Origin of the sequence: Micromonospora sp. CA-244673, assembly GCF_050948395.1 — a bacterium.
Lineage (GTDB): Bacteria > Actinomycetota > Actinomycetes > Mycobacteriales > Micromonosporaceae > Micromonospora.
This window is the reverse complement of record NZ_CP192019.1, coordinates 1,692,012-2,148,854: the sequence shown is the minus strand read 5'-3', so window position 1 is coordinate 2,148,854 and position 456,843 is coordinate 1,692,012. Positions and strand designations below refer to the sequence as shown.

Genomic DNA, 456,843 nt, shown 5'->3' with positions numbered 1-456,843 from the left:
GCCGCCGGCACCGCCGGCACCGACGTGGTGCACAGCCACACCTGGTACGCCAACCTGGCCGGGCACACCGCGAAGCTGCTGCACGGGGTGCCGCACGTGGTGACCGCGCACAGCCTGGAGCCGCTGCGCCCGTGGAAGGCCGAGCAGCTCGGCGGCGGCTACGCGCTCTCCTCCTGGTGCGAGCGGGTCGCGTTCGAGGCCGCCGACACGGTCATCGCGGTGAGCGAGGGCATGCGGCGCGACGTGCTGACCGCGTACCCGGAGGTCAACCCGGACCGGGTGCGGGTCGTCTACAACGGCATCGACACCGCGCAGTACGCCCCGGACCCGGGCACCGACGTGGTGGACCGGCTCGGCATCGACCCGGCCCGCCCCAGCGTGGTCTACGTCGGGCGGATCACCCGGCAGAAGGGCCTGCCGTACCTGCTGCGGGCGGCCCGGGAGCTGCCCGCCGACACCCAGCTCGTGCTGCTGGCCGGCGCCCCCGACACCCCGGAGATCGCCGCCGAGGTGGAGGGCCTGGTCGCCGAGCTGCGGGCCGGCCGCTCGGGCGTGATCTGGATCGCCGAGATGCTGCCCAAGCACGAGGTGATCCAGGTGCTCACCCACGCCACGATCTTCGTCTGCCCGTCCGTCTACGAGCCGATGGGCATCGTCAACCTGGAGGCGATGGCCTGCGAGACGGCCGTGGTGGCCACCGCCACCGGCGGCATCCCCGAGGTGGTGGCCGACGGCGAGACCGGGCTGCTCGTCCCCATCGAGCAGGCCGGCGACGGCAGCGGCCGGCCGCTGGACCCGGAGCGTTTCGTGGCCGACCTGGCCGCGACCATCAACGACCTGCTGGCCGATCCGAAGCGGGCGGAGGAGCTGGGTCTCGCCGGCCGCCGCCGGGCCGTCGAACACTTCTCCTGGGACACCATCGCGCAGCGGACGCTGGAGGTGTACCGGTCGGTGGGCGCCGCCGGCTGACTTGAGCGCGAAGCGATCTCGGGCAGTAGGTTGAACCGGTGACTGGACGGTTCCCGATCGAAGACGTCTCCCCCGTCGTCGCCTGCGGTCGCTACCCGGCCAAGGCGGTGGTCGGCGAGATCGTGCCCGTGTCGGCCCGCGCCTACCGCGAGGGCCACGACGCGCTCGGGTGCAACGTGGTCTGGCTCGGCCCGGACGGCGCCGCCCGCCCGTTCACCCGGATGCGCCCCGGCGAGCCCGGCCAGGACCGCTGGCACGCCACCATCCGCCCCGACGCGGTCGGCACCTGGCGGTTCACCGTCGAGGCGTTCCAGGACCCGTACCTGACCTGGCAGAACGCCGTCACCAAGAAGCTGGCCGCCGGTCAGGGGCCGGCCGAGCTGGCCAACGACCTGGCCGAGGGCGCCCGCGTGCTGGAAGCCGCCCTCGACCTCGTGCCGTCCGCCGACCGGAAGCGGGTCCGGGCCGCGGTGACCGCCCTGCGCGACGAGGGCGCGGAACTGCCCGGCCGGGTCGGCCCCGCGCTCGACCTGGCCCCGCTGCTCTGGGACCACCCGGTCCGCGAGCTGGTCACGACCGGCGACGAGCACACCCTCTGGGTCGACCGGCCGCGGGCGCTCTTCTCCGCCTGGTACGAGTTCTTCCCCCGCTCCGAGGGCGCGATCTCCGCCACCGTGGACGCGCCCGCCCGGTCCGGCACCTTCGTCACCGCCCTGGAACGCCTGCCCGGCGTCGCCGCCATGGGCTTCGACGTGCTCTACCTGCCGCCGATCCACCCGATCGGCCGGGTCAACCGCAAGGGCCCCAACAACGCGCTCACCGCCGGGCCCGACGACGTCGGCTCGCCGTGGGCGATCGGCGCCGCCGAGGGCGGCCACGACGCCATCCACCCCGACCTGGGTACGCCGGAGGACTTCCGCGACTTCGTCGCCGCCGCCGCCGAGCAGGGCCTCGAGGTGGCCATGGACCTGGCGTTGCAGTGCGCCCCGGACCACCCGTGGGTGACCGAGCACCCGGAGTGGTTCACCACCCGGGCCGACGGCAGCATCGCGTACGCGGAGAACCCGCCGAAGAAGTACCAGGACATCTACCCGCTGAACTTCGACAACGACCCGGAGGGCATCCGGGCGGAGATTCTGCGGGTGGTGCTGCACTGGGTCGGCGAGGGCATCCGGATCTTCCGGGTGGACAACCCGCACACCAAGCCGTTCGACTTCTGGCACTGGCTCATCTGGGAGGTCAAGAAGGTCGACCCGGACGTGCTCTTCCTCGCCGAGGCGTTCACCCGCCCGGCGATCATGCACGGCCTCGGGAAGATCGGCTTCACCCAGTCGTACACCTATTTCACCTGGCGCACGTCGGCGGCCGAGATGCGGGAGTACTGCGCCGAGCTGGTCGCGGCGGCCGACTACATGCGACCGAACTTCTGGCCCAACACCCCGGACATCCTGCACTCCTCGCTCCAGCACGGCGGCCCGCCGATGTTCAAGATCCGGGCGGTGCTGGCCGCGCTGCTCTCCCCCTCCTGGGGCATGTACGCCGGCTACGAGCTGTTCGAGCACGTCGCCCGCCCCGGCGCCGAGGAGTACCTGGACAACGAGAAGTACGAGCTGCGCCCCCGGGACTGGGCCGGCGCGCAGGAGCAGGGCCGCTCGCTCGCCCCGTTCATCACCGTGCTCAACCGGGTTCGCCGCGACAACCCGGCCCTGCACCGGCTGCGCAACCTGCGCTTCCACGACATCGACAACCCGGCGCTGCTCTGCTGGTCCAAACACGACCCGGACACCGGCAACACGGTGATCGTGGTCTGCTCGTTCGACTCCCGCGCCGTGCAGTGGGGCAACACCACGCTCGACATGCCGGCGCTCGGCTTCGACTGGCACGAACGGTTCACCGTGCACGACGAGCTGACCGGCGCCGACTACGACTGGGGGCAGCGCAACGCGGTGCGGCTCGACCCGTACCTGCAACCCGCGCACGTGTTCACGGTGCGGCGGCCCGCCGCGCCGGCCGAGCCCGAGGCCGTGCCGGCTCCCGCGGCGGCCGACCTGACCGTCGAAGACGTACCCGCCGACCTCTCCGGCGGCACCGCCCCGACCGCACCGGCCGCGAAGGACGACGCACGATGGAGCAGCTGATCGCCGGCCAGGCGCACGACCCCCACGCCGTGCTCGGCGCGCACCCCGCCGGCGGGCGCACCACCATCCGGACGCTGCGCCGGGGCGCGGCCGACGTCACCGTGCTCGCCGGAGACGAGCGGCACCCGATGAAGCGGGTCCACGACGCGGGCGTGTTCGAGGCCGTGCTGCCCGGCGAGGTGCTCGACTACCGGGTCGAGGTCGACGGCGCGGTGCACGACGACCCGTACCGCTACCCGCCCACCCTCGGCGAGCTGGACCTGCACCTCATCGGCGAGGGCCGGCACGAGCGGCTCTGGGAGGCGCTCGGCGCCCGGGTCTTCGACGAGGGCGTGGCGTTCACCGTCTGGGCGCCCAACGCCCGCGGCGTCCGCGTGGTCGGCGACTTCACCGGCTGGGGGCCGGACGACGGCTGGCCCATGCGCTCGCTGGGCTCCAGCGGCGTGTGGGAGGTCTTCGTGCCCGGCGCCACCGTCGGCAGCCGGTACAAGTACCGGATCCTCGGCGCCGACGGGCACTGGCGGGACAAGGCCGACCCCCTCGCGGCCCGCGCCGAGGTGCCGCCGGCCACCGCCTCCGTGGTGCACCACTCCCGGTACGCCTGGGGCGACGCCGACTGGCTCACCCGGCGGGCGCGGCGGCAGCCGCACCAGGAGCCCATGAGCGTGTACGAGGTCCACCTCGGCTCGTGGCGCCCCGGCCTCAGCTACCGGGAACTGGCCGAGCAGCTCACCGCGTACGTCACCGAGCTGGGCTTCACCCACGTCGAGTTCCTGCCCGTGATGGAGCATCCGTTCGGCGGCTCCTGGGGATACCAGGTCACCGGCTACTACGCCCCCACGGCCCGGTTCGGCGACCCCGACGAGTTCCGCCACCTGGTCGACCGGCTGCACCAGGCCGGCATCGGGGTGATCCTCGACTGGGTGCCGGCGCACTTCCCCAAGGACGAGTGGGCCCTGGCCCGCTTCGACGGCACCCCGCTCTACGAGCACCCCGACCCGCGCCGCGGCGAGCACCCCGACTGGGGCACGTACGTCTTCGACTTCGGCCGCCGCGAGGTGCGCAACTTCCTGGTCGCCAACGCCCTCTACTGGCTCGACGAGTTCCACGTCGACGGGCTGCGGGTCGACGCGGTCGCCTCGATGCTCTACCTGGACTACTCCCGCCAGGAGGGCCAGTGGGCCCCCAACGTGCACGGCGGCCGGGAGAACCTGGAGGCCATCGCGTTCCTCCAGGAGGTCAACGCCACCGTCTACAAGCACCACGCCGGGGCGGTCATGGTCGCCGAGGAGTCCACCGCCTGGCCGGGCGTCACCCGCCCCACCGCCGAGGGCGGGCTGGGCTTCGGCTTCAAGTGGAACATGGGCTGGATGCACGACACCCTGCTCTACACCTCCAAGGACCCGATCTACCGGCAGCACCACCACCATCAGCTCACCTTCTCCCTGGCGTACGCCTGGAGCGAGAACTACGTGCTGCCGATCAGCCACGACGAGGTGGTGCACGGCAAGGGCTCCCTCACCGGCAAGATGCCCGGCGACACGTGGCAGCGGCTGGCCAACGTGCGGGCGCTGCTCGCGTACATGTGGGCGCACCCCGGCAAGCAGTTGCTCTTCATGGGCTGCGAACTCGCCGACGACCGCGAGTGGAGCGAGGAGCGCGGCCTCGACTGGTACCTGCTGCACGACCCGGCGCGGGCCGGCGTGCAGCGCCTCGTCGGTGACCTGAACCGGGTCTACCGGGAGACCCCGGCGCTCTGGGCGCAGGACACCGACCCCGCCGGCTTCCGCTGGATCGCCGGGGACGACGTCGCCAACAACACCGTCTCGTTCATCCGGATCTCCCCCGACGGCCAGACCCTCGTCTGCGTGGCCAACTTCTCCGCGCAGCCGCTGGAGGGCTACCGGGTCGGCCTGCCCGCCGGCGGCACCTGGACCGAGCTGCTCAACACCGACGCCCACCACTACGGCGGGTCGGGGGTGGGCAACCTCGGGTCGGTGCGGGCGGAGAGCGTGCCGTGGCACGGGATGCCGGCGTCGGCGGCCCTGCGCGTGCCGCCCCTCGGCGTCCTCTGGCTCCGCCCGGCCTGAACCGCTGCACCGCGGGCTGGCACCCCGCCGCGCCCGCGCGCGCCCTTCCGATCTTGGAGAGTTCCCGTTCGACGCGGACGGTAACTCTGCAAGATCGCGGGACGCGACCGACGCGCGGACGGTGACCGTCAAGACCCTTCACGCCTACGTTCCGTCGACTTCTCGCTCCTACTCGCGGCCCGGCTGAACGGTGCAGCCAGCCCTCCCGTACCGCTGAACGGATGCCGGACACCCGTGACGGACGAGGCGGAGGAGCTTCGATGGCGTGGAGCAGAGGCACAACCAGGCGGCGCGGGACGGCGAACTCGTCCCGGAACCGGAAGATCGCGGGCGGGGTCGCGCTGGCGATGACGGCCGGGGCGGCGTTCGCGGTCGCCACCGGCACCGGTCAGGCCGCCGAGAACTGCCAGGGCCTGGACACCGCCCTGCGCAACAACCTGACCTTCATCGCCGGCCAGCGCCAGAACCCGGACGCCAACTCGGCCGCCCGGATCGCCAACCGGCAGGCCGTGGTCGACCTCATCCAGCAGCGCCGGGCCACGGCCGGCTGCACGGGCACGGTCGAGGTGGCCGGCGCGGCCTGCCCGGAGGTGCCGTGGGAGCAGGCGATGGGCACCCAGCTCGACCGGGCCTGGGCGCTCACCGGGCAGATGCGGGGCGAGCGCTCCGGCCAGCTCGTCGACCCGCGGCTGACCGAGGCGCGGGTGAAGCGGCTCGCCGGTCTCTTCAGCGGGGTCCGCGGCATCGTGCAGGGCGCCCAGAAGGCACAGGCCGGCGAGGCCGAGGCGTCCGCGGCCGACGAGGCCGGGGCTGCTGCCGGTGCGGCCGGCACCGGTGAGGCCGGGGCCGACGTCGGTCAGGCCGGCGCTGGTCAGGCCGGGGGCGACGCCGGTGAGGCCGGGGCCGACGCTGGTCAGGCTGGGGCCGGTCAGGCCGGCGCAGCGGCCGGTGGCGCTGAACGCGCCGCCGACATCATCAACGCGATCGGCGGGGTGCTGCAGCAGATCGCCGCGATCATCCAGGCAGCCCAGCAGCAGGCGGACGGCGGCCAGCAGGCCGGCGACGCCCAGGACGACCAGCAGGCCGGCGGCGAGGACGGTGCCGGCGGCCAGGAAGGCGCGGACCAGCAGAACGGCGACGGCGGCGCGGCGGCCGATCAGCAGGACGCGGACGGGCAGCAGGACGACCAGGCGGCCGGCGGGCAACAGGACGGCGGCCAGGCCGCCGACGAGCAGCAGGGCGCGGACGCGCAGCAGGGCGCCGCCGGACAGCAGGCCGGGGAGCGGGTCGCGGACCGGATTCAGCAGATCCGGGCCCGCATCCAGCAGCTCCGGGCGATAGTCAAGCAGATCCGTGCCGCCCGCCAGGCCGCACGCGGCCAGGGCCAGGGCCAGGCGGCGGGCCAGGGCCGGGGCGCCGACCAGGCGGGCCGCGGCCAGAAGGCCGGCCAGGGCATGGACGACCAGGCCGGCCAAGGCATGGACGACCAGGCCAGCCAGGGCATGGACGACCAGGCCAGCCAGGGCATGGGCGACCAGGCCGGCGAGGGCATGAACGGCCAGCCGGGTCAAGGTATGAACGGCCAGGGCGGCCAGGGCATGGACCAGGCCGGCCAGGGTGGGGTCTACATGGTGGCCGACCCCAGCGTGCCGGGCTGCGCCCCGGGCGACGCGGGCCAGGGCGCGGCCAACGCCGGCGGGAAGCAGGACGGCGCGGCCGGCGCCGACCAGCAGAAGGGCGGGGCAGGCAGCAAGGAGGGCGCGGACCCCGCCGACCCCGGCACGGGCGCCGGTATGGAGGACGCCGACGCCGGCATGGCCGACGCGGATGCCAACGACAAGGCCGGCACGAACGCCGGCTAGCCCCACCAGCTGGCGGACCCGCGGAACCGGCGGGCCCGCCAAGGCCGGCACGAACGCCGGCTAGCCCCACCAGGCGGCGGACCCGCGGAACCCGGCGGGCCCCACGAGCCACCGGCAGGAACGGCGACCCGGCCCGGCGAAGCCACGGCCGGGTCGCCGCCCGCCACAGCTACCACCCCTGCGGCGATCGACCGGGAAGCCGGAGCGGGGCGGCCGACACGGAGGGAGCAGGCTAGACGAGGCCGGCTTCGCGGAGGAGCTTCCAGAGGCCGGCGCCGTCCGGGGCGGCCAGCCACTTCTGGCCGACCGGGCCGGCGGCGGGGCGGCCCGCGGGGGTGGGCAGGCTGCCGGCGAGCACCGACTGGGTGGGCGAGAGCCGGCGGATGGCCACCCCGGCCACGTTGTCCGGGTGGGCGGCCGCGAACTCGCGGTAGATCTCCTGGTCGTGCTGGCCGTCGTCGCCGATGAGCAGCCAGCGGACGTCCGGGAACTCCCGGGCCAGCCGGGCCAGGGTGGCGCGCTTGTGCTCCCGGCCGCTGCGGAACCAGCGGTCGGCGGTCGGCCCCCAGTCGGTGAGCAGCAGCGGCCCGGCCGGGTAGAGGTGCCGGGAGAGGAACCGGGTCAGCGTCGGCGCCACGTTCCAGGCGCCGGTGGAGAGGTAGAAGACCGGGGCGCCGGGGTGGGCGGTGACCAGGCGCTCGTACAGCACGGCCATGCCGGGGACGGCGGCCCGGGCGTGCTCGTCGAGGACGAAGGTGTTCCAGGCGGCGAGCAGCGGCCGGGGCAGCGCGGTTACCATGACCGTGTCGTCGATGTCGGAGAGGATGCCGAACCGGACCTCCGGGTCGAGGATGCGGACCAGCGCCTCGACGGGCTCGGCGTCGGCCACGCTGAGGCGTACGCAGCCCCAGCCCGGGGTGAAGTCGGCCTTGATGACGGTGTCCACGAAGCCGCTGCGGTCCGCGGTCGCCTCGTGGCGTGCGCCGCCGGCCTCGATGGTGACCTTCGCGTACTTGGCGGGCAGGGTGGTGAAGCTGCGCCAGCCCCGGACCTTCTCCAGCCGGCCGCGCTGCCGGGTGTCGGGGCGGCCGAGCAGCACCCGGCAGAGCACCCGCGCCCAACCGGGGGCGCCGTACCCCGCGTACGCGACGATGTTGGCCTGCCACCCGGTGCGCCGTAGCCGGCGTTCCACGAGGCCGTGCAGGGCGTCCTCGATGCGTGCGGCCCGGTGCAGCTGCGGCACGGCCAGTTGGTCCGGTGGTGTGGGTGGCACGCTGTCACCCTGCCACAACCCACGCGGGCCGGCCACGCGAGTGGTCTGCGCCGATCCACCCCGCCGCCCGGCGTCCCCCGTGACAGACTGCGGTCGAGGCGACGACGGGGGCGTTGGTCGTGTCGGAACCAGAGCGGGACCCGGGACGGTGGCGTCCGGCGCTGGACCGGCCGGCGCTGGTGGCGCTGGTGCTCGGCGCGGCCGGGGTCGGCTACCGGCTGGTGCTGACCCTGCTCACGCTGCCCACCTCGAACAGCGACGAGGCGACGTTCGGGCTGGCGGCCCTGCACATCGCCTCGGGCCACGAGCGGCCGGTCTTCCTCTACGGCCAGCGCTACATGGGTGTGCTGGAGTCCTACCTGGCGGCCCCGCTGGTGGGCTGGGCGGGGGCGAGCTGGCCGGTGCTGCGCCTGCCGTTGCTGGCGCTGTTCGCGGTGTTCCTGTGGCTGGCGTACCGGTTGAGCCGCCGGCTGTTCTCCCCCTGGCTGGCCACCTTCGTGGTGGGCCTGCTGGCGCTCGGCTCCGAACGCGTCGTCCGGGACCAGCTCACCGTGGTGGGCGGCCGGCCGGAGGTGAAGCCGGCGGTGCTGGCGATGCTGCTTATCGCGGTCGCCGTCGGCGAGCGCCGGGTCCGGCACCGCTGGCTGGCCACCGGCCTGTTCGGGCTGCTGGCGGGGCTGGCGGTCTGGTCGGACTGGCTGATCGTGCCCTACCTGGCGGTGGCCGGCCTGGTGCTGGTCTGGGCCGCGCCCCGGGACCTGGTGGGCTGGCCGGGGGTGCTGCTGGCGGTGGGCTTCCTGGTCGGGGTCGCGCCGGTGATCAAGGACAACCTGGTCGCCCCGGACGGGCAGGACTCGCTGTCGGTGTTCCGGGAGATCAGCACGAAGGACGGCGCGACGCCATCGGTGTCGGAGCGGCTGCACGGCGGGCTGCTGGAGGGGGTGCCGCTGGCCTCCGGGCTCTGCCCGATGGACGGCTGCGCCCGCTGGGCCCAGTGGTTCGGGCTGCTCTACCCGGTGCTGCTGGTGGCCGCCGCCGTGCTCGGGCTGGTCGCGTTCCGCCGGGCCGCGGACTCCGCCGCGCGGGTCCGGGCCGTGGCGATCCTCGCCCTGGTCGTCGGTGCGGCGTTGACCCTGCTGGCGTACGTGCGCAGCCCGCTCGCCGCGACCGATCCGGTGGGCAACTCCCGCTACCTGTCGGTGCTGCAGATCTCGCTGCCGGTCGTGCTCTGGCCGCTCTGGCGGGCCGCCGCGCACGCGGTCCGGGCCACGGCGGGCGCGGCGGCCCGGACGGCCGGGGCGCTGGCCGGCCTGGTGCTGGCCGCGCTGGTGGCCGCCACGCTGGCCGGCACCGTGGCGTTCGTGGCCGACGCCCCGTCCCTGCGGACCGAGGAGCGGCAGGCCCGGGAGCTGGCCGACGCGGTGCGCCGGGCCGGCCTGCGCGAGGTGTACGGGGACTACTGGACCTGCAACCGGCTGATCTTCAACACCGGCGAGGCGGTGGTCTGCGCGGTGCTCGACGGCGACCTGAGCCCCGGGCAGAACCGCTACCCGGCGTACTGGAAGCGGGTGGGGCGGGCGGCCCGGCCCGGGTACGTGGTGGCCACCGGATCCTCGGCGGAGCGCGCGCTGCGCCGGCTGCTCGGTGACCGCGCCGACGCGGCGCTGGTGGCCGAGGTCGGCGGTTATCGGGTGTACCACCCGGAGAGTGCCGTGCGGCCGTGGCGCTGAACCCACGCCGTACGCTGTGCCGATGCTCATCCTGCTGCCCCCGTCGGAGGGGAAGGCCGAGGCCGGCACCGGCCGGCGGCTGGACCTGTCGAAGCTCTCCCTGCCGGAGCTGAACCCGGCGCGGGAGGAGGTGCTGGCCGCCCTGGTCGACCTCTGCGCCGGCCCGGACGAGACGGCGGCCCGCGACGCGCTGGGCCTGAGCGAGGGGCAGCGCGGGGAGCTGCGGCGCAACGCGCGGCTGCGGGCGGCGGCCACCGCGCCGGCCGGACGGATCTACACGGGCGTGCTCTACGAGGCCCTCGACCTGGCCACGCTGCCGCCGGCGGCGGAGCGGCTGGCCCGCCGTTCGGTGCTGGTCAGCTCGGGTCTCTGGGGCGCGGTCCGCCTCACCGACCGGATCCCGCCGTACCGCTGCCCGATCGGGGCGCGGCTGCCGGGGGTCGGGGCGCTGTCGGCGTACTGGCGCCGGGCGCTGGCGGAGGCCATGACGGCGGCCGCCGGGACCGGCCCGGTGCTGGACCTGCGCTCCGGGGCGTACGCGGCCACCTGGGCGCCGCGCGGGAAGGTGGCCGAGCGCACCGTCACGGTGCGGGTGCTGCACGAGCGGGAGGTGGAGGGGGTGCCGACCCGGTCGGTGGTCAGCCACTTCAACAAGGCCACCAAGGGCCGGCTGGTCCGCGACCTGCTCACCGCCGGCGCCCGCCCGCGCACCGCCGACGCGCTGGTGGGAGCCTTGCGCGAGCTGAAGTACGCGGTCGAGGAGCAGCCGCGGGCGGCCGGCCGGCCCCGCCAGCTCGACGTGGTCGTCACCGAACTCTGAGGCGGGTTGCCGCAAATTTTGCTCAAGGCTCGGTCGCAGCGGTTTCGCGGCGCGGACACCGGGGGTCACGGTTAGGGAACCCCGATGCCGACCAAGGAGCTGTTCCGATGGCCCCCGAGTCCACCACCCTGCTCGACCGGCCCCGCCGGTCGCCGCCCCCGCCACTGGACTGGCTCACCCTGGCCGACGCCTTCGAGGTCGCCTGCCTGGTGCGCTGCACCCCGCCCCCGGCCACCGACACCCGCCGGGTCGACGCCGGCACGTACCGGGGCGGGATCGCCGAGTTCAACCGCCAGGACGCGGCGCACCGGATGCGGCAGTTGCTGCAACGGCTGGACGTGCCGGTGGAGCACGAGCTGACCACGGGCGGCCTGCGCCGCCGGTACGAGCTGCACCGGCTGTCGGTGCCCCGGGAGCACCGGTCGGCGTACGCGGCCCTGCTGGAGGCCGGCTGGCGGCAGGGCCGCCGGGAGCTGCTCGGCGGTCCCTTCCCCGGTGCCTCCACGGCCCGGCGGGTGTGGCGGCCCCGGTTGGCCGCCGCGGCGTGGCGGGCGGCGCTGCTGGCCGGCGGGCGGCACGTGCGCCGGCACAGCCTCGGCATCCGGCTGGCCGACCGGGACCTGGCCGCCGTGCTGATCCGGAGCGCGGCGCTGCTGGAGGTCCCCGCGGTGCTCCGGCCCGGCTCCGGCTGCTTCCTGGTGAGCGTGGCCAACGGCGCGCACCGGGCGCGGATCACCGAGAGCGCGGCGCTGGCCCCGGCGGCGGCCTGCTGACCAGACCCGACCGCCACACCCCGGCCGATCCGCGGTCACCGCAGCACCGCGGGGGCGGCTCCGGGCGTGACGGTGCGCGGCCGGGCTTGCGCGGCGGGTGCTCCACGGCGCAGAGTGCTGCGCGTGAGCCGACACTGGTCTGTGCGCGGCCGGCGCCGGACCGCCGCCCCGCTGGCGCTCCTGCTGCTGCTCGTGGCCGCTCTGGCCGGCTGCCGGGACGAGCCCACCGAGCCGGTGCGGATCCGGATCGCCACGGGTAGCCCCACGGCCGTCTACCACGCCTTCGGCCAGTCGCTGGCCGCGCTGCTCAACCGCGAGCTGCCCGGCGTGCGGGCCAGCGTGGAGGTCACCGCGGCGTCCGCGCAGAACGTCCGGCTGGTCGGTTCCGGCGAGGCGGAGCTGGGCTTCACCCAGGCCGACGTGCTGCCGCCGCGCGCGCCGGAGCACCCCGCGGTGCTCGCCGTGGCCCGGGTCTACGACGACCTGCTGCACCTGGTCACCCCCGCCGGCGGCCCGGTTCGTACCCTCGCCGACCTGCGGGGCCGGCGGGTGTCGGTGGGCGCCGACGGCTCCGGCACCGAGGTGACCGCCAGCCGGCTGCTGGCCGTGGCCCAGCTCGGCGGCGGCCAGGTCCGCCAGGAGCGCCTCGGCCTGGACGACTCGGTGGCGGCGCTGCGCGCGGGCCGGATCGACGCCTTCTTCTTCTCCGGCGGCCTGCCGGTGCGCGGCGTCGCCGAGCTGGCCGCCAGCACCTCGGTGCGGGTGGTCGACCTGGGCGAGTGGACCGAGCCGCTGCGCCGCGGGTACGGGCAGGTCTACGTGACCCGGGACATCCCTCGCTCGGTCTACGGGGCGGACCCGGTCAGCACGGTGGCGAACCCGAACTACCTGATCGCCCGCGCCGACCTGCCGGCGGCGCTGGTGCGCGAGGTGACCCGGCTGCTGATGGAGCGCCGGGAGGAGTTGGCCGCGGCGCATCCGGCGGCCGGCCGGATGAGTCCCCGGGCGGCGATCGTCACCACCCCGCTGCCGCTGCACCCCGGGGCGGCCGACTGGTACCGGGCCACCAAGCCCTGAGGCGGGCTCAGCGGCGCCCGCCCGGGGAACCGACCGGTTGGACCGGGTCGTCGTCGAGCGCCGGAGCGGGTTCGTCGGGCTCGACGAGGTCGTCGTCCGGGGCCGGGAACCACACCTCGGCGACCAGCCCCCGTGGCTCGCCCTGCCGCATGGTCAGCCGGCCGTCGGAGGCGTCGACCAGGACCGCGACGATGGTCAGCCCGAGCCCGGCGCCGTCGACGTTCTGCACGTCCGGGGCGCGCCAGAACCGCTCGGTGGCCTGGTCGAGCTGGCTGGCCGTCATGCCGGGGCCGGTGTCCCGCACCTCCAGCGCGATCCCGCCGTCCGCCGGGCGTACGGTCACCGTCACCGCTCCCCCGTCGCCGCTGAACTTGACCGCGTTGTCGATCAGCGCGTCGAGCGCCTGGTCGATGGCGGTCGGCACGGTCCGGGCGTACGCGGGCGCTCCGGTGCCGTGGAACACCAGGGTGACCGACCGGTGCCGGGCGAGCGGCAGCCAGGCCGCCACCCGGGAGGCGGCGATCCCGGCGGCGTCCACGGTGACCCGCTGGTTCTCCTCCCGCTCGGCGCGGGCCAGGGTGAGCAGCGCGTCGAGCACGGTGGCCAGCCGGTCGGTCTCCTCCAGCGCCAGCTGGTGCTCGGCCCGGCCGTCGGCGTCGGTGAGGCTCGGCCCCAGCTCCTCCACCCGCAGCCGCAGCGCGGTCAGCGGGTTGCGCAGCTGGTGGCTGGCGTGCGCGACGAACGCCCGCTGCCGGTCCATCACGTCGGACACGGCGTCGGCCATGTGGTTGAAGCTGGTCGCCAGCCGGCGCAGCTCGGGCGGGCCGAGCCGGGGGCGCACCCGGGCGCGCCGGTGCCCCTCGGCGATCTCGTGGGTGACCGCGTCCAGCTCGGTGACCGGGCGCAGCACCCAGCCGGCCAGCCCGAACGCGGTGGAGACGCAGGCCAGCACCGCGAGCAGGCCGATCCCCGCGAGCGTCAGCCACCAGGCCGTGACGGTGCGGCGCACCTTGGTCGCCGGTGTCGTGGTGACCACGGCGCCGAGCACCTCGCCACCGTCGTTGATCGGGACCGCCACCACCAGCGGCCCGTCCACCCAGGGGCGGACCGCGTCCGGCCGGCTGAACTGCTGCCCGGACAGCGCGGTGTCCAGGGCCAGGTCGGTGCCCGCGCCGACCTCCCAGCGGGTCGAGGCGACAACGGTCCGGCGGTCCCGGTCCACCACGGCCGCCCCGATGCCGTAGAGGTCGTCGTAGGCGGCGAGTTCCGCGTCCAGCGGGCCGGGGGTGCCGCCGCGCAGCGCGGGGCCGGCCAGCGAGGCGAACCGGGTGGCGTCGGCGAGCCGGTCGGCGCGGACCCGTTCGGTCTCCCGGGTGGCCAGGGTGGCGGCGAGGGGGGTCTCCAGGGCGAGCAGCACCAGCACCATCAGCAGCAGGTAGCTGATCACCAGCCGGCGGCGCACGGCGGCCTCCTCACTCGGCGCGGAGCCGGTAGCCGACCCCGCGGACGGTCTCGACCAGCGTCGGGTCGCCGAGCTTGCCGCGCAGCGAGCCGACGTGCACCTCCACGGTGTGCCGGTCCGCCCAGGTGGTGCCCCAGACGTCGAGCAGGATCCGGTCCCGCGGCACGGCGACCCCGGGCTGGCGGGCCAGCGAGAGCAGGATGTCGAACTCCTTGCGGGTGAGCGCCACGGGCCGGCCGGCCACGGTCACCGTGCGGCCGCTCACGTCGATGCGGACGGCCCCGGCCTCGATCAGGGTGCGCTCCGGCGCGGTGTGCGCGGCCCGGCGCAGCACCGCCTCGATCCGCGCCTGCAGCTCCACCATCGAGAACGGCTTCACCACGTAGTCGTCGGCGCCCAGCCGCAGCCCGAGCACCCGGTCGCGTTCCTCGCCCCGGGCGGTCACCGCGATGATGCCGAGCTGGCTGCTGCGCCGGCGCAGCTCCCGGCACAGGTCGGTGCCGTCCCCGTCGGGCAGGGTCAGGTCGAGCAGCACCAGGTCGCAGGGGGCGGCGGAGAGCGCGGCCCCGACGGTGGCGGCGTGCTCCACCTCGTATCCGCGCCGGGTGAGTGCCGACGACAGGGCGCCGGCCACCCGACGATCGTCCTCGACCAGGAGGATCCGCACCCGTGCCTCCATCCGCTCGACGTGCTGCCCTGCGAATGGTGGCAGACGATGCGGCCGGACGGGAGGGCCGGTGGGCTTCTAGGCTGCGGTGGTGATCTACAAGATTCTGGCCGACAGCGAGTGGGAGCAGGCACGGGCGGCCGGCCGGTTCACCGGCACCGCGATGGACCGGCAGGACGGCTACATCCACCTGTCCGGTCCGGACCAGGTGGTGGAGACCGCCCGCCGGGTCTTCGCGGGGGCCACCGGCCTCACCGTCCTGGCGGTGGACGAGGCGCGGCTCGGCGACGCGCTGCGCTGGGAGGTGTCCCGGGGCGGCGCGCTCTTCCCGCACCTCTACGCGGCGCTGCCCGTGGACGCGGTGGTGGCCGCGCACCCCCTGCCCGCCGACCGGCCCGCCGCCGACGCGGTGGCCGAGCTGGTGGGCTGACGGCTCGCTATGCTGCGTCGAGCCCGCCCGCCGGCTCCGGAAGCCCGGCGCGGCCGGGTGGCCCTGGCCCGGCCGGGCGCGCGGTGGTCAGCCGGCGCGGCCGTCCGGCACCGACGGCGCGACGACGCGCCCTGCCACGATGCGAGTTGACATGACTGACACCAGCGACCGGTCCGCCTCCGTCTTCGTCCACCCGACGGCCGACGTGGAGGACGGCGCCAAGGTCGGCGACGGCACCAAGGTCTGGCACCTGGCCCACATCCGGTCGAGCGCGCAGGTCGGCGCCGGCTGCGTGATCGGCCGCAACGTGTACGTCGACGCGCAGGTCACCGTCGGCGACCGGGTGAAGATCCAGAACAACGTCTCGGTCTACCAGGGCGTGACCATCGAGGACGAGGTCTTCGTCGGCCCCTGCGCGGTGTTCACCAACGACTTCCGCCCGCGCGCCCAGAACCCGGACTGGACCATCACCCCGACCATGGTCCGCCGAGGCGCCTCGATCGGCGCCAACGCCACCCTGGTCTGCGGCATCGAGGTGGGCGAGTACGCGATGATCGCCGCCGGCTCGGTGGTCACCCGGGACGTCAAGCCGTACCAGCTGGTGGCCGGCAACCCGGCCCGGCCGAAGGGCTGGGTGGACGCCAAGGGCGAGGTCGTCTCCCGGGACGTCGACAACCCGCCGCACCAGGGCTGAGTGCGTGCGGGGGCGACGGCCGGACCGGTCGTCGCCCCGCGCCGCGCCGGGGCTCAGCCGCAGAGCCGGGCGATCTCGTCCCGGAACCGGTCCATCGGGTTCGACCCGGCCGGGCCGAGCAGGTACTCCTTCAGCTCCCGCCGCTCCCCGGTCATCGGGTCGTCCCCGGCCCGGGTGACGGCGAGGACCTTCGGCAGTTCACCGCAGTCCACCGAGAGCAGGTACGCCGCCCGAGCGGTGGGGAACGTACGGCGGAACTCGTCCTCCGGCAGGCCGGCCGGGTTGGCCACCACGTACGGGCGCTCGCTCTGCACGAAGTCGGAGACCACGCTGGAGACGTCGCTGACCAGCAGGTCGGTGACGTTGAAGCAGTCGAACAGGGCGGGGGTCCGGCCGGTCGCCACGAGGTGCGCGGTGCCGTCCAGCGAGGTCGGGTCGGTGCGGCCGCCCGCGGCGCGGACCCGGGCCGCGATCCGTTCGTGCGCCGCCCGGGCCTTCCGGGAGCGGGTGCCGGTCAGCGGGTGCGGCTTGTAGATCAGTCGCAGGTCGCCGGCGGCGAGCAGCCCGGACACGATGCGCTCCCCCATCAGCACCAGCGAGGTGTGGTAGGGGTCGTCGTCGAGCCAGCCCTCCCAGGTGGGGGCGTAGAGCACGGTGAAGACGTGGTCGGCGGCGGCGGTGCCGAAGGTGTGCACCCCGCCCAGCTGCGGCCGCCCGATCTCCACGATGTCGCGGTCCAGCACGCCCACCCCGGCCCGGGCGTACCGCTCCCGGCCGGCCGGCCCGGCCACCCAGACCTCGTCGTAGACCTTGCTGTACGGGTTGACGCTGGCCTGCTTGTCGCTGTCGCCGTGGCCGACGAAGACGTGCTTCACGCCGGGCTCGCGCAGCAGGTGGATGTTGGCGCCGACGTTGGCGGCGTACAGGGCGACCCGGATCGAGCCGAGGTCGAGGTTCATGAAGTCCACCCCGGCCGGTACGCAGATCACCGGCAGCCGGGTGTCGGCCAGCTCGCGGAACGCGTCCGGGGCGCGCAGCAGCACCACCGCGCGGCGGCCGATGGCCTCGACCGGGGCGAGCCACATGTTGGCCTGGTAGACGTCCTTGGCCGGGCCGGCGAAGTAGAGCGCCACCTCGGGCCGCTCCCGGGCCAGCCAGTCGTGCACGGCGGGCAGCACGCCGGGGGCCGTCCCGCGCCCGCGCAGGGCGGCGAGCGCCAGCACCGCGGCGGTGACCACGCCGGCGGCCAGGGTGACGAGGCCGGTGACCACCACGGGGGCCATCCGGCCCGTCGCCGCGGCCACCACGGCGGCCGGCACCAGGAGCACGTTGAGCAGCGGCAGCCGCAGGCCGGCCAGATGTCGCGCCCAGGCCGGCGGCACCGGCAGCCGGCGCGCCGCGCCGAGGTCGAGGTTGCGGGTGAGCGCCGGGGTGGCGGCCCGCCCGTCGAGCACCCTGGTCAGCACGGTGCTGCCGACCGCCACGGTCCAGAGGCCGGCCGGCAGCAGCAGCACCGCCACGGTGCCGGCCACGCCGGGGCGGACCGTGCTCACCACCAGCAGCACCACGGACAGGTCGCGGACCAGGCGCCGGAAGACCAGCCCGAGGCCGGCCTTGCGGACGAGCTCGCCGGTTGCGGCGTACCGGGTGGCCAGGGCCAGCTCACCGGCGATCACCACGAGCGCGGCGATCGCGTACGGGACCGGCAGACCGAGCGCCCCGGAGAGGATCATGACGCCGTAGCCGAGCAGCGTCAGGCCGACGGCGGTGAGACCCTGCTGGCTCCGCACTCTGCTGAACAACGGCACGCTCCCTGTGTGCCCACCGGCCGACGTGATCCGATACCGGGCAGCCGCGTACCCCGAAAAGGGGCAGACAACACAAGTTGGGCGGGCGGGGGGCGCGACGCGAGCGGGCCCCGGCCGTCACACGGCCGGGGCCCGGAGCCTGCGGGCGGGCGGTCAGCCGCCGATGACCACCCGGCGGACGCCGGTCCAGCGCGCCGGGTCGGTGACCCGGCGGCCGTCGACCAGCACCGTCACGCCCGGCAGGTCCGCCGGGGTGAGGTTGCGGTACTCGGCGTGGTCGGCCTGGATGACCGCGGCGCCGACCGGCTCGCCCTCGTAGCAGGGGAGGCCGTGCGCGGCCAGTTCCTCGTTGGTGTACATCGGGTCGGCGACGTACGGGACGGCGCCCCGCGCGCGCAGCGCCTCGACGGTCGGGAAGACGCCGGAGAACGCGGTCTCCTTGACGCCGCCCCGGTAGGCCGCGCCGAGCACCAGCACGCCCACCCCGGTCAGGTCCCCGTACGCGGCGGCGAGCAGGTCGACGGCGTAGTCCGGCATGGCGGCGTTGGCCTCCCGGGCCGAGCGGACCACGGTGGCCGACGGGTCGTTCCACAGGTACATCCGCGGGTAGATCGGGATGCAGTGACCACCGACGGCGATGCCCGGCGAGTGGATGTGGCTGTACGGCTGGGTGTTGCAGGCCTCGATGACCTTGGTGACGTCGACGCCCACCGTGTCGGCAAAGCGGGCGAACTGGTTCGCCAGGCCGATGTTGACGTCGCGGTAGGTCGTCTCGGCGAGCTTGGCCAGCTCGGACGCCTCGGCCGAGCCGAGGTCCCAGACGCCGTTCGGGCGGTCAAGGTCGGCCCGCTCGTCGAAGTCCAGCACCGCCTCGTAGAAGCGCACGCCGTGCTCGGCCGACGCCTCGTCGATGCCCCCGACCAGCTTCGGGTAGCGGCGCAGGTCGGCGAAGACCCGGCCGGTGAGCACCCGCTCCGGGCTGAACACCAGGTGGAAGTCCCGGCCGGCGGTGAGGCCGGAGCCCTCCTCCAGCATGGGCGCCCAGCGGTTGCGGGTGGTGCCGACCGGCAGGGTGGTCTCGTAGCTGACCAGCGTGCCGGGCTTGAGGCCGCGGGCGATGGCCCGGGTGGCGTCGTCCATCCAGCCGAAGTCCGGCACGCCCTCGGCGTCCACGAAGAGCGGCACGACCACGACGACGGCCTCGGACTCGGCGACCGCGGCGGCGGTGTCGGTGGTGGCCGACAGCAGCCCGGCGGCCACCGCCTCCTTCAGCTTGACGTCCAGGTCGGCCTCACCGGGGAACGGCACGGCACCGTCGTTGACCAGCTGGACGACCCGCTCCGAGACGTCGGCACCGAGCACCCGGTGCCCCTTCGAGGCGAACTGCACGGCGAGCGGCAGACCGATCTTGCCGAGCGCGACGACGCAGATGTTCATGGCTGTTTCTTTCCTCCTAGCGGGAGCCTGCGTCGCAGGCCGGACATCATGCGGCGCAGTGTCACCGGGAAGACGACCAGCATCAGGTCGCCCTTGCGGTTCGTGCTGCTGGTGATCACGAACAGTTGGCCGCCCTCCCGGTGGAACGACCGTTGCACCATCGAGGGCTGCGGGCCGCGCACCGGGGTCGAGCCCTTGTCGCCGTCCCGGGTGACCGTCACCTTGACCACCCGGCGCTCCCCGCCGGGCTTCAGGCCGGTGAGCAGGTCCCGGGCCCGGAACGACATGTTGACCGTGGCACCGAGCGGGTCGGCCTCGATCGAATCTACCGTGCCGGCCGTCCGCCCCGCCGAGACGGTGATCGCGCCGCCGGCCATCTCGGCCAGGTCGGGCCGGGGACCTCGGGCGGTCACCCGCACCGTCCGCTCCCCCGAACCGTCCACGGCCCACCGTACGGCCACCGCCTCCAGCCGGGCCAGCCAGCGGGAGATCGGCGTGGTGATCTCGTACCAGTCGTCGGACAGCCCGCACCGGCCGTCGCCGAAGCCGCGGTAGCGGGCGAACCAGCCGTCGTCGCGCAGGACCGTCGGCGGCAACCCGTGCCGCACGTCCTGGCGGAGCACGGCCACCAGGTCCGCCAGCGTGCCGTACGCGGCCACGCCGATCCGGACCCGGGCGGTCACGGGCAGCTTGCCCCTGATCCCCTCGGTGAGATGCTCCCGGGCGAGCCGCCCGACGCCCTCGCGCACCTGCTCCTGGGTCTTCCGGTCGAGGGAGAGGAAGTCATCCTGGACCAGCTTGGCGATCTCCCAGGTGAAGTGGCGGAGCAGGACGGCGTCGCGCCGCTCGCCCGGCTCGATGTGCTCGGCGACGAAGGCGACGATCCGTTCCACGCAGCCGAGCCGCGCCAGGTGCGTGCTGCGGTAGGTGATGTTGCCGGAGTTGGCGCGCTTCACCGCGTAGTAGTAGTCGTAGTCGGCGAGCACCGAGATCCGGCCGGCCCGCAGGCACGCCTCCAGCGTGAACGGCTGGTCACTGCCGACCGGCATGTCCTCCGGGAAGCGCAGGCCGTATTTCTCCACCAGCTCCCGGCGGAAGAGCTTCGTGTTGGACAGCGCGAACGGCAGCGCCGAGGCGAAGAGGTCGACCTCGGGTTGGGTGCTGGCGAAGATGGCCTGGTGGACGTACCGCTTGTTCACCCCGACGAGCCGCCCGAGCAGCACGTCCGAGCCCCACCGGTCGGCCGCGGCCACCATGCGCTCCAGCGCCTCCGGGCCCAGGTGGTCGTCGGAGCCGATGAAGAAGACGTAGCGGCCGGTGGCGTGCTCCAGCCCGCGGTTGCTCGGCGCGGCCGGGCCGCCCGAGTTGGGCTGGTGCAGCACCTTCACGGTGCCGGGGTAGCGCGCGGCGAAGCGGTCCAGCTCCTCCGCGCTGCCGTCGGTCGAGCCGTCGTCCACCGCCACGACCTCCAGCCGGTCCAGCCCGATGGTCTGCTCGACCAGCGAGGTGAGGCAGGTGGTGAGGTCCGGCATGGTGTTGTAGACGGCGGTCACCACGGTGACGTCCGGTTGGGTCACCTGCCGACCCCGGCGGGGAGCAGCGGCGCCGACGGCGTCCCGCCGACGCTGCGCGGCGGGCGCTCCGGTAGCAGCCGGGAGTACACCCCGTCGAGGATCTTCGCCTGGGCCGCCCAGGTCCAGTCGGCCAGCAGCCCCGGCCGGTCGTACGCGGCGCGGTAACGGTCCCGGTCCGCCAGCACCGACCGAACCGCCCGGACGTAGTCGGTCACGTCCTCGGCCGTGAACACCTCGCCCTGGCCGGTCGAGCGCACGGTCTCCGCCATCGTCCGGACGTCGGAGACGACCAGCGGCAGTCGGGCGTGGGAGTACTCGAAGAACTTGGTGATCAGCGCGATCTCGTGGTTCGGCCAGTGCTGGATCGGGATCACGCCGACCTGGGCGCCGGAGAGGAAGGGCACCACCTGGTCGTGCGGCACGTAGGGCAGCACGTGCAACCGGTCGCCGGCCCCCAGCTCCTGAGCCCGGGTCATGAGCCCGCGCACGTAGTCGGAGCCGGGCTTGTTGACCACGAGGGCGACGTGCGCCCCGGCCAGCTCGGGCAGCGCCTCGACCATCACCGCGAGCCCGCGTTTGGGGGCGGCGACCCCGCTGTAGACCAGCAGCGGGACGTCCGGGCCGATGCCGCACAGGGCGCGGATGTCGGGCGACCCGGCCGGGTCGGCGGTCACCTCGTCCACGGCCGGCGCGTTGAGCACCACCGCCGGCCGTTCGGCCAGCCCGTGCTCGGCCTGGAGCAGATCGGCCAGGCCGCCGGAGACGGTGATCGTCGCGTCGGCGTACGGCACGAACTCGCGTTCGTGGGCCATGTTGCCGGGCAGCCAGCGCGCGTTGTCGCGCCAGGGCTGCACGCCGGGCAGGTATTCGTGGGCGTCCCAGACCAGGGCGATGTGCCGCCCCTCCGCGGCGGCGCGGATCTTGGCGCGGGCGCCGACCCCCAGCATGCGGAAGTCGTTCGCGTGGATGAGGTCGGGCTTGAGCTCGTCGAGGACCGGGCCGTAGCCCAGCTCGTAGTCCCACAGGCCCGGCTCCAGCCGCCGCCACGCCCCGCCGCCCTGCACCCGCTGCCAGAACAGCGTGAAGGCGCGGTCCCACGGCCCGTCGAGCTTGCGCCCCTGGCGGGCCCGGGTGAGTTCCCGCTGCCGCAGCGACACCCAGCGGCGGACCAGACCGGAGAAGCGCTCCTCGGTCCGCAGCAGCTGCCAGCGCAGCGCGGGACGCCGGTCGGCGGCGGTCAGCTCGGCGCGACGGACCCGCAGGTCGGCACGCCAGGCCCGGACCGCCTGCGCGCGGTGGGCGGCGATGCCGGTCGGCGGGTACGCCAGGGGCGCCCGCAGCCACGACCGGCGGAACTCGTGCGGCCGCTTGGCCATGGGCAGCGGCACCTTGAGCAGGCGGACCTCGGCCGCACCGAGGCGCCAGGTCTGCGGCGTGCCGCCGGGAGCCCGGCCGAGCAGGATGACCTCCCAGCCGGCGTCGGCGGCGGAACGGGCGGCCTTCTGTACCCGCGAGTCACCGTTCACACCGTTGTCGACCAGCATGACGACGCGTCCCCGGGTGCGCTCCGTCATGTCTGCGCCCTCAGCTCCCATACCGCCCATCTCCGTCCCCTCGGCCCCGCGGCCCGAGGACACCGGCGAGTCTACGACAACGCGACAGGGCGCAACGGGCCCGCCGCCGCCGTGTCTCCCGTACCGAATGACCGCTTGCTAACCTGCATCCCTGGCCGGCGGCGGCCGGGGCATGCCCCACCCCGACGGACGTCCCGGCCTCCCCCTGGGCGCACCGTCGGCGGGCAGCGGCCGGCCCGCCCAGCCTCCCTGCGGACAGGACGAAAATGGACATGGCGACGACCAGAGAACGCCGGCCGTCAGCGCCGGACCCGGCCGACCCGCCGGCGCCGGACGGGCCCGCCGCGCGGCTCCGCGCCGCCGTCCGGTACGCCCTGCCCGCCCTCGCCGCCTGGACCGCGGTACGGCTGCTCGGCCTGCTGAGCGTCTGGCTCTGGGCCCGCAGCACCGGTCGCAGCACGGTCGGCGAGCTGACCCGCTCCGACGGCAGCTGGTACCTGGGCATCGCCCGCAACGGCTACGACGGCGCCGAGCAGTTGCACAGCAACATGGCGTTCTTCCCGCTGTACCCGGGCCTGACCGCCGCGCTGGACACGATCACGCCGTTCGACCTGCGGCACACCGCCCTGCTGGTGTCGTGGTTGGGCGGATTCGCCGCCGCGTGGGGGCTGTTCGCCGTCGGCGCCCACGTGTACGACCGCCGCGTCGGGGTGGTCCTCGCCGTGCTGTGGGGCGTGCTGCCGCACTCGGTGGTGCAGCTCATGTCGTACAGCGAGGGGCTGTTCACGGCGCTGGCGGCCTGGTCGCTGTACGCGCTGCTGCGGGGGCGCTGGCTGACCGCCGGCGTGCTCTGCCTGCTCGCCGGCCTCACCCGGCCGACCGGCTCCTCGCTCATCGGGGTGGTCGGCCTGGCCGCGCTGATCGCGGTGATACGCCGTCGGGACGGGTGGCGACCGTGGGCGGCCATGCTGCTCGCCCCCGCCGGGTGGCTGGCCTACCTGGCGTGGGTGGGCTGGCGCGTCGGCCGGCCCGACGGCTGGTTCCGGATCCAGGGCGAGGGTTGGGGATCGTCCTTCGATCTCGGCGTGAACACGTTCGAGCGCGGCCGGGAGGTGCTCAGCCGGCCCTCGGAGGTGGAGTTCTACGTCGTGACGCTGGTGGCGGTGCTGGCCATCATGCTGTTCGTGCTCAGCCTGCTCGACCGGCAGCCGTGGCAGCTGCTGCTCTACAGCGGGCTGCTGCTGCTGACCACGCTGGGCGCCGCCGGCTTCTACCACTCGAAGGCGCGGTTCCTGCTGCCCGCGTTCCCGCTGCTGCTGCCCGCCGCCGTGGCGCTGGCCCGGGCCGGTCGGGCCAGGGCGGTGACCGTGCTGACCACGCTCGCGCTGGTGGCCGCCTACTTCGGCGGGTACCTGCTGCTGGTCTGGCGCTTCTCGCCGTGACGGGCGGGCGCGGGCACGGCGCCCGCGCCGCCGCTCAACGGGTGCGGGGACGGACGTCCCAGAGCCACACGTCGTCGACCTGACGGCCCGGCCCGTACAGGGCGTCGAGCACGGCACGCAGCTGTGCCGCGCGGGGGTGCGCCGCCGGCAGCACCAGCGCGTCGGCCCGCCAGTGCCGCACGTCGGCGAGCGCCCGGTCCCGGTCGGCCGGGGCGACCACGGGGGCATGCCGCCCCTGGCCGACGGCGGTGAGCAGGACGGCGGTCGGCCGCGGCTCGACGCCCCACCGGCCGGTCCGGTCGGTCCTCGACACCGGGCCCAGGAAGTAGCCCTGCGGGACGGCGAAGCCGACGAGCGCGGCGGAACTCCAGTACAGCGACGTCATGTTGTCGACCGGTACGGGCACCAGGGTCCGTCCGGGCGTGACGTGGTCCCGCCAGGCGCCCGAGGTGACGAAGTCGGGCGCCGGCACCCGCGGCTGCGACGGCAGCGGCGTGGGCGCCACCGGCACCACCGCGGCCAGCAGCGCGGCGCCGCCGAGCGCGGCCACGAGCCGGTGCGCCCGATCCGGCCGCCCGGCGAGCCCCGCCAGCCGGTCGACGGTGAGCGCCAGCAGCACGCCCACGGCAGCGGTGGTGATCAGCGCGAACCGGGCGACCACCAGCGAGTCGAACACCGGGAGGTCAGCGACCAGGGCGAAGGGCGCCGGCACGGAGGTGCGCCCGGCGCCCCAGGTCCAGGTGGTGCCGAGGGAGAGGACGGCGGCCACCGCCGCGACCAGGGCGAGCACCCGGACCAGCGCCTGCCGGCGCAGCCAGAGCACCGCGCCGAGGACCAGGACCGCCAACGGCCAGCCGTAGAAGCTCGCCTCCTCGGTGGTGTTGGCGACCAGGCCCTTCGCGCTGTGCCGGCCGCCGCCCACCGACTCGGTGGCGTACGCGACGTACGAGCGCAACGTCAGGGCGTACTGGTCCGGCGAGCCCGGGTGACCCACCCGGTGCTGCGGGCCGGCGAACTGCATCCACAGCGGGTACGCGCCGACCACCAGCACCAGCAGCCCGGCGACGGCGATCCCACCGGCCAGCGGCCGGGCGGCGGCCACCACCTCCCGGGGCCGGACCAGCAGCCAGCCGAGCAGCCCCGCCAGGCAGCCCAGCGCGGTCAGGAAGAGGACCTCCAGGCCGATGAAGAACTGTGCCGCGATCAGCAGGCCGAGCACCAGCCCGTCGCGGAGCACCCGGCCGTCCCGGGCGAGGCGGACCACCTGCCAGAGCATGAACGGCACCAGCCACTGGGCGGTGACGTGCGGGTGGCCGTTGCTGTGCGACACCAGCGCCGGGGCGAACGCGCAGAACAGCCCGCCGGCGACGGCGGCGACGCGGTACCGCACCAGGTGCCGGGAGAGCACGTGGTACCAGGCGTAGGCGGTGCCGGCCAGGTTGAGGGTGACGAACACGAGGTACGCCGCCGGCGGCCCGAACAGCACCGTCACCGGGGTGAGCACCAGGCCGGGAAGCTGCATCCCGACGTTGGTCATCAGGTTGACCCCGTCCGGGGCGTTCTGCAGCGTGGTGAAGAACGGGTTCTCCAGGTGCGTGACGGCGTGCGCCGCGTACGCCAGCATCCACTCGTTGAAGCCCTGGTCGGACGGCCGGCTGCCGAGCAGCCGGCCGTGCACGTCCAGCCAGCCCCGACCGGTCACCAGGACGGCGCCGGCCAGGTAGACCAGGGCCACCGACAGGTCGTGCCGGCGGCGCCGCTCCCGGGCCGGCCGCGCCGCCCCGGCCGCGACCGTGGTGGCCGCGGGTCCGGCGGCCGGCGCGGGCCGGTCCACGACGAGCGCGGGCCCGTCGTCACCCGGCCCGGCGAGAGCGGGGCCGTGCGGACCCCGGGCGTCGGGCGGGTTACCAGCCATGACGCCCGATCCTACGAGCGACTCCGTTGATCGCAGAGTAACCGGAGCATCACGGAGTGTCGCGGATCACCCGGGGCGGACCCGGGCGGGTCAGAGCCGGTGTGCGGTGTCGCCCGTCGTCACGCCGCGGGTGTCGAAGAAGCGCTTGGCCCGGGCGGCGAGCGCGTCCACGTCGTACGACCGGTGGTTCTGCACCAGGATGACCAGATCCGCCGCGGCGACGGCGGCCTCCAGATCCTCGGCGCGCGGCACGCTGCCGCCGAGGGCCTGCCAGGTCTCCACGTTCGGGTCGTGGTAGCTGAGCTTGGCGCCGAGGCCGTGCAGCAACCGGGCCAGCGGCACGGCCGGCGACTCGCGCTGGTCGGCGATGTCCGGCTTGTAGGTCACGCCCAGCAGCAGCACCGAGGAGCCGTTGGCCGCCAGGCCGGCGTCGTTGAGGATGTCCTGCGCCCGGCGGACCACGTACGACGGCATCGTCGCGTTGATCTCCTGGGCCAGCTCCACGAACCGGAAGGGGTAGCCCAACTTGGCCCGGACGTTGTGGCTGAGGTAGTTGGGGTCGATCGGGATGCAGTGACCGCCGACGCCCGGACCGGGGTAGAACGCCTGGAAACCGAACGGCTTGCTGCTCGCCGCGTTGATCACGTCCCAGAGGTCGATGTCGAGCTGGTGGCAGAACCGCGCCATCTCGTTGACCAGCGCGATGTTGACGTGCCGGTAGGTGTTCTCCAGCAGCTTCGCCGTCTCCGCCTCGCGGGTGCCCTTGGTGCGCACCACCGTGTCGACGAAGCGCCCGTAGAAGGCGGCCGCCCGGTCGCCGCACGCCGGGGTGTGGCCGCCGACCACCTTGGGGGTGTTGCGCGGGCCGAAGCGGGCGTTGCCCGGGTCGATGCGCTCCGGGGAGAACGCCAGGTGGAAGTCGGTCCCGGCGCGCAGGCCGGACTCCTCCAGGATCGGCCGGACGATCTCGTCGGTCGTCCCCGGGTAGGTGGTCGACTCCAGCACCACGAGCATGCCCGCGCGGAGGTTGCGGGCCACCGCGCGGGTGGCCGCCTCGACGGCGGCCAGATCCGGCCCACCGTCCTCGGACAGCGGCGTCGGCACGCAGATCACCGCCGCGTCCGCGGTGGCGATCTCGGTCTCGTCGGTGGTCGCCCGGAAGCCGGCGCCCAGCATCTCGGCGATGTCGTCGTCGGAGAGATCGTCGACGTGGGAGCGGCCGGCGTTGAGGGCGTCGACGACGCTGGTCTTGACGTCGAACCCGAGCACCGAGGCGCCGGCGCGGACGGCCTCCCGGGCCAGCGGGAGCCCGACGTAGCCCAGGCCGAGAATCACCACATCTGTCATTTCATGTCCCTTGCGCGTCGGTGGTCCGGCGGAGGAGGGTCGAGCGGCCTCCGCCCTCGACAGCCGTGGGGATGGTACCTGGTGCCGGCCGGGCGACCGCGGCCTCGCGGTGGTCCGGGGCGACGCTCCCGCCGCCCCGGACCGGCCGTCACAACCGGGTCAGCTCGTCCGTGACGGGCAGGCCGCCCGACTCCGGCAGGGCCGGACGCCGGCCCTGCGGCGCCAGCCGGTGGTAGAGGCCGTTCTGCACCTTGGCCTGCTCCTCCCACGTCCACGCGGCGAGATCCATCGACTCGTACGCCTTGCGGTAGCGCTGCGGGTCCGCCACCACCGCCTCGATGGCCCGGACGTACTCGTCCACGTCGTTGACGCGGAAGACCTCGCCCTGCCCGGTCTGCCGGACCGTGGCGGCCATCGTCTCCACGTCGCTGACCACGATCGGCAACCGCGCGTGCGAGTACTCGAAGAACTTGGTGATCAGCTGGATCTCGTGGTTGAGCCAGTGGTGGATCGGGATGACCCCGACGGTGGCGGTGGAGAGGAAACCGACCACCTCGGCCGGCGTCACGTACGGCAGCACGTGCAGCCGGTCCGCCGCCCCCAGCTCGGCGGCCCGCTTCTTCAGGCTGGTCAGGTAGGGGCCGGTCGGCGCGTTCACCACGAACGCGACGTGCACCCCGGGCAGCCGGGGCAGGGCCTCCACCATCACGCCCATCCCGCGGTGCGCGGCCGCGGCTCCGCTGTACACCACCAGCGGCACGTCCGGGCCGAGACCGCAGGCGGTGCGGATGTCCGGTCCGTCGCCGGTGGCCGCGCCGAGCGCGTCGGCCGCGTGCGGGGTGTTCAGCACCACCGAGGGCAGCTCGGGCAGGTGGTGGTCCCGCTTGAGGAACTCGGCGAGCCGCTCGGAGACCGTGATGACGGCGTCGGCGTGCCGCGCGTACTCGTGCTCGTGGGCACGGTTGGCCACCATCCACCGGGCGTTGTCGGCGCGCGGCTTCACGCCGGGCAGGTACTCGTGGACGTCCCAGATCAGCTTGATCGTGCGGCCCTTGGCCGCCGCGCGGATCTTGGCACGGGCACCGACCCCGATCATCCGGAAGTCGTTGGCGTAGATGATGTCCGGCTTGAGCTCGTCGACCGTGCGGCCGAAGGCCAGCTCGTAGTCCCAGAGCTGGGGCTCCAGCTTGCGCCAGGCCCGGTCACCGCGCAGCCGCAGCTGCAGCCAGGTGTAGGCCCGGTCCGACGGGGTGCTCAGCGTCTTGCGCTTGGTCTGGCCCCGGGTCAGCTGCCAGTGCCGGAAGGAGATCCACTTCCGGGTCACCTTGGCGGCCAGCTCCTGCGCCCGCAGGCCCTGCCGGGCCAGCGTCGAGCCACCGCCGCCGGCCAACGCCGCCCGGCGTACCCGCAGGTCAGCCTGCCAGGCCCGCACCTCCTGCTGGCGGTACGCCGCGACACCGGTCGGCGGGTACGCCAGCGGCCCCGTCAACCAGCGCCGGCGGAACTCGTGCCGGCGCTGCTTCAGCGGACTCGGCATCCGCACGAGCTGCACCTTCGCCGCCCCCAACTGCCAGCTCTGCGGCTGCCCGTTCGGTGAGCGACCGAGCAGGATCACGTCCCAGCCGGCGTCGGCGGCCGACTTCGCGGTCTTCTGCACACGCGAGTCGCCGTTCACGCCGTTGTCGACGAGTATCACGATCCGGGCGGGCGCCGGCGGCGCACCTTCCCCCGTCGCGGCCATTGCCTTTTCTCCTCTGTCTCGAGGCCCATGCGGCGCCGGCGTCGCCGGTGCGCGCGGGTGCCCAACAGCTCTCGACCGGGCGACGCCTGCCGCGTCGCTCAGCTGCCACCCGCCGTACGGACGGTCGTACCCGCCACAACCTGGTCGAACTGGTGCTTGACCTGCTCCCAGTCCCAGGTCGCGACCACGTGCTCGGCGGCTGCCTCACTCGCCTTGCGCCAGGCATCCTCGGTCGCCGTGACGGCGAGGATCCGCTGGGCGGCGTCCGCCGGACTGTCGACCACCCAGTCCACCGGGAAGAGGCTGCGGGCCGAGGACGGCCGGCCGGCGAAGAACGGCCAGTCCCGGACCACCGGAACCGCACCGCTCGCGGCGCCCTCCACCAGACCGCAGTGGAAACTCTCCCGCACCGAGCTGCTCAGGATGACGCCGACCGGGGTCAACGCCGCCGGCACGTCGTCGACCTGCCCGACCCGGACCACCGCCCCGCTCGGTTCGAGCTCGGCGATGTCGGCCAGGAAGGCGTCCCAGTAGCGCCGGCTGTCCGGGCTCGCGTCCGCGTCCAGGTCACGGCCGAACAGCAGCAGCCGGTACCGCTCGTCGTGGGCCCGCAGGTGGCGCAGCACCTCGACCGCCCACCGGGGATCCTTGGCGACCGCCTTGATGCCGACCAGGCCGAGGGTGAACCGGGCCTCCGGCTCCTTGGGCCGCTCGAAGGCGCGCAGATCCATGGCGTTGCTGATCACGTGCAGGCGGGTGCCGGCCGCGGTCAGCGCCGGCACGGCGGCGACGGTGAGGTCGCGCAGGTGGTCGGAGACGAAGATCAGGTCGTCCACCCGGGAGAAGTCCACCAGGTGCGGCCACGCGGCGAAGGCCTCGAAGCTGTGCAGCCGGACGATCACCCGGGTCGACCCCGGATCGATCATCGAGAACAGCACCGCGAGCGCGGCGCACCAGTCCACGAAGACCACGTCGGCCCACTCGACCTGCGGGGCGAGCCACTCGGTGACCTTGTCCCCGTACGTCGTGTCGCCGGCGAGGACGTGCTGCATCATCGCGCGCCGGTTGTTCAGCAGCGGCACGTGGGTGCCGTCCTCGCCCGGGTCCAGGAACCGCAGCTCGACGTCCGGCCGCTGGTCGAAGTGCCGCCGGATGAGATCGAGGAAACCGTGGTTGCCGTAGGTGACCATCAGCAGCCGCAGCGGCCGGTCGGTCGGCACCGGAGCGGGCGAACCCTGCCGGCCACGCGGCGCGGAGAGGGCCCGGACGGCGGCGCTGGCATGCCAGGGCGCCAGGAAATCCCCGGCGTCCTCGGCGAGCGGCGACGTCAGACGATCGAAGTGCAGCCGCCGGTCGAACAACTGCCGCTGGGCGGCCTCGAGGAAGCGGACGGCGCCCGCGACGTCGCCCCGGCCGAGCCGGTCGTCGGCGAGGGCCAGCTGAGCGGCGACAGCGGCCGGAAGAGTGGGCGGCGTGCCGGCGTCGAGCTCGGCGACCGCCTGCCGGGTCAGGATCTCGGCGCGCAGCCGGGAGCTTCCGACCCGACGCAGCGCCGTGGCGGACACCCGGGCCGCCCGCTCCGGCTGCCCCGCGGCCAGCAGCCGGGTGTGCAGCAGGTCGGCGAGCTTGCCGCGGGTCCGGTCCGACAGGCCGGGAGCGGTGACCGCCGCGTTCCACAGCCCGGCGACCGCACGGGAGCGCATGGCGGACGGCGAGGTCGTCACCCGCACGGCGAACCTGGCGGCCCGGCGGGCCGACCGCTTGGCGGCGCGCGGAAGACTCATCCCAGGACCCCCGGGCGAGCCGTCGGGTCGCGAGGCACATCGAAAGCCATCGGGCGCGGGCCCCCTGCTGCCGGAACGGTCGCCAGAGCGGTGACGGACGGTTGGTCGCGCACGAGTCTGCCACAGCGCTCGACACACCGCCAAACCGCTGCTCGCTCCCGGAAGAGCCCTTCATCATCTGGCATCATGTGGCACAGGCAGGGCCGAACGGTGCGAAAGGTGACCGGTCGGCCGACCGGCCGAGGGGGCACCGACACACGCGGGCGCACGTGGCCCGGACAGCGCCGGTGGCTAGACTTCTGAGGCCGGCCCCCCGGCCCGGCCGCCCATCCCGACAGCGCCCCGCACCGACATCCGTATGCCCCGAGTCCAGGTGGAGCACCCGAAGTGAAGGTCGTGAACGCGTAGTGAAGGTTGTCAGCATCGTCGGAGCCCGGCCGCAGCTGGTGAAGCTGGCACCCATCGCCGCCGCCTTCGCGGAAACCGCGCACCACCACGTGATCGTGCACACCGGGCAGCACTACGACGCCGACCTGTCCGACGTGTTCTTCTCCGGCCTCGGCATCCCCCAGCCCGACGTGCACCTCGGCATCGGTTCGGGCAGCCACGGTGAGCAGACCGGCCGGATCCTCGCCGCGCTGGACCCGGTCTTCGCCGCCGAACGGCCCGACTGGGTGCTGGTCTACGGCGACACCAACTCCACGCTGGCGGGCGCGGTCGCCGCCGTGAAGATGCACCTGCCGGTGGCGCACCTGGAAGCCGGCCTGCGCTCGTTCAACCGCCGGATGCCGGAGGAGCACAACCGCGTGCTCACCGACCACGCGGCGGACCTGCTGCTCGCCCCCACCGAGGAGGCCATGGGGCACCTGCGCGCCGAGGGACTGGGGTCCCGGGCGACGCTGGTCGGCGACGTGATGGTGGACGTCTGCCAGCGCGTACGCGACACGGTGCTCGCCGACGGCGCGCCCCCCGCCGGCCTGCCGGAGGGTGTCGACCCCCGCTCCCCGTACCTGCTCTGCACCCTGCACCGGGCGGAGAACACCGACGACCCGCAGCGCCTGGCCTCGCTGGTCGCGGCGCTGGCCGCCCTGCCGGTCCCGGTGGCGCTGCTCGCCCACCCCCGGCTGGTGGGACGCGCCGCCGAGCAGGGCCTGAAGCTGGAGCAGGGCGCGATCCGGGTGGGCCGGCCGCTACCGTACGCCGAGATGGTGCGGGCGGTCCTCGGCTCCGTCGGGGTCGTCACCGACTCCGGCGGGTTGCAGAAGGAGGCCTACCTCCTCGGCCGGCCCTGCACCACGCTGCGCTCCGAGACCGAGTGGGTCGAGACGCTGCACGACGGCTGGAACCGGCTGGTGGCCGACCCGGCGTCGCTGGGCGCCGGACCCTGGGCGGAGACGGCCACCCGCACCGCCCCGACCGCGCCGCAGGGCACGCCGTACGGTGACGGTCGCGCCGCCCGCCGGGTGGTGAGCGTCCTGACCGGCTCCGAATCGACGAAAGAGTAGTTGTAGGCAACGATGCGCCAATCCCTCCCCTCCGCGTTGGCCCGCCTGACCCGTGTCGCTCGCCCCCGTTCCCGGTCCGGCGCCCGGCCCCATGTCATCTACCTCGCCATCGGCTTCCCACCGGCGGCGAAGAGCTCCGCCTACCGGCTGCGCGAGACCGCCAACCAGTTCGCCGCGCTCGACTGGGACGTCACCGTCGTCACCATCTGCGAGGAGGCGTGGGAGCGCGAGTACGGGCTGGACCACAGCCTCTCCGCCGGCGTCGACCCGCGGATCCGGGTGGTCGAGCTGCCCCTGGCCCGCAAGGACCTGGAAACGGACATCCGCAACTTCTCCGAGGCCCGCTCGCTGCGACCCCGGGAGTGGATCGAGCAGCAGCGCAAGCGGGACCTGACCGTCTTCCCGGAGCCGGTCTTCGGTGGTTGGCGCTTCGCGCTCGAGAAGGCCGTCCTCCGGATCCACCGCGAACACCCGGCCGACCTGCTGGTGGCCAGCTGCGCGCCGTACGTCAACCTGGCGCCCACCTGGCGGCTGTGGGAGGAGCACCGGGTGCCCTACGTGGTGGACTTCCGCGACGGCTGGTCGCTGGACGTCATCACCGGCGAGGCGGCGTTCCCGGAGAAGTCACCCGCCGGGCGGTGGGAGAAGAAGGTCCTGGAGCAGGCGGGCGCGATCTGGTGCGTCAACGACCCGATCGCCCGCTTCTACCAGGAGCGTTACCCGTCCGTCGCGGACCGGGTGCGGGTGGTGCGCAACGGCTTCGACGAGGACGGTGTGCCCACGGTGGAGCACCGGGTCGACCCGGAGGCGGGCCTCACCTTCGGTTACCTGGGATCGATCAACTTCTCGCCGGTCCTGCTGGACGAGGTCCTCACCGGCTGGCGGATGGCGCGGCGCGACGATCCCCTGATCGCCCGCAGCACGTTCGAGGTGCGGGGCCACATCGGCGCGGGCGCGCTGCGTGAGGCGAACGCCCACATGGAGCTGCTGCGCGCGGCCGAGCCGGACGGCGTCGTGTTCGGCGGTCCGGTCGCCAAGGCCGACGTGGCCGGCACGTACGCGCGCTGGGACGCGCTGGTCCTGATGCTGGTGGGCGGCGCCTACGTCACCTCCGGCAAGGTGTACGAGTACGCGGCCAGCGGGCTGCCGGTGATGTCGGCCCACGAGGTCGACCACGACGCGGCGCGGGTGCTGGCCGGGCACCCGCTGTGGACCGGGGCGGTGGGTCTGGAGCCGGTCCGGCTGGCGGAGAGCTTCCGCGAGGCCGGGAAGCTGGCGGTCGGCGCGACCGAGGCGGACCGGGCGGCGGCGCGGGCGCACGCCCACCGGTACACCCGGGGCGCGCAGTTGAGGCCCGCCGTCCGTGCGGCGACGGAACTGGCAGCGGCGCCGAACCCGTCGACCGAGGCGGTCGCAACCGGAGGTGGACGGTCATGATCGAGATGCTGATCATCGCGGGTGCGGCGCCACGGCAGGAAGCCGTGCTGTCCGAGGCGCTCGCCCGGTTCCGCGCGCAGGGCGTCCGGGTCCGGCTGGTGTGCGCGTTTCCGCTGGAGCTGACGTCACTCGACACGTCGTCCGCCGAGGTGTACGCCCTGCCCAAGGCCGAGGCGAAGGCCCGGGTGAAGCGGCTGGCCGGTGGGGCGGAGCCCAGCCGGGCGCTGTGGCTGGGGATCCGTCGGGACCGGGTCGTCCGGGGGTGGGCGCGCAGCGCCGACATCCTGGTGTCCCTCGACGCGGTGTCCGTGCACACGGTCTGGGAGCTGGCGCAGCGGAACCTGCGGGCCGACGCCTGCCAGGGGCTGGGACCGGCGGGCCGCGCCGTGCAGGCCAGGCTGGACGGCAGGGCCCGGCGCAGGGGCACGGTGGGCGCCGCGACGTCCGCCCGGGCCGGCATCGTCGTGCGGGAGACCCGACAGCGGGCGGCCGCAGCGGCCAAGCGCTCGGTCCGGGCGACGATGGCGCCCGCGGTCATGCGCAGCGCCCCGGGTGCCAGGTTCTGGCGTACGGTCGTCGCCGCCCCCGCCCTGCCGGACCGGGTCCGCGGCGGGCTCGCCTACCAGGTGCACCTGCGACTGCTCAACGCCGACCGCGCGGACCAGGCGGTGGCCGCCTCCGCCGCCGCCGTACGGCGGATGCACGACCGCCGGGCCCGGGTCGACCTGCTGACCCGGGAGGCCAAGAAGGAACTGGGCATGGGCCTGATCCCGGTCTGCCTGCGCGAGACGGTGACCGCACAGCTCACGCTGGCCGACGAGCTGCTCGCCAAGAAGAACGCGCACAAGGCGGCCCAGGCGGTTCATCAGGCGTTGCAGCTGCTCTACCACCGGGTGCCGCAGCTCGAGCAGTCCGGCTCTCCGCTGGTCGCCGACGCCGACGCTTATCTGGCCCCGTTGCTGGGCAGCACCGCCGGCCAGGCCCTGCTGCGGCAGCGCGGTCGGGCGGTGCCGGCCGCGCCCACGCCGACCGGCCGGCCGCGACGGCTGCTCGTCCTCACCCGGGACGCGAGCCGGGACCACTACCTCCACCAGCTCCGCCAGCGGTACGAGCTCGCGCCGGACGTGGAGCTGCGGTACGTGCGGCTCGACGACGACCCGGTCAGCGACAAGTTCGCTCGGGAGCGGGGCGCGGTCGTCGAGCACCTCCTCGCCGGCGGCGCGGCCACGCCCTTCAGCAAGCGCGTGCTGGCGTGGCTCCAGCCGCACCTGGACTGGGCGGACACGGTGTTCGTCGACTCGTGCACGGCCGGCGCCCTGGTGACTTTGAACGATCCGGGTGACACCCGGATCGTCCTGCGGCTGCACAACTTCGATCTGACCGGCATCTGGGCGCAGCTGATCGACCTGTCCCGGGTGGACGACCTGGTCTACGTCTCGGACCACCTGCGGGACCTGGCGCACGCGGCGCTGCCGCAGCTGCGTGCGGGCCGGCGCCCGGCCGAGCACGTGCTGCCCCCGGGGTTGGATCTGCGGGCGCACGCGCTTCCGAAGCCGCCCGAGGCCCGTTTCACCCTCGCCGTGGTGGGAGCGGACACCGCCGCGAAGGACGCGCGCTGGGCCGTCGCCGTGCTGCGGCTGCTCCGCGCGGAGGACCGGCGCTACCGGCTCCTCCTGGTGGGTGATGGCCCGGACTCGGTGACCGGCACCAACAACAAGCGGTACCAGGCGGAGCTGGTGAACGACCTGGCGGAGCTCGCCTCCGCGGTCACCTACCTGGACGAGGTGACCGACGTGGCCCAGGTGCTCACCGGGGTCGGGGTGATCCTCAGCAGCTCCACCCGGGAGGCGTTCCACTGCGCGCTGGTGGAGGGCGCGGCCAGCGGCGCGGTGCCGGTCGTCCGGGACTGGCCCTTCCTCGCCGACCTGCCGCACGGGCCCCGCACGCTCTTCCCGGCGGAGTGGGTGGTCGCCACGCCGGACGACGCGGCGAAGCGGATCCTGACCGCCACGTCGAGCGACGACACGTGGCGGGCCGACGGCGCGGCGGCGTCCGCCCATGCCCTGTCGACCTGGGACTGGACGGTGGTCCACCGCGGTTACGACGAGTTGTTCGGGGTTCCGGCCATCGACCCGGCGGGCTGACCTCACCCGGCCAACGCACACGAAAAGGCCCACCCCGGCGGACCGGGGTGGGCCTTTTCGTTCCATGCCGGCGGATCCGCCGGCCGGGCAGGTGCGGGGCGGGTCAGTGGAGCACCGGGTCCGCCGGCTGACGGACCGGCGGCGCGACGTCCGGCCGCAGTCGGCGGTAGACGCCGTCGAGCACGGCCGCCTGCGCCTCCCAGGTCCAGCCGTCCAGCAGCCCCGGCCGGTCGTACGCCCGACGGTAACGCTGCGGATCCGCCAGCACGGCCTGCACGGCCCGCACGTAGTCGGGCACGTCCTCGGCCCGGAACACCTCGCCCTGGCCGGTGGAGCGGACCGTCTCGGCCATCGTCCGCACATCGCTGACCACGATCGGCAGCCGGGCGTGCGAGTATTCCAGGAACTTCGTGATCAGGGCGAGCTCGTGGTTCGGCTTGTGGTGGATCGGGATGATCCCGGCGTCGGCCGGCGCGAGGAACGCCGACACCTGCCAGTGCGGCACGTACGGCAGCAGGTGCACCCGGTCCCCCACCCCGGCCTCCACGGCGCGTTCCCGCACCTCCTCGGACGGGGTGTTGTTGCCGGTCGGGTGCAGGGTGACCAGGGCGATGTGCACGCCCGGCAGCCGCGGCAGGGCGTCCACCATGGTCTCCAGCCCCCGGGACGGGTTCACGCCACCGCAGTAGACCAGCAGCGGGGTGTCCGGACCGACACCGCACAGGGCGCGCAGGTCCGGCACGGGCTCGCCGAGCCGGGCGTCGTCGACGACCCGGTCCGGCGCGTTCAGGACGACGTCCGGCAGCTCCGGCAGGCTGTGCACCTCGCGCAGCAGCTCGGCCAGCGTCGAGGAGACGGTCACCACGGCGTCGGCCCGCGGGGCGTGCTCCGCCGTGTAGGCGATCTGCGCGGGCAGCCAGCGCGGGTTGTCCTCCCGGCCGAGCACACCGGCGACGTACTCGTGGGCGTCCCAGACCACCCGGGTGGGCCGGCCGAGCGCCCGGGCCCGCTCGGCGGCGCGTACGCCCACGCCGGCCATCCGGAAGTCGTTGGCGTGGATGATGTCGGGCTCAAGCTCGTCGATCACCGGGCCGAAGGCGATCTCGTAGTCCCACAGGCCCGGGTCGAGCCGCCGCCACGACCGCGACCCCATCACCTTCTGCCAGAACTGGATCGACAACCTGGTCAGCAGCAGGTTCTCATTCTGCTGGTTGTTGCGCAGCCGCTTCAGCTCGCCGGCGCGCAGCCGGGCCCACTGGGTGCGGACCTTGGTGGTGGCGCGGGGAGGCAGCAGCAGCAGCTTGCCGATCAGGTAGCTGCCCCCCGCCCCGTCCCGGCGGGCCTCGTCCAGCCGCACCTGGCGCTGCTCCAGGTCCAGCCGTCGGGCCTTCAGCGCGTTCAACCGTTGGGTGGCGTACCGGCCGGGCCGGTACGCCAGGGGGCGGCGCAGCGACCGGCGCAGGTTCAGCGGGTGCTGGGCCAGCGGGCGCGGCACCTTGAGCAGGCGCACCTGCGCGTCGCCGATCATCCAGCTGTCCTCGGGTGACGTCTTGCCCAGGATGCCGAGCAGGATCACCTCCCAGCCGGCCTCGGCGGCGGAGCGCGCCGTCTTCTGCACCCGGGAGTCGCCGTGCACCCCGTTGTCCACCAACATGACGACCCGCCCCCGTGGGCGGGTGCTGTCCGGGTCCATCCCTGTCCTTTCGAGGGGTCGGCTGGGGCCGCCCGGCCGGCGGGTGCCGACCGCCGGGCGACCCGGAGGGGTGACTGCGCAGCGGCGGCGGAAATGCCGCCGCCGCTGCGGAAGCGAGCTGCCGCTAGACGGCGCTCCCGGCGGACTGCCGGGGCTCGGGGGCGCCGCGGGACGGCAGGACCGAGACGACCTTGCCGTCCGCGGCGGACTCCAGCAGGCCCGCGGCGACCTGGACGGTCCGCAGCCCCTGCCGCAGGGTGACGATGTCGCTCTGCTTGCCCTCGACGGCGTCGCGGAAGCGCTCGTGCTCGACCAGCAGCGGCTCCCGCTTCGGGATCGCGTACCGGACCATGTCGCCCTCGGCCACGCCGCGGAACGCGCGCAGCGCCTCCCACTCGGTGTCGATGGCGGCGTTGGCGTAGAAGGTCAGGTCGGCGGTGAGCGTGTCGGCGACGAAGCAGCCCTTGTCGCCGGTGACCACGGTGGACCGCTCCTTGAGCGGGCTCAGCCAGTTGACCAGGTGGTTGACCATCGTGCCGTCGGAAAGCTGGCCGACCACGGCGACCATGTCCTCGTGCAGGCGGCCGCTGCGGGAGACCGTCCGGGCCGCCACCGAGGTGTATTCGCGGCCGGTCACCCAGGCGGTCAGGTCGATGTCGTGGGTGGCCAGGTCCATCACCACGCCGACGTCGGCGATCCGGTGCGGGAACGGGCCCTGGCGCCGGGTGACGACCTGGAAGACCTCGCCCAGCTCGCCGGCCTCCAGCCGGGTGCGCAGGCTCTGCAGCGCCGGGTTGTAGCGCTCGATGTGGCCGACGCCGGCGACCAGGCCGGCGGACTCGAACGCCTCCACCAGCTTGGTGGCGGCCTCGACGGACTGGGCCAGCGGCTTCTCGATGAGCGCGGAGACACCGTTGGCGGCCAGCTCCAGGCCGATCTGCTCGTGCAGGGCGGTCGGGCAGGCGACGACCGCATAGTCGACGCCCAGGGCCAGCAGGTCACCCAGCGTGGGGACCACCGGCGCGCGGAGCGTGCCGGTCACGTCGCCGGCCGGGTCGACCACGCCGACCAGCTCGACGCCGTCGAGGTTGGACAGCACGCGGGCGTGGTTGCGCCCCATGGCGCCCAGGCCGATCAGGCCGGCGCGCAGCTTGCGGGCCCCACTCATCGGGCACCCCCGGCGAGGTTCGCGCCCTCGGCGATCCGCTCCAGGTCGGCCGGGCTCAGCGACGGGTGCACCGGCAGCGAGACCACCTCGGCGGCGGCCCGCTCGGTCTCCGGCAGGTCCCACGGGCCCGGCTTGCCGTCGGCGTCGAGGTAGGGCTTGAGCCGGTGGATCGGGGTCGGGTAGTAGACGGCGTTGCCGATGCCCAGCTCGGTGAGGCGGGCCATGGCCGCGTCCCGGTTGCCCTCCACCCGCACGGTGTACTGGTGGTAGACGTGCTTGGCGGCGTCCGCCACGGGCGGGGTGACCATCCCGGTGATCTTCGAGTCGAGGAACTTGGCGTTGGCGCGGCGCTGCTCGGTCCACTCGGCGAGCTGGGTCAGCTGCACTCGGCCGATCGCGGCCGCCACGTCCGTCATCCGCATGTTGGCGCCGACGATCTCGTTGGCGTACCGCTGCTCCATGCCCTGGTTGCGCAGCAGCCGCAGCGTGCGGGCCAGCTCGGCGTCGGCGGTGGTGACCATGCCGCCCTCCAGGGCGTGCATGTTCTTCGTCGGGTAGAAGCTGAAGCAGCCGGCGGTGCCGAAGGCGCCGACCGGGGTGCCGTGCAGGGTGGCCCCGTGGGCCTGGGCGGCGTCCTCCACCACGGCGAGGCCGTGCCGCTCGGCGACGGCCATGATCCGGTCCATGGCCGCCGGGTGGCCGTAGAGGTGCACCGGCATGATGGCGACGGTGCGCGGCGTGACGGCGGCGGCGACGGCCTCCGGGTCGACGCAGAAGCTGGCCGGCTCGATGTCCACGAAGACCGGCTCGGCGCCGACCAGCCGGACCGCGTTGGCGCTGGCGGCGAAGGAGAACGAGGGCACGATGACCTCGTCGCCCGGGCCGACGTTGAGCGCCATCAGGGTCAGCTGGAGCGCGGAGGTGCCGGAGTTGACGGCCACGCAGTGCCGGCCGGCGACCAGGTCGCCGAACTCCTCCTCGAACGCCGCGACCTCGGGGCCCTGAACGACCCGGCCGCTCCGCAGCACCCGGACAGCCGCCTCGATCTCGGCCTCACCGATGATCGGTCGTGCTGGGGGAATGAACTCTGGATGCGGCCCGACCATGGGGCTTCCTCCTGTCGACAGGGTTCTCATGTGGGGGACAGTTTCGGGGGGATGGTAACGGTTGGTGCTGGAAACAACCCGGTCGCACCCATTGTCCGACCAGATGTGTCCTGGTGTTCATGATCGACTGAGGGCCGCGGACGGGGGGACCCGGGGGTCACACTTCCACCTCGCCGCGGACAGGCCCCAAGCATGCTACCCGGAGGGCCGCCACGATCGCGGAGGCCAGGCGGGGCACCTCGTCGAGGTCCAGCGGCGCCCGGGAGATGGCCACCCGCCAGTAGAGCGGACCGACGATCAGGTCCACGGCGGCACGCCGGTCGGTGTCCGGGGAGAGCTCGCCCCGCTCGACCGCGCGGCCGATCAGGATCCGGCCGACGGTCTGCTGGTAGTCGTCCAGCGCCGCCTGGAGCTTCTCCGCGATCTGCGGGTTGCGGGCCGCCTCGGCCAGCAGGTCCGGGATGATCTGCGAGGCCAGGCGGTGACGCAGCGCACGGGCCATCACGTGGAGGAGGATCTCCAGGTCGCCCAGGAGACTCCCGGTGTCCAGCAGCGGCAGGTTGCGGCCCGCCGCCGCGGAGACCATGTCCAGCACGAGGTCGAGCTTCGAACGCCAGCGGCGGTAGATCGCGGTCTTGCTGACCCCGGCCCGGCGGGCCACCGCCTCGATGGAGAGGCGGCCGTAGCCGACCTCGGCCAACTCCTGCATCACGGCGGCGCGGATGGCACTGGTGATCTCCCCGCGCAGCACCGCCGCGCCGGCCGGGGCACGCCTCTTCTCGGTCGTCACGTGGGACAATGTAGCGCAACGACGGTACGGTTGCGTCCCGACGTGTTTTGGACTACCTTCCACGCATCAGCGAGGCACCTCCCCGCCCGGCCACGCTAGATTTTCACGCCGCGACACACATCTCCTGCTCCCCATCGGCACGAAAGATCGGAGCGCCTCACCATGGCCAACACCGCGGTGGCCGACCCCGAATCCGGGCTGACCCGGGCCCAGCTCGCCCAGCGGTACGGGCTGCGGGTCGCGGGGGAACGCCCGCCTCTGGCCGAGTACGCCCGCCGGCTGTGGGCGTACCGGCACTTCATGACCGCGTACTCGCGGGCGAAGGTCGCCTCCTCGTTCAGCAACACCCAGCTCGGCCAGCTCTGGCAGGTGCTGACCCCGCTCACCAACGCGGCGGTCTACTACCTGATCTTCGGCGTGATCATTTCGCAGAACAAGCACGTGCCGAACTTCATCGCGTACCTCTGCACCGGCGTGTTCGTGTTCCTGTTCACGCAGACCGCGGTGCAGAACGGCACCAGCGCGATCACCGGCAACCTGGGCCTGATCCGGGCCCTCCAGTTCCCCCGGGCCGCGCTGCCGATCACCGTCACGCTGGTGCAGCTCCAGCAGCTGCTCATGTCGATGGTGGTGCTGGCGTGCATCGTGCTGGCGACCGGCGAGCCGCTGACCTTCCGCTGGCTGTTCCTCGCGCCGATGCTGGTGCTCCAGACGATCTTCAACATCGGGCTGACCATGGTGATGGCCCGGCTCGGCTCGAAGATCACCGACCTCAAGCAGGTCATGCCCTTCGTGATGCGCACCTGGCTGTACGCGTCCGGCGTGCTCTACAGCGTCACGCTCTTCGCGGAGCGGCTCCCCGGCTGGGCCGCGAACATCCTCGAGTGCAACCCGATCCTGGTCTACATCGAGCTGGCCCGGTACGCGCTGCTCGACTCGGCCCACCCCGAGCACATCGCGTCCTCGCCGCTGCGGCTGTGGTCGCTGGCCGTCGCCTGGGCGGTGGTCGCCGGGATCGGTGGGTTCGTCTACTTCTGGCGCGGAGAAGAGGAGTACGGCCGTGGCTGACCTCACGCAGCCGGCGGGCAGCACCGCCGTGGTGGACTCGGGGCGCATCCCCACCGTGGTGGTGGACGACGTGCACGTGATCTACCGGATCCACAAGGGCGCCACCGGTGGCACCACCCCGGTCTCCGCGCTCAAGCGGATCGTGTCCCGGACCAACGCGCCGAACATCCGCGAGGTGCACGCGGTCAAGGGCGTGAGCTTCACCGCCTACCAGGGCGAGGCGATCGGCCTGATCGGCAGCAACGGCTCCGGCAAGTCGACCCTGCTGCGGACCATCGCCGGCCTCCTCCCGCCGGCCCGGGGCGCGGTCTACACGCAGGGCCAGCCGTCCCTGCTCGGCGTGAACGCGGCCCTGCTCAACGACCTCTCCGGCGAGCGCAACGTGGTGCTCGGCTGCCTGGCCATGGGCATGCCGCCGGAGGAGGTCAAGCGGCTGGCGCCGGAGATCATCGAGTTCTCCGGGATCAACGAGCGCGGCGACTTCGCCTCGCTGCCGATGCGCACCTACTCCTCCGGCATGGGCGCGCGGCTGCGCTTCGCCATCGCCGCCGCCAAGAAGCACGACGTGCTGCTCATCGACGAGGCGCTGGCCACCGGTGACCGCAAGTTCCGGGCCCGCAGCGAGCAGCGGGTGCGGGAGCTGCGGGAGAGCGCCGGCACCGTCTTCCTGGTCAGCCACTCCATCGGCTCGATCCGGGACACCTGCGAGCGCACCATCTGGCTGGAGAGCGGCGTCCTGAAGATGGACGGCCCCACCAAGGAGGTCTGCGACGCCTACGAGAACCAGAAGTAGCCGTCCGGGGCGCACCGGTTCCGGGCTCGCCCGGGTCGGTGCGCTCCGTCGTACGCGTTAAGGTTTCCCTCGGCGCCGACCAAAATTCACCACTTGGTCACCGAACCACAAACCCCCCGCAGAAGTGAGGAACGGCAATGACGCAGGACCGCACCCCCGCACCGGACGCCGCGCCGGCGAGCCCGGCTCCCTGGCGCCCCTCGCGGACGGTGGCCGTCATCCTCGCCGGGGGGACCGGGACGCGTCTCGGGCTGGGCATCCCGAAGCAGCTGCTGAAGATCGCCGGCAAGCCGATCATCGAGCACACCCTGGCCGTGTTCGAGGCCGCGCCGGAGATCGACGAGATCATCGTGCTGATGGCCGCCGGCCACGTGCCCGACGCCGAGCGGATCGTCGCCAACGCGGGCTTCCGCAAGGTCAGCAAGGTGATCGAGGGCGGCGACACCCGCAACGACACCACCCGGATCGCGCTGGACGCCGTCGGCGAGGGCGACGTCAACATCCTCTTCCACGACGCGGTGCGCCCCCTGGTCAGCGCCCGGATCGTGCGCGAGTGCGTGAACGCGCTCTGGGCCTACTCGGCCGTGGACGTGGCCATCCCGTCCGCCGACACGATCGTCCAGGTTGACCAGGACGACTGCATCACCGACATCCCGGTCCGCGCCACCCTGCGCCGCGGCCAGACCCCGCAGGCGTTCCGCTCTGGCACCATCCGTGAGGCCTACCGACGGGCCGAGGGCGACCCGGACTTCGCCGCCACCGACGACTGCGGCGTGGTCCTGCGCTACCTGCCGGGCACGCCGATCAAGGTGATCGACGGCTCGGACGAGAACATCAAGGTCACCCACCCGGTCGACGTGCACCTGGCGGACAAGCTCTTCCAGCTCGCCGCCGCCCAGGTGCCCAAGGTCAGCGACCACCGCGGCTACACCGAGGAGCTGACCGGCCGGACCATCGTCGTCTTCGGCGGCAGCTACGGCATCGGCCATGACCTCACCGAGCTGGCCCGCCGCTACGGCGCCCAGGTCTTCCCGTTCAGCCGCTCCACCACCGGCACGCACGTCGAGCGGGCCGAGGACGTCGCCGCCGCGCTGAAGACCGCCTTCGAGGCGACCGGCCGGATCGACCACGTGGTGGTCACCGCCGGGATCCTGGAGAAGGGCGCCCTCGCGGAGATGGACGAGGAGACGATGGACCGCCTCCTGCACGTCAACTTCGTCGGCCCGGTCACCATCGCCCGGCAGTCGCTGCCCTACCTCCAGCAGACCAAGGGCCAGCTGCTCCTCTACACCTCCAGCTCCTACACCCGGGGCCGGGCGCGCTACGCGCTCTACTCGGCGACCAAGGCCGCGCTGGTCAACCTGACCCAGGCGCTCGCCGACGAGTGGGCCGAGTTCGGCGTACGGGTCAACTGCGTCAACCCGGAGCGCACCGCCACCCCGATGCGCACCAAGGCGTTCGGCGAGGAGCCGGAGCACACCCTGCTCTCCGCCGAGGCCGTCGCCCAGGCCTCCCTGGACGTGCTGATCTCCGAGCTGACCGGCCAGGTCATCGACGTCCGCCGGGCGCCCGGCGAGCCGGTGGCCGCGGTGCCCGCCCAGCCCGGCGCGCACGCCACCGAGCAACTGCCCACCGGCATCGACGCCTGAGCCGCGGGACGGGACGAGCCAGATGCGCGGTGACCTGGTCCGGAAGCTGCTCGCCCGGGTGCTGACCACCGGGCTGGCGGTGCTGGCCTTCCTCGTCGTGGCGCTCACCGGGGCGACCGGTTGGGGCCTGACGGTCGCGGTCGCCGCGCTCGCCGCCGCCGCCTGGGAGCGCCGGGTCCGGCCGACCGCCGACGGCCTCGCCGAGTCGGTGCTGGTCGCCGCCGGCATCCTGGTCGGCTACGCCCGCCGGCTGGACGCCGGCTTCGACCCGGCGCTGGCGGCCACCGCGCTGGTCCTGCTCGGCCTGGTGCTGCTGGTCGGGCCGCTGCGCGACGCCGGCGCGCTGGAGATCCGGGCGGCCAACCTGCCGGTCCGGTCGTGGACCCCGCTGGTCGCCGCCCGGCTCGGCGACGCGCTGCTGGTGCTGCTCGCCCTGGTGGCGCTCGCCGCCGGCCTGGCGCTGCCCGCCTGGGTGGCCCTGGTGGCCGCGCTGCTGGTCGGGGCGGGCTGCGGCGCGGTCGGCCTCGACCTGGCCCGGCGCCGCTTCCGGCCGCCGGCCGGCGGCGGCCCCGTGGGCCGGGCGCTGCGCCGGCACCAGCCCGAGTTCCTGCTCTACTTCTCCGCCCCGCCCGGCTCCGAGTACCAGGTCACCATGTGGCTGCCCTACCTGGAGCGGATCGGCCGGCCGTTCCTGGTGCTGGTGCGCGAGCCCGAGTTCCTGCCGACCGTGGCCGCCGCGACCCGCGCGCCGGTGGTCTTCTGCCCCACGTTGAAGACCATGGACGAGGCGCTGGTGCCGAGCCTCCGGGCGGCCTTCTACGTCAACCACGGCGCGAAGAACAGCCACTGCATCCGCTTCACCCAGCTCACCCACGTGCAGCTGCACCACGGGGACAGCGACAAGGCGCCCAGCGCCAACCCGGTCTCGGCGATCTTCGACAAGATCTTCGTGGCCGGGCAGGCCGCGATCGAGCGGTACGCCCGCGCCGGCGTGGAGATCCCCGCCGAGAAGTTCGTCGTGGTCGGCCGTCCCCAGGTGGAGGCCATCGGTGTACGCCGGGAGCCGGTCAGCGGCCTCGCCCACCCGACCGTGCTCTACACGCCCACCTGGACGGGGCACCACGCCGACGCCGACTACTGCTCGCTGCCGGTGGCCGAGACGCTGATCCGCCGGCTGCTGGACCGGGGGGCGACGGTGATCCTGCGGGCGCACCCCTACACCACCCAGAACCCGGCCTCGGCCCGGCAGCTGGCCCGCCTCACCGAGCTGCTCGCCGCCGACCGGGCGAGGACCGGGCGCGCGCACCTGTGGGGCGCGGCGGCCGGCCGCGAGCTGACCCTGACCGAGTGCGTCAACCGGGCCGACGCCCTGGTCTCGGACGTCTCCGGGGTGATCTCCGACTGGCTCTACTCCGGCAAGCCGTACGCGGTCACCGACATGGGCGTGGACGGGGAGCACTTCGTCGAGCGGTTCCCCCTCGCCGGCTCCGGCTACGTGCTGCGCCGGGACATGTCCAACGTGGACGAGGTGCTGACCGGGCTCCTGGACACCGACCCGAAGGCGGCGGCGCGCTGGGCCACCCGCGCCCGCTACCTGGGCGACTTCCCGGCCGAGTCCTACGCCGAGGTGTTCCTCGACGCCGCCCGCCGGCAGCTCGCGCCGGCCGGGACCGCGCCCGCCCCGCGGGACGGTTCGCCGCTCCCCTCCCCCACCGCCTGAGCCGAGGCTCAGAGGTACGCGTCGAGCAGGGCGAGCACCGCCGCCGGGTCCTCGACGTGCGCGTTGTGGCCCAGGCCGGGCAGGGTGGCGACCGGGACGCCCAGTTCCTTGAGCTGCGCGTCGGTCACCATCGGGTCCTGCTCGCCACGGGCCAGCAGCACCGGGACGTCGACGGCGGCGAGCAGCGCCGGCAGCCGGGGCTCCCCCACCGCGAAGGCGGCCGGGTCCATGGCCAGCCGCCAGCGGCCGTCCTCCCGGCGCAGCCCCGCCTCCACCACGGGATGGTCGGGGGCGAACAGCCCGGCCAGCCCGGAGACCCGCAGGTAGCGGCGGGCCGCCTCGTCCCGGGTGGCGAACCAGGTCACCGGACGGTCGGCCAGCTCGCGGGCCTTCTCCAGCTCGGCCGGGGACCAGACGGCCTTGATGCCCAGCCCGACCACCGCGTCGACGGGCAGGCGCCGCGACCGCGCGGCCAGCGCCAGCGCCACGACCCCGCCCAGCGAGTGGCCGAGCAGCACGAGCCGGTCGCGGGGGCCGAGCCGCTCGGCCACCGGACCGAGCCCCTCGACCACCCGCCGGGCCAGGGCGTCGAAGGAGTATTCCGGCAGCGGGGGCGACCAGCCGTGCCCGGCCAGGTCGGGTGCGAGCCACCGCCCCGCCCAGTGGCGCTCCAGCAGCGGCGCCCAGGGCAGCCACACCTCACCGGTGGCGCCCATGCCGTGCAGCAGCAGCAGATGGCGGGTACCCGTCGCGTCGCCCATAGGCCGCAGTGTGCCACCGGACGGACACGACGCGCGAGAGCAGCCGGCACGACGACGTCGGGCACCGGCTCGGTGGAGCCGGTGCCCGACGGGAGAGCTGCGATCAGGCGGAGTAGCCGCGCGTGGCCGCCCAGTTCGCCAGGTCGATGGTGCTGATCCAGTACGCGGGCAGCGCCGCGTTCGCCGAGTCGGCGATCCGGACCGTGCGGCCGTCGTTCTTGTAGCCGACCACCGCGATGTAGTGGCCGCCCGGGAACGAGTGCCAGCCGCCGTCGGTGTCGGTGGCGTCACCGGCGATGTTGACCACCACTCCCCGGCCGTCGATGATCGCCTTGACCACGTCAGCCTGGAGCTGGTCGATCTCCGCCGGGCTCGCCGAGCCGCCGAACATGTGCGTCCGGTACGGGTTGCCCTTGACCATCTGGTTCAGGCCCCGGGTGGTGTCCTCGGCGGAGTTGGTGCCGTTCTCGCCGGCGTTCAGCGGGGCGATCATCGCGTCCTGGGTGGTCTCGACGCCGCTCGCGCTGAGCGCGTTGCGCACCGCGGCCGGGCCGCAGTTCCAGTAGGCGGTCTGCGCCTCGTAGGTGTAGTCGAGCACCTTGGTCGACGGCGGCTTCGGCTTGGCCTTCCGGGTGGTGTCCGGGTCGGTGGTGGCCTTGGCCGCGGACTTCGCGGCCGACGGCGACGCGCTCGGCGAGGCGGACGGCGCCGGGACGGCCGCCCGGGCCTCGCCCCGGCTGGCGACCTCACCGAGCCGCGAGCCCAGCTCGGCGACCGCGGCGGTGTTCTCCTGCTGGACCGGGGCGTCGTCGGTGGCGGTGAGGGTGGCGCCGGCGCCACCGGCGAGCACGAGCGCCGCGGCCGAGCCGGCGATGATCTGGTACGGGCGCTCGGTCACGAGACGCCGCAGCTGACGCTTCAGGTGATGCTTCACGGGTTCCTCCACGGGAGCGTGCGCGGCACACACCGGCCCACGCGCGGAGGAACTCACGCGCGCTGGCGGGGCGGGTCGCCGCGGAAGGGGAGCGCCCGGGGGGCCGGGCGTTCGGGGCGGTTGCCGGGTCCGGTCGCCGTCAGGCGAGCGCCGGCACCACGATGCCGTGGAGGCGGGGGGACGAGCGGGGGGAGGTGAGCACGAGGAATGGCACTCCTTCCGTGGCCGCCGACCGGGTTAGCTGACGGATTCGGGCGGGAAGTACGCCCTACCACAGGCCGTGGGCCCGCGGATTCACCCCGGTGTTGCTGTGGGTCCCCGGTTCGTAAGAACACGATTAGGCGGGTCGGTGCGGCGTCGCCACTTGCGATCGGAAACCGCTCCGGACGCGCCGACACTACCGGTGGGTATGCCGCCTGCCAACCGCTCCCACCTGCTTAAACCTCGTGCATCACTACGGATATCGGAACACTCCGTCACTGACTTCACTCAATGGGACGGGCAGTTACGGCGGCACCGGCGGGCGAAAAGCGGACATCCGGTGGCGGCCGACCCGGAATTGCGGGGCCCGATCGCCCGACCTGCGCCCCGTGACCGTTTCCGGGGTCGCGGTGACCGGGCTCACCGAATTCGGATAACAATTCGGCCGACTCGGCCCGCGTGGGGAGTCGGGCCCGCGTGACGCCGTGGGTCGGGCCGGCGGTGACGCAGGCCGGGCACGATGGCTCTCCAGCTACCGCGGCCAAGGGCCACGGGCGACAGGGCGCCGAGCGGCCCCGCCAGCCGGTCCGCCGACGCCCAGGACATCCGCTCGGACCCGCTAGGAACTTGATGTCCTGAACGACTCACGCCCAACTTGCCGCCGGCCACGTCGGGTCGGTCACGACGGCAGCTCGACGGGCGCCCGGGAGGGCCGCGCGCCCGATCCGTTCACGTCATCAAGTTCCTAGCGGCCGGCACGACCACATCCGGCCGCAGGCTCTCCGGCCGCAGGCTCTCCGGCCGCAGGCTCGCCGCCCTGCGGACGGTTGCCACCAGCTCCCCCCGAACGGGAGTGCACCATGTTCAGCCGGCCCGGACGGGACGCCAGCGCGCCCCGGGCACGGTGGCCGGGATCCGCACCGTCGCGTCGTTCCGCCCCTCCACGGTGGCCGTGGTGGCGTCGGCGGGGCGGAGGGCGGTGGCCGCCGCGTAGGACTCGGCTGTCAGGGTGCGGGCCGCCTCGGCGGCCAGTTCGGCGTCCCGCCAGGCCCGCCGCTCCCGCTCGGCGGCCGTCGCCCAGGCCGCCCGGCGGCTCTCGCGTACGGCCCGGGCCAGGACGATCTCCTGCTCGGCCGGGTGCCGGCGCGGGTCCCACCCGTTGCGGTGGGCCAGCACGTCGGCGAGTTGCCGGGCGCTCAGGTCGCCCCGCCAGTGCGCGGTCATCGCGGCGTGGTGCAGCCAGCGCTCCCGGGCCGCGTACTCGGCCGGGGTGCGTGGGGTGTGCGGGGCGGGCAGGGCGGCGGCGCCGGCGAGGCGGCGGGCGGCGGCCTCGGCCTCGTCGTACGCCCGCCAGGCCCGATCGGCCTCGTCCTGGGCGGTGAGCCACTGCTCGCGGCGCCGCCGGGCGCTCTGCGCGGCGCGGGCGGCGGCCACCGCCACCTCGTCGGCGTAGCGGCGCAGGTCGGCCCGGCGAGCGGCCTCCTCGGCGGCCGGGTCGGGCGCCGGATCGGGCGCGCCGTCGCGCTCCGGGCGGGCGACCAGCACGGCGAGCAGGCCGAGGGCGAGCACGAGCAGGGCCGACCAGATCGCGGCGGCCTCGGGAACCTCGGTCAGGAAACGGTAGAGAACGGTCTGCGGCATGGTCGGCACCTCACGGGAGAGAACGTGGTGGAGAGGTGTCCGCACGACCCGTGGATGCGGCGGGCGCGGCGACAGCGGGTGCCGCCGGGCCGCCCGGCGGGCGGGTGCGGGGGTGAGGTTCGGTGCGTGCGGCGGGCGTGGGGCGCCGGCCCGCGGGCGGGGTCAGCGGGCGGGCGGGGCCCGGGAGCCGACGGTGGCCGGGACCAGCCCGGTCAGGACGAGCGGCCGGCCGGTCACGCCTGTCACGGCCGAGAGGGGCGCCACCGGCACGGACACAACAGCGGGGACGGCCCGCGTGTCAGCGGCTGCACCGCCGACGTCCTGCCCGGCAGCGGTGACGGCGGTGATCCCGCCACCGACGTCCTGCCCGGCAACGGTGACGGCGATGGTCCCGCGACCGAGGTCCTGCCCGGCGGCGGTGACGGCGATGGTCCCGCCACCGAGCCCGGTCATCGTTCCGGCGGCGGTCGGGTCGGCGCCGACCGTCGTCGGCACGTTCCTGCTGCTCGTCGCCTGAGCCCCCCGGAGGTGCTGCCCGACGGCGGCCTCGGTTCGCAGGGGCAGACCCTCGACGGGGGCCACCACGGCGGGTGCCACCGGTGCGGTCGCGGCCACGCCGAGCGGCAGGGTCGCCGCGCCGAACGAGCAGGCGACGAGCACGGCCAGGGTGGCCAGCGTCCGGGCGGTCCAGCGCGCCACCCACCACACGGGACAGGTGAGCGCGATCGGCAGCACGGGTACAAACTACCGCCGATGACGCCACATCGCACCGCCGCCGGGCGTGTCGCGCCGTCCTGGAAACGGGGCACCGGCCAGGGTGGACAACCGGCGGGTACGGGCGCCGGGACGGCGGACGCGCCGGGGCGACACGCGCCGGCCGGGTGTCCCTCGGCGACCCAACGTCGACCGCAGCCCCACCCGCACCAACGCCGCGTGCACCTGCGCGGATCCCCGCGACCGGGGCGGGTGCCGGTCCGGCCGGGACGGGCCGCGCCGGCAGAGCGGGTGGCTCAGCCCGGGTCGCGCCGTCCGGCGTACTCGACGGGTCTGGTCGGGGTGTCGGGGGCCGCGCGCGGGGCGGGGACGGTCGGCGCCGGCGCGGCGGTGGCCGGCGCCCGGCGGGCCCGGCGCGGCGGGCCGAGGCGGCGCATCATGGGCATCTCCACCCAGCGGTGCAGGGCCGCGGCGAGCAGGAGGTTGAGCAGCAGGAAGGCGAGCACCACGACCGGCCCCCACCAGCCGCGCAGGCCGGTGCCCCAGTCACCGGTGAGCCGCAGCACCGTCTTCATGACCAGCACGTGGACCAGGTAGAAGGCGAAGGAGACCTCGCCGAGCCAGACCATCGCGCGGGACCGCCACGGCGTGCGCCGGCCCCGCACGTCGGCGTCCGCCGCCGCGGTGATGACCAGCAGGTAGGCGGCCGCGAGCAGGGCCGCCCAGAACTCGGCGCGGATCCACAGCGCGGCAGCCACCCAGGTGGCGACGAAGAGCAGGCTGGCCACGGTCAGGTTCGGGCCGCGCCAGCGGCCCCGGCGCAGCAGCTCGGCCGCGGCCACACCCAGCCAGAACTCGAAGGAGCGGGTGACCGGGAGGATCTGGGCGAACCACCAGCGGTTCTCCTCGGGCACCAGGAGCTGGGCGGGCCACAGGGCCAGGATGAGCAGCGGCACGGCGGCCACGACCGCCCACAGCGCGCCGGCGCGGGCCCGGCGCAGCCACGGCAGCACCAGCGGCAGGCAGAGGTAGAAGGCCAGTTCGCAGGAGAGCGACCAGCTCACGTTGTTGACGCTGTAGAAGTAGCCGTCCAGCGGAATCCAGGCCTGCACCAGGAAGAGGTTGCCGACCGCGGCCCACAGGGCGACCGGGTCGGCGAACCAGAACGCGACGGCCAGCGCCACCACGAAGGTCACCAGGTGGTTCGGGTAGATCTTGGCGAGCCGGCGGCGCAGGAAGGTGCGTCGCGGCTCGCCGTCCCGGTACGACCAGACCAGCACGAATCCACTGAGGATGAAGAAGAACTCCACCCCGGAGAGGCCGAGGGCGAACGCCTTGCCCACGAAAACCTTCAGGTCCGGCTGGCCGATGATCCCCATGGTGCCGACGTGGAAGGCGAAGACCAGCAGGGCGGCGATCCAGCGCAGCCCGGTCAGCGACGGCAGGCGGGTGGCTCGGGGCGTGGCCGGGGCACTCGTCACGCCGGGCACCCTACCCGCTGCCCGGCTGGCGGCCCCGACCGCCGCCACCGATCCTCGTACGCCTGTTCGAGCGCGAGGTAGGATCGGCGGCGTGTCCGACGTCGCGTACCAGCCCTCGATGCTCGACTTCGCCGCGCAGGGTCCCACCCTGGGCCCGCTCGCCGGCCGGGTGCGCCGGCACGAGCTGAGCCGGGGCGCCTGGGTCGACCACCTGCCCGGCTGGGTGGCGGGCTCCGACGCGGTGCTCGACACGCTGCTGCACGAGGTGCCGTGGCGGGCCGAGCGCCGCACCATGTACGACGCCGAGGTCGACGTCCCCCGCCTGCTCTGCTGGTACGCCGCCGGCCGGCCGCTGCCGCACCCGGTGCTCACCACGGCGCGCGACACGCTCACCCGGCACTACGCGGCCGAGCTGGGCGAGCCCTTCGTGACGGCCGGGATGTGCCTCTACCGGGACGGCCGGGACAGCGTGGCCTGGCACGGCGACACCCTGGGCCGCTCCGCGCACACCGACACCCTGGTGGCCATCGTCTCGTTCGGCTCGCCCCGGCCGCTGCTGCTGCGCCCCCGGGGCGGCGGCGGGAACAGCCTGCGCTTCCCGCTCGGCCACGGCGACCTCGTGGTGATGGGCGGGTCCTGCCAGCGCACCTGGGAGCACGCCATCCCGAAGACCGCCCGGCCGGTCGGCCCCCGGGTCAGCGTCCAGTTCCGGCCCGCCGGGGTGGCCTGACGCCGAGCCGGCCCCGGGCCCGGGCCGGCGCCGTGCTAGAAACAACTCTCAGGGTCGATCACGCCCCCGTCACCTGACGACGCGAAGGGCTGCCATGACCCAGTCCCCCACCTCCCGCTGGTCCCCCTGGACCCTGCACGGCGACGGACGCTCCGTCACCCCCGGCGACGTGGTCCACCCCGGCGAGCGCCTGTCCTGGCCGCGTACGGTCGGGGTCGGTGTACAGCACGTGGTCGCCATGTTCGGCGCCACCTTCACGGTGCCGCTGATCACCGGCTTCCCGCCGGCCACCACGCTCTTCTTCTCCGGGCTGGGCACCCTGCTGTTCCTGCTGATCACCCGTAACCGGCTGCCCTCGTACCTGGGGTCGTCGTTCGCCTTCATCGCCCCGGTGCTGGCCGCGAAGACCGACGGCGGCATCGGCGCGGCCCTCGGCGGCATCGTGGTGGCCGGCGTCGTGCTGGCGCTGGTCGGCGTGGTGGTACAACTGGCCGGGGCGCGCTGGATCGACGCCCTGATGCCGCCGGTGGTGACCGGGGCCATCGTGGCCCTGATCGGGCTCAACCTGGCGCCGGTGGCCTGGGACGGCGGCGGCAGCGGCACCGGCGTCAAGGCGCAGCCGCTGATCGCGGTGATCACCCTGGCCGCGATCCTGGTCACCACTGTGCTCTTCCGCGGCTTCCTCGCCCGGCTGTCGATCCTGCTCGGCGTCGTGGTCGGCTGGGTGCTGGCGGCCCTGCTCGGCCAGCTCGACCCGGCGGCGGTCACCACGCTGAAGGACGCCGCCTGGGTGGGCCTGCCGCAGTTCCACGCCCCGAGCTTCGGCCTGCGCGCCGTGGTGCTGGTCATCCCCGTGATCCTCGTGCTGATCGCGGAGAACGCCGGGCACGTCAAGGCGGTCGCCGCGATGACCGGGCGGAACCTCGACCGGGACATGGGGCGGGCGTTCCTCGGCGACGGCGTCGCCACCGTGCTGGCCGGCTCCGGCGGCGGCTCCGGCACCACCACGTACGCGGAGAACATCGGCGTCATGGCGGCGACCCGGGTCTACTCGACGGCCGCGTACTGGGTGGCCGGGTTCGCGGCCGTGCTGCTCGGGCTGTGCCCGAAGTTCGGCGCGCTGATCCTCACCGTGCCGGCCGGGGTGCTGGGCGGCGCCACCACCGCCCTGTACGGCCTGATCGCCGTGCTGGGCGCCCGCATCTGGATCGAGAACCGCGTGGACTTCCACGACCCGGTCAACCTCATGACGGCCGCGGTCGCCGTGATCGTCGGCGCCGCCAACTACACCCTGACCGCCGGCGACCTCTCCTTCAACGGCATCGCCCTGGGCACCGCCGCCGCCCTGGTGATCTACCACGGCATGCGCCTGATCGCCCGCCTCCGCGGCACCACCCCGGGCCCCCGGCCGGGCCCGGAACCCGAACTCTGACCGCCCCGTCGATCAAGAGGTTTGCGTCACCAGATCGCTCCTGGATGACGCAAACCTCTTGATCAACACGGGCTGGGGGTCAGTCGCGGTCGATCTGGTGGCCCACCACCGTGGGGCCGAGCATGACCGCGAAGCCGGAACCGTCGCGGCGGGGGTCGGCCGGGGGCAGCTCGACCGGGTCGCCGGTGGCGGTGGCGCCGACCGGTCGCGGGCCGATCCAGGCCACGGCCAGGTCCAGCTCACCCTTGAGGAACCGCTGGGCGCGCACGCCGCCGGTCGCCCGGCCCTTCGCCGGGTACGCCTTGAACGGCGTCACCTTGACCGTCGCGCCCGTCGAGGTGACCACCATCGGCTCCCCGTGGCTCGCGTCGTCGGTGCGGATGGCGCCGAAGAAGACCACCCGCGAGCCGGCCGGCAAGTTGATGCCGGCCATGCCGCCGCCCTTGATGCCCTGCGGCCGGACCACGGACGCCGCGAAGCGCAGCAGCGACGCCTCCGAGGAGACGAACGCCAGGGTCTCCGCCCCGTCGGTGAGCCAGGTCGCCCCGACCACCTCGTCGCCGTCGCGCAGCGAGATCACCTCGAACTCGTCCGAGCGGACCGGCCACTCGGGGGAGCAGACCTTCACCACGCCCTGCCGGGTGCCGAGCGCCAGCCCGGGTGAGCCCTCGGCGGACGGCCCGAGCGGGGCCAGCCCGACGACCGTCTCGCCCTGCTCCAGCGGCACCAGCTCGGCGGCGGACATGCCGCCGCGCAGCGACACCGTGCCGGACTGCTCGGGCAGCACCGGCAGCGGCAGCACGTCGATCTTGAAGGCCCGCCCCGCGCTGGTCACCAGGAGCACCCGGCCGCGGGCGGTGGAGTGCACCACGGCGCGTACGGCGTCGTGCTTCACCCGGCCGCTGCGCCGGCGCGCCTCGGCGGCCTCCTCCGACTCGGCCGCGGTGCGGGCGACCAGCCCGGTGGCGGAGAGGATGACCTGGCAGGGGTCGTCGGCGACCTCCAGGGGGCCGGCCGGCACGGAGGCCGCCAGCACCTCCTTGAGGTCGCCGTCGACCAGCGTGGTGCGGCGGTCGGCGGCGAACTGCTTGACCACGGCGGCCAACTCGTCGGAGACCAGCTTCCGCAGCACCTTCGGGTCGTCGAGGATCTTCGACAGCTCGGCGATCTCGCCGCGCAGCTTCTCCTGCTCGGCCTCCAGCTCCAGCCGGTCGTACTTCGTGAGCCGGCGCAGCGGGGTGTCCAGGATGTAGGTGGCCTGGATCTCGGAGAGCTTGAACTTCTGCATCAGGCCGTCCTTGGCGGCCTGGGCGTCCTCGCTGGCCCGGATCAGCCGGACCACCTTGTCGATGTCGAGCAGGGCGATCAGCAGGCCGTCGACCAGGTGCAGCCGCTCCTCGCGCTTGCGCTTGCGGTAGGCGCTGCGCCGGGTGACCACCTCGTAGCGGTGGTCGAGGAAGACCTCCAGCAGCTCCTTGAGCCCCAGGGTCTGCGGCTGGCCGTCGACCAGGACCAGGTTGTTCACGCCGAAGGACTGCTCCAGCGGGGTGAGCCGCCAGAGGTCGGCCAGCAACGCCTGCGGGTTGACCCCGACCTTGCACTCGATGACCAGCCGGGTGCCGTTCTCCCGGTCGGTGAGGTCCTTGACGTCGGCGATGCCGGTCAGCCGCTTGGTCTTGTTGACCTCGTTGGTGATGGCGGCGATGACCTTCTCCGCGCCCACCCCGTAGGGCAGTTCGGTGACGGTGATGGCCTGCCGGCCCCGGCTGCCCTCCAGCGGGCCGGTCTGCACCCGGGCCCGCATCCGCACCACGCCGCGCCCGGTCTCGTAGGCGCGGCGCACCTCGTCGAGGCCGAGCAGCAGCCCGCCGGTGGGCAGGTCGGGGCCGGGGACGAACTCCATGAGCTTGTCCAGCGTGGCGTCCGGGTGGTTGATCAGCCAGCGGGCGGCGTGGACGACCTCGGCCAGGTTGTGCGGGATCATGTTGGTGGCCATGCCGACCGCGATCCCCGACGCGCCGTTGACCAGCAGGTTGGGGAAGGCCGCCGGCAGCACGGTGGGCTGGGTCAGCGAGCCGTCGTAGTTGGGCTCGACGTCGACGGTGTCCTCGCCCAGCTCGCCGACGAGCAGCATGGCCTCGCGGGACATCCTGGCCTCGGTGTAGCGGGCGGCGGCCGGGCCGTCGTCGGGCGAGCCGAAGTTGCCGTGCCCGTCGATCAGCGGCACGTTGAGCGAGAAGTCCTGCGCGAGGCGGACCATGGCGTCGTAGATCGCCGCGTCGCCGTGCGGATGGTACTTACCCATCACGTCGCCGACGATCCGGGCCGACTTCACGTGCCCCCGGTCGGGGCGGTGGCCCTGCTCGTGCATGGACCAGAGGATGCGCCGGTGCACCGGCTTGAGCCCGTCCCGCGCGTCGGGCAGGGCGCGGGAGTGGATGACCGAGAACGCGTACTCCAGGTAGGAGTCCGAGACCTCGTTGACCAGCGGGTTGTCGAAGACCCGGGCGCCGGCCTGGTCGAAGGCGGAGAGATCCGCCTTGGCGCGGTCGTCCTTGCGGCGTGCCATGGTTCAGCTTTCCCTTCGAAGAACCCGGTGGTCAGGCGTCGATGGCGTCGCGGTCGACCAGGTCGGCCGAGTCGATGAGCCAGTTGCGGCGGGGCTCGACCTTCTCGCCCATGAGCAGTTCGAGGATCCGCTCGGCGGCCTCGACGTCGTCGAGGGTGATGCGGCGGACCGCCCGGGTGGCCGGGTTCATGGTGGTCTCCCACAGCTCGTCGGCGTCCATCTCGCCGAGACCCTTGAACCGCGGGATGGGCGTGACGATCTGCTTGCCGGCCTTCTCCAGCTTGCGGACCGTCGCCTCCATCTCGGCCTGGGTGTAGGTGTAGACGGTCTGCGGGTTGCGCCCCTTGGTGGTGACCTTGTGCAGGGGCGGCATGGCCGCGTAGAGCCGGCCCGCCTCGATGAGCGGCCGCATGTAGCGGGCGAAGAGCGTGATGAGCAGGGTCCGGATGTGCGCGCCGTCGACGTCCGCGTCGGCCATGATGAGCACCCGGCCGTAGCGCAGCGCGGAGAGGTCGAAGGTGCGCCCCGAGCCGGCGCCGAGCACCTGCACGATCGCCGCGCACTCGGCGTTGTCCAGCACCTGCTGGAGGTTCGCCTTCTGCACGTTGAGGATCTTGCCGCGGATGGGCAGCAGGGCCTGGTATTCCGAGGAGCGGGCCATGCGGCTCGTCCCCAGTGCGCTGTCGCCCTCGACGATGAACAGCTCGCTGCGCTCGACGCCGGTGGCGCGGCAGTCGACCAGCTTGGGCGGCATCGACGCGCCCTCCAGGGCGGTCTTGCGCCGGGCGGCGTCCTTCTGCTGCTTCTGGGTCAGCCGGACCCGGGCCGCGTCGACGATCTTCTGGAGCACCGTGCGGGCCTCGGCCTTGGTCTTGCGGTCCTCCAGCCACGCCTTGAGGTGCGCCTCGACCAGGCCCTGGAGCACCTTCGTGATGCCCGCGGTGGACAGCTCGTCCTTGGTCTGCGAGGTGAACTGCGGCTCCGGGATCCGCACGTGCACCACCGCGGTCATGCCCTCCAGGACGTCGTCCAGGGTGGGCGCGTCCTCCTTGGGCTTGAGTAGGCCACGGGTGTTGCGGGCGGCCTCGGCCAGGGTGCGCGCCAGGGCCCGCTCGAAGCCCTTGCGGTGGGTGCCGCCGTGGGCGTTGCGGATGGTGTTGGTGAAGCACTCGACGGTGCGCTCGTAGCCGGTGCCCCAGCGGAACGCCACCTCGATCTCGGCCCGGCGCTGCACGTTGGACTGCATGACGCCGTTGGCGTCGGCGGCGTTCTCCCGGTAGGTGCCCTCGCCGGTGACCAGCAGGGTGCCGGAGACCGGGCGATCGCCGGCCGGGGCGAGGTATTCGACCATGTCGGTGAGGCCGTTGGGGAAGTGGAAGCTCTCCTCGACGGCCTTCTCGCCGGTCTCGTCGCGCAGGCGGTAGGCCACGCCGGGGACCAGGAAGGCGGTGTTGCGCAGCTTGAGCCGGACCGCCTCGGTGTCGAGGGCCGCGCCGGTCTCGAAGTAGCGCGGGTCGTGCCACCAGCGGATGGAGGTGCCGGTGCGCTGGCCGCGCTTCATGGCGCCGACGATCTGCAGGCCGGGGCCGGGCGTGAACGGCGCCTCCGGGCCGTCGCCGTCGAAGATCCCGGGTACGCCGTGCCGGAACGACATCGAGTGGATCTTGCCGGCGCGGCGGACGGTGACGTCGAAGCGCCGGGAGAGCGCGTTGACCGCCGAGGCGCCCACGCCGTGCAGGCCGCCGGAGGTCTTGTAGCCCGACCCGCCGAACTTGCCACCCGCGTGCAGCCGGGTCAGCACCAGCTCGACGCCGGAGATGCCGGACTTGGCGTGCACGTCGGTCGGGATGCCGCGGCCGTCGTCGTCGACCCGCACCGAGCCGTCGGCGTGCAGGATCACGTCGACCTTCTTGGCGTGACCCGCGACACCCTCGTCGGTGGAATTGTCGAGGATCTCGTTGACGAGGTGACCCACGCCACGGCTGTCGGTCGAGCCGATGTACATGCCGGGGCGCTTCCGGACGGCGTCGAGGCCCTCCAGGTGCGTCAGGTCGTCGGCCCCGTACAGGGTCTCAGGCTGTGCGGTCAACTGGTCGTACTCCCAGGTCTCGGCGGTGTGGTGCCGTTCACCGTGCGATCCCCCACGTCGATCGCCAGGCGCGGCGCGCCGGAGCGAGCCTAGCCCGGCACTCCGACAGAGCCGTGGCACCCGGTGCGGTGCGGCGTCGAATGCCGCGCGACCGGAGGCGAGGAGGCCGTCCGTCACGACAACGACGGGCGCCGCCGCTGTCTTCCCGGCCGGGGCCCGGCGACGACCACCCGGACGGCCATCCATTGACGTACGTCACACGGACGTGATCTCATCGCCTTCTTGAAGAATCTTTCACATTTCGATGTGCCAGGGGGTCGCATGTCCGTGTTCCGTCGTGCCGCGCTCGCGGCGGCGCTGGCCGTGGCCGCCGTGGGGCTGCCGGCCGCCGTGGCCCCCGCCGGGCCCGCCGCGGCCGCCCTGCCCACCGCCGCCGTGGCGCTGGGCGACAGCTTCATCAGTGGCGAGGGCGCCGGGGCGTACGGGCCGGTGGTCGACGTCAACGGGGTGGCCCAGGGCTTCCCCGGCTGGTCGGCGCCGAACAGCAACGCCTACTTCTGCCACCGCTCGCCCAACGCCTCGCTGTTCCAGGCCGACCTGCCGGGCATCGCGGCCCGGTTCAACCTGGCCTGCTCGGGCGGGCAGCCCGCCGACATCGCCGCCGCCTCCGCGAGCCGGACGAAGGGCCGGCAGGTCGCCGCCCAGCTCGACCAGCTCCGGGCGGTGGCGCGCACCCACGACATCGACCTGGTGCTGGTGGGCCTCGGCTCGAACAACAGCTCGTTCACCTTCGGCAGCGTCGCGGAGAAGTGCGCCAACCGGTTCATCGCCGACGCCTGGACCGGCTGGTGGGAGTTCTGGGCGTACCTCGGGGGGCCGGTCGAGCAGGAGCCCTGCACGGACGCCGACCTCGGCACCGCCGCCCAGTTCGCCGCCGCGACCGCGGAGACCACGGCGGCGGTGCGGCAGCTGCTCACCACCCTCGACCAGGTCGACGCCGACGGCCAGCACCGGGTGGTGTTCCAGGACTACACCAACCCGCTCCCCGCCGAGCTGGCCTCGGGCTACTGGACCGAGGACGACCGGGACGACACCCGGGACAAGTTCCGCGCCCTCGGCGCCGAGCGGTACGCGGCCGGCTGCCCGATCCATCGCGGCAGCCTCGCCCCGGGCCAGCGCTTCTCGCAGGGCCTCGGCACCCTGGTCAGGTCGGTCCGGACCACCCTGGCCGCCGAGTTCCCCCAGGACGACCTGGTCTACCTCAACGTGCAGCGCGCCTTCGACGGCGCCCGGCTCTGCGAGTCGGCGGGCAGCCCGGGCAACGCCCTGGCCACCCCGATCCGGCTGATGGACGGCCCGACGGGTGTCTTCGTGACCAGCCTCTCCGGCTACGACAAGCTCGACATCCAGCGGATCGCGAACGCCTGCGGCACCTACTTCCAGACCTGTCAGGAGTCCTGGCACCCGAGCGCCGCCGGCCACCGGGTGCTCGGCCGCTGCCTCGCGGGAGCCGCCGCGACGGGCTCCCGGACGGTCTCCTGCGTCCGCGCCCCGGACGGCACGATCACGGTGAGCTGACCCGCCACCACCGCGAGGCGTCCCCTTTCCCGGGGGCGCCTCGCGGTGGTCAGTCGCGGACGGCCGCCCCGAGCACGTGCGGGGATGCGGGTCCGGACATCCCCGTCGGCGGGAAGCGGAACCGGTCCAGGTCGACCACGGTGAAGCCCGCGGCCCGGATCGCGCCCACCGTGTCCCGGGCAGTGTGGCAGCCGGCGCAGCACAGCGGCCAGAGCGTGGCGTCCGCCAAGCGCTGGGCCCGGCGCAGCCCGGGGGTCTCCGCGACGACGTGCTCGTAGAAGCGGAGCTGTCCGCCCGGGCGGAGCACCCGGCGCGCCTCGCGCAGCGCCACGGCCTGGTCCGGCACCGAGCAGAGCACCAGCGAGAGCACCACCGCGTCGGCGCTCGCGTCGGCGACGGGCAGCGCCTCGGCGAGGCCGGCGGCCACGGTCACCGGCACCGGCGCGGCGGGCGCGGCGGCCCGGACGAGGGCGCGCAGCCGCGGCTCCGGCTCCACGGCGAGCACCCCGGCCACGCCGGGCGGGTAGTGCGGGAGGTTCCGCCCGTTGCCGGCCCCCACCTCGACCACCCGGCCGCGCAGCCCGGCGACCAGGCGGCGCCGGTGCGCGGCGGCGCCGGCCCGGTCCATGGCGACGCTGGCCCGGGCGAAGACCCGGGCGAAGATCGGATGCGAGTTCGCCATCAGGGCCGGACCGCCGGGCCGCCGAGGGTGAGCAGCAGCGGACCGGCCGGGCCGTCGACCAGCTCGCCGAGGCGTACCCCGTCGAGTACGGCGAGGAAGGCCGCCTGGGCGCGGCGCAGTTCGCCCCGCAGCCGGCAGCCGGCGACCAGCGGGCAGGCCGGCTGCTCGCAGTTGACCACCTCGGCGTCGCCCTCGAAGGCCCGCACCACGTGACCGACGGTCAGCTCCGCGGCGTGCTCGGCGAAGGCCACCCCGCCGGAGCGGCCCCGGATGGTGACCAGCACGCCCAACCGCTGCAACCGCTGCACCACCTTGGCCACGTGGCTGCGCGGCAGCGCGAGCTGGGTGGCGAGTTCGTCCACGGTGGTCCGGGCCGGGGACGCGGCGGTCAGCATCGCGATCCGCAGGGCCATGTCGGTCGAGCGGTTGAGCTTCACGCCTCGACCCTAGCCACAGCGCGCACACCGCGACACGGGCCGACCAGCCCGTTCGCGGCGGTGATCCTGGCCACGCCGGTCCCGGGACCTTCGACCCTGAAGAGGAATCCGGGCCTCCTGTTCAGTGGAGATCGACCCGTTCGACGCCACAAGGAGTAATCGTGCTTTCGGAATCCGCAGCAACGGTGGTGACGGCGACCCTGCCCGCCGTGCAGGCACACGGCGAGGCGATCACCGGCCGGTTCTACCAGCGCATGTTCGCCGCCCACCCGGAGCTGCTGAACATCTTCAACCGGAGCAACCAGGCCACCGGCACGCAGAAGGCGGCGCTGGCCGGAGCCGTGGTCGCGTACGCCGAGCACCTGACCGGGGGCAGCGCCGCGCCGTGGGGGCCGATCCTGGACCGGATCGCGCACAAGCACGTCTCCCTGGGGATCACCGCCACCCAGTACACGATCGTCGGCCGGCACCTGATGGCCGCCGTGGCCGAGGTGCTCGGCGACGCGGTCACCCCCGAGGTCGCGGCGGCCTGGGACGAGGTGTACTGGCTGCTGGCCTGCGAGCTGATCGCCCGGGAGGCCCGCCTCTACACGGAGGCCGGGGTGCCGGAGAACGGCTCGGTGTGGCGCGAGTGGCGGGTCACGGAGAAGGTCGCGGAGACCCCCGACGTGGTGTCGTTCACCCTGGTCCCCGCCGACGGCGGTCCGGTGCCCGGCTTCACCGCCGGCCAGTACACCTCCGTCGCGGTCGACCTGGACGGCGACCGCGGCCAGCAGATCCGGCAGTACAGCCTCTCCGGCCGGCCGGGCGCCGGCCACTGGCGGATCACCGTGAAGCGGGTACGCGGCACCGCCGGCGCGCCCGACGGGATGGTCTCCGGCTTCCTGCACGAGCGGGTGGCCGTCGGCGACACGCTGCGGCTCAGCCCGCCGTTCGGCGAGGTCAGCGCCCTCGGTGGCGGGGGGCCGCTGCTGCTGGTCAGCGCCGGCATCGGGCTGACCCCGGCCATGTCGGCACTGGCGCACCTGGCGGCCACCGAGCCCGAGCGGCCGGTGACGCTCGTGCACGCCGACCGGACCGGCGCCGCGCACGCGCTCCGCCACGAACTGCCCACCCTCCAGGAGCGGCTGCCGAACCTGTCGATCCACCTCTGGTACGAGGACACCGCCGGCGGCGAACTGGCCGGGGTCAAGGCGGAGATCGCGGAGGGGCTCGTCGATCCAGCGCTGGTCCCGCTCGCCCCCGGCGCGTACGTGCACCTGTGCGGGCCGGTGCCGTTCATGGCGCTGGTCCGGGGCGGCCTGCTGCGCAGGGGCGTACCGGCCGAGCGGATCGCGTACGAGGTGTTCGGTCCGGGCATGCTGCGCTGAGGCGCGCCGACCGCGGCGAGCGGGGCCGGTGTCGGGCGTGCCCGATGCCGGCCCCGCTCCGACCCGGCGGGCCCGCCGTGTTCCGCCCCGCCACCCGACCCCGCACGACCACCCGGCACGACCGCGCTTGAACCACGGTCACGCTCGGTGCGGGCCACCCCCGCCTCGACGCCCATGCCCGACACGCTTTGCTCTGCAGCCGCATACGCAGCAAGCACGGAGGGTTGCCGGTGCGTATGCGGCTGCAGAGCAAAGGCGCGGAATGGCTGTGGGCGGGCGGCGGTGCGCGGCGGGTGTTTCCGCTGCTCAGCCGAAAGTGGCCTGCGGCGACGGCAGAGGCGACGCCCTGCGATGTCGTCACGGCGCGTAGTCGCAGCCGTCGACGGCGGCAGTCACTCCAGGTAGCAAGCGCGGGGCTCCGCCGGGCGGCGTCGAAAGGGACACCGGCGGGCCGCAGGCCCGCGCCCGCGGGCGGGCCAGGCCCAGCGGGCGGGTCAGACCCAGCGGACAGGTCAGACCCAGCGGACAGGTCAGACCCAGCGGACAGGTCAGACCCAGCGGGCAGGTCAGACCCAGCCGGCGGGTCAGGCCCAGCGGGTGACCACAGCGGCGAGCACCAGCAGGGTGCCGACCACCTCGATCAGTCCAACCCGCACCGGGGTGAGCCGCCGGCCGGGCAGCATCCCGGCCCGGAGCAGCAGCAGCGCGAAGACAGCCGCCACCGCCGGTCCCCATCCGGCGACGACCGCCACCGCCAGCACCACCAGGTGGTACGCCAGCGAGGCCCACCGGTACCGGGCGCTCCCCCGCTCCCGGATCATCGTCTTGACGTACAGCACCGTGCCGACCAGGTACGCGCCGACCGCCGCCGCCACCCCGACCAGGTCGGCGGGTGGGACCTCGGCGACGGTGCCCACCACGAACACCATGAGCAGGCTCTGCGCCACCGAGGCGAGGTCGTTGAGCAGGGCCCGTTCGCGGCGGCGCCGGGCGTGGCCGACGTTGAGTGCGAGCAGCACGGCGTAGAGCGGGACGTAGCCGAGGACGGCGGGGCGGGCGAGCAGCACGGGCACCCCGAGCAGCGCGGTCGCCCCGCCGTAGACCAGGAGCTGCGGGCGCACCCGGTCGGCGCGGCCCGTCTTCACGGCGAGCAGGGCGTAGTACGAGAACAGGTAACCGGCGAGCCCGACGCCGAGCAGGGGCAGGTGCAGCCAACGCGGACCGGTCACGCCGACCGCCGCGACGTACGGCAGGAGCAGCATCGCCCAGGCGCCGTGCTGCGGCGGCAGCCAGCGGTTCCGGCGGCCACGGGCCGGTCGGCCGGACCGCGCGGCCGGACGACCGGAAGCGCGTCCGGCCGCGGACCCCGCGGAGTCGGCTCCGACTGCGGGCCGATCGGAGGCCGGCTCCGCGGCGGGCTGACGGGAGGCGGGCTCCGCGACGGGCTGACGGGAGGCGGAGCCTGCGGCGAGCTGACGGGAGGCGGAGTCCGCGGCAGGCCTCGGGCCGGTGGCGCGCAGCGGCCGGACGGTGCTCATCCGCGGGCGACCGTGAGCAGCACCACGGCGTCCTCGTCGGCGTGCAGGGCGTGGCGGGCGTCCGGAATCACCAGCAGGTCTCCCGCCGAGCCCGGCCAGGAGTGGTCCTGGACGAGCAGGCGGACCCGTCCGCGCAGCACCTGGAGCGTCGCTTCACCGGGGCTTGCGTGCTCCTGCAGGGCGTGGCCGGCGACCAGCGCGAGCAGCGTCTGGCGCAGCCGGGTGCCGGGGCCGCCGTGCACGGTCCGGGCGCTGCGCCCGCTGTCGGTGGCACGGGCCAGCGTGAGCTGCTCCTCGGCGAGCACGGACAGTGCGAACGGGGACACGGAACACCTCCGGGTCGGATGCTGCGGGCACGGGGCGCCGGAGCCGGCAGGCAACTGCGCCGCTTTGCCCAGCTTCGCCACTTCCCGCCGCGCCGACCAGGGGCTTTGGTCCCGAATCGGAACCTCCACAGCGGAGATTCGACTTCTCGGACAAGTCGATGATCTAGAGGTTAGGTCCTGATCGCCAGGGTAGGGACCACTCATGCGCGTCCTGGGAATAAACGCGATCTTCCACGACCCCGCGGCCGCCCTGGTGGTCGACGGCCGGGTGGTGGCCGCCGCCGAGGAGGAGCGGTTCAGCCGGCGCAAGCACGGCAAGCGGCCGGTCCCCTTCTCCGCCTGGGAGCTGCCCGAGCTGTCCGCCGCGTGGTGCCTGGCCAGCGCGGGGATCGACGTGGACGGTCTGGACGCCGTGGCGTACTCGTTCGACCCCGGGCTCTGCGAGGACACGGCCGAGCTGGGCCTCAGCGACCCGTGGGACTGGCTGCGGGTCGACTACGCCCGACGGGCCCCGCAGTTCCTGGCCGCCGCCCTGCCGGGACTCGACCCGGAGAAGGTGCGGTTCGTGCCGCACCACGTCGCGCACGCCGCCTCCGCCGGCCTGGCCGCCCCGCCGGCCGGCGACGACACCGCGGTGCTGGTGCTCGACGGCCGCGGCGAGGTGGCCAGCCACCTGGCCGGCGTCTACCGCGACGGCCGGCTGTCGCCGCTGCACTCCCAGCGGCTCCCCCACTCGCTCGGCCTGCTCTACGAGGACCTCACCCGGCACCTGGGCTTCCTGCACTCCAGCGACGAGTACAAGGTGATGGCGCTGGCCTCCTACGGCCGGCCGAAGCACCTCGGCCTGCTCCGCGACCTCGTCCGGGTCACCGACGACGGCGGCTTCCGGGTCGAGCGGATCGACTGGGCCGGCATGGCCAAGGCGGTCGCCGCCGGCGGCGAGCTGACCGAGGAGCACGCCGACCTGGCCTCCAGCGTCCAGGTGCGGCTGGAGGAGGTCGTCCTGGACCTGTCCCGCTGGCTGTACGACGCCTCCGGCGGGGCCACCACCCTGGCCATGGCCGGCGGGGTGGCACTGAACTGCGTGGCCAACGCCCGGTTGGCGGCCGAGGGGCCGTACCGGGACGTCTGGGTGCAGCCGGCGGCCGGCGACGCGGGCACCGCGCTCGGCGCGGCGCTGCACGTGGCCGGCGAGCTGGGCGACCGGTCCGTCCCCATGGCGGGCGCGGACCTGGGCCGGGGCTGGTCGGACGAGGAGCTGGAAGCGGAGCTGCGCCGGGCCGCCCTGCCGTACAGCCGGCCGGCGTCGATCGCCGCCGAGGCCGCCCGGGTGCTCGCCGACAACGGGATCGTGGCCTGGTACCAGGGGCGCAGCGAGTACGGCCCGCGGGCGCTCGGCCACCGGTCGCTGCTGGCCCACCCCGGCGACCCGGACACCACCCGGCGGATGAACGACGTGAAGGGCCGGGAGCAGTTCCGGCCGATCGCCCCGATGGTCCGCGCGGAACGCTTCGCGGAGCTGTTCGACGGGGTCTACCCCAGCCCGTACATGCTCTTCGTGCACCGCGTGAAGCCGGAGTGGCGGGATCGGATCCCGGCGGTCACCCACGTCGACGGGACCGCCCGGGTGCAGACCGTGCACCCGGAGACCGAGCCGCTGGTGGCCGAGCTGCTGGCCGAGTTCGACCGGCGCACCGGGCTGCCGGTGGTGGTGAACACCTCGCTGAACACCGCCGGGCGGCCCATGGTGGACACCCCGCGCGAGGCCATGGAGCTGTTCGGCTCCGCCCCGGTGGACCTGCTCGCCCTCGGCCCGTTCGCGGTGCACCGCCGCGCGCTGGGCGGTGCCCGGTGATCAGCGTGGTCGTGCCCACGCTGGGGCGGCCGAGCCTGGCCACCCTGCTGGACGCCCTCGCCGGCCAGCTCGACGACCTGCCCGGGGCCGAGCTGCTGCTGGTCGATGACCGCCGCGACGACACCGGGGAGCTGGCCGTGCCGGGGGCGCTGGCGGCGTACACGAAGGTGCTGACCGGGCGCGGCGCGGGCCCGGCGGCCGCGCGCAACCTGGGCTGGCGGGCCGCCCGCGGCGAGTGGGTGGTCTTCCTCGACGACGACGTGGTGCCGGCGCCGGACTGGGCCCGGCGGCTGCGCGCCGACCTCGCCGCGGCCGGCGGGGCCGGCGGCGTGCAGGGCGTGGTGGACGTGCCGCTGCCCGCGCACCGGCGCCCCACCGACTGGGAACGCGGCACCGCCGCCCTGGCCGACGGACGGTGGATCACGGCGGACATGGCCTACCGCCGGACGGCCCTGGCCGCCGTCGGCGGGTTCGACGAGCGCTTCCCGCGCGCCTACCGGGAGGACGCCGAGCTGGCCCACCGGGTCCGCCGCGCCGGCTGGGAACTGGTCCGCGGGCGGCGCCGGGTGACCCACCCGGTCCGCCCGGAGGGCCGCTGGGTCAGCCTGCGCACCCAGCGCGGCAACGCCGACGACGCGCTGCTGCGCCGGCTCTACGGCCCGGGGTGGCGCGCCGCGCTCGACCTGCCGCCGGGGCGGCGGCCCCGGCACGTGGCGGTCGCCGCGGCCGGCGCGCTGGCGCTGGCCGCCGCGGCGCTGACCGCCGCTCCCCTGCGTTCCGCCCGCGCCCGGCGGGCGGTCGGCGCCGGCGGCGGCCTCGCCACGCTCGCCTGGGCGGCCGGCACCGCCGAGTTCACCCGGGCCCGCGTCGCGCCCGGCCCGCGCACCCCCGGCGAGGCCACCACCATGCTGGTGACCAGCGTGCTGATCCCGCCGCTCGCCGTCGCCCACTGGGTACGCGGCTGGTGGCGCGCCCGCGCCGTACCCGCCGGGGCCGTGGTCACCGCGCCGGCACCGGGGGTGGAACGGTGCTGAGGCCCCTGTACGACGCGGTGCTGCTCGACCGTGACGGCACCCTGATCGAGGACGTGCCCTACAACGGCGACCCGGAGAAGGTCCGGCCGGTGCCCGGCGCCCGGGAGGCGCTGGACCGGCTGCGCGCGGCCGGGTTCCGGCTGGCCGTGGTGACCAACCAGTCCGGCCTGGCCCGGGGGTACTTCACCGAGCGGCAGATGCACGCCGTGCACGCCCGGATCGAGGAGCTGCTCGGTCCCTTCGACCACTGGGCGGTCTGCCCGCACGACGACACCGACGGCTGCGCCTGCCGGAAGCCGGCCCCCGGGCTGGTGCACGAAGCGGCGCGGGCGCTCGGCACCGCGCCCCGGCGCTGCGTGCTGGTCGGCGACATCGGCCGTGACATGGCCGCCGCGCTGGCCGCCGGCGCCGCCGGGATCCTCGTGCCCACCCCGGTCACCCGCCCCGAGGAGGTCGCCGAGGCACCGGCCGTCGCCCGGGACCTGCCCGGCGCGGTGACGGAGATCCTGCGCCGGGACCGGGCCGTACGACCGGTGGTGCCGCGTACCGGGCGGGCCGGCACGGTGCTGGTGGCGCGCAGCGACTCGGCCGGCGACGTGCTGGTCACCGGCCCCGGCATCCGTGCCGTGGCGGCCGGGGCGGAACGGGTGGTGCTGCTCTGCGGGCCACGCGGCCGGGCCGCGGCGGAGCTGCTGCCCGGCGTCGACGAGATCATCGAGTGGCCACTGCCCTGGATCGACGGCTCCCCCGGGCCGGTCGACCCCGACGACATGCGCCGCCTCACCAGCCGCCTGGCCGCGGTGGGCGCCGACGAGGCGGTCGCCTTCACCTCGTTCCACCAGTCGCCGCTCCCCCTCGCCCTGTTGCTGCGGATGGCCGGCGTCCCCCGGATCAGCGCGATCAGCGACGACTACCCCGGGTCCCTGCTCGACGTGCGGCACCGGGTGCCCGACGGGGTGCCCGAACCGGAGCGGGCGCTCTCCCTGGCCGCCGCGGCCGGTTACGCGCTGCCCGCCGCGGACGAGCCGGTGCTGCGGCTCCGCCCCGACCTGCCCGCGCCCGCCGTCGACCTGCCCGCCGGCGACTACCTGGTGGTGCACCCCGGCTCGTCGGCGCCCGCCCGGGCCTGCCCGCCCGAGCTCTGCGCCGAGATCGTGGCCGCCCTCGCGGCCGACGGGCACCGCGTGCTGGTCACCGGCGGGCCCGGCGAACGTGCGTTGACCGCCCGGGTCGCCGCCGCCGGCGGCGCCGATCTCGGCGGCGCGGCCGACCTGGCCGGGCTCGCCCGGATCCTCGCCGGGGCCCGCTGCGTGGTCGTCGGCAACACCGGGCCGGCCCACCTGGCCGCCGCCGTCGGCACCCCGGTGGTCAGCCTCTTCGCCCCGACCGTCCCGTTCGGGCAGTGGGCGCCCTACCGGGTGCCCACGGTCCGGCTCGGCGACGCCGGGGCGGCCTGCCGGGACACCCGGGCGGCCGTCTGCCCGGTCGCCGGGCACCCCTGCCTGGGCAACCTCGACCCGGCCGGGGTGGTCGCCGCCGTCCGCCGGCTCGTCCCCGGCTGAACCCACCGCCCGCCCCCGCCCCCGCGAAGTCGCCGACGAGGAGAGAGATGAACGTTCTGCTGTGGCACGTGCACGGCTCCTGGACGACGTCGTTCGTGCACGGGAGACACCGGTACCTGGTGCCGGTCACGCCCGACCGCGGCCCGTACGGGCGGGGCCGGGCGCGGACCTACGCCTGGCCGGGGAACGCCGTCGAGGTGACCCCGGAGGAGCTGGGGCGGGCCGAGGTCGACCTGGTGATCCTGCAACGGCCCGAGGAGCTGGAGCTGGCCGAACGGTGGCTGGGTCGCCGGCCCGGCCGGGACGTGCCGGCCGTCTACGTCGAGCACAACACCCCGAAGGGCGACGTGCCGGACACCCGCCACCCGATGGCCGACCGGGACGACCTGCTGCTCACCCACGTCACGCACTTCAACGAACTGTTCTGGGACAACGGCGGCACCCGCACCGCGGTCGTCGAGCACGGCATCGTGCCGCCCGCGGTGGAGTGGACCGGCGAGCTGGACCGCCTCGCCGTCGTCACCAACGAGCCGGTACGCCGCTGGCGGGTCACCGGCACCGACCTGATGCCGCGCTTCGCCGCGGTCGCGCCGCTGGACGTCTTCGGCATGGGCGTGACCGGGCTGCCCGACCGGCTGGGTCTGCCGGTGGACCGGCTGGCCACGCACGACGACCTGGCGCAGGACCGGATGCACGTCGAGGTGGCCCGGCGGCGGGCGTACCTGCACCTGTGCCGCTGGACGTCGCTCGGGCTGAGCCTCGTCGAAGCCATGGCCATGGGCATGCCGGTGGTCGCCCTGGCCACCACCGAGGCCGTGGACGCCGTGCCCCCGGACGCGGGGGTGCTCTCCACCCGCGTGGACACGCTCGTCGAGGCGGCCCGCTGGCTGGCCGAGGACCGCGACGCCGCGTACCGGCTGGGGGCGCGGGCACGCGAGGTGACGAAGGAACGCTTCGGGCTCGACCGGTTCCTCGCCGACTGGGACCTGATCATGGAGGAGGAGACATGCGCATCGCGATGATTTCGGAGCACGCCAGTCCGCTCGCCGCGCTCGGCGAGGAGGACGCCGGCGGCCAGAACACCCACGTGGCGGAACTCGCGGCCGCGCTTGTCGGCGAGGGGCACGACGTCCGCGTCTACACCCGCCGGGACTCGACCGCCCTGCCCGACGTGGTGTCCACCCCGGACGGTTACCGGGTGTGCCACGTGCCCGCCGGCCCGGCGCAGCGGGTGCCGAAGGACGAGCTGCTGCCGTACATGGGCGAGTTCGGCAGCTGGCTGGCCGACTCGTGGCGGCGCGGCGGCTGGATTCCGGACGTGGCGCACGCGCACTTCTGGATGAGCGGCCTGGCCACCGTGCACGCCGGCCGGCGGACCGGGGTCCCGACGGTGCTCACGTACCACGCGCTCGGCACGGTGAAGCGCCGGCACCAGGGCACGCGGGACACCAGTCCACCGGGGCGGATCGGCTACGAGCGGGCACTCGGCCGGGCCGTGGACCGGGTCGTCGTGCAGTGCGAGGACGAGGTCGCCGAGCTGGTCCGGATGGGTGTGCCCCGGTCCCGGATGGCGCTGGTGCCGTCCGGTGTCAACCAGGCCGTGTTCCGCCCCGACGGCCCGGTCGCCCCCCGCACCCCGGGCCGCCACCGCATCCTCACCGTCGGCCGGATGGTGGAGCGGAAGGGCTTCCTCGAGGTGGTCCGGGCGCTGCCCGCGGTGCCGGACGCCGAGTGCGTGGTGGTCGGCGGCCGGCCGGCCGAGCTGCTCCCCGCCGACGCGTTCGCCCGGCGGCTGTCCGCACTGGCCGAGTCGTGCGGCGTGGCCGACCGGGTGAAGCTGGTCGGCGCGGTGCCGCGCGAGGAGATGCCCTCCTGGTACCGCTCGGCCGACGTGCTGGTCGCCGCCCCCTGGTACGAGCCGTTCGGGCTCACCCCGCTGGAGGGGATGGCCTGCGGTGTGCCGGTGGTCGGCACCAACGTAGGCGGCATCGCGGACAGCGTCGTGGACGGGCTCACCGGCGACCTCGTGCCGCCGCGGGACCCCCGCGCGCTCGGCACCGCGCTGCGCCGGCTCCTCACCGACAAGGTCCGCCGCTTCACGTACGCCACGGCGGCGCTGGACCGGATCCGCAGCCGGTACTCCTGGAAGCGCTGCGCCGAACAGCTCGGCGCGGTCTACGCCGCGCTGGCCACGGTGTCCCGGCCGGCGCCGGCGGTGGCCTGATGACCCGTCAGGACACCCTCGACGCCCACCTCTCCGGGCTGGCCGCGGCGCTGCTGCCGTACCGGCGGGAGGCCGAGCGGCTGGCCGCCTGGGGCACCGAGCTGGCCTGGACGCTCGCCCGGGGCGGGCGGCTGCTGGTGGCCGGCAACGGCGGCAGCGCCGCCGAGGCCCAGCACCTCACCGCCGAACTCGTCGGCAAACTCCGCGACGACCGCGAACCCCTGTCCGCCATCGCCCTGCACGCCGAAACCTCCGCCCTCACCGCCATCGGCAACGACTACGGCTACGACGAGATCTTCGCCCGCCAGGTCCGCGCCCACGGCCGACCCGACGACATCCTCCTGCTCCTGTCCACCAGCGGCACCAGCACCAACCTCCTCACCGCCGCCCGCGCCGCACACGACACCGGCCTGCGCTGCTGGGCCTTCACCGGCCCCGCCCCCAACCCGCTCGCCGAGCAGTGCCACGACGTGCTCGCCGTGCCGTCCCCGGACAGCCAGGTCGTGCAGGAGCTGCACCTGGTCTCCACGCACCTGCTCTGCGAGTACGTGGACCAGGCGCTGCCGCTCATCCGGCAGCTGCCGACCGCCTCCGTCCCGGCGCCCCGGGCGGGGAATTCCGCGCGCTGGGCGCGGTCACCCGGCTCCACGGGCGGGGACCGGGACGGCAGCGGCGCCGCCGGACCGGACGGCCACCTGCTCGCCGGGGTCGCCGCCGGGCCGCACCCGGGCGGCGGCCGGGCGCTGGACGGCTACGGCCTGGACGGGTACGCCCGGGCCAGGGCGCGCCAGCACCGCCTCGACGGGCACGGCGCCAACGGTCACTCGGCCAACGGGCAGTCGGCCGACGGGCACGGGCCCGCCGGCACGGGACCGGTGCCGTCGTGACCCGCCCGCTGGTCGTGGTCGGCGACGCGCTGCTGGACCGGGACGTCACCGGCGTGGTCGGCCGGGTCGCCCCGGACGCGCCGGTGCCGGTGCTCGACGAACGGTCCGCCGCCGAGCGACCGGGCGGGGCCGGGCTGGCCGCGCTGCTCGCCGCCGCGCAGGAGACCGAGGTTGCCCTGGTGACCGGGCTGGCCGACGACGCCGGCGGGGCACGGCTGGCGGAACTGGTGACCGCGGCGGGCATCGAGCTCTATCCGATCCGTCTGCCCGGCGCCACCGCCGAGAAGATCCGGCTCCGGGCCGGCGGGCAGACCCTGCTCCGGCTGGACCGGGGTGGTGACCCCCAGCCGCCGGGCGAGCCGCCGGAGGCGGTGCTGGAGCTGCTGTCCCGGGCCCGGGCCGTCCTGGTGAGCGACTACGGTCGCGGGCTGCTCCGGCAGCCGACGCTGCGCGCGGCGCTGGCCGGCGCCACCGCTCCGGTGGTCTGGGACCCGCACCCGCGCGGCGCCGCCGCGGTGCCCGGGGCCCGGCTGGCCACCCCCAACCTGGCCGAGCTGCGGCAGCTCACCGGCGACGCCGGGACGGGCCCGGCGCTCTCCACCGCCACCCGGGCCGGTCAGGAGCTGCGCCGCCGGTGGCGGATCGGCGCGGTCGCGGTGACCACGGGGCCGGACGGGGCGGTGCTCTGCCACTCCGGCACCGCGCCGCTGGTCGTGCCGCCGCCGTCCACCGTGGCGCACGTGGAGGACACCTGCGGCGCCGGGGACCGGTTCGCCGCCACCGCCGCGCTGGCGCTGGCCGACGGCGCGTCGGTCGCCGAGGCGGTGCAGGCGGCGGTCGGTGCGGCGTCCGCGTACGTGGCCGCCGGCGGGGCGGCCGGCCTGCACCGGGCGCCGGAGCAGCCTTCACCACGGGCCGCCGGCGAGGAACTCGTCGCGAAGGTACGCGCCGACGGCGGCACCGTGGTCGCCACGGGCGGCTGCTTCGACATCCTGCACGCCGGTCACCTGGCCACCCTCCAGGCGGCCCGCCGCCTCGGCGACTGCCTGGTGGTCTGCCTCAACTCCGACCGCAGCGTCCGGGGGCTCAAGGGGCCCGAGCGCCCGGTCAACCCGGAGCAGGACCGGGCCCGGCTGCTGGCCGCCCTGGACTGCGTCGACGCGGTGGTGGTCTTCGACGAGCCCACCCCGCACCAGGTGCTGGCCCGGCTGCGCCCCGACGTCTGGGTCAAGGGCGGCGACTACGCCGGCGACGGCGCGCCCGAGCTGCCCGAGGCGGAGCTGGTACGCCGCTGGGGCGGGCGGGTCGTCACCGTGCCGTTCCTGGCCGGCCGCTCCACCACCGGCACCATCTCGGCCGCGCGCCAGCGCGGCCTCCACCTCGTCAAGGGAGCGGTATGAGCGAGCGTCAGCGAGCGAATGGTCAACGCGGTGCACTGGTGCCTCAGGGCGGCACGGAGCGAAGCGGAGTGCCGGCATGAGCAGGGGTTTGAATGGACGGGCCGTCCTCGTGACCGGCGGGTCGAGTGGCCTCGGCGCGGCGGTGGTGGCGGCCGTGGCCAAGGCCGGTGGCCGGCCGTACGTGCTGGACCGGCGAGCGCCGGCCGACGGGGTGCCGTGGGTCGAGTGCGATCTGGCCGACACGCGGGCCGCCGAGGCGGCCACCCGGCAGGTCGCGGAGCAGGCCGGCGGGCTCGACGGCGTGGTGACCGCCGCCGGCATGGACGTGCCGGGCCGGCTGGCCGACGTGGACGGCGCGACCTGGGACCGCATCGTGACGATCAACCTGCTCGGCACCGCCGCGGTGGTCCGGGCCGCGCTGCCGCACCTCGAGCGGGCGCACGGCACGGTGGTGACCGTGGCGTCCACGCTGGGCGTCAAGGCGGTCAGCGACGCGACCGCGTACTGCGCGGCGAAGTTCGGGGTGGTCGGCTTCACCCGGGCGCTCGCCGCCGAGCTGGCCGGCACGGTGGGCGTCACGCTGCTGATCCCGGGCGGGATGCGGACGGCGTTCTTCGACGACCGGGACGAGCGGTACAAGCCCGGCCCGGACGCCATCCTCAACGATCCGGCGGACACCGCCGAGGCGGTCCTGTTCGCCCTCGCCCAGCCGCCCGGCTGCGCCGTACGCGAGCTGGTGGTCTGCGCCGAGCAGGAGTCCTCGTACCCGTGATCCTCGTGCTGCGGGCGCTCGGCGTCGGCGACCTCGCGACCGGGGTGCCGGCGCTGCGCGCGTTGCGGGCCGCGTACCCGGGCAGCGAGCTGGCGTTGGTCGCGCCGCGCTGGCTGACCCCGCTGGTCGAGCTGGTCGGTGGCGTGGACCGGCAGGTCGTCGCGGACGGGCTGGGCCACCTCGGCTGGTCCGGCCCGCCGCCCGCCGTGGCGGTGAACCTGCACGGCCGGGGGCCGCAGTCGCACCGGATGCTGGCCGGGGTCGGGCCGCGGCGGCTGCTGGCCTTCGCCAACGCCGAGGCCGGGTGGCACGACGGTCCGCCGTGGCGGGCCGGGGAGCACGAGGTGGACCGGTGGTGCCGGATGCTGGGCTGGTACGGGATCCGCGCCGACCGCGCCGACCTGGCGCTGCGCCGCCCCGGGCCCGGCGGGCTGCCGACCGGCGTGACGATCGTGCACCCGGGCGCCAAGGCGGCGCAGCGGCGCTGGCCGCCGGAGCGCTTCGCGGCGGTGGCCCGGGAGCTGGCCGGACGGGGCCACCACGTGGTGGTCACCGGCAGCCCCGGCGAGCGGGACCTCGCCGCCGGCGTGGCCCGCCGGGCCGGATTGCCGGCCGACGCGGCGCTGGCCGGCGCGACCGACGTCGGCGAGCTGGCCGCGCTGGTCGCCCACGCCCGCCTGGTCCTCTGCGGGGACACCGGCACCGGTCACCTGGCCACCGCCTACGCCACCCCGTCGGTGCTGCTCTTCGGCCCGGTGCCGCCCGCGCAGTGGGGGCCGCCGCCGGACCGGCCGTGGCACGAGGCGCTCTGGGCCGGGCCGCGCCCGGCCGGGGACGGCGTGGCCGTGCACCCGGCGCTGGCCGAGCTGGACGTGCCGGCGGTGCTGGCGGCGGTCGACCGGGTGACCGCGGCCGCCCGGTCGCGGCCGGTGGCCGGGCGGCGGATCCCGGCGCAGGCGGCGGCCGACCCCTTCCTACCCGCCGGTAGCCTCCGGCCGTAGGCTGAGCCGGTGAGCGGGGAGTACACGCAGGAGTTCGTGGACGTCGACGGGGCGCGGATCGGCGTCCAGGTCTACCCGGAGCCGGACGGGCCACCCGGCGCGCCCGTCGTGGTGATCTGGCCCGCCATGGGCGTCCGCGCCCGTTACTACCGGCCGTTCGCCACCGCGCTGCGCGACGCCGGCCTGGCCGTCGTCGTGGCCGACCTGCGCGGCACCGGCGAGAGCACGCCGGCACCGGCCCGCACCTGCCGCTACGGCTACGCCGAGCTGGCCACCGACGTCGGCGCGGTGCTCGACGCGCTCAAGCCCCGGCTGGACGGCCGGACCCGGCTGCTGCTCGGACACTCGCTCGGCGGGCAGGTCGCGGTGCTGCACCAGGCGCTGCACGACGCCGACCGGGTGGACGGGCTGGCCCTCGTGGCGGTGGGCATCCCGTGGTGGCGCGGGTACCCGGGGCTGCGCGGCTGGGGTGTGCTGCCGTACACCCAGGGCATCGCGGCGGTCGCCCGGCTGCTCGGCGTCTGGCCCGGCTGGGGGTTCGGCGGCCGGCAGGCGCGCGGGGTGATCCGGGACTGGGCGCACACCGCGCGCACCGGGCGCTTCCCGGTGCTGGACGGGGTCGACGCCGAGGCGGCCGTCCGACGCGTCCGCACCCCGGTGCTCGCGGTCAGCGTCGACGACGACCAGTACACGCCGCACGAGACGATGGACCACCTCTGCGGCAAGCTCGCCGCCGCCCCGGTGACCCGGCACCGCTACACGGCCGCCGAGGCGGGCGGCCCGCTGGACCACTTCACCTGGGTACGCGCCGCGGCCCCACTGGCCGCCCGGATCGCCGCGTTCGCCACGTCGCTGCCCCGCTGACCCACGACGCCGCCGGCCGGTCGGACGCCCCGTGGCCGGAAGACGGGTGCGTAGCCGCGCGAAAGGTGGGTAAGCCGCACCGCCCGAACACGGCGGAGGGGGATCAGATGTCCGAACGGCACACCGCGTTGCGCTCGATGCACGACCTGGGCCTGGCGGCCTGGTTCGGTGGCTCACTGATGGGCGCGCTGGGCGTCAACGGCGCGGCGGCAAAGATCGACGACTCGACCAAGCGGCTGCCGGTCGCCTCGGCCGGCTGGGCCCGGTGGACCCCGGTGAACGCGGCGGCCATCGGGGCGCACCTGGCCGGCGCGGTCGGCGAACTCGTCACGGAGAGCCCACGCGTGGCGGCCCAGTCCGGCGTGGGGAGGATGAGCACGGTGAAGACCGCGCTGACCATCGGCGCCCTGGCGGTGACCGGTTACAGCCGGCTGCTCGGCATGCGGCTGCAGAAGGCGGGCGGGCCACCCGTCGAGGGGGCCACCGAGCCGAATTACCAGACGCCGGCGAACGTCGCCAGCTCGCAGCGGCAGATGAAGCTGCTCCAGTGGGCCATCCCGGCGATGACCGGCGCCCTCGTGGTGGTGTCGGCGTACATGGGTGAGCAGCAGAAGCCCGGACAGGTGTTCCGCGGCCTGATCAACCGGGCCGGCGGCCTGGCGATGGCGCCGAAGAGCATCGGCAAGGTCGCCGGGATGGCCGCGACCAAACGACCGATGGCCATGGCCGGCAGGTGATCCACAGGTGACCGACGCCCGGGGGGACCGCCCCGGGCGTCGACCCACGGGTCAGGAACCGGTGCCGTCCTCCTCACCCGGCCGGCCCAGGGCCGACGGCTCGTTCTCCGGCACGGGCGGTTCGGCCACGGGGTGCCCGGTGTCGTCCACCAGGCCCGGGGCCATGCTGCCGCCGTGCGCCTCCTCGGCCTCCCGGGTCGCCCGGGGATCCCGGCCGTCCCTGGTCAGGCCGCCGGGCTCGTCCCGTCGCTCGTCCACGCGTCCCCCTCGCTGTCGGTCCTCGGCACCGCTCGCTGTCGGTCCCCGGCACCGCCGGTACCCGGGACGTACCGGCGGAAACCTCAGGCGGGGGTGGTGGCGGGCGTGACGCCGAGCAGCCCGGCCAGCCGGGCGGCGTCGCGCTGGGCCTGGTCGCCGCAGCAGTTGTTCAGCAGCACGTGCAGCTCGGCGCACTGGTCGGCGAGTTCGCGCAGCAGCACGGACCAGTGCCGCAGCTCCTCCTCGCCGTAGGCGTAGCGGAACTTCTCCTGCTTGTCGCCGCTCTCCCAGGCGCTGCTGTGCCCGTGGAACCGGGCCACGGCCAGGTCGGCGGTGGCGACGAGGATCGGCGGCACCGAGGAGGCGTGGCCCTGGGGCATGTCCACGCAGACGTAGCCGAGCCCGTGCTCCCGCAGGAAGGTCACGGTGTCGACCACGGCGTCCTCGGTGAACCAGGAGGAGTGCCGCAGCTCGACGGTCACCGGCCAGGGCCGGCACCGCCGTGCCACGGACAGGATCCGCCGCCGGGCCGCGTCGCCGCGGGCCAGCCAGGGCGGGAACTGCAGCAGCACGGCGCCGAGCCGCTCGGCCGCCGCGAGCGGCGCCAGCGCCGCGTGGAACCGGTCCCACAGCGCGTCGTACGCCCCGGCGGACAGGTCGCGCCAGCGGATCCGGCTCGGGCCGCCGGCCGGCCGCAGGTCCCGGGGCAGCGCGTCGACCGGGGTGTGGTGGCCGGTGAAGAGGCGGAACGCCTTGACGTCGAAGGTGAAGCCCGGCGGGGTGGCGGCCGCCCAGCCCGCGGTGGTCTCCGGCGCCGGGATCGCGTAGTAGGAGGTGTCCACCTCGACCAGACCGAACCGCTCCGCGTACCAGCCGAGCCGGCCGGCCGGGGTGTTGACCGCACGCGGATACCAGCCCGAACGGACCAGCATCTGGTCGGCCCAGGAGGACGTGCCCACCTTGATGACACCCATGTAATTCAGTGCACCGCGATCCGGACGAAACGGCAACCCGGGACGTCCGGTGTGGAGCCGGGAGAGTGTCGGTGGTGGGTCGTACGGTGACCCGGTCCTCAAGCGAAAGGCGGGCGGCATGAGCGTCTCCGACCAGGTCCTCACCGGCGAGCGGGCTGATCTGCTCGCCGCCCTCCAGCTACGCCGCGGGTTCCTCCGGCAGACCATGGCGGGGCTCGACGACGAGCAGGCCGCGCGGCGCAGCACGGCCAGCGAGCTCTGCCTCGGCGGCCTGCTCAAGCACGTGACCCTCACCGAGCACCGGTGGATGCGGTTCGCCGTGGGCGGCGCCGAGGCGATGCAGAGCGAGCCGGTCGACTGGGCCGGCCAGTTCCGGATGCTCCCGGGCGAGACGCTGGCCGGGCTGCTCGCCGAGTTCGACCGGGTGGCCGCCGAGACGGACGCCCTGGTCACCACGCTCGACCTCGACGCCGCGCACCCGCTGCCGAGCGCACCCTGGTTCGAGCCGGGTGCGACCTGGACGGTCCGCCGGGTGCTGCTGCACCTCATCGCCGAGACCGGGCAGCACGCGGGGCACGCCGACATCCTCCGGGAGTCGATCGACGGGGCGAAGACCATGGGTTGACCGACGCGCGGTGACCGACATCACCCGCCCGAACCGGGCCGGGGGCGGGTTCCGGTGTGACGCCACGACCGGTGGCGGCGCTGAGGGACACGAGATGAACGGACACCGCATGGACCAGGAAACCGTCGAGCGCCTGCTCGTCGGTCCCGTCGCCGAGGCACCGGACGGTCCGCAGGTGCTCGTGCGGTTCCTCGCCGCCGTCCGCGCCGCTCCCCGCCCGCACGAGCTCAACGGTGAGGGGGCGGCTCTCCAGGCGTTCCGCGTGGCGCAAGCCGGCGGCACGCCCCCGGTGCCGGTGTCCCGCCCCCCACGACGGTTCCACCTCGGACGGCTCGGCGCCAGGCTCGCCCTGGCCGCCGTGCTCGCCACCGCCGGCGGCGGGGTGGCCCTGGCCGCCGCCACCGGCAACCTGACGGGTCCGCTGCCCGGCGGCGGGGGCGCGAGCCGCACGCCCTCACCGGGCGCCGGCCACGACGGGCGGGCCACGCCGACCGCCGGCCCGAGCCACCCGGCCACCCCGACCACCCCGGGCGCCGCGCCGACCGGGAGCCCGGGCACCCCGTCCGGGCTGGCCGGGCTCTGCACCGCCTACCGGGCGAAGAAGAACGCGGACCGGGGTCATGCCCTGGAGGCCCCGCCCTTCGCCGCCCTGATCGCGGCGGCCGGCGGTCGGGACAGGGTGGCCGGCTACTGCGACGCGCTGCTGGACGGGAACGGCAAGCCGACCGGATCCGGCACCAACCCGGCTACGCCGCAGCCGAGCGAAGATCCGACGCAGGGCACCAGCACCGGGCCCACCGCCCGCGTCACCGGCCCACCGGAGGCCACGCCCAGCGGCCCGACGGCCGGTCTCACGACGACCACCCACCCCGGCAACCGGCCGGAGCAGAAGCCCAAGTCGGTCCGCCCCTCCCGGCTCTGACCGGGCGCGCGGCGGGTCGGGCGGACGGCACCGCCCGCGCCGGGCTCGGTCCGGTGAACGGCGTCGGACCGGCTGGTAGCGTGCCCCGGTGACTCCGCGGCGTCGCCGACTGGCGATCCCCTTCCGCCTGGCCGTCGTGCTCGGCGTGGTGGCCGGCATCGTGCTCACCGCGCTCGGCCCGGCCACGGTGACCGGCCTGCTGCCGTACTTCACCATCCAGAGCAACGTGGCGGTCGGCGTCTTCGCCGGGTACGCCGCCTGGCGGGCCTGGCAGGGCCGCCCGGAGCCGCCGAGCGCGCTCAAGGGCGCCGTGACCCTCTACATCACCATCACCGGCACCGTCTATCACCTGGTGCTCGCCAACCCGGCCAGCCCGTTCGCGATGGTCCAGCCGCACCGCGGGCCGGGCGAGTGGTGGGGCAACCAGTTCCTGCACACCGTGGTGCCGCTGCTGGCGATCGCCGACTGGGCGCTGTTCGACCGGCGCGGCCGGCTGCGCCCCCGGTACGCGGCCTGGTGGCTGGCGTTCCCGGTCGCGTACCTCGGTTTCGCCCTGGTGCGGGGGCTCGTCGTGCACCGCTACCCGTACCCGTTCCTCGACGTCCAGCAACTCGGCTACGGCGGCGTGGGGTTCAGCGCGCTCTTCTTCGCCGTCGCGTTCTGGCTGCTCGGGCTGGTCTTCATCGGCGTGGACCGAGGGCTGGCCGGGCGGGTCCGCGCCGCGCCGGCGGAGCCGGCGCCGGCCGCCGCGCCCGAGGAGAGCACGGCGCGCTGAGCGGCGGCGCCGCCCGGCCGCCGGTCACCCGTCGCCACGCCGCTGACCGGCCGCGCCGCCGACCCGGATCCGCGGGCCGGTGGTGCGGTCGCGGCCGTAGGCGTCGGCCCGCCCCCAGCGGCCCGGCACGTCCAGCAGCTCGATGCGCCCGTAGCCGTCCGGGACGTACGGGTTCACCAGGAGGTTCTCCCCGCACGGGCGCAGCCCGAGCATGGTGCCGAGCAGCATCAGCAGGCCGCCGGAGGCCCACGACTGGGGCCGGCCGGCCACCGGCAGCTGGACCGGGTACTTGGTGAGGTCCCGCGGGTAGCCGGCGATCACCTCCGGCACCGAGCCGCCGAGGGTCTCCACCACGGCGAACATGCCGGCCGCGACCTGGGCCGCCTCGGCGTCGTACCCGTAGCGGCGCAGGCCCGCCGCGACGAGCGCGTTGTCCGACGGCCAGACCGCGCCGAGGTGGGCGCCGACCGGGTTGTACGGCCGCTGCCCGGTGGCGTAGGTGCGCACCCCCCAGCCGGAGAAGAGCTCGGGGCCGCACAGGTGCGCGGCCAGCGCGTCGGCCCGCGCCGGCTCGACGATGCCGCTCCAGAGCAGGTGCCCGATGTGGGAGGTCAGCGCGTCCACCGGCTTCCCGTCGGGGGTGAGCGCGAGCGCGTAGTAGCCCCGGTGCGGCAGCCAGAAGTCCCGGTTGAACCGCTCGCGCAGGCGCGCGGCCCCGGCCTCCAACCGGTCGGCGTAGTCGGGATCGCCCCAGAACTCGCGGGCCAGCCGGGCGCCCCGGACCTTCGCGTCGTACGCGTACCCCTGCAGCTCGCAGGTCGCCCGCGGGAACGGCGGCGCGACGGCGTGCCGGTCGACGATGGCCTCCGGCGAGTTGCGCCAGGTCTGGTTGGCCACCCCGTTGACCGTGTTGCGCGGCTGGTACCGCAGGTAGCCGTCACCGCACAGGTCGCCGTACTCGTCGAGCCAGTCCAGCGCCATCCGGGCCGGGTGCCGCAGTTGCCGGACCAGGTCGGCGTCGCCGGACCAGCGCTCGTACTCGTCGAGCAGGATCACGAACAGCGGGGTGGTGTCGGCCGCGCCGTAGTAGAACGCGGTGGGCTGCTCACCGAAGGCGGCCGACTCGCCGTACCGCAGCTCGGAGAGGATCTTCCCGGGCTCCTCGTCGTGGAAGTCGTCGAGCTGCCCGCCCTGGAGGAGGGCCAGCAGGCGCAGCGTCGCCGGCGTCAGCTCCGGGGTGAACGGCAGCGTCTCCAGGCAGGTGACGAGGGCGTCCCGGCCGTACAGTGCCATGGCCCAGGGCAGCCCGCCCACCGGCACCCGTTGGGTGTACGACAGCGGCGTGTACCGCAGCGAGGCCAGGTCGGTCAGCGCCTGCTGGTACGCCATCGTCAGCGCTTCCCGCTCCGCGAGGAGCTGTGGCGCGTGGTCGAACCAGCGGGCCAGGTCCTCACGCATGTCGTGGTGGATGAGGTGGCGGTGGGCCTCGAGGCTGGACCTCAGGTCGCGCCCGCCGGCACCGTGAATGATCATGCCGACGTGCAGGTCGGTGTGCCAGGTCCCGTTCGGGCCGACGCGGATCCGGAAGGTCATGCCCCGCTCGTCGACCTCCACCGGGGCGGTGCTGGAGACGATGGTCTCCCGGGTGAACCGGTCCCGTTGGTGGCAGATCCGCAGCTGCCGGTGCGCCGTGTCGGCCACGACCAGCGGCCGGCGCGGCCCGGGCCGGAGGATCTCCGAGGTGTCGGCGAAGTCGCTGCCGATCTCCATCCGCACGGTGAAATCGGCGGCCTCGGCGGAGTGGTTGAGCACGGTGAGCCGCTCGTTGAAGCTCTCGTCGATGGACCGGTGCCGGAGCACCGAGACGTCGGCGTCGACGTAGTGGCTGGCGGCGCCGGGGACCAGCACGAACCGGGTCTCGAAGTATTCCAGCTCGTCCCGGGACAGGGCGTTGAGCCGCTCCCCGTCGATGGTGAGCACCCAGGTGGACAGGAAGCGGGTGTCGAATGAGAACAGGCCGATCGGTGCGAACGGCTCGACCTCCATGTCGCCGTGCGCGTCGCTGAGCGCGAACACATTGCCGGCGAGGACGCCCACCAGCTCCTTCATCGCGTCCCCACCCCGGCGCAGCCCAGCTCGCGGGGGTGCCGGGCGTCGGCCGGGCCCGGAAACAGCCGCCGCAGCGACAGCAGCAGCCGCAGGTCGCCCTGCGCGGTGAGGTCGTTGCGCAGCAGCGCCGCGGCCGCGTTCAGCCGGCCGTCGGCCATCCGGTCGAACACCTCCCGGTCGGCGCGGACCACCAGGTCGGCGTCGTCCGACACGCGGGTCACCCATACCTCCTGGTGGTCGATCGTCAGGTACCAGTGTTCGGTCCGGGCCCCGTCCCTCAGGTCCAGCCGGATCGTGCCGCCGGTGTTCTCCGGCAGGTCGGGGTGCCGGCCGGCGACCTGCCGGGTCAGGTACTCCGCCGCCGAGGCGCTCATGGGTCCCTCCCGTCGTTCACGGTCCGGTCGCCCGGCCGCTCCGCCCGCCCCCGGAGGGTCCCCGCCGGTCGGGTGAGTCCAACTCACCCGGTGCGGGTGAGCCGGGTGGCGCCCCGGGCCGGTGCTTCGGGGTGGTGCGCCGGGGCGGAAGTCGGGTACTGCGGAGGAATGGGGATGACCGGGGACGCCACGACCGACCGGGTGCTCGCCGCGCTGCTGGCCATGCAGCGCCAGTCCTGGGAGCAGGGCGTGACCGGGCACGCCCTGCTCGACCTCGGGCTCGGCGAGCTGGCCGTGCCTGCTCGGGCACGCCGCGCTGCGCCGTGCCCGGGCGGCGGTCAGCCCCGCTGGATGAGCCCGCGCACGTACGCGGCCTGGCCGACGTGCTGGAGGTCGTCGTCCAGCACGCTCAGAAGCCGCACCCCGAGGGTGACGGGCGGGTCCCAGTTCTCGTCGACCACCCGGTCCAGGTCGGCCGGGCGCAGCCCGCCCAGGTACGCCAGGGTCCGGTCCACCACCGCCCGGTGGTAGTCCAGCAGCACCCCGCCGTCCTCCGGCCGCACCCGGGCGACCTGTTCGGGGCCGTACCCGTATCCGGTGTCGTCCGGGTCGGCGGTCAGCCCGAAGCGCCCCGCCCACTCGCCGCCGACCCAGAGCTGCTCCTCCCCCATCACCTCGCTCACCTGGTGGTCCTGGATCCGGGTGAGGTGCCAGACCAGCCAGCTCACCGGGTTCGCCCCGGCGGCCGGGGCCTGCCGCAGCTGTTCCGGGCTCAGCCCGTCGAGCGCCCCCGCCACCAGGTCGGGCAGGCGGCCGTACGCCTCGGTCAGCAGGTCGTTCACGTCCACGGGTCCCACACTCCTCCGCCGTCGGTGCCACCGGGGGCTGTACCGCCCAGGCCGGGCGGCAAACCCACCCCCTTAGGGTTGATCGCGTGGTCGCGGCGCTGGAGCTGTATCTCGACATCGACGCCACCCGGCGGATCCGGGTGCTCTGGGACGCGTTGGAGGCCGAGGGCGTGCAGAGCATGAGGTCGCTGCTGGAGCAGCGGCACCGGCCGCACGTCTCGCTGGCCGTCGCACCGCGTCTCGACCCGCACCGGGTCGCGGAGGCGCTCGACGGGATGGTGGTGGCCGCTCCGCTGCGGCTGGAGTTCCAGCACGCCGGGCAGTTCGTCGGGCGGGTGCTCTGGCTCGGGCCGGCCCCCACGCCGGAGCTGCTGGCCCACCACGGCGCGGTGCACGAGCGCCTGGCCCGGGCCGGCATCGGCCTGGTGGAGCACTACCAGCCGGGCCGTTGGGTGCCCCACTGCACGCTGTCCATGCGGGTGCCGAACACGCTGATGGCCGCGGCGGTGCGCCGCTGCCTGGAGGTGCTGCCGGTGACCGCCACGGTGGTCGGCGCCGCCGTCACCGACCACGCCCGGGGCATCTCCCACCCGCTCGCCTGAACTCCCGCACCGCGCAGCGGGTCAGCGCGGGCCGAAGTCGACCAGGAAGGTCGGGTAGTCGGGCTGCGGACAGGGGTCGCCGTGGTGGCCGAGCCGCTCGTAGAAGGGCGCCGCCCGCTCCCGGTGCGCCTGCCACTCCAGGTGGCGGGCCCGCCCGGCCGCCCACTCCGACACCGCCGCCAGCAGCCCGCGGCCCACGCCGCTCCGGCGCCGGTCCGGACGTACGTGCAGGTCGTGCAGGCGGACCGTGCGGTGCGCGTCCCCGGAGCGCAGGTGCGGCCCGTGGTCCTGGGCGGCGGCGTACCCGATCAGCCCGCCGTCGTCGACGGCGCCGAGCAGCGCCCACCGCGGGTCGGCGAGCAGCAGCAGGAACCGCTCCCGGTGGACCTCGGCGGGCTCGTCGCCGACACCCATGTCGCGCAGCATCGGCCACAGCCGCGGCCAGTCGGGTCCGGTCAGCTCCCGCACGGTGATCTTCACGCCGTCCAGGATGCCGCCGGGACCGGGTTTTGCGCCATCTGCCGCCGCCGATGGCGATGCCGCCGGACCGACGCAAGCTGGTAAAAGAGCAGGTCAAGGCCGTCCTGGCCACCCGAGGACGTGCGGCCGGAGCGCTCCCGAGCACGCCTCAAGGAGGCATCCCATGGCCGCACCCGTCATCCGTTCCGTCACCGCCGATCCGACCGTCCTGCTGCCCGGCCAGTCCACCACCGTCCGCGTGGACGCCTACCATCCCGACTCGCGGCTGCTGACCCTCTCCGGCCGGGTCAGCGACCCGACCGGCGCCGCCTGGGACAGCCCCGTCCGGGTGGATCTCAGCGTGCCGCTGACCATCCAGCTCGGCAGCACCTCGCCCGGCGTCACCGTCACGCCGAACCCCACCGACCCGACCCGCTTCACGGTGACCGTGCTGGCCGGCCGGGGCACGGTCACCCTGACCGCCACGGCCCGGGACGCCATGGGTCGGACCGGCACGGCCGCCACCACCCTGACCGTGCCGCTGCTGGTCGGGATGAGCGCGGAGAAGGGAGCGCGCACCCAGCGGGCGGTGGCCGAGTATCCCGGCATCCGCTACATGCGCGACTTCGGCACGGACGGCGGGGACACGGACGCCCTGCCGGAGCTGCCCCCGCTGAACGCCGGCAAGTTCGTCGACGCGCCGTCGGCCGTCATGCACGTCTCGTGGAAGGACGACGTCGAGCAGTTGACCGGCTGGCTGGACGGGCTGAGCCGGCCGATCTACCTGACCTGGTACCACGAGCCGATGGGCGACGTGGCGCCGGCGACGTACCGGACCACCGCCACCCGGGTGGCGCAGATCGTCGCCGCACACCGGAACCGGCGCTGGGTCCTCGGGCACGGACCGATCGTCACCCGCTACTGGCTGGACGAGGGGCGTGGCAGCCCGACCGACTGGGGCTACCCCGGCATGACCCACTACGGCGTGGACTGCTACTCGCGGGACACCGCGACGTACTGGCCGGTGGCGCGGATGTTCGGGGTGGCGTTCGGCAAGGTGCGCGCCGCGTACCCGGGGATCCGGCTGCTCGTGCCCGAGTACGGGCTGAGCCGGACCACGGCCGACACCACCGGCGCGGGCCGCGCGCAGGCGATCCGGGACCACGTGACCTGGCTGCGGCAGCAGAACGACGTGGACGCGGTCGCCTACTGGAACAACTGGGCCGAGTTCGAGCTGGGCGACCCCCCGCTGGAGTCGACGGCCTGGCGGAACCTCCAGCTCGTCTGACGCCGCCGCCCGGCCCGGTGGGTCCCCGCCGGGCCGCGGTGCGGCGACGGCCGAGAGGTGCCCAAGGGGCGGGTGGACCTAGACTGGCCGCGTGGGGGAGGCCGAGTGACCAGCGGGAGCGTGTCGTCGACGACGTACGGTCACGCCTGCCTGGCCTACGACGACCCGGCGGCCCTGGACGCCCGGGCGGTCGCCCACCTGGCCGCGGGCCTCGCGGCCGGCGAGCAGGTCTGGCTGGTCGCCCCCGGGAACACCGGCGCCCTGGCCCGCCGGCTGGACCGCCTCCCCGGTCTCGACGCCGCGCTGCGCCGGCGCGCGCTCCGGCTGCTCCCGGTGGAGGACGCCTACCGCCACGACGAGATCGTGGACCCGGAGAAGCAGGTCCGGGCGTACGCGACGGCCACCACCGACGCGCTGGCCGCCGGCTACACCGGCCTGCGGGTGTTCGCCGAGGCCACCACGCTGGTCCGCACCGCCGCCCAGCGGGAGGCCTTCACCCGCTACGAGCACCTCATCGACCGCTGGATGCGATACCACCCGATGTCGGCCGTCTGCGCCTACGACCGGCGCGAGCTGAGCGAGGCGGCGATCGCCGAGCTGGCCTGCATGCACCCCGAGACCAACACCGACGTGCTGTTCCGGCTGCACGCCGGGGGCGGCGAGGCGGTCGTCGAGCTCGCCGGCGAACTGGACCCGTCCAACCACCGGCTCTTCGCCGCGGCGCTGGACCGGGCCGACCCGCGACCGGTGGACGGCCGGCTCGTGCTCGACGCCACCGACCTGCGTTTCGTCGACCACCGCAGCCTGCTGCACCTGGGCGAGCACGCCCGCCGGCACGACGCCGTCGCCGTGCTGCGCAGCTCGCGCACCGCCGCGGCCCGGCTGGTCGAGCTGCTCGACCTGGCCGAGGTGCGGGTGGAGGTGGTCCGATGAGGACGGGCGCTGCCGCCGGTCACGTCGGCTACTACCACGAGGCGATCCTCTACGACTCCGACGAGCACCTGCTGGCCGTGGTGCTGCCGTTCCTGCTCGGCGGGGTCGAGGCCGGTGAGCCGACAGTGGTCGGCTTCGGCGGCCACAACGCGGATCTGGTCCGCCGGGCCCTGCCCGCCGGCGCCGCGGTCACCTTCCTGCCCGGCGGCGACCTCTACGCCCGCCCCACCGCCGCGATCCGCGCCTACCGCAAGCTGCTGGGCTCGTACGTGGCCGACGGCGCCCGGCAGATCCGGATCGTCGGCGAGCTGCCGCCGGCCGTGCTCGGCGCCACCTGGGACTGGTGGGCCCGCTACGAGTCGGCCATCAACCACGCCTACGACGACTTCCCGCTGTGGAGCATGTGCGCGTACGACACCCGGAGCACCGCGCCCGGGGTGCTCGCGGACGTGGCGCGGACCCACCCCCGGGTGGCGTTGCCGGACGGCAGCCACGTGCCGACCGACGTCTACACCGAACCGGCGAGTTACCTGGCCGAGCACCGCCTCATGCGGCCCGACCCGGTGCAGGGGACGGCGCCGACGGTGGAGCTGGTCGACCCGACCGCGGCCGAGGCACGTGACGCCGTACGCGCCGCACACCGGGGGCAGCTCCCGGCCGACCACCTCGACGACCTGGTGGTGTCGGTCAGCGAGGTGGTGAGCAACGCGCTGCGGCACGGCGTGCCGCCGGTGCGGATGCGGCTGTGGAGCGCGCCGGACCGGATGGTGGTGACCGTGCACGACCGGGGTCCCGGCCCCAGCGACCCCTACGCGGGCCTGCTGCCCGCGGGCAACGGCGCCGCCGGTGGCCTGGGCCTGTGGATCAGCCACCAGTCGTGCAATCATGTGGCGCTGCACCGGGACGCCGACGGCTTCACCGTCCGGCTGACCGCCGGAAATCCGTACTTCCCGGTCTGAGTCGGCCCGCGTTCGCGGTCGTGGGCGGGGCGGGGCGGAACCCGCGCGCCGACGGCGGTACCGTTGCGCCTCATCACGCCCTGCGGGGCGGTCATCCGCCGGCCTGGCGCTGGCGAACCGACGGAGGATGGCGCATGTCCAACGGCGAGGAACCGTTCGCACACCACGACGACGTGTCCGCGCGACCGAGTTTCGACCAGGCGCTGCGCGGCTACGACAAGCGCCAGGTGGACCGGTACGTCGAGCAGATGGACGGTGAGCTGACCGCCGTGACGGCCGACCGGGACCGCGCGTACGCGCAGCTGCGGGAGCTGACCGCACAGGCGCAGCGCGCGCAGACCGAGGTCGCCGAGCTGCGCCAGCGCCCCACGCAGGTGGACCGGGCGTCCTTCCGCGACCTCGGGCCGATGGTCGACCAGATCCTCGACCTGGCCGAGAAGCAGGCCGGTCAGATCACCGAGACGGCCACGAAGCGCGCGGCCGACCTCCAGGCGCAGGCGGAGAAGGTGCTGGCCAGCGCGCAGGACGAGGCGGAGCGGGACCGGCGCGAGCTCGCCGAGGAGCTGTCCACCCGCCGGGCCGAGCAGGAGCGGGCGGACGAGGAGCGGCACGCCGCCGCGCAGGCGGAGCTGACCGCCATCCGGGAGCTGACGGAGAAGCTGCGCGTCGAGGGGCAGGCGGCCCACGACCGCGCCCAGCAGGAGGCGAAGCGGGTCGCCGAGCAGAGCGCCCAGCAGGTCGAGCAGGCCCGCTCCGCGTCGGAGGCGCTGGTGAAGGCGGCGCGCACGCAGATCCAGCAGGAGGTGCAGGCCAACCGGAGCAAGGCACAGCAGGAACTGGCCCAGTGGCAGGCCACCATGACCCGGGAGCTGGACGAGCAGCGGGCCGCGGCCGAGCAGGAGCTGGCCGACCGGGCCAGCGCCGCCGAGCGGGACATCGCCGCCCTGGTCGCCGAGGCCCAGCAGTACGCCACCGAGGTCCGCGAGCAGGCCGACGAGGAGAACGCGACGCACCAGGAGCAGCTCGCCACGGTGCAGCAGGAGATCCAGCAGCGGCAGGAGGCGCTCACCCAGCTCCAGGCCGAGCTGGAGACGGTCGCCCAGCAACTGGAGCACACCCGCCAGGAGATCGCGACGGTCGAGCAGGAGGGCGCCGCGCTGGAGGAGCAGCTGGTCGGCGTACGCCGGGACCTGGTCACGGAGACCAAGCGGCTGGAGGACGCGCGCCGGGCGGCGGACCTGGCCGAGCAGCACGCGAAGGAGACCCGGGCCCGGGTGCAGCGGGAGGCCAAGCGGGTCGCCGACCTGGCCGCCGCGGCGGTGATGGCGGCCGCCGCGGGCGGCGTGGAGACGGCCGAGTACCCGATGGTGGCGCCGCGTCCGGCCGCGACGCCCGCGGAGGCCACCCCGGTGGTGGTGCCCGCTCCGGCCCTGGTGGCCGTCCCCGTCGCGCCGGCTGCTCCCGCCGTGCCGGCCGACCCGGAGCCCGGCGAGCCGGCCGACGGCGACCGGCGCACGGCCGAGCCGTTCCTGGAGCGGGCCTCCCTGGACCGGCCGAGCTTCGACGCGTTCGCGGTGCGCACCCCGGCGCAGCGGCCCGCCCCCGGGGCGGAGGTCACCGGGGAGCCGGCGGCCGGTCCGGAGGGCGGCGTCCCCGCCAACGCCTGACCCGTCCCCGCCGTCAGTCAGCCGAGGGCGGCGGCGAGGTCGGCGAGATGGCGGGCCACCGGACCCACGGTGAGCACCCCGCTGCCGGCGCCGGCCAGCTCGTCGGCGGCGGGGCGCAGGGCGGCGTGCAGCCGGGCCATGGTCGGGCGGTCGTCGAGGGCGAGGGCGGCCCGGGCGGCCACGCAGAGCCGGGCCTCGCGCAGCAGGTCGTGCGGCGAGGGCGGCAGGGCGTGCAGCGCGGCGGCGGCCTCGTCCCGGCGCCCGGCGGCGAGCAGGGCCAGCGGCCGGACCCACGGCGCGTACGGGCCGGCGTGGTCGGCGTCGGCCAGCGCCGGTCCGGGGTCGTCGCCGGTGGACAGCCGCAGGCAGAGCAGGGCGAACGGCAGCAGCCCGGCGGCCATGCCGGGCATCTGCCCGGCGTCGAGCCGGACGGCCGCCGCCCGGTACGCGGTCTCGGCCTCGGCGCCGCGTCCCGCGACGGCCAGCCGGAGGGCGGCGTACCAGGCGGTGAAGACGCCGACGAGGGGCAGCTCGTAGCGCGCGGCGAGGCGGTCGGCGGCGGCCGCGTGGGTGTCGGCGGCGGCCAGGTCGGCGCGGGCGCAGTGCGCCTGGAGTGCGACGAGGTGCCCCAGCACCTCGAAGGTGACCAGCCCGTGCCGGGCGGCCAGGTCGACCAGTTCGGCGCCGATGCGGGCGCGTTCCGGTGCCCGGCCGGCCCGGTCGAAGGCGTGCATGAAGCGGGCGTTGAGCGCGAAGGCCAGCAGGGCCGGGTCGTCTAGGCGGCGGGCGATCTCCTCCGCCTCGGCCGCCGCCCGCCGGCCCCGGTCGCCGGTGTCGCCGCGCAGCTCCAAGGCGAGGGTGCAGAGCAGCCGGCCACGCCGGGCCGCCTGGTCGGCGGGGAGCGCGGCGAGGGCGGCCCCGGCCGCGGCGACGATCCGCCGGGACAGCTCCTCGTCGTCGTTCCGGGTCCAGACGGCCGGCACGTCGAACGCGGCCAGCACGTCCGCGGTGAGCCCGGGGTCGGCGAGGCGTTCGACGGTGGCGACCGCCTCGGCCCGCAGCCGGCGGGTCCGGTCGAGGTGGCCGGTGACGGCGAGGGTGCGGCCCCAGCCGATGACCGCCGCCAGCCGCCCGCGTACGTCGTTCCCGCCGGCCCGGTCGTGGGCGGCCACGGCCTGCTCCCAGAGCCGGGCCGCCTCGTGCGGGTGGCAGCGCCGCTCGGCCCGAACCGCTCCGGCCGTGGCGTACCGGGCGGCCCGAGTCGCGGCGTCCGGGCCGGGGGCCTGTCCGAAGTGGTGGGCCAGGGCGGTGACGTCGTCGGGCCGGAGCCGTTCGAGCACCGCCCCGACGGCGGCGTGCCAGCGGACCCGGCGCGGCGCCGACAGGTCGGTGTAGAGGGTGTCGCGGACGAGGATGTGGGCGAACCGGGTGCCGTCGGCGGTGAGGAACCCGGCCTGCGCGGCCCGGTCCACGGCGTCCAGCGTGGCGTCCTCGCCGGCCAGCGCGGCCAGCACGTCCGGGTCGAGGTCGCGGCCGAGCACGGCGGCCTGCGCCAGCACCGTCCGGGTCGGCTCGGGCAGTTGGGCGAGGCGGTGCCGGATGACGTCCCGCACGCCGGCCGGGACGCGTTCCAGCGCGGCGGCGCCCTCGGCGGCGAGCAGCCGGGCCAGTTCCCGGACGAAGAACGGGTTGCCGCCGCTGCGCCGGTGCAGCGCCCGCACGGTGTCCGGGTCCGCCGCGCCGGCCACGGCCCGGACCAGGTCGCCCGTTTCCGTCTCGGCGAGCCCGCCCAGGTAGACGCGGACCGGTTCGGTGGGCGCGAGCCGGGCCAGGGCTCCGGTCAGCGCCGGGGTGATTCCGGTGGCCCGGTACGTGCCGATCGCCAGGACCGGCCCGGTCACCGGCTCCGGGCCGGTGAACAGCGCGGTCAGCAGGTCGAGGGTGTCCTCGTCGGCCCGGTGCAGGTCGTCGAGGACGAGCAGTACGGGCCCGTGCCGTGCCGCCGCGCCGACCCGGGCGCCCGCGATCCGGTGCAGCCGGTAGCGGGCCACGGCCGGCTCCGCGGCGCCCGGCGCGTCCGCCGTGGTGTCGCCGGACACGCCGCCGGGGACCGGGGTGCCGGACAGCCCGTCGGTGGCCCCGGGCGCCGGCCCGGTCGCCGGCGCCCCGGCCGGCTCGGGCAGGGCGGCGGCGAGCTGCGTCCACGGCCAGGCGGCGGGTGCGCCCTCGTACTCCGGGACCCGCCCGACGGCGCAGGTCCAGCCGGCGGTGGCGAGCCGGTCGGCCAGCGCCTCGACGAACGCGGTCTTGCCCGCGCCGGCGTCACCGGAGACCAGGGCGAGGGCCGGCCGGCCGCGCCGGGACACCTGTTCGGCCAGCCCCGTCAGGGTCGCCAGCTCGGCCGCGCGCCCCACGAACGGGCGCCCCTCCTCCCCCGCTGTCCCGGCCGGTGGCGCGGCCGGGACGGCGACCGCAGCCGGGTCGAGGTGCGGAGCCTGGGCGAGGATGTCCGACTCCAGGCGGCGCAGCCGGGGGCCGGGGTCCACCCCCAGCTCCCGGACCAGCACGGCCCGGGCCTCCCGCAGCGCGGCGAGCGCGTCGCCCTGCCGGCCGGCCCGGTAGAGGGCGGTGGCGAGCAGCCGCCAGGTCTCCTCCCGCAGCGGCTGCGCGGCGGCCTGGCCGCGCAGGTCGCCGGCGGCCTCGGCGGCGCGGCCCAGGGCCAGCAGGGCCTCGCCGCGTCGCTCGACGGCGAGCATCCGCAGCTCGTCCAACCGGTCGATCTCCGCCCGTGCCCACGGCTCGGCGGCGAACTCCGCGTAGGCGGGGCCGCGCCAGAGGGCGAGCGCGTCGTCCAGGGCGGCCAGCGCCGGGCCGGCCCGCCCGGCCGCGAGCAGTTCCCCCGCCGCACCGGCCGCCGCCTCGAACCGGCCCGCGTCGACCGCCTCGGGAGCGGCCGCCAGCGCGTACCCGGGCGGGGCGGTGACCAGGAGCCGGGCCGGCTGCCGCGGGGGCCGGTCGGGCTCCAGGGCCCGGCGCAGGTCGGCCACGAAGGTGCGGACCGCGCCGATCGCGCCCTCCGGCGGCTCCGCCCACAGGTCGCCGACGAGCCGGTCGACGGGCACCACGCGGCCCCGGGCGACCAGCAGGCGGGCCAGCACGGCGCGCTGCCGGGGGCCCTTCAGCGCCACCGGGCCCCGCTCGCCCGCGGCCACCAGCGGCCCGAGCACCCCGAAGGTCACTCCGGGTACGCGCTGCTGGCTGGTCACCCCGCCCACTCTAGGCAGCCCGGTGCGCGCGCACCGGCGGCCCGACCAGGGCACTCATCCGATGCTGATCGGCCACTGACGGGCGCCGGGCAGGCTCGACGGGACCCGATCACACCCGGAGAGGACACCTCATGATCAACGGATTCGAGTCGCGGCGCGTCACCGTCGCCGACGGCGTCGCCCTGCACGCCGCGGTGGGCGGCAGCGGCAGCCCGGTCGTGCTGCTGCACGGCTTCCCGCAGACCCACCTGATGTGGCGGCACGTCGCCGCGGACCTCGCGGCCGACCACACGGTCATCTGCCCCGACCTGCGGGGGTACGGCGACAGCGACAAGCCCGCCGACACCGACGGCACGGCGTACGCCAAGCGGACCATGGCGGCCGACGTGGTGGCGCTGGCGCGGGCGCTGGGGCACGACCGGTTCGCCCTGGCCGGGCACGACCGCGGCGCCCTGGTGGCGATCCGCGCCGGCCTGGACCACCCGGAGACGGTCACCCACCTGGCCTCGCTGGACGTGCTGCCCACCCTCGACACCTGGGAGGTGATGCACGGCGTCACCGCCGCGGTCGGTTTCCACCTCTATCTGATGGCCCAGCCGCCGGGGCTGCCCGAGCGGCTGATCGGCGCCGCTCCGGACGAGTTCTTCGGCCACTTCCTCGACCTCTGGGCCGGCGACCCGGACGCGATCCCCGCCGACGTGCGCGCCGCGTACCTGCGGGCCTGCCGGGCGGCGGTCCCCTCGATCGTGGCGGACTACCGGGCGTCGGCCGGCGTCGACCTCGCGCACGACGAGGCGGACCGGGCGGCGGGCCGGGTGCTGCGGATGCCGGTGACCGTGCTCCAGCAGGACTGGGGTGCCGCGCTCGGCTTCGACGCGGCGGCGCGCTGGCGGGCCTGGGCGCCGGACCTGCGGCACGTGCCGGTGTCGTACGGCCACTTCATGGCCGAGGAGGCTCCCGCCGAGGTGGTGAAGGAGCTGCGCGCGCTGCTGGCCCGCTGAGGCGGCCCTTGCCCCCGAACGTGGAAGATGCAAATATTCAGATCACTGTACGTGTGGGGGTTCTCACGTTCGGGGGTTGATCGACATGCGGAAGACTTCCTCGATGGCGGCGGCGGTCGCGCTGACGCTGGGCTGCACCGGGGTGGCGGTGGTGAGCGCGGCGGGCCCGGCGAGCGCGACGTGCAGCCACGGGCACTCCAACATCGACACCAAGTTGGGCTCGCTCTTCAACGCCACCAACGTCAACATCCGTACCGGCCCGCACACGACCTGCGGCTCGCTCGGCTACGGCCAGCTCAGCCACAGCGTCGACTTCCACTGCTACACCAACGGCGACCGGGTCAGCGCGAACGGGCACACCACCTATACCTGGACCTACCTGAGGGACAGCACGACCGGGGTGTCCGGCTGGGTCGCCGACGCCCTGCTCGACAACCTCGGCAGCAGCGTCGCCTGCTGACCGCCCCCGCACGGCCCGCACCGAGCGGGCAGGATGGTCCGGCATGACCGAGCCACGCCTGTACCCGCCCGTCGAGCCGTACGCCACCCACCGGATCGCCGTCGGCGACGGCCACGAACTCCACGTGGAGGAGGTGGGCCGGCCGGACGGCGTACCCGTGGTCTTCCTGCACGGCGGGCCGGGCGGCGGGCTGGTGCCGGCGGCGCGGCGGTTCTTCGATCCGCTGCGCTACCGCGCCGTGCTGTTCGACCAGCGCGGCGCGGGGCGCAGCACCCCGTTCGGTGAGCTGCGGGGCAACACCACCTGGCACCTCGTGGCCGACCTGGAGACGATCCGGGAACGGCTCGGGATCGACTCCTGGCTGGTGTTCGGCGGGTCGTGGGGGGTCACCCTCGGCCTGGCGTACGCCCAGACCCATCCGGAGCGCGTCACCGGGCTGGTCCTGCGCGGGGTGCTGCTGCTGCGGCGCAGCGAGCGGGACTGGTTCTACCAGGGCGGCCTGCGCCACCTCCAGCCCGACGAGTGGGAGCGGTTCGTCGCCCCGATCCCCGCCGCCGAGCGGGACGACGTGCTGGCGGCGTACCACCGGCGGCTGCACGGGCCGGACGAGGCGCAGGCCCGGGCCTGCGCCGTCGCCTGGGGGCGCTGGGAGGCGGTCAACTCCTCGCTGCGCCCCGACCCGGGGGTGCTCGCCCACTTCACCGCCGAGGAGCAGGCGCTGCCGATCGCGCGGATCCTCTCCCACTACGCCGTGCACGGCGGCTTCCTCACCGAGACGCAACTGCTCGACGGCGTGGACCGGATCCGCCATCTGCCCGCCGTGATCATCAACGGCCGCTACGACCTGTGCTGCCCGCCGGTGTCCGCGTACGACCTGGCCCGGCGCTGGCCGGAGGCCGAGCTGCGGATCGTGCCCGACGCGGGCCACTCGGCCGCCGAGCCGGGCATCGCCCGGGAGCTGCTCCGCGCCACCGACCGGTTCGCCGACCTGCTCAGCTGACCGGCCCCGCGTCCGCCAGCAGCGCCCGGATCGGCTCGCCGACGGCCGGGTCGACCGGGAACCGGGCCGCCAGCCAGTCGAGCGTGGCCCGGGCGGCCGCCGCGTTGTGCCGGTAGCCGGGGACCATGGCGGCCAGCGGCAGCACCTCCGGCGGGTACGCCTGCTCGACCCGGCGGCTCGGGTCGAACGGGTCCCGCCGGTGCGCCGCCGACGGCTCGGCGAGCCGCAGCAGGGCGAGCACCCGGTCCACCGCGTACGACTGGATGAACCGCGCGGCGGTGAGCCGTTCCCCGCGCAGCTCGCGGTGCAGGCCGACGTAGAGGTTGGTGAGCGCCTCGTTGAGGTGGAACTCCACGGTGTCGTACGGCGTGGCGGGGCGCGGCGGCGCACCGCTGTCGGCCAGCCCGGCCGGGGCGTCGGGGCGCTGCCAGACCACCCGGGCGCCGGTGAACGGCAACCGGGCCAGCTCGGCAACGGTGAAGACGGCGTACTCCACGAAGATCCCGTCGGCGTAGCGCGCCTTGCGGCCGTTGCGCTCGTTGGCGAAGCTGTACGCCACCGGGCAGGGTGCCGCCAGCCAGTCGGTCGAGTCGACGTAGCGGCCCACCGCGCCGTCGGCGACGACGAGGAAGAAGTCCAGGTCGGAGTGGTCGTCGAGCCGGTCGTGGTCGGCACCGGCCGAGCCGAGGCCGAGCAGGGCCACGGTGTCCGGCCGGGTGGCGAGATGGGCGGCGAGGTCGTCGAGCCGGCGCAGCATCGGGTGCATGCCGTCGCCCCTTTCGTGAAGAGTCGACGTTTCAGCCCGTGCGGCCCTGCGCCGCCGCCGGGGTCGCGACACCGATGCCCGCCATTCTGCGTCGGACCCCCGACAGCCCTCAAGTCCGCGCCTACCGATCCGCCAGCGGCGCTGGCAAGATCGGCGGGGTGACGGGTGCGCTGTTCGCGGTCAGTGACCTCCATGTGTCGTACGCCGAGAACCGCACCGTCGTGGACGGCCTGCGGCCGGAGTCGGCGGACGACTGGCTGCTCGTGGCCGGCGACGTGGGCGAGGTGTTCGCGGACGTCGAGCGGACGTTGCGGCAGCTCCGTGACCGGTTCGCCCGGGTCGTCTGGGTGCCCGGCAACCACGAGCTGTGGACCCATCCGGCCGACCCGGTGACCCTGCGCGGCCGGGCCCGCTACGACGCGCTGGTGGGGATGTGCCGCGGCCTGGGCGTGCTCACCCCCGAGGACGACTATCCGGTGTGGCACGGCGAGGGTGGGCGGGTCACCGTGGCGCCGCTGTTCCTGCTCTACGACTACTCGTTCCGGGCTCCCGGCACCAGCTCGAAGGAGGAGTCGCTGCGCGCGGCGTACGCGGCGGGGGTGGTGTGCACCGACGAGATGCTGCTGCACCCCGACCCGCACCCGGACCGGGAGTCCTGGTGCTGGGAGCGCGTCGCCGAGACCGAGCGGCGGCTGGCCGCCGTCGACCCGGCGCTGCCGACCGTGCTGGTGAACCACTGGCCGCTGGTCCGCCAGCCCACCGACGTGCTCTGGTACCCGGAGTTCGCCCAGTGGTGCGGCACCGACCGCACCGCCGACTGGCACCTGCGGCACCGCGCCGCCGTGGCGGTCTACGGGCATCTGCACATCCCCCGCACCACCCACTACGACGGGGTGCGCTTCGAGGAGGTGTCGCTGGGCTATCCGCGCGAGTGGGGCCGGCGGGGTGGCGAGCCCCGCCCGATGCGGCGCGTCCTCGGCGGCGCCGCGTGATCGAGGCCCTGCTCCCGCCGCCGGCGGTCGCCGTCGAGGCGTTCGCCGACATCCCCGGCGAGGCCACCTGGCCCGGTGAGGAGGACCTCCTCGCCCGGGCCGTGGAGGCCCGCCGCCGCGAGTTCGTCACGGCCCGCCGCTGCGCCCGGGAGGCCCTGGCCCGCCTCGGGTACGCCCCGGCGCCGATCCGCCCCGGCCCGGGGCGGGAGCCGCGGTGGCCGGCGGGCGTGGTCGGCAGCATCACCCACTGCGACGGCTACCGGGCCGCGGCGGTCGCCCCGGACACCGCGCTGGCCGGGCTCGGCATCGACGCCGAACCCCACGAGCCGCTGCCCGACGGCGTGACCCAGGTGGTCACCACGGCCGGCGAGCCGGCCACGCTGGCCCGGCTGCGCGCCGCCCACCCGGCCGTGCACTGGGACCGGCTGCTGTTCAGCGCCAAGGAATCCGTCTACAAGGCGTGGTACCCGCTGACCGGGCGCTGGCTCGGTTTCGAGGACGCCGAACTGTCCGTCGACCCGGCCGCGGGGCGCTTCACGGCCCGGGTGCTGGTCGACGGCACCCGCGCCGACGGCGGCCCGCCGCTGGCCGCGCTGCACGGCCGCTGGCTGGTCGCCGGCGGGCTGGTGGTCACGGCCGTGGCCGTGCCTCGGCAGCCCTGACCCGGTGGCGCCGCCGGCCCGGCGTGACGACTCCCACCCGCCCGGGTGATCCGGGTTTGCCCGGTCCGGCCAAGGGTAGGGCCGTGAGGGCCCGGTCATTTTCCCCCCACGGAGGACAGGCCCCGATGGATTCCAGCAAGCCCGCCAAGGTCGTCAAGGATGTCGTGGAGGCCGCCACGGAGAAGGTCACCGACGTGCTGACCCCGGACGTGCCCGGCGCGCCGGGCAGCGCCCCACCGTCCGTCGAGGAGCCGACGACGCCGCACGGTCCGTTGCCGCCGAAGGAGGAACAGGGCGCCCCGGACACGCGCACCCCGACCGGCGCGGAGACCGGCGTCCCGAAGATCGCGAAGGGGCAGCAGGGCGCCTACCTCACCACCGCCAACGGGGCCCGGCTCCGCGACACGGACCACTCGCTCAAGGCCGGCCCGCGCGGCCCGGTGCTGCTCCAGGACCACCACCTGCGCGAGAAGATCACCCACTTCGACCACGAGCGCATCCCGGAGCGGGTGGTGCACGCGCGCGGCGCCGGTGCGCACGGCGTCTTCGTCGCCTACGGCACCGCCGAGGAGGTCACCCGGGCGGGCTTCCTGAAGAAGGGCACGGAGACCCCGGTCTTCGTCCGCTTTTCCACGGTGCTCGGCTCGCGCGGGTCGGCGGACACGGTCCGCGACACCCGCGGCTTCGCGACCAAGTTCTACACCGACGAGGGCACCTTCGACCTGGTCGCCAACAACATGCCGGTGTTCTTCATCCAGGACGCGATCAAGTTCCCGGACATCATCCACGCCGGCAAGCCGCACCCGGACCGGGAGATCCCGCAGGCGCAGAGCGCGCACGACACCTTCTGGGACTTCGTCTCCCTGCACACCGAGGCGCAGCACCACACCATGTGGAACATGTCCGACCGGGGCATCCCCCGCTCGTACCGGACCATGGAGGGCTTCGGCGTCCACACGTTCCGGCTGGTCAACGAGGCCGGGGCCACGGTGCTGGTCAAGTTCCACTGGAAGCCGAAGCTGGGCGTGCACTCCCTGACCTGGGAGGAGGCGCAGCTGATCGGCGGTATCGACCCGGACTTCCACCGCCGCGACCTCTACGACGCCATCGAGGCGGGCGCGTACCCGGAGTGGGAGCTGGGCATCCAGGTCTTCCCGGACACCCCGGAGGAGACCTTCGCCGGGATCGACCTGCTCGACCCCACGAAGATCGTGCCGGAGGAACTGGCGCCGGTGCAGCCGGTCGGCCGGCTCACCCTCAACCGGACGCCGCGGAACTTCTTCGCCGAGACCGAGCAGGTCGCCTTCCACCTCGGGCACCTGCCGCCGGGCATCGACGTCACCAACGACCCGCTGTTGCAGGGCCGGCTCTTCTCGTACCTCGACACGCAGCTCACCCGCCTCGGCGGGCCGAACTTCACCCAGATCCCGATCAACCGGCCGCACGCCGAGGTCAACGACATGCTCCGGGACGGCTTCCACCAGCACGCGGTGCACGCGGGCGTGGCGCCCTACCGGCCGAACTCGCTCGACGGCGGCAATCCCTTCCCGGCCGGCGACCGCGAGAACGCGTTCGTCGACACGCCGGTCACGGTCGCGGAGGCCCCGAAGGTACGGGCGGCCCCGGCCTCGTTCGACGACCACTACAGCCAGGTACGGCTGTTCTGGCTGAGCATGTCGCCGGTGGAGAAGGAACACATCATCCGGGCGTACACCTTCGAGCTGGGCAAGTGCTACCACCAGGCGATCAAGGAGCGCCAGCTCCAGTGCCTGGCCAACATTGACCCGGTGCTGTGCGAGCAGGTCGCCACCGGCCTGGGCCTGCCGGTGCCGAAGCCGACCGTGCCGCTGGCCGAGGTGCAGCCGAGCCCGGCCCTGTCGCAGGTCGGCCGGGAGTGGCCGGCGGACGGCCGGATGGTGGGCATCGTGGTGGACGCGGACAGCGACCTCGACGGGGTGAGCCAGGTTCGGCGGGCGGTGTTCGCCGCCGGCATGGTGCCGCTGCTGGTCGCCGCGCACGGCGGCACGGTCGGCGACCTGCCGGTGCAGCGCACCTTCGCCACCGGCCGGTCCGTGGAGTTCGACGCGGTCCTGCTGGCCGGGGCACCGGCGCCCGCGCCGGACGCGCTGCCCGCCCGGGACGCCAAGGCGGGCGCGGCCGGCTCCACCACCGTCGACCCGCGGGTGCTGCTGCTGGTCGAGGAGGCCTGGCGGCACGCCAAGGCGATCGGCGCCTGGGGTGCCGGGGCCGAGGTGCTGCGCCAGGCCGGCGTGGCGGGCACGCCCGGTGTGGTCACCGGCGACTCCGCCGCCGAGGTCTTCGGCGCGGTGCAGCAGCTGATGGCGGCGCACCGGGTCTGGGAGCGGTTCCCCGCCTCGGTCTCCTGAGCCGACGCCGAAGGGGCGGCCCCCGGACGGGGGCCGCCCCTTCGGCCGTGTGGGCCACCGGTGTTTGCGCCCCGGTTGGGCGGGAAGGCCGGGGCCTCACAGTCAGGAGCGGCGGATGAACGGACCCATGGGCGGCGAGCCGGTCGGCGACCTGGAACTCGTGCACACCTTCACCGGGCCGATGCCGACCGGGGTCAGCGTGTCGCACACCGGCCGGGTCTTCGTGAACTTCCCGCAGTGGGGGGACGAGGTGCCGGCGACCGTCGTCGAGCTGCGCGACGGCCGGGAGGCGCCCTTCCCGGACGAGGCCTGGAACAGCCCGTCCGGGGACGACGACGCGCACGCCTTCGTCTCGGTGCAGAGCATCGTGGTGGACCCGGCGGAGCGGCTCTGGGTGGTCGACACCGGCAGCCCGATGTTCCAGCCGACGAAGCCGGGCGGCCCGAAGCTGGTCCGGGTCGACCTGGACACCGACACCGTCGGGCAGGTCATCACCTTCCCGACCGACGTGGCGCTGCCCACCACGTACCTCAACGACGTGCGCTTCGACCTGCGCCGCGGCGATGCCGGCCTCGCCTACCTCACCGACTCCTCCGACTCCGGGCCGAACGGCATCGTCGTGGTGGACCTGGCCACCGGCGCGTCGTGGCGGCGGCTGCACGACCACCCGTCCACGAAGGCGGAGCCGCTGGACTCGTTCCGGCCGGTCGTGGAGGGACGGCCGTTCCTGGAGCGCCCGGCCGACGGGCCGCCGAAGCCGGTCGCCATGGGCTCGGACGGCATCGCCATCTCCGCCGACGGCTCCCGGCTGCACTACTGCCCGCTCGCCTCGCGCCGCTGGTACAGCGTGGCAACCGATGCCCTGGCCGACCGGACGCTGCGCGAGGAGCAGGTGGCGGCCACGGTCGTGGACGAGGGCGACAAGGGCGGCGGTTCCGACGGCCTGGAGACCGACGACTCCGGTGCGTTCTACCTGACCTCCTACGAGCACAACGCCGTGCTGCGCCGACGGCCGGACGGCGAGTTCGAGACCGTGGTGCACGACCCCCGGCTGCTCTGGCCCGACACGATGTCGGTGGCCGCCGACGGCTACCTCTACGTCACCGCCAACCAGCTGCACCGGCAGGCGAAGTACCAGTGCGGCGCCGACCTGCGGCGCAAGCCTTACGCCCTGTTCCGCGTCCGCATCGACGCCGGACCGGTCCGCCTGCGCTGACCACCCCCGCCCGGATTCATCGAAGGACATCGTTGACGGCTTAGTTAATACTCTTTAATATTTGGTCCACCTCGAGGAACACCGTCCCCCGTCCGACCCGTACCGCCCGGCCGCGCCGGCCCCGACCAGCGCCGGCCGGGCGCTGCGGCGCCCCCTGCACCGGGAAGGCCCCTCGATGTCCGCACCGCGCCCCCGCCGCCGCTCCCCCGTGGCCGCCGGCCTGCTCGCGCTCGCCACCGCCACCGCGACGCTCGCGCTGGCCCCGACCGCCGCCGAGGCCGTCGTCCTGCCGAACAACTTCAAGAGCGTCGGCTACATGCCGTCCTGGAGCGGCAGCGTCAACAGCATCCAGTACGGCAAGCTCACCCACATCAACTACGCGTTCGTGCTGCCCAACAACGACGGCAGCCTGCGCCCCGTGGAGAACCCGAGCAAGCTCTCCTCGCTGGTGTCGCTCGGGCACGCCAGCAACGTCAAGGTGTCGATCGCGATCGGCGGCTGGAACGACGGCAACGACTCCGCGTTCGAGGCGCTCGCCGCGAACTCCGGCGCCCGCGGCGCGTTCGTCACCAACGTGGTCAACTTCGTCAACCAGTACAACCTCGACGGCGTCGACATCGACTGGGAGTACCCCGACCCGGGCGCCTCGGCCACCAACTACACGGCGCTCATGCAGCAGCTCGGCAGCGCCCTGCACAGCCGCGGCAAGCTGCTCACCGCCGCCGTGGTCTCCGAGGGCTACTACGTCGACGGCGTGCCCCCGGCGGTCTTCGGGTCCGTCGACTGGCTGAACATCATGGCGTACGACGGCGGCAGCCCGCACGCCAACTACGACTGGTCGGTCAACAGCGTCAACCTGTGGAAGTCGCGCGGCCTGCCCGCCGCCAAGGCGGTGCTCGGCGTGCCGTTCTACAGCCGGCCCGGCTACTACACCTATTCGGCCCTGGTCGGCATGGACCCGGCCAACGCCAACCGCGACTGCACCACGGTGAGCGGCGCGCAGCAGTGCTACAACGGGGTGCCGACCGTGAAGCGCAAGACCCAGTGGGCGCTGGCCAACGCCGGCGGCATGATGAACTGGGAGCTGTCCCAGGACACCACGGGCTCCACGTCGCTGGTCAGCGCGATCTACGACACCGTCATGGGCGGCGGCACCCCGCCGCCGAGCGGGCGAACCGGCCCGATCACCGGCATCGGCGGCAAGTGCGTCGACGTCGCCGCGGCCGGCACCGCCAACGGCACGGCGATCCAGCTCTACACCTGCAACGGCACGGGCGCGCAGAGCTGGACGGTGGCGGGCGACGGCACCCTGCGGGCGCTGGGCAAGTGCGCCGACGTGGCCAGCGGCTCCACGGCCAACGGGGCGAAGGTGCAGCTCTGGGACTGCAACGGCAGCGGCGCCCAGGTCTGGCAGGCGCAGTCCAACGGCACCCTGCGCAACCCGCAGTCGAACAAGTGCCTGGACGCCACCGACAACAGCTCCGCCAACGGCACCCGGCTGCAGATCTGGGACTGCTTCGGCGGGGCCAACCAGGTCTGGCGGCTGCCGGTCTGAGCACCGGCCGTGATCCCCGCCGCGCCGGCCCGGGCGCGGCGGGGATCCGCCGTCACCAGCGGTTGCGGGCCTCCTCCGCCCAGCCGACCAGGCCGTCGAGGTCCACCCGCTCGCCGTCGTCCGTGGCGGCCCACCCGGAGAAGTGCCCGAAGCACTGGTGGGTCTCCCCGGCCAGCACGCCGAGGTTGGTGCGCGCCACGCGCTCGTGGAACGGGTGGAACGTCACGTCCACCCGGTCGCCGGTGACGCGCCACGGCCGCAGCCAGTCGGCGCGGTCGTAGCTCCAGGTCAGGTCCGCGCCGATCTTGTGCAGCCGCCCGTCGAGGAAGACCGCGTTCTCGGTCGCGCCCGTCCCGTCGGTCCACTTGCCACCGAGCTGGATGGCCCGGCCCGGTCCGCTGCCGGCGGCCCAGTTCCAGCTCACCGCGTACCGCCACTTGCCGCGCCCGTGGTCGAGCGCCGCGAACGACTCCGTGCCGACCGGGTACGCCGTGCCGTCCACCCGGAGCGTCCCGCGCACCGGCCGGCCGATGTCCTTGTGGGTGTACTGGAACCGGCGGGTGCTCCACGGCACCACCACGCCCAGCGACTCGTGCCCCGGCGGCAGGGGCGCCACCAGGTCCACCTCCACGCCGGGCGCGGTGGCGCGGATGGTGCTGCCGTCGGGTCGCTGGTCGACCTGGACGACCAGGCCGCCGCCGCGGGCCAGCACCGCGCCGGCGCCGCTGACCGGCGGGAGCACCGCGCCGCGGGCCAGCGGGACGACGGCCTCGGTGGACCGCTCGATCCCGGTGCGGCGGTCGAGCAGGTAGAGGCTGTGCACGCCGGCGTAGTCCAGCGACGACGCGACAAGGCCGAGGATGTGCGTCGGTGTGACGACGCCCCAGTGCTCCCAGCGCTTGGCCCGCCCCCAGCCGCGCAGGTTCGCCCGGTGCAGCGGCCGGCGGCTCCAGCCGACCGCCGCCGGGTTCAACCGCCCGTCCGGCCGGCACAGGTCGACCGGCTCGGTGATCTCCCGCTCGTGCGTCATCGACGCAGGCTACCGGCTCCGGCGGGCGGGCGCTCCGAGGAAGTGATTTCCGTCGATGCTTGATATCGACACAGGGCGATATATAGGCTGTGCCGGTCCCCGCTCGACCCCGTCCCACAAGGAGAGTGAGCGATGCGTCTGCCCAAGGTCACCCGATTCCTCGCCACCGTCGCCACCGCGGCGCTGGCGACGCTGGGCGCCGTCACCGTCGACGCGGCGCCGGCCTCCGCGGCCGTCCGCAACGTCTGCTACAACACCAGCCAGGCCGGGCCGTTCGCCAGCTACGCCGTCCAGGCCGCCTCGATCTGGAACAACCGCACGAACAACATCAACATGGCGCAGTGCGGCTCGAACCTGATGATCTACTACACCTACGGCGGCGGCTCGTACGCCCAGCGCACGAGCCTCGGCAACGGCCGCGTCGTGATCGACTACTACCAGGCGCAGCAGTACTCGCCGCTGCGCATCATGACCCACGAGATCGGGCACATCCTCGGCCTGCCCGACAACTACAACGGCAACTGCGCCATCCTGATGTCCGGCGGCAGCGCCGGCACCAGCTGCACCAACCCGTACCCGAGCACCACCGAGGCCGCCCGGGTCGACCAGCTGTTCGGCTTCGCCGCCGCGCGCAGCGCGACGACGCCGCAGGTCTTCACCGGCAGCTGGCCGGCCCCCGTCACGGCGGGCGCCCAGCGCTGACCGGTGGAAACGAGGACGCCCGGCCGGGGTGGCGGCGACGCCGACCCGGCCGGGCGGTCCCGGCTCAGGACAGGAACCGGTCCAGCGCCGCCTCGATGGTGCCGCTGTCCGGCGCGGCGTACGACTTCATGGTGACCTTGTTGTACGAGATGAAACTCGGGCAACGGTTCGCCGGCGCGCTCACCGCGCCGCCGTCGCCGATCTTCTCGCCGGTCTTCGCCGCGTAGAACGTCAGCTCGTAGCGCGAGGAGATGTAGGAGTCCGTGACGACCTTCCCGTCGCTCTTGTAGTCGCACTTCTTGGGCGTGCCCTCGCTGCCCTCGACGACCTTCAGGCAGCCGACCACCGCGACCGACGCGAAGTCGGCACTCTTGCTGTAGTACGGCTTGGTGGAGCTGACCGACTTGTAGGACCAGTACGAGGGCCGGTCGGGCGAGTTCGCGAACGTGTAGGCCTTGGCCCGGGAGCCGGGGGTGTACGGCGCGGCGTTGGGGATCGCGCTGCCGTCGCAGACCGAGGACATGTCGCTGAAGTAGCGCGCCGTCACGGCGTTGTTGTCCGGCTGCTCCGGCGACTCCGACGGCCCGGCCGCGGACGGGGTCGCGCTCGGGCCCGCCGGGTCGACGCGGGTCGACGCCACCGGGTACCCGGCGGGGCGGTGGGCTCCACCCCGCCGGGTGCGGGGGTCAGCGGCCCCGGGTGGCCTTGCAGATCTCCACGGGCAGCGCCGGCGCGCCGTCGACCGGCGCCGGGTCCTCGGGCGTGGCGGCGATCCCGCCGGCCGCGATCCGGTCCAGAGTGGCCAGTCCGGCCGCGTCGATCGTGCCGAAGACGGTGTAGTTGGGGCGCAGCGCCGAGTCGGACTGGACCAGGAAGAACTGGCTGCCGTTGGTGTCCGGGCCGGCGTTGGCCATGGCCAGGGTGCCCCGGGCGTAGAGGCGGCGGACCCCGGTCGGGTCGGTCGGCGCCGGCGGCAGGTCCGTGGGCAGCTCGTCGGCGTACCGGTAGCCCGGCCCGCCCTCGCCCGTGCCGGACGGGTCACCGCACTGGAGCACCTTCAGCGTCGGGTACGCGGTGAGCCGGTGGCAGTGCGTCCGGTCGTAGAACCGGTGCCGGGCCAGGTGCAGGAAGCTCTGCACGGTGCACGGGGCCTGCTCGCGGTCGAGGGTCAGCCCGATCGGTCCCTGGTTGGTCCGCAGGGTGATCCGGACCGTGCCCCGGTCGGGCGTGCGGCGGGGGTCCGGCGGCAGCGGCACCGGCCGGGCGGCCGGCTCGTCCGGCGTCGGCGTGTACGCGCACGGGCCCTTCGTGGGCCCCGGCTGGGCGGGCGCCGCGGAGGCGGCGACGCCACCGGTGGCGACCAGCGCGGCGGAGATCACCGCCACCCCGGCGAGACGGGCCAGCAGTGGCGGTGCGGCGTGCGGTCGGGTTTCGCTCGACACGTGGGTCCTCCCTGGACTCGTGGTACCAGAAAGACCGGAGTCTATGGAGGCGGTGGCCGGATGTCGATGACGGTCGACGCCGCGCCGCGCGGTGCGACCTCCGTCGACGGTCAGGGCAGCACGCGGACGGCCAGGGTGCAGGTGTCGTCGTCCGGGCTGGGCCGGTGCAGGGCGTCGCGCAGCCGGGCCAGGGGTCGTGCCCCCGGCCGGCCGGAGAGCGCCGCCAGGGCGGCACGGACCTCCGCCAACCGGTCCTCGGGGTTGCCCACGCGGCGTTCCGTCAGCCCGTCGGTGTAGAGCAGCAGCACGTCGTCACCGCACAGCTCGGTGGTGACCACCGGGTAGCGGGTGGCGAGGTCGGCGCCCAGCAGCATCCCGGCGGGCCGGCCGAGGTCGCCGGTCGCGCCCGCCCGGGACAGCAACGGCAGCGGATGCCCGGCCCGCGCCCACGTCAGGTGCCGGGTCGCCGGGTCGAAGACCGCGAGCACCGCGGTGGCGGTGATCGCCAGCTGGCCGCAGAGCCGGTTCATGTGCCCGAGCAGCACCGCCGGGTCGCGGATGCCGATCGACAGCCAGGCGACCAACGCGAAGCGCAGGTGGGCCATGCCGCTGGCCGCCTCCAGCCCGTGCCCGGCCACGTCGCCGACCGCCAGCAGGACCGACCCGTCCGGCAGCGTCTCGGCGTGGTACCAGTCGCCACCGACCCGCAGCGCCCGCTCCGCGGGCAGGTAGCCGACCAGCACCTCCAGGCCGGCCAGGGTGACCGGCTCGCGGGGCACCGGTTGGATGAGGTTCTGGAGCTGGCCGGCGAGGCGGTGCTCGGCCAGCGCGGTCGTCTCCCGGGTCCGCAGCTGGTCGCGGAGCTGCTCGATGGCGCTCCGCGAGTCCTCCCGGGCGGTCACGTCCTGGACCACCGCGTAGACCTTCACCGGCGCGCCGCCCTCGTCGCGGGCCACGTCCGACAGGATCCGCAGGTGCTTGACGGTCCCGCCCGCGTGGAACCGCACCGTGACGTCCGAGGCCGCGCCGCTGTCCAGCGTCTGCCAGGCGGCCTCGCGCAGGCCCTGGTCGGCGGGAAGGAGCGCGGCGCCCTGGTCGGCCCGGGACATCGGCCCCAGCGCCGGATCCCGCTCGAAGATGCGGTACATCCCCGGTGACCACTCGCTGCGGCCGGTGACCAGGTCGTACTCCGCCCAGCCGAGGCTGCCCAGCAGCTCGGTGCGGGCCAGCCGGAGCCGGTGCTCGTCCAGCCGCTGCCACCACACCAGCAGGCCGCCCAGCACCCGGTGCACGCTCACGTCGAAGACGGAGTCGGTGACGACGCCCGCGCCGCGGCCGGCGTACCGGAAGTCGGGCAGGTGGGCGGGCTCCCCGGTGGCCAACACCTCGTGGTACGCCCGCCACAGCGGACCGGCGACCATGCCGGGATAGAGCGTGCTGAGCGGTTGGCCGACCCGCCCGGCGCCCCGGCCGTGGACGTCGCGCCCCTGGACGCTGACGGCGGCCACCAGGAAGTCGACCACCGCGCCGTCCGGTGCCCGCACCGGCCGCAGCCAGGTGCAGCCCACCGGGATCGTCGCCAGCACCTGCCGGACCGCCGCCACCACCGGGTCGGCGGTCGACGGGGGCATCGGCTCGGCGGGCGCGCGCACGGCCTCGTCTGCCATGCCGGCAGCCTAGTCAGCTCCGGCACTCGCGGCGGATCGTGAAACCGGTCGATCCGGATAGCGGGCCGCCGGTGCGTCAGTGGGCCGGGGACGGCTGCTCCGGCGGGCGGCCGGCCGCGTGGCGGGCGTCGGCGACGGCGACGCCCAGCAGGACCAGCAGGGCCACGACCGCGGCGGCCAGCGGCGCGGCGAGGTACAGGGGCACCGCGGCGACCGCCAGGGCGGCGATGGCCACGACCCGCCGGATCGAGAGCCGGTCGAACACCACCCGCTCCAGCCGGATGCGCCCGTACAGGAAGAAGGCCGGGCCACCGAGGATCACGGCCAGCCAGACCGCCTCGGGCCGCCCGACGGGATGCTCCATGACGACCTCGAAGCCGACGGCCGTGGCCACGATCCCGATCACCATGACGATGTGCGCGACACCGGTGGCACGGCCGGCGGTCAGCCGGTCCCCGGACGCGGCCACCGCCTCGGCGAGAACCTGGCCGGAGCGGTAGAAGTAGATGCGCCACATGAGCACCGTCGAGACGTACGCGACCGCCAGCGTGGCCCCGGTGTCCGGGCCGATCGACCGGTCGGTGAAGGTGACGCCGACGGCGAGGACGGTCTCGCCGAGGGCGATCAACAGCAGCTGCTGGTAGCGCTCCGGCAGGTGGTGGCCGCTGTCCATGGCCCAGGCGCTGATCGGCGGGCGCGCCATTCCCGGCACCGGCCACCGGAGCTGCGCGGCGACGATGTCCACGGTCACCGCGACCCCCCACAGCGCGGCCCGGGCGCCGCCGCTGGCGAGCGCGCCGGCGACCCAGAGCACCGCCGTGCCGCCGCACCAGAGCAGCGAGCGCAGGTAGAGCCGGCCGAGCGGGTGGCCCCGCAGGCTCGGCAGGAGCACGAGCGGCCGGCCGCAGAGCAGGAGCACGTACGGCAGCACGAAGGCCCAGCCGCGGCCGATGAAGGCGGCCGGCAGGGACGCCGCCATGACCAGCAGGCCGAAGGCGCTGGCCAGCACCAGCCACTGGATCTTGCGGCGCCGGGGGTCGAACCAGCTGGTGATGTGCGCTGTGGTGATCCACAACCAGATCAGCGGCATCGCCAGCACCAGCAGGTAGGTCAGCGACCGCCACCGGACGACCGGATCCTCGGCGGTGATGTCGCGGACCACGCGTCGCACCACGCCCGACAGGGCGAACACCAGCACCAGGTCGACGAAGAGCTCCAGGAAGTTGGCCTGCCGCACGTCCTCGCGCCGTTCCAGCAGGTCCTGCCCGCCCCCTGCCCGAATTCCCATGCGGCTCATCGTCGCCCGGACCGGGCCCGTCCACCGGCCGGATCGACGCCCGCCACCCGCAGGGACGCCGACGGGTGGGTTCGGCGGGAGCGTCCGGGGCGCGCCGTCCGGGCCCGCCCGCGGCGCCGGACGTTCGCCCGGCCGCTGCCCCGGTGACCGCGCCGGGCGCGAGCAGCGCCGTCGGTCTACGGCGCCACCGCAGTCGGTTCGGCACGGCCGCCGCCGACCGGCTCCGGCACCTGACGGCTCTTCGGGTGAGCTCGGTCAGGCGCCTCAAGGGGTTGAGCCGCGGTGCGTGATCGGGTGCGCCGGAGTTGGAGGACGGCGACGGAGGACAGCACCAGGGCGCCGCCGGCGAGCTGCACCGGGGTCAGGGTTTCGCCGAGGACGAGGGCGGCCAGGGCGGCGGTGACCACGGGCTCGAAGGTGGACAGGATGGCGGCGGTCGACGGGCCGGTCCGCTTCAGCCCGGCGAAGAAGGCCAGCATCGCCACCACGGTGGAAACCACGGCGATGCAGGCGAGCCAGAACCATCCCGACGCCCCGAAGTCGAGGTCGACGCCGCCGGTGAGCAGGGCGCGGGCGCCGAGGGTGCCGGCGGCGCCGGTCATCACCAGGGCGGACAACACCACCGGCGCCAGCCGGTGCACGACGGTGTCGGCGACCAGGATGTAGAGCGTGTAGGTGATCGCGGAGGCGAAGGCCAGCAGCGCCCCGAGCGGGTGGAAGCTCACGCCCCCGGCGCCGAGCAGGACCAGCAGCGTGCCGCCCGAGGCGGCCACCAGCGCGGCACCCCGTCGCGGGGTGAGCCGGTCGCGGCCCAGCAGCACCGCCGCCACCGTGACCAGGACCGGGTAGGTGTAGAGGATCAGGGCCAGCAGCGAGGCGTCCATCAGCTCCAGCGCGGTGAAGAACAGGCTCGCCTGCGTGGCGTAGCCGATGGCGCCCAGCCCGATGGCGGTGGCCAGCACGCGGCGGCGCGTCATCGCCGGCCGGCTGTCCGCTTCGCCGCGGTGCTGGCCCGATTCCGCGCGGCGAAGGCCCGGCCGCAGGAGCAGGACCGTCCCCAGCAGTGCGGCGGCCAGGGTGAAGCGCACCAGCAGCAGCGTGCTGGGTGAGACGCCGGCGTCGTAGGCGAGCTTGCCGAAGATCGCCATGGCGCCGAACCCCGCGGCGGACAGGAGGCACAGTGCTGGACCCATGGCTCAACGATCAGCGACCGCAACCGTCAGGTCCAGCGATGATTCCCGGAGTCAACTCGTTAGGATTCCCACCGTGTTGGATCTTCGACGGCTGCGGTTCCTGCGGGAGTTCGAGGAGCGCGGCACCCTCGCCGCGGTCGCCGCGGCGCTGGGCTACAGCCCCTCCACGGTCTCCCAGCAGCTCGCCATCCTGGAGAAGGAGGTCGGCGCCCAGCTGTTCGACAAGGCCGGCCGGGGCGTACGACTCACCGACGCCGGCCACCTGCTGGCCCAGCACGCGCGCGTGCTGCTGTCGGCGGCCGAAGCAGCGGAAGCCGACCTGGCCGCGCTGACCGGCGACATCCGGGGCACCGTCCGCGCCGGCGGCCTGCAATCCGCGGCCCGCCGCCTGCTGGTCCCGGCCCTGGCCCGGCTGCGAGCCGATCACCCCCAGGTCCGCGTAAAGATCTTCGAGCTCGAACTCGAACAGTCCCTGCCCGGCCTGCGCCTGGGCGCGGTCGACCTGGTCATCGGCGACGAGTACGACGGCCATCCCCGACCGCGCCCGGCCGGGCTGCGTTTCACGGTCCTGCTGGAGGAGCCGCTGAAGATCGTGTTGCCGGCAGCGCATCCGCTGGCCCGGGCGGGAGGCCCCGTCCCGGTCGCCGAGCTGCGGTCCGAGGTCTGGGCCACCTCCGCCGAGGGCACCGGTCACCACGCCATGGTCGTTGGGACCTGCCGGTCCCTGGGCGGCTACGAACCGGACGTACGGCACCGCGCCAACGATGCCGACATCCAACTCGAACTCGTCCGCGCCGGAGCCGCGGTCGCCCTGATGCCGGCCCTGACCCTGCCCGCCAGCGACCCCGCCGTCGCGATCCGCGACGTCGCCGAAGTCGCGATCAGGCGCCGCCTGGTCGCGGTTACCCGGGACACCCCACCCGCTCCCGCGCTGACCGCCCTCCTGACCGCCGTGGCGGACCAGGCGAACGCGGTCGGCCGCACCGGATCCGAGCCGAACGCCCAGACCTCCCCGGGACCCGGGTGCTTCCCGCAGCAGGTGCGGCGGTGACCCGGGGCGGTGTAGCGGCTCGTGCTGGTCGCGGTGATCATCGGCTGGGCGTACCTGCTCGACCTGCTGGCGTACCGTTTTCCCGCCGTGGCCCGGATCATCCAGCCGGGGTCGCTCGTGCTGGTACGCGACGGCCGCATGCTGCACCGCAACATGCGCCGCGAACTGGTCACCGAGGACGAGTTGTACGCCCAGCTCCGGCAGCAGGGCGTCGAGGACCTCACCGACGTGAAGGAGGTCCGGATGGAGAGCCAGGGCCAGTTCAGCGTCATCACACGCGACGGCGGCGGGCGCCGGTGAGGGAGCGCCCGCCGTTTGTTCCCGGCCGGGTCGGGAAGCCGACGTCGGAGTGGCGCGCGGAGCCGCCCGCGCCACCCACGGAGGGAGCTCGACATGGGTGACCGCGATCGGTTGCACGAGTTGCGGCAGCAGGCCCACAACGCGGGCATCGAGGGGAACTCCAAGATGACCGAGCAGCAGTTGCGCGACGCGCTGCGCCGTACCGGCAAGGGAGAACGCCCGCAGATGGCGAAGGAACACGCCAAGCGGTGACCGGCCGGGCGTCGGCGCCACCGGCGCCGGCGCCCGCCGTCAGCCCAGGGTGACCTCGGCACTCCCGTACGTGATATGAACGGCTGGTTAACGACTCGTCTCTTGACTGCCGTTGACGCAGGTCATTGAATTTCGACGTGGTGAGCTGCCTCATCCGAGTGGCGTCCACACCGGCGGTCGGCGCGATCGCGCCGGCCGAACGACGTCGTGCCCGCACGGGCACGGGCGCCCGGTCGGGGACACGGTGGACGGCGGGATGAGAGAGCGCCGCCGCCGCACCCTGCTCAGCGCGGCCCTCCACGCCGTCTCCCACTCGGTCGCCGTCGTCTACTGCCTTCTGACGCTCGGCGCCCCGAACCGGGAGCTGATGCTCACGGCGTACGGCTGCGGCCTGGCCGCCGGTGCCGCCGGCACGTGGGCGGCCACCCGGGTGACCACCAAAGCGTCCAGCTACCGGGTCTCGTTCACCCTCCTGATGATCACGCTGGTGATGGCGGCGCTCGGCGCGTACTGGGACGGCGGCGTGACGTCGCCGGCCGCGCTGGGCTTCGTCACCACGTCCGTGTTCGTCGCCGGGTACACCCCGCACCTGCGGCTCATGGTGGGGCTGGAGGTGCTCACCGTCGGGTCGTACCTCGTCGTCGCCGTCGCCGGGCCGCCGGCCCCCGCCGGTCACGTGTTCGTCTACCTGGCCGGCATGCTGGTCCTGGCCTCGGTCTGCTCCACGCAGACCCGGGCCCTCGCCCGGCAGCGGTCCCAGCTGCGCGCCCTGGCGTCGCTGGACCCGCTCACCGGCGCGCTGAATCGGCGCGGCCTGGCCGAGCTGGCCACGTTCCTGTTCCACGCCGGCTGCCGCCCCGGCCCGTCGCTGCTCTGCCTCGACCTGGACGACTTCAAGCTGGTGAACGACCGCCTCGGGCACGCCGCCGGCGACGACCTGCTCCGCCGGGTGGTCGCGGCGACCAAGGACGTGCTGCGGGCGGAGGACGCCCTCGCCCGGATCGGCGGCGACGAGTTCGTGGTGGTGCTCTCCGACGCCGACCGGGAATCGGCGCGGGCCACGGCGGCCCGGATCGAGGCGGCCCTGCGCGGGCTGGCCGGCGTGAGCGTCGGCTCGGCCACCGCCCCCTACGACGGCGACACCCTCGACCGGCTGCTGCACGTCGCCGACCAGCGGCTCTATCTGGTGAAACAGCAACGCCGCCGGGCGAGGGGACGGCTGCTCGCGGACGGCACCGGCCGCGGCTGAACGGACCGGAAACGGCGGCCCGGGCGGGCTTCCCGACTCAGCCCACGAAGACGCAGAAGGGGTGGCCGGCCGGGTCGGCGTAGACTCGCAGCGGCTCGTCGGAGTCGTCGATCAGGTCCCGCAGCAGGCGACCGCCGAGCCGCAGGACGCGTTCGTGCTGCACGGTGAGCTCCTCGACCGACGACACGGTCAGGTCGAGATGCAACTGCTGCGGCACCTCCCCCGCCGGCCAGGTCGCCGCGGGCAGCCGGTCGACCCGCTGGAAGGCCAGCTGCGGGGCGCCCTGCGGAGTCCTCAGCACGAGCCAGTCCGGGCCCCGCCCGTCCGCGTCACCCGCTTCCGGCGGCTCGTCGCCCGGCCGGTAGACCAGCCCCAGCAGCGACCGGTAGAACTCCGCCAACGCCCGCGTGTCGGTGCAGTCCAGCACCACCTGACACAACCTCGGCACACCTTCGCCGTCGCGCACGTCGCTCACCTCCGGGGTCCCTCCTGCCCGGCGGCGGCCCGGTCGAATCCGCCGGGCACGCACGACCCGGATACCGTTGCCGCGGCGCGCCTGGCCGCGCCGGGCCGTCGAGCGGTGGGAGGGGTCGGATGCGCCTGCACGTGGGCTGCGCCATGTGGACGCACAAGGCCTGGCCGGGGCGCTACCTGGCGCACCCGCTGCCGGCCCACGAGCGGCTGCGCGCCTACGCCGAGTGGTGCACCGCGGTCGAGGGGAACACCACCTTCTACGCCACCCCGTCTCGCGAGACGGTGGCGTCCTGGGCCCGGCAGACCGGTCCAGACTTCCGCTTCGTGCCCAAGCTGCCGAAGGTGGTCACGCACGAGCGCCGGCTCACCGGCGCCGACGCCGAGCTGCGGGCCTTCCTCGACGCCGTCGAACCCCTCGGCCCGCGGGCGCACGCCCTCTGGGTGCAGCTGCCGGGCTCGTTCGGCCCCGGCGACGTGCCCACGCTGACCCGCTTTTTGCGCGGCCTGCCCACCGCCCACCGGTACGCCGTCGAGGTCCGCCACCCCGCGTTCTTCACCGACCCCGGCGCCGTACGCGCTCTGGAGGACGCGCTCGCCCGGGTCGGCGCGGAGTGGATCCCCTTCGACACCACCGCGTTCTTCCGCACCCCGCCGACCAGCGACGCGGAGCGGGAGGCGTGGCTGAAGAAGCCGCGCCTACCGCTGCGGACCCACGCGCTGACCGACCGGCCGATCGTCCGCTACCTCGGCCGGGACGACCCGGCGCGGACGGTCGAGGGCTGGCAGCCGTGGCTCGACGTGGTGACCGGCTGGCTGCGCGAGGGCCGCTCGCCGACCCTGTTCGTGCACACCCCGGACAACGCCGACGCGCCCGGGCTCGCCCGCCGCTTCCACGACCAGGTCCGGGCGCGCCTGCCCGAGGTCGCGCCGCTGCCCGAGCCGGCGCCGGTGGCCCCGACGACGCTGTTCTGAGGCGAGCCGCCGCCCTGCCGACGCCGGTTCGCGCGGCGACCGCGCCCGGTCAGGCCGGGGTCAGCGGCAGCAGCACCACGAACCGGGTGTCGCCCGGCTCGGAGCGCACCCGGATGTCCCCGTGGTGCTTGTTGACGACGATCCGGTAGGAGATGTCCAGCCCGAGGCCGGTGCCCTCGCCGACGGGCTTCGTGGTGAAGAACGGCTCGAAGATGCGCGGCCGGATCTCCGGCGGGACGCCCCCGCCGGTGTCGCCCACCTCCACGATGAGCCGGTCCTCCTTGCGGCCGGTCCGGATGGTCAGCGTGCCCGTGCCGGCCATGGCGCCGAGCGCGTTGTCGATGAGGTTGGTCCAGACCTGGTTCAGCTCGGCGGCGTACGCGGGAACGGCGGGCAGGGCCCGGTCGTACTCCTTCACCACCCGCACCCCGGGTGGGATCTTGGCGTGGAGCATGACCAGGGTGGCGTCGAGCAGATCGTGCACGTCGACCGTCTGGTAGGGCGCCCGGTCCAGCTGGGAGTACTGCTTCGCGGCGCCGACCAGCCCGGAGACCCGGGTGACCGCGTCGTCGATCTCGCCCATGAGCAGTTCGGTGTCGATGGTGTACGTGATCCAGTGGATGGCCGACTCCAGGTCGTCGGCCCCGACCGCGGCGTCCACCTGGCTCAACCAGCCGCTGTCGATGCCCCCGGCGACCAACGTCGGGGCCAGCTCCCAGGCGCCCCGGACGCCGTGCTCGTCGAGCCAGTCGGCCAGCTCGTCCTCGGCGTCGCTGGCGGCCAGCGGGGTGAGCGCGGGTGCGGCGGCGGCCCGCTTCACCGCCTCCTCCTGCAACGCCACGAGGTCGTGCAGGCGCCGGCCGTCGAGCCGGCCATCGGCGATCATGGCGAGCTTGTGCCGCATCTTCGCGACCCGACCGCGCAGCGCCGAGGTGGCCCGCACCGCGGCCGCCGCCGGGTTGTTGAGCTCGTGGGTGAGCCCCGCCGAGAGGGCGCCCAGGGCCAGCAGGCGCTCCCGCTCACCGACGATGGTCTGCGTGTTGCGCATCCCGATGAACAGCCCCTCCAGCAGGTGGGTGGCCATCGGGAACCAGCTGCGCATCGCGTCGGCGATGATCTGGGCGGGGAGCGCGAAGACGTCGCAGTCGGTCACCGCGAAGAGGCTGTTCTGGTAGCGCTGCTCGGCCAGGTCGCCCACGTACGCCTGCATGGCGCCGCCGTAGACGCCGGGCTGGCTGGTCCGGCTGATCTCGATCTCGTCACCCTGGACCCGGCGGTGCAGGGTCACGGTGCCGTCGAGCAGCACGTAGAAGCAGCTGGCCGGCTCGCCCTCGACGTAGACGGCCTCGCCGGCACGCCGCTGCTCGACCCGGCCGTGCTCGGCCAGGTGGGCGAGCTGCTCCGGGGTGAGCGACTCGAAGAGGAAGAGACGCCGCAGCTCGTCGGGGGTGAGCCGGTCGGATTCGGTGGTCATTGCGCCTCCCTGGTTCGCGACTGCGGGGCTCGCAGACCCGGCTCACTCCTCGCGCTCACTGGGCCTCCAGGTAGCGGTGCACCAGCGAGACCGCCATGGCGCCCTCGCCCACGGCCGAGGCCACCCGCTTCACCGACTCGGCCCGCACGTCACCGGCGGCGAAGACGCCGGGCATGCTGGACTCCAGGTGGTACGGGTCCCGGGGCAGGCCCCAGCCGGCGGGCCGGCGGCCCCCTCGGGTCAGGTCCGGCCCGGTGAGGACGAAGCCCCGGCTGTCCCGGGCGACCGCGCCGTCGAGCCAGTCGGTGTGCGGTTCCGCGCCGATGAACACGAACAGCCACGACGTGTCGGCCCGCCGGGTCTCGCCCGTGCGGGTGTCGCGCAGGGTCACCTCTTCGAGGTGCTCCTGGCCGGCGCCGCCGACCACCTCGGTGTGCGGGTGCACCTCGATGGTGTCGATCCGGGCGATCTGCTCGATCAGGTAGCTGGACATCGAGCGGGTCAGGTCGTCGCCGCGGATCAGCAGGTGCACCCGGCGGGCGTACCGGGAGAAGTGCACGGCGGCCTGACCGGCCGAGTTCGCCCCGCCGACGATGTAGACGTCCTCCCCCGAGCAGCTCGGCGCCTCGCTGGCCACCGAGCCGTAGAAGCAGCCCCGGCCGGTCAGCTCGGCCAACCCGGGCGCGGGCAGCATCCGGTAGGAGACGCCGGTGGCGAGCACCACCGTGTGCGCGGCGACGCTGCTGCCGTCGGAGAACCGCAGCACCCGCGCCCCGCCGGCGTCCTCCAGGGACACCACCTCGCGGGCGCTGAGCAGTTCCGCGCCGAAGCGCAGCGCCTGCCGGCGGGCCCGGTCGGTCAGCTGCGCGCCGGAGACGCCGTCGGGGAAGCCGAGGTAGTTCTCGATCCGGCTGCTCTGCCCGGCCTGGCCGCCGGTGGCCCGCCGCTCGATCAGCACCGTCCGCAGCCCCTCCGAGGCGCCGTAGACGGCGGCGCCGAGCCCGGCCGGACCGGCGCCGACCACCACCAGGTCGTAGAACTCCGCGGCCGGCGTCGTGGCCAGCCCGACCTGCGCCGCCAGGTCGGCCGTCGTCGGCTGCACCAGCGACTTGCCGTCGGCCGTCACGACCAGGGGTACGTCGTTCGCGGTCACCCCGGCCGCCGCGAGGAGCTCGGCGCCCTCCCGTTCGTCGGCGAGCACCCAGCGGAAGGGCACCAGGTTGCGGGCCAGGAAGTCCCGGGCCTTGAACGACGGCGCCGACCAGCGGTGCCCCACCACCCGCAGCTCGGCGGTGGCCGTGGCCGCACCGGCCGTCCACGACTCCAGCAGCTGGTCCAGCACCGGGTAGAGCTTCTCCTCCGGCGGGTGCCACGGCTTGAGCAGGTAGTGGTCGAGGTCGACCACGTTGATGGCGTTGATCGCGGCGTCGGTGTCGGCGTACGCGGTGAGCAGCACCCGGCGCGCCGTGGGGAAGAGATCCATGGCGGCCTCGAGGAACTCGATGCCGTTCATCTGCGGCATCCGGTAGTCGGCGATCAGCACCGCCACCTGCTCGCCGCGGAGCTTCAGCTCGCGCAGCGCCTCCAGCGCTGCCTCCGCGGAGTCGGCCCGCACCACCCGGTAGCGGTCGCCGTAGCGGCGCCGGAGGTCGCGGGCGACCGCCCGGGAGACGGCCGGGTCGTCGTCGACGGTGAGGATCGCGGGGTTGGGCATGGCGTCTACTAAAGCACCATCGCCGCCCGACCCCCACCACGCGCGGTCCCCGTCCCAGTCAGTCGGGCCGGCCGCGATCGCGCGGCGGCACCGGGTCGGCGTACGTCCCCGGCGGCCCGGTGTAGCGCCGGCCGTGCGGGTAGGGCAGGGCGTTCGGCGTGCAGCCGTGCAGGCCCAGGGTCTGCTGCTGCATCACCGGCGCCGGCCGGCCCCGTCCCGGGCACCGCTCGTGCCCGTGGCCGAGCCGGTGGCCGACCTCGTGGTTGACCATGTACCGGCGGTAGGTGGCGAGACTCGCGCCGTAGCCCGGCACACCACCGGCCCAGCGGGCGACGTTGAGCACCACCCGGTCGCCGTGGCGGCAGGAGGTGTAGCCGTCCGGCCGGTCCTGGCACAGCTCGTCCCGGGTGCCGGGGGTGGCGAGGTAGACGGTGAAGTCGGCGGGCTGGTCCCGACCGACCCGGCGCAGGGCGAGCCTGCCGTCCGCGGTCCAGCCCTGCGGGTCGCTGAGGGTGCGGGTGACCTCGGCGGCGAAGTCCGCCGGCGGCAGCCCGTGGATGTCGCCCTCCACCGCGACCCGGTAGCGCAGCAGCCGGCCCGTACCCCGTGGGGTGGTGGGCTCCGCGGCGGCGAACCGCCACCGGCCGTGGCCGTGGCCGGGATAACCGATCCGGACCGGAGGCTGCCGGGCGGACGCCGGAGCCGGCGCCGCCGCCCGCTCGGTGGCGGCCGGAGCGGCGGGCGGCGGGCCGGCGGGCCGGCCGGCCGCGGGCAGCGCGCAGCCGGACAGCAGCGCGACCAGCAGTAGCATCGTCGCGCCACCGCGAGCCCGGTCCACGGTCCTCGTCATCGTCGGTCTCCCTCTCCGTCGCCGGGTGGTGTGCGGGGAGGAGGACGGGTGGCCCGGTGACAAAGTTGGTCCGGCGGGGACTCAACCTTTCGCCCGCCTCACCCGTCCTGAACCTGGTGGGATGCGGAGAGGGCGGGCATGGCCCGGGGTGACGCGGAGTTCGTCGAGTTCGCCACGGCGGCGTCCGCGCGGCTGGTGCACGCCGCCTTCCTGATGACGGGCAACCATCACCAGGCCGAGGACGCGGCCCAGACCGCGCTGGTCCGCACCTACGCGTCGTGGTCGCGGATCCGCAACGGCGACGCCTACGGCTACGCCCGGTCGGTGCTGGTGAACCATCTCGTCGACGCCTGGCGGCGGCCGATCCGGGAGTACCCCACCGAGGACCTCCCGGAGCGGCGCGGCGGCGACGTCGCGGACGAGGTGGCGACCCGGCGCTGGCTGCTCGCCATCCTCGGCACGCTCACCGCGCGCGAGCGGGCCGTCGTCGTCCTGCGCTACTACTTCGACCTTCCGGAGGCTCAGGTGGCCCGCGAACTCGACGTCTCGGTGGGCACCGTCAAGAGCACCGGTTCCCGTGCGCTGGACAAACTGCGCGGCGCGGGCCTGACCGCGCCGGAGCCGCAGGGGACCCGGCGATGAACGAGGCGGACGAGCTGCGCCGCGCCATGCGGGCGACCGAGCGGGCCGACCGGAACGGTCTCGACCTCGCCGGGATCATGCGGGAGGGCCGGCGGGTGCGCCGCCGCCGGCGGGTCGCCGGGACCGGCGCCGTGGCGGTGGCGGTCGCCGCCGTGGTGATCGGCGTCGGCGGCGCGGTGGCGCGGACCCGCCCCCCGGAGCCGCCCGGGCCCGGGCCGGTCGCCACCGCGCCCGTCGTCGCCTCCCCGGCGACCGCCGACCCCGGCCCGACGACCCCCGGCCCGACGACCCTCAGCCCGACGACCCTCAGCCCCGCGGAGCCCCGGCCGATCGGGGCCGTGGTCGGCACCGGCATCCGGTACGGCGACGACGAACGGGTCTTCTACGTCGTTCCCGTCGACGTGCCCGAGCTGCCCGGTGTGACGATCGGCCTGGTCGGCGGCCGGCGCTCCCCCACCGGCGAGCTGACCACCGACTACCTGATCAACGACGTGGCGGGCAGCGACCGCCGGCCGGGCTTCCACGAGATCGGCTACGACCCGCAGGGACGGGTGCCCTCCGACACCCCGGTGCCCACGTTCGGGTACTTCGTCGGGCCGGCCGCCCGGATCGTCGGCACCGTCGACGGCCGCCACGTCGAGGCCCGGCTGGCCCGGTGGAGCGAGGACCAGCGACTGGTGATCTTCTGGTTCGACCCGGGGGTGCTGGCCCCCGCGACACCACTGGACGGGATCGTCGCCCGCGACGCCCGTGGGCGGCGGCTGTGACCGGACCCCGCGGTCGTCGTCGCCCCCGGCGGGGGTTCTAGGCTGAACGGCAGTGCTGGGCGTTGACCAGGGAGGATCGCCATGAGCCAGACCGAGCGGACGGACTTCGCGGACGAGTGGAACGTGGCCGAGGACGACGGTGTCCTGGACGCCTCCGACACCCTCGACGACCGGACCGGCGATCCCCTCGACACCGGCATCGTCGCCGCGGACCACTGGACGGCCGCCAACCGGTTCGGCACCACGGCCGCCGAGGAGCGGGCCGGCGACTCCCTCGCGCACCTGCTCGCCCAGGAGGAACCGGACATCGACCCGTACGCCGAGGTGGCCGACGACGAGGACGAGCTGACCCGCCGGGGCTACGAGCGGGAGACCCGGACGGGGCGCCTGGTCGCCGACGACGAGGGCCTCGGCGAGGACGAGCAGGCGGATTCGGTCGCCTGGGACGCCGGCATCGACGGGGGCGCGGCCAGCGCCGAGGAGGCCGCGATGCACCTGGTCGACGACCCGAACGGCCCGGGAGACGGCCCGCTGCGCTGACGCGGGATGGTGGCGTCCCGAGGCTCGGACGTGCGGGCTCCGGAGGGGCGGAGGCGAGGGGCTCGCCAGGGTTCGTGGTTCTTACGGTCCGCCCGTCCCGGCCCACGGCTCTACCGGCGTTGGCGCAACGCTCGCGTTCCGGACACGTGAGATCCACCTGGCGCCAATAGCGTGCACCCGCCAATCGTTCGGCGTCAGTCAGGTGGGTGCTCTGTCATGGCAAGTGTTGACCGTCGAAATTTCCTGAAGATGATGAGCGCGCCGGTGGCGGCGGCCGCCCTGCCGGTGGACTTCAGCAAGGCCCTCGCCATCCCGGCGAACAACCGGACCGGTTCGATCGAGGACGTCGAGCACGTCATCATCCTCATGCAGGAGAACCGCTCCTTCGACCACTTCTTCGGCACCCTGCGCGGGGTCCGGGGCTTCGCGGATCCGCATCCGGTGACGCTGCCCTCGGGCCGGAGCGTCTGGCACCAGCCGAACGGCTCCGCCGACCTGCTGCCCTTCCGGCCCGAGGTGCCGGACCTCGGGCAGACGTTCCTGCCGGACCCGCCGCACGGGTGGGCCGACACGCACGGCGCCTGGAACGGCGGCCGGTACGACCGGTGGGTGCCCAACAAGGGCGTGGTCACCATGACCCACCACACCCGAAGCGACCTGCCGTACCACTTCGCCCTCGCCGACGCCTTCACCGTCTGCGACAACTACCACTGCTCGGTGCTGGCCTCGACCGACCCCAACCGCTACCACATGTGGACCGGCTGGGTCGGCAACGACGGCAAGGGTGGCGGCCCGGTCATCGACAACGCCGAGGCCGGCTACGACTGGTCGACCTACCCGGAGCGGCTGGAGCGCGCGGGCGTGTCCTGGAAGGTCTACCAGGACGCCGGTCTCGGGCTGACCGCCGACGGCTACTGGGGCTGGACCGGGGACCCGTTCATCGGCAACTACGGGGACAACTCGCTGCTCTACTTCCACCAGTACCAGAACGCCCGGCCCGGCAGCCCCCTCGCCGACCGGGCGAAGACCGGCACCGAGATCGTGGCGCAGGACCGCTCCCCCGAGGCGCTGCTGGCCGACTTCCGCCGCGACGTGGCGAAGGGGACGCTGCCGCAGGTCTCCTGGATCGTCGCGCCGGAGGCCTACAGCGAGCACCCGAACTGGGGTCCCGACTACGGCGCCTGGTACATGTCGCAGGTCGTCGACATCCTGGCCGACCACCCCGAGGTGTGGAGCAGGATGGCCCTGTTCATCACGTACGACGAGGAGGGCGGCTTCTTCGACCACCTGGTGCCGCCGACGCCGCCGCAGAGCCGCGCCGAGGGCCTGTCGACAGTGCCCACCACCAACGAGATCTTCCCCGGCGACGGTCGGCGGGCCGCCGGCCCGTACGGCCTCGGCATCCGGGTGCCGATGATCGTCGTCTCGCCGTGGACCCGGGGTGGCTGGGTCAACTCCCAGGTGTTCGACCACACCTCGCTGATCCGCTTCCTGGAGACCCGGTTCGCCAAGGGCAGGGCCGACCTGGTCGAGTCCAACATCACGCCCTGGCGCCGCGCGGTGGTCGGCGACCTGACCAGCGCGTTCGACTTCCGGACCCCGAACGCCTCGCCGCGGGTGAAGCTGCCGGACACCGCCGACCTCAAGCCGGTCGACCTCACCCGCAAGCCCGACGAGGCGCCGGTGCCGCCGGCCGACCCGCGCCTGCCCGGCCAGGAGCGGGGGGTACGGGCCGCCCGGGCCATCCCGTACACCCTGCACGTGGACGGGCGGGCCGTCGGCACGTCGTTCCACCTCGACCTCCGCAACTCCGGTGGCGCCAGCGGCGTCTTCGGGGTCCGCTCGGCCGACCCGGCCCAGCCGCCCCGCACCTACACGGTGGAGCCGGGCCGTCAGGTGAGCGACACCTGGGACGCCACCGCCGGGTACGACCTCGAGGTGCACGGCCCCAACGGCTTCTTCCGCCGCTTCACCGGCGGCGCGGGCGCCGGTGTCGACGTCCGGGCGCGGTACGACGAGCGCGACCACCACGTCGGCCTGACCCTGGTGAACCGGGGCGCGAAGCGGGTCGAGGTGACCGTCGCCGACCGCTACTCGTCGCGGCGGACCAGGCTGTCGCTCAAGCCGGGCGGGACGGAGTCGCCGTCGTGGTCGGTGTCGCGGGCGCACGGCTGGTATGACCTGACCGTGACGGTCTCCGCCGACGCCGCGTTCACGGCCCGGTACGCCGGCCACGTCGAGAACGGCAAGCCCAGCATCAGCGACCCGGCCATGGGCGGCCTGATCTGATCCCCGTTCCGAGGTGACCGTCCACCCCCGACCGGGGCGGGCGGTCACCTCGGACACCGTCGCCTATCCGACGCCGGTGTTCCCCCGCCGGGCCGTCAGGTCGTTCACTGTCGCCACGCCGCACCGGTGAAAGGGGCCCCCACATGACGATCAGCCACCGCACCGTCGGTCACGGGCCGCACCGGGTGCTGGCCCTGCACGGGTGGTTCGGCTCGGCGCGCGGCTGGGGCTGGCTGCCGGAGCTGATCGACGCCGAGCGCTTCACCTGGGCGTTCCCGGACTACCGCGGCTACGGCGGGCGCGCCGGCGTCACCGGCGAGCACACCATCGCCGAGATCTCCCGCGACGCCCTGGCGCTTGTCGACTCCCTCGGCTGGGACACGTTCTCGGTGGTCGGGCACTCCATGGGTGGCAGCGCCGCCCAGCGGGTCCTCGCCGACGCCCCCGGGCGGGTGACCCACCTCGTCGGCATCAGCCCGGTCCCGGCGGGCGGCGTGCCGTTCGACCTCCAGAGCTGGGCGCTGTTCGACGGCGCCGCCGCCGACCCGGCCAACCGGCGCGCGATCATCGACCTCACCACCGGCAACCGGCTGTCCGGCCGCTGGCTCGACGAGATGGTCCGGTTCTCCCTCGCCCACTCCACCCCGGAGGCCTTCGGCGCCTACCTCACCGCGTGGGCGCGGACCGACTTCACCGACGAGGTGAAGGGCAACCCGGTGCCGGCGCTCGCCGTGGTCGGCGAGCACGACCCCGCGCTGGGCGCCGGCACGATGCGCGAGACCTGGCTGCGCCACTACCCCAACGCCCGTCTCGAGGTGCTCGCCAACGCGGGCCACTACGCCATGTACGAGACCCCGGTGCGGCTGGCCACGGTCATCGAGGAGTTCCTCGGGCGGTAGCGGCGGGGACGACGCTCACCGCGCCGCCGGCCGCCGCCCCCGGGTCGACACGAACTGGTACGACATCACGGCGAACCCCGGGTCCCGCAGCAGCCGGCGGAACGCCTCCAGCTGACCGGGCGACAACCCGGCGTCGAGCAGCTCCGGCTCCAGCTGCCGGGAGTTCGTCCCGTACAGCGACGCTCCGAGGGAGCCGCCGGGCCAGCTCTGCGCGTGGACGACCGTGTCGACCTCGACCAGCCCCGCCGCCACCAGCTCCCCGTGCACGTCCTGCGCCCAGGCCAGGTCGGCGCCGTGGCTCTGGAGGATGTCGAGCATCGCGTCGGTCACCTGGGCGAAGAGCTTCGCCGCGTCGTCGCTCGGGGCGGTCAGCACCCGCAGCGGCGCCGTGCAGTCGAACTCCTCGACCACCAGCCACCCCCCGGGGGCCAGCGCGCCGGCCAGCGAGGCCAGCACGCGCCGCCGCTCCGGCAGGTGCAGCAGCACCAGCCGCGCGTGGATCAGGTCGAAGGCGTCGCCGGGCGGCGGCTCGGTGCGCACGTCGTGCCGGCGTACGTCGAGGTTGCCGGTGGGCGTGAGGTGCGTGGTGTCGAGATCGGTGGCCAGCACCCGCCCGCCCCGGCCGACCGCGCGGGCCAGGTTGCGGGCGACCGAACCGCCGCCGGCGCCGACCTCCCAGCACACGCCGCCCGGGGCGAGCACCGGCGGGGCGATCCGGCGCGCGGTGATCGGATCGAGGAAGGACTCCAGCGCCCGCATCTGGGGCACGGCGTCCGGAGAGCCGTTGTCGAAGGCGTAGTCGGTGTCATGGACGTGGGTCGGCATCGTTCCTCATCCCTGTCGCTGCGGGTCGGGTCAGTGCCCGGCGTCGGGCCAGAGCCCGGGCACCGGTCGGGGAGCCGACGGCTCCGGGACCGCGGCGACGCTGAGCATCGCCGCCAGGACGTCCGGGTCGGCCCGGACCTCGTGCACCGGCCGGTCGTAGACGACCCGGCCGTACTCCAGCACCGCGATCCGGTCCGCCACCTCGACGGCGTGCCGGAGCTGCTGTTCGACGAGCAGCACGGTCAGCCCGGTCCGGGCCAGCGTGCCGACGAGTTCCCGCACCCGGGCCGCCAGGTCCGGGGCGAGGCCCTCGCACGGTTCGTCCAGCAGGAGCAGCCGGGGCTGGCCGAGCAGGGCCCGGGCGATGGCCAGCATCTGCTGCTCGCCGCCGGACAACTGGTCGCCGCGGTGGCGCAGCCGGGATCCCAGCCGGGGCAGCAGCTCCAGGATCCGGGCCACCGTCCAGCCCTCGCCGCCGGGCGTCGCGGCCCGCCACGGCGCGGCCGCCAGGACCAGGTGCTCGGCCACGGTCAACCGGGAGAAGACCCGCCGGCCCTGCGGGACCAGGCCGACCCCGGACCGGGCGATCCGGTGCGGCTGCCGGCCGGCGACCTGCGCGCCGCCGATCTCGATCCGGCCGGCGTACGGCCGCACGAGGCCGGCCACGCTGTGCACCAGCGTGCTCTTGCCCGCGCCGTTGCGCCCCACCACCGCCTGGACGGTGCCGGCGCGCACGTCGAGGCTCACCTCGTGCAGCACGGTGCCGCCCGCGTAGCCGGCGCAGAGCCCGTCGATCCGCAGCATCAGGCCACCCCCTCGGCGTACGCCTCGCGGACCGGGCCGGAGGCGCGGATCTGGGCCGGCGTACCGGTGGCCAGGGTCCGGCCGTCGCGCAGCACGGTCACCGTGTCGCAGAGCGCGTACACCAGGTCCAGCCGGTGCTCGACCAGCAGCACCGCGACCGCGCGGGGCAGCGTCCGCAGGAACCCCATGAGCCACCCGACCTCGACGGTGGACAGCCCGGCGGCCGGCTCGTCGAGCAGCAGGAGCCGGGGCCGGCCGGCCAGCCCCATGGCGATCTCCACCTGCCGGCGCTGCCCGTGCGCCAGGTGCCCCGCGGGGATCCCGGCGATCCCGGTCAGGCCCACCCGCGCCAGCAGCGCGTCCGCCGTCCGCGCGGCCGCCCGCCGCCGCGCCGACGGGCGCCACCGGCCCGGCCGCACCGCCCGCGGCAGCGCGGCGACCAGCAGGTTCTCCCGCACGGTCAGGGTCGACCAGACGGCCGGGCGCTGGTGGATCCGGGCGACGCCCCGGCGGGCCCGGGCGGCCGGGCCCAGGCGGGTGACGTCCCGGCCGGCCAGCAGCACGCGGCCCCCGCCGGCCCGGGTGGACCCACCGAGCACGTCCAGCAACGTCGTCTTGCCGGCGCCGTTCGGCCCGATCAGCGCGTGCCGCTGGCCCGGCATGATCGACAGGTCGACGCCGTCCAGCGCGGCCAGCGACCCGTACCGGACGGTGATCCCGTGGGCGGACAGCAGCGGGGTCATGCGCGTGCTCCCGTCGGCGTCGGGCGGTCCGGTGCCGGACGGCGGGCCGGGACGGTCGGGAGCAGCCGGCCGCGTACGGCCGGCCGGCGCCCGCCGTCGGGGAGCAGGTAGACGGCGGCGACGAACGCCAGCCCCAGCACCAGGGGCGCCTGCCCGGGGAGCACGCCGAACAGCCAGTCCCGGGCGGCCATGACGAGCGCGGCGCCGACCAGCGCGCCGCCCACCGAGGCGGTGCCGCCGATCACCACGCCGAGCAGCAGCAGGGCGGAGGTGTCGAAACCGAAGTCGGCCGGGGAGACGAACTGCTGGGCCACCACGAGCAGGGAGCCCGCGGCGCCCGCGACCGCTCCGGCGGCGACGTGCACGCCGGCGACGTGGCCGGGCACCCGGTGGCCGCTGGCCCGCAGCCGCGCCTCGTCGTCGCGGCCGGCCCGCAGCAGCAGCCCGACCCGGGTACGCAGGACCAGCAGCACCACACCGACCAGCGCCGCGACGACTACCAGCGTGTAGAGGTAGCGCGCCCGGTCGGTGGCCAGCACCGGCAACCCCCACAGTGGACGGGAGGCCGCGACGCCGGCCAGCCCGTCGGTGCCGCCGGTCACCGACCGCCAGCGCCCCACAACCGCCACGGCGAGCTCGCCGACCGCCAGGGTGATCATCAGGAGCACCACGCCCAGCGCCGAGACCACCAGCGGCACGGTCACCGCGGCCAGCGCCGCCCCGGCCGCCGCCGCGACGGCCAGGTGCACCAGGCCGACGTCGGAGAGGTGGCTGCCGATGACCGCGCTGGCGTAGGCGCCCGCCGCGTAGGGTGCGGTCTGCCCGAGGGTGGGCAGCCCGGCGACGCCGGTGAGCAGCGCGACGCTCACCGCCACGAGGCCGAGCGCCAGGGTGCGGGCGAGCAGCGCGACCGTGTAGTCATCCACCGTCCACGGCGCCAGCACCAGCGCGGCCACCACCACCACGGCGACACCGCGGCGCAGCGCGCGGACCGCTCCCCGCCTCACGTCGCCCTCCGCACGGTGGCCAGCCCCCGCGCCCGCACGGCCAGCACCACCGCCATGGCGGCGAAGAGCAGGAACGGGGCGGCCGACGGGGCGAGCGCGACACCCAGGGTCTGGATCTGGCCGACGGCCAGGGCGGCGAGCAGGGTGCCGGTCATCGAGCCGAGGCCGCCGAGGACGACCACCACCAGGGACAGCAGCAGCACGGCGTCGGCGGTGTCCGGCCCGGGGCCGATGATCGGCGCGCCGAGCACCCCCGCGACGCCGGCCAGCGCCCCGGCGGCCGCCAGCACACCGACCCGGATCCGGGCCGGGCTCACCCCGAGGACGGCGACCATCTCGGCGTCGTCGACCGCCGCGCGGACCAGCATCCCGGCCCGGGTGCGGCGCACCACGAGGTGGAGCAGGCCGGCGAGCAGCGCCGCCACGACGATGAAGACCAGCCGGTACGCGGCATAGCGGTGACCGGCCACCGCCACCGACCCGTCGAGCGCGGCGGGGACGCGCACCGGCGGGTCGTCCGGCCCGAAGGCGCCCACGAGCAGGCTCCCGCCGGCCAGGGCCACCCCGAAGGTCAGCAGCGCCTGGGTGAGGTGGCTGCGGGCGGCGACGCGGGTGAGCAGCCCGGCGACCAGCGCGCCGGACGCGGTGGCGGCCACCACCCCGACGGCCAGCGCGAGCGCCAGGCTCGGCCAGCCGCCGTCCAGCAGCGCGGCCGCGGTGTAGCCGCCGATCGCGTAGAGAGTGCCGTGCGCCAGGTTCAGGATGCCGGCGACGCCGAAGCAGAGCACCAGCCCCGCGGCGGCGACGAAGACCAGCAGGCCGTAGGCGACCCCGTCGATGGCGGGAACGACGTACGGGTCGAACCGGATGCCGGCGGCCACCGCGGTCACCCGCCGACGGTGGCGAGGTCGCCCACCACGGTGTTGGACAGCGCCCGGCCGTCCTGGCGAACCTGGCGCAGGTACCACTTCTGCACCGGCGCGTGGGTGGCCGGCGAGAACTGCCAGGTGCCGCGCGGGCTCGCGATCTGGCCGAGCTGGCCGATGGCGGCGTTGACGCGTTCCGGCGTCGCGTCGTCCCCGGCCGCCGCGATGGCCCGGTCCAGCACGGCCGCCGCGTCGTAGGAGGCCATGGCGTACGTGGTCGGGGAGCCGTCGTGCTCGGCCTTCCAGGCGGCCACGAAGGCGCGGTTCTCCGCGTTGTCGAGGTCGGGCGAGTAGTTGAGCACGGAGTAGATGTCCCGGGCGGCCTCGCCCTGCGCGTTGAGCACCCCGCCCTCGGTCAGGAACCCGGCGGCGTAGAGCGGCAGGTCCTTCACCTCCGACTGGGCGTACTGCTTCACGAAGTCGACGGCCGCGCTGCCGGCGTAGAACGTGTAGACGGCGTCCGCGCCGGAGGCCTTGATCCGCGCGAAGTACGGGGTGAAGTTGGTGGTCGCCGGGAACGGGGTGAAGGTGGCCTTGCCGTCCGGGTTGGCCAGCTTGCCGCCGGCCTTGGCGAACGCCTCGGTGAAGCCGCGCAACTCGTCCCAGCCGCCCTGGTAGTCGGGACCGATGGCGTAGACGCTGCCCTTGACGTCGTCGCGCACGTGCTGGGCGATCGCCTCGCCCGGCTCGTCGGACAGGTAGGACGTGTGCCAGACCCGGGAGACGTCCTTCAGCTCGGGCCGGCCGTTGGAGCCGACGAACGGCACCTTCGTCTCGTTGAGCAGCGGGTAGACCGCGGCCACCGAGCCGCCGCCGACGACGCCGGTCAGCGCGACGACCCGGTCCTGCTTGAGCAGCTTCGTGGCGGCGGGCACTGCGGTCGCCGCGCCGTTGCCCTCGTCGGCGACCACGAGTTCCACCTCCCGGCCGCCGAGCTTGCCGTCGTGGCTGGACAGGTAGAGCTCGAAACCGTCGCGGATGTCCTTGCCGACCGCCTGGTAGGTGCCGGAGAGCGACGCCAGCAGGCCGATCTTGACGGGTGCGCCGGCGCCGGCGCCGCCCTCGTCGTGGGCGCACGCGGGCGTGGCGAGCAGGACGAGGGCGAGCAGCGCCGCGGTGCGGGCGCGGCCGCGCCGGGACATGGTGAGGGACATGTGTGCTCCTACGTGGGGGGTGGGGTTCCGGCGTGGGGGCGCCGGGGTCAGCGGCTGCGGCTCAGGGCCGCCCGGGCCGCCGGGGTCAGGGCGTCACCGATGCGGTTGGCCAGCTCGGTCATCTCGTAGGAGACCTTGCCGACGTCGCACTGCGGGTCGGCGAGCACGAGCAGCGAGGCGCCGTCGTTGAAGGCCATGGAGAACATGAAGCCGCCCTCGAGCTGGGTGACGTTGGAGATCACCGCGCCGGCGTCGAAGAAGGCCGCCGCGCCGCGGAGCAGGCTCACCAGCCCGCTGCCGGTGGCGGCCAGCTGGTCAGCCCGGTCGGGTGGGAGCCCTCGGGTGGCGGCCACCATCAGGCCGTCGCTGGAGATGGCGATGGCATGGCTGACCTCGGTCGCGCGCTCGGCGAAGGCGTCCAGCAGCCAGCCGAGATCCTGGTGGTCGGTCACGTGCACTCCCCTGTCGGGTCAGTTGTTGATCAGATTGGGCCGGCGGCCGGCGACCCCCCGGGCGTACGCGGCCATGGCGGTGGCCACCCGCGCCGGGTCGCGGTGCTCGGAGCGCTGCCGCGGCACCGTGACGCCGCCCGGCACCAGGTGCTGCTGCGGCTGCCGCTTGGGCAGGCCCGAGGTGGTGGTGCCGGCGACCTCGGGCGAGTCGGCCCGGGCCGCCGTACGCCAGGCGTCGTCGGCCGGGCTGGCCCACGGCGTACCGTTGCCGGCCCCCGGGCGGTCGGCCTGGAACCAGTGGTTGACCTGGTGGTAGATGACGAGTTCCTCGGCGGGCACGGTGCCGCGGTCCGGCGCGGCGGCGGGCTGGAAGACGGGCGCCACCGGCAGCACCTGGTCGGCCGGCGGGCTGCCGGCCCACGGCTCGGGCGCCGCCCGGTAGGGCGGCGCGACGGCGGTCCGCGCCGCCCGCCGGGACGGTCGGCCGGGGGTGAGCAGGAACTCCTCCGGGGGCAGCGGACGGATCATCGACCCCGGCAGCGCCACCTCGGCGATGGTGCCGCGGCGCGGGCCGGGGCGGAGCTGCACGGCCACGCCCAGCCGCGTGGCGAGTTGCCCCACCACGACCAGCCCCATCGCCCGCACCGCGGCAACGTCGATGGCGGGCGGCCGGACGAGCAGGTCGTTGAGCTGCTGCCGCCGCTGCGGGGACAGGCCCACGCCCTCGTCGCTGATCTGCACGATCACCCGGTCGCCCAGGCTGCGGCCGGTCACCCACGTGTCGGTGCCCGGCGGTGAGTAGCCGGTGGCGTTCTCCATGAGCTCGGCCAGCAGGTGCACGACCTCGTCGACGGACTCCGCGCCGACGGCGACGTCGCCGTCGACCAGGCCGAGTCGGATGCGGGCGTAGTGCTCGATCTGGCTCTGCGCCGCCTGGAGGACCTGTTGCAGCGGCACGTCGTGACGGCGTACCCGCCCGACGCCGACCCCGCCGAGCACCAGCAGGCTCGCGTTGATCCGCCCCATCCGGGTCGCCAGGTTGTCCAGCGTGTAGAGCTGGTGCAGCCGGTCCGGGTCGGTCTCGTCCCGCTCGACCTTGTCGACCTGGGCCAGCACCGCGTCGACGAGTCGTTGCTCGCGCCGGCTGAGGTGGATGAAGATCTCGGCGGTGTTGGCGCGCATCACCGCCTGTTCGGCCGCCGTCCGCACCGCCGCCCGGTGCACCGCCGTGAAGGCCTGCCCCACCTCGCCGATCTCGTCGTCGCTGGACGGCTCCAGCGCGTCGCCGGCCTGCCGCCGGGCCAGCTCGTCGGGGTCCACCGAGGAGCTGTCCGGGTGTTCGAGCCGCGCCACCACCTGGGGCAGCCGCTCGAACGCGACGGCGTTCGCCGCGTCCCGCAGCCGGCGCAGCCGCCGGGTGATCTGCCGGGCCACCGCCCAGGTGACCAGCGTGGTGAGCACCAGGGCCACCACGACGGCCACGGCCTCCATGACGGTGCGCCGCCGCTGGTCCTCGTGCGCGGTGCGGACGTCGCCGAGCACCACCGTGTCGACCCGCTGGCGCAGCTCGGCCAGGCGCACCGACCACTGCCGGGTGGCGGTGACCCAGGTGTCGAGGTCCAGCTCCAGCGGGCTGCCGGCGACGCTGCGGGACACCTGGTCCTGCATCCGTTGCAGCAGGAGCGCGCTCTCGCCGCTGGCGGCCTGCTCCCACCAGCCGCGCCAGGAGGGCCGGGCGAGCGCCAGGAAGGCGAGGCTCGACTCGGTGAAACCGGCCCGGGCGGCGGTGATGTCCTGCTGCATGGCGGGGGTCAGCTGGTCGGACGACACCGCGCGCAGGACGGCGACCTGCTGCTGGCCGATGGCCTCGGCCACCTGGGACAGCGCCGCGGAGGCCCGGATGCCGTCCGCGATCCGGGCGTTGACCACGCCGAGCGTGACGCTCCCGCGGAGGCTGAGCAGGTCGGCGATGGCGATCCGGTAGCTGAAGGTCATCGCCGACACCGAGGCGCGCTCCGCCGTGCGCACCTGGGCCCGCAGCGGCGGCAGGCCGGCGAGCGCCGCGTCGATCCGCGGCAGGACGGCCTGGTCGGCGGCGGAGCCGGCGGGCAGCTTCGCCCGCTGCCGGCGGTAGTGGGCGACGGCGGCGTCGGTGGCGGTGGTGGCGTCGGCGAAGGCGTCCTGCTGCTCGGGGGCGCCCCGGGTGAGCAGGTCGGCGGCGACGATGCGCTCGTTCTGCAGCCGGTGGGCCAGGTCGCCCGCCTCCGCGCCGAGCTGTGCCAGGAGGCCGAGGTCGCTGGCGCGGGTGGTCTGGCGGGCGCTCTCGGTCAGCGCCAGGCCGGCGAAGCCCAGCACGGCGACCAGCGGGGCCGCGACGATGAGGCGCATCCGGGCGGCAATCTTCCAGCCGCGGCGGCGGGTCGGGTAGGGTCGGGCCGCGTGGGACCTCGTGCTCGACGCCAAGGCTGACTCCCCGCACTCATCAACAACGGTCTATCTGCATTTGCGGATTGCACGTTTCATTGCGCCGGAAGCCGTGCGCCCAGACCAGACCTGACGGTGGTACAAACAGCCCGTACCAGCATCTGTACCCAGAGTTGGCAGCGCTGACGGTGCGTGACGACCCGCCCCTCCCGGGCGTCAGCGCCGGGAGGACGGCGAGGACGGCGGGCCGTCGGCCTCCGGCTGGCCGAGCACCTGACCGATCAGTTCCCGCAACTCGTCGATGGCCGCCACGACCGCCTCGGGATCGCGCGCGTCGCGCCGGGCCGGCGGCCCCGCCTCCAGCCGCGCCACCTCGCCGAACCGGGGCCCGCGGCGGCCGTCCGCGGCCAACTGCTCCGCCGCGACCTGGGGCCACAACGCCGCCAGCCGGCCACCCGTGCCGAGCACCTCGTCGCACCGGACGGCGAACTCCTGGCTGCCGAACCGGCGGCCGGACTCGACCGCGGCCACCGTCTCCCGGCTGAACCGCACCCGCTCCGCGAGCGCCCGCTGGGTCAGGCCCTGCCGCGTCCGCCAGCGACGCAGTTCCGCGCGGAAGCGATGGCTGGCGGCGGAGTGAGCGGCGCTCGACGGGGGCGTGCGATCCATGTGCTCACCTTCGCGACGCCGGATCGGCATCGACATGAGATCGGGGCGGGGTGATGACTGGGCATTCGCAGGGGACAATTCTTAACCCATTCACCGGCGGGTGTGAAGACATGACTCCGCTCCGTGACGGCGTCCGCAGGTCAGCGCCCGACACGGCGACGCGGGTCAGGCGGCCGGCCGCGCGACGGCGGGCACCGCCGTGTCGACCACCACGGGCAGGCCGCGGTGCGCGCGGAACGCCACGTTGGGCTGGTACGACCGGCGGTGCCCGGGCGCCGGCCGCAGACCGGGCACGGCCGCGGCGAGCCGGGTGAGCGCGATCCCGGCCTCCAGCCGCGCCAGAGCCGCGCCGATGCAGAAGTGCGGCCCGTGCCCGAACGAGAGGTGGTCGGTCCCGTCCGCCCGCTCCGGGTCGAACCGGTTCGGGTGCGCGAACACGGCCGGGTCCCGGTTCGCGGCGCCGATCAGCAGCAGGCAGCGCGCCCCGTCCGGGATGCTGACGCCGCCCACCGTGACCGGCCGGTTGGTCACCCGCAGCCAGCCGTCGATGGCGGGCGCGAAGCGCAGCGTCTCGGTGAGGAAGGCGGGCACCCGGTGCGGCTCGGCGGCGATCGCCCGCCACCGGTCGGGATCGGCGAGCGCCTGGTCCAGCGCGTGGGCGAGCAGCCCGGCCGTGGTCTCGTGCCCGGCCACCAGGAGGTTGAACACGATGCTCGACACCTCGGCGATCGTGAGCACCTCGTCGTCACCGTCCCGGTACGCGAGCAGCTGGTCGACGTAGCCGTCGCCGGGCCGGTCACTGTCGAGACGGTCGCGGACGAGTTCCTGGCAGTAGCGCCAGAACTCCAGCAGACCCTGGGCGAGCCGGACCTGTTCCGCCGGCTCCGGCCGCCCCCAGACCAGGGCGATCTGGCCGTCCGCCCAGGCCCGGACCCGGGCGATGTCCCGCTCCGGCACGCCGAGCAGGTCGAGCAGCACCAGCAGGGGCAGCTCGGTGGTGAACGCGGGGACGAGGTCGACCTGCTGGCCGGCGCGGGCGGCGAGGCGGGACACCAGCTCGTCGACGCGGCGCCGGACGATCGGGCCGTACCGCTGCTCGACCCGGTCGGCCGTGTTGGCGAAGGTGGCCCGCAGCGCCCGGCGGGTCCGCGGGTGCACCGGCGGGTCGGCGGCGGCCGTGGTGGGCGGAGCGTCGATCTGCATGATGACGGCCATCGCCTCCGGACAGACGTCGTAGACCGGCGCGAGGGTGAGGGCGTTGCGGAAGCTCTCCGTGTCGCTGAGCGCCCGGCGCACGTCGGCGTGCCGGGTGATCAGCCACAGCCCGAGGTCCTCGTCGTGGTGCACCCCGCCCGGGGAGTCGAGGAGCTCCCGCCACACCTGCGCCGGGTCGGCGAGATACGCGCCGGCGAACGGATTCCACCGCATGACCGCCTCCTGGAATGGCGACCCGGCGACCCCTCGGGTGCCGGCACCGTTCACGGTGCGCCCTTCGACGAATCAAGTCAAGATTTGTCGACATCAATGGGATTGCCTTGGGAATTGCGTTCCATCGGCGTTGCGAATTCCTTGCCGGCCTGCAAGTTGCGGCGTGCCGATTGCGCATCGACACCCGCGATGAGCAGCGCTAACGACCTTACCGAGGGAGGCGGAAAAAGGAAGCGGCCGGCTCCGGTCGCACATTAGCCGCCGGCCACGGAATCGGACCGTCAACGAGCGTCGCCGGACAGGAGCCGGCGCAGCAGCGCGACCAGCGTCGCGGCGTGGGTGCCGTCCGGATCCAGGTCCGGACGGAAGTCGGCGATGCTCGCGCCGAGCAGCCGGGGCGAGGCGAAAAGCGGCTCCAGCAGGTCGGCGAGCTGTCCGGTGGTCGGCCCGCCGGGTTCCGGGTAGCTCACGGCCGGCAGGGCCGCCGGGTCGAGGACGTCGCAGTCGAGGTGCAGCCAGACGCCGTCGTCGACGTCGGCGAGCAGGGCCGCGGCGCGCTCGCCGCACCGCCGCGGCGCGTCGACGACCGCCGGGGCGTCGATCCGCCGGATGCTGTCGGGCAGCCGGGCCACCTCCGCGGCGGCCTCCGGGTCGAGATCACGGGTCCGGTGGCCGATCAGCACCACGTCGGCGGGCGCGACGAGCGGCGCGGTCGACCCGGCCGGCGCGGTGAGCTGCTCGGGACCGGAGCCGGTGAGCAGGGCCAGGTCCATGTCGGCGGTCTCCCCCGTCGGCGAGGAGGCGCCGTCGAGGAAGTCGGGATGCCCGTCGACGAACCAGAGCCCGACCCGGCCCCGGTCCTGCCGCAGCCAGGGCAGGACGCCGAGCAGCAGGCTGCAGTCACCGCCCAGCACCAGCGGCCGGCGGCCGGCCCGGCCCCCGGCGGCGGCGTCGAGCGAGTCGGCCAGCACCCGCGCCGACCGGCTGGTCTGGCCCAGCGCGCGTACGCCGGTGGTGTCGTCCCGCCGGTCGTCGTCGATGACGATCGGCGCGTCCCCGGCGTCGTCGGGGACCAGGTCCGACAGCCCGGCCGCGCGCAGGGCGGCCGGGGCGAGCCGCTCACCCCGACCGAGGCCCGAGCAGTCCCACGGCGCCCCCACCAGATACCAGCCCCGCGCTGTCACGCCCCCATCGTGGCATCCATGGCCGTGGGCAGCGGCGGTATCGGCGGCCACCGCACCACCGGCCGCGTCGCCGGCCGGGCGGGCGGCGTGTGAGGATGCCGGGCATGCGTGCCGTGATCTTCGACGAGTTCGGTGCCCGGCCCGAGGTCCGCGAGGTCCCCGACCCGGTGGCGCCGCCCGACGGCGTGGTGGTCCGGGTCGAGGCGACCGGGTTGTGCCGCAGCGACTGGCACGGCTGGCAGGGGCACGACCCCGACATCCGCCCGCCGCACGTCCCCGGGCACGAGTTCGCCGGCGTCGTCGCGGCGGTCGGCGCGGACGTCCGCGGCTGGCGGCCCGGTGACCGGGTCACCGCACCCTTCGTCTGCGCCTGCGGGCGGTGTACCGCCTGCCTGGCGGGCGACCAGCAGGTCTGCGAGCGGCAGACGCAGCCCGGCTTCACCCACTGGGGCTCGTTCGCCGAGTACGTGGTGGTGCGGCACGCCGACGTCAACCTGGTCCGGCTCCCCGACGAACTGGACTACCCGACCGCGGCGGCGCTCGGCTGCCGCTTCGCCACGGCGTTCCGGGCCGTGGTCCAGCAGGGCCGGGTGGCGGCCGGCGAGTGGGTGGCGGTGCACGGCTGCGGCGGGGTGGGCCTGTCGGCCGTGATGATCGCGGCGGCCTGCGGCGCGCGGGTGGTGGCCGTCGACATCGCCCCCGGCGCGCTGGACCTCGCCCGGCGCTCCGGGGCGACGGTCTGCCTCGACGGCGGCGCGCTCACCGGGCCGGGCGCGGTGGCCGCGGCCGTCCGGGAGGCGACCGGCGGCGGGGCCCACCTCTCCCTCGACGCGCTGGGCAGTCACGCCACCTGCGTGGCGTCCGTCGAGAGCCTGCGCCGGCGCGGCCGGCACGTGCAGGTCGGCCTCCTCCCCGTCGCCCAGGGCCGCCCAGCGGTGCCCATGGAGCTGGTGATCGCGTACGAGCTGGAGCTGCGGGGCAGCCACGGCATGGCGGCGCACGCCTACCCCGAGCTGCTCCGGCTGGTCACGGCGGGGGTCCTGCGTCCCGGCGAGCTGATCACCCGCACCATCGGCCTCGACGAGGTGCCGGACGCGCTGACCGCGATGGACGGTCCCGCCGCCGGCGGCATGTGCATCGTCGTACCCCGCTGAACGCGCCGCGGACCGGCCCGCCCCCCGGAGGGCCGGACCGGTCCGCGGCCGTGCTCAGCTGACGGTGACCGAGACGGTCCTCGGCGGCTGCTGCAACTGCCCGTACGTGTCGACGCCCCGGATCGAGACCTTGTAGGTGCCCGCCGGGATCGCCGGCGAGGTGTACGCGAAGTTCGATCCCGGGGACCCCGGGCTGGTGAGGAAGGACGCGATCCACGGGAAGTTGCCCGGGGTGCCCGGGGTGCTGAACGTGCCGGCCGCGTTCATCCCCTGGCCCGCGCTGTTCGAGATCTGGATCTCCACGCGGAGCATCCCGACGTCGTCGACCGCCCGGCCGGTGACCACGATCCGGCCGCCGGTGTAGGCCTCGCCCTCCACCGGGGTGATGCTCGGCTCCAGCCGCGGGTCGAGGTCACCGGGGTAGACGAGGTACCGCGCCGTGGCGCCGGAGGTCGAGCCGTCCTGCTGGCCGGCCGTGTCGACGGCCCACGCCTCGACGCTGTACTCGCCCTTGGTCGGCAGGTCGATCGACAGGGTGAACGCGGTGCTCGTCGCGCCCGGCGCGGCCAGCGTGGCGTTCACCGTGGCGAAGGCGGCGGCCATGGTGCCGTTCGGCTGGACGTACCGGCCGGTGTCCAGGTCGCGCAGCGCCACCCGGACGCTCTGCACGCCCTTGTCGTCGGTCGCCGTGCCGGCCAGGTTGAGGTGCAGCTGGTCGACGTTCTGGTCGACACCGGTGAAGCTCAGCCGGCCGTCGGGGAACGCGTCGCCGGGCACCTGCGCGGTGACGCTGAGCCGGCCCTGGTTGCTGCCCGAGGTCGTCAGGCCCAGGCTGTCGGTGGCCCGTACCCGGAAGTCGTAGACGCCCGGGGTGAGCGGCACGGTGGTGAACGACCAGGCGTACGAGGCGGCGTTGAGGTTGGTCGGTGAGATCCGGTAGTAGGCCGCCACCGAGTCGGCGCCCCACGTGCCGTCGGCGGCCAGCGCCTCCCGCGTGGTGTTGTTGCGCAGGTAGATCTCGACCGACCGGACGGCGTCGTCGTCCTGGGCAGTGCCGGCGAAGGTGATGGTGCCGCCCGGCCCGACGGTGACCGGCGCGGCCGCGGTCGGCGGGGTCATCGGCACGGGCGCGGTGATGGCCACCGTGGGCGGGACACCGGTCGCCGAGACGGTCCAGTCCCGGGTGTCGCCGCGCAGGTCGCTCTGCCCGGTGGTGTCGATCGCCGTGGCGGTCATCTTCCACTGGCCCTCGATCGGCAGGGCCACCTCGAACTGCCAGGTGGTCGACAGCGCGCCGATCACGTCCGGCTCGCCGCGGAAGGTGTTGTAGACCGCGGCCACCGTCCCGTCGTCCTGCAGGTAGCGGTTGTCGGGGGTGCGGAACGAGTAGGTCAGCGCGCTGACGCCCTTGTCGTCGGTGGCGGTGCCGGTGGCGACGAAGGTCTTCGTGGCGAGCAGGCCGCCGGGCGGCGAGTCGATCCGCGTCGACGGCGGCAGGTCGTCGAACCGGAACGTCTCGATCTTCTTGACCGCCTTGGTGGGGTCGCTGGTGCTGTTGCGGCCGAACGTCTTGGCCTGGATCTGGTAGACGCCGGAAGGCAGCGACACCGGGAGCGTCCACGTGGTCGAGGTGGCGTTCAGCGCGGCGACCGTGGCGTTGATGCTGTTGGACGCGCCCCACGTCTTCAGGTCGTCCTGGAGGTACTGGCTGGTGTTCTTGTTCTGGATCTCGATCTGGACCCGGGTGACGCCGGCCGGGGCGAGCGCCTGGCCGCCCAGCGTGAACGGCTCGTTTGCCGGCTTCACGGCGCCCTCGATGGGGGTGACGATGGTGGTGTCGACCGCCGCCGGCGCCGGCACCGTGTTCAGGTCGAAGAAGCCGACCCGGCCGACGGTCTTGCCGCCCTTGACGTTGCCGTCGCCGCCGACGATCAGTCCGCGCGCGGTGGCCAGCATGGCCTTCTCGCCCTCGTACGAGTTGGAACCGGGGTTCCACTCCAGCGCCGTGCCGGTGGCCGGGTCGAGCGCGCCGAGGTGGTCGCGGCGGACCACCTGGTCACCGAGGCCGTAGCCGCTCAGGCCCTGGCCGGTGCCGTACCCGACGTTGTCCAGGCCCGGCCACGGGACGTTCGAGGTCGGCGACTCCTGCCAGCTGAAGTGGCCGCCGACGTACACCGCGGTGGCGGTGATGGCGACCGAGTAGACGCTGTCGAAGTGCCGCGACACCCAGAGCGGCTGGACGTTGTCGGCGCCGGTGAGCGGGTACGCGATGGCCGTGTCGTTGATCGGCGGGCGGTCGCCGCCCGAGCCGCTGGTGACGACGAAGTAGGAGTCGTCCGGCGCGATGTCACCGGCGAACACCCGCTGGATGCCGCCCACGAAGGAGAGGTTGTCCTCCCACAGCCGGGTACGCCACGGCAGCAGGGCCTTGGTGGCGGTGTTGATGAGCGCGACGCCGTAGCGGTCCTGGCCGGCGATCTGCCGGCCGGTGTGGACGACGAGCAGCTTGCTCCGGTCGTGAGTCAGCTTGAGCTGCTGGACGGTGAGCATGCCGCCGACGCCGATGCCGCCGGTGAGCGGCAGGTTGAAGGCGGTGTCGACCGCGCCCGTGGTCGGGTTGAGCGCGACCAGGCCGGGGCGGCTCACCCCGTTGACGGTGGCGAACTGGCCGCCCACGTAGACGGCGGTGCTGCTCACGGCCAGCGCGGTCGCGCGGGCGTTCGCGGTCGCGGTGAACGCGGCGATCGGCGCGCCGGTGGTCGGGTTGAGCTTCACGATCTTCCGCTTCGTGACGCCGCCGACCGTGTTGAAGGACCCCGCGACGTAGAGCGACGACCCGTCGGGCGACGCCTCGACGGCCTCGACGGACCCGTCGAACGTCGGCTTGAAGCCGGTGTCGACCTTCCCGGTGTCCAGGTTGTACGACGCCAGCGACTTCTGCGCGATGGTCGCCCCGCCGACGTTGGCGATCGAGGTGAAGGTGCCGGCGATGAAGACCCGGTTGCCGATCACCTCCAGGTCCTTGATCTCGCCGTTGGTGATCCGCGGCGTGTCGGTGCGCGGCGCCGTCGGCACCAGCCGGGTGTCCCCCGGCACCACCTGCGCGGCCGTGGCGACCGTGCGCGCCGCGCCGAGCGCGGCGCCGCCGCTCATCGCCGCCGTGCCGGTCCGCGCGGTGGTGGCCGCGCCCGTGGTGGTGAGCTTGGTCGCCACGGTGCCCGCGACCGCCGGTACGCCCATCACCACGACGGCCCCGGCGACCAGACCCGCAGCGGTGCGACTCCAGACCTGCATCCAGTCAACTCCCTGTGAACGCCCGGGACGGCACCACCGGGTCGGTCCCCGGCGACGTCCACCCGCCCGCGTGCCGGACGTCACCGTAGAAGGCAAGGTCTTTTCGCGGTACCGCGGCGCACCCGGATTCCACCGCACGGCATCAATTCCGGCCGCACCGGCGGGCCGCCCCACCTTCCGATACAGACCCGCTCCCCCGATCGGATGGCGGGGCCCTGCTCACGGGAGCCTCCGCCGCCTGATCGGCGGATCAACCGGCGGGATCGACGTGGTCGCGCCAGGAGTGCCGCGGCTCGTAGCCCAGCACCCGGCGGGCCTTGTCGATGCTCAGCAGGGTCTCGTGTTCGCCGAGCTCCCCGCGGATCTCGACGTCCGGGTAGACCTCGGCCATCAGGCCGGCGCTGGACCTGGTCATCACGGTGTCGGCGTTGGCGATGATGAAGACGTCGGCGCCGGGCTGGTCGTGGGCGAGCGCCCGCTCGACCGCCTGGGCGCCGTCGCGGGCGTCGATGTAGCCCCAGAGGTTCCAGCGGCGCAGCCCCGGGTCGGCCTGGAAGGCCGGGAATCCCGCATAGTCCTCGACGTCCATCACGTTGGAGAAGCGCAGGCCCACCATGACCAGGTCGGGGTCCCAGCGGCAGAAGTGCCGCGCCATCTCCTCCTCGAGGGCCTTGTTCAGCGAGTAGGTCGACTCCGGGCGCGGCGGGTACTCCTCGTCCACCGGCGCGTACGGCGGCGGGGTGTCGAACGGCAGGCCCAGCACGGTCTCGCTCGACGCCCACGCGACCCGCTTGATCCCGGCCGCCCGCGCGGCGGCGAAGACGTTGTACGTCGCGGCCGAGTTGTTCGCGAAGGTCACCGCGTTGGGCAGCAGCCCGGGCGCCGGGACCGCCGCCAGGTGCACCACTGCCCCGACACCGCCGGCGTGCTCGTCGGCGCCGCCGGTGAACGCCTCCAGCACCTGCCCGTAGTCGGTGAGGTCGACCAGGAGGAACTCGCCGTCGATGTCACGCGGGTCGCGCCCGCCGGCGCGGTCGACCGCGAGCACGTCGACGCCCGCCGCGCGCAGGTGCGCGACCACGGCGCGACCGAGCTTTCCGGCCGCGCCGGTGACGACGACCCGCCGGGGAACCACTGCTTCGAGTCCACTCATGGTCACATCCTCCCCCGTGCCGAGGTGCGGCATCCCGTGAGCACACGACGACACCGCATGCCTCGCCCACCACTGCCTCAATTCATCACCGAACTGCCGGAAATGCTCATTGCAAGCGTGTCCCGGGAAATCGCCCTCAGCCACTCTGCTCGCCACGATCTGCGCCCGCCTCAAGTCGACATAGGAGTGGCACAGCCGCATAGAGAGGTCACGGTCGGGTGCATCCGACCAAAATGCTCCGACGGGACACGCACGGCCCGGAGTCGGATTGTCAACAGTGGCGCCCGCGAGCCGCGACCGGGCCGGCGGCACCGCCGTCCGGGCCCGCCCGGAGAGGGCAAATCCGCTGCTGGAGGGTGGCGTCGCGCCGTCGCGGGGACGGGGTCGGCGGGCCGCCGCAGTCGCAAAGGTTACCGCCGCCGGAAAAATAGACGAACGTGCGATGCCGTCGGCCGAACGCATCGACGGCCGCCCGATCCGGGGATCCCGCCAAAGATCACTGCTGTCGATGATAGGGACAGGAAATTCCTATCGAGGGATCTGCACCTGTCTTATGAAAACACTGATCACAAGGGTCGACGCCGGCAATTTTCCGCCCGACACGGCCCCTGCTCCGGCCTCCGCCGCGCAACACCAGATGTGGCAGCTGAGCCGCCTCGACCCAGGGACGACCACCTACCTGGTGCCGCTGGCGTACCGGCTGCACGGTCCGCTGGACGTGCCGGCCCTGTCGGCCACACTCGACGATCTGGTCGCCCGGCACGCCGCCCTGCGCACCACCCTCGTCCCGGCCGCGGACGGTGCGCCCGGCGACGACGACGCGGCGCGACGCCTGGCGCAGGTGATCCACGAGCCGCGCCCCGGCCTCCTGCGGGTGCACGACCTCAGCGGGCTGCCCACCTGGCAACGCGACCAGGAGCTGCAGGCCCGGATGCACGCCGAGGCGCACGCCCCGATGGACCTGGAACGCGGCCTTGTGGTGCGCGCCCTCCTGCTGCGCTGCGCGCCGGAGGAGCACGTCCTCCTGCTGACGTTCCACCACGTCGCGGTCGACGAGTGGTCGCTCGGCATCCTCCACGACGAGTGGGAACGGCTCTACGCCGCGCACCGCGCGGGGCGGCCACCGCACCTCGACCCGGTCGACACCGACTACCGCGACCACGCGGCCCGGCAACGGGACTGGCTGGACGGCCCGGAGGCGGCCGCCCAGCTCGGCCACTGGCGCGAGCGGCTCGCGGGCGCGCCGGCCGTGCTGGAGCTGCCCACCCGTGGGCCGCGCCCCGTCGTGCCGTCCAGCGCGGGGGCCACCCTGTCGGTGCCGCTGGACGTCCCCGCCGAGGCGCTCACGGCGCTCTGCCGGCGGATGCGGGTCTCCCCGTACATGGTCCTGCTGGCCGCGTCGCACGTGCTGCTGGCCCGCTGGACGGGGCAGCGCGACATCGTCGTGGGCACGCCGGTGGCCAACCGGCGGCGGCCCGAGACGCAGCGGCTCGTCGGGCTGCTGCTGAACACCGTGGCCGTCCGGGCCCGGCTGGACGACGACCCGTCGTTCGAGACGCTGCTCGGGCGGGTGCGGACCGCCGCCCTGGAGGGCCTGAGCCGGGAGGAGCTGCCCTTTCCGACGGTGCTGGAGGCGCTGCGTCCGCCCCGCCGGCCCGGTTTCACCCCGCTGTTCCAGGTGATGTTCGTCTACGGCCGGGAGGCGGCGCCCCCGCGCCTGGACGACCTCGAGGTCACCACGGTCGAGGTGCCCGTCGACACCGCCAAGTTCGACCTCACCGTCTCGGTCCGGGAGAACGCCGACGGCCTGCGCACGGCGCTGGAGTACCGCACCGAACTGTTCGACGGCGACGCGATGACCCGCCTCGCCGGGCACTTCCAGACGCTGCTGCGGTCGCTCCTGGCCGACCCGGCCGCGCCGGTCGGCGCGGCCACGATGCTCACCCCGGACGAGCACCGGCAGCTCGTCGGCGAGTGGAACCGCACGGCCACCCCCGCCGAGCCGGACGACCTGGTCCACCTGCTGATCGAGCGGCAGGCGCGGGAGACGCCGGCCGCCGTGGCGGTGACCGACGGCGACGCCGCGCTGAGCTACCAGGAGCTGCACGCCCGGGCCGAGGCGCTGGCGGACACGCTGCGCGGGCGGGGCGTCGGCATCGGCAGCCTGGTGGGGGTGCTCCTGCCCCGCGCGGTCCCGTTCGCGGTGGCGGTCCTCGCCGTGCTGCGGACCGGCGCGGCCTACGTACCCATGGATCCGGCCAACCCGCCGGCCCGGCTGCGGCACCTGATCGCGGACGCCGCCGCCCCGGTCGTGCTCACCTGCGCGGAGCTGGCGCACCTGGTGCCCGACGGCGCGGCGCTGCTGGTGCCGGGCCCGGACGCGCCGGTCCCGGCCGCCGAGCCGGCCCGGGGTGGCGGCCCGCGCCGGCGGGCCCGCCGCCCCCGGCAGCCGTCGGCGGACGACCTGGCGTACGTGATCCACACCTCCGGCTCCACCGGCCGGCCCAAGGGCGTCATGGTCACCCACCGCGGCGTGTGCAACTACGTGCGCTGGGCGGCGCAGGCCTACCGGCTGCGGCCCGGCGACGTCGTCCCGCTGCACTCGTCGATCGGGTTCGACCTGACCGTGACGAGCCTGCTGGTCCCGCTGGTCAGCGGCGCCACCGTGCGCATGATCGGCGAGCACCTCGGCCCCGAGGCGCTGGGTGAGGCGCTGCGCGAGCAGCGGACGCCGTTCGGGCTCGTCAAGATCACCCCGGCGCAGCTCGACCTGGTCCGCCACCAGCTCGGCCCCGCCGAGCTGGCCGGCCGTACCCGGTGCTTCGTGATCGGCGGCGAGAACCTGCGCGCCGACCAGGTGGCGCCCTGGCGGGCCCACGCGCCCGGCACCGCGCTGGTCAACGAGTACGGGCCGACGGAGACCGTGGTCGGCTGCGCCGCGTACGAGGTCGACCCGAGCTCGCCGGACGACGGCTCCGTCCCCGTCGGCCGACCGATCGCCAACACCCGGTTGTACGTGCTCGACGCGTGGCGCAACCCGGTCCCGGCGGGCGTGGTCGGCGAGCTGTACGTCGGCGGGGCCGGCGTGGCGCGCGGCTACCTGAACCAGCCGGGGTTGACGGCCGAGCGGTTCGTCCCGGACCCGTTCTCGGCCGTCCCCGGCGCGCGGCTCTACCGCACCGGCGACCTCGTCCGACTGCGCCCCGACGGGCACCTCGAATACCTCGGCCGCACCGACCGCCAGGTCAAGCTGCGCGGCTACCGGGTGGAGTGCGGCGAGGTCGAGGCCGCCGTCCGCCGCTGCCGGCCGGAGCTCGACGTGACGGTGCAGCTGCGCCGGGACGACCCCGACGACCCGCGGCTCGTCGCGTACCTCGCGGGCGCGGCGGAGACCGACGTCGCGGACCTCCGGGCGGCGCTCGCCGCCGACCTGCCGTCCTACCTGGTGCCCGCCGCGTTCGTGCGGCTCGACGCGCTGCCGCTGACCGGCAACGGCAAGGTGGACACCGCCGCGCTGCCCACGCCCGGCCGCGCGGCGGACGTGCCCCGGCCACGGTCCGCACCCGAGGCCGCCGCCCCCGAACCGCCGGCGCCCGCGCCCGGCCCGGTCCGGTGGGACGCGACCCGGGTACGCCTGGAGCGGCTCGTCGTCGACGTGTGGCGCGACGTGCTCGGCGTCGACGCGGTCGGCGTGCGGGACAACTTCTTCGACCTCGGCGGCCACTCGATGCGGTTGCTGGCGGTCCTCGGACGGCTGCGCGACTCGCTCGGCGATGTCGTGACCGTCACCGACCTGTTCCGGCACCCCACGGTCGACGCCCTGGCCACGTTCCTCACCACCGCCACCACCGGGGCGACCGCGCCGGCCGTCGCGCCGGCCCCGATCGCCCGGCCCCGCGCCGGCGGGGCCGGGGACACCGGGCAGCCGACCGGCCTGATCGCCGTCGTCGGCATGGCCTGCCGCTTCCCCGGCGCCCGGACCCTCGACGAGTACTGGCACAACATCCGCGCCGGGGTGGAGTCGGTCCGGGAGTTCAGCGTCGAGGAGATGCTCGCCGACGGGGCGGACCCCGACCGGCTGGCCGACCCGGCGTACGTCCGGGCCGGGACCTGGCTGCCGGGCATCGACGAGTTCGACGCCGCGTTCTTCGGGATCACGCCCCGGGAGGCGCAGACCCTGGACCCGCAGCACCGGCTGCTGCTGGAGTGCGCCTGGCACGCGCTGGAGCACGCCGGCCACGACCCGTCCGGTCACCCCGGCCGGATCGGCCTCTTCGCCGGATCGGGCCGCAGCAGCTACCTGCTCGACCACCTGAGCGGCCACCCGGAGCTGGCCGGCACCATCGGCGAGCACCAGCTCTCCATCAGCAACGACAAGGACTTCCTGCTCAGCCGGGTCGCCTACAAGCTCGACCTCACCGGCCCCGCGGTCACCGTCGCCACGGCCTGCTCGACCTCGCTGGTGGCCGTGCACCTCGGCCGGCAGAGCCTGCTGACCGGCGAGTCCGACCTGGTCCTGGCCGGCGGCGTCAGCATCTTCCCGGCGCAGCGCCGGGGCTACCTCTACCACGACGGCGGGATCTACTCGCCCGACGGGCACTGCCGCCCGTTCAGCGCGGACGCGCGCGGCAGCATCGAGTCCAGCGGGGTCGGGATCGTCGCGCTGAAGCGGCTGGAGGACGCGGTCGCCGACGGCGACACCGTCTACGCGGTCATCCGCGGTTCCGCCGTCAACAACGACGGGGCACGCCGCACCGGCTACACGGCGCCGGGCGTCGCGGGTCAGGTCGAGGTGGTCAGCAACGCGCTGGCCACGGCCGGTGTGGACCCCCGCTCGGTGAGCTACGTGGAGGCGCACGGGACGGGCACCAGCCTCGGCGACCCCATCGAGGTGGCCGCGCTGACCGAGGCGTTCCGCCGTGGCACCGACGACCGCGGCTTCTGCGCCCTCGGCTCGGTCAAGGCCAACATCGGGCACACCGACGCCGCGGCCGGGGTGGCCGGTCTCATCAAGACGGTCATGGCCCTGTGGAGCCGTACGCTGCCGCCGGCGATCAACGTGCGCGAGCCCAACCCGGCGATCGACTTCGCGGGCAGCCCGTTCTACCTCGACGACAGCGCCCGCCCGTGGACCGTCGACGGACCGCGCCGGGCCGGGGTCAGCTCGTTCGGCATGGGCGGCACCAACGCCCACGTGGTGCTGGAGGAGCCGCCGGCCACACCGGCCCCGCGGACGGCCGCACCGGCCGCGGGGCCGCACCTGCTGGTCGTGTCGGCCCGTACGCCGCAATCGCTGGAGCGGCAGGCGCGCCAGCTCCGCGACTGGCTCGACGGGCGGCCCGAGGTGGACCTCGCCGACGTCGCGGCCAACCTGGGCCGGCGCCAGTCCATGCCCCACCGGCGGTTCCTCGTCGCGGCGGACCGGGCCGACGCGCTGGCCGCCCTCGACGCGCCGCAGCGCCAGTTCGGCGGCGTCCACCCCGGCGGCCGGCGACCGCTGGTGTTCGCCTTCCCGGGGCACGGCGCCCAGCACGTGGCGATGGGCGCGGGCCTCCACCGCGCCGAGCCGACCTACCGGGCCGTGGTGGACGAGTGCGCCGAGCTGATCCGCGACGACCTGGGGCTGGACCTGCGTACGCTGCTCTGCCCGGCGCCGGACGGTCACGCGGAGGCCGAGCGGCTGCTCGCCCGGCCCCGGCTGGTCCAGCCCGCGCTCTTCGTCAGCGAGTACGCGCTCGCCCGGTCGCTGCTCGCCCGGGGCGTGACGCCGGATCTCATGGTGGGACACAGCCTCGGCGAGTACGTCGCCGCCTGCCTGGCCGGCGTCTTCTCCCTGCCCGACGCCCTGCGTCTGGTCTGCGCCCGCGGCGCGCTGGTCGAGCGGACACCGGCCGGGGCGATGCTCGCCGTGAGCCTGCCCGAGGCGGCCGTGGCCGCGCTGCTGGACGACCGGGTGTCGCTGGCCGCCGTCAACGCACCGGAGCTGTGCGTGCTCTCCGGCGACTCCGAGGCGATCGGGGCGTTGCGCGAGCGGCTGACCGGCGACGGGGTCGACTGCCGGCCACTGCGGGTCGCCCGCGGCTACCACTCCGCCCTGCTCGACCCGGTGCTCGACGAGTTCGCCGAGCACGCCGGCCGGGTCACCTACCGCGAGCCCGAGCGTCCCTACCTGAGCAACCTGACCGGCGGTCCGGTCACGCCCGGGCAGGTCACCGACCCGGCGTACTGGGTGCGGCACATGCGCGAGCCGGTGCGCTTCGCCGAGTCGGCCGCGCTCCTCGCCGAGCAGGACGTGGTCCTCGCCGAGCTGGGCCCCGGGCACGCCCTCGGCGGCCTGGCCCGGCTGGCCGGCCTGCGACCGGGCCAGGCCGTGGCGGCGATGCGGCATCCGCGCTCCGACGCCGACGACCTCGCCACGCTGCTCGACGCCGTCGGCCGGCTGTGGCTGGCCGGCGCACCGGTCGACTGGGCCCGGTTCCACGGCGGCGGGCGTCGCCGGCTGGCCCTGCCGGGCTACCCGTTCGACCGGCAGCGGTACTGGGTGGACGCCGTGCCACGGGCCGGCGCGGCGGCCCTCCCCGCGCCCACCGCACCGGAGGCGCCGGCCGCGCCCGAGCCCGCCGACACCGGGAACCGGCCGGCCCTGAGCACCGCCTACGTCGCCCCGAGCACCCCGGCGCAGGAACGCGTGGCGGAGATCTGGGCCGAGCTGCTCGGCATCCGGCCGATCGGGGCGCACGACAACTTCTTCGAGCTGGGCGGGCACTCGCTGCTCGCCACCCAGGTCGTGGTGCGCCTGCGCGCCCGGCTCGGCGTCGCGCTGCCGCTGGAGACGGTCTTCGCGCAGCCGACCGTCGCCGGGCTCGCGGCGGCGCTGCCGGCCACCGTCGACGCACCGGCCGCGCCCGCCGTGGTCGAGCCGGCCCCCGCCGCGCCGGCCGAGCCGACCATCCCCCGTGCCGACCCCGACGCCGGCCCGGCGCCGCTCTCCTCCGGGCAGCACCGGCTCTGGTTCCTCGACCAGGCGTACGCGCAGAACGCGTACACGGTCAGCACGGCGCTGCTGCTGGACGGCGACCTCGACGTCGACGCGCTGCGCCGGGCGCTGGCCGACCTGGTCCGGCGGCACGAGTCGCTGCGTACCGTCTTCCCGCTCGGCCCCGACGGCGACCCGGTCCAGGAGGTGCGACCGGCCGGGCCGGTCGACCTGCCGGTGGTGACCGCGCCGGACGACGCGGACGACGCCGCGCCGCGCAGCATCGTGGAGTCGGCGATCGCCGACGCGGTGCCCGGGTGGGTGCACGCGGCCCTCGCCGCCGACGTCCGGCGCCCGTTCGACCTGGCCGGCGGGCCGCTGTTCCGGGCCGTGCTGCTCCGGATCGCCGCCGACCGGCACGTGCTCTCGCTGACCATGCACCACAACGTCTCCGACGGGTGGTCGCTCGGCCTCATCGCCGGCGAACTCGCCACCGGATACGACGCCGCCCGCGAGGGCCGCCCCGCGCCGCTGCCCGACCTGGCCGTCCAGTACGGCGACTACGCGCGCTGGCAGCGCGGCCGGCTGGCCGACCCGGACAGCGACGACCTGCGCTGGTGGCGCCGGCAGCTCGACGGGGTGACGAGCGTGCTGGAGGTGCCCACCGACCGGCCCCGCCCGCCTGTGCAGACCTTCGACGGCGCGGTCAGCACCCGGGTCCTGCCGCCGGAGACCGCCGACGAGCTGCGCCGGTTCAGCCAGGCCCGGGGCGCCACCCTGGCCATGACGGTGCTGGCCGCGCTGAAGGCCCTGCTCTGGCGCTACACCGGCCAGCGCGACATCTGCGTCGGCACGCCGGTCGCCGGGCGGGTCCGCGCCGAACTCGAACCGATGGTCGGCTTCTTCGTCAACATGCTGCCGCTGCGCACCGTGCTCGACGGCGAGTGGACCTTCGCGGAGCTGCTCGGCGAGGTGCGGCGCACGGCGCTGGGCGCGTACGACCACCAGGAGGTGCCGTTCGAGCGGCTCGTGGACCTCGTCGACGCGCCCCGCGACCTCAGCCGGAACCCGCTGTTCCAGGTGATGTTCAACCTGCTCAACGTGCCCGAGCAGCGGGACCTGGGCAGGGCCGGCCTCCGGATGGTCCCGTTCGCCGTCGAGCCGGGCATCGCCCAGCAGGACCTGGCGCTGTACGCGTACGAGGTGGACGAGGGGCTGCGGTTCCGGCTGGAGTACAACACCGCGCTGTTCGACGCCGCGACCGCCGAGCGGATCATGGGGCACCTGGAGACGCTGCTCGCCGCGGCCGTCGCCGACCCCGACGTCCGGCTGGCGGACCTGGCCGTGCTCACCCCCGCCGAGCGGGAGCGGGAAGCCACGTGGAACGACACCGCCACCGAGCCGGGCTGGGCCGTGCCGGGCCGGCCGACCCTGGTCGAGCTGATCGGCCACCAGGTCGCCACGGGGCCCGACCGGCCCGCCGTCACCTTCGGGGCGACGACACTCTCCTACGCCGAGCTGAACGCCCGGGCCAACCGGCTCGCGCACCGGCTCCGCCGGGCCGGCGTCGGCCCGGACGTCACGGTGGCCGTCTGCCTGCACCGCTCGGCCGAGCTGCCGGTCACCCTGCTCGGCGTGCTCAAGGCCGGCGGCGCGTACGTCCCGGTGGACCCCGACTACCCGGCCGAGCGGCAGCGCTACGTGCTGGCGCACAGCGACGCGCGGGTGCTGGTCACCGAGGCGGGCCTGGCCGACCGGTTCGCCGGCTTCGCGGGCGAGGTGGTGTGCGGCGGCGCGGCGCTGGACGCCGAGCCGGACACCGACCCCGCGCCGTCGGCCGGGCCGGACGACCTCGCGTACGTCATCTACACGTCCGGCTCGACGGGCCGCCCCAAGGGAGTCCGGGTGAGCCACGGCGCCATCGTGAACACCCTGGCCACCATGCGCGAACGGCCGGGCCTGGCGGCCGACGGCACGATGCTGGCGATGGCGAGTTTCGCCTTCGACATGTCGGTGCCGGAGCTGTTCCTGCCCCTGGTGGTCGGCGCCCGGATGCTGCTGGTGGGCCGCGACGTGGCCTACGACGCGACCCGGCTGGCCGGCCTGCTGCGCACCGAGCGGGTCACCCTGGCCCAGGGCACCCCGGCGACCTGGCGGCTGCTCGTCGAGTCCGGCTGGACGGGCACACCCGGCCTGACCGCCGTGTGCGGCGGCGAGGCGGTGTCCGCGCCGCTGGCCCGGCAACTGGCCGAGCGGGTGGACGCGCTGTGGAACCTCTACGGCCCGACCGAGGCCGCCGTCTGGTGCGCCATGGACCGGATCGAGCCGGGCTTCACCCACCTCACCGTCGGCCGTCCGATCGGCAACATGCGGGTCCACGTGCTCGACGCGCGGCTCTCCCCCACCCCGGTGGGCGTGCTCGGTGAGCTGTACCTGGGCGGCGCGGGGCTGGCCCGCGACTACCACGGCGACCCGGCGCTGACCGCGCAGCGGTTCGTGCCGGACCCGGACGGCGGCGGCCGGCTCTACCGCACCGGCGACCTCGGCCGGCGGCTCGCCGACGGCCGCATCGAGTTCGTCGGCCGCAGCGACTCGCAGGTCAAGGTACGCGGGTTCCGCATCGAACTGGGCGAGATCGAGGCGGTGCTGCGCCGCCACGAGTCGGTCCGCGACACCGCCGTCGTGGTCCGCGAGGACGGCGCCGAGAAGTCGATCGTGGCCTACCTGACGCTGGCCGGGCCCGGCGGCGACGCCGACCCGGAGCCGGCGGAGGTCACCGCGGACTTCGACGTCGACCCGGCGCCGTGGCGGGCGTTCGCCCGCACCTGGCTGCCGGACTACATGGTGCCGTCGGCGTTCGTGGTGCTCGACCTGATGCCGCTCAACGCCAACCGCAAGGTCGACCGGTCGGCCCTGCCCGCACCTCGCCGCGGCGGCGCCACCACCGGCGCCACCCCGCCGGACACCCCGCTCCGGAAGGCGCTGGCGCAGCGGTGGGCGGCGGTGCTCGGGTACGACAGCGTCGGCATCGACGACGACTTCTTCGACCTCGGCGGCGACTCCTTCAAGGCGATCAAGGCCCTGGCCGGCAGCGACCCGGCGATCAGCGTCCTGGACCTGTTCCGCCACCCGACGATCCGGGGCCTGACCGAGCACCTGGCGGCGACCGGAGGTTCGGTCGGGCGCCTGCTGCACGAGCTGACCCCGGCGCGGCCGGGCACACCGACGACGCTGACGCTCGTCTGCGTACCGTTCGGCGGCGGCAGCGCGATCACCTTCCAGCCGCTCGCCGACGCGCTCCCGCCGGGCGTCTCGCTGTACGCCCTGGAACGCCCCGGCCACGACGTGAACCGCCCGGACGAACCCCTGCTCGACCTGGACGAGCTGGTCGACGGCTGCGTCGCCGAGGTGGTCGGGAACATCACCGGCCCGGTGGCCGTGTACGGGCACTGCGTGGGGGGCGCCGAGGCGGTCGAGCTGGCCCGCCGGCTGGAGGCGGCCGGCGTCGAGGTGACCGGCGTCGTCATCGGCGCCCACTTCCCCGCCCCGCGGCTGCCCGGCCGGCTGTTCGGCTGGCTGCGGCGGTGGTTCCCGGTGGAGCGCTGGACGTCGAAGCGGCGCACCTTGGAGTCGTTGCGCGCCATGGGCTTCTTCACCGAGGTCTTCGACTCCAACGAGAAGGACTTCGTGATGCGCGTGGTCCTGGCCGACTCGGCGAGGGGCGAGGACTACTACACCGACGTCTACGCCGAGGGTCTGCCCCGGAAGCTGTCGGCGCCGCTGGTCAGCGTCGTGGGCAGCGGCGACCGCGCCACGGAGTTGTACCAGGAGCGGTACCTGGAGTGGGAGTTCTTCGCCGACCGGGTGTCGCTGGAGGTCATCGAGGGCGCCGGCCACTACTTCGCCAAGCACCAGCCCGCCGAGCTGGCGGACATCATCCTGGCGCACTGCGCCGGGCCCGCCCGCCCGGAGCCGGCGGCGGCGCCCGCTCCCGTGCCCACGCCACCGCGCGAGCAGCCGGCGGCCCCGCGCCGCGCCATGCCGAGCCTGGCCGTGTTCTACCTGATCGCGATCGGGCAGCTCGTCTCGCTCATCGGCAGCGGGCTGACCGGTTTCGGCATGAGCCTCTGGGTCTACCAGCGGACCGGGTCGGTGTCGCTGTTCGCCACGGCCACCGTGCTGGCGCTGCTGCCCGCCGTGGTCCTCTCCCCCGTGGCCGGCGCGCTCGCCGACCGGTGGGACCGAAGACGGATCATGATCATGGCGGACTGCCTGGCGGCGGTCGGCACGGTGAGCCTCGCGCTGCTGCTCTGGCGGGGTCAGCTCCAGCTCTGGCACGTGTTCACCGCGATCACGGTCACCGCGGTGGCCACCGCCTTCCAGCAACCCGCCTACCTGGCGGCCGTCACGCAGCTGGTGCCGAAGCGGTACTACGGGCGGGCCAACGGCATCGTCTCCCTCGGCACGGCCACCAGCACGGTGCTGGCGCCGCTGGTCGGCGGCGCGCTGGTGATCGCCGTCGGGCTGCGCGGGATCGTCGTCATCGACCTGCTCACGTTCGCCGTGGCGGTGCTCGTCACCCTGTCGGTCCGCTTCCCGGACACGCTGTTCGTCAAGCGGGAGGAGCCGTTCCGGCGGGAGGTCCTGGGCGGCTGGCGGTTCATCGTCCGCCGGCACGGCCTGGTCGCCCTGGTGGTGCTGGTCGCGTCGCTGAACTACTTCTTCGCCATGGTCGAGGTCCTGGTCACCCCGCTGACCCTGTCCTTCGGCGACCCGGCGGTCCTCGGCCGGGTGCTCGCCGCCAGCGGCGTGGGCATGGTGGTCGGCTCGGTGCTCATGGGCGTCTGGGGCGGCACGGCCCGGCGTACCACGGGCATCCTGGTCAGCGTCGTGCTGCTCGGCGTCTCGCTGCTCACCGTCGGCCTGCACCCCAGCCCGCTGTTCCCGGCGCTCGGCCTGTTCGGCATGGGCCTGGCCACGGCACTCGTGAACACCCACTGGCTGGCCATCGTGCAGGCCAAGGTCGGGCTCGAACTCCAGGGCCGGGTGCTGTCCATGGGCCAGATGCTGTCCTGGCTCATGGTGCCGGCCGGCTTCCTCAGCGCCGGCCCGCTCGCCGAGCACGTCTTCGCCCCGCTGGCCACCCCCGGCGGTCCGCTGGCCGGCGTCGTGGGCACCGGACCGGGGCGTGGCATGGCCCTCGCGGCGATCGTGGCCGGGCTGTGCGCGCTCGGCCTGGCCGCCGCGGGCATCGCGTACCGGCCGATCCGCGACGTGGAGGACGAGCTGCCCGACAACGACCCGGGCACGATCATCCTCGCCGACAAGGACCGGCTCCAGGAGGAGGCCGACCGGCGGCTGGCGCTGCTCCGCAGCGGGGGGTCCCCGCGGTGAGCGCCCCCACCCGACCCGCCGGCCCGACCCGCCGGAGCACCGGCCGGCGCGTGACCGGCGGCCCGACCACCGTGGACTGCCTGCACCGGATGGTCGCCGCGCAGGCCGCCCGCACCCCGGACGCCGAGGCGGTCCGGCACGGCGACCGCGCGCTGTCCTACCGGGAGCTGGACGAGGCGGCGAACCGGCTGGCCCGGGTGCTGCTGCGGCGCGGCGTGACCCGGGAGGACCGGGTGGGCGTCTGCCTGCCGCGCACACCCGAGCTGGTGGTCGCCCTGCTCGCCGTGCTCAAGGCCGGCGCCGCGTACGTGCCGCTGGACCCGGCGTACCCGCCGGCCCGGGTGGCGTTCATGACCGCCGACTCCGGCGTGCGGCTGGTGCTGACCAGCGCCGACCTCGCCGGCCGGTTCCCCGACACGGCGGTCCCGGTCGACCGGCTCGACCCGGTCGAGGACGCCACCGACCCGGCGGTCGCGGCCACGCCGGCGGACCTGGCGTACGTCATCTACACCTCCGGCTCGACCGGACGGCCCAAGGGGGTGGCCATCGAGCACCGCTCGGCGTCGGTGCTCATGAACTGGGTCCGGCAGACCTTCGACGACGCCGAACTGGGCGGTCTGCTCGCCGCCACCTCGGTCTGCTTCGACCTGTCGGTCTTCGAGATCTTCGGCCCGCTCTGCTGGGGCGGCCGGGTGCTGCTCGTCGACGACGTGCTGGCGCTCGCCGCCCCCGGCGCGGACCGGCTGCCGGTCACCCTGGTCAACACCGTGCCGTCGGCCATGGGCGAACTGCTCACGGCGTCGGCCCTGCCGGCGAGCGTACGCACCGTCTGCCTGGCCGGCGAGCCGCTGACCGCCGCGCTGGCCGCCCGGGTCTGGTCCCGCCCGCACGTCCGCCGGCTCTGCAACCTCTACGGCCCGTCGGAGGACACCACCTACTCCACCTGGGCGGAGGTGCCACCGGACAGCGGCGATCCGCCGATCGGCCGGCCGCTGCCGCAGACCCGCGCCTACGTGCTCGACCCGGCCGGCGAACCGGTCCCGCCCGGCGAGCCGGGAGAGCTGCACCTGGCCGGAGCGGGCCTGGCCCGGGGCTATCTCGACCGGCCGGAGGAGACCCGCGCCCGGTTCCGGCCCGACCCGTTCCGGCCCGGCGAGCGGATGTACCGCACCGGCGACCGGGTCCGGTTGCGGCCGGACGGGCAGCTCGCGTACCTGGGCCGGCTCGACGACCAGGTCAAGCTGCGCGGCTACCGGATCGAGCTGGGTGAGGTGGCGGCCCGCCTCGCCGCCCTGCAAGGCGTACGCGAGGCGACCGCCGCCGTGCGGCCCGGTCCGAGCGGGGACCCGCTGCTGGTGGGCTACCTGGTGGGTGAGCGGCGCGCCGCCGTCCGGGCCCGGCTGGCCGAGGCGCTGCCCGCCCCGCTGGTCCCCGCGGCCGTCGTCTGGCTGGACCGGCTGCCCACCCTGCCCAACGGCAAGGTGGACCGCGCCGCCCTGCCCGCGCCCACCCTGGGCGACGACACCGGCGCACCCGCCGCGCTCGACGGCACGGCCGGGACGGTGGCCGGGATCTGGCACGAGCTGCTCGGGGTGCCGGTCACCGGCGCCGACAGCGACTTCCTCGCCCTGGGCGGCGACTCGCTGCTCGCGGTCCGCTGCGCCACCCGGCTGGCCGCCGCCACCGGCCGGCCGGTCCGGCCGGGTGACCTCTTCGCCCACCCGACCGTGGCCGCGCTGGCCGCCCACCTCGACGGGCTGACCGCCGACCCGGCCGCCGACCACCTCGACGGCCTGGCCGCCGACCCGGCCCGCGACGCCTTCCACCTCGACGGGCTGGCCGCCGGCCCGGCTCCCGACGCCGAACCGACCGGCCCGGCGCCGGACCGCCCGCTTCCGCTCTCGGCCGCGCAGGCCCGGCTCTGGTTCCTGCACCGGCTCGACCCGGCCGACACCTCCTACCTGCTGGCCTTCGCGGTCCGGTTCGCCACGCCGCTGGACCCGGACCGGCTGGCCCGGGCGCTGCGCCGGGTGGTCGACCGGCACCCGGCGCTGCGCACGATCTTCCCGTCCGGCCCGGACGGGCCGGTGCAGCAGGTCCGCCCGCCCGCCGACGTGGTCCCGGTCATCGCGCCGCCCGAGCCAGCCACGCCCGAGCCAGCCACGCCGCCCGACGCGGGCACGCCGCCCGACGCGCGGCTGCGCCGGCTCGCCGCCGAGGCCACCCGGGCACCCATGGACCTGGCCGCCGGCCCGCTGTTCCGCGCCCACCTGGTGCCGGACGGCACCGGCCGGGCGCTGGCACTGCTGCTGGTCGTGCACCACATCGTCGGCGACGACTGGTCGTTCGGGGTGCTCGTGCGGGACCTGGCGCGGGCGTACGACACCGAGGGCGAACCCCTTCCGGCGCCCGAGCGGCCGGCAGTCGGCCCGGCGGCGTTCGCCCTGGCGCAGCGGGACTGGCTGGCCGGGCCGGCGGGCCGGCGGGCGGTCGCCGACGTGCTCGCGGAGCTGCGCGGGGCCCCCGACCTGCTCGACCTCCCCACCGCCCCACCCCGGCAAGGGTGGACCGCTCCGGCCGCCGCACCGACCCGGCCGAACCCACCGTCCACCGGCCGACCCGGCGCCGCGCCCCGGACCACCCTGGACGCGCAGGACGGAAGACCGCCCGGCGCCGCGCCACGGACCGCCCTGGACGCGCAGGACGGCCCGCCACCCGGCGCCGCCCTGCGGACCACCCTGGACGCGGCCACCGCCGACGCGGCCCGTGAGCTGGCCCGGGCCGGCCGGGCCAGCCTGCACATGGTCGGGCTGGCCGCGTTCGCCACCCTGCTGGGCGCCGCCACCGGCCGGCGCGACCTGCTCGTCGGCGTCGCCTTCGCGGGCCGGACCAGCGTCGCCGCCGAGCAGAGCGTCGGCTGCCACGTCAACACGCTGCCGCTGCGGCTGCGGCCGGCGCCCGACCGCGGCTTCGCCGACCTGCTCGCCGAGGCCCGCCGGGTCACCCTGTTCGCCGCCGCCCACCAGGACGTCCCCTTCGACCTGCTGGTGGAGCGGCTGCGGCCCAGCCGCCGGCCACGGCGCAACCCCCTCGTCCAGGTCGCCTTCGGGGTGCAGAACGCCCCGCCGGCCCGGCACCGCGGCGCGGCCGGCGTCGAGTTCACCGGCGTGGAACTCACCCCGGACACCGCCCGGCTCGACCTGACCCTCTGGCTCGACGAGCGGCGGGACGGGCTGGCGGCGCTCTGGACCTACCGCACCGACCTGTTCGACCACGACGGCGTGGTCGCGTGGCACCGCCGGTTCGGCGCGGTGCTGCGTACCGCCGCCGCCGACCCCCGGCGCAGTCTCGCCGACTGCGCCGACACCGCTGGAGAGTGAGAAATGACTGAGCAGAACCGGGTCGCCCGGACCATCCCCCGACGCGGCCGCGAGCGGAACCTGGTGGACGTGCGCCCCGACTGGCCCGGCGGGCCGCTGCCGGCGCTGGTGCGGGCCAACGTGCCCGACGTCGACCTGACCGGCTGGCTGGCCGGCCACCGCGACGAGGTCGACGAGCTGGCCCGGCGCGCCGGGGCGGTGCTGTTCCGCGGCTTCGCCGTGGCCGGCGCGGGCGACTTCCGCGCCGTGATGGGCGCCCTCTCCGACGACGTGCTCTCCTACGGCGAACGTTCCTCACCGCGCAGCCAGGTCACCGAGGGCGTGTACACCTCCACCGAGCACCCCGCCGACCAGCCGATCGTGCTGCACAACGAGCAGTCGTACACGGTGAACTGGCCACTGCGGATCGTCTTCCACTGCGAGGTCGAGCCGGCCGCCGGCGGGCGGACCCCGCTCGCGGACAGCCGCCGGGTGCTCGCCCGGCTCCGACCCGGGATGGTCGCCGAGTTCGAGCGGCGCGGCGTGCTCTACCGGCGCAACTACCTGCCCGGCATCAGCCTCTCCTGGCAGACCGCGTTCCAGACGTCCCGGCGCGAGGAGGTCGAGGCGTACTGCGCCCGGGCGCTGATCGACGTGGAGTGGGTGGGCGAGCGGCAGTTGCGGACCCGGCAGGTCCGCCCGGCGGTGCGCCGGCACCCGGTCACCGGGGAACGGACCTGGTTCAACCACGCGCTGTTCTTCCACGTCACCTCGCTGCCCGACGACGTCAGCGCCGGCCTGCGGGCCGCTCTCGGCGAGGAGGACCTGCCCTACCAGACCGCGTACGGGGACGGCACGCCCATCGGAGACGACGTGCTGGCCGAACTGCGGGCCGCGTACGCGGCGGAGACCCGCTCCTTCGCCTGGCAGCGGGGCGACGTGCTGCTGGTGGAGAACATGCTGGCCGCGCACGCCCGGGAGCCGTTCACCCCGCCCCGCCGCATCCTCACCGCGATGTCCGACCCGGTCGCCGCGCCCGAGCTGACCGAGGCGCCGCGCGCCGGCGCCGTGGGAGGCCGGGCATGAGCGGGCCGGCGCCCCGGCGGCGCTCTACCGGCACGGTCAGCGCACCGGTGACCCGGCGGGTGCTCGTGGACGAGCGGTTCGTGCTGCTCGTCGAGTCCGCCGTGCCCGACCTCGACCTGGCCGGCTGGCTCGCCGGCCGCCGCGACGAGCTGCTGGCCGACCTGGACCGCTACGGCGCGGTGTTCTTCCGCGGCTTCGAGGTGCGCACCCCCGACGACTTCAGCCTGGCCGCCCGGGCGGTCAGCCCGGACCTGCTCGGCTATCTGGAGCGGGCCGCGCCTCGGCACGAGGTCGCCGAGCGGGTGTTCACCTCCACCGAGTTCAACGCCGAGCAGTGGATCCCGCTGCACCACGAGATGTCGTACTCGCACAACTGGCCGACGCACCTCTACTTCTGGTGCGCGCAGCCGGCCACCGGCAGCGGCGGGGCCACCCCGCTGGCCAGCGAGCGGGTCATCACGCCGCTGATCCCGGCCGACATCCGGGAGCGGTTCCTCCGCGCCGGCGTCAGCTACGTGCGCAACTACGGCCCGCACCTGGACCTGCCCTGGCAGGAGGCGTTCCAGACCAGCGACCGGGCGGAGGTGGAGGCGTACTGCGCCGCCTCGGCGACGGAGTTCACCTGGCTGGGCGGGGATGGGCTGCGGACCCGGGCCCGCCGGCAGGCGGTGGCCACGCACCCGCGTACCGGGGAGACGGTGTGGTTCAACCACGCCCACCTGTTCCACGTCTCCAACATGCCGGCCGAGGTGTCCGGCGCGCTGCTCCGCGAGTACGGCCCGGACGGGCTGCCCCGCAACGCCTACTACGGCGACGGCGAGCCGATCCCCGACGAGGTGGTCACCGGCATCCGCGACCTGTACCGGCAGCACGCCGTCTCGGTGCCCTGGCATCGCGGCGACGTGCTGGTGGTGGACAACTTCCTGGCCACCCACGGCCGGGAACCCTTCAGCGGCGACCGGCAGATCCTGGTCGCCATGTCCGACCTCTACGTCAACCGGAGTGTGGTGTGAACGGATACCGTCTGTCGCCGATCCAGCGCCTGGCCTGGGCCGGGAAGCAGGACCTGGTCCGGGCGCGGGTCCGGCTCGACCGGCCGCTGGACCGGGCCCGCTTGCAGGCCGCCGTCGACACGGTGGTGGCCCGGCACGAGGCGCTGCGGCTGACCCTCGTGCACCATCCCGGTCTGCGGGTGCCGTTGCAGGACGTGGACGACGCCCGCGCCGTGACGGTCGGGGCGCAGGGCGACCTGTCGGTCACGCTGACCGACGACGCGCTGGAGCTGGCCGCCACCCCGCTGATCGCCGACCCGGCGAGCCTGCGGCTGGTCCTCGCCGATCTGGCCCGGGCGTACGCCGGCGAGGCGCTGCCCGAGGACCCGGAGGCGTTGCAGTTCCTCGACGTGGCCGAGTGGCAGCTGGAGGAGCGGGAGCAGGCCCCGGCCGCCGGTCCGGCCGCGCCGGCCGCCCGGCTGGTCACCCCGCACGGCGACGACCCGAGCGCGGTCGTCACCGCGACGGTGCCCGCCGCCGCGCTGGCCGACGCCGCCCGGGCCGCGGGCGTCGAACCGGGCACCGTGCTGCTCGCCGCGTGGGCCCTCGCGGTGTCCCGCCGGGCCGAGGCGCCGGACGGCGCCGACGAGGCGGATCTGGTGCTGGCCCGGTGGAGCGACGGCCGGCAGGCCGACGGCACCGCCGGGGTGGTGGGCCCGCTGGGCGGCTACGGCCCGCTCCGGCTGCCCCTGCCGCTGCCGTCCTCCCCCACCGACCTGCTGGCGGTCGTCCGCGCCGCCGAGGCCGCCGCCGACGACACGTTCCACCTGGTCGACCCGGTGGACGAGCAGTCCGGGGCGGTCACCGCCTTCGCGCTGCGGCGCGCCGTGGACACGGCCACCGTGGCCGGTCTCGGCGGCGCCACGGTGACGGTCGCCGACCCGGCGCCGGCCGCCGGCCCGCAGCTCACCGCGCTGGCCGACGGCGAGGGGGTCACCGTGCGGGTGGTCGGCGGGCAGTGGCTGCTCGACGCGCTGCTGGCGATCCTGCGCACCCTGCCCGCCGCGCTCTCCGGGGACGCCCCGCTGGCCGTGCTCGGCGACGGGGAGGCCGGCTGGCTGGCCGGCGCGGCCGGGACCGCGTCCGAGGCGCCCGCGCGTACCCTCGTGGACCTGCTCGACGCGGGCCTCGCCGGGATGGCCGGGGACGCTGCGGCGGTGGTCGCCGCGGACGGCGCGTACACCGCCGGTGAGCTGCGCGAGCGAGCCGACCGGGTGGCCGGGGCCCTCGCGGCGCGCGGCCTGGCCGGTGCGCCGGTCGGGGTGCTGGCCGCCCGCTCCCGGGACACCGTCGTGGCCTTCCTCGGCGTGCTGCGGGCCGGGGCGGTGTTCGTGCCGCTGGACCCGGACGCCCCGGCGGCGCGTCTCGCCGCCCAGCTCCGGGCGGTCGGCGCGGAGGTCGTGGTGGGCGCCGGCGGCCCGGCCACCGCGACCGTGGCCGACCTGGTCGCGGCCGGCGGGCCGCCGCCCGCCGCGCCCACCCCGGCCGACCCCGCATACGTGATCTTCACCTCCGGCTCCACGGGCACGCCCCGCCCGGTGCGGGTGTCGCACGGCGCCGCGGCGCACCTCGCCGGGGCGCTGGAGCAGACGGTGTACGCGGGCAGCCGCCCCGGCCTGCGGGTGGCGGTCAACGCCCCGCTCACCTTCGACGCCTCGGTCAAGCAGCTCGTGCAGCTCGGCCACGGGCGCGGCCTCTACCTGGTGCCCGAGGAGGTCCGCCGGGACGGCGCGGCGCTCGCCGCCGCGCTGGCCGACCACGACGTCGACGTGCTCGACCTGACCCCCGCCCAGCTGCGCATCCTGCTCGCCGGCGCCGGGGACACCCGGCTGCCCGGCCTGCTCCTGCTCGGTGGCGAGGCGGTCCCGCCCGACCTGTGGGAGACGGTGGCGGCGCTGCCCGGCGTCCGCGCGGTCAACCTGTACGGCCCGACCGAGTGCACGGTGGACACCAGCGCGGCGGAGATCCGCGCCGGCGACGCCCCGACCATCGGCTGGCCGCTGCCCGGCGTCGCGGTCTGGGTGCTCGACGAGCGGCTGCGGCCGGTGCCGCCGGGCGTGGCCGGGGAGCTCTGCGTCAGCGGCCCGCAGCTCGCCGACGGGTACCTGGGCGACCCGGAGGCCACGGCGCGGCGCTTCGTGGAGGTGGCCCTGCCGTCCGGGCGCGCCGCGCGGGTCTACCGGACCGGCGACCGGGTCCGCTTCGACGCCGACCGGCGGCTGCGCTACCTGGGCCGCCTCGACGACCAGGTGAAGATCCACGGGTTCCGGGTGGAGCCGGGCGAGGTGGCCGCCGTCCTGCGCGGGCACCCCGAGGTCGCCGACGCCGCCGTGGTCGCCCGCGACGACGACGGGTACGGCGACCGGCTCGTCGCCTACGTCCGGCCCGGCGCGGCCCCGACCGTCGACGTCGACCGGATCGCCGGGGTCAACCCGCACGAGACCCGCTACCTGTACGACGAGATCTTCGTCCAGCAGGTCTACCTGCGCGACGGCATCGTGCTGCGGCCCGGGGCGACGGTGCTCGACGTGGGCGCGAACATCGGCATGTTCTCGCTCTTCGTCCACACCGTCTGCCCGGACGCGACCATCCACGCGTTCGAGCCGGTGCCGTCGGTGGTCGACGTGCTGCGGCGCAACGTCGCCGAGTTCGGCGTGCCGGCCACGGTGCACGGGTTCGGGCTGTCCCGGGCGGCCGGTGAGGTGTCCTTCACCTACTACCCCGGCTACTCGATGATGTCCGGCCACGCCGCGTACGCCGACCCGGACGCCGAGGTGGCGGTGATCAAGCGGTACCTGACCAACGAGCGGGACGCCGGCGCGGACGAGCGGGACGTCCTGCTCGGCCGGGTCGACGAGCTGCTCGCCGAGCGCTTCGCCGGCCGGCGGCTCACCGTGCCGGTCCGGCCGCTCTCGGCCGTCCTGGACGAGCTCGCCCCGGAGCGGATCGACCTGCTGAAGATCGACGTGCAGCGGGCCGAGGCGGACGTGCTGGCCGGGCTGGAGGACCGGCACTGGCCGCTGATCGCGCAGGTCGCCATGGAGGTGCACGACGCGCCCGGCACGGACACCGCGGGCCGGCTGGCCGAGCTGGTCGCGTTCTTCGAGGCGCGCGGCTTCACGGTGGTCACGCGGCAGGACGACCTGCTGGCCGGCACGGACCGGCACACCCTGCACGCCGTGCGCCCGGAGTACGCCGCCGACCCGCGCCCGGCCGTGGTCACGCCGGCCGCGCCGGCGGCCGGCCCGCTGGCGGAGCGGCTGCCCGGCTGGCTGGCCGACCGGCTCCCCGCCCACCTGCTCCCCGCCGCGGTGGTGCTCCTCGACGAGCTGCCGCTGACCCGCAACGGCAAGCTCGACCGGGCGGCCCTGCCCGCGCCCCGCCTCGGCCGGCCCGGCGCCGGCGGGGGCGTCTCGCCCGCCAACCGGGCCGAGGAGATCCTGGTCGAGGCGTGGCGCGACGTGCTCGGGGTGGCGGACTTCGGGGTGACCGACAGCTTCTTCGCCCTGGGCGGCGACTCGATCCGCAGCATCCAGATGCAGGTGGCGGCGCAGAAGCGCGGGCTGTCCTTCCAGCTCAACGACATCTTCACCCACCAGACGATCCGGGAGCTGGTCGAGCACGGGCGGCTCACGGTCGACGGCGTGGAGACCCTGCCCGGCGCGGCGGAGGCCGGGCGGTTCGCCCTGGTGGCCGGCGCCGACCGGGAGCGGCTGCCGGACGGGCTCGCGGACGCGTACCCGATGACCGCGCTCCAGCAGGGCATGGTCTACCACGGCGAGCTGACCGGCGACCCGGCCTCGTACCACAACGTCACGGCGCACCGGATCGCCGCGCCGCTGGACGTGGCGGCGCTGCGCCGCGTGCTGGCCGGGCTGGTGGCCGCCCACCCGGTGCTGCGGACCGGGTTCGCGCTGGGCGCGTACTCCGAGCCGTTGCAGCTCGTGCACGCGGACGTGCCGGTCGAGGTGCCGGTGACCGACCTGGCCGGCGCCGACCCGCAGTCCCGCCGGGCGCGGATCGACGGCCTCGTGGCCGAGGAGCGCGTACGCCCCTTCGACTGGGCGCGTCCGCCGCTGCTGCGGCTGCACGCCGTGCGGGAGGAGGCCGACGCGTTCACGCTGGTCGTCGCCGAGTACCACGGCATCCTCGACGGCTGGAGCCTGCACCGGTTCCTCACCGACCTGCTCGCCGCGTACGACGCCGAGCGGGCCGGCCAGGCCCGCCCGGCCGACCCCGGCCTGCCGTTCCGGGAGTACGTGGCGGCGGAACGGCGTGCCCTCGCCGACCCGGCCACCCGACGGTTCTGGCTGGACGGCGCGGGCGCGGCGCGGCCGCTGCTGCTCGGCGGGGCGCAGCCCCGGACCACCACCACCCAGCGGGTGCCGCTGAAGGCGGGCACCACCGAGGCCGTCGCCGAGGCGGCCCGGGCCGCGGGGGTGCCGGTCAAGTCCTGGCTGCTCGCCGCCCACCTGCGGCTGATCGGCGAGCTGGCCGGCCGGGACGACGTGGTCAGCGGCCTGGTGGTCGGGGGCCGGCCGGAGGGCGAGGGCAGCGACGCCACCCTCGGGCTGTTCCTCAACACCCTGCCGGTGGGCGTGGCGCTGGGCACCCGGTCCCCGGCCGAGCTGGCCGCCGAGGTGTGGCGGGCCGAGCGGGAGCTCATGGGGCACCACCGCTTCCCGCTCGCCGAGATCGTCCGCGCCGGCGGGGGCGGCCCCCGCTTCGACCACTTCTTCAACTGGACCCACTTCCCGCACGGTCCGGCCGACGGCGGCAGCCGCATCGTGGACAGCCGGGGCATCACCGTGGACGTGGCGTTCAGCCTCGCCGTCGACGCCGAACTGGACGCCGGGACCGGCCGGCTGGCCGTCACCGTCCAGTACGACCACCGGCACGTCCCCGCCGAGCGGGTGGACGCGCTCGCCGACGGCTTCCGCCGGCTGCTGGCCGCCGACCCGACCGCGCCGCTGCCGCCCGTCGCCGCCGCCGGGCCCGGGGTCGGTGACGCGCGCAGTGAGTGGGCGGCCCGGGTGGCGGGGGCCTGGCAGGAGGTGCTCGGTGCCGCGCCGCGCGACCCGGCCACCGACTTCCTGGCCGCCGGCGGGGACTCGCTGCGCGCCCTGCGGCTGGTCACCGTGCTGCGGCAGCGCCACGGCAGCGACCTCACGCTGCCCGAGTTCACGGCGCTGGGCAGCTACGGCGCGCTGGTGGACCGGGTGGCCCGCTCGTGACCGGCTTCGGCACGGCCGCCGTGCACGGCGACGACGGCCTGGTCCCCGGCGGGGCGGTGGCGCCGCCGATCGTGCAGAGCGCGACGTTCAGCGCCGAGTCCGACGAACGGTTCACCGAGATCGCCACCGAGGCGCGGGGCAGCGCCTTCTACACCCGCTACGGCAACCCGAACCACGCGCAGGTGGCCGCCGTGGTGGCCGAGCTGGAGGGGGCGGAGACGGGCCTGGTCACCGCCTCCGGCATGGGCGCGATCACCACGGTCGCGCTGGCCCTGCTCTCCGCCGGCGACCACGTGGTGGTGCAGCGCAGCACGTACGGCGGCACCACCTCGCTGGCCACCGGCCTGCTGGCGCGCTTCGGGGTGTCCTGCACCCAGGTCGACCAGACCGACAGCGGGGCGTTCGAGCGGGCGCTGCGCCCGGAGACCCGCCTGGTGCTCGTGGAGACACCCAGCAACCCGCTGCTGGAGCTGACCGACCTGGCGGCCGTGGTCGCGTCGGCCCACGCGGCGGGCGCGCTCGTGGTGGTCGACAACACCTTCGCCACGCCGGTCAACCAGCGGCCGCTCACCGCCGGGGCGGACCTGGTCTGGCACAGCGGCACCAAGTTCCTCGGCGGTCACTCCGACGTGTCGGCCGGCGTGGTCGTCGGCCCCGCCGGGCTGGTCGAGCGGGTGTGGCGGACGGCGATCGTCACCGGCAGCACGCTCGGCCCGGTGGACGCCTGGCTGCTGCTGCGCGGCATCCGCACGCTGCCGCTGCGGGTGCAGCGGCACAACGCCAACGCGCTCGCCCTGGCCCGGGCCCTGGAGGGGCATCCGGCCGTGGCCCGGGTCCGCTACCCGGGGCTGCCGTCGCACCCCCAGCACGACCTGGCGCGCCGGCAGATGACCGGCTTCGGCGGGGTGCTCGGCGTCGACCTCGCGGCGGGCCGGGCGGGGGCCGCCGCCCTGCTGGCCGGGCTGCGGCTCGCGAAGCGCGCGGCCAGTCTGGGCAGCGTCAGCACGCTGGTCGTGCATCCCCGGTCGATGTGGGCGGGGATCGTGGACGCCGGGCAGCTGGAAGCCACCGGCATCGGGGAGGGGCTGGTCCGCGTGTCCACCGGCATCGAGGACACCGCCGACCTGGTGGACGACTTCCTGGCGGCGCTGGACACGGCGCCGACCTGACGCGGGGCGGACGTCGGCGCATGGTCCGGGCCGCAACGGGAATCGGAGTGCCGCCAGCAGGACCGACGGACGCCAGGAGCCACGCCATGACGGACCTCTCGCCCACCGGGTCGCCGGCGCAGGCCGGCTTCGCCGTCGTGGAGATGTTCACCTCGCAGGGCTGCGAGAGCTGCCCGCCCGCCGAGGAGGTGCTGACCGAGATCGAGCGGGACGCCCGCAAGCGCGGCGAGCCGGTCTTCGCGCTCGGCTTCCACGTCGACTACTGGGACCACCTGGGCTGGCCCGACCCGTACGCCGCCGCGGCGTACACGGCCCGGCAGGAGGCGTACGCGCGGGCCTTCGGGACCGGACACCTCTACACGCCGCAGATGGTCGTCAACGGCACGGCCGAGTTCGTGGGCTCCGACCGGCGGCGGGCCGCCGAGGCCATCACGTCCGCGCTGTCGGCCGCGGCCCTCACGCCGCTGGCCCTGTCGGTCGGGAACGCGGGCGGCGGGCAGGTGGTGGTGGACTACCGGGCGGAGAAGCCACCGGCTCGGGGCATGTTGCACGTGGCGGTCGTCGAGCGCGGCCTGGAGAACGACGTGCCCCGGGGCGAGAACGCCGGCCGCCGGCTGCGGCAGGACAACGTGGTACGCGCCTTCACCTCGGTCGGCCTGGCCGCCGAGGAGGGCCGGGTGGACCTGGCGGTGCCACCGGACCTCGACCCCGCGCAGGCGTCGGTGGTCGGTTACGTGCAGCAGGACGGTGAGCGGGCCGTCGTCGGCGCCGCGGCCGTCGACGTGTCCGCCTGAGCCCGCCCGTGCGCCGCTCACCGGAGGAGCACGCCTGATGAGCATCGCCGAGTCGAGGCGCACCGCGCCGAAGGGCGCCCTGTTCCTGCTCGCCTCGATCATCGTGTCCTTCGTGGCGGCGTCGTCGGCCCCGACTCCCCTGTACGCGATCTACCAGTCGCGCTGGCACTTCTCGCCGGTCACCACCACCGCGGTGTTCGCCGTCTACGCCGTCGCGGTGCTGGCCTCCCTGCTCACCGTCGGCAAGTTCTCCGACCATGTCGGGCGGCGCCCGGTCATGCTCGCCGCGATCGCGGTCCAGATCGTCTCGCTGGTGATCTTCGTCCTCGCCGGCGGCGTACCCATGCTGGTGGCCGCCCGCGTCGTGCAGGGCCTGGCGGCCGGCGCGGCGACCGGCGCGGCGGCCGCCGCCATGCTCGACGTCGACCGTGCCCGCGGCACGCTCGCCAACTCGATCGCCCCCGGCATCGGCACCGGGGTCGGTGCGCTGTTCTCGGCGCTGCTCGTCCAGTTCCTGCCCGCGCCGACGCGGCTGGTGTACGTCGTCCTGATCGTGGTCCTGCTGATCCAGGGCGTCGGGGTCGCGCTGCTGCCGGAGACGGTCACGCCGATGGCGGGAGCGCTGCGGAGCCTGCGGCCGGAGATCAGGCTGCCCCGTGCGGTACGCGGGCCCATGCTGGTCGTCGCCCCGGTCGCGTTCGCCGTCTGGGCGCTGGCCGGTTTCTTCGGCGCGCTCGGTCCGGCGCTCGTGCGCGCCCTCATGAACTCCTCGATCGTGGCCGGAGGGCTGAGCATCTTCGTCTTCGCCGTCTTCGGGTCCGCCGCCATCCTCGTGCTGCGGGCCGCCCCGGCGCGCAGGGTGATGCTCATCGGGATCGCCGCGCTCGTCCTCGGCATGATCATCACGCTGGTGTCGGTCCGGGCGGAATCCATCGCCGGCTTCTTCGTCGGCCTGGCGTTCGGCGGGGTCGGCTTCGGAGGCGGCTTCCAGGGCAGCCTCAAGACCGTCACGCCGCTGGTCGAGGCGCACGAACGCGCCAGTGTGCTCTCCCTGCTCTACGTCGTCTGCTACGTCGGTTTCGGCCTGCCCACGGTCGTCGCCGGGTTCCTCGTGGTCCACGGCGGCGGCCTGCGCCAGACGGCCGAGGAGTACGCGGTCGCCGTCATCGTGCTCGCCGTGGTCGCCCTGCTCGGGCTGCGCGGGACGGCCCGGACGACCCCGGTGAGCCCGCGATAGCGTCGCAGGTGATGCACAGCCCTTCCGGACCAGCCGCCCTGACCACGGCCGAACACGCCATCGACACCCGCTTCCGCGCGATCCTCGCCCGGTTGCCCCGGCACGGGCCGGCCGGCTGGCTCACCGAGTTCGCGGTTTTCGGGCTCAAACAGGCGTGGTCCTGCGTCTTCGGTGGCGCGATGCTGGCCGTCATCTTCGCGGCGCAGCTCTGGTACCCGAGGGACGCGGCGTTCGCCCGCAACGACTTCCTGACGCTCGCGGCGGTCGCCATCCAGGTGGCGATGGTGGCCGGCCGCCTGGAGAGCCTGCGCGAGCTGCGCGTGGTCGTGCTGTTCCACCTCGTCGGCACGGCGATGGAGTTGTTCAAGACCCAGGTGGGCTCCTGGTCCTACGCCTCCGACGGCCTGCTCAGGATCGGCGCGGTGCCCCTGTTCAGCGGCTTCATGTACGCCGCGGTCGGCTCCTACCTGGTCCGGGTGAACCGGTTGTTCGACCTGCGTTTCACCCGCTACCCGAGGCGCTGGGTGACGGCGGTGCTGGCCGCCGCCATCTACGCGAACTTCTTCACCAACCACTACGTCGCCGACGTGCGGTGGCTGCTCATCGCCGCCGTCGCGCTCGTGTTCGGGCGCTGCGTCATGCAGTTCCGCATCTTCCGGTTCCGGTGGCGCATGCCGCTGCTGCTGGCCTTCCTCCTCGTGGCCTTCTTCATCTGGCTCGCGGAGAACATCGCCACCTGGTCGAACGCCTGGCTCTACCCCAGCCAGCTGGGCGGTTGGCACCTGGTCTCGCCGGCCAAGCTCGCCTCGTGGTTCCTTCTCATGATCATCTCGGTGGTGCTGGTCACCTGGATCTCACCCCCGCAGCCGCCCGACGACCCGCCACCGGCCACGGCGGCGGACCCGGACCGGGCCGACGCGCCGGGCGGGACGGCCACCGTCACGCCACCGTCGCCGGCGCGCTGAGCCCGCCCTCGTTGCCGCTGCGGTCCAGCCCCGAGACGCAGTAGGTGAGCGGTCCGCCGGCCGGGGCGGCGGGGTCCACCCAGCCCGCACCACGGCTGGTGCCGACCAGCCGGGCCGTGCCGCCGTCCACCCGGTAGACGGCGTAACTCACGGCGTCGCCACGCCAGGTCAGCACCACCCCGCCGGCGTCCTGACGCCGCGCCCCGGTGACGGCGGGTGCGGGCGGCGGCGCCGCCGGCAACTGGGCCATCGTGGGCAGCAGCGCGGGGGCGCCGTAGTGCGCGCGGCTGTACCGGCTGACCGCGCCGAGCTTGTCGGCGCGCACCTGCCGGGCGCTGAAGTGCACGCTCCCGCTCACCCCGTGCCGCCGGTTCAACGCGAGCTGCCGGTCCAGCTCGGCCGGATCCCGCCAGGCGCCGCGCTCACCGACCCGGTAGTCGGCCTGGCCGACGTAGAGCTGCACCCGGGTGCCCCGCACCGTGGCCGCCCACCACGGCAGCAGCTTGGCGTAGTCGGCCTTGCCGAACCCGATGTGCCAGTAGAGCTGCGGCACGACGTAGTCCAGCCACTGCCGGCGTACCCAGAGGCGGGTGTCGGCGTAGATGTCGTCGTAGCTCTGCAGGCCGGCGGTGGGCGAGCCGGCGGGGTCGGTGCGCTTGTTGCGCCAGATGCCGAACGGGCTGATGCCGAACTTCACCCACGGCTTGATCGCCTTGATCCGCTCGCTCATCTCGCGGACCAGCAGGTTCACGTTGTCCCGGCGCCAGGCGTGCTTGTCGGCGAACCGCCGGCCGTAGCGGGCGAACGCGGCGTCGTCCGGGAAGTCCTGCCCGGCCTCGGGATAGGGGTAGAAGAAGTCGTCGAAGTGCACCCCGTCGACGTCGTACCGCTGGACCGCCTCCAGCATCGCGTCCTCGACGAACCGGCGCGCCTCCGGGATGCCCGGGTTGAAGTAGAGGCGGCTGCCGGGCCGGTCGGCGCTGGGATAGGTCACCGCCCAGTCGCGGTGCCGCCGCAGCGGGTGCGTCGGCGCGAGCTGGTCCAGGCGCGGGCCCGGTCCGCCCACGGTGGCCGGCTGGCCGCCGCGGTAGGGGTTGAACCAGGCGTGGAACTCCAGGTTGCGGGCATGGGCCTCGGCGACCATGAACTCCATCGGGTCCCAGCCCGGGTCGCGGCCGTCGCGGCGCCCGGTCAGCCACTCCGACCAGGGCGCGTAGGCCGACGGCCAGAGCGCGTCCCCGCTCGGCCGCACGTGCACGAAGACGGCGTTGTGGTTGCGCCGCACCGCCAGGTCCAGCCACCCGCGGAACTCGGCCCGGGCGGCCTCGGCCGGCAGGCCCCGCCGGCTCGGCCAGTCGATGTTGTTGACCGTCGTGATCCACATGCCGCGCAGTTCGCGGGTCGCCCGGGCCGGCCGGCCCGCGCAGTCCGGGCCACCGCCCGCCGGGCCGGCGACCGCCGCCGTGCCACCCGGGTCCGGCGCGCCGCCCACGCCCGCGACCCGGTCGCGCAGCGACCAGGCGCCGACCGCGCCGACCACCGCGAGCGCGACGGCCACCGCGACGAGCGCCCGGGTACGGCGGCGGGGCACGGGCGGATCGAACGTGTCGGCGGAGGGCATCGCCCCAGTCTGCCAGCGCCGCCCAGCGGGTGAACCGGCCGGAACCGCTTCTTAACGGCCGCCTAAGGCGCCGGCGTGGGCCGGTCCCGAGTGGACCGGCCCACGCTGGTCGCCTCAGCCCTGGATGAGCGAGGCGCCGTAGTAGGTCAGCGAGCCGATCTGCGCGTCGCCCACCGGCCGCAGCAGCGGGGCGTACCAGACGGTCCGGGAGCCGTTGGGGCTCACGCCGGGGCAGACCGCCGTGCCGAGCACGCCGGCGGAGACGGTGCCACGTGCGTCGATCCGGCCGTCCGACCGGTACGAGTACACCGGCCCGCCGCTGTCGCCCGGCGCGGCGGCGCAGCCCCCGGCGACGAGGTGGTTGGCCTGCGTCACCGGCCCGATCACGTACCCGATGTTGACGAACTGGTTGACCACGTCGACCCGCAGGCTGCAGTGCTCACCGCTGGAGGAGCCGCCGGTGCAGACGTAGTTGCCGACGTAGTCCGACGCGGCGCCGCCGACCCCGACGCTGGTGGCCGCGTTGTACGGCCCGGTGTAGATCCGGCCGCCGGCCGCGACCCGGATCATCAGGGTGTCCCGCGGGTTGTTGTCGTTGATGATCGGACCCATGGTGTTGGTGGGGCCACCACCGTCGTAGGCGACCTGGCCGTTGACGCCGCAGTGCCCGGCGCTGAGGATCTGCCGGGCGTCGTTCCAGTAGACCCCGAAGCCCGTGGTGCAGCCACCGCCGGCGTAGTAGCGCGCCCCACCCCAGTACGGGGCGAAGTCGTTCTGGCGGTTGAGGGCCGTCGCGCTCGGCGTGGTGCTCACGCTGAGCGGCAGCCGCGCGGTACGCAGCACGTCCCGCTTGCCCGACGCCAGCGCCCGGCCGTTGACGGTCACCGCGAGCCCGCTGCCGTCGACCTTGGCGGCCACCGATACGGCCCGCGGGTCGGCGGCGAGTCGCTGCGCCTCGGCGACCATCTCGCGCTGGTGGAACCGGGCCGGCTTGAACTTCACCGGCACGGAGAGCCGCTTGGCCAGGTCACGGACCGACCCGGGCACCCGCCCCTTCCAGTAGACGGTGAGCCTCCGGGACTCCGGCGCGGCGACCACGCCGGCGAAGCCCTCGCCGCGGGCGGCCGTGATCTCGCCGGCCGCCGCGTTGATCCGGTCCTGCTCCGCGAACAGCGCCCGCCAACTGGCGAACCCGCCCGGCACGGCCTCGGCCGGCTGGGTCGACGGCGTGACGGGCTTGCCGTCGGCCATCGCCGGGGTCCCGAAGGCCCCGGCCGTGACGATCGCGGCGGCCAACGCGAAAATGGTACGGCGCATGACCGTACCCCCGCGTCCGCCCGATGTCATTCGACTCATGTGGATTTACCTCCTGCTGGTGAGAGCCGCCGGGGTGACAATTCCCCCGGTCGACCTCGAATTCTGCGGCGCTGAATCCCATTCACCAGGCTGCTGCTACCAAGCGGACTCAGCCATTTACCGCGACCCGGTCGGCGTGCGACCATTGCCGGTTCCGCCACGCCCGCTCCACATGCGCTCTGACCAGGTAGGACTCTTACCAGTGCCGCCGGTTACGCCATTCCTCGGCACTGTCGGAAAGGCGCGGGACAGCGGACGGTCGCTCACCTTTGTCGGCGTTTCCCGCACACATTTCACCGGCTATTCACAAAACGCCTCCCGCCGTTCCCTTTCCCACCGGCGCGCCATGTCGTATGACCGACACCGCCGGCGACCGGCGCCGCCACTTCCGGTCGGCCGAGCAGGTGCGGCCTTCTGCCCTGAGGCGATTTCGTTGTGGTGCGTGCCCTGCCTCGTGGACCTGCACGGCTCCGCGACGACGCTCGGCCTGTACTACACCGCCTTCGGGGCCGGCTCGCTCCTGGGCGGTCTCGCCACCGGTTACCTGCGCCGCTGGCCGCTGTGGCCGATCACCATCGGCATCGTCGTCGGGTTCGGTGGCGCCATGCTGCCGCTCGGCCTGGACGTGCCCGTCGGCCTCTCGCTGCCGGCCTTCACCCTGGCCGGCCTCCTCTGGGCCCCCTACCGGTCCACGTCCATGGCGCTGTTCCAGCGCAGCACCACCACGGCGCGACTCCCGCACGCCCTGGCCGCCAACGGCGCCGTCGTCGTGCTGGCGGTGCCGCTGGGCACCATGCTCGGCGGTCCCCTGATGGCCGCGATGGGCGCCCGCCACACGCTGCTGCTGTGCGCCGCGGCGACGATCGCCCTCGGCGGGGTCGCCGCCGGGCTCGCCCGCCTGCCCCGCAGGCCGTCCTCGACCGGCGGCGACCCGGCCGGGGCGGGCCCGGCGCCCGAGCCGCAGCCCCGCCCGGACGATCCCGTGAGCGTGGGCACCGCCTGACGTCGACGCCCGACCCGGGTACGGCGGTGGGGCTATGGTCGGGCGGTGGATGAGCTGTTCGAGCCGGCCGGGACGCTGCGCTCGGCGTACCGCGGGGTGGACTGGGCGGCCACGCCACTGGGCGCGGTGCGCGACTGGAGTCCGACGCTGCGCGCCGCCGTCGACCTCACCCTGCACTCCCGGTTCCCGGTGACGCTGTTCTGGGGCCCGGAGTTCGTCATGGTCTACAACCAGGCCTACGTCGAGTTGATCGGGCAGAAGCATCCGGCCGCGCTCGGCGCCCCGGCGGCGCAGGTGTTCGCGGAGATCTGGGATGTCATCGGGCCGATGCTCCGTTCGGTGCGGTCGACCGGGCGCGCGACCTGGACGCGGGACATGCGGCTGCTGATGGACCGGAGCGGCTATCCCGAGGAGTGCTTCTTCACGTTCTCCTACTCCGCGGTCCGCGACCCGGACGGCCGGGCCGAGGGCGTGATCGACATCGCGACCGAGACCACCACGCAGGTGCTGTCCCAGCGGCGGCTGATCCTGCTGGTCGGGCTCAGCGACGCCCTCAGCGGCCTCGAAGACCCGGCGGAGATCCTCGACCGGGCGGTGCGGGTGCTGCGCACCGATCCACAGGACCTGCCGGACGTCGACATCCTCGTCCCGGGCACCGCCGGCGACGCCGGCCGCCCGCCACTGCCCGCGCTGCCGTCGACGATCTTGCAGGACGGGGACTTCGTGCTGGAGACGACGGCGGACGTCCCCGTGATGCGGGTGCGCCTGCCGGGCCTGGCACCGTCCGCGGAGACGATCCTGGTGGCACGGCTGAGCCAGCACCTGCCCCTGGACGACGGCTACGTGGGGTTCGTGCGGCTGCTGGGCGCGTCGGTGGCGCAGGCGCTGCAGCGGGCCCAGGCGCGCCAGGCCGAGCGGCGGGTCGCGATCCTGGAACGCGACCTGTCGGAGCGACTGCAGCGCAGCCTGCTCACCCCGCCCGCCCAGCCACCCGGGACCGAGGTGGCGGTCCGCTACCAGCCGGCGGCGGAACGCGCGCGGATCGGCGGTGACTGGTACGACTCGTTCCTGCAGCCCGACGGCGGCCTCACCCTGGTGATCGGGGACGTGGCGGGCCACGACCAGCAGGCCGCCGCGGCCATGGCGCAGATCCGCAACCTGCTCCGCGGGGTCGCGTACACGGTGGGGAAGCCGCCGGGCGGGGTGCTGGAGGGCCTGGAGGCGACGATGCGGGGCCTGGGCGTGGACACGTTGGCGACCGGTGTCCTGGCGCGGGTGGAGCAGGACGAGGAGCAGGCCCGGGGCGGCGTGCACACCCTGTCGTGGTCCAACGCCGGGCACCCGCCACCGGTCCTCGTCACCCCCGACGGGGTCGCGACCCTGCTGCGCGCGCCGCCGGAGATGCTGCTGGGCGTCCAGGCCGGCGTCGTGCGCGGCAGCCACCGGGTCACCCTAACGCCCGGCTCCGCCGTCGTGCTGTACACGGACGGCCTGATCGACCGCCGCGGCGCGACGATCGACGACGGGTTGGCGGAGCTGGTGCGGAGCCTCACCGGCCGGCACGGGGAGACCGCCGAGCAGCTCTGCGACGGGTTGCTGGCCCGCTTCGCGGGCAGAAGTGACGACGACATCGCCCTGCTCGTGCTGCGGATTCCGCCGGAGCCCCCCGGCGCACCGGAGTAGGACGGGGCGGCGCGGGCGGATATTCGGAATGCAGGTAGCCTCTTTTCCCATGGGCGGTTTCGGGCCGCCGGCCGAGATCAACTCCACGGGGGCCGGGCACGCGCGACGCGGGGCGTCGTCGCTCCTTTCCCGGGACTTCACCGCTGCCACCATCACCGAGCTGCGGCATGCCGTCGCCGCGGGTCTCGCGGCGGCAGGGCTGACCGGCGAGCCCGCCGAGGACTTCGTCCTGGCCGTCCACGAGCTGGCCACCAACGCCGTACGCCATGGCGGCGGCGCGGGCCACCTGCACCTGCGGCGGCAGGGCGACCTCCTGCTCTGTGACGTCGTCGATCACGGTGCGGGCGTCGACGCACCGCCGATCCGGCAGGTCGCCGGGGACGTGGCCGGCGGCCGGGGCCTCTGGCTGGCGGACCAGCTGGCCGACTCGCTGACCCTGCGCCGCCGCGCCGACGGTATGACCGCCACCGTCACCATCGCGCTGAGCTGACCGGTCAGGCCGCCAGGGCCGCCTGCTGCACCACCTCGGGGGCGCCCAGCCGGGCCGCGTCGGCCGCCGTGTCGTCGGGCTGCTCGTGCGCGGCCCGCTCGGCCCGGACCACGTCCAGGTAGTGCGCCACCTCCCGGTCGACCCGCTGCTCGTCCCAACCGAGGACCGGAGCCATCAGCTCCGCCGCCGGCCGGGCCGCCGTCAGCCCCCCGTCGAAGCTCTCGATCGAGATGTGGGTACGCCGGGTCAGCGCGTCCTCCAGGTGCAGCGCTCCCTCGGCGGAGGCCGCGTAGGCGATCTCCACCCGCAGGTAGTCCTCCGCGCCGTCGAGCGGCCGGCCGAGCGTCGGGTCCTCCCGCAGCAGCTCCAGCACCTCGTCAACGGCGGCGCCGTAGCGGTGCAACAGGTGCTCGACGCGCTCGGTGTGCAGGCCGAACTGCTGCGCCAGCCGGCGTCGCTGGTTCCATCGCGCGACGTGGCCCTCCGCGCCGAGCAACGGCACCCGGTCGGTGCACGAGGCGGGAACCCCGCCGCCGAGGCCGCGCACGGCCTCGTCGACCGCGTCGCGTGCCATGACCCGGTACGTCGTGTACTTGCCGCCGGCCACCATCACCAGCCCGGGCGTCGGGCTGAGCACGGCGTGCTCGCGGGACAGCTTCGCCGTGGCGTCGGACTCCCCGGACAGCAGCGGGCGCAGTCCGGCGTACACCCCTTCGACGTCGTCGCGGGTCAGCGGGGTGGCCAGCACCTGGTTGACGTGCCCCAGCAGGTAGTCGATGTCCCGGCTGGTCGCCGCCGGATGCGCCTTGTCCAGGTCCCAGTCGGTGTCGGTGGTGCCGATCAGCCAGTGCCGGCCCCACGGGATCACGAACAGCACACTGGTATCGGTACGCAGGATCAGGCCGGTCCGGGACCGGATCCGGTCGCGCGGAACGACCAGGTGGATGCCCTTGGAGGCCCGGACCTGGACCTGGCCCCGCTCGCCCACGAGTGCCTGGCTGTCGTCGGTCCACACGCCGGTGGCGTTGACGACCTGCCGGGCGCGCACCTCCAACACCCGGTCGGTCTCCAGGTCGTGCACCCGTGCCCCGGTGACGCGGGCGCCCTCGCGGAGGAAACCCACCACCCGCGCCCGCGACAGCGGATGCGCCCCGTACGCGGCGGCGGTGCGGACCAGGAAGGTCACCAGCCGGGCGTCGTCGACCTGGGCGTCGTAGTACTGGAGGGCGCCGACCATCGCCTCGGGCCGCAGGGACGGACAGGCGCGCAGCGCGCCCCGGCGGGTCAGATGCCGGTGGGCCGGCACGCCGCGCGCGTGACTGCCCGAGAGGCTCATGGTGTCGTAGAGCAGGACGCCGGCCCCCGCGTACAGCCGCTCCCAGCCGCGGTGCCGCAGCGGGTAGAGGAACGGCACCGGGCGGACCAGGTGCGGGGCGAGCCGCTGCAGGAGCAGCCCGCGCTCGCGCAGCGCCTCCCGGACCAGCCCGAAGTCGAGCATCTCCAGGTAGCGCAGGCCGCCGTGGATGAGCTTGCTGGACCGGCTCGAGGTGCCGCTGGCCCAATCGCGGGCCTCGACGAGCCCGACCGACAGGCCGCGGGTGACGGCGTCGAGCGCGCAGCCGGCGCCGGTGACGCCGCCGCCGATCACCAGGACGTCCAGTTCCTGGCCGCCGCCGAGCGCGGCCAGGGACCGCTCGCGGGCGGCCGGTGACAGTGTCGCGGAATGCATCCGTCTTCTCTTTCTGCGCGGGGTGGGCGGCCGGCGAGGGGGCGCCGGCCGCCCGGATCCTGGGGTGGGACAGGGATACGGTTCAGTCGACGTCGACCCAGTCGAGGGTGCGGCCGACCGCCTTCTTCCACCGGGCGTAGCCGGTCTCGCGCTGCTCCGGCGACCAGGTCGGCTGCCAGCGCCGGCTCTCGTTCCAGTTCTCGCGCAGTTCGTCGGTGCTCTTCCAGAACCCGACGGCGAGCCCGGCCGCGTAGGCCGCGCCCAGGGCCGTGGTCTCGGCGACCACCGGCCGGCTGACCGGCACCCCGAGGATGTCCGCCTGGAGCTGCATGCAGAGGTCGTTGACGGTGACGCCGCCGTCGACCTTCAGGCACTCCAGGTGCACCCCGGAGTCCTGCTCCATGGCCTCGGCCACGTCCCGGCTCTGGTAGCAAATCGACTCCAGGGTGGCCCGGGCGATGTGCGCGTCGGTGTTGAACCGGGACAGGCCGACGATCGCGCCGCGAGCGTCGGAGCGCCAGTACGGGGCGAACAGGCCGGAGAACGCCGGAACGAAGTACACGCCGCCGCTGTCCTCGACCTGGCGGGCCAGGATCTCGCTCTGCGCGGCGGTGCTGATGATCTTGAGCTGGTCACGCAGCCACTGCACGGCCGAGCCGGTGACCGCGATCGAGCCCTCCAGCGCGTACACCGGCGCGTCGTCGCCGAACTGGTAGCAGACCGTGGTGAGCAGCCCGGCCTTGGACCGCACGATGTCGGTGCCGGTATTGAGCAGCATGAAGTTGCCGGTGCCGTACGTGTTCTTCGCCTCGCCCGGCGCGAAGCAGACCTGCCCGACCGTGGCGGCCTGCTGATCGCCCAGGTCGCCAGTGATCCGGACGGGGCTGCTGAACGGCCCGTGCGGCACGGTGCTGCCGTACGAGCGCGGGTCGGAGGACGGCCGGATCTCCGGCAGCATGGCCCGCGGGATGCCGAAGAACGACAGCAACTCGTCGTCCCAGTCGAGCGTCTCCAGGTTCATGAGCATCGTGCGGCTGGCGTTGGTGGGGTCGGTGACGTGCACACCGCCCTCCGTGCCGCCGGTCAGGTTCCACAGCAGCCAGGTGTCGGTGTTACCGAAGACGGCGTCGCCACGCTCGGCCGCCTCCCGGACCCCGTCGACGTTCTCCAGGATCCACTGGATCTTCCCGGCGGAGAAGTACGTCGCCGGCGGCAGGCCCGCCCTGCGCCGGATGACGTCCCCCTTGCCCTCGCGTTCGAGGGCAGAGGCGATCCGGTCCGTGCGGGTGTCCTGCCAGACGATCGCGTTGTAGTAAGGCCGGCCGGTCCGGCGGTTCCACACCACCGTGGTCTCGCGCTGGTTGGTGATGCCGAGCGCGGCGAGGTCGGAGCCGGCCAGGCCGTGCTCGTTCATCGCCGTCTGGATCACCGTCTGGGTCCGTTCCCAGATCTCCAGGGGGTTGTGCTCGACCCAGCCCGCCCGCGGCAGGATCTGCTGGTGTTCGAGCTGGTGGCGGCCGACCTCGTTGCCACCGTGGTCGAAGATCATGAATCGGGTGCTGGTGGTGCCCTGGTCCACGGCGCCGACGAAGTCAGCCATGCGGGGGTCTCCTTCCGGTACGGGAAATACGGGGTCGGCGGATCAGACTCGGGAAAGCTCGGCCTCTCCCGGCGCGGCCTCGGTGGCCAGGGCGCCCGGCTCCGGGGTGTCCTCGTCGGGCAGGAACCGGCCGACGATCAGCTCGTAGAGACCGGCGCCGACCACACCGCCGACGAGCGGCCCGACGATCGGCACCCAGAAGTACGGGTAGCCGCCGGCATCCTGGAACGCTGTCTCGTAGCCGGTCAGGAAGGAGGCGAGGCGGGGGCCGAAGTCACGGGCGGGGTTGATGGCGTAGCCGGCGTTGGCGGCGAAGGCCATCCCGATCGCCACCACGATCAGGCCGACGATCAGCGGGGCGAGGTTGCCGCCGGGCAGCGAGTTGCGCGCGTCGGTGACCGCCAGGATCAGGAACAGCAGGATCGCCGTACCGATGATCTGGTCGCGCAGGGCGCCCCACTCGCTGACGCCGGCGCCCGGCAGGGTGGAGAAGACGCCCTGGCTCTTGACCGTGAGGCCCGGGTCGAAGCGGGACAGCGCCTCGCTGTAGTTCCAGCGGATGAGCAAGGCCGCAACGAACGCGCCGGCGGTCTGGGCCAGCGCGTACGGCATCACCTTGCGCCAGGAGAAGCCCTTGAACACGGCCAGGGCGACGGTGACCGCCGGGTTGAGGTGGGCGCCGCTGATCCGGCCCGCCACGTACACGCCGAGCGTGACGCCGAGGCCCCACGCCCAGGCGATGCTGTCGAACTCGCCGGTGCCGGCGGCGGCCACCTGGGCGACCACGCCCACGCCGAACAGGATGAGGATCGCGGTGCCGGCGAACTCGGCGGCCAACTCACCGAGAAGTCCGGGAACCTTCGCTCGTTGCGTCATCTGGCGCCTCCAGAAGCGGTGGGAGTGGCTGAACCGTAGAGAGCGCCGCGAGGTCGGGTCAACGAACCCCGGTCGACATTGTCGAACACTGTTGCGACTGGCGGAACGCCGCTAGCATTCCGCCCCATGCCGGGTCAGGTGCAGTCCATCGCGCGTGCCGCGGCGATCCTCCGCCTGCTGGCCAGCAGTTCCGGCCGACTCGGCATCGGGGAGATCGCCCGTTCCCTCGACCTGCCCAAGGGCACCGCGCACGGGATCGTCCGGACCCTTCAGGACGTCGGCTTCGTGGAGCAGGACAAGACCTCTGGCAAGTACCAGCTCGGGGCGGCGCTGCTGCACCTCGGCACCAGCTACCTCGACGTCAACGAACTGCGCTCCCGCTCCATCAACTGGGCCGACCCGCTGGCCGCGCGCAGCGGCGAGTCCGTCCGCATCGGCACCCTGCTGGACGGCAAGGTGCTGGTGGTCCACCACGTCTTCCGGCCCGACGACACCCTGCAGACGCTCGACGTCGGGTCCCTGCTGCCCCCGCACGCCACCGCACTCGGGAAGGTCCTGCTCGCCTACGACGTAGGCGCTGCCAACGCCGTCCTGCAGGGCGAACCCGAGCCGTACACCCGCCGCACCCTGGTCACCGCGCGGACCCTGTCCCGCGCGCTGACCGAGATCCGGGACAACGGCTGGGGCGCCGAGATCGAGGAGATGACCCTCGGCGAGGCCGGCATCGCCGCGCCCATCCGCGGCTACGGCGGCCTCGTCGTGGGCGCGATCGGGCTCTCCGGCCCGGTCCACCGGGTCTGCGACGGCAGGAGCCACCCCCGGCCCGCGCTCGTCGCGTACGTCCGGGACGCCGCCCGGGCGGTGTCCCGCGATCTCGGGGCCGCCCGCTGGTGATCCGTCCAGGCTGCACCGCCACCCCCGCGCCAGAGAGGACGAGGACATGACCGACAGCTACGTCGTCTCCATCGACCAGGGCACCACCTCGACCCGCTGCATCGTGTTCGACCGCCGCGGCAACCTCGTCTCCGTGGCCCAGCGGGAGCACCAGCAGCACTTCCCCCGCCCGGGCTGGGTGGAGCACGACGCCCTGGAGATCTGGCGCAACGTCGGCAAGGTGGTGCCCCGGGCCCTCGTCGAGGCCGGCATCGGCGTCGACCAGATCGCCGCCATCGGCATCGCCAACCAGCGGGAGACCATCGTGGTGTGGGACCGCCGCACCGGCGTGCCGGTGGCGCCCGCGATCATCTGGCAGGACACCCGCACCGACGCGCTGGTGGAGACGCTGTCCGAGGCGGCCGGCGCCGACGGCCTGCGGGAGCGCTGCGGCCTGCCGCTCACCACGTACTTCTCGGCACCGAAGCTGCGCTGGCTGCTGGACCACACCCCCGGCCTGCCGGAGCGGGCCGAGCGGGGCGAGGTGCTCTTCGGCACCATGGAGAGCTGGCTCATCTGGAACCTCACCGGCGGGCCGGACGGCGGCCTGCACCTGACCGACGTGACCAACGCCAGCCGCACCATGCTGATGGACCTGCACACGCTCCGCTGGCACCCCGACTCGCTGGCCTTCTTCGGCATCCCGGCCGCCATGCTGCCCGAGATCCGTTCCTCGTCGGAGGTGTACGGCACGGCGACCACCGTCCTGCCCGGCGTGCGGATCGCCGCCGCGCTCGGCGACCAGCAGGCCGCCCTGTTCGGCCAGACCTGCTTCGCGCCCGGCGACGCCAAGTGCACCTACGGCACCGGCAGCTTCCTGCTGCTCAACACCGGCGAGGAGCCGGTGCACTCCGACCACGGGCTGCTCACCACCGTGGGCTACCAGATCGCCGGCAGGCCGGCCGTCTACGCCCTCGAAGGCTCCATCGCGATCACCGGCTCCCTGGTGCAGTGGTTCCGCGACCAGCTCGACCTCATCACCACCGCGCCGGAGATCGAGACCCTCGCCCGCACCGTCGACGACAACGGCGGCTGCTACATCGTGCCGGCCTTCTCCGGGCTGTTCGCGCCGCACTGGCGCAGCGAGGCGCGGGGCGTGATCGTCGGGCTCACCTCGTACATCACGAAGGGACACCTGGCCCGGGCGGTGCTGGAGGCCACCGGCTGGCAGACCCGCGAGGTGGTCGAGGCGATGAACGCCGACTCCGGACTGGATCTGACAGCGCTGCGGGTCGACGGCGGGATGACCGCCAACAACCTGCTCATGCAGTTCGTCGCCGACGTGCTCGGCGTCCCCGTGGTGCGCCCCATGGTCGCCGAGACGGTCTCGCTCGGCGCCGCGTACGCCGCCGGACTCGCGGTCGGCTACTGGGCCGACCTGGAGGGGCTGCGCAGCAACTGGCACCTCGCCGCCCGCTGGGAGCCGGAACTGGACGAGACGATCCGCGCCGAGGAACGGGAGAACTGGCAGCGCGCCGTGGAGCGCACCTTCGGGTGGATCAAACCGGAGGCCCGGGCCGCCAACCGGTGACCCGCCGCGGCGTTGACGGTCGCACGAACGTCGCCGCAGCCGGTGCTTGTGAAGCTACTGGTCGGTCGGCAGGAGTGGGCGCATGAAGGTGCGCTCGTAGCGCAGGACGCAGCCGGAGTCGTCGCGGATTCGGTCGGCCGCCACGAACTCGGGATCGTCGCCGAACCGTGCGCGGTAGCGCTCGTACGCCGCCAGGCTCTCGAAGCTGAACAGCGCCTCGGCCCGGTCGCTGGCGCCCTCGGCGGGCAGGAAGTAGCCGTGGTGCACGCCGCCGTGCTTGGCGACCAGTCGCATCCATTCACGGGCGAAGCGTTCGAACGCCTCGATCTGCGCGGGGTCGATGGTGTAGTGCACGACGCAGGTGATCACGCGCTCACCCTACGGACCGCGGTGCCGGCGCTCCCGGTGCGGGAGCGCCGGCACGGCCGGGAAAGGGACGGTCAGTCGCAGCCCAGCGCCCCCTCGTAGCCCCGCGGAAACTCTCCGGCGGCGACCTTGTCGGCCGTCTCCCAGAACACCTCCGGCCAGTCGCCCTCGTCGTTCATCTCGTGCAGCACCTGCCACTTGTGGCTGCTGCGCAGCGCGTCGACGGCCCGCCGGACCGCGGCGTCGTCGCCGGCCCGCCTCGCGCGCTGCCATTCGGCGATCCAGGCGCAGCCGACCCGGGACGTCACCTGGGCGCCGAACTGGTAGGCGTCGTTGGTGCCGAGGTCGCGCAGCGCGGCCTTGTCGAACTTGGGCGGCAGGGGGATGTCGGCGAGCACGACCGTGGCGCGCTCGTCCACCTTGGCCGGCGTGACGATCTCCGGCGGCAGCGCGGCCAGCCAGGTACGCACGTCGACGCGGACGACCTTGGTGAGAAGCTGGTCGAACTCCTTCCGGTTGCCGCCGCTGGCGCGGAGTTCGACGAAGACGCCGTCGCGGGGGCGGAGCATGACCGCGAAGTCCTCGGCGCCGTAGCGGAACAGGTCACCCGACCATCCGTCCACCTTCACGGCCTCCGGGGCGCTGACGTGGCGCCGGTCCGCGTGGTAGCCGTCGTACTGGTCCGCCGGGTACCAGTTCATGTCCATCTGCTGTTCGCCGTTGCGGAACGCGATGGTGCCCTGCTTCTCGGCGAACCCGTAGACGGTGGTCACCTGCCAGCCGGGCTCGTCGATCAGCAGCCGCGGGTTCTCCTCGGCGGCCTTCAACGCCACGGGCGAGAACACGATCGACGTGGTCGGCCCGGCGCTGGTCGGCCCGGCCGTCTCCGTGGGGGCCGCCTGTCGGTCCTCCGGAGGCTCGCCGTAGACGGTGACCACGGCGAGGACGCCGATGAGCGCCGCGGCCGCGGTCAGCGGGCCGGCGAGGCGGCGAACCAGGCCGCGGCGCGCCCGGGAGCGTGGCTGCGGCGCTTCGGCGACGCGGTCGGGCGTCGGTTCGGACATGATCTCCTCCAGGAGAGCCTGCTCGGCCCCGTCGAGGTGCCCGATGACATCGGGTCGGTAGGGGTCGGCGTCTCGGACCATCCGGTCGAGGTGCTCCTCGGTCATCTGCCCTCCTTCGAGGCGGGTGCGGTCACGACGTCGAGTACATGTCCGGGTGGGCCGAGGTCGTCACCGACGAGTTCACGGAGCCTGGCTCGCGCCCGCGACAGGCGGGTGCGGACCACGGCCGGGCTCACCCGGAGGACCTCGGCCGCCTCGCGCGGCTCCATGCCCTCCCAGACGGTGAGCAGCAGCACCTCCCGGTCCAGCTCGCCGAGCCGGGCCAGCGCCGCCCGGACGGCTAGCCGTTCGGGCACCTCACCGCCCGGGTCCCCGTCGATCACCGCGCTGATCCGTTGGCGTAGCCGCTCCCCCAGCCGCTGCCGGCGTACGCCGCCGCGGTGGTGGTTGGCGAGCACGCGGCGGGCGACGCCGTACAGCCAGAGCCGGGCTTCGCCGTCGGGCGGCAGGTCGCGTCTTCGGCGCCAGGCGACCAGGAAGGTCTCGGCGACGACGTCGGCCGCGTCCTCGGGATGCGCGACGCGGCGCAGGGCGTACGCCAGCAGCGACGCGAAGTCGGCGGCGTAGACGCGTCGGAAGCGGTCCTCGTGCTCGGTCCCGGAGCTCACGTCCATCTCCATGTCCGGTCGGGCACCAATCGTGACAGGGAACCCGTCAGGAGGGACGCAGGTGGGTGCGCCGGGCCTTGCGTCCCGCCTCGTACGTGGCCCGGGCGGCCCGCCCCTCCGCGGTGGTCGACACCTCGGCCACCGGCACGTCCCACCAGGCGCCGGCGTCCGGCCCGGCCTCGAACCGGTCGGTCCGCACGTGCACCACGGTGGTCCGGGTGCCCGCCTTCGCCGTCGCCAGGGCCGCCCGGAGCTGATCCATGGTGGACACCCGGATCAGGTCGGCGCCGAGACTTGCCGCGTTGGCGCCGAGGTCGATCGGCAGCGGCTCCCCGGCCCGGCCGGCGTAGGCGGTGCCGAGCCGCTGCGCGCCGACGCTCTCCGACAGCCGGCCGATCGAGGCGAAGCCGGAGTTGTCGACCAGCACCACGACCAGCTTGACGCCGTCGGCGACCGCGGTGGCCAGCTCGCTGGGCAGCATGAGGTAGGACCCGTCGCCGACCAGCACGAAGACCTCGCGTTCCGGCGCGGCCAGCTTCACCCCGATCCCGCCGGCGATCTCGTAGCCCATGCAGGAGTAGCCGTACTCGACGTGGTAGCTCTTGGGATCGTCGCTGCGCCACAGCCGGTGCAGGTCACCGGGCATCGACCCGGCGGCGCACACCACCACGCCGCGCGGGCCGGCGGCGTCGTTGACCGCGCCGATCACCGCGGTCTGGGTGGGCCGCGCGTCCGGGTCGGCGTGCCGGGCGCGGTCCGCGACGGCCGTCCACCGCTCGCGCAGGCGGGTCACCGACTCCCGGTACGCCGGCTCGGTGGCCCATCCGGCGCAGGCCTCGCCGAGCGCGGTGAGGCTCTCGCGCGCGTCGCCGAGGACCTGCGTGCCGGACAGTTTCGCCGCGTCGAAGCGGGTGACGTTGAGGTTGACGAAGCAGGCTCCCTCGCCGAACAGGGTGCCCGAGGCGGTGGTGAAGTCGCTGTAGCGGGTGCCCACCCCGATCACCACGTCCGCGCCGGCCGCGATCTCGTTGGCGGCGGTGGTGCCGGTGACGCCGACCGCGCCGAGGGCGAGCGGATGGTCGTGCCGCAGGGCGCCGGTGCCGGCCTGGGACTCGGCGACCGGGACTCCGTGCTCCTCGGCGAACCGGCGCAGCGCCTCCGTCGCTCCGCTGTAGATCACCCCACCGCCGGCCACCAGCAGCGGCCGGCGGGCCGCCCGGACGATCGCGGCCGCCCGGGCCAGCGCGGTCTCGTCGGCGCGGGCGCGCGGCACGTGCCAGACCCGTTCGGCGAACAGCTCGTCCGGCCAGTCGTACGCCTCGGCCTGCACGTCCTGCGGCAGGGCGAGGGTGACCGCGCCGGTCTCCGCCGGGTCGGTCAGCACCCGCATGGCGGCCAGCAGCGCCGCGGGCAGCTGTTCCGGCCGGTTGATCCGGTCCCAGTAGCGGGAGACCGGCCGCAGCGCGTCGGTGACGCTGACGTCGTAGGAGCGCGGGTCCTCCAGCTCCTGGAGCACCGGGTTGGCGACCCGGGTGGCGAAGATGTCGCCGGGCAGCAGCAGCACCGGCAGCCGGTTGATGGTGGCGCCGGCGGCGCCGGTGACCAGGTTCGTGGTGCCGGGGCCGATGGAGGTGGTGCAGGCCAGGGTGCTGAGCCGATCGGTCATCCGGGCGTACGCGGCCGCCGTGTGCACCATGCCCTGCTCGGTGCGGCAGAGGTGGTAGGGCAGGTCGCCGCCGGCGGTGGCCAGGGCCTCGCCGATCCCGGCGACGTTGCCGTGACCGAAGATGCCGAAGCAGGCCGGGATCAGGCGCTGCCGCCGTCCGTCGCGTTCGGAGTACTGCCGGGCCAGGAACGCCACGACCGCCTGCGCCACCGTCAACCTGGGCATCACGCCTCTTTCGTTCCGGGCCGGGTCAGCGGCAGCCGCGGGTCCACCGGCTGGCCGGCCCAGCTGCCCCGGATCCAGCCGTGCCGGGGATCGTCCACGCAGGCCATGGTCCGGGCGGCCCCGGGTCCGGCCAGAACGTTCAGGTAGTAGAGGTCGTAGCCCGGCGCGGCCATCGACGGCCCGTGGTAGCCGTACGGGACGAGCACCACGTCGCCGGTGCGCACCTCGGCCAGCACGTCGATGGGCCGGTCGGCGGTGCCGTAGACCCGCTGGTAGCCCACCGGGCCTTCGCCGGGCGCGCCGCCGGCCACCTCGAAGTAGTAGACCTCCTCCAGGGCGGCCTCGACCCGCCCGTCGTCGTACGCCCGCTCCTGCTCGTGCTTGTGCGGCGGGTACGACGACCAGTTGCCGCCGGGCGTGAGCACCTCCACGGCGACCAGCCGGTCGCAGTCGAAGGCGTCCGGCGCGCAGAAGTTGTTGACCTGCCGGCTGGCCGGTCCGGCGCCGCGCAGTTCCACCGGCACGTCCCGGGCGGCGCCGTAGCGGGGCGAGAGCCGGCGGGTGGCGCGCGCCGACGGCAGCGCGAAGCGTCCCGCGCCGCGGATCGTCACGTCGGCGTCGCGGGGCAGGTAGGCGAAGTCGGTGACCGCGGCGAACACCGACGTCCGCCCGGTCAGGGCGAGCCGCAACCCGTCGCAGTGCACGACGGCGGCGCCGGCCAGCGGCAGGACCAGCATCTCCTCGTCGCCGGTGGTGAAGCTGACCTCGCCGCCGGGGGGCAGGGTGAGCACCCGCAGCCCGGCGTAGGTCCAGCCGGCCCGCTCGGGGGTGACCTCCAGCGCCCACGGCGCGCGGGCCGTGCCGCCCCAGGGCAGGTGGGCGTCGGGGGTCCTCACGCGTCCTGCCCGGTGGGCAGCAGCGAGCCGGCCAGGTCCACGGCGGCGGCCACGTCGTCGTCGGGCGGGTAGAGCAGCGCCCGGCCGACCACCAGGCCGCGCACACCGGGCAGCCGCAGCGCCCGCGCCCACCGGGCGTACACCACGTCGGGCGCCTCCACCGGGTCGCCGCCGAGGAGCAGGACCGGCAGCGTGGTCGCGGCCATCACCCGCTCCATCTCGTCGACGGCCGGCAGCTTCAACCAGGTGTACGCGCTGGTCGCGCCCAGCGCCTGCCCGACGCTGACGCCCTTGATGACCGCCTCGGGGCGCAGGTCGGCGCTGACCCGGCCGCCGTCGCGGGCCACCCAGAGCGGTTCCACCAGGGCCACGGTGCGGTGCCCGGCGAGGGCGGTGACCGCCTGGGCGCAGGCCTGCAGGGTGGAGGCGGTGGCCGGGTCGTCCGGGTCGATCCGGCAGAGCATCTTGCCGCCGTCGTAGCGCATCGCGGCGATGCTGTCGGCGTCGTAGGCGGTGAACCGGTCGTCGAGTTCGAAGGTGGCGCCGGAGAGGCCGCCGCGGTTCATCGATCCGATGGCCAGGCGGTTCTCCAGGGCGCCGAGCAGCAGCAGGTCCTCCAGGATGTCCGGGGTGCCGAGCACGCCGTCGACGCCGGGCCGGGACAGCGCCACGCGCAGCCGATCGAGCAGGTCCACCCGCCCCGCCATGGCCATCGGCCGGTCGCGTACCCCGAGGGCGCCGCGGGCCGGGTGGTCGGCGGCGATGACGAACAGCGGCCGGCCCGGTTCGGGCCAGGGCCGGCGGGTACGGCGGGCGGCGGCTTCGGCGATCGCCTGCGGCCGGTGCGCGCGGGTGCGGGTCAGCGCGTCGTACTCGGTGCTCACCGGTCTTCTCCTGTCAGGACGGCGGTCGACGGCGCCGGGCGCGGCGTGGCGTCCCCGGCCAGCGCCGCGGTCTCGGCGTAGTCGGGCATGGCGGAGGAGCAGGCCAGGCGGGAGGCCACGATCGCGCCGGCGGCGTTGGCGAAGCGCATGGTCCGCTCCAGCGGCCAGCCGCGCAGCAGCCCCAGGCAGAGCGCGCCGCCGAACGCGTCGCCCGCGCCCAGCCCGTTGACCACGTCCACCGGCACCGGCGGCACCCGTACGCTCTGCTCCGCGGTGCGGGCCAGCACGCCCGCCGGGCCGAGCTTGACCACGGCGAGCCGGGGCCCCCGTTCGAGCAGCAGGTCGGCGGCCCGGTCGGGGTCGCGGGTGCCGACCGCGATCTCCACCTCGTCGAGGTTGCCGACGGCGACGGTGACCTGGGGCAGCGCCTCGGCGACGGCCGCCGTCGCGGCCGCCGGGTCGGGCCAGAACATCGGCCGGTAGTCGAGGTCCAGCACGGTGTGCGGGCGGCCGGCCCGGGCAGCGAGCGCGGCGGTGTGCGCGTCCCGGCTGGGTTGCTGGCACAGGCCGGTGCCGGTGAGCCAGAAGACGCGGGCCGAGGTGATCGCGTCGAGGTCCAGTTCCTCGGGGCGGATCTGGAGGTCGGGGGCGGTGGGGGTGCGGTAGAACCACAGCGGGAAGTGGTCCGGCGGGAAGATCTCGCAGAAGGTGATGGGGGTGGGCAGCCCGTCGACCGGGCGGACCTGGCTGTCGTCCACACCGAACTCGCGCAGCGCCCGGTGCACGTAGCCGGCGAAGGCGTCGGCGCCGGTGCGGGTGATCAGGCCGGCGCGCAGGCCCTGCCGGCTGGCCGCGACCGCCACGTTGGTGGGGCTGCCGCCGAGGAACCGGCCGAACGTCTCGACCTCGGCCAGCGGTGTGGCGACCTGCAACGGATAGATGTCCACCCCGACCCGGCCGATGGTGAGCACATCGAGCATGCGGCGCCCTCCGTCCCGGCCGGCGTCGGCGTGTCCGCCAGCTTGACCGTCCCTGATTGGTAACAGTGCCCTACGAGTTGTGTCAATGTGTTGTCATGACAACCGCGCTCTGCGCTCCGTGATCGCTTCGGTACAGTGGCGCGCATCAGCACTCCCCGATCCCGCGCAGCCGCAGCGAGGAGGATTCCGTGACCGGCCCCGAGATCGCGGTCGACCGCAGCAGCCCGGTCCCGCTCTACTTCCAGGTCGCGCAGCAGTTCGCCGCGGCGATCCAGCGCGGTGAGCTGGCACCGGGGGACCGCCTGGACAGCGAGTTGCAACTGGCCGACCGGCTGGGGCTGTCCCGGCCCACCGTGCGGCAGGCCATCCAGCACCTGGTCGACAAGGGCCTGATCGTCCGCCGGCGGGGCGTGGGCACCCAGGTGGTGCGCGGCGAGGTCCGCCGGGCCGTCGAGCTGACCAGCCTGCACGACGACCTGGTCCGCGCCGGCCAGCGGCCGTCCACCTCGGTGCTGGAGCTGGCCACCGTGGCCTGCCCGCCGGCGGTCGCCGCCGCCCTCGGCGTGCCGCCCGGCGGCGAGGTGCAGCACCTGCGCCGGCTGCGGTTCTCCGACGGGGAACCCCTGGCGCTCATGGAGAACTGGCTCCCGGTCGACCAGCCGCGGCTCACCATGGCGGCCCTGCAGGCCGACGGCCTCTACGCGATCCTGCGTGCCGGCGGGCGGCGGATCCGGGGCGCCCAGCAGCGGATCGGGGCACGGGCCGCCACCGCCGCCGAGGCGCAGATGCTCGGCGAGCGGCGCGGGGCGCCACTGCTCACCATGACCCGCACCGCGTACGACGACCAGGGGCGCTACGTCGAGCACGGCGCGCACATCTACCGGGCCAGCCGCTACTCCCTCGAGGTGACCGTCGCCGAGCGGTGACGGTGGATGTTTCGCGCTCATTTCAGTGACAGGTATTTACGTCGTCAGGCTGTCATGACATTGTGGCCGCAAGCACCGCCGGCGGCGGACGTGCGGCCGGCGGGGCGACCTCGCGAGTCTCTTCGAAGTTCCTCCTTGCGAAGGGAAACAGCCCATGTCAGCCAAGCCGAGACGCGCCGCCGGCGTGCTCGCCGCGTTCACCGCCGTCGCCCTCACCGCCACGGCCTGCGGCGGCTCGGACGAGCCCGCCGGTAAGGACGCCAAGAACATCACCCTCACCATCTCCGCGAACTCCATCGTCGGCGGCAAGAACTCCGCCGGCGCGGAGTGGATCGAGAAATGGGTCATCCCCAAGTTCGTCGAGGCGCAGAAGGCCAAGGGCGTCACCGCCAAGGTGACGTTCGTGCCCAGCGGCGTCGACGACGAGGCGTACAAGACCAAGATGGCCCTGGACCTGCGGTCCAAGGGCGGCGCCGACGTGATCGCCGTGGACGGCATCTGGGTCGGCGAGTTCGTCCAGGCCGGTTACCTCAAGCCGCTGTCCGAGGTGGCCGGTAACCAGGTCGACTCCTGGGAGGGCTGGTCCCAGATCCCGGAGACCGTGCAGGGCCTCGGCTCGTTCGAGAACAAGCGCTACGGCATCCCGCTGGGCACCGACGGCCGGGTCCTCTACTACAACAAGAAGCTCTTCGCCCAGGCCGGCCTGCCCGCCGACTGGCAGCCGAAGAGCTGGCAGGAGATCCTCGACGCCGGCGCCAAGCTCAAGGCGCTGCCCGGGGTGACGCCGATCCAGATCAACGCCGGCACCGCGATGGGTGAGGCCACTTCGATGCAGGGCGCGTTGCCCCTGCTGGTCGGCGCGGGCGGCGAGATCTACAAGGACGGCAAGTGGGCCGGCGCCACCCAGCCGGTCAAGGACATGCTCGACTTCTACACCAAGGTCTACGGTGGCGGCCTGGGCGACCCGAAGCTCCAGCAGGAGGCCAAGGGGCGCGACAAGTCGTTCGCCGAGTTCGCCGCCGGCAAGATCGGCATCCTCGGCGAGGGTGACTACTTCTGGCGCAGCGTCATCAACCCGAAGGACGGCATCGCCAAGATGGCCGACCGGGACACCACCGTCGGCTACGCGATGATCCCCGCCAAGCAGCCCGGCGCGGGCATCCGCGGCCAGGACTTCGTCAGCATGTCCGGTGGCGGCGTCCGGGTGCTCAACCCGAACTCCAAGTTCCCCTCCCAGGCGTGGGAACTGCTGTCGTTCATGCACTCCGCCGAGGGGGTCAAGGCCGAACTCGCCGGCGAGGCGCGCATCACCGCGCGGCAGGACGTCAACAAGGAGGTCCTCGCGGGCGACCCGATGCTCAGCTTCATCACCGAGAAGGTGCTGCCGGTGACCGCGTACCGGCCGCCGCTGGCGGTGTACCCGCAGGTGTCGGTGGCGCTGCAGGAGGCGACCGCCGCGGCCGCCTCGGGCAAGAGCGCCGACGAGGCGGCCGCCGCGTACCAGAAGAAGGTCGAAGGGTTCGTCGGTGGTCCAGGTAACGTCACCTCCTGACGAGGTGGTCGAGGGAGTGCGCCCGGTAACGGGCGCCTCCCCGGCCCCCGACGCCGCCGGGCTCGGCCGGGCCCGGGCCACCGGGTTCCTCGTCCCGGCCATGGTGCTCATCCTGGTCTTCCTCGTGGTGCCGGCCGCCTGGACGATCTACCTGGGCGTGACCAACTACCGGCTGACCGGGCTGGCCGCCGCCCATCCCGAGGTCGTCGGCCTGGACAACTACACCCAGGCCCTCGGCGACGAGCGGTTCCGCACCTCGCTGCTGCTCACCCTCCAGTTCGTCCTCGGCTCGGCCGTCATCGGCCAGGCCGGCCTCGGCTTCGCCATCGCGTTCGCGCTGCGCGACCGGCGCGGCCCGCTGCGCCGGGTGGTCGAGGGGTTCGTCCTGCTCTCCTGGATCCTGCCCAGCTCGGTGGTCGCCTTCCTGTGGATCGCCCTGCTCGACCGGGACGCCGGCACGCTCAACGCGCTGCTCGGCATCCCCGGGACGGCGTGGCTGCTGGACCACCCGATGCTGTCGATCATCATCTTCAACACCTGGCGCGGCACGGCGTTCTCGATGATGCTCTACGCCGCCGCGCTGGAGAACGTCCCCCGCTCGCACCTGGAGACCGCCCGGCTGGCCGGCGCCTCGACCTGGCAGCAGCTGCGCGACGTGGTCTTCCCCCGCATCCGCGGGCACGTGCTGACCAACCTGCTGCTGATCAGCCTGTGGACGTTCAACGACTTCGCGCCGTTCCTGATCACCGCCGGCGGGCCCGAGCAGCGCTCGGAGATCCTGCCGGTCTACGTCTACAAGGTGGCGCTCTCCGGCGGCGAGCTCGGCTTCGGCGCCGCCATCTCGTTCATCATGCTGCTGATCAACCTGGTCATCGCGCTGATCTACCTGCGCATGCTCGGCCGGCGGAAGGAGTCGGCGTGACCACCACCGCGGCGCCCGCAACCACCACCAGCGAGCCGACCGGCGAGCGGCCCACCGTCGCGGTACGCCACCTGCTCGCCCAGATCGCCCGCTACACGTTCCTCTGCGCCGTCCTGGGCTTCTTCGCGCTGCCGCTGCTGTGGCTGGCCACCGCCCCGTTCGACGACACCCCAACCATCACGGCCTCGCTGCCCCGGTTCACCCTGGACAACTTCCGTGCCCTGCTGGACAACCCGTACGCGCTGACGTCGCTGCTCAACTCGGTCTACCTGGCGGCCGGCACCGCGGCGCTGGTGGTGACCTTCGGGGCCCTCGCCGCGTACGCGCTGAGCCGGGTCCGGGTGCCCGGCCGCGACGCGCTGCTCTACGGGCTGCTGCTGCTGTCGTCGATCGTCACCGGCACCGCCACCATGGTGCCGCTGTTCGAGCTGGCCTTCCGGCTCAACCTCATCGACTCCCGGCTCGGCGTCATCCTGATCCTCAGCGGCGGGCTGCTGCCGGCGGCCATCTTCATCCTCAAGGACTTCATGGACTCCACCCCGACGTCCTACGAGGAGTCGGCCCGGGTCTTCGGCGCCAGCCCGTTGCAGATCATGCGGCACATCGTGGTGCCGCTCGTCCGTCCCGGCCTGGCCACCGTCGGTGTCTGGGCGGTCGCCAACGTGTGGGGCAACTTCCTGGTGCCGTTCCTGCTGCTGCGCGGGCCGGACAAGGCCCCCGCCGCGGTGATCATGTACACGCTCTACACCGAGGGCGGGCAGGCCGACCTGCGGCTGCTCTCCACCTTCTCGCTGCTCTACTCGCTGCCGGTGGCGCTCATGTTCGTCTTCGTCAGCAGCCGGTACGGGTTCCGCTTCCACGGAGGGATCAAGCGCTGATGTCCGCCATCACGATGCGCGAGCTGACCAAGGTCTACCCCGGCGGGGTACGCGCCCTGGACGCCCTCGACCTGGAGATCGCCGACGGCGAGTTCTTCGCCCTGCTCGGCCCGTCCGGCTGCGGCAAGACCACCCTGCTGCGCACGATCGCGGGCCTGGAGGTCGCCTCCGGCGGCAGCGTGCGGATCGGCGAGCGCGACGTCACCAACCTGCCGCCGGGCAAGCGGGACGTGGCCATGGTCTTCCAGGACTACGCGCTGTTCCCGCACATGACCGTGCGGGACAACATCGCCTATCCGCTGCGGATCAAGAAGGTCGACCGGCGCAGCCGGGGCAGCAAGGCCGCCGACACCGCCGACGAGCTCGGCCTGTCCGGGCTGCTGGAACGCCGTCCCGGGCAGCTCTCCGGCGGCCAGCAGCAGCGCGTCGCCCTGGCCCGCGCGATGGCGTGCCACCCGCAGGTGTTCCTGCTCGACGAGCCGCTGTCCAACCTCGACGCCCGGCTGCGGCTGGAGGCCCGGACCTTCCTCAAGCGCCTGCAGCGGGAGCTGGGCGTCACCACCGTCTTCGTCACCCATGACCAGGCCGAGGCGCTCGCCCTGGCCGACCGGATCGCGGTGATGGAGGGCGGCCGGATCCGCCAGGTCGGCACCCCCACCGAGGTGTTCCGCCGCCCCGCCAACACCTTCGTGGCCGGCTTCATCGGCTCCACCCCGATGAACCTGATCGACGCGCGGGTGCGGGGCGACGAGCTGGCCGTGGCCCGGGCCCGGCTGCCGCTGCCCGACGACGCCCGCGGCCAGGTCACCGACGGCGAGCGGCTGGTCTACGGGATCCGCCCCGAATACCTGGACTACTCCCCCACCGAGGTCCCCGGCGCGCTGACCGGCGAGGTCGTCGTCGTGGAGAACCTGGGCAGCGTCTCCCTGGTCTCGCTGGACGTGCCCACCGACGACGCCGAGGCGGGCGACGAGGCCGGCCGGACCAGCGTGCAGGTCGTGGTGCCCGAGGGCGCCGAACCCGAACCGGGCGACACCGGCTGGGCGGTGCCCCGCCCCGGCCGGTCGCTGCTCTACCGGGACGGGAACCTGGTGACCGCCACCGCCACGGCGGCCGTGCCGGCCCCCCGCGCCGACGCGGCCGTCCGGAGCTGACCGTGGTCGTGCACCGCGGCAGGTGGACCCTCCAGGACCGGGCCGACGACGTGCTGCGGCCCCTGCCGGTCACCGTCGCACCGGGCACCGCCGCGCTCACCGTCCGGCTGGACTATCCCCGCGAGGCCGGGGTGCTCGACCTGGGCTGTGTCGGGCCCGGCGGCTTCCGGGGCTGGTCGGGGGGCGCCCGCGACGGCTACACCGTGGCCGCCGACTGGGCCACCCCCGGCTACCTGCCGGGCGAGCTGGAACCCGGCGAGTGGCAGGTGCTGCTGCGGTTGCACCGCATCCCACCGGACGGGCTGGACTACGAGGTCACCGCCACCACCAGCACCACGCCGCCGCCCGCGCCACCCGCACCGGCGGCGCCACCGCGCCCCGACCGCCCGCCCCGCCGCGACCTGCCCGCCGTCGACGGCCGGCGCTGGCTCGCCGGTGACCTGCACGCGCACACCGTGCACAGCGACGGCAGCCAGACCATCGACGAGCTGGCCGCGCTCGCCGCCGCCCGCGGCCTGGACTTCCTCGCCGTCACCGACCACAACACGGTCAGCCACCACCCGTGGCTGCCGGACGCCTCCGCCCGCTACGGCATCACCCTGCTGCCCGGCCAGGAGGTGACCACCGACCGGGGGCACGCCAACGTGTTCGGGCCGGTGGGCTGGGTCGACTTCCGCCGCCCGCCGGACGAGTGGCTCGCCGCGGCCCGGCGCGACGGCGGGCTCATGTCGGTCAACCACCCCCTGGGCGGCGACTGCGCCTGGCGCCAGCCGCTGGCCGAACGCACCACGCTGGTCGAGGTGTGGCACTCCGGCTGGTGGGACCGCACCTGGGGCGCCCCCCTCGCGTGGGCGCAGGCGTGGCGGCCGGACGTCGTGGCGATCGGCGGCAGCGACTTCCACCGCCCCGGCGACGACGCGCCGCCCGGCTCCCCCACCACCTGGGTGCTCGCCGACCCGGACCGCGCACCCGTCGACGCCGTGCTGGACGCGCTGCGCGGCGGCCGTACCGCTGTCTCCGCCGACCCCGGCGGGCCGCTGCTGCTGCGCCTCGGCGACGAGCTGCTGGCGCTCGACGCCGACGGCGCGCTGCTGGCCTACCCGGACGGCCGGCACCGGCTGGTCCGCGGCGACCGGTGCCTGCTGCCGGCCGGCGACGGGCTGCACGTCCTGGAGTCCCACCGCATGGAGGTGATCGCACTGTGCAGCTGACCGCACGCACGCGGGTGGCCGGCGCCCCCGTCAACTACGGCATCTACCAGCCCACCGGCGCACCCGTCGGCCCCGAGGACCTGCTCGCGGCGCTGGCCCGCGACGGCTACACCGGGGTGGACTCCGGCCCGATCGGCTACCTCGGCACCGGCGAGACCCTCGCCCGGCGGCTGGCCGCCGCCGGCATCGGGCTGGCCGGCGGCTGGGTCGACCTGCGCTTCGCCGACCCGGCCGGTTTCGCCGAGGACCTGGCCCAGCTCGACGCCGCGCTCGACGTGTTCACCGCCGCGCCGGTCGACGACCCCCGGTTCGCGCCCCGGCCGACCCTGGCCTGCCCCGGCAACCCGGGCCGGATGGCCCGGCCGGGGGTCCCGACCGATCTGGCGTCGGCGCTGCCCGCCGCGGCCTGGCCGGACTTCGCCGCCCGGGTGCAGCAGGCCGCCGACCGGTGCCGCGACCGCGGGCTGGAGCCGGTGTTCCACTACCACCTCGGCACCGACGTGGAGACCGAGGCGGAGGCCGACCGGCTGCTCGACCTCACCGACATCGCCGTCTGCCTGGACACCGGGCACCTGGCGCTGGCCGGCGGGGACCCGGTGGCCGCCGTACGCCGCTGGGCCGGCCGGATCGGCCAGGTGCACCTGAAGGACGCCGACCTCGCCGCCCACGCCCGGGCCCGGGCGGCCGGCGGGGGCCTCATGGACGTGGTCGCCGCCGGCGGCTTCTGCGCCCTGGGCCGCGGCGACGTCGACTTCGCCGGGGTGTTCGCCGCCCTCGACGACATCGGCTACACCGGCTGGCTGGTCGTCGAGCAGGACGCCCCCGAGGGCGGGGACCTCGACCGCATCCGCGCCGACCAGCACGACAACCGGCGGTGGCTCGAGGAGGCGCTGCGATGACCGAGCCGGGCAAGCGGATCCGGATCGCGGTGGCCGGGCTGGGCATCATCGCCCGCACCGTGCACCTGCCGCTGCTGCAGCGCCGGAGCGACCTGTTCGAGATCGTCGCGCTGGCCGACCTGTCCCCGTCCCGGATGACCGAGCTGGGCGAGCGGTACGGCGTCGAGCCCGCCCGCCGCTACACCGATGCCGCCCGGATGGTGACCGACGGCGGCTGCGACGCGGTGCTGCTGGCCACCTCCGGCTCGCACGGCGACCTGGCCGCGCTGGCGCTGCGCGCCGGCCTACCCGTGCTGTGCGAGAAGCCGCTGGCCTACACGCGCGCCGAGACGGCCGTGCTGGCCGACCTGAGTGCCGGCAGCCCGGCGCTGATGGTCGGCTACATGAAGCAGTACGACCCGGCGGTGGCCGAGGCCGCGCGGCTGCTGGCGGAACTCGGCGGCGCGGAGCGGGTGCACGCCGTGGAGGTGACCGTGCTGCACGCCGGCGGCGACCGGCAGCTCCGCTTCGCCAACCTGCCGCCGGCCGCCGGCGACCTGCCGCCCGACGAGGTGGCCCGGCTGTCCGCCGCCGACCGGGCGCTGCTCGACGCCGCCGTCGGCACCGACCCGGGCGCCCGCGCGCTCTACCAGATCCTGATCAACAGCATCTCGCACGACCTGTCCCTGCTGCGGCTGTTCACCGGGGCACCGGCCACCGTGGAGCAGGTCGCCACCTGGCCGCTCACGCCGGACGGGCCGGCCGAGCCGTCGGTGGAGATCAGCGGCCGGCTGCCGGACGGCGCCCGCTACGGCATCCGGTGGCTCAACCTGCCCGACTACCCCGCCTACCGGGAGACGGTCACCCTGCACCACGCCCGAGGCTCGCTGGAGCTGGTGTTCCCCTCGCCGTACCTGCTCAACGCGCCGACCACGCTGACCGTGGTGGACGAGCACGGCGGCGGCGAGCGGCGGGCCGCGTACCGGTCGGTGACCGAGGCGTTCGAGCAGGAACTTGTCGCGTTCCACGCGATGGTCACGGCGGGCGCCGCGCCGCTGACCGGCATCGCCGAGGGCGCGGCCGACGTACGGACCAGCCAGCAGGTGGTACGCCGCTACGGTGAGCTGACCGGGGCGGCGATCGGCGGAGAGGCGGCAAGCTGATGACGCGACCGACCGAGATCATCGTGGTGCCGCACACCCACTGGGACCGGGAGTGGTACGAGCCGTTCCAGCGGTTCCGGCTGCGGCTCGTGGCGCTGCTCGACGACGTGTTCGACCGGATGGAGCGCGACCCGCGGCAGCGGTTCACCCTGGACGGGCAGCTCGCCGCGGTCGACGACTACCTGGAGGTCCGCCCGGAGCGGCGGGAGCAGGTGATCGACCTGGTCCGCGCCGGCCGGCTGTCGGTGGGCCCCTGGCAGATCCTGCTCGACGAGTTTCTCTGCTCCGGCGAGAACATCGTCCGCAACCTGGAACGCGGGTTGGCGCGCAGCGCCGAGCTGGGCGGCGCCATGCCGGTCGGCTACCTGCCCGACATGTTCGGCCACATCGCCCAGATGCCGCAGATCCTGGCCGGCGCCGGGCTGGCCCACGCCTGCGTGTTCCGGGGCGTGCCCGAGCGGGTGCACAGTCACGCGTTCGCCTGGCAGGCGCCCGACGGCACCACCGTCCGCACCCAGTACCTGCCCGGCGGCTACGGCAACGCGGCCGGCCTCATGGACGACGCCGCGCAGGTCACCCGCCGCGCCGGCGACCTCGCCGACCGCCTCGCCGAATGGCGGCCGGCCGGCGACGACACCCCGGTCCTGGCCATGTACGGCACCGACCACGCCGCACCGGCGCCGGACGCCCCCGACCTGCTGGCCACCGCCGACGTGGCCGGCACCCGGCTGCGGCTGGGCACCCTCGCCGAGTACTTCGCCACCCAACCGGCCACGGTCGACGGGCTGCCCGTGGTGCGTGGCGAGCTGCGCTCGCACGCCCGGGCCAACATCCTGCCCGGCGTGATCTCCGTCCGCGCGCACCTGAAGCAGGCGATGAACCGCGCCGAGCGGCGGGTCGAACGGTACGCCGAACCGCTCGCCGCGCTCACCCACGACGGGTCCGTGCAGCGCTTCCTCGACATGGCCTGGACCCGGCTGATCGACGCGAGCTGCCACGACTCGGTCACCGGCTGCGGCTGCGACGAGACCGCCGAGCAGGTCGCCGCCCGGCTCGCCGAGGCCGACCAGCTCGGCCGGGCGGTCTGCGACCTGGTCGGCGCGCGGCTCTCGGCCGCCGTGCCCCGGGACGGTCACCTGCTGTTCAACCCCACCCCGGCGGCGCGTACCGCCCTGGTGTGCCTCGACGTGGCGGTGCCGGCCGACGGCGCCGTGGCGCTGGCCGACGCCACCGGCCGCAGCATGGCCACCCAGGTCCTCGACCGGAGCCGCACGCTGCTCGCCGACGACGTGGTGCCGGCCGCCGAGCTGCCGGCCGTCCTCACCCGGGTGCACGGCCGGGAGCTCTACGGTCAGGAGGTCACGGCCTGGTCGGTGTCGCCCGAGGACGCCACCCTCACCTTCGAGGTGGCCCGGCACGGCGACCCGGCCTTCGACGTGGAGGACGTCCGGCTGGCGCTCGCCGCCGCCGGGCAGCCCGACCGGTGGCGGGTACGGATCCTCGCCGCTCCCCGGGCCACCGTGGCTGCCCTGGTCGACGTGCCGCCGCTGGGGCACGCCGCGGTCCGGCCGGCGCCGCTCCCGGCGACCGCCACGCCGGCGTCGGACCCGGTGACGGTTGCCGGCCGCAGCCTCGACAACGGCCTGCTCCGGGTCGACGTCGCGGAGGACGGCACCCTCGCGCTGTCCACCCCGGACGGGGTGACCGTGGACGGGGTCGGCCGGATCGTCGACGGCGGCGACGTGGGCGACAGCTACAACTACGCCCCGCCGGCCGCCGACGAACTGGTCGACAAGCCGCGGGCGGTGCGGACCGTGGTGCGCCACGACGGGCCGCTCGTGGCCGTCCTGGAGGTGGTACGCGAGTACCGCTGGCCGGTGGCCGCGGACGTCGACGCCGGCTCCCGCTCGGTGGACCGGGAACCCGTCACCGTGACGACCCGGGTCGAGCTGCGCCGCGGCGAGGGCTTCGTCCGGCTGCGCGTCGAGTTCGACAACCGCTGCGACGACCACCGGGTGCGGCTGCACCTGCCGCTGCCGTCGCCGGCCGACACCTCGTACGCCGAGGGCCAGTTCGCCGTCGTGGCGCGCGGCCTGACCGCCGAGGGCGGTGGCGGCGAGGTGCCGCTGCCCACGTTCCCGGCCAACGGGTTCGTGGCGGCCGGCGGGCCGGACGGCGCGCTCGCCGTGCTGCTGACCCAGCCCACCGAGTACGAGCTGACCGACGCCGGCCGCGAGCTGGCGGTGACGGTGCTGCGGTCGATCGGGATGCTGTCCCGCAACCGGCACGCGCTGCGCGACGAACCCGCCGGCCCGCAGCTGCCCACGCCCCAGGCACAGTGTCGCGGCACCCGCACGGTCGAGCTGGCGGTGCTGCCGTACCGGGGCGCCTGGCACGAGACGGGTGTGCTGGCGGCGGCCGAGGCGTACCGGCACGAGCTGCTGTCGTTCCCCGGCACCGCCGACCCGGCCACCGCGCTGCCCGTGCCGGCGGTCGGGCTCGCCGTCGACGGTCCGGGCGTCGCGGTGACCAGCGTGCGGGACCGGGCGGGCCGCACCGAGGTGCGCCTGGTGGCGCAGACCCCGGTGGACACCACCGCCGTGCTCGGCGGCGCACCGGTACGCGGGGCGTGGCGGGCCGACCTGCTCGGCCGGGCCGGCGAGCCGCTCACCGTCGACGCTGAGGGGTCGGTCCGGCTGCCGCTGCGCGCCTGGGAGATCGCCACGGTGCAGCTCGACCTCACCTGACCCGCCGCCGGCTCATCCCTTGCGCGGCGCCGGCGGCACGGCGTTGTCGACGTCGAGCAGGCCGGCGTCGACAACGGCCCGGCTCAGCGGCCGGGTCAGCTCGGCGAGGCGGGCGCACCCGTCGGCGCCGAGCACCGCGTACGCGGGCGTGGCGAGCCGGTCGGTGGCCGCCTCGATCCACGCGCGCTGCGCCCGTCCGCTGTCGGTCAGGGTGGGCTCGTCGCCCTCGACCAGCCCGCGCCCGCGCAGCCGCTCGACCGCGTCCGCCCACTGCTCGCCGGTCCAGCCCCGGGTGCGGCGCAGGAAGCGGACCGACACCTCGCCGGAGGCGGCGTGCAGCACCAGCGCCTCCAGCCCGGTCAGGCCGGCGAGCACCAGGGCGGCCACGTGCCCGTCGCCACGGAACTCCCGCAGGAGCGTCTGGGCCTGCCAGAGGATCAGGTGCGGCTGGTCCGGCCAGGGCAGCGCCGCGTGTGCCGCGAACAGCGGCCGCCCCTCGGGGTGTGCGGTGGCGGCTTCGGCGGCGCGGCGGGCCAGCTCGGCGGCCTCGACCAGCTCCGGGGCCCGCACCGCGTCGCCGAGCGCCCGGGTCAGGGCCGCGTCGGCGGCGTCCCGCCGGGCGGCCAGGACGGCGGCCGGTGTCGCCCGCTCCCAGGCGGCCGGGAGCACGCGGGCCACGAGGTCCGGGCTGAAGTTGAAGAAGCTGGCCACCACCGGGCCGGGACCGACCGGTCCCAGGGCGGCCGCGCGGGAGGCGAAGTAGCCGGCCGGGGCGGGGAGGCCGAGGGCGGCGTACCGCTCGTGCGCCTCCGGCACGAAGTAGATCATCGCGTGCAGGGGCTCGGTCACCCGCCAGGCGCGGCGCACGACGGCGGGATCGAGCGCCTCCGGTTGCTGCCCGCCCGGATCCGCCAACGCTGTCAGGTCCGCCATGTCACTGCCTTCCGCCGGGAACGTTACCGACCGGTAGGTTCCCATGCCGGCGGCGGCCTGTCACCCCACGGGTGCGACGGCTGCCTGGTGGGGGCCTTTTGCTCAGGTCAGCGGCGTGTTCTCATACCGGGACGACGACTGTCACCGGCCCGCTTGCGGCAACCCTCGTCCACTCAGGTCGGTGGCTCCATCCGGCGAAAGGTGCAACGATGCACAGAAGATCCACCTTCCAACTGGCGGTCCTGACCGCCACCGCGGCGACATTCCTGGGTGCCGGCGGAGCATCCGCCGCGGTGGGCACGGCAGCATCCGTGACCGCCTCCGCGGGCGTGACGGCGTGCGCGCCGGGCCAGGGGCACAGCGCGGCGCGGGTGAGCGAGGGCGCCACCGCCCAGGAGCCCGAGCTGTATTCCAAGAACGAGGCGAACGCCTACGGCGTGATCAAGGACGCGCCGCGCCTGCCCAACGGCAGCGTCACCGTGCCCACGGTCTTCCACATGATCTCCGACCACGCCCTCAGCGCGGCCGAGACCAACCGGTGGAACACCCTCATCGCGGCGCAGATGAAGGTGCTCAACGACTCGTACGCGGGCCGCACGGCGTCGGACGCCTCCGACACGCCGTTCCGGTTCTCGCTGGTCGACACGACGTGGACGGTGAACAGCGACTGGTACACGGTCGTGCCCGGCAAGAACGAGCGGGACATGAAGAAGGCGTTGTACACCGGCGACGCCCGCACCTTGAACGTGTACGCGGCCAACATCGGCGGCGGCCTCCTCGGCTGGGCGTACTTCCCGAAGGGTTACAACAACGGCCGGGACTACATCGACGGCGTGGTGATGCTCGACGAGTCGATGCCGGGCGGGACGGCGGGCAAGTACGCCCTCGGTGACACGCTGACGCACGAGGTCGGGCACTGGCTGATGCTGGAGCACACCTTCGCGCACGGGTGCTCCGCCTCGGGCGACTTCGTCGCGGACACCCCGCGGGAAGCGGCGCCGCAGTTCAACTGCCCGGTCGGCGCGGACACCTGCACCGCACCCGGGCTGGACCCGATCCACAACTTCATGGACTACACGCAGGACTCCTGCATGAACATGTTCACCGCCGGACAGGCGGACCGGATGAGTGACGCCTGGGTGGCGTTCCGGTCCGGCGGCGGCAAGTAGCACCGGGTACCGGGGGTTGACGGGCCGCGACCAGCGGCCCGTCAACCCCTTCCGGGTACGGCGCCACGAAATGCCGCTCGGCGTTCACGGTCCGCGGCCGCTGGTGCCCGATGCTGGGACCGTGACAGAACCCGCTGGCAGGCCAGGAAGGTCATCACCGTTCGGCATGGAGCGGGATCCTTCGCGGGTCGTCGCGTTCAGCGACGCGGTCATCGCCATCGCCGTCACGCTGCTCGTCCTGGAGATCCGTCCACCGGAGGACAGCCGGCACCTGCTGCACGGCCTCGTCACGCTCTGGCCGTCCTACCTGGCCTACGTCGTCACCTTCATGTTGATCGGGCAGGTGTGGGCCAATCACCACGTCATGTTCGACCAGATCCGCACCGCCGACCGGACGGTGCTGTTCCTCAACACCGTGCTGCTGATGGACATCGCCTTCCTGCCCTTCGCCGCCTCGATTCTGTCCCAGGCGTTCCGCGACGGGCACGGAGAGCGCGTCGCCGTCGTCCTCCACGGCGTCACGTTCGAAGTGGCGGCGATCCTGTTCAACGTCATCTGGGCGTACGCACGCCGTCGTCCCGGGCTGCTCGTGACCACCATCGACTCCGCCGGCGCCCGAGCCATCACCCGGCGCTTCCGGCTCGCCCTCACCTGGATCGCCGCCGGCACGCTGGTGGGCGCCCTCGTTCCCGCTCTCGGCGTCGCGGTGATCGCCGCGTTCATCCCGTTCTACTGGCTGCCGATCCGGGGCGAGACCGGCCGGGCGGGGCCCCGCCGTGGCCGGGTCGATCCGGCGTGACCGCGGGTGGCCGGAAGGACTCACTCACCCGGGCGGTGTCGAAGTTCCGAAACATCCCGAACGGCCGCTTTGACGCCTTCATCATGGCAACGAGACAGGACACGAGCGCCAGGAGGCAACGAGATGAAGCGTCGACGGAGCAGGCGGCGGTCACTGCTGCAGGCAGCGATGATCACACTGACGGCAGTGGTGGCGGGGGCGGCGGTGCTCCGCGCCGGGCGCCGGCACGCCGCGGGAGACATCCCGGCGGGCGCGCTTCCCGTCCGGGGCGGTGACGGCACGGAAACGACGGTCTCCTCGCCGCCGCTCGGCGCGTCGCCGATCCTCACCCGCTCGACGGACTGAGCCCGCCGCTATTTGACCTTGCGGGTCGAGCGGGCCACGATGCCGTCGTACTCGGGGTGCTTCTCCAGCCAGCCGCTCAGGAAGGGGCAGATCGGCACCACGGTCCGCCGGTTGGCCCGCGCGTCGTCCATGACGGCCCGGGCCAGGAGCGAGCCGACGCCCTGCCCCTCGAACTCCGGGGCGACCTCGGTGTGGGTGTAGGCGATGATGTTGCCGCTCAGCTGATAGGTGACCAGGCCGGCCGTCGCGCCCGCCTCGTCCCGCGCCTCGAACCGCTCCCGCTCGGGCACGTCCGTCACCGTGAAACCCATCCCGCCATCCAACCACGGTGCGATGGGATCCACCGCCGGAAGTGACCGCGGCGACAGCGCGGTCCTGGACAGCTACAGTTAACAAACCTAATAATTGTGCATCCGTCGATACGTCCGACGGCCCACCCCCGTACCGGGAGGACCGGATGCACCGCACCGCCCGTACCCCGTTCCTGGCCGCTCTCGCGGCGCTCGCCACCGCCGCCGCGACCGTGGCGCTCGCCGGCCCGGCGCTGGCCGCCGGCCCCACCGCCACCTTCGCCAAGACCTCCGACTGGGGCACCGGCTGGGAGGGCAAGTACACGATCACGAACGGCGGCGCCAGCACCATCACCGGCTGGCAGGTCGCCTTCACCCTGCCGGCCGGCACCACCCTCGGCTCCTACTGGGACGCCACGGTCAGCAGCGCCGGCCAGCGGCACACGTTCACGAACCGATCCTGGAACGGCACCATCGCCCCCGGCGCCTCGGTGTCGTTCGGCTTCCTCGCCACCGGGTCCGGCTCGCCCACCGACTGCACCCTCAACGGCGCCCCGTGCGGCGGCGGCACCCCGACCACCCCGCCGACGACCACCGCACCGCCCACGACCAGCCCGCCGCCCACCACGACCCCGCCCACCACGACCCCGCCGTCCACGCCACCGCCGACGAACCCGCCGCCGGCCGGCGGGCTGCCGAAGCACGCCCTCATCGGCTACCTGCACGCCAGCTTCGCCAACGGCTCCGGCTACCTGCGGATGGCCGACGTGCCCGCCGACTGGGACGTCGTCAACCTGGCCTTCGGCGAGCCCACCTCGGTCACCTCCGGCGACATCCGCTTCCAGCTCTGCCCCGTCGCCGAGTGCCCCAACGTCGAGAGTGAGGCGGAGTTCACCGCCGCCATCCGGGCCAAGCAGCAGCAGGGCAAGAAGGTGCTGCTGTCCATCGGCGGCCAGAACGGGCAGGTCCAGCTCACGACGGCCGCCGCCCGGGACACCTTCGTGCGGTCGGTGTCCGCGATCATCGACCGGTACGGCCTCAACGGCCTGGACATCGACTTCGAGGGCCACTCCCTCTACCTGAACCCCGGCGACACCGACTTCCGCAACCCCACCACTCCGGTGATCGTCAACCTGATCGCGGCGATCCGGACCCTGAAGCAGCGCTACGGCGCCGGCTTCGTCCTCACCATGGCCCCGGAGACCTTCTTCGTGCAGCTCGGCTACCAGTTCTACGGGCCGGGCCCGTGGGGCGGGCAGGACCCCCGCGCCGGGTCGTACCTGCCCGTGATCCACGCCCTGCGCGACATCCTCACGGTGCTGCACGTGCAGGACTACAACTCCGGCCCGATCGTCGGGCTGGACAACCAGTACCACACCATGGGCGGCGCCGACTTCCACATCGCGATGACCGACATGCTGCTCGCCGGCTTCCCGGTCGCCGGGAACGCCAGCGCCGTGTTCCCGGCACTACGGGAGGACCAGGTCGCCTTCGGGGCGCCGTCGTCGACAAGCGCCGGCAACGGCTACGTCGCCCCGGCGGGCGTGCAGCAGGCGGTCACCTGCCTGGTGAAGGGCCAGAGCTGCGGCGGCTACGCGCCGCGCAGCGGCACCAACCCGGGCTTCCGCGGCCTCATGACGTGGTCGATCAACTGGGACCGGTACTACGGCTGGGAGTTCCGGCTCCAGCACGGCCCCTTCCTGAAGGCCCTGCCCTGATGCCCTGCCGGTCGCCCCGGCCGCACTGACCGGCCGGGGCGACCGGCCAGCATTCGTCCGCCGAAATCCGAAAAAAGATGGGCCCGAAAATCACAAAGAAGGGAGCACCTGCTCCCTTCCACCTCCAACGTATATCGCACCTGGGGGCTTGCGGCAAGACCCCGGTCGTGCCGCAGAATCACCCGCCGAAGCCAGCTACCTGCGAAAACGGGGTGGCGGAACGGCGCCGGTGACCGGCGGCGCCATCGCGGCCCCAGATCGGAAATGGTGCGTTGAATCCCCTGACCAGCAGCGTGTTCGACCTTCCCGACCGTCTCTCCGCCAAGGCCGACCCGACGCTGATCGCCCGCGACGAGGAGCACTTCGCGGTCCTGGCGGAAAGCATCGAGCGGTTGTCCGCCGACCTGTCCGAGCGCCTCGACGCCGCGCGCCGGGCGCCCGGCGGCAAGGGCCGGCAGGCGTCGGACCGGGACGAGGAGGTCCGCCGGCTGACCGCCCGGCTGCGCACCCTGCATCGCTACGGCGTGGACCTGTGCCTCGGGCGCATGGTCGGCGCCGACGACGGCGAGCCCGTGTACGTCGGACGGCGTGGCCTCACGGACAGCACGGGTCGCCGGCTGCTGCTCGACTGGCGCTCCCCCGCGGCCGAGCCGTTCTTCGGCGCGACCCACGCCAACCCCATGGGTCTGGCGAGCCGCCGCCGGTACCGCTGGACCCGCGGCCGGATCACCGACTACTGGGACGAGGTGTTCACCTCGGACGGGTGGGAAGGGCACGCGGCGCTCGACGACCAGTCCGCCTTCATCGCCAGCCTGGGCGGCAGCCGGTCGAACCGGATGCGGGACGTGCTCGGCACCATCCAGGCCGACCAGGACGCCATCATCCGGGCGGGGTCCCGCGGCGCCCTCGTCGTGGACGGCGGTCCGGGCACCGGGAAGACCGTCGTCGCCCTGCACCGCACCGCCTACCTCCTCTACGCCGACCCGCACCTCGGCCACCGCCGGGGCGGCGTGCTGTTCGTCGGTCCGCACCAGCCCTATCTCGCCTACGTCGGTGACGTCCTTCCCAGCCTCGGCGAGGAGGAGGTGCAGACCTGCACCCTGCGCGACCTCGTCCCCGAGGGCGCCGAGGCAACCGTCGAGACCGACCCGGACGTGGCGCTCCTGAAGTCGTCCGCGAACCTGGTCACGGCGATCGAGGCGGCCGTCCGGTTCTACGAGGAGCCGCCGGCCAAGGGGATGACGGTCACGACCGACGAGTCCGACATCTGGTTGAGCGCCGACGACTGGGCCGCCGCGTTCGACGCGGCGGATCCCGGCACCCCGCACAACGAGGCGCGCGAGCAGATCTGGGAGGAGCTGCTCACGATCCTGACGGACAAGCATGACGGCGACGAACCGGCCGACCAGCTCCGCGGGTCACTGCTGCGGAACCGGGAGCTGCGGACCGCTTTCCACCGCGCGTGGCCGCTGCTCGAAGCGCCCGACCTCGTCGGGGACCTGTGGTCGGTTCCCGCCTACCTGCGGAAGTGCGCCCCCTGGCTCAGCCCGGACGAGGTCCGGACGTTGCAGCGCGCCGACCCCCGGGCCTGGACGGTGTCCGACCTGCCACTCCTGGACGCGGCACGGCAGCGGCTCGGCGACCCCGAGGCGTCCGGGCGTCAGCGCCGGCACGACGCCACCCTGGCGGCCGAACGTGCGCGAATGTCCACGGTCGTCGACGAGCTGATCGAGGCCCACGCCTATGACGACGGTGAAGGTGTGCTGTCGAGCCTGCGTCAACTGGACCTCCAGGATGCCCTGGTCGACGAGGCCGGACTGCCCAGCGCAGACCCGGACCTGCTCGCCGGCCCGTTCGCGCACGTCGTGGTGGACGAGGCCCAGGAACTGACCGACGCGGAGTGGCAGATGCTGTTGCTCCGCTGCCCGTCCCGGAGCTTCACCATCGTGGGCGACCGCGCCCAGGCCCGGCACGGGTTCACGGAGTCGTGGCAGGAACGGCTCGAACGCATCGGGCTCGACCGGGTCAACCTGGCCACGCTGAGCATCAACTACCGGACGCCGAAGGAGGTCATGGCGGAAGCCGAGCCGGTCATCCGGGCCGTGCTCCCGGACGCCAACGTGCCGACCTCCATCCGCGGCAGCGGCGTCCCCGTCGTACACGGGTCCGTGTCCGAGCTGGACTCCATCCTCGACACCTGGCTCGCCGCGCACGCCGAGGGTGTCGCCTGCGTCATCGGCGACCCGGAGTTCCGGGCGACGCCCCGGGTCCGGTCGCTGACCCCGGAGCTGTCGAAGGGGTTGGAGTTCGACCTGGTCGTCCTCGTCGACCCCGAGGCGTTCGGTGACGGCATCGAGGGCGCGGTGGACCGCTACGTCGCGATGACCCGGGCGACCCAGCAGCTCGTCGTGCTCACCAGTGCCGGACCGGTGATCGCCCGGCGATGATGTCACCTCGCGGCCCGCTCGCCGGTCGTACCGGGTGGAGTGATCGGCACGGGAGGGGACGATGTGGAGCCACAGCAACAAATCAGACAGGTGTACGCCACCTCGGCGGCCCGCCTGGTGGCGCAGGTGTACGGAATGACCGGCGACTACGCCGAGGCGCAGGACGTGGTGCAGGAGGCGTTCGTCCGGGCGCTGGCCCGGCCGGGCCGGTTCCGCGAGGTGGCCAACCCGGAGGCCTGGCTGCGGACGGTGGCGTTGAACGTCGCCCGGTCCCGGCACCGCCGGCGGGTGCTGCTGCACGGGCTGGTCCGCTCCGGTCGCCTCGACCCGGCGCAGCCCAGCGCACCGGCGCTGTCCCCGGACCACGTCGCGCTGGTGGCGGCGTTGCAGCGGCTGCCGCGTACGGCCCGGGAGACCGTGGTGCTGCACCACCTCGCGGACCTGCCCGTCACCGAGGTGGCGACCGCGATGGGCTGCTCGGTGGAGGCGGTGAAGACCCGGCTGGTCCGGGCCCGCCGCGCGCTCGCCGAGCATCTCGGCGAGGACGACCGGGCCCCGCTGGTGCCGGCGGCCTCCCACGGTGTCCCGACCCGCCCCGACCGGAAGGCCCGCCATGCCTGAGCTGAACTTCGCCAGCCTCAACGCCGCCGCCCAGGCCGGGTTCAAGCCGCACTTCGAGCAGGTCGTCGCCGCGGCGCGCCGGCGCCGTCGCCGTCGGCAGGTCGTGACCGTCGCCACGGTCGCACTGCTGCTCGCCGGCTCCGGGGCCGCCGTGGCGGCCCGGTCCGGCGACTCCGGCCCGACGGTGGGCCGGTTCGCCGCCGACCGTACGCCGGAGTTCATCCCCGACCCGGGTGGCACACCGACCCCGGGCACCGGCCCGCAGGTCGCCACCGGCCGGCCCGCCGCCGGCGACCTGACCCACGTCTACCTGCGCTGGAGCGAGTGCCAGAGCTGTCCCCTGAAGTGGGCGGGCACCGACGACGGCGGCCGGCACTGGCGCACCGGTCCGCTACCGGTACCGGCGGACGCCATGGTGGACCTGAGGGCGGCCGGACCGCGCACCGTGGTGGCCCACTACCTGTCCCGGTCCGCCCCGGACAGCAGGTCCGCGCGTTGGATCGCCAGCGCCGACGGCGGGAACACCTGGCGTGAGGTGACCGTGCGGCCCGTGGACGCGCTACCGACCGGCTGGCGGGTCCTCGGCCGGCAGCCCGGCCCCACGTACGACCCGATCATCGCGGCCGACCCGGCCACCGGCGACCTGGCGCAGCTCACCCGTAAGTCGGCCCTGCTCAACTCGGTGGTGGTCGAAAGCGTGCCCGCCGCGGCCGGTCTGTGGGTCAGCGGCTTCACCGGTGAGCGCGTCGAGCACGGCGGCCGGATCGTCGGCACGGGCGGCGCCGTCGAGGTGAGCCGCGACGGCGGGCGTACCTGGGCCCGGCACGTGTTCCCGGACGACCTCGCCGCCTCGGACGACGTCGGCGGCCCGGCGGTCGCCACTCGGGACGGCCGCACCGTCTACGCGCTCGGCCGGGTGCGCGGCGCCCTGGTGATCTGGCGCAGCACGGACGGCGGCGGCACCTGGAAGCGGACCGCCGCGACGGCCAGGGTCGGCGACCGCACGATCCACGCGGCGGTGCGGCCCGACGGTGTGCTGGTGGTCCAGGCCGGCATCTCCGCCCGGGAGAACCCGCTGATGTTCGCCAGCTCCGACGGCGGGGCGACCCTGCGCCCCGCGCCGCTGGGGCCCGGCGCCGACCCCCGCCCGGTGGCGGACGGGTACGTGCAGACCGGCTGGCCGGACAGCGAGGGCGCCTGGCTCTCCACCGACGGCGTCACCTGGACGTGGCTCGACCCGCCCGAGCTGCCCTGACCGGATCGGGTGCTCCCGGCGGTACGGCCGCCGGGAGCACCCGCGGGGTGTACGTCGGCGCAGAACGGGTAATCCCGGGCGCTCAACCGCCGTGCCGACGTGTCAGGGGGACGTGTGTTCGCCAATCCCGAGGAACTGCTGCGTTACCTCGCCAACGAGGACGTGAAGTTCGTCGACGTTCGTTTCTGTGACCTGCCCGGCGTGATGCAGCACTTCAACCTGCCGGTGGAGTCGTTCGACGACAGCGTCTTCACCGACGGCCTCGCCTTCGACGGTTCGTCGATCCGCGGCTTCCAGACGATCCACGAGTCCGACATGCTGCTGCTGCCGGACGTCACGTCGGCGTTCATCGACCCGTTCCGCGCGCAGAAGACCCTGGCGTTGAACTTCTTCATCCACGACCCGTTCACCCGCGAGGCCTACTCCCGCGACCCGCGCAACGTGGCCAAGAAGGCCGAGGCGTTCCTCGCCGCCAGCGGCATCGCCGACACCGCCTACTTCGGCGCGGAGGCGGAGTTCTACATCTTCGACTCCATCCGCCACGAAACCTCCGCCCACCAGTCGTTCTACTACATCGACTCGATCGAGGGCGCCTGGAACTCCGGCCGCGAGGAAGAGGGCGGCAACCGCGGGTACAAGACCGCCTTCAAGGGCGGCTACTTCCCCGTCCCGCCCGTCGACCACTACGCCGACCTGCGCGACGCGATGGTCCGTCGCCTCGTCGACGCCGGATTCATCGTCGAGCGTTCGCACCACGAGGTCGGCACCGCCGGCCAGTCGGAGATCAACTACAGGTTCTCCACGCTGCTGCACTCCGCCGACCAGCTGCAGCTGTTCAAATACCTGATCAAGAACGAGGCGTGGGCCGCGGGAAAAACCGTCACCTTCATGCCCAAGCCGCTGTTCGGCGACAACGGCTCCGGCATGCACACCCACCAGAGCCTGTGGCTCAACGGTGAGCCGCTGTTCTACGACGAGACCGGCTACGCCGGCCTGTCCGACACCGCCCGCTGGTACATCGGCGGCCTGCTCCACCACGCGCCCTCGCTCCTGGCCTTCACCAACCCGACCGTCAACTCCTACCGGCGGCTCGTGCCCGGGTTCGAAGCCCCGGTCAACCTGGTCTACTCGCAGCGCAACCGCTCCGCCTGCACCCGGATCCCCGTCACCGGCAGCAACCCCAAGGCCAAGCGGGTCGAATTCCGCGTCCCCGACCCCTCCAGCAACCCGTACCTCGCGTTCGCCGCGATGATGATGGCCGGCCTCGACGGCATCAAGAACAAGACCGAGCCGCCGGCACCGATCGACAAGGACCTCTACGACCTGCCGCCGGAGGAGTGGGGCGACGTCAAGCAGGTCCCGGGCTCGCTGCCCGCCGTCCTCGACGCCCTGGAAGCCGACCACGACTACCTGCTCGACGGCGGCGTGTTCACCCCCGACCTCATCTCCACCTGGATCTCCTTCAAGCGGACCAACGAGGTCGACCCGGTGCGCCTGCGGCCCACCCCACACGAGTTCGCCCTGTACTTCGACTGCTGACGGGCGGCCGCCCGAGGTCACCGGATGCCGTGGGACTGGAGCCAGAGTTCCAGCAGGCCGAGCTGCCAGAGCTTGTTGCTGCCGGCGGCGGCCTGCGCCCGGTCCGGCTCGGCGAGCAGTTCGGCGACGTACTCTGGCCGGAACAGGCCGCGTTCCCGCGCGGCGGGCGCGGCGAGGGCCTCCGTGACGAGGTGCCGCACCGGCCCGTCGACGTTGCGCAGGGCGGGCACCGGGAAGTAGCCCTTGGGCCGGTCGATCACCTCGGCCGGCAGCGTCTCCCGGGCCACCTCCTTGAGGATGCCCTTGCCGCCCTGCGCCACCTTGTGCTCCGGGGGGCAGGCGGCCGCGAGGGCGACGAGATCCTGGTCCAGGAACGGGGTACGCACCTCCAGCCCCCACGCCATGCTCATGCTGTCCACCCGCTTCACCGGGTCGTCCGGCAGCATCAGGTGGGTGTCCAGGCGTAGCACCGCGTCGAGGGCGGTGTGCGCGCCGGGTGCGCCCAGGTGCGCGGCGAGCAGCTGGCGGCTGGCGTCGTGGTCGCAGGCGTACGCCGGGTCGACCACGAGGTCCAGCTCCGCGTGGCTGCGGTCGAAGAACGCGGCCGCGAACGCCTCGGCGGCACCGTCCCGGGGCACCTGCGTGAGGGGCTGGTGGTAGGCGTACCCGGCGAACACCTCGTCGGCGCCCTGGCCGGACTGCGCCACCTTCACGTGCCGGGCCACCTGCTCGGAGAGCAGGTGGAAGGCGACGACGTCGTGGCTGCCCATCGGTTCGGTCATCGCCACGATCGTCCGGCGGACCGCCGGCTCCAGGTCGTCGTTGCCGAGCTGGATGCGGTGATGGTCCGTGCCGAAGGTCCGGGCGACCAGGTCCGAGTAGTGGAACTCGTCGCCGCTCTCGCCGCCCCGGCTGTCGAAGCCGATGCTGAACGTCTGCAGGTGGTGCTGCCCGGCCTCGGCGAGCAGGGCCACGATCATGCTGGAGTCCAGCCCGCCGGAGAGCAGCACCCCGACGGGCACGTCGGCCACCAGCCGCCGCCGCACCGCCGTGCGCAGGGCGTCACCGACCGCGGCCTGCCAGTCCCGCGCCTCCATGCCGGCGTGCGCCGGGTCCCGCCGGTAGTCGGGCTGCCAGTAGACACGCTCGCGGCTGCGCCCGTCGGCGTCCACCACCCGCACGGTGGCCGGCGGCAGCTTACGTATCCCCCGCAGGACGGTCCGGGGCGCCGGCACGATCGAGTGCCAGGACAGGTAGTGGTGCAGCGCCACCGGGTCGATGCCGGTGTCCACGTCGCCGGCGGCCAGCAGCGCCGGCAGGGTGGAGGCGAAGCGCAGCCGCCCCGGCGATTCGGCGAGGTAGAGGGGCTTGATGCCGAGCCGGTCCCGGGCCAGCACGAGCCGGCGCCGCTCCCGGTCGACCAGCACGACCGCGAACATCCCGACGAGGTGGTGGACGAAGTCCTCACCCCACTGCGCGTACGCCACGAGGATGACCTCGGTGTCGCTGGTCGAGCGGAAGGTGTGCCCGGCCCTCCGCAGTTCGTCGCGGAGCTGCGGGTAGTTGTACACGCAACCGTTGAACACGAGCGCCAGGCCGAGATCCTCCCGGACCATCGGCTGGGCTCCGGCATCGGAGAGATCGATGATGGTCAGCCGGCGATGGCCGAGCGTGATCCACCCGTCGTTCCACAGGCCCTCCCCGTCGGGCCCCCGGGACCGCATCGCCTCGCTCATCCGGGTCACCGCGTGGCCGTCTGGCACGGCTCCGTCGAATCGCGCCTCCCCGCTGATCCCGCACACCCTCAGGGCACCTCCTCTGGCCTGCCGGAAGACACGAACAGCGCTTGCCCGTCACCGCCGGACCGGTGGCACGGCCCATGAGAGGCCGCGACTACCCGTTGGGCACGTGGCGAAACGGACCCCGAAGGGTGACGTCGGCTTCGTCGAAAACGGCATCGAGAACGCCAACGGCGTCGGCGTCTCCTTCTTCGCCCTGGCCGCGTGGGTGACCGTCGACGCCGGCCGCTCGCTGCTGGCCGGGGCGACGCGGACGCCAGCCCGGTCGGCATCGGACGGCTGCTGCGCCGACGGGAAGGTGTGAGCCGCGGCGACGAGGTGCGGTGACGCCCCGGAGCCCGCACGGCAACGTACGAAAAACGGCAGTTCTCGCAGGTGGTGTGGCCTTAGGCTGCAATCGGGCGGGGGCAGGCATGAGCGATGACATCGAGGCGTTCTTCGTGGCGCTACCGGCGCGCGGGCGTGCCATGCTGCCACCACGGGTTCGCGGCACGCTGCGCGTGGACCTGGTGACCCACGGCTCGACCGACCACTGGTACGTCGATCTCCGCGCGGCGGACCAGGTGGTGGTGAACCGGGACGTCAGGGCGGCCGACGCCGTGCTGACGACGACGCCGGCGGTGTTCGTCCGGCTGGTGCGGGGCGAGTCCCCCGCCACGGCCATGCTGCTGCGCAACGAGGCCACCCTGGTCGGCGACGCCCGGCTGATCCTGGCGTTCCGGCGATACTTCCCGCCACCGGGAGGCACCGGCGATCCGCGGGAGGGCGCGCAGCGGCGGGCTCTCCACGGGCGGGCGTGGCGCGAGCGCCTGCGAGCCGGGCTGGTGTGACCGGATGGCGACGCGGAAGTCGATCAGCATCCTGGACGGGAACACCTTCCTGGTCTGCGACGACCGTGGCGACGTGGATCCGTCGCCCAGCGTGCCGACCGGTCTGTTCTCCTACGACACCCGATTCCTGTCCACCTGGCGGTTGAGCGTGAACGGAGAACGGCTGCACGCGCTGTCGGTGGACGACATCCGGTACTTCGAGAGCCGTTTCTTCCTCGTGCCGGGCGAACCGACCCACTATGTCGACGCGACGGTGTCGGTGATCCGCGACCGCAGCATCGGCGGCAGCTTCACCGAGGACCTCGCGGTGCTCAACCACACCGACGCGGAGACGACCCTGACGGTACGCGTCGACATGGCCTCCGACTTCGCCGACATCTTCGAGATCAAGAACCCGCAGGGCAAGAAGGCGCCGGTGCAGGCGATCGTGGAGAAGGGACAGCTGCGGCTGCGCTACCGCCGGGACAGCTTCCACCGCGAGACCGTGATCTCCAGCTCCGCACCCGCCCGGGTCGACGCGGAGGGCATGACGTTCGAGGTGTGCGTACCGCCGCAGTCGGAGTGGCAGACCCGGTTGCACGTACGCACGCTCGTGCTGGGCGCACACGAGCGCGACTTCCGCGACAGCCTTGAGCTGCGCCAGGCCCGGTCCCCGGCCGAGCTCGACGAGCAGCTGCGGCAGTGGACGGCGACCGCGCCCCGGCTGAGGTGCGACAGCCCGTCCGTCACCACCGCCTACCGCCAGAGCCTGGTGGACCTGGCCGCCCTGCGCTACACCTCCATCACGATGGCGGAGGAACTGGTCGCCGCCGGGCTGCCGTGGTTCATGACCGTGTTCGGCCGGGACAGCATCTTCACCTGCCTGCAGGCCCTGCCGTTCACCCCGCAGCTCGTGCCCGCCACCCTCGGCACGCTCGCCTACGGCCAGGGCAGCCGCCTCGACGACTTCCGGGACGAGGAGCCCGGCAAGATCCTCCACGAGCTGCGCTACGGCGAGTCCGCCGGATTCGAGGAACAACCCCACTCCCCGTACTACGGCGCGGCCGACACCACTCCCCTGTTCGTCATCCTGCTCGACGAGTACGAACGCTGGACCGGCGACGGCGCCCTGGTGTGCGCCTACGAGTTCGAGGCCCGGGCCGCCCTCGACTGGATCGACACCTACGGCGACCTGCTCGGCACCGGCTACCTCTGGTACGAGACCCGCAACCGCGACAACGGTCTGGTCAACCAGTGCTGGAAGGACTCCCCGGACTCGATCTGCTACCGCGACGGGCGCCTGCCCCCGTTTCCCCGCGCGACCTGTGAACAGCAGGGCTACGCCTACGACGCCAAGATCCGGGGCGCCCGCCTGGCCCGGCTGTTCTGGAACGACCCCGCCTACGCCGACCGGCTCGAACGCGAGGCCGCCGACCTGAAGGCCCGGTTCAACGAGGAGTTCTGGATCGCCGACCGCGAGTACTACGCCCTCGCGCTGGACGCGGAGGGAGGCCAGGTCGACGCGCTGTCCTCGAACATCGGGCACCTGCTGTGGAGCGGCATCGTCGAGGAGTCGCGGGCCGGCCGGATCGCCGAGCTGCTGCTCAGCGAACGGCTCTTCTCCGGCTGGGGTGTGCGCACCCTGGCCACCGACTGCGCCCGCTACAACCCGCTCGGCTACCACGTGGGCACCGTCTGGCCGTTCGACAACTCGATCATCGCGTGGGGCCTCTGGCGCTACGGCTACCGCCGCGAGGCGGCCACCATCTGCCAGGCCGCCTTCGACGCCGCAGACTACTTCCGGGGCCGGCTGCCCGAGGCCTTCGCCGGTTACCCCCGGGCCCGCACCACCTACCCCGTGGAGTACCCGACCGCGTGCAGCCCCCAGGCCTGGTCAGCAGGAACTCCGCTGCTCCTGCTGCGGGTGATCCTCGGCCTCCAGCCCCACGACGAGCACCTCATCATCGACCCGGAACTGCCGCCCGGGCTGGGACGGCTGGAACTGCTCGACATACCCGGCCGGTGGGGCAGGGTGGATGCCCTGGGGCGCAGTCGCACCGCCGCCGACGCGGTCCCGCCGGGTGCGAGTGGCTAGAGATCGGGCGGCGCGAAGGGTCCCGCGGTCCGCAGCCGACGATCCTCCTCAGTCGCGGGGATGAGCCGGCGAAGGCAGCCCGACGCGGGCGGTCCCGCTCAGTCCAGCACCTCCACGGTGTCCCCGACGCTGACGGTGCGACCGTCGGGGGAAGGTCCGCCCGGCTCGGCCCGCACCACCATCTGAAGGCCGAAGAGGAGCTTCTGGCCGATGTTCCGCCGGGCGGCGAGCATCCGTAGCGGCTCCCGACCCCGCTCCCCGGTCTCCTGGTCGATCGTCGAGACCAGACAGCGACCGCACTCGTTGGCGCCGTGGAACACGGCCCCGCCGATCCTGATCCGCCGGCCGACCCACTCGCCCTCGGCCCACGGCGCGGCGCCGCCGACCACCACGTTGGGGCGGAACCGGCTCATGGGCAGCGGCCCCTCGGCGCTGCCCGACTCCACCAGCCAGTCGTTGAACGCGTCCAACGACGCGGTGTTGGCCAGCAGCAACGGGGTGCCGTCGGCGAAGCTCACCTCGGCGCCGGTGCCGGCCGGCACCGCCCAGGGCACGAGGTTGCGGGTGGGCTCACCGAGCCACACCAGCCGGGCGGCGCGCCCCAACAGCCGGTTGAGCCAGTCGTCCGCCTCGGGGCCGGCGGCGCGTACCGGTGCGGGCGGCCGCCCCCGGAACACCCGGACCTGGATCGCCTCACCGCCGGTGGGCTCGGCCAGATCGAGCGGGGCCAGGCCCGGCGCGTCCAGCGTCAGCCCGCCCGGCCGGGCCACCGCCCGCGTCGTCACCAGTTCCCGGTGCTGGCGCTGGGTCAGGCCGACGCCGTGTTCGTCCACGATGAGCCAGCGCCGGTCGCCGTCCAGCCCCCACGGCTCGACCCGCGCCGTGTCGCGGTCCATCCGGCGGCACCCCTTCACCGGGTACGTGTGAATCGAGGCGACCCGCATCCGATCAGGATGGCACGACGCGTCGTGACGCCGCTACAGCGCGGGTTGCCAGGCGGCCCCGAAGCCGCTCAGCGGCAGCCGGCTCTGCACCTACCCGAAGCGGCACAGGTCCTCGGCTCCGACAGGCATCGGGCGCGCCGGGAGTGCGCGATGGGCGGTACCCTCCGGGCGTGTCTGCCGGCGTCACCCGACCGTTCATCTTTGTCGACATCGACGGCGTGCTCATCCCACTTCGAGCCCGGCCGATCGGCACGGATCGCCCTTCGATCGGCGACGCCAAGAATGCTCTCGACGACTCCGGCAATCCGCTGCTGGAGCGGCTCGATCCCGCCGACGGCCGGCGTCTGCTCGCCCTGTCGGGCGAACTGGTCTGGGCGAGCACGTGGATGGCGGAGGCGAACGAGGTCGTCGCACCCCGGCTCGGCCTACCCGTTCTGCCATTCGTGGACTGGCGGAACGAGGACGAGGAACCGCGGCACGGCGTGCACTGGAAGACCGCGCCCCTGACCCGGTGGGCGGCGGGACGGCCGTTCGTCTGGCTCGACGACGAGACCACCGACGCCGACCGGCGATGGGTCGCCGCGCACCACCCGCAGCCGGCGCTGCTGCACCGGGTCGATCCAGACCTCGGCCTGACCGGCACCGACCTCGCGGCGGTACGCCAGTGGCTCGGACAGCGAGGCCCAGCCGCCTGATCAGGTCCATCCGCATCCGCATCCGGATTCGGGGGGCAGGTCGAGTGTGGTCAGGAGCGGTCGGAAAGCACCGCGCCCACCGCCCGTTTCGCGAGCGCGTACATCGTGGGGTTGGTCTCCCGGTAGTAGGTCAGCGCACTGATGAAGGTCAGCGCCCAGCCCTTGCCGCGCGCCCAGGTGGCGTCATCGAAGCCCGCCGTCTCGCGGAAGACATCGCGCGAGTCGGAGTCGAGGAGCGTCCACGCCGCCATCGCGTCGCAGGCCGGGTCGCCGACGCCCGCCGCGCCGAAGTCGATCACACCGCGGAGGCGGCCGCCCCTGACCAGGACGTTGCCGGCGAGCAGGTCACCGTGGGTCCACACGGGCGGGCCGTCCCAGGCCGGCGCGGCCAGCGCGTCCTCCCAGATGGCCAGGACTGCGTCGGTGTCGACCATGCCGCGGGCGGCCTCGGTCCATTCCCGCAGGTATTCGTCACGGCCGCTCAGCGGACCGCTGCGGTATCCGGTACGGGCGCCGGCGGTGTCCGCCCGCCGCAGGCCGGCCACCAGCTCGCCGAGGTCGGCGGCGAAGCCCCGCGGATCGGTGTTGCCCCCGGTCGGGTGTTCGCCGTCGAGCCAGCGGTGGACCGCCCAGGGCCACGGGTACCCGTCGGCCGGCCGGCCGACGGCGCACGGCTGCGGCACCGCCACCGGCAGGTGCTTCGCGAGGACCGGCAGCCACTCGTGTTCGAACTCGACCTGTTTGACGGCACTCGCGATGCGCGGCAGCCGGACCGTGAGCTCGTCGCCGAGCCGGTAGATGGCGTTGTCCGTGCCACCGGAGGGCACCGGCGTGACCGGCCGGTCCGCCCACCTCGGGAACTGCCCGGCGATCAGCCGCCGGACCAGGGCGGCGTCCGTGCGTACCTCGTCACTGTGCATCTGGCCGCCGGACAATGCATGCCCTCCCCCGATCGCTGGTGCCCGTGGAGGCTAGCCGGGCCCGTCGTCGCTGTCCCCCGAGTTTCCGCGGTGCCGTCGCGGTAGGTTGCACAGTCATGGCCACGACCGCCGACGTCCGCCACGACCTCGCCCGCCTCGCCGATCCGCGCCGGGCGGAGGCATCGGGCCGGTTCCTCCAGATGACCCCGGGAGGGTACGGCGAGGGCGACCGGACCATCGGCGTCCCGGTGCCGGAGCAGCGCAAGGTGGCCGCCCGGTACTGGCGCGACCTCTCCCTGGCCGCAACGGCGGAACTGCTGGCCGGTGGCGTGCACGAGGAGAGGCTGACGTCGCTGTTCATCCTGGTGCGGAAGTTCGCCAAGGGAGACGAGGAGGAACGGGGCCGGATCTTCCGCCTCGTCCTCGCGAACACGGGCCGCATCAACAACTGGGACCTGGTGGACTCGTCCGCTCCGTACATCGTCGGCCCTTGGTTGATCGACAAGGACCGGAGCGTGCTGGACCGGTTGGCCGCATCGAGCCTGGTGTGGGACCGGCGCATCGCCGTCATGGCGACCTTCGCCTTCATCAAGGCCGGCGACTTCCAGTGGACCTTCCGTCTCAGCGAACGGCTCCTGGACGATCCGCACGATCTCGTCCAGAAGGCGGTGGGGTGGATGCTGCGCGAGGTGGGCAACCGTGACCGGGCGGCGGAGGAGGAGTTCCTGGCCCGGCGGTACCGGGCCATGCCGCGGGTCATGTTGCGGTACGCGATCGAGAAGTTCGAACCGCAACGACGTCGGGAGTACCTGTCCGGCGCGGTCTGAGCACCGCCCCTACGTCCGGCGCCAGGTCGGCAGCCAGACCTCCGTGTCCGGTGCGTCCGCCCGCCGGGAATCGAGGTGAGCGCGGAGTTCGGTGAGCGCGGGATGCGGGTTGTCGTCGCGCCAGATCAGTGAGATCGGGTATACCGGTGCGGGGCCCCGCACCGGTATGCGCCGCAGGTCGTAGCTGTCCGGCCACAGATACCGCGTGCGTTCTCCGGCCAACGTCGCCAGTTCCGCGGAGTCCGCGATTTCGGCCAGCAGTGCCTCGTTCCCGAAGACCGGCCCGACCCGGTCGATGGTGAGGCCGAACGCGGCGGCGAGTTCGTCGTAGTAGCTGGCCCATTCGGTGCCGGCGGCCATGCCGGGCATCCAGATGCGGTGCCCGGCGAGTTGCGCGGGGGTGACGGCGCGGGCGTTGGCGAGCGCATGGCGTGGCCCGACGAGGACCTCGTGGTGCTCGTCGATCACGCGGGCGGTCCTGATCGCGGCCGGCAGGTGGCGCGCGGGAATGGTGACGGCGTGGAAGGTGGCGTCGACCGTCCCCGCCTCGACGGCGGCGGTCGCGGCGTGCACGTCGGCGTCGAGGGTCACGACGTCCAGCTCGATCCGCGGATGCGCCCGGTGGAAGTCCTGCAGGAGCACCGCCGGCGCGGTCCGCCGGCTGTGGACGTCGACGCGGAGGGCGCGCCGGCCGGGACGCACGGACGCGTCGGCGCGCTCGGCCACCCGGAGGAGTTCCCGGGCGTGGGGCAGGAATGCCTGGCCGTCCACCGTGAGCCGCACCCCCCGGGCCGTACGGGTGAACAGGCGTACATCCAGGTCTCTCTCCAACGCGGCGACCCGCTTGGAGACACCCTGCTGGGTGATCGACAGCGCGGCGGCCGCCACCTGGAACTGGCCGGCGTCGGCGGCGGCGACGAAGGTGCGCACGGCGTCGAGATCCACTCACCGACCCTAGCCGCACAACGAACCGTTGTGGCTCGCCGCCCGCTCGGTTGTTTGATCCCGCCTACCCGGCCCTGCTTCGATCACGGCGGTCAGCGGCACGTGTCCGGGACGGAAGGTGCAGAACTTGGTGGTCAGACGGTCCCTCGGCCGGCAGTTCGGATGGCTCTGGGCGGCCTACGCCGTGAGCGCCTACGGCTCCGCGCTGGGTTTCGGTGCGATGCCGCTGATCGCCCTGCTGGTGTTGCACGCCGGCCCCGCTCAGGTGTCCGCGCTGTCCGCGGTGGGGCCGGCGATCGGCGCCCTGATCGCGGTGCCGCTCGGGCCCTGGGTGGAGTTCCGCCGCAAGCGTCCCGTGATGATCGCGATGGACCTGGCCCGCTTCGCGGTCATCATGACGATTCCGATCGCCTACGCCCTCGGCCGGCTCAGTTTCGTCCAGTTGCTGATCGTCTCGGCCGTGGTCGCCGCCGCCAGGATCACCTTCCAGGCGGCCAGCGGCGCCTACCTGAAGGCCCTCGTCCGGCCGGACGACCTGCTCGTGGCGAACGCGAGGTTCGAGTCGACGACGTGGAGCGCCATCGCGGTCGGGCCGCCGCTGGGCGGCGCGGCCGTCGGCCTCTTCGGGCCGGTGACCACCGTGGTGGCCGACGGGCTCAGCTACCTGCTGTCCGCGCTGGGCATCACGGCCGTCCGCGGCCGGGAGGAGCACCCGCAGCGAGCCGACCGGCAGCCGCTCCGGGCCGGCGAGTTGCTCGACGGCTGGCGCCACCTCCTGACCCACCCCGGCCTGCGAGCGCTCTACCTCAACCAACTGCTCGTCGGCGGCCTGATCATGGCCACCGAGCCGCTGCTGGCCGTGCTCCTGCTCGGCCGACTCGGATTCCCGCCCTGGCAGTACGGCCTCGCCTTCGCCGCCCCCTGCGTCGGCGGGCTCATCGGCTCACGCCTCGCCCGCCGTGTCGTGGCCCGCTACGGCCAGCACCGGATCCTCCGGACGGTGGGCACGCTGCGCGCGGTCTGGCTGATCGGCCTCGCCTTCGTTCAACCCGGCATCGCCGGCCTCGCGACGGTGATCGCCGTCGAACTCGCGATCATCATCAGCATGAGCCTGTACAACCCGGTGCTCGCCACCTATCGGCTCGAACACACGCCCACGGACCGCATCGCGCGCACCCTGTCGGCCTGGTCGATCAGCAGCAGCGCCACGATCGCCATCCTCAGCGCGCTCGGCGGGCTGCTCGCCGGCGCGACCAGCCCCCGCACGGCCATCGCGATCGCCGGGCTGCTGATCCTCGCCAGCCCGCTGCTGCTACCGCGCCGCCAGGATCACCCGGTCGTACCCGCCCGGAAGCGGGCACCGGCCCACCCCGGATCGCCGGCAGGTCTCCTGCCCGGGTCCGGCTCCCCCGGCGCCCTCACGCCAGGAGCGTCTCCCGCATCGTCGCGCCCGGATTGATTCCGTGGACGACCCGGGGACCGTTCGGGTCGTACACGTCGAGGGTGTTGTTACGGCGCATCAGCTCGCGAACCGCCGGTGGCAGCCGGGGCGGGTCGTCCATGGCCGCGAGGACCTGCCCGGCGGTCGAGATCAGTCGAGCGGCCAGGGCGGCGGCGTCGGTGTCCACCCGCACCCGGCCGTACTCCCAGCCGGCGATGGTGAGGTCGAGCAGCTCGAACACGCGGGTCACGACCGGGGCCGGGTCGGTCACCCGGTCGAGCCGGGACGCCCCGCCGCCGAGCACCGCGACGGCGGCGGGCACCTGCGCGTACGGGTGGAAGCCGCACGGCAGCGCGAACAGCGGCCACCGCAACCCCCGGCCGGCCTCCTTCCACAACGGCCGGTAGTTCCGGCGGTGCACCAGGAGCCGCCGGCCCGTCCGGCGGTGTATGTCCTGGGCCTGGGCCAGCAGGTCCGCGTGGGCCTCGTCGGCGACCTCGCTCACGATCCGGGCCGCCACCACCAGGCCGTCGTCGCCGCTCAGCATCCGGGTGACGGCGTCGACCTGTTCGGGGAACCGGATCTGCGCGCGGGCGCCGTACCGGTGCCGGACCTCCCGCAGCAGCGTCTGCTGCCGCTCCGGATCGAGCTGGACCCGCCTGCCACCCAGCAACCGCTGGAGCCAACCCATTTCGCCTCGTTTCAGCAGAGCCGTCCCGGACCGCGGCAATGCTAGTGCGTCGGACCACCCTCGTATGGTGATGGGGTGGCTGACAGATCCCTGACCTTGATGGCGGTGCACGCCCACCCTGACGACGAGGCGACGAGCACCGGCGGCATCCTCGCCCGATATGCGGCGGAGGGGGTCACGACGGTGCTCGTGACCTGCACGGACGGGGGGTGCGGCGACGGCCCCGGCGGGATCAAGCCGGGCGACCCGGGGCACGACCCGGAGGCCGTGGCGGCGATGCGCCGCGCCGAGCTGGAGGCCAGTTGCGAGGCGTTGAAGGTCACGCACCTGGAGACGCTCGGCTATGCCGACTCCGGGATGATGGGTTGGGCGACCAACGACCTGCCCGGCGCGTTCTGGAACACGCCGGTGACGGAGGCGGCCGACCGGCTGGCCGAGTTGATCCGGCGCTACCGGCCCGACGTCGTCGTCACCTACGACGAGAACGGCTTCTACGGCCACCCGGACCACATCCAGGCGCACCGCATCACCATGGCCGCCGTCGAGCGGACGGGCATCCCCGCGAAGGTCTACTGGACCACGGTGCCGCGCAGCGCCTTCCAGGAGTTCGGTCGCGTCATGAAGGAGATCGGCGTCGAGTTCCCCGAGCCGGACGAGCCGTCGGAGGAGATGCCGCAGCTCGGCCTGCCCGACGACGAGATCACCACCTGGGTGGACACGAGCGCCTACGGCGCGCAGAAGTTTGAATCGTTGGCCGCGCACGCCAGCCAGGCCGAGAACATTTTCTTCCTCCAGCTGGGGCAGGACCGGTTCACCGAGCTGATGGGCGTGGAAACCTTCGTCCGGGTCCACGACACCACCGGTGCGCCGACGCGCGAGGACGACCTGTTCGCCGGGCTGCGCTGAGCACGACGGGGGTCGGGGGCACTCGTAGACTCCGAGGGTGCAGAGCAGTCAAGGGCAGGTGCTGGCGGGCATCCTGGACGCGGCGGAGGACGCCTCGCCGGTGGACGCGGTCGAGGCGGTCACCCGGGAGCTCGGTGCGGCGCTCGCCGCGCGTACCGTCTCGTTCCTGATCGCCGATCTCGGCGGCCGGGCCCTGGTTCGGCTGGCTCACGTGCCGTTCGATGACGCGGGCGGGGCCCGGCGCAACGGTGAAGAGGTCGCCACCGTGCTGCCGTTCGACGGCGGCCCCGCCGAGCAGGCGCTGCGCAGCCAGACGGCGCAGGTCATCGCGCAGCCCGGCGGCTGGACGGTGTTGGCGCCGGTGACGGACCGCGGCGAGGCGATCGGCCTGCTGGAGATGGTGTTGCCCGAGGAGCCGACCGCCCAGATCCTGGCGGAGATCTCGCGCACGGCGCACGCGTTGGCGTTCGTGGTGATCGCGAACCGCCGGCACACCGACCTGTTCGAGTGGGGGCAGCGCACGACCCCGTTCACCCTGTCCGCGGAGATCCAGCGCCGCCTGCTGCCGGCCTCGTTCACGTGTGAGGCCAGCGCATTCACCCTGTCCGGCTGGCTGGAGCCCGCCGCCAGCATCGGCGGGGACACCTTCGACTACAGCCTGGGCCGCGACGTGCTGCACTTCAGCGTCACCGACGCCATGGGCCACGGGGTGGCCAGCGCGCTGACGGCCACCCTCGGCGTGGGCAGCCTGCGCAACACCCGCCGGCGCGGGGCCGGTCTGGTGCAGCAGGCCGACGCCGCGAACGCCGCCGTGGCCGAACACGCCGGCGTGCGCGGCAGCTATGTCACCGCGGTGCTCGGCCGCCTCGACCTGCGCACCGGTACGTGCGCGTTGCTCAACGCCGGGCACGTGCCGCCGCTGCTGGTACGCGGCGGGGACGCGCAGCCGCTGCGGCTGCCGCGCAACTTCCCGCTGGGCATGTTCGCCGAGGCCGACTACCACCACGACGAGGTCGACCTGCAACCCGGCGACCGCCTGGTACTGGTCACCGACGGTATGCGCGAGCGCGCCGCCGCCAGCCTGGACCTGCTGGCCATGTTGCGGTCGATCGCCGATCTGCACCCGCGGGAGGCTGTCCGGGCGTTGGCCGACGCCGTGCTCGAGGTGGCCGGGCCGCGCCTGCCCGACGACGCGACCCTGCTGATTCTCGACTGGTACGGCGGGCACCGGCGAGGCCGGCGTACCACTGCCGGCGCCGACCCGCGGCGGGCCAGCGCGCCCCCGCCGGACTGACTACCCGCCGGCCGCACCGTCCACGGACCGCAGGTCGGCTTCCGCCGCCTGCACGCTGTCATAGATGTCGATCACCCGATCCACCGACGTGATGCGCAGGACGCCGCGCACGGCGGGCCGCACCGCGGCCAGACGCAGCCGGCCACCCACATCCCGCAGCGACTTGAACGTCACCACCAGCGCGCCCAGCGCGCTGGAGTCGATGAAGCCCACCCCAGCCATGTCGAGCACCACCTGCCGGTCACCGGCGTCGACCAGCTGCTGCAGCCCCTCGCGCAGCTGCGGGGCGGTCGCCATGTCGAGCTCGCCGCGCACCTCGACCACGGTGCAACCCCGGCCCGGACGGACCGACATCAGCAGATCCACAACAGCCTCCCAGCGCGGACGATCCGCACCCAGCCTAAGCGCCCGCGGGCGGGATCACCGCAGGACGGGATCACCCGGAGGCGGCGCCGCCCGCGTGACCCGGTCTCCGCCCGCCGGGTGGGGTTCGCTCCCCGCACAGCGGGCCGCCAACTGTGGACACGTGGCCCATGCCTGTGCGTCCGAGACGGCGTTACGCTTCGTCACGACGCGGGTAGCGCCCTGGCCGGTGTCTGGAGGCGAGCCATGGTACGCAGAGGTCTGGCTGTGCTGCTGGGTGCGGCGTTGGGGCTCGGAGGGCTGGCCGCCGGGGGTGCGTCGCCGGCCCGGGCGCTGCCCACCCCGAGCGGATACGCGATCACCGGCGTCGACGTGTCCTACTTCCAGGGACCATCGCTCGACTGGGCCGCGATGGCCCGGGGCGGGGCGAAGTTCGCCTACATCCGGGTCAGCGAGCAGGACGGCCGGGTGGTGCCGCACAACAATCCTGATCCCTTCTACGCGACCAACGATGCCGGCGCCCGCGCCAACGGCCTGTACACCGGGGCGTACCACCGGGCCCGCCCCGACCTGAGCAGCGGCAAGCAGCAGGCGGACGTCCTGCTCGGCTTCGCCCCCTACGTCGCCGATGGTCGCAGCCTCCCGCCGATGCTGGACATCGAGTGGCCCCGGGGCGACTGGGGTCTGAACGACTGCTACAACATGACGCCCGCACAACTGGTGGCCTGGGTCCGGGACTTCGTCACCGAGATCGCGGTGCGCACCGGTCGGCAGGCCATGATCTACACCAACACCAACTGGTGGAATCCCTGCACGGCCAGCAGCCAGAGCTTCGCGGCCAACCCGCTGTTCATCGCCAACTATTCACAGAACCCGCCGCCGCTACCGGCCGGCTGGTCGTCCTTCACCATCTGGCAGCACGCCGCGGGCGCCGCCATCCCCGGCTCCGACTACTCCTCGCCCGACCTGGACGTCTTCAAGGGCGACCACGCCGCGCTGGCCCGGCTGCTCGGCGGTCCCGCGACAAGCCTGCTGGCGACCGTCAACAACCGTTACGTGACTGCGGAGAACGCCGGCGCCTCGGCACTGATCGCCAGCCAGACCACGATCGGTCCGGCGCAGCAGTTCGACCAGATCGACGCGGGAGGCGGCTTCGTGGCGTTCCGCTCCCGCGCCAACGGCCGGTACGTCACCGCGGAGAACGCCGGCGCCGCACCACTGATCGCCAACCGCACAGCGGTCGGAGCCTGGGAGAAGTTCCGCCTCACCACCAACGCCGACGGCACGGTCAGCCTGCTCGCCAACGCGAACAACCGGTACGTCACCGCGGACCAGGCCGGCGCCCAGCCGCTGATCGCCAACCGGACCGCCATCGGCGCCTGGGAGAAGTTCCGCGCCGTCCCGCCGCCGGCCCTCGTCAGCCTGCTGGCCGGCGTGAACCTCCGCTACGTCACGGCGGGCAGCAGCGGCGCCTCGGCCCTGATCGCCAACCAGAGCACGGCCGGTGCGGCGCAGCAGTTCGACCAGATCGACGCGGGAGGCGGCTTCGTGGCGTTCCGCTCCCGCGCCAACGGCCGGTACGTCACCGCGGAGAACGCCGGCGGTTCACCGCTGATCGCCAACCGCACAGCGGTCGGAGCCTGGGAGAAGTTCCGCCTCACCACCAACGCCGACGGCACGGTCAGCCTGCTCGCCAACGCGAACAACCGGTACGTCACCGCGGACCAGGCCGGCGCCCAGCCCCTGGTCGCGAGTCGGACCGCCATCGGCAACTGGGAGAAGTTCATCCGGATCACCAGCTGATCGGGGCCCGAGCCCGCGATCATTCCTCGCCGGTGGGACGCAGCCCCGCGACCAGGAGTCCGACCAGGTGGCGCGCGTCGTAGCGCGGGTCGCGGCCCGCGCCGATGCAGAGATTGCCGACGCCGCGCATCAGTTCGTAGGCGTGCACCTCGGGACGGACCTCGCCCGCCGCAGCGGCGGCCTCGAGCAGCCGGGCGCACACCGGGACGAGGCGGTCGAGGAAGTAGGCGTGCAGGGACTGGAAGGCCGCGTCGTCGGACTGCAGCGCCTCGGCCAGCCCGTGCTTGGTGACCAGGAAGTCGACGAACAGGCCGATCCATCGGGCCAGGGCGGCGTGCGGGCTGGCGCTGCTCGCCAGCAGGGCCGGACCCGCCTCGGCGCAGGCCTCGACCTGGTGCCGGTAGACAGCGACGACAAGATCGGCCCGCGTCGGGAAGTGGCGGTAGATCGTGCCGACGCCGACACCCGCCCTGGCGGCGATGTCGCGTACCGGCACGTCGACGCCGGAGACGAGGAAGGCCGCGGCGGCAGCGTCGAGCAGGGTCTGCTCGTTGCGCCGGGCGTCGGCACGCTTGCGCGGGGCGGACTCCCCCGCCGCGCTGTCGAAGTGGGCCACGTGCAGTTGCCTCCGACGGTGTCCGCCCCGGCGACCGGATCGGACCTGCCCGTCATCGTCTTCTCGCACGGCTTCGGCTGGTCGATGGACGGCTACGCCCCGCTGGTCGACTTCTGGGCCGCCCACGGCTTCGTGGTGGTGCAGCCCACACACCTCGACTCAAGGACGCTGGGCGTCACGCCCGACGATCCCCGGTACCCGGAGATCTGGCGTCTCCGCGTGGCGGACCTCCGGCACGTCCTCGACGAACTCGATCTCATCGAGGCCGCCGTACCCGGTCTGCGGGGACGCCTCGATCGGAGCCGCGCCGCCGTGGCCGGACACTCCTGGGGTGGCCAGACGGCGAGCATGCTGCTGGGCGCCCGGGTCCTCGGCGCCGACGGCGTCCCCGGCGAGGACGTGTCCGACCCGCGGGTCAAGGCCGGTGTGCTGCTGGCGACGACCGGCACGGGCGGAGCCGACCTGAGCCCGTTCGCCGCCGAGCACTTCCCCTTCATGAGCCCGAGCTTCTCGGACATGACCACGCCGGCCCTGGTGATCGCCGGCGACCGGGACGACTCGCCGCTGTCCGTCCGGGGGCCGGACTGGTTCACCGACCCGTACCACCTGAGCCCCGGCCCCAAGAGCCTGCTCACCCTGTTCGGAGCGGAACACTCCCTCGGCGGGATCGCCGGCTACACGGTCACGGAGACGACCGACGAGAGCCCCGAACGCGTCGCCCTGATCCAGCGGCTCACGTCGGCCTACCTGCGCAGCGCGCTCTACCCCACCGACGCCGGTTGGGCCACGGCGAGCGCCGGAGAGATGGGCCGCATCGAATCGAAGTAGGACAAGCCCTCCGCGCCCCTCATCGGACCGGACGCCGGTGAGGGGCGCGGACCGGGACCTGCCACCAGCTCACCGGAGCGCGGCGATTCTCGAACCGGTCGTGACTGGCAGCGTCCTCTCAGGAGAGACTGAGGTCTGATCGTCGAACGGGGGCGCAATGACCGAGACCGGCATTCCTCACGGCCGCAGCACCTCCACCCTCGGCGCGGCCACTGTCGCTGCCCTGCGCCGCTGCCTCGGGACGCGGGCCCGCTGGTGTCTACTCGCGATCACCCTGCTGCTCGGGCTGCTGGCCGCCGTCGGGCTCGCGCTGGCCGGGCCGCCCAGTGACCGCACCTTCGCCAAGCTCTCCGATCTGGTGCAGAGCCTGATGTCCGTCATCGTGCCGGCGTTCGGCATCCTGCTCGCCGGCGACCTGAGACGGAGGGCGGGGATCACTCGCCTCATGCCCACCCTGCTGGCCGCGGTGCTGTTCGCCGCCGCCGTCGGTCTGTTCGGCTTCCTGGTGTGCGTCGCGGCCCTCGCGATGACCACGTCGACCGCGCCGCAGCCGTGGCGGCACGTCGGCACCATCGCGGCGGGCAGCATTCTGGTCCAGGTGGTCGCCCAGCTCGTGGGCACCGGACTCGGCCTGCTGATGCGGCGCCCCGCCCTCGCGTTCGCCGCCAGCATCGTCCTGCCGCTCGGCCTGTGGATCGTGCTGGGTGCCGTCGAGGTCCTCAATCCGGCCCAGGCCCTGACCCCGTATTCCACCGTCCGGCACCTGCTCTCCGGCCAGATGAGCGCACTGAACTGGGTCCAGTGGCTCGCCGTTCTGCTCATCTGGGGTGTGGGTTTGAACGCCCTCGGCGCGGCGCGGCTCCGGCGCGACGGCCGTCCCGCCCCGGCACCCGGGCGAGCAGAGCCCGTCGCTGAGCCGGTGGCCGGTGACCACCAGGGTCAGAGGTAGCCGCGTCTCCTGGCGTCGTCGCACGCGACCCGCTCGGGTTCGCGGCCGGCCCGAGCCCGCCGAGGCGGGTGGCGCTCAGCTCACTGGCGCGTACCACCGGGCGCCGGTCACCCGGATCCGCGTGGACTGCTTGCGGTTCCACACCGGCCGCATGCCGTGCGTGCGGAGCACCGGAAACACGACGTCGTCCAGCAGCCGCTCCAGGTCCGCCTGGTAGCGGGCCTGCTGCTCGGCCTCGGGCAGGGCGGCATAGGCCACCTCGTCGAAGTCCGCCGGCGGATAGGCGCCGTAGCCGAGATAGACCTCGCCGTCGTCGCTCGCGAGCAGCGACTCCGTGTCCTGCTCGTGGTACCAGAGGTAGCCGTGCCAGTGCCGGGAGCCGTCCCGCTCGTCGTGGATCTCGGCGGCCGCGCAGGTGCCACAGCAGCTGAAGTTCTCCCTGGCCAACACCCCGAGCTCGTTGAGCTCGGCGAAGGCGCGGGTGAGGTTGCTCCGCACCTCACCCCACTGCCGCTGCTGCTCCCGCCGAGCATCCAGCGCCGCCTCGTAGGCCGCCCGGAGTTCCTCGTCGGAGGCGCCGTGACGCTCCTCCTCCGCGTCGAAGAACTCCACGAACTCGCCGGCGTCGTCCTCGCCTCGCACGACCCAGTCCCAGATCTCGCGCTCGATCTCCGCACGGCCCGGCTCCGCGATCCGCTCGGTCAGGAACCTGACGCCCTCAGGGCGGTCGTTGTATCTCCATGCCGTCACGGCGACGATCCTTACAGGAGCCTGTGACAGCCTGAGCCGGACCAGGACGGGCCGGCTCCGGGCCCCGCCGTCACCGACCGTCCCGATGCGCCTCCTCGTGGGGCGGACCAGGAAGATCCCCCAGGGTCGCAGCGAGGTAGGCGTTCCGGCGCGCGACGAGGCGTCGCAGGTACGGCCGCAGGACGAGGCTGGCCACGAGGCGGCCGAGGGCCCCCATCGGCGCGGTGAAGTCGATGACGTCGCGCATGACCGTCGCCGAGGAGTCAGCCGGGTCCGGCGTGAACCGGTGCTCGTGCCGCCACCGGCCGAACGGGCCGCTGATCTGCTCGTCGGTGAAGCCGTGCGGCCGCCGGTGGTCGGTGATCCGGACGGTCATCCGCCAGCGAAGGCCGAAGTGCCGGGCTTCCCACGTGACGGCCTCACCGGCCGTCAACCGGCCGGTCGTCACGCCGCCGACCGCCCGCTCGCCGCTGGCCCCCATGGACTCGGTGTGCGTGTCGACGTCGAGGCAGGCGTCGAAGACGGTCTCCGGAGCGGCCGGGACCTCCGTGGTCAGCTCGATGCGCGGCATCCGGTCACCTCGGTTCGTCAGGGGTTCACCCGGGTAGCCGGGCTGTCGCCCGGCAGGCCCGACATGTTGGCCTCGACCGGCGGCAACGGAGTGGTGCCGAGGATCCTGCCGTCCGCGGCGTACGCGGTGAAGGTGGCCGGCTGGTCCGGCGGTATCCGGGTGGTGCCGGCGTTCGACGGATCGAGGGTGACCGTAGCAGGGGGTCGGCCGCCGGCCGTGACCGTGACGCGAGCCGCGTCCGGCGGGGCGATCACCCGCACCTGGTCCGTCGGCGTGCGCGTGGTGTCGTCGGCCCGGATCCGCCAGCCGATCGGCCGCTGGCCGGCGCCCTCGGCCGGCAGCAGCAGCCGCAGGTCGACCCACCACCCGGTGCGCTCGTCGCCGTGCATGGCGTACGCGATGACTCCGCCGCCGGTGGGCTGCACGGTGAGCAGCGCGGCGGCCAGGCCGTGCTCGCTGCCCGACCACCGCACCCGCACCGTCGTCCCGGCAGCGCGGAGGCGACTGTGCTGGAGTGCCGATTCGATGAAGGTACGCAGGGTGGCGTCGTCCGGCGGCGTACCCCGGGTGCCCCGTCGGGCGGCGGCGAGCAGGGCGTCCATCTCCGGCCCGGTCGGGTCGACCGTGGGCCCGTACGGGCCGCCACCCAGGCCGCCCTCGTAGAGCACGTGGTCGTCGCGGCTGACCCGCACGACGGGTTCGTGCTGGAGCGGCGTGGCGGGCAGGACGGCGAACCCGGCTCCGCTGCCGTCCGCCCTGGCGAGATTTTCGTACTCCAGGGTTCCCCCCGGCGTGTACCGGGGGTCGCCGCTGATCGTCACGCTCGCGTCGGCCGGCCCGAGGACGACGGCGAATCCGCCCAGGTCGGAGTCGGTCCGCATCAGGGTCACCACCGGGCTGTCGTCACGCTCGCTGTGACCGGCGTAGTGCATCTGGTCGGCGCCGGCCCCGGCCGGACCCACGTACCAGACCAGCGCCTCCCTGGTCAGTAGGCCGAACCGCAGCGGCACCGCGACCAGCGCGACCCGGTGGCCCGGCCGGTCACTGCCGTAGAGCAGGCGGATCCGGTCGCGGTCGCCCACTCTCCAGGCGCCGTCCGGGTTCCAGCCACCACCCGACGGAGTGTCGGTGCCGATCCGCGCCCGCAGCCCGTCCAGCCAGTCCTGGTCGCCGGCCAGCGTGCCCCGGGGCGGTGCGTCGAGCAGCGCTGCCGGGGCGGCGGCGACCGCGATGCCGGGCGCCCAGCCGGGCAGCGGCACCACGTTCGTCTGGACTCCGACGAGCGCGGCCACGACCGCGGCGGCCGCCGCCGTCCGGACCAGCCGGGTACGCCGGTGCCGTCGCTCCCGCCGGGCGAACCCCGGCCACGGGTCCTCAGGCGCGTCGACGCCCTGCGCGGCCTGCCGCAGCGCGGGGCTGAGCGCCGCGTTCACGAAGCTCCCGGTCATGCCGATTCCTCCTGAAGCCGTAGCGAAGACTGAGGGGCGGTCGGGCTGAGCTCGCCCCGCAGCCGGGCCAACCCGCGCGACGCCTGGCTCTTCACGGAGCCGACGGAGCAGCCGAGGATCCGGGCGGTGTCCGCCTCGCTGAGATCCTCGAAGTAGCGCAGCACCAGAACGGCCTGTGTCCGGGGCGGCAACCGACGCAGCGCGGCGAGGAGCAGCTGCCGCTGCTCCACCTGCGCGTACGCGTCCGGGCCTGGCGCGCTGTCGGAGGTCAGCAGCGGCACCTCCAGCGGCCGCTGCCGGCGCCGCCAGGAGATCGCCGTGTTGACCATCGCCCGGCGTACGTAGACCTCGGGCGCGTCCTTGCGCAGGATCCGCTCCCAGCGCCGATGGGTCTTCTCCAACGCCGACTGCGTCAGGTCCTCGGCCGTCCCCCGGTCGCCGGTCAGCAGGTAGGCCGTCCGGAGCAACGGTCCCCACTGCCGCTGTACGAACAGCCGGAACTGTTCGTCCTCGTGCCGTCTCACGCCACCTCCAGGTCGCGTCCGCCTCGCGTTCACGTGCGGATGCAGGGTGAGACGCGATCTGTGGCGTCCGAGGTTGAGTGGAACCAGACCACCAGCGCCTCAAGTAATTCTCAAATCCAGCTCGGCCGATCCTTCGATGCGACGGGCGTACCTACGCTCGACGCACCTGGCTCTCTCACGGTCCTCCCCGAGCCCGTCACGGCGGTAATCACCGCCGCGCGCGGGCCGACCCTGCGCGAGCTCGGCACGACCGTCGCGGATGGATCGGCTCGACCCGCAGCCGGGCCGACCACCACGCGGCGCAAGCAGAAGGAGGGGAGAATGGGACCCGTACAACGACGCATTGCGCTTCTCGCGCTGCCCACCCTGGTGGGAAGCGTCCTCATGGCGACCGGGCCCGCGGGTGCGGACCCCGCCGGGTCGGCAGCGGCAGGCTCAGAACGATCCCGCCTCGAGGTTCCGGAGGCCGCACGCCTCGTCCATGTCAAGCTGACCGGCGCCGACATGCTGGACAAGGTGGTCGCCGCCGGCTTCGACCTCGAGCACGGTCTGAAGCGCGTGCCGACGGGCATCGAGGGCGAGGCGGTGGCGACCGCCGAGCAGGTCGCCGAGCTCGAGGCGCTGGGCGTCGAGATCCTCGGCGACGGTGAGGGCTTCGCCTGGAGCGAGGAGGCCGACGGCGGCCTCCAGGCCCTCCGCACGGCGGCCGTCCAGCCGCTCGCGCACCAGGAGACGGTCCGGATCGCCCGCGCCGACTGGTTCACGACGAAGGGCCAGGGCTTCCTGTACGTCGAGGCGCGGACCACCGAGGGTGCGCAGACGACCCCGATCGTCTCGATGCAGCTCGAGAACGACTCGGGCCCGGGCACCTCGTTCGGCTCCGCCCGGACGATGAGCCGGTTCGTCGATTCCGGGCAGTACATGTTCCACCGGAACCTGTTCAAGCTCGACACCCGCCCGAGCCAGATCCGGGTCACGAGCTCGACGGGTGGCGTCGCCACCGGCAACGTCTCCAACTGGCTCGAGGACGCCGCGCCGCCGCTGACGGCGAACCCCGCCTACAAGTGGGACTTCGTCGACGGCTACCGGCACCCGCAGCAGCTCTTCAGCCGCGCCGAGGAGATCGCCCGCCAGTACCCGGACATCGCCGAGATCGTCTACCTGCCGAACAAGACGAACGGCTACCAGCGGAAGGCGCAGGCCACAATCGGCGGCACCGGGCAGAGCGCGGTCGTCGTCAGCTCGGCCGCCTGGGGCCACGAGGGCGGCAACGACATCACCGTCGAGTTCGTGGACCGGCCGGGGGCGAACCTCCCGCTCGCGGTCGAGGTTGCGGGCAAGGCGATCCGCGTCCTCCTCGCGAAGGACGCCTCCGGCGCGCCGTCGAGCACGGCCGCGCAGGTGGCGGCGGCACTGGAGAGCCAGTCCCAGGGCCTGATCGACCGGGCGCACCCGTACCGGACCAACGCGGGCACCGGCGTCGTCGCGGCGACCGCCGGCCCGGTCGCGCTGACCGACTTCCTCGACCAGAAGCGCGTCGGCGCCCCGGAGGGCGAGGTGCCGCGCGGCCCGGCCACGATCCCCGTCCTGCGGATCAGCAAGCACCGCGACGGCCGGAACCCGGGTGTGCTGATCCAGGCGCAGGACCACGCCCGCGAATGGGTGCCCGCGACGACCAGCCTGGAGTCGGCCGAGCGCCTCGTGCACAACTACAAGTCCGACCGGGAGACCAAGAAGATCGTCGACAACACCGACATCTTCTTCATCCTGTCCAACAACCCCGACGGGGCGAACTACAGCTTCTACAACTTCGCCTCGCAGCGGCGGAACATGACGAACCACTGCCCGGACGACAACGCCGATCCGGCACGGCGCAACTCCTGGGGCGTCGACCTGAACCGGAACTACCGGGTGGGGTCGGCTCACGACGGCTACTCGGGCGGGTCGTTCAGCTGCGTCAGCGACACGTACCAGGGCCCGGAGAAGTTGTCCGAGCCGGAGTCGAAGAACATCATCTGGCTGGTCGAGAAGTACCGGAACATCAAGTTCATGATGTCCGTGCACTCCAACGGCGGCCAGCTGTTCTGGCAGCCGGGCGCCTACATCGCGGACGGTCGGATCACCACCCCGCGGCCCCCGCTGGGTGACGAGGCCTTCTACTGGCAGTCGGCCGCCCGGATCCTGACGCAGGTGAAGGCGCACCGGCAGACCGTCGTGACGCCGGAGAACGTGGGCGGCTCGTCGGACGTCCTCTACTCCTCCGCGGGCAACGTGCGCGAGGACCTCTACTACACCTACGGGATCTACGCCTTCGGCTGGGAGGTCGGCGGCTCGGTCTACAACCCGGCCACCGGCAACTGGCAGGGCGGTTCGTTCCAGCCGGCGTGGGTGGGCGACCCGGACCTCGTCAGCGGCCACTCCGAGACGATGGAGTACGCCAACGGCATCATGGAGATGTTCCGGATCGCGGCGGACTGGGGCAAGGACCACCAGAAGCCGACGTCCCAGCTCGTTCCCGGCGGCGGGAAGTACTCCGGGCCCGTCGACGTGCGCTTCGAGACGAGCGAGCCGGCCACCATCTACTACACGACGGACGGCAGCCGGCCCACCCTCGAGTCCCCGCGCTACGCGGCGACCGAGTTCCGTGAGCCGGGGCAGGTGTTCCACGTGACCGAGACGACCACGTTCCACTGGTTCTCGGTCGACAGCGCCGGCAACATCGAGCAGAACTACGACCCGTCCAAGAACGACAAGCGCAACAACTACCGTACGGCGACGATCACGGTCGCCCAGTAGTCGGGCACCTCGGCGCCCTCTGGTGACCATCGCCTCGTCAGCGGCCCTCGCTGGCGAGGCGATGGTCGTCGCCTGGCCGTGAACCGGTGCGGGCTGTCGTACGGAATCGGCTTCGGATGAGCCTCCCCTGATCGTGGCTTCCACCGGACCTGCGTGCGGAACGTTTCAGGCACCGCACAGTCGGGGCAGATATTCGTGACCGACCATGACGATCAGGGAGGCGAAGAGCATGGCCAAGGGCGACATCGACACCTACCCGCAGGACGGCCAGTGGAAGAACCGTCCGGAGGGCAACCAGCGCGCGAGCAGCGTGCACGACACCAAGGCGGAGGCCGAGGCCGCCGGCCGCGAGATGGCCAAGCAGCGGGACGCCGAGCACGTCATCAAGAAGCAGGACGGCACCATCGGTGAGAAGAACACCTACCCCCGCAGCCGCGACCCCCGAGAGATCCCCGGCTGAGCCGTGAGCGCGTAGCAAGGACCGTCTCCCGATGGAGGCAACAGCGCGGAAGCCCGTTACCGGCCCAACCGGAACGGGCTTCCGGCCTGTACAGCCATGAGCCGCAGCCCGCGCCCGCCCGCACTTCCTGGACCAGCCGTCATGCAGGTGGTGGGGCTGGGCACGGCTTCACCACCTGGTACATGGCGTGGTCCTGCCATCGGCCGGCGATGTTGAGGTATTCCGGCGCCATGCCGTACCACACGAACCCGTTGCGTTCCAGCACCCGCTGCGATCTGGCGTTGTGCAGCAGGGTCTCTGCCTGCACCCGATGCAGCCCCAATTCCTCGAACGCCACCCGCACGATCTCACGCACCGCCCTGGTCGCGAAACCTTGGCCATTGTGGCTGGCGCTCACCCAGTAGCCCATGGCGCATGACTGGAACGGCCCGCGCACTATGCCGCTGAGCGTGATGCGGCCGATCACGCGACCGGAGTCGTCGACGATGACGTGGGGCAGCTTCGATCCCTGTTCGTGCTGCTGGAGATCGGCTTCGATGACGGCGTGCTGGCCGTCTGCCGTGAAGTAGTCCTCGCTCCGGATCGGCTCCCACGGCGCGAGGAACTCACGGTTGACGCGGAGCAACTCGGCCAGGGCCGGCGCGTCCTCCGGGGCGACGAGTCGGGTGATCTTCACTCGCCCATCGTTCCAGGCGGGCAGGTCGCCCTCCGCGCCAGGCTGGGCCCCTCAGCCGGCGCCGTCGAGGTAGGCCAGCACGGCCAGCACCCGGCGGTTGTCGTCGTCGGAGACGCTGAGGTCGAGCTTGGTGAAGATGCTGGCGGTGTGCTTGCCGACGGCGCTCTCGCTGAGGAAGAGCCGCTGGCCGATCGCCGCGTTGGAACGGCCCTCGGCCATCAGCGCCAGGACCTCCTTCTCGCGCGGCGTGAGCCGGTCGACCGCCCGCCCGGACGCCGTCGTCGGGGCGCCGGCCAGCAGCTTCGCCACGACGTCCGGGTCCATCGCCGTGCCGCCGCCGGCGACCCGACGAATGGCGTCGACGAACTGGTCCGCGTTGAAGACCCGGTCCTTGAGCAGGTAGCCGATCCCGCCGGTGCCGTCGGCGAGCAGTTCGCGCGCGTACAGCCGCTCGACGTGCTGGGAGAGCACGAGCACCGGCAGGCCGGGGATCTCGCGCCGGGCGGCCAGCGCGGCCTGGAGGCCCTCGTCGGTCTGGGTCGGCGGCAGCCGTACGTCGACGACCGCGACGTCCGGCCGGTGCTCCAGGAGGGCCTTCAACAGGTCGGGACCGTTGTCCACGGCGGCGACCACGTCGAAGTCGTGCGCCTCCAGCAGCCGGATGAGCCCCTCCCTCAGGAGGTAGAGGTCCTCGGCGAGGACGACGCGCACGGTACCTCCAAGGTCACGACGGTCGGGCCGCCCGAAGGACTCTCCACCCGGACAGTACCGTCGAAGACCGCGAGCCGATGCCGCAGGCCCCGCAGGCCGCTACCCAGGGCCGGGTCGGCGCCGCCCCGCCCGTCGTCCTCGGCCCGGACGTAGAGGGCCCGGCCGTCGTGCTCGATCCGTACCTCGACCCGCCGTGCCCCGGAGTGCTTGGCCGCGTTGGTGAGCACCTCGCTGACTGCGAAGTAGACGGCGGCCTCGATCGGCGCCGGGACCCGGCCGGTCAGGTCGACCGTCACCGTGGTCGGCACCGGCATCTCCAGGGCCAGCGCCCGGACCCCGTCGCCCAGCCCGCGCTCCTGGAGGACGGGCGGGTGCACACCGCGTACGAGGTCGCGCAGCTCGGCGAGCGCCTCCGCCGAGGTCTTCCGCGCCTCCGCGATGAGCTTGCGGGCGGCCGCCGGGTCCTTGTCGATGAGCGACTCGATGTGGCCGAGCGCCATGCCGACCGCCACCAGCCGAGCCTGGGCGCCGTCGTGCAGGTCCCGCTCGATACGGCGCAGCTCGGCCGCCTGGGCCTCGTTGGCGTCGTCGCGGCTCTCGGTCAGCTGCCGCACCCGCAGGTCGAGCCGGGCTTTCTCGGTCGGCCGCAGCAGCCAGCCCGTCCACCGGCCGTGCAGGCGCAGCGCGGTCGGGGCGGACACGAGGCCGAAGACCATGAGCGCGACGCCGAGCACGAGGGCCAGCCAGGGCCGGCCGGCCAGGGCCAACGGGCCGTCGACGGCGTCGTCGCCGACCAACAGCCGCACCGCGGGGATCACCTGGCCCAGGAAGCCGACACCGACCGCGCCGACCGAGGCGCCCACGATCGCGCCGCCGACGATCGGGTCGAGCAGCAGGAAGAGGAAGTCGCGCCAGGTGGCCGGGTCGCGCCAGGACCGGTCGATCCGCAGGTTGTAGCGGGCCCACTGCGGGGTCTTGTAGAGGTGCTTGTTCACCTCGTAGAGCCCGTCCGGCCGCCGCGGAGGCAGCTGCGGCTCCGGCCGGTAGGGCTCGTCGACCGTCACCCCGGACCAGTCGCGCGCCAGCCGTCGGCGCAGGTTGGTGAGCCACCGGGTGTGCTCGGCGAACGGCGACAGGAAGATGACCAGGCCCACCGCGAAGAGCGCGAGGACCAGCAGGGCCAGGGCGGCGTAGATCGCCGACCCGATGGTGAACCCGGCCAGAGTGGCCAGCCGGAGGAGGTCGTAGAGGCACCGCCCGTACCAGCCTCTGATCGCGCCCACGCAGGCCGGCTTCGGGCCGAGCACCTGACCCGTCCAGCGGTCGTGCGCCCGCACGGCGCCCGGCGCGGCGGCGAACCCGACCACGGCTGCGACAGCGCCTACCGGGATCGCCCACCAGCCGAGCGCTCCGGGCCGGACGGCGGCGAGCGCGCCGCCGCCGGCGATCAACGCCACCGGGCCGAAGCCGAGCACCGTGCCGACCATCGGGTTGGCGAACATCCAGCCGAGGTCGCGCCAGGTTGCCGGGTCGCCGGTGACCCACTCGACGTAGCGGATCGCGCGCGGCCAGTGCGGGTGCTGGTAGAGCTGGCGGGCGTGCAGGTAGCGGCCGTCCGGCTCGGGCTCGGGTGGAGGCGGCTTCGGGGTGTACGGGGCGGGCACGCCGCCCGCGACCCGGCGGGCGAGCGCCGTCACCGGGCGCATCTGGACGAACGGCCACGGGACGAGGAAGAACAGCCCGAGACCGAAGCCCGGAACGAGCAGCGCGAGGTGGACGACCAGGAGCATGGCCGACGCGATCGCCAGCCCGCCGCGTACGAGGGCGCTCCCCGTCGCGGCCATCCCCCGTGTCATCCACGTCATGGGCACAGTCTGGCCTGCCCGGCTCGCCGGCCGCACTGGGTCCAGGGCCCGTTTCGAGGGGTGGGGCCAGCCACACCCCCTCGGGGATCTGGCGTCATTACCGCGCGCACGAACGGTTCCTAGCGTTCCAGGCATGACACCAACGACTCCCGCGCTGAAGCTCTCGGGCCTCACGAAAAGGTTCGGGGACACGACCGCGGTCGACGCGGTCGACCTCACCGTCCCCGCCGGCTCGTTCTTCGGCCTGGTCGGCCCGAACGGCGCCGGCAAGACCACCGCGTTGTCGATGGCGGTCGGGCTGCTGCGCCCGGACGCCGGCACGGCGCACATCTTCGGCACCGACGTATGGACCGACCCGGTCGCCGCCAAGCGGCTCGTCGGCGTGCTGCCCGACGGCCTCGCGATGACGGAGCGGCTCACCGGCCGCGAGATGCTGACCTACCTCGGCCGGCTGCACGGCATCCCGCGTGACGTGCTGGACGAGCGGATCGACGAGCTGCTCGCCGTGCTCGACCTGGAACGGGCCCACCGCACTCTGGTGCTCGGCTACTCGGCCGGCATGCGCAAGAAGATCGGCCTCGCGACCGCCCTGCTGGCCGCCCCGAAGCTGCTGGTGCTGGACGAGCCGTTCGAGGCGGTCGATCCGGTGTCGGCGGCCACGATCCGGTCGATCCTGCGGCGTTTCGTCGCCGGCGGCGGCTCGGTCGTGCTGTCCAGCCACGTGATGCCGCTGGTCGAGCAGCTCTGCGACACGGTCGCCGTGATGAGCCAGAGTCGCGTGGTCGCCGCCGGTCCGCTCGACGAGGTCCGCAACGGCCGTTCCCTCGACGACGCGTTCGTCGCGCTCGTCGGCGCCCGCACCGCCGGAGAGGAGCAGTTGTCGTGGTTGGGGTCCTGATGCACACGAAGTACCTGGTCCTGCGCCACTCGTTCAGCGGAGCCAAGGCCGCGACGACGGTCTACGGCCTGATCGCCGGGCTCCTCGCCGCCGGCGCCACCATCTGGTTCGTCGTGCGGGCCGGCGCCGGAGCCGGCGACCTGCTCGCGCTGACGCTCGCGTCCTGGGTCGTGGGCTGGGTGCTGGCTCCGATGATGGGCAGCGGCGACCCGGGCGTCCGCAAGGAGCACCTGGACCGCCTGCCGATCACCCACCGGCGCAAGGCGGTCGCGCTCTTCGCCGCCGCCCTGGTCGGCGTCGGACCGGCCGTCATGCTGGTCGCCGCCACGTCCCTGCTCGGGTACGCGACCCGCCTCGGCGCGGGGGCCGCGGCGGTGGCCGTGCCGGCCGTACTCCTGCTGGTCCTGCTCGTGGTCGCGGTGTCCAACGTGGTCGTGGTGGGCGTCGGCTCGCTGCTGAACACGCGGCGGGCGGCCGCGTTGATGGCCGTCCCGTGGGGCGTGCTGATCTGCCTGACCGCGCAGGGGTGGACCCTCATCGCCGCGTTCGGCGGCGACGCCGGCGGGCCGCTGCCGGCGGGGTTCGCCCACGGTTTGCGGGTCGCGCCGTCGGGCTGGCCGGTCGCGGCCGTCGAGGCGGCCGGCCGTGGGCAGTGGGGCGCGGCGCTGGCCGCGCTCGCCGGGATGGCGGCGATCGTCGCGTTGGCGGTGCTGGTCTGGGCCCGCCTGCTCCGCCGGCCGCAGCCGGCACCGGTCATCACGCCGGGAACCTCGCAGGCCTGGGCGCCGCCGACCGCCATCCGCGCGGTGCTGGGCAAGGAGTTGCGGACGTGGGGCCGCGACCTGGTCCGGATCCACTTCCTCACGTTCGCGCTCGTGTACGCGGTCACGTACGCGCTCCTACCGCTCGCGATCGGCTCCACCGACTACCTGCCGATGACCGGCGTCTTCGGGCTGGCTCTCGCGGCGGGCTGCAGCGCCCACCTCCACAGCTCGGACGGCACGGCGCTGTGGCACACGCTCCTCGCGCCGGGCAACGAGCGGGCCGACGTCCGTGGTCGTCAGGTCGCGTGGCTGGTGGTGGTCGGACCGCCCGCTGTGGTCCTGACCGCGCTCGGAGCGATCGCACACGGTGAGATGACGATGGTGCGCTGGGCGATGGCGCTGCTGCCCGTGACATTGGGCGCGGGTGTCGGAGTGATGCTGCTGATCTCGGTGTACGTGCCGATCCGGATGACCGACCCGCACCGGCGGGGCAGCAACCCGGGCCAGGACGGTGGCTCGCTCGCTGGGCTCGTCTGGCTGGTGCTCCCGGTCCTGGCGGTCGCCGCCGCCCCGGCCATCGTGCTCGTCGCCGTCGGGCTCCCGTGGGTGGGCGTCGCGGCCAGCTTCGCGATCGGCGGGCTGCTCGCCTGGGGCCTCGGCCGGCTCGCGTACCGGCGGCTGGGCACGCACGGCCCGGAGCTGCTGGCGAAAGTCGGCAAGGCCTAGCCGCGACTGGGGCGCCGGGCTCGTACGCGCGGGGCGGGCAGACACAGCTCGCCCCGCGTGATCGCTCCGAAGACACACCCGGGCACTTCGCAACGTCAACCAGCGGCTGATGGTGGAGAACACCCGACTACTTGAGGCCATGGCCCGACATGCACCTGCGGACAACGGGCCGCAGACTGAGCTTCAGTGAAGATCCGACTGGACCTCGGTCAGTCGATGCCTTCGACGATGCGGAAGTCGCGCTCGACGCCGTCGGAGAGGGCGACCAGCGCCTCCTGGTAGGCCGCACTCTCGTGCGCCGCGACGGCCTGCTCGAAGCTGTCGAACTCGACGAGGACGGTGCGCTCGGCGATTCCGGCATCATGCGCCACGACCCGACCGCCACGGACTAGGGTCCGACCGCCCCCGGCCTTGACGGCCGGACCGGCCAGCTTGTTGTAGGCAGCCAGCTTCTCAGGGTCTGAAATGGTGCGGTAGACGCTGACCCAGTAGCCCTTGGGCATGGAACCTCCAGTGTTTGGGATGAGTCATGATTTACGGGTTGGTCTCGGACGAGCGTCGGCGGGCGAGAGCGAGGCTTGTCAGCGTCGTGATCGCCATGGCGCCGAGGCCGACCAGCGCCGCGGTGGTGTAGGCGCTGTCGTCGGGGAAGAGGTGGCCGGGGCCGGTGCCCGCGGCGAGGATCAGGCCGCCGACGGCGCTGCCCAGGGAGTACCCGACGCTGCGAACGACATAGTTGAAGCTCATGGCGCTCGACGTCTCGCTCTTGGGGGTGACGGCCAGGATGACGCCGGGCATCGCGGCCGAGAAGCCGCCGACGCCGAAGCCGAGCACGCCCATCGCCACGAACAGTTCGGCCAGGTCCGACCGGGCCGCCGCGAACAGGGCGAACCCGCCGCCGACCACGACGGCGCTGCCGGCCAGGAGCAGGGGGTCGGCGATCCGCGTCCGGACCCGCGGCGTGAGCTTGCCGGCGACGAACCCCAACACCGAGAACGGGATGAGGACCAGCCCGGCGACGAAGGTCGTCAGCCCGAAGCCGTAGCCGGCGCCGTGCGGCGTCTGCGCGTACCGGGTGATGAGCGTGAGCAGGAGGTACATGCCGATCCCGCCGACGAACATGGCGAGGTTCGCCCCGGCGACCGCCGGGTGCCGCACCGCCCGCACATCGACCAGGGGCGTCGTGCTGCGCAGCTCGATGACGGCCCAGACGCAGAGCAGCACCACCGCGACGACGGCGAGGCCCGCCGCCACGGCGAGGTGTCGGCTCCACAGGTCTCGTTCTCCGGCGAGGAACAGCACCAGGAGCAGCGCAGCGGCCAGGACGACCGCGCCTGCCACGTCCACGTGGGCGGAGCGGCCTTCGGGGGCTTCGGGCATGGAGCGCCACGCGGTCAGGAGGGCGGCGGCGGTGACGACCAGGCCGAGGCCGTAGGCGGCCCGTACCCCGCCGAGCTCGGCGAGCAGTGCGGCCAGCGGGTAGCCGACGCCGGCCCCGATGATCGAGACCACCGAGATCAGGGCGATCACGGCCGCGCTGCGCTCCTCGGGGAGGTGGTCCCGGGCCACACCCATCATCAGCGCCGTCAGCCCGAGCCCGACGCCCTGGGCCGCCCTGCCGACCAGCAGCCACGCGAACGGCAGCGGCAGCACGGTGAGCGCGCTGCCGGCGACTACGACCGCCAGCGTGGCGAGGATCGTGGCCCGCCGGTGCGGGCCGGCTCCGAGCCGGCCCAGGACCGGCGTGGCGACGGCGCCGCTGAGCAGCGCAACGGTCAGCGTCCACTGCGCGCTGCCGAGCGAAACGTGAAACGAGGTCGCCACGCTGGTGATGAGCGGCGTCCCGAGGCTGGCGACCGCCGCCACGACCAGCGCGATGAACATCAGGGCGGGGACCAGCAGCCGCGCCTCGGAACGCGCCACCGGGAACGCCTTCATGCGACCCCGCCGACCGGCTGCCCGGTCACTGCTTCGGCCCTTCGCGGTCCTGGCTTTCGAGCTCCGCCAGATGCTTCAGCGCCGGAAGGGCCGCCACCAGCGCCTCGACCTCGTCGCCGGTGAGCTCGCCGATCAAACGCTCGAACGCGTGGACGCCCGCCTGGCGCCGCGTCCGGACATAGGAGGCGCCGGCCTCGGTGAGGCACACCAGCGTGACCCGCTTGTCGGACGCGTCGCCCCGCCGCTCGACCAGGCCGGACTCCTCCATCACCCGGACCAGGGCGGTCATCGCGGGCTGGGTGACGCCCTCGACCGCGGCCAGATCGGTGATGCGCCGCGGGCCGGTCCGGTCCAGGGTGGCCAGGGTGGCGGCGGACGTCAGGCTCATGTCCCGGGGCAGGCGTCTCGCGGCTCTGGTGGCCAGGCCGTAGAGGGCCGCCCCGATGGCGGCGGACGCGCCAGGAGCGGTGCCTTGACGACTCATCCTCGAAGCATAGCACTTTTATATTCATGGTTTATGGAAGTGACCGACTGCCGCGAACGCGCGCTGGCCGTCACGCCCGCCGCGACATGCCGGAAACCGACCTCTTCGGTGTGAACTCTCGGCAAGCGGGTCGGATCCGGCTTGATACCAGGTCAAACGGCCTGCTGAGGCGCTTCTCGGCTCGGTTCGGCTGGCGCGGTTGCTGTACTCCGCTGCTGTACTGCTGGCATCAGACGAGGCGCTGGACGCGGACCTTCGGCCGCTCGTTTCTGAGGTGGCCTTGCTTGTGCTGGTGGACCTGCTCGTTCCAGACCTCCTGGTCGTAGTCGGCGTCGGGTGGGATCCACCGGTGGGAGCCGTCGCTGTAGTGGAACTTCTCGTCGCCGGGTCGCAGGATGCTCATCGGGTCCAGCCGAGGAATCGGTGGTGCAGGTGGCCGACGGGGACGTGGGTGAGGTCCTGGGCGGCGTCGACGAGCTGGGCGGCCAGGTAGAGGGCTAGCGACACCGGGGCACTGTCGTACTCGGCTCGCAGCTCCCGCCGCCGGGTCGGGCAGGGCCACTCCCCCGCGCAGCCGCCGCACGTCCAGGCCGGTTTGATCGGGTGGTGAGTGGTCATCGCGGGCTGTCCTGGCTGGGCCAGTGGCCGCGGTTGATCGGGATGCGGTGGCGGCATCCGCAAGGCAAGGTCGCGCCGCAGCGGCAGATGTATCGCCAGTGCCGCCAGGACCATACGGGCCGGTGCCGGCGGGCGAGAGTGAGCGCCGCCGCCAGGACGTACTCGTCGTAGGAGACGCGCCGCCGGCTGTTGTCCAGACGCTGGTGGTAGCCGTTATCTCGCGCGGTATCTGCGCTCGGAACGGTTGCATCGTTCGGTCTGGTCATCCCGCCTCCCCGCCGACGCTTGGGGTTCCGTGGGCACCCGGTCAGCCGTGTCCGGAGACAGGGCACCCACGGCAGGACAACCCGGCCGCCAAGCTGGGTAGCCCCACGAGCAACTTAGGACGCAATGTGCGCAGGGTCAACAGCTACGACACATAGCGTTGTAAGTCGAGCCCGCGATGTGGTCTGCTTGCACCAGCCGCCAAGCTGGGAGCACCACCGATGTCTGAAGCTGCATACCTACAGGTCGCCAGGGATATCCGCGAGCAGGTCCGCTCCGGCCAGTTGAAGCCGGGCGACAAGCTGCCCTCGTTCGCCACCCTCTGCGAGCACTACAAGGTCAGCAACACCGTCATCCGCGCCGCCATGCTCCTGCTCAAAGCAGAGGGCCTGATCGACGGTCGGCAAGGCAAGGGCGTCTACGTCGCCAACCCGCTCCCCCGGTAAGCCGGGGACGTCTCCGAGTCTCGACCCCTCGCTTGTAAGGCGCTTTCGGCAAAGGTCGCAGCGTCCGCTGACGTCCACGGCGTTCAGGTCGGAGGCAAGCACCCGTCCGCGCTCGTCCGGCCTCGGCCGTCATTGTTGATGTCAGCCACTGATGTCACGTCCCGCTGATTCCCGCTCCCGCGACGAGCGGAACCGGCCCGAACCAGCGCCCGGAGGAAGTGCGGTCGACCCGGAGCGCATGTGATCGCGCACCCCACACCGCCCTGTTAGCGTCGATCGGTGCCCGTCACCGTACCGGCGTTCCCTCAACCCACCCATCCCGCCCGTCGCGTGGGCCTGGGACTGGTCTGGCTGGCAACCGCTCTGGCCGGGACAGCGGTGGTGGTGACCGGAGTGCTGGTCGCCCGGATGGACGAGATCTTCGCCTCGGCGGTGTCGCAGGGCCGCGCGTTCCCCTTTACCGGCGAGGCCGGTGAACAGTCCGTGCTGCCGTTCCTGCTCGGGTGCGCCCTGATCGCCCTCTTCCTCACCACCGCGGCGCTGGGCTACCTGCTCAGGGGGTGGGCCTATCACAACGAGCAGATCGGGATGGCGCTTCCCGCTGCCGCGCTGGTCATCGTGATCGTCCTCTGCACGCCGCTCGTCGGGCCGATCGATCTCGCGCAGCAGCAATACACCCACGACCTCTACGGGTGGTGGTACTTCCCCTTCCTCATCGCCACCGTGGTCTGTCACCTGGGCTGCCTTCTCGCTGCGGCGGTGGTCCTGTTTCGCGCCCGCTCAACGTGAACGGGTTGCGGTGACCAGGGCGGAACGCTCACTGACCAAAGCGACGACCCCCGCCGGGGGGATGCGGTTTCAGGTTGTTGGCCGCTGCCGGCTGGTGACAACCAACCTCGACGAGCAGGCGGCTGGCCTCGTCGGTTGACGGCTAGGTCCAGCATGCATCAGGGCTCGCGCTGCCTTCCTGCTGCCTCGCTGCCTGACGCCTCGCGAAAGGCGCCGTGCACAGCGTGCGGCGTTGTCCGCTTGCGTCTACCTCGAGCTCCCGTCTGCGCCCACCGCCGCCGATGCAGTGCGAGCAAAGCCATCAGTCAGCGGCTGATGACCGCTCCCACGAGCGCGCTCGCCGACACTGCGAGGCCGAGGCCCAGGACTGAAGTAGCGCCACGGCGCGAGCGACGCAACTTGCCCCGGGCCTTGGCGGTAGGGAATCCCAGCGAGCAGCACAGCGATCGCCACCGGCGCGAGGGCCATCCACGAGTCCTCGAAGCTGACCAAGCGGAAGTACGCGCCTGCCAGGACAGCACCAAGTGCGAGTCCGCCGAGCATGGCTGACCAACCGCGCCGATCGGGCACTCTGACTCTCAACATCCGGCAGCCCTACCCATCCACATGCGAGGTCAATCACCCCGTTACTTGACCTGCTGCTGGACCTCGCGGCTCTCATCCTGGTCGGGGCTGAACTGGTGCACCTCCGCTGGTACCGACAGCCGCCGGCTTCGGAGGCGACAGACCGACGGCTCCCGCCGGCGACCTACGCATTACGAGTCGGTGGCCCGGTCCCGGTCAGCCCGCCCCGTCCTCGTGCGCAACATGGCGCCCCGGTCCGCGATCGTCCGCTGATGCTCGCCGGTTTGGCTGCTCGCTTGGCTGCTCGGCGGGACACGACGGCGCGCGTTTACTTCTGGCTGAGACCGCGCAGCTTGTCCATCACCCCGCGCTCTACGGTGACCAGATCGTCGGCGCGGGGACTGACGCTCCTAAGCTCCGCGACATCCGGGTCAGGTGTTACGCGGATGAAGACATGGGCACCTCCGGCTCGGTTGAGCACCTCAGTGACCGCCAGGCTTCTGTCATACCCACCGACCTTCATCGTGCCGTTCTCGTAGAGCAGCAGCCACATGCCGTTAGGTAGCACGACGCGCTGAGCCGGGTTGTGGGGGCCTTTGGCCATGTTCGCCTCCTCCTTGTACAAGCCTTGCCGGGTTATGTACATAACTCTAGCCGCCTTGTACAACGCCGTCTAGATGGGTAGCCGAGGGGGCCACGGGAGGGCCGCCAAGTCCCCCGTCGGCGGGCAGGTGGCGCCGTACGCCGCTCCCCCCGGCCGCGGACATGACCACCGTCGGGGGATGCGGTCTCAAGCTGTCGGCTGGTGCCAACCAGTGGCGGCCCGCGTCGACGATCAGGCGCCGGACGTCCTCGATTGACGTTCAGGCCCGGCCCGCATCAAGGCTCGCACTGCCTTCTTGCTGCCTCGCCACCTGATGCCTCGTTTACAAGTTCTGGGCAGATCGTCGCCGCACATCGCCGCGAGGCCCTGGCATGGGCAGGCGGGTAGGGAGCCGATACCCGTTGGTTTTTGCGCTCACGCGCACGCGTATTCTTGCAGGATGGCCACCTCTAAGCAGCAGATCGAGCGCGAAATCGTGCGTATCCTCTGCGGGGTGCGACAAACCACGGGTGAGCGCCGCACGATCCTGCTGCGCGACCTCGCCGAGCAGATGGTAGACCTGCGCGAGCACTACCTGACCCCGTCCGGGGACCCTGACTGGACCGGCCGCACCGGGGTGTACCGGTACGCCGTACGCGAGCTGTACGGCCAGGCCGGCTACAGCCCCGAGGAGCGGAAGGCTATCCAGACCGCCACCCGGTACCACGTCGGCAATTTGGTGCGCGCGCGTGTGCCCCAGGAGGCCGCCGAGGCTCTCGGCCTGGAACGCACCACCCCGAAGGACCGCAACCGCCTGCGCTCTCGCCGCGACCGCGACGAGCTGCGCGAGCTGCTGGCCGAGGCCCGCGAGCTGCTGGCCGCGCAGACGAAAACCACTGGAAGCGCGCACAGCAATTCCACCTCGGCGCATTAGTTCGTGCCCTACTCGCTCGCGGCAGGCCCGGGACTCTCGCTAGCACAGCACGGAACCTGAGAACTCGCTTACAAGAGGAACATGCCCCTGGCGCGGCACCCCGGCTGTCTGGAAGTAGCCCTGACTGGTCCATCTCACTCAACGCCCACGGCTACTTCCGTCTGAGCTCTGTGCATCACGTCCGCACACGTCCGGGAACGGCTGCACGCCCGGAGCTTCGTCCATGCCGATGCTCCTCAGCGTGCTGCCGTCCGGCATGGTTGCTGTCAGCGCTGCTGTCGAAAGGCGTTCCGCCGCCGTCCCAGGGCGGCCCCGGCTGGGCGAGCCCGCTTGTGGGTGTCAGCCGGGTCATAGCGCGTCGTACAGGGAACCGGTCAAGGCCAGCGTCGACTATGCGTTCACCGCGCTCTGTGCGAGGGTGATGCGGTGTTGCTGAACTGGCTTCAGGAGCTCGGCGGGCTACTCTCAGGCCTCGGGGCGCTTGCCGCTGCCTTCGTAGCAGTCTTCGCCATACGTCGCCAGGAGGCAGCTAGCGAACGTGCCTTAGCGGCACAAGCGCAAGCTACCCGCGACGCCAGAGAACACGAGCGCCGGCTAGCTGCGGAAGATCGGCTATGGGCAAGGAGGGCGGATCTCTACGCCCGCACCACACTGGCCATGCGCGAATACCTCAACCGGCCGGTCGATGAATTGGGCAGAGAGACGCCTCTCGCCGACGTGCCCCTCATGGCAAGCCTCGCAGGCGAGGCCGAGATCCTGGCTTCGGCTCAGGCCAAAGACGCCATCAACGAGTTCGTCTACGACGATCCCGGCTACGACGACAAGGTCAACATCTGGGCTGAGTTTCAGATCCTCGCTCGCCGTGAGTTGATGGGCTCAGAAGATCCAACGCTACGGGTGGGGTGACGCCGCAGCGGCTACCAGGCCATCGACCCTTCTCCCGTAAGCGGCTAGATCTGCGCATTACGGTCGGCTCCTTTGTGCTGATCTACCGCTTGGTCCTCGTGCCCGAGTTGGCGTCCACGGCCGCGATCGTTCGCTCCTGTTCGCTTGGGTTGGCTGCTCGTTGGCCTGCTCGGCAGAGTCCTGATGCCTCGCAGAGGTCTGTGCCGGTCGTCCCGCGTCGTCCCTCCTGCATTTCGGCCTCGTGAGGGCTGGTTACTGTCACCGTTGCTGTCGATCCTCGAGAGTGCTGCCAAGCCGTGGCACGACCGTCTGGAGGGCATGCGGCGCTTGGCAAGGCGCTATGTTTGCTTTCGCCGATCTTGCAATCCACCCATCCCTTGGCGCTGCGTCTGACAGACACTGGAGGCCCTCTTGAGCGACTTGAAGCTGTTCCGGATCCATGAGGGCGCCGCTGTCGAGCTCGTGAGCAGCGCAGTCGCCTTGGAGAAGCACCTGCAAACGCTCATTGAGCGGAACATGGAACCTCTATTCGGCGTGAGGTTTCTGGCGTCCGAGTACTCAACTGGTGTGAGGCACGGTGGGCGGATTGACTCGCTGGGCATCGACGAAAACGGCTCTCCCGTCATCTTCGAGTACAAGCGTGCACGGGACGAGAACGTCATCAACCAGGGTCTGTTCTACCTCGACTGGCTGCTGGACCACAGAGCAGAGTTCAAGCTCCTAGTGCTGGACCGGCTCGGGCCCGCCGCTGCGCAGGGGGTCGACTGGAGCAACCCAAGACTGGTCTGTGTGGCACGCGACTTCACCCGCTATGACGAGCACGCGGTTCAGCAGATCAATCGGACCATCGAGCTAGTCCGCTACCGGGACTATGCGGGCGACCTGCTGGCACTGGAGCTGCTGACCGCGGTAGCAGGAACACCCCTGGCAGAACCAGCCGCTGGTAGCGCCGCTCCATCAGCCGGCAGTGCGCGTACCCCGGCCCTCGAGAAGACCGTCAGCCAGTTTCTCGACCAGGCGCCGGAGTCACTGAAGAACCTCTTCGCAGACTTGGACGCAGCCCTGACGGCTTTCGGCGACGACGTACAGCGCTCCACCCGGAAGTTCTACTTCGCCTACAAGCGCCTAAAGAACTTCGCCTGCGTTGAGGTACACCCGCGCGACCATGTCCTGGTGGTCTACGTGAAGGTAAATCCTGAAACGGTTGATCTCGAAGAGGGCTTCACGCGCAATGTTCGGAACATCGGCCACTATGGGACGGGGGACTTGGAAATCCGGATCCAGAGTAGGACAGGCCTCGACCGTGCCGCTGATCTGCTCCTACAGAGCTACGAGGCGAGCTAACGAGGACGGTACGGGCAGTGTCCGACCCCCGCCGGGGCGTGCGGACTCACGCTGTCGGCTGGTGGCGGCCCGCATCGACGAGCAGGTGCAGGCCTTGTCGCTTGGACCGCGAGGCCGACCGACTTACCCGATCGTGCCGCCCATCGGTTGGGTCGTATCCCTGGCGAGCGCCAGCGGCAGTCCTTCCGGTCTGGCTACTGCCCCGTCATTCGACCTCTTGGACCGGCCACGCAACTGCAGCGGCTGCCCGACGGCAGGCAGAGCCCTAGCTCCAGCTAACCTGTGGTCATGCGTCGGGCATACCTCCTGATCCTTGGCGAGCGAGACGCGATCGCGTGGGTACTGCGGGAGCAGCGGATGGCGTTCCCTGCGACGCCTCGTCGGGAAGTCGCATCCCTCGCGATCGGCGACGAGCTATACCTTTATGCCACGCGCGGGGCGTGGCACAGCCCGCACCGTGACCGAGGACGGGTTATCGCGCATGCCATCGTCACCAGCGCCGTTCGAAGCCTTAGCGAGCCCTTGGAAATCGGCAACCAGAAGTTCCACTCCGGCTGCAGTCTCCGGATCACCGGCCTCGCGCCATATCCCCGGGGCGTGGTGGTAGCTCCGCTCGTCGAGCAGATGGCGGCCTTTCCCAAACCTCACGCCTGGAGCAGCTACCTACGGAGGCCGCTTCTTACGCTACCGCAAACCGACGCGGACCTTCTTACTGGGAAGCTCCGCCCACTGCTCCGTGAGCCAGCTGAGGTAGTCGCCACCTACCCATCCCCTGCGCCCGTACGGGCCCGCTAGTAGGTTCCACACAGCTAGCGCAGCGCTTCCAAGAATAGGGCACAAAGGAACTCACCCCGCCACTGTCGTCAGCTGTCGTCCTCGAATCAGAACGCATCGCCTTCCGGTCACGGCTTGTCGGGGCTGCGCCCTGTATTCCAAACCTCAGCCGCCAGCGGGGATGCATTCAGTTCATCGCGTCGGGCGCGCCAGCCTGGCAGGAAGCCATCCATCAGCTTGACAAAGCGCTCGCCATGGTTGCGTTCGAGGTAGTGTGTCATTTCATGAACTAGGATGTATTCCAGGCAACCAGGGTGCTTCTTAGCTAGCTCGACATTCAACCAGATGTGTCGTGTGTCCCGGTTGCAGGAACCCCACTTAGTCTTCATGCGTCGGATGCTCCATCGAGGTACCGATACGCCTAGCTTCGACTCCCATTTCGCGATGAGGCCAGGAACGGTGCGTCGGAGTTGCTCGCGATACCACCGGTCGAGGAGCAACCGACGGTGCTCACCTGTCGTGCCGGCCGGCACATAGAGCAGTAGGCGATCGCCATCAACCTCGATGTGGGCGCGGCCGGGCCGCTCGATCAACTTGAGCCGATGCCGCACGCCCCAGACGTAGTGCGACTCCCCCGTGACCATCTCACGCTGCGACTGCCGTACGGCGGCCTGGAGTTTCTCACGCTGCGTCCTAATCCAAGGCAACCTGTGGATTACGGCGAGACGCACTCGGTCATCATCAAGCGTTAGCGGGGCGGCCACTCTTACTCGCCCCATTGGGGGGTACACGCCGATGTGCAGGTTCTTAATGTCCTTGTATATTACGTCGACGCGGATGCCACGCACCATCAGACATGAACTAGTGGTACTCACGCCGCGCCTTCACGAGTTCAAAAAGCTCTTCCAATCGCTCGAAGCCCCGAGGCAAAACACTCTTGATCGCGGTGCGAACTCTGCGTTCCTTGATACGATTGTCAACCCATGAGTCCGGCTTGCTGTATCGCACGATCGCGTCGACCTCGATCGCCAACGAGTCGTCCGGGCTAAAGAAATCTACGAGCGCCCGCTTCGCTCCATTATCTGCCCAACTCGGGTAAACCGTTTCGGACTCCCCACTGCCGAGCTTGGCAGCGTTTTCGAGCAATTTGGCCAGGAACTCCTTGTACTGCAGTGCCCCACTGCGTCGCTCTTCGAGCAGCGCATCGAGAAGCTCAGACATCTTGTCGTAGTACTTCGGGTTACTTACACGCTCGTCGATAATCAGCTTACGCATGTTGTTAGTGACCGTCTCCGCGACGGCCTCAGGGTCCTTCTTGATGCCATCGGGCAGCTTGTCTAGGGCCCCCGCACCCAGCCGCACGATGAGCGGAACGAGCCCGGCGTTGTCGAAGTCCGACACAACTTCGGAAGGCCGCGCCTGAATGTACGTATCGAGCAGGAAGCGCATACCAGCCTCGTACTGTTTGAAGTCGACGTCCTCCCCGGCGCCGAGCTTCACTTCGTCTCGGACATTCGCGTAGTGGGCGATTTCCTTCTTGATATCAGCTGCCTCAGCCTCTGTAAATCCGGCGGCGACCATCTCATTGGCTAGGTTGCCATAGGCTCGCGTGACGGCCGCGACGGCCTTATATAGCGCGATCCGCTTCGGTTCGTTCGCCTTGAGCTGTCCGGCATCGCCTAGGTCCTTGGCGCAAAAATACTGCTGGTACTGCAGCGTGTTCTTCGGCGGTGAAACTGGCTCACAGATTGCCCTGATCCGGTCAAGCGCCTCGTCCAGGTCCTCCTTCGCGCCGGCGAGGCGGTCGGTCAACAGGCCATCGATGTCTTCCTTTTCGTACCCTTCCAACGCACCACTGGTGTAATCCTTAATCGCCTTGTCGAGCGACTTGAACAGGTCGCGATAGTCGACGATGAAGCCATAGTCCTTGTCGTCGCCGTCCAGACGGTTTACTCGGCAGATCGCTTGGAACAGGCCATGGTCCTGCATCTTCTTATCGATATAAAGGTAGGTCGCGCTCGGCGCGTCGAAGCCGGTCAGCAGCTTGTCGACCACGATCAGCAGGCGCATCTGGCCGGGGTCTTTAATGAAACGTTCCTTGACTTGCTTCTCAAATTCCTCGACTCTTGTCATCGCCTGGTCGGCGGGCTCACTAAAGTGATCGGCAAGCATCTGCCGGTATATCTCATACTGGCGTAGTCTCTCGGTCGCACCTTGACCCGAGTCCTCCTTCGAGATGTCGCTGGCCTTAGGCTGGTAGGAAGTGACGATGGCACACTTGCCCTTAAACCCTGCCTGGCAGAACAACTCGTAGAACTTGCACGCCTGATAAATGCTCGCTCCGACTAGTATCGCGTTGCCGCGACGGTCCATGAGGCGTGGCTTGGTTTCCATATCCAGCAGGATGTCTTCGACGATGCGCTCGGCGCGCTGGCGAGCGCTGACGACTTTCTGCATCGTGCCCCAGCGCCTCTTTAGCTCGGCCTTAGAGAGGTCCGTCATACCCCTGGTCTTTGCGTCGAACCACTTATCGACCTTCTCAGGCGAGGTCAAATCCTGTTCGATATTGCGCGCCTCGTAACGCAGATCCAGGACCACGCCGTCCTCAACGGCTTCATGGAACTTGTAGGTGTGGATAAAAGACCCAAAGGTTTTGATCGTCGAAGCTTTCTCGGACTTCAGCAGTGGGGTACCGGTGAAGCCGATGAACATAGCATTTGGTAGGAGCGCCTTCATGGCACGGTGCATCTTGCCGGACTGCGTTCGGTGGGCCTCGTCAATAAAGACGAAAAGGTTGCCCTTAGCGTCGAAATCCCTTGGAACCTTGGCCTGAAGGTCCTCTATGAAGTCAATCTCCGTCTCGTCGCGGCTCGCTTCATCCTCCGACCCTCGGAACTTGTGGATTAGAGAGCAGATAAGCCAAGGCGAGCTATTGTTGAGGGCGTTGATCATGTCTGCCCCCGTCGTCGTGCGGTAGATCGACTCGTTGACGCCGTTGAAGACCTTCTCGATCTGTTCGTCCAGTTCGGTGCGGTCAGTGATTAGCAAGACCCTCGCATCGCCCTGGTGTTCCCGGATCCACTTGGCCAACCACACCATCGTCAGGGACTTGCCCGAACCCTGCATGTGCCAGATGATGCCGCCCTCGCGCCTCTTGACGCGTTTCTGGGCGGCCTTCACACCGAAGTACTGGTTGTGCCGGCACGTCTTCTTCACCCCAGCATCAAAGACCATGAAGTCGTGCACGATTTCCAGCAGTCGCTTCTTGGAGCACAGCTGTGTCAACGCCCGGTCAAGTGGCTCCTCGATCGGTGAGTCCTCACGCCAGGCCAGCCAGTATTTCTCCGGCGTGTCGATGACACCGTATCGCAGTCCCTCTACGTCGTTGCCTGCTAGGAGGAGCTGGACGGTGGTGAAGAATGGTCGGATGAACTCGGCCTTCTGGTTACCAATGGACTGTCGGATGCCTTCCGCCACCGCAACCTTCGACCGCTTCAGTTCTATCGTAGCGAGCGCGATGCCGTTGACGTAGACCACAAGGTCCGGCCGTTTGGTGTGGTTGCTTGCGATCGTGACTTCCTCGGCGATCGCAAAGTGGTTGGACTCGGGGGTATTCCAGTCGATCAGCCACACCGTCTGGAACTGCTCACCGGCGCCAGGCCGTACCTTGACGCCGTACCGAAGCAGGCCGTAAACATCACGGTTCGCCTCGTACAGGTTGCGGCCGCCCCCAAGAGATGCTTCGCTCGCAAGCCGCTGGAGAGCCTTATTAATCAGGTTGTCGCTATAGCCGCGGGCCTTCAGGTTCTGCGTGAGGAACTCGACTTCCACGTTAGCGTTGCCGTCGCGGTACGCCCAGTTGCCGACGTAATCGAAGCGCAGGGCGTCGCGGAATAGCCGGACCACTCGGTCCTGCGTCAAACGTTCGATTTGCCCGACACCGCTCATTCGAGGACCTCCTTGGCCGGTGGGCGCGGGGGCGCCGACAAAAGCTGCTGCATGATGCCCTGCTTGACGTTCTCAGCCTTAACAAGTCGAGCGCGCAGGGCCGAGATCTCGGACTCAATGTCGGCCAAGGCATCGGCGATGGCTCGCTGTTCAGCTACGTCTGGAAGCAATAGCGTGATGCTAGAGATGTATTGGCGTGTCGTTGCTAGGACTTTGGTCCCCGCAGCTAGGCGAAGGAGAGACTCTCGGAATGCGGGGATGAATTGCAGGTACGCCTTGAAGCCGTCGGCCAGAATCGCCTTGTCGAAGCGCGCCGCGATGGTGTGTAGACCGGCGACCACACCCTCCGGCGGAACCGCAACGATCTCCACAGACTTGCCGACTCCCGCCGGGTCCTCAGAGGCATCAGCAAACACCAGATCGCCAGGCTTCAACCGTCCGGCCTTGCCGGCCAGGCTTGTGGAAGCCCGCGGCATGGACTCGCGAGCCGCATCCAGCGTCACGCCCATGCGGGTGTGGATATCCCCATAATGCAGGTACCTAAGAGGCGAAGTCTCGTCGAGTTGAGCGCGGGAGAGCGCAACCGTTCTCAGGTAGGTCACGTGATCACCAAGCCGAACTTCTGACCAAGGCTTGGTGAAGCCGGGGAGACGGGTTCTGCCGGTAAGAAGCTGCTGCATCAAGCCGTGGTTGACCTTGGCTCCCAGCTTCTCCAGTTCGGCATCAAGCGTGCCGACTGTTTCGGCGTATCGATCACCGAGCTGCTGAATGCGGCTTACGAGTGCAAGCGTGAGCGAATCAACCTCGGACGCTATCCGACTCTCGATCGTCGCGGCCCACTTATCGTTGAGCACGAGCAGCTTGATGTCCGCCTCGGTGAGAGCGCCATACTTCTTCAGGGTGGCTAGGTTAAGGACGGCGTGCGCCTCCTTGACGGCCTTCCTGGCGCTAGCCTCACCTTCGTACAGCGCTATCAGGTGTTCCAGCGCGTTGATCTCCTCCGCGTCGGAGCCTTCGCCCTTAGCCTCTCGAAGTCTTGCCGTGGCGAGTGCCTTGGTAATCTTGTCGTCCTCCATGGCCCCAGCCAAGAGACCGTCTTCGACGGCGTGTTCATCGAGATATTCCTCGATGGCGCGACCGGCCTCCTCTGCGGCAGCGCTCAGCTCATCAAGCTGCGCCTTTTCGTCAGCGAAGTAGCGCGCAACGACCAAGGCTGGCGGGACGAGGTCCATCTTGTACTTCTTCGCGCTACGGGCTGATCCGATCACCAGATCAGGTGTTTCTGAAAGTTTCCGGTCCTTGTCCTCGATAGCCCTGCGAGGCATGGCGGCATTGGCCCAGCCTTCGCTCATGACCAGAAAGACGTCGTCGTGAATAACCTCGTGCCAATAGGTCATGACTTGCTCGTAGACGTCATACTCGTTTAGCAGAGCTACGGGCTTGAACCGAGCCAGCAGGTCCTCGCTAATTGTCGCAATAAGGTCATTCGGCTTGGTGTCGGCATTGATGCTCGCCAGCCGATTTCGATGGAAGTCGAACCACTTTGTGGTTAGCGCATGGACTTCCGCCGCAAACTTTTGAAACTCGGGCGAGTCGAGGATCGCCTGTCGGACTCGGGTGACGTCAATGGTGAGGTCGCTGTAACCGGACCGGCTTGACTTGAAGAGTTGGTCGCGCAGTTGCGGAAACGCGTCCCAGTAGCTGGCGAGCGCATCAATGTCTCGGTCGGGTATTCCGCCATGTAGATGGGCATCGAGGTCTTGAATGTCGCCGGGCGTGGACGAGTCGATGTAGCGCGGGATGTTAAGGTTGTAGTCATTCCTTGGATCGGCGATCTCGTAAAGGGGGACCATGCGCGAGTAGCGCTCAAGTTCGGTCTGCTTGGTGAAGACATCTACGATTTTGTGGATGTCCTGGCTCCGCAGACGATTCTTAGGTCCGTCTTTCATGAATCCTTTTGAGGCATCGATCATGAAGATGCCTGTGCGCGCTTGAGCGTTCTCCTTGTCGAGCACCAGGATGCAGGCGGGGATACCGGTGCCGTAAAAGAGATTGGCTGGCAGGCCGATGACTCCCTTGATGTAGCCGCGCTTGATTAGCTCCTTGCGGATGGTGGCCTCGGCGTTGCCGCGGAACAGGACGCCATGGGGCAGGATTACGGCCCCCTTGCCGGTGCTCTTGAGCGACTTCAGGATATGTAGCAGGAAGGCGTAGTCGCCGTTCTTCTCCGGCGGCCGACCAAGCTCAAACCTGCCATAGCCGTTGGTGAGGCCGTTGCTCCAAGACTTGACCGAAAACGGCGGATTGGCAACCGCGTAGTCGAAGGGCTTAAGGGAGTCCCCACTCGTGAACTGCGGGCTAGTGATGGTGTCGCCCTTGCGGATCTCGCGGTCCTCGTTGCCGTGCAGGATCATGTTCATCTCGGCTAACGCCCAAGTGGCATTGTCCTTCTCCTGGCCGTAGATGGTAAGTCCGTTCGGCGCCTCTGCGGCGACCTTGATCAGCAGTGAACCGGAGCCGCAGGTCGGGTCATACACCGTCGTGCTGTGCTTGGCGTCGCCTGGGATCTGGAGCACCTTGGCCATAACACGGGACACTTCCGCAGGAGTGTAGAACTGCCCCTTGCTCTTGCCGGACTCGGTTGCGAAGTGGCGCATCAGGTACTCATAGGCATCGCCCAGCAGGTCGTCGCCTTCCGCACGAGAGCCGCGGAAGTCGAGGTCAGCGAAGATGGTCACCAGCTTCGACAGCCGGTCCTGCATCTCCTTGCCTTTGCCAAGCTTTTCCTCGTCGTTGAAGTCGGCTAGGTCAATGACCTTTTCTAGCCCGTTCGCCCTGGCAAGTACCCCGATGATCTTGTTGATCCTGTCGCCGATCTCCGGGGTGCCCTTGAGGTCGAGCATGTCGTCGAAGGACCCACCGGCAGGGACGTCGATCAGGCTGTCAGGGTCGGACTTGGCTTTGTCTGACACGTACTTCACGAAGAGCAGCGTGAGGATGTAGTCCTTGTACTGCGACGCGTCCATGCCGCCACGGAGCTCGTCGCAACTCCTCCAGAGCGAGCCGTACAGATCCGACTTCTTGAGCGCCATACGCGGTGCCTCCACCTATCCTCGTCGAGCCCGCCATGCTCCTACTGGATGTGGACGGGAGAGGCGGCTGGGAGTAGCCCTCGCTTCGCACGAGCACACTCTTCGGTCCGTTGGATGACCACCACCGCACTCCCTGCCCCTTGGATCTGCCCGGCGGCTTGTGCGCAGCAATTCTAGAGAGGCTGGGCAATCCCGTCTGCCGTCGACCCGCCCCTAGTGGGGAGCGGGGCGCCGCCCGGCCCGCCACGTCAAGCGGACCTTGACGCACGTTCGGACGCTGGCGGGTGGGGCGGTGGTCTGCTCGGCTTGCCCGGGTCGATGGCAGGCGGGATGGCTCCTTCCGCAACCACCCACGGACGGTTACCCGCCGGCGGTGCCCCGGCCATCCTGGAGCCGGAGCGCCCCCGCCGGAGGCGCAGTAACCGCAACCTCGCGACTGCCGCCCGCTCGCCGGCGCGGCCGGCGTGCGCTTCCCTGCGCCGCGCGGGCTTGTGGCCGCGCGGCCCGGCCGGCTGCCGGCCCACCCCTACCCGGTCAACGATCCTGTCGTGCTGCGGCGGCCCTCCGGGCTTTCTGCTGTCCGTGCCAGCCGCCGGGCATCAGGCGTGACGGCCGCAGAGCGACAGCGGCAGCGGCCGGCGCGCGCCCAGGCGGCGGCGCGTGCGGCCCGTCAAGGGCCGCCTTGATAGATGTAGAGAAAGTCCTCCCACGTCGGCCGGCAGTTGGCCTAACCTGCCCGATCTCACGGGCGACGTTGACCGTCGGAGACGATCGGGATCAGCCTGGCTGCTACGTCCTCGAAGTCACCGAAGCCACTGACGGTTCGCAGCAGGCCATGGGTCCGGTAGTAAGCGCGCAGCGGCTTGACCTGCTCCTGGTAGTTCTCCTGCGAATGTGAGTACATGAGCAGGAGTTCCTGGCGTCGCTCGGCTTGCTGGGGATCCAGTGCTATCTGCCGTTCCACCCGACGGTGAATGGCGAGGCGAAGTTGGTCCTCACTAAGGACCAGTTCGATCACTGCGTCAGGGACATGGCCGCCCTGCGTCAGCAACTCAGCCTGACGGACCTTGCGAGGGAAGTTGTACAGGACCCAGCCACCGTCGACGTTGGCCAGGACGTCAGCGATGGCTCTGACCGTTAGCTCATCCGGAACAAGATGTCCGGCCTGCATGTACCGTTTCGCCTCTTCGCCGAGCGGAGTCTGCTGCTGAACGTGCTCGCGGAAGACATTGCCTGCGCTGACCGCCTGTAGGCCGATGGCGTCTGCCAGAGCCCAGGCAGGGGAGGCCAGGTCGACCACCGGCCCGGCGGTGAGGATCACGTTGGGCATGTGTACTCCCGTGTTGGGACGCCGAGGAGCCAAGCTAGCAGCGCACCTGGCGCATCACGTGAGATGTGGACATGGATCGTCAGCCCGAATACGGGGGTCAGGGGCGCCGCCGCCGGCGCCGGTTGCCCGAGCCACGGCGGGTTGACGTGTCGGTGCCCGGTGCTACTCTGGCGCTCGTCGAGGACGCCAGCGCGGCCTTCCTGCCGGATCGCTGGCCTCGACCTCAGAGATGTCGAGCGGCCTTCCTGCCGCTGATGCGGGCCACGTCCCGCCGGCTCTCGATCGCACCGGCCGCTGCGCCGGTCCCCCGAATCCGCTGAGAGGCCCAGCACGGCCTTTGCCTGCCGTCCACGATGGCCCGGATTCACACTGCTGCACGGGTGGGGCCAGCCTGCGGCAACCCGCCGGATGCCGACATCCCAGGCTCCCCACCCGTGCCGGCCCTCAATTGCCAAGTCACGAGCGTGAAAGGACATGACCCATCGGCGGGAAGTGGCACGGCCACGATTCCGCCCTCCGGCGTCAGCCGCCCTCTCGGCGGTGCCAGGAGACACCACGAACGCCACCAGCGGACATCCGTCCACGGCTGGTGGTGTTTCGCTCCCGTTCCTGCCACCCCCTGATGAGGAGACAGTCGTGTCCACCGCTCCGCTCACCCCGTACCGGCCCGGCCTCGCCGTCGGCCGTGACGCCCAAGTCCTGCACCGCGCCGCCTCGCCGGAGTTCTCCGGCTGGCTGGAGCACACCCGCCCCGCTGGCGGCTGTGCTCGCCCGATCCGCCTCACCGGCACCATCGCCGCCGTCGACCGAGACACCGGCCGCATCACCGGCCGGCTGTATACCGACGAGCTGCCCGACCGGACGCTCTACAAGGCGTGCGGCAACCGCCGCGAATCGGTGTGCCCGGATTGCGCCTGGGTCTACCAGGGCGACGCCTACCAAGTCGTCTGTCGCGGCCTGACCGGCGGCAAGGGCGTCCCCGACTCGGTCGGCCGACACCCGGTCGTCTTCGCCACCTTCACCGCACCGTCCTTCGGACCGGTCCACCACCGCCACGTCCCCCGCCACACCTGCCGCAACCGGCAGCGCTGCGACTGCCGCCCTGCTCCCTGCCTCGCCCGTAGGGCTGCCGGCACCTGCCAACATGGGCAGCCCGCGGCGTGCTTCGCCCGCCACGACGCCGACGATCCACGGCTCGGACGGCCGTTGTGCCTGGACTGCTACGACCACGCGCACCAGGTCGTCTGGAACTATTTCTCGGGCGAGCTGTGGCGGCGCACCAAGCAGGCCGCCGATCGGCACCTCACCGCTCGATGCCGCAAGCTCGACATCCCCTTCGTACGGGTCGTCACCGCCTCCGGCAAGGTCCGCTGGGTGCCGCCCGTGCGAATCTCCCACGGCAAGGTCGCCGAGATGCAACGCCGGGCAGCCGTGCACTTCCACGTCCTGCTGCGCCTCGACGGCGTCGACCCGGACGACCCGGGCGCGTTCGTGCCGCCACCGGCAGGCATCACCCTCGACGACCTGGAAGAGGCGATCCACGTCGCCGCCCGGCAGATCACCGTCACCGCGCCTCCACACCCCGACCGCCGCAAGGTTGGCTGGTCGCCTGGGGCGAGCAGGTCGACGTCCAACACATCAACACCGCCGACGGCGAGCTGACCGACGACAAGGTCGCCGCCTACCTCGCCAAGTACGCCACCAAGGCCACGGAAGCCACCGGCCACTCCTCCAACCGCCTCACCGCCGCCACGATCGACGACTACGCCGACCCCGAAGGCGACCACACCGCCCGCCTCATCGACGCCTGCTGGCACCTCGGCCGCCCCACCCACACCGACATGACCGGCGGCGCCGCAAGCGCCGACGACCGTCAAGACAGCCTTGACGCTCAACCCAACGTCTACGGCGGCTTGCGCCGCTGGGCGCACATGCTCGGCTTCGGCGGCCACTTCCTCACCAAAGCCCGCCGCTACTCCGTCACCTTCCGACTGCTCCGCGACACCCGCGCCACTTACCGACGCGAAGAGGACGACGAACCAACAAACACGATCACGGTCGGCACCCTCACCTACGTCGGGTCCGGCTGGCTTTCCGAAGGCGACGCCCTGCTCGCCAACACCGCCGCAAGACAGCGGCGCGAGAGCAGACGCATCGGCCGGGAAGAACTCGCCTACGAAGCCTGGCTCACCGGGGCCGCCGCATGAGCCACGACCTCCGCCCCCGCTGGTACTCGCCTGCCGAGGTCGCCGTGCTGCTCGGCTTCGGCATCTCCAAGGTCAAGATGAAGATCGCCACCGGCGAGCTGCGCTCCATCAAGGACGGCAAGTACCGCCGCATCCTCCCCGAATGGGTCGACGACTACATCCGCGAACAGGTCGAACGCCAGGAGGCCGCCTGATGCCCGGACGCGTCCGAGCCAACGGCGAAGGCTCCATCTTCCCCTACCGCAATGGCTTCGCCGCATACGTCTGGGTTAACAAGCCCGACGGCCGGCGTGACCGGAAGTACGTCTACGGCAAGACCCGGGAGGCCGTCCACGACAAGTGGATCAAGCTGCACCAGCAGGCCAAGGCCGGACCGGTGGCGACCAGCGTCCCCACGGTCGGCAGCTTCCTCACCTACTGGCTGGCCGAGATCATCCAGCCGAACCGGGCACCGTTGACCTATGCGACCTACGAGACGTTCGTCCGCCGCTACATCTCCCCCGGCCTCGGGGCCAAGCGACTCGACCGGCTCCAGTCCCGGGACGTGCAGACCTGGATCAACCAGGTGGCTCGCACCTGCCAGTGCTGTGCCCAGGGCAAGGATGCCGCCCGGCCGAAGCACAAGCGGCGCTGCTGCGCGGTCGGCCGTTGCTGCCAGGCGGTCCCGTCGACGCGGACGGTGAGCGACATCCGGGCCGCGCTGCGGGCCGCCCTCACCCACGCCCAGGCCGAAGACCTCATCACAAAGAACCCGGCCGTGCCGGTCACTCTCGCCACCGTCCGCCGCCGGCGGGGCAAGTCGTGGTCGAGCGACGAGGCCCGCAAGTTCCTCGAATCGGCCCAAGCCGACGGGGACCCGCTCTACGCCGCCTACGCCCTGGTCCTCGTCACCGGCCTGCGCAAGGGCGAGGCCCTCGGACTGACGTGGGAGGACGTCGACCTCGACGCCGGAGAGCTGACCATCGGCCGCCAACTGCAACGCGTGCGCGGGCAGCTCCTGCACCGCGACACCAAGACTCAGGCGTCCGACGCCACCCTCCCTCTGCCCGACATCTGCCTGGCCGCCCTCAAGCTCAGACAGCAACAACGCGACGAGGCTGAAGCAGCCGCTGGCAAGGCGTGGCACGAGACCGGACTGGTATTCACCACCCGGTATGGCACACCGATCGAGCCGCGCAACTTCCAACGCTCCTGGCAGACGAGGTGCGAGAGAGCAGGCATCAAGCCGATCACCGTTCACGACGCCAGGCGAACCTGCGCCACGCTCCTAGCCGACCTCGACGTCCACCCCAGAGTCGCCATGCAGGTGCTGAGGCACGCCCGCTTCTCGGTGACGATGGAGATCTACACCCAGGTATCGACGAAGGCGACCCGAGACGCACTCAAACGCCTCGGTGACTCACTCGGCCGTTGACTGAGCTGCTGTACTTCACTGCTGTACGCAAGCAGAAAGGCCACCTCCCGAAGCCGGGAAGTGGCCTTTGATCTGCGTGGGCGATACTGGGATCGAACCAGTGACCTCTTCGGTGTGAACGAAGCGCTCTCCCGCTGAGCTAATCGCCCTCAGCGCCGATGACTCTACCTGATCGAGACCCCGGACCAAAAACCGGGTCTCAGTGCGTCGCGAGGTAGTGCAGCGCCCGTGCCACGAGGTCGATCCCCAGGCTGTACTTGAGCGACAGCCACACCACGACCGACACGAACACCAGCCCGGCGGCGCCCAGGGCGCAGCGCACCGGCAGCGACCGGCTGGTCGCCCACCGCGTCCAGGCGTTGACGTGCCGGCGGGTGAAGGCGAGCAGCCGGCGCGCCCAGTGGAACTCGACGGCCCAGACGCCGAGGCCGGCGATCACCAGCAGCCAGCCGGGGCCGGGCAGCGGGATGAGGGCGACGCCGATGGTGACGACGATGGCGCCGAGCACGCCGATGAAGATCTTGAGGGCGATCCGGCCGGTGGGGTTGGCCCGGATGAGTTCGAGGGTGGTGTGCAGGCGGCCCCGCCATCCACCGCGGCGCCGCTCGGCGAGAGCGGTACCGGAACGCCCTTCGACAGGCACCTCGTACCCCCGACTTTTGGCTGCTCGGGCCGCACCTTTCGGTGGGCCGGCCGTGGTCCTCGTTTCCACCGAGGAACCCCTCGTGACCATTTCCACCCCCAGTGTCGCCCGGGACCGTCACCCCTGCTGAGGACTGGACGTTACCGGAGTAAGTCGACGACTGAAGCACCCGTTGCCGGGCGGGATGACGGATCGGGCGGAAGCGGAAATCCTACAAGAATTTTCATGTTCTCGGAGGCTTTCCGACCCCCTTCCCACCACTGGGTGAAGTCAGCGTATGGCGGAGCGTAGCCAGGAGCAGCACCTGAGTATGGGAAAAGCGGGACACGCGCGTTCCGCAGCGGTGCCGGGGGGAGAACGTCCATGAGTGTCATTCGACCGACGACCGTAGAGGTCGAGACGTCGCTAAGGCTCGTCGCGCCTGACGCCACCGCCTTGCCGGTGCGTGCCAGTCTGCGTTACGACCCTGCTGACCCGTATGCGGTCCATGTCCTGTTCCACGCCGAATCCGCCGGCGGCGAGGCGGTGAGCTGGTCGTTCGCGCGCGAACTGCTGGTCACCGGGCTCGACGAGCCGGCCGGCATCGGCGATGTCCGGGTCTGGCCGTGGGCCACCCCGCGCGGCGACTTCGTCGCGCTCGCGCTGTCGTCGCCGGACGGCAACGCCCTCTTCGAGGTCCCGCGCAGCGTGCTCGTGCGCTTCCTGCGCCGGACCTACGTCGTCGTCCCACGCGGCCGCGAGGCCGAGCACCTGGACGTCGACACGGCGGTGAACCGGCTGCTCGCCGGCCGCTGACACGGCACACCCGGGGCCGCGCGGATCTGCCGAGTCCGCGCGGCCCCGGGCCGTCGGTGCCGGCGTACGCCGGGAGCAGCTCAGCCGTGCGTGGTGATCCCACCGTCGACCGGGATGACCGCCCCGGTCAGGTACGCGCCGGCGCGCGACGACAGGTAGATCGCCGTGCCCGCCATGTCCTCGGGGCGGCCGATCCGGCCCAGCGGCACCTGCTGCTCGATGGCCGACCGGGAGGCCGGGTCGTCCAGCGCGAAGGCCATCATCTTGCTCTCGAACGGCCCCGGCGCGATCGCGTTGACCGTGATCTGCTCGCCGGCGAGCTGGTGGGCGAGGCTGCGGGTGAGCATGTGCACGGCCGCCTTGGTCGCCGAGTAGGCGTACACCTCCATCCAGGGCACCCGGATGCCGTCGATGGAGCCGATGTTGATCACGCGGGCCGGGTCGTCGGGGCTCGCCGCCGCGCGCAGCGCGGGCAGCAGCGCCGTGGTGAGCCGGAAGACCGCCTTGACGTTGACGGCCCACAGCTTGTCGAACGCGGCCTCCGGGTATGCCTCCAGCGGCGCGCCCCAGGTGGCGCCGGCGTTGTTGACCAGCACGTCGAGCCGGTCCGTGCGGTCCCGCACGGCCTGCGCCAGCCCGAGCGCGCCCTCGTCGTGGCCCAGGTCGGCGGGGATCGCCTCGCAGTGTCCCTCCGCGGAGAGCTCCTTGGCCACGGTCTCGCAGACGTCGGCCTTGCGCGACGAGATGATGACCTTGGCGCCGGCCCGCACGAAGCCCCGGGCGATCATCAGGCCGATGCCCCGTGAGCCGCCGGTGACCAGCACCGTCTTGCCTTCGACCGAGAACAGATCCGTCATGCCCATCCCATCGCCGGTGTGCGGGGCCGCGGGCCGGTCGGGCGACCCCGGCGCTACCGATCGGTAACCTAACCGTCCCCCGTCGGTGCCGACAAGGCCGGCCGAAACCGTCGAGATGCAACGTGCGCACCGGGCGGTTACCGTCGGGACGATGGTCACTACCGGTCAGCCCTCCCCGGCCACCCGCACCGACCTGTCGACGCCCCGCGTCGACGCCGACGAGATCGTCACCGGTGCGCTCGCCGACCTGGCGCCCGCGTCCGGCTGGTCCCGGCCAGTCATGCTCGACGCCGACCTGCTGATCCTGGTCACCCACGGTCACGGCAGCGCCGAGCTGGACTTCCGCGCGCTGCCCTGCCGCCCGGGCACGCTGTTGCGGGCCCGGCCCGGTCAGGTGCTGCGCTGCCTCGGTCCGCAACTCGACGCGACGGTGGTGCGGTGGGGTCCGGAGACGCTGCGCGGCCTGGACGTCGACCCGGACGCGGTGCCGGCGTACCGGCAGCTCGCCGGCGAGGACGAGGACGCGGTGATCAGCGAGGTGACCCAGCTGGCGGTGGACGCCGACCGGCACGCCGGCGTCCCGGCCGCCGTGGCGCTGCTGCGCCACCAGCTCGCCGTGCTGCTGCTGCGGTTGAGCCTGCTGCCCGCCGCCGGGGAGCGGACGACGCCGCGGGCCGAGACGGAGACCTTCCGGCGGCTGTGCCGGGAGGTCGAGCGGGGCTACCGGCACACCCGCCGGGTGGAGGACTACGCCGCCCAGCTCGGCTGCTCGGTGCGTACCCTGACCCGGGCCTGCCTGGCGGTGACCGGCCGCAGCGCCAAGCAGGTGATCGACGAGCGGGTGGCGTTGCAGGCCAGCCGGCTGCTCGCCGCCACGGACGAGCCGATCGCCCGGATCGGCCGGCGGCTCGGCTTCCCCGAGCCGACCAACTTCGGTCGGTTCTTCACCCGGGAGGTGGGGGTGAGCCCGGGCGCCTTCCGGGCCGCCCGGGAGCAACCTCTGCCCGTCCGCATGGTGCGCCCTCGCCCGCCCGCCGACTCCCCCGCCCCCGCCGGCCGGGCATGATGGCACTGTGCAGATCTCCGCGCGCGGCGACTACGCGGTCCGGGCCGCTCTGAGCCTGGCCACCGCGTACCCCACCCTGGTGTCCACCCAGGCCATCGCGGCCGAGCAGGACATGCCCCGCAAGTTCCTCGAGGCGGTCCTGGCCGACCTGCGCCGGGCCGGCATCGTCCGGGCCCAGCGCGGCGCCGAGGGCGGCTACACCCTGGCCCGGCCACCGCGCGACGTCACCATCGGGCAGATCCTGCGCGCCGTCGACGGCCCCCTCGCCGGGGTACGCGGGCTGCGCCCCGAGGAGACGCGGTACGAGGGCGCGGCGGAGAACCTGCCCCGGCTCTGGGTGGCCGTCCGGGCCGCCGTCCGGCAGGTGGTCGACGAGGTGAGCCTGGCCGAGATGGCCAGCGGGAAGCTCCCCGGCCACGTCCGCAAGCTGATCGCCCGCCCCGACGCCTGGGAGCCCCGCTGACGCCTCAGAGCGTGCTGACCACCTCGGCGTAGTCGAGCCGCGGCAGCCGCGCCCGCCAGGTCTCCGGCGCCGGCCGGCCGATGTTCATGAGCAGCAGCACCCGGTGCCGGCCGTCCGGGAAGAACTCCCGCTCGACCCCGAAGGTGTCGAACCCGGCCATCGGGCCGGCGGCCAGCCCGGCGGCCCGTACCCCGATGAGCAGGTAGCCGATCTGGAGCGCGGCGTTGAACCGCGCCTGCGCCTCCCGGCCGGCCGGGTCGCCGGTGAACCAGTCCCGCGCGCCGGGCCGGTGCGGGAACAGCTCGGGCAGCCGGTCGTGCCACTCGACGTCGGCGGCGAGCACCGCGGTCAGCGGCGCGCCCGCGGTCTTGTCGCGGTTGCCGGAGCTGAGGTACGGCAGCAGCCGGGCCCGGGCCGCCGCCGAGCGCAGCAGCACCACCCGCAGCGGCTGGGCGTTCATCGCCGTCGGGCCGTTGCGGACCAGGTCGTGGACGGCCCGCACCTGCTCCTCGTCGACCGGTTCGTCGGTGAACGCGTTGGCCGTGCGGGCCGCGCGGAACAGCAGGTCCTGGGCGGCCCGGTCGAGCGCGAGCAGGTCGGTGGCCGGTGCGCTCACCACGTCTCCGGCCAGGCGCCGAGGGTGGTGGTGTAGCCGCCGCGGTGGTGCACGAGCGGGTCGCCGTCCTCGCCCGCGCCGAGCGCGAGGGGCTCGGCGAGCACGAGGGTGTGGTCACCGGCCTCGATCCGGCGGACCACCCGGCAGAGCAGCACGGCCAGGGCGTCGCCGATGAGCGGCACCCCGAACGGCCCGGCCGCCCAGCCGGGGTGGGCGGCGAACCGGTCGATCCCGCTGGTGGCGAAGATCTTCGCGACCTCCTGCTGGCCGGAGGCGAGCAGGTGCACGGCCACGTGCTCGGCGTGGGCCACGGTCGGCCAGCTCGACGACTCGCGGCCGAGGCAGAACGAGACCAGCGGCGGGTCCAGCGACACGGAGGTGAACGAGGTGGCCGTGAAGCCGGCCGGTGGCAGCGGCGGCAGGCGGCGGCCGGTGTGCAGGCCGGGGGTGGTGACCACGGTGACCGTGGACGCCTGCCGGCGCAGCAGGCCGCGGAACGTGTCGGAGTCGACCGGCCGCAGCTCGACGGTGCCGGCCCCGGGCCGGTCCACGGTGGTCACGCCGTCACCAGCTCTCGGCCGGCGTAGGTGCTCGCCGGGCGGGGCAGCCCGTAGTGCTCGCGCAGGGTGCGGCCGGTGTACTCGAGCCGGAACAGGCCGCGCCGGCGCAGCAGCGGAACGACGTGGTCCACGAAGGCCTCCAGTCCGTGGGGCAGCAGGGGTGGCATGACGTTGAAGCCGTCGGCGGCGCCCTGGGTGAACCAGAGCTCGATCTGGTCGGCGATCTGCTCCGGGGTGCCGGCGACGACCCGATGCCCGCGACCGCCACCGAGCCGGCCGATGAGCTGCCGGATGGTGAGCTTCTCCCGGCGGGCCAGGTCGACCACGAGCTGGTAGCGGCTCTGGTGCGACTGCACGGCGCTGACGTCGGGCAGGTCGGGCAGCGGCCCGTCCAGCGGCAGCCCGGTGAGATCGAGACCGGTCATGCCGGAGAGCTGGGCGAGGGCGTGCTCGGGCACGATGAGCGCCTCCAGCTCGTCGGCGAGGGCACGGGCCTCGGACTCCGTACCCCCGATCACGGGCGCGATGCCGGGCAGCACCTTGACGCCGTCGGGGTCCCGGCCGGCGGCGGTGGTCGCGCGGCGGAGCTCGGCGTAGAACGCCTGGCCGTCGGCGAGGGTCTGCTGGGCGGTGAAGACGGCCTCGGCGTAGCGGGCGGCGAACGCGATGCCGTCGGCGGACGAGCCGGCCTGCACGAGCAGCGGCCGGCCCTGCGGCGGGCGCGGCGTGTTCAGCGGCCCGTGCACCCGGAACCGCTCGCCCTCGTGCGCGATCTCGTGCACCCGGTCGGTGTCGGCGAAGACGCCGGCCGCGGTGTCGAGGACCAGCGCATCGTCCTCCCAGCTGTCCCAGAGCTTGATCGCCACGTCGACGAACTCGGCGGCCCGCTGGTACCGCTCGGCGTGCGCCGGGTGGTCGTCCAGGTTGAAGTTGCGGGCCTCCCGGGCCTGCGCGGAGGTGACGATGTTCCAGCCGGCCCGGCCGCCGCTCAGATGGTCCAGCGAGGCGAACTTGCGGGCCAGGTTGAACGGCTCGTTGTACGTGGTGGAGGCGGTCGCGATGAGGCCGATGTGCTCGGTGGCCGTGGCCAGCGCGGCGAGCAGGGTGAGCGGCTCGAAGACGGCCTGGATGTTGTGCCGGACGGCCGGACCGACGGCGAGCCCGTCGGCCAGGAACACCGAGTCGAGCGTGCCCCGCTCGGCGATCCGGGCCAGCTCCTGGAAGTGCGTTACGTCGGCGACCCGGCGCGGGTCGGTACGCGGGTGCCGCCAGGCCGCCTCATGGTGGCCGACACCCATCAGGAACGCGTTGAGGTGCAGGGTTCGGGACATGGGGTTTCCTCTCAGGCGGTGACGTCGACGCGCCAGGTGGAGAAACGGCGTTGCCCGGCGACGAGGAGCTGGTTGACGACCAGGCCGATGGCGGAGATCGTGATGATGCCGGCGTACATGTCGGGGATCGCGAAGTTGTACTGGGCGTAGTTGATGAGGTAGCCGAGCCCCGCCTTGGCGCCCACCATCTCGGCGGCGACCAGCACGAGGATCGAGTACGCCCCGGCGAGGCGGACGCCGGTGAAGATCGTCGGCACGGCCGCCGGCAGGATCACCTTCTGGAACAGCCGCAGGTGGTTGAGCCCCATCGAGCGGGCCGAGCGGACCAGCAGCGGGTCCACCCCCTTCACCCCGGCGATGGTGTTCAGCAGGATCGGCCAGGAGCAGGCGTAGACCACCAGGGCGATCTTGGAGGTCTCGCCCAGGCCGAGGATGAGCACGAAGACCGGCAGCAGTGCCAGCGCGGCGGTGTTGCGGAACACCTCCAGCAGCGGGCTGAGCAGGTCGGCGAGGGGCCGGTACCAGCCGATCAGCAGGCCGAGCGGGATGGCGGCGGCCACGGCCAGGGCCAGCCCGGTGAGCGAGCGGGTCAGGCTGGCGCCGACGTGGTCGGCGAGCTGCCCATTACGCAGCAGCGTCCACCAGGCGGTGAGCACCTCGGACAGCGGCGGCAGGAAGACCCGGTCGACCAGACCGGCGCGGGGTGTGGTCTCCCAGATCGCGGCCAGGGCCAGCAGGGCGACGCTGCGGTGCAGGGCCCGGCCGCCGAGGCCGAGCAGCCGTCCCGGCAGGGCGGGCGCGGCGGCGGGAGCCGCCGACGGGGACACGGCGGGCCGGGCCGCCGGGCGGGCGGGGCGTTCGGCGATGTCAACCAACGCGGGCCTCCTCTCGTACGGCGGACTGGGCGGCCCGCACCTCGTCGCGCAGCAGCGTCCAGATCTGGTGCCGGTGGTGCCGGAAGGCGTCGGAGGAGCGGACGTCCTCCTCGGCCTCCCGGTCGCCCAACTCGATCTCGATGACCTCCTTGATCCGCCCCGGGCGGGAGGTCATCACGGCGATCCGCTGGCCCAGGTGGACGGCCTCGTCGATGCCGTGGGTGATGAACACGATGGTCTTGCCGGTGGCCTGCCAGATGCGGACCAGCTCGTCCTGGAGCGAGTCGCGGGTCTGCGCGTCCAGCGCGGCGAACGGCTCGTCCATGAGCAGCACGTCGGGGTTGTACGCGAGGCTGCGGGCGATGGCCACCCGCTGCTTCATGCCGCCGGACAGCTCGTGCGGGTAGCGGTCGGCGAACCCGGTGAGCCCGACCAGGTCGAGGTGGTGCGCGATGAGGTCGGCGCGCTCCGCGCGCGGCACGCCCTTGGCCTCCAGTCCGAACGCGACGTTGCCGGCGGCGGTGCGCCAGGGCAGCAGCGCGTACTGCTGGAAGACGATGCCCCGGTCGAGGCCGGGCCCGGTGACCGGGCGGCCGTCCACCAGCACCTGCCCGCCGGTCGGCGTGGAGAGCCCGCCGAGCAGGTCGAGCAGGGTGGACTTGCCGCAGCCGCTGGGACCGACGACGACCAGGAACTCGCCGGGGCGTACCCCGAGGGTCAGCTCGTCGAGCGCGGTGACCGCGCCGCCGCTGCCCCGCCGGCCCGGGAAGACCTTCGTCACGCGGTCGAAGAGGATCTTGTCGGTGCTCACGCGCCACCGCCGGTGGTGGCGACGTCGTTGAACCTGTTGGTGTAGAGGTCGGCGGGCTTCGGCCGGTCGCCCTTGAGCTCACCGGAGCCGGCCAGCCAGTCGATCCAGGTGGTGAACTCCCGGTCGCTGATGAGGCCGCCCTTGCCGGCCACCCCGCTGGACTTCCAGTACCGCACGAGCGACGGGTCCTCGTTGCGGCCCCGCTTGGCGATGATGGACTCCAGCCGGGCGATGACGGTCTCCCGGGGCTGGGTGCGGGCCCACTCGATGGCTCTGCCCACACCGGTGACGAACGCCCGGACGGTCTCCGGGTTGCGCCTGATGAAGTCGTCCCGGAAGACGTAGCTGCCGCCGCTGAACGCGCCGAGCAGCTCGTAGTCGGTGAAGACGGTGCGGATGCCGCCGGCGGCGACGGCCTTGTCCCGGATCACGCCGCCGAGCACCGCGACGTCGATCTGCCGCTGCCGCAGCGACTGTTCGATGTTGACCGGGGGCAGCGCGACCAGTTCGACCTTGGCGATCTCGGCCGGGGTGAGGCCGCCCTTGACCAGCCAGGTCTTGAGCACCGCCTCGGCGTGGGCGCCGAGGGTGTTCATGCCGACCTTCTTCCCGATGAGGTCCCGGGGGCCGCGGATCGGGCTGTCCTCGAGGACGTAGTAGCCCTGGAAGGTCTGCGCGTCGGAGCCGTAGTAGGCGACCACGGCGGTGATCGGGGCGTTGGCGGCCCGGAGCTTGACGATGGCGCCGTTGAAGGCGCCGCCGAAATCGGTCTGGCCGGTGGCGGTGGCCTGGATGTCGGCGGGGCCGCCGGTGACGTTGCCGATCCAGTTGAGCTTGACGTCGCCGAGGTAGCCGAGGTCGGCGGCGAGTTCGGGGAGGGTCACCTGGCCGACCGAACCCTGGTAGCGCAGTTCCTTGGTCTGCCGGCCGCCCGCGGCGGCGTCGGTGCCGCAGCCCGCGGCGGCGGTGAGGGCGAGCAGGGTGACGGCGGCGGCGAGGGCACGCCGCGGCGACTGACGGGTCGAGGGCATGGAGAGGTCTCCTGATCTGTCCACGATGCGGTGGCGAGGGCCCGCGAGGGGCGCGTGAGCACGCCGCTGCCGGCCGGGCCACGATGCGCCGGCGACGGGAGCGGACGAGCGGAGGAGATGCGACGACCGAGAGCGGTCAGCTCAACAGAGCGCGCTCGCGTGCCGGACCAGGTCGACGTGCACGCGAGCGGTGAGGAGAAGCTCGTCCCGCTGCGACATGACCTCATGCTGCCGACCGATCTCCGCGCCGGTCAATGGCCTTCCATAGAGTGAGACTTGTATCGCTGGCATTGTTACGACCCGTCACTACCAGCATTTACCGCCCCTTAACACCTACCCGTTGGATAGAGATTGTGACCCGTGGGGCGGGCACCGTCCAGACCGGATCGGAGCGGGTTTCGCGAACCGCCGGTTCGGGCATGTTCGATCCCGCAGACGCAGGGAGACGAAGGAGGACCCCATGGGCATCCAGTTCCGCAAGCGCAAGAAGTACGGTCCGGTGATCCTCCACTTCACCGAGAACGGCTTCTCGTCCTGGAGCATCAAGATCGGCCGGTGGTCGTGGAACTCCAACACCCGCGCCCACCGCGTGGACCTGCCGGGACCGCTCTCCTGGAAGCAGGACAAGTCCCGGGCGTGACGTCCCGACGTCGAGCGGGGTGCCGGTGGTTCACCGGCACCCCGCTCGACGTTTGGGCGGGCTTCCCCGTTCGACCGACGGGAACCGCGCCGCGGCGGAGAATCACGGAGTGGCGGACCAGTCCTTCCGGCGGGAGCGGCGGCGGGCCGCGGCGGCAGTCGCGCTGCTGCTGCTCGCCTATTTCGTGGTCCCCGTCGAGCCGGACCCGAACGGCCCGCGGCTGGCCCTGCGCTCGGCCGGCACCCTGATCCTGGTGCTCGTGGTCGCGTTCCTGGTCACCGGCCAGGTACGCCGCCAGCTCGCCGCCACCCAGCCGACCGGCGACGCGGAGACCCGGGCGCTGATCCGGCTCGCCGTCGCGCTGATCGCCGGGCTGCTGGTCTTCGCCCTGGCCGACTACGTCGTGGCGAACAGCCGACCGGGCGAGTTCGCCGGCCTACGCACCCGGATCGACGCGCTCTACTTCGCGCTCGCCACGCTCACCACCGTCGGCTACGGCGACGTCAACGCCGAGGGGCAGATCGCCCGGGTGGTGGTCTGCGCGCAGATGGTGTTCAGCATCGGGGTGATCGCCACCGGGGCGTCCATCGTGGTCAAGCAGATGACCCAGCGGCCGCGCCCGACCCGGCGCTGATCAGCACGTCCCCGCCGAGCCGGCCGTGCTCGGGGTCGCGGGTCACCGCGCCGGCGGCGAGCAGCGAGGCGAGCGCCCGGTTGGCGTCGGCGGCCCGGTAGACCGTCGAGGTGGCGGCGAAGCGGCGCAGCTCGGTCACCGTACGCGGGCCGGAGCGGGCGAGTTCGGCAAGCAGTTCACGGCGCAGCGGGCCGGGTTCGGGGTCGAGGCTGATGTCGAGCAGCCGCCCCGCCGGGTCGGCCGGGTCGCGGTAGCGCACCCCCGCGTACTCGTCGACCGCCCAGAGGGCGTCCTTGACCGCCTCCAGGCCGCGGTCGGAGCCGGTCGCGTAGCCGAACAGCCGGGCCGGCCCGCCGTCGACCGGCACCAGCTCGACCTCGGTGACCAGCGGGAAGCCGGCTCCGGTCAGCGCCGGGCGCAGCGACCGGCCGGGCGCCGTGACCAGCAGCACCTCGGCCGGGCGGCCGGACGCGGCGGCGGCCAGCAGGGCCGGCTCGGGCTCGCCGCCGTCGACCACGGTGAACAGCGGGGCGCCCGCCGCGCCGGCCGCCTTGAGCGCCACCGGGAGGCGGTCCGGCCGGCCCGGCACCACGTGCACGGCGACGTCCGCCGGCAGGGAGGCCTCGGCCGCGCCCAGCCGGGCCGGCAGGTCCGCGCCGCCGTCGGCGAGCACGAGCACGGTCAGCCGCCGGCCGCGCAGCCGGTCGGCGAACTCGGCCACCACCCGCAGCGCGGCCTCGGCGCCACCGACGTCGCTTCCGGCGTACGCGAGGGCCAGGGTGGCCCGGCGCGAACGGTGCAGCGCGGCGGGCAACCAGTGGTCGAGTTGCCGGACGAGCAGCTCGCGCAGGACGGCGTCGGTCGACATGCTGCCGTTCTACCGCATGGGCGGTCAGACGGGAACGGAGATGCCCACGCCGCCGCGGGTCTGGCCGCCGTAGCGCTGCCGCTCGCGGTCGAGGTCGAGCCGGCCGATCCGCTTGCGGGCGGCGAGGGCCGCGTCGTCGAGCAGGGCGGCGGGGACGATCCAGACGATCTCGAACTCCAGCCCGTCGGGGTCGCGGCCGTAGAGGCTCTTGGTGGTCCCGTGGTCCGAGGCGCCCACCAGGGCGTCGGCGGCGGCCAGCCGCTCGGCGGTGGCGGCCAGCTCGTCCAGGGTGTCCAGCTCCCAGGCGAGGTGGTAGAGGCCGACGGTGGACCGGCCGGCCGGGGAGGCCCCGGCGGCGGCGCCGATCTCGAACAGGCCGAGGTCGTGGTCGTTGGTGGAGTCGGGCGCCTGCAGGAACGCGGCGCCGCGGAAGCCGTCCGGCGTCATCGGCACCGGGCGGAAGCCGAGCACGTCGCGGTAGAAGGCGACGCTGCGGTCGAGGTCACGGACGTAGAGGACGGCGTGGTTGAGGCGGTGGATTCCCATGACACCGACGGTAGCGCGCTTTTGTTGAGCGTTCAACAATCGGCGCTATGATGGCCGTCATGACCCGGTGGCTGGACCCCGACGAGCAGCGGACCTGGCGCGCGTTCCTCACCGCCTCCCGCGCGCTGATGGACACCCTCGACCGCGAGCTGCAACGCGACGCCGGGATGCCGCACGCGTACTACGAGATCCTGGTCCGGCTCTCCGAGGCCCCCGACCGGCGGCTGCGGATGAGCGACCTGGCCGACGCCACCGGCTCCTCCCGCAGCCGCCTCTCGCACGCCGCCGCCCGGCTGGAGGCCGCCGGGTGGATCCGCCGGGAGGAGTGCGCCACCGACCGGCGCGGCCAGCTCGCCGTCCTCACCGACGCCGGCTTCGCCACCCTGGCCGCCGCCGCGCCCGGCCACGTCGCCGGGGTACGCCGGCACCTGTTCGACGCGCTCAGCCCGGCCCAGGTGGACCAGCTCCGGCGGATCAGCGAGACCCTCGCCGACCACCTGACCGGATCGCGACCAAACTGATCCACAGCGGGGGTTGTACTTACCGTCGTCGGATGAGCACGATGGGGCGTGTCCTCCGGCTTCGCTGACCTGACTGTCCAGGCGCACCACCTGGTGTCCGAAGGCGATCTCACCGGTGCCCAGCAACTGCTCGCCGACGCGCTGAGCGACGCCGACCCCCGTCCCGCCAACGCCTCCGCCGAGCTGGCCGAGGCCGCCGGCCTCCAGGCCCGGGTGCTCGTGGCCCTCGGCGAGCCGCACTCCGCGCGCGGCTGGGCCGCGTTCGCGTACGCGGCGGCCACCCGGCTGTTCGGGCGCTCCGACGAGCGCACGGTCACCGCCGCCGCGACCCTGGCCGCCGTGCTGCACCGGGTCGGCAGCGACGCCCGCGCCGCCCGGCTCTACTCCGACGTCATCATCGAGCTGACCGCCCGCGACGGGCCCGAATCGCAGCGGGTGCTGGCCGCGCACGCCGACCTGGCCACCGTGGAATATGCCCGCGGCCAGTGCGACGTGGCCCGCGACCGGCTGCAGGACGCCTGGGAGCTGCACCGCGAGGTCTACGGCGACGGCCACCCCAGCGGCATCAAGATGCTGGCCAAGCTCGGCGCCATGGAACGCGACTGCGGCGACTACGCCGAGTCCCACGAGCACCTCACGCTCGCCGAGGAGCTGTGCCGGGAGCACCTGGCCGCCGACGACCCGCTGGCTGCCCAGGTCGCCGGGCTGGTCCGGGCCGCCGCCGACCCGGACCACGTCTGCGCCGTGGCCGAGCCCCCGGCCCGCGAGACCCCGGTGGTGCCGGCCGCCCGTCGGCCGGCCGACCCGGACGGCGCCGGCCGGCGCCAGGGCGCGGTCCCGCCGCCCACCGAGGGGCCACCCGACCTGCCGCCCTACCAGCCGCCGACGCTCGACGACCCGGTCGAGACGCCGCTCTACCGCCCGCCCGACCGCGCCGAGGCGGCGCACGTGCCGACACCCCGCACCCCGCTCGAGGCCGACGACGAGGCGTTCGCGGACTACCCGTGGCCGCCCGACGAGCCGGCCGAGGAGCCCTGGCGGCCCGGGGAGAGCGCCCTGCCGCCGACCGTGGTGGGGCTGACCGACTCCGACCCGGCGGGCGTACGCGCGGTGCCGGGCGCCGGACCCGAGGCGCCGTCGCGCTACCTGCCGGTGCACGTGCCCCGGCCCCCGGCCGCCGAGCGCCGGACCACGCCGTGGCTGCCGCTCGTGGTGGCCGGGGTGGTGGTCGCGCTGCTGCTCGGCGTCATCGCCGTCATCGCCGGGGTGTCCCGGGTGGACGACCGGCGGGACACGCCGGGCCCCGCGCCGACCGGAAGTGCCTCCTCGGCCGGTCCCACCGCCGGCCCGTCGAGCGCCGCCCCGGCCGCCTCCCCCGGCACCCCGCCCGGGCGGCTCACCCTGACCGACCGGCGGGACAGCATCGTGCTGAGCTGGACCTACCCGGCCGGGGCCGAGGGCCCGGTCGTGGTCGCCGGGGGCCGTTCCGGGCAGCCGCAGCGGACCTTCCTGACCCTGCCGGCCGGCTCGGTCGACTACATCGCCTACGGCCTCGACCGCACCACCGACTACTGCTTCACGGTCGCGGTGGCCTGGTCCACCGACACGGTCGCCCGGACCGGCCCGGTCTGCACGAAACGACGCCGCTGACCGCCGGCTGCCGCCGTTTGCGCCGTAACGGCGGTGGGCCCGCCCCCGGTCTGTGACCCTGGCGGCGTGGGCACAGCACCGGAGGGCGAAGCCGTCGAGTTGAGAGTGCACGGCGTGTCCGGCGGGACCGCGGAGAAGATCCTCGACCATCCGATCGTGGACCGGGTCGCCGGGGACGGCCACGCGGGCTTCTACCGGCCGCGGCCGGGGGCCGGGGCGGCGGGCGGGGCCACCCCCGGGATCGCCGTCGAGGCGTACCGGTGGGGTGCGCTGACGGCCGGGGCCGCGGTGCGGACCGCGTCCATGCTGTTGCTGCTGCCGTTCATGCTGAGCAACCTGGCGGTCCGGCTGCGCCCGGCCGCCACCGGCCGGTCCCGCCTGTTCCGGGTGCTGTGCCGCCTGCTCGCCGGGACGCTGACCGCTGCCTTCGTGCTCTCCGTCGTCGGCGTGACGCTGGACCTGGTCGGCTGGCAGTGCGTGCCCTACGACGGGTGCCGCGCGAACCGCCCCTACCTGTCCTGGCTGGGTCACCTGCCGACCGGCCCCCGGCTGGCCCTGCTGGCCGTCGTCCCGCTGGTCGCGTTGCGCGTCGTCTGGGGCATCGGCGCACGGTCGACGCGGGCACTCGAGGGATTCCGCCCGCCCCAGCCGCATCTGGAGGCCGCCCGCGCGCCCGACCGCCTCGACGTACCGGGATTCTGGGACGACGAGCGGACGCCCGCCTGGCTGCGCCAGATCCACGTGGCGATCGGTGCCGGCACGCTGGACGCCAGCCTGCTCGCCGGGATCTCCGCGCCGGACGGTGTCGCCGGGCTGGTGCTGTTCGTCGCCGCCGCCGGCCTGATCGGGTGCGCGACGGTGCTGCTCTGCCTGCCCGTCCCGGCCACCCGGCGAGGGGTCCGCCGTGTGCTGCGCCCGCTGTCGACGGCCACCCTCGGGCTGAGCGCGCTGAGCCTCGGCTACGCCGCCCTGTCGCGCGACGTCCGGTCGCCACCCGGGCAACTGCCCGGCTACGAGGGCGCCGTCGGCGCCCTGCTCGGGGCGCAGGGCGTCCTGCTGGTGGTGCTGGCCCTCGTCACGATGACGCCCCGGGCGACCGGGAGCCGGACCGTCCTCGGCGGGCTCGGCATGCCCGTCGTGGCGGCGGCCTCGGTGACGATCGCCGGCGCCTTCGCCGCCACCCTGGTCTTCCGGGTCGCCGACTTCCTCGACCGTGGCTCCCTGCCCGGCCCGATCTGGCCGGACCCGCCGGGCGTCGCTCCCCTGGACCCGCCGGTCGCCTACTGGTGGGCCGCGCTGGCCGGCCTGGCCGCCCTGCTGATCACCACCGGCGCCGCCTGGCTCACGCTGGTGATCAGCCGGCGGCGGAGGCGGCGGCGCGCCGCCCGGATCGTCGAGCGGGACTACCCGGACGCCGCGCCCGGGGCGGTGTCCCGGCGCGACGTCGTCCGGGAGGCCATCGCCCGCTCCCACGTGACCGACGAGCTGGGCCCGATCCTCGTCACGTTCTTCGTGATGTCCTCGCTGGGGCTGGCCACCATCGCGTTCGACCTGATCGGGGTCGGGCCCACCCAGCTGGTCGCCCGGCTCACCCGGGACCCGGCGGAGACCACCCTGCTGACCGCGTACGTCACCGACGGCGGCGTCTGGCTCATCAGCCTGCTCGTCATCGGCCTCATGATCCTCGCCTTCCGTTCGTACCGGTCGGCGCAGACGCGCCGCACCGTGGCCGCGCTGTGGGACCTGGGCGACTTCTGGCCCCGCACCGTCCACCCCTTCGCGCCGCCCTGCTACGCGGCCCGGGCCGTGCCCGAACTCGCCCGGCGGGTGTCCGCGCTCGCCGCCCGCGGCAAGGTGGTCATCTCGGGACACAGCCACGGCTCGGTCCTGGCCGCGGCCACGATCCTGCAACTGCCGCCGGACGCCCTGCGCCATGTGGCGCTGCTGACCCACGGGTGCCCCCTGAGCCGGCTCTACACCCGCCTCTACCCCGCCTACCTCGGCCCCGGGACGCTGTGCGACCTGGGCGACCGGCTCGACTGGCGGTGGCGGAACCTGTGGCGGGACACGGATCCCGTCGGTGGGCCCGTCTTCACCCAGCCGAAAGACGGGCCGGCGGCGTGTGGCGGCCCGTCGTCCGGATCCGTCGACATCCGGCTCCGCGACCCGGTCAACCTGGCGATCGACCCGGCGGACACCGTGCCGCCGCCGCTGGAACGGCACTGGCCGTACCACACCCGGACGGCGTACCAGACCGCCGTGCGCGCGCTCGCCGACCGGATCGGCTGACGCCGGTTCAGTCCACCTCGGGGTCGGCCAGCGCCGGCAGGCGCACCGTCACCCGCAGCCCTGGCGCACCCGTCTCCGGCGCGGCGTCGGCCAGCTCGACGGCGCCGCCGGCCCGGCGGACCAGCTCCCGCACGATGGCCAGGCCCAGGCCGGCGCCGCCGGCGTCGCGCGCCCGGGCGTCGTCCAGCCGGGTGAAGCGGGCGAAGACCCGCTCCCGGTCCGCCGCAGGGATGCCCGGCCCGTCGTCGGTCACCGTGACCAGGTGGTACGCCGAGCCGCCCCGCTGCCGGGGCACCAGCGGGTCGGCGTGCGGGCCGGTGACCGCGAGCCGCACCTCGCCGTGCGCGTGCCGCAGCGCGTTCTCCACCAGGTTGACCAGCACCCGGCGCAGCTCCCCCGGGTCCCCCTCGGTCCAGAGCGGGCCGGGCGGCGGCGTGTGGCGCAGGGGCGGGGACGGGTAGCGCTCGGCCACCCCGCGCAGCAGCTCGCCCAGCTCCACCGGGCCGACCGTTCGCGGCGCGGGACGGTCCGGCCGGGCGGCCTGCTCGTCGAGGCGGGCCAGCAGCAGCAGGTCGTCGACGAGCCGGCTGAGCCGCTCGGTGTCGGCGAGCAGGTTCTCCGCCACCCCCGGCCAGTCGGTCCCGTCGCCCAGCCGCCGGGCCACCTCCAGCTCGGTGCGCATGTTCGTCACGGGGCTGCGCAGCTCGTGCGCGGCGTCGGCGACGAACGCCCGCTGCCGGTCCCGGGACGCGGCCAGCCGGTCCAGCATGTCGTTGAGGGTCACCGCCAGCCGCTGGATCTCGTCCCGCCCGGCCGGCACGGGCAGCCGCTCCGCCCCGGCGCGGCCGGTGATCTCGGCGGCCCCGCTGCGCAGCGCCTCCACCGGGCGCAGGGTCGCCCCCACCACCCGCCAGGCCACCACGGCCAGCCCGGCCACCAGCAGCGGGAAGCCGACCAGCAGCAGGTTCCGGACCACGTGCAGGCTGTGCCGGACGTCGGACATCGACTTGGCCACCAGCACGGTGAGCGGCTCGTCCGGGGTGCCCGCCGGCACGGTCACCACCCGGACCGGGCCGGTCAGGCCGACCCGCCGCCCGTCCACCACCAGCCGCTGGCGCTCCCCGGCACGCAGCTGGTCGGCGCCGAGCATCGGCACCAGCCGGTCGGCGTCGATGGAGGCGGCCCGGATCCGGCCCTGACCGTCGACCACCTGGACGCGGAGCTGGCCGCCGGCCACCGGCAGCGGATCGGGCAGCGCGTCCTCGGCGGCCAGCAGCGCGACGGCGTCCGCAGTGCGCAGCGCCTCGGCGTCGACGGACCGCTGCAACGTCCAGCCGAGCGCGCCGAGCAGCAGCGCCCCGCCGAGCGCGAACCCGAGGACCAGCCCGAGCACCCCGAGCGCGAGCAGCCGGGACCGCAGCCCGAGGTCCGGCAGGAACGCGCTGAGCCGGCGCCTCATGTGGCCAGCCGGTAGCCAGCGCCGCGGACCGTCTCCAGCCGGTCCCGGCCGATCTTGCGGCGCAGGTAGCCGACGTAGACCTCGACCGCGTTCGGGGCGGTCTCCACCGCGGCGTCCCAGACGTGGTCCAGCAGCTCGGTCTTGGAGACCACCTCGCCGGGGCGGCGCATCAGGTAGGCGAGCAGGGCGTACTCGCGGGCGGTCAGGGCCACCTCGGCGTCGGACCGGGTCACCCGCCGCCGCGCCGGGTCCAACCGCAGGTCGCCGACCGCGAGCACGGCCGGGCGCTCCGGCGCGCCGCGGCGCAGCAGCGCCCGCAGTCGGGCCAGCAGCACCACGTACGAGAAGGGCTTGGTGAGGTAGTCGTCGGCCCCGCAGTCCAGACCGTCGGCCTGGTCGTACTCGCCGTCCTTGGCCGAGAGCATCAGCACCGGCAGCCAGCGCTCCTCGGCGCGCAGCCGGCGCACCACCTCGTAGCCGGAGAGGCCGGGAAGCATCACGTCGAGGATCATCGCGTCGTAGTCGCCGTGCCGGGCGGCGTCCAGCCCGCCGGGGCCGGTGGACTCGACGTCCACCACGAACCCCTCGGCCTGCAGACCCCGCCGCAGCGACGCGGCGAGCCGCGTCTCGTCCTCCACCACCAGCACACGCACGGGGTCAAGGGTGCCATCCGGTGACACCCCCTAGGGAATCTCCTCAGCGCTCTCACAGCGACCCTGGTGCAGCATCTACCGTCAGGAGGTGCACACCATGTCCGTACTGAAGAACCGCGCCGTGCTCCGCTGGCTGGTCCCGGTGACCGCGGGGGTCGCCGTGATCGGGGGCGGCGCCGCCGTCGGCACGTTCGCCGCCGGGGCCGACCCGGCGCTGCCGCCGCGTACCGCCGCCCAGCTCCTGGAGGACCTGCGGACGTCCCGCCTCGACGGGCTCTCCGGCACCGTCGTGCAGCGGGCCGACCTGGGGCTGCCGCCGATCGCCGGGCTGATCGGGCAGGCCGCCGGGAACGAGCTGGCCAGCCTGGTCAGCGGCACCCACACGCTGCGCGTCTGGTACGCCGGCCCGGAGCGGCAGCGGCTCGCCCTCGTCGACACGCTGGGTGAGCGGGACGTGCTGCGCGACGGGCGCGACGTCTGGACCTGGGACAGCCGGGCCAACAGCGCGTCGCACCGGAAGCTGCCGGCGGACGCGAAGGACGTCGAATCCGCCCCGGCCACGCCGGCCGACGCCGCCGACCGGGCCCTCGAGGCGATCGACCCGAGCACCGCGGTCACCGTCGGCCGCTCCGCCACCGTCGCCGGGCGCAGCGTGTACGAGCTGGTGCTGACCCCGCGCGACCGGGACTCGTTGGTGCACCAGGTGCGGATCGCGCTGGACGCGAAGGAGCACGTGCCGCTGCGCTTCGAGGTGCTCGCCGACGGGGTGGACGAGCCGGCGTTCGAGGTGGCGTTCACCCAGGTCGACTTCCGTACCCCGGACGCCGACCAGTTCCGGTTCAACCCGCCGCCCGGCGTGACGGTCAAGGAGGCGCCGGCGGGCGACGAGCGCGGGCCGGCCAGCCGGCAGCGCCCGGAGCAGGGCGAGGACGGGCCGGACGTGCGTACCGTCGGGACCGGCTGGACCACCGTGCTGGTGGCGAAGCTCGACGTGGCCGGCGCGCCCGGCGCGAAGCCCGGCGCTGAGCCCGGCGCGAAGCCGGGGCCGGACGCCGACATGGTGGCGAAGGTGCTCGGCGGGCTGCAGCGGGTCAGCGGCGACTGGGGCAGCGGCCGGCTGCTCTCCGGCAAGCTGTTCAGCGTGCTGCTCACCGACGACGGCCGGGTGGTGGCCGGCCTCGTACGACCGGAGCGGCTGTACGAGGCGGCGAAGGGCTGAGATCCCGCAAGCGGGCCTGTCGGGGTCCGGTCGGCGCTTGCCGGCCGGGCCCCGCTCTCGTGTGCCAGCCGGTGGTGTGACGTGGTCGCGGACGGCCGGCGGGGCTTGGTCCGGCAGGCTGCCGCGCGGTATCTTTCTCAGTTCAAACACAAAAAGGAATGGCTCCGAAAGCCATTCCTGCCGCAATTCTAGGCGATGAGGAGCCGGCTTGTCAACGCACTCCGACGTGTCGGGTGAGCTGCACCAGGACGACGAGATCGGTAGCGAGCAGAAGTACGTCTCGATGCTCTACGACCGGCTGGACGGCATGCGGGACCAGGCCGCCCGGCGGCTCACCGAGGAGCTGCGCACCACCGGCGGCACCCAGCAGGCCCGGTCGCAGCGCGACCACACCGTGCGGATGTACGCCGAGCAGGTCGAGCAGTTCTCCGCGGTGGAGGCCGGCCTCTGCTTCGGCCGCCTCGACGGCGACGACGACTCGTGCCGCTACATCGGCCGGATCGGCATCTTCGACGCCTCCGGCGACTACGACCCGCTGCTGATCGACTGGCGCGCCCCGGCCGCCCGCGCCTTCTACCTGGCCACCGCCGCCAGTCCGCAGGGCGTGCGCCGGCGCCGGCACCTGCGTACGCGGGAGCGGAAGGTCACCGGGCTCAACGACGAGGTGCTGGACATCGCCGCCGCCTCCCCCACCGCCCACGAGGAGGTGACGGGCGAGGCGTCGCTGCTCGCCGCGCTGAACGCCGGGCGTACCGGGCGGATGCGCGACATCGTGGAGACCATCCAGGTCGAGCAGGACCGGATCATCCGGGCCGACCTGCCCGGCGTCATGGTGGTGCAGGGCGGGCCGGGCACCGGCAAGACCGCGGTGGCGCTGCACCGGGCCGCGTACCTGCTCTACACCCACCGGCAGCAGCTCTCCACCCGGGGCGTGCTGCTGGTCGGGCCCAACCCCACCTTCCTGCGCTACATCTCCCAGGTCCTGCCGGCGCTGGCCGAGACGGGCGTGCTGCTGCGTACCCAGGCCGACCTCTTCCCCGGCGTGCACGCCCGGCGCACCGAGCCGGCGACGACCGCGGCGCTGAAGGGCCGTGCCGTGCTGGCCGAGGTGCTGGCCAACGCCGTGCGGGACCGGCAGTGGGTGCCGGACGAGCCGCTGGAGATCGAACTGCCCCAGCGGGAGGTCCTCACGCTCGACCCGGAGACCGTCCGCCAGGCGCGGGAGCGGGTCCGCCGCACCGGCCGCCCGCACAACCTGGCCCGGGCGCTGTTCGACATCGAGATCGTGCACGCGCTCGCCGACCAGGTGGCCGAGCGGATCGGCGCCGACCCGCTCGGCGGGGAGAACCTGCTCTCCGAGGCCGACCGGGCGGAGATTCGCCGTGAGCTGCGCGACGAGCCGGAGATCCGGGCGGCGCTGGACGAGCTGTGGCCGGTGCTCACCCCGCAGCGGCTGCTCGCCGACCTGTTCGCCTCGCCGGAGCGGATCGCCGCCGCCGCGCCGATGCTGACCGGCGAGGAGCGGGCCGCGCTGCACCGGGAGCCGGGCGGCTGGACGCCGGCCGACGTGCCGCTGCTGGACGAGGCGGCCGAGCTGCTCGGCGAGGACGAACGCGCCGCCGCGGCCCGCCGGGAGCGGATCCGCGCCCTGGAACGCGAGTACGCCGAGGGCGTGCTGGAGATCTGGCGGGGTTCCCGTTCGATCGACGTCGAGGACGAGGCGGACGGCGGCGAGATCCTCGGCGTCACCGACCTCATCGACGCGGGCCGGCTCTCCGAGCGGCAGGAGGAGGCCGACCGGCTCACCACCGCGCAGCGTGCCGCCGCCGACCGCACCTGGGCCTTCGGGCACGTGATCGTCGACGAGGCGCAGGAGCTGTCGCCGATGGCCTGGCGGCTGCTGATGCGCCGGTGCCCGAGCCGGTCGATGACCATCGTGGGGGACGTGGCGCAGACCGGCGCGCTCGCCGGCACGCCGTCGTGGCAGGAGGCGCTGGCGCCGTACGTGGCGGACCGGTGGCGGCTGGAGGAGCTGACCGTCAGCTACCGCACCCCGGCCGAGATCATGGCGGTCGCCGCCGAGGTGCTGGCCGAGATCGACCCGGCGCTGCGCCCACCCCGCTCCGTACGCGCCACCGGCGTGCCGCCGTGGGACCGCGCGGTCCCGGCGGACCGGCTCACCGCGGAGCTGGTGGAGGCGACCGCGCGGGAGGCGGCCGGGCTGGCCGACGGCCGGCTCGGGGTGATCGTGCCCGCCGGCCGGGTGGCCGAGCTGGGGGCGGCGGTCGTCGCCGCGTTGCCGGAGGCGACCGTCGGCGAGCAGCCGGAGCTGGCGAACCGGGTGGTGGTGCTCACCACCGAGCAGGCCAAGGGCCTGGAGTTCGACTCGGTGCTGGTGGTGGACCCGGACCGGATCGTCGCCGAGTCCCCGCGCGGCCACAGCGACCTCTACGTCGCCCTCACCCGCGCGACCCAGCGCCTCGGCATCCTCCGCACCTCCTGACGACGGAGGGGGCGGCCCAAGCCGCCCCCTCCGTTCGCCTGCCCGGCGTCAGCCTGGGTTGGCCTGGTCGTTGGTGAAGTTGCCGACCTGGCTGCCGGACGACGAGGCGTCGCTGGTGGAGCCGCCGGCCGGGGTGCTCAGGCCGCCGGTGGTGGCGTCGCCCGTGGTGGTCGGCGCCACCCTGCCCCGGTGCTGCTCCGGTTGCCGGGCCACCCGGCGGACGCTGGCCGGACCGGCGGTGCCGCCGGTCGTGGTGACCGCGCCCTGGCCCCGGGTGGGGCCGCCGTCGCGCAACACGTTCGGGTCTACCGGGGCGTGCGCCGGGTCGTCGGGATCCTCCTCCTGGATGACCCGGAGCACGTCGGTCTGCGGCACGGTGACCTCGTCCAGCGCGCCCTCGCCGTAGACACCGCCGGCGATCCGCTCCTCGGCCCGCCGGGCGGCCTGCTGCCGCATGTCGTCCTCACGCACGTGAACCACCTCGCAGGTTTCTCGGGATCCTCGTTGCGTGCCCGTCGGCCGGCGGCTGAAACCGGCCGGCCCGCCCGGCCGGCAGCGGCGCCGGTTACCTGCCCGGATGTCGGGTTCCGGTGAGCCCGGCGAGTGCTCCTATTCGGCCGCGGGGCGGCGTTACCTCGCCGGGGCCAGGGGTAGACGGAGGGTGCCCCCGCCACAGTGCGCGAACCGTGCCGTGGCCGACCTGCGGCAGCGGGGCGGGTGGTGTGCAGAGAACGACTCATCAAATCCTGAGGAGGACCAGATGAGCACGCAGGCTGCATCCGCGAGGCCGATGAACCGGCCGGCACAGGACATGTCCAACCGGGCCGGGATGCAGGAGACGCCGACCCGCCCGATGCCGATGATGCAGGACGGTCACCGGCAGGCGATCCAGTCGCCCGGCACGGAGACCAAGCCGTCGTTCGCGACGACCGAATTCTGGGTCTACGTCGCGTCCGTGGCAGCCGTGCTGGTGGCGTCCTACCTGGTCGGCAAGAACTCGGTCGGGGTGGACATCTTCCGCGCACCGCAAGCCTGGTTCTTCATCACGCTGCTGACCATCGGTTACCTCGGTAGCCGCGGTCTGGCCAAGGCCGGAAGCAACTTCCGCAGCGGTGAGGAGCGCAAGGCCCGGCACTGACCGGAGCCACTCCTGAGACGACGATGCCCCCGGGGATTCACCCCCGGGGGCATCGTCGCGTGTGGTCACTCCCCGCCGAAGTCCCCGAAGTCGCCCTCGAAGGCGTCCTCGATCAGCTCACCGGCGACCAGGCCGCCCGCCACACCGAGCGCGGCACCCGCCACCATGCCGGAGCCACGGTGGCCGTGGTGCCCGCGCGGGGCACCGAAGCCGTGCGCGCGCAGGTTGCCGTAGCGCGAGGTCGTCTCCCGCAGCCAGCCGTCGACGACCTGGACCCAGTCGGTGCGGCCCGCGTCGCTGTGCGGGACGGCGTAGCGCCCGAAGGCGTCGTGCCCGGGGGTCAGGAAGCCGCCGCGCTTGTCGCACTCCAGGATCACCTCGACGCCCTGCTGGCTGGTGACGAAGGTCAGCTCGACCTCGTTGGTCACCTGCGCGTACTGGGGTGCGGCGTGGAACTCGATCTCCTGGTAGAAGGGCAGCGTCTGCTGCACCCCGCGGATGTGGCCGCGCTCCAGGTCGGCGTGCTTGAAGCGGAAGCCGAGGGCCTGGAAGGCGTCGAGGATGCGCTCGTGGATGGGCAGCGGGTGCACGGCGACCTGGTCCAGGTCGGACTTGTCCACGGCCCGGGCCACCGCCAGCTCGGTGCGCAGGCCCATGGTCATGCCGTGCAGCCGCTGGCCGTACACGTCGGTGACCGGGGTTTCCCACGGCACCGGGAGCTGGAACGGGATGGACAGCTGCTGCTTCGGGGCCAGCTGCAGGGGGCCGCTCACCGACATCCGGTGGAACTCCATGACGCCCGCGTATTCCGTGTCGCCGCTCTCGATCTCGACCCGGGTGACCAGGCCGACGGTGATCTGCTCGATGCTGGCCGGCGCGTCGCCGCCGACCAGGTTGACGTGCCCGTCCAGGGTCAGGCCCGGCCGGGTGTTGGGGTTGGTCAGCACGGTGTCGACGCTCGGGCCGCCCACGCCGAACGCGCTCAACATCTTCTTGAAGACCATCGCCACTCCGCTTCCACCGTCGGCGCGCTCCACCCTGGAGCGCAAGGGCCACGAAGGGGACCCTAACCTGGGCGCCTGTGAAGTGCCTGAAAGTCAGGGCCGTCAGTCGACGTCGACCACGACCAGCTCACCCACCTGCTCGCCGATCTGCCGGCGCCCCTCCGGTGGCAGCCCGGCGTCGGTGACGAGCAGGTCGGCGTCCTCCAGGGGAGCGATGGTGGCGATGCCGATGGTCTCCCACTTCGTGTGGTCGGCGAGCACGACGAGCCGCCGGGCCGCGCCGATCAGCCGCCGGTTGACGGCCGCCTCCAGCAGGTTGGGGGTGGTGAACCCGGTACGCGGGCTCATGCCGTGGACGCCGAGGAAGAGCAGGTCGACGTTGAGGGCGGCGATGGCCGCCTCGGCCACCGGCCCGGTCAGCGCGTCGGAGGGTGTACGGATGCCGCCGGTGAGCACGACGGTCTGGTCGGCGCGCGGGTTCTGGTAGAGGGCGTCGGCCACCGGGATCGAGTTGGTGACCACGGTCAGCCCCCGCACGTCGGCGAGCCGGGCGGCCAGGGCGGCCGTGGTGGTGCCGGCGGAGAGCGCGATGGCCATGCCGGGCTCGACCAGGCCGGCGGCCCGCTCGACGATGGCCCGCTTCTCGGCCTGCTGCCGGATCGACTTGGCCGCGAAGCCCGGCTCCTCGGCCGAGCCGGGGCCGGCCAGCGTCGCTCCCCCGTGGACCTTGTCGACCAGGCCCCGCTCGGCGAGCACCTCAAGGTCCCGCCGGATGGTCATGTCCGACACCCCGAAGCGGCTGACCAGGTGGCTGACCCGGACGCCGCCGCGCTGGCGGATCAGCTCCAGGATGGCGCTCTGCCGTTGCTGGGCGAGCATCGGACCTCCTTCAGGCGCGGCACGGTACGCGGGATCAGGCGGCCTCGGGACGGGCCGAGGGTTCCTCGCGGACCACCGCCACCTCCCCCGCCGGAACCACCAGCTCGCCGTCGCACCGGCCGCCGCCGAGGAGTTCAGCCCCGGTGGCCGCCAGCCGGGCCTCGACCCCGGTGTGGTTGATGACGAACAGCCAGCTCCGGTCGCCGGACCGGCGGCGGACCACCTCCACCCCCTCCGGCGCCCGCACGGCCGGGCCGGCGCCGGCCTCGGCGAGCAGCCGGGCGACCAGCCGGTCGGTGGCCGCCTGGTCGAGCCGGGTGCCGAGGTACCAGGCCGCGCCCGCGCCGACGGCGTGCCGGGTCAGCGCCGGCACGCCGGGCAGCGGCCCGTCGGCGTACACGGCGAGCACCTCGGCGCCCTCGGTGTGCAGCCACTCGGTCCACACGTCGGCGGTCGTGCCGTCGTCGAGGTGGACCGACTCGCCCTCCCGGAGCGGGAAGAACTCCTCGGTGCGTACGCCGAGCAGGTCGCGGAAGGCGCCCGGGTAGCCGCCGAGCCGGATGTGGTCGTGCTCGTCGACGATGCCGCTGAAGTAGGTGACCAGCGCGGTCCCGCCCGCCTCGACGTAGCGGCGCAGCGCGTCGGCGTCAGCGTCGCGCACCAGGTAGAGGGTGGGCACCAGGACCAGCCGGTAGCGGGACAGGTCGGTGGACGGGTGCACCACGTCGGCGGTGACCCCGGCCCGCCAGAGCGCGCCGTGCAGCGCGGTGAGCCGGTCGGCGTAGGTCACGTCGACGCTGGGGTGGGAGTCGAGTTCGGCGCCCCACCAGGCCTCGTAGTCGAAGAGGACGGCGACGTCGGCGTCGACCCGGCTGCCGCGCACCTCGGCGAGGGCCGCGAGGTCCGCGCCGAGCCGGCAGACCTCGCGGAACACCTTGGTCTCCGGGCCGGCGTGCGGGACCAGCGCGGAGTGGAACTTCTCGGCGCCGGCACGGGAGGCCCGCCACTGGAAGAACAGCACCCCGTCGGCGCCGCGCGCCACGTGGGCGAGGCTGTTGCGGCGCAACTGCCCGGGGGTCTTGGCGACGTTGCGCGGCTGCCAGTTGACGGCGCTGGTGGAGTGCTCCATGAGCAGCCAGGGACCGCCGCCGGCGACGCCCCGGGTGTGGTCGGCGGCCAGCGCGAGCCCGACCTGCGGCTGCGGGTCGGCGGCGGTGAGGTAGTGGTCGTTGGCGACCAGGTCCACGTCGGCGGCCCACGAGTGGTAGTCGAGGTACTTGATGCCAGTGCCGATCATGAAGTTCGTGGTGACCGGCTGGGTGGTGAGCCGGGTCAGCACCTCCCGCTCGGCGCGCAGCTGGGCGCGCTGCTCGTGGGAGGAGAAGCGCAGGAAGTCCAGCTGCTGGGTGGGGTTGGCGAACGTCGGGGCGCTCCGCGGTGGGTTGACCTCGGCCCAGTCGTGGTAGCGCTGGCTCCAGAACGCGGTGCCCCAGGCGGCGTTCAGGGCGTCCAGGTCGCCGTAGCGCTCGCGCAGCCAGCCGCGGAACGCCTCGGCGCTGACGTCGCAGTAGCAGTGCACGTTGTGGCAGCCCAACTCGTTGGAGACGTGCCACATGACGACGGCCGGGTGGTCGGCGTACCGGCCGGCGACGGCCTCGACCAGGGCGAGCGAGCGCTCCCGGAACACCGGTGAGGTGGGGCAGTACGCCTGCCGCCCGCCGGGCCAGAGGATCGTGCCGTCGGCGCGGCGGGGCAACGTCTCCGGATGGCGGTGGGCCAGCCAGGGCGGTGGGCTGGCCGTGGCGGTGGCGAGGTCGACGCTGATCCCGCCGGCGTGCAGCAGGTCGAGCGCCCGGTCCAGCCAGCCGAACTCGAAGCGGCCGGGAGCGGGTTCCAGCAGGGCCCAGGAGAAAATCCCGACCGAGACGAGGTTGACCCCGGCCCGGCGCATCAGCTCGACGTCCTCGACCCAGACCTCCTCGGGCCACTGCTCCGGGTTGTAGTCGGCGCCGTACCAGATCTGCTCGCCGTGCCAGTTCCGCATGACAGCAGAGAGTGCCGCCGAACGCCACCCAAGTCAACACTTTCCAACATCGACAGAAATTCCAACGTTTACCTTGTCCCGCCGTTGTCACAACTGGGTTATCGCTGTCCTTCCGACCTCTTGACAGCGCCGAAGCAAGGGGTAGCTTCAACCGCCACCGGCTGTTTGTGTTCGGACGTGTGGATTCACGGTGGATCTACGCCGGCCGGCATGAACACCTATCCCCGCCACCGATCACGGCCCTTGGGCGCAGCGCACCTCTTCCACGCAGGAGGCACAATGTCCCGTCCCCGTACCGAAGCCGAGTACCTCGCCCGACTCGTACCCCCGTCCGTCGCCGGCCTGAACCGCCGCTCGCTGCTCGCCGGCGCGGCCGGCGCGGGCACGCTGCTGGGCACGGGACTGCTCGCCGGCTGCGGCTCCGACTCCGACTCCGGCGCCGGCTCGAAGACCGTGTCGATCGGCTCGAACGCCTCGGACCCCACGCCGAAGGACGTCCTCGCCAAGCTGGCGGCCGGCTTCCAGAGCAAGTCCGGGGTCACCGCCAGCATCAACACGGTCGACCACAACACGTTCCAGGAGAACATCAACAACTACCTGCAGGGCAAGCCGGACGATGTGTTCACCTGGTTCGCCGGCTACCGGATGCGGTTCTTCGCCGCCAAGGGCCTGGCCGGCGACGTCAGCGACGTCTGGGGCAAGCTCTCCGGGTTCTCCGACGCGTTCAAGAAGGCGTCCACCGGCGACGACGGCAAGCAGTACTTCGTGCCGGCGTCCTACTACCCGTGGGCCGTCTTCTACCGCAAGTCGGTGTGGCAGCAGCGCGGCTACCAGGTGCCGAAGACGCTCGACGAGTTCAACACGCTCGGCGCGCAGATGAAGAAGGACGGCCTCAACCCGATCGCCTTCGCCGACAAGGACGGCTGGCCGGCGATGGGCACCTTCGACATCCTCAACCTGCGGATCAACGGCTACCAGTTCCACGTCGACCTGATGGCCGGCAAGGAAGCGTGGACCTCCGACAAGGTGAAGAAGGTCTTCGACACCTGGGCGGGCCTGCTGCCGCTGCACCAGCCGGACGCCCTGGGCCGGACCTGGCAGGAGGCGGCCCAGTCGCTGCAGCAGAAGAAGAGCGGCATGTACCTGCTCGGCCTCTTCGTCGCCCAGCAGTTCAACGAGAACGAGCAGGACGACATCGACTTCTTCACGTTCCCCGAGATCGACTCCACCATCGGGGCCAAGGCCCTGGACGCGCCGATCGACGGCTACATGATGGCCCGCAAGCCGAAGTCCGAGGCCAACGCCAAGAAGCTGCTGGAGTACATCGGCGGCGTCGACGCCGCGAACATCATGGTGAAGGGCGACCCCGGCACCCTGGTGGCCAACACGGGCGGGGACACCAGCGGCTACACCGCGCTGAAGAAGAAGGCCGCCGAACTGGTCGGCTCGGCCACCGAGATCGCCCAGTTCCTCGACCGGGACACCCGGCCGGACTTCGCCTCGACCGTCATGATCCCGGCGTTGCAGCAGTTCATCAAGGACCCGAAGGACATCGGCGGGCTGCTCACCAGCATCGAGAACCAGAAGAAGTCGATCTTCACCAGCTGACGGCGGAAGGGGGAGGACAGCCATGTCCGACCTGCCCCTGATCCAAGCGGATCGCGCCGTGCCGCCGCCGGCCGCGACCACCACCACCCGTGGTCGCGGCCGCCGGCTACGGCTCCTGTCCGGCACCGACCGCGTGGTGATCACGCTGATGGTGCTGGTGCCCCTGCTGCTCGTCGTCGGCCTGGTCTGGCTGCCGGCGGGAGCGACCGTGCTGCTCTCCGGCACCAACTGGGACGGCATCGGCCCGCTGGGCGAGATCGACTGGGTCGGTCTGAAGAACTACGACGACGTGGTCAACATCTACCCGCCGTTCGTGCCGGCCGTGCAGAACAACCTGCTCTGGCTGGCCGCGCTGTTCGTGGTGGCCACCCCGTTCGGGATGTTCCTCGCCGTGCTGCTGGACAAGGAGCTGCGCGGCAGCCGGTTCTACCAGACCGCGCTCTACCTGCCGGTGGTGCTCTCGCTGGCGCTGATCGGCTTCGTCTGGCAGCTCATCTACAGCCGCGACCAGGGCCTGCTCAACGCGCTGCTCGGCACCCAGACCGACTGGTACGGAGACCCGAACGTCAACATCTGGGCGGTGCTGTTCGCCGCCGGCTGGCGGCACGTCGGCTACATCATGCTGCTCTACCTGGCCGGCCTGAAGGGCGTCGACCCGTCGCTGCGCGAGGCCGCGGCCGTGGACGGCTCCTCCGAGGCCAGCACGTTCTTCCGGGTGGTCTTCCCGGTGATGCGACCCATCAACATCATCGTGCTGGTGGTGACGGTGATCGAGTCACTGCGCGCCTTCGACCTGGTCTGGGTCATCAACAAGGGCCGCAACGGCTTGGAGCTGATCTCCGCCCTGGTCACCCAGAACGTGGTGGGCGAGGCCAGCCGGATCGGCTTCGGCTCGGCGCTGGCGACCATCATGCTGGTCGTCTCCCTGGTCTTCATCACCCTCTACCTGTTCACCGTGATGCGGGAGGACCGGCGATGAGCAGCGCGACCCTGACCCGCGCCAACGACACCGCGGCGCCGCCCGCCCGCCGCCGGCCGCTGCGGCCGGCCCGGGTGGTCCTGCACGTCTTCCTCGCCGCCGTGGCGGTCGGCTGGCTCTTCCCGATCCTCTGGGCGGTGCTGACCTCGCTGCGCTCGTACGAGTACACGGCCACCCACGGCTACGTCTCGCTCGGCGGCTGGACCCTCGACAACTACGTCACCGCGTGGCGGACCGCCGAGTTCGGCAAGCACTTCCTCAACTCGGTCTACATCACGGTGCCGGCGGTGCTGCTGACCCTCTTCCTCGCCTCGTGCGTGGCGTTCGTGATCGCCCGGTTCAGCTGGAAGTTCAACATCGCGCTGCTCGGCCTCTTCACGGCGGCGAACCTCCTGCCGCAGCAGGCCCTGCTCATCCCGCTGTTCCGGATGTTCACCGAGATCCCGCTGCCGGCCTTCCTGAGCGACTCGGAACTGCTCTACGACAGCTACTGGGGGCTGATCCTGGTCAACGTCGCCTTCCAGTGCGGCTTCTGCGTCTTCGTGCTGAGCAACTACATGAAGGCCCTGCCACACGAGCTGTACGAGGCGGCCATGGTGGACGGGGCCAGCGTCTGGCGGCAGTACTGGCAGGTGACCATGCCGCTGTGCCGGCCGGCCCTGGCCGCGCTGGCGACGCTGGAGGTGACCTGGATCTACAACGAGTTCTTCTGGGCCACCGTGCTGATGCGCACCGGCGACAAGTTCCCGGTGACCAGCTCGCTGAACAACCTGCGCGGCGAGTTCTTCACCGACAACAACCTCGTCTCGGCCGGCTCGGTGCTGGTCGCCATCCCCACCCTGGTGATCTTCTTCCTGTTGCAGAAGCAGTTCGTCCGGGGCCTCACCCTGGGAGCCAGCAAGGGATGACCATCGTCCACCTGCGCCGCGCGCGGGCCAGCCTGGTGCTCGACGCGCGCGGCCCCGGCCTGCCCCGGGTCGTGCACTGGGGCGCCGACCTGGGCCCGCTGACCGCCGACGACCTGCCCGCGCTGGTCGACGCCACCGTCCCGCCGGTGGTGCCGAGCAGCTTCGACGCGCCGACCGTGCTGTCGCTGCTGCCCGAGGCGAGCGCCGGCTGGAGCGGCCGCCCGGGCCTGGCCGGGCACCGGGACGGCCGGGACTGGTCGACCGCCTTCCGCCTGGCCGGGGTGGACGTCGCCGACGACGCCCCGGAACCGGGCCGCGTGACCGGAGGCGGGGAGGCTGTCCGCGTATCCGAGGAGGAGCGGGACCGCGGCGGGGCCGGGGCCGCGCGGGTGACCGTGCGGGCCGCGGACCCGGGCGCCGGGCTGTCGCTGACCGTCGAGATCACCCTGACCGCCGCGGGGCTGCTCACCGTGCGGCACCGGCTGTGCAACGACGGCGACCGGCCCTACGAGGTACGCGAGCTGACGCCGGTGCTGCCGGTGCCGGCGGTCGCCACCGAACTGCTCGACCTGACCGGTCGCTGGTGCCGGGAGCGCACGCCGCAGCGGCACCCGTGGCCGATGGGCGCCTGGGTGCGCGAGGGGCGGCACGGCCGGACCGGGCACGACGCCACCCTGCTGCTGGTCGCCGGCACCGCCGGGTTCGGCTTCGGGCACGGCGAGGTGTGGGCCGTGCACACGGCGTGGAGCGGTGACCACGTCACGGTGGCCGAGCGCCGGCCGACCGGCGAGGCCACCCTGGGCGGCGGTGAGCTGCTCGCCCCCGGCGAGATCGTGCTCGGGCCGGGCGAGGAGTACGCCACTCCCCTGCTCTACGCGGTGCACTCCGCCGATGGACTGGACGGGCTCAGCGACGTGCTGCACACCCACCTGCGGGCCCGCCCGGAGCACCCGCGCGGCCCGCGCCCGGTGACGTTGAACGTGTGGGAGGCGGTCTACTTCGACCACGACCTGGACCGGCTGAAGGGTCTGGCCGACCGGGCCGCCGAGGTGGGCGTGGAACGCTTCGTGCTGGACGACGGCTGGTTCCGCGGCCGGCGGCACGACCGGGCCGGGCTCGGCGACTGGTGGGTCGACGACGAGGTCTGGCCGGGCGGGCTGCAACCGCTCATCGACCACGTCCGCAAGCACGGCATGCAGTTCGGGCTGTGGGTCGAACCGGAGATGGTCAACCCGGACTCGGACCTGTTCCGGGCCCACCCGGACTGGGCGCTCCAGGCACCCGGCCGGCTGCCGCCCGAGTGGCGGCACCAGCAGGTGCTCGACCTGGCGCACCCGGACGCGTACGCGCACTTGCTCGGCCGGCTGGACGCCGTGCTGAGCGAGCACGACGGCATCGCGTACCTGAAGTGGGACCACAACCGGGACCTCACCGAGGCCGGGCACGGCGGCCGGCCGGGCGTGCACGCGCAGACGGTCGCCGTCTACCGGCTCCTCGACGACCTGCGCGCCCGGCACCCCGGCGTGGAGATCGAGAGCTGCTCCTCCGGTGGCGCCCGGATCGACCTGGAGATCCTGCGCCGCACCGACCGGGTCTGGGCGAGCGACTGCAACGACGCCCTGGAGCGGCTGTCGATCCAGCGCTGGACCGGCCTGCTGCTGCCGCCGGAGCTGGTCGGCACCCACATCGGACCGGAGCGCTCGCACACCACCCACCGGGTGCACGACCTGGGCTTCCGGGCGGTCACGGCGCTCTTCGGTCACCACGGCATCGAGTGGGACATCAGCGGGATCGGCGCGGCCGAGCGGGCCGAACTCGCCGCCTGGGTGGCGTTGCACAAGCGGCTCCGCCCGCTGCTGCACGGTGGCCGGGTGGTCCGGGTCGACCACCCGGACCCGGCCGTCCAGGCCCACGGCGTGGTCGCCCACGACGGCTCCCACGCGGTGTACGCGGTGTCCCGGCTGACCACGTCGGTGGCGCAGGTGCCGGGCGTGGTGCGGCTGCCGGGGCTGGACCCGGCGCGGCGCTACCGGGTGCGGCCGCCAGCCGGGGTGCCGGAACCGGCACTGCTGGAACTGGCGCCGCCGGCCTGGCTGGCCACGGGCGGCGGGGTGACGCTGAGCGGGTCGGTGCTGGGTTCGGTGGGACTTCAGCTGCCCGCCCTGCACCCGGAGCAGGCGCTGCTGCTGGAGGTCGGCTCGGTCGAGTGAGGATCGGGTGCGGGTGTCGAAGCCGGGGGACGACACCCGCACCCGGAGCCCATCGTCAGGCGGGCGGGCGATCGGTCCACTCGGTGGTGAGGGTGAACATCCTGCCCTCCGGGGCCGTGATCCGGGCCCCGTCGGCCGTGACGAAGAAGTTGGTCCTGCGGATGCGGGCGGTGGCCGGGTCGACCACCAGCCGGGCCGCCCAGTCCGCGTCCAGGCGGATCAGCAGGCCCTCCCCGCCCTCGGTCGCCCCGGTGCTGGTCACCTCGGGGTACCCACCGACGGCCTGGAAGGCGGCGGCGCGGACCTTGGGAGGCGCGGGCAACTGCGCGATCAGGGACAGCAGTCCGTCGAAGACCATCTGCTCCCGCATGGCCGCGTCCGGCCGGCCGGCGCTCGTCCGGATGTCGCTGTCGCGCACGAGCTCGCCGATCCGCTCCTTCAGCGCCGCCGGCTCGGTCGGTAGCCGCTGAAGTTCGTCGAAGCTGACCTGGGGGCCACCCAGGCGGAACGGTACGGGTCCGGCCAGTTCGAGAACCTTGCCGCCGGTCTTGCCGCCGCGTACCCAGGTCCGGCCGTCACGCCGGGTCCAGCTCTCCGACCGCCAGTCGGGGGCCTCGGTCCGCAGGTACCAGTAGGCACCGGAACCGGCCGGGGTCCTTCCCGCGGTGGTTGCGGCGGCGAGCAGGATCTGGTGGCCGGCCGGGCCCGTCCCGACCGGGGCGGAACGGCCCCCAGCGATCGGGGCGGCAGCTTCGGGGCCGGCGGCACCGATCACCACCACGGCGGCGGTCGCCGCGGCGGCCGCGGTCAACGCCGAGGCCAGGATCAGCCGGCGCCGCGGTCGGCGCCGTGGAACCCGCCCAGCCGGGGGTCGGTGAGGGTGGATCTGGGTCATCACGAACTCCTGGATCAACCGATGGCGGTCGCCCGGCAGGTCCCGCTCCGCCGGGGCCGGCAGCAGGCCGGCCAGATCGCTACGTACGTCTCTCGCGTCGGCATTCATCGGGCCTTCTCCTGAGCGAACCGGACCGCGATCGTGCGGTCGACCGGTATCTGTCCACGGCTCACGGCGGGTTCCCGGATCTCCCCGGACGGCTGGAGCTTCCCGGCGGTGACGAGCTTCCGCAGCTTGCCGCGGGCCCGGGACAGCCGGGACCGCACCGTCCCGACCGGCACGCCGAGCGCGGCCGCCGCCTCGGCGTAGTCGAGCCCGGACCAGACGCAGAGCGCGACCACCTCGCGCTCCGGCTGGCGCAGGGCGGCCAGAGCGGTACGGACCTGGGCGAGCCGTTCCCGGTCCCGGAGACGGCCGACCACCTCCTCGGCGAAGTCCGGCACCACCTCCGGCGGAGGCAGCCGGGCCAGCGCCCCGGCGTGTCGGCGGGCGGCGCGGCGCACGTTGCGCGCGACGTTGGTGGCGATGCCGAGCAGCCAGGGCCGCAGCGAACCGGCCTCGCCGTCGACGTCCACCCGCTCCCGCAGCCGCCAGGCCTCCAGGAAGGTCAACGACACCACGTCCTCGGCCACCGACCAGGCACCGGTCAACCGGAATCCGTGGTTGTAGATCGACCGGGCGTGGTCGTCGAACAGCTCCCGGAACACGTCGGGGTCGCCGGAGCGGATCCGGGCGCGCGCACTCATCTCCACATGTCACACCTGTCCGCTCGGCCGCCGCGGTTCCCGACGAGATTCTTCATCAAGAACCGTCCCGGCCCAGCGACGAGGACTGACCGGGCGCAGCAACCGAGAGCCACCACACCTGCCTACCGCGTGGTATCGGAATCGGCTCGGAAATTCCGGGCGCCGGGCCGTCCGCAGTGGGCACACTCGCGTCCGCGGCGTGCGCTGTCACGGTTGAGCGGCGGGCAGCACTTCCGGAAATTCTTGACTCCACGTCGGCGGCGGGCAAATACTTGCGCCGCCGACAGACCTCGATGTCCATCGATGTCAAGGTCCGGCCAACCCACCACCATAAGGAGGGCTCAGCCGCATGTGGAGCAGAACACTTCCGTCGCCGCGATCCCTGGCCGCGGGTCTCACCGCGGCCGCGCTGGTCGCGCCAGGCAGCCTGGCCGTCACGCTCACCGTCGCGGCCGCCCCGGCCCGGGCTGCCGCCTGCAACGGGTACGTCGGGCTCACGTTCGACGACGGCCCGTCCAACAACACCCCGGCCCTGCTCACCGCGCTGCGGCAGAACGGGCTGCGGGCCACGATGTTCAACCAGGGCCAGTACGCGGCGGCCAACCCGGCCCAGGTGCGGGCGCAGGTCAGCGCTGGGATGTGGGTCGCCAACCACAGCTACACGCATCCGCACCTGACCCAGCTGAGCCAGTCGCAGATCGAATCCGAGATCTCCCGCACCCAGCAGGCCATCGCCAACGCCGGCGGCGGCACGCCGAAGCTGTTCCGGCCCCCGTACGGCGAGACCAACTCGACCGTGCAGTCGGTGCTGGCGAGGTACGGCCTGACCCAGATCATCTGGGACGTCGACTCGCAGGACTGGAACGGGGCGAGCGTCGACGCGATCGTGCAGGCCAACGCGAGGCTCACCAACGGCCAGGTCATCCTCATGCACGACTGGCCCGCCAACACGCTGGCCGCGATCCCCCGGATCGCGCAGGGGCTGGCCAGCCGCGGCCTGTGCGCCGGCATGATCTCCCCGCAGACCGGCCGCGCCGTGGCGCCCGACGGTGGCGGCGGTGGCGGTGGAAGCAGTTGCACCGCGACGCTCTCGGCCGGGCAGCAGTGGAGCGACCGCTACAACCTGAACGTCTCGGTGGCCGGCTCCAACACCTGGACGGTCACCATGAACGTGCCGTCCCCCGCGAAGATCATCAACGTCTGGAACGTCAACGCCACCTGGCCCAACGCCCAGACGATGGTCGCCACACCGAACGGCAGCGGCAACACCTTCGGCGTCACCATCCAGCACAACGGCAACCGGACCTGGCCGACCGTCTCCTGCGCGGGCGGCTGACGCCGGAAATTTCTTCCCGACGGATGTCGAGAAGCGGGGTGGCAGCTTCTACCGGAGGGTGGAAGCACCGACAATCGGTGCTCGGGCGTGAGGAGCCAACCGTGAAGTACATGCTGCTGATGCAGTTCAGCGCCGCCGGGACCGACTTCCCCTCGATCGACACCTGGACGCCGGAGGAGATCCGGGCGCACATCGGGTTCATGGGGGAGGTCAACGCGAAGCTCGTCGCCGACGGGGAGTTCGTGCAGGGCGAGGGCCTGGGCGGGCCGCAGCAGGCGCGGATCGTCCGGGCCGGCGAGAACGGCGCGCCGGTGGTCACCGAGGGGCCGTTCGCGGAGACCAAGGAGTTCCTGGCCGGCTGGTGGATCGTGGACTGCGAGACGCCGCAGCGGGCCGTCGAGATCGCCGCGCACATCTCCACGGCGCCCGGGCCGGGCGGGCGTCCGCTGAACATGCCGATCGAGGTGCACCCCGTCATGTCGGCGCCGCCGCAGGAGCTGTGACCCCTGGGCGTACCGGACCACACCGTCGAGGACCTGCTGCGCGAGTTGGCGCCGCAGGTCCTCGGCGTGCTCGCCCGCCGGTTCGGTGACTTCGCCACGGCCGAGGACGCCGTGCAGGAGGCGTTGCTGGCCGCGGCCACCCAGTGGCCGGTCGAGGGGCTGCCGGAGCATCCGCGCGGCTGGCTGGTCCAGGTCGCGTACCGCCGGATGATCGAGCTGGTCCGGGGCGAGGCGGCCCGCCGGGACCGGGAGGACCGGGCCGCCCGGCGCGGCGGTGACGACCGGCGGACCGCGCCGGCCGCCGACGAGCCGCTGACCGCGGACCGGGACGACACCCTCGTGCTGCTCTTCCTCTGCTGCCACCCGACGCTGTCCACGGCGTCGGCCATCGCGCTGACCCTGCGCGCGGTCGGCGGGCTCAGCACCGGCGAGATCGCGCGCGCCTTCCTCGTCCCCGAGGCCACGATGGCGCAGCGGATCAGCCGGGCCAAGCAGCGCATCAAGTCCTCCGGCCTGCCGTTCCGGATGCCGGCGGAGGAGGACCGGCAGCCCCGGCTCGCGGCCGTGCTGCACGTGCTCTACCTGATCTTCACCGAGGGGCACACCGCGAGCCTCGGCGACGACCTGCGCCGGGTCGACCTCTCCGAGGAGGCGATCCGGCTGACCCGGGCCATGCACGCGCTGCTGCCCGGCGACAGCGAGGTGGCCGGGCTGCTCGCCCTGATGCTGCTCACCGAGGCCCGGGCCGCCGCCCGCACCGGGCCGTCCGGCGAACTGATCTCCCTTGCCGACCAGGACCGCTCCCGGTGGGACGCCGCCGCGATCGCCGAGGGGACCGCGCTGGTCACCCGGGCCATGGCCCGGGGGCCGGTCGGGCCCTACCAGGTCCAGGCCGCCATCGCCGCCCTGCACGACGAGGCGCCGGCCGCCGAGCGGACCGACTGGCCGCAGATCCTCGCGCTCTACGGGGTGCTGGAACGGCTGGCGGAGAGCCCGGTGGTGTCGCTCAACCGGGCGGTGGCGACCGCCATGGTGCACGGCCCGGCCGCCGGGCTGGCCGCCCTGGAGGCGCTGGCCGCCGACCCCCGGCTCACCGGGCACCACCGGCTCGACGCGGCCCGGGCCCACCTGCACGAGATGGCCGGCGACCGGGACGCGGCGGTGGCGCACTACCGGGCTGCCGCGGCCCGTACGGCCAGCCGCCCGGAGCACGAGTACCTGCTGATGCGCGCGGCCCGCCTGGCCACCCGCCATCCACACGACGGCGAGTAGTCAGGCCCACTCCCGGGCTCAACATCACGCCAACGGGAAGCGGGTACGACAAACGGTCCCTCTGCTGGAGAAGGACCGTGAGGCGATGAAATCAGGCAGCGTCCGCTTGCTGTCAGCGCTGGTTGTCCTGGTTGTGCCGAAGGGCTTCTTCGAGCTGGTCTTCGAGGATGATGATCCGGCAGGCGGCTTCCAGGGCGGTGCCCTGATCGACCATCTCCCGGGCCCGGGCGGCGAGGCGGAGCTGGTAACGGGAGTATCGGCGATGGCCACCGGCCGACCGGAACGGGGTGATCAGCTTCGCTTCGTCGAGGCGACGCAGAAAGTCCGGCGAGGCGCCGGTGATCTCCGCGGCGCGGCCCATCGTGTAGGCGGGGTAGTCGTCGTCACCGAACATGTCGTCGGGTTGGGCCATACACGTACCTCTCCATGACGAGGGCCCCGGCGCTTTTCAGCGCCGGGGCCCGGGGTTACGGGTCAAAACACCATCTACCGGCAAGTTCGTCGGGTTGTCGTATCCGCACCTGCCGCCGTCGGCGGCATGGGGTGCGAGGATCGCATAAGCGTGACCGGAGACCACCTCTCGTTCGATGGAAACTGCGGTGTCCGGCTCCAGAGCTGAACTGCGTCCTGGAGACGGGCGATCCAACGGTGTTCGGGCCCTCCCTTTCCTCTGCTTCCAATTTCTGTGGTGCTTGTCGTGCTGCCCGCCGGTGCCGGAGCCCCACGCGACTTCATGGCCCCATCCACGTGCGGCGGACTGTCTCCTGCCAGGCGAGCCCTGAACCTGCATCGGCCCACCTGGTTGCCCTGACCTGGAACTACGTCAGGGTCTTGTACCGCTTCGTCTGCGTGTTTGCTGATCTCTGCTGTCAACGACAGGAACATTAGCCAGGAGCGACGAGAATGTCTAGCGGTTCGGACCTAGATTTTCTAGACGCACGCCCCCTGCTTCAACGATCACGCCGGGGCGTACCCGGGAAGGGTGGTGGCCGGGTCCGTGCGGACCCGGCCACCGGTGGCACTCAGCTCGCGGTGCAGGTCACCGCGGGGATCGTGTTGCTGCCGTTCCAGCTGCCGATGAAGCCGAACGAGGTGCTGGCCCCGGCGCCGAGCCGGCCGTTCCAGTCCACGTTGCGCGCGGTGTACGCCGCGCCGCTGCCGCTGACCGTGGCGTTCCAGGACTGGCTCACGGTCTGGCCGTTGCCGAACGTCCACTTCGTCGTCCAGCCGCTGATCGCGGCCGCGCCCGCCGTCACCCTGACCTCGCCCTGGAAGCCGCCCTGCCAGGAGTTGACGATCGTGTAGACGGCGGTGCAGCCGGCCGGCGGTCGGGTGGGGCCACCGGTCGGGCTGGTCGTCGGGCTCGGGCTGGTGGTCGGGCTCGTGGTCGGGCTCGGCGAGGTGCCGGCGTAGACCGACGCCTCCCGGGCGGTGGCCTTGATGCCGTTGGCACCGTTGAAGATCCGCTGACCCCAGGTGGTGAGCTGGTTCGGGTCGAAGTTGGTGACCATGTCGAGGTACTCGACGCCGCCGCCGTTGCCGCTCCACGACCAGCCGAGGTAGCCGATCCCGTTGGCCTGGCTGTAGGCCAGGATGGTGTCCTCGTCCGGGTTGCCGTCGGAGTGGTTGAAGCCGAACTCGCCGACCACGATGGGCAGGCCGGCGGTGCGGAACCGGCCCAGGTAGTCGGTGATCTCGGCGGCGGTGTCGAAGACGCCGTACATGTGGATCGAGAAGACGGTGTTCTTCTGCGGGTCGGCGGCGAAGACCGAGGCGGCGTTGTCGCGCATGGTGAACGACCAGTCCTGGCCCCAGTTCGGGGCGTCCACCATGATCGTGTGGGTCAGGCCGCCCGCGCGCAGCCGCTTGACCGCGTTGGCCGTGTCGGTGGCCCAGGTGCCGTAGCCCTGGTTGCCGTACGGCTCGTTGCCGATGTTGACGATGACGTACTTCTCCTGGCCCTGTAGGGCACTGGCGATGCTGAGCCAGTAGTCGACCGCCCGGTCCAGGGTGATCGCGCCGCTCTGCTCGCCGTACCCGGTGGTGTCGTGCACCTCCAGGACGCAGATGAGCCGGTTGGCCTTGCAGAGCGAGATGACGTTGGCGACGTCGGCCGTGCTGTTCTTCGGCCAGCGGTCGCCGCTGGCCAGCACCACCCGCACGGTGTTCGCGCCGAGCGCCTTGATGTTGGCGAACGAGCTGGTCTGCTGCGCGTACCAGGTGTGCGCGTGGTTGACCCCGCGCATGACGAATTCGGTGCCGTTGGCGTCGTAGAGCCGGCCGTTCGCGACGGAGAACCCGGCGGCGGCGTGGGCCGGCTGCCCGAAGGCGAAGACGGCGGCGAGGACCGTCAGCAGGGCGACGCCCGCGACGGAGAGCAACTTCTTCATGGCTGTCCTCAGGGAGGTCTCCCCCGTGCCCAGGTGGGGGTGCGGTGATGGTGACGAGGGTGTGGCGGCTGAAGCCCGGCAGCCGCCGCCCGACTCCCGGCGGACGCACGCATCAGCGTAGGGCTATGGATCGGGGAAGGCAACCGGTTAAGCAGATCCCTCGTCCGGGGTGACGGCCTGCGGCGGCCCATGTCGCCACGGGCCGCCGCAGGGGCGGTCATCCCCACCACAGGATGCTGCGCCACCGGAGTCTGAACCGGTTAAGCCGGACTGTAGGCAGCATCCCCACCGGCGTCAAGACGCTGGGCCGCCGAAGCGGACACCAGGGTTGACCGTCGCTGCGCGGGGTAACCGGTGACGATCCGCCCGGAAGGAGAGGTGCCATGGTCAACGTCGGCTACACCCTCATGTGCGAACAGGCCGGACCCAAGCAGCTGGTCGACCACGCCGTCCGCGCCGAGGCCGCCGGCTTCGACCACCTCGTCATGTCCGACCACTACTCCCCCTGGCTCGACTCGCAGGGCCACTCCCCGTACGCCTGGTCGGTGCTCGGCGCGGTCGCGCACGCCACCAGCCGGGCCGAGCTGCTCTCCTTCGTGACCTGCCCGATCCGGCGCTACCACCCGGCGGTGGTGGCGCAGAAGGCCAGCACGATCGGGGTGCTCTCGGACGGGCGGTTCACCCTCGGCCTCGGCGCCGGGGAGAACCTCAACGAGCACGTGGTGGGCGGGTGGCCGCACGTGCAGCAGCGGCACGAGATGTTCGAGGAGGCCCTCCAGATCATCCGGCCGCTGCTCAACGGCGAGACGCTGACCTTCTCCGGCAACCACTTCGAGGTGCCCGACGCCTACGTCTGGGACCGGCCGGAACGCCCCGTGCCGATGGCCGTGGCCGCCTCGGGCCGGCAGTCCGCCACCCTCGCGGCGGACTACGCCGACGCCATGATCGCCACCGACCCGCTGCCGCACCTCGTCGAGATGTACGAGGAGGCCGGCGGCGCGGGCCGCCCCCGCTACGGGCAGGTGGCCATCTGCTACGGCCCGGACGAGGCCGAGTGCCGCAAGATCGTGCACGACCAGTTCCGGTGGTTCGGTATGGGGTGGAAGGTCAACGCCGACCTGCCCGGCCCGGACGCCTTCGCCGCGGCCACCCAGTTCGTCCGCGAGGAGGACGTGGCCGAGGGCATCTCCTGCGGGCCGGACGTGGACCGGCACGTCGAGGCGTTCAAGAAGTTCGTCGACGCGGGATTCACCCACGTGGCGCTGGTCCAGGTCGGCGGGGACAGCCAGCCGATGTTCCTGGACTGGGCGCAGGAGGAGCTGCTGCCCCGGCTCCGCGAGCTGTGACGGGCCGGGAGGTCCGGCTCTCGCCACCGGGGCACTTCGGGCCGGTGGAGCTGCGGCTGGCCCTGGCCGCGCCCCGGCCGGCCGCCGGCCTGACCAGCGAGTTCCGGCTGGTCGACGGCCTGCGTACGCACACCCGCCGGTCCGCCGACCCGGGCGGCGACGGGCCGCCCGTGGTGCTGGTGCACGGCCTGGCCGTCTCACACCGCTACCTCACCCCGCTGGCGGTGGCCCTGTCGGCCACCCACCCCGTGTACGTGCCGGACCTGCCCGGCTTCGGGCTGACCGAGCGCCCCGGCACGGCGTACGACGTGACCCGGCACGCCGCGTTCCTGACGGACTGGCTGGCCGCGTACCGGCTGGGGCCGGTCTGCCTGCTCGGCCACTCGTTCGGCGCGGAGGTGGCCGCGGCGCTCGCCGCCCGCCGCCCCGACCTGGTGAGCGCGCTGGTGCTGGCCGCCCCGACCAGCGACCCGGCCGCCCGTTCCCGGCGCGGCCAGGTCGGGCGGTGGCTGCTGGACACCCTGCGGGAGGCGAAGTGGCAGGCGCCGATCCTGCTGCGCGACGTCCTCGACGCCCGCCCGTGGCGGGTGTTCGCCACCCTGTCCCACTCGGTGCGCAACCCGGTCGAGGCGGACCTGGTGCGGGTCACCGCGCCGACGCTGGTGCTGACCGGCGACCGGGACCCGGTCGTTCCGGCCGGCTGGCGCGCGGAGGCCGCCCGCCTGGTGCCGGACGCCCGGACGGCCGCCGTGCCGGGTGCCGCGCACAACGTCGCCACCACCGCGGCCGGGCAGGTCGCCGACGCGATCCGCGACCTGCTCGCGCCCGTCCTGCGAAGGTGAGTCCATGCGCATCGGAAACACGGAGATCCGGCCCCTGGGCGGCGGTCTCGGCTGCCTGCTGATGATCCTTTTCTCGATCGTCGCCTCGATCGTGCTGACCGTGCTGCTGAACCTGCTCGTCTGAACCGACTCCGGACGGCAGTCCCGTCAGCCGGGCGCCAGCGCCAGGTCGGCGACCACCGGATAGTGGTCGGAGGCGCTGTCCGCGTCGCCGCCGCGGACCACCCGGACCGCGCGCGCCGTCGCGGCCAGCGCCGGCGTGGCGAGCAGGTAGTCCAGCCGCATCCCGGCGAACTCCGCCCCGCCGTGCCGGGTCGGCACGGTCAGCCCGGCCGGCTCGCCACCGCCGGTGTGCGGCCAGAGGTCGACCAGGCCCGCGTCGAGCAGCCGGGCCACCGCGCGGGTGTCCACGGTACGGCCGTCGCGGCGCAGGTGGCGCCGCCGGTAGAGGGGGGCGAGCCCGGCCAGCCGGGCGGTGTGGTCGACGGCCGGCTCCAGGGTGTTCAGGTCACCGGCGAGCAGGGCCAGGGCGCCCCCGGTCCGCCGCACCGCCGCCGCCAGCCAGTCGGCCTCCATCCGTCGCCGCCCGCCGGAGAAGGGATTCAGGTGGGTGCTGAACACGGTCAGCGGGCCGGCCCCGGTGGCCACCTCGACCCGGGCGGCGGCGTGGTGGAACGGGCGGCGTACCCGGCCCGCGCGGAGCACCCGCAGCGGCGGGCGGACCAGCACCGCCACCGCCTGTCCGAAGCAGGACCGGGCCAGGTGCGGCACCAGGCCCGTCCGCTCCGCCAGCTCGGCGAGCCCGCCGTCGGAGTCCAGGCCGCGCAGTTCCTGCAGGGCCAGCAGGTCGGGACGCTGCTCGGCGACCACGGCGACGATCCGGTCCCGGCGGTCGGTGCCGTCGCGGTCCCGCCCGCCGGTCCGGATGTTCCAGGTCATCGCCCGCAGCATCGGCGCCCGATCACTCCTCGCGGCCGGCCCGGGCCAACTCGTCGTCCAGCTCGTGCACCTGCTCCGACTCGATGGCCGGCCGGTTGCCCTCGCGCACGTCCGCGTTGGGGCGCACCACCCACCAGAGCAGCGAGAGCCAGAGCGCACCGAGCAGGATCGCGCCCATGAAGTCGGTCGGGTGGTGCATGCCCCGGTACATCCGGGAGGTGGCCACCCCGACCGGCATGATCACGGCCAGCGCCATGAACAGCCAGCGCCACCAGCGGTCGGTGCGGGGCAGCACGATGATCGCCATGGCGGCCCACAGGCAGATGGTCGCCGCGATGTGCCCGGACGGGAAGGACGAGGTGGGCATCTGCCCGTCCAGGTTCTCCACCGGCGGGCGCGGCCGCTCCACCACGCGGGCCGTCGCCAGGAAGAGGCTCAGCTCGCCGAACATCGCCAGCACCACGAACAGCACCGGTCGCCACCGCCTCCAGACCGCCAGCACGATCGGGCAGAACACCAGCGAGACCAGCAGGATGGCGTGCGTGTCGCCGAACTTGCTCCACCACCAGCTCAGGTCGGTGAGCGCGTCGGTGCGCCGGTCGGCGAACCAGTGCGGCACCTCGGTGTCCAGGGTGTCGAAGACGGTGCCCTTGGCGTGGTAGCTGACGTACATGCCGAAGGCGTAAAGGGCGCCGAAGACGAGCACCCAGCCGACCAGCAGCTCGGCCACCGACGAGCGGGGATGCTCCAGCACGTGCTCCTCGGCCGGGGCGGGCGTGATCTCCTCCCCCGCCTCGGGCTCCAGGCCCTCCGTCAGCGGCGGCACCGGCCGGCCGCGCTCGCGCCGCCACAGCCGGAAGGCGTACGCGGTGACGCCCAGCCAGGCCGCGCCGAGCAGCCAGCCGCCCAGCACGTCCGAGACGAAGTGCACACCCAGCGCGATCCGGGTCAGCCCGATGAGGGCGACCAGCAGGCCGGCGACGGCGATGGCCGGCTTGCGCCAGCGCGGGGCCACGGCCGGCAGGAACACCAGCAGCAACGCCCCGTACGCGACGAACGAGCCGAGCGCGTGCCCGCTCGGGAAGCTGTTGCCGGGGGCATGGGCCACCGGCACGTCCACCACCGGGCGCAGCCGGCCGACCAGCGCCTTGAGCGACGGGTCGAGGATCAGCCCGCCCACCCCGGTGATGATCAGATAGACGGCCAGCCGGGACTGGCGGCGGATCAGCAGGCCGACCACCGCGATGGTGACCAGCCAGATGAGCACCGGCCGCCCGCCCAGGTCGGTGACCGCCTGGAGCACGGTGACCAGCGGGTGGTGCGGCGCCACGAGCCCGTTGAACCACTCGGCCGCCTCGTGGTCGGCGTGGTAGAGCGGGCCCCAGTGGAACCGCACAAGCATGAGCAGCACGCCGAACCCGACGCCCGCGCCGGCCACGACGAGCAGCCCCGCCAGGCTCCGCTCGGCGAAATGGCCGAGCGGGCGACGAGTCGCCTCCTTGACCGCGGTCACCCCGCACCTCCCTCGTCTGCTGCGAGGCGCGCAGTACCCGATTCGCGCTCCGCGTACACGCCGCACGGCGGCACGACGTCAGAGCGCGGTCATCTCGCCGGTGTCGAGGGCCTCCTCGCGCTCGGCCTCCGGCTCCCAGAGGTCGGGCTGGGCGGGCTCCTCCACCCCGATCCGCATCGCCTCCAACTGGGCGGCGAAGGCCAGCCCGCCGAAGAGCGCCATCCCCGTCAGGTTGGCCCAGAGCAGCAGGGCCATCATGCCGGTCAGCGCGCCGTACGTCTGCCCGAATCCGCCGCTGTACTTCACGTAGGCGGCGAGCAGCAGGCTGGCCAGCCACCAGAGCGCGGTGGCGATGCTGGCGCCGAAGAAGAGCCAGGACAGGCCGGGCTGGTTACGCCGGGGGGCGTGCCGGAACAGCACCGCCACGGCGAGCACGGTCAGGCCGAGGCTGAGCGGCCAGCGGACCACGTCCCACGCCGCGTGGGCGAAGTCGCCCCACTCGTAGTGCCGGCGTACCGAATCGCCCATCGCCCGGCCGCCGACGAGGATGAGGAACCCGGCCAGCGCGGGCACGCCGGCGACCAGCGCGAGGACCGCGGCGCGCAGGTACTTGAACAGGGCCGGGCGGTCCCGCTCGACGCCGTAGATCCGGTTGGCGCCCCGCTCGATCTGCGCCATGGTGGTGGCGAGGGCGATCAGACCGGTCAGCAGGCCGAGGGTGAGCGCCAGCTCGCCGGCCCGTTCGGTGCGGTCGGTGTCGGCCAGCAACTGCTGGACCACGGACTCGCTCTGCCCGGGGGTGATCGCCAGCACCGTGTCGGCGACCACCTTGCCGCCCTCGTCGGCGCCGAGGTCGGAGATGAGGCCGGTGAGCGCGATGAGGAACGGCACCACGGCCAGGCAGAGCTGCAACGCGAAGGCCCGGGAGTGGCTGAAGCCGTCGCCGTAGCGGAACCGGATGAAGGCGTCCCGGAGCAGGCACCAGCCGCCGTGGCGGCGCAGCGTGCGCCAGGCGTCGTCGGCGGACAGCTCCTCCCTCGCCATCAGCCGGGTCTCGGGGACCAGCTTGGTGCTACTCACGGCGGGCCTCCTCGACCAGCCGTTCGCCGCGCTCGGCGGCGGCGTCGGCGTCGACCGACAGGTCGGGGTGGCGCGCCGGCCGCGGCACGCAGAGCCAGAGCGACCCGGGCCGGATCTCGATCTTCAGCGACCGGCCCGGCTCGATGAGGTCGCCGTCGAGCTGCCGGGGCTGGGCGCGGTTGCTGGCGATCTCGACCGTGCGGGCCCGGAACACCTCCATGCGGGGCACGCTGCCGCGCCGCCGCAGCACCGCCCAGCCGAGGGCGAGCCAGTGGCCGAGCGTCCGCGGGGTCAGCACGGCCACGTCGAGCCAGCCGTCGTCCGGCTCGGCGTCGGTGAGCAGGCGTACGCCGCCCTGGAGCCGGCCGACGTTGCCGACCAGGACCGAACGGGCCCGGCGGCGCAGCGGCGGCCCGCCGTCGATCCGGATGGACACCCGCATGGGGCGGTCCCGCAGGTGCTTGGCCGCCCCCACCACGTAGGCCGGCCAGCCGATCCGCTTCTTGGTCGTCTCGGAGGTGGAGTCGAGCATCTGCGCGTCGAAGCCCATCCCGGCCATCACGGCGAAGCACCGGTCACCGACCGCGCCCACGTCGAGCCGGCGCACGCCCCGCTCGACGGCGACCTCCAGCCCGGCGGCGAGGTCGCCGGAGAGGCCGAGGTTGGCGGCGAGCAGGTTGCCGGTGCCCTGGGGCAGCACGGCCAGCGCCACGTCGGTGCCGGCCAGCGCCGTCACGCACGCCATCACGGTGCCGTCACCGCCGCAGGCGAAGACCACCTCGGCGCCGGCCTCGACGGCCGCCTCGGCCTGGCCCCGACCCGGGTCCTCCACCGTGGTCTCGTACCACGTGGGCGCGGGCCAGCCGGCGGCCGTGAGGGCGCCGTCCACCGTGCGGCGGAACCCGTCGAGATCGGTCACCTTTGTCGGGTTGACCACCACGGCCGAGCGCGGTGCGGGATTGTCCGCGGTCAACGGGCTCTTCTCGTCTCCACCGTCCACGGCGCAAGTGTGCAGCACCCGGGGCGGCTGAGCGACCCGACGCGGGCGGACGTTGCGAGAACCGCAATCAGGTTTGAATCCGGCCGGCCTCCGTGGCGGCCCCGGTCGACAGGCCGACACGTCGCCGCGACCTGCCGATCCGCGACCCGGACCGGTGCTACGGTCCGCTGGTGTTCCGCCGCCGCCCGCTGGACCAGCCGGTCCAGGCCACCCGCCGGCTGACCGTCGGCCGGCTCACCCTGGAGATCGCCGGGGGCAGCGTGGTCGGGCACCGCTACGCGGAGAACTTCGACGTCCTGCACGTCGACCCCGAGCTGCCGCTGGCCGCGGTCGCCGACGGGATGGGCGACGGCGAGGGCAGCCGGGCCGCCGGCGCCACCGCGATGACCACCTTCGTGGCGCAGGTCCGCGCCGGCTGGCCGGCCCTCGACGCCGCCCGGCTGCGCGCCGCGACGGCCGAGACCCAACTCCGGGTACGCCGGGTCGGCGCGGGACTGGCCGGGCTGACCGGCTGCACGCTCACCGCCCTGGTCGCCGAGCCCGACGGCGGGCAGGGCTGGCTGGTCCAGCTCGGCGACTCACGGGCGTACCGGCTGCGCGACGGGCTGCTGGAACTGGTGACCGTCGACCACACCATGGCCTGGCTCGGCCTGCTGCACGGGTGGTGGCCACCCGACTCGCCGGAGGCGGCCCGGGCCCGCTACCAGCTGCTGCGCTACGTCGGGCACCCGGACAAGCCCGAGCCGGACCTGCTCGCCGTGCCGCTGCGCAGCGGGGACACCTGGCTGCTCTGCACCGACGGGGTGAGCGACCAGCTCGGCTACCACCGGCTGCGCGACCTGCTGGCCGCGCGCCGCGACCCGGCCCGGACCGCGCAGGCCCTGCTCGCCGCCAGCCTGACCGAGGGCGGCGAGGACAACGCCACCGCCGTGGTCGTCCGCGTCCACCCCGCCCTGCCCAACCCCCGCTGATCCCTCCCGCCGGCGCCAGTTCCGCCGACCCGGTCCGGGCGGGCACCCGCACGACTACCGTGGGTGAGGAGATCGCGGTCGGGAGGTGAGCCGGGATGCCCGCACCCACCCACGGCGCGGTGGTGGTCGGCGTGGGCAGCTCGGCGGAGGACCTCCAGCTGGTCCGGACCGCCGCCGGGGAGGCCGCCGCGCACGACCGGCCGCTGCACCTGCTGCACGCCTTCAACTGGGCGGCGGCCCTGGAGTCGTTCTCCGTGAGCGGCCCGCGCGACGCCGCCGAGGAGCTGCTGGAGCAGGCCGGACGGGTGGCCACCGAGGTCGCGCCGGGGATGCCGGTCACCGACGAGATCGTCGAGGGCGACCCGGTCGAGGCGCTGATCCGGGCCTCCGACTCGGCGTTCCTGCTGGCGGTCGGCGACAGCGGCATGTCCGGCCGCCCGGGCTGCGCACCGGCCGACGTGCCGTCCGTGCAGGTCGCCGCCCGGGCCGGCTGCCCGGTGCTGGTCGCCCGGATCGGGCCGCCCCCGCAGGGGCCGCTGCTGGTCGGCTTCGACGGTTCGGCGAGTTCCCGCGCCACCCTGGCGTACGCCTTCGACTGCGCCGAAGGCCGCGCCACGCGGTTGCTCGCCATCCGGGTGACGGAGCCCAACCACCACACCGACGGCGACGACGGACTGCTCGACGAGGCCGTGGCCCGGTGCGGCGCCCGGTATCCCCGGGTGGCCGTCGAGTGCCACACGATCAGCGGCGACCCCGGCGCCGTCCTGGTGGAACAGTCCCGCTCGGCACAGGTGGCGCTCGTCGGGGCGCGCGGGGACGAGCCGCTGCGGGGCATGCTGGGCGCGGTCAGCCAGACGCTGCTCTACCACTCGCCGGCCCCGGTGATCGTCGTGCGTGGACTCGACCCGGACGACGAGGACGGGTCATGACGCCCGCCCGGCCCGGGACCAACGGCCCTGATCGGACCGCCGGTCCGAGGACGAGGCTGGACCCGCCGGGGGCGGCGGATCCGCTCCCGGGTGGCAGAAGACCCCGAGCCGCGAGAGGCTAACGCAGCATGGACACCGCTCTGGACCTGCACAGCCCACTGACCGAGGACGAGCTGCGCCGGCTCGACGCCTACTGGCGGGCGGCGAACTACCTCACGGTCGGGCAGATCTATCTGCTCGACAACCCGCTGCTGCGTGAGCCGCTGAAGCCCGAGCACATCAAGCCGCGCCTGCTGGGGCACTGGGGCACCAGCCCCGGCCTCAACCTCCTCTACGCGCACCTCAACCGGGTCATCGTCGACCGGGACCTGTCCGCCATCTTCATCACCGGCCCGGGCCACGGCGGCCCCGCTCTGGTGGCCAACACCTGGCTGGAGGGCACCTACAGCGAGCTCTACCACCACATCGCCCGCGACGAGACCGGCATGCAGCGGCTGTTCCGCCAGTTCTCCTTCCCCGGCGGCATCCCCAGCCACGTGGCGCCGGAGGTGCCGGGTTCGATCCACGAGGGCGGCGAGCTGGGGTACGCGCTGAGCCACGCGTACGGTGCCGCGTTCGACAACCCGGACCTGCTGGTCGCCTGCGTGATCGGCGACGGCGAGGCGGAGACCGGGCCGCTGGCCGGAAGCTGGCTGTCCAACGTCTTCCTGAATCCGGCGCGGGACGGGGCCGTGCTGCCGATCCTGCACCTCAACGGCTACAAGATCGCCAACCCGACGGTGCTCGACCGGATCCCCGCCGAGGACCTGCTCGACCAGATGCGCGGCTTCGGCTACCAGCCGTACGTCGTCGAGGGCGACGACCCCGCCCGGGTGCATCAGACCCTCGCCGCCACGCTGGACCGGGCGGTCGACGAGATCGCCGAGATCCAGCGCCGGGCCCGCTCCGGCGGCGAGATCGAACGCCCCCGCTGGCCCATGATCATCCTCCGTACGCCGAAGGGCTGGACCGGACCGGCGGACGTCGACGGCAAGCAGGTCGAGGGCACGTTCCGCGCCCACCAGGTGCCGATCGACGGAGTTCGCGACAATCCGGCGCACCTGGCCGAGCTGGAGCGGTGGCTGCGCAGCTACCGGCCGGAGGAGCTGTTCGACGCCACCGGCGCGCCGGTCGCCGAGCTGGTCGACCTGCCGCCGCGGGGCGACCGGCGGATGAGCGCCAACCCGGTGGCCAACGGCGGGCTCCTGCTGCGCGACCTGGAGCTGCCGGACTTCCGCGACTACGCGGTCGACGTCAAGGAGCCGGGCTCCCCGATGGCCGGCGCCACCGGCACGCTGGGCCCGTGGATCCGGGACGTGATCACCCGCAACCCGCAGACCTTCCGCCTGTTCGGCCCCGACGAGGTCGCCTCGAACCGGCTGGGCGCCGCCTTCGAGGTCACCGACCGCGCGTTCGTCAGCAGCCGGCTCCCCGGCGACGACCACCTCTCCCCCGACGGCCGGGTCATGGAGGTGCTCTCCGAGCACCTGTGCCAGGGCTGGCTGGAGGGCTACCTGCTGACCGGGCGGCACGGCATCTTCACCAGCTACGAGGCGTTCATCCACATCGTCGACTCGATGGTCAACCAGCACGCCAAGTGGCTCAAGGTGACCCGGCAGATCCCGTGGCGGGCCTCGGTCGCCTCGCTGAACTATCTGCTCTCCAGCCACGTCTGGCGGCAGGACCACAACGGCTTCTCGCACCAGGACCCGGGCTTCATCGACCACGTGATGAACAAGAAGGCCGAAGTGGTGCGGGTCTACCTGCCGCCGGACGGCAACACCCTGCTCTCCACCATGGACCACTGCCTGCGCAGCCGGCAGTACATCAACGTGGTGGTGGCCGGGAAGCAGCCCGCGCCCAACTGGCTGACCATGGACGAGGCCATCCAGCACACCCGCCGCGGGCTGGGCATCTGGGACTGGGCCAGCACCGACGACGGCAGCGAGCCCGACGTGGTGCTCGCCTGCGCCGGGGACGTGCCCACCCTGGAGACGCTGGCCGCGGCCGGCCTGCTCCGGCAGCACCTGCCCGACCTGAAGGTCCGGGTGGTCAACGTGGTCGACCTGATGCGCCTGCAGCCGCCCTCGGAACATCCGCACGGCCTGCCGGACAGCGAGTTCGACACCATCTTCACCCGCGACAAGCCGGTCATCTTCGCGTACCACGGCTACCCGTGGCTGATCCACCGGCTCACCTACCGCCGGACCAACCACGACAACCTGCACGTCCGCGGCTACAAGGAGGAGGGCACCACCACCACGCCGTTCGACATGGTGATGCTCAACGACCTGGACCGCTTCCACCTGGTCATTGACGTCATCGACCGGCTGCCCGGGCTGCGCTCGCGCGCCGCCCACCTGCGCCAGGAGATGGTGGACCTCCGGCAGGCCTGCCGCGACTACACCCGCGAGCACGGCGAGGACGACCCCCGGGTCGCCGAGTGGCGGTGGATCCGGGAGACCGACCCAGCCGTGCGGAGCGGACAGTGAGCGCGAGGAGTGAGCTTGCGAGCCCCGCAGCCGCGAACGAAAGGCGGGCACAGTGAGCGCGAGGAGTGAGCTTGCGAGCCCCGCAGCCGCGAACGAAAGGCTGGCACGGTGAACGGTGAGGAGATCCTGGTCGGCTACGACGGCTCCGCCGACGCGTCGGTGGCCCTGAACTGGGCGCTGGACGAGGCGGGCCGCTCGGGCCGGCCGGTCCGGCTCGCGTACGTCTTCGAATGGCTGACGGTGGCCGGCTGGATCGGTCCCGGGGTGGCCCCCGGCGTGTGGCCCGACGAGACCGCCCGCCGGCAGGTCGAGGACCTGGTCCGCAAGGCGGCGGCGGACGCCGCCGCCGACCGGCCGGGGCTCACCGTGCACGGCGAGGTCTTCGACGGGCCGCCCGCGCTGGTCCTGCAGGAGCGGTCCACCGAGGCGGCGATGCTGGTGCTCGGCAGCCGGGGTCACGGCGGCTTCGCCGGCCTGCTCGCCGGCTCCACGGCCATCTCCGTGGCCGCCCACGCGCACTGCCCGGTGATCGTGGTCCGGGACGGCCGGCCCGTCACGTCCGGGCCCGTCGTGGTCGGCGCGGACGGCTCCCCGTCCTCGGTGGAGGCGCTCGGCTTCGCGGTCGAGCGGGCCGCGCAGCGGGACGTGCCGGTGCGGGCGCTGCGGGTCTGGGAGCCGCCCAGCGAGGGGCGGGTGCCGCCGGGGTTCGACGCGGAGGAGGCGAACGCCACCGAGCGGGCGGCCGCCGAGGCGGACCTGGCGCCCTGGCGGGAGTCCTTCCCGGACGTGCCGGTCGAGGTGGTGGCGAACCCGGGCAGGCCCGCCGCGCTGCTGATCGAGGAGAGCCGGACGGCCCAGCTCGTGGTGGTCGGCAGCCGGGGCCGGGGCGGGCTGCGCGGGATGCTGCTCGGCTCGGTCAGCCAGCAGCTCATCCACCACGCCCAGTGCCCGGTCGCCGTGGTCCGCGAACGCTGACCCGGCGCCGAGTGGGCGCGTGTCACCCGGCCGGCGGCGCACGCCGGTCGCGGCCGCAGCGCGCGGCACCCGGGCAGCGCCACCTGAGGGGCTCCGCTCCGTCGGTGGAACGCCATGGAGGTCAAACCGGTCGGGACACCTCCATGGCGTTCCACTCAGCGGGCTGTCGCCGGCACCCGCGGTGCGCCGGATCGCTCTACGCTGCGGCGGTGACGTTCACGCCGGGGCAGGTCATCACCCGTAGGTACGTGCGCGGGGACTGGTGCACCTGGGTGCAGCCGATGCGAGTGCTCGCCGACGACGACCAGGGTCTGCTGCTCTGGCACCCGGCGGGCAGCGACTTCGCCCGCATCGTCGACGCCGACGGCAACACCCAGCACGAGCTCACCATCGACCGGATGCGCGAGCCGCGACTCACGGTGCTGACCTGGACGGGCTACGACATCCTGGTGCTCATGCCGCCCGGCGCCGCGCACTCCGTGTGGTGGTTCTTCCGCGACGGCGACTTCGCCGGGTGGTACGTGAACCTGGAGACGCCGTACGTCTGGCGCGCCGACGGGGTGGACACGAACGACCAACTCCTCGACATCGTCGTCACACCACAGCGCCGCTGGGAGTGGAAGGACAACGACGAGTTCGAGGCCCGGATCGGCCACCCGCTCTACCTCGACGCGCCGACCGCCACGGCAGTACGCGCGGAGGCCGACCGGGTGGTCACGCTGATCGAGGCCGGCGCGTTCCCGTTCGACGGCACCCACACGGACTTCCGCCCGGAGCGGGACTGGCCGGCGCTGCGGCTCCCGGCGGACGCGCTGGTGCCGGTGGGTCAGCGGGTGTCGGGGTGGTCCTCGGCGGGGCTGAGCGAGAAGTAGTCCTCCTCCTCCTGCGCCAGGTGCAGGCGGAGCACGGCGTCCAGGCCGTAGAGCGCGGCGAGCAGGTCGGGCACCTCGTCGGGGCGCAGCCGGCCGTCCGGCTGGGCCGCCAGGTGACCGCCGATCCGGTCCACCAGCCGGCTGATCTCCACGTGCGCCCGGCTCATCGTGGAGGTGGCCTCCTCGCTGCCCAGCGGGCCGGCCAGGGCGGGGTAGAGCTGCCGCTCCTCGGCCGACTCGTGCGGCAGCACCTCGTCGACGAGCCGGCGGTGCACCTCCCGCAGTGCCGGCACGCACTCCGCCGCGTCGGGGCGGGTGGCCACGAGGTCGGCGGTGTCCCGCAGCCGGGCCAGGACGTCGCGGACCCCGCCGTGCTCGCCGGCGTACCGGTCGAGGAGTTCGCGGGTGTGCGGGGGCACGTCGCGGTGGCGCAGGCCGCCGCTGAGGGCGCGCAGCGCGTTGAGGATGACCAGGACGTCGATGCCCTCCTGGAGGAAGGCGCCGGCGACCGGGGGCAGCTTGCCGGCGGCGGCCACCACCATGGCCACCACGGCCAGTGCCATGCCGACGGTGGCGCTCTGCACCGCGATGCGGCGGGCGTACCGGGCGATCTCGACGGCGTCGGCGAGCCGGTCCAGCCGGTCCACGGTGAGCACCGCGTCGGCCACGTCGGCGGAGGCGGTCGCCCCGGTGGCGCCCATGGCGACCCCGACGTGCGCGGCGGCCAGCGCCGGGGCGTCGTTCACCCCGTCGCCGACCATCACGGTCACCGCCCGGCCGGACTCCGCCTGCACCCGGGCGACCTTCTCCGCCGGCGAGCACTGCGCGATCACGTCGTCCACGCCGACGGTCTGGGCGACCTGCTGCGTGGTGCGCGGCCGGTCGCCGGTCACCATGACGAGCCGGTCGAGCCCGGCCTCGCGCAGCCGCCGGACGGTACGCCGGGCGTCCGGCCGGACCGGGTCCTCCAGGAGGACCGCGCCGAGCGGGCCGTGCTCGTCGCTGACCCAGACGGTGGAGCGCCCGGCCAGCTCGGCCCGTTCGCGGATCCGGTGCGCCCACTCGGGCGGCTCGCCGGCGAGCTGGCCGACCCGGACCAGCCGGCCCTCCACGCGGCCGGTGACCCCGCGTCCCGGCTCCTCGGTGACCTCGGTCGGCTCGGCCAGCGGGAGCCCCTGGTCGCGGGCCTGCCGGACCAGGGCGGCGGCCAGCACGTGCGGGGAGAGCTGCTCGACGGAGGCGGCCAGGCGCAGCAGTCCGTCCCGGTCGCCGCCGGGGGCGACCACCGTCTCGGCCGCGCGGGGGCGGCCCGCCGTGAGCGTGCCGGTCTTGTCCAGCAGGAGGGTACGCGCGCGGCCGAGCAGTTCCAGCGACCCGCCGTCGCGGACCAGCACGCCCCGGCGGGCCACCCGGGACAGCCCGGACACGATGGCGATCGGGGTGGCCAGCAGCAGCGGGCAGGGGGTGGCGACCACGAGCACCGCGACCGCCCGCGTGAACTCGCCGGAGAGGAGCCAGGCCAGCCCGGCCAGCAGCAGGGTGAACGGCACGAACGCGGCCGCGTACCGGTCGGCGAGCCGGACCATCGGGGCCTTGCGCGCGGTCGCCTCCTCGGCCAGCCGGACGATCCCCGCGTAGGTGCTCTCGGCGGCGCTCTTCCCGGCCCGCAGCCCGAAGCCCGCGCCGGCGTTGACCACGCCGCTGGCGACCTGCTCGCCGGCGGCGCGGGTGACCAGCTGCGACTCGCCGGTGACCACCGACTCGTCCAGCGTGGCGGGCTCCTCGACGGTGCCGTCGACCGGCACGACGTCACCGGGGCCGACCACCAGCCGGTCGCCCACCGCGACCCGGTCCAGCGGCACCACCTCGATCCGGCCGTCCGGGGTGCGCCGGCGGGCCTGCCGGGGTGCCCGTTCCAGCAGCGCCCGCAGGTCGCGGCTGGCCCGGCGCTGGGCGTACTCCTCCAGCGACCGGCCGGTGGCGACCATCACGGCGATCACCGCGCCGGCCAGGTACTCGCCCACCAGCAGCGCGCCGGCCAGGGCCAGCACCGCGATCACGTCCACCCCGAACTGCCGCCGCCAGAGTTGCCGCAGCGTGGTCCAGACGGCCGGCCCCAGCGCCAGCAGGGTCACCGCCGCCCAGACCAGGTCGGCCGCGCCGCGCCGCCCGGCGAACCACAGCCCGGCGCCGGCCAGCACGGCCAGGGTGAGCAGGATCAGCGGGGCCCACTCGCGCCGGTCCACCCGGCGTCGCCGCACCGGCCGCTCCGGTACGCACTCGCGCGGTTCCGCCCCCACGTGCGGATCGTCTCAGCGCCGCGGCGGCGCGGGTAGGGCAAACGCGGGTAATCCGACGGGTCGAAGGGCCCGCGCCGCAGGACCGGGGGGACGCGTGCGGTCACCGCGGACATGGCCGAGGATGGAGCGGGCAACCCCACCCGGGCGCCCCGGGCGTGGGGCACGATGGGGAGAAACAGGAAGGTCGTGACGATGAGCCACGAGACGCCGGACCGCCCGCTGACCACCGCGCTCGCGGAGGCCGCCGGAATGGCCGGTCACGCTCCCTCGGTGCACAACACGCAGCCGTGGCAGTGGACGGTGTTGCCCGACGCGCTGGAGCTGCGCGTGGTGCGGGAGCGGCACCTCAGCGTCCTCGACCCGGAGGGCCGGCTGCTGGTGGTGAGCTGCGGCGTCGCGCTGCACCACGCGCGGGTGGCGCTGGCCGCCGAGGGCTGGACGCCGGTGGTGGAGCGCATGCCCGACCCCGGCCAGCCCGACCTGGTCGCCCGGCTGACCGGGTTCAAGCCCACCGGCACCGACCCGGAGGCCATGCGCACCGTCCAGTGCATGCAGGTCCGCCACACCGACCGCCGGCCGGTCAGCGACGAGCCGATCCCGACCGCCGTGCTGGGCGAGATCGACCAGGCCGCCACCCGGGAGGGCGCCAACCTGCAGGTGCTGGACGACGACCAGAAGATCGAGCTGGCCGCCGCCGCCCAGCAGGCGGCCGCCGTCGAGAAGGGCAGCCCGGACCTGCAGGAGGAGCTGGCGTACTGGACCACCCGGGCCCGCGCCGGCACCGGGCTGCCGCCGGAGGTGCTGCCGGAGCAGGCCCCCCAGACCACCGTTCCGGCCCGCGACTTCGGCCCCGGCACCCTGCCCGTGGGTGAGGGACACGACCGGGCCGCCGTCTACGGGATCCTCTGGGGCGTCGACGACGAGCCGGACAGCTGGGTACGCGCCGGCGAGGCGCTCTCCGCCGCCTGGCTCACCGCCACCCGGCACGGGGTGTCCCTGGTGCCGCTCTCCGGCGTGGTGGAGGTCGAGAGCACCCGGCAGACGCTCCGGCAGATGCTGTCCGGCCTGGGCTTCCCGTACATCTCGATGCGCCTCGGCCTGGCCGACCCGACGCACGCCGGCCCCCCGCACACCCCGCGGCTGGAGACCGCGCAGACCGTCGACACCTCCGCGGTACGCGGCCAGCTCTCCTGACGGATCTCGTTCGCGCGGCCACCGGGCGATAGCATCGCCCGGTGGCCAGCGCACCGAATCCACGCAACGAGAACGTCACCCCCTCGCTGGGGCTGACCCCGCTGTCCCGGGTGCGGCTCGACGAGCTGCTCCAGGAGATGCTGGACCGGGTCGGCGAGGTGGTCACCAACCGGGAGCGGCTCCGCGCCCTGCTCGACGCGGTCGTCGGCATCGGCTCCGACCTCGACCTGCGCAGCACCCTCCAGCGGATCGTGGAGTCGGCCTGTGAGCTGGTCGGCGCCCGCTACGGCGCGCTCGGCGTGATCGGCGCCGACCGGCTGCTGCACGACTTCATCGTCCACGGGATCAGCGACGAGCTGCACGCCAAGATCGGTGAGCTGCCGCACGGGCGGGGCGTGCTCGGCCTGCTCATCGACGACCCCCGCCCGCTGCGCATGCCGGACATCACCCAGCACCCGCAGTCCTACGGCTTCCCGCCGAACCACCCGCCGATGCACAGCTTCCTCGGCGTCCCGGTGCGGATCCGCGACCACGTCTTCGGCAACCTCTACCTGTCCGAGAAGCAGGGCGCCGCCGAGTTCACCGAGGACGACGAGGAGATCGTGGTCGCGCTCGCCGCAGCGGCCGGCGTGGCGATCGAGAACGCCCGCCTCTACGCCCTGGCGCACCGGCGGGAACGCTGGCTGGCCGCGACCGCCGAGATCACCTCGGTGCTGCTCGGCGAGGTGCGCCGCACCGACGCGCTGACCCTCGTCGCCCGGCGCGCCCGCGAGGTCGCCGGGGCCGAGCTGGCCCTCGTGCTGCTCTACGACGAGGACGAGCGCCAGTTCACCGTCGAGGTGGTCGACGGCGCCGACGACGACGCCGCGCGGAAGCTGGTCGGCGCCGTGCTTCCGGCCGACGAGACCACGTTCGTCGGCTCGGTCACCGAACGCCGCCACGAGCTGCTGGAGAACCTCGCCGAGGCGGCCCCCTGGTCGCACCCGGTCGTCGCCGGGCCGGCTGTGGTCTCGCCCCTCGCCGCGGCGGACACCCTGCACGGCGTGCTGGTCGTCGCGCACCGGCCCGACCGCAGCCCCGCCGCCGAGGACGACGTGGCCCTGCTCGGCAGCTTCGCCGGCCAGGCCGCGCTGGCCATGGAGCGGGCCCGGGGCCAGGAGGAACGGGAGCTGCTGGTGGTCCTGGAGGACCGCGAGCGGATCGCCCGCGACCTGCACGACGTGGTGATCCAGCGGTTGTTCGCCACCGGCCTGCAGTTGCAGAGCGGAGCCATGAACGCCCGCCCCGAGGCGGCCAAGCGGATCAACCAGGCGGTCGACGACCTGGACGCCACCATCCGCGACATCCGCCGCACCATCTTCGAGCTGCGCACCCCGATGAGCGCGGCGCTGCGCACCGAGATCCGCGAGGCGATCGAGGCGGCCGCCGAGTCGCTGGGCTACCGACCGGAGCTGGACCTGGTCGGCCCCATCGACAGCGCCGTGCCGGACCAGCTCCGCCCCGAACTCACCGCCGTGCTCCGCGAGGCGCTCTCCAACGCGGTACGCCACGCGCACGCCGACCGGGTGTCGGTGCGGGTGCGGGTCGACGCCGGCTGGGTGAGCGTCACCGTCACCGACGACGGGGTGGGCTGCGACCCGGAGGCGGCCCGCAGCGGCCTGGTGAACCTGCGCGAGCGGGCCGAGCGGCTGGGCGGGGACTTCCAGCTCAGCCGGGTGGCGCCGCACGGCACCGAGCTGCGCTGGAGCGTGCCGCTGCGCGACTGACCGCGCGGGGCGCCCGTGCTCAGTGGCCCTTGCCGAGCAGCCGGGTGGCCAGCACGGCGGCCTGCGTACGCCGCTCCAGGCCGAGCTTGGCCAGCACGCTGGAGACGTAGTTCTTCACCGTCTTCTCGGCGAGGAACATCTTGCCGGCGATCTCCCGGTTGGTGAGCCCCTCCGCCACGTACTCCAGGATCCGCCGCTCCTGCTCGGTGAGGGACTTCAGCTCGCGCGGCTGCTCCACGCCGCTGCGGATCCGCTCCAGCACTCGGGTGGTGATCGCCGGGTCGAGCAGGGACTGCCCGGCCGCCACCCGCCGGACCGCGTCCACCAGGTCGGTGCCGCGGATCTGCTTGAGCACGTAGCCGGCGGCACCCGCCATGATCGCCGCGAAGAGCGCCTCGTCGTCCTCGTACGAGGTGAGGATCAGCCCCTTGATCGACGAGTCCACGGCGCGGATGTCCCGGCAGACGTCGATGCCGTTGCCGTCGGGCAGCCGGGCGTCGAGGATCGCCACGTCGGGGCGGAGCGCCGGGATGCGGCGGGACGCCTCCTGGGCGGAGCCGGACTCGCCGACCACCTCGATGTCGCCGCTGCTCTGGAGCAGGTCGGCCAGGCCACGACGGACGACCTCGTGGTCGTCGAGCAGGAACACCCGGATCATCCGTCCTTTCTACCCTCCACCCGACGGTCCCGCACCGGGCCGAAGGTCCCGACCGTCACGCGTCGCGGCGGGCAGACGGACCCGCCCAGGTGGGGACCTCCGGCCCTGCTCGCGGCCCCGCCCGCTGACGGACCGTGGGGATGGAGCGGCCGGCAGGGCGGCCCGCACGGAGGGAGCAACGCCATGACCACGGGCTACACGGCCGAACAGCTGCGGACCGCAGCCGCGGAGGCGGTGCGCGCGCCGTCGCTGCACAACACCCAGCCGTGGCGGTTCCGCCTCGTCGACGGCGGGATCGAACTCGCCGTCGACCCGCTGCGCCGGCTGCCGGCCACCGACCCGAGCGGGTGGGGCGCCCGGATCGCCTGCGGGGCGGCCCTGTTCAACCTGCGGCTGGCGCTCGCCGTGGCGGGCACTCCGGCCACGGTCCGGCTCCGCCCGTACCCGGGTGACCCGGACGTGGTGGCCCGGCTCGTCCCCGACGTGCCGCGCCGCCCCACCCCGGCCGAGCAGAGCCTGCACGGCGCCATCTGCCGCCGGTTCAGCAACCGGGCGCCCTTCTGGCCCGACCCGGTCCCCGCGGACGCGCGCTGGCGTCTCGGCGAGGCCGCCCGCGCCGAGCAGTGCTGGCTGGAACTGGTCATCGGCACCACCGCGGTCAACGCCTTCGCCGAGATCGCCCGCAGCGCACACCGGGTGCTGGAGCGCGACCCCGCGTACGTCACCGAACGCACCCGGTGGATCCGCTCCGAGCCGTCCCCCGACGGGGTGCCGACCGGCGCCGGCGGGCCGCAGAGCGAACCGCAGGACCTGCTGCCGCAGCGCGGCTTCGGCGGCCGCGACCGCGCCCCCGGCCGCGACTTCGAACCGGAACCGCTGGTCGCCGTGCTCGGCTCGACCGGCAACACGGCCACCGACCAGATCGTCGCCGGGCAGGCCCTGCAACGGGTGCTGCTCACCGCCACCGACGCCGGGCTGGCCGTGTCGATGCTCTCCCAGCCGATCGAGGTGCCCGGGGCGCGGGAGGCCCTGCGGCTGTCCCTGGGCCGGTTCGGCACGCCGCAGATGGTGATGCGGATCGGGTTCGGCCAGCCCGGCCGCACCACCCCGCGCCGCCCGGTCGACGAGGTGCTCGACCTGCCGGTCGTGCACTGACCGCCGGCGTCGGATCGGCGGCCGCGCCGGTCATCGGGCCGGTGGTCAGGCCGGTCGTCGGGTCGGTGGTCAGGCCGGTAGGGCGGCCAGGAGGGCCGCCTCGCGCTCCGGGGCCAGGCCGACCGGCGCCCGCGCCGGGCGTCCCGCCCGCGCCGGCACCTGCCCGACCTCGCGCAGCCAGCGCCAGGTGTCCGCGACCGTCTCGGCCGCCGGCCGGCAGGCCAGGCCCGCGGCGTGCGCCCGCTCGACGTCCCGCTCCTGCAACCACCGGTACTCGTGCCCGAGCGGGACCCAGATCGGCAGGTCGTTCCAGGGCTCGACGCCCGCCGCCAGGAGCGCGTCCGGCTCTGCCCAGCGCAGCGTCGCGTCCGCGCCGGTCACCGCCACGGCCGCGTCGAGCAGCTCGCCCATCGTCGTGTGCCCGGTCCGACTGACCACGTTGTACGCCCCGCCGACGCCCTCGCTCCCCCGGTCCAGCAACCAGATGGCCAGGTCCCGCGCGTCGACGTACTGCACGGGCAGGTCGTGTGGGCCGGGAGCGAGCACCTCCCCGCCCCGGGCGACGCGGTGCAGCCACCACGGCAGCCGCCCGATGTCCTCGCCCGGCCCGAGGATCAGCCCGGCCCGCACGAGCAGCGCCCGGTCACCGAACACCTCCACCGCGGCCCGCTCACCGCCCGCCTTGTTGTCCGGGTAGTCCCCGTCGCCCGCGTCGGCCCCGGCCGCGACGACCGGCGCGTCCTCGTCCGTGCCCAGCCCGACGGGCGGCGCGTAGACCGAGCCGCTGGAGACGTAGACGTAGTGCGGCACGGCGCCGGTCAGGGCGCGCGCCGCGTCCCGGACCGCCCGGGGCGCGCCGTCCCATGTGTCCACCACCAGGTCCCACTCGCCGCCGGCGAGCGCCGCCAGCCCGTCCGGCGCGGTGCGGTCACCCCGCAACCGGTGTACGCCCTCGGGCGCGCTGCCATGCAACCCCCGGTTGAACACCGTCACCGACCAGCCGCGACGCACCGCCTCGGTGACGACGGCCCCGCCGACGAATCCCGTACCGCCCAGCATCAGCACTCTCATGCGTCCCACCCTGCCCGGCCGTCGCCGCTTCCGTGAGCAATGTTCACGGTGAGCGGATCTGCCAACGGCAGAAGCCCTCGCCTTGATCCACTCCACCTCGCCGAGGCAGCGGTGTCCCGCATGCGTGGTCACCACCATCCCGCGGACCTAGTGTCGTCACGTCCGCTCGCCTCGCCTCGCCGCGCTCGGGCACCTCCCGCGCGACCCGCGCGGATCTTGGCGACTTACCGTTCGCAGCGAACGGAAACTCGCCAAGATCGCAGCTGGTCACCGCGAGATGTCCGATTTCTGCCGTGCCCTGGCGCTTCGGGTGGACCGCTATGGGTGTCTCCCGGGCCGGGATACCTCCATGACGTTCCACCGAGCGTCCCCGACGCGGGCGGCGACTTACCGTTCGGCGCGAACGGAACCCGCCAAGATCGCGACTGGCTGTCGCCAAATGTCTGGTTCCTGCCCCGCTTGGGGCGGGCGTCGACCGGATCTTCGGCCCGTTTGGCACTACCCAGGCAGGCCTCGGTCGTTGAGTGGAACCTCATGTATGTCTCCGGTGCCGGGATACCTCCATACGGTTCCACCGACCGTCCCGTCCTGGGCGGGGTGTCCGTTTCGCGGGGTGACCGGCGGCATCCCGGCGGCGGAATGGCCGGCGGGCCGGGGTCGTTGTATCCGGGTGAACGACCGAGGACCACGCCCCGCCCGACGGGGTGAGCGGCCCGCGCGACAGCCCGCCGAGGCGGGACTGCCCGGCCGGGAATGATGGCGGCCCGGCGGTCGTTGTACATGGTCCCGGCGCGACGAAGAGGCCTTCGCCCCGCGCGCCGGATCCCCCAAGACTTTCCTTGAGCGCCTGACGGTGCTTGCGCACACCAGCTAAGAGCCGACCCCCATCGGCCCGCGTGTGCGCCAACCCCCGAATGGAGCTACCCCCATGAACACGACGCTGCGTAAGAGCGTGCTGGGTATTGCTGGTCTGGCCTTCACCGGTGGCATCTTCGCCGGTCCGGTCGCCGCCCACGCCGCGGAGCCGGTGCACACCACGCCGGCCGCGGTGAGCGTGCAGGGCGCCCAGTCGAAGATTGACCTCAACGGTGAGCAGACCGCCAACGCCAAGGCGATCATCGCCGCCACGAAGAAGGCCGGCCTGCCGGAGCGGGCCGCGGTCATCTCGATCGCCACCAGCCTGCAGGAGTCGAAGCTGGAGAACCTGGGCCACCTCGGCGACAAGAACGATCACGACTCGCTGGGCCTGTTCCAGCAGCGCCCGTCCAGTGGTTGGGGTACGCCGGAGCAGATCACCGACCCCGAGTACTCCACCCTGTCCTTCCTCAAGGGCCTCAAGCAGGTCGACGGCTGGGACAAGATGCCCCTGACCGACGCCGCGCAGACCGTGCAGGTCTCGGCCTACCCCGACGCCTACGCCCAGTGGGAGCAGCAGGCCACCGACATCGTCACCCACAACTGGAACAGCTGACAGCCGAACGAACGCTGGCCGGCACCCCCAAGCGGGGTGCCGGCCAGCGGCGTATCCGGATCAGGCCGGAGGCAGGATGAAGGTCCAGGTCGTGGTGGTCGTGCTGGCCGCCGCGCCGACCGCGGCCAGGCCGCCGTAGGTGCCGGCCGGCACGCTGCTGCCGGAGTCGGCGAGGAGGGCGGTCACCCGTCCGCCGCCGGTCTGGGAGCTGTTGCTGCGCACCTGGACGCCGGCCGGCGGGGTGAGCGCCGTGGAGGCGCCGTCACCGTGCAGCCAGTACGAGACGGCCCAGCTCTGGTCGGCGGTCACCGGGGCGTACGGGGTGATCCGGGTGGCGGTGCTTGCCGGGTCGGTGGCCCGGCCGAAGACCGGCGCGCTGGGCGCCACGCCCCGGTACGCGGCCACCACCAGGTTGCCCTTGGCCTGGCTGTCGAGGGCGACGCGTACCGCCGTTCCGGCGTCCCCGGCGGCCGCGACCTTCCACCAGGCGGTGGTGGTGGCGAAGCCGCCGTCGAGCCGGTCGAGGCGGGTCCAGCCGGTGACCCCGGTGGGCTCGCCGGCGCCGGTGTGGGTGTTCTGGCTCAGCAGGAGCAGCAGGGTGTCGCCCGGCTGCACGGTCGGCGGCACGGTCACCGTGTGGCTGGTCCAGTTGGCGTTCGCGGTGGCCTGGCCGACGAAGGAGATCCGCTCGGGCACCGGTGCGACGGTGACGTCGACGGTCGCGGTGCCGGTGGCGCCCCGGTCGTCGGTGACCGTGAGGGTGACCGGGTAGGTGCCGGCCGTCGCGTACGTGTGCGAGGTGGTCGGCACGGAGACGGTGTCGCTCGTGGACCCGTCGCCGAAGGCCCAGCGGTGGTTCTGGATCGCGCCGTCCGCGTCGGTGGAGCCGGCGCCGGAGAAGGTGCAGACCAGCCCGGAGCAGGACGGCACGAGCTGCGCCACCGGCGGCTGGTTGGCCGGGCCGCCCGAGCCCTTCAGGATCTTCACGTAGTCGATGTCACCGGCGAAGTAGTCGCAGGTGACCTTCACACCGTCGCACTGGCTCTTGCCGCCGATGGAGAGCTGCCAGTTGTTCGCGATGGTGCCGGTCGGCCCGGTCAGCCGGCTCATCCGCACCCCGTCGACGTACATCTCGACGTAGGCGGAGGTGCGGTTGCAGGTGACGGTGTGCCACTGGCCGTCGTTGATGGGCACGTCGGTGTAGCCGGTGCGGGAGGCGCCGTCGCCGCCGCGGAACAGGCACTTCGGCTTGCCGCCCGGCGCCTCGAACTTCCAGTAGCCGCCGGCGGTCGCGCCCTGTCCCTTCTGGAGGATGTTCCCGAAGGAGTACGTGGTCCGGTAGCGGATGGTGAACGAGAAGTCCCCGGCGTCCGGGTTGAAGTCGGTGCTGTGCGGCACCAGGTTCACGTGGCCCGGGACGTACTCCTGGTCGGTGGGCAGGTGGGTGGCGAACCGGTGCCCGGTCGCGCCGGCGTAGAGGGCGCTGGTGACGACCTCCGCGCCGATGGCGCCGTTGCGGCCGTTGCCGCTGCTGTCCTTGAGCACGGTCGACCCGGCCGGCTCGTCCATGCTCCAGAACGCGACGGTCCGGGTGGCGGTCGCCTGCGCGGGCGCGGCGCCCAGCGCCACCCCCGTGGCCACGAACAGGGCGGCCACGCCCAGCCGGGCGGCTGTGCGCCGCCACCGTCCCTGCCTGACTGACCGCATACGATCGCCTCCCAGCTCCACGGGCCATCACCCTGTCACGCTGCGGGCCAGCGGCTCCATAATCCGTTGGGCGGATCCGTACCAGGTCCTCCGTGCGACCGGGCGACCGATGTGGCCAGTGGCCGGCGACCCGGCGGTCCGCCCGCGCCGGGCGACCGGCGGCCCGGCGCGGCGAGGCGGCGATCGGCCTGTCCGATCCGTCTGCCTCGCCCACCCGTCCGCGTCACATCCGCGTACGCAAGGGAAAAGGCCCGCCACCGCGTGGTGACGAGCCTTCGTGCCGTTCGGAGAGCTGGTGGGCGATACTGGGTTTGAACCAGTGACCTCTTCCGTGTCAAGGAAGCGCGCTCCCACTGCGCCAATCGCCCGGGCATCCGCCGGATCGGCGGCGGCGGTCGGCCCGCGAGGGGGCGGATCGCGAGCGGACGACGGGATTCGAACCCGCGACCCTCACCTTGGCAAGGTGATGCGCTACCAGCTGCGCTACGTCCGCGTTGTCACCGGCTCGCGTCGGCGACGGCTGCAACTGTACCCGATGGCAAGATCGCCGCGTGGCAGGGCCCCGGCGCGCCCCGGCGACCGGCGGGTGACCGCCGTCACAGCCGGGTGATTGCGCTGCTCGTCGTGGGGGTACTGACTGCTGCGACAGCACAACAACCCCCGAAGGAGGCTGTCGTGGGTATCGGAACGAGCATCTTCCTGATCGCGGTCGGCGCGATCCTCACCTTCGCGTTGAACGCCAGCGTCGGCGGGGTCGACCTGGACGTCGTCGGCTGGATCCTGATGGCGGCCGGCGTCCTCGGTCTGATCATGACGACCCTGGTCTGGGGCCGCCGCCGTCGCGAGGTGGTCACCACCGCCGAGCCGGTCGAGTACCGCCGGGTCGAGGAGCGCCGGGACGTCGCCCCGCCGCTGTGACGTGAGCTCGCCGGGGCCGACGGAGCTGATCGGTCCCCGAATGGGTGTGACGGGGGCGCCGTGGTGCGCCCCCGTTCGCGTACCCGGTCAGCGCATCAGCTCGTTCAGCGTCCCGTAGTCGAGCGCGTCGGCCAGCGCGCCGTACGTCCCGGCCGTGAGCGCCTCCTCGGCGGCGCGCCGGGCCACCGCGTACGCGGCCTCGGCGACCGCGGAGCCGAGGCTGACCCGGGCCACCCCGAGCTTCGCCAGCGCCGCGACCGGCGGGGCGCCCGGCCCGGCCAGCACGTTCAGCGGCGCCGGGATCGCGGCGACCAGGGCGGCCACGGTCTCCGGATCGACCACCCCGGGCACGAAGATCCCGTCCGCTCCGGCGGCCAGGTACGCCCCGGCCCGCGCCACGGTCTCCTCGATGCCTCCGGCGCCGCGCAGGAAGGTGTCGACGCGCGCGTTGACGTACAGCGGGATTCCGGCCCGGTCGGCGGCGGACCGGACGGCGGCCAGCCGGGCGGACTGCTCCTCGACCGGGCGCAGCGGCGCTCCGCCGTCGTGCCGGGCGTCCTCGACGTTCACCCCGACGGCACCGGCGGCCAGCACGGCGGCCACGGTCTCGGCGACCTCGTCGGCCGTGTCGCCGTACCCGGACTCGATGTCGGCGGTGACCGGCAGCGGCACCGCGGCGGCGACGCGGCGGACGACGTCGACGGCGGTCTCGCGGCCGAGCGCGTCGCCGTCCGGTACGCCGCGGCTCCAGGCGACGCCCGCGCTCGTGGTGGCCACGGCGCGGGCGCCGGCCGCGGCGACGATCCGGGCGCTCGCCGCGTCCCAGGCGTTGACCAGGACCAGCGGCTCGCCGGGGACGTGCAGGGATCGGAGGTGCAGGGCTCGGGTGTGCTGTTCATTCACCCGCCCAGTCTCCGGTGGCCGCGCCGGCCGCCGTAATGTTTCAGTCCTGGCTGAAACGACGGGGGGCGGCGTGGTCGCGATCGGGCTGTTGGCGGGCGGCGTGGCGCGGGTCCGGTTCGCGCTCTCCTGCCTCTGGGAGGTGATGGCCGGCGTCCGGGTGCTCCGCGATCCCGGCCGGCACGCGCTCCATCTGCCCTGGGCCAACCGGGTCCGGCCGCGGCTGGCCGAGGCGGGGTTGCTCGATGGCCTGCTCGGGCACCTGGTGCCGCCCGCGCCGGGCTACCTGCCCGACTTCCTCACCCCGCCGCCGGCCGGCCTGGCGCCGGATCTGGACCAGGAGCTGGCCGTGCTCCGCGCCACCCCGCCCGACACGGTCCGCGCCCAGCTCGACCTGTGTCCCGGACCGCGGCCGGCGGCGGTGGCCGCCCTCTACGCCGACCCGGAGGCCGGGCTGCGGCGGCTCGCCGACGAGATCGCGGCGTACTGGCGGGTGGCGGTGGCCCGCGACTGGCCCCGGATCCGGGCGGTGCTCGACGCCGAGGTGTTCCACCGGGCCCGCCGGCTGGCCGAGGACGGTGCGGCGGGGCTCCTCAACGACCTGCACGAGCGGGTCCGCTGGGAGGGCGACGCCCTGCTGATCAGCCAGCGCCACTGCGCCGCCCCGGACGTGCCCGACGGTCGCGGGCTCGTGCTGGTGCCCTCGGTGTTCGTCTGGCCGTCGGTGCTCAGCATCGCGGCCGGCGACGTCCCGCAGCTGGCCTATCCGGCCCGGGGAATCGGCGGGCTGTGGGAGTGCCCGGCCGACGCCCCGGACGCGCTGGGCGCGGTGCTCGGCCGGGGCCGGGCGCGGCTGCTCGCCGCGCTGGACGCGCCGCGGTCGACCACTGAGCTGGCCCGGCGCACCGGGCTGTCCCCGGCCGGGGTGTCGCAGCACCTCACCGCGCTTCGGGCGGCCGGCCTGGTGGTGACGCACCGGCAGGGGCGGTCGCTGTTGAGCAGCCGGACGGTCGTGGCCGAGGCGCTGCTGGGCGCGTCAGCGTGAGCGGGCGGGCATAGCGAGAGGCCGTGTCGAATGATCGACACGGCCTCTGTGCTGGTGGGCGATACTGGGTTTGAACCAGTGACCTCTTCCGTGTCAAGGAAGCGCGCTCCCACTGCGCCAATCGCCCTCGTCAACTGCCGAGGTGGAGACGGGATTTGAACCCGTGTACACGGCTTTGCAGGCCGTTGCCTCGCCTCTCGGCCACTCCACCGAGGTTGCCCCCGACATGCGTGGCGGCAGCTCCGAGCGGACGACGGGATTCGAACCCGCGACCCTCACCTTGGCAAGGTGATGCGCTACCAGCTGCGCTACGTCCGCGTGTCCCCGGTGTTATCCGGTGACGGATGAGAACTTTAGCCGAGCCCGGGAACGGTTGCCAAATCGGGTCCCGTTTCCGGGCGCGTCCGGGTGACGGGGTTCCCGGGGCCTGAAGCTTCCTAGGAGCCTGGGTGGGAGGCGATCAAGGGCCGGACAGGGCGGGGACCTGCGGATTGTCACCTCGAACCGCACTGTCCGGGATCCGACTGTCGCGCGCCCGACCGGCCGCTTCGGTAACTCCTCGTGGTCACTCGGATGGGCTACGGTAACGGCGTGACGAGACGTGCCGCCGAGATCCGCCTGGACGCGCTGCTGCGCACGGCCTGTGAGGTGATCGCGGAACGGGGACTCGCCAACACCCGCACGGCCGACGTGGCCGAGGCCGCCGGGGTCAGTCAGGCCCTGGTCTTCTACCACTTCGCGACCAAGGACCGGCTGCTCGCGCAGGCGTTCGCCTACGCCGTCGAGCAGGATCTGAACCGGCTCGACACGGTGGTCCGCTCCACCGCCCCGCCGCTGGCCAAGCTGCGCCGGATGCTCCGCCTCTACGCCCCGACCGGCCGGTCGACCTCCTGGTCCATGTGGATCGACGGGTGGGCCGAGTCGCTGCGCACCCCCGAGCTGGAGAAGCTCTCCCGCCGGCTGGACCTGCGGTGGCGGCGGGACCTGGCCGCGGTGATCGCCGACGGGGTGGCGGACGGCACCTTCGACTGCCCCGACCCGGCCGGCGCGGCGTGGCGGATCAGCGCCGTGATGGACGGCCTCGCCGTGCAGCTCGCGGTGCACGAGCGGGTCATCACCCGCCGGCAGATCGCCGAGTGGGTCCGGCTCGTCGCGGCCCGCGAGCTGGGTCTGGAACCGGCCCAGCTGGACTGAGCGGGCCGGGGGCCGCGCCCCGCGCGCGCCTACGCAGCCGCTCCCGGGCCGGCGGGTGGACATTGGCCAGCTCCAGGTCACCGCCGTAGTGCGCGAGCACCCGGTGGTCCATCGCCCGCCGCCAGACCGGTGGCAGCAGCGCGGCGACCACCATGGTGGCGTAGCCGGCGGGCAACTGCGGGGAGGCGTCGAAGCTGCGCAGCGTCTGGTAGCGGCGCAGCGGGTTGGCGTGGTGGTCACTGTGCCGCTGGAGCTGGAAGAGGAAGACGTTGGTGACCGTCCGGTCGCTGTTCCAGCTGTGCCGCGGGTCGACCTTCTCGTAGCGGCCCCCGGCGGTGCGCTGCCGGGCCAGCCCGTAGTGCTCCAGGTAGTTGACCACCTCCAGCAGGGAGAAGCCGACCACCGCCTGGAGCACGAGGAAGACCAGCACCTGAGGGCCGAAGGCGACGGCCAGCACGGCGTAGAGCAGCACGGTCATGGCCCAGGCGGTGAGCACGTCGTTGCGCCAGGTCCACGGGGTGCGGCCCCGGAGGCGCAGGCGGCTGCTCTCCAGCCGCCAGGCCGAGCGGAGGCTGCCCCAGACCGTACGCGGCCAGAACGCCCAGAACGTCTCGCCCAGCCGGGAGCTGGCCGGGTCCTCGGGGGTGGCCACCCGGGTGTGGTGCCCCCGGTTGTGCTCGACGTGGAAGTGCCCGTACCCGGTCGGCGCGAGGGCGATGCGGGACAGCCAGCGTTCCACCGCCTCCCGCTTGTGGCCCAGCTCGTGGGCCGTGTTGATGGCGATGCCGTCGACCACCCCGATGGTGGCGACCAGGCCGGCGGCGGCCGGCCAGGAGAGCCCGCCGTGCGTCCACACGGCGCAGCAGAGCACGAGGGCGGCGTACTGGGCCGGCAGGTAGAGGTAGGTGAGCCAGCGGTAGTAGCCGTCGGCCTGGAGCGCCGGCACCAGCTCCTCCGGCGGGTTCTGCCGGTCGTCGCCGATGAGCAGATCGACCACGGGGATGACGCCGAAGACGACCGCCGGGGTGAGCCACCAGGCCCAGCCGGTGCCGGTCGCGTGCCAGAGCGACCAGGCGAGGAAGGGCAGCGCGGGGACGAGCAGGGCGAGCGGCCAGAGCGGCTTGCGGGTGTCCCGCCACGGGACGGTGTCGGTGCCCATCGTCAGCCTCCGATCCGTGAACTCCTGCCCAGACTGTGGCAGCGGTCACGGTGTTTTACAAGAGGCAGGTTTTTGTAAAGCGCGCTCACCAGCCCCCGCGGGCGGGCCGCTCGAACTCCGGGGCCCCGCGGGCCGGGCGCAGCAGGCGCCGCATCCGCAGCAGCAGCCCCGCGCCGAGGAAGACCAGCAGCCCGCCGAGGAGGAAGGCGACCTGGACCACGCCGAAACCGCCCGAGGTGGACACCGGCCGGCCCGCCGCGCCGGGCGGCGGAGGCTCGACCACCGCCGCCTCGCTCGACGGTTCGTCCAGCACCGGCTCGTCGGTGGCCGGCTCGGTCGGCTCGGCGCTGCGCTCCGTGGGCTCCGGCGTCGCCTCGGTGGGCGTGGCCGTCGCCTCCTCCCCCACCACCCGGCGGTCGGCGGTCCGCCGGGCCAGCAGGCGCAACCCCGGGTCGTACGCCTCGGCGGCGAAGCTCACCCGCCCCCGGGCCACGTCCCCGGCGAAGGCCACCCGGTAGCGGGCCGTGACGGTGCGGCCCGGGCAGAGCACGCCCGGGTCCAGGTCACGGTCGGTCAGCCGGGCCGTGTCCCCCTCGGTGCGGATCTCCAACGGGAAGGAGCCGCTGTCCTCCACCCGGTCCACCTTGACCTGGTCCAACCGCAGGCCCTGCACCCGCAGCAGCATCGACCAGCGCACCTTGACGCAGCCGCCCCCGTCGGTGCGGGAGACCACGGCGGAGAGGGTCTCCACCCGGTCGCCGGCGGTGAACTCGTCCGGCAGGCCGCTCAGCTCGGTGGAGAAGGCGGCCGCCGCCCCGGCCGGCACGGCCGCGCCGAGCCCGGCCCCCGCCAGGCACGTCAGCACGACCCCGATCCGCAGCGCGTACCGCCACCCGCTCACCACCGTCTCCTCCCGTCGGCCGCGTCCAACCGGAAACGCTATGAGCGCGGACCGGCCCCCGGTAGACGGGCGTGTTCGCACGGACCGCCAACACCGGGGCCCCTTCTCACCGAGCGTGGTGAACCGGTCACGCTCGCGCCGCGACACGCCCGGGATCCCCCGCCGGGCGTCTCCGGCGGTACGACAGAATCACCCGGTGTCCGACCTGTCCGCGGCCTTCGTCCGGCTGCACGCCCGGCTCACCCCGGTCGCCTTCGTCCCCGAGGTGCGGCTGCACCAGGCCGACGAGCCGATCGGCCTCTGGGAGCTGACCGAGGGCGAGTTCCACAGCGCCCAACCGCCGCCGTTCTGGGCGTTCGCCTGGGCCGGCGGTCAGGCCCTCGCCCGCTACGTCACCGACCACCCCGAGCTGGTCGCCGGCCGCCGGGTGCTCGACCTCGCCTCCGGCTCCGGCCTGGTCGCCATCGCCGCCGCCCGGTGCGGCGCGGCGGCCGTCCGCGCCGTCGAGGTGGACGAGCGGGCCGTCGCGGCCGTCGCGCTCAACGCCGACGCGAACGGGGTACGCGTCGACGCCGAACTCGGCGACATCCTGGACGGTGACGCCGGGGACGCCGAGGTGGTGCTCGCCGGGGACGTCTTCTACAGCGATGCCATGGCCCGCCGGGTGCTGCGCTTCCTGCTCCGGGCCGCCCGGTCCGGGGCCCGGGTGCTGGTCGGCGACCCCGGCCGGGCCTTCCTCCCCCGCGAGCGCTTCCACGAGCTGGCCGCGTACGAGGTGCCGGTGCCGGAGGCGCTGGAGAGCGTACGGGTGAAGCACACCACCGTGTGGGAGCTGGACCCGGCTCCGCCGGGAGCCGCCCGCTAGCGTGACGCCGTGCTGTTCCGGGGCTGGGGGGAGTCCGTCGACGGACCGTGGCCCGACGCGGCCACCGTGGTCGACCACGTCGGCGTGCCGCACCTCGTGGTGACCCGGCACGCGCTGGTCCGGCGGCTGCTCACCGACCCGGCGACGTTCCGGCCGGACAACGCCCTCGACGCGGTGACCCCGATCCCGGTGGCCGGGCTGCGGGTGCTCGCCGGACACCGGTTCCGGCTCCCCCCGACGCTCGCGAACAACGCGGCGGCCAGCCACCCGGAGATCCGCGCGATCGTCGCCGACGCGCTGCACCCGGACCGGGTGGCCGCCCAGCGGCCCTGGCTGACCGCCCTGGTGCGGGAGCGGGTGACCCGGCTCGCCGCCGCCCTCGCCGCGGGCGAGCCGGTCGACCTGTACGCGGAACTCGCCGCCGACCTGCCGCTCCTGGTGCTGGCCCGGCTGGTCGAGCTGCCGGACGCCCCGGTGGGCGCGGTGAAGGACTTCGCGCGGGCCGCCCTGGAGCTGTTCTGGGCGCCGCTCGACTCCGCGCGGCAGCTCGCCCTCGCCACCGAGGTGGGCCGGTTCCACACCGTGCTCCGCGCGTTCGCCGCCACCGGGGGCGGGCTGGCCGCCCGGCTGCGCGACGCCGGGCACTCCCCCGACGTGGTGGTCGGCGCGCTGTTCTTCCTGCTGGTCGCCGGCCAGGAGACCACGTCGCAGTTCCTCACCCTGCTGCTGCACCGGCTGGCCGGCGAACCGGCGGTGCGGGCCGGCCTGCGCGCGGGCCAGGTCGCGGTCGCCGACGTGGTCGAGGAGGGGCTGCGGCTGGAACCGCCGATCGTCACCTGGCGGCGGGTGGCCGCCGTGGACACCACCCTGGGCGAGGTCGCCGTGCCGGCGGGCACCAGCATCGTCGCCTGGCTGGCCCGGGCCGGCCGGGACCCGGCGGTGGTGGCCGCACCCGGCGAGTTCCGGCCGGGGCAGCGCGGCTCCCGGCGGCACCTGGCCTTCGGCGCCGGCCCGCACCGGTGCGTCGGGGCGCAGCTGGCCCGGATGGAGGCGGCCGTGGTGGTGGCCGAGGCGGCGCCGCTGCTCGACGGCGTGACGGTGCTCCGGCCGCCGTGGTGCCCGGACAACCTCACGTTCCGGATGCCCGACGCGTTCGTGGTCCGCCGGACCTGACGAAAGTCAGGGTGCGGGGGTGCCGTTCGGTGGCGGTGCGCCACCCCCTCCGCTGCCTACCGTCGGCGCATGATCACACTTCGTGCGTTGACGAAACGGTTCGGCGCGGCCACCGCGGTCGACGACCTGACCGTCGACATCGGACCGGGGCAGGTGACCGGCTTCCTCGGCCCGAACGGCGCGGGCAAGTCCACCACCATGCGGATGGTGCTCGGGCTGGACCGGCCCACTGCCGGCCAGGCCCTGGTGAACGGCCGGCCCTACCGGCAGCTGCGGTACCCGCTCCACGAGGTCGGCGCGCTGCTCGACGCCACCGGCGTGCACCCGGCCCGCTCCGGGCGGGCGCACCTGCGGGCGATGGCCCGCAGCAACGGCATCCCGGCCCGCCGGGTGGACGAGGTGCTCGACCTGGTCGGGCTTGACGCGCGGGCCGCCGACAAGCCGGGACGCGCGCTGTCGCTGGGCATGGGCCAGCGGCTCGGCATCGCCGGGGCGTTGCTCGGCGACCCGCCGGTGCTGCTGCTCGACGAGCCGGTGAACGGGCTCGACCCGGACGGGGTGCGGTGGATCCGCCGGTTCACCCGCGACCTCGCCGACGAGGGACGCACCGTGCTCATCTCCAGCCACCTGATGAGCGAGATGCAGCAGACCGCCGACCGGGTGGTGGTGCTCGGCCGGGGCCGGCTCGTCGTCGACGCGCCGCTCGCCGACCTGATCGCCGCCCGCCCGGCCAGCTCTGTCCGGGTACGCGGACCCGAGCCGGCCGGCCTGGCCACGCTGGGGGCGCGGCTGGCCGCCGAGGGGGCGTCCGTCAGCCCGGACGAGGGCGGGCTGGCCGTCACCGGCGTCACGGCCGGCCGGGTCGGTGACCTCGCGTACGAGCTGGGGGTGCGGCTGCACGAGCTGACCCCGGTGGCCGCCTCACTGGAGGAGGCGTTCCTGGAACTGACCGCCGGCAGCGTGGAGTACGCGGCCGGCCCGACCGGAGGCGAGACCCGATGACCGCGCTGCCCACCGCTCTCCCGACCCGGCCGGCGTCCCGGCCCGCCCCGACCAGCGGCCCGTTCACCGGCGCGGTGGCCGCCGAGTGGACCAAGCTCTGGTCGGTCCGCTCGACCTGGTGGACGCTGCTGGCCGCCACGCTGACCATGGCGGCCACGGCCGGCCAGCTCGCCATCTACGCGGTCAACGCCAACACCGACGACGACCCGACCGTGAACCCCGGCATCCTGCCGGTCGGCGAGGTGGTCGCCGGCGCCCTGGAACTCACCCAGTACGTGGTGCTCGCGATCGGCCTCTTCGTGATCACCAGCGAGTACGCCACCGGCACCATCCGGACGACGTTGCGCTGCACCCCGTCCCGGGGCCGGGTGCTGGCGGCCAAGGCCGTCGTGGTCGGCGCCGTGACGTTCCTGACCGGGCTGCTCATCGGCGCGGTCGGCGCGGCGGTCGCCCGGCCGGTGCTCGGCGAGTGGGGCCGGGCCCCGCTGGGCGGGACCCTGGCCGACGTGGTCGCCTCGGCCGCGTACCTCGCGCTGCTGGGTGTGCTGGCGCTGGGGCTGGCGGCGGCGCTGCGCGGCGCGGTGCTCACCCTCACCGTGCTGTTCGCGCTGCTGATGATCGTGCCGCTGTCGCTCCAGGAGCCGGGCATCACCGTGCTCACCCGGGTCGCCGACGCGTTCCCCGGGGTGGCCGGCAACCACTTCCTCGCCGGGGACACCGAGCCCTACCCGGCGGCCGTCGGGCTGCTGCTGCTCACCGGTTGGGCCGTCGCCGCGCTGGCGGTGGGCCGCTGGGCGCTGCGCCGCCGGGACGCCTGAACGGGGCGGGGCTGGTCAGCCGGTGGGCGGGACCAGCCCCGCCTCGTACGCGAGGATCGCCGCCTGGACCCGGTTGCGCACGTCCAGCCGGGTGAAAATGCTGGTCAGGTAGCTCTTCACGGTGCCCTCGACGAGGTGCAGCCGGCGGGCGATCTCGGCGTTGGACAGCCCCGCCCCGACCAGGGCGAGCACCTCCCGCTCCCGGTCGGTGAGCCCCGCCAGCCGGTCCCGCGCGTACGGGCCGCGGGCCAGCCGGCCACCGCTGAGCGCGATGACCCGGCGCGCCACCCGCGGCGACAGGTACGCCCCGCCGTCGGCCACCGCCCGCAGGCCGGCCAGCAGCTCCCGGGGATCGCCGGACTTGAGCAGGAACCCGCTGGCCCCGTGGCCGAGCGCCCGGGCGATCAGGTCGTCGTCGCCGAACGTGGTGAGCATGACCGTGGCGGTCTCCGGCACCAGCCGCCGGATCTCCGCCGCCGCGGCCAGCCCGTCCTGGCGGGGCATCCGAATGTCCAGCAGCGCCACCCGGGGCCGGTGCGCCCGGACCAGCTCCACGGCCGCGTGGCCGTCGCCCGCCTCGCCGACCACCTCGATGCCCGGGTCGGCGGCCAGGATGGCCCGCACCCCGGCGCGGACCATCGCCTCGTCGTCGGCGAGCACCACCCGCAGGGGGCGCCCGTGGTCGTCGGTCACTGCGCGATCCGCTCCTTGCTGACCAGCCGGCCGTCGGCGAAGCAGAGCCGCCAGGTCGGCTCCGCGAAGGGGAAGTTGCCGTCGGTGTAGAACTCGCAGCCCGCCGGGGCGGCTCCGGTCGGCGGGTCGGCCTGCCGGCGGGGCAGCCCGAGGGCGTCCCGCTCCTCGCCGAGGCGCAGCCGCTCGTAGCTGGACCGGTCGAGGACCGCGCCCGCCGTGGCGAGCGGGTAGTAGACCAGCGCGAGCACCAGGGCGAGGCCGGCCGGAGCGCCGAACGCCACGAGCAGGCTGCGCCGGGCCCGCCGCCGGGCCTCCCGCAGCCGCCGCGCCGCCTCGCCGGGGCGGCCCTCCTGCGCCCGGCCCGGCCCGCCGTCCTCCCGAAGGCCGTCCTCGCGCCCACCGGCCGGCCCGGCGAGGTCGTCCCACCCACCGACGCCCGTGCCGACCTCGGCCGGCCCGGGGAGGTCGCGGGATCGACCGAGTCGCAGGCCGCCGGACCGACCGGCGCCCGGGCCGGCCGGGGTCGGCGCGGCGAGGTCGCCGGGTCCATCGGCTTCGGCACCGGCCACGGCGGGGGCGGCCGGCAGCGGCAGGCGTGCCGTCACCGCGAAACCGCCGTCGCGAGGGCCCGCGTCCAGCACGCCCCCGCTCAGGCGGACCCGCTCGCGCAGGGCGAGCAGCCCCGAGCCGTGCGACGCCGGCCCCGGCAGCGGGCCGGCCGGCGCCCGCCCGTTGACGACCGACACCGCCACCTCCCCGCCCGCCCGGTCGACGGTGACGGTCACCGGGGCGCCGGGGGCGTAGCGGGCGGCGTTGGTCAGCGCCTCGCGGACCACCCGGTGCACGGCGTGCGCGACGAGCGGCGGCAGGGCCGCGCCGTCCGGGTCGGCGCGCAGCTCGACCGCCATGCCGGCGTCGCGGGCGCCGTCCACCAGCTCGGCCACCGACTCGCCGGCTGGCCGCAGCGACCCGGAGCGCTCCTCCCGGAGCACGCCGATGATGTCGTGCAGCCGCTCAGTCGCCGCGGACACGCTGGCGCGCAGCTCCCCGGCCGCGCTCCGGTGGGCGGGCGGCAGGTCGGAGGCCAGTTCCAGGGCGGCGGCGCGCAGCGCGATGAGGCTCAGGTCGTGCCCCAGCGAGTCGTGCATGTCCTGGGCGATCCGGGCCCGCTCGCGCAGGCGTACCCGCTCCGCGGCGGCCCGCCGCTCCCGCTCCTCGGCCTCGGCGTGCCGCTCCCCCGCCTCGACGAGCGCCCGCTGCTGCCGGCGCAGCCGGCCGAGCAGCCAGGGGAACACCCCGGCGAAGAGCAGCACCGAGGCGAGCAGGAACCAGGTCTCCGGGTTGGTGCCGAGCAGCCCGAGGTTGAGCGCGGTGCCGGCGACCGCGATGGCGCCGAAGACCGCCGCCACCCGGCCGGCGCCGGCGCTGCGCCGGCCGGCCAGGTAGCTGAACACCGGGATGCCGAAGACGAAGTTGCCGTCGACCAGCGAGCCGAACACCACGGCCAGCAACGCCGCGAGGGGCCACCGGCGGCGGAACGCCACGGCGAGGCCGAGCAGCGCCAGCGAGCCGGCCAGCAGCGGCACGGCGTGGCGCGGCCACGGCGGGGTGAGCCCGGCGTACGCCACCGGGGCGGCGACCACGGCCCAGAGCAGCAGGTCACCGGCCCGGCGCCGGGCGGGCGGCGGGGTTCGGGGCGGTTCCATGCCGGCCACGCTACCGACGGCCGGCCGGGCCGGGCACTGACGAAAGTCAGGGCTCAGCTGATCTCCTCGGCCCAGGCACGCCAGTCGTCGAGCACCCCGTAGAGGGCCGGGGTGAGCCAGCCCGGCGCGGACCGGCGGAACACGCCCGGGTCCATCCCGCCGGCGCCCATCGGCACCGCGCCCAGCAGGTTCGGCACCAGGTCGGACAGGTTGAGCCAGTGCACCAGCTCCGGCTCGCCCGGCCAGGCGCCGATCACCACGCCGGCCGGGATGGCCCGGCGTTCCAGCGCCTCCAGGGTCAGCGCCGTGTGGTTGAGCGTGCCCAGCCCGGCGCGGGCCACCACCACGGCCGGGGCGCCCAGCGACACCGCCAGGTCGGCCACCGTCCAGGGCTCGCCCGACGGCCGCAGCCCCATGGGCACGAGCAGCCCGCCGGCCCCCTCGACGAGCACCAGGTCGTGCTTGTCGGTCTCCTCGCGGATGGCGTCGACCGCGGTGTAGAGCTCCAGCGGCTCCAGCTCGGCGACCCGGGCCGCGGCGAGCGGGGCGAGCGGGTCCGGGTAGCTGGCCAGGGTCCGCCCGGTGAGCGGGGCGGCCAGCCGGTTCACCGAGTCGACGTCGCCGGGCTCACCGGTGGCCGTACCCGTCTGGCCCGGCTTGACCACCGCGACCCGCAGCCCGGCGGCCTGCGCGGCGGCGGCGATCGCCGCGGTCACCACGGTCTTGCCCACCTCGGTGTCCGTGCCGGTCACCAACACCGGCCCGGTCCAGCCGTTGCCGTTGCTCATGAGCCCTCCTTCGTTCGCGACTGCGGGGCTCGCAAACCCGGCTCACTCCTCGCGCTCACCGCGCCACCTTCGTTCGCGACTGCGGGGCTCGCAAACCCGGCTCACTCCTCGCGCTCACGGTGCGCACGCCACGATCACGTCCAGTGCCCGTTCGAAGTCGGCCCGGTCGACTCCCGCGCTGATGGTGAGCCGGAGTCGGGAGCGGGTGTCCGGGGTGGACGGGGGCCGGAAGCAGCCCACCGCCACGCCCCGGTCCCGGCAGTCGGCCGCCCAGGCGGTCGCCGCCTCCGGACCGGGGGCGGTCACCGAGACCACCGCCGCGTCGGGGGCGGACACCTCCAGGCCCGCCCCGCCCAGCCGGCGCACCACGAGGGCGGCCCGCTCGGCCAGCTCGGCGCGCAGGCCGTCGCCCGACCTAGCCAGCCGCAGCGCGGCGTGTACCCCGGCCACCACGGCGGGCGGCGGCGCGGTGTCGAAGATGAAGGTGCGGCCGGTCTCCACGAGGTGCCGGACGAACTCCGCCGGCCCGGCCACCACCCCGCCGGCGCCGCCGAGCGCCTTGGACAGGGTGGCCGTCACCACCACGTCGGGCTCGCCAGCCAGCCCCGCCGCGACCACCCCGCCGGCCCCGGCCGGGCCCGTGACGCCGAGCGCGTGCGCGTCGTCGACAAGCAGCAGCGCGCCGTGCCGGCGGGCCACGGCGTGCAGCGCCGCGAGGGGGGCGAGGTCGCCGTCGACGGAGAACACCGACTCGGTCACCACCACCGCCGGGCGGCCCGGGGCCGCGGCCAGCGCGGCGGCCACCGCGTCGACGTCGGCGTGCGGGGTGACGACCGTCTCGGCGCCGGAGATCCGGCAGCCGTCGATCAGCGAGGCGTGGTTGTGGGCGTCGGAGACGAGCAGCGTACGCGGCTGCACCAGGCCCCGGACGGCGGCGAGGTTGGCCAGGTAGCCGGAGGAGAAGACCAGCGCCCGGTCGACGCCCAGCCAGCCGGCCAGGTCGTCCTCGAGGGCGTGGTGCGCGTCCGTCGACCCGCGCACCAGCCGCGACCCGGTGGCGCCCAGCCCGTACGCGGCCAGCGCCCGACCGGCGGCGGCGGTGACCTCCGGGTGGGTGGCCAGGCCGAGGTAGTCGTTGCCGGCCAGGTCGATCACGGCATCGCCGGCGGCGCGCGGGCGCAGCGTGCGGGTCAGGCCCGCCTTCGCCCGCAGCTCGGCGCGGCGGTCGAGGGCCGCCAGCCAGTCCGCCACCGTCACGTCCCTTCCCCTACCGTCGCCCCACCGGGCGCTTCCGCGGGGCGAAGTTACCACCCGGCCCGAGCGGCCCGGCGTGGCGCTGTCCGGCTCGCCGGGCCTGCTCGCGGGGGCCGACGCGGCCGTTTCCCGGGCTCGGAGCGGCCTTGTAGGGTACGAGCCATGCCAGAGATCCTCGACCAGGCCCGGACCCAGGTGCTGGAGAACGGCGTCGGCCTCGACGAGGCCGGTGTCCTCGCCGTGCTGAACCTGCCCGACGAGCACCTGCCCGCCGCCCTCCAGCTCGCCCACGAGGTGCGGATGCGCTGGTGCGGCCCGGAGGTCGAGGTCGAGGGCATCATCTCGCTGAAGACCGGCGGCTGCCCGGAGGACTGCCACTTCTGCTCGCAGTCCGGCCTGTTCACCTCGCCGGTCCGCTCCGTCTGGCTGGACATCCCGGCGCTGGTCGAGGCGGCGAAGCAGACCGCGGCGACCGGGGCGACCGAGTTCTGCATCGTGGCCGCCGTGCGCGGCCCGGACGCGCGGCTCATGAAGCAGATGCGCGAGGGCGTGGCCGCCATCCGGGCGGAGGTCGACATCCAGGTCGCCGCCTCGCTCGGCATGCTCACCCAGGAGCAGGTCGACGAGCTGGTCGAGATGGGTGTGCACCGCTACAACCACAACCTGGAGACCTGCCGCTCCTACTTCCCGAACGTGGTCACCACGCACTCCTTCGAGGAGCGCTGGGAGACGTTGAAGATGGTCCGCGAGTCCGGCATGGAGGTCTGCTGCGGCGGCATCCTCGGGCTGGGCGAGACGGTGGAGCAGCGCGCCGAGTTCGCCGCGCAGCTCGCCGAGCTGGACCCACACGAGGTGCCGCTGAACTTCCTCAACCCCCGCCCGGGCACCCCGCTCGCCGACCGCCCGGTCGTGGAGGGCAAGGACGCGCTGCGCGCCATCGCCGCGTTCCGGCTGGCCATGCCGCGCACCATCCTCCGCTACGCGGGCGGCCGGGAGCTGACCCTCGGCGACCTGGGCACCCGCGACGGCCTGCTCGGCGGCATCAACGCGGTGATCGTCGGCAACTACCTCACCACGCTGGGCCGGCCGGCGACCGCCGACCTGCAGCTGCTGAACGACCTGAAGATGCCGGTGAAGGCGCTCTCCGCCACCCTGTGAGGACGACGTGACCGAGCTTGTCGAGCCCGCACCGCCGGCCGACCCCGCTGCCGACCCGGTTCACCCGGCCGGCGCGGGACGACCGGGCGACCAGCGCCGGCCCGCCCCGACGCCGCGCTGGTGCGACCGCTGCGGCGAGTCCGTAACGGAGGGCCCGCACGAGGCGTGCACGGCGGCCCGGGCGCTGGAGCCGCCGCGCTGGTGCGCGCACTGCCGGCGGCGGATGAAGGTGCAGGTCGTGCCGACCGGCTGGTCGGCGGTCTGCGTCGAGCACGGCGAGATCCGGGGCTGAGGCGTGCTGCGGGGGCGGGCGGTGACGCTGCGGCCGGCGACCGACGCCGACGTGCCGGCCCTCGCGACGATCCGGGCCACCCCGGAGGTGCGCCGCTGGTGGCGGGGCGGGGACGACCTCGCCGAGGCGGTCCGCGCCGACCTGGGCGACGGCGACCTCACCGTCTACGCGATCGAGCACGACGGCCGGCTGGTCGGCGCCATCCAGTGGTACGCGGAGACCGACCCCGACTACCGCCATGCCAGCCTCGACATCTTCCTCGACCCGGCGGTCCGCGGCGCCGGCCTCGGCGGGGACGCCATCCGCACGCTGGTCCGGCACCTCGTCGACGAGTACGGCCACCACCGGTTCACCATCGACCCGGCGGCGGCGAACACCGCGGCGATCCGGGCGTACGCGAAGGTAGGGTTTCGGCCCGTCGGCATCATGCGCCGCTACGAGCGGGGCGCCGACGGCCGCTGGCACGACGCCCTGCTCATGGACCTGCTCGCCGACGAACTCGCCGACTGATCCGGCGGCGGCGTCGCTGAGTCCGGCGCCGGCGTCGGCGGCCTGGCCTGCGGCCGGCGGCGGTGTCAGCGGGCGGCGGCGGTGTCAGCGGCCGACGGCGGTGTCAGCGGCCGGGGGCGGTGTCAGCCGTCCCAGAGCAGGTGGCCGTCGGGGAGGCGGCGGGCGCCCTCGGCGGGGCGGTGCGGGCTGAGCCGGCCGTCGGGCATGAGGTGCGCGACGGGCACCCCGCGACCGAGCACCGCCACGTCGGCGATCAGCCGCCGGTGGCACCGCCACCAGACGCTCTCGCTGCACATCACGGCGGTGGTCCGGCGCTCCGCGTCGGCGAGCACCTCGTCCAGCGCCGCGTCGAACTCGGGCGTCCGGGTGTATGCGGCGTACGCGCGGAACGCCGCGACGGTCCACCAGGTGTCCGGCTCCGGGTCCCCGGCGCGGACGTGCCGGCGGCCACCGAGCCGGGGCTCCCACCGGTAGTCGACGCCCCGCTCCGGCAGCCAGCGTTCGAGCTCCTCCCGACGCACGTCCGGGTTGGTCCGGCTGGCCGGATAGCGCCGCACGTCCACGACGAGCGCCACCCCGGCGCCGACCAGCAACTCCCCCAACCGCTCCCGGTCGGCGGCCCCGTGCCCCACCGTCACCAACACGCCCCCAGGTTCCCCCAGATCTTGGACACTTACCGTTCGAGGCGGACGGTAAGTGTCCAAGATCTGTGGACGGGACGGCGGAGCCGCATCGTCGGGCGGAGACTCGGGCGGGTGGTGAGGGTGCTGCCCGCCGACGAGGCGGGGACGTTGGAGTGGCTGGCGTTCGAGCAGGCGGGGGTGCTGACGACCGGCCAGGCGAGCCGGCTGCTGACCGAGGGCGTCGTGCGCGGCATGGTCCGCTCGGGGCGCTGGCGCTCGCTGTGTCGCGGCATCCTGCTCACCGGCAACGGCAGACTGACCCGTGACCAGCAGTTGTGGGTGGCCGTGCTCGCCGCTGGACCGTGCGCCGTGCTGGCCGGGGTGACCGCCGCGGCCGAGGCCGGTGTCCGTGGCCTGCCGCCGGAGCCGCTGCACGTGCTGGTGCCAGCGGATCGGCGGGTGAGGACACTGCCGCGCCGGCTCCCGATCGACATGCCCGGGGTCGTGGCGCACCGCACCACCGTGTTGCCCGAGGCGCACCTCCAGCGCGCCCGGCCACCCCGGACCACGACGGCACGGGCGGTGGTCGATGGCGCGAGTTGGGCTCGGAGCCTCCGGGAGGCCCAGCTCGTCCTGGCGTCCGCCTGCCAGCAGCGACGTGTGCTGCCGGAGGAGATCGAGGCCGTGCTGGCGGTGCTGACCCGGGCACGGCGCCGCGATCTCGTCCGGCGGACGGTGGCGGACATCGCGGGCGGCGCACAGGCACTGTCGGAGCTGGACTTCCTGGCGCTGTGCCGCCGACACCGGCTGCCCCGCCCGGACCTGCAGGAACGCCGCACGGATCAGAGCGGCCGGGTCCGCTGGCTGGACGCGTACTGGCGGGAGTGGCGGTTGCACGCGGAGGTTGACGGGGCGCACCACATGGACGTGCGGCGCTGGGCCGAGGACATGCGGCGGCAGAACGACATCTGGACCAGCGGTGACCGGATCCTCCGCTTCCCCGCCTGGCTGGTCCGTGCCCGCCCCGGCGAGGTCGCCGCGACCCTCGGCCGCGCCCTCCGCGCCGCCGGCTGGCGTCCACCGAAGTGAATCTTGGACAGTTGCCGTTCGGGATGAACGGCAACTGTCCAAGATCGGGCGAACAACCGCTACGAGACGGTGCAGGGGGAGCCGTTCAGGGTGAACGCGGTGGGTTTCGGGTTGGTGCCGGTGTGGGTGCCGTTGAAGCCGAAGCTGGTCGACGCGCCCGGCGCCAGCGTGCCGTTGTAGGAGACGTTCGTCGCGGTCACCGCCGTGCCGGTCTGGCTGAAGTTCGCCGACCAGCCCTGGCCCACCTTCTGCCCGCTGCTCGGGAAGGTGAAGCCGAGCGTCCAGCCGTTGATGGCGCTGGTCCCCGTGTTGGTGACGGTGATGTTCGCGGTGAACCCGGTGTCCCAGCTGCTGGTCGTCCAGGTCACCGCGCAGCCGCCCCCGGCCGGCGGGTCCGCGGTGGTGACGGTGAGCGCGGGCGAGGCCGCCGAGACGTTGCCGGCCGCGTCCACCGCGACCACGGTGAAGGTGTACGCGGTGGCGGCGGTCAGCCCGGTGACCGCCAGGGTGGTCCCCGTGCTCGACCCGACCAGGACGTTCCCGGACCGGTGGACCCGGTAGCCGGTGACGCCCACGTTGTCGGTGGCCGGGCCCCAGGCGAGGGTGAGCCCGGTCGGGCCGATCGCCGACGCGGTGGGTGTGCCCGGGGCGGTGGGCGGGGTGGTGTCCGGCGCCGGGGCGGCCGGGGTGGTCACGGTCAGGGCCGGCGAGGCCGCCGACCGGTTCCCGGCGCCGTCGCGGGCGCGCACCGTGAACTGGTACGTCCGCTCGGGCAGCAGCCCGGTCACCGCGAGGGTGTTGGTCGGGGCGTCGGTCAGCACGAGCGCGTCGCTGCCGGCCTGCGCCCGGGTGACCTCGTAGCCGGCCAGGCCGCTGCCGCCGGTGTCGGTGGAGGCGGGCCAGGTCAGCGTGAGGCCGGTGGCGGTGACGGTCGAGGCGACCGGGGTGCCGGGCACGGTCGGCGCGGTGGTGTCCGGGGTGGCCGGTCCGGGCTCCTCGCCCCAGACCCGCGTCCCGCCCGAGTAGAGCGGCACCTTCCGGTTGGGGCCGGCGGTGGTCTGGTACGACGGGTCGTTGGTCGGGTCCCAGGTGCCGCCCTCGGGCACGCCGATCTTGAACTGCACCTCCATCCGGTGCTGCGACTGCCCGGCCGGCGCGATGGTGTATCCGGTGCAGTCGACCTCGACGTACCAGATGTCGCCGGAGAACTGCTTGGCCGTGGTGGGCGACGGGCAGCCCTGCGTGTAGCCGGGGGTGACCTGCGCCGGGCCGGTGCCGTCGGGGCGGAAGTAGTAGCGGAACTTCGCGGTGGTCAGTGCCCGGGCCGGGAAGGCGGACTTGTTGTAGATGATCGCCTTGAGCCCGGTGGCCCTCGGCTCGGCCTGCATCACCGTGGTCTCCACGGTCAGCTCGTCCAGGTCGGGCTGCTCCGCGGTCGGGAAGCCGGCGAGCGGGCTGCCGCCGTACTCGGAGGCGAGCCGGGCCAGGGCGGAGGTGAAGCCGGCGTTGTAGTCGGTGGCGACCTCGTTCATGACGTAGTCGGAGCGGCTGTCGGTGTACGCGTCGTTGGCCGAGGACGGGCCGCCGACCAGCGCGCCGTAGAGCACGTGCCGGGTCTCGGTGGGCACCGTCTGGCTGTCCCACCAGGAGCCGTGCGCGGTGCGGTGGTGCGGGTTCTTCGGCGAGTTGGCCCCGAAGCCGATCACGTAGCTGGAGTTGCGCGGGTTCTCGCCGAGGGCGTAGTTGATCTGCCGGACGGCGAAGTCGTGGTAACGCGCCTTGCGGGTGGCGTCGGTGGTCCGGTCGCTGTAGACCAGCGCCGCGAAGGCGGTGTTGGCCGCGTAGCGCAGGGCGCCCCAGGAGTCGAGGACGGCCATGCCGCCGGGCGAGTAGTTGACGCGGGAGCCGTTGACGCCGACGGTCCACCAGTCGAGCCAGCGGTTGGCGTCGTCGACGTACTTCTGCTTACCCGTCAGGTTGGCCAGCAGCACGTACGCGCCGAACTGCTTGTTGTCCCAGGCGATGGTCCACTTGTAGGAGCGGGTGGTGGACTGCGGTTCGGTGCCGAGCCGGTCGTACTCGCTCTCGGCCTTGCTCAGGTAGGCGGCGTCGCCGGTGGCGCGGTAGAGCCAGGCCGCGCCCCAGACCAGCTCGTCCTGCCAGCCGCTCCACGACCGGTAGAAGCTGGTCGCGTCGGTGATGCACTCGTGGTAGCTCTTCCGTACCGTGTCGGCGAACGTGTAGAGCTGCTTCGCGTGGCCGAGCAGCTTGTCGGCGTAGGCGGCGTCGGTCGGGCGGAAGACGATCGACGAGGCGGCCATCGCGGCCGCCGTCTCCCCCGCCAGGTCCGCGCCGCCGCAGCTCGCGTCGATCTTGTACGCGGGCCGCGCCATCGGCAGCACCTCGGCCGGTCCCCACCACTTGTGGTCGTCGTCGCCCTTGCCGACCTGTCCGTAGAGGACGTTCGGTGCGGGATGGGCCTTGACGAACCAGTCGTTGACCCAGCGCAGGTTGTTGAGCAGGTGCGGGAGCTGGCCGGAGGCGACGTAGCCGTCCCGGTACTCGACGGCGCCCCAGGCCAGCATGGTGGCGCTGAACGCCATCGGGAAGCCGAACTTCACGTGGTCGCCGGCGTCGTACCAGCCGCCGGTGAGGTCGAGGCCGACGTCAGCGCCGTCGGTGAGGGCCGAGTCGCCCCGCCAGGAGACCCGGTTCCAGGCCGGCTTCCGGCCGGACTGCTGCGCCTCGTAGAAGAACAGCGACTTCTGCAACGCCTCCTGATAGTTGAACGCGGGCGCGGCCAGTGCGCTTCCGGTCCGCGCGCCGGCCGCGGCGGCGACCGCGCCGTCGTTGACGGCGGGTGCCGCGGCGGCCGGCGCCGGCGGGGAGGCGACGGCTGCGGCCAGGCCGGCGGCGAGTGCGGCACCGGCGGCGAGCAGCCGGCGGAGCCGGGACCGGCCGCGAGGGGGCGGGGTCGGACGGGGCATGGCGAGCTCCATTGGGTGGCGCCGCGGTGGCCCGGACCGGACGGGACGGCGTCGGCGGTCGGGGCTGCCGGCGGCTGTGGTGGTGGGACGGACCCGGATGCTCGGGAGCGCTCCCATGGATAGTCGACAATGTACTGGCGACGTCATCGGTTGGGAAGCCGGCGCCGGGGCCGAAGACGGCGGAGCGTCGAGAGCCCGTTCATCGTTACGCCGACACGCCTGGGAAGTGGCCCGGATTTCGCCCTCGGCAAGGACATCTGCGCAGCTCAGGGGCCTCGTCCCATCTGGACGGGAGCCCATCGACATGTGATCATGTGGCGTCCCCCTCTCCCGATCTCGAAGGATTCCTCATGCCACAGCGTCGGCACGTGGCGCGCGCTGCCCTCACCGCAGCCGCCGCCACGGCCCTGCTCGGGCTCGCCACCCCGGCCTGGGCCACCGGCAACCCGCACAACCCGAAGGGCGACAACGGCACCGTCAAGATCGACGGCACGCCCTTCTCGGACAAGGTCGACAACCAGCCGCACGTCACCTGCGACTTCGAGCTGGAGTTCTTCAACTTCGACAAGGACCAGAAGGCCGACATCACGCTCTGGGCGCAGGCGCCGTCGGCCACCCCGAAGGACAAGGTCGTCTGGTCGAAGAAGAACGTCGTGATCAGCACCGACCCGGCCTCCGGCGCGGAGAACGACCACGACGCGGTCATCAGCCTCTCCTCGAAGGACCTCGACCTGGCCGGGCTGACGCTGCACCCGAAGCAGGGCTACCACCTCAAGCTCGACGTGGACCTCACCGACGGCAGGTCGTCCGCCGGCAAGCACAAGGTCTTCTGGCTGAAGCCGTGCGAGTCACCGGGGAACCCGACGACGCCGACCCCGTCCACGCCGGGCGGGGAGACGCCGACCCCGACGCCGGGCGGCTCGGAGAACCCGTCGGGCACCCCGGCGCCCGGCACCTCGGCCGGCGGCGGGCAGGGCGGCGGCAGCGGCACCGAGGGTGGGCTGCCGCTCACCGGCGTGGCCGCGACCAGCATCTCGCTCGCCGGCCTCGCCCTCATCGGCGGCGGTGTCCTCCTGATGACGCTGCGGCGCCGCCGGGACCGGATCACCTTCACGAGCTGACCCGGACAGCGGCTCGGAGCCGGCTGTCGGACCTCGGTCCGGCGGCCGGTTCCACCTTTTCCGGGGCCACCCCGACGGTCCGCCCTCGATATGATCTTGGGGTGGATGCTCTCGACCCGACCCGCACCGCCGTCGTCCTGATCGACCTCCAGCGTCGCATCGTGGACCTGCCGACCGCCCCGCACACCGGCCCCGAGGTGGTCGAGCGTTGCCTTGCCCTCGCCGAGGCCGCCCGCGCCACCGGGGCAACCGTGGTGGTGGTCCGCGCCGACCGGCCCGGCCCTGATCCGCAGCCGGCGGGGAGCGAACTGCTTCCCGAGGTGGCGCCCCGCGAGGGCGACCTGGCGATCGTCAAGCACACCTGGGGCGCCTTCCACGAGACCGGGCTCGACGCGGCGCTGCGGGAGCGCGGCGTGGACACGCTGGTGATCGGCGGGCTGGCCACCAACTTCGGCGTCGAGCAGACGGCCCGCATCGGCGACGAGATCGGCTACCGGGTGGTGCTGCCGCACGACGCGATGTCCGGGTTGGACGCGTACGCCCACGAGTTCGCGGTCGACTACGTCTTCCGCCGGCTCGGCACGGTCTGCACGACCGCGGAGGCGATCGCCGCACTGGGCGGTTGAACCGGCCGAGGGAATGATCCGTACTGACGGGTAACCCGGTCGACGTCGCCCGGGCCTGGATCACATAATCGACAGCATTCTATAGGCTTCCCGCGTACCCCCAGGTCAAGCTGGTGGCGGTCGGGCCGCGACGCGTCGCGGTGGCCGGCCGGGCGTCCTGGCATACGAGCGTACGGTTGCCCGCCCGCTCGGCAGCGCGGGACAGTACGCGACACCAGCGGTGCCATCGACGCCGCCGCTCCCCCGGACAACCCTGAGGAGATCGCGATGGCTCTCAGACTCGCCGACGGCACCTCCTGGTCCGACACCCTCGCCCGCGCGGTGGCCGCGACGCCGGAGGCCTTCGGCACCGCGGCCGACGGCACCGCCACCCTGCACAACCTGGTCGAGGGCGGGTGGCGCGCGGTCGGTGCGCCGACCCCGGTACGCACCCCCGTCGACAACACCGTGCTGGTCAACCTGGCCCGGCTCGACGCCGAGGCGGCGCGGGGCGCGGTCGCGCACGCCGCCGCCGCGCACCGCGAGTGGGCGCAGACCCCGCTCGCCGAGCGCAAGGCCCGGGTCGACGACGCCCTGGACGCGCTCACCGCCCACCGCGACCTGCTCGCCCTGCTGCTGGTCTGGGAGATCGGCAAGCCGTGGCGGCTGGCCTGCGCCGACGTCGACCGCGCGCTCGACGGCGTCCGCTGGTACGTGCAGGAGATCGACCGGATGCTCGCCGACGGCCGCGAGCCGCTGCCCGGCCCGGTCAGCAACATCGCCTCCTGGAACTACCCGATGAGCGTGCTCGTGCACGCCGAGCTGGTGCAGTTGCTCGCCGGCAACGCGGTGATCGCCAAGACCCCGTCCCAGGGCGGGGCGGTCTGCCTCACCGTGGCGCACGCGCTGATGCGCCGCGCCGGGCTGCCCGCCACCCTGCTCTCCGGCAGCGGCGAGGAGCTCTCCGAGGTCCTGGTCCGGGCCCCGGAGATCGGTGCGGTGGCGTTCGTCGGCGGCCGTTCCAACGGCGGCAAGGTGGCCGCGGCGCTGCTCGACTCCGACAAGCGGCACTTCATCGAGCAGGAGGGCCTCAACGCCTGGGGCATCTGGAACTTCTCCCAGTGGGACCTGCTCGCCGCGCACCTGAAGAAGGGCTTCGAGTACGGCAAGCAGCGCTGCACCGCGTACCCGAGGTTCGTGGTCCAGCGCGACCTGGTCGACGAGTTCCTCGACATGTACCTGCCGGTGGTGCGTTCCGTCCGGTTCGGACACCCGCTCGCCGTGGGTGACGACTGGTCGGCCGGTGACCCGCTGCCCGAGCTGGACTTCGGCCCGCTGATCAGCGGGGCCAAGGCCGAGGAGCTGCGGCGCAAGGTCGACGAGGCGGTCCGCGGCGGCGCGGTGCCGCTGCACCGGGGCAAGCTCGACGGCGCGCCCTTCCTCGACGGGCAGGACACCTCCGCGTACGTGGCGCCGGCCGTGCTGCTCGCCCCGCCCGGCCGCTCGCGGCTCATGCACGCCGAGCCGTTCGGCCCGGTGGACACCATCGTCGTGGTGGACACCACCGACGAGCTGCTGGCCCAGATGAACGCGTCCAACGGCGCGCTGGTCGCCTCCGTGGCCTGCGACGACGAGGAACTCGCCGGCAAGCTCGCGGTCGACCTGCAGGCGTTCAAGGTGGGCATCAACAAGCCCCGCTCCCGGGGGGACCGGGACGAGCCGTTCGGCGGCCGGGGCGCGTCCTGGAAGGGCGCGTTCGTCGGCGGCGACCTGCTGGTGCAGGCGGTCACCGTGGGCGGCGACGGCCGGCTCTACGGCAACTTCCCGGACTACAGCAGCTACCCGGCGACCTGATCGGACCGGGCCCGGACACGGGCAGGGCCCCCGCACCGGGGGCCCTGCCGTGTCACCGTCCTCCGCATCGGAGGTCGGCCCGGTGGCGCCGGTGACCCGGCGCCGGTGCGCGGTCGCCCGCCGGCCGGCGTCCCGTACCGCGCCGTTGCGGCCCGGGACGCGTCGCGGCGCGCGACCGTAGAGTCAGGACGACCGGCGCGCCCGCGCGGCCGCGCCGGCCTGGCGGGGCGGCACGGCCGGGCGGGACGCCAGCGGCACCGTCACGGTCAGCACGCTGCCGTCCCGCTCCATCGAGGTGGGCCGGTTCAGCCCGCGTACGGTGCGCAGCATCGGGGTGTTCTCGGCCTGCACGTGCAACAGCACGACCGCGTAGCCGGCCCGGTCGGCGTGCCCGAGCAGGCGCCGCAGCAGGGCGGAGCCGAGGCCCCGGCGCTGCCAGTCGTCCCGCACCAGCAGCGCCGCCTCCGCCTCGTCCCCCTCGCCGAGCAGGTTGGCCATGGCCACCACCGGTGCGGCCGTCCCGCCGGAGGCGGCCGTGGCGACCAGGGTCAGCCCTCGCGCCGGTTCGAGCAGCCGGCGCAGCCGGGCCGGCGCGGGGTGCCCCGCGCCGCTCAGGTAGCGCCGCTGGCGGCTCCGGTGCGAGCACCTGTCGTGCAGCTCCAGCACGCCCGGCAGGTCGTCGGCGGTGGCCGGCCGGGCCAGCACCTCGGCCGCGTCGGGCAGCACCAGGGTGACCCGGTCGGCGTCCCGGCGGGCCACCGTGGCGGCCAGCTCGACCAGGGCCTGCGCGCGGGCGTACTCGGCCGGGGTGAAGCTCGGCTCCCGCCGCCGCAGCTCGTAGGAGCCGCCGGCCGGGTCGGCCAGCAGCATCGTGGTCCCGTCCACCCCGCCGGGCGGAGCGGCCGGCGTCGGCCGCCAGGCCACCGCGTCCGCGCCGAGCAGGACGCGCAGTGTCTCGCCGGCCGCGTCCGGGTCCCGGACCAGCCGGCCGGCCAGGCCGAGCACCCGGGTGGGCTGGTCGGCCAGCCCGCGCGCCTCGCTGCGCGCGACCCAGCAGTTCCGGCCCCGCCCCCGTTCGACGGCCGCCCGCAGGTCGGCCTCGGTGAGCCGGTCGGGCGCGTCGACCAGGAAGTCGTCGACCGCCCCCAGCTCGGTGGTGTGCACCTGCACGGTGAGGATGTTGACCCCACGCAACGCGAGGCTCGCCGTGAGCACCGACAGGTAGCCCGGCCGGTCGTCCACGGTGGCACGGATCCGCCACAGCGCCATGGTTCGCTCCCTTCCTCACCACCGACCCTGCCGGCCGCCTGTTGCGCCCCCGTTGCCCACGGGTGAAACGGTGGGACCGGTCAGGTGATGGTGGTCACGGGCGGGGCGCCGACCAGGTCGAGCCGGTCGCCGAGGATCACCGCGCCGGCCCGGACCAGCTGGGCGAGGCGGTCCACCTCGGTCGAGTGGAACGCGGCCGCGGCGAGCGGGTCGCTGTGGTCGCGCGCCACCACCAGCACCAGGCCGGCCCGGCCGAACGGCGCGACCGCGTAGTGGTGCCCGTCCGGCGTGGTCATGGCCCGGGCGCGCAGGGGGGTCACCTCCGGCAGCCGGGGCGGGACCGGGGCACGCCAGCTCGCGTGCCCGACCGTCGCCCCGCCCGCGCCGCCGCCGCGGGCGGCCCAGTCCAGCGGCACCACCGCGGCCACCGCCCAGTCCGCGGCGAGCAGCCCGGGCACCGCGTCGACCAGGGTGGCGACCCCGTCGGTCGGGTTCGCCGCGACCTGGGCCAGCAGTTCGGCGTCCTGGCCCGTGGTCGTCGGCGCGCCGATCGCCCGCCACACCCCGTCCACCCGGACGCCGGGGATGGCGGCCAGGCCGGCGAGCAGGCGCTCCACCCGCGCCGCGCCCGGCCAGACCACGGTGAAGTCGTCGACCGCCCGGCCGCCGAGCCGCTCCAGCACCACCACCTGGACGATGTCGGCGCCGGAGACGCCGAGCGTGCGGGCCACCTGGCCGAGCGTGCCCGGTCGGTCCGGCAGGGTCACCCGAACTCTCAGCAGCATGTCTGGTCCCTCCGCTCGGCGGGCCGGCCGTGGCGGCCGGCAGGCTGGGCCCCAGCCTGCCGGTTGACCATTTCGCCCCCGTTGCAGCGGCATGTCCCGCCGGGAACATCCCACCTTGACAACAAAGCTGAGCTGCCATCAACTAACCGGATGACCGATCCGGCCGTCGACGCACCGCAGACCCCGACCGGTTCGGCCCCGCGCGGGCTCGACCTCGACCGGCTGGCCGCGTACCTGGCCACGCACCGGCCCGAGCTGGTCGGGCCGTTGCCTGCAGCGGACCGGGCGGCTCACGCCGGGCCGCTTGCGGCGCGGCTCATCGCCGGGGGCAAGTCGAACCTGACCTACCTGCTGCGCGCCGGCGACCGCGAGGTGGTGCTGCGCCGGCCGCCGCTCGGGCACGTGCTGGCCACCGCGCACGACATGGCCCGCGAGTACCGGGTGATCTCCGCGCTCGCCCCCACGGCGGTGCCGGTCCCCGAGGCGCTGCTGCTCTGCACCGACCCCGACGTGCTCGGCGCGCCGTTCTACCTCATGGAGAAGGTCGACGGCGAGGTCTACCGGCGGCGGGAGCAGACCGACGCGCTCACCGCCGGCCAGCGGCGCGACCTGGCCCTGGCGATGATGGACACCCTCGCGGACCTGCACATGGTCGAGCCGGGCGCGGTCGGGCTGGCCGACTTCGGCCGCCCCGACGGCTACCTCGGCCGGCAGGTCCGCCGCTGGGCCGGGCAGCTCGACCGGTCCCGCAGCCGGCCGCTGCCCGGCATCGACGAGCTGCGCGACGCGCTCGCCGGCAGCGTGCCCGAGGGCGCGAACGCCGGGCGGATCGTGCACGGCGACTACCGGCTGGACAACCTGCTCGCCACGGTCGAGCCGGTGGCGGTGCGGGCGGTGCTCGACTGGGAGATGGCCACCCTCGGCGATCCCCTCGCCGACCTGGGCCTGCTGCTGACCTACTGGGACGTGCTGGGCGACAGCGACAGCGCCGAGGGCAACCCGGTGGCCGACGGCATCGGCCCGCGGGCCGGCTTCCCCACCGGCGCCGAGCTGATCGACCGGTACGCCGGCCGCAGCGACGTCGACGTGGGGCCGCTGCACTGGCACGTGGCGCTCGGCTGCTTCAAGCTCGCGGTGATCTGCGAGGGCATCCACTACCGGCACACCCTCGGGCAGACGCTCGGCGGGGGCTTCGACCGGATCGGCGAGATGGTGGCGCCGCTGGTCGAGCACGGTCTGCACGCGGTGAGGGAGAAGTAGTGGACTTCGCGTACGACGCCCGCACGGTCGAGCTGCGCGAGAGGCTCGAGGCGTTCCTCACCGAGTGCGTCCTCCCGGCCGAGCCGGTGCACCACGAGCAGGTGCTCGCGGCCGGCGACCCGTGGGCCCGCCCGCCCGTGCTGGAGGAGCTGAAGGCCGAGGCCCGGTCGCGCGGCCTGTGGAACCTCTTCCTGCCCGACGCGCGCTACGGCGCCGGGCTGACCAACCTCCAGTACGCCCCGCTCGCCGAGCTGACCGGCCGCAGCCCGCACCTGGCCCCGGAGGCGCTGAACTGCGCCGCACCGGACACCGGCAACATGGAACTGCTGGCCGAGTTCGGCTCCGACGCGCAGCGGGACCGCTGGCTCGCGCCGCTGCTGGCCGGGGAGATCCGCTCGGCGTTCTGCATGACCGAGCCGGAGGTCGCCTCCTCCGACGCCACCAACATCGCCACCCGGATCGTGCGCGACGGCGACGCGTACGTGGTGAACGGCCGCAAGTGGTGGTCGTCCGGGGCCATGGACCCGCGCTGCGAGATCTTCATCGTGATGGGCAAGACCGACCCGGACGCCGACCGGCACCGCCAGCAGAGCATGATCCTGGTTCCCCGGGACACCCCGGGCGTGACGGTGCGCCGGGGCATGACCGTCTTCGGCTACAGCGACGCTCCGCACGGCGGGCACGCCGAGATCGACTTCACTGACGTACGGGTGCCGGTCGAGAACCTGGTCGGCGCCGAGGGCGCCGGCTTCGCCATCGCCCAGGCCCGGCTCGGCCGGGGCGGATCCACCACTGCATGCGGTTGATCGGCATGGCCGAGCGGGCCCTGGAGCTGCTCTGCCGGCGGGCCCTGACCCGGGTGGCGTTCGGCCGCCCCCTCGCCGAGCAGGGCGTGGTCCGGGAGTGGATCGCCGAGTCCCGGGTGCGCATCGAGCAGGCCCGGCTGCTGGTGCTCAAGACCGCCTGGCTCATGGACACCGTGGGCAACCGGGGCGCGCACACCGAGATCCAGGCCATCAAGATCGCCACGCCGGCGATGGCCGAGTGGGTCATCGACAAGGCCATCCAGGCGCACGGCGGGGCCGGCGTCAGCCAGGACACCCCGCTCGCCGCCCTCTGGGCGCAGGCCCGCACCCTCCGCCTGGCCGACGGGCCCGACGAGGTGCACCGGGCGTCCCTGGCGAAGCGGGAACTGCGCCGCTGGGCCTGAGCCCTCAGGCCGAGGCGCGGTGGATGAGCTTGGTGTCCAGCAGCACGTGCGGGCTGGGCAGCTCCTCGCCGCGGATGCGGGAGACCAGCAGCCGGGCCATCTGCCGGCCCATCTCCTCGACCGGCTGGAAGACCGTGGTCAGCGGCGGCTCGGCCTGCCGGGCGATCGGGGCGTCGTCGAAGCCGATCACCGCCACGTCCTCGGGCACCCGGCGGCCGGCCTCACGCAGCGCGCGCAGGGCGCCGAAGGCCATCAGGTCGGAGGCGACGAAGACGGCGTCCAGGTCGGGGCAGACCTCCAGCAGCCGGCGCATGCAGGCCGTGCCGCTGCCCTCGCTGAAGTCCCCGTACGCGATGAGGTCCGGGTTGAGGTCGCCGCCCGCGGCCCGGACCGCCTCCTTGTAGCCGGACAACCGGGCCAGGCCGGCGCCCATGTCCTGGGTGCCGGCGATGGTGGCGACCCGCCGCCGGCCGCGGGCGAAGAGGTGCTCCACCGCCTGCCGGGCGCCGCCGACGTTGTCCACGTCGACGAACCAGGCCGGCTGGGCGTTCGGGTGCAGCATCCGGGCCGGCCGGCCGCCGAGCACGGTGGGCAGGCCGCGCTCCTCCAGCAGGGTGGGCAGCGGGTCCGCGTCGTGCAGCGAGAGCAGCAGCACGCCGTCGACGTGCTGGTTGGTCAGGTGGTGCTCGACCCGTTCCCGCTCGATCTGCGACTGCGCCATGGCCAGCCAGAGCTGCATCGGGGTCTCCAGCAGCGCGGAGCTGACGCCCCGGACGATGCCCGCGAAGAACGGCTCGGTGAAGACGCGTTCCCCCGACTCGGAGACCACCAGCGCCACCGAGTCGGTCCGCTGGGTGACCAGCGCGCGGGCCGCGCGGTTGGGCACGTACCCCAGCTCGGCGATGGCCGCCTGGACGGCGGCCCGGGCCTCGGGGCTGACCTGCGGCGAGCCGTTGACCACCCGGGAGACCGTGCCGCGCCCCACGCCTGCGCGGGCCGCGACCGCGTCGAGGGTCGGGCGCCCGAGCGACCGTGTGCGCTGCGTTGTCATCGTCTGTGCTCCTCCGACATCGGGCGGTCCGGCACCTGTACCGGCGCCGGCGCCGGGCCGCCCGTCACTGGCTGGCCCAGCCTATTGTGCGGCCAGGCCGTTGCGTCGGATCACATCGGCGTACCACCTGGCGCTGGACTTCGGGATCCGGGCCTGGCTGTCGTAGTCGACGTAGACCATGCCGAAGCGCTTCGTGTAGCCCCACGCCCACTCGAAGTTGTCCATGAGCGACCAGGCGAAGTATCCTTTCAGCGGCACCCCGGCGCTGATCGCGGCGTGCGCGGCGCGCAGGTGCGCGTCGAAGTACGCCAGCCGGTCCGGGTCGTCGACCCGGCCGTCGACCACCGCGTCGACGAACGCGGAGCCGTTCTCGGTGACGTAGAGCGGCAGGTCGGTGTAGTCCTTGTGCACCCGCTCCAGCGTCTCCACCAGGCCCGGGGCGTCGATTTCCCAGCCCATGTCGGTCACCGGCACGCCCCGCGTGGCGAACTGGACGTCCTGGCTGCCCGGCCAGCACGACGGCGCCCGCCAGTACGCCTCGGCCGGGCCGGTCTCCGCCGGCGCGGCGACCACGTACCGGCTGTAGTAGTTGACCCCCACCATGTCCAGCGGGGTCGAGATGACCGCCAGGTCGCCGTCCCGGACGTGCCCGAAGTCGGTGACCTCGCGCAGGTCGGCGACCAGGTCCGCCGGGTACGCCCCGCGCAGCACCGGGTCGAGGAAGAACCGGTTGGCCAGCGCGTCGATCCGGCGGGCGGCGTCGGCGTCCTCCGGCGACCCGGTGGCCGGCGTGACCGGGTAGAGGTTGACGGTGATGCCGAGCTGCGCGTCCGGGCGGGACGCCCGCAGCGCCTGCACGGCCAGCCCGTGCCCGAGCATGAGGTGGTGCCCGGCCCGGACCGCGTCCGCCCCGTCCGACCGGCCCGGGGCGTGCACGCCGGAGCCGTAGCCGAGGAAGGCCGAGCACCACGGCTCGTTGAACGTGGTGAAGTACTTCACCCGGTCGCCGAGGGCGTCGGCGACCAGCTGGGCGTAGTCGGCGAACCGGCCGGCCGTGTCCCGGGCCGGCCAGCCGCCCGCGTCCTCCAGCGGCTGGGGCAGGTCCCAGTGGTAGAGGGTCAGCCAGGGCTCGATGCCGTGGCCCAGCAGCTCGTCCACGAGGCGCCGGTAGAAGTCCATCCCCTCGGCGTTGACCGCTCCGGCGCCGCCGGGCTGCACCCGCGGCCAGGAGACGGAGAAGCGGTAGGACTTCAGCCCGAGGTCGGCCATCAGCCGCACGTCGTCGGGCATCCGGTGGTAGTGGTCGCAGGCCACGTCGCCGGTGTGCCCGGCCACCGTCCGCCCCTCGGTGTGGCTGAAGGTGTCCCAGATCGACGGGCCGCGGCCGCCCTCCGTCGCCGCGCCCTCGATCTGGTACGCGGCGGTCGCCGCGCCCCAGAGGAAGCCGGGCGGGAAGGTGGCTGCCGCACCCTGGTCGAGGACGCCGACGGCGGGCGGGCTGGCTGGGTTGCTCACGACTTGACGGCGCCTTCCATGATGCCGCCGATGATCTGGCGGCCGAAGATGATGAACACGATCAACAGTGGCAGGGTCGCCAGTGCGGTGCCAGCGAACAATGCCACGTAATCCGTCTGGTAGAGCCCGGACGAGAGGATCTTCAGGGAGTACTGCACCGTCGGGGTGTCCGGGGTGAGCACGATGAACGGCCAGAGGAACTCGTTCCAGGTCTGCATGAAGGTCAGCAGGCCGAGCACCGCCGCCGCCGGCCGCAGCGCGGGCAGCACCACGTTCCAGTAGATCCGCCAGGTGGAGCAGCCGTCGAGCCGGGCCGCCTCGATCAGCTCGTCGCTGATCGCGGACATCGCGTACTGGCGCATCATGAACACGCCGAAGCCCTGCACCAGGAACGGCACGATGACCGCCTGCAGGGTGCCCGTCCAGCCGAGTTCCACCATCATCAGGTAGAGCGGGATGACACCGAGCTGGGTCGGCACCATCATGGTCATGATGATGATCAGCAGCAGCGCGTTGCTGCCCCGGAACTTGAGCTTGGCGAAGGCGAAGCCGGCCAGGCTGGAGAAGAAGATCACCGAGATGGTGACGACGGTCGACACGACGGCCGAGTTGACCAGACCGTAGACGAACGCGGCGTCCTCGTTGGCGAGCATCCGGTCGATGTTGGTGAACAGCTGGTCGCCGGGGGTCGGCGGCATCTCGTAGACCGCGCTGTTGTCCCGCGAGGCGATGATGAACGACCAGATGATCGGGAAGATCGACAGTACGCCGCCGAGGATGAGCGCGAGGTAGGTCAGCGGGCTGGCCTGCCAGAGCTGGGCGCCGGGCAGCCGACCGCGGCCGCGGCGGCGGGACGGCACCGGCGGCGGGCTGACCGGGCGGGGCAGGGTCTGCGTGGTGCTCACTTCTTGTCCCCCTTCACCGACCGGCGTACCAGCACGAAGTTGATCAGCGCGAAGATGATGATCATCATGAAGAGCAGCCAGGACATCGCGGAGCCGTACCCGTACTCGGAGTTCCCGGTGAAGGTCTTCTCGTAGATGTACATGGCCAGGGTCTGGAACTGGTGGTCCACCCCGCCGCGGACCAGCCCGTTCCCGTACATCAGGGGCTCGGTGAAGATCTGGAAGCCACCGATGGTGGAGATGATGATCGTGAAGAGGATCGTCGGCCGGATCAGCGGCACGGTGATCGCCCAGAACTGCCGCCAGGTCGAGGCGCCGTCCAGTGACGCCGACTCGTACAGGTCCTTGGGGATGGCCTGCATGGCACCGAGGTAGATGAGCGCGTTGTAGCCGGTCCACCGCCAGTCGACCATGAAGGCGATGGCGAACCAGGAGGCGAAGCGGTTGTCCCGCCAGGCGATGGGGTCGAAGCCCACCGTGCCGAGCAACCAGTTGATGAGGCCGTACCGGTCCGCGAAGATCAGCGCGAAGATGATGCCGACCGCGGCCACCGAGGTGATGTTGGGGATGACCACACCCATCCGCAGCAGCGTGCGGGCCTTCATCTGCCGGTTCAGCAGGTTGGCGAGCATCAGCGCCACGATGAGCTGCGGCACGGTGCTGAGCAGGAAGATGCCGAGGGTGTTGTAGGCCGCGTTCCAGAACTGGGCGTCCTGCATCAGGAGGCGGTAGTTCTCCAGCCCCGCGTACTCCTTGGTTCCGCTCAGCAGCTCGTAGTCGAAGAGCGAGACGTAGACCGTGTAGAGGACCGGGAAGAGGCCGAAGACCCCGAAGAGGACGAAGAACGGGGCCACGTACAGGTACGGGGAGTACTTGAGGTCCCAGCGGCCGAGCCGGTACGACCGGCGGCGGTGCAGCGGGGCGGACGGGGGCGGCGAAGCGGCGCGCGATGGTGGCACCGCGCCGACAGTCGAACTCATTGCAGGTCCTTCCGGGAGGTGGGGCGGCGGCGACCTCGCCGCGGCGCCCACACCCCTGGGGCGGGTGTGGGCGCCGCGCCGAGCCCACGGGCAGTGGATCCCCGTGGGCTCGGCCGGTCACCGGCGACTCAGCTGGTCGCCTTCTTGGCCTCGTCCACCGCCTTCTTCCAGGCGGCATCCGAACTGAGCCGGCCACGCTCGGCCGCCTGCATCTGCGGCTCGAAGATGGTCTCCCAGACCTGCTGGTGCTTGGCACCGAGGAAGACGGGCTTCATGTTCTTGACGCTCTCACCGAAGATCTTGCCGGTGGGCGCACCGCTGAAGTACTCGCTCGTCTTGTCCTTGAACGCCGGGTCGTCCAGGCCGGCGATGTCGGACGGCATCGCGCCCGCCTCCTTGAACGCCGCCAGGTGGCCCTCCTTGCTGGTCAGGTACTTGGCCAGCTCGTACGCCTCCTTCGGGTGCTTCGTCTGCGCCGGGACGGCCAGGTAGGAGCCACCCCAGTTGCCGCCGCCGCCGGGGATGTTGGCGATGTCCCACTTGCCGGAGTTCGCCGGGCCGGACTTCGGGGCGATGACGCCCTCGGTCATCCAGGCCGGGCAGGGCAGCGTCGCGAACGCGGAGTTCTTGAAGGCCCCGTCCCAGTCGGCGCTCCACCGCTGCGTCTTGGCGGTCAGCCCGTCCTTGGCCATCTGCAGGCCCATGTCCCAGGTCTGCTTGATGACCGGGTTGGTGTCGCCGATGAACTTGTTGTCCTTGTCGAAGAAGAACGTCTGCGAGTTCTGCATGACGTACGGCTGCATCAGGCTGGTCGCGCTGTCCAGCCAGGCGGCCTTGACCTTGCCGCTGGCCTTGAACTCCTTGCCCAGCGCGATGTAGTCCTGCCAGGTGGTCATCCGCTTCGAGACCTCGTCCCGGTCGGTGGGCAGACCGGCCTGCTGGAACAGGTCCTTGCGGTAGCACATGGCGAGTCCACCGACGTCGGTGCCGAGCCCGATCAGCTTCTTGCCGTCCGGCGTGAGGGCGTTGTTCCACTTCCACTCGGGGAAGTTGGCCTTCACCTCACCGGCGCCCAGGTCGAGCAGGTTGGCGAACTTGTCGGGGTTCTGGACGTACCCGAGCAGGACGCCCTCCTCCAGACCGACCACGTCGCCGGCACCGCTGCCGGCGGCGAGCCACTGCACCAGCTTCGGCTGGAAGTCGCGCAGCTCGCCCATCTTCTGGTGCTCGACCTTGATGTTCGGGTGGGCCGCCTCGAAGTCCTTGATGGCCTGGTCGTAGCCGAAGTTCTGGAAGGTCTGCAGGACCAGCTTGACCTGGCCGCCCTCGCCGGACCCCTCGTCGTCGTTCTTCTTGCTGCACCCGGCGCTGCCGAGAGCAACGCCCGCGGCGAGCACGGCGGCCGCGGCAATCCGGAGCCGGCGCCTCATGACGCTCATCCCTGACCCCTCTCAGGTGGGTAACTCGTGTGGTGGGTTCTGACTCGCGCCCGCTCGTCGGCCGGGCAGGTCGCGTGGTGAGGCTTTGGTTCTGGGGGCGCCGCCGCGACGAGCGATGTGGCTTGGGACACACCTGCGGGAGCGCTCCCATGAGATTGCCGGCACGTGTCAGGAGTGTCAATAGACCGTTGGGAGCGTTCCCAGATCGTTACCGCGTGGCTCCCGGGCGCACTCCCGCAGGGGCGGTCAGCAGAAGCGACGCAGCAGGGTGGTGGCCCGATCGGCGGCGAAGAACTCCGGCTCGAAGCCGGCGCCGGCCCACTCCCGCATCATCCGGTGCTCGGCGTGCCCGGGGTCGGCCAGCGCGGCCAGCAGGACGGCGTACCCGGCCGGGCCGCCGACGTCCTCCGGCGGGCAGGCGCGCTCCCCCTCGACGCAGGCCGGGTAGCGCTCGTCCGGGTCGGCCGTGCACACGTCCTCGACCACCAGGTCGTGCTCCCACCAGTCGCCGAAGTCGTAGGTGTAGCGGAACCGGTCCCCCTTGCCCACCACCGCGTCCAGCCGGACGTCCAGCTCGTCGCGGAGGGCCAGCTCGCCGTCCGGATCGGGCTCGCCGTACTGGCGGCCGTCGACGTCGAACGAATGCAGGTGGCAGTCCCGCCAGCCCATCGCGTGCTGGACCACCCGGTGCAGCCGGTCCAGGGTGTAGCCGCCGGGCACCAGCACCCGCCGCCACACCGGCGGCCGGACCCCGGCGAGGGAGACCTTCAGTTGGAAGATCTGACGCGACATCCTGTCCCATCCTTCCTCGGCATAGGCTGCCCACATGATCTGCCGAGCGTGCCGGGAGCGGCGGCACGACGACTGTCCAGGCCGGAAGTGGTGCGACTGCCAGCACCGTACCCCCGAACCCACCCCTCCGGTCACCGGTCCGGCCGGCGAATGAGCGTCGGAACCCCGATCGAGCGGGTCTGGCCGGCGCCCGTCACCGGGCCGCTGACCGACCCGCAGCTGGCCGCGCTCTACGGCCGCGTCCCCCGCCCCCACCTGCGGGTGAACTTCGTGGCCAGCGCCGACGGCGCGGTCACCCTGGACGGCTACTCCGCCGGGCTCTCCGGCGAGCCGGACAAGCGCGTCTTCGGCCTGCTGCGGATGCTCTGCGACGGGCTCGTGGTGGCCGCCGGGACGCTGCGCCACGAGGGCTACCGGGCGCTGCGGCTCGGCGAGGAGCGCCGCGCCTGGCGCCGCGAGCAGGGCCTGGCCGAATACCCGACCCTCGTGGTGGTCTCCGGCTCGCTCGACCTCGACCCGGCCCAGGCGTGCTTCGCCGACGCGCCGGTCCGGCCGCTCGTGCTCACCCACGCGGCCGCCGACCCGCCGCCCGGGCTGACCGAGGTGGCCGACCTCGTCCGCTGCGGCGCGCAGCGGGTCGACCTGGCCGCCGGCCTGGCCGAGCTGCGCCGGCGCGGGCTGGGCCAGGTGCTCTGCGAGGGCGGGCCGCACATGTTCGGCGCGCTCACCGCGGCCGACCTGGTGGACGAGCTGTGCCTGACCGTCGCGCCGCTGCTCGCCGGCGCCGGCCCGGGCCGGATCACCGCCGGGGCCGGCAGCGCGCCGCGGCACCTGCCGCTGCGCCACGTGCTGGCCGCCGCCGACGGCGTGCTGATGCTGCGCTACGCCCGGGACCCCGGCGAGGCGCCGCCCGCCGGCGCCGCACCGGCCGCCTGACCGCACCGTCCGTCAAGGGCAAAAGGGGATACGCGGACAGCCTCGCCGGCCGGGGCGGAGCGGGCGGCCGGCGGCCGGCGGCCACGGGTCACCGGGTCGGCGGAACGGCCGCCCCCGGCAGCGAGTCCGGCAGCCCGAACGCCGCGGCGTGTTCCGCGCCCACGAACGAGGTGATCCCGGCGATCCGGTCACCCCGCAGCGTCAGCACGTCGACCGACCACGGCAGGTACGGGCCGGTCCCGACCCGGCGCAGGTAGCCGGCGACCGCGGGCTGGCCGTTCGCGCCGGCGGGCAGGTGCCGCCAGCTGCCACAGGGGCCGAGCGGCGCCGACCGGGCGAAGTCCAGCACGGCCGCGACACCCCGGTACCAGTGCGGCATCGGCGGCATGGACCAGGTGACGTCCTCGGTGAGCAGGGCGACCAGGGCGTCCGCGTCGCCGTTCTCCAGGGCGGTGGCGTAGCCGGTGACGACCTCGCGCAGCCGGGCGTCGTCGAGCATCCGCAGGGTGCGCTGCTGCGTCGCGGCGGGGCCCGCTCGGCCAGCACCCGGCGGGCCCGCGCGAGGGCCGAGTTCACCGACGTGGTCGAGGTGCCCAGCATGACCCCGATCTCCGCGGCGGAGTAGCCGAGGACGTCGAAGAGCAGCAGCGCGGCCCGCTGGTTGCCCGGCAGGTGCTGCACGGCGGCCACGAAGGCGAGCTCGACCGCCTCGCGCTGCTCGTACCGCGCGCCCGGAGCGACGGGGCCGGGCGCGAGGCCGGTGTCCGGGTACGGGCCGAGCCAGGCGACCTCGTGGACCGGGCCGCTGTCGGGCACCGCGCGGTCACTGGCCGGGCCGAGGTCGACCGGCAGGGCCCGCCGGGCGCGACCGGCGATGGCGTCGAGGCAGACCCGGGTCGCCACGGTGTAGAGCCACGAGCGCAGCGAGCCGTGCCCGGCGAAGGTGGGCAGCCCGCGCCACGCCCGCAGCAGCGCGTCCTGGAGGGCGTCGTCGGCGTCGTGCACCGAGCCGAGCATCCGGTAGCAGTGGGCGTGCAGCTCCCGGCGCAGTGGCGCGACGAGCGCCGTGAAGTCGGCCTCGTCGACGGGGGCGCGGTCCGGGGATCCGGCGGCGGCCGGGGAACTGACGCTCACGACGACGATTCTGCCGCAGCGCCGGAGTCAGGAAGGTGAACGGCTCGCCCGTCACGACCCTGGAGGACCCGATGAGCAGCATGTCCACCGCACCCGTCACCACCGGCACCCTGGCGGTGCCCGACGGGCGGCTCTACTACGAGGTACGCGGCCGGGGCCCGCTCGTGGCGCTGGTCGCCGCCCCGATGGACGCCGACGCCTTCGTGCCACTGGCCGACCTGCTGGCCGCGGAGCACACCGTGCTGACCACCGACCCGCGCGGGATCCGCCGCAGCGTCCTGCACGACCCGCACCAGGACTCGACCCCCGAACTGCGCGCCGACGACGTGGCCCGGCTCCTCGCCCACGTCGACGCGGGTCCGGCCGCCGTGCTGGGCTCCAGCGGCGGCGCGGTGACCGTCCTCGCCCTGGCCCAGGCGGCTCCCGAGCGGGTGCACACGGTCGTCGCGCACGAACCGCCGCTGCTCGGCCTGCTGCCCGACCGGGCGGACCTGCTGGCCCGCGAGGACGAGATGATCGCCACCTACCGCTCCGGCGACCGGCTCGGCGCCGGACGCCAGTTCCTCGCCACCGCGAACATCCACCTGCCGGAGGAGGTGGTGCTGGGCATATTCGGCGGCGAGCCCGACCCGCAGGCGGCCGCCGACGAGCACTTCCAGTACCTGCACATGATCCGGGGGACCACCCGCTTCCGGCCCGACGTGGACGCCCTGCGCGACGGCCCGACCCGGGTCGTCGTCGGTCTCGGTGAGCGGTCGACCGGTGAGGTATGCGACCGCACCTCGCGGGCGCTCGCGGCGGCGCTGGGCACAGCGCCGGCGATGTTCCCGGGCGGCCACGTCGGCTTCGCCGAGGACCCGCCGGCCTTCGCCGCCCGGCTGCGCGAGGTGCTCGCCGGCGGCTGAGGCACGACGCGGGGCGCGGGTACGGTGCGCCGGAACCCGCGCCCCGCCTGGTCGGGCTGCGCCGTCTCGCGAACCCGCCGTTGATCAGCGCCGTAACCTCGGGGAATGCGTACTCCGCAGGCGACCGGGACGGCCCCGGAGCGGACCGGTCGGCCGGTGCTCGCCGGTGGGCTGCTGGTCGCCACCGGGCTGGCCGACGTGCTGGCCGGGTTCGGCATGCTCCGGTCCGGGGTCTTCGTGGTGCTGGGCGAGGGCGGCATGCACCAGGTCGACCTCACCTTCTGGGCCTGGCTGCAACTGACGATCGGGGCCGCCGTCGCGGTAGCCGGGCTGGTGGCGCTCACCGGCCGGCGGGACGCCGCCGCGGTCGCGATCGGCTGCGCCGCGCTGGCGATCGCCCTGGACCTGCTCATGCTGCCGTACGCGCCGATCCGGTTGCTCATCGTGGCCGCCGTCGACGCGGCGGCGATCCGGCTGCTGCTCCGGCACTGCCGGGCCACCGGCCGGGCGGTGTGAGGCCGCCGGTCAGCGGGGCTCGCAGATCCGGCCGGAGAAGGCCGGGTCGCCCTCCCGGGCGGCCGCCCACACCGGATTGACGGCCAGCGCGAGCGGCGGGGCCTGCCAGGCGGCGCCCAGCCGCTGGAGCAGGCGGTACTCCCGGCGCGGCTCGTCGACCCGGCCGCCGGCCAGGAAGTCGACCACCCGCTCCTCGGCGAGCCGCTGGCCGATCAGGCCGCCGTGCAGGGCGGGCATCTGGAACACCGGGATACGGCTGTACTCGCCGGGCGGCGCCTCCGCCGCGCTGACCGTGGGCAGGAAGGCGATCACGCGGACCCCGGCCACCGGACAGAGCGTGCGGTTGCGGTAGAAGGGCGCGTTGACCAGCACCGAGCGGACGAAGGGCTCGTCCGGGGTGCTCTTCACCCGGCGGCCCAGGTTGGCCAGCCAGAAGATCCCGCGCAGCTCCCAACCGGCGGCCACGCCCCACCCGCTGTAGCCGGGGGGCGGGTAGTAGGCCCGGCCGGGCTGGACGAGCGGGCTGAACAGCAGCACCGCCTCCACCGGCAGGGGCTGCGCCCACTTGTCCAGGTAGGTGCGGGCCACCATGGCGCCCTCGCTGAACCCGAGCAGGCCGATCGGCCGGCCGGTCCGGCGGTGCAACCGGTCGATCTGCGCGGCCAGCAGCACCGCGCTGGCGTCCAGGGACTGGTGGGTCGTCTCCGGCCCGTACGGCAGCGGCCGCCCCTGCCGGTCGAGCCCCCGGTAGGAGAAGCGCTCCACCCGGGGGTCCGCCGGTGGCCGGCCGTTCCACTGCGAGTCGTGTCCGGCGATGGCGATCACCGCGTGCGGCACCCGGTCGGGCAGCCGCTGCGTGAGCAGCGGGGGCAGCCACTCCGCCGGTGGACCCGTCGCCAGGCCGACGAGAGACTGCGACCCGACCGCCGCGGCCATGGTGAGGGCGATGGCCACCGGCGCCACGGGAGTCCGGGCCAGGCGGATCCGGGCCGGCAGCACGGCCGCCGACACGGTGCGCTGCCAGAGCAGGCCGTTGGCCAGGCCGGCCAGCGCGGCCACCGGGACCGCCCACCAGCCCGACGTGCTGGAGATGACGGCGCCCGCGACCGTGAGCACCACGAAGTTGAGCACCGACCAGCCGAGCAGCTCGATGGTGGGCAGGCCGCGCCACCAGTTCCCGACCACCCCGGCGCGCTGGAGGAACGGGGCGAGCACCAGCATCGGGGCGAGCGAGGCGAACAGGTAGAGCGAGAGCGCGACCGCCGAGAAGGCCACCGAGATGGCGGCCCACGGCGAGATGATGACCAGGGCGAGGGCGGCCACCTCCAGGTTCCGCCGGACCAGCCAGCCGAACGGGGGACGCGCCGCCCGCGCGGGCCAGGCCAGCGCGGTCAGCCCGGCGGAGAGCAGCCCGCGGAACACGGTGAGCAGCACCAGCCCGAGGCCGAAGTTCCACCAGGAGTCGTGGTAGACCAGCAGCCACCGCAGGTCGTGGAACGAGTCGTACGGCCAGACCGCGGTCACCTGGGGCGCCAGCCCCCGGGCGCCGTGGAAGCCGATGCCCACGAGCACGGCCGCCTGCAGGACCGGCGGCAGCACGGCGAGCGCCAGCAGCCACGCCGTCCGGCTCCGGACTGCTCCCACCGCCGCTCCTCGTGCCTTCCGTCCACCGGCCCCTTGCAGGATCCCCCGTGATCCGGCCCGGCGGTGCCGGAATGGCCGACCGGGGCGTACGGAGAGTCAGCGGCCGGTCCCGCTGCGCACGGCCGGCGGACCGGCGAGGTGGCGTCCGCCGCGTCGCGTGGCAACCTGTCGCATCCCTCGGGCAGGATGCACGACGTGCGCCGTGAACGGGACGACCAGCCGACCGGAGACCGCCGATGACCGACGACCTGCTCGACGGCCCCGGCGACGGGGTCGGCCGCGTGCTCGGCACCGCCGACGCCACCCCGCTCACCTTCTGGACCGCCGTCGCCCCCGGCAGCTACCTCCAGCTCGACGATGTCGTGGTGACCCGCCGCGAGCTGCCCGACCGGGAGCCGGTCACCATCGCCGGCGTGGTCACGCAGGTGCGCGCCCGGCACGAGGGCGCGCAGTTCGACTCCGACGTGTTCGCCATCGCCGACGGCACCCTGCCCGCGCAGGTGCAGGAGGCCGCCGAGGTCACCACCACCCGCGTCGACCCCGAGTTCTACGTGCCGCCCACCCCGGGCGCCGTGGTGCACCGGGCCGAGGGCGACGCCCGGGCCCGGGCGCTGCACTTCGACCGGATGGAGCGGCGCATCCCGATGGGCATGGGCCGCGACGGCGTCCCGGTCTACCTCAACGCCGACTTCCTCGACGGCACCCGGGGCGCGCACGTCTCCATCTCCGGCATCTCCGGCGTGGCCACCAAGACCAGCTTCGCCACCTTCCTGCTCTACTCGGTCTTCCGCTCCGGGGTGCTCGGCGGCGACGCGGTCAACGCCAAGGCGCTGATCTTCAACGTCAAGGGCGAGGACCTGCTCTTCCTCGACCACCCCAACACCCGGCTCGACGACGCCACCCGCGCCGGCTACGCGAAGCTCGGGCTCGACGCGGGCGCGTTCCCCGACGTCCGGGTCTACGCGCCGCCCCGGGTCGGCGACTCGTCCGGCACCCCCGACGTGAGCAGCCGGCTCACCGGGGTGGACAGCTTCTACTGGACGCTGAGCGAGTTCTGCGCCGACCGCCTGCTGCCCTACGTCTTCGCCGACGCCGACGACGAGCGGCAGCAATACACGATGGTGGTGCACTCGGTCGCCGCCCACCTGGCCCGATACGCCCAGCCCGCCGACGGCGGGGTGAGCATCGACGGGGTGCGGCTGGGGTCCTACGCCGACCTGGTCGACCACGTCGTCGCGCAGCTCAACGACGACGAGACCCGAAGCGAGTGGGCGGGCAGCGCGGTCGGCCTCGGCACGGTCAACGCGTTCGCCCGCCGGCTGATCGGCAGCAAGAAGGACCTGGGCCGGCTGATCCGGGGCGACCTGGCCACCCGCCGCCCGCACTCGATCAACACCGCCGAGTCCGCCCAGGTCACCGTGGTCGACCTGCACAACCTGCCGGACCGCGCGCAGCGCTTCGTGGTCGGCGTGACGCTCAAGAGCGAGTTCGAGCGCAAGGAGAAGGCGGGCACCGCGAAGCCGCTGCTCTTCGTCGTCCTCGACGAGCTCAACAAGTACGCCCCCCGGGAAGGCTCCTCCCCGATCAAGGAGGTGCTGCTCGACATCGCCGAGCGGGGCCGCTCGCTCGGGGTGATCCTGGTCGGCGCCCAGCAGACCGCCAGCGAGGTGGAGCGGCGGATCGTCACCAACTCGGCGATCCGGGTGGTCGGCCGGCTCGACCCGGCCGAGGCGTCCCGCCCGGAATACGGCTTCCTGCCGCCCGCCCAGCGGCAGCGGGCCCTGCTGGCCAAGCCGGGCACCATGTTCGTCAACCAGCCCGACATCCCGGTCCCGCTCTGCCTGGAGTTCCCCTTCCCGGCCTGGGCCACCCGGGTCTCCGAGGCCGGCCGGGCGCCCTCGGAGACGCTGCGCTCGATCACCCAGGCGGCCGACCCGTTCGCGGTGGTCGGCTCGGGCACCTCCGACGACGACATCCCGTTCTAGAGGGCTGACCATGAAGATCCTGCACACCTCCGACTGGCACGTCGGCAAGGTCCTCAAGGGGCAGTCCCGGGCCGAGGAGCACAAGCAGGTGCTCGCCCAGGTGATCGAGATCGCCCGGGTCGAGCGACCCGACCTGGTGATCGTGGCCGGCGACCTCTACGACACGGCGGCGCCCACCCCGGAGGCGACCCGGCTGGTCACCCGGGCGCTCACCGCGCTGCGCCGCACCGGGGCGGACGTGGTGGCGATCGGCGGCAACCACGACAACGGCGCGGCGCTCGACGCGCTGCGCCCCTGGGCCGAGGCCGCCGGGATCACGCTGCGGGGCAGCGTCCGGGAGAATCCGGCCGAGCACGTCATCGACGGCACCACCCGCGACGGCGAGCGCTGGCAGGTCGCCGCGCTGCCGTTCCTCTCCCAGCGCTACGCCGTACGCGCCGTGGAGATGTACGAGCTGACCCCGGCCGAGGCCAACCAGACCTACGCCGACCACCTCGGCCGGGTGCTCGCCCGGCTGGCCGAGGGGTTCACCGAGCCGGACCGGGTGCACCTGGTCACGGCCCACCTCACCGTGGTCGGTGCGAGCACCGGCGGCGGCGAGCGGGACGCGCACACCGTGCTCGGCTACGCGGTGCCGGCGACCGTGTTCCCGGGCAACGCGCACTACGTGGCGCTGGGCCACCTGCACCGCTCCCAGCGGGTGATCGGCCCCTGCCCGGTCCGCTACAGCGGCAGCCCGCTCGCCGTCGACTTCGGCGAGCAGGAGAACGTCGGGTCGGTGACGATCGTCGAGGTGACCGCGACGACCGCCGCGCAGATCCGGGAGGTGCCGGTGCCCGGGGCCGTCCCGCTGCGCACGGTCCGCGGCACCCTGGCCCAGCTCGCCGAGGTCGACGTGCCCGACGGCTGGCTGCGGGTCTACGTCCGCGAGCAGCCCCGCGCCGGGCTGCGGGAGGAGGTGCAGGAGCTGCTCCCCCGGGCGCTGGAGATCCGGATCGACCCGGAGCTGGTGCCCGCCCCGGGCAGCGGCACCCGCACGGCCCAGCGCGCCGGCCGCTCGCCGCGCGAGCTGTTCGCCGACTACCTGGGCAGCCGGGGCCACGCCGACGAGGACGTCCGGGAGCTCTTCGACGAGCTGCTCGAGGAGGTGGAGCACTGATGCGGCCCATGCGGCTGGACATGGCGGGCTTCACCGTCTTCCGCGAGGAGACCACCGTCGACTTCACCGACGCGGACTTCTTCGCGCTGGTCGGGCCGACCGGCTCGGGCAAGTCGACGGTGCTCGACGCGATCTGCTTCGCGCTCTACGGCACGGTCCCCCGCTGGGGCGGCACGCGGGGCCTGGCCAACGCCCTCGCCCCGTCGGCCACCGAGGCGCGGGTGCGGCTGGTCTTCGAGTCCGCCGGCGACCGCTACGTGGCCACCCGGGTGGTCCGCCGGGACGGCCGGGGCACGGTGAAGACCGCCAACGCGGGGTTGCAGCTCATGCCGCCCGGGTTCGACGTCACCAAGCTCGACACCGGGCTCAGCCCGGAGGATCTCGGCGAGGTGGTGGCCGGCACCCCGGCCGAGATGGAGCAGGCGGTGCTGGACGCGGTCGGGCTGCCGTACGAGCAGTTCACCAGCTGCGTCGTGCTGCCGCAGGGGCAGTTCGCCGACTTCCTGCACGCCAAGCCGGCCACCCGGCAGCAGATCCTCGTCAACCTCCTCGGGCTGGGCATCTACGAGGAGGTGCAGAAGAAGGCCACCGAGCGCGCCGGGCAGGCCGAGGCGAAGCTGGAGGCGGTCGACAAGGTGCTCGGCGGCCTCGCCGACATCGACGAGGAGAGCCTGGTCGCCGCCCGGGAGCGGGTCGAGGCGATGCGCGAGCTGGCCGGGGCGGTCGCGGCGGCCGTACCGGAGCTGGAGCGGGCGCGGGCCACGGCGCGCGAGCAGGCGGCAGCGCTCGCGGCGCTCGACGCCGAGCTGACCGTGCTGGCCGGGGTCCGGCCGCCGGACGGGACCGCCGAGCTGGCCCGGGCGGTGTCCGCCGCCCGGGCCGCCGCGGACGAGGCGGCCGCCGCCGTCGGGCTGGCCGAGGAGCGCGAGGAGAAGCTGCGCGGCGAGCTGACCGCGGCCGGCGACGAGAGCGCGCTGCGCCTCCAGCTCAAGGCCTACGCCGACCGGGAGCGGCTGACCGGTGAGGCGGCGGCGGTCCGCGCGGCGGTGGACGCGGCGCAGGCCGAGCACGACACGGCGGCCGGCGCGCTCACCGCGGCCCGGGCCGAGGCCGAGCGGGCCGAGGCTGAGCTGGAGGCGGCGTTCCGCGCGCACGAGGAGGCGAAGGCCACCGACCAGGCGGTGGCGCTGCGGGCGCACCTGGTCGACGGCGGCCCCTGCCCGGTCTGCGAGCAGCCGGTCCCCCGGGTGCCGGCCGTGCCGAAGGGGTCGGCCGTGACCCGGGCCCTCGCGGCCGGCAAGGCGGCCCGGGCGGCCAGCGAGGCCGCCAAGCGGGTCGTGCAGGAGCGCGACGCGGCCGCCCGCGAGCTGGACCGGGTGCTGCTGCGCGCCCGGGCCGAGCACGACCAGCTCGCGACCCGGCTGGCCGAGCTGGACGGGCAGCTCGCCGGCGCCGCCACCCCGGAGGCGCTGCGCGGGGCCCTGGCCGAGCACGCCCGGCTGCGCCGGGCGCTGGAGGAGGCGGCGGGTGCGGTCCGCGCCGGCCGCGACGCCGCGCGCCGGGCCCGCAGCTCCCTCGACGGGGCGCAGGATCGGCTGCGCCGGGCCTGGCGCGACTTCGACACCGTCCGCGACGGGCTGGCCCGGTTCGGTCCACCCGCCGCCGATCGCGACGACGTGGCCGCCGCCTGGACGGCCCTCGCCGGATGGGCCGGCGAGCAGGCCGGGCGGCGGCGCGCCGACCGGGACGGGCTGGCCGGCGCCGTCGACGCCGCCGAGGCCGCGGCGGGCGAGGTGGCGCAGCGGATCGGCGGGCTCTTCGACGCCGCCGGGCTGCCCGCGCCGCGGGACGCGCAGCGCGACGCCGCCGTGGCGGTGGAGCGGGCCGAGGCGGAGCTGCGCCGGCTGGAGGAGCGCCGCGAGCAGGCCGCCGAGCTGCGCGAGCAGCGGGCCGGCCACGAGCGGGAGGCCCGGGTGGCCCGCGCCCTCGCCGGGCACCTGCGGGCCAACAACTTCGAACGCTGGCTGCTGGCCGAGGCCCTGGACCTGCTGGTCGACGGCGCCTCGCGGATCCTGCGCGAGCTCTCCGGCGGCCAGTACGACCTCGTGCACGACAAGGGCGAGTTCTTCGTGGTCGACCACCACGACGCCGGGTTGCGGCGCGGGGTGCGCACCCTTTCCGGCGGCGAAACGTTCCAGGCGTCGCTGGCCCTGGCGCTGGCCCTCTCCGAGCAGCTCGCCGGGATGTCCACGAGCGCGGCCAGCCTGGAGTCGATCGTCCTCGACGAGGGCTTCGGCACGCTGGACGCGGCCACCCTCGACACGGTGGCGGCGACCCTGGAGAACCTGGCCGCCCGGGGCGACCGGATGGTCGGTGTCGTCACCCACGTGCCGGCGCTCGCCGAGCGGATCCCGGTCCGCTTCGAGGTCCGCAAGGACGCCCGCACGGCCCGCGTCGAACGGACCGGCCTGTGAGGAGTGCGGCGTGACGGGACCGTCGAGGGCGGGAGCCCGGTTCTTCGTCGACGCGTGGGACCCGGCCTACGGGGCGTCGTTCGAGGCGGGGGGCGGGCCGGCGGCGCCGAGCAGCGCCCAGGTCGACGCCGACGTCGAGCTGCCCGCCACCGACTGGCGGGCCGTCGACGCGCGGCGCGACGTCGCGGCCCCGGACGTGGTGCTGCTGGTCGACGGGGTACGCCGGATCGACGCCAGCGTCTGGACGGCGGAGGACGACGGCGGCTCGTTCCCCGGCATCGCCGCCTCGTACGCGGCGGGGGTGGTCCGCTGCGACCTGGAGCGCGGCGCGGCGGAGCTGGCCGGTTCGCGGGTGGGCCGGGGCCTGTTCACCGCCAGCCCCTCGGCGCAGGACGTGGTGGCCGGCGCGATCCACTACCCGGTGCACCGGGTGAGCGGCACGGGCGAGCTGAGCAAGCTCCCCGCCGCCGTGCAGGGCCCGCTGACCGCCCTGGAGGTGGCGGTCTCCGAGACGGTACGGGCCGACGGCGACCTGCTGGTGGTGGACGGGCCGCTGCGCAGCCGGCGGAACCTGCCCCGCACCCTCGGCTACATCAAGACCCAGCACAGCCAGTACCTGGACGGCCGGCTCACCGCGGTGGTCACCGGGCTGGCTCCGGGGCAGCGCTGCCCGGTGTTCCGGCTGGGCACCGCGTGGGGCGGCTACTCGTGGTACCTGCGGCTGCCGGTGGCCGGCGGCGCCCCGTGGGCCGGCATCGTGCGGGTCGAGTGCTCCGCCGAGCTGACCGAGGCCGAGGCCATCGGGCTGGCCGACCTGTCCCTGGTGACGCTGCCCCGGTTCGCCTCCACTCCGTACAAGGACCCGCGCGCCCCGCAGAACCTCATCCCCATCGCCGGCCTGGAGCGCCGGCTGCGCGGGATGCTCGGCGACGCCCGCCTGCTGCACCGGGTGCTCACCGCGGCGGCCCGGGGGATCCGGCGCTGATGGGCCGGCGACGCGGCGCGGACCGGGAGGTCACGCAGGTCGACACGGGGCAGGCCGAGCTGGTGCCCGACCCGGACCGGCCGGGCTCCTGGACGCTGCTGCTCGACGGCGCCCCGCAGTCCCATGTGGACCTGAACGACCCCGGCCACCTGGAGTTCGAGTACGTCCGGCGGCTGGCCGCCGCGATCGACCTGGTGGCGCCGGCCGGCGCGCCGCTGCGGGTGCTGCACCTGGGCGGCGGCGCGCTCACCCTGCCCCGCTACGTCCAGGTCACCCGCCCCGGCTCGACCCAGCGGGTGTCCGAGGTGGACGGCGCGCTGGTGGAGCTGGTGCGCCGGGAGCTGCCCTGGCCGGCGGACCCCCGGCTGCGGGTCCGGGTCGCCGACGCCCGGGCCACCCTGACGTCGAGCCGGGACGGCAGCTACGACGTGGTGGTCGCGGACGTCTTCGCCGGCGCCCGCACCCCCGCCCACCTGACCTCGGCCGAGTACGCCGCCGAGGTGGCCCGGGTGCTCCGGCCCGACGGCTGCTACCTGGCGAACATCGCCGACGGCCCGCCGCTGCGGCACGCCCGCGGGCAGGTGGCCACGGTACGCACCGTGCTGCCCCGCGCCTGCGTGGTCGGCGACGCGGCGGTGCTGCGCGGCCGGCGCTACGGCAACCTCGTGCTCGTGGCGTCCCGGGTGGAGCCGCCGGTGCCGGAGCTGACCCGGCGGGCCGCCGGCGACTGGTTCCCCGGCCGGGTGCTGTACGGCGCCGAGCTGGACCGCTTCGTCGGGGGCGCTCCGGTGGTCCACGACGCCGACGCCACCGACTCCACGCCGCCCCCGCCCGGAATTTTTTCCGTCCGGCGTTGATCCGCTCGGCGGGCCGCTGCGTATCACCGGGCGGCCATGCCCGTGGGGGGTCTCGGCTGAGTCATTGGACACCGGAGGTCTTGCATGCATGCGGTGGCGGCCGGCTGGCACGGCGAGGTGGCGAGGCCCGAGTGGATGTTCGCCCGGGCACAGCCCCGGTCGCGCGCGTCGAGGTCGGGCCGGGGGGTCGACGCCTGCCCCTCGGATCGCCAGAATGATCCGGTGACGCCGCGACCGGCGCCCGGACGCCACCAGGCCACGTCCACCGAGGCGAGCCACTCCGACCAGCTGATCCGGCTGCTCTACGCCGAGCACGCCGGGCCCCTGCTGATGTTCGTGATGCGGCTGACCGGCGGCGACCGGCAGCGCGCCGAGGACATCGTGCAGGAGACGCTGCTGCGGGCCTGGCGCAACGCGCACCGGCTGGGCACCCACGGTCAGGGGTCGCTGCGTCCCTGGCTGGTGACGGTGGCCCGGCGGATCGCCATCGACGAGCACCGCAGCGAACAGGCCCGCCCGGCGGAGACGTACGACCGGGACCTGACCGCGTTTGCCGAGGCGGACAGCACCGACCGGGTGCTGCGCACGATGACCGTGGCGGACGCGCTGCGTACGCTGAGCCAGTCGCACCGGGAGATCCTGGTGGCGACGTACTTCCGGGGGCGTACCGTGCCCGAGGCGGCCGAGGAGCTGGGCCTTCCGCTCGGCACCGCCAAGTCGCGGGTCTACTACGCGCTGCGCGCGCTGCGCACGGCTCTGCAGGAGAGGGGGGTGACGGAATGAGCCGCGCGGACCACATGGACGTCGCCGCGTACGCGCTCGGCGTGCTGGACCCGCAGGACGCGGAGCGGTTCGAGGAGCACCTCGCCACCTGCTGGGCGTGCGCGGCGGAACTGGAGACGATGGTCCCGGTGGTGGGGATGCTCTCCGGCATCGACGGCGAGGCGATGGCCGCGCTGGAGCAGACGCACACCGATCCGGCGCTGCTGGACCGTACCCTCGTGGCGGTGCGCCGCGACCGGCGGCGGACCCGGATGCGGCAGGTCTTCGCCGCCGCGGCCGCGGTCGTGGTGTTCGGCGGCCTGAGCGGCGTCGGCATGGCCGGGGTGTTCGGCGGCGGCGACGACAAGCCTCTCCCGCAGGCCGGGCCGACCCTCACGGCGCCCGTCACCGCTCCGCCGAACAGCGAGCCGTCCGACCCCAACGACCCGAACGTCGGCGGCAACGAGCAGGAGGGCGACCAGCACAACGCGGTCGACCCGGGCACCGGCGTGAAGACCACCATGTGGCTGGCGTCGAAGGAGTACGGCACCCAGATCGACCTGCAGCTCACCCGCCTGCCCGGGCCGCGCACGTGCCGGCTGGTCGTGGTCCGCAAGAACGCCACGAGCGAGGTCGTCTCGACGTGGTCGGTGCCGGGCGGCGGCTACGGCACGAACACCAACCAGCTCCCGCTGGAGTTGAGCGCGTCCACGTCGGCCCCGCTCAAGGACATCGAGAAGATCCAGGTCCAGTCGGTCGACGTCAACGGCATCGCCAGCCCGCTGGTGACGGTGAGCGACCTCTGATCCCGCCGGAACGCCGGCGCCGGGCAGCGACATCGCCCGGCGCCGTTTCGTCGTTCCCGGGGACACCGGCCCGATGTGCTCCCCCACGCGCCACCGGCCGGATCGGTTCAACCGATCCACTGTGAAATGGAGCACCTTTTTCCCTTCAACCTTGACAGCGCACCGCCCGTACTACTCGGCGAACTGCCAAGAACGAGGAGGGCACGTGGCACACCTGAAGCGGACGACCGTCATCGTCGCGAGCGCGATGGTCGCACTAACGGCCTGCGCCCCCGCGGGCTACGACGGGGCGAACTCGAGCGCGGCCGAGCCGGTCGCCGTCGCCGCGGCCGAACCCACCGCGTCGGCCGAACCGGAAGCCTCCGCGTCCCCGGACGCGGCCGCCGACGACAAGGCGCCCCCGTCCGACGTGCAACTCACCGACGAACTGGTCGGCAAGAAGCTGCCCCGGATGGGCAAGGTCGTCACCGACCAGGACGGCTGGGTGCTGTACCGGTTCGACAAGGACTCGGCCGACCCGGCGCAGTCCAACTGCGTCGACAAGTGCGCCCAGGTCTGGCCGCCCGCGCTGACCGACGGCAACCCGCAGCTCCAGGGCGTCTCCGACGACAAGGTCGGCACCGTCACCCGACAGGACGGCACCCGGCAGATCACCATCGGGGGCTGGCCGGTCTACCGCTACATCGGGGACAAGAAGCCCGGCCAGTGGAAGGGCCAGGGCGTCGGCGGCACGTGGTTCGTCGTCGACCCGAACGGCAAGAAGAACCTGACCTGCCTGCCCACCGGCACCCCGAAGGCGGTCGCCCCGCCGGCGTCGGGCGACTCGGGCGGCGACTCGGGCTACTCGTACTGACGGACCCCGGTCACGGTGGCCGGTCGCAGCCGGGGAGGGCGCGGCCGGCCACCGTCGTGGTTCCGGGACGGTGGCCATCCGGCAGCCCCGCGTCCCGGCGCGGCGCCGGCCCGATGCGGGCCGGCGCCGCACCCCGCGCGGCACCGGGCGCCCGAACAAAGCGGGCCCGCGCCGCACCCCGCGCGGCACCGGGCGCCCGAACAAAGCGGGCCGGCGCCGCACCCCGCGCCGTGTCCGCTGTCACCGGAGGACGTCATGGCAGAGTGGCGGGGTGACCTCCCCCGACGCCCGCCGGACGCTGCGCCCCCCGGCCGGCTACCGACTGGCCGCCTCGGTCCGCGCCCTCACCTTCAGCCCGTACGACCCGTGCGCCCGGATCGCCGCCGGCAGCTTCTGGTGGGCCACCCGCGCCCCGGCCGGCCCGGCCACCCTCGCGCTGCGTCCCGAGGCGGGCGAGCTGGTCGCCGAGGGCTACGGCCCGGGGGCGGACTGGGTGGTCGAGCGGGCCGACGCGGTGGCCGGGCTCCGCGACGACCTGAGCGGGTTCGCCGCGCTGGCCGGCGCGCACCCGCTGGTGGCCCGGCTGGCCCGCGAGCATCACGGGCTGCGGATGCCCGCCACCGGCCAGGTCTTCCCCCGGCTGCTGCGTGCCGTCTTCGAGCAGAAGGTCACCGGCAAGGAGGCGTACCGGGCGTACTCCGCGACCGTGCGGCACTTCCGGGAGCCGGCGCCGGGGCCGCTGCAACCGCTGCTCCTGCCGCCCGAGGCCGCGGCGGTGGCGGCCACGCCGTACTGGGTCTTCCACCCGTTCGGGGTGGAGCAGCGGCGGGCCGACACACTGCGCCGCGCGGCCGCCGTCGCGGACCGGCTGGAACGCTGCGCCGACGCCGCCGAGGCCACCCGCCGGCTCACCGCGATCGCCGGCATCGGGCCGTGGACCGCCGCCGAGGTGGTCCGGATCGCGTACGGGGACCCGGACGCGGTCAGCGTCGGCGACTACCACGTCCCGAACACGGTGGCCTGGGCGCTGGCCGGGGAGCCGCGCGGCGACGACGCCCGGATGCTGGCCCTGCTGGAGCCGTTCCGGGGCCATCGCGGCCGGGTCTGCGTGCTGCTGGAGGCCGCCGGCATCCAGGCGCCGAAGTACGGGCCGCGCGCCCCGATCCGCTCCTTCGCCGGCTACTGAGGCGGCGACGCCGGCCGGTGACCGGCGCAGAGCCGGCGCAGGGTCCGACCGAGCCACCAGGCGTACGCGCGCTGGACGGCCCGGCTGAGCGGCCCGGCGGCGCGCACGTACCAGCGGGCCGGGCGGCTGAACGCGGTCACCTCGAACCAGACGCCGTCGGCGGTCCGGGTGACCAGGAACGCCTCCTCGCCGATCTCCGGGTGCCCGGGCAGGGTGCCGTAGCCGAACCCGGCCCGGTCGGGCTCCTCGACGGTCCAGACCACCTCGGTCGGGCCCCAGATCCGCAGCGGGCCGACGCCCAGCCCCGGGGTGACCCGCACGCCCGCGGCGGCGCGCGGCGCGCCGGTGCGCATGACGACGCCGGCCGCCCGGTGCAGCCGCCAGCCGAGCACCGCGTCCGCCGCGGTGGCGAAGGCGCCGTCGGGCAGCCGGACCCGGTGGCGCAGGTGGTCGTAGCCGGCCGGCAGGCGCCCGTCGCGGGTCGCGCCCACCTCGGGGTACGTCAGCTCGGGCACGTCGGCCTCCTCCACGCGGAAACCCCGCCAGCGTACGGCCGGGCGGGGTGGCCCGCCCGGCGCCGGTCCGGCGGGCTGTGGTGGGCTTGCGGGGTGACCGAGCAGTTGACCGTCGCCCCGGCCGGTGTCGCGGACGCCGGCGAGATCCTCACCGTGCAGCGCGCCGCGTACCTGGTGGAGGCGCAGCGCTACCGGGACGTGTTCCTGCCCCCGCTGACCGAGACCCTGGACGAGGTCCGCGCCGCCCTGGCCGGCCCGACCGTGGTGCTGGCCGCCCGGCTCGGGCCGCGCCTGGTCGGCTCGGTGCGCGCCCGCGTCGACGGCGACACCGCCCACGTCGGCCGCCTCGCGGTCGCCCCGGACCAGCAGGGGCGCGGCATCGGTGGCCGGCTGCTGACCGCGGTGGAGGGCGCCTGCGCCGGGCGGGTGGCCCGGTTCGCCCTGTTCACCGGTGCGGAGAGCGCGGAGAACCTGAGCCTGTACGCGCGGCGCGGCTACCGGGTGGTGGCGCACCGGCCGGACGAGAACGGCAACCGCCTGGCGGTGTTGGAGAAGCTCGTCGCGGGTGCGCCCGGCGCGGTCAGCCCCGCTCGCAGCGGCGCCTGAGCCCCTCGGCCTCCTGCCGCAGGTAGCGGCGGATGGTCCGGCCGGCGAGCAGCCCGACGAGCCCGGCGAGCGGGCCGGTCTGGGCCAGCACCAGCTCGGCGCGGACCCGCCCGTCGGCCAGCGGGACGAGGCGGTGCTCGCCGCGGCTGTGCACGCCCGGGCTGTCGGACTCCCAGACGAAGAGGTGCGGCGGGTCGATCTCGGTGACTCGCCAGACCGCCGGGCGCAGCCGGGGCTGCGCCAGCCGGGCCGTCGCGCCGAGGGTGAGCGGCCCGGGTTCCAGTCGCCGTGCGGAGGTCACCGAGGGCGTCCACTCCGGCCAGCGCTCCACGTCGGTCTGCACCGCCCAGACCCGGTCGGCGTCGGCCGCGATCTCGACGGACTCGACGAAACGCATGCCGCTTTCCTCCCTGATCGGATCAGGGTCAGGTTACGCCGGTGATCGACGGCGGGTGATCCCGGTCAGGCCGCCTCGCGGAGGTCGGCGAGGCCGACCGGGGCGTACCGGCGGAGCAGCAGCTCCAGCTCGGCCACGGAGGCCACCTCGCCGACGACGTTCGCGCCGCCGCCGTGCTCGGCCGGGTAGCGGTGCACGAGCCGGTAGCGGTAGCGCCCGCGGATCAGTTCCACGCTGACCCGCCAGCGACCGCAGCATCCGCAGCTCCACTCCGGCACGCCGCGACCGTAGCGCTGACCTGCGGTTTCACCATCCGGTCGCGGGTGACGATCGGGACCGGGACGGGACACGCCGCCCGGTGCCGCCGGTGATCTGCCTCACGACCGTCGGTGGGGTCTGATTGACTGGTCGCCGTGGACCTGCCGATCAATCCGCCGGTCGAGCCGATGCTGGCGAAGAGCGTGCCCCGACTACCCACCGATCCCGGCCTGACCTACGAACCCAAGTGGGACGGCTTCCGCTGCATCATCTTCCGCGACGGCGACGAGGTCGAGCTGGCCAGTCGCGGCGGCAAGACGATGACCCGCTACTTCCCCGAGGTGGTCGAGCAGGCGCGCCGCCAGCTCCCGGAGCGGTGCGCGGTCGACGGCGAGCTGATCGTGATCCGCCGGGACGGCCCGGGCGGAAAGCCACGGCTCGACTTCGAGCTGCTGGCCCAGCGCATCCACCCGGCCGCCTCCCGGGTGAAGCTGCTCGCCGAGACCACCCCGGCCGACTTCGTCGCCTTCGACCTGCTCGCCCTCGACGACGAGCTGCTGACCGACCGGCCCTACCCGGAGCGCCGGGGCCGCCTGGAGAAGGCGCTGGCCAAGGTCCGGCCCCCGGTGCACGTGACCCAGGTGACCACCGACCCGGAGACGGCCCGGCGCTGGTTCGACGTGTTCGAGGGGGCGGGGCTGGACGGGCTCATCGTCAAGCCGGCCGACCTGCCCTACGAGCCGGGCAAGCGGCTGATGTTCAAGGTCAAGCACGCGCGCACGGCCGACGCCGTGGTGGCCGGCTTCCGCTGGCACAAGTCCGGCCCGGTGGTCGGCTCGCTGCTGCTCGGCCTCTACGACGACGCCGGGGTGCTGCACCACATCGGGGTCAGCTCCTCGTTCACCGCGGCCCGCCGCAAGGAGCTGCTGGACGAGCTGGAGCCCTACCGGGAGGTCGGCGGCGACCACCCGTGGGTGCACGGCGACCACGAGCGGGGGCAGCGCATCCCGGGTGGGGTGAGCCGGTGGACCGGCGGCAAGAACCTGGAGTGGGAGCCGCTGCGCCCGGAGCTGGTCGTCGAGGTGGGCTACGACGCCATGGAGGGCGACCGGCTGCGGCACACCGCGCAGTTCGTCCGCTGGCGTCCCGACCGTGACCCCCGCTCGTGCACCTACGACCAGTTGGAGCGCCCGATCCGCTTCGACGTCGACGAGGTGCTCCGGGGGGACCCGGCGGCGACCGCAGGCGACGGGCCCGGCCGGGCGTAGCCTGGCGGTCCACACGATCATGGAGGGCTCCACGTGACCCGCTTCTCCGACCGGTTCCGCCGCCGGCCCATCCTGGCCGGGTTCCTGGCGGCGCTGGTGCTCACGGCCGGCTGCACGCTCCCGGCGTTCGCCCCGCGGGCCGAGAGCCAGGGCGAGGCGGCCGCTCCGGGCACCGCGCCGACCTGGCGACCCTGCCCCGAGGTGCCGGACGAGCTGGTCGGGCGGGGCGCGGCGGGCATGCGCTACGACTGCGCCCGGATCGCCGTCCCCCGTGACTGGGGCACCGGCGCGACGGCCGGGCCGGGCGCTGGGGAGACCTTCGAGATCGCGCTGATCCGCATCCGCTCCGACAAGCAGCGCGACCGGATCGGGTCGCTGGTGGTGAACCCGGGCGGGCCGGGCGCGTCCGGCGTGGACACGGCGGTCTACCTGTCCTTCGGGCCGGGTTTCGGCGGGCTGCCGGCCGCGGTGACCGACCGGTTCGACATCGTCGGCTTCGACCCGCGCGGGGTGGCCCGCTCCAGCCCGGTGAAGTGCATCTCCGACGCCGACCTGGACGCCAGCTTCGGCTACGACCCCGACCCGGAGAGCCAGGGGTCCTTCGACGGCTTCGCCGACCTCAACCGGCGGATCGGCCAGCGGTGCGGCGCGAAGTACGGCGCCCAGCTCCCGCTCTACGGCACCGAGCAGGCCGCGCGGGACATGGACGCCGTACGCGCGGCCGTCGGTGACGACAAGTTGACCTACCTCGGCTACTCCTACGGCACCCTGCTCGGCGCGACCTACGCCCAGCTCTACCCGCAGCGGGTGCGGGCGCTGGTCCTCGACGGGGCGGTGGACCCGCGGCAGAAGCTCCTGGCCGGCTCGGAGAGCCAGGCGAAGGGCTTCGAGCGGGCGTTCGACAACTTCGCCCGCTGGTGCGCGGCGAACGCCGGCCGCTGCCCGATCGCGCCCGATGCCCGGGCCGCGGTGACCACGGCCATCGACAAGGCCAGGGTCTCGCCGGTGCGGGGCCGGGACGGCCGGGAGGCCACCGCCGGCTGGGTGTTCTACGCGGTCATCTCCTCCCTCTACACCGAGCAGGGCTGGCAGGAGTTGGCCCGGGCGGTCGACGCGTTGCAGGGCGGCGACCCGAGCGGCGTGTTCAAGCTGGCCGACGCGTACGCGGGCCGCGAGGACAACGGGCACTACTCCAACATGTTCGACGCGAACATGGCGGTGAACTGCGCCGACGAGACCGAGAAGCCGACCCGGGAGCAGATCCGCTCGATCCAGTCGCAGTGGCGGCAGAAATACCCGCTGTTCGGCCCGGCGCTGGCGGTCGGGATGCTCGGCTGCGTGGAGTGGCCCGGCGGGCGTGACCCGTACCCGACCGGGAAGGCGGCCGGCGCGCCGCCGATCCTCGTGGTCGGCACCACCGGCGACCCGGCCACGCCCTACGAGCAGACCGCCGCGCTGGCCTCGATGCTGGGCGTCGGTCGGGTGCTCACCTGGGAGGGTGAGGGGCACACGGCCTACCCGCAGACCGCCTGCGTGACGGGGGCCGTCGACGCGTACCTGGTCTCGCTCACCGTCCCCCGGGAGGGGCTGCGCTGCCCCGCCCGGTGACGGTGCGCGGGCCGGTCAGCCGGCCGCCGGGGGCGTCCAGCCGAGCGGCAGGTGTCCGATGCGGACCCGCTGCGGGTGGTCGCCGACCGGCACGCTGGCCACCTTCTGCCCGGTGGCGAAGCTGATCGCGGTGACCCGGTCGGCGCCGGCCTCGGAGATGACGCAGTCCCGGCCGTCCCCGCTGACCGTGGCCCAGTACGGCTTGCTGGCCGGCACCAGGGTCCCCTCGCGCAGGGTGGCCCGGTCGACGACGGTGGCGTAGTCGTCCATGGTGCCGGCGACGCAGAGCCGGGCGCCGTCCGGGCTGACCGACAGGCCGTGGTGCCGCGAGTCGTTCACCCAGGTGGTGCGGTCCTCGCTGGTGGCCGGGTTCTTCGGCAGGGTGGCGACCCGGGTGATCTGGTCGGCGGCGACGTCGTACTCGACCAGGCCGTTGAAGAACGAGACCTGGAAGTAGAGCCGGCTCCCGTCCGGGGTGAAGACCGCCGGGCGGACCGCGTCGGAGAGGTCCCGGCGGCCGGCGGCGTCCAGCCGCGACCGCATGTCGATCACCCGCACCACGCCGAAGGTGGTGGTGTCGGCGACGGTGATCCGCCGGTCCCCCTTGGTCCAGTCCAGCCAGGGGGCGTCCAGGTCGGTGTTCACCTCCCCGATGGACATGTTCCACAGCCGCCGGCCGCCGTCGGTGAAGATGTTCTCGTGCGGCTTGTCCCCGGTGGGGAAGGAGCCGAGCTGCTGGCCGGTGCGGATGTCGAGCACGTGCACGGTGTTGCCGGTCGAGGCGGAGACGGCCACCTGGCCGCCGTCGGGTGACACGGCCATGTGGTCGGCGCGGTAGCCGGAGACCGCGAAGCGCCAGCGGAGCTGGCCGGTGGCCAGGTCGATGGAGACCACATCGGCGAAGCTGGGCCGGGACGCGACCAGGGCGGTTCCGTCCGGTGTGGTGTACATGTCGTCGACGAGCTGGTCGTGCCCCTCGCCGGGGCCCTGCCGGATGCCGAGGAAGAACGCCAGCCGGATCGGGTTCAGGTAGATCTCGCGCAACCGCTCGTTGCGGTCCGGGACCACGTCGATCCGGCCGAGCCGCGCGTAGTCGCCGCGGGACCGGATGACGTCGGCCGTGCCCTCCCAGTTGTTGCCGACGAACATCACCTCCTGCAGGCTCGTGGCGGCCGCGGCGGGCCGGGGGGCCGCCGCCACCGGAGCCGGCACGGCCAGGGTGAGGGCGGCCAGCGCGGCGAGGGCGGCGCGGCGGCCGCGGGGACGGGGCGGGCGGGACGGGTCGGGGGTCATAGACGCCTCCTGGTGGCCGGTTGCGACATCAACGTTTCTCTCTGCGCCGGGCGGTGTTACCTTGCGGTAACAATCAGGAGAGCAACCCGTCGGCCACACCGGATAGGGACCGGACGCCAACACCCGGCCGGCCCGGTTGTGCCGCGACGACAACGGGAGGCGGCGGAAGCCGATGACCCGGACCGGGAGCGCCCCCTCCTTCGGGGTGCTGCTGCGCGACCTGGCGGCCGACCCGGTTGCCGTCGAGGAGGTGGTCCGGGCCGCCCGCGCCCACTCGCCCGAGGTGGCCCGGCTCCCGCCGGCCGAGGTCCACCGCCAGGTCGTCCTCCTGCTCACCAGCGGGCTCGGCGCGCTGGAGCGGCGGGAGGACCCGGGTGAGCGCGACTTCACCGAGGCGCGCCGGCTGGGCGCCGACCGCGCGGCGCAGGGCGTCTCCGTGGCCGGGCTGCTGTGCGGCGTGCAGGCCGGCCGGGACCGTGCGGTGGAGCTGGTGGTCCGGCACGGGCGGGCGGCGGGGATCCCGGACGAGGTGCTGCTGGAGGGGCTGCTCACCATCGGCCGGTACGCCGCGGCCGTGGAACGCGCCGTGGTCGACGGTCACCGGGCGGCCGAGCGGGAGTTGGCCCGCACCGGCGCGCCGGCCCGCGCCCGGCTGCTGCGCCGGCTGCTGCTCGGCGGGCCGGCGGGCGTGCCGCCCGCGGAGCTGGCCCGGTTCGGGCTACGTCCCGACGGCCGCTACCACTGCCTCGTCGCCGAGCAGCCGGACCCGGTCCGGGCCCACGCGCTGCACCGGCAGTTCTCCGGGTGCGGCGGCCTGCTCGGCACGATCGAGGACCGGCTGGCCGGTCTCACCCCCCGGCTACCGGCCGCCGGCCCGGTCGACCTGCTGCTGGTGGTCGCCCCCGTCCGGCCGCTGGACCGGGCGCCGGCCATGTACGCGCTCTGCCTGGCCGCCCTGCGCACTGCGGCGCACCGGCGGCTGCACGGGCTGCACCTGGTGACCGACCTCGCCGTCCAGACCGCGCTGGCCGCCCAGCCGGCCCTCGCCGAACTGCTCCGGGGCGCCCTGCTCGGCGGCCTCGACCCGGCCGACGAGTTCCATCGGGAGCTGGCCGCGACCGCGCTGGCCTGGCTGGACCACGGCCAGCGGCTGGACCAGACCGGCGCCGCCCTGCACGTCCACCCGAACACCGTGCGCTACCGGCTGCGCCGGCTGCGGGAACTCACCGGCGGGCCGCCGGTCGAGGAGGGCGCGCGGTGCCCGGTGCCGGACACCGTCCGCTGGTGGTGGGCGTTGCGCACCTGGCTCGACCGGCCCTGACCTGCGGGCGTGCTCACCGGCGCAGGCGGCGCCGGCGCCCCCGTTCCCAGGGCGAGGTCGGGGTGGCCGGCTCGGGGCGCGCCGGCTCGGGCACCTCGATGCCCTGCCGGGCGGCCATCTCCTCCACGAGGGCCCGCAGCCGCCGCACGTCCGCCTTCAGCTCCTCCTGCTCGGCGTGCTCGAAGGCGTCGTCGTCCACGATCAGCCGGCTGGCGAAGTGCGCGGTGATCAGCGGAATGACCAGCAGCACCATGGTGGAGATGAGCAGCGCGGCGAGGAAGCGCCCGGCGAAGGAGGTCGGTGAGATGTCGCCGTAGCCGACCGTGGAGGCGGTCACCACGGCCCACCAGATCGAGTCCGCCGCGCCCTTGTTCTCGGCCTGGCTGTACAGGACGCCGGCGACCATGATCATGAGCAGGTACGAGGTGATCAGCGTGCGCGGCGAGTTGGCGAACCACACCAGACCCCGGTAGATCCACCGGAACGGCAACAGGAGGGCGTCCATGGCGCACATGATGTCCGGTGCCGGCAACCGAGGCGTCCGCATCGTCGGGCGTGACTGTGCGAGGCTGCCCGGCATGAGCGACGTGATCTTCCGGGAGGCCGTCCGGGCCGATCTGCCCGCCGTCATCGCCCTGCTCGCCGACGACGTGCTGGGCAAGGCCCGCGACTTCACCGAGGTGGACGAGGCGTACGAGCGGGCGTTCGCCGCCATCGACGCCGACCCGCGCAACCACCTGGTCGTCGCGGAGGCCGGCGGCGAACTCGTCGGCTGCATGCAGATCACCTACATCCCCGGGCTGGGCCGGCACGGCGCCGAGCGGTCCCTCATCGAGTCGGTCCGGGTCCGTTCCGACCTGCGCGGCCGGGGGTTGGGCCGGGAGATGATGGTGTGGGCCATCGACCGGGCCCGGGAGCGGGGCTGCGCGCTGGTGCAGCTCACCACCGACAAGAGCCGCGCCGACGCGCACCGCTTCTATCGGAACCTCGGCTTCGTGGCCAGCCATGAGGGCATGAAGCTGGCGCTGTGACCCCGGCCGCCGCCGGTTGACGCGGCCGGACGCCCCCTCCCCCGGTCGGGGGAGCCGATTCCCCGGTCGCGGGGAGGCCGACCGCCGGGCCGGCCGGCAGGCTGGAGCGCAGTTTCCAGCACCGGGGAGGCCCCATGACCAGCGACACCAAGTCCCGCAGCGGCCATCTCCGCGACGCCCGTCCCGCGCCGGCGTGGGCGGTCCGCGCCGCCCACCTGATCCCGCTGCTCGTCCTGCCGTCCGGGCTGTGGCGGATCGCCCTGGTCGCCGGCCTGCCGATCGGCACGCCGGTCGATCCGGGCCCCGGCGAGAGCGTCTACATCGTCTCGCTGAGCCTGGTCTCCGAGGGGCTGGCGCTGCTCGCGCTCGGCCTGGTCCGCCCGTGGGGCGAGGTGTTCCCGAGGTGGCTGCCGCTGGTCGGCGGCCGGCGGGTGCCGCCGCCGTTCGCGGTCACCGTCGCCACCGTCGGCGCCGTCGCACTGACTCTGATCTGGGGGTACGCCGCCTGGGGCGTCCCCACCCACGGCAACGACCTCGGCTTCACCCCGACGGGCTTCGCCCTCTTGGTGGCCTGCTACGCCCCCCTCCTCCTCTGGGGCCCCGTCCTCCTGGCGGTCACGTGGTCCTACCACCGCCGCCACCCCGCCCCCGCCCAACCCCGTCGATCATGAGGTTGGCGGCACGACACGCCGGTCCCGACTGCCGCCAACTTCATGTCGACGGGGGTGGGGGCAGGGGGCGGAGCCCGGGGGTTAGTCGGGGAGGAGGCGGCCGTCTCGGAGGGTCAGGGTGCGGTCGGCCATGTCGATGAGGGCCGGGTCGTGGGTGGCGACCAGGGCGGTCATGCCGCGGGCGTGCACCACGGCGCGGAGCAGGTCCATGATGGACCGGCCGGTCTCCGAGTCGAGCTGGCCGGTCGGCTCGTCGGCGATGAGCAGGTCCGGCTCGTTGGCCAGCGCCCGGGCCACCGCCACCCGCTGCTGCTGGCCGCCGGACAGCTCGTACGGGCGCTGCGCGGCGTGCCCGCCCAGGCCGACCAGCTCCAGCAGCACGGCCACCCGCTGCTCCCGCTCGGCGGCCGGCACCTTGGCCAGCCGCAGCGGCACCCCGACGTTCTCCGCCGCCGACAGGATCGGGACCAGGCCGAAGGTCTGGAAGATGAACCCGACGGTGCCCCGGCGCAGCGCCAGCAACTCCCGCTCGCTGGCGGTCGTCACCTCGTGCCCGGCCACCCGCACCCGCCCGCTGTCCGGCCGGTCCAGCCCGCCGACAAGGTTCAGCAGGGTCGTCTTGCCGGCGCCGGAGCGGCCCCGGACCGCGACCAGCTCACCCCGGCCGGCGGCGAACGACACGTCCCGCACGGCGTGCACGGCGTGCTCGCCCCTGCCGAAGGTGCGGCTCACCCCCTCGACCCGGACCACCTCGTCGACGGCGACGCGGGCCGGCGGCACGGTCAGCTGATCGGTCATCACTCACTCTCCTCGGCGTGCGCGCGGTGGCCCGGCCGCACCTCGACGTGGTCGGGTTCCAGGTTGAGCCGCACCCGGTCACGCAGGGACAGGCTGTCCACGAAGGACGCCGGAAGCTGCATCCGGCCGGTCCGGTCGAGCACCGCGTACTCCTCGCTGACCAGCTCGGTGCTGCCGTCGGCGGCGACCCGGGCGGTGCGGTGCACCTCGGAGGAGGTCCGGCCGTCGCGGATGGCGACCGTCCGGCGGACCTGGCCGGCCACGGCCTGGTCGTGGGTGACCACCACGATGGTGACGCCCAGCTCGGCGTTGATGGTGCGCAGCGCCGCGAACACCTCGGCGCCGGTGGCCTCGTCCAGCTCGCCGGTGGGCTCGTCGGCGAAGAGCACCTCCGGATCGTTGGCCACCGCCACGGCCACCGCGCAGCGCTGCTGCTCGCCGCCGCTCAGCTGGCCCGGCCGGCGGTCCGCGCAGTAGCCGACCCCGACCATGTCGAGCAGCTGGCGGGCCCGTTCCCGCCGGGCCCGCCGGGAGCGGCCGCCGGCCAGCTTCATCGGCAGCTCGACGTTCTCCAGCGCCGTCAGGTACGGCAGCAGGTTCCGGCCGGTCTGCTGCCAGACGAAGCCGACCATCTGGCGGCGGTAGGCGAGCCGGCGCCGGTTCGACAGGGCGAGCAGGTCGTACTCGGCGACCCGGGCGATGCCGGCGGTCGGGGTGTCCAGCCCGGAGAGGATGTTCAGCAGGGTGGACTTGCCGGAACCGGAGGCGCCCACGATCGCCACCAGCTCGCCCCGGTCGATGACCAGGTCGAGGCCCTGGAGGGCGACGACCTCCACCCCCTCGGTCTTGAAGATGCGGACCAGCCCGTCGCAGACGATGTGGCCGCGCAGCCGGTCCCGGCCGCCGGCCCGTTCGGCGGCGCGCTCCGCGGCGCGCTGCTGAAGGGCGGCCAGATCCGGTACGGCAGACGCCTCGGCGATCGCGGTCATCTCAGCTCTCCTCTCCGAGCCGGAGCACCTCGCCGAGGCGCATCCGACGGTTGTTCAGGGCCTCGACGGCGACGGCGAAGCCGAGGGCCAGCACGGCGAGGCCCAGCACCCCGGCCACCAGGCCGGGTTCGAAACGTGCCCGCACGGCCACCCCGCCGGTGAAGGCGGGCAGGCCGAGCACGGGGGTGAGCAGCACCGGCAGCAGCGCGCCGACCACCGCGCCGGTGAGCACGGAGACCAGCACGAGCGGGGTCAGCTCCACCAGCAGCAGCCCGCGCCACTGCCGGCGGGACAGGCCCATGGTGCGCAGCCGGGACAGGACCTGCCCGCGGCCGCGCGCCCCGGCCAGCACGGCGAAGGCCAGCGCGAGCAGCCCCAGCGCCGCGCCCCCGGCCGCGCCCATGGTGAAGCCGAAGACCAGCAGACCGTTCACCCCGCTGCCGCCCAGCTCGGCGCGGACCGCGGACCGGGTGGTGACGGTGGGCTGGGTGGGCCGTTCGCCGCCGACCACCACCCCGGTGCGCTGGTAGCGCTCCTGCCCTTCGACGGCCACCCGGGCCACCGCGGCCGGGTCCACCCGGTCGCCGGCCAGCAGGAAGGCGGTCGGGGCGAGCGGGTGCAGGGCGTCCGCCGGCAGCGCCGGCCAGGGCAGCACCACGAACCGGGTCACGCCCCGGTCGACCAGCGCGAACTCGTCGACGGTGGCGGCGGTGCGCACGGGGAACCGGTTGCCCTGCACGTCCAGCCAGGCGGGGCGCCGGCCGGCCGGGTCGGCCAGCCCGGCGGCGGTGAACTCGTCGGCGAGCGCCGGGGAGACCAGCGCCGGCAGCGGGGCGGTGCCGTCGCCGGTGGCGCGCAGCGGGTCGGGGACGGTCACCGGGACGCCCGCGCGGTCGGCCACCTCGGCGAACCGGGCGCCGTCGACGAGCAGCACCCGGATGTCCCCGACCTCCGCGAAACGGCCGGCCTGGTCGGCGTACGGACGCTGGCCGGCCTCCACGAGCAGCGGGGTGACCGCGCGGACGCCGGGCAGCGCCGCGAACGCGTCGGTGGTGTCCGGGGCGAACCGGTCCCCGTCGACCCGCACGTCCCCGGGCACGGCGGCCGCGGCCGCCCGGTCCCGGCCGTTCTCGATGCCGGTGGCGACCACCCCGCAGAACGCGGCGGTCGCCACGGACAGCACCACCACGACCAGGGGGCCGGTGGCGGCGGCCCGGCCGGCGCGGGCGGCGCCGAGGAACGCGACGCTCCCCCTCGCCCGGGCCGCGACCCGGCTGAGCAGCCGCAACGGCCACGGGTAGGCGCGCAGCGCGATCAGCGCCGCGGCGACGGCCAGCAGCACCGGCACCGAGACGAGCAGCGGGTCCACCGTCCCGTCGAGGGTGAGGCCCCGGCGGCGCACGAGGAACGCGCCGAGTGCGGCGACCGCCAGCACGGTCACCTCGACGGTGAGCCGCACGGCCGGGGACCGGGCGCCGACCAGGTCGGTCCGGCCGCCACCGCCCCGGCCGGCGGTCAGCGCGGAGAGCGGCGGCACGAGGGTGGCCAGCAGCGTGGCGAGCAGCACCCAGCGCAGCTCGGCGCCGCCACCGGGGACCAGCCCGCCGAGCAGCCAGCCCACGCCGGCGGCGAGGGGCAGCACCAGCAGCGATTCGGCGAGGCCGCGGCCCAGCACCGCGGTCGTCGCCCCGCCCCGGGCGCGCAGCAGCGCGTACTCGGTCTGGCGGCGGCGCGCGGCGAGGCGGGCGGCGAGCAGGATCAGGCCGGCCAGGGTGGCGAGCAGCCCGGCCGCGATGACGGCGAGCAGCGTACGGGCGGCGGCGAGCGACTCCGCGAAGCGGCGCAGCGCGATGTCGACGCCCTGGGTCAGGGTGAGCCCGGCCGGGCGGGTGCGCTCCAGCTCGGCGAGCCCGTCGATCAGTGCGGTGAGCTGCCCGGCGGTGACCCGGTCGGCCCCCACCCGGTAGCGCCAGCTGTAGCTGACCGCCCAGCCGGCGGCGGCGGCCGCGTCGAAGCCGGCCTCGGAGGTGTACCCGGCGGACAGGAACGGCTGTCCGTCGCCCGTGGGCGCGGCGAGCCGCAGCATCGACGGCAGCCCGTCCCAGATCCCGCCGTGCGGGTCGGTGGGCCGGAACACCCCGACCAGGGCCACCCTGATGCTCTGCACCGGCTTGCCCTTCTCGTCGAGGATGGAGAGCGCGAAGGCGCTGCCGGCGCGGATCCCGAGCGGCCCCACAACGGTGTCGGCGAGGGCCAGCTCGATGGCGCCGCCGGCACCGCGGCCGTCGGCCGGCCAGCGCCCGTCGACCAGGGTGGCCGCCTCGGGCAGCCCGGTCATGGTGCGCAGGCTGAGGTCGATCAGCCCCTTGTCGGCGCTCAGGGTCGGCCCGGTGAGCCGGGAGAAGCCGGTCTGGGCCGCGTACCACCGCTCGCCGATGACCTGCCGCACGGCCGGGGGCATCCGCGCCTCGACGGTGGCCAGCTCGTCGGCGCGGGCGGCGGCGGTCCGGGAGGCGATCCGGGGCAGCACCACCTGCTCGGTGCTGTAGGTCAGGTCGCGCCGGGCCACCGGCTGGGCGGCCATGTGCTCCCGCAGCCCCTGCCCGGTGAGCCGGTCGACGACCCGGGGCAGCGCGGTGATCAGCAGCGCGGTGACCAGGGTCAGGACGGCGAGCAGCAGGAAGTGCCCCCCGTACGCCCGGACCCGCCGCGGCGCGCCTGACGGACTCATCGTTCTCCCCCGATCCGGAGCTGTGCGGCGGCCACCCGGCGGCGGATGCCGGTGGTGATGAGGGCGGCGAAGGCCAGCGCGGCCAGCAGCAGCCCGGCGGCGGTCAGCCCGACGGGCGACCACGGCACGGTGAACACCGCCTCGGGCACCGGCCGGCCGGCGGCCGGCGTGAGGATCACCAGCGGCACCATGGTGGCCGCCACGCCGGCCCCGACCAGCAGCCCGACGCCGACGCCGATGCCGGCCAGGAACGCCTGTTCGGCGAGGAGGGCGCGGGCCAGCAGCCGGGCGTTCGCGCCGAGCGTGTTCAGCACCGCGAACTCGGCGAGCCGGTGCCGGGTGGTGGCCCAGACGTCCACGGCCAGGCCGACCAGGGCGAGCAGCACGGAGCCGAGCGCGGCGGCGAGCAGCCCGGTGCGGGCGCCCCGCCAGTACGGGTCGTGGGCCGCCTCCGCGGCGACCTGCCGGCGGTCGAGAAGTGTGGTGCCGGGGAAGGCGGCGAGGTGCTCCGCCGCGGCGGCGTGCCCGCCGTCGTCGGTGCGCAGCCACCACTCGGCCACGGGCCGGATGGTGCCCTGCTGGCGGAGCAGCAGGTTGGTGGCGGCGGGCAGGTCGAGCAGCACGCCGTCGGCGGTGGTGCCGGGCACGGCGGTCACCTGACCGACCACCTTCACCGGCAGCGACACCCCGGACAGCTGCAGGGGCACGGTGTCACCGGTGCGGATGTTCAGCGCCGCGGCGACGCCGGGGGTGACCAGGGCGGGCACCGGCGGGTCGTCCACGGCGGGCACCACGGCGAACCGGGAGGAGGGCTGGCGGGCGAACTCCAGGGCCCCGGCCGGCAGCGCGATGTCGTGGGTGGCGTCGACGGTGGTCGGGGTGACCTGGGCCGGGCCGCGCGGTCCCTGCGCCGTGTCGGCGACCCGCCAGTCCCCGTCCAGGGGCAGCGGCAGCGCCGCCCCGGCGGCGTCGGTGAGCCGGAGCCGGTCGAACCTCATCCGGTACGCGTGACCGACCGCGTCGCCGCCGTCGGCCTCGAATCCGGCCAGCCGCAGCGGCGCGCCGCCGGTCTCCGGCAGTGGCACCGCGAAGCGCACCGGGCGGCCGTCGCCTCCGGCGACACCCAGCGGCAGCCGCCAGGCGGCGCCGGTGTCGGTGGTGAGCAGCACGGACACGGTCTGCCGCGGAAGCGCGAACTCCGTGTCGACCGGGGCGCGGACGGTGCCGGCGAGGGTGTGCGCGCCGGCCGGCAGGACCGGCCCGGCGGGCGCGGCCCGCCCCTTGACCAGCCGGTCCAGCAGCGCGGCGGTGGACGCCTCGCCGGCCGCGTCGTCGAGGCGGAGCAGCCCGGTCGCGGCGGCGGCGTCGAGGCTCACCACGCTGGCCGGCCGGTCGTCGCGGCCGAGCCGGACCTCGTCCCGCCAGGCCGGCAGCACCCGGTCCAGCCCGGCCGTGGTGGCCAACCGGCCGGCCCGGTCGGCGGGCGCGGCGCCGTTCCGCTCGACCAGCCGCAGGTCGGCGCCGACGGTGTGCCGGGCCTGGTCGCTCTGCGACCGTTCCCAGGAGGCGACCAGCGACCAGGCCAGGGTGCTGCCACCGACGGCGAGGGCGAGCAGCAGCACCGGGCCGGCGTGCGGCCGGCGACCGGCCTGCCACATGCCGAACATGGTGGCCGTCCACGGCCGCCGGTCCACGAAGCGTTCGGCGACCCGGGTGGCCGGGGGCAGCAGCCGCAGCGCGATCACCGCGCCGGCCAGCACGCCGATGATGGGCGCGGCGGCGAGCAGCGGGTCGATGCCGAGCCGGCCGCCGGCCCCGGCCAGCGGCGACGAGTACTGCCGCAGCTGGGTCCAGGCGAGCACGGCCAGCGCGACCAGGGCCAGGTCGACGCTGGCGCGCTGCACGGCCGCGCCCCGGGTGGGACGGGAGCGGGCCGCCATGTCCGCCACGTAGGTGCCGGCGCGGCGCAGCGCCGGCAGCACCATGGCGAGCAGGCAGCCGATCGCGGTGGCGACGGCGACCAGCCAGATCCGGGCCACCCCGCCGTCGGCCAGCCGCAGGTCCCCGCCGAGACGGTGCACAGCCTGTCCGGTCAGCGCCGGCGCCAGCAGCACGGCCGGGACCACCACCAGGGTCGCCTCGCGTACGGCGAGTCCGGCGAGCTGGCCGCGGGCGGCGCCACGGGCGCGCAGCAGCGCGGTCTGCCCCCGGCGGTCCTCGTTGAGCAGCGCGGCGACCAGCACCAGCGCGTACCCGCCGAGCACCACGATCAGCAGCAGCGGGGTGAGCAGGGCGGACCGGCCCACCAGGTCGGCCCGGCCGAGCCGGTCGACCAGCCGGTCGAGGTGGCTCACGGTCTGCGTGGAGGAGCCGAGGCCGGTGGCGTCGGGGATGTCGTCGACGACGGTGCCGAGGGCCGCCGTGACCCCGGTCAGCCGGCTCGGCTCGACCACGGCGAGGTCGGGGGCGACCAGCCAGGAGCCCGAGGTCGAACCCGGAAAGGTACGCGCGAAGTCGGCCGGGTCCAGCGCGAACGGCCCGTACGAGTCGCTCGCCGCGTCGCCCTGGCTGTCGCCCACACCCGGCGCGAGCCGCCAGTACGCGTCGGCCGGATCGCGGGGCCGCCAGGTGCCGGCCAGCACCACGGCCCCGGCCCGCTCGGCGCTGCGGTCGTAGAGCGGCACCCGCTCACCGACCCGCAGGCCGAGCTGGCCGGCGATCTTCTCGGGGAGGGTGACCTGCAATGGCGACGCGCCCGGCGTCGGCCACGACCCGCCGGTCAGCTCGGCGTGCCCCGGCAGGTCGGCCAGCGTGGCGAGGCTGGCGAACATCGGGTCGTCGTCGGTGCGGGCCGGCCCGAGGTCACCGGTCAGCTCCCGCCCGGTGCCGTAGCGGGCCGTGGCCACGGAGACCGGGGCGCCGCCGAGGCCGTTGGCGAACTGGGCGCGGACCGCCCGGTCCCGGTCGGCGTACTCGGCGGCGTCGCGCCCCCCGGAGCCGCTGACCAGCAGGCTGCGCTCGTCGGCCGGGGCGGCGTCCAGCACCGCCCGGGCGCCGGCGTCCACCGCCCGGCGGTTGTAGTCGGAGAGCCCGGTGACCAACGCGACCGCGACCAGGGCCGCGACCGCGGCGGCGAGCAGCAGTCCACGAGCCTCGACCGCCCGCCTCCACACCAGCTTCATCCGACGTCCTCTCCTGGCCCCGGCGGGCCGATGACCAGGAAGACCCATCGGGAGGCGGGAAAGGTTCGCGCGCGTTACGTGATCGTTATCACGCGGCCCGGAGCTGCCGCGGTGGCGGCGCTCGCCGGCCGGTCAGGCGCGCGGCCGGTCGCGGTCCTTGGAGGGCTGCACCCGCTTCGGCTCGCCGGGCATCTTCGGGTATTCCGGCGGGTAGGGCATGTCGCCCTGACCGGCGGCGGCGTCCCGCTCGGCCCACTCCAGCAGCGGGGTGATGTCCCACGGGGAGTCGTCGATGCCGGCGTGCGGGTCGCCCCGCTCGGCGAACCGGGCCGGCACGCTGCCCAGGTGGAAGTCGTCCGGCTCGACGTCGGGCAGCTCGGCCCACTCAACAGGGGTGGAGACGGTGGCCCGCCCGTTGGCCCGCAGCGAGTACGCGCAGGCGATGGTGCGGTCGCGGGCCATCTGGTTGAAGTCCACGAAGACCCGGCTGCCGCGCTCCTCCTTCCACCAGGCGGTAGTCACCAGCTCCGGGCGGCGCCGTTCCAGCTCGCGGGCCAGCGCGATGGTCGCCCGGCGCACCTCGACGAACGTCCAGCGCGGCTGGATGCGCAGGTAGACGTGCACGCCCCGGCCGCCGGAGGTCTTCGGCCAGCCGGTCACCCCCAGCTCGTCGAGCAGCCCGCGCAGCTCAGCGGCGGCGGTCACCGCGTGGGTGAAGTCGGTGCCGGGCTGCGGGTCCAGGTCGATGCGCAGCTCGTCGGGCCGGTCGACGTCGGCGGCGCGCACCGGCCACGGGTGGAACACCACGGTGCCCATCTGCGCGGCCCAGGCCACGTGCGCCAGGTCGGCCGGGCACAGCTCGGCGGCCTTCCGGCCGCTGGGGAAGCTGATCTCCGCGGTCGCCACCCACGGGGGTACGCCCCGGGCCGGCACCCGCTTCTGAAAGAACGCCTCCCCCTCGATGCCCTCCGGGAAGCGCTGGAGGGTGGTGGGCCGGTCGCGCAGGGCCCGCATGATGCCCTCGCCGACCGACAGGTAGTAGTGGAAGACGTCCGCCTTGGTGAAACCGCGCTGCGGGAAGATCACCCGGTCCGGGCTGCTCAGCCGGACGGTGTGCCCAGCGACCTCGATCTCCTCGACTGCGGCCTTGCTGCCAGCCATTGGGCGACACTATGCGATGCCACCGACGGCCGACGTACCGTTGAGCGGTGAGTCTTTCCGACAATGAACTGCCCCGCACCGAGGACGAGTGGCGGGTCCGGCTGAGCCCCGAGGAGTTCCGGGTGCTCCGCGAGGCCGGCACCGAGCGGCCGTGGACCGGCGAGTACGTCGAGACCAAGACCCCCGGCGTCTACCACTGCCGGGCCTGCGGGGCCGAGCTGTTCCGCAGCGAGGACAAGTTCGACTCGCACTGCGGCTGGCCGAGCTTCGACGACGCCATCCCGGGTGCGGTCAAGGAGATCCCCGACAACACCCTCGGCATGCGGCGGGTCGAGATCCGCTGCGCCCGCTGCGACAGCCACCTGGGGCACGTCTTCGAGGGCGAGGGCTTCACCCCGAAGGACACCCGGCACTGCGTGAACTCGATCTCGGTGCGGCTGGAGCCGCAGGGCTGACGGCGCGCGGGAGCTAACGGCACGACGCCGCCGGCCGGTCAGAGCAGCAGCCGGCTGCCCTTCTCGTCGACCGCGTCGGCGGCCTCGTCGTCCAGCCACACGCCGCCCGTGGCCAGGTAGCGGAAGCGGTACTCGCCCGGGGCGAGCCGCACCGTCACCGTGCGGGTGCCGTCGCGGCGGGCGACCAGCTCGTGCCGGCCGGGCTGCCAGTCGTTGAAGCAGCCGACGACGCTGACCGTGCCGGGCGGGGTGTCCCTGGGCAGGCAGAAGGTGACCCGGGTCTGGTTGCCGAAGAGCTTGTTGCGCTTGATCACGGATCCTCCGGGGTTCGAGGGCGGTCACCAGGGCTAACGCGCGACACGCCGGGGGCGACTCGCCGTCGAGCCGGATCAGGTTCGCCGGTTTCGGTTGCCGGGGCGTGTCCGCTGGCCGACCCTGAGGTGACGGGTCCGTTTTCGGGGGGTTTCGTATGGCTACCTGTGAGGTCTGCGGCAACGACTACTGGATGGCGTTCGAGGTGCGCACGGTCAACGGGGCCACGCACACCTTCGACTCCTTCGAGTGCGCCATCCAGAAGATGGCGCCGATCTGCGAGCACTGCCAGACGAAGATCGTCGGGCACGGGGTCGAGGTCTCCGGCCGCTTCTTCTGCTGCGCACACTGCGCCCGCGCGGTCGAGGGCACCCAGGGCGCCGAGGTCCGCGACGCGGTCGGCGCCCGCCCCGCCTGAGCACCGCGCGGGACGGGCCTACCATCGCGGGATGCCTACCGAGTCCCACCTGGCCGGCTTCGCCGAGCTGGACGCGCGCACCTTCCACGACCTGCTGCGGCTGCGCATCGACGTGTTCGTGGTGGAGCAGTCCTGCCCGTACCCGGAGCTGGACGGCCGGGACGTCGAACCCGGCACCCGGCACCTCTGGCTGACCCGGGACGGCGCCGTGGTGGCGTACCTGCGGATCCTCGCCGACCCGGGCGGGGTGGCGCGGATCGGCCGGGTCGTGGTGGCCCCGGCGGCCCGCGGCGCGGGCCTGGCCGGCGCGCTCCTGACCGAGGCCCTGGCGGCGGTGGGCGACCGCCCGTGCGTGCTGGACGCGCAGACCCACCTGGTCGACTTCTACGCCGGCCACGGCTTCGCGGTCAGCGGCCCCGGTTACGTCGAGGACGGCATCCCGCACACCCCCATGCGGCGGGAGGGCCGCGCCGCCGCCTGAGCAGACATTGACGGATACCGCTTTCCTGTGGCAGCGTGCCAGGCGGAGCCGCCACGCGAGCCGTCCCGCGGGAGGGGGCAACTCCCGCACCGTCCGGGCGTCGTGCACCGACATCCCCACCCCGGAGGCTCACCATGTCCACTCCGCACCGCCGCCGCGCACCACTCGTGGCGGCGATCCTGAGCGTCTGCGCGGTCGTCGCGGCGCTGCTCACCACCGCCCTGTCCGGCCCGGCCTCGGCGCACGGGTCGGTGGTCGACCCGGCGTCCCGCAACTACGGCTGCTGGCAGCGCTGGGGCAGCGACTTCCAGAACCCGGCGATGGCCACGCAGGACCCGATGTGCTGGCAGGCCTGGCAGGCCGACCCGAACGCCATGTGGAACTGGAACGGCCTGTTCCGGGAGGGCGTCGCCGGCAACCACCAGGCGGCCATCCCCGACGGCCAGCTCTGCAGCGGCGGGCGCACCTCCAGCGGGCGCTACAACGCCCTCGACACGGTCGGCGCCTGGAAGACCTCGCCGGTGACCGGCAACTTCCGGATCAAGCTGTACGACCAGGCCAGCCACGGCGCCGACTACATCCGGGTGTACGTGACGAAGCAGGGCTACAACGCGCTCACCACGCCGCTGCGCTGGAGCGACCTGGAACTGGCCGGCCAGATCGGCAACACCCCGGCCAGCCAGTGGACGCCCGAGACCTCGGGCGTGTCGATCCAGGTGCCGGCGAACGCGCCGGGCCGGACCGGCCGGCACGTCGTCTACACCATCTGGCAGGCCAGCCACCTGGACCAGTCGTACTACCTGTGCAGCGACGTGGACTTCGGCGGCGGCTCGACCACGCCGCCCAGCACGTCGTCGCCGACCGCCACCCCGCCGAGCACGCCGTCACCGACCCCCACCCCGCCGAGCACGCCGCCCCCGACCACGCCGAACCCGGCCGGGGCGTGCACGGCGACGTACCGGATCACCGGGCAGTGGGGCGGCGGCTTCCAGGCCGAGGTGCAGGTGACCAACGGCGGCTCGCCGATCCGCGGCTGGTCGGTGAGCTGGAACTACGCCAACGGCCAGCAGGTCAGCTCGGCGTGGAACGCCACGGTGAGCACCAGCGGGACGCTGGTCACCGCGCGCAACGTCGCCTACAACGGCACCCTCGCCGCGGGGGCGAGCACGTCGTTCGGGTTCGTCGGCACGTCGAGCGGGACCAACCCGGTACCCGGGATCCTCTCCTGCACGACGGTCGCCTGACCGCCGTCCGGCCGGGGTCGCGGAGCGCGGCCCCGGCCGGCACGGGTCAGACCAGGCAGGTGACGAAGTCGGCGATCGAGCGACGGCGGCCCGTGTAGAAGGGCACCTCCTCGCGCACGTGCCGGCGGGCGGTGGCAGCCCGCAGATCGCGCATCAGGTCGACGATGCGGTGCAGCTCGTCGGCCTCGAAGGCGAGCATCCACTCGTAGTCGCCCAGGGCGAACGAGGCGACCGTGTTGGCCCGCACGTCCGGGTAGCCGCGCGCCATCTTGCCGTGCTCCGCCAGCATCTCCCGCCGCTCGGCGTCGGGCAGCAGGTACCACTCGTAGGACCGGACGAACGGGTAGACGCAGAGGTAGGCGCGGGGCTCCTCGTTGGCCAGGAACGCCGGGATGTGGCTCTTGTTGAACTCGGCCGGCCGGTGCAACGCCATCTGCGACCAGACCGGGGTCAGCGCCCGGCCCAGCGTGGTGCGCCGGAACCGCAGGTAGGCGTCCTGGAGCGCGTCGCTGGAGGACGAGTGCCACCAGATCATCAGGTCCGCGTCGGCGCGCAGGCCCGACACGTCGTACGTGCCGCGGACCGTGACGTCCTTGCCGGCCAGCTCCTCGAAGAGCGACTCGACCTCGGCGACGACGTTCTCGCGCAGCGACGGGAGCGGGCTGGTGGCCCGGTACACCGACCACATGGTGTAGCGGATGGTCTCGTTGAGCTCCCGCAGCCGGGCCGCGTTGGTCTGCTCCGTCATGCTGCCGATCCTCCCAGTGCAGTGATGATCTCTTCGGCCGCCGTCTCGCCGGAGCGGACGCAGACCGGGATGCCGACGCCGTCGTAGCCGGCGCCGGCCAGGGCCAGCGTCGGGTGGGCGGCACGCAGCGCCGCCCGGACCGCCGCCACCCGGCCGAGGTGGCCGGGCGTGTACTGCGGCAGGGCGCCGCCCCACCGCTGCACGTGCCGGGCCACCGGGGCCGGCAGCGGCGTGCCGAGCACCTTCGACAGCTCCCGGTGCACGGTGGCGACCAGGTCGTCGTCGGTGAGCTGGAGCGAGGTCTCCTCGCCGTACCGGCCCACCGAGGCGCGCACCAGGGCGAGCCCGTCGGACCGGCGCAGGTGCCCCCACTTCGTGGTGAAGAAGGTGGACGCCTTGATGAGCAGCCCCTCGGTGGCCGGGACCAGGAAGCCGGACAGCTCCGGCAGCTCCGGCTCGGGCAGGGCCATGGTGACCAGCGCGACGCTGGCGTAGTCCAGTCCCCCGACGGTCGCCGCGACCTCCGGCGCCGGGCCGTCGAGCAGCCGGGCGGCCGGGCGGGCCGGCACGGCGAGCAGCACGGCGTCGGCCGCCACGAACTCGGGATCGCGGGTGGGGCCGACCACCAGGCGCCAGCCGGTCGGGGTGCGGTGCAGCTCACGCACCGCGGCGTCCCGGCGGACCGTCGCCCCGCTCTCCCGCGCCGCCGCCTCGACCAGCGTGCTCAGCCCGCCGGCCAGGGTGCCGAAGACCGGGGCGCCCGGGGCGCGGGGCGCGGCGGCCTGCGCGGCGCGGACCGCCCCGACCAGGGTGTGCTCGACCCGGGCCGCCCGGGCCAGGGCCGGCATCGTGGTGACCAGCGAGAGGTCGTCGGCCCGGCCGGCGTAGACGCCCCCGAGCATCGGGTCGACCAGGCGCGCCACCACCTCGTCGCCGAGCCGGTCGCGGACCAGCGCGCCGACCGACACGTCGCCCTCCGGCGGCAGCAGCGGCGCACCGCCGTCCCGGTCGGCCGCCGCGGCCGGCCGCGCCACCGCCGCCACCTTGTCCAGATCCCCGGGTACGCCCACCAGGGTGCCGCCCGGGACCGGGCGCAGCCCGCCGTCGACCAGCAGGGCCGCCTGCCCGACGGTGGGGTGCACGATCGCGCCGGCCAGGCCGAGCCGGCGGACCAGGGTCACCACGGCCGACTCCCCGCCGGCCGGGTCACGCATCAGGAACGACTCGGCGCCGAACTCGACCGGCCCGCCGGCCAGCTCACCGGTGCGCAGCTTGCCGCCGAGGCGGCCGGACTGCTCGTACACGGTGATCTCGGTGCCGGCGGGAGCGCGGTCGCGCAGGCGGACGGCGGCGGCCAGCCCGGTGATCCCGCCACCGACGATCGCCACCCGCCACGGTCGCGCCATGGTCGTCCCTCCCTTACGCGGCCGGCCGCGCGGACAGCTCGTGCACCAGCGCGACCACCCGGGTCAGCACCTCGGGGTCGGTCTCCGGCAGCACGCCGTGACCGAGGTTGAACACGTGACCGGGTGCGGCCCGCCCCTCGCCGAGGATCCGGCGCACCTCGGCCTCCACCACGGGCCAGGGCGCGAGCAGCACGGCCGGGTCGAGGTTGCCCTGCACGGCCCGGTCCGGACCGATCCGGCGGGTCGCGACGTCCAGCGGCGTACGCCAGTCCACGCCCACCACGTCGGCGCCGGCCTCGCCCATCGCGCCGAGCAGCTCCGCGGTGCCCACCCCGAAGTGGATCCGGGGCACGCCCGCGTCCGCCAGGCCGGCGAGCACGTACGCCGAGTGCGGCAGCACGTAGCGGCGGTAGTCCGCCTCGGAGAGCGCCCCGGCCCAGGAGTCGAAGAGCTGCACCGCGGAGACCCCGGCGTCGACCTGCACCCGCAGGAACGCCAGCGTCACCTCGGAGAGCCGGGCGCAGAGCGCGTGCCACAGGTCCGGGTCGCCGTACATGAGCGCCTTGGTCTTCGCATGGGTCCGCGACGGCCCGCCCTCGACCAGGTAGCTGGCCAGGGTGAACGGCGCGCCCGCGAAGCCGATCAGCGGGGTGTCGCCCAGCTCGGCGACGAGCAGGCGCACGGCCTCGTCCACGTAGGACACCTCGTCGCGGCCGATCGGGTTGATCCGCTCGACGTCGGCGGCGGTGCGCACCGGTTCGGCCACCACCGGGCCGGTGCCGGGCACGATGTCCAGGTCGACCCCGGCGGCGGCCACCGGCACCACGATGTCGCTGAACAGGATGGCCGCGTCGACCCCGTGCCGGCGGACCGGCTGGAGGGTGATCTCCCGGACCAGCTCGGGGCGGCGGCACGAGTCCAGCATCGGCACGTTGGCCCGGATGTCGCGGTACTCCGGCAGCGACCGGCCGGCCTGGCGCATGAACCAGACCGGGGTGTGCGGGCCCGGCTCGCGCCGGCAGGCGCGGACGAAGGGCGAGTCGGCCGGCCCGCCGCGGCGGGATTCTCCGTCTCGGGCGGCAGTGCCCGTGGTGTCGGTGGTCATCGCGGCAATCGTGCCACGCGCCCGGACGCCTCCCGCCGCCACCGTCACCTTTTGTGACGTGAACGGACGGGCCCCTTGTCGACGCCCGGGTCCCTTCTCACGGGGTCCGGCCGCATGATCGGGATGATCGCCCGGCGTGCCGTCACACCGGGCGGCGTGGGGCGGCATAGGCTGCCGTCATGGCCCCCCCGATCGCGCTCCCGGAAACCTTCGCCCGCGCGGTCGCGGGGCTGCGATCGGTGACATGCCGCCCCGAGATCGTGCTGGAGGAGGTCGGCGCCCCGCAGCGCCTGGCCCCCTACGCGTTCGCGCTCTCCGCCGGCGTGCTGCGCGACGGCGACGAGGTGGCCACCGGGCGGCTCATCCTGCTGCACGACCCGGCCGGGCACGAGGCGTGGCAGGGCACCCTGCGGCTGGTCACCTACGTGACCGCCGAGCTGGAGGTCGACCTGGCCAGCGACCCGCTGCTGCCCGGGGTGGGCTGGACCTGGCTGACCGACGCCCTCGACGCGCAGGAGGCCCGTTACCGGGCCATCGGCGGCACGGTCACCCAGACGCTCTCCACCCGGTTCGGCGAGCTGGCCGGGCCGCCCGCCGCGGGCGACATCGAGATCCGCGCCTCCTGGACGCCGCTCAGCACCGACCTGGCCCCCCACCTGCTCGGCTGGTGCACCCTGCTGGCCTCGACGGCCGGCCTCCCCCCACCCGGCGTCACGGCGCTACACACCCGCCGCCCCGCCGGCGCCGCCTGACCTCGTAACTTCCGCGATCTTGGCGAGTTGCCGTTCGCGGTGAACGACAACTCGCCAAGATCCGCAGATTCGGGCACGGCGAGGGCCGCCCCGAACGGTCGGAGCGGCCCGTGGTGAAGCCGGGTCAGAGGTAGTTCTCGGCCTCGTCGCAGACCTTGTCCAGCCCCTTGTTGGCGGCATCGAAGGCGGCCTTGTCGCCCCGGGACGCCGCCCCGATGGCCGCGGTCAGCTTGTCCAGGCAGTTCCCGATGACCTTCTTCTGCCGGGCCTGCTCGTCCCGGTCGTTCTTGGTGCCGGTCAGGTCCTGCTCGGTGTCGGCCAGCTTGTCGCGCACCGTCTGGAGGTCGCCCTTGAGCTTGTCGATCTCCTGCCGGTTCGCGGTGATCGTGCCGTCCCGCTGGCTGACCTGCTGCTCGGCCTTGTGCAGCTTGCCGTTGGTGGTGACGTAGAGGCCGGTCATCACGCCGCCGAGGACCAGGAGCAGCCCGGCGACGATGCCCAGGATGAGGGCGGTCCGCCCCTTCCCGCCGCCCGCCCCGGGCGCCCCGTAGGGCGGCACCGGGCCGGGCGGGGCCGACATCGGGTAGCCCGGCGGGGCCGACATCGGCTGCGGGTAGCCGGGTGCCGGGCCGGCGCCGGAGACCGGCGGGACGGAGGTCGGCGGAGCTGACATCGGCTGCGGGTAGCCGGGTGCCGGGCCGGCGCCGGAGACCGGCGGGACGGAGGTCGGCGGGGCCGACATCGGCTGCGGGTAACCCGGCGCGCCGGAGGTCGGCGGAGCCGACATGGGCTGCGGGTACCCGGGCGCCACGCCCGCGCCGGAGGTCGGCGGGGCCGACATGGGCTGCGGGTACCCGGGCGCGGAAACCGGGGCGGCGCCTGGCGCGTACTGCCCGGGAATCGGGGCGGTGGGCTGCGGCAGGGTGGGCTCGGGCTGGGCCGCCGCGTGCTGCGGGGGCTCGGGCTGGGCCCCGTACGGGCTGCCGTAGACGGTGCCCCCCGGCGGCTGGGGCGGGTAGCCGCCCGCTCCGGTCGGTGGCTGGGACATGCTTCTTCCTCCAGGTTTGCTGGTCCCCCGCGGGGTGGCCCGTAGGGCCGGGGTCTGCGGTCGGCGTGGCAGGGCCCACGCCTCGACGGTGCGGTACGCGGTCAAGCCGCCGGCGGCGCGCCGGTCAGCAGAGCTTGAACCGGTCGCACGCGGTCTTGATCGGCACCGCCAGGCCGATGCCCTCGGCGTCCCGGGCCTTGGCCGTGGCGATGCCCACGACCTCCTTCGAGCCGTTGATCACCGGCCCGCCGGAGTTGCCGGGGTTGATCGGCGCGTCGAACTGGATCACCGGACCGGAGCCGCCCTCGTCCTTACGGAACGCGCTCACCACGCCGGTGGTGACACTGTCCTGGAGGCCGAGCGGCGCGCCGACCACCACGATCTGCTGCCCCGACTTCACCGGCGTACGTGCCGCGACCAGGCCGGTGAACTTCGCGGTGGTGCGCAGGTGGGCGAGGTCCTTGTCCTTGTCGACCTCGACGATGGTCGCCTCGAACCGCTGGTCGGTCCGCTCCAGGAAGACCTTGCGGTCGCCCGCGGTGAAGACGGCCTCCACCACGTGGAAGTTGGTGAGCAGCGTGGTGCCGCCCCCGGACGGCGCCTTGCCGATGGCGAAGGCCGTGCCGGTGAACTGGCCGGCCCGGACCCGGAACACGCTGGGCAGCACCGCGCTCGCCACGGCCTCCGGGTTGAACGCGGCACCGGCCTGCTTCTCCAGGACACCCGCCCGCTCCTCCAGGCCGTCGAGCCGGCCGGTGGCCGCGCCCTGCGCCTCGGCCAGCCGCCGGTCGGTGGCGGCGATCCGGCCGTCCAGCCGGTGGATCTGGTACGCCTGCAGGCCCGCCACCAGCGCCAGGATCCCGGCCAGGACGAGCGTCACGACCGGCAGCCGGCGCCCCCGCCCGCCGCGCTCCGGCTGCCCGGTGGGCGACCCCGGCAGCGTCGTGGCGACCGGCTGCCCGGGATAGGCCGGACCGGAGGTGGCCTGGCCCGGGTAGGCCGCGCCGGGCGGGGACTGGGCCGGGTAGGCCGCGCCGGACGTCGGAGCCGGGTGGGCGGTACCGGACGCCGGAGCAGGATAGGCCGGGCCGGAGGTGGGCTGGGCCGGGAAGGCCGCGCCGGACGCCGGAGCCGGGTAGGTCGGGCCGGGCGTGGGCTGAGTCGGGTAGGCGGAGGGCTGGGCCGGGGCGGTCGGCTGCCCCGGCACTGCGCCCGGCGGCGCCGGGCGCCAGTCGTCGGGGGTGCGCGGGGTGGGTGCGGGCGGATCGCCCCACTGGCCGCTGTTCGGCGGCGCCGACCAGGTTGCTCGGGCCCCCGAGAAGTCGGCGCCCGGCGCACCAGCGGCGGAACCGGTGCCGGGCGCGACGGACGCGGAGCCGGAGGCGGGCGGGAAGCCCTCGGCGGGCGCGCCCGGGAGGCCCGCGGAGGGGTAGCCGGTCGGCTGGCCGGGAACGGTGGCGTGGCCGGTCGGCGGGACGATGCGCGGCGGCAGCGGCCCCGGCCGGTCGGCCCCGGCCCGCTCCGGGGCGGCAGTCTCGTCGCCGCCCGGCCCCGGCACGCCGTCCCCGGCCCCGTACGCGCCCGTCATGATCGCCTGTCCTCCCCCGTGACCGCACCGACGCCCTCGCGGGCCACGGCTCGATGGACCGTACCTGCGTGAAAGGGGTTTGTCTCCCCCGGTGTCCGACCCTGGCATCCCGGCGCAACCCGACCGTCACGGCACCTCCCGGACATCCCGCCGACACGCGCCCGACCGGCTGCGCACGCCGGATCGCCCGGCGCACTAGGGTTGTCAGGTGACCGACGAACCACCCCTGCGCCGTCGGGCCGCCGAAAGCCGTACGGAAGAGGCCTCGCCGCATCCGTCCTCGGCCATGCCGGAGCCGGCGGACGCGGGGACCGAACCCACCGCCGGCGGGCCCGTCCCGCTGACCGCCCCGCGCGAGGGCACGCCCGCGCCGGTGGCCACTCCGAGCGAGCTCGACGAGGTCGTGGCCCGCTTCGCGGCCGGCACCGGCCCGGTGGCCCTGGACGCCGAGCGTGCCTCCGGCTACCGCTACAGCCAGCGCGCCTACCTGGTGCAGCTCCGCCGGGCGGGCTCCGGCACCACGCTGATCGACCCGCTGCCGCTGCCCGACCTGACCGCCCTCGACTCGGTGATCGCCGAGGCCGAGTGGGTGCTGCACGCCGCCAGCCAGGATCTCGCCTGCCTCGCCGAGCTGGGCCTGCGCCCGCGCCGGCTGTTCGACACCGAGCTGGCCGCCCGGCTGGCCGGTTTCGAGCGGGTGGGTCTGGCCGCGCTGACCGAGCAGGTGCTCGGCTACAGCCTGGAGAAGCACCACTCGGCGGCGGACTGGTCGAGCCGGCCGCTGCCGGAGTCCTGGCTGACGTACGCGGCGCTGGACGTGGAGCTGCTGGTCGACCTGCGCGACGCGCTCGACGAGGAGCTGACCAAGCAGGGCAAGTCGGCCTGGGCGGCGGAGGAGTTCGCCGCGCTGGTGCGCAACGGCGCCCGCCCGCCCCGGGTCCGGGCCGAGCCGTGGCGCCGCACCTCGGGCATCCACCGGGTGCGCGGCGCGCGGGCCCAGGCCCGGGTGCGCTCGCTGTGGTACGCGCGGGACCAGATCGCCGCGCGGCGGGACGCCGCACCGGGCCGGGTGCTGCCGGACTCGGCCATCGTGGCGGCCGCCGAGCTGGACCCGAAGGACGAGAAGACCCTGTTGACGCTTCCCGGTTTCGGTGGCCGTTCGGTGCGCCGGCTGGCGCGTACCTGGCTGGCGGCCCTGGACGACGCGCGCCAGCTGCCGGACGACGCCCTGCCGGTGAGCCCCGTGGTGGAGGGTCCGCCCCCGCCGCACCGGTGGGCGGAGCGCGACCCGGTGGCGGCCGGCCGGCTGGCCCGCTGCCGCGAGGTGGTGGTCGGCACCGCCGGCGCGCACCACCTGCCGCCGGAGAACCTGATCGCCCCGGACTCCATCCGCCGGCTGGCCTGGCAGCCCCCCGAGGAGATCACCGACGACACGGTCGCGGAGACCCTGCGCACCTTCGGCGCGCGGGAGTGGCAGATCAGCCTCCTCCTTCCCGCCCTGACGGAGGCCCTCCACCTCCCGGCTTCCTGACCCCTCCGGAGAAGCCCGGCGGGGTGTGGGGTTGGCCACATGGGGGGTGCTGTCGGCGGAGGTTACTGGCGAGTAGCATCCGGGGGAAACCGCCAGTGCCGGCCGACCCTCATTCGGTCCGTGGCGCCGTCTCGCGGCGCGGAAGCCGAATCATGGTCGAAAAGGAGGCTCCAAGTGCCCCGTGAAGTTCGGGATGTCGTCTTCGTCGACGGCGTCCGCACCCCGTTCGGCAAGGCGGGTGGCATGTACGCCAACACCCGCGCCGACGACCTGGTGATCCGCTGCATCCGCGAGCTGATGCGGCGCAACCCGCAGCTGCCGCCGGAGAAGGTGGAGGAGGTCGCCATCGCGGCCACCACCCAGATCGGCGACCAGGGCCTGACCATCGGCCGCACCGCCGCCCTGCTGGCCGGCCTGCCCAAGACGGTGCCCGGCTTCGCCATCGACCGGATGTGCGCCGGCGCGATGACCGCCGTCACCACCGTCGCCAGCGGCATCGCCATGGGCGCCTACGACGTGGCGATCGCCGGCGGCGTGGAGCACATGGGCCGCCACCCGATGGGTGAGGGCGTCGACCCCAACCCGCGGATCATCGCGGAGAAGCTGGTCGACCCGTCCGCGCTGGTCATGGGCGCCACCGCGGAGAACCTGCACGACCGGGTCCCGCACATCACCAAGGAGCGCACCGACGCGTTCGCGCTCGCCTCGCAGCAGAAGACCGCCAAGGCGTACGCCAACGGCAAGCTCCAGGGCGACCTCGTGCCGGTGGCGATCCGCGACCCGGAGGCCGGCTGGGGCCTGGCCACCACCGACGAGGCTCCCCGGGAGACCTCGCTGGAGAAGCTCGCCACCCTCAAGACCCCGTTCCGCCCGCACGGCAAGGTCACCGCGGGCAACGCGGCCGGCCTGAACGACGGCGCCACCGCGGCGCTGGTGGTCGCCGAGGAGACCGCCCGCGAGCTGGGCCTGCCGATCGGCATGCGGCTGGTCTCGTACGGCTTCGTCGGCGTCGAGCCCGAGGTCATGGGCGTCGGCCCGATCCCGTCGACCGAGAAGGCGCTGCGCATCGCCGGCCTGAGCATCGACGACATCGGCCTGTTCGAGCTGAACGAGGCGTTCGCCGTGCAGGTGCTCGCCTTCCTCGACCACTTCGGCATCGCCGACGACGACCCGCGGGTCAACCCGTGGGGCGGCGCGATCGCCATCGGTCACCCGCTCGCCTCCTCCGGCGTCCGGCTGATGACCCAGCTCGCCCGGCAGTTCGCCGAGCACCCTGAGGTCCGCTACGGCGTCACCGCCATGTGCATCGGCATCGGCATGGGCGGCACCGTCATCTGGGAGAACCCGCACTGGAAGGGTGACAACAAGTGAGCGCGCTCGCCGCACCGAACGAGGTCGTCACCAAGGCGCTGCTGCGCCAGGTGAACGTACCGGGGCTGGACCGTCCCGCCGCCCTCATCACCCTGGACAACGGCTTCGACCACACCAAGCCGAACAGCTTCGGCCCGGGCGGCCTGACCAGCCTGGACGAGGCGATCACCGCTGCCCTGGCGGCGGACCCGGCGTTCATCGCGGTCACCGGCAAGCCGTACATCTTCTGCGTGGGCGCGGACATCACCAGCCTCCCGCAGCTGGAGAACCGCGAGCAGGCGCTGGAGATCGGCCGGCTCGGCCACCGGGTCTTCGCCCGGCTCAAGGACAGCGCCGTCCCCACCTTCGCCTTCGTCAACGGCGCGGCGATGGGCGGCGGCCTGGAGCTGGCCCTGCACTGCCACTACCGGACCCTGTCGGGGGGCGCGGCGGCCCTGGCGCTGCCCGAGGTCTCGCTCGGCCTGGTCCCCGGCTGGGGCGGCACCCAGCTGCTGCCGAACCTCATCGGCATCCCGGCCGCGACCCAGGTGATCCTGCAGAACCCGCTCATGCAGAACAAGATGCTCAAGCCGAAGCAGGCGGCCGAGATGGGCATCGCCGACGTGCTGCTGGAGCCGGCCGACTTCCTGGAGCGGTCCCTGGAGTGGGCCGCCGGCGTCGTCCGGGGCGAGGTCACCCCGACCCGGCCCGAGGTCGACAAGGACATGTGGGCGGGCGTGCTCTACTTCGCCCGGCAGACCCTGGACCAGCGGCTGCACGGGGCGGTCCCGGCCGCGTACAAGGCGCTGGACCTGCTGGAGACCGCGAAGGACGCCGACTTCGCGGCCGGCACCGCGGCCGAGGACGAGGCCCTGGCCGACCTGGTCTTCTCCGAGGAGCTGCGCAGCGGCCTGTACGCCTTCGACCTGGTGCAGCGGCGGGCCAAGCGGCCGGCCGGCGCGCCGGACAAGGGCCTGGCCCGGCCGGTCACCAAGGTGGGCATCGTCGGCGCCGGCCTGATGGCCAGCCAGCTCGCCCTGCTCTTCGCCCGCCGCCTCCAGGTGCCGGTCGTCATGACCGACCTGGACCAGTCCCGGGTGGACAAGGGCGTCGGCTACGTGCACACCCAGATCGAGAAGGCCGTCAGCAAGGGCCGGATGGACAAGGGCACGGCGGCCAAGCTGTACGGCCTGGTCAGCGGCTCGGTCGACAAGTCCGTCTTCGCCGACGCCGACTTCGTCATCGAGGCGGTCTTCGAGGACCTCGGCGTCAAGAAGCAGGTCTGGGCCGAGCTGGAGAAGATCGTCAAGCCGGAGGCGGTGCTCGCCACCAACACCTCCAGCCTGTCGATCACCGAGATGGCCGCCGACCTGGAGCACCCGGAGCGGGTGGTCGGCTTCCACTTCTTCAACCCGGTCGCCGTGCTGCCGCTGCTGGAGATCGTCCGCGGCGAGCGGACCGACGACGCCACCCTCGCGACCGCGTTCGCGGTCGGCAAGCAGCTGCGGAAGTCGAGCGTGCTGGTCAAGGACGCCCCGGCGTTCGTGGTCAACCGGCTGCTCACCCGCTTCCTCGGCACCGTCTTCGCGGCCGTCGACCAGGGCACCCCGCTGGACGTGGCGAACAGCGCGCTGGACCCGCTGGGCCTGCCGATGCGCCCGCTCGCCCTGCTCCAGCTGGTCGGCCCGGCCGTGGCGTACCACGTGGGCGGCACCCTGCACGCCGCGTTCCCGGAGCGGTTCGGCGTCAGCGAGAACCTCAAGCGGATCGCCGACTCGGGCCAGCCGATCGTGGTCGACGACCAGGTCAACGAGGAGGTCGCCAAGCTGCTCGTGGTCGGCGACCAGCCGCTCACCGCCGAACAGGTCCGGCAGAACGCGCTGGACGCGCTCGCCGAGGAGATCCGGCTCATGCTCGACGAGGGCGTCGTCGCCGAGGCGCAGGACATCGACCTGTGCATGATCCTGGGCGCCGGCTGGCCGTTCCACCTGGGCGGCGTCACGCCGTACCTGGACCGCACCGGCACCTCGGAGCGGGTCACCGGCAAGCGGTTCCTGCCCCGCGGGGTCGCCAGCCTCCGCGGCTGACCACCCGCAGCTCCGCCACGATCGCGGTGGCCGGCCGTCCCCTCCGGACGGTCCGGCCACCGCGATCGGCCGTTTCCGGGCCGCGGTCCGTCCGCCGGGCGGTCAGCGGCCGGACATCACGCGGACATCGCCCGGCCGGCCCGGTCACGACCCGGTTCCGGTTTCGTCACGTCGTCGGTGGCCGGACAGTGCGGTGTCGGTGCCGCTGGCTACGATCACGCGTCCGGACTTCTCAGCAGGAGCTGCCAAACATGTCCCAGCCGCCGTCCAATCCCTACCCCGGTTCCTACCCCCCGCCCCAGCAGCAGCCCGGCGGCTACCAGCCGCCGCAGCAGCCCCAGTACGGCGGCGGGTACCCGCCGGCTCCCCAGCAGCAGCCGCAGTACGGCGGCTACCCGGAGAGCGGCCAGCCCGGCCAGCAGTACGGCGGCGGCTACCCCGAGCCCGGCCAGCCCGGCCAGCAGTACGGCGGCTACCCGGAGACCGGCCAGCCCGGCTACGGCGCCCCGGCCCCGCTGCCGCCGAAGAAGAAGTCGAGCGCCGGCAAGATCCTGCTCATCGTGCTGGCCGTCGTGCTGGTGCTCTGCGTGGGCGGTGGCGTCGCCCTCTGGTTCGGCCTCAAGGACGAGGTCGGCGACGTCGTCACGGCCACCAAGACCCGCCTGGTCGAGCCCACCACGCTGGCCGGCCGGTCGAAGGTGAGCGAGCCGCAGCTCCAGTCCGTCGCCAGCCAGATGAAGTCCGAGATCGCCAAGGACGTCCCGAACGCCACCAGCACGGTCGGCGCGTTCTACGGCAACCCGGCGAAGAAGGACCTGGTCATGATCGCCGGCGCGTCCGGCGTCATCGCCGACCCCAAGAAGGAGATGGCGGACGCCACCAAGGGGATCACCGCCGAGCTGGGCGCCAAGGAGTTCAAGACGGTGGACGCCGGCCCGCTGGGCGGCGACGCCAAGTGCGGCGACGGCAAGATCGAAGACGTCCCGGTGGCCGTCTGCGTCTGGGCCGACAAGGGCAGCCTGGGCATGGTGGTGGTCTACTTCAAGTCCGCCGCCGAGATCCAGCCGGAGTTCGTGACCATGCGCGGCGAGATCGAGAAGCAGGACTGACCCTCGCGGATCAGACGAACCGGGCCCCCGCCATCACGGCGGGGGCCCGGTTTCGTGTCACCGGTCAGGCCGACGCGGCCCGCTCGGCGGGGCTGCGGCAGACGCAGAACTCGTTGCCCTCAGGGTCGGCGAGCACCACCCAGCCGGTGCCGTCCGGCCGCCGGCGGTCGTCGACCAGGGTGGCGCCGAGGTCGCGCAGCCGCGCCACCTCGTCGTCCCGGGTCCCCTCGGCCGCGTGCACGTCGAGGTGGAACGCGCCCTTGCCGTGCCGCTCCCCCACCGAGACGAAGAGCAGGTCGGGGCCGTGGCCGTCGGGGGCGGCGAGGACCGCCTCCGGGTCGCCCGGGTAGTCGTCGTCGTTCAGCTTCCGGTCGAGCGCCCGCGCCCACCAGCTGGCCAGGGTGTACGGGTCGTCGCTCTCGACGGTGACGCAGTGGATCTGTGCACTCACGGTGCTTTCCTCCTGGATCGGAGTGCGCCCCGCCGGAGTGGGAGAGGTCAGCGGCGACTGCGGGGCGCGGGACGGTTCACGGTGAACATCGACCACACCCCCTTCCGCGTGCTCGGGCTGACGCCGCTGATCATGTCACCACCCGGCGGCGGGGACAAGCCCGGCCCGGCCCCGCGAGGCGGGACCGGGCCGGACGGGAAGCGGGTCACGGGCCGACGAAGACCGCCTTCGCCCGCCAGTCGACGCCGTCCACGGCCGGGCCGCTGCGCACGGTGAACGCCGCGGCCGGCGCGCCACCCGCCCAGTCGGTGGCCGACAGCTCACCGGTGCTGCGGTTGACCTTGTAGAGGGTGCCGCCGGCCAGGAAGACCGAGCCCGCGTCGGCGAAGCCGCCCGCCCCGGCGATGGTGAACTTCTCCGCGCCGACCACGCCGCTGTCCGGTGTGAACCAGCGCCAGAACAGGCCGCCCTGCCCCGCGAGGGTGTAGTAGAGCCGGCCACCGCTGTAGAACATGCCGGTGACGTTGGGGATCTCCGGATAGAAGTTGTTCGTCACCCCGGCGTACGTCTGGCCGGCCGGGCCGGAGTCCGTCTCCACGGCGTCCCAGTAGGCGTCGTGGTACGGGTCGACGGCCGACGCGGCGCCGAAGGTGGACCCGTCGAAGGTGCGCCGCCACAGCGACCCGTTCATGCCGTAGAAGAGCGTGCCGCCGACCCAGAACGCGCCCCGCGCGGTGGACCACGCGGTGCCGTCCGGCACGGCCACCGGGGCGGCCGCCCCGACCGTGGTGCCACCGTCGTACGACCGGGTCTGCACCTCGTTGCCGGTGCCGGCGGGCGGGGTGCCCGTCTTGACGATCTCGATGCCGTCGACCAGGGGGTTCTCCACCACGTGCCGGAAGTCGACACCGACCGAGCCGTCGCTGACCACGGTGAACGCCCGCATGGTGCCCACGTTGTGCCCGACGCTGGCGGACAGGTCGAGGTCGTCCAGGACGGTGGTTCCCTCCACCGCCACGTCGAAGACCCGGGACCCGGCGGAGGACGTGCCGTCGTACCGGTTGGCCAGGTAGAGCCGGACCTGGACCTCGGTGCCCGCGGGCACCGGGAACTGCCAGCTCATCTCCGTGTCGCCGGCGGGGTCCCAGCGCTCGTCGCTGTAGAGCGCCGCCGGGGTCCCGGCCGGCACGGTGGCGTCGACGCCGCCGACCGGCGCGAAGCCGGCCGTACTGCTGCCGGCGTTGTGGTACGGGCTGGGACTGCCGCCGTCGTCGGCCGCCCAGTCCGGCCCGGTGTCCGTCGAGGCGAGCAGGGGACCGCCCGCGTTGACCCGGTACAGCACGTTCGTCGGCGCCGGGACCCCGGCCTGGTACACGTTCCCCGGGAGGGCGGCCGTGGTGGTCGGGTGCGGCGCCGCGCCACCGGTCAGCGGGAAGAACGCGATCCGCTCCCGCCGGTACTGGAAGTTACCGATCCACGAGGTGTCCGAGCCGACCCAGAGGCCGGCCGGGGTGACCAGCATCTCGGAGGCGCCGATGCCGCGCGGGTGCCGGCCGGGGTTCCAGGACAGGGGCAGGCCCGTACCCGGGTCGAGGGCCGCGATGCTGGCCCGGCCGACGGCGCCGGCCTGGGCGGAGTCCCCGCCGAAGCTGTTGTTCAACCAGCGGAAGTGGCCGCCGACGTAGACCGCCTGCTCGCTGATGCCGACTGACAGGTAGGTGTCGCCGCCGGTGTAGTCGACCCAGGTGGGCTGGAGGTTCGCGCCGGTGGCGTCGGCCTCCCAGCGGGCGGCCGCGTCGCAGAGCGTGCCGCCGTTCGGGGCGCCGGTGGTCACCACCACGAAGTAGCTGCTGTCCGGGGCGAACGCAATGTCCCGCATGTACGAGTCGAAGGCCCACCAGGCGCAGCGCGGGGTGTACCGGCTGGTGTTCCAGTCGGCCACGGTGGCCTCGGTCGCGCCCAGGTCCAGCTTGACGATCTGGTCGTGCAGCACCCCGTCGGCCTTCTTGAAGTTGCCGATCACCACGAGCTTCGTGCCGTCCGGTGAGACGGCCAGCTTCTCGGCGCCGACGCCGGCGTTGGAACCGCTGACCCCGTCGTAGTTGTGGTGCTCGGTGAGCGCCGTGGTGAGGTAGCCGTCCACCGCGCCGGTGCTCGCGTTGAGCGAGGCGAGGCCGCCGCGCGGGTTGGGGTTCCCGGCCGCGGTGAAGATGCCGCCCACCAGCAGCCGCCCGCCGGCCAGGGCGATGTCGTTGACGAGCCCGTTGAACGCCGGGCCGGCGAAGCTGGTGACCACCGCGCCGGTGGCGACGTTGAGCAGGGCCACCTTGCGCCGGGTGACTCCGTTGACCGTGTTGAACTTGCCGGCCACGAAGACGGTCCCGGCGGTGGGTCCGGCGACCACCGCGTACACCTCGTTGTCGACGGTCGGCGCGAAGGCGGTGTCCACCGTGCCGGTCGCCTTGTCGAAGGCGAGCAGGTAGTTGCGGGTGATGTCGACGTCGGAGGCGCGGTTCTGCACCCGGGTGAACGAGCCGGCCACGATGATCTTCGTGCCGGCGTCGTGGATCGCGTCGACCGTGCCGTCCATGATGTCCGGTGAGGCGGTCGAGGGCGTCGCTTTGACCAGCGTGGTGTGGCCGGGCGCGGCGGCGGCGGGACCGGCCGGGGCCAGCCCGGCTGCGGTGAGCGCGACGGCGGCGAGGGCCACGAGGACACGGCGCGTGAGGGCCGAGGGTGGGGTCACTGGCAGCTCCGGAAGACTGGTGCGGACAGGCGTGACGCAGCACTCACCCTGGGCCACCCGTCACCCGCCGTCCAGCGCCGGCCACGCTTTCTGCCCGACCACCGCGCCGCTCCCGCCCGACCACCCGGCGGGACCGGACGGGACAGCCGGGCCGCCCGCACGAACAGGTGGCCGCGGATGGTGGTTCGGCGGGCGGCGGCCGTCAGGTCGGCGGTCCGGCGCGTACCGTCGGTCGGCCGCGCGGACGCCGATCGGCTCCTAGGTGGCCGTGGGGGCGTCGGCCGAGGGCAGGGTGACGGTCACCTCCAGGCCGCCGCCCGGCTGGGCGACCGCCTTCACGGTGCCGCCGTGGGCGTCGCAGACCGCGCGCACGATGGACAGTCCGAGGCCGGAGCCGCGGGCGCCGGTGCGTTCCTGCCCGCCGCGCCGGAAGGGCTCGAACAGCCCCGGCACGTCGGCGGGGGCGACCTCGAAGCCGGTGTTCCCGACCACGAGCCAGGACCGCTGGCCGTCGGTGCCGGTCCGCACCCAGAGCCGGCCGTGCAGGTGGTTGTAGCGGACGGCGTTCTCCACCAGGTTGCCGGCGAGCCGGTCGAGCAGGCCCGGGTCGCCGACCACCGGGGCGGCACGCAGCGAGGTGTGCACCTTCAGGCCGATCCGCTCCACCTCGCGGGCCATCGCGGAGAGCGCGTTGGCGGTGCCCACGGCGAGGTCGAACTCGGTGCGCCGGGCCAGCCGGCCGCCCGTCTGCGCCTCGCTGCGGGCCAGCACCAGCAGCGCGTCGACCAGCCCGTTGGCGCGTTCCGAGGCGTCCCGGACCACGCTGGCCATCCGGCGGTACTCGGCGAGGTCCGCCTCGTCGTCGCTGAGCGTCACGTCGATCTCGGTGCGCATCACCGCGAGCGGGGTCCGCAGCTCGTGCGAGGCGTTGGCCACGAACCGTTTCTGCGCCTCGAACGCGGCGCTGATCCGGTCGAGCATGGCGTCGAAGGTCTCGGCCAGCTCGGCCACCTCGTCGTTGGCGCCGGACCAGCCGATCCGTTCGTCGAGGGTGGTCTCGCCGAGCCGGCGGGCGGTGGCGGTGACCTGGTGCAGCGGGCGCAGCGCCCGGCCGGCCACCGCGTACGCGCCGGCGATCCCGACCATGCCGATCGCCACCAGCGCCACCAGGGCCTTGACCAGCAGCTCGCGGGAGGCGGCGTCGACGAGTTCCCGCTGCCAGTGCCCGGCGTCGAGGGTGCGGCCGTCGGCGAGCACCACCGTGGTGCCGGGCAGCAGCTCGTCGGTGGGGCGCAGCGCGTCCCGGACCAGCAGCCAGGCCAGCAGCACGAGGACCGCACCGGCCCCGACCAGCAGCACCCCGTTGAGCAGGGTGAGCCGCAGCCGCAGGGTGGGCCGCGGCCGCGACCGGCCGGTCATGAGGTGGCCTCGCCGATCCGGTAACCCGCCCCGACCACCGTGTCGATCAGCGGCGGGTCGCCGAGCTTCTTGCGCAGTGTCATCACGGTGACCCGGACGATGGTGGTGAACGGGTCGGTGTTCGCGTCCCAGACCCGCTCCAGCAACTCCTCGCTGGAGACCACCGCGCCGCGCGCCTTGAGCAGCTCGGCCAGCACGCCGAACTCCTTGTTGGTCAGGTCGACCGGCTCCCCGCCGCGGGTGACCACCCGGCGGGCCGGATCGAGCACCAGGTCCGCCACCTCCAGCACCGGCGGGGCGGCCGGGGTGGCCCGCCGGCCCAGCGCCTGCACCCGGGCGACCAGCTCGTCGAAGGCGAACGGCTTGGGCAGGTAGTCGTCGGCGCCGAGCTGCAACCCCTCCACCCGGTCGGCGACCGTGACGCTCGCGGTCAGCATGAGCACCCGGGTCAGCGCGCCGGAGGCGGCCAGGTCGGCGCAGATCCGGTCGCCGTGCACGCCGGGCAGGTCCCGGTCCAGGACCACCACGTCGTAGCGGGTCACGAAGGCGGCCTCGTGCCCGGCGTCGCCGTCGTAGGCGACGTCCACGGCCATCCCGCGCTTGCGCAGCCCGCGCGCGATCGCGTCGGCGAGGTTCCGCTCGTCCTCGACCACCAGTACCCGCATCCCGGCCTCCCACCTCGTGACCTCCCACAACCTAGTGCGGGCCGCCAAGCGTCCCGCGCGCACCGTCGTTGCAAAAAATCTTCAGGTACGCGATGCTGCCCGGCAGCGAGCGACAAGCGCCCGGCCACCGGCCCGGGCCCGAGCCCGACGGGAGCCCGCATGACCGCTGCCGAGCCCGGCCGGGACGTGACGTACCACCGCTTCCGCTTCCCGGCGGACCTGCGGCTCGGCGCCGCCGAGGGGGTGGCCGCCGGCCCGGACGGGCTGGTGCTGGCCACGCCGGCCCGCCGCCTCGACCACACCGACCCGCACTCCGGCGACACCGCCGGGTACGACGCGGCGACCTGGACCTCCCCGGTGGTGCCGGTGGGCTTCACCGTCGCCGAGCTGGTCCCCTCCTGGACCGCCGACGCCCCACCCGGCTGCTGGCTGCGGGTGGAGCTGCGCGGCTGCGCCGGAGAGGCCGCCACCACCGGCTGGTACGAGCTGGGCCGGTGGGCCGCCGACGACACGGCCATCCACCGTTCCTCCGTGCCGGGCCAGGCGGACGACGCGGCCTCCGTCGCGGCCGACACCCTGCGCGTCACGGGCGCGACGGTCACCGGCTGGCAGGTCCGGGTCACCCTGCTCCGGCGGCCCGACGCCCCGGCCGGCCCGGTGCTGCGCACGGTCGGCGTGGTCGCCTCGGCCGGTGCGCAGACCGGCACCGGCACGCCGGCCGCCCGCGCGGGTGGCGCACCGGACGCCGTCCCGGTCCCGGCGCCGGCCCGGGCCGGCACGGAAGCCGGCGACGCCCGGGGCCGGGTGCTCGACGTGCCCCGCTACGCGCAGCGGCTGCACGCCGGCGGGGAGACCCGCTGGGGCGGCGGCGGGGACTCCTGGTGCAGCCCCACCTGCGTCTCGATGGTGCTCGACTTCTGGGGCGCCGGCCCCACCCCGGACCGGTACGCCTGGGTCGCCCCACCCGGCCCCCGGCCCGTGGTGGTGCACGCCGCCCGGCACTGCTACGACCACGCGTACGCGGGGGCCGGGAACTGGGCGTTCAACACCGCGTACGCGGGGCTGCACGGGGTGGACGCCTTCGTCACCCGGCTGCGCTCGCTGGCCGAGGCGGAACGGTTCGTGGCCGCCGGCATCCCGCTGATCGTCTCGGCGGCCTTCACCCGGGGCCAGGTGCCCGGGCTGGACTACGACACCCGGGGGCACCTCATCGTGCTGGTCGGCTTCACGGCCGACGGCGACCCGGTGCTCAACGACCCGTACGCCCCCGACGACGAGGGGGTGCGCCGGACCGTGCCCCGGGCGGCGTTCGAGGCGGCCTGGCAGGGTGGCAGCGGTGGGGTCGTCTACGTGGTGCGCCCCGAGTCGGTGCCGCTGCCGCCGGCGCCCGCGCAGGCCAACTGGTGACCCGGCCGCCGGCCGCCCGCTGACTCAGCGGTCCGTCCGCCAGATCACCAGCCCGCCTGAGGGGTGCAGGCAGACCAGCGCGGTGCCCGAGTCGGCGCACTCGTCCCAGGAGCCGGGCAGCACCGCCCGGACCCGCGCCTCCCCGGCCGCCACGTCCAGCGTGCCGACCAGCGTCCGGTCGCCGGTCAGGCGGCGCAGCCCGAGCAGCTGGCCGCTCTCGACGCCCACGGTCCGCCAGCGGCCGAGCCGGGCGAGCGCGCGGCCGGTGGCCGGGTCGAGCACCGACAGCTCCAGCTCCAGCCCGACGCCGGCCTGGGCGCCGAGCAGCCGGCCCCCGACCGGCGCCATCCCGATCCACCGGTCGTCGACCCAGCCCGGCCGGCCGGTGGCCGGGTCGAGGGCCCGTACGCCGCCGACCTGGTCGCGGATGCACACCATTCCGGCGCACTCGACGAACCACACCCCGGCGCGGGGCTCCACCGGCACGTTCCAGCGCCGGTCCAGCCGGTCCAGCCCGTACGCGGTGACCGTGCCCGGCGCGCCGTCGACCAGCAGCAGGTCGGCCACCACCTGGGTGAACCGGTAGGAGACCCGGTCCGCGGCGGGCGGCACCCGGCCGGCGTGGACCAGCGCGCCGGAGTCCGCGTCGTGCACCTCCACCCGGCCGTCCGGCGTGACCAGCACGATCTGGGTCGGCCCCCGGTCGTCCGTCCGGTACGCCACCCCGTTGCTGGGCAGCGGCAGCGACCAGCGCACCGCGCCGGAGGCCGGGTCGACGGCCAGGACCGTGCCCGTCCCGGCCGCGCGCGGCGTCTCGAACAGCACCCCGCCGGACGCGGTCGACACCGGGTAGCCGGACTGCCGCCAGCGCACCACGCCGGTCACCGGGTCCAGCAGGGTGGAGAGGGTGTCGCCGGCCCCGGCCGGGCTGCTCGTCACCAGCAGCCCGCCGGCCACCGTGCCCAGCCCGAGGACGTGGTCCCCGGCCGGCAGGGTGAACCGCCACACCGGCTCCCCACCGGGCAGCCGGTGCCCGGTGACCACGCGGCCGCCCCGGCCGACGGTGCCCGGGCCGTCGGCCACCACGAGCCGGTCCGCCAGGACCAGGAAGACGGCGCCCTGGGGGGCGGCGACCCGGATCCCCGCGGGCGGCCGGGCCGGCGGGGCCGCGCCGGCCAGGGTCAGCAGCGCGAGGCAGCCGACCGCCACCACCCGGGCCACCCGTCCCGGCGGCCGGGCCGGCGCCGGGGCGGGCTCGTCGGCCTCCTCGCCGTGCCGCATCTCCCCCAGCTCGATTGCCGGGCTCACGGCAGCCGCCACAGCCCGAACCCGCCGTCCGTGTGGCGGCAGACGAGCAGCCGCACACCCATCCGGCAGTCGCCGACGGCGCCGACCAGCACGTCGCGCACCTCGGGGCGGCCGCCGGCCGGGTCCAGTTCGACGAGGAGCAGCCGGCTGTTCCTTATCCGCCGGACGCCGAACAGCCGGCCGTCGAACTCGTCCTGCGCGATCACGTCCCACCGGCCGAGGTCGGCCACCAGCCGCCCGGTGGCCTCCTCCACCACCGCCAGGGCGGTTCCGGTGGCCGTGGGGTCGCCCGCGGCGACCAGGAGCCGGCCGCCGGAGGCCGCCATCGTCCCCGTCCACCGGTCGTCGGTCCACCGCACCGCGCCGGTGGCGGGGTCGAGCGCCCACATCCCGCCGGTCAGCCGGCTGGCGCAGAGCAGGCTGCCGCACCGCTCGGCGTAGCCGACCAGCGGAAGCTGGGCCGTCCAGCGCCGTTGGAGGGTGTCCAGGTCGTAGGCGGTGACGCTGCCGATGTCGTCCCCCAGCACCAGCAGCATCCCGGCGGCGAGCAGGGTCCGCCGCCGGGTGGGTCGGTCACCGGGGGTCAGGTCGCGGGCGGCCAGCCTGGTGCCGCTGGCCGCGTCGTACACGGCGGTCTCGCCGGCGGCCGGCAGGTGGACCAGCCGGTCCACTCCCGACGGACCGAACCCGAGCTCGACGTTGTCCGGCGTGCCCGGGACCGACCAGAGGGTCCGGCCGTCACTCACCGCCACCCGGCGGATCGCCTCCCGGCCGGTCATCTCGGGCACCTGCATGAGCAGCGCCCCACCGGCCGGGAAGCCCACCCCGGGCTGGAGCCAGCTCACCCGGCCGGTGCGGGCGTCGAAGCCGATCGTCTCCCACGGGTAGTCGCCGGCGGTCCGCCCGACGAGCAGCACGGTGCCGTCCTGCTCCCACACCGTGGTGGCGGCTCCCTCGCCCGGCAGCAGGGTCCGCCAGAGTGTCCGGGGAGGACCCCCGGCGACCCGGTAGGCGACGAGTTGCCGGCCCACACCGCGCTGCGGGTCGGACGGCTGCACCACGTACACCCGGTCGCCGGAGACGAACGCGGCGGCCGCGGGGCCGCCGGGCAGGGTGCGCACGGCGGACCGCGGCGGCGGGGCCCCGGCGGTGAGCGTGACCAACGCCACCAGCAGCACCACGACGCTCCGGAACGGACGGCCGACGGCCCGCGGCCGCCGCCGTGCCGCCGGGTCGGGCGCGGTGTCGTCGCGCAGCTCACCCAGATCGATGACGGTCACGACCACCCCCTCTCCGCGCCGCCGCACCGGCGGCCCGGCCGTGACCGGCGTGCGGACGTGCCGCCTGTACGATGGCCCGTCGTGGCTGTGCCGGTGGTGGAACCCTCGCTGAACTCCTCGCCCGTCGAGGCCGAGGCCGTCGTGGCGGACCCGCCGCGTCGGCTCCGACGCCGGCCGGCCCGCGCCGACGTGCTGGCCATCGGAGCCTATGCGGTGCTCGGGGTTCTCGTCTGCCTCAACTACTGGGGGGACGTGGAGCACCGGGTCTCCTCGCACCTGCCGACGGACCACAGCTGGTTCGAATGGCTCTTCGCGCACGGCGCGTACTCGGTGCGTCACCTGGAGAACCCGCTCTTCACCGCCCGGCAGAACGCGCCGGACGGCGTGAACATGATGGCGAACACCTCGCTGCTCGGGGTCACCCTGCCGCTGGCGCCGCTCACCCTGCTGCTCGGCCCGCAGGTGATGTACGCGCTCTACCTCGGCGCGGCGCTCTCGGCCACCGCGGCCACCTCCTACTGGGTGCTGTCGCGGCACCTGGTGCGCTCGCGCGGGGCGGCCTTCGTCGGCGGCGCCTTCCTCGGTTTCGCCCCGGGCATCGTGCACCACGCCAACGGGCAGCCGAACTTCGTCTCCAACTTCCTGCTCCCGCTGATCGTGGCCCGGGTGCTGCGGCTGGGCGAACCGGGCCGCTGGCGGCGCAACGGGATCGCGCTGGGCCTGCTCGTGGCGTACCAGATCTTCATCAACGAGGAGATGCTGCTGCTCACCGCGCTGGCCTGCCTGGTCGTCGTGGTGGCGTGGGTGGTGCAGCGCCCGCGCGCGGCGCGCGAGCGGGCCGGCGCGTTCCTGGCCGCCGCCGGGGTGGGCGGCGGGCTGGCCCTGCTGCTGACCGCGTACCCGATCTGGTTCCAGTTCAACGGTCCGCAGTCCTACCGGGGCCTGCAGGGCGGGGTCTTCCACAACTGGGGCGAGGACCTGATGGCCTTCGTCACCTTCGCCCGGGACACCGTCGCCGGGAACGAGGCGGTGGAGCAGACCATCGGGCTGACCGAGCAGAACACCTGGTTCGGCTGGCCGCTGGTGCTCGTCGCGCTGGGCGCCCTGGTGCTGCTGGTGCGCCGCTCGGTGCCGGCCCGGATCCTGGCCGTGCTCGTGGTGGTCTTCTCGGTCGCCGCGATCGGCCCGAAGGTGCGGTTCGACGGCGTGGAGACCACCGTGGACGGCCCCTGGGCGTACGTCCCGGACAACCTGCCGCTGGTCGAGATGATGATGCCGACCCGGCTCAGCCTGGTGGTGGCCGCCGCGGTCGGCGTGCTGCTCGCGCTGGCCTGGGACGCCCTGTCGGGGCGCGGCCGCCCGCCGGTGCCCGCCCAGCGCACCGGCTCGGCCCCTCCCGGGTCGCGCCGGCGCCGGCTGCGCCTCGTCGGGTACGCCGCCATCGTGGCCGCCCTGCTCCCGCTGTTCCCCCGCCCGCTGCCGGCCCAGCAGATCGACCCGCCGCCGCACTTCATCACGGCGGGCGGCTGGCGGCCCTACGTGCCGGACGGCCGCACCCTGGTGCCGGTGCCGATCCCGAGCAACGTGCACGGCCTGCCCACGCTGCGCTGGAGCGCGCTCACCGAGCAGGCGTTCCCCATCCCCGGCGGCTACTTCATCGGCCCGAACGAGGTGGGCGAGGGGGTCTTCGGCGCACCGAACCGGCCGACCAGCACCCTCATCTACGCCACGATGGACGCGAACAAGGTCCCGCCGCTCACCGAGGAGAACCGCCGCCAGGCCCTCGACGACCTGCGCTTCTGGAAGGCGTCGGTGGTGGTGCTCGGCGCGAACCCCCGCGAGGCGGTGCTCCGCGACCTCATGACGGCCCTGCTCGGGCCGCCGCAGCGGGTCGACGACGTCTGGCTCTGGGACGTCCGCGACCGCGTCTGACGGAGATCAGCCGAGGAGGGGGCGGACGTCCCACAGGTGGGCGCCGGGGACGTCACGGCCGGGGCCGACCAGGGCGTCCACCGTGGCGCGGACCGGGTCCCCCGGCGTCGAGTCGGCCTGCACCAGCACCGCCGCCCGCCAGTGCCGCAGGTCCGCGACGGCCTGGCGGCGTTCCGCGTCGCCGACCGGCGGCACCTGGCCGGTTTCGGCGGCCCGGCGCAGCAGCAGCGAGGTGGGCAGGTCGGGCGCGCCCCAGTGCGCGGTCGGGTCGCCGCCTGCGCGGGGGCCGATGAAGTAGCCGCCCGGCGCGTCGAAGGCCAGCCCGGTGCGCGCCGACCAGAAGGTGGCCGGGCTGACCCCGGATCCGGTGACCGGCGGCACCGGCACCAGCGTCCGCCCCGGCGGCACGTACGCCCGCCAGTCGCCGTCGGCCACGAAGGCCGGCACCGGCATGGCCGGCACGGTGCGGATCGGGGTCGGGGTGAGCGGCAGCAGCGCGGCGGCGACCGCGCCCGCCCAGGGCGCCCAGGTCCGGGCCGCGCGGCGCCGGACCCGGTCCAGGGCGAGGGCCAGCAACACACCGAGCACGGGTACGCACACCAGCGCGAACCGGGCCGGCACCACGAGGTCGAGCAGCGGCACGCCGGCGAGCAGCCGGTACGGCCCGGGCAGCCCGGTGTCGTGCCGATTCACCACGACGGTGGTGCCGAGGGAGAGCAGCGCGAAGAGCAGCCCGCAGGCCGCGAGGGCCCGGACCAGGGGCCGCCGCCACAGCCGGACCACGATCAGCACGGCCAGCAGTGGCAGGAACGGCCCGAAGAAGGAGTTCTGCTCGGTGGGGTTCGGGGAGAGCAGCCCGGCGTGGTAGCCGTCCCCGGCGACGGTCTGCCGGGCGGCGGTGGCGTAGGAGGCCAGGTCCAGCCGGTAGCCCCGCGCGTAGAACGGCATCCCGTCGTAGTGGCCGGGGCCGCGGAACTGGACCCACAGCGGGTACGCCAGCAGCACCCCGGCGACCAGCGCGCCGATGCCGAGCCGGCCCGCCACGACGGGCGCCAGCCGGCGCGCACCGGCCCGGTCCGCGAGGGCGTACACCCCGGCGAACACCCCGGCAGCGAGGGCCAGGAAGACCAGCACCTCCTCGCCGAGGAAGACCTGGTACGCGACGGCCAGCCCGAGCAGGATCCCGTCCCGGCGGACCCGGTCCGCGGCCGGCCGGAACACCAGCCCGAGGATCACCGGGACGAGGAACTGGGCCGCCATGTGCAGGTGCGCGCCGGCCTGCGACACGAGGCCCGGCGCGAAGCCGCAGAACAGCCCGCCCACCGCCGCGGCGGCCCGGGAGCGGACCAGCCGGCGGGCGAGCAGCGCGTACCAGGCGGTGGCGGTGCCGGCGAGGCACAGCACCACGGCGACGAGGAAGGCCACCTGCGAGCCGAACAGCGCGGTGACCGGGGTGAGCGGCACGCCCAGCCCGAGCACCGAGGTGTTGGCCATCAGGTTGACCCCGTCCGGCACGTTCAAGGCGGTGCTGTGCAGCGGGTTCTCGCCGCCGGTCACCGCCCGGGCGGCGCGGGCCAGCATCCACTCGAAGAGCATCTGGTCGCCGGCCTGGTGGAACAGCCGGTCGGGCCGGCCCCACTGGCCGGCGGTGAGCAGCACGGCCAGGCCGAGGTAGCCGGCGGCCACGAGCGCGTCGACCGGGCGCGGCCGCCACCGGCGCCGGGGCGCGGGGTCGGGGCGGTCCGGGCCGGTCAGGCGGACTGGCTGGTCAGTGTCCGGACGTCCCACAACCACACGTCCAGCTCCTGCCGGGCGGGCCCGACCAGCTGCTCCATGGTGCGGCGCAGCGGTTCGGCGTTCTGCTCGTTCAGCGGCAGCACCACGATGGCGGCCCGCCAGTGCCGCAGCTCGTCGAGGAAGCGGCGGCGCTGCCGGTCGTCGAGCTTCGGCGTACGCCCGGTGGCCTCGACCTCGGCGAGCAGCTCGCCGATGCCGCTGGGCCGGCCACCGAAGCGGCCCGGGTCGCCGGTGACCCCGTTGCGCGGGGCCAGGAAGTAGCCCCCGGGGATCTTGAAGGCCAGGTCGGTGCTGGCCGCCCACCGCATCGGGTCGGTGTTGCCCATGGCCGGCACCGGCACGGAGACCAGCGTCTGGTCCGGGCCGACGTACTGCCGCCACCGGTCGGCCGTGATGAACTTCGGCACGGCCGGGCGGGTGGTGACCTGCAGCGGCATGGGCGCGATGGGCAGCAGCGCGAACACCAGACCGGCGGCGGTCAGCGTACGCATGGTGCGCCGCTCCACGACCCGCAGCGCCGCGGCCCGCTGGACGGCCAGGGCCAGCAGCACCCCGATCACCACGGTGGTGATCAGGCCGAACCGGGTGGGCACCACGGCGTCCAGCAGCGGCAGCTTCACCAGCAGCTCCCACGGGCCGGTGACGAGGTCCCGGTCCCACCAGGAGACCCGCTCGCCCAGGGAGAGCACGGCGAAGAACAGCCCGGTCGCGGCGAGCGCCCGGACCACCACGTCCCGGCGCAGCCACACCACGATGCCGACGGCCAGCAGCGACAGGCTCCAGCCGAAGAAGGCGTTCTCCTCCGAGTAGTTCGGGGCCAGGTTGACGTTGGCCCGCTCGTTGCCGCCCAGGGTGGGCGAGCCGGGGGTGAAGAACGCGGCGATGTCGTTGCCGTAGTCGCGGACCGTGTCGCTGAGCCCGTGGTACGCCATCGGCCCGGCGAACTGCACCCAGAGCGGGTACGCCAGCAGCGCCCCGGCGAGCACCGCGCAGACGGCCAGTCCGGCGGCGAGCGGCCGCGACGCGGCGGACCACCGTTCGCGCCGCTGCACCACGACGGCGAGCAGGAACACCCCGCAGGCCAGCGCCGTGAAGAGCAGGATCTCCTCGTTGACGAACGCCTGGACGGTGACCAGCAGGGCGAGCAGCGCGCCGTCGCGGACCGGCCGGGTGGAGCGGGTGAGCACCAGCACCCGCCACACGATGAACGGCAGCAGGAACTGGCTGATGATGTTCGGATGCCAGTTGGCGTGCGACAGCATGGCCGGCGAGAACCCGCAGAACCAGCCGCCCACGGCGGCGGCCAGCCGGTTGCGGACCAGGTGCCGGGAGAGCACCCGGTACCAGGCGGCGGCCGTGCCGGCGAGACCCAGCGTGACAAGGGTGACGAAGGAGACCGCCGGTCCGAACAGGAGGGTCACCGGCACCATGGGGATGCCGAGGGCCAGGATGGCGGTGTTCGCCATCAGGTTGACGCCGTCCGGATAGTTGAACTGGTCGGTGTAGAACGGGTACTCGCCGTGCAGCACGACCCGCACCGAGTGGGCCAGGAAGAACTGCACCTGTGCCGGGTCGCTGCTGTAGAGCGCGGCCACCCGGCCGGCCGGGTCGGCCCAGATCCCGCTGGTCACCCAGAGCGCGGCGAGCAGGAACACCCCGTACACGGCAAGGTCCAGCCGGCGCGGCGTCCACCGCCACCGCCGCCGCGCGGCGGGCGCGGCCGGCTCCGGGTCACGTTCGGTGACCGTGGGTTCGTCCACCATGACGGAGAGCGGTCCGCCCGGGGCGTCGGCGTCCGGCGTCGAATCGCCACGGGGTTCGGCAGGCGTCACAGTCGGCGGAGTCTACCGGAGCGGGAGAATGGCGTACGAATCGCACGTCCCACCGTCCTCAATGGTCATCGGCCGAAAGGGTGAGGTCTGCGCGGCCGGGCGACGGGCCGTCTCGTACCATGTGGGCTTCCGGACACGACCTGCGATGGGATACAGGGGGCGTACAGGGTGGCTTCAGCCCGCCGACGCGGCACGACGGCCACCGCGCTGCTGGCCCTGCTGGTGACCGGCTGCGGCCCGATCGCCGACCGGCAGCCCGCGGCGCTGCCGGTCGGCTACGACAGCCTGGACGGCACCCTGAAGGTCTGGCCGGCGCGGGGCAGCCTGGCCCGCGACGCCGCCGCGACCGCCGGGATCACCGATGCCGTACGCGACTGGCGCTCCCCCGTCGACGACCGCGCCCACCTCTCGTCCTCGGGCATCCTCTACTCCGGGGAGGTCGCCGGGTCGCCGCTCGCCCTGGTCGCCGCGGACGTGCCCGGCGAGGCCGCCTCCTGGCTGCTGCAACTCGACCGCGACGGGCAGCGCTGGCGGGTCGCCCACGCCACCGAGTACACCGAGCCCGGCTACCTGGTCTACTCGGACGTGCTGCCCGTCCAGCAGCCCACCGGCCGCCGCTACCTCACCTCCGCCCGGGTGGAACGGCTGCTCGGCCCCGACGGCACGGCGCTGCCCGCGGCCGACGGCATCACCGAGCCGGTCGCCGTGCCGCCCTGCCAGGCCGTGGCGGTGACCGCGACGCTGCGGCCCACCCGCTCACTGCCGCGCGGCCGGGCCGCGGACCGCGTCCTCGACCTGGGTACGGCGACCGCGGCGCCCCGCTATCCGCTGGTGCGGGACGAGACCGGCTCCGGGAAGCGGGCGCTGACCGGGCTGGACACCTGCGTGCTGGCCGGCGAGCGGGGGCCGTTCGGGAGCGTGCCGCGGCGGATCGGCGACCGGCAGGCGCCCCGGTCGGCGCCGGAGTCGTGGCCGATGGCGAAGATCGGCGTGCGGTCGCTCGGGTCGGTGACCCTCGGCGGTGGCGAGCCGGGTGAGCTGGAGCAGCTCACCTGGGAGAGCGCTACCGGGACGATGACGGCGGTGGTCTACCGGCCGGCGGGCGGCGGCACGCCGGTCGTGTCCCCTGCCGACCGGTCCACCACGTTGCAGGCCTACTACCTGCCCGTGCCGGGGCAGCCGCTCGCGGTGCTGACCTGGCGGACGCAGGGCGCCTCGTTCGCCGCGCCGCCGGGGACGACCCGGCTGGTGGACCGGCCGGGCCTGGTGGTCGTGGAGCAGCCGGAGCGGAAGCAGACGTTCAGCCTGGCGGGCACCGAGAAGACCTGGTACCGGTCGGTGGGCGGGCGCTGAGCCCGGTCTCCGCCGTCGACGCCGCTCGCTGCCGGCGTGTGACGACGAGCCGAAGGACCGACCCGCCGCCGTACGCGCACCGTATTGACACCCTCACCCAGCGGGAGCAGATTCCGGGGTGATCCCGGTCGGTCGCGGCCGGGGCGTCCCGGAAGGACGGTCGCCATGCACAGGATCAGGTCCACCGGAAAGGCGCGACTCGCCTCGGCGGTGGCGCTGCTCGCGCCGTCGTTCGTGCTCGTGGCCGGGCCGACGCCCGCGTACGCCGCGGACACCACCACCCGGATCCTCCGGGCCCCGCTGGACCTCTCGGTCGTCCTGCCCTGCGCCAACGGCGGCCTCGGCGAGGTCGTCGACTTCGACGGCACGATCTCCGAGGTCTACCACGTGACCGTCGACGGGACCGGCGGGTTCCACGTGCACATCGTCGAGACCCAGTCGAACGTGCACGGCATCGGCGCGACGACCGGGGACCGGTACGTGAGCACCCGGGTCAACCTCTTCGTCTACAACCAGGGCTCCGGCGGCCTGCCGATCACCTCCACCCAGCAACTGGTGTTCAAGATCGTGGGGCCCGGACGGGGCAACGACGCCTCCCTCCGGATCACGAACCACACAACCCTCAACGCCGACGGCACGGTAACGGTCGCCTTCGACACGTTCACGGCGGAGTGCGAACCAACCGCCCCCTGACGGCCCGCCGAGGGACCGCTGGAGATCTTGGTACGAAGTGGCCCCTATAGGGGCCGTTTCCGTCCAAGATCTCTCCGGGCGCGGCTCAGTCGCTACAGCCCTCGACGTCGAAGGGGCGGCCCTGCGCGTGGCAGGACCGCCCGTTTCGGCGTAGCTGGGGTCAGTTCTTGGCGGTGGCCTCGTCGGCGGCCGGCTCGACGGACTGCGCGTCCAGCCCCGAGATCCAACCGGTGACGTTGCGCGCCACGTCCTGAGCCGTGAGCCCCAGGTCGGCCAGGATCTGCGCCCGGGTCCCGTGCGGGTGCCAGTCCGCCGGCACGCCGAGGTCCTTCACCGGCACCCGGACGTCGGCGTCCCGCATGGCCTGCGCGAGGGCGGAACCCACGCCACCGACCCGGACGCCGTCCTCGACGGTGACGACGAGCCGGTGCCCGGCGGCCAGCTCGACGAGCTCGGCCGGCACCGGACGCACCCAGCGCGGGTCGACCACGGTCACGCCGTAGCCCTGCTCGGCGACCCGGGTGGCGACCTCCATGCCGAGGCCGGCGAAGGAGCCGACCGCGACCAGCAGCACGTCGGTGCGCGCCGACTCGGCCAGCACGTCGACGGGGCCGACCCGGCGCACGGCCGGCAGGTCGGCGGCCACGGTGCCGGTCGGGAAGCGCAGGATGGTCGGACCGTCGTCCACGGCGATCGCCTCGCGCAGCTCCTCGCGGAGGGTGGCCGAGTCGCGGGGCGCGGCGACGCGCAGGCCGGGCACCACGCCGAACACCGACATGTCCCAGATGCCGTAGTGGCTGGGCCCGTCGGGGCCGGTGATGCCGGCGCGGTCGAGCACGAAGGTGACCGGCAGCTTGTGCATGGCCACGTCGAGCAGGACCTGGTCGAACGCACGGTTGAGGAAGGTGGCGTAGACGGCGACCACCGGGTGCAGGCCGCCCAGGGCCAGGCCGGCCGCCGAGGTGGCGGCGTGCTGCTCGGCGATGCCCACGTCGTACACCCGGTTGGGGTACTTGCGGGCCAGGGTGGCGATGCCGGTGGGCTCGGCCATGGCGGCGGTGATGCCGACCACGTCGGGGCGCTCGTCGGCGATGGTGACCAGCTCGTCGGCGAAGACGTGGGTCCACTTCACCGACGGCGCGGCGAGCAGCTTGCCTGTCTCGATGTCGAACGCGCCGCCCGGGCCGTGCAGGCGGTCCGCCTCGTCCTCCTCGGCGGCGCGGTAGCCGTAGCCCTTGCGGGTGACCGCGTGCACTATCACCGGGCCACCGAAGTTCTTGGCGGCGCGCAGCGCCGACTCGATGGCGGGGACGTCGTGGCCGTCGACCGGGCCGACGTACTTGATGCCGAGGTCCTCGAACATGGCCTGCGGGGCGACCGCGTCCTTGATGCCCTTCTTGACCGCGTGCAGCACCTCGTACATCGGCCTGCCGACCAGCGGGGTCGAGCCGAGCGCGTCCTTGACGGTGTCGAGCACCTTCTCGTAGCTCGGGTTGAGCCGCAGCGACGACAGGTGGTCGGCGAGGCCGCCGATGGTCGGCGAGTAGGACCGGCCGTTGTCGTTGACCACGATGACGAGGGGGTTGCCGGCGGTGGCGATGTTGTTGAGCGCCTCCCAGCACATGCCGCCGGTGAGGGCGCCGTCGCCGACCACGGCGACGACGCTGCGCTTCTCGCCGCGCAGCGCGTACGCCTTGGCAAGCCCGTCGGCGTAGGACAGGGCGGTGGAGGCGTGCGAGTTCTCGATGAGGTCGTGCTCGCTCTCGGCCTGGCTCGGGTAGCCGGAGAGGCCACCGCGCTGGCGGAGCTTGTCGAAGCCGTCCTGCCGGCCGGTGACGATCTTGTGTACGTACGCCTGGTGGCCCGTGTCGAACAGGAGGCGGTCGCGCGGCGAGTCGAAGACCCGGTGCATGGCCAGGGTCAGCTCGACCACGCCCAGGTTGGGGCCGACGTGCCCGCCGGTGCGGGAAACCTTGGCGATCAGGAAGTCCCGGATCTCGGCGGCGAGGATGTCCAGCTGCTCGGCCGTCATCCGCTTCACGTCCTGCGGGCCGCGGACGGTGCCCAGCAGCCGACCGTGGTTGGCCGTGCCCTCTTCAACACTCATGACCGAAGAGTCTATCGGCCACCCGACAGCCCGCAGCCCGGCCGTGGATCTTCCCAGGTCAGGCCCCGGATCAGGGGGTGACGACCAGCCGGAGCGGCGGAACCGGCGGGGTGGCCGCCCACGCCGGGCCGGAGGGGGTCCAGGAGCCCAGCACGGCGGCCCGGGAGGCCCCGGTGACCGAGGGGATGGCTCCGGGCAGCCCGTGCCAGGAGAGCCACCCCAGCAGGGCGAACGCGTACGCCTCCTTGGCCTGGGCCGGCACCCCCAGCTCGTCGGTGGTGCGCAGCCGCCAGCGTCCCTCCCCGAGGGCGGCGAGCCGGCCCCGGAGTGTGGGATTGCGCACTCCCCCGCCGGCGGCGATGACCTCGGTCACACCGTGCCGGTCGCAGGCGTCGGCGACGGTCCGGGCGGTCAGCTCGGTGAGCGTGGCGAGCACGTCGTCGGCGGCCACCGGCTCGCCCAGGGCGGCGAGGCGGTCGTCCAGGTAGCCGCCGTGGAACAGCTCCTTGCCGGTCGACTTGGGCGGGGGCGCGGCGTAGTAGGGCTCGGCCAGCAGCAGCGCCAGCAGCCCGTCGTGCACCCGGCCGGCCGCCGCCCGCGCACCGTCGGTGTCGCAGGGACGGTCCAGGAGGCGCCGGGCCGCGGCGTCCAGGAGGGCGTTGGCCGGGCCCACGTCGTACCCGAGGACCGGCGCCCCGGGGGCGACCACGGTGAGGTTCGCGATGCCGCCCAGATTAAGCGCCGCCCGCGGCCCGCCGCCGTCCGGGCCCAGCGCCGCCCGCGGCCCGCTGCCGTCCGGGGCGAGCGCCGCCCGCGGCCCGCCGGCCGCGTCGAGCAGCAGCGCGTCGAAGGCCGGGACCAGCGGCGCGCCCTGGCCGCCGGCGGCCACGTCCGCCGACCGCAGGTCGTGCAACACGGGTACGCCCACCCGGGCGGCCACCCGGGCCGGCGCGCCGAGCTGGAGGGTGCCCCGCACCCGGCCCGCCTCCACCCAGTGGAAGACGGTCTGCCCGGGCGAGACCACCGCGTCGGCCGTGCCACCGGCCAGCTCGACGCCGGCCGCCGCCGCCTCGGCGAAGACCTCGCCGAGCCGGTTGTCCAGCCGGCAGACCGCCTCGATGGTGGTGGCCGCCGGGGGCAGCAGCGCGCCGATCTCGGCCCGCAGGTCGTCCGGGTAGTCCAGGCTGCGGTGCCCGAGCGGCCGCAGCCGCAGCGTGTCCCCGTCCCGCGTGAACTCGGCCGCCACCACGTCCACCCCGTCGTACGAGGTCCCCGACATCAGCCCGACGATCTTCATCGGGCCAGGCTAGTCACGACTGGGGCGGCAGGAACAGGCCGACCAGCTCGACGTGCTGGGTCATCGGGAACAGGTCGAAGCCGCGCAGCGCCGCGAGCCGCCAGCCCGCCCCCGTGAAGGTGCGCACGTCCCGGGCGAAGGCCGCCGGGTCGCAGGCCACGTACGCCACCGCGCGCGGGCCGGCGGCGACGATGTCCCGCACCACCGGGGCGCCCGCGCCGGAGCGCGGCGGGTCGAGCACCACGAGGTCGACCGGGCCGGTGACCCGGCGGCGGGCCAGCGCGGTCTCCACCCGGGCGGCGACCACCTCGACCCGGGGCAGGTCGGCCAGGTTGGCCCGGGCCGCGTCCACCCCGCTCCGGCTCGACTCGACGAGGGTGACCCGGGCGTCGCCGACCCGGCCGGCGAGGGCCGCGGCGAACAGCCCGGCGCCGCCGTAGAGGTCCCAGGCGGTCTCGCCGGGGAGCGGGTCGAGCAGGTCGAGCACCGCCCCGACCAGGGTGTCCGCGGCGGCCGGGTGCACCTGCCAGAAGCCGGAGGCGGGCAGCGTCCAGTCCCGGCCGGCGGCCACCTCGCGCACGTCGGCCGGGCCGCTCACCGGGGTGGGGACCCCCTCGGCGTACGCGACGACGCTGACGTCGCCGCCGGTGGAGGCGACCGTCTCGACGGCGTCGGCGTCCGGCCAGCTCGCTCCGCTCGGGGTGAGCACCGGCAACTCCCGGATGGCCGGGTGGGCGATCAGGCAGCGGTCGATCGGCACCACCTCGTGCGAGCGGTGCTTGAGCAGCCCGGCCCGACCGGCCGCGTCGACCGCGTAGCGGACCCGCGAACGCCAGCCGAGCGGGCCGCCGGGCAGCGCCTCGACCCGGACGCCCAGCGCGTCGACCTGGTCGTCGGTGAGCCCGCCCAGCCGGGTGAGCTGCTCGCGCACCACGGCGAGCTTCCAGTCGAGCTGGGCGGCCGGGGTGACGTGCTGGAGGTCGCAGCCGCCGCACCGGCCCGGCTTCGCGTACGGGCAGGGTTGTTCGACCCGGTCCGCCGACGGGGTCAGGACCTCGACGGCGTCGGCGCGGGCGAAGCCCCGGTGCAGCTCGGTCACCTCGACCACCACCCGCTCGCCGGGCAGCGCGTGCCGGACGAAGACCACCTGGCCGTCGACCCGGGCCACGCAGTGTCCGCCCGGGGCGACCGCGTCCACGGTCAGCTCGACCCGCTGCGCCTCCTCCAGCCCGGCGCGGGCCGGCGCGGTCACGGGCGCTCCCCCGCACCGCTCTCGCCGGGCGGCGCGGAGACCACCGGCGGGACGCTGGGCGGGAGGGTGCTGCGCGGGGCCACGCGGGGGCCACGCGCCGGGCCACGGGTGAGCGTGGCGTCCAGCCGGTCCAGGTTCTTGCTGGCGGTCGAGGCGAGCTGCCAGGGCACGCTGGTGACCATCACGCCCGGCTCGAAGAGCAGCCGGCCCTTGAGCCGCAGCGCGCTCTGGTTGTGCAGCAGGTTCTCCCACCAGCGGCCCACCACGTACTCGGGGATGAAGACGGTGACCACGTCGCGGGGCGACTCCCGGCGGGTCGACGCGACGAAGTTGAGGATCGGCCGGGTGATCTCCCGGTACGGGGAGTCGATCACGGTCAGCGGCACCGGCAGCTCGCGCCGCTCCCAGTCGGCCTGGAGGTCCCGGGTGTCCTTGTCGTCCACGTTGACGGTCACCGCGGTGAGCGTGTCCGGCCGGGTCGCCCGCGCGTACGCGATGGCCCGCAGGGTCGGCTGGTGCAGCTTGCTGACCAGCACGATGGCGTGGTTGCGGGCGGGCAGCACGGCCCGCTGCTCGGTCGGCTCCAGCTCGGCGGCGATCCGGTCGTAGTGCCGGCGGATGGCCAGCATCACCAGGTAGATCATCGCCATGGCGGCGATCGCGATCCAGGCGCCGAGCAGGAACTTGGTGAGCAGCACGATGACCAGCACCACGCCGGTCATCGCCATGCCGAACGCGTTGATGGCGCGGGAGCGGACCATCCGGGCGCGCGCCTCCGGGTCCCGCTCGGTGCGCAGGTGCCGGTTCCAGTGCCGGATCATGCCGAGCTGGGAGAGGGTGAACGAGACGAAGACCCCGACGATGTAGAGCTGGATGAGCCGGGTCACCTCGGCCTGGAAGCCGATGATCAGCACCACGGCGGCGACGGCCAGGAAGATGATCCCGTTGGAGAAGGCCAGCCGGTCGCCCCGGGTGTGCAGCTGGCGGGGCAGGTAGCGGTCCTGGGCCAGGATCGAGCCGAGCACCGGAAAGCCGTTGAAGGCGGTGTTGGCGGCCAGGAACAGGATCAGCGCGGTCATCCCGGCCACCACGTAGAGCAGCACCGAGCCGTTGCCGAAGACGGTCTCGCCGAGCTGCGCGGTGACGGTCTTCTGCACGTAGCCGTCCGGTCCGGAGACGATCTGCGCCGGGTCCTCGACGAACTGGAGGCCGGTCAGCTTGGCCAGCCAGATGATGCCGACCAGCATGCTGACCGCGATGGTGCCGAGCAGCAGCAGGGTGGTCGCCGCGTTCTTCGACTTCGGCGTCTTGAACGCCGGCACGCCGTTGGAGATCGCCTCGACGCCGGTGAGCGCCGCGCAGCCGGAGGAGAAGGTGCGCAGCAAGAGGAAGATCAGGGCGAAGCCGGTCACGCTGTGCTCGGCGTGGATCTCCAGTCCGGCGCTCGGCGCCCGCAGGTCCTGGCCGAGGATGAAGATCCGGACCAGCCCGGTCAGCAGCATGCCGCCGATGACGATCACGAAGCCGTAGGTGGGGATGGCGAACGCGGTGCCCGACTCGCGCAGACCGCGCAGGTTCATGGCGGTGAGCAGCACCACCGCGCTGACCGCGATGAGCACCTTGTGGGTGGCCACGAACGGCACCACCGAGCCCAGGTTCGCCACGCCCGAGGAGACGGACACCGCCACGGTGAGCACGTAGTCGACCAGCAGCGCGCTGGCCACCGCGAGCCCGGCGCGCGGCCCCAGGTTGACCGTCGCCACCTCGTAGTCGCCGCCGCCCGAGGGGTAGGCGTGCACGTTCTGCCGGTAGCTGGCCACCACGGTCAGCATCACCACGACGACCGCGAGCGCGATCCACGGCGAGAAGAAGAAGGCGGACGCGCCCGCGATGGAGAGCGTCAGCAGGATCTCGTCCGGGGCGTAGGCGACGCTGGAGAGCGCGTCGGAGGCGAAGACCGGCAGCGCGATGCGCTTCGGCAGGAGGGTGTGTTGGAGACGGTCGGACCGGAACGGTCGACCGAGGAGGAGTCGCTTCAGCAGCGAGGTGGGTCGGGCCACAACCGCCAAGAGTACGACCACCCCGTCTCGGGCGGTGGGGTGCCTGATCGCCCCGCGTTCGACCGCGCGGTACGGTCGGTCCCCCGCCGGGCGCGGGGACGTGGCAGGCTCGCAGTCGACGGGCCAGCGTGCGGCACCGTGGGAGGAGCGGACACCGTGCATGTCGTGATCATGGGCTGCGGCCGGGTCGGGTCGACCCTGGCCCAGAGCCTGGAGTCCCGGGGGCACTCGGTGGCGGTGATCGACCAGGACGCGGACGCGTTCCGGCGTCTCGGGCCGGACTTCGCCGGCATCACGGTCACCGGCGCCGGCTTCGACGGCGAGGTGCTGCGGCAGGCCGGCATCGAGCGCGCCGACGCGTTCGCCGCGGTCTCCAGCGGCGACAACTCCAACATCATCTCGGCCCGGCTGGCCCGGGAGACCTTCGGCGTGTCCCGGGTGGCCGCGCGCATCTACGACCAGCGCCGCGCCCAGGTCTACGAGCGCCTCGGCATCCCCACCGTGGCGACCGTGCGGTGGACGGCCGAACGGATGCTGCGCCACCTGGTCCCCGAGGGCAACGTCGAGATGTTCCGGGACCCGACCAGCACGGTGTCGATCATCGAGGTGCCGGTGCACAAGGACTGGATCGGCCGGTCGCTGCGGCAGCTTGAGGAGGCCGCCGGAGCCCGGGTGGCCTACCTGATCCGGTTCGGGATCGGCACGCTGCCCACGGCCTCCACCGTGGTGCAGGAGGGCGACCAGGTCTTCATGCTGGTGACCGACGACATCACCGCCTCGGTCACCTCGGTGGCGGCGGCGCCGCCCGAAGGGGGGCAGTGACCATGCGCATCGCCATCGCCGGCGCGGGCAACGTGGGCCGGTCGATCGCCCAGGAGCTGATCGACAACGGCCACCAGGTGATGCTGATCGAGCGGCAGCCCAAGATGCTCCGCCCCGACCGGGTGCCGGCCGCCGACTGGGTGCTCGCCGACGCCTGCGAGCTGGCCAGCCTTGAGGAGGCCAACGTGGCCGGCTGCGAGGTGGTGGTGGCCGCCACCGGCGACGACAAGGTCAACCTGGTGGTGTCGCTGCTGGCCAAGACCGAGTTCGCGGTGCCCCGCGTGGTGGCCCGGGTCAACCGGGCCGAGAACGAGTGGCTCTTCACCGAGCAGTGGGGCGTCGACGTCGCGGTGAGCAAGCCGCGGGTGATGGCCGCGCTGGTCGAGGAGGCGGTCACCGTCGGCGACCTGGTCCGGCTCATGACGTTCCGCCAGGGCGAGGCGAACCTGGTCGAGATCACCCTGCCGCCCACGGCGCCCTACGTCGGGCAGCCCCTCCACGCGGTGCCGCTCCCCCGGGACGCGGCGCTGGTGGCGATCCTGCGTGGCAAGCGGGTGCTGGTGCCCAGCCCGGACGACCCCATCGAGGCCGGCGACGAGCTGATCTTCGTCTGCACGGCGGCCGTGGAGGACGAGGTCCGGGCGGTGATCCTCGGCCCGGACAGCGTCGACCGCAAGCGGGAGCGGACCTGACCGACGCCGCCCGGGGGGGCTCAGGCCCCCGGCAGCGGTTCCGGCGCGGGCTCCCGGGTCACCCGGCGCACCACCCAGACGGTGATCAGCAGCAGCAGCGCGTACGGGGGGTAGCCCAGGGCGAGCCGGGCCACGCCCAGCGCGGTGTCCTGGTGGGCCAGGTAGAGCCCGGCCTGCACGCCCACCTTGGCCAGCCACACCACGCCCCAGAGCACGGTGAGCTGGGTGAAGGTGCGCACCAGCTTCGGGTTGTCCCGCCACTCGGAGCGGCCCTTGGCCACCAGCACCGACCAGATCCAGCCGACCAGCGGCTGCCGGATCGCCGCCGAGAGCAGCAGGGCCAGGCCGTAGCCGATGCCGTAGAGGATGCCGGGCAGGTAGAAGTCGCGCTCATCGCCGGTGCGCCAGGCGATGGCCGCGCCGACGGCGATGCCGAACAGGCCGTTGACGGCGTGCCGCACCGGCCGGCGCTGGGCCAACCGCAGCCCGGCGATCAGCAGGGCCACCGCCACCGAGGCGATCACCGCGGGACGCAGGTCGCCCACCACGTTGGCGATCACGAAGACCACCACGGGGATGCTCGACTCGACCAGGCCCCGCCAGCCGCCGAGCTGGTCGGCCATCTGCTCGGCCATGCTGGGCAGCCGCTCGTCCTCCGGCCCGAGCTCCGGCTCGGTGTGCTGTCCGGTCGTCACTTCGGCGACTCCAGCTCGTAGTACGGGTTGTAGATCACCTTGCGGTCGTCCCGTACGGCCACGCGGCCGCGGGCGGTCAGGTGCCGGCCCGGCTCGATGCCGGCGATGTGCCGCCGGCCCAGCCAGACCAGGGTGACCACGTCGCTGCCGTCGTAGAGGTCGGCCTCCAGCGTGGGCAGGTTGGTCCGGGGCGTGTAGACCACGGTGCGCAGCCGGCCGGCCACCGAGACCACCTGGCCGCGCATGCACTGGTGGGCCGGCATGCCGCCGGACTCGGCGCTCTCCCGGCGCAGCTCCTGCGCCTCGATCTCGGCCTCGCTCGCGGTGAGCCGTTGCAGGAGCCGCCGCAGCGACACCCGGCTCTCGTCGGTCGTCATGACCTCCGCGTCACCTCTCCACCCCGGCCGGCCCGCGCCGGCTCCCTGGATCGGCCGGCCGCGCCGGCGCCGGCCCCGCAGGTGCGGAACCGTCCCGCCAGCGTACGCCGATCCGGGCCACCGGCGGGACTGGCGTCGGGGCGTACCGGCTGCGGTGGCCGGACGCGCGACGGGCCCGGTGTCGCCGGCGTCACGCCGACTCGACCGGGCCCGGATCGCGGTGCTCAGACCGCGCTGCCGCGGCGCGCTGGGCTCAGGCCTCGCGCTGCTGCGGCGCGCCCTCCTGCTCGGCCTGCTGTTCGGCCACCTCGCGGGGCAGCCGCAGCGGCAGCGGCTCGCGGACCGGCTTGGCCTCCTGGCCCCGGTCGACGGCCAGGCCGTCCAGGCAGGCCGCGAGAGGGCCGGCGGCGGCGGGATTGGTGGCCGCCTCGCCCTGGTAGACCCCGCGCACCATCCAGCGCGGCCCGTCGATGCCGACGAAGCGCAGGTCGGTGATGCCGTCCGGGGTGCGGACCCGGGCGCGCAGCTCGGTGCCGTACTCCCCCTCGACCTCCTGGGCGGCGGCGCCGTCGTTGAACAGCGACTGCCGGATCTCCTCGCGCACCTCGTCCCAGATGCCCTCGGAGCGGGGCGCCGCGAAGACGCCGAGCTGGAGGGCGTTGTCGCCGTGCACCAGCACCACCTGCTGGATCACACCCTGGGGGTCGGCCTGCACCCGCACCTCGACCTCGGGCACCGCCGGGATGTGCAGGCTGCCCAGGTCCAGCCGCGGCACGTCGGGCGCCTCGGCCAGGTCGTAGGGGCCGCGGGCCGGCGGCTGCGCGGTCTCGCCGGCGTCGAGGACCCCGGTGTCCCGCTCGTCACGCGCGTGCCGCGCGCCCTCGGCCCGCTTACGGGAGAAGATCACTGCGCCCACCCTCCGCTGTTCGCACTCACCCTGCCACCTCTTCCGTCCGCCCGCCCGCCGGAGCCGGGACCAGCCCGGCATGTCCGCCGGTGGAGCCGTGCCCGCCCGTCCCGCGCCGGGACGCGGGCAGCTCGACCACCGGCTGGAACTCGGCCCGGGCGACCCGCTGGACCACGAGCTGCGCGATCCGGTCGCCCCGGCTGATCTTCGCCGGCGTCTCCCGATCATGATTGATCAGGTTGACCAGGATCTCACCCCGGTAGCCGGCGTCGACCGTACCGGGCGCGTTGAGCACCGTCACGCCGAGCCTGGCCGCCAGCCCCGATCGGGGGTGCACCAGGCCGACGTACCCCTCCGGGAGGGCGACGGCGACGCCCGTCGGCACCAGGGCCCGCCCGCCGGGCGGCAGCTCCACGTCCGCGGCGGCCACCAGGTCCGCGCCCGCGTCGCCGGGATGGGCGTACGCCGGCAGCGGCAGTTCCGGGTCGAGCTGCCGCAGGGGCACGGGTACGACGTCTGTCACGGTCATCCTCTTCCGTCCGGTCCTTGCGGGGGTGACCCTGCCATCCTGCCGGTTCGGCGGCCACCCGCGCGCCGTACCCTCGGAGTGTGCGTCAGTCGTCATCCTCGGCCGCCCCGGTGGCCGCCGCTCCGGACTACTCGGAGCGCCTCCGGTTGCCCTGGTGGGCCTGGCCGATCGGCCTGGTCTTCGCCGGGCTGCTCGCCGCCGAGCTGTGGATGGGCGCGACCGGCGTCCGGGCCTGGCTGCCGTTCGTGCTGCTGCTCCCGGCGGCCGCGGCCACGCTGTGGTGGCTGGGCCGGATCCGGGTCACGGTGCGGGCCGGGGAGCTGCGGGTCGACGACGCGCACCTGCCGGTGCGCCACGTCGCGGACGCGGTACCGCTGGACGCGGCCGGCCGGCGCGAGGTGCTCGGCGTCGGCGCCGACCCGCTCGCCTTCGTGGTGCAGCGCCCCTGGGTCGGCGGCGCGGTGCAGGTGGTGCTGGACGACCCCGACGACCCCACCCCGTTCTGGGTGGTCAGCTCCCGCCGCCCGGTCGAGCTGGCCGCGGCCCTGATCGCCGCCCGCGACGCCGCCTGAGCCGCCCGGCGGCCCCCGGGCTCAGGAGTGCGTGCCGGGCAGCGCGCGGGCCTGGTGGCGGAGGTCCTTGCGGAGCTGGTCGCCGAGGGTGCGGGTGGCCCGCCGGTTGAGGTAGCCGGCCACGGCGGCGCCGGTCAGGAACGGGCCGAGCGTGGTGAGGTTGCGGCCGAAGCGGCGCAGCAGGCTGTCCCGCAGCTCGCGGCGGGCGGCGGTGCCCAGCACGGCGCTGACCCCGACCCCCGGCATCATCGGGTTGACCCCCCGCTGGGTGGCCCAGGACTGCACCAGCGACACGGCCCGCTGGGCGCCACCGGCGGGCAGCGGCAACCGGTGCACCTCGTTCAGCTCGCCGATCAGCTTCAGCTCGATCGCCACGACGGCGACCGTCTCGGCGGCCAGCAGCACCGGGGCGGAGAGCAGGGTCGGTGTGACGGCCCATTCGACCGCGGCCACGCCTCCGCCGGCCGCGCCGACACCGGCGGTGGCCCGGGAGGCGTTGCGGATCAGCCGGTCGGCGATGGCCTCGTCGTCCAGACCGGGGAAGTGCCTCCGGAGGGTGGCCAGGTCGCGGATCGGCACGTGCGGGGCGACCTCGGCGACGGTGTCCGCCATCCAGCGGACGGCGGCCTTCGGCTTGAACAGGTCGGTGAGGCCGCGGGCGCGGGCCTGGCCGACCAGCCGGGTGAGCAGCTGCCGGCGGCGGGCCGGTGGGAGATCGTCGGCGGTGAGCGCGGCGACGGTCGCGCCGAGCTGGTCGGCCTCCGCCCCGGGCGGGGCGGGGTCGGTGGAAGGCGTCTCCTCGGTCGGCCGGTCGGCGCCGCTGTCGTCGGCGCCCGGCCCGTCGGCCCGCTGGCTGCGCTCGCTCACCCGTCCGCCCTCCTGCTCCGCGCGGCGTCACCCCCGCCGGTACGAGTCAAGCAGCTTCCGGCCACCGCCGCACGGCGGCTCGATAAGCGGCGGCCCCGTCGAGGAGGCCGCCGCCGGTGTCTCGGGTCGGGGTCAGACGCACTCGCGGCAGATCAGCTCGCCGTTGCGCTCGACCGCCAGTTGGCTGCGGTGGTGGACCAGGAAGCAGCGGGCGCACCGGAACTCGTCCTGCTGCATCGGTAGCACCTTGACCGTGAGCTCCTCGTCGGCCAGGTCGGCGCCGGGCAGCTCGAAGCTCTCGGCCACCTCGGCCTCGTCGACGTCCACGGCGCCCGACTGTGTGTCGACGCGCCGGGCCTTGAGCTCTTCCAGGCTGTCCTCGCCGAGGTCGACCTCGTCGCGACGCGGAGCGTCGTAGTCGGTGGCCATCGGTTTCACTCTCCCATATCGATATGGTCGCTTCCGGTTGTAACGCCGGACGACGCTGTTTCGGTTCCGCTGGCCGGCCACCAAAATGTGTCGGTCACCCGACCCGACCGTCGTGGGCCGGGACCGCCAGGAAGGAACTCCCCCAGCGAGCGCGGAACCTTACCCCCCCTTTGGGCGAGGCATGTATACCGCCCTCGTGGCAGAGATGTACGCCCCTGCGCCCGAAGTTGTTCCCAATGTGACTCAGGCGACACGAAGATAGGGGTAGTAGTACCCGTTCCCCCGGTGGCGCGCCGGCATGTCGGACTGTTTCCACGCGACGGCCGGACAAGCGTTAACCTCAGCGGCGTACTCGACGGCCGGCGGGGCGGACCGACCGCCGGCGGCCGCCGCCACCCATCACCGTCCGGGAGCGCCCAGAATGAGTTTTGCGCGAGTGCGGGCACTCGTTGTCGTCGGACTGCTGGCGGTCATCGCCCTGGTCTTCGTCATCGTCACGCTGGTCCGCGACACCCAGGGCACGGCGGCCACCGCCGAGGACTGCCCCGAGGGTTGGCCGGTGGCCGACCTGCGCCTGCGCGAGCAGAAGGACGTGAAGATCAACGTCTACAACGGCACCGACGAGATCGGGCTGGCCGGCGGCGTCGCGGACGACTTCCGCAACCGCAAGTTCCAGGTCAAGAAGGAGGGCAACGCCCCCAAGGCCGTGGACGACGTGGCGGTGCTGCGGTACGGCCCCAAGGGCGTCGGCTCCGCGCACCTGCTGCGCGCCTACTTCCTCAACAACGCCAAGCTGGAACCCGACCTGAAGCGCAAGGACGACACGGTCGACGTGATCCTCGGCAACGGCTTCCAGCAGTTGGCCACCACCACCGAGGTCAACCAGTCCCTGGGCGACCTCGGCTCGCCGCAGGCGCCGACCGGCACCTGCCCGGGCCCGGTGAAGTAGCCGCCGTCGCGAAAAGGGTGGTCACCCCGGCGGGGCGGCCACCCTTTCGTATGCGTGGGACCGGTCACGGGCCGCCGGAGGCGTCCAGGGCGGCGAGCCGGGTGTGCAGCGGCTCGTACAGCGCCGGCGGCGCGGCGAGCACCAGGTCCGGACCGGGCGGCCGGCCGGACAGCCCGGTCACCAGCAGCCCGGCCTCCCGCGCGACCAGCCCGCCCGCGGCGAGGTCCCAGGCGGCCAGCCCCTTCTCGTAGTAGGCGTCCACCCGGCCCTCGGCGGCCAGGCAGAGGTCGAGCGCGGCGGCGCCCATCCGGCGGATGTCCCGCACCTGCGGGATCAGCTCGGCGACCACCCGGGCCTGGTGCGCCCGGCGCCCGGCGTCGTAGCCGAACCCGGTCGCGATCAGCGCCTGCCCGAGGTCGGTCTCGGCGGAGCAGCTCAGCCGCTGTCCGTCCCGCCACGCGCCGCCGCCCGCGGTGGCGGTCCACTCCTCGCCGGTGGCCACGTTGCGCACCACGCCGGCGACGACCTCGCCGGCCACCTCGGCGGCCAGGGACACCGCGCAGTACGGCAGCCCGTAGAGATAGTTGACGGTGCCGTCGATCGGGTCGACGACCCAGCGCACCCCGTCCTCGGCGGCCGGGCCGGTCTCCCCCGCGCCGTACTCCTCGCCCAGCACCGCGTCGCCGGGGCGCCGCGTCCGCAGCGCCTCCAGCACCTGCCGCTCCACGGCCCGGTCGGCGGCCGTGACCACGTCGGTGACGGTGCTCTTGGTCGCGGCGACCGACACCCCCTCGGCCCGCATCCGGTGCGCGGTGGCCGCGGCGTCGCGTGCCACCTCGACGGCGATCGTGAGCAGTTCCTGCGGCGTGGGCGCCGAGGCGATCATGTTCGTCCCCTTCCGGCACGATCCGGACCGGCCGGTTCGCGCGCGGGTATCATCCTTACAAAGTCCACAACTGCGCCTAATCGGTGGTCCATACGGCCGGTCCGCCGTGCGGCGCGGGATGATCGCGGCAGACGGCGTTACAATTCACCCTGCCCACGCGCCACGGACCGCCAGCGACCGCCCGGCCCGGGACACGGGGGTCCCTCAACGACATCGCCCGACACCGCGTTCCTTGCCGTGCCGGACGACCCGGCCGTGCTCGCTCTTCGCCTCCGGAAGGTCATTCGTGACAGAACCCCGCCAGCCCGGCGCCGACGTTCGCTCGCTCACCGACACCCTGATCGCCCACGCGCAGAGCGCCGGCGGCCAGCTCACGTCGGCCCAGCTCGCGCGCACCGTCGAGTCCGCTGAGGTGACCCCGGCCCAGGCCAAGAAGATCCTCCGTGCGCTCTCCGAGGCGGGCGTGACGGTGGTCGTGGACGGCTCCGCGAGCACCCGCCGCCGGGTGGCCGCCGCCCGGTCCGCGACCCCGGCCTCCCGGGCCACCACGGCCAAGACCACGAAGAAGGCCGCCGCGCCCGCCCCGAAGCAGGCCCCGGCCGCCGAGGAGTCCCCGGCTCCCGCACCGCGGAAGGCGACGGCACGCAAGGCGGCCGGCACCACCGCCGAGGTGGCCGCCAAGGCCGCCGCCCCGGCGAAGGCCACCAAGACCACCCGCGCCACCAAGGCCACCGTGGCCGCCAAGAACGCGGCGGCGAAGCCGGCCAAGGACGGCGCGAAGGGCGAGGGCGCCGAGGGCGAGATCTCGCCGGAGGAACTGGCCGCCGAGATCGAGGACGTGGTGGTCGAGGAGCCGGCCGAGCTGACCCAGGCCGCCGAGGCCGACGCGGCCAGCTCCGCCACGGACAACGACTTCGAGTGGGACGACGAGGAGTCCGAGGCGCTCAAGCAGGCGCGCCGGGACGCCGAGCTGACCGCCTCCGCCGACTCCGTGCGGGCGTACCTGAAGCAGATCGGCAAGGTGCCGCTGCTCAACGCCGAGCAGGAGGTCGAGCTCGCCAAGCGGATCGAGGCCGGCCTCTACGCCGCCGAGCGGCTGCGCGCCGCCGACGAGGGCGAGGAGAAGCTCACCCGCGACATGCAGCGCGACCTGATGTGGATCTCGCGCGACGGCGAGCGGGCCAAGAACCACCTGCTGGAGGCCAACCTCCGGCTGGTCGTCTCGCTGGCCAAGCGCTACACCGGTCGCGGCATGGCCTTCCTCGACCTCATCCAGGAGGGCAACCTCGGCCTGATCCGCGCGGTCGAGAAGTTCGACTACACCAAGGGCTACAAGTTCTCCACCTACGCCACCTGGTGGATCCGCCAGGCCATCACCCGCGCCATGGCCGACCAGGCCCGCACCATCCGCATCCCGGTGCACATGGTCGAGGTGATCAACAAGCTCGGTCGGATCCAGCGCGAGCTGCTCCAGGACCTGGGCCGCGAGCCCACCCCGGAGGAGCTGGCGAAGGAGATGGACATCACACCGGAGAAGGTGCTGGAGATCCAGCAGTACGCCCGGGAGCCCATCTCGCTCGACCAGACCATCGGTGACGAGGGTGACAGCCAGCTCGGTGACTTCATCGAGGACTCCGAGGCCGTCGTCGCGGTCGACGCGGTGTCGTTCTCGCTGCTGCAGGACCAGCTCCAGCAGGTCCTCCAGACGCTGTCCGAGCGCGAGGCGGGCGTGGTACGCCTGCGCTTCGGCCTCACCGACGGCCAGCCGCGCACCCTGGACGAGATCGGCCAGGTGTACGGGGTGACCCGGGAGCGCATCCGGCAGATCGAGTCCAAGACCATGTCCAAGTTGCGGCACCCCTCGCGTTCCCAGGTGCTCCGCGACTACCTGGACTGACCGGCACGCGTCAACCAGACGTGTCGGTTTGATCACCAGCCGTAGAACACTCAGCGGTGACCTCACGGTTGCCCGTTTGTGATCGTTGACGTGGCACCCTTGGTGCACGGCACACTGTCTTCCACGCCAGGTGTGACCTCCGTCCCCGACGGGCACACAGGGAAGGCAGGGCCCGAGAAGGGTGTTGCACGATAGGTGAGCAACCGAAGAGAGTGTTCATCGGTGACGACCAGAGGAGGAAGGCGATGACCCCGACCCTCACGCCGCCGCCCGAGACGGTGAGCCCCCCGGCCGCCGATGAACGGTGCGACCGCTGCAATGCTGCCGGCAAGCTCCGGATCACTCTGGCGGGTGGGAGTGAGCTGGTGTTCTGTGGGCACCACGCGAACAAGTACGCGGAGGATCTCGTGAAGATCACCGTGCGCTATGCGTCGGACCCGGAGTTCAGCTGGCGTGGCGCCGATCTGATGGCGAACTGAGTACGAGGAATCCGCAACGCGACATAAAGCCGGCCGGAGGTCCCTGGGGACCTCCGGCCGGCTTTTACGTACCCACCCACCCCACCCACCCGCCTCACCCCGTTGATCATGAAGTTGGCGGCAGTTTCAGAGATCCACATCGCCGCTGACCTCATGATCACCCGGACCGGGTGAGGGGGCGGGGAGGGCGGGGACGGTCAGAGGGTCTGGACCGTCGCGATCCGCTCTTCGAGTTGCTCGATGGTCGCCTGGGCGCTGGGCGGGCCGCCGCAGAGGCGGCGCAGCTCGGCGTGAATCTTGCCGTGCGGCAGGCCGGTGCGGTGGTGGCGGGCCGCCACCAGAGCGTTCAGCTGGCGCCGGAGGGCCACCCGACGCTGGGCGGCACTCATCGGGGGTGGGGCCGCCGACGGGGCCGCAGAGGCCGGCTCAGCGGTCCGCTGGGTGGCCCGGCGCCGCTGCGCGGCGAGCTGCTCGGCCTGCCGCTTGGTGAGCAGCATCGACACCTGGTCGGCGGTGAGGAGCCCGGGCAGGCCGAGGTATTCCTCCTCCTCCGGGGTGCCCGCCTGTGCGGCGGTGCCGAAGGAGGCGCCGTCGAAGATCACCTGGTCCAGCTCGGCGGTCGCGGAGAGCGCGGCGAACCGCTTCTCCAGCTCACCGCTGGCCTGGTCGTCCCGCTGGGCACGCTCCAGCAGGTCGTCGTCGAGGCCGTCGGAGTCCTTCGGCTTGCCCAGCACGTGGTCCCGCTCGGCCTCCATCTCGCTGGCCAGGCCGAGCAGGTGCGGCACGCTGGGCAGGAAGACCGAGGCGGTCTCGCCGGGCCGGCGGGCCCGGACGAACCGGCCGATGGCCTGCGCGAAGTAGAGCGGGGTGCTGGCGCTGGTCGCGTAGACGCCGACGGCCAGCCGGGGGATGTCGACGCCCTCGGACACCATCCGCACCGCGACGAGCCAGCGCTGTTCGGAGGCCGCGAACGTCGCGATCCGCGCGGAGGCGCCCTGGTCGTCGGAGAGCACCACGGCGGCCTTCTCACCGGTCACCTGCTCCAGCAGCTTGGCGTACGAGCGGGCCACCTGCTGGTCGCTGGCGATCACCAGACCGCCGGCGTCGGGCATGCCGTTGTTGCGCAGCACGGTGAGCCGGGCGTCGGCGGCCCGCAGCACCTGCGGCATCCAGTCGCCCGCCGGGTCCAGCGCGGTACGCCAGGCCTGCGCGATGAGGTCCTGGGTCATCGGCTCGCCCAACCGGGCGGCCAGCTCCTCGCCGGCGTTGGTGCGCCACCGGGTCTCCCCCGAGTACGCCAGGAAGAGCACCGGTCGGACCACGCCCTCGCGCAGCGCGTCGGAGTAGCCGTAGACCGAGTCGGCGCGGGAGCGGAGCAGCCCGTCCCCGCCCCGCTCGTAGCTGACGAACGGGATCGGGTTGTCGTCGGAGCGGAACGGCGTGCCGGTGAGCATCAGCCGGCGTACCGCGGGCTCGAAGGCCGCCTTGACGCCGTCGCCCCAGGTCCGCGAGTCACCGGCGTGGTGGATCTCGTCGAGGATCACCAGGGTGCGCCGGGTCATGGTGCGCCGCCGGTGCACCTGCGGCGCCATGCCGACCTGGGCGTACGTGACGACCGCGCCGTGGAAGTCGGCCGCGGAGTGCAGGTCGGCGTTGCGGAAGGCGGCGTCGAGCTGGATGCCGACCCGGGCGGCGGACTCGGCCCACTGGGTCTTCAGGTGCTCGGTCGGCGCGACCACGGTGACCGCCTCGACGGTGCCGTCGTTCAGCAGCTCGGCGGCGATCCGGAGGGCGAAGGTGGTCTTGCCGGCGCCGGGCGTGGCGACCGCCGTGAAGTCGTCGGTGCGGCGGCGCAGGTACTCCACCATCGCCTTGCGCTGCCAGGCACGCAGGGGCGGGAACGTGTCGAGCGCCGGCAACCGCGGTGGCACGCGTAGCTCCTCTCCGACCGCACGACGGCGGACCCCGGCTGAGGGCCACGGGTGCCGCCGCCCATGAAAAGGCCCTCGCGCATCCGGTGCCGCGAAGGCCGACTCAGCATAACCAGCGGGGGCGTTCCGCCCCACTCGACGCCACGCTGGTCACATCCGCCCACCCCGCCGCGGCCGGGCTCAGAGCTGTGGTCCCCGGGTGCCGGTGCGCGGCGGCCGCGTCGTCGGCACCGGGGCGGACCAGCGCCGCCGCAGCGACACCAGGCGCAGCGCGAAGACGAAGACGGCCGCGGCGGTCAGCGGCACCGCGGTCGCCGCGTCGTACGCCGACAGCAGCGCCACCGCGATCGACCCGGCGAGCGCGGCCACGGCGTAGATCTCCCGGCGCAGCACCACCGGGATCTCGCCGGTGAGCAGGTCGCGGCCCAGCCCGCCGCCGATCGCCGTGAGCACGCCGATCATGCAGGCGCCGACGGCCGGCACGTGGGCGTCGATGGCCTTGAGCGTGCCGGTGACGGTGAACAGGGCGAGACCGGCCGCGTCGAGCACCAGCACGGTGGTGCGCAGCCGGGCGAACTGGGGGTGCAGCCAGAAGACGGCGGCGGCGGTGACCGCCGCGGTGACCGCGTACCGCCAGTCGGCGAAGGCGAGCGGCGGCACCTCGTCGATGACCAGGTCGCGGAAGATCCCGCCGCCGAGGGCGGCGACGACGCCGACGAAGACCACCCCGAAGAGGTCGAGCCGTTTGGCCACCGCCGCGGAGGCGCCGGAGGCCGCGAAGACCGCCACGCCGGTGAGGTCGGCGAAGAGCAGGGCGGTGGAGGTGGTCACCGCCGCAGGTTACGCGGGCGGCCGGAACGGCCGCCCGGGATCACTCGCGGTACGAGTCGTAGATCTCCTTGCACTTCGGGCAGACCGGGGAACCGGGCTTGGCGGCCTTGGTGACCGGGAAGGTCTCGCCGCAGAGGGCCACCACGTAGGTGCCCATGACGGCACTCTCCGCGATCTTCTCCTTGCGGACGTAGTGGAACATCTCCGGGCCGGTGTCGGCGTCCTTCAGCTCGGGACGCTCGAGAACCTCTGTACTCACGACTACACCTCCAACGGTCCAGTTTTGCAGGTCGATCCGGCCCGGTCCACCTGGGCCCGCGCCGGAGGCGGCCCGTACCGTAGCCGAAGTGACCAACTTTCACATCAGTCTCGGCACCGAGGTGGCCGACGCCCTGCGCGACGGGCGTCCGGTCGTCGCCCTGGAGAGCACCATCGTCTCGCACGGCCTGCCCCGACCGGACAATCTTCGCGTCGCGCGTCAGATCGAGCAGGCGGTCCGGGACGCGGGAGCCGTTCCGGCCACCATCGGCATGGTCGCCGGTGAGCTGATCGTGGGGCTGGACGACGCCCAGCTCACCCGGCTCGCCACGGTCGACGGGGTGAGCAAGCTCTCGGTGCGTGACCTCGCCGTGGCGGCGGCCACCGGCGCGGACGGCGCCACCACGGTGGCGGCGACCAGCGCGGTGGCCGCGGCGGCCGGGATCGGCGTCTTCGCCACCGGCGGCCTGGGCGGGGTGCACCGGGAGGCCGCGCAGACCTTCGACGAGTCCGCCGACCTGGTCACCCTGGCCCGGACACCGATCGCGGTGGTCTGCGCCGGGGTGAAGTCGATCCTCGACGTGGGCGCCACCCTGGAACGGCTGGAGACCCTCGGGGTGAGCGTGGTGGGCTACCGCACCCGCCGCTTCCCCGGCTTCTACCTCACCGACGCAGGCCACGACCTGGACTGGTCGGTGGAGTCGCCGGAGCAGGCGGCCGACGTGCTGGCCGCCCGTCGGGAGCAGGGCGTGCACTCCGGCGGGCTGATCGTGGCGAACCCGCTGCCGGTGGACGAGCAGCTCGACCCCGCGCTGCACGACCGCACCCTGGCCACGGGGCTGGCCATGCTGGCCCGCGACGGCGTGACCGGCAAGGCGGTGACCCCGTTCCTGCTGGCCCACTTCCACTCCGCCACCGAGGGCGCCAGCCTGGCCGTGAACGTGCGGATCATCCTGCGCAACGCCGACCTGGCGGCCCGGATCGCGGTCGCCGCGGCGGCCCGCCCCACCGCCACCCCGGCATGAGCCCCGCCCCCCGCATCCTTGTCGTCGGCGACGTCATCACCGACGTGCTCGCGGTGCTGTCCGGTCCCCTCGCCACCGGCTCGGACACCGCGGCCGGGATCCGGTTCAGCGGCGGCGGCCAGGCGGCCAACACCGCGGCCTGGCTCGCCGGCCAGGGGGCGGCCGTCACGCTGGTCGCCGCGGTCGGCGACGACGAGACGGGCCGCGAGCGGGTCGCCGAACTGGAGCGGGTCGGGGTGACCTGTGCCGTGGAGCGCCACGAGGGCTACCCCACCGGCACGGTCATCGTGCTCACCCACGACGGGGAGCGGACCATGGTCAGCCAGCGCGGGGCGAACCTGCGGCTGACCAGCGGTCACGTCGACCGCACCGTCGCGGCGGCGCCCGACGCCGGGCATCTGCACCTGTCCGCGTACACCCTGCTGGACGTCGGGTCGCGCGGCGCGGGCCTGCGCGCGCTGGCCGCCGCCCGCGAGCGCGGGCTCACCACCAGCGTCGACGCGGCCTCCGCGGCCCCGCTGCGGCGGGTCGGGACCGCGTTCCTGACCTGGGTACGCGACGTCGACCTGCTGCTGGTCAACACAGACGAGGCGACGGTGCTGGCCGGCGGGCTGGACCCGGCGGCGCAGGCCCGGGCGCTGACCTCGGTGGCCCACCGGGTGGTGGTGAAGCGGGGCGCGGCCGGCGCGGTCTGGGTGGACCGGACCGGGCTGGTCGAGACGGCGCCGGCGCCCGGGGTGGCCGTGGTGGACGTGACCGGGGCGGGCGACGCCTTCGCCGCCGGCCTGCTCACCGCCTGGCTGGCCGGCGCGGATCCGCGCGCGGCGCTGGCCCGTGCCGGCGATCTGGGCGCGCTGGCGGTCACCACCGTCGGCGCGCGGCCCCAGCCCTGACGGCGGACCGGTCCGGGCGGCGAGCGCCCGGGCCGGTCACGGCTCGGCGTCGATGACCTTGTGCGGGCGTTCCTCGGCGGACAGCGCCATGGGCGGGGTGTCGTCGCGGTGGCGGGGCTGGAACCTGCCGGCCAGCCGGTGCTCCTCCTTGGGCGGGCGGTCGTTGGCCAGCAGCACGGCCAGCCACGGGATGAGCACCATCCCGAGGCCGCAGAGCGGCAGCCAGAGCCAGAGCAGCGGTGCATGCACGCCCATCAGAACCGCACCGATCACCAGGCACACGACCCGGATTCCCATCATCAGCACATAGCGCTTCTGCCGGCTGGTGAGCTGGTCGTCCTGGCTGCGCGAGGCGTCGGTGATCAGGATCGGCTGATACGCCTGACGCTTCACCACGGACCTCCTCGAGGGGATTACGACTCATCCTGTCACCCTCGACGGTTGATCGGCGAAAATCGTGACAAGGGCGGCGCGTGTTACGTGCGTGGTACGCTCGCCCCGTGGGCAACCGGTTCAGCTTCACCGACGAGGCGTTGGCCAACCTGCGGGTCTACGACGTCACGCCCGGGGAAGTCTGGGAGGCCCTGCACAGCACGCGGCGGGTCATCCGGCACCTCGGCGACGACGTCATGGTGGTCTACGCGACCGACCACCGGGGTCGACGCCTCGCGGTGCTGCTGGCCGAGGCCGACGGCAGCGACAACGACTGGGACATCCTCTCCGCCCGCGAACTGAGCGACGTCGAGGCCAAGCGCTACGACGACGCGGTGCGGAGGTCACGCCGACGAGGAGGCGGTCACGATGCACCGTAACGAGGCGACCAAGCGGTTCCACGACGGCAGCGACGCGCTCGCCGACCTGATCGACGAGACGCAGCCCGCGGAGCTGCCCACCCCCGACACCGACGTGCCGATGGTCAGCCGCTCGGTGCGCCTCCCGCTGGAGACGTACGAGCGGGTCCGGGCGGCCGCCGAGACGCGCGGCATCGGGGTGACCACGCTCATGCGCCAGTGGATCGAGGCGGGTCTTGCCGACCTCGACGACTCGGCCACGGTCTCCCTGGCCGACGTGCGCCGGGCCCTGGCCGCGCTGTCCCGACCCACCGCCGCCTGAGCGTCACGCCTCCGGGCCGCTGGTCTCCGGCCCCTTCCGCCCGAGCGGGGAGGCCGACATCTCCGGCGGGTGACCCCGGCTGCGCCGCGCGTCCGCCAGCGCCACCACGGCCAGCACGGCGGCCACCAGCGACAGGGCCCGCACGGCCGGTCCGTGCGCCAGCAGGGGCGCGAGCAGGAGCAGCGCGGCCGCGCCGAGTATCCGGGGCAGCGAGACGCGGGCGAAGATCTCGTACTCGAAGCGGGCCCGGCCGGCCAGGAAGAGCAGCGGCCCGCCCACCACGAAGAGCAGCAGGGCCGCGTCGGACCGGTGGAACGGATCGGCGATGGCCACCTCGTAGCCGACCGCCGCGGTGAGCACGCCGAGCACCAGGACCAGGTGGGTGATCGTGGCCGACGTGCCGAGCCGGCCCGGCACGGGCGCCAGCCGCAGCGCCTCGGCCAGCAGGTGCCCGGCCCGGTGGAAGTAGATCCGCCAGAGCAGCGCGGTGGTGACGAAGGCGACCGCGAAGGCGCCCGCGCCCTCCCCCGAGAATTTCTCGCCGCTGTAGGTCACCCCGATGACGAGGATGGACTCCCCGAGCGCGATGAGGAAGATCTGCTGGTAGCGCTCCGCCAGGTGCTCACCGGCGATCTGCCAGCCGCCGGTCGGCGCGGACCCGATCCGGGGCAGCGGCCACCCGGTGAACAGGGCGGCGTAGTCGACGGTCAGCGCGAGCGCCCAGAGCGGCAGGCGCATGTCGTCCGGGCCGAGCGCTCCGGCCAGCCAGAGCGGCGCGGTCGCCGCCGCCCAGGCGGCCAGCCGGAGCGGCACCAGCCGCCGCGGGTGGCCCCGCAGCGCGGCGGCGATGATGAGCGGCCGGCCGAGCATCACCGCCAGGTACGCGAGGGCGAACGGCAGCGCGCGCTCCTCCAGGGCCCGCGGCAGCGTCACCCCCATCACCAGGCTCGCGAACATGGTGCCGACCACGACGGCCTGGATGACCGTCTGCTCGGGCTCGTACCGGCTGGTCACCCAGACGGTGATCGTCCAGATCAGCCACAACACCAGGAAGAGCAGCACGGTACGGCCGACCGTGGCGGCCAGCGCCCACCCGGTGGCCGGCAGGCCGTTGATCAGCCGCTGGGAGACCCGGGTCAGCGCGAAGACGAAGACCAGGTCGAAGAAGAGCTCCAGGAAGGTGGCACGCGCGGCGCTCCCCGGCGGGCGCAGCAGCGCCGCGCCGCGTTCCTCCACCGTGTCACCCCCGTCCGCCGTCCTGGCTCCCAACGACCGGGGCGCCGCACCGGTTGCGCGGCGGGTCGCGTCAGCCCTTGGCGGCCTTCGCCTCCGCCTTCATCCGCTGCTTGAACTCCCGGACGCGGCGCAGCGACTCGGGATCGGTCACGTCGGCCACCGACCGGTACGCGTCGGCGTCGCCGTAACCGCCGGCCGCCTCGCGCCAGCCGTCCGGGGTGATCCCGAACCGCTTGCCCAGCAGGGCCACGAAGATCTGCGCCTTCTGCCGGCCGAAGCCGGGCAGCTCGCCGACCCGGCGCAACAGGTCCCGGCCGTCGGCCGCCTCCGACCAGAGCCGGGCCGGGTCGCCGTCGTAGCGCTCGACGAGGGCGCGGCAGACCTCCTGCACCCGGGCCGCCATGGCCTTGGGGAACCGGTGCAGGGCCGGCGGGGTGGCGAACAGCTCGACCAGGCCCTCCGGGGAGTACTCGGCCAGCTCCCGGGCGTCCGGCTCGTGGCCGAGCCGCTGCGCCAGCACGTACGGGGAGGAGAACGCCTTCTCCATCGGCACCTGCTGGTCCAGCACCATGCCGAGGAGCAGGGCCAGCGGGCTGCGCGCCAGCAGCTCGTTGGCCTGCGGGTCGATGGGCAGCGAGAGCGTCATGCCCCCATCCTGCCCCGCGTGCCGCCGCCTGCCACGCCGACTCCCCGCGGCGGGCGCGGCACGGCCCGATGGACAGGGGTGGGGTCCACCGGGCCGTGCCGCCGCGGGAGTCGTCAGTTGACGACGAAGAGCAGCCGGTTCGGCGAGCCCGAGCCGGGGTTGGTCACCTTGCCGGTGGTGGCGTTGGTGGTCAGGTAGCTGGTCACCTGCGCCGGGGTGTACGACGGGTTGGCGCCGAGCACCAGCGCCGCCGCGCCGGCCACGTGCGGCGACGCCATCGAGGTGCCGCTCAGCGTGCTGCTGGCGGTGTCGCTGGTCCGGTACGCGGAGACGATGCTCGACCCGGGGGCGAAGATGTCCACGCAGGAGCCGTAGTTGGAGAAGGACGAACGCGCGTCGCTGCTGGTGGTGGAGCCGACGGTGATCGCGGCCGCGGCGCGGGCCGGCGAGGAGTTGCAGGCGTTGGCGGTGGAGTTGCCGGCCGCGACCGCGTACGTGACGCCGGAGTTGACCGAGTTGGTCACCGCGTTGTCGATCGAGCTGCTGGCGCCGCCGCCGAGGCTCATGTTGGCCACGGCCGGCTTCACGGCGTTCGAGGTGACCCAGTTGATGCCGCTCACCACGCCGGTGGTGCTGCCACTGCCGGAGCAGTTGAGCACCTTGACCGCGACGAGGCGGACGCCCTTGGCCACGCCGTACCGGGTGCCGCCGACGGTGCCGGCGACGTGGGTGCCGTGGCCGTTGCAGTCGGTGTTGTTGCTGTCGACCGTGTTGGTGCCCCAGGTGGCCCGGCCACCGAAGTCGGTGTGGGTGGTCCGGATGCCGGTGTCGATGATGTACGCCCGGACGTTCGAGGCCGTGTTCGGGTAGGTGTAGCTGGCGTTCAGCGGCAGGTTGCGCTGGTCGATCCGGTCCAGGCCCCAGGACGGCGGGTTGGTCTGGGTGGCCTGGGTGGTGACCACCCGGTCCTGCTCGACGTACGCGACCGCCGGGTCGGCGGCCAGCCGGCGGGCCTGTGCGGGGCTCAGCTTCGCGCTGTAGCCGGTGAGGGCGGCGCTCCACACCGTGCCGACGCTGCCGCCGTAACGCTTGGCCAGGCCGGCGGCGCGGTCCGGTACGGCGGTGCGGGCGGCGAGGCTGTTCGCGGCCCCGACCGCGTCGCCCTTCAGCACCACGAGGTAGCTGCCGCTGATGGCGTCGGGGGCGGAGGCGTAGCGGACGTCGCCGGTGGGTGCGGCGAGGGCGGGGGTGGAGGCGGCGGCGGCGAGGGCCGCGGCGGCGGCCGTGACGGCGAGCGCGCGCAGCGCGCGTCGCCGGGGAACGGACACGTCGGACATCGTCTGGCTCCCTACCGGGCGCGCCCGGGCTCTCGGCCACCGGGACGCCCATCGGCGGATGTTGGGGCAGATGGTAGCCAGACATTGATGAACATGAAAGAGATAACAGCCGATACCCTGAGCTGGCGGTATGGATCTGCCGGGTGCCGGCCGGGAGAGCGGCCCGGGGAGGCAGGATGACGACGTGGACCGTCACGACATGCTGCTCTCCCCCGCCGGCGTCGACGCGCTGCGCACCGCGCTGACCCGGGCGCGCTTCACCGCCAACGGCATCGCCGACCGGCTGGGCGCGCAGGCCACCGGTGCGGTGGCCCGCAACGACTTCCGGGCCGCGCTGCGCGCCACCGAGGACCGCGACCCGCTCGCCACGCTCATCCGGGTCTACATCTGCGACCAGACCGAGCCGGAGCCGGCGGTGGCCGCCGCGCTCGCCCCGTTGACCGTCGAGGAGGCACTGGCCGGGGGCCTGGTCGAGCGGCACGGCGACGGCCTGCGCGCCGGGGTCGACCTGGAGCCGTACGGGGACGACTGGTTCGTGCTCGCCGACGTGCCGGCCAGCGCCCGCCCCGGCCGCCCGCTGCACGCCGAGCACGTGCTGGGCATCGGCGGAGCCACCCAGACGCTGATCGCCGCGACCGTGCGCCGGCCCGTGGACACCGCGCTGGACCTCGGCACCGGCTCGGGCGTCCAGGCCCTGCACCTGTCCACCCACGCCCGCCGGATCACCGCCACCGACGTCTCCGAACGGGCGCTGCGCTTCGCCGCCACCACCGCCGCCCTGAACGGGCAGAACTGGGAGCTGCTCCGCGGCGACCTGGTCGCCCCGGTGGCCGGCCGCCGGTTCGACCTGGTGGTCAGCAACCCGCCGTTCGTGGTCGGGCCCGGCACCACCACGCACGTCTACCGCGACTCCGGCCGGGTCGGCGACGCCATCGGCGCCGAGCTGGCCGCCGCCGCCCCGCGCCTGCTCACCGAGGGCGGGACGATGCAGTACCTGGCCAACTGGGTGCACGTCACCGGGGAGGACTGGGCCGAGCGGGTGACCGGCTGGTTCGCCGGCACCGGGCTGGACGCCTGGGTCATCCAGCGTGAGGTGGCCGACCCGATGGCGTACGTCAACCTGTGGCTCACCGACGTCGGCGAGACGGCCGACCCGCAGCGGATGGCGGCCTGGCTGGACTGGTTCGACGCGCACAAGGTGGAGGCGGTCGGGTTCGGCATCGTCTCGCTGCGCCGCGCCGGCCACGACGAGCCGGTCATCCGGGTGGAGGACCTGCGCCAGCGGGTGGAGCCGCCGCTGGGCGACCGGGTGGGCGAGTGGTTCGACCGCCAGGACTGGCTGCGCGCCCGGGACACCGACGGCCTGCTGGCCGCCCGCTACCGGGCCGCCGACGGGCTCCAGCTGCGCCAGGAGGCCACCATGGGCGCCGACGGCTGGGCCGTGGACCGGCAGGTCCTCGCCATGCCCCACGGGCTGCGCTGGTCCGAGGAGATCGACCCGCTGGTGCTCGCCCTGGTCGGCGGCGCGGACGGCCGGCTGCCGCTGCGCGACCAGCTCGCCCTGCTCGCCGCCGCGCACGACGTCGCGCCGGACGAGCTGGCCGAGGCGGCCGGGCCCATCGTGGCGCACCTGGTCGAGCGCGGCCTGATCGAGCCGGTGGCGGACTGATGCGGGCGGTGGTGCAGACGGTGGGCCAGGCCGCCGTGACGGTCGACGGCGAGGTGGTCGGTGCGATCAACGACGGGCTGCTGGTGCTGCTCGGCGTGACCCACACCGACACCCCGCAGGTGGCGGCCACCATGGCCCGCAAGGTCCACGAGCTGCGCATCCTGGACGACGAGCGCAGCGCCGCCGACACCGGGGCGCCGATCCTGGTGGTCAGCCAGTTCACCCTCTACGGCGACGCCCGCAAGGGCCGGCGGCCGAGCTGGACGGCCGCCGCCCCCGCGGAACTCGCGGAACCCCTGGTGGAGGCGGTGGTGCGAGAGCTACGCCAGCGCGGCGCCAAGGTCGAGACCGGTCGCTTCCGCACCCACATGCTGGTGGAGAGCGTCAACGTGGGCCCCCGCACCCTCCTCCTGGACCTGTAACTCGCCCCTGGCGATCAGAAGAAGTGGCCGCGGCGGGACAGCGACTGGCGCAGCCAGCCGTCGAGCTGGGCGGCCCAGTCGGTGCGGTCCGCCGTCGCGTGGTCGACCGTGAAGCGGCCGAACGCGTCGCGGCCCTCGGTGAACAGGCCGCCGCGCTTGTCCAGCTCCAGCACCACGTGCACCTGCTGCGGGTCGGTGACGAAGGTCAGTTCGAGCTGGTTCATCGCGCGTGCGTACTGCGGC

Annotated in this window: 381 protein-coding genes, 6 tRNA genes, 8 pseudogenes and 1 riboswitch (2 of these 396 running past the window's edge); of the genes and pseudogenes, 203 read left to right on the top strand and 192 right to left on the bottom strand. The window is 73.9% G+C overall.

What is annotated here, in order from left to right; genetic code table 11:
- From glgA to ACQP12_RS10065, 4 genes are all read left to right on the top strand, one after another.
- Window positions 1-969, top strand: the 3' portion of a protein-coding gene (glgA, locus tag ACQP12_RS10080; RefSeq protein WP_433286912.1) for a glycogen synthase. Its footprint begins 240 nt before the window's first position; only the last 969 of its 1,209 coding nucleotides appear in the window; its start codon lies beyond the left edge, outside the window; its stop codon occupies window positions 967-969.
- Between the two features lie 38 nt (window positions 970-1,007).
- On the top strand, window positions 1,008-3,107 hold the full coding sequence (locus ACQP12_RS10075; protein WP_433286910.1) for a maltotransferase domain-containing protein: 2,100 nt from the start codon (window positions 1,008-1,010) through the stop codon (window positions 3,105-3,107).
- Window positions 3,095-5,197: a 1,4-alpha-glucan branching protein GlgB gene (gene glgB / locus ACQP12_RS10070; RefSeq protein ID WP_433286908.1), complete on the top strand. Its 2,103-nt coding sequence runs from the start codon at window positions 3,095-3,097 to the stop codon at window positions 5,195-5,197. The genes ACQP12_RS10075 and glgB overlap by 13 nt, the downstream gene beginning before the upstream one ends.
- A 260-nt stretch (window positions 5,198-5,457) precedes the next feature.
- A complete protein-coding gene (locus ACQP12_RS10065) occupies window positions 5,458-7,059 on the top strand; it encodes a hypothetical protein (RefSeq protein WP_433286906.1) in 1,602 nt (533 codons plus the stop codon).
- A 232-nt stretch (window positions 7,060-7,291) separates the two neighbouring features.
- Here the strand turns inward: ACQP12_RS10065 and ACQP12_RS10060 are convergent, their stop codons facing one another.
- The gene (locus ACQP12_RS10060; protein ID WP_433286904.1) at window positions 7,292-8,368 is read right to left on the bottom strand and encodes an App1 family protein; all 1,077 of its coding nucleotides are present in this window, start codon (window positions 8,366-8,368) and stop codon (window positions 7,292-7,294) included.
- Between the two features lie 77 nt (window positions 8,369-8,445).
- On the opposite strand from ACQP12_RS10060, the gene ACQP12_RS10055 reads away from it, so the two are divergent.
- The 4 genes from ACQP12_RS10055 to ACQP12_RS10040 all read left to right on the top strand — a co-directional run bounded on the left by ACQP12_RS10055 (window position 8,446) and on the right by ACQP12_RS10040 (window position 12,732).
- On the top strand, window positions 8,446-10,062 hold the full coding sequence (locus ACQP12_RS10055; RefSeq protein WP_433286902.1) for an ArnT family glycosyltransferase: 1,617 nt from the start codon (window positions 8,446-8,448) through the stop codon (window positions 10,060-10,062).
- A gap of 22 nt (window positions 10,063-10,084) precedes the next feature.
- Entirely contained in the window at window positions 10,085-10,882 is a 798-nt protein-coding gene (yaaA, locus tag ACQP12_RS10050) for a peroxide stress protein YaaA (protein WP_433286900.1), read from the top strand.
- Window positions 10,883-10,989: 107 nt separating this feature from the next.
- On the top strand, window positions 10,990-11,655 hold the full coding sequence (locus tag ACQP12_RS10045; RefSeq protein WP_433286898.1) for a hypothetical protein: 666 nt from the start codon (window positions 10,990-10,992) through the stop codon (window positions 11,653-11,655).
- A 123-nt stretch (window positions 11,656-11,778) separates the two neighbouring features.
- A complete protein-coding gene (locus tag ACQP12_RS10040) occupies window positions 11,779-12,732 on the top strand; it encodes a TAXI family TRAP transporter solute-binding subunit (RefSeq protein WP_433286896.1) in 954 nt (317 codons plus the stop codon).
- A 7-nt stretch (window positions 12,733-12,739) separates the two neighbouring features.
- On the opposite strand, the gene ACQP12_RS10035 is transcribed toward ACQP12_RS10040, so the two are convergent.
- Complete coding sequence (locus ACQP12_RS10035; RefSeq protein ID WP_433286894.1) at window positions 12,740-14,194, bottom strand: sensor histidine kinase; 1,455 nt, start codon at window positions 14,192-14,194, stop codon at window positions 12,740-12,742.
- A gap of 10 nt (window positions 14,195-14,204) precedes the next feature.
- A complete protein-coding gene (locus ACQP12_RS10030; protein ID WP_433286892.1) occupies window positions 14,205-14,873 on the bottom strand; it encodes a response regulator transcription factor in 669 nt (222 codons plus the stop codon).
- A 79-nt stretch (window positions 14,874-14,952) separates the two neighbouring features.
- On the opposite strand from ACQP12_RS10030, the gene ACQP12_RS10025 reads away from it, so the two are divergent.
- Together ACQP12_RS10025 and ACQP12_RS10020 are read left to right on the top strand one after the other, a co-directional pair.
- The gene (locus ACQP12_RS10025; RefSeq protein WP_433286890.1) at window positions 14,953-15,291 is read left to right on the top strand and encodes a DUF952 domain-containing protein; all 339 of its coding nucleotides are present in this window, start codon (window positions 14,953-14,955) and stop codon (window positions 15,289-15,291) included.
- A 151-nt stretch (window positions 15,292-15,442) separates the two neighbouring features.
- Window positions 15,443-15,985: an acyltransferase gene (locus tag ACQP12_RS10020; protein WP_357947844.1), complete on the top strand. Its 543-nt coding sequence runs from the start codon at window positions 15,443-15,445 to the stop codon at window positions 15,983-15,985.
- Between the two features lie 53 nt (window positions 15,986-16,038).
- Here ACQP12_RS10020 and ACQP12_RS10015 read toward each other — a convergent pair whose 3' ends face one another.
- The 4 genes from ACQP12_RS10015 to ACQP12_RS10000 form a co-directional block, all read right to left on the bottom strand.
- Window positions 16,039-17,787, bottom strand: coding sequence for a CDP-glycerol glycerophosphotransferase family protein (locus tag ACQP12_RS10015; RefSeq protein WP_433286888.1), 1,749 nt, complete (start codon window positions 17,785-17,787; stop codon window positions 16,039-16,041).
- 159 nt (window positions 17,788-17,946) lie between these two features.
- Window positions 17,947-19,230 carry a nucleotide sugar dehydrogenase gene (locus ACQP12_RS10010; RefSeq protein WP_433286886.1) on the bottom strand — a complete coding sequence of 428 codons (1,284 nt, stop codon included), beginning with the start codon at window positions 19,228-19,230 and terminating at the stop codon, window positions 17,947-17,949.
- Window positions 19,227-20,807, bottom strand: a complete 1,581-nt coding sequence (locus tag ACQP12_RS10005; RefSeq protein ID WP_433286884.1) for a glycosyltransferase family 2 protein — start codon at window positions 20,805-20,807, stop codon at window positions 19,227-19,229. The genes ACQP12_RS10010 and ACQP12_RS10005 overlap by 4 nt, the downstream gene beginning before the upstream one ends.
- Complete coding sequence (locus ACQP12_RS10000; RefSeq protein ID WP_433289205.1) at window positions 20,804-22,348, bottom strand: glycosyltransferase family 4 protein; 1,545 nt, start codon at window positions 22,346-22,348, stop codon at window positions 20,804-20,806. Before ACQP12_RS10000 ends, ACQP12_RS10005 begins: the two co-directional genes overlap by 4 nt.
- A gap of 302 nt (window positions 22,349-22,650) precedes the next feature.
- Here ACQP12_RS10000 and ACQP12_RS09995 point away from each other — a divergent pair, with 302 nt between their 5' ends.
- A complete protein-coding gene (locus ACQP12_RS09995) occupies window positions 22,651-23,820 on the top strand; it encodes a hypothetical protein (RefSeq protein WP_433286882.1) in 1,170 nt (389 codons plus the stop codon).
- Between the two features lie 34 nt (window positions 23,821-23,854).
- Here the strand turns inward: ACQP12_RS09995 and ACQP12_RS09990 are convergent, their stop codons facing one another.
- From ACQP12_RS09990 to ACQP12_RS09975, 4 genes are all read right to left on the bottom strand, one after another.
- Entirely contained in the window at window positions 23,855-25,735 is a 1,881-nt protein-coding gene (locus tag ACQP12_RS09990) for a hypothetical protein (protein ID WP_433286880.1), read from the bottom strand.
- 90 nt (window positions 25,736-25,825) lie between these two features.
- Window positions 25,826-27,082, bottom strand: a complete 1,257-nt coding sequence (locus ACQP12_RS09985) for a nucleotide sugar dehydrogenase (RefSeq protein ID WP_433286878.1) — start codon at window positions 27,080-27,082, stop codon at window positions 25,826-25,828.
- Between the two features lie 148 nt (window positions 27,083-27,230).
- Window positions 27,231-28,823 carry a glycosyltransferase family 4 protein gene (locus ACQP12_RS09980; protein ID WP_433286876.1) on the bottom strand — a complete coding sequence of 531 codons (1,593 nt, stop codon included), beginning with the start codon at window positions 28,821-28,823 and terminating at the stop codon, window positions 27,231-27,233.
- 98 nt (window positions 28,824-28,921) lie between these two features.
- Window positions 28,922-30,607, bottom strand: a complete 1,686-nt coding sequence (locus tag ACQP12_RS09975; protein ID WP_433286874.1) for a glycosyltransferase — start codon at window positions 30,605-30,607, stop codon at window positions 28,922-28,924.
- A gap of 407 nt (window positions 30,608-31,014) precedes the next feature.
- Here ACQP12_RS09975 and wecB point away from each other — a divergent pair, with 407 nt between their 5' ends.
- The 3 genes from wecB to ACQP12_RS09960 are packed head-to-tail and all read left to right on the top strand — an operon-like array spanning window position 31,015 to window position 35,693.
- Complete coding sequence (wecB, locus tag ACQP12_RS09970) at window positions 31,015-32,112, top strand: non-hydrolyzing UDP-N-acetylglucosamine 2-epimerase (RefSeq protein WP_357947821.1); 1,098 nt, start codon at window positions 31,015-31,017, stop codon at window positions 32,110-32,112.
- Window positions 32,113-32,124: 12 nt separating this feature from the next.
- Window positions 32,125-33,549, top strand: a complete 1,425-nt coding sequence (locus ACQP12_RS09965; RefSeq protein WP_433286872.1) for a glycosyltransferase — start codon at window positions 32,125-32,127, stop codon at window positions 33,547-33,549.
- The gene (locus ACQP12_RS09960; RefSeq protein ID WP_433286870.1) at window positions 33,546-35,693 is read left to right on the top strand and encodes a glycosyltransferase; all 2,148 of its coding nucleotides are present in this window, start codon (window positions 33,546-33,548) and stop codon (window positions 35,691-35,693) included. The genes ACQP12_RS09965 and ACQP12_RS09960 overlap by 4 nt, the downstream gene beginning before the upstream one ends.
- Before the next feature lie 103 nt (window positions 35,694-35,796).
- Here the strand turns inward: ACQP12_RS09960 and ACQP12_RS09955 are convergent, their stop codons facing one another.
- The 4 genes from ACQP12_RS09955 to ACQP12_RS09940 all read right to left on the bottom strand — a co-directional run bounded on the left by ACQP12_RS09955 (window position 35,797) and on the right by ACQP12_RS09940 (window position 40,450).
- Entirely contained in the window at window positions 35,797-37,386 is a 1,590-nt protein-coding gene (locus tag ACQP12_RS09955) for a glycosyltransferase family 4 protein (protein WP_433286868.1), read from the bottom strand.
- A 124-nt stretch (window positions 37,387-37,510) separates the two neighbouring features.
- Window positions 37,511-38,554, bottom strand: coding sequence for a Gfo/Idh/MocA family protein (locus ACQP12_RS09950; protein ID WP_357947812.1), 1,044 nt, complete (start codon window positions 38,552-38,554; stop codon window positions 37,511-37,513).
- Complete coding sequence (locus ACQP12_RS09945; RefSeq protein WP_433286865.1) at window positions 38,551-39,660, bottom strand: DegT/DnrJ/EryC1/StrS family aminotransferase; 1,110 nt, start codon at window positions 39,658-39,660, stop codon at window positions 38,551-38,553. Before ACQP12_RS09945 ends, ACQP12_RS09950 begins: the two co-directional genes overlap by 4 nt.
- Before the next feature lie 157 nt (window positions 39,661-39,817).
- Window positions 39,818-40,450 (bottom strand): TetR/AcrR family transcriptional regulator, encoded by a 633-nt coding sequence (locus tag ACQP12_RS09940; protein ID WP_433286863.1) that lies wholly within the window; start codon window positions 40,448-40,450, stop codon window positions 39,818-39,820.
- Between the two features lie 162 nt (window positions 40,451-40,612).
- Here ACQP12_RS09940 and ACQP12_RS09935 point away from each other — a divergent pair, with 162 nt between their 5' ends.
- From ACQP12_RS09935 to ACQP12_RS09920, 4 genes are all read left to right on the top strand, one after another.
- Window positions 40,613-41,518 carry an ABC transporter permease gene (locus ACQP12_RS09935; RefSeq protein ID WP_357947804.1) on the top strand — a complete coding sequence of 302 codons (906 nt, stop codon included), beginning with the start codon at window positions 40,613-40,615 and terminating at the stop codon, window positions 41,516-41,518.
- On the top strand, window positions 41,511-42,311 hold the full coding sequence (locus tag ACQP12_RS09930; protein WP_357947802.1) for an ABC transporter ATP-binding protein: 801 nt from the start codon (window positions 41,511-41,513) through the stop codon (window positions 42,309-42,311). Before ACQP12_RS09935 ends, ACQP12_RS09930 begins: the two co-directional genes overlap by 8 nt.
- A gap of 137 nt (window positions 42,312-42,448) precedes the next feature.
- The gene (locus ACQP12_RS09925) at window positions 42,449-43,960 is read left to right on the top strand and encodes a D-ribitol-5-phosphate cytidylyltransferase (RefSeq protein ID WP_433286861.1); all 1,512 of its coding nucleotides are present in this window, start codon (window positions 42,449-42,451) and stop codon (window positions 43,958-43,960) included.
- Window positions 43,961-43,982: 22 nt separating this feature from the next.
- On the top strand, window positions 43,983-45,680 hold the full coding sequence (locus tag ACQP12_RS09920) for a CDP-glycerol glycerophosphotransferase family protein (protein ID WP_433286859.1): 1,698 nt from the start codon (window positions 43,983-43,985) through the stop codon (window positions 45,678-45,680).
- Window positions 45,681-45,688: 8 nt separating this feature from the next.
- Here the strand turns inward: ACQP12_RS09920 and ACQP12_RS09915 are convergent, their stop codons facing one another.
- The 5 genes from ACQP12_RS09915 to ACQP12_RS09895 form a co-directional block, all read right to left on the bottom strand.
- A complete protein-coding gene (locus ACQP12_RS09915; RefSeq protein WP_433286857.1) occupies window positions 45,689-46,441 on the bottom strand; it encodes an alpha/beta fold hydrolase in 753 nt (250 codons plus the stop codon).
- Window positions 46,442-46,544: 103 nt separating this feature from the next.
- Complete coding sequence (locus ACQP12_RS09910) at window positions 46,545-47,387, bottom strand: C39 family peptidase (RefSeq protein ID WP_433286855.1); 843 nt, start codon at window positions 47,385-47,387, stop codon at window positions 46,545-46,547.
- Window positions 47,388-47,586: 199 nt separating this feature from the next.
- Window positions 47,587-47,729: riboswitch (cyclic di-AMP (ydaO/yuaA leader) on the bottom strand.
- 711 nt (window positions 47,730-48,440) lie between these two features.
- The gene (locus ACQP12_RS09905; RefSeq protein ID WP_433286853.1) at window positions 48,441-49,217 is read right to left on the bottom strand and encodes a hypothetical protein; all 777 of its coding nucleotides are present in this window, start codon (window positions 49,215-49,217) and stop codon (window positions 48,441-48,443) included.
- A 162-nt stretch (window positions 49,218-49,379) separates the two neighbouring features.
- Window positions 49,380-49,952, bottom strand: a complete 573-nt coding sequence (locus ACQP12_RS09900; RefSeq protein ID WP_433286851.1) for a hypothetical protein — start codon at window positions 49,950-49,952, stop codon at window positions 49,380-49,382.
- 275 nt (window positions 49,953-50,227) lie between these two features.
- Window positions 50,228-51,412 carry an acyltransferase family protein gene (locus tag ACQP12_RS09895; RefSeq protein ID WP_433286849.1) on the bottom strand — a complete coding sequence of 395 codons (1,185 nt, stop codon included), beginning with the start codon at window positions 51,410-51,412 and terminating at the stop codon, window positions 50,228-50,230.
- Between the two features lie 91 nt (window positions 51,413-51,503).
- Here ACQP12_RS09895 and ACQP12_RS09890 point away from each other — a divergent pair, with 91 nt between their 5' ends.
- The gene (locus ACQP12_RS09890) at window positions 51,504-52,142 is read left to right on the top strand and encodes an alpha-ketoglutarate-dependent dioxygenase AlkB (RefSeq protein WP_433286847.1); all 639 of its coding nucleotides are present in this window, start codon (window positions 51,504-51,506) and stop codon (window positions 52,140-52,142) included.
- A 94-nt stretch (window positions 52,143-52,236) separates the two neighbouring features.
- Entirely contained in the window at window positions 52,237-53,574 is a 1,338-nt protein-coding gene (locus tag ACQP12_RS09885) for a uracil-xanthine permease family protein (RefSeq protein ID WP_433286845.1), read from the top strand.
- 79 nt (window positions 53,575-53,653) lie between these two features.
- On the opposite strand, the gene ACQP12_RS09880 is transcribed toward ACQP12_RS09885, so the two are convergent.
- Both ACQP12_RS09880 and ACQP12_RS09875 read right to left on the bottom strand, forming a co-directional pair.
- Window positions 53,654-56,143 (bottom strand): DNA gyrase/topoisomerase IV subunit A, encoded by a 2,490-nt coding sequence (locus ACQP12_RS09880; RefSeq protein WP_357951122.1) that lies wholly within the window; start codon window positions 56,141-56,143, stop codon window positions 53,654-53,656.
- 31 nt (window positions 56,144-56,174) lie between these two features.
- On the bottom strand, window positions 56,175-58,232 hold the full coding sequence (locus tag ACQP12_RS09875) for a DNA gyrase/topoisomerase IV subunit B (protein ID WP_433286842.1): 2,058 nt from the start codon (window positions 58,230-58,232) through the stop codon (window positions 56,175-56,177).
- Window positions 58,233-58,553: 321 nt separating this feature from the next.
- Here ACQP12_RS09875 and ACQP12_RS09870 point away from each other — a divergent pair, with 321 nt between their 5' ends.
- Window positions 58,554-59,810, top strand: a complete 1,257-nt coding sequence (locus tag ACQP12_RS09870) for a hypothetical protein (protein WP_433286840.1) — start codon at window positions 58,554-58,556, stop codon at window positions 59,808-59,810.
- Window positions 59,811-59,859: 49 nt separating this feature from the next.
- Here ACQP12_RS09870 and ACQP12_RS09865 read toward each other — a convergent pair whose 3' ends face one another.
- Entirely contained in the window at window positions 59,860-60,492 is a 633-nt protein-coding gene (locus ACQP12_RS09865) for a class I SAM-dependent methyltransferase (RefSeq protein WP_433286838.1), read from the bottom strand.
- Window positions 60,492-60,929, bottom strand: a complete 438-nt coding sequence (locus ACQP12_RS09860) for an RrF2 family transcriptional regulator (protein ID WP_433286836.1) — start codon at window positions 60,927-60,929, stop codon at window positions 60,492-60,494. Before ACQP12_RS09860 ends, ACQP12_RS09865 begins: the two co-directional genes overlap by 1 nt.
- Window positions 60,930-61,090: 161 nt before the next feature.
- On the opposite strand from ACQP12_RS09860, the gene ACQP12_RS09855 reads away from it, so the two are divergent.
- Window positions 61,091-62,299, top strand: a complete 1,209-nt coding sequence (locus tag ACQP12_RS09855; protein WP_433286834.1) for a globin domain-containing protein — start codon at window positions 61,091-61,093, stop codon at window positions 62,297-62,299.
- Between the two features lie 584 nt (window positions 62,300-62,883).
- On the opposite strand, the gene ACQP12_RS09850 is transcribed toward ACQP12_RS09855, so the two are convergent.
- Complete coding sequence (locus ACQP12_RS09850; RefSeq protein ID WP_433286832.1) at window positions 62,884-63,561, bottom strand: YwiC-like family protein; 678 nt, start codon at window positions 63,559-63,561, stop codon at window positions 62,884-62,886.
- Window positions 63,562-63,833: 272 nt separating this feature from the next.
- Window positions 63,834-64,163, bottom strand: a complete 330-nt coding sequence (locus ACQP12_RS09845) for a cupin domain-containing protein (RefSeq protein ID WP_433286830.1) — start codon at window positions 64,161-64,163, stop codon at window positions 63,834-63,836.
- Window positions 64,164-64,365: 202 nt separating this feature from the next.
- On the opposite strand from ACQP12_RS09845, the gene ACQP12_RS09840 reads away from it, so the two are divergent.
- From ACQP12_RS09840 to ACQP12_RS09790, 11 genes and pseudogenes are all read left to right on the top strand, one after another.
- Window positions 64,366-66,018 carry a carbamoyltransferase family protein gene (locus tag ACQP12_RS09840; protein WP_433286828.1) on the top strand — a complete coding sequence of 551 codons (1,653 nt, stop codon included), beginning with the start codon at window positions 64,366-64,368 and terminating at the stop codon, window positions 66,016-66,018.
- The gene (locus ACQP12_RS09835; protein WP_433286826.1) at window positions 66,015-67,052 is read left to right on the top strand and encodes a glycosyltransferase family 2 protein; all 1,038 of its coding nucleotides are present in this window, start codon (window positions 66,015-66,017) and stop codon (window positions 67,050-67,052) included. Before ACQP12_RS09840 ends, ACQP12_RS09835 begins: the two co-directional genes overlap by 4 nt.
- On the top strand, window positions 66,983-68,614 hold the full coding sequence (locus tag ACQP12_RS09830) for an HAD-IIIA family hydrolase (RefSeq protein WP_433286824.1): 1,632 nt from the start codon (window positions 66,983-66,985) through the stop codon (window positions 68,612-68,614). The genes ACQP12_RS09835 and ACQP12_RS09830 overlap by 70 nt, the downstream gene beginning before the upstream one ends.
- A 47-nt stretch (window positions 68,615-68,661) precedes the next feature.
- A complete protein-coding gene (locus tag ACQP12_RS09825; RefSeq protein ID WP_433286822.1) occupies window positions 68,662-69,636 on the top strand; it encodes a glycosyltransferase in 975 nt (324 codons plus the stop codon).
- A complete protein-coding gene (locus ACQP12_RS09820) occupies window positions 69,621-70,838 on the top strand; it encodes a glycosyltransferase (RefSeq protein ID WP_433286820.1) in 1,218 nt (405 codons plus the stop codon). The genes ACQP12_RS09825 and ACQP12_RS09820 overlap by 16 nt, the downstream gene beginning before the upstream one ends.
- A pseudogene (locus ACQP12_RS09815) lies at window positions 70,838-71,408 on the top strand (D-sedoheptulose-7-phosphate isomerase); the annotation flags it as partial. The gene ACQP12_RS09820 and the pseudogene ACQP12_RS09815, both read left to right, overlap by 1 nt.
- 313 nt (window positions 71,409-71,721) lie before the next feature.
- On the top strand, window positions 71,722-73,125 hold the full coding sequence (rfaE2, locus tag ACQP12_RS09810) for a D-glycero-beta-D-manno-heptose 1-phosphate adenylyltransferase (RefSeq protein ID WP_433286818.1): 1,404 nt from the start codon (window positions 71,722-71,724) through the stop codon (window positions 73,123-73,125).
- Between the two features lie 76 nt (window positions 73,126-73,201).
- Window positions 73,202-73,897: an SDR family oxidoreductase gene (locus ACQP12_RS09805; RefSeq protein ID WP_433286816.1), complete on the top strand. Its 696-nt coding sequence runs from the start codon at window positions 73,202-73,204 to the stop codon at window positions 73,895-73,897.
- A pseudogene (locus ACQP12_RS09800) lies at window positions 73,894-74,820 on the top strand (glycosyltransferase family 9 protein); the annotation flags it as partial. The gene ACQP12_RS09805 and the pseudogene ACQP12_RS09800, both read left to right, overlap by 4 nt.
- Before the next feature lie 87 nt (window positions 74,821-74,907).
- Window positions 74,908-75,762 carry an alpha/beta hydrolase family protein gene (locus tag ACQP12_RS09795; protein ID WP_433286814.1) on the top strand — a complete coding sequence of 285 codons (855 nt, stop codon included), beginning with the start codon at window positions 74,908-74,910 and terminating at the stop codon, window positions 75,760-75,762.
- Between the two features lie 107 nt (window positions 75,763-75,869).
- On the top strand, window positions 75,870-76,499 hold the full coding sequence (locus ACQP12_RS09790; protein ID WP_357942794.1) for a hypothetical protein: 630 nt from the start codon (window positions 75,870-75,872) through the stop codon (window positions 76,497-76,499).
- A gap of 51 nt (window positions 76,500-76,550) precedes the next feature.
- Here the strand turns inward: ACQP12_RS09790 and ACQP12_RS09785 are convergent, their stop codons facing one another.
- Both ACQP12_RS09785 and ACQP12_RS09780 read right to left on the bottom strand, forming a co-directional pair.
- The gene (locus ACQP12_RS09785; RefSeq protein WP_357942792.1) at window positions 76,551-76,757 is read right to left on the bottom strand and encodes a GTPase activator; all 207 of its coding nucleotides are present in this window, start codon (window positions 76,755-76,757) and stop codon (window positions 76,551-76,553) included.
- A gap of 83 nt (window positions 76,758-76,840) precedes the next feature.
- Entirely contained in the window at window positions 76,841-77,731 is an 891-nt protein-coding gene (locus tag ACQP12_RS09780) for a DUF72 domain-containing protein (protein ID WP_433286811.1), read from the bottom strand.
- A gap of 118 nt (window positions 77,732-77,849) precedes the next feature.
- On the opposite strand from ACQP12_RS09780, the gene ACQP12_RS09775 reads away from it, so the two are divergent.
- The 3 genes from ACQP12_RS09775 to ACQP12_RS09765 all read left to right on the top strand — a co-directional run bounded on the left by ACQP12_RS09775 (window position 77,850) and on the right by ACQP12_RS09765 (window position 80,053).
- Window positions 77,850-78,356, top strand: a complete 507-nt coding sequence (locus ACQP12_RS09775) for a DinB family protein (RefSeq protein WP_433286809.1) — start codon at window positions 77,850-77,852, stop codon at window positions 78,354-78,356.
- A gap of 109 nt (window positions 78,357-78,465) precedes the next feature.
- Window positions 78,466-79,278: a hypothetical protein gene (locus ACQP12_RS09770; RefSeq protein ID WP_433286807.1), complete on the top strand. Its 813-nt coding sequence runs from the start codon at window positions 78,466-78,468 to the stop codon at window positions 79,276-79,278.
- 88 nt (window positions 79,279-79,366) lie between these two features.
- Window positions 79,367-80,053, top strand: a complete 687-nt coding sequence (locus tag ACQP12_RS09765; RefSeq protein WP_433286805.1) for a Pr6Pr family membrane protein — start codon at window positions 79,367-79,369, stop codon at window positions 80,051-80,053.
- A 24-nt stretch (window positions 80,054-80,077) separates the two neighbouring features.
- Here the strand turns inward: ACQP12_RS09765 and ACQP12_RS09760 are convergent, their stop codons facing one another.
- The 3 genes from ACQP12_RS09760 to ACQP12_RS09750 all read right to left on the bottom strand — a co-directional run bounded on the left by ACQP12_RS09760 (window position 80,078) and on the right by ACQP12_RS09750 (window position 83,384).
- The gene (locus ACQP12_RS09760; RefSeq protein WP_433286803.1) at window positions 80,078-82,162 is read right to left on the bottom strand and encodes an amylo-alpha-1,6-glucosidase; all 2,085 of its coding nucleotides are present in this window, start codon (window positions 82,160-82,162) and stop codon (window positions 80,078-80,080) included.
- Complete coding sequence (locus ACQP12_RS09755; protein WP_433286801.1) at window positions 82,159-82,536, bottom strand: SCP2 sterol-binding domain-containing protein; 378 nt, start codon at window positions 82,534-82,536, stop codon at window positions 82,159-82,161. The genes ACQP12_RS09760 and ACQP12_RS09755 overlap by 4 nt, the downstream gene beginning before the upstream one ends.
- Before the next feature lie 338 nt (window positions 82,537-82,874).
- Window positions 82,875-83,384: a mycothiol transferase gene (locus ACQP12_RS09750; protein ID WP_433286799.1), complete on the bottom strand. Its 510-nt coding sequence runs from the start codon at window positions 83,382-83,384 to the stop codon at window positions 82,875-82,877.
- Between the two features lie 86 nt (window positions 83,385-83,470).
- Between ACQP12_RS09750 and ACQP12_RS09745 the strand changes: the two genes are divergently transcribed.
- A complete protein-coding gene (locus ACQP12_RS09745) occupies window positions 83,471-83,986 on the top strand; it encodes a 2'-5' RNA ligase family protein (RefSeq protein ID WP_357942774.1) in 516 nt (171 codons plus the stop codon).
- 21 nt (window positions 83,987-84,007) lie between these two features.
- Here the strand turns inward: ACQP12_RS09745 and ACQP12_RS09740 are convergent, their stop codons facing one another.
- On the bottom strand, window positions 84,008-84,466 hold the full coding sequence (locus ACQP12_RS09740) for an N-acetyltransferase family protein (RefSeq protein WP_433286797.1): 459 nt from the start codon (window positions 84,464-84,466) through the stop codon (window positions 84,008-84,010).
- Between the two features lie 163 nt (window positions 84,467-84,629).
- Here ACQP12_RS09740 and ACQP12_RS09735 point away from each other — a divergent pair, with 163 nt between their 5' ends.
- The 4 genes from ACQP12_RS09735 (at window position 84,630) to ACQP12_RS09720 (ending at window position 89,292) form a co-directional block, all read left to right on the top strand.
- Window positions 84,630-85,733 carry a hypothetical protein gene (locus ACQP12_RS09735; protein ID WP_357942770.1) on the top strand — a complete coding sequence of 368 codons (1,104 nt, stop codon included), beginning with the start codon at window positions 84,630-84,632 and terminating at the stop codon, window positions 85,731-85,733.
- 105 nt (window positions 85,734-85,838) lie between these two features.
- Window positions 85,839-86,666, top strand: a complete 828-nt coding sequence (locus ACQP12_RS09730) for an MEDS domain-containing protein (protein WP_433286795.1) — start codon at window positions 85,839-85,841, stop codon at window positions 86,664-86,666.
- Complete coding sequence (locus ACQP12_RS09725; protein ID WP_433286793.1) at window positions 86,663-87,625, top strand: anti-sigma factor RsbA family regulatory protein; 963 nt, start codon at window positions 86,663-86,665, stop codon at window positions 87,623-87,625. The genes ACQP12_RS09730 and ACQP12_RS09725 overlap by 4 nt, the downstream gene beginning before the upstream one ends.
- Window positions 87,626-87,759: 134 nt before the next feature.
- Window positions 87,760-89,292 carry a hypothetical protein gene (locus tag ACQP12_RS09720; RefSeq protein WP_433286791.1) on the top strand — a complete coding sequence of 511 codons (1,533 nt, stop codon included), beginning with the start codon at window positions 87,760-87,762 and terminating at the stop codon, window positions 89,290-89,292.
- Window positions 89,293-89,309: 17 nt separating this feature from the next.
- On the opposite strand, the gene ACQP12_RS09715 is transcribed toward ACQP12_RS09720, so the two are convergent.
- A complete protein-coding gene (locus tag ACQP12_RS09715; protein ID WP_433286789.1) occupies window positions 89,310-92,558 on the bottom strand; it encodes a BTAD domain-containing putative transcriptional regulator in 3,249 nt (1,082 codons plus the stop codon).
- Window positions 92,559-92,689: 131 nt separating this feature from the next.
- Here ACQP12_RS09715 and ACQP12_RS09710 point away from each other — a divergent pair, with 131 nt between their 5' ends.
- From ACQP12_RS09710 to pip, 3 genes are all read left to right on the top strand, one after another.
- Window positions 92,690-93,559: an alpha/beta fold hydrolase gene (locus ACQP12_RS09710; protein WP_357942760.1), complete on the top strand. Its 870-nt coding sequence runs from the start codon at window positions 92,690-92,692 to the stop codon at window positions 93,557-93,559.
- A gap of 85 nt (window positions 93,560-93,644) precedes the next feature.
- Window positions 93,645-94,019, top strand: a complete 375-nt coding sequence (locus ACQP12_RS09705) for a hypothetical protein (protein ID WP_357942758.1) — start codon at window positions 93,645-93,647, stop codon at window positions 94,017-94,019.
- Window positions 94,020-94,062: 43 nt separating this feature from the next.
- The gene (pip, locus tag ACQP12_RS09700; RefSeq protein ID WP_433286786.1) at window positions 94,063-95,019 is read left to right on the top strand and encodes a prolyl aminopeptidase; all 957 of its coding nucleotides are present in this window, start codon (window positions 94,063-94,065) and stop codon (window positions 95,017-95,019) included.
- Here the strand turns inward: pip and ACQP12_RS09695 are convergent.
- Window positions 95,012-95,785, bottom strand: a complete 774-nt coding sequence (locus tag ACQP12_RS09695) for a hypothetical protein (protein ID WP_357942754.1) — start codon at window positions 95,783-95,785, stop codon at window positions 95,012-95,014. The genes pip and ACQP12_RS09695 overlap by 8 nt on opposite strands.
- A 158-nt stretch (window positions 95,786-95,943) precedes the next feature.
- Between ACQP12_RS09695 and ACQP12_RS09690 the strand changes: the two genes are divergently transcribed.
- The 5 genes from ACQP12_RS09690 (at window position 95,944) to ACQP12_RS09670 (ending at window position 102,597) form a co-directional block, all read left to right on the top strand.
- A complete protein-coding gene (locus tag ACQP12_RS09690) occupies window positions 95,944-96,777 on the top strand; it encodes a metallophosphoesterase family protein (RefSeq protein WP_433286784.1) in 834 nt (277 codons plus the stop codon).
- A complete protein-coding gene (locus tag ACQP12_RS09685) occupies window positions 96,774-97,439 on the top strand; it encodes a 4'-phosphopantetheinyl transferase family protein (RefSeq protein WP_357942750.1) in 666 nt (221 codons plus the stop codon). The genes ACQP12_RS09690 and ACQP12_RS09685 overlap by 4 nt, the downstream gene beginning before the upstream one ends.
- 125 nt (window positions 97,440-97,564) lie before the next feature.
- Window positions 97,565-99,826, top strand: a complete 2,262-nt coding sequence (locus ACQP12_RS09680) for a catalase (protein ID WP_433286782.1) — start codon at window positions 97,565-97,567, stop codon at window positions 99,824-99,826.
- 115 nt (window positions 99,827-99,941) lie between these two features.
- Complete coding sequence (locus ACQP12_RS09675) at window positions 99,942-101,042, top strand: L-dopachrome tautomerase-related protein (RefSeq protein WP_433286780.1); 1,101 nt, start codon at window positions 99,942-99,944, stop codon at window positions 101,040-101,042.
- 175 nt (window positions 101,043-101,217) lie between these two features.
- Window positions 101,218-102,597 (top strand): glycosyl hydrolase family 18 protein, encoded by a 1,380-nt coding sequence (locus ACQP12_RS09670; protein ID WP_357942744.1) that lies wholly within the window; start codon window positions 101,218-101,220, stop codon window positions 102,595-102,597.
- Between the two features lie 52 nt (window positions 102,598-102,649).
- On the opposite strand, the gene ACQP12_RS09665 is transcribed toward ACQP12_RS09670, so the two are convergent.
- Window positions 102,650-103,627 (bottom strand): DUF2804 domain-containing protein, encoded by a 978-nt coding sequence (locus ACQP12_RS09665; protein WP_433286778.1) that lies wholly within the window; start codon window positions 103,625-103,627, stop codon window positions 102,650-102,652.
- Between the two features lie 132 nt (window positions 103,628-103,759).
- On the opposite strand from ACQP12_RS09665, the gene ACQP12_RS09660 reads away from it, so the two are divergent.
- A complete protein-coding gene (locus ACQP12_RS09660; protein ID WP_357942740.1) occupies window positions 103,760-104,329 on the top strand; it encodes a snapalysin family zinc-dependent metalloprotease in 570 nt (189 codons plus the stop codon).
- 64 nt (window positions 104,330-104,393) lie between these two features.
- On the opposite strand, the gene ACQP12_RS09655 is transcribed toward ACQP12_RS09660, so the two are convergent.
- The 5 genes from ACQP12_RS09655 to ACQP12_RS09635 all read right to left on the bottom strand — a co-directional run bounded on the left by ACQP12_RS09655 (window position 104,394) and on the right by ACQP12_RS09635 (window position 109,928).
- Window positions 104,394-104,969: a hypothetical protein gene (locus ACQP12_RS09655; RefSeq protein ID WP_433286776.1), complete on the bottom strand. Its 576-nt coding sequence runs from the start codon at window positions 104,967-104,969 to the stop codon at window positions 104,394-104,396.
- A gap of 46 nt (window positions 104,970-105,015) precedes the next feature.
- Window positions 105,016-105,771 carry a peptidylprolyl isomerase gene (locus ACQP12_RS09650; RefSeq protein WP_433286774.1) on the bottom strand — a complete coding sequence of 252 codons (756 nt, stop codon included), beginning with the start codon at window positions 105,769-105,771 and terminating at the stop codon, window positions 105,016-105,018.
- Window positions 105,772-105,881: 110 nt separating this feature from the next.
- Window positions 105,882-107,438: a PP2C family protein-serine/threonine phosphatase gene (locus tag ACQP12_RS09645; protein WP_433286772.1), complete on the bottom strand. Its 1,557-nt coding sequence runs from the start codon at window positions 107,436-107,438 to the stop codon at window positions 105,882-105,884.
- Window positions 107,439-107,514: 76 nt separating this feature from the next.
- Complete coding sequence (locus tag ACQP12_RS09640; protein ID WP_433286770.1) at window positions 107,515-108,726, bottom strand: low temperature requirement protein A; 1,212 nt, start codon at window positions 108,724-108,726, stop codon at window positions 107,515-107,517.
- 185 nt (window positions 108,727-108,911) lie between these two features.
- Complete coding sequence (locus tag ACQP12_RS09635) at window positions 108,912-109,928, bottom strand: DMT family transporter (protein WP_433286768.1); 1,017 nt, start codon at window positions 109,926-109,928, stop codon at window positions 108,912-108,914.
- 76 nt (window positions 109,929-110,004) lie between these two features.
- Here ACQP12_RS09635 and ACQP12_RS09630 point away from each other — a divergent pair, with 76 nt between their 5' ends.
- The 4 genes and pseudogenes from ACQP12_RS09630 to ACQP12_RS09615 all read left to right on the top strand — a co-directional run bounded on the left by ACQP12_RS09630 (window position 110,005) and on the right by ACQP12_RS09615 (window position 112,780).
- Window positions 110,005-110,979 carry a LysR family transcriptional regulator gene (locus ACQP12_RS09630; protein WP_433289203.1) on the top strand — a complete coding sequence of 325 codons (975 nt, stop codon included), beginning with the start codon at window positions 110,005-110,007 and terminating at the stop codon, window positions 110,977-110,979.
- Between the two features lie 18 nt (window positions 110,980-110,997).
- Window positions 110,998-111,279 (top strand): annotated as a pseudogene (locus ACQP12_RS09625) (DUF421 domain-containing protein); the annotation flags it as partial.
- A 93-nt stretch (window positions 111,280-111,372) separates the two neighbouring features.
- The gene (locus ACQP12_RS09620) at window positions 111,373-111,531 is read left to right on the top strand and encodes a hypothetical protein (RefSeq protein ID WP_357942724.1); all 159 of its coding nucleotides are present in this window, start codon (window positions 111,373-111,375) and stop codon (window positions 111,529-111,531) included.
- A 256-nt stretch (window positions 111,532-111,787) separates the two neighbouring features.
- Entirely contained in the window at window positions 111,788-112,780 is a 993-nt protein-coding gene (locus tag ACQP12_RS09615; protein WP_433286766.1) for a diguanylate cyclase, read from the top strand.
- Window positions 112,781-112,817: 37 nt separating this feature from the next.
- On the opposite strand, the gene ACQP12_RS09610 is transcribed toward ACQP12_RS09615, so the two are convergent.
- Window positions 112,818-113,255: a VOC family protein gene (locus ACQP12_RS09610; protein ID WP_433286763.1), complete on the bottom strand. Its 438-nt coding sequence runs from the start codon at window positions 113,253-113,255 to the stop codon at window positions 112,818-112,820.
- 143 nt (window positions 113,256-113,398) lie between these two features.
- On the opposite strand from ACQP12_RS09610, the gene ACQP12_RS09605 reads away from it, so the two are divergent.
- Window positions 113,399-114,226, top strand: a complete 828-nt coding sequence (locus ACQP12_RS09605; RefSeq protein ID WP_433289201.1) for a DUF72 domain-containing protein — start codon at window positions 113,399-113,401, stop codon at window positions 114,224-114,226.
- A gap of 49 nt (window positions 114,227-114,275) precedes the next feature.
- Here ACQP12_RS09605 and ACQP12_RS09600 read toward each other — a convergent pair whose 3' ends face one another.
- The 3 genes from ACQP12_RS09600 to ACQP12_RS09590 are packed head-to-tail and all read right to left on the bottom strand — an operon-like array spanning window position 114,276 to window position 118,264.
- The gene (locus ACQP12_RS09600; protein ID WP_433286760.1) at window positions 114,276-115,700 is read right to left on the bottom strand and encodes an ATP-binding protein; all 1,425 of its coding nucleotides are present in this window, start codon (window positions 115,698-115,700) and stop codon (window positions 114,276-114,278) included.
- A 55-nt stretch (window positions 115,701-115,755) separates the two neighbouring features.
- Window positions 115,756-117,414 (bottom strand): FAD-dependent oxidoreductase, encoded by a 1,659-nt coding sequence (locus ACQP12_RS09595; RefSeq protein WP_433286758.1) that lies wholly within the window; start codon window positions 117,412-117,414, stop codon window positions 115,756-115,758.
- A 58-nt stretch (window positions 117,415-117,472) separates the two neighbouring features.
- Entirely contained in the window at window positions 117,473-118,264 is a 792-nt protein-coding gene (locus ACQP12_RS09590; RefSeq protein WP_433286755.1) for a DUF3152 domain-containing protein, read from the bottom strand.
- Between the two features lie 138 nt (window positions 118,265-118,402).
- Here ACQP12_RS09590 and ACQP12_RS09585 point away from each other — a divergent pair, with 138 nt between their 5' ends.
- From ACQP12_RS09585 to ACQP12_RS09565, 5 genes are all read left to right on the top strand, one after another.
- Window positions 118,403-118,906, top strand: coding sequence for a SigE family RNA polymerase sigma factor (locus ACQP12_RS09585; protein ID WP_433286752.1), 504 nt, complete (start codon window positions 118,403-118,405; stop codon window positions 118,904-118,906).
- Window positions 118,903-119,673, top strand: a complete 771-nt coding sequence (locus ACQP12_RS09580; protein ID WP_433286750.1) for a hypothetical protein — start codon at window positions 118,903-118,905, stop codon at window positions 119,671-119,673. The genes ACQP12_RS09585 and ACQP12_RS09580 overlap by 4 nt, the downstream gene beginning before the upstream one ends.
- 81 nt (window positions 119,674-119,754) lie before the next feature.
- The gene (locus ACQP12_RS09575; protein WP_357942710.1) at window positions 119,755-120,213 is read left to right on the top strand and encodes a DUF5709 domain-containing protein; all 459 of its coding nucleotides are present in this window, start codon (window positions 119,755-119,757) and stop codon (window positions 120,211-120,213) included.
- A 216-nt stretch (window positions 120,214-120,429) separates the two neighbouring features.
- Entirely contained in the window at window positions 120,430-122,502 is a 2,073-nt protein-coding gene (locus ACQP12_RS09570) for a phosphocholine-specific phospholipase C (protein ID WP_433286747.1), read from the top strand.
- Between the two features lie 143 nt (window positions 122,503-122,645).
- Complete coding sequence (locus tag ACQP12_RS09565) at window positions 122,646-123,401, top strand: alpha/beta fold hydrolase (protein ID WP_433286745.1); 756 nt, start codon at window positions 122,646-122,648, stop codon at window positions 123,399-123,401.
- Between the two features lie 15 nt (window positions 123,402-123,416).
- Here ACQP12_RS09565 and ACQP12_RS09560 read toward each other — a convergent pair whose 3' ends face one another.
- From ACQP12_RS09560 to ACQP12_RS09510, 11 genes are all read right to left on the bottom strand, one after another.
- Window positions 123,417-124,226 (bottom strand): class I SAM-dependent methyltransferase, encoded by an 810-nt coding sequence (locus ACQP12_RS09560; RefSeq protein WP_433286743.1) that lies wholly within the window; start codon window positions 124,224-124,226, stop codon window positions 123,417-123,419.
- A gap of 30 nt (window positions 124,227-124,256) precedes the next feature.
- Window positions 124,257-125,030, bottom strand: coding sequence for an ABC transporter ATP-binding protein (locus ACQP12_RS09555; RefSeq protein WP_433286740.1), 774 nt, complete (start codon window positions 125,028-125,030; stop codon window positions 124,257-124,259).
- Window positions 125,030-125,773 (bottom strand): ABC transporter ATP-binding protein, encoded by a 744-nt coding sequence (locus tag ACQP12_RS09550; RefSeq protein WP_433286738.1) that lies wholly within the window; start codon window positions 125,771-125,773, stop codon window positions 125,030-125,032. The genes ACQP12_RS09555 and ACQP12_RS09550 overlap by 1 nt, the downstream gene beginning before the upstream one ends.
- Complete coding sequence (locus tag ACQP12_RS09545) at window positions 125,770-126,780, bottom strand: branched-chain amino acid ABC transporter permease (RefSeq protein WP_433286736.1); 1,011 nt, start codon at window positions 126,778-126,780, stop codon at window positions 125,770-125,772. Before ACQP12_RS09545 ends, ACQP12_RS09550 begins: the two co-directional genes overlap by 4 nt.
- A complete protein-coding gene (locus ACQP12_RS09540; protein WP_433286734.1) occupies window positions 126,777-127,670 on the bottom strand; it encodes a branched-chain amino acid ABC transporter permease in 894 nt (297 codons plus the stop codon). The genes ACQP12_RS09545 and ACQP12_RS09540 overlap by 4 nt, the downstream gene beginning before the upstream one ends.
- Entirely contained in the window at window positions 127,667-128,860 is a 1,194-nt protein-coding gene (locus tag ACQP12_RS09535; RefSeq protein WP_433286732.1) for an ABC transporter substrate-binding protein, read from the bottom strand. The genes ACQP12_RS09540 and ACQP12_RS09535 overlap by 4 nt, the downstream gene beginning before the upstream one ends.
- A gap of 47 nt (window positions 128,861-128,907) precedes the next feature.
- On the bottom strand, window positions 128,908-129,312 hold the full coding sequence (locus tag ACQP12_RS09530; protein ID WP_121398599.1) for a roadblock/LC7 domain-containing protein: 405 nt from the start codon (window positions 129,310-129,312) through the stop codon (window positions 128,908-128,910).
- Between the two features lie 18 nt (window positions 129,313-129,330).
- A complete protein-coding gene (locus ACQP12_RS09525) occupies window positions 129,331-131,700 on the bottom strand; it encodes a nitrate- and nitrite sensing domain-containing protein (protein ID WP_433286729.1) in 2,370 nt (789 codons plus the stop codon).
- Between the two features lie 252 nt (window positions 131,701-131,952).
- On the bottom strand, window positions 131,953-132,405 hold the full coding sequence (locus tag ACQP12_RS09520; RefSeq protein ID WP_357942689.1) for a helix-turn-helix transcriptional regulator: 453 nt from the start codon (window positions 132,403-132,405) through the stop codon (window positions 131,953-131,955).
- 165 nt (window positions 132,406-132,570) lie between these two features.
- Window positions 132,571-133,833, bottom strand: coding sequence for a cytochrome P450 (locus tag ACQP12_RS09515; RefSeq protein ID WP_433286726.1), 1,263 nt, complete (start codon window positions 133,831-133,833; stop codon window positions 132,571-132,573).
- 281 nt (window positions 133,834-134,114) lie between these two features.
- Window positions 134,115-135,017, bottom strand: a complete 903-nt coding sequence (locus tag ACQP12_RS09510) for an arginase family protein (protein ID WP_433286724.1) — start codon at window positions 135,015-135,017, stop codon at window positions 134,115-134,117.
- 104 nt (window positions 135,018-135,121) lie between these two features.
- On the opposite strand from ACQP12_RS09510, the gene ACQP12_RS09505 reads away from it, so the two are divergent.
- A complete protein-coding gene (locus ACQP12_RS09505) occupies window positions 135,122-136,171 on the top strand; it encodes a zinc-dependent alcohol dehydrogenase family protein (RefSeq protein WP_433286722.1) in 1,050 nt (349 codons plus the stop codon).
- Between the two features lie 54 nt (window positions 136,172-136,225).
- Here ACQP12_RS09505 and ACQP12_RS09500 read toward each other — a convergent pair whose 3' ends face one another.
- The gene (locus ACQP12_RS09500; RefSeq protein ID WP_433286720.1) at window positions 136,226-139,465 is read right to left on the bottom strand and encodes an Ig-like domain-containing protein; all 3,240 of its coding nucleotides are present in this window, start codon (window positions 139,463-139,465) and stop codon (window positions 136,226-136,228) included.
- 250 nt (window positions 139,466-139,715) lie between these two features.
- Entirely contained in the window at window positions 139,716-140,618 is a 903-nt protein-coding gene (locus tag ACQP12_RS09495) for an NAD-dependent epimerase/dehydratase family protein (RefSeq protein WP_433286717.1), read from the bottom strand.
- Window positions 140,619-141,255: 637 nt separating this feature from the next.
- On the opposite strand from ACQP12_RS09495, the gene ACQP12_RS09490 reads away from it, so the two are divergent.
- The 9 genes from ACQP12_RS09490 (at window position 141,256) to ACQP12_RS09450 (ending at window position 167,884) form a co-directional block, all read left to right on the top strand.
- Window positions 141,256-152,988: an amino acid adenylation domain-containing protein gene (locus tag ACQP12_RS09490; RefSeq protein WP_433286715.1), complete on the top strand. Its 11,733-nt coding sequence runs from the start codon at window positions 141,256-141,258 to the stop codon at window positions 152,986-152,988.
- Window positions 152,985-156,368 (top strand): amino acid adenylation domain-containing protein, encoded by a 3,384-nt coding sequence (locus ACQP12_RS09485; protein WP_433286713.1) that lies wholly within the window; start codon window positions 152,985-152,987, stop codon window positions 156,366-156,368. Before ACQP12_RS09490 ends, ACQP12_RS09485 begins: the two co-directional genes overlap by 4 nt.
- Before the next feature lie 3 nt (window positions 156,369-156,371).
- On the top strand, window positions 156,372-157,433 hold the full coding sequence (locus tag ACQP12_RS09480) for a TauD/TfdA family dioxygenase (protein ID WP_433286710.1): 1,062 nt from the start codon (window positions 156,372-156,374) through the stop codon (window positions 157,431-157,433).
- A complete protein-coding gene (locus ACQP12_RS09475; RefSeq protein ID WP_433286707.1) occupies window positions 157,430-158,446 on the top strand; it encodes a TauD/TfdA family dioxygenase in 1,017 nt (338 codons plus the stop codon). The genes ACQP12_RS09480 and ACQP12_RS09475 overlap by 4 nt, the downstream gene beginning before the upstream one ends.
- On the top strand, window positions 158,443-163,719 hold the full coding sequence (locus tag ACQP12_RS09470) for an amino acid adenylation domain-containing protein (RefSeq protein ID WP_433286705.1): 5,277 nt from the start codon (window positions 158,443-158,445) through the stop codon (window positions 163,717-163,719). The genes ACQP12_RS09475 and ACQP12_RS09470 overlap by 4 nt, the downstream gene beginning before the upstream one ends.
- A complete protein-coding gene (locus ACQP12_RS09465) occupies window positions 163,716-164,888 on the top strand; it encodes a trans-sulfuration enzyme family protein (protein WP_433286703.1) in 1,173 nt (390 codons plus the stop codon). The genes ACQP12_RS09470 and ACQP12_RS09465 overlap by 4 nt, the downstream gene beginning before the upstream one ends.
- An 86-nt stretch (window positions 164,889-164,974) precedes the next feature.
- The gene (locus ACQP12_RS09460) at window positions 164,975-165,682 is read left to right on the top strand and encodes a DUF1223 domain-containing protein (RefSeq protein ID WP_433286701.1); all 708 of its coding nucleotides are present in this window, start codon (window positions 164,975-164,977) and stop codon (window positions 165,680-165,682) included.
- A 37-nt stretch (window positions 165,683-165,719) separates the two neighbouring features.
- Entirely contained in the window at window positions 165,720-166,919 is a 1,200-nt protein-coding gene (locus ACQP12_RS09455; protein ID WP_433286699.1) for an MFS transporter, read from the top strand.
- 11 nt (window positions 166,920-166,930) lie between these two features.
- Entirely contained in the window at window positions 166,931-167,884 is a 954-nt protein-coding gene (locus ACQP12_RS09450) for a DUF817 domain-containing protein (protein ID WP_433286697.1), read from the top strand.
- Here ACQP12_RS09450 and ACQP12_RS09445 read toward each other — a convergent pair.
- Entirely contained in the window at window positions 167,859-169,505 is a 1,647-nt protein-coding gene (locus ACQP12_RS09445) for a glycoside hydrolase family 10 protein (protein ID WP_433286695.1), read from the bottom strand. The genes ACQP12_RS09450 and ACQP12_RS09445 overlap by 26 nt on opposite strands.
- Window positions 169,506-169,619: 114 nt before the next feature.
- Window positions 169,620-170,822 (bottom strand): hypothetical protein, encoded by a 1,203-nt coding sequence (locus ACQP12_RS09440; RefSeq protein WP_433286692.1) that lies wholly within the window; start codon window positions 170,820-170,822, stop codon window positions 169,620-169,622.
- Between the two features lie 481 nt (window positions 170,823-171,303).
- Here ACQP12_RS09440 and ACQP12_RS09435 point away from each other — a divergent pair, with 481 nt between their 5' ends.
- Genes ACQP12_RS09435 through ACQP12_RS09425 form a run of 3 tightly spaced genes read left to right on the top strand, consistent with a single transcriptional unit; the run spans window position 171,304 to window position 174,037 of the window.
- Window positions 171,304-171,864, top strand: coding sequence for an MFS transporter (locus tag ACQP12_RS09435; RefSeq protein WP_433286690.1), 561 nt, complete (start codon window positions 171,304-171,306; stop codon window positions 171,862-171,864).
- A gap of 45 nt (window positions 171,865-171,909) precedes the next feature.
- A complete protein-coding gene (locus ACQP12_RS09430) occupies window positions 171,910-173,547 on the top strand; it encodes a SpoIIE family protein phosphatase (protein WP_433286688.1) in 1,638 nt (545 codons plus the stop codon).
- A gap of 49 nt (window positions 173,548-173,596) precedes the next feature.
- Window positions 173,597-174,037, top strand: a complete 441-nt coding sequence (locus ACQP12_RS09425; RefSeq protein WP_433286686.1) for an ATP-binding protein — start codon at window positions 173,597-173,599, stop codon at window positions 174,035-174,037.
- A gap of 4 nt (window positions 174,038-174,041) precedes the next feature.
- On the opposite strand, the gene ACQP12_RS09420 is transcribed toward ACQP12_RS09425, so the two are convergent.
- The 3 genes from ACQP12_RS09420 to ACQP12_RS09410 form a co-directional block, all read right to left on the bottom strand.
- Window positions 174,042-175,766 carry a glycerol-3-phosphate dehydrogenase/oxidase gene (locus tag ACQP12_RS09420; RefSeq protein ID WP_357942651.1) on the bottom strand — a complete coding sequence of 575 codons (1,725 nt, stop codon included), beginning with the start codon at window positions 175,764-175,766 and terminating at the stop codon, window positions 174,042-174,044.
- An 82-nt stretch (window positions 175,767-175,848) separates the two neighbouring features.
- Window positions 175,849-177,366 (bottom strand): glycerol kinase GlpK, encoded by a 1,518-nt coding sequence (gene glpK, locus ACQP12_RS09415; protein WP_433286684.1) that lies wholly within the window; start codon window positions 177,364-177,366, stop codon window positions 175,849-175,851.
- A gap of 42 nt (window positions 177,367-177,408) precedes the next feature.
- Window positions 177,409-178,242, bottom strand: coding sequence for an MIP/aquaporin family protein (locus ACQP12_RS09410; protein WP_433286682.1), 834 nt, complete (start codon window positions 178,240-178,242; stop codon window positions 177,409-177,411).
- Between the two features lie 126 nt (window positions 178,243-178,368).
- Between ACQP12_RS09410 and ACQP12_RS09405 the strand changes: the two genes are divergently transcribed.
- Window positions 178,369-179,136, top strand: a complete 768-nt coding sequence (locus ACQP12_RS09405; RefSeq protein WP_433286679.1) for an IclR family transcriptional regulator — start codon at window positions 178,369-178,371, stop codon at window positions 179,134-179,136.
- Window positions 179,137-179,182: 46 nt separating this feature from the next.
- A complete protein-coding gene (glpK, locus tag ACQP12_RS09400; RefSeq protein ID WP_433286677.1) occupies window positions 179,183-180,706 on the top strand; it encodes a glycerol kinase GlpK in 1,524 nt (507 codons plus the stop codon).
- Window positions 180,707-180,760: 54 nt separating this feature from the next.
- On the opposite strand, the gene ACQP12_RS09395 is transcribed toward glpK (ACQP12_RS09400), so the two are convergent.
- The 7 genes from ACQP12_RS09395 to iolC form a co-directional block, all read right to left on the bottom strand.
- A complete protein-coding gene (locus tag ACQP12_RS09395; RefSeq protein ID WP_433286675.1) occupies window positions 180,761-181,075 on the bottom strand; it encodes an NIPSNAP family protein in 315 nt (104 codons plus the stop codon).
- Window positions 181,076-181,146: 71 nt separating this feature from the next.
- The gene (locus ACQP12_RS09390; protein WP_433286673.1) at window positions 181,147-182,241 is read right to left on the bottom strand and encodes a hypothetical protein; all 1,095 of its coding nucleotides are present in this window, start codon (window positions 182,239-182,241) and stop codon (window positions 181,147-181,149) included.
- Window positions 182,238-182,810 (bottom strand): RNA polymerase sigma factor, encoded by a 573-nt coding sequence (locus ACQP12_RS09385; RefSeq protein ID WP_357942837.1) that lies wholly within the window; start codon window positions 182,808-182,810, stop codon window positions 182,238-182,240. Before ACQP12_RS09385 ends, ACQP12_RS09390 begins: the two co-directional genes overlap by 4 nt.
- 40 nt (window positions 182,811-182,850) lie before the next feature.
- Window positions 182,851-184,695, bottom strand: a complete 1,845-nt coding sequence (iolD, locus tag ACQP12_RS09380; RefSeq protein WP_433286671.1) for a 3D-(3,5/4)-trihydroxycyclohexane-1,2-dione acylhydrolase (decyclizing) — start codon at window positions 184,693-184,695, stop codon at window positions 182,851-182,853.
- Window positions 184,695-185,591 (bottom strand): 5-deoxy-glucuronate isomerase, encoded by an 897-nt coding sequence (gene iolB / locus ACQP12_RS09375; RefSeq protein ID WP_433286669.1) that lies wholly within the window; start codon window positions 185,589-185,591, stop codon window positions 184,695-184,697. The genes iolD and iolB overlap by 1 nt, the downstream gene beginning before the upstream one ends.
- A complete protein-coding gene (locus tag ACQP12_RS09370) occupies window positions 185,588-186,475 on the bottom strand; it encodes a Cgl0159 family (beta/alpha)8-fold protein (RefSeq protein ID WP_433286666.1) in 888 nt (295 codons plus the stop codon). The genes iolB and ACQP12_RS09370 overlap by 4 nt, the downstream gene beginning before the upstream one ends.
- Window positions 186,472-187,455: a 5-dehydro-2-deoxygluconokinase gene (gene iolC / locus ACQP12_RS09365; protein ID WP_433286664.1), complete on the bottom strand. Its 984-nt coding sequence runs from the start codon at window positions 187,453-187,455 to the stop codon at window positions 186,472-186,474. Before iolC ends, ACQP12_RS09370 begins: the two co-directional genes overlap by 4 nt.
- 188 nt (window positions 187,456-187,643) lie before the next feature.
- On the opposite strand from iolC, the gene ACQP12_RS09360 reads away from it, so the two are divergent.
- The 9 genes from ACQP12_RS09360 (at window position 187,644) to ACQP12_RS09320 (ending at window position 198,886) form a co-directional block, all read left to right on the top strand.
- Complete coding sequence (locus tag ACQP12_RS09360) at window positions 187,644-188,381, top strand: GntR family transcriptional regulator (RefSeq protein ID WP_357942629.1); 738 nt, start codon at window positions 187,644-187,646, stop codon at window positions 188,379-188,381.
- A 154-nt stretch (window positions 188,382-188,535) separates the two neighbouring features.
- Window positions 188,536-189,933, top strand: a complete 1,398-nt coding sequence (locus ACQP12_RS09355) for an extracellular solute-binding protein (protein ID WP_433286661.1) — start codon at window positions 188,536-188,538, stop codon at window positions 189,931-189,933.
- Window positions 189,934-189,949: 16 nt separating this feature from the next.
- A complete protein-coding gene (locus ACQP12_RS09350; RefSeq protein ID WP_433286658.1) occupies window positions 189,950-190,855 on the top strand; it encodes a carbohydrate ABC transporter permease in 906 nt (301 codons plus the stop codon).
- Window positions 190,852-191,733, top strand: a complete 882-nt coding sequence (locus tag ACQP12_RS09345; protein WP_357942622.1) for a carbohydrate ABC transporter permease — start codon at window positions 190,852-190,854, stop codon at window positions 191,731-191,733. The genes ACQP12_RS09350 and ACQP12_RS09345 overlap by 4 nt, the downstream gene beginning before the upstream one ends.
- Complete coding sequence (locus ACQP12_RS09340; RefSeq protein WP_433286656.1) at window positions 191,733-192,887, top strand: ABC transporter ATP-binding protein; 1,155 nt, start codon at window positions 191,733-191,735, stop codon at window positions 192,885-192,887. Before ACQP12_RS09345 ends, ACQP12_RS09340 begins: the two co-directional genes overlap by 1 nt.
- A 2-nt stretch (window positions 192,888-192,889) precedes the next feature.
- Complete coding sequence (locus ACQP12_RS09335; RefSeq protein ID WP_433286654.1) at window positions 192,890-194,098, top strand: CehA/McbA family metallohydrolase; 1,209 nt, start codon at window positions 192,890-192,892, stop codon at window positions 194,096-194,098.
- The gene (locus ACQP12_RS09330; RefSeq protein ID WP_433286652.1) at window positions 194,089-194,997 is read left to right on the top strand and encodes a sugar phosphate isomerase/epimerase family protein; all 909 of its coding nucleotides are present in this window, start codon (window positions 194,089-194,091) and stop codon (window positions 194,995-194,997) included. Before ACQP12_RS09335 ends, ACQP12_RS09330 begins: the two co-directional genes overlap by 10 nt.
- Window positions 194,994-196,139, top strand: a complete 1,146-nt coding sequence (locus tag ACQP12_RS09325) for a Gfo/Idh/MocA family protein (RefSeq protein ID WP_433286650.1) — start codon at window positions 194,994-194,996, stop codon at window positions 196,137-196,139. Before ACQP12_RS09330 ends, ACQP12_RS09325 begins: the two co-directional genes overlap by 4 nt.
- Window positions 196,139-198,886 carry a hypothetical protein gene (locus tag ACQP12_RS09320; protein WP_433286648.1) on the top strand — a complete coding sequence of 916 codons (2,748 nt, stop codon included), beginning with the start codon at window positions 196,139-196,141 and terminating at the stop codon, window positions 198,884-198,886. The genes ACQP12_RS09325 and ACQP12_RS09320 overlap by 1 nt, the downstream gene beginning before the upstream one ends.
- 12 nt (window positions 198,887-198,898) lie before the next feature.
- Here the strand turns inward: ACQP12_RS09320 and ACQP12_RS09315 are convergent, their stop codons facing one another.
- A complete protein-coding gene (locus tag ACQP12_RS09315) occupies window positions 198,899-199,819 on the bottom strand; it encodes an SCO6745 family protein (RefSeq protein ID WP_433286646.1) in 921 nt (306 codons plus the stop codon).
- Between the two features lie 209 nt (window positions 199,820-200,028).
- On the opposite strand from ACQP12_RS09315, the gene ACQP12_RS09310 reads away from it, so the two are divergent.
- The 3 genes from ACQP12_RS09310 to ACQP12_RS09300 all read left to right on the top strand — a co-directional run bounded on the left by ACQP12_RS09310 (window position 200,029) and on the right by ACQP12_RS09300 (window position 202,132).
- Window positions 200,029-200,988, top strand: a complete 960-nt coding sequence (locus ACQP12_RS09310) for a zinc metalloprotease (RefSeq protein ID WP_433286643.1) — start codon at window positions 200,029-200,031, stop codon at window positions 200,986-200,988.
- A 166-nt stretch (window positions 200,989-201,154) separates the two neighbouring features.
- Window positions 201,155-201,787 (top strand): TMEM175 family protein, encoded by a 633-nt coding sequence (locus ACQP12_RS09305; RefSeq protein WP_433286640.1) that lies wholly within the window; start codon window positions 201,155-201,157, stop codon window positions 201,785-201,787.
- Between the two features lie 168 nt (window positions 201,788-201,955).
- A complete protein-coding gene (locus ACQP12_RS09300) occupies window positions 201,956-202,132 on the top strand; it encodes a hypothetical protein (RefSeq protein ID WP_433286638.1) in 177 nt (58 codons plus the stop codon).
- Between the two features lie 8 nt (window positions 202,133-202,140).
- Here the strand turns inward: ACQP12_RS09300 and ACQP12_RS09295 are convergent, their stop codons facing one another.
- On the bottom strand, window positions 202,141-202,443 hold the full coding sequence (locus ACQP12_RS09295; protein WP_357942602.1) for a GNAT family N-acetyltransferase: 303 nt from the start codon (window positions 202,441-202,443) through the stop codon (window positions 202,141-202,143).
- A 146-nt stretch (window positions 202,444-202,589) separates the two neighbouring features.
- Between ACQP12_RS09295 and ACQP12_RS09290 the strand changes: the two genes are divergently transcribed.
- The 5 genes from ACQP12_RS09290 (at window position 202,590) to glnA (ending at window position 210,002) form a co-directional block, all read left to right on the top strand.
- Complete coding sequence (locus ACQP12_RS09290) at window positions 202,590-204,140, top strand: chitinase (RefSeq protein ID WP_433286635.1); 1,551 nt, start codon at window positions 202,590-202,592, stop codon at window positions 204,138-204,140.
- A 281-nt stretch (window positions 204,141-204,421) separates the two neighbouring features.
- Complete coding sequence (gene helR, locus ACQP12_RS09285; protein ID WP_433289199.1) at window positions 204,422-206,587, top strand: RNA polymerase recycling motor ATPase HelR; 2,166 nt, start codon at window positions 204,422-204,424, stop codon at window positions 206,585-206,587.
- Between the two features lie 90 nt (window positions 206,588-206,677).
- Window positions 206,678-207,208, top strand: a complete 531-nt coding sequence (locus ACQP12_RS09280; protein ID WP_433286633.1) for an RNA polymerase sigma factor — start codon at window positions 206,678-206,680, stop codon at window positions 207,206-207,208.
- Window positions 207,201-208,463, top strand: coding sequence for a WD40/YVTN/BNR-like repeat-containing protein (locus ACQP12_RS09275; protein WP_433286631.1), 1,263 nt, complete (start codon window positions 207,201-207,203; stop codon window positions 208,461-208,463). The genes ACQP12_RS09280 and ACQP12_RS09275 overlap by 8 nt, the downstream gene beginning before the upstream one ends.
- 114 nt (window positions 208,464-208,577) lie before the next feature.
- Window positions 208,578-210,002 carry a type I glutamate--ammonia ligase gene (gene glnA / locus ACQP12_RS09270; RefSeq protein WP_433289197.1) on the top strand — a complete coding sequence of 475 codons (1,425 nt, stop codon included), beginning with the start codon at window positions 208,578-208,580 and terminating at the stop codon, window positions 210,000-210,002.
- Window positions 210,003-210,019: 17 nt separating this feature from the next.
- Here glnA and ACQP12_RS09265 read toward each other — a convergent pair whose 3' ends face one another.
- Window positions 210,020-211,804: an N-acetylglutaminylglutamine amidotransferase gene (locus tag ACQP12_RS09265; RefSeq protein WP_433286629.1), complete on the bottom strand. Its 1,785-nt coding sequence runs from the start codon at window positions 211,802-211,804 to the stop codon at window positions 210,020-210,022.
- Between the two features lie 106 nt (window positions 211,805-211,910).
- Here ACQP12_RS09265 and ACQP12_RS09260 point away from each other — a divergent pair, with 106 nt between their 5' ends.
- The 3 genes from ACQP12_RS09260 to ACQP12_RS09250 all read left to right on the top strand — a co-directional run bounded on the left by ACQP12_RS09260 (window position 211,911) and on the right by ACQP12_RS09250 (window position 214,705).
- Window positions 211,911-212,105, top strand: a complete 195-nt coding sequence (locus ACQP12_RS09260; RefSeq protein ID WP_433289589.1) for a hypothetical protein — start codon at window positions 211,911-211,913, stop codon at window positions 212,103-212,105.
- Between the two features lie 109 nt (window positions 212,106-212,214).
- Window positions 212,215-212,631 (top strand): SCP2 sterol-binding domain-containing protein, encoded by a 417-nt coding sequence (locus ACQP12_RS09255; protein WP_433286627.1) that lies wholly within the window; start codon window positions 212,215-212,217, stop codon window positions 212,629-212,631.
- 4 nt (window positions 212,632-212,635) lie between these two features.
- A complete protein-coding gene (locus tag ACQP12_RS09250; RefSeq protein ID WP_433286625.1) occupies window positions 212,636-214,705 on the top strand; it encodes an amylo-alpha-1,6-glucosidase in 2,070 nt (689 codons plus the stop codon).
- Window positions 214,706-214,803: 98 nt separating this feature from the next.
- On the opposite strand, the gene ACQP12_RS09245 is transcribed toward ACQP12_RS09250, so the two are convergent.
- Window positions 214,804-215,649 carry an MOSC domain-containing protein gene (locus tag ACQP12_RS09245; protein WP_433286623.1) on the bottom strand — a complete coding sequence of 282 codons (846 nt, stop codon included), beginning with the start codon at window positions 215,647-215,649 and terminating at the stop codon, window positions 214,804-214,806.
- Window positions 215,650-215,819: 170 nt separating this feature from the next.
- Between ACQP12_RS09245 and ACQP12_RS09240 the strand changes: the two genes are divergently transcribed.
- Window positions 215,820-216,344, top strand: coding sequence for an HAD domain-containing protein (locus tag ACQP12_RS09240; RefSeq protein WP_433286621.1), 525 nt, complete (start codon window positions 215,820-215,822; stop codon window positions 216,342-216,344).
- A 50-nt stretch (window positions 216,345-216,394) separates the two neighbouring features.
- Here the strand turns inward: ACQP12_RS09240 and ACQP12_RS09235 are convergent, their stop codons facing one another.
- The gene (locus tag ACQP12_RS09235) at window positions 216,395-217,264 is read right to left on the bottom strand and encodes an aminoglycoside phosphotransferase family protein (RefSeq protein ID WP_433286619.1); all 870 of its coding nucleotides are present in this window, start codon (window positions 217,262-217,264) and stop codon (window positions 216,395-216,397) included.
- A 116-nt stretch (window positions 217,265-217,380) separates the two neighbouring features.
- On the opposite strand from ACQP12_RS09235, the gene ACQP12_RS09230 reads away from it, so the two are divergent.
- Window positions 217,381-218,091: a DNA alkylation repair protein gene (locus ACQP12_RS09230; RefSeq protein WP_433286617.1), complete on the top strand. Its 711-nt coding sequence runs from the start codon at window positions 217,381-217,383 to the stop codon at window positions 218,089-218,091.
- A 9-nt stretch (window positions 218,092-218,100) separates the two neighbouring features.
- Here ACQP12_RS09230 and ACQP12_RS09225 read toward each other — a convergent pair whose 3' ends face one another.
- The gene (locus ACQP12_RS09225) at window positions 218,101-219,036 is read right to left on the bottom strand and encodes a LysR family transcriptional regulator (RefSeq protein WP_433286615.1); all 936 of its coding nucleotides are present in this window, start codon (window positions 219,034-219,036) and stop codon (window positions 218,101-218,103) included.
- Between the two features lie 130 nt (window positions 219,037-219,166).
- On the opposite strand from ACQP12_RS09225, the gene ACQP12_RS09220 reads away from it, so the two are divergent.
- A complete protein-coding gene (locus ACQP12_RS09220; protein WP_433289195.1) occupies window positions 219,167-220,495 on the top strand; it encodes an MFS transporter in 1,329 nt (442 codons plus the stop codon).
- Here ACQP12_RS09220 and ACQP12_RS09215 read toward each other — a convergent pair.
- Window positions 220,455-221,168: a hypothetical protein gene (locus ACQP12_RS09215; RefSeq protein ID WP_433286613.1), complete on the bottom strand. Its 714-nt coding sequence runs from the start codon at window positions 221,166-221,168 to the stop codon at window positions 220,455-220,457. The genes ACQP12_RS09220 and ACQP12_RS09215 overlap by 41 nt on opposite strands.
- Window positions 221,169-221,243: 75 nt before the next feature.
- Between ACQP12_RS09215 and ACQP12_RS09210 the strand changes: the two genes are divergently transcribed.
- Together ACQP12_RS09210 and ACQP12_RS09205 are read left to right on the top strand one after the other, a co-directional pair.
- Complete coding sequence (locus ACQP12_RS09210) at window positions 221,244-222,074, top strand: PIG-L family deacetylase (protein ID WP_433286611.1); 831 nt, start codon at window positions 221,244-221,246, stop codon at window positions 222,072-222,074.
- Between the two features lie 37 nt (window positions 222,075-222,111).
- Window positions 222,112-223,368 (top strand): PP2C family protein-serine/threonine phosphatase, encoded by a 1,257-nt coding sequence (locus tag ACQP12_RS09205; protein ID WP_433286609.1) that lies wholly within the window; start codon window positions 222,112-222,114, stop codon window positions 223,366-223,368.
- Here the strand turns inward: ACQP12_RS09205 and ACQP12_RS09200 are convergent, their stop codons facing one another.
- Window positions 223,369-223,692 carry an STAS domain-containing protein gene (locus ACQP12_RS09200; RefSeq protein ID WP_433286607.1) on the bottom strand — a complete coding sequence of 108 codons (324 nt, stop codon included), beginning with the start codon at window positions 223,690-223,692 and terminating at the stop codon, window positions 223,369-223,371. It abuts the gene before it with no gap.
- 285 nt (window positions 223,693-223,977) lie between these two features.
- Here ACQP12_RS09200 and ACQP12_RS09195 point away from each other — a divergent pair, with 285 nt between their 5' ends.
- Window positions 223,978-225,534, top strand: coding sequence for a GH25 family lysozyme (locus ACQP12_RS09195; RefSeq protein WP_433286605.1), 1,557 nt, complete (start codon window positions 223,978-223,980; stop codon window positions 225,532-225,534).
- A 19-nt stretch (window positions 225,535-225,553) separates the two neighbouring features.
- Here ACQP12_RS09195 and ACQP12_RS09190 read toward each other — a convergent pair whose 3' ends face one another.
- Window positions 225,554-226,150 carry a TetR/AcrR family transcriptional regulator gene (locus tag ACQP12_RS09190; protein WP_433286603.1) on the bottom strand — a complete coding sequence of 199 codons (597 nt, stop codon included), beginning with the start codon at window positions 226,148-226,150 and terminating at the stop codon, window positions 225,554-225,556.
- Between ACQP12_RS09190 and ACQP12_RS09185 the strand changes: the two genes are divergently transcribed.
- Together ACQP12_RS09185 and ACQP12_RS09180 are read left to right on the top strand one after the other, a co-directional pair.
- Window positions 226,142-226,978, top strand: coding sequence for an alpha/beta hydrolase family protein (locus tag ACQP12_RS09185; RefSeq protein WP_433286601.1), 837 nt, complete (start codon window positions 226,142-226,144; stop codon window positions 226,976-226,978). The two genes, ACQP12_RS09190 and ACQP12_RS09185, sit on opposite strands and share 9 nt — an antisense overlap.
- A gap of 157 nt (window positions 226,979-227,135) precedes the next feature.
- On the top strand, window positions 227,136-227,927 hold the full coding sequence (locus tag ACQP12_RS09180; RefSeq protein ID WP_433286599.1) for a hypothetical protein: 792 nt from the start codon (window positions 227,136-227,138) through the stop codon (window positions 227,925-227,927).
- Between the two features lie 75 nt (window positions 227,928-228,002).
- Here the strand turns inward: ACQP12_RS09180 and ACQP12_RS09175 are convergent, their stop codons facing one another.
- From ACQP12_RS09175 to ACQP12_RS09160, 4 genes are all read right to left on the bottom strand, one after another.
- Complete coding sequence (locus ACQP12_RS09175) at window positions 228,003-228,677, bottom strand: DUF6891 domain-containing protein (RefSeq protein ID WP_433286597.1); 675 nt, start codon at window positions 228,675-228,677, stop codon at window positions 228,003-228,005.
- A gap of 70 nt (window positions 228,678-228,747) precedes the next feature.
- On the bottom strand, window positions 228,748-229,248 hold the full coding sequence (locus tag ACQP12_RS09170; RefSeq protein WP_433286595.1) for an SRPBCC family protein: 501 nt from the start codon (window positions 229,246-229,248) through the stop codon (window positions 228,748-228,750).
- Between the two features lie 17 nt (window positions 229,249-229,265).
- A complete protein-coding gene (locus ACQP12_RS09165; RefSeq protein WP_433286593.1) occupies window positions 229,266-230,696 on the bottom strand; it encodes a hypothetical protein in 1,431 nt (476 codons plus the stop codon).
- On the bottom strand, window positions 230,693-231,220 hold the full coding sequence (locus ACQP12_RS09160) for a SigE family RNA polymerase sigma factor (protein WP_433286590.1): 528 nt from the start codon (window positions 231,218-231,220) through the stop codon (window positions 230,693-230,695). The genes ACQP12_RS09165 and ACQP12_RS09160 overlap by 4 nt, the downstream gene beginning before the upstream one ends.
- Before the next feature lie 504 nt (window positions 231,221-231,724).
- Between ACQP12_RS09160 and ACQP12_RS09155 the strand changes: the two genes are divergently transcribed.
- Together ACQP12_RS09155 and ACQP12_RS09150 are read left to right on the top strand one after the other, a co-directional pair.
- A complete protein-coding gene (locus ACQP12_RS09155; RefSeq protein WP_433286588.1) occupies window positions 231,725-234,016 on the top strand; it encodes a M14 family metallopeptidase in 2,292 nt (763 codons plus the stop codon).
- A gap of 205 nt (window positions 234,017-234,221) precedes the next feature.
- A complete protein-coding gene (locus tag ACQP12_RS09150; protein WP_357942545.1) occupies window positions 234,222-234,476 on the top strand; it encodes a DUF2188 domain-containing protein in 255 nt (84 codons plus the stop codon).
- A gap of 139 nt (window positions 234,477-234,615) precedes the next feature.
- On the opposite strand, the gene ACQP12_RS09145 is transcribed toward ACQP12_RS09150, so the two are convergent.
- From ACQP12_RS09145 to ACQP12_RS09135, 3 genes are read right to left on the bottom strand one after another with little or no spacing between them, the layout of a single operon-like run.
- Entirely contained in the window at window positions 234,616-235,152 is a 537-nt protein-coding gene (locus tag ACQP12_RS09145) for a GNAT family N-acetyltransferase (protein ID WP_433286585.1), read from the bottom strand.
- Window positions 235,153-235,203: 51 nt separating this feature from the next.
- The gene (locus ACQP12_RS09140; RefSeq protein WP_357942541.1) at window positions 235,204-235,863 is read right to left on the bottom strand and encodes a response regulator transcription factor; all 660 of its coding nucleotides are present in this window, start codon (window positions 235,861-235,863) and stop codon (window positions 235,204-235,206) included.
- Complete coding sequence (locus ACQP12_RS09135) at window positions 235,827-237,728, bottom strand: sensor domain-containing protein (RefSeq protein ID WP_433286583.1); 1,902 nt, start codon at window positions 237,726-237,728, stop codon at window positions 235,827-235,829. Before ACQP12_RS09135 ends, ACQP12_RS09140 begins: the two co-directional genes overlap by 37 nt.
- Before the next feature lie 133 nt (window positions 237,729-237,861).
- Between ACQP12_RS09135 and ACQP12_RS09130 the strand changes: the two genes are divergently transcribed.
- On the top strand, window positions 237,862-238,626 hold the full coding sequence (locus tag ACQP12_RS09130) for an ABC transporter ATP-binding protein (RefSeq protein ID WP_433286581.1): 765 nt from the start codon (window positions 237,862-237,864) through the stop codon (window positions 238,624-238,626).
- Entirely contained in the window at window positions 238,611-240,116 is a 1,506-nt protein-coding gene (locus tag ACQP12_RS09125) for a hypothetical protein (protein ID WP_433286579.1), read from the top strand. Before ACQP12_RS09130 ends, ACQP12_RS09125 begins: the two co-directional genes overlap by 16 nt.
- Before the next feature lie 209 nt (window positions 240,117-240,325).
- Here ACQP12_RS09125 and ACQP12_RS09120 read toward each other — a convergent pair whose 3' ends face one another.
- The 5 genes from ACQP12_RS09120 to ACQP12_RS09100 all read right to left on the bottom strand — a co-directional run bounded on the left by ACQP12_RS09120 (window position 240,326) and on the right by ACQP12_RS09100 (window position 243,156).
- Window positions 240,326-240,619 (bottom strand): DUF1330 domain-containing protein, encoded by a 294-nt coding sequence (locus ACQP12_RS09120; RefSeq protein WP_091261879.1) that lies wholly within the window; start codon window positions 240,617-240,619, stop codon window positions 240,326-240,328.
- 31 nt (window positions 240,620-240,650) lie between these two features.
- Entirely contained in the window at window positions 240,651-242,039 is a 1,389-nt protein-coding gene (locus ACQP12_RS09115) for an MFS transporter (RefSeq protein ID WP_433286577.1), read from the bottom strand.
- Window positions 242,040-242,079: 40 nt separating this feature from the next.
- Window positions 242,080-242,538 (bottom strand): MarR family winged helix-turn-helix transcriptional regulator, encoded by a 459-nt coding sequence (locus ACQP12_RS09110; protein WP_433286575.1) that lies wholly within the window; start codon window positions 242,536-242,538, stop codon window positions 242,080-242,082.
- Window positions 242,539-242,767: 229 nt separating this feature from the next.
- Entirely contained in the window at window positions 242,768-242,941 is a 174-nt protein-coding gene (locus ACQP12_RS09105) for a hypothetical protein (RefSeq protein WP_433286573.1), read from the bottom strand.
- Window positions 242,938-243,156: a flavin reductase gene (locus ACQP12_RS09100; RefSeq protein ID WP_433286570.1), complete on the bottom strand. Its 219-nt coding sequence runs from the start codon at window positions 243,154-243,156 to the stop codon at window positions 242,938-242,940. Before ACQP12_RS09100 ends, ACQP12_RS09105 begins: the two co-directional genes overlap by 4 nt.
- A 485-nt stretch (window positions 243,157-243,641) precedes the next feature.
- Here ACQP12_RS09100 and ACQP12_RS09095 point away from each other — a divergent pair, with 485 nt between their 5' ends.
- Window positions 243,642-243,866: a winged helix-turn-helix domain-containing protein gene (locus ACQP12_RS09095; RefSeq protein ID WP_433286568.1), complete on the top strand. Its 225-nt coding sequence runs from the start codon at window positions 243,642-243,644 to the stop codon at window positions 243,864-243,866.
- A gap of 279 nt (window positions 243,867-244,145) precedes the next feature.
- The gene (locus ACQP12_RS09090; RefSeq protein ID WP_433286566.1) at window positions 244,146-244,655 is read left to right on the top strand and encodes a hypothetical protein; all 510 of its coding nucleotides are present in this window, start codon (window positions 244,146-244,148) and stop codon (window positions 244,653-244,655) included.
- Window positions 244,656-245,547: 892 nt separating this feature from the next.
- Here ACQP12_RS09090 and ACQP12_RS09085 read toward each other — a convergent pair.
- The gene (locus tag ACQP12_RS09085) at window positions 245,548-245,823 is read right to left on the bottom strand and encodes a hypothetical protein (RefSeq protein WP_433286563.1); all 276 of its coding nucleotides are present in this window, start codon (window positions 245,821-245,823) and stop codon (window positions 245,548-245,550) included.
- Window positions 245,824-246,262: 439 nt separating this feature from the next.
- Here ACQP12_RS09085 and ACQP12_RS09080 point away from each other — a divergent pair, with 439 nt between their 5' ends.
- The 3 genes from ACQP12_RS09080 (at window position 246,263) to ACQP12_RS09070 (ending at window position 248,986) form a co-directional block, all read left to right on the top strand.
- On the top strand, window positions 246,263-246,736 hold the full coding sequence (locus tag ACQP12_RS09080; protein ID WP_433286561.1) for a hypothetical protein: 474 nt from the start codon (window positions 246,263-246,265) through the stop codon (window positions 246,734-246,736).
- Between the two features lie 426 nt (window positions 246,737-247,162).
- A complete protein-coding gene (locus ACQP12_RS09075; protein WP_433286559.1) occupies window positions 247,163-247,642 on the top strand; it encodes a hypothetical protein in 480 nt (159 codons plus the stop codon).
- Window positions 247,643-248,053: 411 nt separating this feature from the next.
- Window positions 248,054-248,986, top strand: a complete 933-nt coding sequence (locus tag ACQP12_RS09070) for a DUF5655 domain-containing protein (protein ID WP_433286557.1) — start codon at window positions 248,054-248,056, stop codon at window positions 248,984-248,986.
- 902 nt (window positions 248,987-249,888) lie between these two features.
- Here ACQP12_RS09070 and ACQP12_RS09065 read toward each other — a convergent pair.
- The 4 genes and pseudogenes from ACQP12_RS09065 to ACQP12_RS09050 all read right to left on the bottom strand — a co-directional run bounded on the left by ACQP12_RS09065 (window position 249,889) and on the right by ACQP12_RS09050 (window position 258,130).
- Entirely contained in the window at window positions 249,889-250,539 is a 651-nt protein-coding gene (locus ACQP12_RS09065; RefSeq protein WP_433289193.1) for a M48 family metallopeptidase, read from the bottom strand.
- Window positions 250,540-250,621: 82 nt separating this feature from the next.
- The gene (locus tag ACQP12_RS09060; protein WP_433286555.1) at window positions 250,622-253,708 is read right to left on the bottom strand and encodes a type I restriction endonuclease subunit R; all 3,087 of its coding nucleotides are present in this window, start codon (window positions 253,706-253,708) and stop codon (window positions 250,622-250,624) included.
- Window positions 253,709-254,400: 692 nt separating this feature from the next.
- Window positions 254,401-256,734 (bottom strand): annotated as a pseudogene (locus ACQP12_RS09055) (N-6 DNA methylase); the annotation flags it as partial.
- 808 nt (window positions 256,735-257,542) lie between these two features.
- Window positions 257,543-258,130: a nucleoside monophosphate kinase gene (locus ACQP12_RS09050; protein WP_433286553.1), complete on the bottom strand. Its 588-nt coding sequence runs from the start codon at window positions 258,128-258,130 to the stop codon at window positions 257,543-257,545.
- Between the two features lie 636 nt (window positions 258,131-258,766).
- On the opposite strand from ACQP12_RS09050, the pseudogene ACQP12_RS09045 reads away from it, so the two are divergent.
- The 3 genes and pseudogenes from ACQP12_RS09045 (at window position 258,767) to ACQP12_RS09035 (ending at window position 261,751) form a co-directional block, all read left to right on the top strand.
- Window positions 258,767-260,337, top strand: a pseudogene (locus ACQP12_RS09045) (replication initiator).
- Window positions 260,334-260,531 (top strand): excisionase family DNA-binding protein, encoded by a 198-nt coding sequence (locus ACQP12_RS09040; protein WP_088995191.1) that lies wholly within the window; start codon window positions 260,334-260,336, stop codon window positions 260,529-260,531. The pseudogene ACQP12_RS09045 and the gene ACQP12_RS09040 overlap by 4 nt, the downstream one beginning before the upstream one ends.
- Window positions 260,531-261,751, top strand: coding sequence for a tyrosine-type recombinase/integrase (locus tag ACQP12_RS09035; RefSeq protein ID WP_433286551.1), 1,221 nt, complete (start codon window positions 260,531-260,533; stop codon window positions 261,749-261,751). Before ACQP12_RS09040 ends, ACQP12_RS09035 begins: the two co-directional genes overlap by 1 nt.
- A gap of 77 nt (window positions 261,752-261,828) precedes the next feature.
- On the opposite strand, the gene ACQP12_RS09030 is transcribed toward ACQP12_RS09035, so the two are convergent.
- Window positions 261,829-261,900 (bottom strand) — tRNA-Val (locus tag ACQP12_RS09030).
- A gap of 50 nt (window positions 261,901-261,950) precedes the next feature.
- Window positions 261,951-262,463: a TIGR02611 family protein gene (locus ACQP12_RS09025; protein WP_433286549.1), complete on the bottom strand. Its 513-nt coding sequence runs from the start codon at window positions 262,461-262,463 to the stop codon at window positions 261,951-261,953.
- 294 nt (window positions 262,464-262,757) lie between these two features.
- Between ACQP12_RS09025 and ACQP12_RS09020 the strand changes: the two genes are divergently transcribed.
- Window positions 262,758-263,189, top strand: a complete 432-nt coding sequence (locus ACQP12_RS09020) for an SsgA family sporulation/cell division regulator (protein ID WP_007457244.1) — start codon at window positions 262,758-262,760, stop codon at window positions 263,187-263,189.
- 80 nt (window positions 263,190-263,269) lie between these two features.
- Here ACQP12_RS09020 and ACQP12_RS09015 read toward each other — a convergent pair whose 3' ends face one another.
- Window positions 263,270-264,046: an SDR family oxidoreductase gene (locus tag ACQP12_RS09015; RefSeq protein ID WP_433286547.1), complete on the bottom strand. Its 777-nt coding sequence runs from the start codon at window positions 264,044-264,046 to the stop codon at window positions 263,270-263,272.
- Between the two features lie 151 nt (window positions 264,047-264,197).
- Here ACQP12_RS09015 and ACQP12_RS09010 point away from each other — a divergent pair, with 151 nt between their 5' ends.
- Together ACQP12_RS09010 and ACQP12_RS09005 are read left to right on the top strand one after the other, a co-directional pair.
- A complete protein-coding gene (locus ACQP12_RS09010; RefSeq protein WP_433286545.1) occupies window positions 264,198-265,112 on the top strand; it encodes a helix-turn-helix transcriptional regulator in 915 nt (304 codons plus the stop codon).
- A gap of 7 nt (window positions 265,113-265,119) precedes the next feature.
- Window positions 265,120-265,575 carry an RrF2 family transcriptional regulator gene (locus tag ACQP12_RS09005; protein ID WP_357942501.1) on the top strand — a complete coding sequence of 152 codons (456 nt, stop codon included), beginning with the start codon at window positions 265,120-265,122 and terminating at the stop codon, window positions 265,573-265,575.
- 4 nt (window positions 265,576-265,579) lie between these two features.
- On the opposite strand, the gene ACQP12_RS09000 is transcribed toward ACQP12_RS09005, so the two are convergent.
- The 7 genes from ACQP12_RS09000 to ACQP12_RS08970 all read right to left on the bottom strand — a co-directional run bounded on the left by ACQP12_RS09000 (window position 265,580) and on the right by ACQP12_RS08970 (window position 271,018).
- The gene (locus ACQP12_RS09000; protein ID WP_433286543.1) at window positions 265,580-266,191 is read right to left on the bottom strand and encodes a malonic semialdehyde reductase; all 612 of its coding nucleotides are present in this window, start codon (window positions 266,189-266,191) and stop codon (window positions 265,580-265,582) included.
- Window positions 266,188-266,751 carry a flavin reductase family protein gene (locus tag ACQP12_RS08995; RefSeq protein ID WP_357942497.1) on the bottom strand — a complete coding sequence of 188 codons (564 nt, stop codon included), beginning with the start codon at window positions 266,749-266,751 and terminating at the stop codon, window positions 266,188-266,190. Before ACQP12_RS08995 ends, ACQP12_RS09000 begins: the two co-directional genes overlap by 4 nt.
- Window positions 266,748-268,082: an LLM class flavin-dependent oxidoreductase gene (locus tag ACQP12_RS08990; RefSeq protein WP_433286541.1), complete on the bottom strand. Its 1,335-nt coding sequence runs from the start codon at window positions 268,080-268,082 to the stop codon at window positions 266,748-266,750. Before ACQP12_RS08990 ends, ACQP12_RS08995 begins: the two co-directional genes overlap by 4 nt.
- A gap of 11 nt (window positions 268,083-268,093) precedes the next feature.
- A complete protein-coding gene (locus ACQP12_RS08985) occupies window positions 268,094-268,957 on the bottom strand; it encodes an ABC transporter permease (RefSeq protein WP_433286539.1) in 864 nt (287 codons plus the stop codon).
- A complete protein-coding gene (locus ACQP12_RS08980) occupies window positions 268,950-269,768 on the bottom strand; it encodes an ABC transporter ATP-binding protein (RefSeq protein WP_433286537.1) in 819 nt (272 codons plus the stop codon). The genes ACQP12_RS08985 and ACQP12_RS08980 overlap by 8 nt, the downstream gene beginning before the upstream one ends.
- Complete coding sequence (locus ACQP12_RS08975) at window positions 269,765-270,799, bottom strand: ABC transporter substrate-binding protein (RefSeq protein ID WP_433286535.1); 1,035 nt, start codon at window positions 270,797-270,799, stop codon at window positions 269,765-269,767. Before ACQP12_RS08975 ends, ACQP12_RS08980 begins: the two co-directional genes overlap by 4 nt.
- Before the next feature lie 141 nt (window positions 270,800-270,940).
- Complete coding sequence (locus tag ACQP12_RS08970; protein ID WP_349881247.1) at window positions 270,941-271,018, bottom strand: putative leader peptide; 78 nt, start codon at window positions 271,016-271,018, stop codon at window positions 270,941-270,943.
- A gap of 241 nt (window positions 271,019-271,259) precedes the next feature.
- On the opposite strand from ACQP12_RS08970, the gene ACQP12_RS08965 reads away from it, so the two are divergent.
- Window positions 271,260-271,439, top strand: coding sequence for a DUF4236 domain-containing protein (locus ACQP12_RS08965; RefSeq protein WP_091311295.1), 180 nt, complete (start codon window positions 271,260-271,262; stop codon window positions 271,437-271,439).
- A gap of 109 nt (window positions 271,440-271,548) precedes the next feature.
- Window positions 271,549-272,073 (top strand): potassium channel family protein, encoded by a 525-nt coding sequence (locus ACQP12_RS08960; RefSeq protein ID WP_357942486.1) that lies wholly within the window; start codon window positions 271,549-271,551, stop codon window positions 272,071-272,073.
- Here ACQP12_RS08960 and ACQP12_RS08955 read toward each other — a convergent pair.
- Together ACQP12_RS08955 and ACQP12_RS08950 are read right to left on the bottom strand one after the other, a co-directional pair.
- Entirely contained in the window at window positions 272,033-272,941 is a 909-nt protein-coding gene (locus ACQP12_RS08955; protein ID WP_433286533.1) for a hypothetical protein, read from the bottom strand. The genes ACQP12_RS08960 and ACQP12_RS08955 overlap by 41 nt on opposite strands.
- Window positions 272,942-272,965: 24 nt before the next feature.
- Window positions 272,966-273,487, bottom strand: coding sequence for a VOC family protein (locus ACQP12_RS08950; protein ID WP_357942482.1), 522 nt, complete (start codon window positions 273,485-273,487; stop codon window positions 272,966-272,968).
- 50 nt (window positions 273,488-273,537) lie between these two features.
- Between ACQP12_RS08950 and ACQP12_RS08945 the strand changes: the two genes are divergently transcribed.
- The 3 genes from ACQP12_RS08945 (at window position 273,538) to ACQP12_RS08935 (ending at window position 277,947) form a co-directional block, all read left to right on the top strand.
- Entirely contained in the window at window positions 273,538-274,008 is a 471-nt protein-coding gene (locus tag ACQP12_RS08945) for a MarR family winged helix-turn-helix transcriptional regulator (protein WP_151462027.1), read from the top strand.
- Window positions 274,009-274,056: 48 nt separating this feature from the next.
- Entirely contained in the window at window positions 274,057-275,658 is a 1,602-nt protein-coding gene (locus tag ACQP12_RS08940) for a tetratricopeptide repeat protein (RefSeq protein ID WP_433286530.1), read from the top strand.
- 66 nt (window positions 275,659-275,724) lie between these two features.
- Complete coding sequence (locus ACQP12_RS08935) at window positions 275,725-277,947, top strand: hypothetical protein (RefSeq protein WP_433286528.1); 2,223 nt, start codon at window positions 275,725-275,727, stop codon at window positions 277,945-277,947.
- Window positions 277,948-277,954: 7 nt separating this feature from the next.
- Here ACQP12_RS08935 and ACQP12_RS08930 read toward each other — a convergent pair whose 3' ends face one another.
- Both ACQP12_RS08930 and ACQP12_RS08925 read right to left on the bottom strand, forming a co-directional pair.
- On the bottom strand, window positions 277,955-279,406 hold the full coding sequence (locus ACQP12_RS08930; RefSeq protein WP_357942476.1) for a sensor histidine kinase: 1,452 nt from the start codon (window positions 279,404-279,406) through the stop codon (window positions 277,955-277,957).
- A complete protein-coding gene (locus ACQP12_RS08925; RefSeq protein WP_357942474.1) occupies window positions 279,403-280,059 on the bottom strand; it encodes a response regulator transcription factor in 657 nt (218 codons plus the stop codon). The genes ACQP12_RS08930 and ACQP12_RS08925 overlap by 4 nt, the downstream gene beginning before the upstream one ends.
- Before the next feature lie 97 nt (window positions 280,060-280,156).
- On the opposite strand from ACQP12_RS08925, the gene ACQP12_RS08920 reads away from it, so the two are divergent.
- Together ACQP12_RS08920 and ACQP12_RS08915 are read left to right on the top strand one after the other, a co-directional pair.
- A complete protein-coding gene (locus ACQP12_RS08920; protein WP_433286525.1) occupies window positions 280,157-281,278 on the top strand; it encodes a LolA family protein in 1,122 nt (373 codons plus the stop codon).
- 283 nt (window positions 281,279-281,561) lie between these two features.
- A complete protein-coding gene (locus ACQP12_RS08915) occupies window positions 281,562-283,781 on the top strand; it encodes a HelD family protein (RefSeq protein WP_433289190.1) in 2,220 nt (739 codons plus the stop codon).
- A gap of 48 nt (window positions 283,782-283,829) precedes the next feature.
- Here the strand turns inward: ACQP12_RS08915 and ACQP12_RS08910 are convergent, their stop codons facing one another.
- Window positions 283,830-284,252, bottom strand: a complete 423-nt coding sequence (locus ACQP12_RS08910) for a hypothetical protein (RefSeq protein WP_262284383.1) — start codon at window positions 284,250-284,252, stop codon at window positions 283,830-283,832.
- Window positions 284,253-284,541: 289 nt separating this feature from the next.
- Here ACQP12_RS08910 and ACQP12_RS08905 point away from each other — a divergent pair, with 289 nt between their 5' ends.
- Window positions 284,542-284,919: a hypothetical protein gene (locus ACQP12_RS08905; RefSeq protein WP_357942467.1), complete on the top strand. Its 378-nt coding sequence runs from the start codon at window positions 284,542-284,544 to the stop codon at window positions 284,917-284,919.
- A 65-nt stretch (window positions 284,920-284,984) separates the two neighbouring features.
- Here the strand turns inward: ACQP12_RS08905 and ACQP12_RS08900 are convergent, their stop codons facing one another.
- The 3 genes from ACQP12_RS08900 to ACQP12_RS08890 all read right to left on the bottom strand — a co-directional run bounded on the left by ACQP12_RS08900 (window position 284,985) and on the right by ACQP12_RS08890 (window position 288,846).
- The gene (locus ACQP12_RS08900) at window positions 284,985-285,923 is read right to left on the bottom strand and encodes a sporulation protein (protein ID WP_433286523.1); all 939 of its coding nucleotides are present in this window, start codon (window positions 285,921-285,923) and stop codon (window positions 284,985-284,987) included.
- 102 nt (window positions 285,924-286,025) lie between these two features.
- Complete coding sequence (locus ACQP12_RS08895) at window positions 286,026-286,802, bottom strand: DeoR/GlpR family DNA-binding transcription regulator (protein ID WP_357942463.1); 777 nt, start codon at window positions 286,800-286,802, stop codon at window positions 286,026-286,028.
- A 34-nt stretch (window positions 286,803-286,836) separates the two neighbouring features.
- Window positions 286,837-288,846: a beta-galactosidase gene (locus ACQP12_RS08890; RefSeq protein WP_433286519.1), complete on the bottom strand. Its 2,010-nt coding sequence runs from the start codon at window positions 288,844-288,846 to the stop codon at window positions 286,837-286,839.
- A 279-nt stretch (window positions 288,847-289,125) separates the two neighbouring features.
- Here ACQP12_RS08890 and ACQP12_RS08885 point away from each other — a divergent pair, with 279 nt between their 5' ends.
- Genes ACQP12_RS08885 through ACQP12_RS08870 form a run of 4 tightly spaced genes read left to right on the top strand, consistent with a single transcriptional unit; the run spans window position 289,126 to window position 294,551 of the window.
- Window positions 289,126-290,454, top strand: coding sequence for an ABC transporter substrate-binding protein (locus ACQP12_RS08885; protein ID WP_433286517.1), 1,329 nt, complete (start codon window positions 289,126-289,128; stop codon window positions 290,452-290,454).
- Between the two features lie 22 nt (window positions 290,455-290,476).
- Window positions 290,477-291,433, top strand: coding sequence for a carbohydrate ABC transporter permease (locus ACQP12_RS08880; protein ID WP_433286515.1), 957 nt, complete (start codon window positions 290,477-290,479; stop codon window positions 291,431-291,433).
- On the top strand, window positions 291,430-292,341 hold the full coding sequence (locus tag ACQP12_RS08875) for a carbohydrate ABC transporter permease (protein WP_433286513.1): 912 nt from the start codon (window positions 291,430-291,432) through the stop codon (window positions 292,339-292,341). Before ACQP12_RS08880 ends, ACQP12_RS08875 begins: the two co-directional genes overlap by 4 nt.
- Entirely contained in the window at window positions 292,338-294,551 is a 2,214-nt protein-coding gene (locus tag ACQP12_RS08870; RefSeq protein ID WP_433286511.1) for an alpha-galactosidase, read from the top strand. The genes ACQP12_RS08875 and ACQP12_RS08870 overlap by 4 nt, the downstream gene beginning before the upstream one ends.
- Window positions 294,552-294,606: 55 nt before the next feature.
- Here the strand turns inward: ACQP12_RS08870 and ACQP12_RS08865 are convergent, their stop codons facing one another.
- Both ACQP12_RS08865 and ACQP12_RS08860 read right to left on the bottom strand, forming a co-directional pair.
- Window positions 294,607-295,554, bottom strand: a complete 948-nt coding sequence (locus tag ACQP12_RS08865; protein ID WP_433286509.1) for a CU044_5270 family protein — start codon at window positions 295,552-295,554, stop codon at window positions 294,607-294,609.
- The gene (locus ACQP12_RS08860) at window positions 295,551-296,192 is read right to left on the bottom strand and encodes an RNA polymerase sigma factor (protein ID WP_433286507.1); all 642 of its coding nucleotides are present in this window, start codon (window positions 296,190-296,192) and stop codon (window positions 295,551-295,553) included. Before ACQP12_RS08860 ends, ACQP12_RS08865 begins: the two co-directional genes overlap by 4 nt.
- Window positions 296,193-296,541: 349 nt before the next feature.
- On the opposite strand from ACQP12_RS08860, the gene ACQP12_RS08855 reads away from it, so the two are divergent.
- From ACQP12_RS08855 to ACQP12_RS08845, 3 genes are all read left to right on the top strand, one after another.
- Window positions 296,542-297,528, top strand: coding sequence for a polysaccharide deacetylase family protein (locus ACQP12_RS08855; protein ID WP_433286505.1), 987 nt, complete (start codon window positions 296,542-296,544; stop codon window positions 297,526-297,528).
- A 110-nt stretch (window positions 297,529-297,638) separates the two neighbouring features.
- Window positions 297,639-298,031 carry a YciI family protein gene (locus ACQP12_RS08850; protein ID WP_225853704.1) on the top strand — a complete coding sequence of 131 codons (393 nt, stop codon included), beginning with the start codon at window positions 297,639-297,641 and terminating at the stop codon, window positions 298,029-298,031.
- A gap of 45 nt (window positions 298,032-298,076) precedes the next feature.
- The gene (locus tag ACQP12_RS08845; protein ID WP_433286503.1) at window positions 298,077-299,303 is read left to right on the top strand and encodes an RNA polymerase sigma factor; all 1,227 of its coding nucleotides are present in this window, start codon (window positions 298,077-298,079) and stop codon (window positions 299,301-299,303) included.
- A gap of 112 nt (window positions 299,304-299,415) precedes the next feature.
- Here the strand turns inward: ACQP12_RS08845 and ACQP12_RS08840 are convergent, their stop codons facing one another.
- Both ACQP12_RS08840 and ACQP12_RS08835 read right to left on the bottom strand, forming a co-directional pair.
- The gene (locus ACQP12_RS08840; RefSeq protein WP_357942445.1) at window positions 299,416-299,715 is read right to left on the bottom strand and encodes a MerR family transcriptional regulator; all 300 of its coding nucleotides are present in this window, start codon (window positions 299,713-299,715) and stop codon (window positions 299,416-299,418) included.
- Between the two features lie 610 nt (window positions 299,716-300,325).
- The gene (locus ACQP12_RS08835; protein WP_433286501.1) at window positions 300,326-301,693 is read right to left on the bottom strand and encodes a cellulase family glycosylhydrolase; all 1,368 of its coding nucleotides are present in this window, start codon (window positions 301,691-301,693) and stop codon (window positions 300,326-300,328) included.
- Between the two features lie 383 nt (window positions 301,694-302,076).
- Between ACQP12_RS08835 and ACQP12_RS08830 the strand changes: the two genes are divergently transcribed.
- Both ACQP12_RS08830 and ACQP12_RS08825 read left to right on the top strand, forming a co-directional pair.
- The gene (locus ACQP12_RS08830) at window positions 302,077-303,039 is read left to right on the top strand and encodes a TIGR03557 family F420-dependent LLM class oxidoreductase (protein WP_433286499.1); all 963 of its coding nucleotides are present in this window, start codon (window positions 302,077-302,079) and stop codon (window positions 303,037-303,039) included.
- A complete protein-coding gene (locus ACQP12_RS08825; protein ID WP_433286497.1) occupies window positions 303,036-303,881 on the top strand; it encodes an alpha/beta fold hydrolase in 846 nt (281 codons plus the stop codon). Before ACQP12_RS08830 ends, ACQP12_RS08825 begins: the two co-directional genes overlap by 4 nt.
- A 147-nt stretch (window positions 303,882-304,028) precedes the next feature.
- On the opposite strand, the gene ACQP12_RS08820 is transcribed toward ACQP12_RS08825, so the two are convergent.
- The 4 genes from ACQP12_RS08820 to ACQP12_RS08805 form a co-directional block, all read right to left on the bottom strand.
- Window positions 304,029-304,832 carry an endonuclease/exonuclease/phosphatase family protein gene (locus tag ACQP12_RS08820; RefSeq protein ID WP_433286494.1) on the bottom strand — a complete coding sequence of 268 codons (804 nt, stop codon included), beginning with the start codon at window positions 304,830-304,832 and terminating at the stop codon, window positions 304,029-304,031.
- Window positions 304,833-304,842: 10 nt separating this feature from the next.
- Entirely contained in the window at window positions 304,843-306,333 is a 1,491-nt protein-coding gene (locus ACQP12_RS08815) for a phosphatase PAP2 family protein (protein ID WP_433286492.1), read from the bottom strand.
- A 78-nt stretch (window positions 306,334-306,411) separates the two neighbouring features.
- Window positions 306,412-307,413 carry a YihY/virulence factor BrkB family protein gene (locus tag ACQP12_RS08810; RefSeq protein ID WP_433286490.1) on the bottom strand — a complete coding sequence of 334 codons (1,002 nt, stop codon included), beginning with the start codon at window positions 307,411-307,413 and terminating at the stop codon, window positions 306,412-306,414.
- Complete coding sequence (locus ACQP12_RS08805) at window positions 307,406-308,413, bottom strand: diacylglycerol/lipid kinase family protein (RefSeq protein ID WP_357942431.1); 1,008 nt, start codon at window positions 308,411-308,413, stop codon at window positions 307,406-307,408. Before ACQP12_RS08805 ends, ACQP12_RS08810 begins: the two co-directional genes overlap by 8 nt.
- Window positions 308,414-308,583: 170 nt before the next feature.
- Here ACQP12_RS08805 and ACQP12_RS08800 point away from each other — a divergent pair, with 170 nt between their 5' ends.
- From ACQP12_RS08800 to ACQP12_RS08780, 5 genes are all read left to right on the top strand, one after another.
- Entirely contained in the window at window positions 308,584-309,384 is an 801-nt protein-coding gene (locus ACQP12_RS08800; protein WP_357942429.1) for a PP2C family protein-serine/threonine phosphatase, read from the top strand.
- A 95-nt stretch (window positions 309,385-309,479) separates the two neighbouring features.
- The gene (locus tag ACQP12_RS08795) at window positions 309,480-310,313 is read left to right on the top strand and encodes a universal stress protein (RefSeq protein ID WP_433286486.1); all 834 of its coding nucleotides are present in this window, start codon (window positions 309,480-309,482) and stop codon (window positions 310,311-310,313) included.
- A 128-nt stretch (window positions 310,314-310,441) separates the two neighbouring features.
- Window positions 310,442-312,844 carry a phosphoketolase family protein gene (locus ACQP12_RS08790; RefSeq protein ID WP_433286484.1) on the top strand — a complete coding sequence of 801 codons (2,403 nt, stop codon included), beginning with the start codon at window positions 310,442-310,444 and terminating at the stop codon, window positions 312,842-312,844.
- A 108-nt stretch (window positions 312,845-312,952) separates the two neighbouring features.
- Window positions 312,953-313,819: a universal stress protein gene (locus tag ACQP12_RS08785; protein ID WP_357942423.1), complete on the top strand. Its 867-nt coding sequence runs from the start codon at window positions 312,953-312,955 to the stop codon at window positions 313,817-313,819.
- A gap of 209 nt (window positions 313,820-314,028) precedes the next feature.
- Window positions 314,029-314,691, top strand: coding sequence for a DUF402 domain-containing protein (locus ACQP12_RS08780; RefSeq protein WP_433286482.1), 663 nt, complete (start codon window positions 314,029-314,031; stop codon window positions 314,689-314,691).
- On the opposite strand, the gene ACQP12_RS08775 is transcribed toward ACQP12_RS08780, so the two are convergent.
- Window positions 314,646-316,991: a heavy metal translocating P-type ATPase gene (locus ACQP12_RS08775; protein WP_433286480.1), complete on the bottom strand. Its 2,346-nt coding sequence runs from the start codon at window positions 316,989-316,991 to the stop codon at window positions 314,646-314,648. The genes ACQP12_RS08780 and ACQP12_RS08775 overlap by 46 nt on opposite strands.
- Before the next feature lie 192 nt (window positions 316,992-317,183).
- Between ACQP12_RS08775 and ACQP12_RS08770 the strand changes: the two genes are divergently transcribed.
- Both ACQP12_RS08770 and ACQP12_RS08765 read left to right on the top strand, forming a co-directional pair.
- Window positions 317,184-318,185 carry an Acg family FMN-binding oxidoreductase gene (locus ACQP12_RS08770; protein ID WP_433286478.1) on the top strand — a complete coding sequence of 334 codons (1,002 nt, stop codon included), beginning with the start codon at window positions 317,184-317,186 and terminating at the stop codon, window positions 318,183-318,185.
- Between the two features lie 92 nt (window positions 318,186-318,277).
- On the top strand, window positions 318,278-319,951 hold the full coding sequence (locus ACQP12_RS08765) for a GAF domain-containing protein (RefSeq protein WP_433289187.1): 1,674 nt from the start codon (window positions 318,278-318,280) through the stop codon (window positions 319,949-319,951).
- A gap of 19 nt (window positions 319,952-319,970) precedes the next feature.
- On the opposite strand, the gene ACQP12_RS08760 is transcribed toward ACQP12_RS08765, so the two are convergent.
- Window positions 319,971-320,609, bottom strand: a complete 639-nt coding sequence (locus tag ACQP12_RS08760) for a response regulator (protein WP_433286476.1) — start codon at window positions 320,607-320,609, stop codon at window positions 319,971-319,973.
- A gap of 183 nt (window positions 320,610-320,792) precedes the next feature.
- Between ACQP12_RS08760 and ACQP12_RS08755 the strand changes: the two genes are divergently transcribed.
- The gene (locus ACQP12_RS08755) at window positions 320,793-321,764 is read left to right on the top strand and encodes an Acg family FMN-binding oxidoreductase (RefSeq protein ID WP_433286474.1); all 972 of its coding nucleotides are present in this window, start codon (window positions 320,793-320,795) and stop codon (window positions 321,762-321,764) included.
- 69 nt (window positions 321,765-321,833) lie between these two features.
- Here the strand turns inward: ACQP12_RS08755 and ACQP12_RS08750 are convergent, their stop codons facing one another.
- Complete coding sequence (locus tag ACQP12_RS08750; protein WP_433286472.1) at window positions 321,834-322,835, bottom strand: NAD-dependent epimerase/dehydratase family protein; 1,002 nt, start codon at window positions 322,833-322,835, stop codon at window positions 321,834-321,836.
- Between the two features lie 928 nt (window positions 322,836-323,763).
- On the opposite strand from ACQP12_RS08750, the gene ACQP12_RS08745 reads away from it, so the two are divergent.
- Complete coding sequence (locus ACQP12_RS08745) at window positions 323,764-324,306, top strand: hypothetical protein (RefSeq protein WP_433286470.1); 543 nt, start codon at window positions 323,764-323,766, stop codon at window positions 324,304-324,306.
- 60 nt (window positions 324,307-324,366) lie between these two features.
- Here the strand turns inward: ACQP12_RS08745 and ACQP12_RS08740 are convergent, their stop codons facing one another.
- The 3 genes from ACQP12_RS08740 to ACQP12_RS08730 all read right to left on the bottom strand — a co-directional run bounded on the left by ACQP12_RS08740 (window position 324,367) and on the right by ACQP12_RS08730 (window position 326,506).
- Window positions 324,367-326,013, bottom strand: a complete 1,647-nt coding sequence (locus ACQP12_RS08740; RefSeq protein WP_433286468.1) for a PKD domain-containing protein — start codon at window positions 326,011-326,013, stop codon at window positions 324,367-324,369.
- Window positions 326,014-326,306: 293 nt separating this feature from the next.
- A tRNA-Val gene (locus tag ACQP12_RS08735) sits at window positions 326,307-326,381 on the bottom strand.
- A 52-nt stretch (window positions 326,382-326,433) separates the two neighbouring features.
- A tRNA-Gly gene (locus ACQP12_RS08730) sits at window positions 326,434-326,506 on the bottom strand.
- A 182-nt stretch (window positions 326,507-326,688) separates the two neighbouring features.
- Between ACQP12_RS08730 and ACQP12_RS08725 the strand changes: the two genes are divergently transcribed.
- Window positions 326,689-326,931: a DUF6458 family protein gene (locus ACQP12_RS08725; protein WP_357942405.1), complete on the top strand. Its 243-nt coding sequence runs from the start codon at window positions 326,689-326,691 to the stop codon at window positions 326,929-326,931.
- Window positions 326,932-327,018: 87 nt separating this feature from the next.
- Here the strand turns inward: ACQP12_RS08725 and ACQP12_RS08720 are convergent, their stop codons facing one another.
- Window positions 327,019-327,834 carry an isocitrate lyase/PEP mutase family protein gene (locus ACQP12_RS08720; RefSeq protein ID WP_433286466.1) on the bottom strand — a complete coding sequence of 272 codons (816 nt, stop codon included), beginning with the start codon at window positions 327,832-327,834 and terminating at the stop codon, window positions 327,019-327,021.
- Window positions 327,835-327,904: 70 nt separating this feature from the next.
- On the opposite strand from ACQP12_RS08720, the gene ACQP12_RS08715 reads away from it, so the two are divergent.
- Complete coding sequence (locus ACQP12_RS08715; RefSeq protein ID WP_433286464.1) at window positions 327,905-328,876, top strand: DUF5937 family protein; 972 nt, start codon at window positions 327,905-327,907, stop codon at window positions 328,874-328,876.
- Between the two features lie 52 nt (window positions 328,877-328,928).
- On the opposite strand, the gene ACQP12_RS08710 is transcribed toward ACQP12_RS08715, so the two are convergent.
- From ACQP12_RS08710 to ACQP12_RS08700, 3 genes are all read right to left on the bottom strand, one after another.
- Window positions 328,929-329,003 (bottom strand) — tRNA-Val (locus tag ACQP12_RS08710).
- Between the two features lie 13 nt (window positions 329,004-329,016).
- Window positions 329,017-329,087, bottom strand: a tRNA-Cys gene (locus ACQP12_RS08705).
- Window positions 329,088-329,121: 34 nt separating this feature from the next.
- Window positions 329,122-329,194, bottom strand: a tRNA-Gly gene (locus tag ACQP12_RS08700).
- Between the two features lie 273 nt (window positions 329,195-329,467).
- Here ACQP12_RS08700 and ACQP12_RS08695 point away from each other — a divergent pair.
- The gene (locus ACQP12_RS08695) at window positions 329,468-330,070 is read left to right on the top strand and encodes a TetR/AcrR family transcriptional regulator (protein ID WP_357942399.1); all 603 of its coding nucleotides are present in this window, start codon (window positions 329,468-329,470) and stop codon (window positions 330,068-330,070) included.
- On the opposite strand, the gene ACQP12_RS08690 is transcribed toward ACQP12_RS08695, so the two are convergent.
- Window positions 329,991-331,229: an alkane 1-monooxygenase gene (locus tag ACQP12_RS08690; protein WP_433286461.1), complete on the bottom strand. Its 1,239-nt coding sequence runs from the start codon at window positions 331,227-331,229 to the stop codon at window positions 329,991-329,993. The two genes, ACQP12_RS08695 and ACQP12_RS08690, sit on opposite strands and share 80 nt — an antisense overlap.
- An 85-nt stretch (window positions 331,230-331,314) precedes the next feature.
- Window positions 331,315-332,130, bottom strand: coding sequence for a hypothetical protein (locus tag ACQP12_RS08685; RefSeq protein ID WP_433286459.1), 816 nt, complete (start codon window positions 332,128-332,130; stop codon window positions 331,315-331,317).
- A 196-nt stretch (window positions 332,131-332,326) separates the two neighbouring features.
- Between ACQP12_RS08685 and ACQP12_RS08680 the strand changes: the two genes are divergently transcribed.
- The 4 genes from ACQP12_RS08680 to ACQP12_RS08665 all read left to right on the top strand — a co-directional run bounded on the left by ACQP12_RS08680 (window position 332,327) and on the right by ACQP12_RS08665 (window position 335,988).
- Window positions 332,327-332,995, top strand: coding sequence for a class I SAM-dependent methyltransferase (locus ACQP12_RS08680; RefSeq protein ID WP_433286457.1), 669 nt, complete (start codon window positions 332,327-332,329; stop codon window positions 332,993-332,995).
- A 9-nt stretch (window positions 332,996-333,004) separates the two neighbouring features.
- Complete coding sequence (locus tag ACQP12_RS08675; protein ID WP_433286455.1) at window positions 333,005-334,168, top strand: cytochrome P450; 1,164 nt, start codon at window positions 333,005-333,007, stop codon at window positions 334,166-334,168.
- Window positions 334,169-334,237: 69 nt separating this feature from the next.
- Complete coding sequence (locus ACQP12_RS08670; protein ID WP_433286453.1) at window positions 334,238-335,170, top strand: ATP-binding cassette domain-containing protein; 933 nt, start codon at window positions 334,238-334,240, stop codon at window positions 335,168-335,170.
- A complete protein-coding gene (locus tag ACQP12_RS08665) occupies window positions 335,167-335,988 on the top strand; it encodes an ABC transporter permease (protein WP_433286451.1) in 822 nt (273 codons plus the stop codon). The genes ACQP12_RS08670 and ACQP12_RS08665 overlap by 4 nt, the downstream gene beginning before the upstream one ends.
- A gap of 15 nt (window positions 335,989-336,003) precedes the next feature.
- Here ACQP12_RS08665 and ACQP12_RS08660 read toward each other — a convergent pair whose 3' ends face one another.
- The 4 genes from ACQP12_RS08660 to ACQP12_RS08645 all read right to left on the bottom strand — a co-directional run bounded on the left by ACQP12_RS08660 (window position 336,004) and on the right by ACQP12_RS08645 (window position 340,426).
- Complete coding sequence (locus ACQP12_RS08660; protein WP_433289185.1) at window positions 336,004-336,627, bottom strand: response regulator; 624 nt, start codon at window positions 336,625-336,627, stop codon at window positions 336,004-336,006.
- 50 nt (window positions 336,628-336,677) lie between these two features.
- Window positions 336,678-338,387, bottom strand: a complete 1,710-nt coding sequence (locus ACQP12_RS08655) for a sensor histidine kinase (protein ID WP_433286449.1) — start codon at window positions 338,385-338,387, stop codon at window positions 336,678-336,680.
- A gap of 53 nt (window positions 338,388-338,440) precedes the next feature.
- Entirely contained in the window at window positions 338,441-339,175 is a 735-nt protein-coding gene (gene bioD / locus ACQP12_RS08650) for a dethiobiotin synthase (RefSeq protein ID WP_357942383.1), read from the bottom strand.
- Window positions 339,176-339,289: 114 nt separating this feature from the next.
- Window positions 339,290-340,426, bottom strand: a complete 1,137-nt coding sequence (locus tag ACQP12_RS08645) for an 8-amino-7-oxononanoate synthase (RefSeq protein ID WP_433289183.1) — start codon at window positions 340,424-340,426, stop codon at window positions 339,290-339,292.
- Between the two features lie 165 nt (window positions 340,427-340,591).
- On the opposite strand from ACQP12_RS08645, the gene bioB reads away from it, so the two are divergent.
- Genes bioB through ACQP12_RS08630 form a run of 3 tightly spaced genes read left to right on the top strand, consistent with a single transcriptional unit; the run spans window position 340,592 to window position 342,389 of the window.
- The gene (bioB, locus tag ACQP12_RS08640; RefSeq protein WP_433286447.1) at window positions 340,592-341,587 is read left to right on the top strand and encodes a biotin synthase BioB; all 996 of its coding nucleotides are present in this window, start codon (window positions 340,592-340,594) and stop codon (window positions 341,585-341,587) included.
- Between the two features lie 7 nt (window positions 341,588-341,594).
- Window positions 341,595-341,879, top strand: a complete 285-nt coding sequence (locus ACQP12_RS08635; protein WP_433286445.1) for a hypothetical protein — start codon at window positions 341,595-341,597, stop codon at window positions 341,877-341,879.
- Window positions 341,880-341,882: 3 nt separating this feature from the next.
- Complete coding sequence (locus ACQP12_RS08630) at window positions 341,883-342,389, top strand: GNAT family N-acetyltransferase (protein WP_433286443.1); 507 nt, start codon at window positions 341,883-341,885, stop codon at window positions 342,387-342,389.
- A 122-nt stretch (window positions 342,390-342,511) separates the two neighbouring features.
- Here the strand turns inward: ACQP12_RS08630 and ACQP12_RS08625 are convergent, their stop codons facing one another.
- Window positions 342,512-343,033 (bottom strand): DUF488 domain-containing protein, encoded by a 522-nt coding sequence (locus ACQP12_RS08625; protein ID WP_433286441.1) that lies wholly within the window; start codon window positions 343,031-343,033, stop codon window positions 342,512-342,514.
- 111 nt (window positions 343,034-343,144) lie between these two features.
- Between ACQP12_RS08625 and ACQP12_RS08620 the strand changes: the two genes are divergently transcribed.
- Entirely contained in the window at window positions 343,145-344,101 is a 957-nt protein-coding gene (locus tag ACQP12_RS08620; protein WP_433286439.1) for a hypothetical protein, read from the top strand.
- A 59-nt stretch (window positions 344,102-344,160) separates the two neighbouring features.
- On the opposite strand, the gene ACQP12_RS08615 is transcribed toward ACQP12_RS08620, so the two are convergent.
- The gene (locus tag ACQP12_RS08615; protein ID WP_433286437.1) at window positions 344,161-347,088 is read right to left on the bottom strand and encodes a glycoside hydrolase family 9 protein; all 2,928 of its coding nucleotides are present in this window, start codon (window positions 347,086-347,088) and stop codon (window positions 344,161-344,163) included.
- A gap of 350 nt (window positions 347,089-347,438) precedes the next feature.
- On the opposite strand from ACQP12_RS08615, the gene ACQP12_RS08610 reads away from it, so the two are divergent.
- The 3 genes from ACQP12_RS08610 (at window position 347,439) to ACQP12_RS08600 (ending at window position 350,668) form a co-directional block, all read left to right on the top strand.
- Window positions 347,439-348,209, top strand: a complete 771-nt coding sequence (locus ACQP12_RS08610) for an LPXTG cell wall anchor domain-containing protein (RefSeq protein WP_433286435.1) — start codon at window positions 347,439-347,441, stop codon at window positions 348,207-348,209.
- A 101-nt stretch (window positions 348,210-348,310) separates the two neighbouring features.
- Window positions 348,311-348,835: an isochorismatase family protein gene (locus tag ACQP12_RS08605; RefSeq protein WP_357942366.1), complete on the top strand. Its 525-nt coding sequence runs from the start codon at window positions 348,311-348,313 to the stop codon at window positions 348,833-348,835.
- Window positions 348,836-349,102: 267 nt separating this feature from the next.
- On the top strand, window positions 349,103-350,668 hold the full coding sequence (locus ACQP12_RS08600) for an aldehyde dehydrogenase family protein (protein WP_433286432.1): 1,566 nt from the start codon (window positions 349,103-349,105) through the stop codon (window positions 350,666-350,668).
- Between the two features lie 183 nt (window positions 350,669-350,851).
- On the opposite strand, the gene ACQP12_RS08595 is transcribed toward ACQP12_RS08600, so the two are convergent.
- On the bottom strand, window positions 350,852-351,937 hold the full coding sequence (locus ACQP12_RS08595) for a GNAT family N-acetyltransferase (RefSeq protein ID WP_433286429.1): 1,086 nt from the start codon (window positions 351,935-351,937) through the stop codon (window positions 350,852-350,854).
- A gap of 80 nt (window positions 351,938-352,017) precedes the next feature.
- Window positions 352,018-352,722 carry an amino acid-binding protein gene (locus ACQP12_RS08590; RefSeq protein WP_433286426.1) on the bottom strand — a complete coding sequence of 235 codons (705 nt, stop codon included), beginning with the start codon at window positions 352,720-352,722 and terminating at the stop codon, window positions 352,018-352,020.
- 150 nt (window positions 352,723-352,872) lie between these two features.
- On the opposite strand from ACQP12_RS08590, the gene ACQP12_RS08585 reads away from it, so the two are divergent.
- Together ACQP12_RS08585 and ACQP12_RS08580 are read left to right on the top strand one after the other, a co-directional pair.
- The gene (locus ACQP12_RS08585) at window positions 352,873-353,982 is read left to right on the top strand and encodes a phosphotransferase family protein (protein ID WP_433286424.1); all 1,110 of its coding nucleotides are present in this window, start codon (window positions 352,873-352,875) and stop codon (window positions 353,980-353,982) included.
- A pseudogene (locus tag ACQP12_RS08580) lies at window positions 353,982-355,192 on the top strand (acyl-CoA dehydrogenase family protein). Before ACQP12_RS08585 ends, ACQP12_RS08580 begins: the two are co-directional and overlap by 1 nt.
- A gap of 4 nt (window positions 355,193-355,196) precedes the next feature.
- Here ACQP12_RS08580 and ACQP12_RS08575 read toward each other — a convergent pair.
- The 6 genes from ACQP12_RS08575 to ACQP12_RS08550 all read right to left on the bottom strand — a co-directional run bounded on the left by ACQP12_RS08575 (window position 355,197) and on the right by ACQP12_RS08550 (window position 361,874).
- Window positions 355,197-356,243, bottom strand: a complete 1,047-nt coding sequence (locus tag ACQP12_RS08575; protein WP_091311570.1) for a LacI family DNA-binding transcriptional regulator — start codon at window positions 356,241-356,243, stop codon at window positions 355,197-355,199.
- Window positions 356,244-356,324: 81 nt separating this feature from the next.
- Window positions 356,325-357,758: a GH1 family beta-glucosidase gene (locus ACQP12_RS08570; RefSeq protein WP_357942351.1), complete on the bottom strand. Its 1,434-nt coding sequence runs from the start codon at window positions 357,756-357,758 to the stop codon at window positions 356,325-356,327.
- Entirely contained in the window at window positions 357,755-358,618 is an 864-nt protein-coding gene (locus ACQP12_RS08565; RefSeq protein ID WP_433289180.1) for a carbohydrate ABC transporter permease, read from the bottom strand. Before ACQP12_RS08565 ends, ACQP12_RS08570 begins: the two co-directional genes overlap by 4 nt.
- Window positions 358,619-358,659: 41 nt before the next feature.
- The gene (locus ACQP12_RS08560; protein ID WP_433286421.1) at window positions 358,660-359,643 is read right to left on the bottom strand and encodes a carbohydrate ABC transporter permease; all 984 of its coding nucleotides are present in this window, start codon (window positions 359,641-359,643) and stop codon (window positions 358,660-358,662) included.
- A gap of 128 nt (window positions 359,644-359,771) precedes the next feature.
- Window positions 359,772-361,073, bottom strand: a complete 1,302-nt coding sequence (locus tag ACQP12_RS08555; RefSeq protein WP_357942347.1) for an extracellular solute-binding protein — start codon at window positions 361,071-361,073, stop codon at window positions 359,772-359,774.
- Window positions 361,074-361,328: 255 nt separating this feature from the next.
- Window positions 361,329-361,874 (bottom strand): plasmid pRiA4b ORF-3 family protein, encoded by a 546-nt coding sequence (locus tag ACQP12_RS08550; RefSeq protein ID WP_433286419.1) that lies wholly within the window; start codon window positions 361,872-361,874, stop codon window positions 361,329-361,331.
- 150 nt (window positions 361,875-362,024) lie between these two features.
- Here ACQP12_RS08550 and ACQP12_RS08545 point away from each other — a divergent pair, with 150 nt between their 5' ends.
- A complete protein-coding gene (locus ACQP12_RS08545) occupies window positions 362,025-362,810 on the top strand; it encodes a pyrimidine reductase family protein (RefSeq protein WP_433286417.1) in 786 nt (261 codons plus the stop codon).
- An 88-nt stretch (window positions 362,811-362,898) separates the two neighbouring features.
- Here ACQP12_RS08545 and ACQP12_RS08540 read toward each other — a convergent pair.
- Window positions 362,899-363,860, bottom strand: a pseudogene (locus ACQP12_RS08540) (sigma-70 family RNA polymerase sigma factor).
- Window positions 363,861-364,015: 155 nt separating this feature from the next.
- Between ACQP12_RS08540 and ACQP12_RS08535 the strand changes: the two are divergent.
- Window positions 364,016-364,849, top strand: coding sequence for an alpha/beta fold hydrolase (locus ACQP12_RS08535; protein ID WP_433286415.1), 834 nt, complete (start codon window positions 364,016-364,018; stop codon window positions 364,847-364,849).
- 105 nt (window positions 364,850-364,954) lie between these two features.
- Window positions 364,955-365,365: a DUF7144 family membrane protein gene (locus ACQP12_RS08530; protein ID WP_433286413.1), complete on the top strand. Its 411-nt coding sequence runs from the start codon at window positions 364,955-364,957 to the stop codon at window positions 365,363-365,365.
- Window positions 365,366-365,374: 9 nt separating this feature from the next.
- On the opposite strand, the gene ACQP12_RS08525 is transcribed toward ACQP12_RS08530, so the two are convergent.
- Window positions 365,375-367,009, bottom strand: a complete 1,635-nt coding sequence (locus tag ACQP12_RS08525) for a hypothetical protein (protein ID WP_433286411.1) — start codon at window positions 367,007-367,009, stop codon at window positions 365,375-365,377.
- A gap of 236 nt (window positions 367,010-367,245) precedes the next feature.
- Between ACQP12_RS08525 and ACQP12_RS08520 the strand changes: the two genes are divergently transcribed.
- The 9 genes from ACQP12_RS08520 (at window position 367,246) to ACQP12_RS08480 (ending at window position 378,076) form a co-directional block, all read left to right on the top strand.
- Window positions 367,246-368,994 (top strand): ATP-binding protein, encoded by a 1,749-nt coding sequence (locus tag ACQP12_RS08520; protein ID WP_433286409.1) that lies wholly within the window; start codon window positions 367,246-367,248, stop codon window positions 368,992-368,994.
- Window positions 368,995-369,004: 10 nt separating this feature from the next.
- Window positions 369,005-370,153: an exonuclease SbcCD subunit D gene (locus ACQP12_RS08515; protein WP_433286407.1), complete on the top strand. Its 1,149-nt coding sequence runs from the start codon at window positions 369,005-369,007 to the stop codon at window positions 370,151-370,153.
- Entirely contained in the window at window positions 370,153-372,627 is a 2,475-nt protein-coding gene (locus tag ACQP12_RS08510; protein WP_433286404.1) for an AAA family ATPase, read from the top strand. Before ACQP12_RS08515 ends, ACQP12_RS08510 begins: the two co-directional genes overlap by 1 nt.
- A 10-nt stretch (window positions 372,628-372,637) precedes the next feature.
- Window positions 372,638-373,612, top strand: coding sequence for a hypothetical protein (locus tag ACQP12_RS08505; protein WP_433286402.1), 975 nt, complete (start codon window positions 372,638-372,640; stop codon window positions 373,610-373,612).
- Window positions 373,612-374,469 carry a spermidine synthase gene (locus ACQP12_RS08500; protein ID WP_433286400.1) on the top strand — a complete coding sequence of 286 codons (858 nt, stop codon included), beginning with the start codon at window positions 373,612-373,614 and terminating at the stop codon, window positions 374,467-374,469. The genes ACQP12_RS08505 and ACQP12_RS08500 overlap by 1 nt, the downstream gene beginning before the upstream one ends.
- An 84-nt stretch (window positions 374,470-374,553) precedes the next feature.
- Window positions 374,554-375,252, top strand: coding sequence for a sigma-70 family RNA polymerase sigma factor (locus ACQP12_RS08495; RefSeq protein ID WP_151465193.1), 699 nt, complete (start codon window positions 374,554-374,556; stop codon window positions 375,250-375,252).
- Window positions 375,249-376,037 carry an anti-sigma factor family protein gene (locus ACQP12_RS08490; protein WP_433286397.1) on the top strand — a complete coding sequence of 263 codons (789 nt, stop codon included), beginning with the start codon at window positions 375,249-375,251 and terminating at the stop codon, window positions 376,035-376,037. Before ACQP12_RS08495 ends, ACQP12_RS08490 begins: the two co-directional genes overlap by 4 nt.
- Window positions 376,038-376,242: 205 nt before the next feature.
- Entirely contained in the window at window positions 376,243-376,890 is a 648-nt protein-coding gene (locus ACQP12_RS08485; RefSeq protein WP_357942319.1) for a COG4315 family predicted lipoprotein, read from the top strand.
- 271 nt (window positions 376,891-377,161) lie between these two features.
- A complete protein-coding gene (locus ACQP12_RS08480; protein WP_433286395.1) occupies window positions 377,162-378,076 on the top strand; it encodes a DNA-3-methyladenine glycosylase family protein in 915 nt (304 codons plus the stop codon).
- Here the strand turns inward: ACQP12_RS08480 and ACQP12_RS08475 are convergent.
- Entirely contained in the window at window positions 378,070-378,591 is a 522-nt protein-coding gene (locus ACQP12_RS08475; protein ID WP_433286393.1) for a DUF1990 family protein, read from the bottom strand. The two genes, ACQP12_RS08480 and ACQP12_RS08475, sit on opposite strands and share 7 nt — an antisense overlap.
- A gap of 93 nt (window positions 378,592-378,684) precedes the next feature.
- On the opposite strand from ACQP12_RS08475, the gene ACQP12_RS08470 reads away from it, so the two are divergent.
- Window positions 378,685-379,197, top strand: a complete 513-nt coding sequence (locus ACQP12_RS08470) for a GNAT family N-acetyltransferase (RefSeq protein ID WP_357942313.1) — start codon at window positions 378,685-378,687, stop codon at window positions 379,195-379,197.
- On the opposite strand, the gene ACQP12_RS08465 is transcribed toward ACQP12_RS08470, so the two are convergent.
- Together ACQP12_RS08465 and ACQP12_RS08460 are read right to left on the bottom strand one after the other, a co-directional pair.
- Complete coding sequence (locus tag ACQP12_RS08465; protein WP_433286391.1) at window positions 379,172-379,594, bottom strand: SRPBCC family protein; 423 nt, start codon at window positions 379,592-379,594, stop codon at window positions 379,172-379,174. The two genes, ACQP12_RS08470 and ACQP12_RS08465, sit on opposite strands and share 26 nt — an antisense overlap.
- 65 nt (window positions 379,595-379,659) lie before the next feature.
- The gene (locus ACQP12_RS08460) at window positions 379,660-379,872 is read right to left on the bottom strand and encodes a hypothetical protein (protein WP_091311643.1); all 213 of its coding nucleotides are present in this window, start codon (window positions 379,870-379,872) and stop codon (window positions 379,660-379,662) included.
- Between the two features lie 135 nt (window positions 379,873-380,007).
- Here ACQP12_RS08460 and ACQP12_RS08455 point away from each other — a divergent pair, with 135 nt between their 5' ends.
- Window positions 380,008-381,120, top strand: a complete 1,113-nt coding sequence (locus tag ACQP12_RS08455) for an ATP-dependent DNA ligase (protein ID WP_433286389.1) — start codon at window positions 380,008-380,010, stop codon at window positions 381,118-381,120.
- Between the two features lie 33 nt (window positions 381,121-381,153).
- On the top strand, window positions 381,154-382,728 hold the full coding sequence (locus ACQP12_RS08450; protein ID WP_433286387.1) for an alpha/beta hydrolase: 1,575 nt from the start codon (window positions 381,154-381,156) through the stop codon (window positions 382,726-382,728).
- Window positions 382,729-382,743: 15 nt separating this feature from the next.
- Here ACQP12_RS08450 and ACQP12_RS08445 read toward each other — a convergent pair whose 3' ends face one another.
- Window positions 382,744-384,021: a YncE family protein gene (locus ACQP12_RS08445; protein WP_433286385.1), complete on the bottom strand. Its 1,278-nt coding sequence runs from the start codon at window positions 384,019-384,021 to the stop codon at window positions 382,744-382,746.
- A 172-nt stretch (window positions 384,022-384,193) separates the two neighbouring features.
- On the opposite strand from ACQP12_RS08445, the gene ACQP12_RS08440 reads away from it, so the two are divergent.
- A complete protein-coding gene (locus ACQP12_RS08440) occupies window positions 384,194-385,342 on the top strand; it encodes a helix-turn-helix domain-containing protein (protein ID WP_433286383.1) in 1,149 nt (382 codons plus the stop codon).
- Window positions 385,343-385,355: 13 nt separating this feature from the next.
- On the opposite strand, the gene ACQP12_RS08435 is transcribed toward ACQP12_RS08440, so the two are convergent.
- Entirely contained in the window at window positions 385,356-385,847 is a 492-nt protein-coding gene (locus ACQP12_RS08435) for an ion channel (protein WP_433286381.1), read from the bottom strand.
- 73 nt (window positions 385,848-385,920) lie between these two features.
- On the opposite strand from ACQP12_RS08435, the gene ACQP12_RS08430 reads away from it, so the two are divergent.
- Together ACQP12_RS08430 and ACQP12_RS08425 are read left to right on the top strand one after the other, a co-directional pair.
- Window positions 385,921-386,373: an N-acetyltransferase family protein gene (locus tag ACQP12_RS08430; protein ID WP_433286379.1), complete on the top strand. Its 453-nt coding sequence runs from the start codon at window positions 385,921-385,923 to the stop codon at window positions 386,371-386,373.
- Window positions 386,374-386,507: 134 nt separating this feature from the next.
- Window positions 386,508-387,044, top strand: coding sequence for a hypothetical protein (locus ACQP12_RS08425; RefSeq protein ID WP_433286377.1), 537 nt, complete (start codon window positions 386,508-386,510; stop codon window positions 387,042-387,044).
- 81 nt (window positions 387,045-387,125) lie between these two features.
- Here ACQP12_RS08425 and ACQP12_RS08420 read toward each other — a convergent pair whose 3' ends face one another.
- The 5 genes from ACQP12_RS08420 to ligD form a co-directional block, all read right to left on the bottom strand.
- Window positions 387,126-387,842, bottom strand: coding sequence for an ABC transporter ATP-binding protein (locus ACQP12_RS08420; protein WP_433286375.1), 717 nt, complete (start codon window positions 387,840-387,842; stop codon window positions 387,126-387,128).
- Entirely contained in the window at window positions 387,842-388,831 is a 990-nt protein-coding gene (locus tag ACQP12_RS08415) for an ABC transporter ATP-binding protein (RefSeq protein ID WP_433286373.1), read from the bottom strand. The genes ACQP12_RS08420 and ACQP12_RS08415 overlap by 1 nt, the downstream gene beginning before the upstream one ends.
- Window position 388,832: 1 nt before the next feature.
- Complete coding sequence (locus ACQP12_RS08410) at window positions 388,833-391,562, bottom strand: FtsX-like permease family protein (protein WP_433286371.1); 2,730 nt, start codon at window positions 391,560-391,562, stop codon at window positions 388,833-388,835.
- Entirely contained in the window at window positions 391,559-394,744 is a 3,186-nt protein-coding gene (locus ACQP12_RS08405) for an FtsX-like permease family protein (RefSeq protein ID WP_433286369.1), read from the bottom strand. The genes ACQP12_RS08410 and ACQP12_RS08405 overlap by 4 nt, the downstream gene beginning before the upstream one ends.
- 132 nt (window positions 394,745-394,876) lie before the next feature.
- Complete coding sequence (gene ligD / locus ACQP12_RS08400) at window positions 394,877-395,905, bottom strand: non-homologous end-joining DNA ligase (RefSeq protein ID WP_433286366.1); 1,029 nt, start codon at window positions 395,903-395,905, stop codon at window positions 394,877-394,879.
- Between the two features lie 47 nt (window positions 395,906-395,952).
- Here ligD and msrB point away from each other — a divergent pair, with 47 nt between their 5' ends.
- Window positions 395,953-396,360 (top strand): peptide-methionine (R)-S-oxide reductase MsrB, encoded by a 408-nt coding sequence (gene msrB / locus ACQP12_RS08395; protein ID WP_357942283.1) that lies wholly within the window; start codon window positions 395,953-395,955, stop codon window positions 396,358-396,360.
- A gap of 38 nt (window positions 396,361-396,398) precedes the next feature.
- On the opposite strand, the gene ACQP12_RS08390 is transcribed toward msrB, so the two are convergent.
- Window positions 396,399-396,674, bottom strand: coding sequence for an isoamylase early set domain-containing protein (locus tag ACQP12_RS08390; RefSeq protein ID WP_357942281.1), 276 nt, complete (start codon window positions 396,672-396,674; stop codon window positions 396,399-396,401).
- A 155-nt stretch (window positions 396,675-396,829) separates the two neighbouring features.
- On the opposite strand from ACQP12_RS08390, the gene ACQP12_RS08385 reads away from it, so the two are divergent.
- The 3 genes from ACQP12_RS08385 to ACQP12_RS08375 all read left to right on the top strand — a co-directional run bounded on the left by ACQP12_RS08385 (window position 396,830) and on the right by ACQP12_RS08375 (window position 398,815).
- Window positions 396,830-397,090: a Prokaryotic metallothionein gene (locus ACQP12_RS08385; protein ID WP_357942279.1), complete on the top strand. Its 261-nt coding sequence runs from the start codon at window positions 396,830-396,832 to the stop codon at window positions 397,088-397,090.
- Window positions 397,091-397,121: 31 nt separating this feature from the next.
- Window positions 397,122-397,571, top strand: a complete 450-nt coding sequence (locus tag ACQP12_RS08380) for a GNAT family N-acetyltransferase (RefSeq protein ID WP_357942277.1) — start codon at window positions 397,122-397,124, stop codon at window positions 397,569-397,571.
- A gap of 134 nt (window positions 397,572-397,705) precedes the next feature.
- Window positions 397,706-398,815, top strand: coding sequence for a lytic polysaccharide monooxygenase auxiliary activity family 9 protein (locus ACQP12_RS08375; RefSeq protein WP_433286362.1), 1,110 nt, complete (start codon window positions 397,706-397,708; stop codon window positions 398,813-398,815).
- A gap of 46 nt (window positions 398,816-398,861) precedes the next feature.
- On the opposite strand, the gene hemQ is transcribed toward ACQP12_RS08375, so the two are convergent.
- The 3 genes from hemQ to hemE are packed head-to-tail and all read right to left on the bottom strand — an operon-like array spanning window position 398,862 to window position 402,074.
- A complete protein-coding gene (gene hemQ, locus ACQP12_RS08370; protein WP_433286360.1) occupies window positions 398,862-399,563 on the bottom strand; it encodes a hydrogen peroxide-dependent heme synthase in 702 nt (233 codons plus the stop codon).
- On the bottom strand, window positions 399,560-400,969 hold the full coding sequence (gene hemG / locus ACQP12_RS08365) for a protoporphyrinogen oxidase (RefSeq protein WP_433286358.1): 1,410 nt from the start codon (window positions 400,967-400,969) through the stop codon (window positions 399,560-399,562). Before hemG ends, hemQ begins: the two co-directional genes overlap by 4 nt.
- 13 nt (window positions 400,970-400,982) lie before the next feature.
- Complete coding sequence (hemE, locus tag ACQP12_RS08360) at window positions 400,983-402,074, bottom strand: uroporphyrinogen decarboxylase (protein WP_433286356.1); 1,092 nt, start codon at window positions 402,072-402,074, stop codon at window positions 400,983-400,985.
- 179 nt (window positions 402,075-402,253) lie between these two features.
- Between hemE and ACQP12_RS08355 the strand changes: the two genes are divergently transcribed.
- Window positions 402,254-402,826, top strand: coding sequence for a DUF3000 domain-containing protein (locus ACQP12_RS08355; RefSeq protein WP_357942265.1), 573 nt, complete (start codon window positions 402,254-402,256; stop codon window positions 402,824-402,826).
- 124 nt (window positions 402,827-402,950) lie between these two features.
- Here the strand turns inward: ACQP12_RS08355 and ACQP12_RS08350 are convergent, their stop codons facing one another.
- Window positions 402,951-403,874, bottom strand: coding sequence for a hypothetical protein (locus tag ACQP12_RS08350; RefSeq protein WP_433286353.1), 924 nt, complete (start codon window positions 403,872-403,874; stop codon window positions 402,951-402,953).
- 124 nt (window positions 403,875-403,998) lie between these two features.
- Window positions 403,999-405,462 carry a trypsin-like peptidase domain-containing protein gene (locus ACQP12_RS08345; protein WP_433286351.1) on the bottom strand — a complete coding sequence of 488 codons (1,464 nt, stop codon included), beginning with the start codon at window positions 405,460-405,462 and terminating at the stop codon, window positions 403,999-404,001.
- A 208-nt stretch (window positions 405,463-405,670) separates the two neighbouring features.
- Here ACQP12_RS08345 and ACQP12_RS08340 point away from each other — a divergent pair, with 208 nt between their 5' ends.
- The 4 genes from ACQP12_RS08340 to ACQP12_RS08325 all read left to right on the top strand — a co-directional run bounded on the left by ACQP12_RS08340 (window position 405,671) and on the right by ACQP12_RS08325 (window position 411,539).
- Entirely contained in the window at window positions 405,671-406,993 is a 1,323-nt protein-coding gene (locus ACQP12_RS08340; RefSeq protein WP_433286349.1) for a ribonuclease D, read from the top strand.
- Window positions 406,994-407,167: 174 nt separating this feature from the next.
- Window positions 407,168-408,364: a thiolase family protein gene (locus ACQP12_RS08335; protein ID WP_357942257.1), complete on the top strand. Its 1,197-nt coding sequence runs from the start codon at window positions 407,168-407,170 to the stop codon at window positions 408,362-408,364.
- Window positions 408,361-410,430: a 3-hydroxyacyl-CoA dehydrogenase NAD-binding domain-containing protein gene (locus tag ACQP12_RS08330; RefSeq protein WP_433286346.1), complete on the top strand. Its 2,070-nt coding sequence runs from the start codon at window positions 408,361-408,363 to the stop codon at window positions 410,428-410,430. The genes ACQP12_RS08335 and ACQP12_RS08330 overlap by 4 nt, the downstream gene beginning before the upstream one ends.
- Window positions 410,431-410,681: 251 nt before the next feature.
- Entirely contained in the window at window positions 410,682-411,539 is an 858-nt protein-coding gene (locus ACQP12_RS08325; protein WP_357942253.1) for a hypothetical protein, read from the top strand.
- Between the two features lie 64 nt (window positions 411,540-411,603).
- Here the strand turns inward: ACQP12_RS08325 and ACQP12_RS08320 are convergent, their stop codons facing one another.
- The 4 genes from ACQP12_RS08320 to ACQP12_RS08305 form a co-directional block, all read right to left on the bottom strand.
- Window positions 411,604-411,990, bottom strand: coding sequence for a VOC family protein (locus ACQP12_RS08320; RefSeq protein WP_357942251.1), 387 nt, complete (start codon window positions 411,988-411,990; stop codon window positions 411,604-411,606).
- 205 nt (window positions 411,991-412,195) lie between these two features.
- Window positions 412,196-414,736: a malectin domain-containing carbohydrate-binding protein gene (locus tag ACQP12_RS08315; protein WP_433286342.1), complete on the bottom strand. Its 2,541-nt coding sequence runs from the start codon at window positions 414,734-414,736 to the stop codon at window positions 412,196-412,198.
- Window positions 414,737-414,994: 258 nt separating this feature from the next.
- Complete coding sequence (locus ACQP12_RS08310; RefSeq protein WP_433286340.1) at window positions 414,995-416,155, bottom strand: sensor histidine kinase; 1,161 nt, start codon at window positions 416,153-416,155, stop codon at window positions 414,995-414,997.
- Entirely contained in the window at window positions 416,152-416,820 is a 669-nt protein-coding gene (locus tag ACQP12_RS08305; RefSeq protein WP_357942245.1) for a response regulator transcription factor, read from the bottom strand. Before ACQP12_RS08305 ends, ACQP12_RS08310 begins: the two co-directional genes overlap by 4 nt.
- A 159-nt stretch (window positions 416,821-416,979) precedes the next feature.
- Here ACQP12_RS08305 and ACQP12_RS08300 point away from each other — a divergent pair, with 159 nt between their 5' ends.
- Complete coding sequence (locus ACQP12_RS08300) at window positions 416,980-418,227, top strand: C39 family peptidase (RefSeq protein ID WP_433286338.1); 1,248 nt, start codon at window positions 416,980-416,982, stop codon at window positions 418,225-418,227.
- A gap of 24 nt (window positions 418,228-418,251) precedes the next feature.
- On the opposite strand, the gene ACQP12_RS08295 is transcribed toward ACQP12_RS08300, so the two are convergent.
- Window positions 418,252-419,535, bottom strand: a complete 1,284-nt coding sequence (locus ACQP12_RS08295) for a PQQ-binding-like beta-propeller repeat protein (RefSeq protein ID WP_433286336.1) — start codon at window positions 419,533-419,535, stop codon at window positions 418,252-418,254.
- On the bottom strand, window positions 419,532-420,815 hold the full coding sequence (locus ACQP12_RS08290) for a PQQ-binding-like beta-propeller repeat protein (protein ID WP_433286334.1): 1,284 nt from the start codon (window positions 420,813-420,815) through the stop codon (window positions 419,532-419,534). Before ACQP12_RS08290 ends, ACQP12_RS08295 begins: the two co-directional genes overlap by 4 nt.
- A gap of 96 nt (window positions 420,816-420,911) precedes the next feature.
- On the opposite strand from ACQP12_RS08290, the gene ACQP12_RS08285 reads away from it, so the two are divergent.
- Complete coding sequence (locus ACQP12_RS08285; protein ID WP_433289178.1) at window positions 420,912-422,747, top strand: hypothetical protein; 1,836 nt, start codon at window positions 420,912-420,914, stop codon at window positions 422,745-422,747.
- A 6-nt stretch (window positions 422,748-422,753) separates the two neighbouring features.
- Here the strand turns inward: ACQP12_RS08285 and ACQP12_RS08280 are convergent, their stop codons facing one another.
- Complete coding sequence (locus ACQP12_RS08280; protein WP_433286332.1) at window positions 422,754-424,541, bottom strand: hypothetical protein; 1,788 nt, start codon at window positions 424,539-424,541, stop codon at window positions 422,754-422,756.
- On the bottom strand, window positions 424,499-426,307 hold the full coding sequence (locus tag ACQP12_RS08275; RefSeq protein ID WP_433286329.1) for a hypothetical protein: 1,809 nt from the start codon (window positions 426,305-426,307) through the stop codon (window positions 424,499-424,501). The genes ACQP12_RS08280 and ACQP12_RS08275 overlap by 43 nt, the downstream gene beginning before the upstream one ends.
- Before the next feature lie 237 nt (window positions 426,308-426,544).
- On the opposite strand from ACQP12_RS08275, the gene ACQP12_RS08270 reads away from it, so the two are divergent.
- The gene (locus ACQP12_RS08270) at window positions 426,545-427,729 is read left to right on the top strand and encodes a hypothetical protein (RefSeq protein ID WP_433286327.1); all 1,185 of its coding nucleotides are present in this window, start codon (window positions 426,545-426,547) and stop codon (window positions 427,727-427,729) included.
- Between the two features lie 165 nt (window positions 427,730-427,894).
- Entirely contained in the window at window positions 427,895-428,422 is a 528-nt protein-coding gene (locus tag ACQP12_RS08265; RefSeq protein ID WP_433286325.1) for a hypothetical protein, read from the top strand.
- 160 nt (window positions 428,423-428,582) lie between these two features.
- Here ACQP12_RS08265 and dxs read toward each other — a convergent pair whose 3' ends face one another.
- From dxs to ACQP12_RS08245, 4 genes are all read right to left on the bottom strand, one after another.
- Window positions 428,583-430,529 (bottom strand): 1-deoxy-D-xylulose-5-phosphate synthase, encoded by a 1,947-nt coding sequence (gene dxs, locus ACQP12_RS08260; RefSeq protein ID WP_433286323.1) that lies wholly within the window; start codon window positions 430,527-430,529, stop codon window positions 428,583-428,585.
- A gap of 70 nt (window positions 430,530-430,599) precedes the next feature.
- Window positions 430,600-431,826 (bottom strand): anhydro-N-acetylmuramic acid kinase, encoded by a 1,227-nt coding sequence (locus tag ACQP12_RS08255; protein ID WP_433286321.1) that lies wholly within the window; start codon window positions 431,824-431,826, stop codon window positions 430,600-430,602.
- 13 nt (window positions 431,827-431,839) lie between these two features.
- Entirely contained in the window at window positions 431,840-433,078 is a 1,239-nt protein-coding gene (locus ACQP12_RS08250) for a class I SAM-dependent RNA methyltransferase (RefSeq protein WP_433286319.1), read from the bottom strand.
- A complete protein-coding gene (locus ACQP12_RS08245) occupies window positions 433,075-435,138 on the bottom strand; it encodes an APC family permease (protein WP_357942219.1) in 2,064 nt (687 codons plus the stop codon). Before ACQP12_RS08245 ends, ACQP12_RS08250 begins: the two co-directional genes overlap by 4 nt.
- 156 nt (window positions 435,139-435,294) lie before the next feature.
- Between ACQP12_RS08245 and ACQP12_RS08240 the strand changes: the two genes are divergently transcribed.
- Window positions 435,295-435,960 carry a potassium channel family protein gene (locus ACQP12_RS08240; RefSeq protein ID WP_433286317.1) on the top strand — a complete coding sequence of 222 codons (666 nt, stop codon included), beginning with the start codon at window positions 435,295-435,297 and terminating at the stop codon, window positions 435,958-435,960.
- Window positions 435,961-435,962: 2 nt separating this feature from the next.
- Entirely contained in the window at window positions 435,963-436,652 is a 690-nt protein-coding gene (locus ACQP12_RS08235; protein ID WP_357942814.1) for a potassium channel family protein, read from the top strand.
- A gap of 20 nt (window positions 436,653-436,672) precedes the next feature.
- Here ACQP12_RS08235 and ACQP12_RS08230 read toward each other — a convergent pair whose 3' ends face one another.
- From ACQP12_RS08230 to dut, 4 genes are all read right to left on the bottom strand, one after another.
- Complete coding sequence (locus tag ACQP12_RS08230) at window positions 436,673-437,347, bottom strand: DUF3159 domain-containing protein (RefSeq protein ID WP_433286314.1); 675 nt, start codon at window positions 437,345-437,347, stop codon at window positions 436,673-436,675.
- Window positions 437,344-437,724: an OB-fold nucleic acid binding domain-containing protein gene (locus tag ACQP12_RS08225; protein ID WP_313722389.1), complete on the bottom strand. Its 381-nt coding sequence runs from the start codon at window positions 437,722-437,724 to the stop codon at window positions 437,344-437,346. The genes ACQP12_RS08230 and ACQP12_RS08225 overlap by 4 nt, the downstream gene beginning before the upstream one ends.
- A 253-nt stretch (window positions 437,725-437,977) precedes the next feature.
- The gene (locus tag ACQP12_RS08220) at window positions 437,978-438,631 is read right to left on the bottom strand and encodes a DUF3710 domain-containing protein (RefSeq protein ID WP_357942214.1); all 654 of its coding nucleotides are present in this window, start codon (window positions 438,629-438,631) and stop codon (window positions 437,978-437,980) included.
- A 25-nt stretch (window positions 438,632-438,656) separates the two neighbouring features.
- Complete coding sequence (dut, locus tag ACQP12_RS08215) at window positions 438,657-439,154, bottom strand: dUTP diphosphatase (protein ID WP_433286312.1); 498 nt, start codon at window positions 439,152-439,154, stop codon at window positions 438,657-438,659.
- Window positions 439,155-439,240: 86 nt separating this feature from the next.
- On the opposite strand from dut, the gene ACQP12_RS08210 reads away from it, so the two are divergent.
- A complete protein-coding gene (locus ACQP12_RS08210; RefSeq protein ID WP_357942212.1) occupies window positions 439,241-439,732 on the top strand; it encodes a DUF3093 domain-containing protein in 492 nt (163 codons plus the stop codon).
- A 21-nt stretch (window positions 439,733-439,753) separates the two neighbouring features.
- Here the strand turns inward: ACQP12_RS08210 and ACQP12_RS08205 are convergent, their stop codons facing one another.
- Both ACQP12_RS08205 and ACQP12_RS08200 read right to left on the bottom strand, forming a co-directional pair.
- Window positions 439,754-440,599, bottom strand: a complete 846-nt coding sequence (locus ACQP12_RS08205) for a hypothetical protein (RefSeq protein ID WP_433286310.1) — start codon at window positions 440,597-440,599, stop codon at window positions 439,754-439,756.
- 132 nt (window positions 440,600-440,731) lie between these two features.
- On the bottom strand, window positions 440,732-441,028 hold the full coding sequence (locus tag ACQP12_RS08200) for a DUF4193 domain-containing protein (RefSeq protein WP_091269374.1): 297 nt from the start codon (window positions 441,026-441,028) through the stop codon (window positions 440,732-440,734).
- 436 nt (window positions 441,029-441,464) lie between these two features.
- Between ACQP12_RS08200 and ACQP12_RS08195 the strand changes: the two genes are divergently transcribed.
- On the top strand, window positions 441,465-441,977 hold the full coding sequence (locus tag ACQP12_RS08195) for a LytR C-terminal domain-containing protein (protein WP_357942810.1): 513 nt from the start codon (window positions 441,465-441,467) through the stop codon (window positions 441,975-441,977).
- Between the two features lie 64 nt (window positions 441,978-442,041).
- On the opposite strand, the gene ACQP12_RS08190 is transcribed toward ACQP12_RS08195, so the two are convergent.
- Window positions 442,042-442,863, bottom strand: coding sequence for an inositol monophosphatase family protein (locus ACQP12_RS08190; protein WP_433286308.1), 822 nt, complete (start codon window positions 442,861-442,863; stop codon window positions 442,042-442,044).
- A 286-nt stretch (window positions 442,864-443,149) separates the two neighbouring features.
- On the opposite strand from ACQP12_RS08190, the gene ACQP12_RS08185 reads away from it, so the two are divergent.
- A complete protein-coding gene (locus ACQP12_RS08185; RefSeq protein ID WP_357942206.1) occupies window positions 443,150-444,760 on the top strand; it encodes an RNA polymerase sigma factor in 1,611 nt (536 codons plus the stop codon).
- A gap of 245 nt (window positions 444,761-445,005) precedes the next feature.
- A complete protein-coding gene (locus ACQP12_RS08180) occupies window positions 445,006-445,239 on the top strand; it encodes a DUF7455 domain-containing protein (protein WP_013284786.1) in 234 nt (77 codons plus the stop codon).
- 197 nt (window positions 445,240-445,436) lie between these two features.
- Here the strand turns inward: ACQP12_RS08180 and ACQP12_RS08175 are convergent, their stop codons facing one another.
- The 3 genes from ACQP12_RS08175 to ACQP12_RS08165 all read right to left on the bottom strand — a co-directional run bounded on the left by ACQP12_RS08175 (window position 445,437) and on the right by ACQP12_RS08165 (window position 448,260).
- The gene (locus ACQP12_RS08175; protein WP_433286305.1) at window positions 445,437-447,170 is read right to left on the bottom strand and encodes a DEAD/DEAH box helicase; all 1,734 of its coding nucleotides are present in this window, start codon (window positions 447,168-447,170) and stop codon (window positions 445,437-445,439) included.
- 180 nt (window positions 447,171-447,350) lie between these two features.
- The gene (locus ACQP12_RS08170; RefSeq protein ID WP_433286303.1) at window positions 447,351-448,001 is read right to left on the bottom strand and encodes a trimeric intracellular cation channel family protein; all 651 of its coding nucleotides are present in this window, start codon (window positions 447,999-448,001) and stop codon (window positions 447,351-447,353) included.
- 40 nt (window positions 448,002-448,041) lie between these two features.
- On the bottom strand, window positions 448,042-448,260 hold the full coding sequence (locus ACQP12_RS08165; RefSeq protein ID WP_088946800.1) for a DUF3039 domain-containing protein: 219 nt from the start codon (window positions 448,258-448,260) through the stop codon (window positions 448,042-448,044).
- An 88-nt stretch (window positions 448,261-448,348) separates the two neighbouring features.
- Between ACQP12_RS08165 and ACQP12_RS08160 the strand changes: the two genes are divergently transcribed.
- Together ACQP12_RS08160 and ACQP12_RS08155 are read left to right on the top strand one after the other, a co-directional pair.
- Window positions 448,349-449,284, top strand: coding sequence for a pseudouridine-5'-phosphate glycosidase (locus tag ACQP12_RS08160; protein WP_433286300.1), 936 nt, complete (start codon window positions 448,349-448,351; stop codon window positions 449,282-449,284).
- Window positions 449,281-450,177 carry a carbohydrate kinase family protein gene (locus ACQP12_RS08155; protein ID WP_357942197.1) on the top strand — a complete coding sequence of 299 codons (897 nt, stop codon included), beginning with the start codon at window positions 449,281-449,283 and terminating at the stop codon, window positions 450,175-450,177. Before ACQP12_RS08160 ends, ACQP12_RS08155 begins: the two co-directional genes overlap by 4 nt.
- A gap of 36 nt (window positions 450,178-450,213) precedes the next feature.
- Here ACQP12_RS08155 and ACQP12_RS08150 read toward each other — a convergent pair whose 3' ends face one another.
- Window positions 450,214-450,570, bottom strand: a complete 357-nt coding sequence (locus tag ACQP12_RS08150; RefSeq protein ID WP_357942195.1) for a DUF3099 domain-containing protein — start codon at window positions 450,568-450,570, stop codon at window positions 450,214-450,216.
- Window positions 450,571-450,677: 107 nt separating this feature from the next.
- Here ACQP12_RS08150 and ACQP12_RS08145 point away from each other — a divergent pair, with 107 nt between their 5' ends.
- Window positions 450,678-450,989: a hypothetical protein gene (locus ACQP12_RS08145; protein ID WP_212837393.1), complete on the top strand. Its 312-nt coding sequence runs from the start codon at window positions 450,678-450,680 to the stop codon at window positions 450,987-450,989.
- Window positions 450,979-451,290, top strand: a complete 312-nt coding sequence (locus ACQP12_RS08140; RefSeq protein WP_357942193.1) for a hypothetical protein — start codon at window positions 450,979-450,981, stop codon at window positions 451,288-451,290. Before ACQP12_RS08145 ends, ACQP12_RS08140 begins: the two co-directional genes overlap by 11 nt.
- A gap of 3 nt (window positions 451,291-451,293) precedes the next feature.
- Here the strand turns inward: ACQP12_RS08140 and ACQP12_RS08135 are convergent, their stop codons facing one another.
- The 3 genes and pseudogenes from ACQP12_RS08135 to ACQP12_RS08125 form a co-directional block, all read right to left on the bottom strand.
- Complete coding sequence (locus ACQP12_RS08135; protein ID WP_433286297.1) at window positions 451,294-452,526, bottom strand: low temperature requirement protein A; 1,233 nt, start codon at window positions 452,524-452,526, stop codon at window positions 451,294-451,296.
- A 70-nt stretch (window positions 452,527-452,596) separates the two neighbouring features.
- Window positions 452,597-453,172 carry an HhH-GPD-type base excision DNA repair protein gene (locus ACQP12_RS08130; RefSeq protein WP_433286295.1) on the bottom strand — a complete coding sequence of 192 codons (576 nt, stop codon included), beginning with the start codon at window positions 453,170-453,172 and terminating at the stop codon, window positions 452,597-452,599.
- 122 nt (window positions 453,173-453,294) lie between these two features.
- Window positions 453,295-454,509, bottom strand: a pseudogene (locus ACQP12_RS08125) (S8 family peptidase); the annotation flags it as partial.
- A gap of 184 nt (window positions 454,510-454,693) precedes the next feature.
- Between ACQP12_RS08125 and ACQP12_RS08120 the strand changes: the two are divergent.
- On the top strand, window positions 454,694-456,178 hold the full coding sequence (locus ACQP12_RS08120) for a DUF7059 domain-containing protein (RefSeq protein ID WP_433286293.1): 1,485 nt from the start codon (window positions 454,694-454,696) through the stop codon (window positions 456,176-456,178).
- Window positions 456,178-456,600 carry a D-aminoacyl-tRNA deacylase gene (gene dtd / locus ACQP12_RS08115; protein ID WP_433286291.1) on the top strand — a complete coding sequence of 141 codons (423 nt, stop codon included), beginning with the start codon at window positions 456,178-456,180 and terminating at the stop codon, window positions 456,598-456,600. Before ACQP12_RS08120 ends, dtd begins: the two co-directional genes overlap by 1 nt.
- Before the next feature lie 14 nt (window positions 456,601-456,614).
- On the opposite strand, the gene ACQP12_RS08110 is transcribed toward dtd, so the two are convergent.
- Window positions 456,615-456,843 carry the final stretch of a sporulation protein gene (locus ACQP12_RS08110; protein WP_433289176.1) on the bottom strand. The gene runs 560 nt beyond the window's last position, so only the last 229 of its 789 coding nucleotides appear in the window; its start codon lies beyond the right edge, outside the window — the gene reads right to left on this strand; the stop codon is at window positions 456,615-456,617.

Excerpts from the sequence above, each read along its gene's own strand:
- glgB (WP_433286908.1), top strand. The coding sequence starts at position 3,095 with ATGGAGCAGCTGATCGCCGGCCAGGCGCACGACCCCCACGCCGTGCTC.
- ACQP12_RS10065 (WP_433286906.1), top strand. The coding sequence starts at position 5,458 with ATGGCGTGGAGCAGAGGCACAACCAGGCGGCGCGGGACGGCGAACTCG.
- yaaA (WP_433286900.1), top strand. The coding sequence starts at position 10,085 with ATGCTCATCCTGCTGCCCCCGTCGGAGGGGAAGGCCGAGGCCGGCACC.
- ACQP12_RS10045 (WP_433286898.1), top strand. The coding sequence starts at position 10,990 with ATGGCCCCCGAGTCCACCACCCTGCTCGACCGGCCCCGCCGGTCGCCG.
- ACQP12_RS10030 (WP_433286892.1), bottom strand. The coding sequence starts at position 14,873 with ATGGAGGCACGGGTGCGGATCCTCCTGGTCGAGGACGATCGTCGGGTG.
- ACQP12_RS10020 (WP_357947844.1), top strand. The coding sequence starts at position 15,443 with ATGACTGACACCAGCGACCGGTCCGCCTCCGTCTTCGTCCACCCGACG.
- ACQP12_RS10010 (WP_433286886.1), bottom strand. The coding sequence starts at position 19,230 with ATGAACATCTGCGTCGTCGCGCTCGGCAAGATCGGTCTGCCGCTCGCC.
- ACQP12_RS10000 (WP_433289205.1), bottom strand. The coding sequence starts at position 22,348 with ATGCTGGTCGACAACGGTGTGAACGGTGACTCGCGGGTACAGAAGGCC.
- ACQP12_RS09995 (WP_433286882.1), top strand. The coding sequence starts at position 22,651 with ATGGCGACGACCAGAGAACGCCGGCCGTCAGCGCCGGACCCGGCCGAC.
- ACQP12_RS09990 (WP_433286880.1), bottom strand. The coding sequence starts at position 25,735 with ATGGCTGGTAACCCGCCCGACGCCCGGGGTCCGCACGGCCCCGCTCTC.
- ACQP12_RS09985 (WP_433286878.1), bottom strand. The coding sequence starts at position 27,082 with ATGACAGATGTGGTGATTCTCGGCCTGGGCTACGTCGGGCTCCCGCTG.
- ACQP12_RS09980 (WP_433286876.1), bottom strand. The coding sequence starts at position 28,823 with ATGGCCGCGACGGGGGAAGGTGCGCCGCCGGCGCCCGCCCGGATCGTG.
- ACQP12_RS09975 (WP_433286874.1), bottom strand. The coding sequence starts at position 30,607 with ATGAGTCTTCCGCGCGCCGCCAAGCGGTCGGCCCGCCGGGCCGCCAGG.
- ACQP12_RS09965 (WP_433286872.1), top strand. The coding sequence starts at position 32,125 with ATGCGCCAATCCCTCCCCTCCGCGTTGGCCCGCCTGACCCGTGTCGCT.
- ACQP12_RS09960 (WP_433286870.1), top strand. The coding sequence starts at position 33,546 with ATGATCGAGATGCTGATCATCGCGGGTGCGGCGCCACGGCAGGAAGCC.
- ACQP12_RS09955 (WP_433286868.1), bottom strand. The coding sequence starts at position 37,386 with ATGGACCCGGACAGCACCCGCCCACGGGGGCGGGTCGTCATGTTGGTG.
- ACQP12_RS09950 (WP_357947812.1), bottom strand. The coding sequence starts at position 38,554 with ATGAGTGGGGCCCGCAAGCTGCGCGCCGGCCTGATCGGCCTGGGCGCC.
- ACQP12_RS09945 (WP_433286865.1), bottom strand. The coding sequence starts at position 39,660 with ATGGTCGGGCCGCATCCAGAGTTCATTCCCCCAGCACGACCGATCATC.
- ACQP12_RS09935 (WP_357947804.1), top strand. The coding sequence starts at position 40,613 with ATGGCCAACACCGCGGTGGCCGACCCCGAATCCGGGCTGACCCGGGCC.
- ACQP12_RS09925 (WP_433286861.1), top strand. The coding sequence starts at position 42,449 with ATGACGCAGGACCGCACCCCCGCACCGGACGCCGCGCCGGCGAGCCCG.
- ACQP12_RS09920 (WP_433286859.1), top strand. The coding sequence starts at position 43,983 with ATGCGCGGTGACCTGGTCCGGAAGCTGCTCGCCCGGGTGCTGACCACC.
- ACQP12_RS09915 (WP_433286857.1), bottom strand. The coding sequence starts at position 46,441 with ATGGGCGACGCGACGGGTACCCGCCATCTGCTGCTGCTGCACGGCATG.
- ACQP12_RS09905 (WP_433286853.1), bottom strand. The coding sequence starts at position 49,217 with ATGCCGCAGACCGTTCTCTACCGTTTCCTGACCGAGGTTCCCGAGGCC.
- ACQP12_RS09885 (WP_433286845.1), top strand. The coding sequence starts at position 52,237 with ATGACCCAGTCCCCCACCTCCCGCTGGTCCCCCTGGACCCTGCACGGC.
- ACQP12_RS09880 (WP_357951122.1), bottom strand. The coding sequence starts at position 56,143 with ATGGCACGCCGCAAGGACGACCGCGCCAAGGCGGATCTCTCCGCCTTC.
- ACQP12_RS09870 (WP_433286840.1), top strand. The coding sequence starts at position 58,554 with ATGTCCGTGTTCCGTCGTGCCGCGCTCGCGGCGGCGCTGGCCGTGGCC.
- ACQP12_RS09865 (WP_433286838.1), bottom strand. The coding sequence starts at position 60,492 with ATGGCGAACTCGCATCCGATCTTCGCCCGGGTCTTCGCCCGGGCCAGC.
- ACQP12_RS09850 (WP_433286832.1), bottom strand. The coding sequence starts at position 63,561 with ATGCTGCTCCTGCCGTACGTCGCGGCGGTCGGCGTGACCGGTCCGCGT.
- ACQP12_RS09840 (WP_433286828.1), top strand. The coding sequence starts at position 64,366 with ATGCGCGTCCTGGGAATAAACGCGATCTTCCACGACCCCGCGGCCGCC.
- ACQP12_RS09825 (WP_433286822.1), top strand. The coding sequence starts at position 68,662 with ATGAACGTTCTGCTGTGGCACGTGCACGGCTCCTGGACGACGTCGTTC.
- ACQP12_RS09820 (WP_433286820.1), top strand. The coding sequence starts at position 69,621 with ATGCGCATCGCGATGATTTCGGAGCACGCCAGTCCGCTCGCCGCGCTC.
- ACQP12_RS09805 (WP_433286816.1), top strand. The coding sequence starts at position 73,202 with ATGAGCAGGGGTTTGAATGGACGGGCCGTCCTCGTGACCGGCGGGTCG.
- ACQP12_RS09790 (WP_357942794.1), top strand. The coding sequence starts at position 75,870 with ATGTCCGAACGGCACACCGCGTTGCGCTCGATGCACGACCTGGGCCTG.
- ACQP12_RS09780 (WP_433286811.1), bottom strand. The coding sequence starts at position 77,731 with ATGGGTGTCATCAAGGTGGGCACGTCCTCCTGGGCCGACCAGATGCTG.
- ACQP12_RS09775 (WP_433286809.1), top strand. The coding sequence starts at position 77,850 with ATGAGCGTCTCCGACCAGGTCCTCACCGGCGAGCGGGCTGATCTGCTC.
- ACQP12_RS09770 (WP_433286807.1), top strand. The coding sequence starts at position 78,466 with ATGGACCAGGAAACCGTCGAGCGCCTGCTCGTCGGTCCCGTCGCCGAG.
- ACQP12_RS09760 (WP_433286803.1), bottom strand. The coding sequence starts at position 82,162 with ATGAAGGAGCTGGTGGGCGTCCTCGCCGGCAATGTGTTCGCGCTCAGC.
- ACQP12_RS09755 (WP_433286801.1), bottom strand. The coding sequence starts at position 82,536 with ATGAGCGCCTCGGCGGCGGAGTACCTGACCCGGCAGGTCGCCGGCCGG.
- ACQP12_RS09735 (WP_357942770.1), top strand. The coding sequence starts at position 84,630 with ATGGCCGCACCCGTCATCCGTTCCGTCACCGCCGATCCGACCGTCCTG.
- ACQP12_RS09725 (WP_433286793.1), top strand. The coding sequence starts at position 86,663 with ATGAGGACGGGCGCTGCCGCCGGTCACGTCGGCTACTACCACGAGGCG.
- ACQP12_RS09720 (WP_433286791.1), top strand. The coding sequence starts at position 87,760 with ATGTCCAACGGCGAGGAACCGTTCGCACACCACGACGACGTGTCCGCG.
- ACQP12_RS09710 (WP_357942760.1), top strand. The coding sequence starts at position 92,690 with ATGATCAACGGATTCGAGTCGCGGCGCGTCACCGTCGCCGACGGCGTC.
- ACQP12_RS09705 (WP_357942758.1), top strand. The coding sequence starts at position 93,645 with ATGCGGAAGACTTCCTCGATGGCGGCGGCGGTCGCGCTGACGCTGGGC.
- pip (WP_433286786.1), top strand. The coding sequence starts at position 94,063 with ATGACCGAGCCACGCCTGTACCCGCCCGTCGAGCCGTACGCCACCCAC.
- ACQP12_RS09695 (WP_357942754.1), bottom strand. The coding sequence starts at position 95,785 with ATGCACCCGATGCTGCGCCGGCTCGACGACCTCGCCGCCCATCTCGCC.
- ACQP12_RS09680 (WP_433286782.1), top strand. The coding sequence starts at position 97,565 with ATGGATTCCAGCAAGCCCGCCAAGGTCGTCAAGGATGTCGTGGAGGCC.
- ACQP12_RS09675 (WP_433286780.1), top strand. The coding sequence starts at position 99,942 with ATGAACGGACCCATGGGCGGCGAGCCGGTCGGCGACCTGGAACTCGTG.
- ACQP12_RS09670 (WP_357942744.1), top strand. The coding sequence starts at position 101,218 with ATGTCCGCACCGCGCCCCCGCCGCCGCTCCCCCGTGGCCGCCGGCCTG.
- ACQP12_RS09665 (WP_433286778.1), bottom strand. The coding sequence starts at position 103,627 with ATGACGCACGAGCGGGAGATCACCGAGCCGGTCGACCTGTGCCGGCCG.
- ACQP12_RS09660 (WP_357942740.1), top strand. The coding sequence starts at position 103,760 with ATGCGTCTGCCCAAGGTCACCCGATTCCTCGCCACCGTCGCCACCGCG.
- ACQP12_RS09645 (WP_433286772.1), bottom strand. The coding sequence starts at position 107,438 with ATGGCAGACGAGGCCGTGCGCGCGCCCGCCGAGCCGATGCCCCCGTCG.
- ACQP12_RS09640 (WP_433286770.1), bottom strand. The coding sequence starts at position 108,726 with ATGGGAATTCGGGCAGGGGGCGGGCAGGACCTGCTGGAACGGCGCGAG.
- ACQP12_RS09635 (WP_433286768.1), bottom strand. The coding sequence starts at position 109,928 with ATGGGTCCAGCACTGTGCCTCCTGTCCGCCGCGGGGTTCGGCGCCATG.
- ACQP12_RS09620 (WP_357942724.1), top strand. The coding sequence starts at position 111,373 with ATGGGTGACCGCGATCGGTTGCACGAGTTGCGGCAGCAGGCCCACAAC.
- ACQP12_RS09615 (WP_433286766.1), top strand. The coding sequence starts at position 111,788 with ATGAGAGAGCGCCGCCGCCGCACCCTGCTCAGCGCGGCCCTCCACGCC.
- ACQP12_RS09605 (WP_433289201.1), top strand. The coding sequence starts at position 113,399 with ATGTGGACGCACAAGGCCTGGCCGGGGCGCTACCTGGCGCACCCGCTG.
- ACQP12_RS09600 (WP_433286760.1), bottom strand. The coding sequence starts at position 115,700 with ATGACCACCGAATCCGACCGGCTCACCCCCGACGAGCTGCGGCGTCTC.
- ACQP12_RS09595 (WP_433286758.1), bottom strand. The coding sequence starts at position 117,414 with ATGCCCAACCCCGCGATCCTCACCGTCGACGACGACCCGGCCGTCTCC.
- ACQP12_RS09590 (WP_433286755.1), bottom strand. The coding sequence starts at position 118,264 with ATGACGAGGACCGTGGACCGGGCTCGCGGTGGCGCGACGATGCTACTG.
- ACQP12_RS09585 (WP_433286752.1), top strand. The coding sequence starts at position 118,403 with ATGGCCCGGGGTGACGCGGAGTTCGTCGAGTTCGCCACGGCGGCGTCC.
- ACQP12_RS09580 (WP_433286750.1), top strand. The coding sequence starts at position 118,903 with ATGAACGAGGCGGACGAGCTGCGCCGCGCCATGCGGGCGACCGAGCGG.
- ACQP12_RS09575 (WP_357942710.1), top strand. The coding sequence starts at position 119,755 with ATGAGCCAGACCGAGCGGACGGACTTCGCGGACGAGTGGAACGTGGCC.
- ACQP12_RS09570 (WP_433286747.1), top strand. The coding sequence starts at position 120,430 with ATGGCAAGTGTTGACCGTCGAAATTTCCTGAAGATGATGAGCGCGCCG.
- ACQP12_RS09565 (WP_433286745.1), top strand. The coding sequence starts at position 122,646 with ATGACGATCAGCCACCGCACCGTCGGTCACGGGCCGCACCGGGTGCTG.
- ACQP12_RS09560 (WP_433286743.1), bottom strand. The coding sequence starts at position 124,226 with ATGCCGACCCACGTCCATGACACCGACTACGCCTTCGACAACGGCTCT.
- ACQP12_RS09555 (WP_433286740.1), bottom strand. The coding sequence starts at position 125,030 with ATGCTGCGGATCGACGGGCTCTGCGCCGGCTACGCGGGCGGCACCGTG.
- ACQP12_RS09550 (WP_433286738.1), bottom strand. The coding sequence starts at position 125,773 with ATGACCCCGCTGCTGTCCGCCCACGGGATCACCGTCCGGTACGGGTCG.
- ACQP12_RS09535 (WP_433286732.1), bottom strand. The coding sequence starts at position 128,860 with ATGTCCCTCACCATGTCCCGGCGCGGCCGCGCCCGCACCGCGGCGCTG.
- ACQP12_RS09525 (WP_433286729.1), bottom strand. The coding sequence starts at position 131,700 with ATGCGCCTCATCGTCGCGGCCCCGCTGGTCGCCGTGCTGGGCTTCGCC.
- ACQP12_RS09520 (WP_357942689.1), bottom strand. The coding sequence starts at position 132,405 with ATGGATCGCACGCCCCCGTCGAGCGCCGCTCACTCCGCCGCCAGCCAT.
- ACQP12_RS09515 (WP_433286726.1), bottom strand. The coding sequence starts at position 133,833 with ATGCGGTGGAATCCGTTCGCCGGCGCGTATCTCGCCGACCCGGCGCAG.
- ACQP12_RS09505 (WP_433286722.1), top strand. The coding sequence starts at position 135,122 with ATGCGTGCCGTGATCTTCGACGAGTTCGGTGCCCGGCCCGAGGTCCGC.
- ACQP12_RS09500 (WP_433286720.1), bottom strand. The coding sequence starts at position 139,465 with ATGCAGGTCTGGAGTCGCACCGCTGCGGGTCTGGTCGCCGGGGCCGTC.
- ACQP12_RS09495 (WP_433286717.1), bottom strand. The coding sequence starts at position 140,618 with ATGAGTGGACTCGAAGCAGTGGTTCCCCGGCGGGTCGTCGTCACCGGC.
- ACQP12_RS09490 (WP_433286715.1), top strand. The coding sequence starts at position 141,256 with ATGTGGCAGCTGAGCCGCCTCGACCCAGGGACGACCACCTACCTGGTG.
- ACQP12_RS09480 (WP_433286710.1), top strand. The coding sequence starts at position 156,372 with ATGACTGAGCAGAACCGGGTCGCCCGGACCATCCCCCGACGCGGCCGC.
- ACQP12_RS09475 (WP_433286707.1), top strand. The coding sequence starts at position 157,430 with ATGAGCGGGCCGGCGCCCCGGCGGCGCTCTACCGGCACGGTCAGCGCA.
- ACQP12_RS09460 (WP_433286701.1), top strand. The coding sequence starts at position 164,975 with ATGACGGACCTCTCGCCCACCGGGTCGCCGGCGCAGGCCGGCTTCGCC.
- ACQP12_RS09455 (WP_433286699.1), top strand. The coding sequence starts at position 165,720 with ATGAGCATCGCCGAGTCGAGGCGCACCGCGCCGAAGGGCGCCCTGTTC.
- ACQP12_RS09450 (WP_433286697.1), top strand. The coding sequence starts at position 166,931 with ATGCACAGCCCTTCCGGACCAGCCGCCCTGACCACGGCCGAACACGCC.
- ACQP12_RS09445 (WP_433286695.1), bottom strand. The coding sequence starts at position 169,505 with ATGCCCTCCGCCGACACGTTCGATCCGCCCGTGCCCCGCCGCCGTACC.
- ACQP12_RS09440 (WP_433286692.1), bottom strand. The coding sequence starts at position 170,822 with ATGCGCCGTACCATTTTCGCGTTGGCCGCCGCGATCGTCACGGCCGGG.
- ACQP12_RS09425 (WP_433286686.1), top strand. The coding sequence starts at position 173,597 with ATGGGCGGTTTCGGGCCGCCGGCCGAGATCAACTCCACGGGGGCCGGG.
- ACQP12_RS09420 (WP_357942651.1), bottom strand. The coding sequence starts at position 175,766 with ATGCATTCCGCGACACTGTCACCGGCCGCCCGCGAGCGGTCCCTGGCC.
- glpK (WP_433286684.1), bottom strand. The coding sequence starts at position 177,366 with ATGGCTGACTTCGTCGGCGCCGTGGACCAGGGCACCACCAGCACCCGA.
- ACQP12_RS09410 (WP_433286682.1), bottom strand. The coding sequence starts at position 178,242 with ATGACGCAACGAGCGAAGGTTCCCGGACTTCTCGGTGAGTTGGCCGCC.
- ACQP12_RS09405 (WP_433286679.1), top strand. The coding sequence starts at position 178,369 with ATGCCGGGTCAGGTGCAGTCCATCGCGCGTGCCGCGGCGATCCTCCGC.
- glpK (WP_433286677.1), top strand. The coding sequence starts at position 179,183 with ATGACCGACAGCTACGTCGTCTCCATCGACCAGGGCACCACCTCGACC.
- ACQP12_RS09390 (WP_433286673.1), bottom strand. The coding sequence starts at position 182,241 with ATGACCGAGGAGCACCTCGACCGGATGGTCCGAGACGCCGACCCCTAC.
- ACQP12_RS09385 (WP_357942837.1), bottom strand. The coding sequence starts at position 182,810 with ATGGACGTGAGCTCCGGGACCGAGCACGAGGACCGCTTCCGACGCGTC.
- iolD (WP_433286671.1), bottom strand. The coding sequence starts at position 184,695 with ATGCCCAGGTTGACGGTGGCGCAGGCGGTCGTGGCGTTCCTGGCCCGG.
- iolC (WP_433286664.1), bottom strand. The coding sequence starts at position 187,455 with ATGCTCGATGTGCTCACCATCGGCCGGGTCGGGGTGGACATCTATCCG.
- ACQP12_RS09355 (WP_433286661.1), top strand. The coding sequence starts at position 188,536 with ATGTCAGCCAAGCCGAGACGCGCCGCCGGCGTGCTCGCCGCGTTCACC.
- ACQP12_RS09340 (WP_433286656.1), top strand. The coding sequence starts at position 191,733 with ATGTCCGCCATCACGATGCGCGAGCTGACCAAGGTCTACCCCGGCGGG.
- ACQP12_RS09325 (WP_433286650.1), top strand. The coding sequence starts at position 194,994 with ATGACCGAGCCGGGCAAGCGGATCCGGATCGCGGTGGCCGGGCTGGGC.
- ACQP12_RS09320 (WP_433286648.1), top strand. The coding sequence starts at position 196,139 with ATGACGCGACCGACCGAGATCATCGTGGTGCCGCACACCCACTGGGAC.
- ACQP12_RS09315 (WP_433286646.1), bottom strand. The coding sequence starts at position 199,819 with ATGGCGGACCTGACAGCGTTGGCGGATCCGGGCGGGCAGCAACCGGAG.
- ACQP12_RS09310 (WP_433286643.1), top strand. The coding sequence starts at position 200,029 with ATGCACAGAAGATCCACCTTCCAACTGGCGGTCCTGACCGCCACCGCG.
- ACQP12_RS09305 (WP_433286640.1), top strand. The coding sequence starts at position 201,155 with ATGGAGCGGGATCCTTCGCGGGTCGTCGCGTTCAGCGACGCGGTCATC.
- ACQP12_RS09300 (WP_433286638.1), top strand. The coding sequence starts at position 201,956 with ATGATCACACTGACGGCAGTGGTGGCGGGGGCGGCGGTGCTCCGCGCC.
- ACQP12_RS09295 (WP_357942602.1), bottom strand. The coding sequence starts at position 202,443 with ATGGGTTTCACGGTGACGGACGTGCCCGAGCGGGAGCGGTTCGAGGCG.
- ACQP12_RS09290 (WP_433286635.1), top strand. The coding sequence starts at position 202,590 with ATGCACCGCACCGCCCGTACCCCGTTCCTGGCCGCTCTCGCGGCGCTC.
- ACQP12_RS09275 (WP_433286631.1), top strand. The coding sequence starts at position 207,201 with ATGCCTGAGCTGAACTTCGCCAGCCTCAACGCCGCCGCCCAGGCCGGG.
- ACQP12_RS09255 (WP_433286627.1), top strand. The coding sequence starts at position 212,215 with ATGAGCGATGACATCGAGGCGTTCTTCGTGGCGCTACCGGCGCGCGGG.
- ACQP12_RS09250 (WP_433286625.1), top strand. The coding sequence starts at position 212,636 with ATGGCGACGCGGAAGTCGATCAGCATCCTGGACGGGAACACCTTCCTG.
- ACQP12_RS09245 (WP_433286623.1), bottom strand. The coding sequence starts at position 215,649 with ATGCGGGTCGCCTCGATTCACACGTACCCGGTGAAGGGGTGCCGCCGG.
- ACQP12_RS09235 (WP_433286619.1), bottom strand. The coding sequence starts at position 217,264 with ATGCACAGTGACGAGGTACGCACGGACGCCGCCCTGGTCCGGCGGCTG.
- ACQP12_RS09230 (WP_433286617.1), top strand. The coding sequence starts at position 217,381 with ATGGCCACGACCGCCGACGTCCGCCACGACCTCGCCCGCCTCGCCGAT.
- ACQP12_RS09215 (WP_433286613.1), bottom strand. The coding sequence starts at position 221,168 with ATGGGTTGGCTCCAGCGGTTGCTGGGTGGCAGGCGGGTCCAGCTCGAT.
- ACQP12_RS09195 (WP_433286605.1), top strand. The coding sequence starts at position 223,978 with ATGGTACGCAGAGGTCTGGCTGTGCTGCTGGGTGCGGCGTTGGGGCTC.
- ACQP12_RS09180 (WP_433286599.1), top strand. The coding sequence starts at position 227,136 with ATGACCGAGACCGGCATTCCTCACGGCCGCAGCACCTCCACCCTCGGC.
- ACQP12_RS09170 (WP_433286595.1), bottom strand. The coding sequence starts at position 229,248 with ATGCCGCGCATCGAGCTGACCACGGAGGTCCCGGCCGCTCCGGAGACC.
- ACQP12_RS09165 (WP_433286593.1), bottom strand. The coding sequence starts at position 230,696 with ATGACCGGGAGCTTCGTGAACGCGGCGCTCAGCCCCGCGCTGCGGCAG.
- ACQP12_RS09155 (WP_433286588.1), top strand. The coding sequence starts at position 231,725 with ATGCTGGACAAGGTGGTCGCCGCCGGCTTCGACCTCGAGCACGGTCTG.
- ACQP12_RS09150 (WP_357942545.1), top strand. The coding sequence starts at position 234,222 with ATGACGATCAGGGAGGCGAAGAGCATGGCCAAGGGCGACATCGACACC.
- ACQP12_RS09135 (WP_433286583.1), bottom strand. The coding sequence starts at position 237,728 with ATGACGTGGATGACACGGGGGATGGCCGCGACGGGGAGCGCCCTCGTA.
- ACQP12_RS09130 (WP_433286581.1), top strand. The coding sequence starts at position 237,862 with ATGACACCAACGACTCCCGCGCTGAAGCTCTCGGGCCTCACGAAAAGG.
- ACQP12_RS09120 (WP_091261879.1), bottom strand. The coding sequence starts at position 240,619 with ATGCCCAAGGGCTACTGGGTCAGCGTCTACCGCACCATTTCAGACCCT.
- ACQP12_RS09110 (WP_433286575.1), bottom strand. The coding sequence starts at position 242,538 with ATGAGTCGTCAAGGCACCGCTCCTGGCGCGTCCGCCGCCATCGGGGCG.
- ACQP12_RS09105 (WP_433286573.1), bottom strand. The coding sequence starts at position 242,941 with ATGAGCATCCTGCGACCCGGCGACGAGAAGTTCCACTACAGCGACGGC.
- ACQP12_RS09100 (WP_433286570.1), bottom strand. The coding sequence starts at position 243,156 with ATGACCACTCACCACCCGATCAAACCGGCCTGGACGTGCGGCGGCTGC.
- ACQP12_RS09095 (WP_433286568.1), top strand. The coding sequence starts at position 243,642 with ATGTCTGAAGCTGCATACCTACAGGTCGCCAGGGATATCCGCGAGCAG.
- ACQP12_RS09085 (WP_433286563.1), bottom strand. The coding sequence starts at position 245,823 with ATGGCCAAAGGCCCCCACAACCCGGCTCAGCGCGTCGTGCTACCTAAC.
- ACQP12_RS09080 (WP_433286561.1), top strand. The coding sequence starts at position 246,263 with ATGGCCACCTCTAAGCAGCAGATCGAGCGCGAAATCGTGCGTATCCTC.
- ACQP12_RS09065 (WP_433289193.1), bottom strand. The coding sequence starts at position 250,539 with ATGGGGCGAGTAAGAGTGGCCGCCCCGCTAACGCTTGATGATGACCGA.
- ACQP12_RS09060 (WP_433286555.1), bottom strand. The coding sequence starts at position 253,708 with ATGAGCGGTGTCGGGCAAATCGAACGTTTGACGCAGGACCGAGTGGTC.
- ACQP12_RS09050 (WP_433286553.1), bottom strand. The coding sequence starts at position 258,130 with ATGCCCAACGTGATCCTCACCGCCGGGCCGGTGGTCGACCTGGCCTCC.
- ACQP12_RS09040 (WP_088995191.1), top strand. The coding sequence starts at position 260,334 with ATGAGCCACGACCTCCGCCCCCGCTGGTACTCGCCTGCCGAGGTCGCC.
- ACQP12_RS09035 (WP_433286551.1), top strand. The coding sequence starts at position 260,531 with ATGCCCGGACGCGTCCGAGCCAACGGCGAAGGCTCCATCTTCCCCTAC.
- ACQP12_RS09020 (WP_007457244.1), top strand. The coding sequence starts at position 262,758 with ATGAGTGTCATTCGACCGACGACCGTAGAGGTCGAGACGTCGCTAAGG.
- ACQP12_RS09015 (WP_433286547.1), bottom strand. The coding sequence starts at position 264,046 with ATGACGGATCTGTTCTCGGTCGAAGGCAAGACGGTGCTGGTCACCGGC.
- ACQP12_RS09010 (WP_433286545.1), top strand. The coding sequence starts at position 264,198 with ATGGTCACTACCGGTCAGCCCTCCCCGGCCACCCGCACCGACCTGTCG.
- ACQP12_RS08990 (WP_433286541.1), bottom strand. The coding sequence starts at position 268,082 with ATGTCCCGAACCCTGCACCTCAACGCGTTCCTGATGGGTGTCGGCCAC.
- ACQP12_RS08975 (WP_433286535.1), bottom strand. The coding sequence starts at position 270,799 with ATGCCCTCGACCCGTCAGTCGCCGCGGCGTGCCCTCGCCGCCGCCGTC.
- ACQP12_RS08970 (WP_349881247.1), bottom strand. The coding sequence starts at position 271,018 with ATGTCGCAGCGGGACGAGCTTCTCCTCACCGCTCGCGTGCACGTCGAC.
- ACQP12_RS08965 (WP_091311295.1), top strand. The coding sequence starts at position 271,260 with ATGGGCATCCAGTTCCGCAAGCGCAAGAAGTACGGTCCGGTGATCCTC.
- ACQP12_RS08955 (WP_433286533.1), bottom strand. The coding sequence starts at position 272,941 with ATGTCGACCGACGCCGTCCTGCGCGAGCTGCTCGTCCGGCAACTCGAC.
- ACQP12_RS08950 (WP_357942482.1), bottom strand. The coding sequence starts at position 273,487 with ATGGGAATCCACCGCCTCAACCACGCCGTCCTCTACGTCCGTGACCTC.
- ACQP12_RS08945 (WP_151462027.1), top strand. The coding sequence starts at position 273,538 with ATGGCCGTCATGACCCGGTGGCTGGACCCCGACGAGCAGCGGACCTGG.
- ACQP12_RS08930 (WP_357942476.1), bottom strand. The coding sequence starts at position 279,406 with ATGAGGCGCCGGCTCAGCGCGTTCCTGCCGGACCTCGGGCTGCGGTCC.
- ACQP12_RS08920 (WP_433286525.1), top strand. The coding sequence starts at position 280,157 with ATGTCCGTACTGAAGAACCGCGCCGTGCTCCGCTGGCTGGTCCCGGTG.
- ACQP12_RS08915 (WP_433289190.1), top strand. The coding sequence starts at position 281,562 with ATGCTCTACGACCGGCTGGACGGCATGCGGGACCAGGCCGCCCGGCGG.
- ACQP12_RS08905 (WP_357942467.1), top strand. The coding sequence starts at position 284,542 with ATGAGCACGCAGGCTGCATCCGCGAGGCCGATGAACCGGCCGGCACAG.
- ACQP12_RS08900 (WP_433286523.1), bottom strand. The coding sequence starts at position 285,923 with ATGGTCTTCAAGAAGATGTTGAGCGCGTTCGGCGTGGGCGGCCCGAGC.
- ACQP12_RS08895 (WP_357942463.1), bottom strand. The coding sequence starts at position 286,802 with ATGCTCGCCCAGCAACGGCAGAGCGCCATCCTGGAGCTGATCCGCCAG.
- ACQP12_RS08890 (WP_433286519.1), bottom strand. The coding sequence starts at position 288,846 with ATGCGGAACTGGCACGGCGAGCAGATCTGGTACGGCGCCGACTACAAC.
- ACQP12_RS08885 (WP_433286517.1), top strand. The coding sequence starts at position 289,126 with ATGTCCCGTCCCCGTACCGAAGCCGAGTACCTCGCCCGACTCGTACCC.
- ACQP12_RS08880 (WP_433286515.1), top strand. The coding sequence starts at position 290,477 with ATGTCCGACCTGCCCCTGATCCAAGCGGATCGCGCCGTGCCGCCGCCG.
- ACQP12_RS08875 (WP_433286513.1), top strand. The coding sequence starts at position 291,430 with ATGAGCAGCGCGACCCTGACCCGCGCCAACGACACCGCGGCGCCGCCC.
- ACQP12_RS08870 (WP_433286511.1), top strand. The coding sequence starts at position 292,338 with ATGACCATCGTCCACCTGCGCCGCGCGCGGGCCAGCCTGGTGCTCGAC.
- ACQP12_RS08865 (WP_433286509.1), bottom strand. The coding sequence starts at position 295,554 with ATGAATGCCGACGCGAGAGACGTACGTAGCGATCTGGCCGGCCTGCTG.
- ACQP12_RS08860 (WP_433286507.1), bottom strand. The coding sequence starts at position 296,192 with ATGAGTGCGCGCGCCCGGATCCGCTCCGGCGACCCCGACGTGTTCCGG.
- ACQP12_RS08855 (WP_433286505.1), top strand. The coding sequence starts at position 296,542 with ATGTGGAGCAGAACACTTCCGTCGCCGCGATCCCTGGCCGCGGGTCTC.
- ACQP12_RS08850 (WP_225853704.1), top strand. The coding sequence starts at position 297,639 with ATGCTGCTGATGCAGTTCAGCGCCGCCGGGACCGACTTCCCCTCGATC.
- ACQP12_RS08840 (WP_357942445.1), bottom strand. The coding sequence starts at position 299,715 with ATGGCCCAACCCGACGACATGTTCGGTGACGACGACTACCCCGCCTAC.
- ACQP12_RS08835 (WP_433286501.1), bottom strand. The coding sequence starts at position 301,693 with ATGAAGAAGTTGCTCTCCGTCGCGGGCGTCGCCCTGCTGACGGTCCTC.
- ACQP12_RS08830 (WP_433286499.1), top strand. The coding sequence starts at position 302,077 with ATGGTCAACGTCGGCTACACCCTCATGTGCGAACAGGCCGGACCCAAG.
- ACQP12_RS08820 (WP_433286494.1), bottom strand. The coding sequence starts at position 304,832 with ATGCTGCGGGCGATGACCTGGAACATCCGGACCGGCGGGCGGGACCGC.
- ACQP12_RS08795 (WP_433286486.1), top strand. The coding sequence starts at position 309,480 with ATGCCCGCACCCACCCACGGCGCGGTGGTGGTCGGCGTGGGCAGCTCG.
- ACQP12_RS08790 (WP_433286484.1), top strand. The coding sequence starts at position 310,442 with ATGGACACCGCTCTGGACCTGCACAGCCCACTGACCGAGGACGAGCTG.
- ACQP12_RS08770 (WP_433286478.1), top strand. The coding sequence starts at position 317,184 with ATGAGCCACGAGACGCCGGACCGCCCGCTGACCACCGCGCTCGCGGAG.
- ACQP12_RS08760 (WP_433286476.1), bottom strand. The coding sequence starts at position 320,609 with ATGATCCGGGTGTTCCTGCTCGACGACCACGAGGTCGTCCGTCGTGGC.
- ACQP12_RS08755 (WP_433286474.1), top strand. The coding sequence starts at position 320,793 with ATGACCACGGGCTACACGGCCGAACAGCTGCGGACCGCAGCCGCGGAG.
- ACQP12_RS08750 (WP_433286472.1), bottom strand. The coding sequence starts at position 322,835 with ATGAGAGTGCTGATGCTGGGCGGTACGGGATTCGTCGGCGGGGCCGTC.
- ACQP12_RS08745 (WP_433286470.1), top strand. The coding sequence starts at position 323,764 with ATGAACACGACGCTGCGTAAGAGCGTGCTGGGTATTGCTGGTCTGGCC.
- ACQP12_RS08740 (WP_433286468.1), bottom strand. The coding sequence starts at position 326,013 with ATGCGGTCAGTCAGGCAGGGACGGTGGCGGCGCACAGCCGCCCGGCTG.
- ACQP12_RS08690 (WP_433286461.1), bottom strand. The coding sequence starts at position 331,229 with ATGGGCACCGACACCGTCCCGTGGCGGGACACCCGCAAGCCGCTCTGG.
- ACQP12_RS08670 (WP_433286453.1), top strand. The coding sequence starts at position 334,238 with ATGATCACACTTCGTGCGTTGACGAAACGGTTCGGCGCGGCCACCGCG.
- ACQP12_RS08665 (WP_433286451.1), top strand. The coding sequence starts at position 335,167 with ATGACCGCGCTGCCCACCGCTCTCCCGACCCGGCCGGCGTCCCGGCCC.
- ACQP12_RS08660 (WP_433289185.1), bottom strand. The coding sequence starts at position 336,627 with ATGGTCCGCGCCGGGGTGCGGGCCATCCTGGCCGCCGACCCGGGCATC.
- ACQP12_RS08655 (WP_433286449.1), bottom strand. The coding sequence starts at position 338,387 with ATGGAACCGCCCCGAACCCCGCCGCCCGCCCGGCGCCGGGCCGGTGAC.
- bioD (WP_357942383.1), bottom strand. The coding sequence starts at position 339,175 with ATGAGCAACGGCAACGGCTGGACCGGGCCGGTGTTGGTGACCGGCACG.
- bioB (WP_433286447.1), top strand. The coding sequence starts at position 340,592 with ATGCCAGAGATCCTCGACCAGGCCCGGACCCAGGTGCTGGAGAACGGC.
- ACQP12_RS08615 (WP_433286437.1), bottom strand. The coding sequence starts at position 347,088 with ATGCCCCGTCCGACCCCGCCCCCTCGCGGCCGGTCCCGGCTCCGCCGG.
- ACQP12_RS08610 (WP_433286435.1), top strand. The coding sequence starts at position 347,439 with ATGCCACAGCGTCGGCACGTGGCGCGCGCTGCCCTCACCGCAGCCGCC.
- ACQP12_RS08600 (WP_433286432.1), top strand. The coding sequence starts at position 349,103 with ATGGCTCTCAGACTCGCCGACGGCACCTCCTGGTCCGACACCCTCGCC.
- ACQP12_RS08595 (WP_433286429.1), bottom strand. The coding sequence starts at position 351,937 with ATGGCGCTGTGGCGGATCCGTGCCACCGTGGACGACCGGCCGGGCTAC.
- ACQP12_RS08590 (WP_433286426.1), bottom strand. The coding sequence starts at position 352,722 with ATGCTGCTGAGAGTTCGGGTGACCCTGCCGGACCGACCGGGCACGCTC.
- ACQP12_RS08585 (WP_433286424.1), top strand. The coding sequence starts at position 352,873 with ATGACCGATCCGGCCGTCGACGCACCGCAGACCCCGACCGGTTCGGCC.
- ACQP12_RS08575 (WP_091311570.1), bottom strand. The coding sequence starts at position 356,243 with ATGACAACGCAGCGCACACGGTCGCTCGGGCGCCCGACCCTCGACGCG.
- ACQP12_RS08560 (WP_433286421.1), bottom strand. The coding sequence starts at position 359,643 with ATGAGTTCGACTGTCGGCGCGGTGCCACCATCGCGCGCCGCTTCGCCG.
- ACQP12_RS08555 (WP_357942347.1), bottom strand. The coding sequence starts at position 361,073 with ATGAGGCGCCGGCTCCGGATTGCCGCGGCCGCCGTGCTCGCCGCGGGC.
- ACQP12_RS08550 (WP_433286419.1), bottom strand. The coding sequence starts at position 361,874 with ATGTCGCGTCAGATCTTCCAACTGAAGGTCTCCCTCGCCGGGGTCCGG.
- ACQP12_RS08545 (WP_433286417.1), top strand. The coding sequence starts at position 362,025 with ATGAGCGTCGGAACCCCGATCGAGCGGGTCTGGCCGGCGCCCGTCACC.
- ACQP12_RS08535 (WP_433286415.1), top strand. The coding sequence starts at position 364,016 with ATGAGCAGCATGTCCACCGCACCCGTCACCACCGGCACCCTGGCGGTG.
- ACQP12_RS08530 (WP_433286413.1), top strand. The coding sequence starts at position 364,955 with ATGCGTACTCCGCAGGCGACCGGGACGGCCCCGGAGCGGACCGGTCGG.
- ACQP12_RS08520 (WP_433286409.1), top strand. The coding sequence starts at position 367,246 with ATGACCGACGACCTGCTCGACGGCCCCGGCGACGGGGTCGGCCGCGTG.
- ACQP12_RS08515 (WP_433286407.1), top strand. The coding sequence starts at position 369,005 with ATGAAGATCCTGCACACCTCCGACTGGCACGTCGGCAAGGTCCTCAAG.
- ACQP12_RS08510 (WP_433286404.1), top strand. The coding sequence starts at position 370,153 with ATGCGGCCCATGCGGCTGGACATGGCGGGCTTCACCGTCTTCCGCGAG.
- ACQP12_RS08500 (WP_433286400.1), top strand. The coding sequence starts at position 373,612 with ATGGGCCGGCGACGCGGCGCGGACCGGGAGGTCACGCAGGTCGACACG.
- ACQP12_RS08495 (WP_151465193.1), top strand. The coding sequence starts at position 374,554 with ATGCATGCGGTGGCGGCCGGCTGGCACGGCGAGGTGGCGAGGCCCGAG.
- ACQP12_RS08490 (WP_433286397.1), top strand. The coding sequence starts at position 375,249 with ATGAGCCGCGCGGACCACATGGACGTCGCCGCGTACGCGCTCGGCGTG.
- ACQP12_RS08465 (WP_433286391.1), bottom strand. The coding sequence starts at position 379,594 with ATGCGTTTCGTCGAGTCCGTCGAGATCGCGGCCGACGCCGACCGGGTC.
- ACQP12_RS08445 (WP_433286385.1), bottom strand. The coding sequence starts at position 384,021 with ATGACCCCCGACCCGTCCCGCCCGCCCCGTCCCCGCGGCCGCCGCGCC.
- ACQP12_RS08440 (WP_433286383.1), top strand. The coding sequence starts at position 384,194 with ATGACCCGGACCGGGAGCGCCCCCTCCTTCGGGGTGCTGCTGCGCGAC.
- ACQP12_RS08435 (WP_433286381.1), bottom strand. The coding sequence starts at position 385,847 with ATGGACGCCCTCCTGTTGCCGTTCCGGTGGATCTACCGGGGTCTGGTG.
- ACQP12_RS08430 (WP_433286379.1), top strand. The coding sequence starts at position 385,921 with ATGAGCGACGTGATCTTCCGGGAGGCCGTCCGGGCCGATCTGCCCGCC.
- ACQP12_RS08425 (WP_433286377.1), top strand. The coding sequence starts at position 386,508 with ATGACCAGCGACACCAAGTCCCGCAGCGGCCATCTCCGCGACGCCCGT.
- ACQP12_RS08420 (WP_433286375.1), bottom strand. The coding sequence starts at position 387,842 with ATGACCGATCAGCTGACCGTGCCGCCGGCCCGCGTCGCCGTCGACGAG.
- ACQP12_RS08415 (WP_433286373.1), bottom strand. The coding sequence starts at position 388,831 with ATGACCGCGATCGCCGAGGCGTCTGCCGTACCGGATCTGGCCGCCCTT.
- ACQP12_RS08410 (WP_433286371.1), bottom strand. The coding sequence starts at position 391,562 with ATGAGTCCGTCAGGCGCGCCGCGGCGGGTCCGGGCGTACGGGGGGCAC.
- ACQP12_RS08405 (WP_433286369.1), bottom strand. The coding sequence starts at position 394,744 with ATGAAGCTGGTGTGGAGGCGGGCGGTCGAGGCTCGTGGACTGCTGCTC.
- ligD (WP_433286366.1), bottom strand. The coding sequence starts at position 395,905 with ATGGCTGGCAGCAAGGCCGCAGTCGAGGAGATCGAGGTCGCTGGGCAC.
- ACQP12_RS08385 (WP_357942279.1), top strand. The coding sequence starts at position 396,830 with ATGGCTACCTGTGAGGTCTGCGGCAACGACTACTGGATGGCGTTCGAG.
- ACQP12_RS08380 (WP_357942277.1), top strand. The coding sequence starts at position 397,122 with ATGCCTACCGAGTCCCACCTGGCCGGCTTCGCCGAGCTGGACGCGCGC.
- ACQP12_RS08375 (WP_433286362.1), top strand. The coding sequence starts at position 397,706 with ATGTCCACTCCGCACCGCCGCCGCGCACCACTCGTGGCGGCGATCCTG.
- hemQ (WP_433286360.1), bottom strand. The coding sequence starts at position 399,563 with ATGACGGAGCAGACCAACGCGGCCCGGCTGCGGGAGCTCAACGAGACC.
- hemG (WP_433286358.1), bottom strand. The coding sequence starts at position 400,969 with ATGGCGCGACCGTGGCGGGTGGCGATCGTCGGTGGCGGGATCACCGGG.
- hemE (WP_433286356.1), bottom strand. The coding sequence starts at position 402,074 with ATGACCACCGACACCACGGGCACTGCCGCCCGAGACGGAGAATCCCGC.
- ACQP12_RS08355 (WP_357942265.1), top strand. The coding sequence starts at position 402,254 with ATGGCCCCCCCGATCGCGCTCCCGGAAACCTTCGCCCGCGCGGTCGCG.
- ACQP12_RS08350 (WP_433286353.1), bottom strand. The coding sequence starts at position 403,874 with ATGTCCCAGCCACCGACCGGAGCGGGCGGCTACCCGCCCCAGCCGCCG.
- ACQP12_RS08345 (WP_433286351.1), bottom strand. The coding sequence starts at position 405,462 with ATGACGGGCGCGTACGGGGCCGGGGACGGCGTGCCGGGGCCGGGCGGC.
- ACQP12_RS08325 (WP_357942253.1), top strand. The coding sequence starts at position 410,682 with ATGTCCCAGCCGCCGTCCAATCCCTACCCCGGTTCCTACCCCCCGCCC.
- ACQP12_RS08310 (WP_433286340.1), bottom strand. The coding sequence starts at position 416,155 with ATGACCGGCCGGTCGCGGCCGCGGCCCACCCTGCGGCTGCGGCTCACC.
- ACQP12_RS08305 (WP_357942245.1), bottom strand. The coding sequence starts at position 416,820 with ATGCGGGTACTGGTGGTCGAGGACGAGCGGAACCTCGCCGACGCGATC.
- ACQP12_RS08300 (WP_433286338.1), top strand. The coding sequence starts at position 416,980 with ATGACCGCTGCCGAGCCCGGCCGGGACGTGACGTACCACCGCTTCCGC.
- ACQP12_RS08275 (WP_433286329.1), bottom strand. The coding sequence starts at position 426,307 with ATGGTGGACGAACCCACGGTCACCGAACGTGACCCGGAGCCGGCCGCG.
- ACQP12_RS08265 (WP_433286325.1), top strand. The coding sequence starts at position 427,895 with ATGCACAGGATCAGGTCCACCGGAAAGGCGCGACTCGCCTCGGCGGTG.
- dxs (WP_433286323.1), bottom strand. The coding sequence starts at position 430,529 with ATGAGTGTTGAAGAGGGCACGGCCAACCACGGTCGGCTGCTGGGCACC.
- ACQP12_RS08255 (WP_433286321.1), bottom strand. The coding sequence starts at position 431,826 with ATGAAGATCGTCGGGCTGATGTCGGGGACCTCGTACGACGGGGTGGAC.
- ACQP12_RS08235 (WP_357942814.1), top strand. The coding sequence starts at position 435,963 with ATGCGCATCGCCATCGCCGGCGCGGGCAACGTGGGCCGGTCGATCGCC.
- ACQP12_RS08225 (WP_313722389.1), bottom strand. The coding sequence starts at position 437,724 with ATGACGACCGACGAGAGCCGGGTGTCGCTGCGGCGGCTCCTGCAACGG.
- ACQP12_RS08200 (WP_091269374.1), bottom strand. The coding sequence starts at position 441,028 with ATGGCCACCGACTACGACGCTCCGCGTCGCGACGAGGTCGACCTCGGC.
- ACQP12_RS08190 (WP_433286308.1), bottom strand. The coding sequence starts at position 442,863 with ATGATCGCCTCGGCGCCCACGCCGCAGGAACTGCTCACGATCGCCGTC.
- ACQP12_RS08180 (WP_013284786.1), top strand. The coding sequence starts at position 445,006 with ATGACCCCGACCCTCACGCCGCCGCCCGAGACGGTGAGCCCCCCGGCC.
- ACQP12_RS08155 (WP_357942197.1), top strand. The coding sequence starts at position 449,281 with ATGAGCCCCGCCCCCCGCATCCTTGTCGTCGGCGACGTCATCACCGAC.
- ACQP12_RS08140 (WP_357942193.1), top strand. The coding sequence starts at position 450,979 with ATGCACCGTAACGAGGCGACCAAGCGGTTCCACGACGGCAGCGACGCG.
- ACQP12_RS08130 (WP_433286295.1), bottom strand. The coding sequence starts at position 453,172 with ATGACGCTCTCGCTGCCCATCGACCCGCAGGCCAACGAGCTGCTGGCG.
- dtd (WP_433286291.1), top strand. The coding sequence starts at position 456,178 with ATGCGGGCGGTGGTGCAGACGGTGGGCCAGGCCGCCGTGACGGTCGAC.